This window comes from Serratia nematodiphila DZ0503SBS1 (genome assembly GCF_000738675.1).
Taxonomy (GTDB): Bacteria; Pseudomonadota; Gammaproteobacteria; order Enterobacterales; family Enterobacteriaceae; genus Serratia; species Serratia nematodiphila.
Genome location: NZ_JPUX01000001.1, coordinates 1,552,502 through 2,009,375 on the forward strand (window position 1 = coordinate 1,552,502; position 456,874 = coordinate 2,009,375).

409 protein-coding genes, 6 tRNA genes, 2 other RNA genes, 5 pseudogenes and 1 riboswitch (2 of these 423 cut by a window edge) are annotated in these 456,874 nt (G+C 59.8%); of the genes and pseudogenes, 237 read left to right on the forward strand and 185 right to left on the reverse strand.

Annotation, left to right across the window (positions count from 1 at the left end; translation table 11 throughout):
* Positions 1-4,305, reverse strand: the 5' portion of a protein-coding gene (gltB, locus tag JL05_RS07145) for a glutamate synthase large subunit (protein ID WP_015379169.1). The gene continues 156 nt to the left of window position 1, outside the view; only the first 4,305 of its 4,461 coding nucleotides appear in the window; the start codon lies at positions 4,303-4,305; its stop codon lies beyond the left edge, outside the window.
* Between the two features lie 691 nt (positions 4,306-4,996).
* Here gltB and mnmL point away from each other — a divergent pair.
* From mnmL to mtgA, 4 genes are all read left to right on the forward strand, one after another.
* Positions 4,997-5,935 (forward strand): tRNA modification radical SAM protein MnmL/YtqA, encoded by a 939-nt coding sequence (gene mnmL / locus JL05_RS07150; RefSeq protein WP_033632019.1) that lies wholly within the window; start codon positions 4,997-4,999, stop codon positions 5,933-5,935.
* A 92-nt stretch (positions 5,936-6,027) separates the two neighbouring features.
* Entirely contained in the window at positions 6,028-8,367 is a 2,340-nt protein-coding gene (gene arcB, locus JL05_RS07155; protein ID WP_015379167.1) for an aerobic respiration two-component sensor histidine kinase ArcB, read from the forward strand.
* Positions 8,368-8,604: 237 nt separating this feature from the next.
* Positions 8,605-9,258, forward strand: a complete 654-nt coding sequence (elbB, locus tag JL05_RS07160; protein WP_015379166.1) for an isoprenoid biosynthesis glyoxalase ElbB — start codon at positions 8,605-8,607, stop codon at positions 9,256-9,258.
* On the forward strand, positions 9,255-9,986 hold the full coding sequence (mtgA, locus tag JL05_RS07165) for a monofunctional biosynthetic peptidoglycan transglycosylase (protein ID WP_033632020.1): 732 nt from the start codon (positions 9,255-9,257) through the stop codon (positions 9,984-9,986). The genes elbB and mtgA overlap by 4 nt, the downstream gene beginning before the upstream one ends.
* 39 nt (positions 9,987-10,025) lie before the next feature.
* Here the strand turns inward: mtgA and dolP are convergent, their stop codons facing one another.
* From dolP to JL05_RS07185, 4 genes are read right to left on the reverse strand one after another with little or no spacing between them, the layout of a single operon-like run.
* On the reverse strand, positions 10,026-10,601 hold the full coding sequence (gene dolP, locus JL05_RS07170) for a division/outer membrane stress-associated lipid-binding lipoprotein (protein ID WP_021505102.1): 576 nt from the start codon (positions 10,599-10,601) through the stop codon (positions 10,026-10,028).
* A gap of 9 nt (positions 10,602-10,610) precedes the next feature.
* Complete coding sequence (diaA, locus tag JL05_RS07175; protein WP_004937103.1) at positions 10,611-11,201, reverse strand: DnaA initiator-associating protein DiaA; 591 nt, start codon at positions 11,199-11,201, stop codon at positions 10,611-10,613.
* 51 nt (positions 11,202-11,252) lie between these two features.
* Positions 11,253-11,606, reverse strand: a complete 354-nt coding sequence (locus JL05_RS07180; protein WP_134942552.1) for a YraN family protein — start codon at positions 11,604-11,606, stop codon at positions 11,253-11,255.
* On the reverse strand, positions 11,603-13,642 hold the full coding sequence (locus JL05_RS07185) for a penicillin-binding protein activator (protein WP_015379163.1): 2,040 nt from the start codon (positions 13,640-13,642) through the stop codon (positions 11,603-11,605). Before JL05_RS07185 ends, JL05_RS07180 begins: the two co-directional genes overlap by 4 nt.
* A 62-nt stretch (positions 13,643-13,704) precedes the next feature.
* On the opposite strand from JL05_RS07185, the gene rsmI reads away from it, so the two are divergent.
* Together rsmI and rnpB are read left to right on the forward strand one after the other, a co-directional pair.
* Positions 13,705-14,568, forward strand: coding sequence for a 16S rRNA (cytidine(1402)-2'-O)-methyltransferase (gene rsmI / locus JL05_RS07190; RefSeq protein ID WP_015379162.1), 864 nt, complete (start codon positions 13,705-13,707; stop codon positions 14,566-14,568).
* 41 nt (positions 14,569-14,609) lie between these two features.
* Positions 14,610-14,987, forward strand: an RNA gene (gene rnpB, locus JL05_RS24395) — RNase P RNA component class A.
* Positions 14,988-15,044: 57 nt separating this feature from the next.
* Here rnpB and JL05_RS07195 read toward each other — a convergent pair.
* A complete protein-coding gene (locus JL05_RS07195; protein WP_004937111.1) occupies positions 15,045-15,746 on the reverse strand; it encodes a pirin family protein in 702 nt (233 codons plus the stop codon).
* A gap of 107 nt (positions 15,747-15,853) precedes the next feature.
* On the opposite strand from JL05_RS07195, the gene JL05_RS07200 reads away from it, so the two are divergent.
* Positions 15,854-16,750 carry a LysR family transcriptional regulator gene (locus JL05_RS07200; protein ID WP_004937113.1) on the forward strand — a complete coding sequence of 299 codons (897 nt, stop codon included), beginning with the start codon at positions 15,854-15,856 and terminating at the stop codon, positions 16,748-16,750.
* A 50-nt stretch (positions 16,751-16,800) separates the two neighbouring features.
* On the opposite strand, the gene JL05_RS07205 is transcribed toward JL05_RS07200, so the two are convergent.
* The 11 genes from JL05_RS07205 to JL05_RS07255 all read right to left on the reverse strand — a co-directional run bounded on the left by JL05_RS07205 (position 16,801) and on the right by JL05_RS07255 (position 24,336).
* The gene (locus JL05_RS07205; RefSeq protein WP_004937116.1) at positions 16,801-17,787 is read right to left on the reverse strand and encodes a glutathione S-transferase family protein; all 987 of its coding nucleotides are present in this window, start codon (positions 17,785-17,787) and stop codon (positions 16,801-16,803) included.
* 70 nt (positions 17,788-17,857) lie between these two features.
* Positions 17,858-18,253 (reverse strand): DoxX family protein, encoded by a 396-nt coding sequence (locus JL05_RS07210; protein WP_004937119.1) that lies wholly within the window; start codon positions 18,251-18,253, stop codon positions 17,858-17,860.
* A gap of 294 nt (positions 18,254-18,547) precedes the next feature.
* Positions 18,548-18,835: a YqjK-like family protein gene (locus tag JL05_RS07215; RefSeq protein ID WP_021505098.1), complete on the reverse strand. Its 288-nt coding sequence runs from the start codon at positions 18,833-18,835 to the stop codon at positions 18,548-18,550.
* Positions 18,832-19,233 carry a phage holin family protein gene (locus JL05_RS07220; RefSeq protein WP_015379160.1) on the reverse strand — a complete coding sequence of 134 codons (402 nt, stop codon included), beginning with the start codon at positions 19,231-19,233 and terminating at the stop codon, positions 18,832-18,834. The genes JL05_RS07215 and JL05_RS07220 overlap by 4 nt, the downstream gene beginning before the upstream one ends.
* Before the next feature lie 2 nt (positions 19,234-19,235).
* Positions 19,236-19,541, reverse strand: coding sequence for an ElaB/YgaM/YqjD family protein (locus JL05_RS07225; protein ID WP_004937125.1), 306 nt, complete (start codon positions 19,539-19,541; stop codon positions 19,236-19,238).
* 164 nt (positions 19,542-19,705) lie between these two features.
* The gene (locus JL05_RS07230) at positions 19,706-20,077 is read right to left on the reverse strand and encodes a DUF1090 domain-containing protein (protein WP_033632022.1); all 372 of its coding nucleotides are present in this window, start codon (positions 20,075-20,077) and stop codon (positions 19,706-19,708) included.
* Between the two features lie 243 nt (positions 20,078-20,320).
* Positions 20,321-20,695 (reverse strand): EnvZ/OmpR regulon moderator MzrA, encoded by a 375-nt coding sequence (mzrA, locus tag JL05_RS07235; RefSeq protein WP_004937130.1) that lies wholly within the window; start codon positions 20,693-20,695, stop codon positions 20,321-20,323.
* Positions 20,692-21,372 (reverse strand): DedA family protein, encoded by a 681-nt coding sequence (locus JL05_RS07240; protein WP_004937132.1) that lies wholly within the window; start codon positions 21,370-21,372, stop codon positions 20,692-20,694. The genes mzrA and JL05_RS07240 overlap by 4 nt, the downstream gene beginning before the upstream one ends.
* Positions 21,373-21,508: 136 nt before the next feature.
* Positions 21,509-21,955, reverse strand: a complete 447-nt coding sequence (locus tag JL05_RS07245; RefSeq protein WP_033632023.1) for a hypothetical protein — start codon at positions 21,953-21,955, stop codon at positions 21,509-21,511.
* Positions 21,956-22,141: 186 nt separating this feature from the next.
* On the reverse strand, positions 22,142-22,918 hold the full coding sequence (exuR, locus tag JL05_RS07250) for a transcriptional regulator ExuR (RefSeq protein ID WP_004937137.1): 777 nt from the start codon (positions 22,916-22,918) through the stop codon (positions 22,142-22,144).
* 119 nt (positions 22,919-23,037) lie between these two features.
* A complete protein-coding gene (locus JL05_RS07255; protein ID WP_015379157.1) occupies positions 23,038-24,336 on the reverse strand; it encodes an MFS transporter in 1,299 nt (432 codons plus the stop codon).
* Between the two features lie 294 nt (positions 24,337-24,630).
* Between JL05_RS07255 and uxaC the strand changes: the two genes are divergently transcribed.
* Together uxaC and JL05_RS07265 are read left to right on the forward strand one after the other, a co-directional pair.
* Positions 24,631-26,043: a glucuronate isomerase gene (gene uxaC / locus JL05_RS07260; RefSeq protein ID WP_004937143.1), complete on the forward strand. Its 1,413-nt coding sequence runs from the start codon at positions 24,631-24,633 to the stop codon at positions 26,041-26,043.
* A 20-nt stretch (positions 26,044-26,063) separates the two neighbouring features.
* Entirely contained in the window at positions 26,064-27,551 is a 1,488-nt protein-coding gene (locus JL05_RS07265; RefSeq protein WP_033632024.1) for a UxaA family hydrolase, read from the forward strand.
* 53 nt (positions 27,552-27,604) lie between these two features.
* Here the strand turns inward: JL05_RS07265 and sstT are convergent, their stop codons facing one another.
* The 5 genes from sstT to JL05_RS07290 form a co-directional block, all read right to left on the reverse strand.
* The gene (gene sstT / locus JL05_RS07270; RefSeq protein WP_004937146.1) at positions 27,605-28,840 is read right to left on the reverse strand and encodes a serine/threonine transporter SstT; all 1,236 of its coding nucleotides are present in this window, start codon (positions 28,838-28,840) and stop codon (positions 27,605-27,607) included.
* A 262-nt stretch (positions 28,841-29,102) separates the two neighbouring features.
* A complete protein-coding gene (locus tag JL05_RS07275) occupies positions 29,103-30,071 on the reverse strand; it encodes a TerC family protein (protein WP_033632025.1) in 969 nt (322 codons plus the stop codon).
* Positions 30,072-30,323: 252 nt separating this feature from the next.
* A complete protein-coding gene (locus JL05_RS07280) occupies positions 30,324-31,055 on the reverse strand; it encodes a glutamine amidotransferase (protein WP_004937150.1) in 732 nt (243 codons plus the stop codon).
* Between the two features lies 1 nt (position 31,056).
* Entirely contained in the window at positions 31,057-32,037 is a 981-nt protein-coding gene (locus JL05_RS07285) for a Gfo/Idh/MocA family protein (RefSeq protein ID WP_004937152.1), read from the reverse strand.
* Positions 32,038-32,086: 49 nt separating this feature from the next.
* Positions 32,087-32,593 (reverse strand): M48 metallopeptidase family protein, encoded by a 507-nt coding sequence (locus tag JL05_RS07290; RefSeq protein WP_033632026.1) that lies wholly within the window; start codon positions 32,591-32,593, stop codon positions 32,087-32,089.
* A gap of 149 nt (positions 32,594-32,742) precedes the next feature.
* Between JL05_RS07290 and rlmG the strand changes: the two genes are divergently transcribed.
* Entirely contained in the window at positions 32,743-33,882 is a 1,140-nt protein-coding gene (gene rlmG, locus JL05_RS07295) for a 23S rRNA (guanine(1835)-N(2))-methyltransferase RlmG (protein ID WP_016930173.1), read from the forward strand.
* 34 nt (positions 33,883-33,916) lie between these two features.
* On the opposite strand, the gene JL05_RS07300 is transcribed toward rlmG, so the two are convergent.
* Positions 33,917-35,938 (reverse strand): oxidoreductase, encoded by a 2,022-nt coding sequence (locus tag JL05_RS07300; RefSeq protein ID WP_033632027.1) that lies wholly within the window; start codon positions 35,936-35,938, stop codon positions 33,917-33,919.
* A gap of 307 nt (positions 35,939-36,245) precedes the next feature.
* Between JL05_RS07300 and JL05_RS07305 the strand changes: the two genes are divergently transcribed.
* From JL05_RS07305 to JL05_RS24715, 4 genes are all read left to right on the forward strand, one after another.
* A complete protein-coding gene (locus tag JL05_RS07305; RefSeq protein ID WP_033632028.1) occupies positions 36,246-37,865 on the forward strand; it encodes an ABC-F family ATP-binding cassette domain-containing protein in 1,620 nt (539 codons plus the stop codon).
* 620 nt (positions 37,866-38,485) lie between these two features.
* On the forward strand, positions 38,486-39,040 hold the full coding sequence (locus tag JL05_RS25310) for a reverse transcriptase family protein (protein ID WP_139182598.1): 555 nt from the start codon (positions 38,486-38,488) through the stop codon (positions 39,038-39,040).
* A gap of 11 nt (positions 39,041-39,051) precedes the next feature.
* On the forward strand, positions 39,052-39,657 hold the full coding sequence (locus tag JL05_RS25315) for an RNA-dependent RNA polymerase family protein (RefSeq protein WP_139182596.1): 606 nt from the start codon (positions 39,052-39,054) through the stop codon (positions 39,655-39,657).
* Positions 39,658-39,882: a retron Se72 family effector protein gene (locus JL05_RS24715; protein ID WP_072010084.1), complete on the forward strand. Its 225-nt coding sequence runs from the start codon at positions 39,658-39,660 to the stop codon at positions 39,880-39,882.
* A gap of 64 nt (positions 39,883-39,946) precedes the next feature.
* Here the strand turns inward: JL05_RS24715 and pdxR are convergent, their stop codons facing one another.
* Positions 39,947-41,419, reverse strand: a complete 1,473-nt coding sequence (pdxR, locus tag JL05_RS07310) for a MocR-like pyridoxine biosynthesis transcription factor PdxR (protein WP_033632029.1) — start codon at positions 41,417-41,419, stop codon at positions 39,947-39,949.
* 121 nt (positions 41,420-41,540) lie between these two features.
* On the opposite strand from pdxR, the gene JL05_RS07315 reads away from it, so the two are divergent.
* The 3 genes from JL05_RS07315 to JL05_RS07325 are packed head-to-tail and all read left to right on the forward strand — an operon-like array spanning position 41,541 to position 45,573.
* Positions 41,541-42,806: a 4-aminobutyrate--2-oxoglutarate transaminase gene (locus JL05_RS07315; protein WP_015379144.1), complete on the forward strand. Its 1,266-nt coding sequence runs from the start codon at positions 41,541-41,543 to the stop codon at positions 42,804-42,806.
* Positions 42,807-42,818: 12 nt separating this feature from the next.
* The gene (locus JL05_RS07320; RefSeq protein WP_004937166.1) at positions 42,819-44,273 is read left to right on the forward strand and encodes an NAD-dependent succinate-semialdehyde dehydrogenase; all 1,455 of its coding nucleotides are present in this window, start codon (positions 42,819-42,821) and stop codon (positions 44,271-44,273) included.
* A gap of 58 nt (positions 44,274-44,331) precedes the next feature.
* Positions 44,332-45,573 carry an aromatic amino acid transport family protein gene (locus JL05_RS07325; protein ID WP_033632030.1) on the forward strand — a complete coding sequence of 414 codons (1,242 nt, stop codon included), beginning with the start codon at positions 44,332-44,334 and terminating at the stop codon, positions 45,571-45,573.
* A gap of 74 nt (positions 45,574-45,647) precedes the next feature.
* On the opposite strand, the gene yfcF is transcribed toward JL05_RS07325, so the two are convergent.
* Complete coding sequence (gene yfcF, locus JL05_RS07330; protein ID WP_033632031.1) at positions 45,648-46,283, reverse strand: glutathione transferase; 636 nt, start codon at positions 46,281-46,283, stop codon at positions 45,648-45,650.
* A gap of 172 nt (positions 46,284-46,455) precedes the next feature.
* Here yfcF and JL05_RS07335 point away from each other — a divergent pair, with 172 nt between their 5' ends.
* Complete coding sequence (locus tag JL05_RS07335) at positions 46,456-47,172, forward strand: HPP family protein (RefSeq protein ID WP_033632032.1); 717 nt, start codon at positions 46,456-46,458, stop codon at positions 47,170-47,172.
* A gap of 13 nt (positions 47,173-47,185) precedes the next feature.
* Here JL05_RS07335 and JL05_RS07340 read toward each other — a convergent pair whose 3' ends face one another.
* The 4 genes from JL05_RS07340 to JL05_RS07355 all read right to left on the reverse strand — a co-directional run bounded on the left by JL05_RS07340 (position 47,186) and on the right by JL05_RS07355 (position 49,945).
* Positions 47,186-47,935 carry an AraC family transcriptional regulator gene (locus tag JL05_RS07340; RefSeq protein ID WP_202963931.1) on the reverse strand — a complete coding sequence of 250 codons (750 nt, stop codon included), beginning with the start codon at positions 47,933-47,935 and terminating at the stop codon, positions 47,186-47,188.
* 148 nt (positions 47,936-48,083) lie between these two features.
* Positions 48,084-48,725, reverse strand: a complete 642-nt coding sequence (locus JL05_RS07345; RefSeq protein WP_033632033.1) for a YbhB/YbcL family Raf kinase inhibitor-like protein — start codon at positions 48,723-48,725, stop codon at positions 48,084-48,086.
* A gap of 300 nt (positions 48,726-49,025) precedes the next feature.
* The gene (aac(6'), locus tag JL05_RS07350) at positions 49,026-49,466 is read right to left on the reverse strand and encodes an aminoglycoside 6'-N-acetyltransferase (RefSeq protein ID WP_033632034.1); all 441 of its coding nucleotides are present in this window, start codon (positions 49,464-49,466) and stop codon (positions 49,026-49,028) included.
* Between the two features lie 128 nt (positions 49,467-49,594).
* Positions 49,595-49,945: a hypothetical protein gene (locus JL05_RS07355; RefSeq protein ID WP_050501229.1), complete on the reverse strand. Its 351-nt coding sequence runs from the start codon at positions 49,943-49,945 to the stop codon at positions 49,595-49,597.
* An 81-nt stretch (positions 49,946-50,026) separates the two neighbouring features.
* Here JL05_RS07355 and JL05_RS07360 point away from each other — a divergent pair, with 81 nt between their 5' ends.
* Complete coding sequence (locus JL05_RS07360; protein ID WP_033632035.1) at positions 50,027-50,713, forward strand: helix-turn-helix transcriptional regulator; 687 nt, start codon at positions 50,027-50,029, stop codon at positions 50,711-50,713.
* A gap of 291 nt (positions 50,714-51,004) precedes the next feature.
* Here the strand turns inward: JL05_RS07360 and JL05_RS07365 are convergent, their stop codons facing one another.
* The 3 genes and pseudogenes from JL05_RS07365 to JL05_RS24720 form a co-directional block, all read right to left on the reverse strand.
* Complete coding sequence (locus JL05_RS07365; protein ID WP_033632036.1) at positions 51,005-52,090, reverse strand: phage integrase; 1,086 nt, start codon at positions 52,088-52,090, stop codon at positions 51,005-51,007.
* Positions 52,091-52,093: 3 nt separating this feature from the next.
* Entirely contained in the window at positions 52,094-52,675 is a 582-nt protein-coding gene (locus tag JL05_RS07370) for a phage repressor protein CI (RefSeq protein WP_033633571.1), read from the reverse strand.
* A gap of 168 nt (positions 52,676-52,843) precedes the next feature.
* A pseudogene (locus tag JL05_RS24720) lies at positions 52,844-53,065 on the reverse strand (helix-turn-helix transcriptional regulator); the annotation flags it as partial.
* 108 nt (positions 53,066-53,173) lie between these two features.
* Between JL05_RS24720 and JL05_RS24725 the strand changes: the two are divergent.
* From JL05_RS24725 to JL05_RS07395, 9 genes and pseudogenes are all read left to right on the forward strand, one after another.
* Positions 53,174-53,395, forward strand: a complete 222-nt coding sequence (locus tag JL05_RS24725; RefSeq protein WP_072010085.1) for a MerR family transcriptional regulator — start codon at positions 53,174-53,176, stop codon at positions 53,393-53,395.
* A gap of 30 nt (positions 53,396-53,425) precedes the next feature.
* Positions 53,426-53,602: pseudogene (locus JL05_RS24730) on the forward strand (phage regulatory CII family protein); the annotation flags it as partial.
* Positions 53,583-53,783 carry a TraR/DksA C4-type zinc finger protein gene (locus tag JL05_RS24735; RefSeq protein ID WP_033632037.1) on the forward strand — a complete coding sequence of 67 codons (201 nt, stop codon included), beginning with the start codon at positions 53,583-53,585 and terminating at the stop codon, positions 53,781-53,783. The pseudogene JL05_RS24730 and the gene JL05_RS24735, both read left to right, overlap by 20 nt.
* A 122-nt stretch (positions 53,784-53,905) precedes the next feature.
* Positions 53,906-54,187, forward strand: coding sequence for a DUF5405 family protein (locus JL05_RS07380; RefSeq protein WP_033632038.1), 282 nt, complete (start codon positions 53,906-53,908; stop codon positions 54,185-54,187).
* Positions 54,184-55,089 (forward strand): annotated as a pseudogene (locus tag JL05_RS07385) (replication endonuclease); the annotation flags it as partial. The gene JL05_RS07380 and the pseudogene JL05_RS07385, both read left to right, overlap by 4 nt.
* A gap of 306 nt (positions 55,090-55,395) precedes the next feature.
* Positions 55,396-55,578 carry a hypothetical protein gene (locus JL05_RS07390; RefSeq protein ID WP_238545838.1) on the forward strand — a complete coding sequence of 61 codons (183 nt, stop codon included), beginning with the start codon at positions 55,396-55,398 and terminating at the stop codon, positions 55,576-55,578.
* A gap of 245 nt (positions 55,579-55,823) precedes the next feature.
* A complete protein-coding gene (locus JL05_RS24740; protein ID WP_139182595.1) occupies positions 55,824-57,095 on the forward strand; it encodes a hypothetical protein in 1,272 nt (423 codons plus the stop codon).
* Between the two features lie 428 nt (positions 57,096-57,523).
* Positions 57,524-57,778 (forward strand): type II toxin-antitoxin system HicA family toxin, encoded by a 255-nt coding sequence (locus JL05_RS24745; RefSeq protein ID WP_071605322.1) that lies wholly within the window; start codon positions 57,524-57,526, stop codon positions 57,776-57,778.
* Positions 57,775-58,119: a type II toxin-antitoxin system HicB family antitoxin gene (locus JL05_RS07395; protein ID WP_223294898.1), complete on the forward strand. Its 345-nt coding sequence runs from the start codon at positions 57,775-57,777 to the stop codon at positions 58,117-58,119. The genes JL05_RS24745 and JL05_RS07395 overlap by 4 nt, the downstream gene beginning before the upstream one ends.
* 44 nt (positions 58,120-58,163) lie before the next feature.
* Here JL05_RS07395 and JL05_RS07400 read toward each other — a convergent pair whose 3' ends face one another.
* Genes JL05_RS07400 through JL05_RS07410 form a run of 3 tightly spaced genes read right to left on the reverse strand, consistent with a single transcriptional unit; the run spans position 58,164 to position 61,653 of the window.
* On the reverse strand, positions 58,164-59,198 hold the full coding sequence (locus JL05_RS07400) for a phage portal protein (protein ID WP_033632040.1): 1,035 nt from the start codon (positions 59,196-59,198) through the stop codon (positions 58,164-58,166).
* Positions 59,195-59,881 (reverse strand): terminase large subunit domain-containing protein, encoded by a 687-nt coding sequence (locus JL05_RS07405; protein WP_050501230.1) that lies wholly within the window; start codon positions 59,879-59,881, stop codon positions 59,195-59,197. Before JL05_RS07405 ends, JL05_RS07400 begins: the two co-directional genes overlap by 4 nt.
* Complete coding sequence (locus tag JL05_RS07410) at positions 59,881-61,653, reverse strand: terminase ATPase subunit family protein (RefSeq protein WP_033632041.1); 1,773 nt, start codon at positions 61,651-61,653, stop codon at positions 59,881-59,883. The genes JL05_RS07405 and JL05_RS07410 overlap by 1 nt, the downstream gene beginning before the upstream one ends.
* Positions 61,654-61,795: 142 nt before the next feature.
* Here JL05_RS07410 and JL05_RS25725 point away from each other — a divergent pair, with 142 nt between their 5' ends.
* Together JL05_RS25725 and JL05_RS07420 are read left to right on the forward strand one after the other, a co-directional pair.
* A complete protein-coding gene (locus tag JL05_RS25725; RefSeq protein WP_083332493.1) occupies positions 61,796-62,704 on the forward strand; it encodes a P2 family phage major capsid protein in 909 nt (302 codons plus the stop codon).
* A 1-nt stretch (position 62,705) separates the two neighbouring features.
* Positions 62,706-63,230: a tail fiber assembly protein gene (locus JL05_RS07420; RefSeq protein WP_033632042.1), complete on the forward strand. Its 525-nt coding sequence runs from the start codon at positions 62,706-62,708 to the stop codon at positions 63,228-63,230.
* A 169-nt stretch (positions 63,231-63,399) separates the two neighbouring features.
* Here JL05_RS07420 and JL05_RS07425 read toward each other — a convergent pair whose 3' ends face one another.
* Entirely contained in the window at positions 63,400-63,684 is a 285-nt protein-coding gene (locus JL05_RS07425; RefSeq protein WP_033632043.1) for a biofilm development regulator YmgB/AriR family protein, read from the reverse strand.
* A 662-nt stretch (positions 63,685-64,346) separates the two neighbouring features.
* Here JL05_RS07425 and JL05_RS07430 point away from each other — a divergent pair.
* From JL05_RS07430 to JL05_RS24755, 8 genes are all read left to right on the forward strand, one after another.
* A complete protein-coding gene (locus JL05_RS07430) occupies positions 64,347-65,516 on the forward strand; it encodes a phage tail sheath protein (RefSeq protein WP_033632044.1) in 1,170 nt (389 codons plus the stop codon).
* Between the two features lie 15 nt (positions 65,517-65,531).
* A complete protein-coding gene (locus tag JL05_RS07435; RefSeq protein ID WP_023447563.1) occupies positions 65,532-66,041 on the forward strand; it encodes a phage major tail tube protein in 510 nt (169 codons plus the stop codon).
* Positions 66,042-66,094: 53 nt separating this feature from the next.
* Complete coding sequence (locus tag JL05_RS07440) at positions 66,095-66,376, forward strand: phage tail assembly protein (RefSeq protein ID WP_033632045.1); 282 nt, start codon at positions 66,095-66,097, stop codon at positions 66,374-66,376.
* Between the two features lie 32 nt (positions 66,377-66,408).
* A complete protein-coding gene (locus JL05_RS07445; protein ID WP_033632046.1) occupies positions 66,409-66,531 on the forward strand; it encodes a GpE family phage tail protein in 123 nt (40 codons plus the stop codon).
* A complete protein-coding gene (locus JL05_RS07450) occupies positions 66,524-69,370 on the forward strand; it encodes a phage tail tape measure protein (protein WP_033632047.1) in 2,847 nt (948 codons plus the stop codon). Before JL05_RS07445 ends, JL05_RS07450 begins: the two co-directional genes overlap by 8 nt.
* Before the next feature lie 4 nt (positions 69,371-69,374).
* A complete protein-coding gene (locus JL05_RS07455) occupies positions 69,375-69,860 on the forward strand; it encodes a phage tail protein (RefSeq protein WP_015379102.1) in 486 nt (161 codons plus the stop codon).
* Positions 69,857-71,005, forward strand: coding sequence for a phage late control D family protein (locus JL05_RS07460; RefSeq protein WP_033632048.1), 1,149 nt, complete (start codon positions 69,857-69,859; stop codon positions 71,003-71,005). Before JL05_RS07455 ends, JL05_RS07460 begins: the two co-directional genes overlap by 4 nt.
* A gap of 89 nt (positions 71,006-71,094) precedes the next feature.
* Positions 71,095-71,325: a DNA-binding transcriptional regulator gene (locus JL05_RS24755; protein WP_071824297.1), complete on the forward strand. Its 231-nt coding sequence runs from the start codon at positions 71,095-71,097 to the stop codon at positions 71,323-71,325.
* Between the two features lie 181 nt (positions 71,326-71,506).
* Here the strand turns inward: JL05_RS24755 and JL05_RS07470 are convergent.
* A tRNA-Ile gene (locus tag JL05_RS07470) sits at positions 71,507-71,582 on the reverse strand.
* A 146-nt stretch (positions 71,583-71,728) separates the two neighbouring features.
* On the opposite strand from JL05_RS07470, the gene mug reads away from it, so the two are divergent.
* Entirely contained in the window at positions 71,729-72,217 is a 489-nt protein-coding gene (mug, locus tag JL05_RS07475; protein ID WP_033632050.1) for a G/U mismatch-specific DNA glycosylase, read from the forward strand.
* Positions 72,218-72,234: 17 nt separating this feature from the next.
* Positions 72,235-72,687 (forward strand): nuclear transport factor 2 family protein, encoded by a 453-nt coding sequence (locus JL05_RS07480; protein WP_081877834.1) that lies wholly within the window; start codon positions 72,235-72,237, stop codon positions 72,685-72,687.
* Positions 72,688-72,742: 55 nt separating this feature from the next.
* On the opposite strand, the gene rpoD is transcribed toward JL05_RS07480, so the two are convergent.
* From rpoD to rpsU, 3 genes are all read right to left on the reverse strand, one after another.
* Positions 72,743-74,584: an RNA polymerase sigma factor RpoD gene (gene rpoD, locus JL05_RS07485; protein ID WP_004937194.1), complete on the reverse strand. Its 1,842-nt coding sequence runs from the start codon at positions 74,582-74,584 to the stop codon at positions 72,743-72,745.
* A 157-nt stretch (positions 74,585-74,741) separates the two neighbouring features.
* Positions 74,742-76,490: a DNA primase gene (gene dnaG, locus JL05_RS07490; protein WP_033632052.1), complete on the reverse strand. Its 1,749-nt coding sequence runs from the start codon at positions 76,488-76,490 to the stop codon at positions 74,742-74,744.
* 136 nt (positions 76,491-76,626) lie between these two features.
* Complete coding sequence (gene rpsU, locus JL05_RS24760) at positions 76,627-76,842, reverse strand: 30S ribosomal protein S21 (protein ID WP_001144069.1); 216 nt, start codon at positions 76,840-76,842, stop codon at positions 76,627-76,629.
* A 325-nt stretch (positions 76,843-77,167) separates the two neighbouring features.
* Between rpsU and tsaD the strand changes: the two genes are divergently transcribed.
* Positions 77,168-78,181 carry a tRNA (adenosine(37)-N6)-threonylcarbamoyltransferase complex transferase subunit TsaD gene (tsaD, locus tag JL05_RS07495; RefSeq protein ID WP_015379097.1) on the forward strand — a complete coding sequence of 338 codons (1,014 nt, stop codon included), beginning with the start codon at positions 77,168-77,170 and terminating at the stop codon, positions 78,179-78,181.
* A gap of 30 nt (positions 78,182-78,211) precedes the next feature.
* On the opposite strand, the gene plsY is transcribed toward tsaD, so the two are convergent.
* Positions 78,212-78,850, reverse strand: coding sequence for a glycerol-3-phosphate 1-O-acyltransferase PlsY (plsY, locus tag JL05_RS07500; RefSeq protein WP_004937201.1), 639 nt, complete (start codon positions 78,848-78,850; stop codon positions 78,212-78,214).
* A gap of 107 nt (positions 78,851-78,957) precedes the next feature.
* On the opposite strand from plsY, the gene folB reads away from it, so the two are divergent.
* Positions 78,958-79,317: a bifunctional dihydroneopterin aldolase/7,8-dihydroneopterin epimerase gene (folB, locus tag JL05_RS07505; protein ID WP_015379095.1), complete on the forward strand. Its 360-nt coding sequence runs from the start codon at positions 78,958-78,960 to the stop codon at positions 79,315-79,317.
* A 133-nt stretch (positions 79,318-79,450) separates the two neighbouring features.
* The gene (bacA, locus tag JL05_RS07510) at positions 79,451-80,275 is read left to right on the forward strand and encodes an undecaprenyl-diphosphate phosphatase (RefSeq protein WP_015379094.1); all 825 of its coding nucleotides are present in this window, start codon (positions 79,451-79,453) and stop codon (positions 80,273-80,275) included.
* A 39-nt stretch (positions 80,276-80,314) separates the two neighbouring features.
* Here the strand turns inward: bacA and JL05_RS07515 are convergent, their stop codons facing one another.
* The gene (locus JL05_RS07515) at positions 80,315-81,559 is read right to left on the reverse strand and encodes a multifunctional CCA addition/repair protein (protein WP_033632053.1); all 1,245 of its coding nucleotides are present in this window, start codon (positions 81,557-81,559) and stop codon (positions 80,315-80,317) included.
* Positions 81,560-81,681: 122 nt separating this feature from the next.
* Positions 81,682-82,302 carry a TIGR04211 family SH3 domain-containing protein gene (locus JL05_RS07520; RefSeq protein WP_033632054.1) on the reverse strand — a complete coding sequence of 207 codons (621 nt, stop codon included), beginning with the start codon at positions 82,300-82,302 and terminating at the stop codon, positions 81,682-81,684.
* Between the two features lie 278 nt (positions 82,303-82,580).
* On the opposite strand from JL05_RS07520, the gene JL05_RS07525 reads away from it, so the two are divergent.
* From JL05_RS07525 to hldE, 3 genes are all read left to right on the forward strand, one after another.
* Positions 82,581-83,888 (forward strand): CYTH domain-containing protein, encoded by a 1,308-nt coding sequence (locus JL05_RS07525; protein ID WP_033632055.1) that lies wholly within the window; start codon positions 82,581-82,583, stop codon positions 83,886-83,888.
* Positions 83,889-83,933: 45 nt separating this feature from the next.
* Positions 83,934-86,771 (forward strand): bifunctional [glutamate--ammonia ligase]-adenylyl-L-tyrosine phosphorylase/[glutamate--ammonia-ligase] adenylyltransferase, encoded by a 2,838-nt coding sequence (gene glnE / locus JL05_RS07530; RefSeq protein ID WP_033632056.1) that lies wholly within the window; start codon positions 83,934-83,936, stop codon positions 86,769-86,771.
* 77 nt (positions 86,772-86,848) lie between these two features.
* On the forward strand, positions 86,849-88,279 hold the full coding sequence (hldE, locus tag JL05_RS07535) for a bifunctional D-glycero-beta-D-manno-heptose-7-phosphate kinase/D-glycero-beta-D-manno-heptose 1-phosphate adenylyltransferase HldE (RefSeq protein ID WP_004937214.1): 1,431 nt from the start codon (positions 86,849-86,851) through the stop codon (positions 88,277-88,279).
* A gap of 51 nt (positions 88,280-88,330) precedes the next feature.
* Here the strand turns inward: hldE and ubiK are convergent, their stop codons facing one another.
* Positions 88,331-88,606 carry a ubiquinone biosynthesis accessory factor UbiK gene (gene ubiK / locus JL05_RS07540; RefSeq protein WP_004937216.1) on the reverse strand — a complete coding sequence of 92 codons (276 nt, stop codon included), beginning with the start codon at positions 88,604-88,606 and terminating at the stop codon, positions 88,331-88,333.
* Between the two features lie 145 nt (positions 88,607-88,751).
* Positions 88,752-88,912: riboswitch (FMN riboswitch) on the forward strand.
* 109 nt (positions 88,913-89,021) lie between these two features.
* Here ubiK and ribB point away from each other — a divergent pair.
* Positions 89,022-89,675: a 3,4-dihydroxy-2-butanone-4-phosphate synthase gene (gene ribB / locus JL05_RS07545; protein ID WP_004937218.1), complete on the forward strand. Its 654-nt coding sequence runs from the start codon at positions 89,022-89,024 to the stop codon at positions 89,673-89,675.
* Positions 89,676-89,728: 53 nt separating this feature from the next.
* Here the strand turns inward: ribB and JL05_RS07550 are convergent, their stop codons facing one another.
* Positions 89,729-91,261: an alkaline phosphatase gene (locus JL05_RS07550; RefSeq protein ID WP_033632057.1), complete on the reverse strand. Its 1,533-nt coding sequence runs from the start codon at positions 91,259-91,261 to the stop codon at positions 89,729-89,731.
* Between the two features lie 322 nt (positions 91,262-91,583).
* On the opposite strand from JL05_RS07550, the gene ygiD reads away from it, so the two are divergent.
* Complete coding sequence (gene ygiD, locus JL05_RS07555; protein WP_004937222.1) at positions 91,584-92,366, forward strand: 4,5-DOPA-extradiol-dioxygenase; 783 nt, start codon at positions 91,584-91,586, stop codon at positions 92,364-92,366.
* 48 nt (positions 92,367-92,414) lie between these two features.
* Here ygiD and JL05_RS07560 read toward each other — a convergent pair whose 3' ends face one another.
* Both JL05_RS07560 and JL05_RS07565 read right to left on the reverse strand, forming a co-directional pair.
* Positions 92,415-93,575, reverse strand: coding sequence for a glutathionylspermidine synthase family protein (locus JL05_RS07560; protein WP_033632058.1), 1,161 nt, complete (start codon positions 93,573-93,575; stop codon positions 92,415-92,417).
* 3 nt (positions 93,576-93,578) lie between these two features.
* Complete coding sequence (locus tag JL05_RS07565; protein ID WP_033632059.1) at positions 93,579-94,241, reverse strand: DUF1190 family protein; 663 nt, start codon at positions 94,239-94,241, stop codon at positions 93,579-93,581.
* Positions 94,242-94,594: 353 nt separating this feature from the next.
* Here JL05_RS07565 and JL05_RS07570 point away from each other — a divergent pair, with 353 nt between their 5' ends.
* The 4 genes from JL05_RS07570 to dhaM are packed head-to-tail and all read left to right on the forward strand — an operon-like array spanning position 94,595 to position 98,900.
* Positions 94,595-95,695: a glycerol dehydrogenase gene (locus JL05_RS07570; protein ID WP_033632060.1), complete on the forward strand. Its 1,101-nt coding sequence runs from the start codon at positions 94,595-94,597 to the stop codon at positions 95,693-95,695.
* Between the two features lie 50 nt (positions 95,696-95,745).
* Positions 95,746-96,816, forward strand: coding sequence for a dihydroxyacetone kinase subunit DhaK (gene dhaK / locus JL05_RS07575; RefSeq protein ID WP_015379086.1), 1,071 nt, complete (start codon positions 95,746-95,748; stop codon positions 96,814-96,816).
* Between the two features lie 9 nt (positions 96,817-96,825).
* Complete coding sequence (gene dhaL, locus JL05_RS07580) at positions 96,826-97,458, forward strand: dihydroxyacetone kinase subunit DhaL (protein WP_004937232.1); 633 nt, start codon at positions 96,826-96,828, stop codon at positions 97,456-97,458.
* Positions 97,459-97,469: 11 nt separating this feature from the next.
* Positions 97,470-98,900 carry a dihydroxyacetone kinase phosphoryl donor subunit DhaM gene (gene dhaM / locus JL05_RS07585; RefSeq protein ID WP_033632061.1) on the forward strand — a complete coding sequence of 477 codons (1,431 nt, stop codon included), beginning with the start codon at positions 97,470-97,472 and terminating at the stop codon, positions 98,898-98,900.
* Here dhaM and dhaR read toward each other — a convergent pair.
* Positions 98,897-100,846: a dihydroxyacetone kinase operon transcriptional regulator DhaR gene (gene dhaR, locus JL05_RS07590; protein ID WP_033632062.1), complete on the reverse strand. Its 1,950-nt coding sequence runs from the start codon at positions 100,844-100,846 to the stop codon at positions 98,897-98,899. The two genes, dhaM and dhaR, sit on opposite strands and share 4 nt — an antisense overlap.
* 150 nt (positions 100,847-100,996) lie before the next feature.
* A complete protein-coding gene (gene hasF, locus JL05_RS07595; RefSeq protein WP_033632063.1) occupies positions 100,997-102,496 on the reverse strand; it encodes a multidrug efflux transporter outer membrane subunit HasF in 1,500 nt (499 codons plus the stop codon).
* A gap of 347 nt (positions 102,497-102,843) precedes the next feature.
* Between hasF and nudF the strand changes: the two genes are divergently transcribed.
* The 6 genes from nudF to JL05_RS07625 all read left to right on the forward strand — a co-directional run bounded on the left by nudF (position 102,844) and on the right by JL05_RS07625 (position 108,261).
* Positions 102,844-103,476 carry an ADP-ribose diphosphatase gene (gene nudF, locus JL05_RS07600; protein WP_004937242.1) on the forward strand — a complete coding sequence of 211 codons (633 nt, stop codon included), beginning with the start codon at positions 102,844-102,846 and terminating at the stop codon, positions 103,474-103,476.
* The gene (locus tag JL05_RS07605; RefSeq protein WP_004937244.1) at positions 103,476-103,901 is read left to right on the forward strand and encodes a DUF1249 family protein; all 426 of its coding nucleotides are present in this window, start codon (positions 103,476-103,478) and stop codon (positions 103,899-103,901) included. Before nudF ends, JL05_RS07605 begins: the two co-directional genes overlap by 1 nt.
* 27 nt (positions 103,902-103,928) lie before the next feature.
* Positions 103,929-104,756: a 3',5'-cyclic-AMP phosphodiesterase gene (gene cpdA, locus JL05_RS07610; protein WP_004937250.1), complete on the forward strand. Its 828-nt coding sequence runs from the start codon at positions 103,929-103,931 to the stop codon at positions 104,754-104,756.
* Positions 104,756-105,340 (forward strand): esterase YqiA, encoded by a 585-nt coding sequence (gene yqiA / locus JL05_RS07615; protein WP_033632064.1) that lies wholly within the window; start codon positions 104,756-104,758, stop codon positions 105,338-105,340. Before cpdA ends, yqiA begins: the two co-directional genes overlap by 1 nt.
* Before the next feature lie 46 nt (positions 105,341-105,386).
* Positions 105,387-107,282 carry a DNA topoisomerase IV subunit B gene (gene parE / locus JL05_RS07620; RefSeq protein ID WP_004937254.1) on the forward strand — a complete coding sequence of 632 codons (1,896 nt, stop codon included), beginning with the start codon at positions 105,387-105,389 and terminating at the stop codon, positions 107,280-107,282.
* Between the two features lie 82 nt (positions 107,283-107,364).
* Entirely contained in the window at positions 107,365-108,261 is an 897-nt protein-coding gene (locus JL05_RS07625; protein ID WP_015379080.1) for a LysR substrate-binding domain-containing protein, read from the forward strand.
* 8 nt (positions 108,262-108,269) lie between these two features.
* Here the strand turns inward: JL05_RS07625 and JL05_RS07630 are convergent, their stop codons facing one another.
* Entirely contained in the window at positions 108,270-108,578 is a 309-nt protein-coding gene (locus tag JL05_RS07630; protein ID WP_004937258.1) for a putative quinol monooxygenase, read from the reverse strand.
* 33 nt (positions 108,579-108,611) lie between these two features.
* Positions 108,612-109,193, reverse strand: coding sequence for an NAD(P)H-dependent oxidoreductase (locus JL05_RS07635; protein ID WP_033632065.1), 582 nt, complete (start codon positions 109,191-109,193; stop codon positions 108,612-108,614).
* Positions 109,194-109,518: 325 nt separating this feature from the next.
* Here JL05_RS07635 and parC point away from each other — a divergent pair, with 325 nt between their 5' ends.
* The 3 genes from parC to ftsP all read left to right on the forward strand — a co-directional run bounded on the left by parC (position 109,519) and on the right by ftsP (position 114,321).
* On the forward strand, positions 109,519-111,792 hold the full coding sequence (gene parC / locus JL05_RS07640; RefSeq protein WP_015379079.1) for a DNA topoisomerase IV subunit A: 2,274 nt from the start codon (positions 109,519-109,521) through the stop codon (positions 111,790-111,792).
* 246 nt (positions 111,793-112,038) lie between these two features.
* Positions 112,039-112,773 carry a 1-acylglycerol-3-phosphate O-acyltransferase gene (locus JL05_RS07650; protein ID WP_004937266.1) on the forward strand — a complete coding sequence of 245 codons (735 nt, stop codon included), beginning with the start codon at positions 112,039-112,041 and terminating at the stop codon, positions 112,771-112,773.
* 132 nt (positions 112,774-112,905) lie between these two features.
* Positions 112,906-114,321, forward strand: coding sequence for a cell division protein FtsP (gene ftsP / locus JL05_RS07655; RefSeq protein WP_033632066.1), 1,416 nt, complete (start codon positions 112,906-112,908; stop codon positions 114,319-114,321).
* A 17-nt stretch (positions 114,322-114,338) separates the two neighbouring features.
* Here the strand turns inward: ftsP and JL05_RS07660 are convergent, their stop codons facing one another.
* Complete coding sequence (locus JL05_RS07660; protein WP_033632067.1) at positions 114,339-115,250, reverse strand: LysR family transcriptional regulator; 912 nt, start codon at positions 115,248-115,250, stop codon at positions 114,339-114,341.
* 137 nt (positions 115,251-115,387) lie between these two features.
* Between JL05_RS07660 and xapA the strand changes: the two genes are divergently transcribed.
* Positions 115,388-116,209 carry a xanthosine phosphorylase gene (gene xapA / locus JL05_RS07665; RefSeq protein ID WP_033632068.1) on the forward strand — a complete coding sequence of 274 codons (822 nt, stop codon included), beginning with the start codon at positions 115,388-115,390 and terminating at the stop codon, positions 116,207-116,209.
* 81 nt (positions 116,210-116,290) lie between these two features.
* The gene (locus JL05_RS07670) at positions 116,291-117,541 is read left to right on the forward strand and encodes a nucleoside permease (protein ID WP_033633576.1); all 1,251 of its coding nucleotides are present in this window, start codon (positions 116,291-116,293) and stop codon (positions 117,539-117,541) included.
* Positions 117,542-117,575: 34 nt separating this feature from the next.
* Here the strand turns inward: JL05_RS07670 and JL05_RS07675 are convergent, their stop codons facing one another.
* Complete coding sequence (locus JL05_RS07675) at positions 117,576-118,508, reverse strand: PfkB family carbohydrate kinase (protein WP_033632069.1); 933 nt, start codon at positions 118,506-118,508, stop codon at positions 117,576-117,578.
* Positions 118,505-119,902: a purine-cytosine permease family protein gene (locus JL05_RS07680; RefSeq protein ID WP_033632070.1), complete on the reverse strand. Its 1,398-nt coding sequence runs from the start codon at positions 119,900-119,902 to the stop codon at positions 118,505-118,507. Before JL05_RS07680 ends, JL05_RS07675 begins: the two co-directional genes overlap by 4 nt.
* A 658-nt stretch (positions 119,903-120,560) precedes the next feature.
* On the opposite strand from JL05_RS07680, the gene JL05_RS07685 reads away from it, so the two are divergent.
* Entirely contained in the window at positions 120,561-121,295 is a 735-nt protein-coding gene (locus JL05_RS07685) for a GntR family transcriptional regulator (protein ID WP_033632071.1), read from the forward strand.
* An 80-nt stretch (positions 121,296-121,375) separates the two neighbouring features.
* Positions 121,376-123,544 carry a YgiQ family radical SAM protein gene (locus JL05_RS07690; RefSeq protein ID WP_004937285.1) on the forward strand — a complete coding sequence of 723 codons (2,169 nt, stop codon included), beginning with the start codon at positions 121,376-121,378 and terminating at the stop codon, positions 123,542-123,544.
* 63 nt (positions 123,545-123,607) lie between these two features.
* Here JL05_RS07690 and JL05_RS07695 read toward each other — a convergent pair whose 3' ends face one another.
* From JL05_RS07695 to yqhD, 3 genes are all read right to left on the reverse strand, one after another.
* Entirely contained in the window at positions 123,608-124,213 is a 606-nt protein-coding gene (locus tag JL05_RS07695) for a transglycosylase SLT domain-containing protein (protein WP_004937286.1), read from the reverse strand.
* Positions 124,214-124,354: 141 nt separating this feature from the next.
* Entirely contained in the window at positions 124,355-125,179 is an 825-nt protein-coding gene (dkgA, locus tag JL05_RS07700; protein WP_004937289.1) for a 2,5-didehydrogluconate reductase DkgA, read from the reverse strand.
* 284 nt (positions 125,180-125,463) lie between these two features.
* On the reverse strand, positions 125,464-126,627 hold the full coding sequence (gene yqhD / locus JL05_RS07705; protein WP_015379073.1) for an alcohol dehydrogenase: 1,164 nt from the start codon (positions 126,625-126,627) through the stop codon (positions 125,464-125,466).
* A 226-nt stretch (positions 126,628-126,853) separates the two neighbouring features.
* Between yqhD and JL05_RS07710 the strand changes: the two genes are divergently transcribed.
* Positions 126,854-127,741: an AraC family transcriptional regulator gene (locus tag JL05_RS07710; RefSeq protein ID WP_265326309.1), complete on the forward strand. Its 888-nt coding sequence runs from the start codon at positions 126,854-126,856 to the stop codon at positions 127,739-127,741.
* Between the two features lie 7 nt (positions 127,742-127,748).
* On the opposite strand, the gene JL05_RS07715 is transcribed toward JL05_RS07710, so the two are convergent.
* On the reverse strand, positions 127,749-128,777 hold the full coding sequence (locus JL05_RS07715; protein WP_033632073.1) for a zinc-dependent alcohol dehydrogenase family protein: 1,029 nt from the start codon (positions 128,775-128,777) through the stop codon (positions 127,749-127,751).
* Positions 128,778-128,885: 108 nt separating this feature from the next.
* Here JL05_RS07715 and JL05_RS07720 point away from each other — a divergent pair, with 108 nt between their 5' ends.
* Positions 128,886-129,806, forward strand: coding sequence for a LysR family transcriptional regulator (locus tag JL05_RS07720; protein ID WP_033632074.1), 921 nt, complete (start codon positions 128,886-128,888; stop codon positions 129,804-129,806).
* 10 nt (positions 129,807-129,816) lie between these two features.
* On the opposite strand, the gene JL05_RS07725 is transcribed toward JL05_RS07720, so the two are convergent.
* Complete coding sequence (locus JL05_RS07725; protein WP_004937300.1) at positions 129,817-130,479, reverse strand: DedA family protein; 663 nt, start codon at positions 130,477-130,479, stop codon at positions 129,817-129,819.
* 145 nt (positions 130,480-130,624) lie between these two features.
* Positions 130,625-131,821 (reverse strand): cystathionine beta-lyase, encoded by a 1,197-nt coding sequence (gene metC / locus JL05_RS07730; RefSeq protein ID WP_033632075.1) that lies wholly within the window; start codon positions 131,819-131,821, stop codon positions 130,625-130,627.
* Between the two features lie 431 nt (positions 131,822-132,252).
* On the opposite strand from metC, the gene exbB reads away from it, so the two are divergent.
* Complete coding sequence (exbB, locus tag JL05_RS07735; RefSeq protein ID WP_004937304.1) at positions 132,253-133,233, forward strand: tol-pal system-associated acyl-CoA thioesterase; 981 nt, start codon at positions 132,253-132,255, stop codon at positions 133,231-133,233.
* Between the two features lie 3 nt (positions 133,234-133,236).
* A complete protein-coding gene (gene exbD, locus JL05_RS07740; RefSeq protein ID WP_004937307.1) occupies positions 133,237-133,659 on the forward strand; it encodes a TonB system transport protein ExbD in 423 nt (140 codons plus the stop codon).
* Positions 133,660-133,715: 56 nt separating this feature from the next.
* Here the strand turns inward: exbD and JL05_RS07745 are convergent, their stop codons facing one another.
* The 8 genes from JL05_RS07745 to JL05_RS07780 form a co-directional block, all read right to left on the reverse strand.
* Positions 133,716-134,759 (reverse strand): LacI family DNA-binding transcriptional regulator, encoded by a 1,044-nt coding sequence (locus JL05_RS07745; protein WP_033632076.1) that lies wholly within the window; start codon positions 134,757-134,759, stop codon positions 133,716-133,718.
* Between the two features lie 21 nt (positions 134,760-134,780).
* Positions 134,781-136,190 (reverse strand): sucrose-6-phosphate hydrolase, encoded by a 1,410-nt coding sequence (locus JL05_RS07750; protein ID WP_033633577.1) that lies wholly within the window; start codon positions 136,188-136,190, stop codon positions 134,781-134,783.
* Complete coding sequence (locus JL05_RS07755; protein ID WP_015379066.1) at positions 136,190-137,560, reverse strand: sucrose-specific PTS transporter subunit IIBC; 1,371 nt, start codon at positions 137,558-137,560, stop codon at positions 136,190-136,192. The genes JL05_RS07750 and JL05_RS07755 overlap by 1 nt, the downstream gene beginning before the upstream one ends.
* Before the next feature lie 63 nt (positions 137,561-137,623).
* On the reverse strand, positions 137,624-139,033 hold the full coding sequence (locus tag JL05_RS07760) for a carbohydrate porin (RefSeq protein WP_033633578.1): 1,410 nt from the start codon (positions 139,031-139,033) through the stop codon (positions 137,624-137,626).
* Positions 139,034-139,225: 192 nt separating this feature from the next.
* Positions 139,226-140,152: a fructokinase gene (cscK, locus tag JL05_RS07765; protein WP_015379064.1), complete on the reverse strand. Its 927-nt coding sequence runs from the start codon at positions 140,150-140,152 to the stop codon at positions 139,226-139,228.
* Between the two features lie 178 nt (positions 140,153-140,330).
* Entirely contained in the window at positions 140,331-141,857 is a 1,527-nt protein-coding gene (abgT, locus tag JL05_RS07770; protein WP_004937321.1) for a p-aminobenzoyl-glutamate transporter, read from the reverse strand.
* Between the two features lie 100 nt (positions 141,858-141,957).
* Positions 141,958-143,409, reverse strand: coding sequence for a M20 family metallopeptidase (locus JL05_RS07775; protein WP_033632077.1), 1,452 nt, complete (start codon positions 143,407-143,409; stop codon positions 141,958-141,960).
* Positions 143,406-144,722, reverse strand: a complete 1,317-nt coding sequence (locus JL05_RS07780) for a M20 family metallo-hydrolase (RefSeq protein ID WP_031300221.1) — start codon at positions 144,720-144,722, stop codon at positions 143,406-143,408. The genes JL05_RS07775 and JL05_RS07780 overlap by 4 nt, the downstream gene beginning before the upstream one ends.
* Positions 144,723-144,994: 272 nt before the next feature.
* On the opposite strand from JL05_RS07780, the gene JL05_RS07785 reads away from it, so the two are divergent.
* A complete protein-coding gene (locus JL05_RS07785) occupies positions 144,995-145,891 on the forward strand; it encodes a LysR family transcriptional regulator (protein ID WP_015379061.1) in 897 nt (298 codons plus the stop codon).
* A gap of 26 nt (positions 145,892-145,917) precedes the next feature.
* Here the strand turns inward: JL05_RS07785 and JL05_RS07790 are convergent, their stop codons facing one another.
* From JL05_RS07790 to JL05_RS07865, 16 genes are all read right to left on the reverse strand, one after another.
* Positions 145,918-148,041, reverse strand: coding sequence for a TonB-dependent receptor family protein (locus tag JL05_RS07790; protein ID WP_033632079.1), 2,124 nt, complete (start codon positions 148,039-148,041; stop codon positions 145,918-145,920).
* Between the two features lie 160 nt (positions 148,042-148,201).
* Positions 148,202-149,338, reverse strand: a complete 1,137-nt coding sequence (locus tag JL05_RS07795) for an ABC transporter substrate-binding protein (RefSeq protein ID WP_033632081.1) — start codon at positions 149,336-149,338, stop codon at positions 148,202-148,204.
* A gap of 85 nt (positions 149,339-149,423) precedes the next feature.
* Positions 149,424-151,571, reverse strand: coding sequence for a phosphocholine-specific phospholipase C (locus JL05_RS07800; RefSeq protein ID WP_033632082.1), 2,148 nt, complete (start codon positions 151,569-151,571; stop codon positions 149,424-149,426).
* 122 nt (positions 151,572-151,693) lie between these two features.
* The gene (gene queF, locus JL05_RS07805; protein ID WP_033633579.1) at positions 151,694-152,533 is read right to left on the reverse strand and encodes an NADPH-dependent 7-cyano-7-deazaguanine reductase QueF; all 840 of its coding nucleotides are present in this window, start codon (positions 152,531-152,533) and stop codon (positions 151,694-151,696) included.
* Positions 152,511-153,407, reverse strand: a complete 897-nt coding sequence (locus tag JL05_RS07810) for a queuosine precursor transporter (protein WP_004937338.1) — start codon at positions 153,405-153,407, stop codon at positions 152,511-152,513. The genes queF (JL05_RS07805) and JL05_RS07810 overlap by 23 nt, the downstream gene beginning before the upstream one ends.
* Positions 153,408-154,022 (reverse strand): helix-turn-helix domain-containing protein, encoded by a 615-nt coding sequence (locus JL05_RS07815; RefSeq protein ID WP_004937341.1) that lies wholly within the window; start codon positions 154,020-154,022, stop codon positions 153,408-153,410.
* Positions 154,023-154,551: 529 nt separating this feature from the next.
* On the reverse strand, positions 154,552-155,853 hold the full coding sequence (locus tag JL05_RS07820) for a cytosine permease (protein WP_033633580.1): 1,302 nt from the start codon (positions 155,851-155,853) through the stop codon (positions 154,552-154,554).
* A gap of 20 nt (positions 155,854-155,873) precedes the next feature.
* The gene (locus tag JL05_RS07825; protein ID WP_004937346.1) at positions 155,874-156,563 is read right to left on the reverse strand and encodes a helix-turn-helix transcriptional regulator; all 690 of its coding nucleotides are present in this window, start codon (positions 156,561-156,563) and stop codon (positions 155,874-155,876) included.
* Positions 156,564-156,590: 27 nt separating this feature from the next.
* Complete coding sequence (locus JL05_RS07830) at positions 156,591-157,001, reverse strand: GNAT family N-acetyltransferase (RefSeq protein WP_004937348.1); 411 nt, start codon at positions 156,999-157,001, stop codon at positions 156,591-156,593.
* 427 nt (positions 157,002-157,428) lie between these two features.
* Positions 157,429-158,343: an alpha/beta hydrolase gene (locus JL05_RS07835; protein ID WP_033632083.1), complete on the reverse strand. Its 915-nt coding sequence runs from the start codon at positions 158,341-158,343 to the stop codon at positions 157,429-157,431.
* Between the two features lie 615 nt (positions 158,344-158,958).
* Positions 158,959-159,843: an ATP-grasp fold amidoligase family protein gene (locus JL05_RS07840; RefSeq protein ID WP_033632084.1), complete on the reverse strand. Its 885-nt coding sequence runs from the start codon at positions 159,841-159,843 to the stop codon at positions 158,959-158,961.
* A gap of 50 nt (positions 159,844-159,893) precedes the next feature.
* Positions 159,894-161,189 carry a lysine N(6)-hydroxylase/L-ornithine N(5)-oxygenase family protein gene (locus JL05_RS07845; protein ID WP_033632085.1) on the reverse strand — a complete coding sequence of 432 codons (1,296 nt, stop codon included), beginning with the start codon at positions 161,187-161,189 and terminating at the stop codon, positions 159,894-159,896.
* Between the two features lie 918 nt (positions 161,190-162,107).
* Positions 162,108-162,968: a hypothetical protein gene (locus JL05_RS25730; RefSeq protein ID WP_228392543.1), complete on the reverse strand. Its 861-nt coding sequence runs from the start codon at positions 162,966-162,968 to the stop codon at positions 162,108-162,110.
* A gap of 36 nt (positions 162,969-163,004) precedes the next feature.
* Positions 163,005-163,487 (reverse strand): Hcp family type VI secretion system effector, encoded by a 483-nt coding sequence (locus JL05_RS07855; RefSeq protein ID WP_004937359.1) that lies wholly within the window; start codon positions 163,485-163,487, stop codon positions 163,005-163,007.
* A 47-nt stretch (positions 163,488-163,534) separates the two neighbouring features.
* Positions 163,535-164,017, reverse strand: coding sequence for an Hcp family type VI secretion system effector (locus tag JL05_RS07860; protein WP_004937362.1), 483 nt, complete (start codon positions 164,015-164,017; stop codon positions 163,535-163,537).
* Between the two features lie 610 nt (positions 164,018-164,627).
* Positions 164,628-164,703, reverse strand: a tRNA-Phe gene (locus JL05_RS07865).
* 705 nt (positions 164,704-165,408) lie between these two features.
* Here JL05_RS07865 and speF point away from each other — a divergent pair.
* Positions 165,409-167,574: an ornithine decarboxylase SpeF gene (gene speF / locus JL05_RS07870; RefSeq protein ID WP_033633581.1), complete on the forward strand. Its 2,166-nt coding sequence runs from the start codon at positions 165,409-165,411 to the stop codon at positions 167,572-167,574.
* A 48-nt stretch (positions 167,575-167,622) separates the two neighbouring features.
* Here speF and mltC read toward each other — a convergent pair whose 3' ends face one another.
* From mltC to mutY, 3 genes are all read right to left on the reverse strand, one after another.
* A complete protein-coding gene (gene mltC, locus JL05_RS07875; RefSeq protein ID WP_033632087.1) occupies positions 167,623-168,699 on the reverse strand; it encodes a membrane-bound lytic murein transglycosylase MltC in 1,077 nt (358 codons plus the stop codon).
* A gap of 63 nt (positions 168,700-168,762) precedes the next feature.
* Complete coding sequence (locus JL05_RS07880) at positions 168,763-169,035, reverse strand: oxidative damage protection protein (RefSeq protein ID WP_004937404.1); 273 nt, start codon at positions 169,033-169,035, stop codon at positions 168,763-168,765.
* Positions 169,032-170,132 (reverse strand): A/G-specific adenine glycosylase, encoded by a 1,101-nt coding sequence (gene mutY / locus JL05_RS07885; RefSeq protein ID WP_229705523.1) that lies wholly within the window; start codon positions 170,130-170,132, stop codon positions 169,032-169,034. Before mutY ends, JL05_RS07880 begins: the two co-directional genes overlap by 4 nt.
* 177 nt (positions 170,133-170,309) lie before the next feature.
* On the opposite strand from mutY, the gene trmB reads away from it, so the two are divergent.
* The 5 genes from trmB to JL05_RS07910 all read left to right on the forward strand — a co-directional run bounded on the left by trmB (position 170,310) and on the right by JL05_RS07910 (position 173,782).
* A complete protein-coding gene (gene trmB / locus JL05_RS07890; RefSeq protein ID WP_004937410.1) occupies positions 170,310-171,029 on the forward strand; it encodes a tRNA (guanosine(46)-N7)-methyltransferase TrmB in 720 nt (239 codons plus the stop codon).
* Positions 171,029-171,355: a YggL family protein gene (locus JL05_RS07895; protein WP_004937412.1), complete on the forward strand. Its 327-nt coding sequence runs from the start codon at positions 171,029-171,031 to the stop codon at positions 171,353-171,355. The genes trmB and JL05_RS07895 overlap by 1 nt, the downstream gene beginning before the upstream one ends.
* 215 nt (positions 171,356-171,570) lie before the next feature.
* A complete protein-coding gene (gene glsB / locus JL05_RS07900) occupies positions 171,571-172,494 on the forward strand; it encodes a glutaminase B (protein WP_004937414.1) in 924 nt (307 codons plus the stop codon).
* 30 nt (positions 172,495-172,524) lie between these two features.
* Complete coding sequence (locus JL05_RS07905; RefSeq protein WP_015379052.1) at positions 172,525-173,247, forward strand: YggN family protein; 723 nt, start codon at positions 172,525-172,527, stop codon at positions 173,245-173,247.
* Between the two features lie 100 nt (positions 173,248-173,347).
* Complete coding sequence (locus tag JL05_RS07910; protein WP_019456096.1) at positions 173,348-173,782, forward strand: DUF29 domain-containing protein; 435 nt, start codon at positions 173,348-173,350, stop codon at positions 173,780-173,782.
* A gap of 37 nt (positions 173,783-173,819) precedes the next feature.
* Here JL05_RS07910 and hemW read toward each other — a convergent pair whose 3' ends face one another.
* From hemW to JL05_RS07940, 6 genes are all read right to left on the reverse strand, one after another.
* Positions 173,820-174,962: a radical SAM family heme chaperone HemW gene (gene hemW, locus JL05_RS07915; protein WP_033632089.1), complete on the reverse strand. Its 1,143-nt coding sequence runs from the start codon at positions 174,960-174,962 to the stop codon at positions 173,820-173,822.
* Complete coding sequence (locus tag JL05_RS07920; RefSeq protein WP_033632090.1) at positions 174,955-175,548, reverse strand: XTP/dITP diphosphatase; 594 nt, start codon at positions 175,546-175,548, stop codon at positions 174,955-174,957. Before JL05_RS07920 ends, hemW begins: the two co-directional genes overlap by 8 nt.
* A 140-nt stretch (positions 175,549-175,688) precedes the next feature.
* Positions 175,689-175,982 (reverse strand): DUF167 family protein YggU, encoded by a 294-nt coding sequence (gene yggU, locus JL05_RS07925; protein ID WP_016930091.1) that lies wholly within the window; start codon positions 175,980-175,982, stop codon positions 175,689-175,691.
* Entirely contained in the window at positions 175,979-176,533 is a 555-nt protein-coding gene (locus JL05_RS07930; RefSeq protein WP_033632091.1) for a YggT family protein, read from the reverse strand. Before JL05_RS07930 ends, yggU begins: the two co-directional genes overlap by 4 nt.
* Before the next feature lie 31 nt (positions 176,534-176,564).
* Complete coding sequence (gene proC / locus JL05_RS07935) at positions 176,565-177,386, reverse strand: pyrroline-5-carboxylate reductase (protein WP_033632092.1); 822 nt, start codon at positions 177,384-177,386, stop codon at positions 176,565-176,567.
* A gap of 19 nt (positions 177,387-177,405) precedes the next feature.
* Positions 177,406-178,113 (reverse strand): YggS family pyridoxal phosphate-dependent enzyme, encoded by a 708-nt coding sequence (locus JL05_RS07940; protein ID WP_033632093.1) that lies wholly within the window; start codon positions 178,111-178,113, stop codon positions 177,406-177,408.
* 20 nt (positions 178,114-178,133) lie between these two features.
* Here JL05_RS07940 and JL05_RS07945 point away from each other — a divergent pair, with 20 nt between their 5' ends.
* On the forward strand, positions 178,134-179,156 hold the full coding sequence (locus JL05_RS07945) for a type IV pilus twitching motility protein PilT (RefSeq protein WP_033632094.1): 1,023 nt from the start codon (positions 178,134-178,136) through the stop codon (positions 179,154-179,156).
* Here the strand turns inward: JL05_RS07945 and ruvX are convergent.
* The 6 genes from ruvX to JL05_RS07975 form a co-directional block, all read right to left on the reverse strand.
* On the reverse strand, positions 179,153-179,575 hold the full coding sequence (gene ruvX / locus JL05_RS07950) for a Holliday junction resolvase RuvX (protein ID WP_033632095.1): 423 nt from the start codon (positions 179,573-179,575) through the stop codon (positions 179,153-179,155). The two genes, JL05_RS07945 and ruvX, sit on opposite strands and share 4 nt — an antisense overlap.
* Positions 179,575-180,138 carry a YqgE/AlgH family protein gene (locus tag JL05_RS07955; RefSeq protein WP_004937452.1) on the reverse strand — a complete coding sequence of 188 codons (564 nt, stop codon included), beginning with the start codon at positions 180,136-180,138 and terminating at the stop codon, positions 179,575-179,577. The genes ruvX and JL05_RS07955 overlap by 1 nt, the downstream gene beginning before the upstream one ends.
* 145 nt (positions 180,139-180,283) lie before the next feature.
* Positions 180,284-181,234: a glutathione synthase gene (gshB, locus tag JL05_RS07960; RefSeq protein ID WP_033632096.1), complete on the reverse strand. Its 951-nt coding sequence runs from the start codon at positions 181,232-181,234 to the stop codon at positions 180,284-180,286.
* A gap of 10 nt (positions 181,235-181,244) precedes the next feature.
* A complete protein-coding gene (gene rsmE, locus JL05_RS07965) occupies positions 181,245-181,976 on the reverse strand; it encodes a 16S rRNA (uracil(1498)-N(3))-methyltransferase (protein WP_033632097.1) in 732 nt (243 codons plus the stop codon).
* Positions 181,977-182,045: 69 nt separating this feature from the next.
* Entirely contained in the window at positions 182,046-182,741 is a 696-nt protein-coding gene (gene endA / locus JL05_RS07970; protein ID WP_033632098.1) for a deoxyribonuclease I, read from the reverse strand.
* Positions 182,742-182,842: 101 nt separating this feature from the next.
* The gene (locus JL05_RS07975) at positions 182,843-183,355 is read right to left on the reverse strand and encodes a SprT family zinc-dependent metalloprotease (RefSeq protein WP_004937462.1); all 513 of its coding nucleotides are present in this window, start codon (positions 183,353-183,355) and stop codon (positions 182,843-182,845) included.
* A 349-nt stretch (positions 183,356-183,704) separates the two neighbouring features.
* On the opposite strand from JL05_RS07975, the gene fumA reads away from it, so the two are divergent.
* Together fumA and JL05_RS07985 are read left to right on the forward strand one after the other, a co-directional pair.
* The gene (gene fumA, locus JL05_RS07980) at positions 183,705-185,351 is read left to right on the forward strand and encodes a class I fumarate hydratase FumA (RefSeq protein ID WP_004937467.1); all 1,647 of its coding nucleotides are present in this window, start codon (positions 183,705-183,707) and stop codon (positions 185,349-185,351) included.
* A 150-nt stretch (positions 185,352-185,501) separates the two neighbouring features.
* Complete coding sequence (locus JL05_RS07985; protein ID WP_033632099.1) at positions 185,502-186,368, forward strand: helix-turn-helix domain-containing protein; 867 nt, start codon at positions 185,502-185,504, stop codon at positions 186,366-186,368.
* Here JL05_RS07985 and JL05_RS07990 read toward each other — a convergent pair.
* Together JL05_RS07990 and JL05_RS07995 are read right to left on the reverse strand one after the other, a co-directional pair.
* A complete protein-coding gene (locus JL05_RS07990; RefSeq protein WP_033632100.1) occupies positions 186,292-187,344 on the reverse strand; it encodes an XdhC family protein in 1,053 nt (350 codons plus the stop codon). The two genes, JL05_RS07985 and JL05_RS07990, sit on opposite strands and share 77 nt — an antisense overlap.
* A gap of 8 nt (positions 187,345-187,352) precedes the next feature.
* Positions 187,353-187,937, reverse strand: a complete 585-nt coding sequence (locus JL05_RS07995) for a nucleotidyltransferase family protein (RefSeq protein WP_033632101.1) — start codon at positions 187,935-187,937, stop codon at positions 187,353-187,355.
* Positions 187,938-188,145: 208 nt separating this feature from the next.
* Here JL05_RS07995 and JL05_RS08000 point away from each other — a divergent pair, with 208 nt between their 5' ends.
* The 4 genes from JL05_RS08000 (at position 188,146) to tnpA (ending at position 193,323) form a co-directional block, all read left to right on the forward strand.
* Entirely contained in the window at positions 188,146-190,935 is a 2,790-nt protein-coding gene (locus JL05_RS08000) for a xanthine dehydrogenase family protein molybdopterin-binding subunit (protein ID WP_033632102.1), read from the forward strand.
* Positions 190,932-191,486: a (2Fe-2S)-binding protein gene (locus JL05_RS08005; protein ID WP_015379038.1), complete on the forward strand. Its 555-nt coding sequence runs from the start codon at positions 190,932-190,934 to the stop codon at positions 191,484-191,486. Before JL05_RS08000 ends, JL05_RS08005 begins: the two co-directional genes overlap by 4 nt.
* On the forward strand, positions 191,483-192,718 hold the full coding sequence (locus JL05_RS08010; protein WP_033632103.1) for a cytochrome c: 1,236 nt from the start codon (positions 191,483-191,485) through the stop codon (positions 192,716-192,718). The genes JL05_RS08005 and JL05_RS08010 overlap by 4 nt, the downstream gene beginning before the upstream one ends.
* A 167-nt stretch (positions 192,719-192,885) precedes the next feature.
* Positions 192,886-193,323, forward strand: a complete 438-nt coding sequence (tnpA, locus tag JL05_RS08015; RefSeq protein WP_033633558.1) for an IS200/IS605 family transposase — start codon at positions 192,886-192,888, stop codon at positions 193,321-193,323.
* Between the two features lie 81 nt (positions 193,324-193,404).
* Here tnpA and JL05_RS08020 read toward each other — a convergent pair whose 3' ends face one another.
* The gene (locus tag JL05_RS08020) at positions 193,405-194,781 is read right to left on the reverse strand and encodes an amino acid permease (RefSeq protein ID WP_004937488.1); all 1,377 of its coding nucleotides are present in this window, start codon (positions 194,779-194,781) and stop codon (positions 193,405-193,407) included.
* 631 nt (positions 194,782-195,412) lie between these two features.
* Here JL05_RS08020 and pdhR point away from each other — a divergent pair.
* The 6 genes from pdhR to yacL all read left to right on the forward strand — a co-directional run bounded on the left by pdhR (position 195,413) and on the right by yacL (position 206,174).
* Positions 195,413-196,177, forward strand: coding sequence for a pyruvate dehydrogenase complex transcriptional repressor PdhR (gene pdhR, locus JL05_RS08025; RefSeq protein ID WP_004937490.1), 765 nt, complete (start codon positions 195,413-195,415; stop codon positions 196,175-196,177).
* Positions 196,178-196,342: 165 nt separating this feature from the next.
* Positions 196,343-199,006, forward strand: a complete 2,664-nt coding sequence (gene aceE, locus JL05_RS08030) for a pyruvate dehydrogenase (acetyl-transferring), homodimeric type (protein ID WP_033632104.1) — start codon at positions 196,343-196,345, stop codon at positions 199,004-199,006.
* A gap of 13 nt (positions 199,007-199,019) precedes the next feature.
* Entirely contained in the window at positions 199,020-200,903 is a 1,884-nt protein-coding gene (gene aceF, locus JL05_RS08035) for a pyruvate dehydrogenase complex dihydrolipoyllysine-residue acetyltransferase (RefSeq protein WP_033632105.1), read from the forward strand.
* 233 nt (positions 200,904-201,136) lie between these two features.
* Positions 201,137-202,561: a dihydrolipoyl dehydrogenase gene (lpdA, locus tag JL05_RS08040; protein WP_004937500.1), complete on the forward strand. Its 1,425-nt coding sequence runs from the start codon at positions 201,137-201,139 to the stop codon at positions 202,559-202,561.
* A 513-nt stretch (positions 202,562-203,074) separates the two neighbouring features.
* Positions 203,075-205,672: a bifunctional aconitate hydratase 2/2-methylisocitrate dehydratase gene (gene acnB, locus JL05_RS08045; protein ID WP_004937504.1), complete on the forward strand. Its 2,598-nt coding sequence runs from the start codon at positions 203,075-203,077 to the stop codon at positions 205,670-205,672.
* Between the two features lie 139 nt (positions 205,673-205,811).
* Complete coding sequence (yacL, locus tag JL05_RS08050) at positions 205,812-206,174, forward strand: protein YacL (protein ID WP_016930072.1); 363 nt, start codon at positions 205,812-205,814, stop codon at positions 206,172-206,174.
* A 32-nt stretch (positions 206,175-206,206) separates the two neighbouring features.
* Here the strand turns inward: yacL and speD are convergent, their stop codons facing one another.
* From speD to JL05_RS08065, 3 genes are all read right to left on the reverse strand, one after another.
* Positions 206,207-207,001 (reverse strand): adenosylmethionine decarboxylase, encoded by a 795-nt coding sequence (speD, locus tag JL05_RS08055; RefSeq protein WP_033632106.1) that lies wholly within the window; start codon positions 206,999-207,001, stop codon positions 206,207-206,209.
* 27 nt (positions 207,002-207,028) lie between these two features.
* Complete coding sequence (gene speE / locus JL05_RS08060; RefSeq protein ID WP_033632107.1) at positions 207,029-207,892, reverse strand: polyamine aminopropyltransferase; 864 nt, start codon at positions 207,890-207,892, stop codon at positions 207,029-207,031.
* Between the two features lie 125 nt (positions 207,893-208,017).
* Positions 208,018-208,365, reverse strand: coding sequence for a YacC family pilotin-like protein (locus JL05_RS08065; protein ID WP_004937515.1), 348 nt, complete (start codon positions 208,363-208,365; stop codon positions 208,018-208,020).
* Positions 208,366-208,582: 217 nt separating this feature from the next.
* On the opposite strand from JL05_RS08065, the gene cueO reads away from it, so the two are divergent.
* On the forward strand, positions 208,583-210,250 hold the full coding sequence (gene cueO / locus JL05_RS08070; protein WP_033632108.1) for a multicopper oxidase CueO: 1,668 nt from the start codon (positions 208,583-208,585) through the stop codon (positions 210,248-210,250).
* 98 nt (positions 210,251-210,348) lie between these two features.
* Positions 210,349-210,885, forward strand: coding sequence for a hypoxanthine phosphoribosyltransferase (hpt, locus tag JL05_RS08075; protein ID WP_004937527.1), 537 nt, complete (start codon positions 210,349-210,351; stop codon positions 210,883-210,885).
* Between the two features lie 38 nt (positions 210,886-210,923).
* Here the strand turns inward: hpt and can are convergent, their stop codons facing one another.
* The gene (can, locus tag JL05_RS08080; RefSeq protein WP_015379031.1) at positions 210,924-211,580 is read right to left on the reverse strand and encodes a carbonate dehydratase; all 657 of its coding nucleotides are present in this window, start codon (positions 211,578-211,580) and stop codon (positions 210,924-210,926) included.
* 210 nt (positions 211,581-211,790) lie between these two features.
* Between can and JL05_RS08085 the strand changes: the two genes are divergently transcribed.
* From JL05_RS08085 to JL05_RS08095, 3 genes are all read left to right on the forward strand, one after another.
* Entirely contained in the window at positions 211,791-212,714 is a 924-nt protein-coding gene (locus tag JL05_RS08085) for an ABC transporter ATP-binding protein (RefSeq protein ID WP_004937534.1), read from the forward strand.
* Entirely contained in the window at positions 212,711-213,481 is a 771-nt protein-coding gene (locus tag JL05_RS08090; protein WP_004937535.1) for an ABC transporter permease, read from the forward strand. Before JL05_RS08085 ends, JL05_RS08090 begins: the two co-directional genes overlap by 4 nt.
* Positions 213,482-213,658: 177 nt before the next feature.
* Positions 213,659-214,939 carry a polysaccharide deacetylase family protein gene (locus tag JL05_RS08095; protein WP_033632109.1) on the forward strand — a complete coding sequence of 427 codons (1,281 nt, stop codon included), beginning with the start codon at positions 213,659-213,661 and terminating at the stop codon, positions 214,937-214,939.
* A 34-nt stretch (positions 214,940-214,973) separates the two neighbouring features.
* On the opposite strand, the gene panD is transcribed toward JL05_RS08095, so the two are convergent.
* The 3 genes from panD to panB all read right to left on the reverse strand — a co-directional run bounded on the left by panD (position 214,974) and on the right by panB (position 217,172).
* On the reverse strand, positions 214,974-215,354 hold the full coding sequence (panD, locus tag JL05_RS08100) for an aspartate 1-decarboxylase (RefSeq protein ID WP_004937544.1): 381 nt from the start codon (positions 215,352-215,354) through the stop codon (positions 214,974-214,976).
* A 145-nt stretch (positions 215,355-215,499) separates the two neighbouring features.
* The gene (gene panC, locus JL05_RS08105; protein ID WP_033632110.1) at positions 215,500-216,354 is read right to left on the reverse strand and encodes a pantoate--beta-alanine ligase; all 855 of its coding nucleotides are present in this window, start codon (positions 216,352-216,354) and stop codon (positions 215,500-215,502) included.
* A gap of 23 nt (positions 216,355-216,377) precedes the next feature.
* The gene (panB, locus tag JL05_RS08110) at positions 216,378-217,172 is read right to left on the reverse strand and encodes a 3-methyl-2-oxobutanoate hydroxymethyltransferase (RefSeq protein WP_004937548.1); all 795 of its coding nucleotides are present in this window, start codon (positions 217,170-217,172) and stop codon (positions 216,378-216,380) included.
* A 166-nt stretch (positions 217,173-217,338) separates the two neighbouring features.
* Between panB and qseB the strand changes: the two genes are divergently transcribed.
* Both qseB and qseC read left to right on the forward strand, forming a co-directional pair.
* Complete coding sequence (gene qseB / locus JL05_RS08115; RefSeq protein WP_004937550.1) at positions 217,339-218,001, forward strand: quorum sensing response regulator transcription factor QseB; 663 nt, start codon at positions 217,339-217,341, stop codon at positions 217,999-218,001.
* Positions 217,998-219,356, forward strand: a complete 1,359-nt coding sequence (qseC, locus tag JL05_RS08120; RefSeq protein WP_033632111.1) for a quorum sensing histidine kinase QseC — start codon at positions 217,998-218,000, stop codon at positions 219,354-219,356. Before qseB ends, qseC begins: the two co-directional genes overlap by 4 nt.
* A 5-nt stretch (positions 219,357-219,361) precedes the next feature.
* Here the strand turns inward: qseC and folK are convergent, their stop codons facing one another.
* The 6 genes from folK to thpR form a co-directional block, all read right to left on the reverse strand.
* Entirely contained in the window at positions 219,362-219,862 is a 501-nt protein-coding gene (gene folK / locus JL05_RS08125; protein ID WP_033632112.1) for a 2-amino-4-hydroxy-6-hydroxymethyldihydropteridine diphosphokinase, read from the reverse strand.
* Positions 219,862-221,409, reverse strand: a complete 1,548-nt coding sequence (gene pcnB / locus JL05_RS08130; RefSeq protein ID WP_071591451.1) for a polynucleotide adenylyltransferase PcnB — start codon at positions 221,407-221,409, stop codon at positions 219,862-219,864. The genes folK and pcnB overlap by 1 nt, the downstream gene beginning before the upstream one ends.
* Positions 221,410-221,470: 61 nt before the next feature.
* Positions 221,471-222,382 carry a tRNA glutamyl-Q(34) synthetase GluQRS gene (gluQRS, locus tag JL05_RS08135; RefSeq protein WP_004937564.1) on the reverse strand — a complete coding sequence of 304 codons (912 nt, stop codon included), beginning with the start codon at positions 222,380-222,382 and terminating at the stop codon, positions 221,471-221,473.
* Between the two features lie 72 nt (positions 222,383-222,454).
* Positions 222,455-222,910, reverse strand: a complete 456-nt coding sequence (dksA, locus tag JL05_RS08140; protein ID WP_004937569.1) for an RNA polymerase-binding protein DksA — start codon at positions 222,908-222,910, stop codon at positions 222,455-222,457.
* Between the two features lie 183 nt (positions 222,911-223,093).
* Positions 223,094-223,801: a DNA/RNA nuclease SfsA gene (gene sfsA / locus JL05_RS08145; RefSeq protein WP_033632113.1), complete on the reverse strand. Its 708-nt coding sequence runs from the start codon at positions 223,799-223,801 to the stop codon at positions 223,094-223,096.
* Complete coding sequence (gene thpR, locus JL05_RS08150) at positions 223,798-224,340, reverse strand: RNA 2',3'-cyclic phosphodiesterase (protein ID WP_033632114.1); 543 nt, start codon at positions 224,338-224,340, stop codon at positions 223,798-223,800. The genes sfsA and thpR overlap by 4 nt, the downstream gene beginning before the upstream one ends.
* Before the next feature lie 189 nt (positions 224,341-224,529).
* On the opposite strand from thpR, the gene hrpB reads away from it, so the two are divergent.
* The 7 genes and pseudogenes from hrpB (at position 224,530) to JL05_RS24770 (ending at position 236,229) form a co-directional block, all read left to right on the forward strand.
* Entirely contained in the window at positions 224,530-226,968 is a 2,439-nt protein-coding gene (gene hrpB, locus JL05_RS08155) for an ATP-dependent helicase HrpB (protein ID WP_174435776.1), read from the forward strand.
* Positions 226,969-227,086: 118 nt separating this feature from the next.
* Positions 227,087-229,582 carry a bifunctional glycosyl transferase/transpeptidase gene (gene mrcB, locus JL05_RS08160; RefSeq protein WP_033632116.1) on the forward strand — a complete coding sequence of 832 codons (2,496 nt, stop codon included), beginning with the start codon at positions 227,087-227,089 and terminating at the stop codon, positions 229,580-229,582.
* Between the two features lie 251 nt (positions 229,583-229,833).
* Positions 229,834-232,026, forward strand: a pseudogene (fhuA, locus tag JL05_RS08165) (ferrichrome porin FhuA).
* 47 nt (positions 232,027-232,073) lie between these two features.
* A complete protein-coding gene (gene fhuC / locus JL05_RS08170) occupies positions 232,074-232,871 on the forward strand; it encodes a Fe3+-hydroxamate ABC transporter ATP-binding protein FhuC (protein WP_033632117.1) in 798 nt (265 codons plus the stop codon).
* Entirely contained in the window at positions 232,871-233,779 is a 909-nt protein-coding gene (gene fhuD / locus JL05_RS08175) for a Fe(3+)-hydroxamate ABC transporter substrate-binding protein FhuD (protein WP_021504740.1), read from the forward strand. Before fhuC ends, fhuD begins: the two co-directional genes overlap by 1 nt.
* On the forward strand, positions 233,776-235,764 hold the full coding sequence (gene fhuB, locus JL05_RS08180) for a Fe(3+)-hydroxamate ABC transporter permease FhuB (RefSeq protein ID WP_033632118.1): 1,989 nt from the start codon (positions 233,776-233,778) through the stop codon (positions 235,762-235,764). The genes fhuD and fhuB overlap by 4 nt, the downstream gene beginning before the upstream one ends.
* A gap of 312 nt (positions 235,765-236,076) precedes the next feature.
* Positions 236,077-236,229: a Hok/Gef family protein gene (locus tag JL05_RS24770; RefSeq protein ID WP_004937610.1), complete on the forward strand. Its 153-nt coding sequence runs from the start codon at positions 236,077-236,079 to the stop codon at positions 236,227-236,229.
* Between the two features lie 124 nt (positions 236,230-236,353).
* Here the strand turns inward: JL05_RS24770 and metK are convergent, their stop codons facing one another.
* Entirely contained in the window at positions 236,354-237,508 is a 1,155-nt protein-coding gene (gene metK, locus JL05_RS08185; protein WP_004937596.1) for a methionine adenosyltransferase, read from the reverse strand.
* Positions 237,509-238,027: 519 nt separating this feature from the next.
* Between metK and JL05_RS25920 the strand changes: the two genes are divergently transcribed.
* The 4 genes from JL05_RS25920 to JL05_RS08200 all read left to right on the forward strand — a co-directional run bounded on the left by JL05_RS25920 (position 238,028) and on the right by JL05_RS08200 (position 241,985).
* Positions 238,028-238,171, forward strand: a complete 144-nt coding sequence (locus tag JL05_RS25920; RefSeq protein WP_464017219.1) for a hypothetical protein — start codon at positions 238,028-238,030, stop codon at positions 238,169-238,171.
* Between the two features lie 234 nt (positions 238,172-238,405).
* Complete coding sequence (gene speA, locus JL05_RS08190; RefSeq protein WP_004937600.1) at positions 238,406-240,382, forward strand: biosynthetic arginine decarboxylase; 1,977 nt, start codon at positions 238,406-238,408, stop codon at positions 240,380-240,382.
* Between the two features lie 193 nt (positions 240,383-240,575).
* Positions 240,576-241,496 carry an agmatinase gene (speB, locus tag JL05_RS08195; RefSeq protein WP_004937606.1) on the forward strand — a complete coding sequence of 307 codons (921 nt, stop codon included), beginning with the start codon at positions 240,576-240,578 and terminating at the stop codon, positions 241,494-241,496.
* A 336-nt stretch (positions 241,497-241,832) separates the two neighbouring features.
* Entirely contained in the window at positions 241,833-241,985 is a 153-nt protein-coding gene (locus tag JL05_RS08200; protein ID WP_033633582.1) for a Hok/Gef family protein, read from the forward strand.
* A gap of 110 nt (positions 241,986-242,095) precedes the next feature.
* Here JL05_RS08200 and JL05_RS08205 read toward each other — a convergent pair whose 3' ends face one another.
* Positions 242,096-243,337: an MFS transporter gene (locus JL05_RS08205; protein WP_033632119.1), complete on the reverse strand. Its 1,242-nt coding sequence runs from the start codon at positions 243,335-243,337 to the stop codon at positions 242,096-242,098.
* Between the two features lie 397 nt (positions 243,338-243,734).
* Here JL05_RS08205 and JL05_RS08210 point away from each other — a divergent pair, with 397 nt between their 5' ends.
* The 14 genes from JL05_RS08210 (at position 243,735) to JL05_RS08275 (ending at position 256,705) form a co-directional block, all read left to right on the forward strand.
* Complete coding sequence (locus JL05_RS08210) at positions 243,735-244,052, forward strand: non-heme iron oxygenase ferredoxin subunit (RefSeq protein ID WP_033632120.1); 318 nt, start codon at positions 243,735-243,737, stop codon at positions 244,050-244,052.
* 2 nt (positions 244,053-244,054) lie between these two features.
* Entirely contained in the window at positions 244,055-244,363 is a 309-nt protein-coding gene (locus tag JL05_RS08215; protein WP_004937617.1) for a recombinase-like helix-turn-helix domain-containing protein, read from the forward strand.
* 20 nt (positions 244,364-244,383) lie between these two features.
* On the forward strand, positions 244,384-245,427 hold the full coding sequence (locus JL05_RS08220; protein ID WP_033632121.1) for an aromatic ring-hydroxylating oxygenase subunit alpha: 1,044 nt from the start codon (positions 244,384-244,386) through the stop codon (positions 245,425-245,427).
* Positions 245,424-246,179, forward strand: coding sequence for an SDR family oxidoreductase (locus JL05_RS08225; protein ID WP_015379012.1), 756 nt, complete (start codon positions 245,424-245,426; stop codon positions 246,177-246,179). Before JL05_RS08220 ends, JL05_RS08225 begins: the two co-directional genes overlap by 4 nt.
* Before the next feature lie 37 nt (positions 246,180-246,216).
* Positions 246,217-247,011 (forward strand): IclR family transcriptional regulator, encoded by a 795-nt coding sequence (locus tag JL05_RS08230; RefSeq protein ID WP_004937625.1) that lies wholly within the window; start codon positions 246,217-246,219, stop codon positions 247,009-247,011.
* A 109-nt stretch (positions 247,012-247,120) separates the two neighbouring features.
* Positions 247,121-248,062, forward strand: a complete 942-nt coding sequence (locus JL05_RS08235; RefSeq protein WP_033632122.1) for a VOC family protein — start codon at positions 247,121-247,123, stop codon at positions 248,060-248,062.
* The gene (locus JL05_RS08240; protein ID WP_033632123.1) at positions 248,059-249,270 is read left to right on the forward strand and encodes an NAD(P)/FAD-dependent oxidoreductase; all 1,212 of its coding nucleotides are present in this window, start codon (positions 248,059-248,061) and stop codon (positions 249,268-249,270) included. The genes JL05_RS08235 and JL05_RS08240 overlap by 4 nt, the downstream gene beginning before the upstream one ends.
* Positions 249,271-249,293: 23 nt before the next feature.
* Positions 249,294-250,550 (forward strand): MFS transporter, encoded by a 1,257-nt coding sequence (locus JL05_RS08245; protein WP_015379009.1) that lies wholly within the window; start codon positions 249,294-249,296, stop codon positions 250,548-250,550.
* 32 nt (positions 250,551-250,582) lie between these two features.
* On the forward strand, positions 250,583-251,107 hold the full coding sequence (locus JL05_RS08250; RefSeq protein ID WP_004937634.1) for a cupin domain-containing protein: 525 nt from the start codon (positions 250,583-250,585) through the stop codon (positions 251,105-251,107).
* On the forward strand, positions 251,107-251,925 hold the full coding sequence (locus JL05_RS08255; protein WP_033632124.1) for an alpha/beta fold hydrolase: 819 nt from the start codon (positions 251,107-251,109) through the stop codon (positions 251,923-251,925). The genes JL05_RS08250 and JL05_RS08255 overlap by 1 nt, the downstream gene beginning before the upstream one ends.
* On the forward strand, positions 251,922-252,716 hold the full coding sequence (locus tag JL05_RS08260) for an SDR family oxidoreductase (RefSeq protein ID WP_004937639.1): 795 nt from the start codon (positions 251,922-251,924) through the stop codon (positions 252,714-252,716). Before JL05_RS08255 ends, JL05_RS08260 begins: the two co-directional genes overlap by 4 nt.
* Before the next feature lie 15 nt (positions 252,717-252,731).
* On the forward strand, positions 252,732-253,526 hold the full coding sequence (locus JL05_RS08265; protein ID WP_033632125.1) for an aspartate dehydrogenase: 795 nt from the start codon (positions 252,732-252,734) through the stop codon (positions 253,524-253,526).
* A 16-nt stretch (positions 253,527-253,542) separates the two neighbouring features.
* Entirely contained in the window at positions 253,543-255,012 is a 1,470-nt protein-coding gene (locus JL05_RS08270) for an aldehyde dehydrogenase (protein ID WP_033632126.1), read from the forward strand.
* 52 nt (positions 255,013-255,064) lie between these two features.
* Positions 255,065-256,705 (forward strand): thiamine pyrophosphate-binding protein, encoded by a 1,641-nt coding sequence (locus tag JL05_RS08275; protein WP_021504733.1) that lies wholly within the window; start codon positions 255,065-255,067, stop codon positions 256,703-256,705.
* 42 nt (positions 256,706-256,747) lie between these two features.
* Here the strand turns inward: JL05_RS08275 and loiP are convergent, their stop codons facing one another.
* Positions 256,748-257,500, reverse strand: a complete 753-nt coding sequence (gene loiP / locus JL05_RS08280; protein ID WP_004937650.1) for a metalloprotease LoiP — start codon at positions 257,498-257,500, stop codon at positions 256,748-256,750.
* 238 nt (positions 257,501-257,738) lie between these two features.
* Between loiP and tkt the strand changes: the two genes are divergently transcribed.
* Positions 257,739-259,733 (forward strand): transketolase, encoded by a 1,995-nt coding sequence (gene tkt, locus JL05_RS08285; protein ID WP_033632127.1) that lies wholly within the window; start codon positions 257,739-257,741, stop codon positions 259,731-259,733.
* A gap of 69 nt (positions 259,734-259,802) precedes the next feature.
* Here tkt and brnQ read toward each other — a convergent pair whose 3' ends face one another.
* The 3 genes from brnQ to JL05_RS08300 all read right to left on the reverse strand — a co-directional run bounded on the left by brnQ (position 259,803) and on the right by JL05_RS08300 (position 262,563).
* Entirely contained in the window at positions 259,803-261,125 is a 1,323-nt protein-coding gene (gene brnQ, locus JL05_RS08290; protein ID WP_033632128.1) for a branched-chain amino acid transport system II carrier protein, read from the reverse strand.
* Positions 261,126-261,324: 199 nt separating this feature from the next.
* Entirely contained in the window at positions 261,325-262,200 is an 876-nt protein-coding gene (locus tag JL05_RS08295; protein WP_033632129.1) for a 2OG-Fe dioxygenase family protein, read from the reverse strand.
* Between the two features lie 30 nt (positions 262,201-262,230).
* On the reverse strand, positions 262,231-262,563 hold the full coding sequence (locus JL05_RS08300) for a tRNA-binding protein (RefSeq protein ID WP_004931561.1): 333 nt from the start codon (positions 262,561-262,563) through the stop codon (positions 262,231-262,233).
* Positions 262,564-262,850: 287 nt separating this feature from the next.
* Between JL05_RS08300 and JL05_RS08305 the strand changes: the two genes are divergently transcribed.
* From JL05_RS08305 to fbaA, 8 genes and pseudogenes are all read left to right on the forward strand, one after another.
* Positions 262,851-263,768 carry a DMT family transporter gene (locus JL05_RS08305; RefSeq protein ID WP_004931563.1) on the forward strand — a complete coding sequence of 306 codons (918 nt, stop codon included), beginning with the start codon at positions 262,851-262,853 and terminating at the stop codon, positions 263,766-263,768.
* A 168-nt stretch (positions 263,769-263,936) separates the two neighbouring features.
* Positions 263,937-265,025: an ABC transporter substrate-binding protein gene (locus JL05_RS08310; protein ID WP_033633583.1), complete on the forward strand. Its 1,089-nt coding sequence runs from the start codon at positions 263,937-263,939 to the stop codon at positions 265,023-265,025.
* A gap of 78 nt (positions 265,026-265,103) precedes the next feature.
* Positions 265,104-266,873, forward strand: coding sequence for an ABC transporter permease (locus tag JL05_RS08315; RefSeq protein ID WP_033632130.1), 1,770 nt, complete (start codon positions 265,104-265,106; stop codon positions 266,871-266,873).
* Positions 266,866-267,936: an ABC transporter ATP-binding protein gene (locus tag JL05_RS08320; protein WP_033632131.1), complete on the forward strand. Its 1,071-nt coding sequence runs from the start codon at positions 266,866-266,868 to the stop codon at positions 267,934-267,936. The genes JL05_RS08315 and JL05_RS08320 overlap by 8 nt, the downstream gene beginning before the upstream one ends.
* Before the next feature lie 49 nt (positions 267,937-267,985).
* Positions 267,986-268,111: pseudogene (locus JL05_RS25735) on the forward strand (LysR family transcriptional regulator); the annotation flags it as partial.
* Between the two features lie 312 nt (positions 268,112-268,423).
* On the forward strand, positions 268,424-269,440 hold the full coding sequence (gene epd, locus JL05_RS08325) for an erythrose-4-phosphate dehydrogenase (RefSeq protein ID WP_004931582.1): 1,017 nt from the start codon (positions 268,424-268,426) through the stop codon (positions 269,438-269,440).
* A gap of 70 nt (positions 269,441-269,510) precedes the next feature.
* Positions 269,511-270,674, forward strand: a complete 1,164-nt coding sequence (gene pgk / locus JL05_RS08330) for a phosphoglycerate kinase (protein ID WP_015378994.1) — start codon at positions 269,511-269,513, stop codon at positions 270,672-270,674.
* 116 nt (positions 270,675-270,790) lie between these two features.
* Positions 270,791-271,870 carry a class II fructose-bisphosphate aldolase gene (gene fbaA / locus JL05_RS08335; RefSeq protein WP_004931586.1) on the forward strand — a complete coding sequence of 360 codons (1,080 nt, stop codon included), beginning with the start codon at positions 270,791-270,793 and terminating at the stop codon, positions 271,868-271,870.
* A gap of 219 nt (positions 271,871-272,089) precedes the next feature.
* Here fbaA and JL05_RS08340 read toward each other — a convergent pair whose 3' ends face one another.
* Positions 272,090-272,758 carry a DUF1345 domain-containing protein gene (locus JL05_RS08340; RefSeq protein ID WP_033632132.1) on the reverse strand — a complete coding sequence of 223 codons (669 nt, stop codon included), beginning with the start codon at positions 272,756-272,758 and terminating at the stop codon, positions 272,090-272,092.
* A gap of 205 nt (positions 272,759-272,963) precedes the next feature.
* Here JL05_RS08340 and mscS point away from each other — a divergent pair, with 205 nt between their 5' ends.
* Both mscS and JL05_RS08350 read left to right on the forward strand, forming a co-directional pair.
* Positions 272,964-273,830, forward strand: a complete 867-nt coding sequence (mscS, locus tag JL05_RS08345) for a small-conductance mechanosensitive channel MscS (protein ID WP_015378992.1) — start codon at positions 272,964-272,966, stop codon at positions 273,828-273,830.
* Positions 273,831-274,086: 256 nt separating this feature from the next.
* On the forward strand, positions 274,087-275,214 hold the full coding sequence (locus JL05_RS08350) for a hypothetical protein (RefSeq protein WP_033632133.1): 1,128 nt from the start codon (positions 274,087-274,089) through the stop codon (positions 275,212-275,214).
* 97 nt (positions 275,215-275,311) lie between these two features.
* Here the strand turns inward: JL05_RS08350 and JL05_RS08355 are convergent, their stop codons facing one another.
* The 3 genes from JL05_RS08355 to JL05_RS08365 all read right to left on the reverse strand — a co-directional run bounded on the left by JL05_RS08355 (position 275,312) and on the right by JL05_RS08365 (position 278,867).
* Positions 275,312-276,661 (reverse strand): MFS transporter, encoded by a 1,350-nt coding sequence (locus tag JL05_RS08355; RefSeq protein ID WP_033632134.1) that lies wholly within the window; start codon positions 276,659-276,661, stop codon positions 275,312-275,314.
* Between the two features lie 171 nt (positions 276,662-276,832).
* Complete coding sequence (locus JL05_RS08360) at positions 276,833-277,864, reverse strand: methionine synthase (protein ID WP_004931594.1); 1,032 nt, start codon at positions 277,862-277,864, stop codon at positions 276,833-276,835.
* 25 nt (positions 277,865-277,889) lie between these two features.
* The gene (locus tag JL05_RS08365; protein WP_033632135.1) at positions 277,890-278,867 is read right to left on the reverse strand and encodes a DUF1852 domain-containing protein; all 978 of its coding nucleotides are present in this window, start codon (positions 278,865-278,867) and stop codon (positions 277,890-277,892) included.
* Between the two features lie 303 nt (positions 278,868-279,170).
* Between JL05_RS08365 and JL05_RS08370 the strand changes: the two genes are divergently transcribed.
* Complete coding sequence (locus tag JL05_RS08370; protein ID WP_004931599.1) at positions 279,171-279,710, forward strand: DUF2058 domain-containing protein; 540 nt, start codon at positions 279,171-279,173, stop codon at positions 279,708-279,710.
* A gap of 7 nt (positions 279,711-279,717) precedes the next feature.
* Here JL05_RS08370 and JL05_RS08375 read toward each other — a convergent pair whose 3' ends face one another.
* The 12 genes from JL05_RS08375 to JL05_RS08430 form a co-directional block, all read right to left on the reverse strand.
* A complete protein-coding gene (locus tag JL05_RS08375; protein WP_033632136.1) occupies positions 279,718-280,416 on the reverse strand; it encodes an RluA family pseudouridine synthase in 699 nt (232 codons plus the stop codon).
* A gap of 142 nt (positions 280,417-280,558) precedes the next feature.
* Entirely contained in the window at positions 280,559-281,254 is a 696-nt protein-coding gene (gene araD, locus JL05_RS08380) for an L-ribulose-5-phosphate 4-epimerase (protein ID WP_033632137.1), read from the reverse strand.
* Complete coding sequence (locus tag JL05_RS08385) at positions 281,248-282,108, reverse strand: L-ribulose-5-phosphate 3-epimerase (protein ID WP_033632138.1); 861 nt, start codon at positions 282,106-282,108, stop codon at positions 281,248-281,250. Before JL05_RS08385 ends, araD begins: the two co-directional genes overlap by 7 nt.
* Before the next feature lies 1 nt (position 282,109).
* Positions 282,110-282,766: a 3-keto-L-gulonate-6-phosphate decarboxylase UlaD gene (ulaD, locus tag JL05_RS08390; protein ID WP_033632139.1), complete on the reverse strand. Its 657-nt coding sequence runs from the start codon at positions 282,764-282,766 to the stop codon at positions 282,110-282,112.
* Positions 282,763-284,253 (reverse strand): FGGY-family carbohydrate kinase, encoded by a 1,491-nt coding sequence (locus JL05_RS08395; protein WP_033632140.1) that lies wholly within the window; start codon positions 284,251-284,253, stop codon positions 282,763-282,765. The genes ulaD and JL05_RS08395 overlap by 4 nt, the downstream gene beginning before the upstream one ends.
* On the reverse strand, positions 284,253-285,548 hold the full coding sequence (locus JL05_RS08400) for an MFS transporter (protein ID WP_033632141.1): 1,296 nt from the start codon (positions 285,546-285,548) through the stop codon (positions 284,253-284,255). The genes JL05_RS08395 and JL05_RS08400 overlap by 1 nt, the downstream gene beginning before the upstream one ends.
* A 123-nt stretch (positions 285,549-285,671) precedes the next feature.
* Positions 285,672-286,142: a NanQ anomerase/TabA/YiaL family protein gene (locus tag JL05_RS08405; protein ID WP_033632142.1), complete on the reverse strand. Its 471-nt coding sequence runs from the start codon at positions 286,140-286,142 to the stop codon at positions 285,672-285,674.
* Positions 286,143-286,155: 13 nt separating this feature from the next.
* A complete protein-coding gene (gene yiaK / locus JL05_RS08410; protein WP_033632143.1) occupies positions 286,156-287,154 on the reverse strand; it encodes a 3-dehydro-L-gulonate 2-dehydrogenase in 999 nt (332 codons plus the stop codon).
* 256 nt (positions 287,155-287,410) lie between these two features.
* A complete protein-coding gene (locus tag JL05_RS08415; protein WP_174435778.1) occupies positions 287,411-288,286 on the reverse strand; it encodes an SMP-30/gluconolactonase/LRE family protein in 876 nt (291 codons plus the stop codon).
* Entirely contained in the window at positions 288,283-289,383 is a 1,101-nt protein-coding gene (locus tag JL05_RS08420) for an ABC transporter substrate-binding protein (protein ID WP_033632144.1), read from the reverse strand. The genes JL05_RS08415 and JL05_RS08420 overlap by 4 nt, the downstream gene beginning before the upstream one ends.
* Positions 289,384-289,397: 14 nt before the next feature.
* Positions 289,398-290,480, reverse strand: a complete 1,083-nt coding sequence (locus JL05_RS08425) for an ABC transporter permease (RefSeq protein WP_016930014.1) — start codon at positions 290,478-290,480, stop codon at positions 289,398-289,400.
* Positions 290,473-292,026 carry a sugar ABC transporter ATP-binding protein gene (locus tag JL05_RS08430; RefSeq protein WP_033632145.1) on the reverse strand — a complete coding sequence of 518 codons (1,554 nt, stop codon included), beginning with the start codon at positions 292,024-292,026 and terminating at the stop codon, positions 290,473-290,475. Before JL05_RS08430 ends, JL05_RS08425 begins: the two co-directional genes overlap by 8 nt.
* A 374-nt stretch (positions 292,027-292,400) precedes the next feature.
* On the opposite strand from JL05_RS08430, the gene JL05_RS08435 reads away from it, so the two are divergent.
* The 3 genes from JL05_RS08435 to JL05_RS08445 all read left to right on the forward strand — a co-directional run bounded on the left by JL05_RS08435 (position 292,401) and on the right by JL05_RS08445 (position 294,815).
* Positions 292,401-293,219, forward strand: a complete 819-nt coding sequence (locus JL05_RS08435) for an IclR family transcriptional regulator (RefSeq protein WP_033632146.1) — start codon at positions 292,401-292,403, stop codon at positions 293,217-293,219.
* 125 nt (positions 293,220-293,344) lie between these two features.
* Positions 293,345-293,962, forward strand: a complete 618-nt coding sequence (gene argO, locus JL05_RS08440; protein WP_033632147.1) for an arginine exporter ArgO — start codon at positions 293,345-293,347, stop codon at positions 293,960-293,962.
* 121 nt (positions 293,963-294,083) lie between these two features.
* On the forward strand, positions 294,084-294,815 hold the full coding sequence (locus tag JL05_RS08445; protein ID WP_004931607.1) for an oxidative stress defense protein: 732 nt from the start codon (positions 294,084-294,086) through the stop codon (positions 294,813-294,815).
* A 48-nt stretch (positions 294,816-294,863) separates the two neighbouring features.
* Here JL05_RS08445 and JL05_RS08450 read toward each other — a convergent pair whose 3' ends face one another.
* Positions 294,864-295,757 (reverse strand): LysR family transcriptional regulator ArgP, encoded by an 894-nt coding sequence (locus tag JL05_RS08450; protein WP_004931613.1) that lies wholly within the window; start codon positions 295,755-295,757, stop codon positions 294,864-294,866.
* Positions 295,758-295,961: 204 nt separating this feature from the next.
* Between JL05_RS08450 and rpiA the strand changes: the two genes are divergently transcribed.
* Together rpiA and serA are read left to right on the forward strand one after the other, a co-directional pair.
* A complete protein-coding gene (gene rpiA / locus JL05_RS08455) occupies positions 295,962-296,618 on the forward strand; it encodes a ribose-5-phosphate isomerase RpiA (protein ID WP_033632149.1) in 657 nt (218 codons plus the stop codon).
* Between the two features lie 292 nt (positions 296,619-296,910).
* Positions 296,911-298,149, forward strand: a complete 1,239-nt coding sequence (serA, locus tag JL05_RS08460; protein ID WP_004931617.1) for a phosphoglycerate dehydrogenase — start codon at positions 296,911-296,913, stop codon at positions 298,147-298,149.
* A gap of 48 nt (positions 298,150-298,197) precedes the next feature.
* Here serA and JL05_RS08465 read toward each other — a convergent pair whose 3' ends face one another.
* The 3 genes from JL05_RS08465 to zapA all read right to left on the reverse strand — a co-directional run bounded on the left by JL05_RS08465 (position 298,198) and on the right by zapA (position 299,411).
* Positions 298,198-298,806, reverse strand: a complete 609-nt coding sequence (locus tag JL05_RS08465) for a 5-formyltetrahydrofolate cyclo-ligase (protein WP_033632150.1) — start codon at positions 298,804-298,806, stop codon at positions 298,198-298,200.
* A gap of 52 nt (positions 298,807-298,858) precedes the next feature.
* Positions 298,859-299,041: non-coding RNA, 6S RNA (gene ssrS / locus JL05_RS24425), on the reverse strand.
* 40 nt (positions 299,042-299,081) lie between these two features.
* Positions 299,082-299,411 carry a cell division protein ZapA gene (gene zapA, locus JL05_RS08470; protein WP_004931621.1) on the reverse strand — a complete coding sequence of 110 codons (330 nt, stop codon included), beginning with the start codon at positions 299,409-299,411 and terminating at the stop codon, positions 299,082-299,084.
* A 319-nt stretch (positions 299,412-299,730) separates the two neighbouring features.
* Here zapA and JL05_RS08475 point away from each other — a divergent pair, with 319 nt between their 5' ends.
* From JL05_RS08475 to JL05_RS08510, 8 genes are all read left to right on the forward strand, one after another.
* Positions 299,731-300,309 (forward strand): YecA/YgfB family protein, encoded by a 579-nt coding sequence (locus JL05_RS08475; protein ID WP_004931622.1) that lies wholly within the window; start codon positions 299,731-299,733, stop codon positions 300,307-300,309.
* Between the two features lie 55 nt (positions 300,310-300,364).
* Positions 300,365-301,681 (forward strand): Xaa-Pro aminopeptidase, encoded by a 1,317-nt coding sequence (gene pepP / locus JL05_RS08480; RefSeq protein WP_016930007.1) that lies wholly within the window; start codon positions 300,365-300,367, stop codon positions 301,679-301,681.
* Between the two features lies 1 nt (position 301,682).
* Positions 301,683-302,861 carry a 2-octaprenyl-6-methoxyphenyl hydroxylase gene (gene ubiH, locus JL05_RS08485; protein WP_033632151.1) on the forward strand — a complete coding sequence of 393 codons (1,179 nt, stop codon included), beginning with the start codon at positions 301,683-301,685 and terminating at the stop codon, positions 302,859-302,861.
* An 81-nt stretch (positions 302,862-302,942) separates the two neighbouring features.
* A complete protein-coding gene (gene ubiI / locus JL05_RS08490; protein WP_033632153.1) occupies positions 302,943-304,145 on the forward strand; it encodes an FAD-dependent 2-octaprenylphenol hydroxylase in 1,203 nt (400 codons plus the stop codon).
* Between the two features lie 506 nt (positions 304,146-304,651).
* Positions 304,652-305,749: a glycine cleavage system aminomethyltransferase GcvT gene (gene gcvT, locus JL05_RS08495; protein ID WP_004931631.1), complete on the forward strand. Its 1,098-nt coding sequence runs from the start codon at positions 304,652-304,654 to the stop codon at positions 305,747-305,749.
* Between the two features lie 46 nt (positions 305,750-305,795).
* Positions 305,796-306,182: a glycine cleavage system protein GcvH gene (gene gcvH / locus JL05_RS08500; protein ID WP_033632154.1), complete on the forward strand. Its 387-nt coding sequence runs from the start codon at positions 305,796-305,798 to the stop codon at positions 306,180-306,182.
* A gap of 92 nt (positions 306,183-306,274) precedes the next feature.
* Complete coding sequence (gene gcvP, locus JL05_RS08505) at positions 306,275-309,154, forward strand: aminomethyl-transferring glycine dehydrogenase (protein WP_033632155.1); 2,880 nt, start codon at positions 306,275-306,277, stop codon at positions 309,152-309,154.
* 108 nt (positions 309,155-309,262) lie between these two features.
* Positions 309,263-310,228: a quinone oxidoreductase family protein gene (locus JL05_RS08510; RefSeq protein ID WP_033632156.1), complete on the forward strand. Its 966-nt coding sequence runs from the start codon at positions 309,263-309,265 to the stop codon at positions 310,226-310,228.
* Between the two features lie 10 nt (positions 310,229-310,238).
* Here the strand turns inward: JL05_RS08510 and JL05_RS08515 are convergent, their stop codons facing one another.
* The 3 genes from JL05_RS08515 to JL05_RS08525 are packed head-to-tail and all read right to left on the reverse strand — an operon-like array spanning position 310,239 to position 312,848.
* Entirely contained in the window at positions 310,239-310,766 is a 528-nt protein-coding gene (locus JL05_RS08515) for a GNAT family N-acetyltransferase (protein ID WP_049240107.1), read from the reverse strand.
* Between the two features lie 11 nt (positions 310,767-310,777).
* Complete coding sequence (locus tag JL05_RS08520) at positions 310,778-312,184, reverse strand: ATP-binding protein (protein WP_033632157.1); 1,407 nt, start codon at positions 312,182-312,184, stop codon at positions 310,778-310,780.
* A 4-nt stretch (positions 312,185-312,188) separates the two neighbouring features.
* Positions 312,189-312,848, reverse strand: a complete 660-nt coding sequence (locus JL05_RS08525; RefSeq protein ID WP_004931642.1) for a response regulator — start codon at positions 312,846-312,848, stop codon at positions 312,189-312,191.
* Between the two features lie 189 nt (positions 312,849-313,037).
* Between JL05_RS08525 and JL05_RS08530 the strand changes: the two genes are divergently transcribed.
* The 12 genes from JL05_RS08530 to rbsK all read left to right on the forward strand — a co-directional run bounded on the left by JL05_RS08530 (position 313,038) and on the right by rbsK (position 323,115).
* Entirely contained in the window at positions 313,038-313,271 is a 234-nt protein-coding gene (locus JL05_RS08530) for a hypothetical protein (protein ID WP_033632158.1), read from the forward strand.
* 96 nt (positions 313,272-313,367) lie between these two features.
* Positions 313,368-314,114, forward strand: a complete 747-nt coding sequence (locus JL05_RS08535) for an SDR family oxidoreductase (RefSeq protein ID WP_033632159.1) — start codon at positions 313,368-313,370, stop codon at positions 314,112-314,114.
* A 77-nt stretch (positions 314,115-314,191) separates the two neighbouring features.
* The gene (locus JL05_RS24780) at positions 314,192-314,515 is read left to right on the forward strand and encodes a BrnT family toxin (RefSeq protein WP_072010087.1); all 324 of its coding nucleotides are present in this window, start codon (positions 314,192-314,194) and stop codon (positions 314,513-314,515) included.
* Positions 314,478-314,795 (forward strand): BrnA antitoxin family protein, encoded by a 318-nt coding sequence (locus JL05_RS08545; protein ID WP_004931651.1) that lies wholly within the window; start codon positions 314,478-314,480, stop codon positions 314,793-314,795. Before JL05_RS24780 ends, JL05_RS08545 begins: the two co-directional genes overlap by 38 nt.
* A gap of 381 nt (positions 314,796-315,176) precedes the next feature.
* Positions 315,177-315,995, forward strand: a complete 819-nt coding sequence (locus JL05_RS08550; RefSeq protein ID WP_033632161.1) for a DeoR/GlpR family DNA-binding transcription regulator — start codon at positions 315,177-315,179, stop codon at positions 315,993-315,995.
* A 47-nt stretch (positions 315,996-316,042) separates the two neighbouring features.
* Positions 316,043-317,026: a substrate-binding domain-containing protein gene (locus JL05_RS08555; RefSeq protein WP_033632162.1), complete on the forward strand. Its 984-nt coding sequence runs from the start codon at positions 316,043-316,045 to the stop codon at positions 317,024-317,026.
* Positions 317,027-317,028: 2 nt separating this feature from the next.
* Positions 317,029-318,546: a sugar ABC transporter ATP-binding protein gene (locus tag JL05_RS08560; protein WP_033632164.1), complete on the forward strand. Its 1,518-nt coding sequence runs from the start codon at positions 317,029-317,031 to the stop codon at positions 318,544-318,546.
* Positions 318,539-319,525 (forward strand): ABC transporter permease, encoded by a 987-nt coding sequence (locus JL05_RS08565; protein ID WP_004931660.1) that lies wholly within the window; start codon positions 318,539-318,541, stop codon positions 319,523-319,525. Before JL05_RS08560 ends, JL05_RS08565 begins: the two co-directional genes overlap by 8 nt.
* 10 nt (positions 319,526-319,535) lie before the next feature.
* Positions 319,536-320,570, forward strand: a complete 1,035-nt coding sequence (locus JL05_RS08570) for an ABC transporter permease (RefSeq protein WP_004931662.1) — start codon at positions 319,536-319,538, stop codon at positions 320,568-320,570.
* A gap of 31 nt (positions 320,571-320,601) precedes the next feature.
* The gene (gene alsE, locus JL05_RS08575; RefSeq protein ID WP_033632165.1) at positions 320,602-321,273 is read left to right on the forward strand and encodes a D-allulose 6-phosphate 3-epimerase; all 672 of its coding nucleotides are present in this window, start codon (positions 320,602-320,604) and stop codon (positions 321,271-321,273) included.
* Between the two features lie 10 nt (positions 321,274-321,283).
* A complete protein-coding gene (alsK, locus tag JL05_RS08580; RefSeq protein WP_033632166.1) occupies positions 321,284-322,192 on the forward strand; it encodes an allose kinase in 909 nt (302 codons plus the stop codon).
* Positions 322,189-323,115 carry a ribokinase gene (gene rbsK, locus JL05_RS08585; protein WP_015378971.1) on the forward strand — a complete coding sequence of 309 codons (927 nt, stop codon included), beginning with the start codon at positions 322,189-322,191 and terminating at the stop codon, positions 323,113-323,115. The genes alsK and rbsK overlap by 4 nt, the downstream gene beginning before the upstream one ends.
* A gap of 40 nt (positions 323,116-323,155) precedes the next feature.
* On the opposite strand, the gene JL05_RS08590 is transcribed toward rbsK, so the two are convergent.
* Positions 323,156-323,764: an HD domain-containing protein gene (locus JL05_RS08590; RefSeq protein WP_033632167.1), complete on the reverse strand. Its 609-nt coding sequence runs from the start codon at positions 323,762-323,764 to the stop codon at positions 323,156-323,158.
* Positions 323,765-323,947: 183 nt separating this feature from the next.
* On the opposite strand from JL05_RS08590, the gene trhA reads away from it, so the two are divergent.
* Together trhA and JL05_RS08600 are read left to right on the forward strand one after the other, a co-directional pair.
* Positions 323,948-324,622 (forward strand): PAQR family membrane homeostasis protein TrhA, encoded by a 675-nt coding sequence (gene trhA / locus JL05_RS08595; RefSeq protein WP_033632168.1) that lies wholly within the window; start codon positions 323,948-323,950, stop codon positions 324,620-324,622.
* A gap of 150 nt (positions 324,623-324,772) precedes the next feature.
* Entirely contained in the window at positions 324,773-325,270 is a 498-nt protein-coding gene (locus tag JL05_RS08600; RefSeq protein ID WP_004931675.1) for a DUF2165 family protein, read from the forward strand.
* 38 nt (positions 325,271-325,308) lie between these two features.
* Here the strand turns inward: JL05_RS08600 and ygfZ are convergent, their stop codons facing one another.
* Positions 325,309-326,301: a tRNA-modifying protein YgfZ gene (ygfZ, locus tag JL05_RS08605; RefSeq protein WP_033632169.1), complete on the reverse strand. Its 993-nt coding sequence runs from the start codon at positions 326,299-326,301 to the stop codon at positions 325,309-325,311.
* A gap of 321 nt (positions 326,302-326,622) precedes the next feature.
* Between ygfZ and sdhE the strand changes: the two genes are divergently transcribed.
* The 5 genes from sdhE to creD all read left to right on the forward strand — a co-directional run bounded on the left by sdhE (position 326,623) and on the right by creD (position 330,847).
* Complete coding sequence (gene sdhE, locus JL05_RS08610; protein ID WP_033632170.1) at positions 326,623-326,889, forward strand: FAD assembly factor SdhE; 267 nt, start codon at positions 326,623-326,625, stop codon at positions 326,887-326,889.
* Positions 326,870-327,292 carry a protein YgfX gene (locus JL05_RS08615; RefSeq protein WP_033632171.1) on the forward strand — a complete coding sequence of 141 codons (423 nt, stop codon included), beginning with the start codon at positions 326,870-326,872 and terminating at the stop codon, positions 327,290-327,292. The genes sdhE and JL05_RS08615 overlap by 20 nt, the downstream gene beginning before the upstream one ends.
* Entirely contained in the window at positions 327,292-327,987 is a 696-nt protein-coding gene (creB, locus tag JL05_RS08620) for a two-component system response regulator CreB (RefSeq protein ID WP_033632172.1), read from the forward strand. Before JL05_RS08615 ends, creB begins: the two co-directional genes overlap by 1 nt.
* A complete protein-coding gene (gene creC, locus JL05_RS08625; protein WP_033632173.1) occupies positions 327,984-329,402 on the forward strand; it encodes a two-component system sensor histidine kinase CreC in 1,419 nt (472 codons plus the stop codon). Before creB ends, creC begins: the two co-directional genes overlap by 4 nt.
* An 80-nt stretch (positions 329,403-329,482) precedes the next feature.
* Entirely contained in the window at positions 329,483-330,847 is a 1,365-nt protein-coding gene (creD, locus tag JL05_RS08630; protein WP_033632174.1) for a cell envelope integrity protein CreD, read from the forward strand.
* A 34-nt stretch (positions 330,848-330,881) separates the two neighbouring features.
* Here creD and fldB read toward each other — a convergent pair whose 3' ends face one another.
* Positions 330,882-331,400 (reverse strand): flavodoxin FldB, encoded by a 519-nt coding sequence (gene fldB, locus JL05_RS08635; protein WP_004931683.1) that lies wholly within the window; start codon positions 331,398-331,400, stop codon positions 330,882-330,884.
* Positions 331,401-331,506: 106 nt separating this feature from the next.
* Here fldB and xerD point away from each other — a divergent pair, with 106 nt between their 5' ends.
* The 6 genes from xerD (at position 331,507) to JL05_RS08665 (ending at position 337,902) form a co-directional block, all read left to right on the forward strand.
* Positions 331,507-332,406, forward strand: a complete 900-nt coding sequence (xerD, locus tag JL05_RS08640; protein WP_004931685.1) for a site-specific tyrosine recombinase XerD — start codon at positions 331,507-331,509, stop codon at positions 332,404-332,406.
* A gap of 26 nt (positions 332,407-332,432) precedes the next feature.
* Entirely contained in the window at positions 332,433-333,149 is a 717-nt protein-coding gene (gene dsbC, locus JL05_RS08645) for a bifunctional protein-disulfide isomerase/oxidoreductase DsbC (RefSeq protein WP_033632175.1), read from the forward strand.
* A 6-nt stretch (positions 333,150-333,155) separates the two neighbouring features.
* Positions 333,156-334,889 (forward strand): single-stranded-DNA-specific exonuclease RecJ, encoded by a 1,734-nt coding sequence (recJ, locus tag JL05_RS08650; protein WP_033632176.1) that lies wholly within the window; start codon positions 333,156-333,158, stop codon positions 334,887-334,889.
* Between the two features lie 166 nt (positions 334,890-335,055).
* Positions 335,056-336,154 (forward strand): peptide chain release factor 2 gene (prfB, locus tag JL05_RS08655; RefSeq protein WP_096242572.1). Its coding sequence is split into 2 segments (ribosomal slippage): positions 335,056-335,130 and positions 335,132-336,154, totalling 1,098 coding nucleotides; the frame shifts between segments, so codons are not numbered across the junction.
* A 9-nt stretch (positions 336,155-336,163) separates the two neighbouring features.
* Positions 336,164-337,681 (forward strand): lysine--tRNA ligase, encoded by a 1,518-nt coding sequence (gene lysS / locus JL05_RS08660; RefSeq protein WP_004931697.1) that lies wholly within the window; start codon positions 336,164-336,166, stop codon positions 337,679-337,681.
* Positions 337,682-337,828: 147 nt separating this feature from the next.
* Positions 337,829-337,902, forward strand: a tRNA-Gly gene (locus JL05_RS08665).
* A 200-nt stretch (positions 337,903-338,102) separates the two neighbouring features.
* Here the strand turns inward: JL05_RS08665 and JL05_RS08670 are convergent.
* Entirely contained in the window at positions 338,103-339,413 is a 1,311-nt protein-coding gene (locus JL05_RS08670; protein ID WP_033632178.1) for an MFS transporter, read from the reverse strand.
* 85 nt (positions 339,414-339,498) lie between these two features.
* Entirely contained in the window at positions 339,499-340,449 is a 951-nt protein-coding gene (locus tag JL05_RS08675; protein ID WP_015378963.1) for a 2-hydroxyacid dehydrogenase, read from the reverse strand.
* Positions 340,450-341,020: 571 nt separating this feature from the next.
* Here JL05_RS08675 and JL05_RS08680 point away from each other — a divergent pair.
* From JL05_RS08680 to JL05_RS08695, 4 genes are all read left to right on the forward strand, one after another.
* The gene (locus JL05_RS08680; protein WP_033632179.1) at positions 341,021-341,491 is read left to right on the forward strand and encodes a NanQ anomerase/TabA/YiaL family protein; all 471 of its coding nucleotides are present in this window, start codon (positions 341,021-341,023) and stop codon (positions 341,489-341,491) included.
* A 375-nt stretch (positions 341,492-341,866) separates the two neighbouring features.
* Positions 341,867-342,457, forward strand: a complete 591-nt coding sequence (locus JL05_RS08685) for a sugar dehydrogenase complex small subunit (RefSeq protein ID WP_033632180.1) — start codon at positions 341,867-341,869, stop codon at positions 342,455-342,457.
* Positions 342,454-344,106, forward strand: a complete 1,653-nt coding sequence (locus tag JL05_RS08690; protein ID WP_025304112.1) for a GMC family oxidoreductase — start codon at positions 342,454-342,456, stop codon at positions 344,104-344,106. The genes JL05_RS08685 and JL05_RS08690 overlap by 4 nt, the downstream gene beginning before the upstream one ends.
* Positions 344,103-345,500: a c-type cytochrome gene (locus JL05_RS08695; protein WP_033632181.1), complete on the forward strand. Its 1,398-nt coding sequence runs from the start codon at positions 344,103-344,105 to the stop codon at positions 345,498-345,500. Before JL05_RS08690 ends, JL05_RS08695 begins: the two co-directional genes overlap by 4 nt.
* Before the next feature lie 119 nt (positions 345,501-345,619).
* Here JL05_RS08695 and JL05_RS08700 read toward each other — a convergent pair whose 3' ends face one another.
* The 3 genes from JL05_RS08700 to JL05_RS08710 all read right to left on the reverse strand — a co-directional run bounded on the left by JL05_RS08700 (position 345,620) and on the right by JL05_RS08710 (position 348,743).
* Positions 345,620-346,612, reverse strand: coding sequence for a LacI family DNA-binding transcriptional regulator (locus JL05_RS08700; RefSeq protein ID WP_033633585.1), 993 nt, complete (start codon positions 346,610-346,612; stop codon positions 345,620-345,622).
* 287 nt (positions 346,613-346,899) lie between these two features.
* The gene (locus tag JL05_RS08705) at positions 346,900-348,132 is read right to left on the reverse strand and encodes a cysteine desulfurase-like protein (RefSeq protein WP_033632182.1); all 1,233 of its coding nucleotides are present in this window, start codon (positions 348,130-348,132) and stop codon (positions 346,900-346,902) included.
* The gene (locus JL05_RS08710) at positions 348,129-348,743 is read right to left on the reverse strand and encodes a 2OG-Fe dioxygenase family protein (RefSeq protein ID WP_228392538.1); all 615 of its coding nucleotides are present in this window, start codon (positions 348,741-348,743) and stop codon (positions 348,129-348,131) included. The genes JL05_RS08705 and JL05_RS08710 overlap by 4 nt, the downstream gene beginning before the upstream one ends.
* A 388-nt stretch (positions 348,744-349,131) precedes the next feature.
* On the opposite strand from JL05_RS08710, the gene JL05_RS08715 reads away from it, so the two are divergent.
* Together JL05_RS08715 and JL05_RS08720 are read left to right on the forward strand one after the other, a co-directional pair.
* The gene (locus tag JL05_RS08715) at positions 349,132-349,608 is read left to right on the forward strand and encodes a hypothetical protein (protein WP_021505694.1); all 477 of its coding nucleotides are present in this window, start codon (positions 349,132-349,134) and stop codon (positions 349,606-349,608) included.
* A 3-nt stretch (positions 349,609-349,611) separates the two neighbouring features.
* A complete protein-coding gene (locus tag JL05_RS08720) occupies positions 349,612-350,220 on the forward strand; it encodes an OmpA family protein (protein WP_033632184.1) in 609 nt (202 codons plus the stop codon).
* A gap of 187 nt (positions 350,221-350,407) precedes the next feature.
* Here the strand turns inward: JL05_RS08720 and JL05_RS08725 are convergent, their stop codons facing one another.
* The 3 genes from JL05_RS08725 to JL05_RS08735 form a co-directional block, all read right to left on the reverse strand.
* Positions 350,408-350,746 (reverse strand): hypothetical protein, encoded by a 339-nt coding sequence (locus JL05_RS08725; protein WP_015378954.1) that lies wholly within the window; start codon positions 350,744-350,746, stop codon positions 350,408-350,410.
* A 135-nt stretch (positions 350,747-350,881) separates the two neighbouring features.
* Positions 350,882-351,451, reverse strand: a complete 570-nt coding sequence (locus JL05_RS08730) for an HdeD family acid-resistance protein (protein WP_004931723.1) — start codon at positions 351,449-351,451, stop codon at positions 350,882-350,884.
* 127 nt (positions 351,452-351,578) lie between these two features.
* A complete protein-coding gene (locus JL05_RS08735) occupies positions 351,579-352,469 on the reverse strand; it encodes a LysR substrate-binding domain-containing protein (RefSeq protein ID WP_016929954.1) in 891 nt (296 codons plus the stop codon).
* 165 nt (positions 352,470-352,634) lie between these two features.
* Between JL05_RS08735 and ycaC the strand changes: the two genes are divergently transcribed.
* Together ycaC and actS are read left to right on the forward strand one after the other, a co-directional pair.
* Entirely contained in the window at positions 352,635-353,264 is a 630-nt protein-coding gene (gene ycaC, locus JL05_RS08740) for an isochorismate family cysteine hydrolase YcaC (protein ID WP_033632185.1), read from the forward strand.
* A gap of 188 nt (positions 353,265-353,452) precedes the next feature.
* On the forward strand, positions 353,453-354,202 hold the full coding sequence (gene actS, locus JL05_RS08745; RefSeq protein WP_025304102.1) for an amidase activator ActS: 750 nt from the start codon (positions 353,453-353,455) through the stop codon (positions 354,200-354,202).
* Positions 354,203-354,236: 34 nt separating this feature from the next.
* Here actS and JL05_RS08750 read toward each other — a convergent pair whose 3' ends face one another.
* A complete protein-coding gene (locus JL05_RS08750; RefSeq protein ID WP_033632187.1) occupies positions 354,237-355,094 on the reverse strand; it encodes an AraC family transcriptional regulator in 858 nt (285 codons plus the stop codon).
* A gap of 180 nt (positions 355,095-355,274) precedes the next feature.
* Here JL05_RS08750 and JL05_RS08755 point away from each other — a divergent pair, with 180 nt between their 5' ends.
* Entirely contained in the window at positions 355,275-357,044 is a 1,770-nt protein-coding gene (locus tag JL05_RS08755; protein ID WP_033633586.1) for an ABCB family ABC transporter ATP-binding protein/permease, read from the forward strand.
* A gap of 15 nt (positions 357,045-357,059) precedes the next feature.
* On the opposite strand, the gene betI is transcribed toward JL05_RS08755, so the two are convergent.
* Positions 357,060-357,656: a transcriptional regulator BetI gene (gene betI / locus JL05_RS08760; protein WP_033632188.1), complete on the reverse strand. Its 597-nt coding sequence runs from the start codon at positions 357,654-357,656 to the stop codon at positions 357,060-357,062.
* A 158-nt stretch (positions 357,657-357,814) separates the two neighbouring features.
* Here betI and JL05_RS08765 point away from each other — a divergent pair, with 158 nt between their 5' ends.
* Positions 357,815-359,359 carry a BCCT family transporter gene (locus JL05_RS08765; RefSeq protein ID WP_033632189.1) on the forward strand — a complete coding sequence of 515 codons (1,545 nt, stop codon included), beginning with the start codon at positions 357,815-357,817 and terminating at the stop codon, positions 359,357-359,359.
* Positions 359,360-359,365: 6 nt separating this feature from the next.
* On the opposite strand, the gene JL05_RS08770 is transcribed toward JL05_RS08765, so the two are convergent.
* Entirely contained in the window at positions 359,366-359,797 is a 432-nt protein-coding gene (locus tag JL05_RS08770; RefSeq protein ID WP_004931737.1) for a VOC family protein, read from the reverse strand.
* Between the two features lie 158 nt (positions 359,798-359,955).
* On the reverse strand, positions 359,956-360,873 hold the full coding sequence (locus JL05_RS08775) for a TIGR03571 family LLM class oxidoreductase (RefSeq protein ID WP_033632190.1): 918 nt from the start codon (positions 360,871-360,873) through the stop codon (positions 359,956-359,958).
* A gap of 669 nt (positions 360,874-361,542) precedes the next feature.
* On the opposite strand from JL05_RS08775, the gene JL05_RS08780 reads away from it, so the two are divergent.
* Positions 361,543-362,808 carry an MFS transporter gene (locus JL05_RS08780; RefSeq protein WP_050501231.1) on the forward strand — a complete coding sequence of 422 codons (1,266 nt, stop codon included), beginning with the start codon at positions 361,543-361,545 and terminating at the stop codon, positions 362,806-362,808.
* Between the two features lie 36 nt (positions 362,809-362,844).
* Positions 362,845-363,654, forward strand: coding sequence for a MoaF C-terminal domain-containing protein (locus tag JL05_RS08785; RefSeq protein ID WP_033632192.1), 810 nt, complete (start codon positions 362,845-362,847; stop codon positions 363,652-363,654).
* Between the two features lies 1 nt (position 363,655).
* Here JL05_RS08785 and lldD read toward each other — a convergent pair whose 3' ends face one another.
* The 3 genes from lldD to JL05_RS08800 all read right to left on the reverse strand — a co-directional run bounded on the left by lldD (position 363,656) and on the right by JL05_RS08800 (position 367,665).
* Positions 363,656-364,795 carry an FMN-dependent L-lactate dehydrogenase LldD gene (gene lldD / locus JL05_RS08790; protein WP_033632193.1) on the reverse strand — a complete coding sequence of 380 codons (1,140 nt, stop codon included), beginning with the start codon at positions 364,793-364,795 and terminating at the stop codon, positions 363,656-363,658.
* A 42-nt stretch (positions 364,796-364,837) separates the two neighbouring features.
* Positions 364,838-366,421, reverse strand: coding sequence for an L-lactate permease (locus JL05_RS08795; protein ID WP_033632194.1), 1,584 nt, complete (start codon positions 366,419-366,421; stop codon positions 364,838-364,840).
* A gap of 323 nt (positions 366,422-366,744) precedes the next feature.
* A complete protein-coding gene (locus JL05_RS08800; RefSeq protein ID WP_033632195.1) occupies positions 366,745-367,665 on the reverse strand; it encodes a LysR family transcriptional regulator in 921 nt (306 codons plus the stop codon).
* A 425-nt stretch (positions 367,666-368,090) separates the two neighbouring features.
* Here JL05_RS08800 and JL05_RS08805 point away from each other — a divergent pair, with 425 nt between their 5' ends.
* From JL05_RS08805 to JL05_RS08885, 17 genes are all read left to right on the forward strand, one after another.
* Positions 368,091-368,294, forward strand: coding sequence for a DUF4762 family protein (locus JL05_RS08805; RefSeq protein WP_033632196.1), 204 nt, complete (start codon positions 368,091-368,093; stop codon positions 368,292-368,294).
* 177 nt (positions 368,295-368,471) lie between these two features.
* Positions 368,472-369,137 (forward strand): DsbA family protein, encoded by a 666-nt coding sequence (locus JL05_RS08810; protein ID WP_033632197.1) that lies wholly within the window; start codon positions 368,472-368,474, stop codon positions 369,135-369,137.
* The gene (locus JL05_RS08815) at positions 369,137-370,081 is read left to right on the forward strand and encodes a lysophospholipid acyltransferase family protein (RefSeq protein ID WP_033632198.1); all 945 of its coding nucleotides are present in this window, start codon (positions 369,137-369,139) and stop codon (positions 370,079-370,081) included. The genes JL05_RS08810 and JL05_RS08815 overlap by 1 nt, the downstream gene beginning before the upstream one ends.
* A 19-nt stretch (positions 370,082-370,100) precedes the next feature.
* Entirely contained in the window at positions 370,101-372,230 is a 2,130-nt protein-coding gene (locus JL05_RS08820) for a peptidase domain-containing ABC transporter (protein WP_033632199.1), read from the forward strand.
* Between the two features lie 40 nt (positions 372,231-372,270).
* Positions 372,271-373,398 (forward strand): efflux RND transporter periplasmic adaptor subunit, encoded by a 1,128-nt coding sequence (locus JL05_RS08825; RefSeq protein WP_033632200.1) that lies wholly within the window; start codon positions 372,271-372,273, stop codon positions 373,396-373,398.
* Positions 373,388-375,346: a MacB family efflux pump subunit gene (locus JL05_RS08830; RefSeq protein ID WP_033632201.1), complete on the forward strand. Its 1,959-nt coding sequence runs from the start codon at positions 373,388-373,390 to the stop codon at positions 375,344-375,346. Before JL05_RS08825 ends, JL05_RS08830 begins: the two co-directional genes overlap by 11 nt.
* A complete protein-coding gene (locus tag JL05_RS08835; RefSeq protein ID WP_033632202.1) occupies positions 375,343-376,722 on the forward strand; it encodes an efflux transporter outer membrane subunit in 1,380 nt (459 codons plus the stop codon). The genes JL05_RS08830 and JL05_RS08835 overlap by 4 nt, the downstream gene beginning before the upstream one ends.
* A 2-nt stretch (positions 376,723-376,724) precedes the next feature.
* On the forward strand, positions 376,725-377,978 hold the full coding sequence (locus JL05_RS08840) for a beta-ketoacyl-[acyl-carrier-protein] synthase family protein (protein WP_033632203.1): 1,254 nt from the start codon (positions 376,725-376,727) through the stop codon (positions 377,976-377,978).
* Between the two features lie 11 nt (positions 377,979-377,989).
* Complete coding sequence (locus JL05_RS08845; RefSeq protein ID WP_033632204.1) at positions 377,990-378,232, forward strand: acyl carrier protein; 243 nt, start codon at positions 377,990-377,992, stop codon at positions 378,230-378,232.
* Between the two features lie 540 nt (positions 378,233-378,772).
* On the forward strand, positions 378,773-379,321 hold the full coding sequence (locus tag JL05_RS08850; RefSeq protein WP_004931783.1) for a tyrosine-type DNA invertase: 549 nt from the start codon (positions 378,773-378,775) through the stop codon (positions 379,319-379,321).
* Positions 379,322-379,802: 481 nt separating this feature from the next.
* Positions 379,803-380,324, forward strand: a complete 522-nt coding sequence (locus JL05_RS08855; RefSeq protein WP_004931785.1) for a fimbrial protein — start codon at positions 379,803-379,805, stop codon at positions 380,322-380,324.
* A gap of 97 nt (positions 380,325-380,421) precedes the next feature.
* Entirely contained in the window at positions 380,422-381,099 is a 678-nt protein-coding gene (locus JL05_RS08860) for a fimbrial biogenesis chaperone (protein WP_033632205.1), read from the forward strand.
* 105 nt (positions 381,100-381,204) lie between these two features.
* Positions 381,205-383,754, forward strand: a complete 2,550-nt coding sequence (locus JL05_RS08865) for a fimbria/pilus outer membrane usher protein (protein WP_033632206.1) — start codon at positions 381,205-381,207, stop codon at positions 383,752-383,754.
* A gap of 7 nt (positions 383,755-383,761) precedes the next feature.
* Complete coding sequence (locus JL05_RS08870) at positions 383,762-384,823, forward strand: fimbrial protein (RefSeq protein WP_081877836.1); 1,062 nt, start codon at positions 383,762-383,764, stop codon at positions 384,821-384,823.
* 61 nt (positions 384,824-384,884) lie between these two features.
* Positions 384,885-385,412: a fimbrial protein gene (locus JL05_RS08875; RefSeq protein ID WP_033632207.1), complete on the forward strand. Its 528-nt coding sequence runs from the start codon at positions 384,885-384,887 to the stop codon at positions 385,410-385,412.
* A gap of 51 nt (positions 385,413-385,463) precedes the next feature.
* Complete coding sequence (locus tag JL05_RS08880; RefSeq protein ID WP_033632208.1) at positions 385,464-386,159, forward strand: LuxR C-terminal-related transcriptional regulator; 696 nt, start codon at positions 385,464-385,466, stop codon at positions 386,157-386,159.
* A 45-nt stretch (positions 386,160-386,204) separates the two neighbouring features.
* A complete protein-coding gene (locus JL05_RS08885; protein WP_033632209.1) occupies positions 386,205-386,888 on the forward strand; it encodes a LuxR C-terminal-related transcriptional regulator in 684 nt (227 codons plus the stop codon).
* A gap of 221 nt (positions 386,889-387,109) precedes the next feature.
* Here the strand turns inward: JL05_RS08885 and JL05_RS08890 are convergent, their stop codons facing one another.
* Positions 387,110-387,661: a tyrosine-type DNA invertase gene (locus tag JL05_RS08890; protein WP_033632210.1), complete on the reverse strand. Its 552-nt coding sequence runs from the start codon at positions 387,659-387,661 to the stop codon at positions 387,110-387,112.
* Positions 387,662-388,024: 363 nt separating this feature from the next.
* On the opposite strand from JL05_RS08890, the gene JL05_RS08895 reads away from it, so the two are divergent.
* From JL05_RS08895 to JL05_RS25565, 3 genes are all read left to right on the forward strand, one after another.
* Positions 388,025-389,677, forward strand: a complete 1,653-nt coding sequence (locus tag JL05_RS08895; RefSeq protein WP_033633588.1) for a multidrug ABC transporter permease/ATP-binding protein — start codon at positions 388,025-388,027, stop codon at positions 389,675-389,677.
* 388 nt (positions 389,678-390,065) lie between these two features.
* Positions 390,066-390,179: a YmiA family putative membrane protein gene (locus JL05_RS24785; RefSeq protein ID WP_049232362.1), complete on the forward strand. Its 114-nt coding sequence runs from the start codon at positions 390,066-390,068 to the stop codon at positions 390,177-390,179.
* Positions 390,180-390,202: 23 nt separating this feature from the next.
* Entirely contained in the window at positions 390,203-390,370 is a 168-nt protein-coding gene (locus tag JL05_RS25565) for a hypothetical protein (RefSeq protein WP_021505683.1), read from the forward strand.
* Here the strand turns inward: JL05_RS25565 and JL05_RS08900 are convergent.
* Positions 390,363-391,583: a CynX/NimT family MFS transporter gene (locus JL05_RS08900; RefSeq protein WP_033632212.1), complete on the reverse strand. Its 1,221-nt coding sequence runs from the start codon at positions 391,581-391,583 to the stop codon at positions 390,363-390,365. The two genes, JL05_RS25565 and JL05_RS08900, sit on opposite strands and share 8 nt — an antisense overlap.
* A 502-nt stretch (positions 391,584-392,085) precedes the next feature.
* Here JL05_RS08900 and agaR point away from each other — a divergent pair.
* From agaR to agaF, 6 genes are read left to right on the forward strand one after another with little or no spacing between them, the layout of a single operon-like run.
* Positions 392,086-392,859, forward strand: coding sequence for a transcriptional repressor AgaR (gene agaR, locus JL05_RS08905; RefSeq protein WP_004931804.1), 774 nt, complete (start codon positions 392,086-392,088; stop codon positions 392,857-392,859).
* Between the two features lie 23 nt (positions 392,860-392,882).
* Positions 392,883-394,166, forward strand: coding sequence for a D-tagatose-bisphosphate aldolase, class II, non-catalytic subunit (locus JL05_RS08910; RefSeq protein ID WP_033632213.1), 1,284 nt, complete (start codon positions 392,883-392,885; stop codon positions 394,164-394,166).
* A gap of 1 nt (position 394,167) precedes the next feature.
* Complete coding sequence (agaV, locus tag JL05_RS08915; RefSeq protein ID WP_004931808.1) at positions 394,168-394,644, forward strand: PTS N-acetylgalactosamine transporter subunit IIB; 477 nt, start codon at positions 394,168-394,170, stop codon at positions 394,642-394,644.
* Between the two features lie 14 nt (positions 394,645-394,658).
* Positions 394,659-395,438, forward strand: coding sequence for a PTS N-acetylgalactosamine transporter subunit IIC (gene agaW, locus JL05_RS08920; protein ID WP_033632214.1), 780 nt, complete (start codon positions 394,659-394,661; stop codon positions 395,436-395,438).
* Complete coding sequence (locus JL05_RS08925) at positions 395,428-396,321, forward strand: PTS system mannose/fructose/sorbose family transporter subunit IID (RefSeq protein WP_033632215.1); 894 nt, start codon at positions 395,428-395,430, stop codon at positions 396,319-396,321. The genes agaW and JL05_RS08925 overlap by 11 nt, the downstream gene beginning before the upstream one ends.
* 10 nt (positions 396,322-396,331) lie before the next feature.
* A complete protein-coding gene (gene agaF / locus JL05_RS08930; protein ID WP_033632216.1) occupies positions 396,332-396,766 on the forward strand; it encodes a PTS galactosamine/N-acetylgalactosamine transporter subunit IIA in 435 nt (144 codons plus the stop codon).
* A 36-nt stretch (positions 396,767-396,802) separates the two neighbouring features.
* Here the strand turns inward: agaF and JL05_RS08935 are convergent, their stop codons facing one another.
* A complete protein-coding gene (locus JL05_RS08935; protein WP_033632217.1) occupies positions 396,803-398,530 on the reverse strand; it encodes an ABC transporter ATP-binding protein/permease in 1,728 nt (575 codons plus the stop codon).
* Positions 398,531-398,735: 205 nt separating this feature from the next.
* On the opposite strand from JL05_RS08935, the gene JL05_RS08940 reads away from it, so the two are divergent.
* On the forward strand, positions 398,736-399,443 hold the full coding sequence (locus tag JL05_RS08940) for a hypothetical protein (RefSeq protein ID WP_033632218.1): 708 nt from the start codon (positions 398,736-398,738) through the stop codon (positions 399,441-399,443).
* Positions 399,444-399,471: 28 nt separating this feature from the next.
* Here the strand turns inward: JL05_RS08940 and JL05_RS08945 are convergent, their stop codons facing one another.
* Both JL05_RS08945 and JL05_RS08950 read right to left on the reverse strand, forming a co-directional pair.
* The gene (locus tag JL05_RS08945) at positions 399,472-400,119 is read right to left on the reverse strand and encodes a DsbA family protein (protein WP_033632219.1); all 648 of its coding nucleotides are present in this window, start codon (positions 400,117-400,119) and stop codon (positions 399,472-399,474) included.
* A gap of 74 nt (positions 400,120-400,193) precedes the next feature.
* On the reverse strand, positions 400,194-401,078 hold the full coding sequence (locus JL05_RS08950) for an MBL fold metallo-hydrolase (protein ID WP_004931820.1): 885 nt from the start codon (positions 401,076-401,078) through the stop codon (positions 400,194-400,196).
* A 108-nt stretch (positions 401,079-401,186) separates the two neighbouring features.
* Here JL05_RS08950 and JL05_RS08955 point away from each other — a divergent pair, with 108 nt between their 5' ends.
* Positions 401,187-402,095, forward strand: a complete 909-nt coding sequence (locus JL05_RS08955) for a LysR family transcriptional regulator (RefSeq protein ID WP_015378928.1) — start codon at positions 401,187-401,189, stop codon at positions 402,093-402,095.
* A 27-nt stretch (positions 402,096-402,122) separates the two neighbouring features.
* On the opposite strand, the gene JL05_RS08960 is transcribed toward JL05_RS08955, so the two are convergent.
* A complete protein-coding gene (locus tag JL05_RS08960; RefSeq protein WP_021505677.1) occupies positions 402,123-403,046 on the reverse strand; it encodes a LysR family transcriptional regulator in 924 nt (307 codons plus the stop codon).
* 133 nt (positions 403,047-403,179) lie between these two features.
* Between JL05_RS08960 and lysA the strand changes: the two genes are divergently transcribed.
* Positions 403,180-404,442 (forward strand): diaminopimelate decarboxylase, encoded by a 1,263-nt coding sequence (lysA, locus tag JL05_RS08965; RefSeq protein ID WP_033632220.1) that lies wholly within the window; start codon positions 403,180-403,182, stop codon positions 404,440-404,442.
* 27 nt (positions 404,443-404,469) lie between these two features.
* Here the strand turns inward: lysA and JL05_RS08970 are convergent, their stop codons facing one another.
* The 3 genes from JL05_RS08970 to galR form a co-directional block, all read right to left on the reverse strand.
* Positions 404,470-404,772, reverse strand: coding sequence for a helix-turn-helix domain-containing protein (locus JL05_RS08970; protein WP_004931828.1), 303 nt, complete (start codon positions 404,770-404,772; stop codon positions 404,470-404,472).
* A gap of 5 nt (positions 404,773-404,777) precedes the next feature.
* Positions 404,778-405,122: a type II toxin-antitoxin system RelE/ParE family toxin gene (locus JL05_RS08975; RefSeq protein ID WP_004931830.1), complete on the reverse strand. Its 345-nt coding sequence runs from the start codon at positions 405,120-405,122 to the stop codon at positions 404,778-404,780.
* Positions 405,123-405,281: 159 nt separating this feature from the next.
* Positions 405,282-406,301, reverse strand: coding sequence for an HTH-type transcriptional regulator GalR (galR, locus tag JL05_RS08980; RefSeq protein ID WP_004931832.1), 1,020 nt, complete (start codon positions 406,299-406,301; stop codon positions 405,282-405,284).
* A 220-nt stretch (positions 406,302-406,521) separates the two neighbouring features.
* On the opposite strand from galR, the gene JL05_RS08985 reads away from it, so the two are divergent.
* The 3 genes from JL05_RS08985 to lplT all read left to right on the forward strand — a co-directional run bounded on the left by JL05_RS08985 (position 406,522) and on the right by lplT (position 412,461).
* Complete coding sequence (locus JL05_RS08985) at positions 406,522-408,780, forward strand: molybdopterin guanine dinucleotide-containing S/N-oxide reductase (RefSeq protein ID WP_033632221.1); 2,259 nt, start codon at positions 406,522-406,524, stop codon at positions 408,778-408,780.
* A 343-nt stretch (positions 408,781-409,123) separates the two neighbouring features.
* Positions 409,124-411,277, forward strand: a complete 2,154-nt coding sequence (gene aas, locus JL05_RS08990) for a bifunctional acyl-ACP--phospholipid O-acyltransferase/long-chain-fatty-acid--ACP ligase (RefSeq protein WP_033632222.1) — start codon at positions 409,124-409,126, stop codon at positions 411,275-411,277.
* A complete protein-coding gene (lplT, locus tag JL05_RS08995; protein WP_033632223.1) occupies positions 411,277-412,461 on the forward strand; it encodes a lysophospholipid transporter LplT in 1,185 nt (394 codons plus the stop codon). Before aas ends, lplT begins: the two co-directional genes overlap by 1 nt.
* Before the next feature lie 34 nt (positions 412,462-412,495).
* Here the strand turns inward: lplT and JL05_RS09000 are convergent, their stop codons facing one another.
* The 4 genes from JL05_RS09000 to mutH all read right to left on the reverse strand — a co-directional run bounded on the left by JL05_RS09000 (position 412,496) and on the right by mutH (position 415,611).
* Positions 412,496-413,536 carry an NADP(H)-dependent aldo-keto reductase gene (locus tag JL05_RS09000; protein ID WP_033632224.1) on the reverse strand — a complete coding sequence of 347 codons (1,041 nt, stop codon included), beginning with the start codon at positions 413,534-413,536 and terminating at the stop codon, positions 412,496-412,498.
* A 205-nt stretch (positions 413,537-413,741) separates the two neighbouring features.
* Positions 413,742-413,960: a YgdI/YgdR family lipoprotein gene (locus JL05_RS09005; protein WP_004931843.1), complete on the reverse strand. Its 219-nt coding sequence runs from the start codon at positions 413,958-413,960 to the stop codon at positions 413,742-413,744.
* A 154-nt stretch (positions 413,961-414,114) separates the two neighbouring features.
* On the reverse strand, positions 414,115-414,831 hold the full coding sequence (locus JL05_RS09010) for a TerC family protein (RefSeq protein ID WP_033632225.1): 717 nt from the start codon (positions 414,829-414,831) through the stop codon (positions 414,115-414,117).
* A 93-nt stretch (positions 414,832-414,924) separates the two neighbouring features.
* Entirely contained in the window at positions 414,925-415,611 is a 687-nt protein-coding gene (gene mutH / locus JL05_RS09015; protein ID WP_033632226.1) for a DNA mismatch repair endonuclease MutH, read from the reverse strand.
* 696 nt (positions 415,612-416,307) lie between these two features.
* On the opposite strand from mutH, the gene rppH reads away from it, so the two are divergent.
* The 12 genes from rppH (at position 416,308) to recD (ending at position 434,957) form a co-directional block, all read left to right on the forward strand.
* Positions 416,308-416,835: an RNA pyrophosphohydrolase gene (gene rppH / locus JL05_RS09020; protein WP_004931849.1), complete on the forward strand. Its 528-nt coding sequence runs from the start codon at positions 416,308-416,310 to the stop codon at positions 416,833-416,835.
* Positions 416,836-416,847: 12 nt separating this feature from the next.
* The gene (gene ptsP, locus JL05_RS09025) at positions 416,848-419,094 is read left to right on the forward strand and encodes a phosphoenolpyruvate--protein phosphotransferase (RefSeq protein WP_033632227.1); all 2,247 of its coding nucleotides are present in this window, start codon (positions 416,848-416,850) and stop codon (positions 419,092-419,094) included.
* 221 nt (positions 419,095-419,315) lie between these two features.
* Positions 419,316-420,188 carry a prolipoprotein diacylglyceryl transferase gene (gene lgt, locus JL05_RS09030; RefSeq protein WP_019455719.1) on the forward strand — a complete coding sequence of 291 codons (873 nt, stop codon included), beginning with the start codon at positions 419,316-419,318 and terminating at the stop codon, positions 420,186-420,188.
* A gap of 7 nt (positions 420,189-420,195) precedes the next feature.
* Positions 420,196-420,990, forward strand: a complete 795-nt coding sequence (gene thyA / locus JL05_RS09035) for a thymidylate synthase (RefSeq protein ID WP_016929918.1) — start codon at positions 420,196-420,198, stop codon at positions 420,988-420,990.
* 174 nt (positions 420,991-421,164) lie between these two features.
* On the forward strand, positions 421,165-421,668 hold the full coding sequence (locus JL05_RS09040) for a prepilin peptidase-dependent protein (RefSeq protein WP_033632228.1): 504 nt from the start codon (positions 421,165-421,167) through the stop codon (positions 421,666-421,668).
* A complete protein-coding gene (locus JL05_RS09045) occupies positions 421,662-422,240 on the forward strand; it encodes a prepilin peptidase-dependent protein (RefSeq protein ID WP_033632229.1) in 579 nt (192 codons plus the stop codon). The genes JL05_RS09040 and JL05_RS09045 overlap by 7 nt, the downstream gene beginning before the upstream one ends.
* Positions 422,237-422,683: a YgdB family protein gene (locus JL05_RS09050; protein WP_033632230.1), complete on the forward strand. Its 447-nt coding sequence runs from the start codon at positions 422,237-422,239 to the stop codon at positions 422,681-422,683. Before JL05_RS09045 ends, JL05_RS09050 begins: the two co-directional genes overlap by 4 nt.
* A complete protein-coding gene (locus tag JL05_RS09055) occupies positions 422,673-423,029 on the forward strand; it encodes a prepilin-type N-terminal cleavage/methylation domain-containing protein (RefSeq protein ID WP_174435779.1) in 357 nt (118 codons plus the stop codon). Before JL05_RS09050 ends, JL05_RS09055 begins: the two co-directional genes overlap by 11 nt.
* Before the next feature lie 31 nt (positions 423,030-423,060).
* The gene (recC, locus tag JL05_RS09060) at positions 423,061-426,432 is read left to right on the forward strand and encodes an exodeoxyribonuclease V subunit gamma (RefSeq protein WP_033632232.1); all 3,372 of its coding nucleotides are present in this window, start codon (positions 423,061-423,063) and stop codon (positions 426,430-426,432) included.
* A 232-nt stretch (positions 426,433-426,664) separates the two neighbouring features.
* A complete protein-coding gene (gene ptrA / locus JL05_RS09065; protein WP_033633589.1) occupies positions 426,665-429,553 on the forward strand; it encodes a pitrilysin in 2,889 nt (962 codons plus the stop codon).
* Entirely contained in the window at positions 429,550-433,110 is a 3,561-nt protein-coding gene (gene recB, locus JL05_RS09070; RefSeq protein WP_033632233.1) for an exodeoxyribonuclease V subunit beta, read from the forward strand. Before ptrA ends, recB begins: the two co-directional genes overlap by 4 nt.
* On the forward strand, positions 433,107-434,957 hold the full coding sequence (recD, locus tag JL05_RS09075; RefSeq protein ID WP_033632234.1) for an exodeoxyribonuclease V subunit alpha: 1,851 nt from the start codon (positions 433,107-433,109) through the stop codon (positions 434,955-434,957). Before recB ends, recD begins: the two co-directional genes overlap by 4 nt.
* A 37-nt stretch (positions 434,958-434,994) precedes the next feature.
* Here recD and argA read toward each other — a convergent pair whose 3' ends face one another.
* Complete coding sequence (argA, locus tag JL05_RS09080) at positions 434,995-436,320, reverse strand: amino-acid N-acetyltransferase (RefSeq protein WP_004931881.1); 1,326 nt, start codon at positions 436,318-436,320, stop codon at positions 434,995-434,997.
* Positions 436,321-436,559: 239 nt separating this feature from the next.
* On the opposite strand from argA, the gene amiC reads away from it, so the two are divergent.
* On the forward strand, positions 436,560-437,813 hold the full coding sequence (amiC, locus tag JL05_RS09085) for an N-acetylmuramoyl-L-alanine amidase AmiC (RefSeq protein WP_004931882.1): 1,254 nt from the start codon (positions 436,560-436,562) through the stop codon (positions 437,811-437,813).
* A gap of 90 nt (positions 437,814-437,903) precedes the next feature.
* On the opposite strand, the gene JL05_RS09090 is transcribed toward amiC, so the two are convergent.
* The 3 genes from JL05_RS09090 to JL05_RS09100 form a co-directional block, all read right to left on the reverse strand.
* Positions 437,904-437,980, reverse strand: a tRNA-Met gene (locus tag JL05_RS09090).
* A 65-nt stretch (positions 437,981-438,045) separates the two neighbouring features.
* A tRNA-Met gene (locus tag JL05_RS09095) sits at positions 438,046-438,122 on the reverse strand.
* 58 nt (positions 438,123-438,180) lie between these two features.
* Positions 438,181-438,257 (reverse strand) — tRNA-Met (locus tag JL05_RS09100).
* A 216-nt stretch (positions 438,258-438,473) separates the two neighbouring features.
* Between JL05_RS09100 and mltA the strand changes: the two genes are divergently transcribed.
* On the forward strand, positions 438,474-439,610 hold the full coding sequence (gene mltA / locus JL05_RS09105; protein WP_033632235.1) for a murein transglycosylase A: 1,137 nt from the start codon (positions 438,474-438,476) through the stop codon (positions 439,608-439,610).
* An 84-nt stretch (positions 439,611-439,694) separates the two neighbouring features.
* Entirely contained in the window at positions 439,695-440,501 is an 807-nt protein-coding gene (gene tcdA / locus JL05_RS09110) for a tRNA cyclic N6-threonylcarbamoyladenosine(37) synthase TcdA (protein WP_004931886.1), read from the forward strand.
* On the opposite strand, the gene csdE is transcribed toward tcdA, so the two are convergent.
* Both csdE and csdA read right to left on the reverse strand, forming a co-directional pair.
* Entirely contained in the window at positions 440,492-440,926 is a 435-nt protein-coding gene (gene csdE / locus JL05_RS09115) for a cysteine desulfurase sulfur acceptor subunit CsdE (RefSeq protein ID WP_033632236.1), read from the reverse strand. The genes tcdA and csdE overlap by 10 nt on opposite strands.
* 19 nt (positions 440,927-440,945) lie before the next feature.
* Complete coding sequence (gene csdA, locus JL05_RS09120) at positions 440,946-442,151, reverse strand: cysteine desulfurase CsdA (RefSeq protein ID WP_033632237.1); 1,206 nt, start codon at positions 442,149-442,151, stop codon at positions 440,946-440,948.
* Between the two features lie 196 nt (positions 442,152-442,347).
* On the opposite strand from csdA, the gene JL05_RS09125 reads away from it, so the two are divergent.
* From JL05_RS09125 to rlmM, 4 genes are all read left to right on the forward strand, one after another.
* Positions 442,348-442,572 (forward strand): YgdI/YgdR family lipoprotein, encoded by a 225-nt coding sequence (locus tag JL05_RS09125; protein ID WP_033632238.1) that lies wholly within the window; start codon positions 442,348-442,350, stop codon positions 442,570-442,572.
* A 385-nt stretch (positions 442,573-442,957) separates the two neighbouring features.
* Positions 442,958-443,875, forward strand: a complete 918-nt coding sequence (locus JL05_RS09130; protein ID WP_004931894.1) for a transcriptional regulator GcvA — start codon at positions 442,958-442,960, stop codon at positions 443,873-443,875.
* Positions 443,876-443,926: 51 nt separating this feature from the next.
* On the forward strand, positions 443,927-444,322 hold the full coding sequence (locus JL05_RS09135; protein WP_004931896.1) for a DUF423 domain-containing protein: 396 nt from the start codon (positions 443,927-443,929) through the stop codon (positions 444,320-444,322).
* On the forward strand, positions 444,315-445,418 hold the full coding sequence (rlmM, locus tag JL05_RS09140) for a 23S rRNA (cytidine(2498)-2'-O)-methyltransferase RlmM (protein WP_033632239.1): 1,104 nt from the start codon (positions 444,315-444,317) through the stop codon (positions 445,416-445,418). Before JL05_RS09135 ends, rlmM begins: the two co-directional genes overlap by 8 nt.
* A 40-nt stretch (positions 445,419-445,458) precedes the next feature.
* On the opposite strand, the gene xni is transcribed toward rlmM, so the two are convergent.
* The 3 genes from xni to queF (JL05_RS09155) form a co-directional block, all read right to left on the reverse strand.
* The gene (gene xni / locus JL05_RS09145) at positions 445,459-446,217 is read right to left on the reverse strand and encodes a flap endonuclease Xni (protein WP_033632240.1); all 759 of its coding nucleotides are present in this window, start codon (positions 446,215-446,217) and stop codon (positions 445,459-445,461) included.
* 54 nt (positions 446,218-446,271) lie between these two features.
* Positions 446,272-447,636, reverse strand: coding sequence for a nucleotide 5'-monophosphate nucleosidase PpnN (gene ppnN, locus JL05_RS09150; protein ID WP_033632241.1), 1,365 nt, complete (start codon positions 447,634-447,636; stop codon positions 446,272-446,274).
* A 192-nt stretch (positions 447,637-447,828) separates the two neighbouring features.
* Positions 447,829-448,674: an NADPH-dependent 7-cyano-7-deazaguanine reductase QueF gene (gene queF, locus JL05_RS09155; RefSeq protein ID WP_033632242.1), complete on the reverse strand. Its 846-nt coding sequence runs from the start codon at positions 448,672-448,674 to the stop codon at positions 447,829-447,831.
* A gap of 63 nt (positions 448,675-448,737) precedes the next feature.
* On the opposite strand from queF (JL05_RS09155), the gene syd reads away from it, so the two are divergent.
* Positions 448,738-449,286 carry a SecY-interacting protein gene (syd, locus tag JL05_RS09160; RefSeq protein ID WP_033632243.1) on the forward strand — a complete coding sequence of 183 codons (549 nt, stop codon included), beginning with the start codon at positions 448,738-448,740 and terminating at the stop codon, positions 449,284-449,286.
* A 609-nt stretch (positions 449,287-449,895) separates the two neighbouring features.
* Here the strand turns inward: syd and JL05_RS09165 are convergent.
* Positions 449,896-451,134, reverse strand: a complete 1,239-nt coding sequence (locus JL05_RS09165; RefSeq protein WP_015378900.1) for an MFS transporter — start codon at positions 451,132-451,134, stop codon at positions 449,896-449,898.
* A gap of 178 nt (positions 451,135-451,312) precedes the next feature.
* Here JL05_RS09165 and JL05_RS09170 point away from each other — a divergent pair, with 178 nt between their 5' ends.
* Positions 451,313-451,639: a YqcC family protein gene (locus JL05_RS09170; protein ID WP_028127529.1), complete on the forward strand. Its 327-nt coding sequence runs from the start codon at positions 451,313-451,315 to the stop codon at positions 451,637-451,639.
* Positions 451,640-451,785: 146 nt separating this feature from the next.
* On the forward strand, positions 451,786-456,874 hold the 5' portion of the coding sequence (locus tag JL05_RS09175) for an alpha-2-macroglobulin family protein (RefSeq protein WP_033632244.1). The gene runs 887 nt beyond the window's last position; 5,089 of the gene's 5,976 nt are visible here — the first part of the coding sequence; the start codon lies at positions 451,786-451,788; its stop codon lies off the right edge, out of view.

Sequence of the window (456,874 nt, forward strand, 5' to 3'; positions counted from 1 at the left end):
CACGTGTTCGGTGATCAGGCCGCGCAGGTGCTCCTCATGGATCGCCAGCTGATCGACATCCAGCACTTCCACCAGCTCCGGGTTTACGCGCTTGCGGAACTCGCCGTCTTCGTCCAGCACGTAGGCGAAGCCGCCGGTCATGCCGGCACCGAAGTTGATGCCGGTTTTACCCAGCACGCAGACGATGCCGCCGGTCATGTATTCGCAGCCGTTGTCGCCGATGCCTTCCACCACGGTGATGGCGCCGGAGTTGCGCACCGCGAAGCGTTCGCCTGCGCGGCCGGCGGCGAACAGCTTGCCGCCGGTGGCGCCGTACAGGCAGGTGTTGCCGACGATGCTGGCTTCATGGCTGCGGAAGGCGGAGCCGATCGGCGGACGCACCGCGATGCTGCCGCCGGCCATGCCTTTGCCGACATAGTCGTTGGCGTCGCCGGTCAGGGTCAGCTCGACGCCGCCGGCGTTCCAGACGCCGAAGCTCTGCCCGGCGGTGCCGGAGAAGTGCGCCTTGATCGGATCGCCTGCCATCCCCTGATCGCCATGTACGTTGGCGATCGCGCCGGACAGCATGGCGCCCACGGAGCGGTCGGTGTTGCGAATGTCGAAGTAGAAGGTTTTACCCTGCTTCGCTTCGATGTACGGCTGCGCCTGCGCCAGCAACTCTTTGTTCAGCAGACCCTTGTCGAACGCCGGGTTGCTGCTTTCGGTACAGTACACCGCTTTGCCCGGATGCGGCGTGGCGGTTGTCAGCAACGGCGACAGATCCAGCTTGTTCTGCTTGGCGGAAATGCCGTCCAGCTCGGTCAGGAATTCGGTGCGGCCGATCAGATCCACCAGTTGGCTCACGCCCAGCTGGGCCATGATCTCGCGGGTCTCACGCGCGATAAACTGGAAGTAATTCGTCACGCGTTCCGGCAGGCCGTGGTAGTGATCGCGGCGCAGCTTGTCGTCCTGAGTCGCAACGCCGGTCGCGCAGTTGTTGAGGTGGCAGATGCGCAGGTATTTGCAGCCCAGCGCCACCATCGGCCCGGTGCCGAAGCCGAAGCTTTCCGCGCCCAGGATCGCCGCTTTGACGATGTCCACGCCGGTTTTCAGGCCGCCGTCCACCTGCAGGCGGATCTTGTGGCGCAGGCCGTTGGCCACCAGCGCCTGCTGGGTTTCCACCAGGCCCAGTTCCCATGGGCAGCCGGCATATTTCACCGAGGACAGCGGGCTGGCGCCGGTGCCGCCGTCGTAACCGGCGATGGTGATCAGATCGGCATAGGCTTTCGCCACGCCGGTGGCGATGGTGCCAACGCCCGGCTCGGACACCAGTTTCACCGAGATCACCGCCTTCGGGTTGACCTGCTTCAGATCGAAGATCAGCTGCGCCAGATCTTCGATCGAGTAGATGTCGTGGTGCGGCGGCGGGGAGATCAACGTCACGCCCGGCACCGAGTAACGCAGTCTGGCGATATACGGGGTGACTTTGTCGCCCGGCAGCTGGCCGCCTTCGCCCGGCTTGGCGCCTTGGGCCACCTTAATCTGGATCACGTCGGCGTTCACCAGGTACGCTGGCGTGACGCCGAAGCGGCCGGAGGCCACCTGTTTGATGCGCGACACCTTGTTGGTGCGGTAGCGCGCCGGATCTTCGCCGCCTTCGCCGGAGTTGGAGAAACCGCCGAGGCCGTTCATGGCGATCGCCAGCGACTCGTGCGCTTCCGGGCTCAACGCGCCGATCGACATCGCCGCGGTGTCGAAGCGTTTGAACAGCGACTCCGCCGGCTCGACCTGATCGACCGGGATCGGTTCACCTTTCGGCGTAATGGCCAGCAGATCGCGCAGCATGGCGACCGGCCGCTCGTTCACCAGCTTGGCGTAGGCCTGGTAGTCGCTGTACTCGCCGCTGTGCACCGCTTTTTGCAGCGAGTTCACCACGTCCGGGTTGTAGGCGTGGTATTCGCCGCCGTGCACGAACTTCAGCAGGCCGCCTTGCTCCAGCGGTTTGCGTTTCAGCCAGGCGCGCTTGGAGAGGTTCTGCAGATCCTGCTGGAAGTCGCTGAAGCTGGCGCCGCCGATGCGGCTGACCACGCCCTGGAAGCACAGGTCCGCCAGATCGCGGTGCAGGCCGACCGCTTCGAACAGCTTGGAACAGCGGTAAGAGGCGATGGTCGAAATGCCCATCTTGGACATGATCTTGTACAGGCCTTTGTTGATGCCGTTGCGGTAGTTCAGCATCACGTCGCGGTATTTCTTGTCGATCGCCTGGCTGTCCACCAGCTTGGCCAGGGTTTCATAGGCCAGATACGGGTAGATGGCGGTCGCGCCGAAGCCGAGCAGCACGGCGAAGTGGTGCGGATCGCGGGCGCTGGCGGTTTCAACGATCAGGTTGGCGTCGCAGCGCAGGCTTTTCTCCACCAGCCGGGTTTGCACGGCGCCAACGGCCATCGGGGCCGGTACCGGCAGGCGGCCGGGCGCGATGGCGCGGTCGGACAGCACCAACAGCACCGCGCCTTCGCGCACCTTGCGTTCCGCTTCGTCGCACAGGGCGCGAATGGTCTGCTCCAGATCCTGCTGTTGCGGGTCGAAGGTCAGATCGAGCGTCTCGGCGCGATAATATTCGCCTTCCAGCGTGGTGAGCTGTTTGAAATCGGAGTACAGCAGGATCGGCGATTTGAAGCTCAGGCGGTGCGCCTGGCCTTCGGCTTCGCAGAACACGTTCATTTCACGGCCGATGCTGGTGGCCAGCGACATGACGTGCGCTTCGCGCAGCGGATCGATCGGCGGGTTGGTGACCTGCGCGAACTGCTGGCGGAAGTAGTCGTAAACGATGCGCGGCCGGCTGGAAAGCACGGCGAACGGGGTATCGTCGCCCATCGAGCCGGTGGCTTCCTGGCCAATTTCGCCCAGCACGCGGATCACCTGATCCAGCTCTTCACTGCTGTAGCCGAACTGTTTCTGGTAGGTTTCGAGCTGCGCGTCGTCGAGCTCGCGGCTGCCGACCTGATCGTCCGGCAGATCTTCGAACGGCACCAGACGTTTGACGTTTTTCTCCATCCACTCTTTATACGGATGGCGGCTTTTCAGATCGTTGTCGGTTTCCGCCGAGTGCAGGATGCGGCCGCTGCGGGTGTCGATCACCATCAGCTCGCCGGGGCCGACGCGGCCTTTTTCCACCACTTCATCCGGCTGGTAATCCCAGATGCCGACTTCGGAGGCGCAGGTGATCAGCTTGTCTTTGGTGATCACATAGCGCGCCGGCCGCAGGCCGTTGCGATCGAGGTTACAGGCGGCGTAGCGGCCGTCGGACATCACGATGCCGGCCGGGCCGTCCCACGGCTCCATGTGCATCGAGTTGAAGTCGAAGAAGGCGCGCAGATCGCCGTCCATGTCCGGGTTGTTCTGCCAGGCCGGCGGCACCAGCAGGCGCATGGCGCGGATGAGATCCATCCCGCCCGCCAGCAGCAGCTCCAGCATGTTGTCCAGCGAGCTGGAGTCGGAGCCGGTTTCGTTGACGAACGGTGCGGCGGCCTGCAGATCCGGGATCAGCGGCGTTTGGAATTTATAGGTACGGGCGCGCGCCCACTGGCGGTTGCCGGTGATGGTGTTGATTTCGCCGTTGTGCGCCAGGTAGCGGAACGGCTGAGCCAGCGGCCAGCGCGGCACGGTGTTGGTGGAAAAGCGCTGGTGGAACAGGCAAATGGCCGATTCCAGGCGCAGGTCCGCCAGATCGAGATAGAAGCGCGGCAGATCCGCAGGCATGCACAGGCCTTTATAGATCGTCACCAGGTTGGAGAAGCTGCAGACGTAGAAACTGTCATCCTGCACCCGTTTCTCGATGCGGCGGCGCGCCACGAACAGGCGGCGCTCCATATCGCGCGGGCGCCAGCCGGCCGGGGCGTTAACGAAGATTTGCTCGATGCGCGGCAGGGAGGAGAGGGCGATTTCACCCAGCACGTCCGGGTTGGTCGGCACTTCACGCCAGCCGACGATCGATAACGTTTCGTTTTGCAGCTCTTCTTCCACGATGCGGCGGCTGAGGCGCGCTTCCTCTTCATTCTGGCTGAGGAACATCATGCCGACGGCGTAGTTTTTGGCCAAACGCCAGCCGCGCTCTTCCGCCACCATGCGGAAGAAGCGATCGGGTTTTTGCAGCAACAGACCGCAGCCGTCGCCGGTCTTGCCGTCGGCGAGGATCGCGCCGCGGTGCTGCATGCGGGCCAGCGCGTGAATGGCGGTGCGCACCACCTTGTGGCTAGGTTCGCCTTCTATGTGGGCGATCAGGCCGAAACCACAGTTGTCCCTCTCTTGGGATTTATCGTACAACATATCGTGAACCTCCCCAGGCTCTGCGTGACTCTCACAACCTACTGCGAGGGGGCTTCCCAATTTCAGGCAGAAGTCCAATCAGCAAGTTAACCCCGCCAATCTGCTTTTCCGCCCTCCATCAATGGCCTCTCGTGACGGTCTCACAAGTGGTATAGGACTTGTTTTAAGAGGGAGTCTTCAATTACTGCATAAATATGACGAGACGTTTGCCCGTCCAGAAAGCTTCCAGCGGACTTCCAACTTAGCGAGAAAGAATTCGCAGGTCAAATGTGGGCTTAAGATAGATTCTTATCGAATTGATGATGTTTATTTATTTGAAAAATAAGTGTTTTAATGCATTTTTGCACTATCATGGGGCAACGCCGATCCACTCAGAAGTGTGAGCTGTCTCACTATAGTGCAACCCCTTAATCTCTGCACCATGCTAGTGCGAGGGGTAATGCCAGAGTTTTATTCTATAAGATATTGCTTTTCTGATGTTTATGACTATTTTTCACCGTGTTGTCATATTGCCGTTAACGGTTGCGTGACGATTAGAATAATTCATCAGAATTATAGTGAATTGATTTGCATTTATGATGAATAGTTATGCCTGGTGGCGCCTTGCGGGGAAAGCGTTGATCTCTGTCATCGCGGGAAAAGCCGTTTCTTATTAGCATCGCGGCTTTGAACACAGAGAACCACCAAGATTATGCAGTTGCCGCAATTAGTCAATATGTTTGGCGCGGATCTCCAGCGCCGCTATGGCGAAAAGATCCATAAACTCACGCTGCACGGCGGATTCGGCTGCCCTAACCGCGACGGCACGTTGGGGCGCGGCGGCTGTACGTTCTGCAACGTCGCCTCGTTCGCCGATGAGGCGATGCAGCGGCAGAGCATCGCCGAACAGCTGGCGCAGCAGGCCGCGCGGGTCGATCGGGCGCGGCGCTATCTGGCCTATTTCCAGGCCTATACCAGCACCTATGCGGAGGTTGAACGGCTGGAGGCGATGTATCGGCAGGCGTTGGCGCAGAGCGCCATGGTCGGCCTGTGCGTCGGCACCCGGCCGGACTGCGTGCCGGCCGCCGCGCTGGATCTGCTGACGGGCTACCGCGAGCAAGGCTATGAGGTGTGGCTGGAGCTGGGGCTGCAGACGGCGCACGATAAAACACTGAAGCGCATCAACCGCGGCCATGATTTTCGCTGTTATCAGCAGACTGCGCGGCTGGCCCGGCAGCGCGGGCTGAAGGTGTGCTGCCATCTGATCGTCGGGCTGCCGGGAGAAACCCAGCGCGATCATCTGCTCACGCTGCAGCAGGTGACGGAGACCGGCGTCGACGGCATCAAGCTGCACCCGCTGCACGTCGTCACCGGCAGCACCCTGGCGCGGGCGTGGCAGGCCGGTCGGTTGCCCGAACTGGCGCTGGAAGATTACACCGTCAGCGCCGGGGAGATGATCCGCCATACGCCGGGGGAGGTGGTGTACCACCGCCTTTCCGCCAGCGCCCGCCGGCCGACGCTGCTGGCGCCGCTGTGGTGCGAAAACCGCTGGAGCGGCATGCAGGCGGTCGGCGCTTATCTGCAACGGCACGGCGGGCAGGGCAGCGCGCTGGATGAAAAGCGGCGCTACCGCCCTGGCATGCCGCTCTGAAGTGCAATCTTTGCCACACTTCGGCGTTTGCCGCCTTATCTCACCGCTGTTTTACGGTATGATTCAAAAGATTGTGTCTGATGGGAGCCGCTATGAAGCAAATCCGGGTGTTGGCCCAGTACTACGTTGATTTAATGGTGAAACTGGGGTTGGTGCGCTTCTCGCTGCTGCTGGCCTCGGCGCTGGTGGTGCTGGCGATGGTGGTGCAGATGGCGGTGACCATGCTGCTGCGCGGCGAAGTGGAAAGCATCGACGTGGTGCGTTCGATCTTCTTTGGCCTGTTGATCACCCCGTGGGCGGTCTATTTTCTCTCGGTGGTGGTGGAACAGTTGGAAGAGTCGCGCCAACGGCTGGCGCGGCTGGTGGACAAGCTGGAAGAGATGCGCCACCGCGATCTGGAGCTTAATCAGCAGCTCAAAGACAATATCAGCCAGCTGAATCAGGAGATCGCCGACCGTATCAAGGCGGAAGAAGAGCGCCTGCAGGTGATGGAAAAGCTGACGGAAGAGATGGAACAGCGCGAGCAGGCGCAGATTGAGCTGGGCCAGCAATCGGCGCTGTTGCGTTCCTTCCTCGATGCCTCGCCGGATCTGGTCTACTACCGCAACGAAGACAAAGAGTTTTCCGGCTGCAACCGCGCGATGGAGCTGCTGACCGGCAAGAGCGAGAAGCAATTGATCGGCCTGACGCCGTTCGACGTCTACGGCCAGGAGATCGCCGAAAAGGTGATCGAAACCGACGAGAAGGTGTTCCGCCACAACGTCTCGCTGACCTACGAACAGTGGTTGGTGTATCCCGATGGCCGCAAGGCCTGTTTCGAGCTGCGCAAGGTGCCGTTTTACGACCGGGTGGGCAAACGCCACGGGCTGATGGGCTTTGGCCGCGATATTACCGAGCGTAAGCGCTATCAGGACGCGCTGGAGAACGCCAGCAGGGAGAAGACCACCTTTATCTCCACCATCAGCCACGAGCTGCGTACGCCGCTTAACGGCATCGTCGGCCTGAGCCGCATTCTGCTCGATACCGAGCTGAACGACGAGCAGCTGAAATACCTGAAGACCATCCACGTCAGCGCCATCACCCTCGGCAATATCTTCAACGACATTATCGAAATGGACAAGCTCGAGCGGCGCAAGGTGCAGCTCGACAACCAGCCGGTGGACTTCACCGGTTTCCTGGCGGATTTGGAGAACCTCTCGGGCCTGCTGGCGCAGCCGAAAGGGCTGCAGTTCGTCATGGAGCCGCAGACGCCGCTGCCGCAGCAGATCGTGACCGACGGCACCCGCCTGCGGCAGATCCTGTGGAATCTGATCGGCAACGCGGTGAAATTTACCCAGCAGGGGCAAATTGTGGTGCGCGTGCGGCGCGAGGCGCAGGAGAAGCTGGTGTTCGAGGTGGAAGACTCGGGCATGGGCATCCCGCAGGACGAGCAGGACAAGATCTTCGCCATGTATTACCAGGTGAAAGATCAGCGCGGCGGCCGCCCGGCCACCGGCACCGGCATCGGGCTGGCGGTCTCCAAGCGGCTGGCGCAGAGCATGGGCGGCGACATTACCGTGCGCAGCGAACAAGGGCACGGTTCTTGCTTTACCTTAACCATCAAGGCGCCGGCGGTGCAGGAAGCCGTCAGCGCGGCGCCGGAAGAAGAGGCGCTGCCGTTGCCGGCGCTGCACATCCTGCTGGTGGAGGATATCGAACTGAACGTGATCGTGGCGCGCTCGGTGCTGGAGAAGCTGGGCAACAGCGTCGACGTGGCGATGAACGGCCACGATGCGCTGGCGATGTTCGATCCGGACGAGTTCGATCTGGTGCTGCTGGACATCCAACTGCCGGACATGACCGGGCTGGACATCGCCCGGGCGCTGCGCGAGCGCTATGCCGGGCAGGCGCTGCCGCCATTGGTGGCCCTGACCGCTAACGTGCTGAAAGACAAAAAAGAGTATCTCGAGGCGGGCATGGACGATGTGCTGAGCAAGCCGCTGTCGGTGCCGGCGCTGACCAAGGTCATCAAACACTATTGGGATCATCAACCTTCTCACACTTCAAAGAAAACGGAGCACAAGGCGATGCAGATTAATGAGTCGTTACTCGATACCGCGATGCTGGAACAGTACATGGATCTGGTTGGCCCGCAGTTGATCCACCAAAGTCTGGAGATGTTCGAACAGATGATGCCGGGCTATCTGGCGGTGCTGGACTCCAACATGACGGCGCGCGATCAGAAAGGCATCACTGAGGAAGGGCATAAGATCAAGGGCGCCGCCGGTTCGGTCGGTCTGCGCCATCTGCAGCAGCTGGCGCAGCAGATTCAAACGCCGACGCTGCCGGCCTGGTGGGATAACGTGCAGGATTGGGTGGATGAGCTGAAACAAGAGTGGCGCAACGACGTGCAGGTACTGCGGGCTTGGGTTGAGAACGCTGAAAAAAAATGACCCCGACCTAAGCCGGGGTGCGCGAATATTGCGCCAACACCAGGGAAATTGTGAACCTGCGTATTGGTTTCAGTGTTCTGGTCGAGCAGGTTGTTGCGAATTCCTAAACATCATACAGCCAACAACATAGCAAATGTAAGCGCTCTTGTTAGAAGATTCATTAAAATGTGTGATGTAGATTAGTGTTTGTCAACTCCGAGCACGAACCAGTTGACAGCAGCGACAGGAGTAAGAGTGATGAAAAAGGTGGGTGTAGTCCTCAGCGGCAGCGGCGTTTATGACGGTACGGAGATCCATGAAGCGGTGCTGACGCTGCTGGCGTTGGATCGTGCCGGCGCCCAGGCGGTGTGCTTGGCGCCTGATAAACCACAACGCCATGTTATTAATCACTTATCTGGTGAGGAGATGGCGGAGTCGCGCAATGTTCTGATTGAATCGGCGCGCATTGCCCGCGGTGCGGTGCAGCCGCTGGCGCTGGCGGAGGCCGCGCAGCTGGATGCGCTGATCGTGCCCGGCGGCTTTGGCGCCGCCAAGAACCTCAGCAATTTCGCCGAAGCCGGCGCGGAATGTTGGGTCGATGAAGATTTGGCGCGCCTGACGCGCGAGATGCATAAGGCCAACAAACCAATTGGCCTGATGTGCATCGCGCCGGCGCTGTTGCCGAAACTGCTGGATCAACAAGCGCGGCTGACCATTGGCAACGATCCGGATCTGGGGGAAGTGATTGACGCCATGGGCGGCGAACCGGTGATTTGCCCGGTGGACGACATCGTGGTGGACAGCGAACATAAGATCGTGACCACGCCGGCCTATATGCTGGCGCCGTCTATCGCGCAGGCGGCCCTGGGCATCGATAAGCTGGTGGCGCGGGTGCTGGAACTGGCTGAATGAGAAAATCGCTCGTCGGATGGCGGCGGCTGCGCCCGTGGTATTGGCTGAAGCGAGGCGTCATCGCGATTATCGGCCTGTGGGCGCTGGGCATTGTGCTCTTCGCCTTCCTGCCGGTGCCGTTTTCCGCCGTGATGATGGAACGGCAGGTCAGCGCCTGGCTGAGCGGCGACTTCGGCTATGTCGCCCATTCGGACTGGGTGTCGATGGACGACATCTCGCCGCAAATGGCGCTGGCGGTGATGGCGGCGGAAGATCAGAAGTTTCCAGACCATTGGGGCTTCGACGTGGCGGCCATTGAAAAGGCGCTCAGCCACAACGAGAAGCGCCCGACGCGCATCCGTGGCGCGTCCACGCTGTCGCAGCAAACCGCCAAGAACCTGTTTTTGTGGGATGGCCGCAGCTGGCTGCGCAAAGGATTGGAGGCCGGGCTGACGTCCGGCATCGAATTGGTGTGGACCAAGCGGCGCATTCTGACGGTGTATCTGAACATCGTCGAGTTCGGCGATGGGGTATTCGGCGTGGAAGAGGCTTCACAGCGCTTTTTCCATAAGCCGGCCAAGCGCCTGAGCGCGGCCGAAGCGGCGCTGCTGGCGGCGGTATTGCCGAATCCGCATCGCTTCAGGGCCGATGCGCCGTCCGGCTATGTGGTGCAGCGTCAACAGTGGATCATGCGGCAGATGCGGCAACTGGGCGGGGAAGCGTTTTTACGCGAGAACAAGCTGGATTAAACGGGCGGGAACGGCACGGCGCCGCTCCCGCCAGGCGGATTATTTCACGTAGGTAAAGGCGGTCGTGACGTGCTTCACGCCGCTGACCTGGCTGGCGATCTGCGCCGCCGACTGCCCTTCCTGCTGCGTGACCAGGCCCAGCAAGAACACTTCGCCGTTTTCGGTGGTGACCTTCACGTTGGACGATTTCACCGTATCGCTGGTGAGCAGCTGCGAACGCACCTTGGTGGTGATCCAGGTGTCGGAGGACGCGGTGCTCAGGCTGACCGGCGTGCCCTGACGGATTTCGTTATACACTTCGGTCGTGCCTTCCACGCCCATGGCGATCTGCTTGGCGCGCGCGGTGAGATCGGCGTTAGGCGACTGGCCGGTCAACAGCACCTTGCCCTGATAGGCGGTGGCGACCACCCGGGCCTCTTTCTTCAACTGCTGGTCTTTGCTCAGGGCGCTTTCGACCCTGGCTTCCAGCGTGCCGTCATCCACCTGGGTCCCTACGCTGCGCGGGTCGGTGGCGGTTTTGGTGGCGACGGCCGCACTGCCGACGACGACGCCGGCGATACAGCCTTGCAACAGCAGGGCGCTGGACAGCACTGCAAATGTGGCTTTTAGCTTCATCTCAGTTCCTTAATCGTCCTGGTGGGGGAATAACGTATTGTCTATCAGGTCGCACAGGCAGTTTACGGTCAACATATGCATTTCCTGAATGCGCGAGCTGCGGTGCGACGGGATGCGGATTTCGACATCCTGCTGGCCGAGCAGCCCGGCCAGCTCGCCGCCGTCGTAGCCGGTAAGTGCGACGATGGTCATATCGCGCGTCACGGCCGCCTCGACCGCCTTCACAATATCACGGCTGTTGCCGCGGGTGGAAATCGCCAGCAGCACGTCGCCGGTGTGCCCGAGCGCACGCACCTGCTTGGCGTACACTTCGTCGTGCAGCCGATCGTTGCTGATTGCCGTCAGCACCACGTTGTCGGCGTTGAGAGCGATGGCCGGCAGGCTGGGGCGCTCGGTTTCAAAACGGTTGATCATGCTGGCGGCGAAGTGCTGCGCGTTGGCCGCCGAGGTGCCGTTGCCGCAGCACAGGATTTTGTTGCCGTTGAGTAAGGATTGAACCAGCGTCATCGCAGCGCGGGAAATGGCGTCCGGCAGTGCTTCCGCCGCCGCGATCTGGGTTTGGATGCTTTCGGTGAAACAGACTTTAATTCTATCCAGCACGTTGTATTAATCCACTAAGTCAAAGGGCCGGTCTGCGCCGCAAAACCCCGATTAATCCGTATTGAAGGCGTTGGGTATCCATTCTAACTGGCTACCGGTAATGGCCAAAACATCAAAACGGCAAGATGATGTGTCAAAACTGGCTCCGCGCCCCGCCAGCCAGACGGCGGCGGCGTGCAGCAACCGCTGTTGTTTGCGAAAGGTGACGCTGGCGGCCGCGCCGCCGAAGGCGTCGTTGCGGCGGTAGCGCACTTCGACGAACACCCAGGTGGTGCCGTCGCGCATGATGAGGTCGAGCTCACCGCCGCGCACCGCGACATTGGCGGCGCAGAAGGTGAGCCCGGCGTGTTCCAGGTGACGGCGGGCCAGTAACTCATAGCCCGCCCCTGAGGCGCGTGGGTTCAAGAGACTGGAACGACCGTACCCTGACGGTATTGCAGCCAAGGCAGCTTACGGTTGATCACGCAGTTCGGCGACGCGCTCAGCGTGCCGGTGGTGCCGGAAACCTGGAAGCCCGGCAGCTGGCGCATTTCAGCAAAGTGGTTGGCCAATGTCCAGGCATCCATCCCCATCGCATACAGGCGCACCAGCGAGTAGTCGTTGCGGAAACGCGCGCTGGCCTGCTGCAGCAGCTGAGGGTTTGAGCCGGCAAGCAGCGGGATATCGCTGAACTGCAGGCCTTCCATTTCCAGACGGAAGTCCGGGCCGGCGCCGGCCTGGTAGCTGCGCGAGCTGGCGTACATCGCCGGCTTGCCGCGCGAGCTGGTGGCCATGTCGATCATCGGTTTGATCAGCGTCAGCTGAGACTGCGTGGCGACGATGTACACCGCGTCGACGCTGCCGCCGGTGGCGGCGGGCACGTCGCTCGGCGGCGCAGGAATGGTCAGCCCGGCGATGGTGACGCTCTGCGGCGCCGGGGCGCTCGACATCGGCGTACCGGTCATGCGGATGCCGCCGCTGTTCACCATTTGGCGCAGCTCGCCGGCGGAGCCGATGTCCTGGCGCAGCACGGTTTGCCCGCCTTGCTTCTGCCATTCCTGGTTAAAGGCCCTGGCGACGCGATCGCCGAAGGCGCCGCGCGGCACCAGCAGCAGCGGTTGACGCTTCTGCTGTTCCCAGATGTGGCGGGCGGCGTCGCGGGCTTCATCTTCCGGCGACAGGGCGAAGTAACAGATGTTCAGGTTGTCCTTCGGCGTTTCCGGCTGGTTGAGCGCCAGCACGTTCAGCGTGGTGGTGCTGGCGGACAACTGATCGACGTTCTCTTTCAGCAGTGGGCCGACCACCAGGGTGGCGCCATCCTGCTGCGCCTGGCTCAGCAAGGCGGCCAGCGGTTGGCTGGTGGTATCGTACACTTTGACCTGCGCGTTGGCGGCCTGCAGCGGCGTTATCGGCGCGCTGGACGGCGCAGCGGGTTGCGCGGCGGTGACGGCTGGCTGGCTCTCTTGCGCCGAAGGGCTGACCGCGCCGTTGGCGTTGATGTCACCCGTAGCGGCCTGATCGGCCGGCGCCGTTTGGGCCGGCGTGCTGGCCGGTTGCGCGGCTTGAGGCTGCGGCGCCGGCATGGAACCGCCGTTTTTCGCCGCTTCGAAGCCTTGCTGGATGGCGTCGGCGAACACTTTCGCCTGGCCGTTCAACGGCAGCAGCAGGGCTATTTTCGAGGTGGAGGCCTGGGTGAAGTTCAGCACCTGATTCAGGCGAGCCGGCAGCGTTTTGGCCGCCGGGTTCTTCGGATAACGGTTCTGCCAGTCTTTGATGCCGGCCTTCAGCAGATCGGGATCCTGCTTGTTGTCCTGATAGACGCGCAGCAGATCCAGCCAGCCTTGCAGCACATTCTCGTCGGCGTTGATCACCAGGCTGTTCATCTCCTGCGGCGTCAGCTGCAGCAGCGCCTGCCAGGTTTGATCCAGATTGTCCTGGTGCGCCTTGCCGGTCAGCAGCGGCTCCTGGGCGATATAGGCGCGGATCAATGGCAGCGACGCTTTGCCCTGATTGGCGGCGATCTGCGCCTGGTAGTAGCGCACCTTCTGATTCGGCGACAGCGCACCGCTGTCCAGGTGGCCCAGCGTGCTGCGGGCGCTGACGTAGCTCTTGTTGGCGATCTGCAGTTCGGCGGTCAGCAACTGGCGTTCGGTCTGCTGCGCACCGCTGAGATTTTTCGGCAGTTGATTCAACTGGTCGCCGGCCTGCGGCAGTTTTCCTTCACGCAGCAAGGCGCGAATAGCAAGTAATTGCCAGTCAGCCTTGTTATCATCGCTGCTTTGCTGCAACTGCTGCAGGTAGTAATCGGAGCTGGCGCTCGCTTCGTCCTGTATATTGGCGGGCGGCGTTTGCGGGGCCCGACTTGGACAGCCTGCCAGGAAAAGGGCGGCGGCGATGACTGCGGTCAGTCGGACAGGCTTGGAACGCCCTGCTTTGGTACGAACGAATGTTGAGGAAAGCATACTGTATCCAGTGATGTTTTTTTCAAGATGCTCAATATTAAATCGGCAACCCGGATGAAACAATGAATCAACACCAACAATCAGTCATTTCTGCATCAACGCTGTATGTGGTGCCCACCCCCATCGGCAATCTGGGCGATATTACCCACCGTGCGTTAGAGGTACTGAAAAGCGTTGATCTGATCGCGGCGGAAGATACGCGCCATACCGGATTGCTGTTGCAACACTTCGCGATCAACGCGCGTCTGTTCGCGCTGCACGATCACAACGAACAGCAAAAGGCCGAGCAGCTGCTGGCGAAACTGCAGGAAGGCCAAAGCATTGCGCTGGTTTCCGACGCCGGCACGCCGCTGATCAACGATCCCGGTTATCACCTGGTGCGCCGCTGCCGCGAGGCCGGCATTCGCGTGGTGCCGCTGCCGGGCGCCTGTGCCGCCACTACCGCGCTGTGTGCCGCGGGCGTCGCCTCCGACCGTTTCTGCTACGAAGGTTTCCTGCCGGCGAAAACCAAGGGGCGCAAGGATACGCTGATGGCGCTGGCGGAGGAACCGCGCACGCTGATTTTCTACGAATCCACCCACCGCCTGCTGGAAAGCCTGCAGGACATGGTCACCGTCTGGGGCCCGCAGCGCTATGTGGTGCTGGCGCGCGAGCTGACCAAAACCTGGGAATCCATCCACGGCGCGCCGGTGGGCGAGCTGCTGGCGTGGGTGCAGGAAGATGAAGTGCGCCGCCGCGGTGAGATGGTGCTGATCGTCGAAGGCCACAAGGCGCAGGAAGATGCGCTGCCGCTTGAGGCGCTGCGCACGCTGGCGCTGCTGCAAAAAGAGCTGCCGCTGAAAAAGGCGGCGGCGCTGGCGGCGGAAATCCACGGCGTGAAGAAAAATGCGTTGTATAAGCACGCGCTGGAGCAACAACAGCCGTAAAGCGGTTGACCTGCCGCCGCCGCGACGCTACTATCCGCGCCGGAGTTGACCAGACAGTCGCCGCTTCATTGCCGTCCTCTTCGGGGAGACAGATGGAGGGGAGGAAAGTCCGGGCTCCATAGGGCAGGGTGCCAGGTAACGCCTGGGAGGCGCAAGCCTACGACTAGTGCAACAGAGAGCAAACCGCCGATGGCCCGCGCAAGCGGGATCAGGTAAGGGTGAAAGGGTGCGGTAAGAGCGCACCGCGCGGCTGGCAACAGTTCGTGGCACGGTAAACTCCACCCGGAGCAAGGCCAAATAGGGGTTCACATGGTACGGCCCGTACTGAACCCGGGTAGGCTGCTTGAGCCAGTGAGCGATTGCTGGCCTAGAGGAATGACTGTCCACGACAGAACCCGGCTTACCGGTCAACTCCCTCGACAAAAGAAAACCCCGCGCAACGCCCGTTGCGCGGGGTTTTTCATTTTTCGGCCGGCTTACACCGGCAGGTCAATCAGCAGCGCGCGCAGCGGCGTCTCGGCGCGGATCGTCAGGCGGTTTTCCTCACGCACGAAGGCGCCGTCGCCGCAGGTCAGGCGTTGCGCTTCGTGGCGCTCGCCGGTAGCTGCGATGGTGCCGTGAATCGATTGCAAATAGGCGCGCGGCCCGTTAATCGTCAGCGTTTGTTCTTCGCCCGGCTGCAGATCGAGATGGTGGATCCAAACCTGCTGGCGCAGCTGCAGGCTGCCCTGTGCGCCGTCCGGCGAGGCCAGCAGCAAGTTGCCTGCCGCCGGCAGCGCCAGGCGCTGCACCCGCTCGTTGTTGCGTTCCGGGCAGGCGTCCAGCCACAGCTGCAGGCGGGTCAGCGGCGTATCGCTGCTGACGTTCTGTTCGCTGTAACTCAGGCCCGGCTGGGTGGCCAACAGCAGCGCTTCGCCGGCTTTGGCGCGCGCGGTGTTGCCGTCGCTGTCGCGGTATTCCGCCTCGCCCTGCAGGATCAGGTTCAGGATATCCACGCTGGGATAGGTGCGCGGCTGGAACGAGGCGCCCGGTGCCAGCACCTCCTGATTCAGCACCCGCAGCGACGCGTAGCCCATCAGTTTGGGATCGAAGTAGTGACCAAAGGAAAAGGTGTAGCGAGCCTGCAGCCAACCAAAGTCAGCTTGCCCGCATTGTTGTGCTGTTCTGCATGTAATCATGGCAATCGGCTCTCTAAATTCATTATCCAAATGGTAAGCATCTGGACGTCGGATTGTTAGCCAGTTAATCTGGTCGGCATATTCAAATTTCCTGACAGAGGGATGTGATGGCCAGAGATCGGGCGCTCACGCTTGAGGCGCTGAGAGTGATGGACGCGATCGACCGGCGTGGCAGTTTCGCCGCGGCCGCCGACGAATTGGGCCGGGTGCCGTCGGCGCTCAGCTACACCATGCAAAAATTGGAAGAAGAATTGGATGTGGTGCTGTTCGACCGTTCGGGACACCGCACCAAGTTCACCAACGTCGGGCGCATGTTGCTGGAGCGCGGGCGGGTGCTGCTGGAGGCGGCCGATAAGCTGACCACCGACGCCGAGGCGCTGGCGCGCGGTTGGGAAACCCACCTGACCATCGTCAGCGAAGCGCTGTCGCCGCCGAGCCTGCTGTTCCCGCTGGTGGACAAACTGGCGCTGAAGGCCAACACCCAGGTGTCGATTTTCACCGAAGTGCTGGCGGGCGCCTGGGAGCGGCTGGAACAGGGGCGCGCCGACATCGTGATCGCGCCGGACATGCATTTTCGCGCGTCGTCGGAGATCAACACCCGCAAACTGTACAAGGTCATGAGCGTTTATGTCGCCGCGCCGGATCATCCTATCCACCAGGAGCCGGAGCCGCTGTCCGAGGTGACCCGCGTGAAGTACCGCGGCATCGCGGTGGCGGATACCGCCCGCGAGCGCCCGGTGTTGACCGTACAGCTGCTGGACAAGCAACAGCGCCTGACGGTGAGCACCATTGAAGACAAACGCCTGGCGCTGCTGGCCGGGTTGGGGGTGGCGACCATGCCGTATCCGATGGTGGAGAAAGATATCGAGGCCGGGCGGCTGCGCGTGGTGGGGCCGGAATACAGCCGCGAAGCCGATATCATCATGGCCTGGCGGCGCGACAGCATGGGGGAGGCGAAAGCCTGGTTCCTGCGCGAAATTCCGCGCCTGTTCGCGCAGCGCTAACGTCGGTTGGATGACATCCCCTTGCCGGGCGGCAAGGGGATTTTTTTGCCTTAGCCGAAGCGCTGGTCGCGGCCGTGCGGCTCGTCCAGATCCTGCGCCGGCCCGATGGAAATGATGCCGTGCGGGTTGATGGTGGCGTGGCTGCGGTAGTAGTGGTTGCGAATGTGCGGCAGGCTGACCGTTTCGGCGATGCCCGGCATCTGGTAGATGTCGCGCAGGAAACCGTACAGGTTCAGATAGTCGCTGATGCGGTGTTTATCGCACTTGAAGTGGGTGACGTACACCGGATCGAAACGCACCAGCGTGGTCCACAGACGCAGGTCGGCTTCGGTCAGCCGATCGCCGGTCAGGTAGCGATGTTGCCCCAGGATCTGCTCAAGGCGCTCCAGCGCGTTGAATACCCCGTTGACCGCTTCGTCATAGGCTTCCTGGCTGGTGGCGAAACCGGCCTTGTACACGCCGTTATTCACTTGATCGTAAATCCAGCCGTTCAGCTCATCGATCTTACCGCGCAGATCGGTCGGGTAGTAGTCCCCAGCCCGAGCGCCGACGCCGTCAAACGCGCTGTTGAACATGCGGATGATGTCGGCGGATTCGTTGCTGACGATGGTTTGCCGCTGTTTATCCCACAGCACCGGCACGGTCACGCGCCCGCTGTAGTGCGGATCGGCCCGCAGGTAGATCTGGTACAGGAAGTCGGCGTGATACAGCGGATCGCCGGTGGTTTCAGGAAAATCCTGGCCGAAGGTCCAGCCGTTTTCCAGCATCAGCGGGTGCACCACCGAGACCGGAATAATCTGCTCCAGCCCTTTCAATTTGCGCATCAGCAGCGTGCGATGCGCCCAGGGGCAGGCGAGAGAAACGTACAGGTGATAACGGCCCGCTTCGGCCTGGAAGCCGCCTGCGCCGTGTTCGCCGGGCTGACCGTCGGCGGTCACCCAATTGCGAAACTGAGCGGTTGAACGTTTGAAACGGCCGCCGGTAGATTTCGTGTCATACCAGATGTCTTGCCAAACGCCATCGACGAGTTGTCCCATGGGAATCTCCTTGGTGTCCGAGTGAAAAACGACAGGGCCCGGCATGCCGGGCCCTGAATGACAGTTTAGATTACCATTTCTTGTTCAGAAGACGGTCGATGCTGAAGCCGCCCGGGCCTGCGACCGCCAACACGATGAAGCCGCCGGCGATGGTCAGGTTTTTCATGAACATCAGCTGGTTTACGCCTTCCGCAAAGTCAGTGTGGAACAGTAGCGCGGTCAGGATGGTGAAACCGGCAGTGAACAGCGCCACGGTGCGGGTCAGGAAGCCGAACAGGATCGCCAGACCGCCGCCAAACTCCAGCAGAATGGTCAGCGGCAGCAAGAAGCCAGGCACGCCCATCGATTGCATGTACTGTTGGGTTCCGGCATAAGCGTCACCCATTTTGCCGTAGCCTGCCACGATAAACAGGATTGGCATCAGGATACGAGCAACCAGCAAACCTGTATCTTCTAATTTTTTCATCATCTACTCCAAAGTGTTTTTGTGTGCCTGTTCGGCGGTAGTCATATCAACGGGCGGTATATCGGGTCTCTCACCCTGTCCGGCCCATATCGTATTGATGGAGTGAATGTTAATCGGGAAGTGCTCAGGTTGTTAGCAAGTAAAACTGTCGTAATTTTTCAAAAAATCTGAATCTTTAGCGTGCTAATAAACTGACGCTTGTCAGCAGGTTGCCCAGCCCTCGGGATAAACGGCGCTGTTTTAAGGGAAAAACGAGGGCAGAGCAACAGGATGATTGAAGGAAAAACGCGGGGCTTACTTGGTGGAGAAGGTCTTTTTAAACAGTCGGATAGCGCTCCAGGCACCGAAAGCGCGACGCGACCAGCGGATCATCTTGCTGGGGTGGCGGATGCCGTACAGCGCCATGACGCTGGAACCGAGTACCAGATAGCGGCGCAGGCCAAAAACGGTCTGCCAGCCGCGGTCAATGCGTTCGGTTTTTTCCAGCCACAAAGACTTGTGTTCGGCCAGATCCAGACGCTGTTGCTGGATCTGGCGAATCAGCCTCTCTTTCTTCCATTCCAGGTAGCGGCGGCGGCTCATGGCTCGCGCTCCAGTTCGGCGCGGTCGAGTTCCAACTGCTTGCGCGTGGCGCCCAGCAGCGTGGTGCGACGGGCCTTGACCAGCGTCCAGATGGTGCCGACCACGGCCAGAAACAGCAGCACGCCAGTGGTGGCACCCAGCGCCACCAGCCGGTAGACCGGATCGATGGCCCAGAAGATCAGGATCAGCAGGCTCATCAAACCGAAGGCGGTGAACAGCAGTGTCATACCGGCCATGATCAGCAGCTGAATGAGGTTGGCTTTCTCCTCTTCCAGCTCGACGACCGCCAGCCGGACACGGGTTTCCACCATGCCGACCAAGATCGTGATGATGCGCTGACCGATATCCAGGACCCCTTTGGCGGGGCCCTGCGCGCGCACTTGCGGTTGTTCAGCCATGATTAACGACGCGCGAGCAGCACGCCCAACACCACGCCGACCGCCGCACCGATACCGATGCCGGTCCACGGGTTGTCGCGCACATAGTCGTCGGCCTGGCCGGCGATCTGTTTGGTTTGCGAAGCCAGCTTGTCACCGGCGTCGCTCAGGCGAGCGCGAGTCTCTTTCAGCGCGCCTTCCGCCTTCGAGCGCAGCTTCTCCAGCTCGGCTTTCGGCTTGTCGGTGGAGGAGTTCAGCACTTCCTCCAGCGTATCGGCTAAGGACTTCAGTTCAGCGCGTAAGTTTTCTGCATTTGAATCATGTGCCATGTGATTATTCCTTAACGTTTATTTCGACAGACTTTTAACATAGCGGATTTTTTCGCCGGAGCAAAGGGGTGATGACCAGCAGATAACACCAGACATCAATTCCATATGCTTAAGAAATCCCGTGTGATGGGGCTCTCATCGATAAATCCGCTGGTGTAAAAAAATTATTCCGCCTGGGCGCGTTTCAATTCAGCCTGCGCTTCGGCCAGCTTTTGCTGCTTTTTGGCGACCTTGTCCAGCTTGCCGGTTTGCTGCGCTTCTTTCAGCTCCTGCCGGCGTTCTTCGACCTTGCGCTGTTTCTCTGCGATGTTTTTCTGGCGTTCGGCCTGCAGGCCGGCTTCGGTGCAGTGAGTCTGCACTTCGCTCAGCGCTTTTTTCAGCCCTTCCACGCGGTGGGTGTTGCCGTGTTGGGTGGCGTAGTCAATTTGCTGCTGGATGTCTTGCGCTTTGGCGGCGCAGCCGTCCTCAGCGGCCGAAGCGAACGCCGGCAGCGTGCAGAGTGGCAACAGCAGTAACAGGGAGTGGCGTAATTTCATCTTTCAGTTCCTTTTTCATGGGATGCCTGAACAGGCACCCGCTTTCCTGACTGCCGAAGGCGGCAGCGCGAGAGGAGGGCGTTCATCGCCGGCTGAAGTTACCCTTCAGCATAGTCATGAAACCGGCGTGCCCCCAAAGAATCAGCCGTGACCCAGTGCTGACTGATTAATTCTTGAGCTAATCGATGCGAATGAAAATGAAGATTATGGCAATGAAAGGAAACCCCTTCATATGAAGGGGGATTATCCCAGATTGAGCGGGGAACGCGCAAATTCGCGCACCCAATGCGACGGCACGGGGGACTCGCTCAATGCGATGTGGTAACCGGGCGGCAGAATGGTTTGCAACGCTTCGCGCGCCAGCAACTGCTGCTCCGGCGAATCCAGACGGATGACCAGGCCATCGCCTTCCGGCGTAATGCTTTTGATGCGGATGCCGCGTTCATCCAGGCGCTGGTAGACATAAAAGCCGTCGGGCAGCGACAGCCCTTGCTGGCTGGCGCGGATGCGCAGCTCGCTCTCGGTGCGCACCATGCAGGGCACCAACAACGTCGCCAACGCCAACAGGGCGAGCGCGATCATCAGGACGTATTGCCAGCGCGGGCGCTTTGCTGTCACGCCCCTTTCCCCGGGTTCTGGCTGTTGGCGCGTTTCTTGCGCCACAACACGATCAGTGAACCGACCAGCCCGACCACCAGCAGTACCAGCGGCAACATCATCAGGCAGAACATCAGCTGATCTTCATACTTGCGGAACACCGGAGTTTTCCCCAGGGCGAAGCCCAGCGTCGTCAGGATCAAGACCCACAGCAGGCCGCTCATCCAGTTGAAGAACTGGAAGCGTGCGTTGCTCAGACCGGACAGGCCGGCGATGGTCGGCAGCAGGGTGCGCACGAAGGCCAGGAAGCGGCCGACCAGCAGGGCGGAAAGGCCGTGACGGTGGAACAGGTTATGTGCACGCTGATGGTAGTGGGCCGGCAGATGCGAAAGCCAGCCTTGCACCGTTCGCGTATTGCCGAGCCACCGGCCTTGTATATAACTGACCCAGCACCCCAGGCTGGCGGCGACGGTCAGGATAACGATGGTCAATGGGAAGCCCATGGTGCCTTTGGCGATCAGCACGCCGACCAGGATCAGCAGGCTGTCACCCGGCAGGAAAGCGGCCGGCAGCAGGCCGTTCTCCAAAAACAGGATCATGAACAGCAGGATGTAGAGGGTCCACACCAACGAAGGGTTCGCCAGCGTCTCAAAATCCTGCTGCCATAAGGCATGTATCAGTTCTTTAATGATGTCCATCCGGTGTTCCTAAAACGTCATTGTTTATTTTTATCTCAGCGGCGGAGCGGGCGTGAGCTGAAAGCGCGCGGCGATCCTGAGTGCTGATAACGATGAAACGGCGTTGCTTTAAGGTTTCTAAGCGGTGCGACACCGGTCATAGGTGGTAAGTCAGCGTGCCACGGTACAGCATGTTACTTTCTTTCCAACCGGCCTGGCGACTCTGTTGCCTGGAGGCGTCCAGCATCCAGTCGACCTGGGCAAGCCGGTTGGGGGCCGGGGTGTCCTGGCGGGGGAAGCGAATTCGGTAACTCGGCTCTGCGGCCAGGGTATAGACCGGCGCCGCCAGGGAGGATGCGAGCAGCGAACCGGAGAAAGAGTGCGCTCTGGGCAGCAGCAGCGGCAACTTGCCGGGGGCTTTGCGGCGCGCTTCAGCCGGCGCCCGATACACATGATCATAGGGGGAAAGCGCCGGCTCCGCCAGCAGCTGCAGGCTGCTCAGCGCGCTGGGGGTTGGCTTGGGTGACGCCACGCATAGCTGTTGGCCGGAGACCGAACCGGTCCAGCAGAAAACAGCAATCAGCATGGCAAACAACCAGCGCATTTATTCGCGTCCCGCCCCCGCAGCAATGGGTAAAAAAGTGGGCTAACTCTACCAAAATAGCACGATTGGCAACAGGGAAATCTACGTTGCCGACGGTGAAATAGTACACGGCAAACGGCGGTTCCGGCATCGATTCAGCGGATTTTACATTACCTGACATAAGCCGACGGTTTTTGACCGCCGTGGCTATTTCGGCTCGTGGTTCACGCCATCCAGATGCACCACCGGATTCTCGGCGAACAGGTAGCGATCGGCGTTGTATTCGAAGTCATCGCTGGTGGCGTTGAACAGCATCTGTTTGGTGTTTTCCAGGTGCTGCCACATCGCCAGTTTGGCGGCGTAAGGATCTTTGCGCATCAGCGCCTTGAGGATCTGATCGTGATCGTCACACCAGCTGGCGATCGAGCGTTCGTCGATATGCTCGTGCAGCTTTTTCCAGTAAGGGTTGTTGACCCGCTGCACCCACATTTTTTCCACGATGGTGGCCATGGCGGTGTTCTGGGTGGCCAGCGCCACCTGCACGTGGAACTTCAGATCCCACTGCGAGTCGCGGAAGCGATCCTCTTTACGGGCGTGCTCCTGGATCTCCATCAACTGCACGATATCTTGTTTGGTCACCTGGGTGGCGGCGAACTCGGCGATGTTGCTTTCAATCAGCTGGCGAGCCTGCAGCAGCTCAAACGGGCCGGCGGTGGCGAACTCGATGCTGTCGCCCGGCACCACCAGGTGCTTTTGCTGGTTGGACACCACGTGGATCCCGGATCCCTTGCGCACGTCTACATAGCCTTCCACTTCCAGCATGATGATCGCCTCGCGCACCACGGTACGGCTGACATTCATCTCTTCGGCGATGTATCGTTCGGCCGGCAGCTTGTCGCCTACCGGGTAGCGGCCGCTTTCGATGCGTTGCTTAAGCTCGGCGGCCAGTTGCTGATACAGGCGTCTGGTTTCGGTGAATTCCATAGTGAATGCTCTATACGGTGCGGTGGGAAGGGGCGCGTGGCCGTCGGATTTGTTATACCACTTATTCGGCACCGCTGCCAGAGGAGCAAGAGGCCCGGCGCGGCGGCCGGGCGGCGGGATCAGCTGCGCGCCGGGGCCGGTTGCAGCGTGGCCGGCTGGGTTTCGGCGGCCGGACGGTTTTGCAACACCGTCCAGATGACGATGGCGCCGAGAATGTCGAAGACCGACAGCGCGGCGAACAGCGGGCTGAAGCCGAGGGTGTCCGCCAGGGCGCCGACCACCAGGGCGAACAGCGTGCTGGCTGTCCAGGCCGCCATGCCGGTGAGGCCGTTGGCAGTCGCCACCTCATTGCGGCCGAACACGTCGGAAGAGAGGGTGATCAGCGCGCCGGACAGCGCCTGATGGGCGAAGCCGCCGACGCACAGCAGCGCGATAGCCGCGTAAGGGCTGGTGAACAGGCCGATCATGCCGGGGCCGATCATCAACACCGCCCCCATCGTTACCACCAGCTTGCGTGAGACGATCAGGTTGACCTTGAAATACTTCTGGAACAGCGGCGGCAGATAACCGCCGACGATGCAGCCGAGATCGGCGAACAGCATCGGCATCCAGGCGAACATGGCGATCTCTTTCAGGTTAAAACCGTAGGCCTTGAACATGAACAGCGGGATCCAGGCGTTGAAGGTGCCCCACGCCGGCTCCGCCAGAAAGCGCGGCAGCGCGATGCCCCAGAACTGGCGGTTGCGCACGATCTGCCAGGCGGACATCTTTTTGGCGTTAGAGGTCTGGTGCTGGGCTTCCTGGCCTTCGAGGATGTAACGGCGCTCTTCCTGGCTCAGTTTCTTCTGATCTTTCGGGTGTTTGTAGAACAGCAGCCAACAAATGGCCCAGATCAGGCTCAGCACGCCGGTGATGATGAACGCCATTTCCCAGCTGTGCGCCACGATGGCCCATACCACCAACGGTGGGGCGATCATGCCACCGATCGATGAACCCACGTTGAAATAACCGACGGCGATCGAACGCTCTTTGGCCGGAAACCACTCGCTGCTGGCCTTCAGCCCAGCGGGGATCATCGCCGCTTCCGCCATGCCGACCGCGCCGCGCGCCAGCGCCAGGCCGCCCCAGCTGTTGGCCAGCGCGGTGCCCATACAGAACAGCGCCCACAGAATGGCGAACATGGCGTAACCGACCTTGGTGCCCAGCACGTCCAGCACATAGCCCGCCACCGGTTGCATCACGGTGTAGCAGGCGGAATAGGCGGCGACGATATAGGAATACTGTTGGGTGGTGATGTGCAGCGTATCTTCCAGCGTCGGCGCCGCGACGGCGATGGCGTTGCGGGTCAGGTAGCCCAGCACGGTGCCGATGGTCACCAGTCCGATCATGTACCAGCGTAACCCTTTAATTTTACGCATCCGAAATGTCTCCCCGTTTGAAGGTGTGGCCGTCGATGCGGCTGGCGAGACAATAACCTGTCATACAGGTTTAAAAGTTGAGTGATATCACAAAAGGAATTATTCGCCTGAGCGATACTGTCGCCGGTGAAATAGTGCGTTTACGCCGCACATTTGCCGTAAAATTGAGCGAAAAAGGGATTGAAGGACCTTAAATCAGCAGCTCATGGGAAAAATTTGCTGGACGCTTGTGAAAATTGGTGTGATAACTTTTGTGATTCGAACCCGTGCCGCACGGCAAGTAAGGAGCCCGAGATGGCGACGTTTTTGAGCGAAGATTTCCTGCTGGACAACGAATTTGCCCGGCGCTTGTATCACGACTATGCGGCGCCACAGCCGATTTTCGATTATCACTGCCATTTGCCGCCACAGCAGATCGCGGAGAATACCCGCTTCAGCAACCTGTACGATATCTGGCTGCGGGGCGATCACTATAAATGGCGGGCGATGCGCACCAACGGCGTGGCGGAGCGGCTGTGTACCGGCGATGCGGGCGATCGTGAGAAATTCGACGCCTGGGCCGCCACGGTGCCGCATACCATCGGCAACCCGCTCTATCACTGGACGCATCTGGAGCTGCGTCGGCCGTTCGGCATCACGGATACGCTGCTGTCGCCGGCCACGGCGGATGAGATCTGGCAGCGCGGCAATGCGCTGCTGGCGCAGGATGAGTTTCGCGCGCGCGGCATCATGCGGCAGATGAATGTGAAAATGGTCGGCACCACCGACGATCCGATCGACGATCTGCGCCATCATCGGGCGATCGCCGACGATCGTGGCTTCGATATCAAGGTATTGCCGAGCTGGCGGCCGGACAAGGCTTTCACTGTCGATGCACCGGGCTTCAATGACTATCTGCGGCAGCTGGAGGCGGCGGCGGATACCGCCATCGGCCGCTTCAGCGCGCTGTGCGACGCCCTGTACAAGCGCATGGATCACTTCGCCGCCCACGGCTGCAAGGTGGCCGACCATGCGCTGGACGTGGTGGTGTTCGGCGAGGCCGATGAAGCGGCGCTGGATGCGATCCTGCTGCGCCGCCTGAACGGCGAGCTGCCGACGCCGGAACAGAGCGCCCAGTTCAAAAGCGCGGTGCTGCTGTTCCTGGCCGGCGAATACCGGCGCCGCGGCTGGGTGCAGCAGTATCACATCGGCGCGCTGCGCAATAACAACAGCCGCATGCTGGCCGCCGTCGGGCCGGATATCGGTTTCGATTCGATCAACGATCGGCCGCTGGCGGAGCCGCTGTCGCGGCTGCTGGATGCCCAGGCGCGGCAGGGGGGCCTGCCGAAAACCATTCTCTACTGCCTCAACCCGCGCGATAACGAAGTGATCGGCACCATGATCGGCAATTTCCAGGGGGAAGGCACGCCGGGCAAGATGCAGTTCGGTTCCGGCTGGTGGTTCAACGATCAGAAGGACGGCATGCAGCGCCAAATGACGCAGCTGGCGCAGCTCGGGCTGCTGAGCCGCTTCGTCGGCATGCTGACCGACAGTCGTAGCTTCCTGTCGTATACGCGCCATGAATACTTCCGCCGCATCCTTTGCCAGATGATCGGCCGCTGGGTGGCGGACGGCGAAGCGCCGGCGGATATCGCGCTGCTGGGCGAAATGGTGAAAAACATCTGCTTCGACAACGCCAAAGACTATTTCGCCATTGAACTGGCGTAGCCGTTATCCGGGACCGGTTTATGCAAAGTACGATAAAGATTCATGAGCAGGATAACGTGGCGGTGGCGCTGCGCGATCTGGCTGCCGGAGAGTGCGTTGAGCTGGAAGGCGCGGTCATCCAACTGGCGCAGCCGGTGGCGCGCGGGCACAAATTTGCGCTCGACCCGATCGCTGAGGGCGAAGACATCATCAAATATGGCCAGCCGATCGGCCATGCGCTCGCGGCCATCGGGCCGGGAGAGCATGTTCATTCGCAAAACGCCAAAACCAACCTGAGCGATCTGGACAGCTACCGTTACCAACCGCAGTTCCCGACGTTGCCGCCGCAGGCCGCGGATCGCGAGGTGCAGTTGTACCGACGGGCCGGCGGCGAAGTGGGGATCCGCAATGAGCTGTGGATCGTGCCGACCGTCGGCTGTGTCAACGGTATCGCCCGCCAGATCCAGCAACGCTTTTTGCAGCAAACGCAGGCAGAGGAGATCGACGGCGTGCATCTGTTCAGTCACCCGTTCGGCTGCTCGCAGCTGGGGCAGGATCATGCCAACACCCGCATCATGCTGCAGAACCTGGCGCGCCATCCCAACGCCGGCGCGGTGCTGGTGATCGGGCTGGGTTGCGAGAACAATCAGGTGGATGCCTTTCGCGCCACGTTGGGGATAGAGGACGAGCGGCGGCTGCGCTTTATGGTGTGCCAACAACAGGACGACGAAGTGGAAGCCGGGCTGGCGCTGTTGCACGAGCTGTACCGGGAGATGCGCCACGATCGCCGTGAGCCGGGCCGCCTGAGCGAGTTGAAGTTCGGCCTGGAGTGCGGCGGTTCGGACGGGCTGTCGGGTATCACCGCCAACCCGCTGCTGGGGCGGTTCTCCGATTATGTGATCGCCAACGGCGGCACCACGGTGCTGACCGAAGTGCCGGAGATGTTCGGCGCCGAGCGCATTCTGATGAGCCGCTGCCGCGATGGGGAGACCTTCGACAAAACCGTCGACATGATCAACGATTTCAAACGCTATTTCATCGCCCATCAGCAGCCGATTTATGAGAACCCGTCGCCGGGCAACAAGGCCGGCGGCATCACCACGCTGGAGGAGAAATCGCTCGGCTGCACCCAAAAGGCGGGGCTAAGCCAGGTGGTTGACGTGCTGAAATACGGCGAGCGGCTGCGTGTGCCGGGGCTGAATCTGCTCAGCGCGCCGGGCAACGACGCCGTGGCGACCAGCGCGCTGGCCGGCGCCGGCTGCCATATGGTGCTGTTCAGCACCGGGCGCGGCACGCCGTACGGCGGCTTTGTGCCGACGGTGAAGCTGGCGACCAACAGCGAGCTGGCGGCGAAGAAACCGCACTGGATCGATTTTGACGCCGGCAGCCTGATCCACGGCGTGGCGATGGAGACGTTGCTCAGCCGCTTCATCGATCTGATTGTCGAGATCGCCAACGGGCGTCCGGCGCGTAATGAAACCAACGACTTCCGCGAGCTGGCGATCTTTAAAAGCGGGGTGACGCTGTAAGGCTGACAAAAAAGGCGCTCGAAGGAGCGCCTTTTTGATGAAGCAACGTGCGATTAACGCACCTTCAGCGGATCTTCGTTCGCCAGCCGCTGGTCTTCCGCCTGGCAGGCCGCGGCGGTGAACAGCACGTCGGTGGAGGAGTTGAGGGCGGTTTCCGCCGAATCCTGCAGGACGCCGATGATAAAGCCGACCGCCACCACCTGCATCGCCACGTCGTTCGGAATGCCGAACATGTTGCACGCCAGCGGGATCAGCAGCAGCGAACCGCCGGCCACGCCGGAGGCGCCGCAGGCGCAGAGGGCCGCCACCACGCTCAACAGCAGGGCGGTCGGGACGTCCACCGCGATGCCCAGCGTGTTTACCGCCGCCAGCGTCAACACGGTGATGGTGATCGCCGCGCCGGCCATGTTGATGGTGGCGCCCAGCGGGATGGAAACCGAGTAGGTGTCCTCATTCAGGTTCAGCTTCTTGCACAGTTCCATGTTCACCGGGATGTTGGCGGCGGAGCTGCGGGTGAAGAAGGCGGTCACGCCGCTCTCGCGCAGGCAGGCGAACACCAGCGGATACGGGTTGCGGCGGATCTTCCAGTAAACGATCAACGGGTTGAGCACCAGCGCCACCAGCAGCATGCAGCCAAGCAGCACCATCAGCAGCTGGGCGTAGCCCCACAGCGCGCCGAAGCCGGTTTCCGCCAGCGTGGAGGCCACCAGGCCGAAGATGCCGAGCGGCGCACAGCGGATCACCGCGCGCACCACCAGCGTGACCGCATGGGACATGTCGTTGATCAGCCCCTTGGTGGTCTCGGAAGCGTGGCGCAGCGCCAGCCCCAGACCGACGGCCCAGGCCAGAATGCCGATGTAGTTGGCGTTAATCAGCGCATGGAACGGGTTGGCCACCACGCTCATCAACAGGCCCTTCATCACCTCCACAATGCCGCCCGGCGGGGTAATGTCCGTCGCGCCGGTGGTCAGCGCCAGCGTGGAAGGGAAGATAAAGCTGACGACCACCGCCACCAGCGCGGCGGCAAAGGTGCCCAGCAGGTAGAGGAACAGGATCGGGCGAATGTTGGTCTTCTGCCCCTGTTTATGGTTGGCGATCGAGGCCATGACCAGAATCAGCACCAGCACCGGCGCCACCGCTTTCAGCGCACCGACGAACAGGGTGCCGAGCAGGCCGACCGCCGCTGCCGCCGCCGGTGAAACCAGCGCCACCAGAATGCCGGCCACCAGGCCGACCATGATTTGTTTGACCAGGCTGCCCTGCGTGATCTTTTGTAGTAGTTTTTGCATAGTGCTTTCTTCCTGATGTTATCTGGCCGCCGCGGCGGGAACGACGCCGGGCAGCTTTATATGATTCTGTAACTAAGTGTGTTTGCCGAATCAGTATTCAGCAATCGAATGATGTTGGAAAGAGGCGAGGGTGAAATTCTGAGCGCGGATCAACACTTGATAACATACTGGTTACATTTGTGTGATCGCAATAACGTTTGGCGTTTTGGGGGAATTGCCAAACAATCACGGGGCGACTAGCGCCCCGGATAACAGATTATGGTTATTTCTTCGCCAGGCGATCGTTGCGGTGATTGACCCAGGCGTTGATCAGCAAGGTGAACGTCAGGATGCCCGCCACCACGCCGAGCGAAACGCCGATCGGGATGTGGAAGAAGTCGATAATCAGCATCTTGATGCCGATAAATACCAGGATCACCGACAGGCCGTATTTCAGCATCGAGAACCGTTCTGCTACGTTGGCCAGCAGGAAGTACATGGCGCGCAGGCCCATGATGGCGAACAGGTTGGAGGTCAGGACGATGAACGGATCGGTGGTTACGGCGAAGATCGCCGGAATGCTGTCCACCGCGAAAATCACGTCGCTCAGTTCCACCAGGATCAGCACCAGCACCAGCGGGGTGGCGAACAGAATGCCGTTGCGGCGCACGAAGAAACGCTCGCCTTCCAGGCTGTCGGTCATGCGCAAGCGGCTGCGCAGCCATTTCACCAGCGGTTTGTCGCCGATCGCCGAGTCATCTTCCTTCGCCAGCGCCATTTTAATACCGGTGAAGAGCAGGAAAGCGCCGAACAGATACAGCAGCCACTGGAACTGGCTGACCAGCCAGCTGCCGGCGAAGATCATGATGGTACGCAGCACGATCGCCCCCAGCACGCCGTAGATCAGCACCCGCCGTTGCAGGTTGGCCGGCACGGCGAAGTAGCTGAACAGCATCAGCCAGACGAACACATTATCCACCGCCAGCGCTTTTTCGATCAGGTAGCCGGTCAGGAAGGCCAGCGCCTGGGTATCGGCGACGGCGCGCCCGGCGGTTTCATTCAGGTAGTACCAAAAACCGAGGTTGAACAGTAGGGAGAGGCTGACCCACACCAGCGACCAGCTGGCGGCCTGCTTCATAGTCATGGTGTGCGCGCCTTTACGGCCCTGCAACAGGAGATCGATTGCGAGCATCACGACTATGACGGCGGCAAAGCTGCCCCATAACCACGGTGTGCCAACGGAATTCATCATCAGAGGTATCCTTCAAAAACAAAAACGGCCAACGTCGGAAGACGCCAGCCGCTCTGTGAACGCTGCAAGCAAACCTCGCCTTCCGGCAAGGTCTCACTTACAACGTTGATGAAGGTGGTTACACCTTTGACATCAGGTTGCCCGGTAACCGGATGCTTGCGCATCGTAATGACGATTGACCGGCAATGAAGTTACTCCCCTTTGCAGAGCAGAAAGTAATGCAAAATGTGTCGGCGGTCAACGTGAATCGCGTTAACCGGCCATCGCTTTTTGCGCGCCGAGGCTGACGACGAATCCCTGCAGCAGCAGGCGGCTGAATGGCGTGTCGCTAACCTGTTGTTGTTGCTGTTGGTAGCGGGCCTGCTGCTCGGGATGCAGCTCGCCGAGCCACTGCAGATACTGGCTCATCACCGCGCCGTTGAATTCCGGGTGGAACTGGGTGGTCAGGGCGTGATCGCCATAGCGCAGGATTTGGTGCGCGTCCTGCTGCGAACGCGCCAGCGTCTGCGCGCCGGCGGGCGGCGTCAGCACGCTCTGCGAGTGGATCAGGTTGGCCTTGAAGCGCGGCGGCAGCAGGGTGAGCCGCCGATCGTCGGCCGCGGCGGGCAGCAGTTCGATCTCCAGCGTGCCGACCTCCATGCCCTGCGGGTGGTAACCCACTTCGCCGCCGAGCGCGTAGGCCAACAGCTGATGGCCGTAGCAGACGCCGAACAGCGGCAGTTTGATCGCCATCGCCTGGCGCAGCCATTCGGCGGCTTCCTCGCTCCACGGCAGCCGTTCGGTCACCATCGCCGGCGAGCCGGTGATGACTACGCCGCAATAGGCGGCAGGCGGCAACGGCCGTTCGCCGGCGGGCAGGTGCACGATGTGCGCGCGTTCGGCGTCGATATTGCCCTGTTGCAGGAACATGCCTTCAAAGTTGGCCAATTCCTGACGAATGGCCTGCGGCGCGTCGCCGGTTTGCATCACGAGCAGCGGTTTCATCTCATTCTCCGTCGGCGGGGAAGACAACGCCGGTCTGGCGGCGGATATCGGTCAGCAGGCGGGCGACGATCAGCGAATTCTCCAGCCCCGGATGTTCCACCCGGTGATTTTCCACCAGCTCGGCAAAGGCCAGCGCCTCATACAGCATGGTGTTGATGTGTTGCGGCTGGCTCAGATCTTGACGGTTGCCGCCGCGCGGCGTCAGCGCCACGCCCTGGCACTCGGAAATCTTGTCGATAATCAGCGTGCCTTCCTCCCCCTGGATCTCGCTGGGGATCGCCGAGTCGCTGACCTTGGAATGGGAAAGCGTGACGTCGAAATCACCGTAGTTCAGGCAGACGGTGCCGTGGGCGTCAACGCCGGTATCGAGCAGTGTGGCGCTGGCGAGCACCGACTGCGGCGCGCCGAACAGCGCTACCGCGCTGGCCAGGCAGTAGTAGCCGATATCCATGATCGAGCCGTTGGAGAACTGCGGGTTAAAGGTGTTGGGGTTCTCGCCGGCCAGGTAGCGCGGGTAGCGCGAAGAGTATTGGCAATAGTTGATGAAGGCTTTGCGCAGCCGGCCGACGTTCGGCAATGCCTGTTGCAGCGCCAGAAAATTCGGCAGATAGGCGCTTTTGAACGCCTCGAACAGCACCACCTGGTTTTCCCGCGCGCAGGCTACCAGCTGTTCCGCTTCGCGCTGGTTGGAGGCCAGCGGTTTTTCGCAGATCACGTGCTTTTTATGGCGCAGGAACAGCAGCGATTGCGGGCAGTGCAGGGAATTGGGGCTGGCGATATACACCGCGTCTATGGCGTCAGACTGCGCCATCGCCTCGAGCGAGTCGAAAAACTGCGTGACCTGATAGTTGGCGCCAAACGCCTGCGCCTGTTCCAGCGAGCGTGAATACACGGCGCTCAGTTTGAGTTTGCCGCTTTCATGGGCGGCATCGATAAAACGTTCCGTAATCCAGTTGGTGCCGACGACGGCAAAGCGAATCATGGCGAGCTCCGGTCCAGCCTAAAACCGCAGATTATCACGCCCTCACTCGCTATGCATACAGCTCGCCGAACAGCGAAAGGTGCGTCAGATACAGCCGGGTATCGAACTCCAGCTGGTGATAATCGGGCTCCATATGGCAGCACAGGCTGTAGAACGCCTTGTTGTGATCTTTCTCTTTCAGATGCGCCAGCTCATGCACCACGATCATGCGCAGGAACGGCTCAGGCGCGACCTTGAACACCGTCGCCACGCGGATTTCCGCCTTGGCCTTCAGCTTGCCGCCCTGCACGCGCGAGATGGCGGTGTGCAGGCCCAGCGCGTGCTTCATGACGTGGATCTTGCTGTCATAGGCCACCTTGCTCAGTGGCTGGGCGTTGCGCAGATACTGGTTTTTCAGATCGACGGTAAACTGATACAGCGACTTGTCGGTGGTGCAGTCATGCACCTGCGGATAGCGCTGCAGCAGCACGTCACCCAGCCGGTTCTGGTGGATCAGTTGCTGCACCTGGCTTTGCAGGTGCGCCGGGTAGCCTTGCAGGTAGGTCAATTCAGACATTCTTGTTCCGTATCAACGGCCATTCAGCCGGTCATTCTATGCTGTTTTTTCGCTCAAATCCTGACATACGCAATTTATCCGAAAAAACATTTTACTGACGGGCGTTTTTAGGGGATAAACAGCCCAAATTTTATCAGTCAGGAGGGGCAATGAGCCAACTCGATCTGGGAACACAGCAACTTGAGCTGGAGCGTTATCCCCAACAGGAAGAATCCACCCAACTGCAGGCGTGGGAAGCGGCGGACGAATATCTGCTGCAACAGCTTGAAAACGTAGATATCGGCGGCCGCCCGGTGCTGATTTTCAACGATAACTTCGGCACCCTGGCCTGTGCGTTGCACGCGCATCGCCCTTACAGCGTCAGCGATTCGTACATGAGCCAGCTGGCGACGCGCCACAACCTCAAACTCAACGGTCTGGATCCTGAGCAGGTCACGCTGCTGGACAGCCTGGCCGAGCTGCCGGCGGCGCCGGCGGTGGTGCTGATTCGCGTGCCGAAAGCGCTGGCGCTGCTGGAACAGCAGCTGCGCGCGCTGCGCCACGTCGTGACCGAAGACACACTGATCGTCGCCGGCGCCAAAGCGCGCGACGTGCATACCTCGACGATGCAGCTGTTTGAAAAGGTGCTGGGCCCGACGCGCACCAGCCTGGCGTGGAAGAAGGCGCGCCTGATTTTCTGCCAGGCGGCGGACATCGTCCCGCCGGCGGCGGCGGAAACCACCAACTGGACGCTGGACGGCACCGATTGGCTTATCCATAACCACGCCAACGTCTTCTCGCGCGGCAGCCTGGATATCGGCGCGCGCCTGTTTATGGAGCATCTGCCGCGCGGCCTGAACGGCCATATCGTCGATCTGGGCTGCGGCAACGGCGTGATTGGCCTGACGGCGCTGGCGCAAAACCCGGAAGCGCAGGTGACCTTCGTCGATGAATCTTACATGGCGGTGGCCTCCAGCGAGCTGAACGTGGAGCACAACCTGCCGCAAGAGCTGGATCGCTGTCAGTTTGAGGTGAACAACGCGCTGGCGGGCATCGAGCGCGAAAGCGTGCAGGCGGTGCTGTGCAACCCGCCGTTCCACCAGCAACACGCCATCACCGATCACACCGCCTGGCAGATGTTCTGCGACGCTAAGCGCTGCCTGCAGGTGGGCGGTGAACTGCGCATTGTCGGCAACCGTCACCTCGACTATCACCAGAAGCTCAAGCGCCTGTTCGGCAACTGTACGCTGGTGGCCTCGAACAAGAAGTTCGTGATCCTTCGAGCGGTGAAATCCGGCGCGCGTCGCTGAGCGTGAATAACAAGGGGCGCCGGGCGCCCCTTTTTTACAGCGTCATCGCCAATCGCGTACCCTGATCGATCGCGCGGCGGGCGTCCAGCTCGGCGGCCACGTCGGCGCCGCCGATCAGGTGCACGGTTTTCCCCATCGCCAGCAGCGGCTGCTGCAGTTCGCGGCGCGGTTCCTGCCCGGCGCAAATGACCACCGTGTCCACCGGCAGGCAGCTGTCTTGCTCGGCGCGGGTGATGTGCAGCCCTTCGTCGTCGATCAGCCGATAGCTGACGCTGTTGAGCATCTTCACGCCGCGCATCGCCAGGCTGGCGCGGTGGATCCAACCGGTGGTTTTCCCCAGGCCTTCGCCCACTTTGCTGGTTTTGCGTTGCAACAGGTAGATCTGCCGGGCGGCGCGCGGCGCCTGCGGCCCTTGCTCCGCCAGCCCGCCGCGCTGCTCAAGGCGCCCGTCGATGCCCCATTCGCGGTTGAATTCCGCCTGATCCAGGCTGCTGGACACGCCGTGCTGGCTGAGGTACTCGGCGGTATCGAAGCCGATGCCGCCGGCGCCGACGATCGCCACCCGCTGGCCGACCGGTTTTTTATCGCGCAGCACGTCCAGATAGCTCAGCACCTTGGCGTGCCCGATGCCGGGGATGTCCGGGGTGCGCGGCACGATGCCGCAGGCGAGGATCACCTCATCGAATTCGCTTAAATCCGCCGCTTCGACCTTGACGCCCAGCCTGACCGTCACTTCACGCAGCGCCAGCTGGCGGCGGAAGTAACGCAGCGTTTCATGGAATTCTTCCTTGCCGGGGATCTGCTTGGCGATGTTGAACTGGCCGCCGATCTGCTCGGCGGCGTCGAACAGCGTCACCCGATGGCCGCGGCTGGCGGCGGTGGTGGCGAAGGCCAGCCCGGCGGGGCCGGCGCCGACCACCGCCAGTTTTTTCGGTTTTTCCGCCATCGTCAGCGGCATTTCGGTTTCGCGGCAGGCGCGCGGGTTGACCAGACAGGAAGTCAGCTTGCCTTCAAAAATCTGGTCGAGACAGGCCTGGTTGCAACCGATGCAGGTATTGATCTCGTCGGCGCGCCCTTCGGCGGCTTTCTGCACAAAGGCGGCGTCGGCGAGGAACGGGCGCGCCATCGACACCATATCGGCGCAGCCGTCCGCCAGCACCTGCTCGGCCACCGCCGGATCGTTGATGCGGTTGGTGGTGATCAGCGGGATGCTGACCTTGCCCATCAGCTTGCGGGTCACCCAGCTGAATCCGGCGCGCGGCACCATGGTGGCGATGGTCGGGATGCGCGCTTCGTGCCAGCCGATGCCGGTATTGATAATGGTGGCGCCCGCCTGTTCGATCGCCAGCGCCAGCTGCTCGATCTCCTCCCAACTGGAGCCGTCTTCCACCAGATCGAGCATCGACAGCCGGTAGATCAGAATAAATTCCGGGCCCACCGCCTGGCGCACCGCCCTGACGGTTTCGACGGCGAACCGCATGCGATTGGTGAAGCTGCCGCCCCATTGGTCGTCGCGCTGGTTGGTGCGCGTCGTCAAGAATTGGTTGATCAGATAGCCTTCGGAGCCCATCACCTCAACGCCGTCGTAACCGGCCTGCTGCGCCAGCGCCGCACAGCGGGCGAAATCGGCGATGGTTTGCTCAATCTCCGCTTCGCTGAGCGCGCTCGGCGTAAACGGGTTGATCGGCGCCTGCAGCGCGGAAGGGGCCACCAGTTTGGGTTGATAGCTGTAGCGGCCGGTGTGCAGGATCTGCAGCGCAATTTTGCCGCCCGCCTGATGGACGGCCTCGGTCACCGGGCGGTGGTGAGGCAATTGCGCCTCGCTGTTGAGGAGCGAACCGCCGCGAAACACCACGCCCTGTTCGTTCGGGGCAATGCCGCCGGTGACGATCAGCGCCACGCCGGCGGCGGCGCGCTCGGCATAGAACGCGGCCAGGCGCTGCGGGCCGTCGGGCAGCTCTTCCAGGCCGGTATGCATCGATCCCATCAGCACCCGGTTTTTCAGGGTGGTGAAGCCGAGATCCAGCGGCGCCAGCAGGTGAGGGTAATTGCTCATTGCACTCTCCATCGGGTGAAATCGGGGCCCGTTGTTATAATTATGTGAACAAAAGTGGTCGGATGAGATAAATCTAGCCGTTGTCGCGCCGCTTGGGAATCTGCGTTGCGCCGAATGTGATAGATGTCATGAACCTCAGACTCTGTTTGCATAACGAACAAAAGATCGGTTAGCCTTTACGCGTTGCAAATTCCTTCTCTCTGCGGAGCCATAACCGAAAATGAACAACCACGCCTGTTGATATCTGGTCCCACGCCGTGCGCTCTCGCGCCCTGTGGGGATGTTTTGATCTCATTCAGGAGTGCTTATGGCTCATTCAGCGCAGTCCCCTTATTTCGTTTTACATCAACTGACCTGCCAATTTGCTGACGGCGAAACGCTGTTCGGCCCGCTGGATCTCGCTTTCGACCGGCAGCGCTGCGGCCTGGTGGGGCGCAACGGCGTTGGCAAAACCCAGCTGCTGCGTCTGATCGCCGGGCTGGATCAACCGGGCAACGGGCACGTCGAATCTCATGCCGCATTGGCTTACGTTGCGCAGCAGCCGGAGATCGCCGCGGACACCACGCTGGCCCAGCTGTTGGGCTATGGCGAGGCGTTCGCCGCGCTGGCGCGTCTCGAGCAGGGGCGGCCGTTGGCGGACGACATCGATCGTCTGGAAGGGCGCTGGGATCTCAACGATCGTCTGCAAAACGCCTTTGCCGCCGCCGGGTTGCCGGCTTTCGATCCGTTGCGAGCCGCCAGTTCGCTGAGCGGCGGCGAGCGGATGCGCGCGGCCCTGTGCGGCGCCTTGCTGGGCGAGGCGGATTTTCTGCTGCTGGATGAACCGACCAACCACCTCGACAGCGCCGGCCGCGCCTGGCTGTATCAACAGCTGGATCAGTGGCGGGGCGGGTTGCTGATCGCCAGCCATGACCGGCAGCTGCTGGCGCGTATGGAGCGCATCGTCGAACTGACGCCCGGCGCGCTGCGCAGCTACGGCGGCAACTATGATGACTACCGGCGCCAGCGCGATACGGAGCAGCAGGCGGCGCGCGCCGATCTGGAGCATGCGCGCGAGGAGCGCCGCCGCACCCGCGCTCGCCAACAGAAAGAGCACGACATGAGCCAGCGGCGCTCGGCGCAAACGCTGCGCGTCGTCGATACGCTGAATATCGCCTCTTTCGAACGGGTGGCCTACAAGTCGGCGGCGAAGGAGAGCCTCGGCACGCTGCGCAAACAGCATCAGGATCGGCGCGACAGCCTCGATGCGGCAGTGCGCAAAGCCTATCAGCGGGTAGAAGAGGAACAGCCGGTGTTGCTGGCGCTGCCCGGCAGTGAAGTGAACGCAAACAAGCAGGTGCTGGTGCTCGAGCGGCTGCAGTTGCCGTTCGTCAGCGCGCCGCCGCTGGATTTGCGGATCGACGGTCCGATGCGCGTGGCGTTGACCGGCCCCAACGGCTGCGGCAAATCCACCTTGCTGAAGACCGTTCTCGGTCAGTTGGCGGCGCTTTCCGGCCATTGTCATTGCCCGCTGTCGACGGCCTACCTCGATCAAACCCTGTCGCAGCTTGATCCGGGCCTGTCAGTAATGGAACATCTGGGGCTGCAGGATTCGCCGTTGGCGGAAGGGGCGTTGCGCACCCGGCTGGCGCAGCTGCAGCTTGGCGCGGATCGCATCGCGTTGCCGCTGGGCTCGCTGAGCGGCGGAGAACGGCTGAAGGCGGCGCTGGCCTGTGCGCTCTGGCGGCGACAACCGACGCAGCTGCTGTTGCTCGACGAGCCGACCAACCACCTGGATCTGGCGTCGTCGCTGGCGATCGAAACCGCGCTGGCGGATTTCCCCGGCGCGATGCTGGTGGTGTCGCACGACGAAGACTTCCTGCAGGCGCTGCGGCCGACGCACCGCCTGAACAGGCAAGCGGACGGCTGGCGGCTTCAGGCCTGGTGACTCGCGCTGAATGTGAGAAAACTACAATATCTGAGTTATCTGAGTTGACAAATATTATAATGTCTATAGGATTCGTCCTTAAGGGTGCTAATCGCCCTTTGCTCGCTCTTTAAAATGTCTTAGCGAATCAGGAACCGATGTTCATCTTAAGTACTGATGAACGATTCTTTAGTGGTAAATCATTAAAGAGTCATGACCGGTCATGCGCATATCTCTTCGATCTATGTCGAAAACGGCCTCCAGAGTCTTTGGCTTGTAAAATATATGCGACAGTTGTCTGGCGTAAAGGTTAGGAGTTTTTTAGGTCAATATAATTATCCTGATAAGAAAATCTTGGTCTGGCCGCACCACTATCGGTGTGAAACCACAGGATTCTTCGCAATGAAAATTGATTTTAATTTCCGCTTGACATTATCAAAAAAAGAGAGCTCTGTTTCAAACCCTCGAGAGAGGACTGAAACTAGAAAGCAAATTGACCTAAAATCGAGTGTTAATATAGTGATCACGTCAGTGGCGCTAACCACTTGGGTTTATATATACGATGTTGTTGAAAAAATAATCGGATATTTGAGCTAACTCCTGACCATTTCCCACTCTATTATCTTATCCATGGATGTGGTATGGACAAACCCTATTATCCTCACCAACCTATATCGACAATTGAGTCATTGGCTAGGTGCTTAGGTGTAACTACGATTACACTTAACTCTATATCAACTGCTATTGATTCATCTTATACTGAATTTGTCATATATTCTAAAAATAAAGAGCGAACAGTTTACGAGCCGAAGTTTGAATTAAAAAGAATCCAAAAGAGAATTAATAATCGTATTTTTGAAAAGGTGGAGTTCCCAAGGTATTTACATGGGGGAATAAAGAGTTTAGAGCATAAAAGGGACTATGTAGAGAATGCTAAAATGCACTCTAATACATCAGTTGAAACTATAATTGGTTTAGATGTTAAAAATTTTTACGATAATATAAAAAAAGAAAGAGTGTATCTCATATACTCACAGTTCTTCAACTTTCCTCATGAAGTTTCTGAGTTACTAACAAAGTTAACTACTTATAAGAACAAAGTCCCACAAGGAGCCTGTACTTCATCTTATCTGGCTAATCTTATTTTCTTTAACTCTGAGTACAGTTTAGTATCAAAGCTTAGAGGAAAAAAATAACTTATACTAGATTGCTTGATGATGTATCAATATCTGCGGCACAAAAAATTTCTGATGAAGAGATTACTAAAGTAATTCGGGATGTTTCTGCTCTCTTTACTAAGCATGGTTTGAAATTAAATAGTAGTAAAACTAGAGTCCACCATGATAAATATGCCGCCGACAGTTTTGAAGTTACAGGGCTATGGGTCGGAAATATAGCGCCAAAAACTAGGCGTCAAGAAAGGAGGTATATAAGAACCCTTGTTCATGCGTGTGAAAAGGCATATCTTGTTGATAAATACTCGAGTGATTATCATGTGTTATGGAATAAAACTTCTGGTCTAGTTGCTAAACTTTATAGACTAGAACAATCTAATCATAAAGCATTAAGAGAACGGCTTAGTAATATATTGCCTCTATTTGATGATGTCGCAAAAATGAAAATTATCATTGATTGCAAAAGCATGCTAAAAATAGCCCCTTGCAGTCTCAATTATGGCAAGTTAAAAAGATTGAATTTAATATATTCTAAGTTAGGGATACTTTCTAGGAATTATAAGCAAGAGGCTAGGTTATGGCGCAGAAAACTCAAGGCTCATTTTGTCAAACATCCAAAAAAATCGGAGGTCTGGTGAATGTCTGAATTAAAATATAGTGGGAAGGTAAAAACATTTGATTCGTTCAAAGGGTTTGGTTTCATTACAAGAGATAAGGGGAAAGATGTTTTTTTCTTTTATGAAGAGATCTCTGGTGAGGATAAATTCCTTAATATAGGAGATGAAGTGGAATTTACAATTGAGGATAAGCCTAAAGGTCCAAGAGCCTATAATATTTCAGTGCGTAACACCAATAATTCTTAAAGTGGTAGTGAAATATATTTTATAGTTTAGGTTTTAGTTATTTTTAAAATTAAACTATCTTTTCCTACTTGCATATGTTGATGCACGCCAGCAGCTGGGTGAAGGCGGCGGCCATTTGCTCTTCCGGCACGCAGGCAAAGCCCATCAGCAGGCCGCGCCGGCGGTTGGGCAGCATGTAGTAGCGCGACAGCGGCCGCACCAGCACCCCGCGCGCGCCGGCGGCGGCGGCGATCGCCACGTCGTCGGCCTCGTCCGGCAGGTTGAGGATCAGGTGCAAGCCGGCGTTGCTGTTGAACTCGCTGAGCGCCTGCTTGCCGAGGTGCTGTTCGATCAATCCGGTCAGGAAGGCGCGCCGCCGGGCATACAGCAACCGCATGCGGCGGATATGCGCCGTGTAGTGCCCCGCCTGAATAAACTCCGCCAGCGCGCTCTGGATCAGCAGGTGCCCGCCGCGGTACAGCTCGGCATGGGCGGTTTTCAGCGCCTGCACCAGCGGTGGCGGCAACACCACATAGCCGAGGCGCAGCGCCGGGTAGAGCGTTTTGCTGAAGGTGCCGATATAGATCACCGGCGCATCGGCTTCCAGCCCTTGCAACGCCGGGATCGGCTGGCCGGAAAAGCGGAATTCGCTGTCGTAGTCGTCCTCGACGATCCAACCGCCGGCGTTGCGCGCCAGCGCCAGCAGCCGTTGGCGGCGCGCCAGGCTCATCACCGAGCCGAGCGGATACTGGTGCGACGGGGTGACAAAGATCAGCCGCGGTGGGTTGACCGGCTGCTCCGGCGGCACCAGCCCGGCTTCGTCCACCGCCAGCGGGCAGATGTTCAGCGCATTGATGCGCAGGATATTGCGGATCCCCCAATAGCCCGGCTCTTCGATCCAGGCGTCATCCCCCGGATTGCACAACATGCGCGTCACCAGATCGATCGCCTGATGGATGCCTTCAGTGATCAGGATCTGTTCCGGCGAGCAGCGTACCGAGCGCGCCACCCGCAAATACTCCACCAACGCATGCTGCAGCTCCGGGCTGCCGCCCTGATTGCTGTAGGTCAGCCGCTGCGGCGTCGGGCGGCGGCTGAGGCGCGCCTGGATCTTGCTGAACAGCTGATGAGGAAAGGCGTTGACGTCGGGCACGCCGGGAATGAACGCCCCCCACTGTTTGGGGCTGGCGCTGGCGTGGTGCAGCAGCGTGGCGCCGCGCTCCGACAGCTCGACGCGCCGCGGTTGCCCGCTGCCGTCCGCCGGGGCGCCGCCGGTGGACAGGCAGCTGTCCGGCACCGTGTCGGCGACGAAGGTGCCGCTGCCGGCGCGCGCCGACACGTAACCTTCCGCCAACAGTTGTTCATAAACGGTTAATACGGTGTTGCGGGACAGGCTGAGCTCCTGCGCCAGGTCGCGCGAGGCGGGCAGGCGGCTGGAGGGCGGCAGGCTGCCGTCGAGAATGCTGGTGCGGATCGCGTTGTAAAGCCGCTTGTGCAGCTTGTCATCAGGCTGTTCGCCGAGGCGCTGCAGCAACAGATCACCACTCAATGAGCGCAATTGGATCCCTCAATTATTCGTAACTGGCACTCGATTATAGGGCCACATCCTGTGTAAATAAACGGCATTGTTTCACGAATGTGAACGAAACGTGTAACTGGCACCGACCGGAGAGAACAGCATGAAAAACGCAGAATTGAACCAACGCCGTCAGGACGCCACCCCGCGCGGAGTGGGCGTGATGTGTGGTTTTTACGCCGAGCGCGCAGAGAACGCCACGCTGTGGGATGTGGAAGGCAAAGAAGTGATCGACTTCGCCTCGGGGATTGCCGTGCTGAACACCGGCCACCGTCATCCGAAGGTGATCGCCGCGATTGAAAAGCAGCTGCAGGCCTTCACCCACACCGCCTATCAGATCGTTCCTTACGAAAGCTATGTCTCGCTGGCGGAGCGCATCAACCAGCGCGCGCCGATCGCCGGTCCGTGTAAAACCGCCTTCTTCACCACCGGCGCGGAAGCGGTGGAAAACGCGGTGAAAATCGCCCGCGCTTACACCGGCCGCCCAGGGTTGATCACCTTCGGCGGCGGTTTCCACGGCCGCACCTATATGACCATGGCGCTGACCGGCAAAGTGGCGCCTTACAAACTGGGCTTTGGCCCATTCCCCGGCTCGGTGTTTCACGGCCAGTACCCGAACGCGCTGTACGGCGTGACCACCGAAGACGCAATGAACAGCCTGGATCGCCTGTTTAAAGCGGATATCGATCCCAAGCAGGTGGCGGCGATCGTGCTGGAGCCGGTGCAGGGCGAGGGCGGCTTCAACGTGGCGCCGGCCGATTTCATGCAGGCGCTGCGCACGCTGTGCGATCAGCACGGCATTCTGCTGATCGCCGACGAAGTGCAGACTGGCTTCGCCCGCACCGGCAAGCTGTTCGCCATGGAACACTACAGCGTTAAGCCCGATTTGATCACTATGGCGAAAAGCCTGGCGGGCGGCATGCCGCTGTCGGCGGTGGCGGGCCGCGCCGAGGTGATGGACGCGCCGGCGCCGGGCGGGCTGGGCGGCACCTACGCCGGTAACCCGCTGGCGGTGGCCGCCGCGCACGCGGTGCTGGACGTGATTGAAGAGGAGCAACTGTGCCAGCGCGCTCAGCGCTTGGGTCAGCACCTGGTGGAAGTGTTGCAGCAGGCGCGCAAAACCAGCCCGGCGATCGCCGATGTGCGTGCGCAAGGGTCGATGGTGGCGGTGGAGTTCAACGATCCGGCTACCGGCAAGCCTTCGGCGGAGATCACCCGCCAGGTGCAGCAGAAGGCGATGGAGGAAGGGCTGCTGCTGCTGAGCTGCGGCGTGAACGGCAACGTGATCCGCTTCCTCTACCCACTGACTATCCCGGACGATCAGTTCACCAAGGCGATGGGCATCCTGTCCCGCGCGCTGGCCCACTAAGGAGCGAACGGCATGAAATTGAACAATCCCGAGCTGTTGCGCAGCCAGTGTCTGATCAACGGCGAATGGTGCGACGCCCTGAGCGGCAAGCGCGAAGCGGTGATCAACCCGGCCACCGGCGCCGAACTGGCCAGCATTCCGCTGGTCAGCGAAGAGGAAACCCAGCAGGCGATCGCGGCGGCGCAGCGGGCGCAAAACGACTGGAAACAGCTGACCGCCAAGCAGCGTTCCGCGCTGCTGTTGGCCTGGGCTGATAAGGTGCTGGCCGCACAGGAAGATCTGGCGCAGCTGATGACCGCCGAGCAGGGCAAATCGCTGGCGGAAGCGCGCGGCGAAGTAGCCTACGCCGCGTCGTTCATCACCTGGTTCGCCGAAGAGGCCAAGCGGGTGGACGGCGCGGTATTGCAGGCGCCGCAGGCTTCGCAGCGCCTGGTGGTGGTGAAGCAGCCGATCGGCGTGTGCGCGGCCATCACCCCGTGGAACTTCCCGGCGGCGATGATCACCCGCAAGGTGGCGCCGGCGCTGGCGGCGGGCTGCGCCATCATCGTCAAACCGGCCGAGCAAACGCCGCTGACCGCGCTGGCGTTGGCCAAGCTGGCGCAGGACGCCGGCATTCCCGCCGGCGTGTTGCAGGTGGTGACCGGCGAAGCGGCGCAGGTGGGCAAGGTGTTGTGCGACAGCCCGGTGGTGCGCAAGCTGAGCTTTACCGGCTCGACCGAGGTCGGCCGCATCCTGATGGCGCAGTGCGCGCCAAGCATCAAGAAACTGTCGCTGGAGTTGGGCGGCAACGCGCCGGTTATCGTGTTCGATGACGCCAATCTGGACGCGGCGGTGGCGGGCATCATGGCCTCCAAGTTCCGCAACAGCGGCCAGACCTGCGTGTGCGCCAACCGCATCTACGTGCAGGACGGCATCTACGAGCGGCTGGCGGAGAAGCTGGTGGCGGCGGTCGAGCAGTTGAAAGTCGGCGACGGCAGCCAGGAAGGCACCACTCAGGGGCCGCTGATCGACAGCGATGCGGTGGCGAAGGTGCAGAGCCATATCGATGACGCGCTGATCAAAGGGGCGCAGATCGCCACCGGCGGCCAGCCGCACGCGCTGGGCGGCACCTTCTTCCAGCCGACGGTGGTGACCGGCGTGACGCAGAAGATGCGCTTCGCCAAAGAAGAGACCTTCGGGCCGGTGGCGCCGCTGTTCCGCTTCCATGACGAGGCGGAAGCCATCGCCATGGCCAACGACACCGAATTCGGCCTGGCCGCCTACCTGTTCACGCAGAACGCCGCGCGCCAGTGGCGGGTGCCGGAAGCGCTGGAGTACGGCATGGTCGGCATCAACACCGGGCTGATTTCCAACGAAGTGGCGCCGTTCGGCGGCGTGAAACAGTCAGGGCTCGGGCGTGAAGGATCGCGCTACGGGATAGAAGAATATCTGGAGCTGAAATACCTGTGTATCGATGTAAGCCGTTGAGCGTCAGGACGTTAACCCATCCCGGCGGCCAGCGTCGCCGGGCGATAAAGGATGATGCATGTCTGATAATATCTCTGTTTCTCCGGCGCTTGCCGCCGGGGTGCGAGCACCTGCACCCGCCAAATCGTTAAGTTTCCTCGAAGGGGTGGCGATGATCGTCGGCACCAACATCGGCGCCGGCGTGCTCTCCATCGCCTATGCCTCCAGCAAGGCCGGTTTCCTGCCGCTGCTGTTCTGGCTGGTGCTGGTGGGGAGCCTGACCACCATCACCATGCTGTACGTCGCTGAATCCACGCTGCGCACCCGCGCGCATCTGCAGCTGAGCGGGCTGGCGAAGCGCTACGTCGGCGGGCTGGGCGCCTGGTTGATGTTCGCTTCGGTGTGCGTCAACAGCGTCGGGGCGCTCACCGCCTATATGACCGGCAGCGGCAAGCTGCTGCAATCGCTGTTCGGCATCTCGCCGGCGCTGGGCAGCCTGCTGTTCTTCGTACCCGCCGCCGGCGTGCTCTATCTCGGTTTGAAAGCGATCGGCCGCGGCGAGAAGTTCATCAGCATCGGCATGGTGGTAATGTTGACCGCGCTGGTGGCGGCGACGCTGCTGAAAGACACCACCCAGATGCGCAACCTGCTGGACGGCGACTGGCGCTATATGGTGCCGGTGTTCAACGTGGTGGTGTTCTGCTTCTCGGCGCAGTACATCGTGCCGGAGATGGCGCGCGGCTTCGCCGACAAGCCCGAGCAACTGCCGAAGGCGATCATCGTCGGCATGGCGGTGACCTTCATTCTGCTGGCGGCGGTGCCGATGTCGGTGATTGCGCTCAGCGGGCTGGATGACATCTCCGACGTGGCCACCATTTCCTGGGGCCAGGCGCTGGGGCAGTGGGCGTTCTTCTCCGCCAACATCTTCGCGCTGTGCGCGATGCTGACCTCGTACTGGGGATTGGGCGGCAGCTTCCTGACCAATATCTTCGACAAGTTCCGGCTGGGCAACGACGAGCTGCCGCTGCGCCGCTTCGGCGTGCTGCTGCTGGTGGTGGTGCCGCCGTTCGCGCTGGCCTACAGCGGGCTGGTGTCGTTCGTCAACGCGCTCTACTTCGCCGGGGTGTTCAGCGGGGTGATCCTGTCGATCATGCCGATGCTGATCCTGCGCGGCGCCCGCAAACACGGCGATCAGATCCCACGCTGGCAGTGCAACTGGATCACGCACCCGCTGCTGCAGATCAGCATTGTGTTGCTGTACCTGGCCAGCGCGGTATACGCCATCGCTTCATTGTTAGGCTATCTGCCCTCTGGATGGTGATTTGCCTTCCCTCAAGCAGTGATGTTGTTTCTCGGCATTGAGAACGGCGGCGTCGTGGCCGCCGATTTTTTTCCTCAGGCGCGCCGCTTTTCCGACAGCGCCAGCCAGGCCTGCACCGACGGGCGCTGCCACTGCTTGTGCGCATAGTGGCGCACGCGCTCCGGCACCGGATCGCCGTGCATTACCAGCCGGTTGAGCATCAGCGCCAGATCGGTGTCGGCGATGCACCACTCCCTGAACAGATTGTCCTGCCCGTGGCTCAACAGCTTTTCGACGGCGGCGATCAGCTTGCGCGCGGCCTCTTGCGCGGCTTCGGACAGCGGCGGGAACTTGCCGCTGTTGAACACCACTTCGGTCGAGCGCTCGGCGCGGATCGGCAGCAGATCGCTGCGCAACCAGGCCTGGATCTCGCGCGCCTTGGCGCGCAGCTTCACGTCGCGCGGGTACACGGCGTGGGCCGGGTGGATGTCTTCCAGGTATTCGGCGATCGCCGAAGACTCCGAGAGCTGGAACTCGCCGATCGCCAGCGTCGGCACCCGGCGGGTGAGCGACAGCGCCGCGTAGGCCGCCTCTTTGTTCTCTTCTTTCGCCAGATCCACCGGCTTCAGGGTGAACGGAATGCCTTTTTCCGTCAGCACGACAAAGGCGGACATGGCGTACGGGCTGAAAAATTCACTGTCGGTATAAAGCTCGGTGATCGGTTGAGACATCGGCGGTTCCTCGGGGGTTAAGGGGGGAACATTCATCATTGTCGAGGGGAGGCTAAAAATCAATCTGTTAGCCTAAAAGTTCTTGGGTGGCGCGGTTTACGGCGCCGTGAGCTCCTTCAGGATGATGTGATATATTTGTTGCCAACACGTGAATTGAGCCGTATTGGGTAACATGAAGACGCAGTGGATAGAACGAGCGAAAGTGGGATGCGCGCGCCTGTGGCCGCACCCGCTGGCGGTGGGCAAACGAGAGATGCTGATTTCCAGCGTTGGCGCCGGTTTGGGGCTGATGCTCGCCGGTTGGATCAGCCACTTTATTTTGGGCGAGGTGAACCTGTGGTTTATCGCGCCGATGGGCGCTTCGGCGGTGCTGCTGTTCGGCGTGCCCAACAGCCCGCTGGCGCAGCCCTGGTCGATCGTCGGCGGCAATGCGCTGGCGGCGACGGTGGGCGTTAGCGCCGGTCTGCTGATCCCCGATCCGGGCCTGGCCTGCGGCGTTGCGGCGGCGGCGGCCATCGGCCTGATGTTCAAGCTGCGCTGCCTGCATCCACCCGGCGGCGCGGTGGCGCTGACCGCCATCCTCGGCGGCCCCGGCATTCATCAGATGGGCTACCACTTCGTGTTGTACCCGGTGCTGCTGAACTCGGTGCTGCTGGCGGCGCTGGCCATTCTGTTCAATAACCTGGCCGGGCGGCGCTACCCGCACGCGCTGGCGCCGGCGGAGGCCAAGCCAGCCAATCTGCCGATCGATGCCGTTTCCATTACCCGCGCCGATCTGCACGAGGCGCTGATGGAGGGGGATCTGTTCGATATCGATGAGGACGACCTGCAGGAGATCCTGCTGCGCGCCGAGCAGCTGGCGCATCAGCGGCAAAGCAAGGCCTCCTGATCAGCCCGGCGTTTTATCGGATGGCGGAAGGCGCGTAACCAAAACGCTTTTGAAAGCGTTCGCTAAAACGCGATCTGGATTTGTAACCGCAGGCCTCTGCAATGCGGGTCATATCCCATCGGGTGGTTTGAAGCAACATCATGGCGTGATGCATGCGGACGTCTATCAGCAAATCTTCGAAGCGTGTCTGTTCGGCGGCAAGGCGCCGCCGCAACGTTGCCGGGCTCATCGCTAATGTTTTTCCTGCTGTTTCTGCCGTCCAGTTTTGTTCCGGAGCCTCAAGAATCAAGGTGCGCAGGCGCTGTGATGGGCTATCCAACGGCAAATGCGTAAAAACATGCCCCCGTTCGGCCAGCGCGGTCAAAAAGTCCAGAAGGCGGTATTGCAGGCGAATATCGCTGATTTCCTGTTTTTCCACGCTTTCAATCACGTGATAAAACGTTGCCGACAGGTCTTCGTCCAGAGGCAGCGTTTTCCACGCGTCATTTTTAGGGGGGATAGGGGGGGAAGCCTGCCGGGTTCGGTGAAAGACATCCAGCAGTTCTGCCGACAGCGTCAGGAATATCGAGCGAAAAGGCCGATCGATGTCGCCCGGCGTTTTGACTAAATCTGCGCGGGTATTGGGGGGGACCAGGAGCAGTTCGCCGGGGGTCTCCAGAGACAAATGTTGTGAAGCCGATGTGATACCAAGTTGGCCCGTCGCGAGCAGCAAGACCGTCGCTTCATGGAAGACGAACTGCGGCGTGTGCAGCTGGCGTTTCAATGTCGGCTGGCACACTCCGCACAAGCGGTGCCTCGCTACCGGCGCCCCCGACGGAGAGTGCCAATGCAAAAGCTTCGCATCCGGCTTGCGTCTGGTTCGCACTGATCCGAAGGAACCGGTCCGGCTCATATTCGACTCCTTCATGCGATTATTTCGCCGTTGATGCTACGTTAGGGTTCAGGCTGTAAAGGCCTGTCAGTCTCGCTTGGGCTAACACTGGCGCTTCCGCCAGGGCGGCATTCACATTAGCCCCTGTCAAAGGCCCTTGTACATCCAAACCGGGGGTAGCAAGCGCATAAACCGTGAAAATATAATGATGAACTAACGTATCGTTCCACGGTGGGCATGGGCCATCGTAACCGTAGTATTCCCCCTTCATCTGCTCGTCGGCGGCAAACCAACCGGTATAGTCATTGGTGCCGTGGCGATAGGCCGAAGGGGCGTTTGGCCCGGCTTTGCCACGCGGCGTTACGCCGTCCGATTGAGAGCCCGCCGCAATTTCCACGGTACTGGCCGGAATATCCAGCAGCAGCCAGTGAAAGAAATCAACGCGCGGCAACGACGCGGGCACAACCCGACGCTCTTGATTCACATCATCACCACGGCTTGGCACGTCGGGATCATGGCAGACGATCACGAAAGACTGCGTGCCTGCAGGCACTTCACTCCAGGCCAGATGGGGGTTGCGATTTCTCGATAAAGCAACATGGTTGGCGGCATCGGGGATAGCGAAGGCGAACTCACCGGGAATGAACTCTCCTTCTTTAAAGCTTTGGCTGGTCAGTTTCATAAAAGCTTATCTCCTGTTCTATTGAGCGGTATCTGCGGGTATGTGATGTCCCCATTATAAGTTTTTCAAAATAAAGTAAGGCGACAAATCCAATCAAAATAGAACCAATTACGCTCATTATGATTGTATTTGATTGAGTTGTGTCGATGAACGGCCGTATTCGGCTGCTGTTTCGGTGCTAGCGAGATGGCGAACACTCTGGATGAGGGGGGGAAGGTCAATATTGGCGAGGGCGAACTGGAGAAGAGGCTGCTGCGCGCCGAGCAGCTGGCGCATCAGCGGCAAAGCAAGGCCGCCTGATCAGCCCAGCGTTTTGCGGTAAAACACCACCCGTTCCGTTTCGGCAAAGCCCAGCGCCGCATGCAGGCGTTGGGAGTCCAGGTTGGCGATGTCGGTATCCGACGCCAGCTCGCTGCACCCCTGTTGCTTCGCCCACTCCTGTACCTGCGCGATCAAACGCGTGGCCCAGCCCTGGCGGCGGGCGCATTCGACGGTGTAAATCCCTTCCAAAAACGCCACCGGCGACGATTCGCAGCCGTTGACGTAATCGTAGCGCAGCGCGACCTCGGCAAAGCCAACGAAAGCGCCGTCCAGCCCCCGCGCCATAAACGCGGTGTGGTGCGGCGAAGCCAATATTTCGCGCATCTCCGCGCGGTGCTCTTCCAACGGACAAGTGGGCCACAGCGCCGTGCGCAGCGCCAGCCAGGCGTCGAGGTTGTCGTGGTCGCAGATGACGATCATGCGGGATCCCTGGTGGTGATATTTGTCACCCGCGAGCGTAACAGCTCCCAGTGTGCAAGCTCAATCTCTCCATCGCTATCTCGCCACTTCTCTCACTTCTGACAATGGGGCGCCGGAGGCCGGTGCGTCTATCGAATAACGAGTGGAGTACACATTAATGTACCAAAGTGCATGCTCTCCGGCTCGATAAGGCTAAGGAAGCCTTCGCAATGTGATTGGCCATGCCAACTGGTGCAGATGGCTTGCGATTGTGCATAGCTCTCTGCAATGGCCACATCGACGAAAACGTCTCCGTCCAGTTTAAGTAAATATTGATGTAGCCAGCCCGGTTGCGCAGACAGATGATGTTGCACCATCTGGCAATAGGCAGCGTACATCTTCTCTTCGGTAACGCCTTTTCTTAGTTTGAAGCGGCCCAGCTCGACGCCATGGCCGGCACTGACAGGGGAATATGCTGTTATGTGATTAGGGGATGTCATGGTAATTTTTCCAGTAATGAGTGAGTGACTATCATAGGCCACGACCCTGCCAGTTTTTGTCAGGGGTATTGGAGGCATTCAGTGAGAACCGTTAGGCTATTTTCAATACTCGACCAACTGCGCGGCAGACAACGCCCGGTATCGGCAGAATTTCTGGCTCAGACGTTGGATGTTTCGGTGCGAACCATCTATCGAGATATGAGCACGTTGCAGACGATGGGAGCGCCGATCCGCGGTGCGTCTGGATTAGGATATCAGTTGGAAAAGGGGTATTTCTTGCCGCCGCTGCATTTTGACGTTAACGAGCTGGAGGCCATAATGCTGGGCACTCGTCTGATTGTGGCTCGTGGTGATGCGCAGTTGGGTGAGGCGGCCCGTCGCGTTTCAGCCAAAATAGGTGCCATGTTGGATGACAATGCGAGGGAACGTTATCAGCATATGCCATTGCGTGCCGTCTCGCGCAGGACTCTGGAGTATGAACTGGCCGACAGGCATCTGGAGCCATTGCGCGTGGCCATACGAGGTAGAAAGCGGTTGGTCGTCTGCTATCGCGACCTCAAAGGTAATGAAAGCCGAAGAAATGTCAGGCCATTAGGATTGACGATGTTTGACGCCGTATGGCTGCTGACCATATGGTGCGAGACCAAAGCCGATTTCCGCAACCTGCGCGTTGATGGCATTCTATCGCTGACGGACACTGGCGAACGGTTTCGACAGGAAAGAGGTAAACGTTTTGAAGATTATATTAAATCTTTACCGACAGCATAGGCGTCATGGAGACCGCTTTAGCTTTGCTTGGTGATAGTGACACGACGAGCCATTGTGTGGGCGGCACAGTAACGACGGACTGTTTAAATACCTGCCATTTGAGGGTATTGGGTAGCCTTGTACCGCCACTGTTAGCAAAAAATAAAAAAGCCACTTCGAGAAAAGTGGCTTTTTTATATGATTTTAAAGCTAAAATTTGGTGGCCCCTGTTGGGTTTGAACCAACGACCAAGCGATTATGAGAACGATGTACCACCTTTTTAAATCAATAAGTTACATTGAAAACAAAAGGTTATAAAACGGATGTTATCGGTGATTGTTGAGGGTTTGAGTCCTGAGGGGGCAGAAAGGGGGCGTTTTTCCCCAGTGGGTTAAGGGTAATCGCCTCCTGTAGATGGTTAGGTGCGAAGTGCGCATAGCGCATCGTCATCTTGATATCGGTATGACCCAAGATGCGTTGTAGTACGAGAATATTTCCGCCATTGATCATAAAATGGCTGGCGAATGTATGGCGCAATACATGCGAAAGCTGACCGTCCGGTAGTTCAAGTTCTGCCCGTTCAACTGCTTTGCGAAAAGCAGAGTAGCATGGCTTGAAATACCGACCGGGCTTGTCTGGTTTCGGCAATGAGTCGTAAAATTCGCTGCTTATTGGTACGGTTCTATTTCTGTTGCCTTTGGTTTTGAAGAAGCTGATTTTGAGATTCTTAACCTGCTTAGTGGTTAATGATTCTGCTTCGTCCCAGCGTGCTCCAGTCATTAAGCATACGCAGGCAACCCAGAATGTACTGTTGTTCCGACTTTTTGAGCATTGTTCCAACAGCCGGTTAATTTCCTCTTGCTCCAAATAGGCTAACTCAGCCTCTTCCGATTTGAAGGGGCGGACGTTTGCTAGAGGGTTATCAAGCTTCCAGTGGCCTAGACGCTTCAGCTCATTAAATACAGCGCGAAAATAAGCCAATTCGAGATTCATTGTGCGCGGTGAAACTTGTTTTACTCGTGTAGTCCTGACGATCTCACCGGACAATCGCTTTTTTCGATAAATAGAAAACATTGTTGAATCAAACTCATGAGCGAAAGGATCACCCATGCTTTCACAGGCAAACTCCATTGCGCCTTTGCGTTTCTCGCCGTCATCTAACGTGACACCATGCTCATCAAACCATTGAACCACAAGGTCTTTCAGTTTTCGTCGATCTTCTTTTCCATCAAGCCAAGGTTTGACGTGAACATTTTCTAATATGTGGTTTTGATAGGCTGTGGCTTCTCCTTTGGTGGAGAACGTTTTGCGTATACGTTTACTGCTCTTCCCTTTGGGTTTACCCTCGGGATAAAAGTCTAAAAGCCACTTGCCGTCTGGTTGTTTTTTTATAGACATAGCTTAGTTTGAGATTGTCATTACTACTCGGCCTAACACACTAATTTCATCTAGGCTGCAGTCAAAGGACATACCAATGCCGCCAACTCTCACGCGATTTGTCGGTATACGAACCAGCGTTCGAATGCTGATTTTTCCTTCAATACTTACCAGCCATTCGCCATCGAAAACTTCATCAAAAGAACGATCGACAATGAACTGCGCTTTGTCATCTTGGATGCAAACCGGATCGGCGGGGAGCGTTGAAGCAGGCTTGAAAAATACTTTATCTAGTCTCGCCATCCCAGCGTCAATTAATTGGCCATCAGCCAGCTTTTGACGCTGCAAATGCAACATGCCTAGCTCTTCATCATAGAACTTGCGACCTTTACCAGCCGCGAGCCATTCCAGTGTGGCGCCAGTCTCAGCCATGCAGCGAACAACGATGTCAGCAGGAAAATAACCTCTTCGATAACGATTAGCTAGGCTGCTACTGGCAATGCCAAGGTGATCGGCTAATGCTAATTTTGTCTTGAAACCATAAGCTTCAAGAACCCGATCAAGGGTCTCTGCGCTTCCTTTTGAGAAGTCTATCTGTAGCTTTATGGGGGATTCTGTTATTTGATTTTCTTCTGATGATTTTTTTTCTTTTTCTGTAGCTTTATGTGAATCTGCATTGTCTTTTTCTTTTTCTTCTTCGGCTGCAGGCTGTTGTGGGGAATTGTTTGGGTTGGTTTGGCATGGCTCGTCGTTGCTTGATGTTTCACCTTGGCCTGTGGATAGCCACTCTAAGCTCGCGCCGGTTTCTAAAGCACATTTCACTACTATATCTGCGGGGAAGATTCCACGTGTTCTGCGGGCTGACATACTACTTGATGCCATATTCAAGTAGTCAGCTAACTGAAGGGAAGTTGTGAAGCCATAAGCCGCACACACACGATCCAAAACTTCAGCACTGTTTGTTGGTAACGTAGCCTTTCGTCTTAATTGGGTCATTAGAAGGTTGCAAACTCGATTTTATCGAGTTATTCTCCGGTTCGATTGTTAGATAATGTCGAATTTTATTGAATGTTGCCGCATTCAACAGAACAAGGAGTTTGCCTCATGCGCCCTAACATTACAATTGCCATTACAACCCCATATCTGCCTATCGATGAGTATTGCCGTATCACTGGAACCCCTATTGGTACGGCTCGCGACATGGTACGTGACGGTCGGTTGCCTATCCGTGGCAAGGGTGATAAGCCCAAGTCAAGGGTTGAAATCAACATGGCCGCATTAACTGTGCAGGCTTTAAGTGAATGCAATATTTCGCTTCAGGCGTAATTCATCTTAATTGTTAGATTGGGGTGAATCATGTTTGATTATGACGTTTCCAAACATCCACATTTTGACATCGCCTGTCGGCAGTTTGCCGTTCGTCACAACCTCGTAAAGCTGGGTGAGGTTACAGGCATTAAGCCACAGACATTGCGCAACAAGCTAAACCCAGAGCAACCGCACCAGCTCACTTGTGCGGAGCTATTGGCGCTTATTGGAGGCGCAGATTACCAATGCTCGCAAATCCTCCGCGCGGCCTTCTGCTTTCGTTTGCGAAGAATGTGACGCTCCGATTCCTGCAGCGCGCCGCGCAGCAGTTCCCGGCGTTGATACCTGCGTAAGCTGTCAGCAGATCCGCGAGACGCAAAGTCACCTTTACGCGGGGAAGGCATGACGGAGTTCTCTATTTTGTTCGGCCTGCTGGCGTTGCTGGCAGGTCATTTTATTGCGGCTGATTTGAGTGATTCAGAATTTGCACGCAGACCAGAAAATCAAAAATACGATTAAGGATATAACATGGAAATTAAAATCGGCTCTGAGTTTGTTATCACCAGCGATAACCTGAAATTCATTCTTAATACGGTGAAGGTAGGGAAAACAGGAAAAAGCGAAGGTCAAGAGCGTTACGAGGCTATCGGCTATTATCCTACGATTAACCAGCTTGTGAACGGCCTTATTCATCACAGCGTCCGCAATTCCAGTGTTAATAGCATTGCATCACTGGGCGCTGAAATAGGCCGCATTGGCAATTTGTGCCAAGAGGCTTTTGCTGTATGTGAGGCGGCGAAAGTTCAATGAGCCAAGCGGCTACGGCCTACGCTTACCCATGGAACGAACCGCGCCCGGCAGTTGCCGGGCCGGTGAGACCGCTTACCCGTGAGGAACTCGCTCAGGGGCAAGCTGTTTTAACCAATATCCGCCGCCTGCCGCGCTTCCTCAGCGCCATGTTCCTGACGCGTTACACCAACTTGCTCAAGAGCAAAGGGCTGCACGATGCCAACAAATGGCTGGTATTCCAGTTCGATCGCCGCATCTGGCCGCGCCTGCAAACGGTGAGCGCCAAAAATGCAATGAATCTCACCGCGTCAATGCGGTTTTCTGCTGAAGTCGATAACTATGCAGCTCTGCCCGGCATGGATGACAAAGAGTTACGCCGCCTTGCCGATCGGGTGGCCGGTCAACTTCTGCAGAATTATGAAGATTACTGCGATGAGTTTGTGGCGGAGAACGGCGGCGATAATGCCGGGCTTTTCGAAGATGCCATCCAATCAGAATTTTATGGCCGCATTGCCGGTATGGCGCGCGCCTTCAACATCACCCCTATGCACTGGCGCAAATACCGCAAGGGCAAACTGGATGCCCGGTCAGCGATTGCCAGCCTGTCACGGTTGGTTAATTCCGAGTGGTGGGAACGCCAGTTGAAGGCCCAGCGCACGCGCTGGCGCGAGGCGTTGCTGATCGCCCTGGGTAATGTGAACCGCGGGGCGTCGTCGTATGCCAGTAAGCAGGCTATTCGGGATGTGAAAGCGCGCCGCCAGTCCAATTTTGATTATCTGAACAGCCGCGAGCTTGAGAACGTCGAAACCGGCGAACGCTTCAGCCTCATCGACAAGGTGATGGCAAGTATCTCTAACCCGGAAATTCGTCGTATGGAGTTAATGGCGATGATCGCCGGTGTTGAGCAGGCCGCCGCTAAACAGGCAACAGAGAGGCCTTGACCCCTATAAGCGTATAGAGCCTGCTGCATCGGCCAGATTGACCTCCGCCGAGCGCGATCGCGTAACCAAAATTTACTCAGAGCTGGCACTACACGGCATCGAGCCGACGCGCTGGGAACTTGAGGCACTGGCGCGCGGCGCTAAAGTCAAATTTGGTGATATTTCAATGCACTATCCAGCGGTTAACGATTGGGCGGGCTTCCAATAATTTCTTGCGCAATTAAATCCGATAGGCATATACTGTATATGTATACAGTAATTAAGCATCGGAGGGAAAGGGTGCAAGCAGTGGATGAAGTGGTTGTTTTAGAAAGAATTGAACTCATCGCCCGTCTGGGGGTTTGCTATGAGAGCCAAGCGAAAGACAAAGACATTGCATTGATATGGATCTCGGAACTGGCCGGGGAGATGAGAACCAACATTACTCCTGATAGTACTTCAATGATTAAAAAACTAGCTGCTATTTCGTAATTTATAGGCGACTTAATATTTTTGCATTCATTAATGGCATCTATGTTTGCGCTGCAAAGAGCGGCTTTAAGCTTATGTTGAATGCTATGGGTGATTTTTTCATTTTCTTATCAATTAGTTAAGTGGTGTGTTCTGTTTCTTAAGTTAAGTATTTGACATTAAGTTATCTCCACCTTAGTGTTATGATTGCCATGGTTTTTATATTGAGCGTTACATTTTTTATTACATAAGGATAGAGGGTTGAAATGATAAAATATGATGTAAGTGAAGTATTTGGATTGACGAGGGACTTGCCTCTTAATTATATCGAGCGTAATGATGTTGACGTGAAACTTAAGACCGAGTTGAGTGCAAAAAAGCATATAGTTATCTACGGAAGTTCAAAACAGGGAAAAACATGTGTGCGAAAGCATTGTTTAGACCCTCAGCAGTATATTCTAGTTCAATGTTCAAACAAATCTGACATTTCAGAGTTGAATAGTAGTATTTTGAAGCGAGCTGGATTTGAAATAACGCAATCGACAAAGAAAGGCATGACCGGTAAGAATAAAATCCTAGCATCTATTAAAGGTGGATTATTTGGGACTTTTAGCGCTTCTGCAGGAGGGGAAACGGAGGATACTACATCTACAGAAAAAACGACAACTCCACTAGAAATTGATGTAGATGATGTGAACGATGTTATAGCCGCTCTGAAATCAATAAATTTTGATAAAATTATCGTGCTTGAAGACTTTCACTATATGCCATTTGAAACACAGAAAGACTTCTCGATAGCATTAAAAGCATTTCATGAAACATCGAGCATAACATTTATTATTGTTGGTGTTTGGCTCGAAGACAATAGGTTGATCGTTTATAATGGAGATCTCACTGGACGAGTTATATCTGTAAATGCAGATAAGTGGTCAGATGGTGATTTGGTGAAAGCTATAGATGAGGGGGCTCGATTATTAGGGATATCCTTCAGTCAAGGGTTCAAAAATGACTTGGTTAAATATTGTCTTAAGAGCATATATCTTGTTCAGGAGGCATGTAGAAGAGCTTGTGTACTAGAAGGAGTTTCTAATGGGCAATCGTCATCAGTAGAGGTTGGTAATAGATGTAGTGCTCAAGATTTGGTTGCTGAGATTGTTGGGGAACAATCCGCTAGATATAGCTCATTCCTCGTTAATTTTTCTGAAGGATTCCAAGATACTGAACTTGAAATGCATAAGTGGTTGCTATATCCAGTTTTAAACTCCTCAATTGAGGAGTTAGAAGCAGGGTTAAAATATAGAGATATTAAAGTTGCTTTGCAGACTGTGCATCCACGACAAGATAAACTGAACTTGGGTAACGTGACACAGTCGCTACAATCTTCCGCATCTTTGCAAATAAAGAAAAGCATCATGCCAATAATTTTGGACTATGATCAAACGAATAAAAAGCTGAATGTTGTTGATAAAGGCTTTTTGATTTGGTTACAACATCAAGATATTGAAGAGTTAAAAGGCGATTTAGGTTTACCTAAATAATCACTCCGAATGTATCCACTGCTTTCTGCAAATAAGGTGTAACGACCCTAGGCTAGCACCTTGTATGCATGCACTGAATGCATGAATTTGCATGATGATCCGGTATTCTTTTTCCCCCCCGCAGCGCCAGCACTGGCGCGGATCGCGCCGGATCATGCAACTGCATTAAAAGCGACATATAAAGCGCGCAGGCGAGGCGGGGATAGCATTGCGCGCAAGCCGTGTTGAACCCCTCCCAAAAGAGCCGCCAGCGTCCCGTCACGGCGATTTATCGCAATACTTGCATGAGAATGGGGTTTGATGTCGTGGCGCCATGATGGCGCTCTCAGGCGCTTACAGCGCACTGCATAATATCGCCAATCAGTGACACCAAAAAACGACACCATAATATTCTTGCAATGGTGTCATAAAGTGATACTATATACCCCATGAACAAACGACACCAAAAAACGCTGTCAGATGTGTTTGCCCGGCCTGTCAACGGTTCTATAAAGTGGTCTGATATTGAGGCGCTTTTTACCGCATTAGGGGCGGAAATTCACGAAAGGGAAGGTTCTAGGATCGCGGTGCTGTTGAAAGGTGAAAAAAGAGTCTTTCACCGGCCACACCCCAGACCTACCACTGACAAGGGGGCGGTTAACTCCATTCGGATCTGGTTGGATAGCTTAGGAATAAAACCATGATGAATAATACACTGAAAATTGACGGCCATACGGCCGTCATCAACTTCGACCCTGAAATTGAAATGTTCCGGGGCGAGTTTGTCGGGCTGAATGGCGGCGCCGACTTCTACGCCTACAGCGTGGACGAGCTGAAGAAAGAAGGCGCGATCTCACTCGCGGTCTTTCTCGATGAGTGCCATAAAGACGGCATCGAGCCTTACAAGTCGTACAGCGGCAAAGTAACCACCCGCCTGTCGCCGGAACGCCATCAGGCGTTAGCCATTGCCGCACAGGCCACCGGGCAGTCGATTAATGAACTGCTGAATGAAGGTGTTGATCTGGTTATCGAAAAGCATTCCTGATCCAGCGCCAACAAAAAAGCCGCCAATCACTGGCGGCTTTCTGCTTATTCGGTCGGCAACTCATACGGCGCGAATCTAATCACCTCTTCACCGATCCAGTCGTTCACCTCCTTCATGCGCTCTTGCAGCGGCGTTAACTCGTTGCGCACAAACACCTGAGCGGCCTTTTTCACGTCCCCGAAGCCGCCGGTATTGTTCGGGATAATCCCCATCATCTGCGGCGGTACGCGGTGCGCACTTAGCAGATCGTCGCGGCTGGCGTTCTTGATGTTAAAAAAGTCGTCCTTGGTGGCGACCTCGGACAGCGGCAAAATCTTAATGCCGTCCGGCTTGCCGTTCGGGGCGTACATAAACAAATTGCGGAAATTCCCTAAGCCCTTGGTGTCACGCATGGCTTGGCGCATTCTGTCAACGTCGCTTGTACTTTGCGCGGCGTCGGTCATATACAGGATGTAACCGGCGTGCGCCCCGTTCTGGTAATACTTACGGCGGAACAGTGTCGCCGCCTCATTCAGCCAGGCGGAGTTAAGCGCGCTGAGGTACTCCGGCAGGCCGTACAGTTCCTGATTGATGTCCGGCTCAATCAGGTGGAAAACGCTGTCGGTCTTGAAGCGGTGCGCCTCTTTCCAGTCCTGCACAAACCAGTAAGCGCCGCGATCCACGCCGCGCCGTGTGTACTTGGCCGGGGAGGATTTCAGTTGCAGCGGCGCACCGAGGCGGTTTTGACGCTCTTCTAAATAGGCGTTGCCGAACACCAGATAATCCAGCGCATAGCGGCTAAACTCCTGCTGACTTAACAGCCGGTGTGGGATAAACGTTGACGCTAAAATATTGCGCTTAACGTACATCGGTGAGCTGTGATGCACGGCGGCGCGCACGCTGCGCGCCAGCCCGTCGAATGAGATCGGCGGTTCGTACCACTTGCCATTGGTCGTGCATTCGATGTAATCCAGAATTTCCCGCTTATCAAGCACCGCGGACGGCTCGCCAAAGGTAAACGCCTCAAAATCCTGCTTCTGCTCTGCTGGCTGGGCTGGCGCTGGGGTGGTGAATGCCTTACGGCCTTTGCGCTTGCTCACAGTGCCACCTCCTGCGGCCACTCACAAAGATACAACTGGCGAAATTCCTCCACAGTGCATTCCCGCTTGAGGTTTTCAACATCCTGCATGTCCCAAAGTCCGCCCTGTGCGGCGGTGTCCTCGATCGTGTGTACCTGTGAAAATCCCTTGGCCTGCGAGCGTTTCCACACGGCGAACGCCTCGGGATTGGGTGATACGGATGTGAACAACGTCAGGCGATAGCGTGAATGGCAGGAAACGGCGAGCGCGCTCTGGAAAATGGCGTAAGGGTGATTCGCCCATGCGTATTCGCTCAAATAGACGTTGCCGTACAATGCGGCCAGTGAGAGGCCGAGGCCGCCATGAAAAGCGATTTCGGCGCCATTGGTCAGCGTAATATTGCTGTCATCTTGCGCGATGTGAATGCCGACTTTCGCCGCAAAGTGGCAAATGTAGTTACGCGACCACGCCAGCGAGTATTTTAGCAATGGGGCGAAATAGTGCTGATTGCGCCCGGTTTCCAGAGCGTCGATCAGCCCTTCCAGTGCAAAGAACATATCGGCCCCGGCTTGGCGGTGTTTGGTATAGCTGCGGCGGCGATGTTCCAGCCCTTCCGCGTACCAGCGGCGCTGGTAAGGCGTCGCCATGGTGTTCAGTAATGATTTCAGGTCAGCAAGTTGCTGAGCAGTAAACGCGTATTTCATCAGTAAAACTCCAAAATGTTCGGGCTGCTGTGGCCGCTGCCTGCGGTCAGCGGTTCGTTTAAGAGGGCATGCATGATTGCCCACGCGACATCGGCGTGGCTGGCTTCTTCGCTGCGGCTGGCGGTGTAGGTTGAACGCGCGCCGCTGGCGGTCATGGTTTTGCGGATCGCCATAAAGGCGGCGGTGATGTCGGTGTGGCTGGTGTCGTATTCCAGACAGCCGCGCCCGATGGTGTCTTTTGCCTTCAGCACCATGGCGGTTTTGATTTCCGGCGTGTATTTGATTTCTCGGGCGGCCGGGAAGAACTCGCGCACCAGCTGGAAAACACCTTGGCCGACGGTGGTCGCATCGATGCCGATGTACTCCACGCAATATTTTTCGGTCAGGTCTTTAATCTTCTGGGCCTGAGCGGCAAAGTTCATGCCCTGCCACTGGTGGCGCTCGAGCACGCGGAACTTGCCCCCGGCCACCATTGGTGGCGCGATCACCGCGCACCCGGCGCTGTCGCCGCCGTTGGCTTCCGATGGGTCGTAGCCGATCCACACCGGGCGATAGCCGAACGGCCGCACGGCGTAAGGGTTGAAGTCTTCCCATTCTTCCAGCGTATCGACCATGCAGCCTTGCAGCTCGGCGAACGGGAATACCGACGCGGTATCGTCCACAAATTCACACATCAGCAGGTTCTGATACTCTGCCGGGCTGTATTCGAGCGACAGCTGATCGAGGTCAAACAGGTTACAACCGCCGGTCAGCGCATCCTCAACCGTGACAATCTGGCGCCATTGCCCATCACCGCACAGCACGCCTTTTGACAGGTGGCTGTGGCTGAGGTCGAGCTGAACGTGATCGGCTTTACTGCGGCGGCCTTTGTTGAACAGTTCCCCCGACCAGAACGGATAAGCGGAGTGCGCCAGACTCGACGGCGTGGAAAAGTAGGTGGTGCGCCACCGCTTGTGCAGCGACATCCCGCTGGCGACTTTGCGCAGCTCCTGAAACTTCGGTATCCAGAAATACTCATCCAGATACAGATTGCCGGTGTAGCTCTGCGCGGTGCGCACGTTGGTGCCGAGGAACATCAGGCGGGCGCCATTCGGCAGCACCATCGGATCGCCTTTCAGGTCAACCTCGACCAGCCGCGCAAAATCAATGATGTAATTGCGGAATACATGCGCCTGCGCCTTACTGGCCGACAAGAAAATCTGATTGCGGCCGGTGGTCAGCGCATCGAGTAATGCTTCGCGGGCAAAGAAGAACGTGGCGCCGATCTGGCGCGATTTCAGGATGTTGCGGATACGGTGTTGCAGCCCGGCGCGATACCATCCCATCTGATACTCGAAGGTGGTTTCTGTGAAGATGCTTTGCAGCTTCTCCACGGCGGCCTCGCTGAACACGTTGCGCTCGGCGGGCTTGCGCTCGCCTTTGTTGCGGTTGGCGACGTTCGGGTTTAAATCCGCCTCGTTGCCGGTCGCCGAATAGCGATTGACCCGCGCCAGCCGTTCAATCTGGCGGCCTAACAGGTCAATTTCTTTGAAGTCTTTCCCCTCCTTGACGTCTTTCATGATGAGCTGAATCAACCGTGCTTCCATGCTTTGCTCAACGCGGGAAATGGGCGCGATGTCGTCCCATTTATCGCGCAGCTTCCAGCTCTGCACGGTCGGCCCCTTGAGGTTCAGCGTTTCCGCAATTTGGCGCACAGAGAAGCCCTGCCAGTAGAGCAAGGCAGCTTGGCGGCGCGGATCGCTGATGATGGTTGTTGCCGGTGTCGTATTCATGACGCCAAGGCTACGAAAGCGCCGGGCGACTCGCATTAAGCCCTTGTTGTGCCTCAGATCTTCCAACCGCAACGCGTTGAGACGCGGCGCCTTTCCCCCGAAACTAGCCCCGAACCCAATCACCACAACCGGAGCCGTTTACATGGCAAAGAAAGTTACTAAGTTTTTCCGCATCGGCGTTGAAGGCGACACCGTTGACGGCCGCGAGATCGGCGCTGCGGATATTCAGCAGATGGCTGCGACCTACAGCCCGAAGGTGTACGGCGCCCGCATCAACATGGAGCACATCAAGGGGATTTTGCCGGATGGCTATTTTCGCCGTTACGGCGGCGTGGTTGAGCTGAAGGCCGAGAAAATCGACGAGCCGGACGAACCGCTGTTGCACGGCAAATGGGCGCTGTATGCCAGTCTGGCCCCGACCGCCGATCTGGTGTCGATGGTCGGCGCAGGCCAAAAGGTGTTTACCTCGATGGAGACCCGCATCAACATCGTGCCGGTGCCGGAGATGAAAGGCGAAAAAATCGGGCTGGATGTCAGCGGCACGATTGCCAGCACCACCGACACCGCCGGCGGCGATGAGCGCGAAACGGCCGACTTCGCCACGCTGGATGCAGAGGGCTATTTCTGCCAACAGGTGAACTACGATTTCCACATCCGTTACAACACTCTCGACCTGTGGGCGCGTTATCAGGACTTCCAGACCCGCTTACGCGATGCGATTGTGAAACGACAGGCGCTCGACCGCATCATGATCGGCTTTAACGGTACGCACCGCGCCAAAACCTCCAACCGCGTTAAATTCCCGCTGCTGCAGGACATTGCGCCGGGCTGGTTGCAGAAGTACCGCGAGAACGCGCCGGGCCGTGTGCTGGATAAAATCGTGGGTATCAGCGAGCGCCAAGCTGCCGTTACCGGCGGGCGCATCGATTTACCGTCGGGCTGTGTTTATACGGGTATGTCCGGCTCAAACTACAACCCCTCAATCTGGGGCGCTTATTCAGCGGTTCAGGTGCTGATTAACGGCACATGGGCAACAATTGGAACGGTGTAAAATGCAACATATTAAGAATTTGAAGAGATACACGCCGGAAGAATTATTCCTCGGCGAGAACGTGATTTATCTTCAGGATGAAAACGGTATTGACTGGTACGCCGTGCAAAAATTGTTTTCGCCGGACACCGTAAAATTGGCTTATGACGAAAGCGGCATTATCTGCGCGATTAACAGTGATGTGTCGATGCTGTGGCCGATTGGCTTATCGGTTATTGAGCTGAGCCCGACGAAACTGCCAAAGTGCTGCCTGGCTAATGGTGAGTGGGTGTTTGACGGTAAGAAGGTGAGCCGGCGTATCTATTCCGCCGAAGAAATGATGGCGAGGGCTGAAACCAGAAAAAATGAATTGCTGGCGAGCGCGGGTAAGGCTGTTGCGCCGCTACAGGATGCAGTCGATTTAGGGATGGCGATGGAGGAGGAAATCGTGCAGCTCAAGCTCTGGAAAACTTACCGGGTGCAGCTGAGCCGCATCAATCCGCAGAATGCGCCGGATATCGATTGGCCGGTTGCGCCCAGCGTCTAATAAAAAGCCCGCAGCGATGCGGGGCTTTTATTTTGGAAGTTAACGGAAAATGGTCATGGCACCATAGTTGTTACAAAATTCGGCGCACCAATTAGGATGACGAACAGTAGTATGCTTCCTATGGTAATTGCTGTTGCGAATTCATTCTTCATAGTGGCATTTCCCCCTGTTATTTTGAAAGCGTACCTACAAACTCCAATGTGTCGCGGTATAACTGGAATTCATCGTTATCGGATGCTTTTTCCATTTCTGCGACTATTTGAGAAAGAATATTATCGGTGTTGACTATTTTTTTGCGAACAAGAAGACCTATGACGCATTTTCCCAGAACCATGCTCACTTTTTCTAAGTTCTGCGTTTCACCATCGGTAAGGTAATGAATACTCATAAGCTCTCCAATCAATGATTTTTCGGATGTAGCCGTTAATCCAGATGTCGTCTTTAGAGCAGGCATTCCCATCCTTAGTTTGGTTGAAAGAGCCCACCGAAGCGGGCAAAGATTCGTCTCTGGTGTATCAAGCGTTACAAAGGTTGTTATAAGGGATTGCGAACCCTGAATAACGCTTTTAGGTTAGGAATGTTCCGAAATCATGGCAAGTAATTACGAACGGTAAGGAACGAATTTAGGATAAATGCTAAAAAAAATGCCCCACGGCGGGGCGAAATTTGGTGATGATAGCTACATGAACTATTTGCATGTGACGATTAGAGGCGTGTGTCGTCTATTGGCGACACTATATTACTTTGGAGGGGGGAACAAGCAAAAAGTGCTGAAGTGAGAAATCTTAGGAAAAGTGCCATTCGAAAGTCCGTGCTTTCGAACTGATGCCCTTGGCGCCATGAAAAAAGCCCGCAGCGATGCGGGCTTTGTGTTTGCGGCTTTCCCTGATGTTGCCGCGCTTGACCTCCAGACCTTACCCTGCCCGGCTCTCAGGCGTCCAATTGATTGCGTAGATCAATACAACGTTATTGATCGGCGTGAACGATCGTTATTTCCTCAAAAATCCCCAATCCGGCCCGGCCTGTTGTCTGGTCGGCCTTCCAGCACCCACCGCGTGCGGCCCGGCGCGCCGGGCGTCATCATGCCTGCACCTACTCACCACCCGGAGCAAATTAATGGGCGATTATCATCACGGCGTGCGCGTCGTCGAAATCAACGACGGCACCCGCGTTATTTCCACCGTATCGACGGCAATCGTCGGCATGGTCTGCACGGCGGAGGATGCCGACGCGTCGGTTTTCCCGCTCGATACCCCGGTACTTATCACCGATGTGCTGGCCGCCTCCGGCAAGGCCGGTAAAAAAGGCACGCTGGCGGCGTCGCTGCGGGCGATCGCCGAACAGGCGAAGCCGGTCACGGTGGTTGTTCGCGTTGCCACCGGCAAAGACGCTGCGGAAACCACCTCCAACATCATCGGCGGCGCGAACGCTGAAGGCCGTTACACCGGCATGAAAGCGCTGTTATCTGCACAGGCTGAGCTGGGCGTTAAGCCGCGCATCCTCGGCGTGCCGGGGCTGGATAATCAGGAGGTCGCGACGGCGCTGGCCGGGATTTGCCAGCAGTTGCGCGCGTTCGGCTATATCAGTGCCTACGGCTGCAAAACCGTGCAAGAGGCGATTAAGTACCGCGACAATTTCAGCCAGCGCGAGCTGATGCTGATCTGGCCGGATTTTGTCAGCTGGAACACCACCGCCAACCAGAGCGACATCGCCTATGCCACCGCCCGCGCGCTGGGCCTGCGTGCCAAAATTGACACGGAAACCGGCTGGCATAAGACGCTTTCAAACGTCGGCGTTAACGGCGTGACCGGCATCACCGCCAGCGTGTTCTGGGATTTGCAGGCGCCCGGCACCGATGCCGACCTGTTAAACCAAGCGTGCGTCACCACGTTGATCCGCAAAGACGGCTTTAAATTCTGGGGTTCCCGCACCTGTTCCGATGATCCGTTGTTCCTGTTCGAGAACTACACCCGCACCGCGCAGGTGCTGGCCGACACCATGGCCGAGGCGCACTTATGGGCCGTTGACCGCCCGGTAACGCCTACGCTGGTGCGCGACATGATTGACGGCATCAACGCGAAATTCCGCGAGCTGAAATCCGCAGGGCTGATTATCGACGGTACTTGCTGGTACGACGAAAGCGCCAACACGAAAGAAACCCTGAAGGCGGGCAAGCTGTTTATCGATTACGACTACACGCCGGTGCCACCGCTCGAAGATTTAACCCTGCGCCAGCGCATCACCGATCGCTATCTGGCGACGTTTGCGGCATCCGTGAACCGCTAAAGGAGACGTTAGAACATGGCACTGCCGAAAAAACTGAAATACCTGAACCTGTTCAACGACGGCTACAGCTACATGGGCGTGGTGTCCTCGCTGACGCTGCCGAAGCTCACCCGCAAGCTGGAGAAATACCGGGGCGGCGGCATGAACGGCGCGGCCTCCATCGATATGGGGCTGGACGATGACGCGCTGGCCGTTGAGTGGTCGATGGGCGGCATTGATGAGCTGGTGCTGAAGCAGTGGGGCGCCGTCGATGCCGTGCCGCTGCGCTTTGCCGGTTCCTTCCAGCGTGACGACACCGGCGAGGTGTCCGCTGTGGAAGTGGTGATGCGTGGCCGCCACAAAGAAATTGACTTTGGTGAGTACAAGCAGGGCGAGGATACCGAAACCAAGGTATCCACCGAGTGCACTTACTTCAAGCTGACCGTTGACGGCAAAGAGTTGATCGAAGTCGATACCGTGAACATGGTCGAAAAGGTCAACGGCGTTGACCGGCTGGCCGAGCACCGTAAAGCGATCGGCCTGTAATATTTGCGCCAGCCCGCCGGGCTGGCCCTTTTCCCATGATTTGAGAGAACACCATGAAAGACGTAAACGAAAATACCGTTACCCTCGACACCCCGATCCAGCGTGGTGAAACCACCATCACCGAGGTGCAGGTGATTAAACCGAACGCGGGCGCGCTGCGCGGCGTCGGGCTGGCGGCGATCGCCAACGCCGACGTTGACGCGTTGCTGGTTGTGTTGCCGCGTGTGACCGTGCCGAACCTGACAAAAGAAGAATGCGCGCGCCTTGAGCTGCCGGATTTGGTGGCGCTGGCCGGGAAAGTGGTCGGTTTTTTGTCGCCGAACTCGGCGGTGTAATCCCCGACGCCCGGCTGGGCGTTGATGACCTGATGGCGGACATCGCGGTGATCTTCCACTGGCCGCCGTCTGAAATGGCCGGAATGGCGCTCACGGAGCTGTTGAACTGGCGCCATTTGGCACTACAACGCAGCGGAGTTAATCACGATGAGTAAAAGCCTGCAGCTACAGGTGCTGCTGAAGGCCGTAGACCAAGCCACCCGCCCGCTAAAGAGTATCCAACAGGCAAGCAAACAGCTTGCCGGTGACATCAAAACCACGCAGCAAACCCTCAAGGCTCTGGACGCGCAAAGCGCCCGGATTGAGGGATTTCGCAAGGCGCAGGGGCAGCTTGCCGTTACCGGCAAGGCACTGAAGAAAGCCAAGGAAGAGGCGGCCGCGCTGGCCGTCCAGTTCAAGGCGACGGAAAAACCCACGGCGCAGCAAGCGCGCTTGCTTGAGGCGTCGAAGCGCGCCGCCGCCGAGCTGCAGACGAAATACAACGGCCTGCGCCAGTCGGTGCAGCGCCAGCGTGACGCGCTCAACGCCGATGGTATCGCCACCCGGAACCTGAGTGCCGAACAGCGTCGGTTGAAGGCCAGCGCCAGTGAGGCCACGATAGCGTTGGGCCGCCAGCGCGGCGAGCTGGAGCGTCTGAGCAAGAAGCAAGAGCAGGTTAACCGGGTCGGCGCGCGTTACCGGGCCGGGCAATCGGCAACCGCGGCTGTCCGTAATACCAGCGCGGCCGGTCTGGGTATCGCTACCGCCGGGCTGGTCGCTGAAGGGGCGTTTATTGCGCCGGGGGTGCAGTTCGACAGGCAGATGTCAGACACGCAAGCCACGTTAGGGCTGGCGAAAAATGACCAGCAACTGGCCGCCATTCGCCAGCAGGCGCGGGATATTGGCGCCACGACCGCGTTTTCGCCGACGGACGTCGCGCGCACGCAATCCGTATTGGCGAAATCCGGCTTTAACGGCGATGCCATTCTGAAATCGACCGAATCAACGGTAAATCTGGCGCTGGCCTCCGATCTGGACATCGCCGACGCGGCTGACATCATCACAAACATGCAATCGGCGTTTAACATGCCGATAGACGAGATCCAACGCGTCGCGGACGTGATGACCAAGGGCTTCACCAGCTCGAACAGCAACCTGATGGATTTTGGCGAGGCGATGAAGTACGTCGCGCCGATCGCCGAGGCGGCCGGGGCCAGTATCGAGGACACCACCGCCTTGCTGGGCGTGTTGGCCGATAACGGTATCAAAGGGTCTATGGCTGGTACGGCGGCCAGTGCGATGTTTACGCGGTTACAGGCGCCGGTCGGGCAGGCGGCTGATGCGTTGTCAGAATTGGGCGTAAAAACCAAGGACGGCAAAGGGAACATGCTGCCGATCGCGAACATCCTCAAGAAGATTAACGGCTCGTTTAAAACCAACAAGCTCGGCACCGCGCAGCAGGCCGAATACCTGAAAGTCATTTTCGGCGAAGAGGCGATGAAAGGCGCTATCAAGCTGATTGACGCCGCCGGTAACGGCAAGCTGAGCGAAAAACACAGCACCGTCACCCAGTCAAAAGGGGCGACGGCCCAGATTGCCCGAGTGAAGGTGGACAACCTCGACGGCGACCTGAAAAACCTGTTTTCGGCGTGGGAAGATGTTCGCATTGAGGTGTTCGACGGCCAGAACTCAGCGCTGCGCGCGCTCACAGTTTCCGCCACCGAATGGCTCACCAAGGCGGGGGCATGGGTGAAGGCTAATCCTGAGCTGGTCGGCACGCTGGTGAAAGTCACGGCGGGCGTTACGGCCCTGATCGGTGGCCTCGCTGCGCTGGGCCTTATTGCATGGCCGGTGATGGCCGGGGTCAATATGTTGATCGCCGGGGCCGGGCTGCTGGGAACGGTCTTTACCACCGTTGGCGCCGGGATTGCGGCCGCATTCAGTGTGATCACCCTGCCGGTGGTCGCGGCGGCGGCGGTGATTGCCGGTGTGGCGTTGACTATCCGTAAATATTGGGAGCCTATCAGCGCCTTTTTAACGGGTATCGGCGAAGGCTTCAGCGCCGCTTTCGCGCCGATGCGCGCCGCGCTTGTCCCGCTGGCAGGCGCATTTACGCCGCTGCTGAACATGGTGCGCAACGTGTGGCAGTGGTTCGGCAAGCTGATCGAGCCAGTGAAATCTTCACAGGCCGAACTCCAGACCGCCGCGCGCTATGGGCGCATGTTCGGTGAATGGATCGCGGCCGGATTGAGCCTGCCGCTGCAGCTGTTGGGGGGATTGCCCGGCCTGCTGACCGGCATCTGGGGCGTTGCGAGCGGCATTGCAGAGCGTGCCGCCGCCGTCTGGGACACCATAGGCGAGCGTGTTAACGCGGCATGGCTTGCGCTGAGCGCCGCCACGGTTCAGGCATGGGATCGGCTGACTGGCTGGCTTAATGGCAAATGGGAGGGGCTGGTAAACGGGGCTAAAGCGCTGCCGGGACAGTTCAAAGAAGCCGGGATGAACATGATCAACGGGGTCATTGACGGCATTAGCGAGCGCTGGCAGGCGCTGAAAGACAAGTTTTCCGGCCTCACGGATATGCTGCCGGACTGGATGAAATTTGGCGACGATGAGGCGGAGGTTAACCCGGCGATTTCATACAATCGCCCGGCGCCTGAGCTGATGCCGGGGCCGGGCTATGCGGGGGCATTCGACAAGGGCGGCATCATCCCGCGCGGCCAGTTCGGCATCGTCGGCGAGCGTGGCCCGGAGATTGTCAACGGCCCGGCCAACGTCACCGGGCGCCGGAAAACGGCGGCGCTGTCGGCGGCGATGTTATCGCTGTCAACGCCGGTGATGGCGTCGACCCCGGCTGCCGCATCCGCTACGGCGCCAGCCCCGATCACGATTCAGGTGTACTGCGCCCCCGGCCAAGACGCGGCATCTATTGCGCGCGAAGTCTCGCGCCAGCTTGAGGCCGAACGACGCAAACAAGCGGCCGCCGCGCGCAGCCGCATGAACTACGAAGGGTAAAACCATGATGTTAACGCTGGGTCTGTTTGTTTTTATGCTGCAGACGCTGCCGTATCAATCCATGAGCCGCAACGCGGAATATCGCTGGCCGAGCAACGCCCGCGTTGGCCTGCGCCCGGCGGCGCAATTTCTGGGGATGGATGAGGAAAAAATCACGCTGTCCGGGGTGCTGCTGCCGGAGATCACCGGCGGCCGCTGGTCACTGCTGACGCTGCAACTGATGGCCGAGCAGGGCCGGGCGTGGCCGCTGATTGAAGGCACCGGCACGATTTACGGCATGTTTGTGATCGAGTCGATTTCTGAAACGCACTCCGAGTTTTTCGCCGACGGCAGCCCGCGCCGTACAGAGTTCACGCTCAACCTGAAGCGGGTCGATGAATCCCTGTCGGCGATGTTTGGTGATCTGCGCCAGCAGGCCGGGGAGCTGTACGATAAAGCAGGAGAGATGGCCGGGAAGGCCGCCGGTGCTATGGGAGGATTGTTATCATGATCACCGGCGTAAGCCTGCCAGCGGGGGCGCGAGTTGCCCCGGATTTTTCGCTGTTGCTGCAGGATAACGACATCACGCAGAACATCCGCAAGCGGCTGATTTCTCTGTCGCTGACGGATAACCGGGGCTTTGAGGCCGACCAGCTCGACATCGAGCTGGACGACAGCGACGGACTGATGGCGATGCCTCAGCGCAATGCGGTGTTGTCGCTGGCGCTCGGCTGGCAAGGCTCGCCATTGACGCCAAAAGGCCAGTTTACGGTCGATGAGGTCGAACACCGGGGCGCGCCGGACACGCTGACTATTCGCGCGCGTAGTGCGGATTTTCGCGGCTCGCTGAACACCCGGCGCGATGAGTCCTACCACGACACCACCCTGGGCGACATTGTGCAGAAGGTGGCTGCGCGTAATAAGCTGAAAGCCTCGCTGGCCGCCGGTCTGGGCACCATCAAAATCAGCCATATTGACCAGACGCAGGAGACGGATGCGGCATTTATTACCCGACTTGCAACGCTCAACGGTGCGGTGGCGGCGGTGAAAAATGGCGCTCTGCTGTTGTTACGACCCGCGAGCGGCGCCACGGTAGGCGGGAAGGCGTTGCCGGTGTATACCATCACCCGGCAGGATGGCGATCAGCACAGTTTCAGCATTGCCGATCGGGATGCATACACCGGCGTGACGGCGAGCTGGCTCAATACAAAACAGCCGAAGCCGAAGAAAGTGAAGCTGCAGCGCAAGCCAAAAGAGCAGCATTTGCGCGCGCTGCAACACCCGAAGGCGAAACCGGGCAGCAGCAAAAAACCGGGGAAACCGGCGGAGGCGGCGAAAGGCGACTATCTGGTGGGGGCTGACGATAACGTGTTTGCGATCACCAAAATTTACGCCACCAAGGCCGCCGCGATGCGGGCAGCACAGGCAAAGTGGGAAAAGCTTCAGCGTGGTGTGGCTGAGTTCTCACTGTCGCTGGCGATGGGCCGGGCTAACATCACGCCGGAAACGCCGGTACGCGTCAGCGGGTTTAAATCGGCGATCGATGCGCAAGACTGGATAGTGAGCAAAGTCACGCACAATTTGAGTAACGGCGGTTTTACGACGGCGCTGGAGTTTGAGGTTTTGCTGTCGGAGGTTACTTATGATGTTTCTTGATGGGAATTGTAAATTCACTTAAAGAAACTTCTTTTTTGGATCGCGAGCGGTATTATCGCGGCAATTGAGCCAGTGACGAGGAATTAATCATGTTTCATTGCCCGCTTTGCAGAACAGCGGCCCATGCCCGCACCAGCCGCTACTTGAGTCAACAAACGAAAGAACGTTATCACCAGTGCCAAAATATTAACTGTGGCCACACGTTTAAAACGATGGAGACCTACCAATGCGCGATAATGACGCCGGGCCGGGTTGATGCAGTGCCGCCGCATCCGGTCGGCGCCAGTGTGGCAGGACAGCAACAGGTTATGTGGATGTGACCAACTCAGAGATACAAGCCCGCAAAATGCGGGTTTTTTTATGCCTGAATTATGTCGTGCCAAATAGGATAAAGGGGGCGAGTTGTTTTCTTGGGGGGACAAAAAGGGGACATCGAGCAAGCGACAAATAAAAAAGCCACCCTGAGAGGTGGCTTAATTATATGATTTTAAATCTAAAATTTGGTGGCCCCTGTTGGGTTTGAACCAACGACCAAGCGATTATGAGTCGCCTGCTCTAACCACTGAGCTAAGGGGCCAAGCCGCGAGATTATAGGGAATCCTTAAGCATCGGTCTACTGTTACCCGCCCGTATGTTGCTTTTCTGCGCAGTTCTAGCCTGTTGTAATTGCTGGCGGATTTTGCGATAACCGCAGTAAATCCCTGCAATGGACTCACGACACTCATGGAACTTCTGGCGCCCAATCTGCGGGTGGTGTTTTGCGGCATCAACCCCGGCCTTTCTTCCGCCCATCAGGGCTATCCTTTTGCCAACGGCAGCAACCGCTTCTGGAAGGTGATCCATCAGGCCGGCTTTACCGAGAGCCAGCTGGCGCCGGAGCAGTGGCAGCAGCTGAAGGACAACGGCTGCGGCATTACCGCGCTGGTGGCGCGCCCGACGGTGGCGGCCAGCGAGCTGTCGCGCGACGAGTTGCGCAGCGGCGGTGAGGCGCTGCAAGAGAAGATCCTGCGCTACCAGCCGCGCGCGCTGGCGATTTTAGGCAAACAGGCATTCACCACCGCCTTCGGGGTGAAAAACGCGCCCTGGGGCAAGCAGGCGATGATGCTGGGGCAAACCGAGGTGTGGGTATTGCCCAACCCCAGCGGATTGAACCGCGCCACGCTGGAGCAGCTGACCGCCAGCTATCGCGAGCTGTTCCTGGCGCTGCAATGAGATAAGGGGAGTGTGCGATGACATCGATGATGAAAGGCTGTTTGATGGCGCTGCTGTTGGTGACCGGCGCTGCACAGGCGGGGCATTCGCCGCAGGAAGCGCGCAACAAGCAGAACGTGCTGGAGTTTTATCGGCAGGGGCTGAACAACAAGGATTTTGCGGCGGCGCGGCCGTTTTTGGGCGAACAGTACAAACAGCATAACCCCAACGCCAAAGACGGCGTGGCGGGTTTTCGTCAATTTGTCGAGCTGCTGAAAACGCGTTACCCTAACTCGCACAGCGAGATTAAACAGGCGTTCGTCGACGGCGACTTCGTGATTTTGCATGTGGAGGTCAGCGGGCGCGAGGCCGGCAAGACCGCGGCGATCGTCGATATCTTCCGTCTGGACAGCGCCGGAAAGATCGTTGAACACTGGGACGTGACGCAGCCGGTGCCGGAGAAGACCGCCAGCGGCAACAGCATGTTCTGATGCATAAAAAAACCCCGGCAAGCCGGGGTTTTTGCTTTTGGTGCGGCAGCCGGACTTAATCGTCCAGGAAGCTGCGCAGCACTTCGGAGCGGCTTGGGTGACGCAGCTTGCGCAGCGCCTTGGCTTCGATCTGACGAATACGCTCACGGGTAACGTCAAACTGCTTGCCAACCTCTTCCAGCGTGTGGTCGGTGTTCATGTCGATGCCGAAACGCATGCGCAGCACTTTCGCTTCGCGCGCGGTCAGGCCGGCCAGCACGTCGTGGGTGGCGGAACGCAGGCTTTCCGAGGTCGCGGAATCCAGCGGCAGCTCGAGGGTGGTATCCTCGATGAAGTCGCCCAGATGCGAATCTTCGTCGTCGCCGATCGGCGTTTCCATCGAGATTGGCTCTTTGGCGATCTTCAGCACTTTGCGGATCTTGTCTTCCGGCATCAGCATGCGCTCGGCCAGCTCTTCCGGCGTCGGCTCGCGGCCCATCTCTTGCAGCATCTGGCGCGAAATACGGTTGAGCTTGTTGATGGTCTCAATCATATGCACCGGAATACGGATGGTGCGCGCCTGGTCGGCGATGGAGCGGGTGATAGCCTGACGGATCCACCAGGTGGCGTACGTCGAGAACTTGTAGCCGCGGCGGTATTCGAACTTGTCTACCGCTTTCATCAGGCCGATGTTGCCTTCCTGGATCAGATCCAGGAACTGCAGGCCGCGGTTGGTGTATTTCTTGGCGATGGAAATAACCAGACGCAGGTTGGCCTCAACCATCTCTTTCTTCGCGCGGCGGGCTTTCGCTTCACCGATCGACATGCGACGGTTGATGTCTTTGACCTGCTCGATGGTCAGGCCGGTCTCTTCTTCGATCTGACGCAGTTTCTGCAGGCTGCGCTGCACGTCTTCAGCAACGTCTTTCAGCTTTTCCGACCATGGCTTGGCCATCGCCAACGCGGCTTCAAACCAGGAATCGCTGGTTTCGTTGCCGGCGAACAGGGTGACGAAGTTTTTCTTCGGCATTTTGCACTGTTCAACGCACAGCTTCATGATGATGCGTTCCTGGGTGCGAACGCGGTCCATCATGGTGCGCATGCTGTTGACCAGGAAGTCGAACTGTTTCGGCACCAGGCGGAACTGCTTGAACACTTCAGACAGCTTCAGGATCTCGTCCGCGGCGCTGGCGTGGCTGCGGCCATTCTTCTTGATCACCAGGCGGGTCGCTTCATACTGATCGCGCAACTCGGCGAACTTCTGACGCGCCAGCTCAGGATCGATGCTGTTATCGTCTTCGGTGTCGTCGTCTTCGTCGTCTTCATCTTCTTCGTCGTCGTCTTGCTCTTCGCTCGACAGTTCAGAACCGATGTGAGTGGCGGTTGGGGCGATGTCCTCTTCCGCGTTAGGATCGACGAAGCCGGTGATCAGATCGGACAGGCGCGCTTCACCCGCTTCGACGCGATCGTACTGCTCAAGCAGGTAGGTGATGGCTTCCGGGTATTCGGCAACCGAGCACTGTACCTGGTTGATGCCGTCTTCGATGCGCTTGGCGATGTCGATTTCGCCTTCGCGCGTCAGCAGTTCGACGGTACCCATTTCGCGCATGTACATGCGCACCGGGTCGGTGGTGCGGCCGATTTCGGATTCCACGCTGGACAGAACCTGTGCGGCGGCTTCTTCCGCATCTTCGTCCGTGCTGTTCGAGTTTTCGGCGAGCAGCAGGTCATCGGCGTCCGGTGCTTCTTCCATCACCTGGATGCCCATGTCGTTAATCATCTGGATGATGTCTTCGATCTGATCGGAGTCGACGATATCTTCCGGCAGATGGTCATTGACCTCAGCATAGGTCAGATAGCCTTGCTCCTTACCACGGGTGACAAGTAGCTTCAGCTGTGACTGCGGGTTTTGCTCCATAAGACGGTATCCACACTTCAGAGTATTTAGGTTGGTGTCGGTCGGCGAAACCGCCAACAATAGCATTTGGGGCGTTTTCGTTATCGCCGCGGCCCACTATGGCGGCACTGTGCAGGGCTCTGCCCTCGCAATTATCGGCACTTAAGCCGTTTGGTATTCAGTTTTTCTTCGCTAAAACCTGGTTGAGAGAACGGACTTCTTCACGTTCCTCCGCGCTCAGACCGCGCGTTCTGGCCTGGGCGATCAGCGTTTCCAGCCGTTGCTCGAGCACCGAGTCGTACAGGCTGGCCAACGTATCCAAAAAGGTCTGCTCGACCATGTCCTCAACGATCATATGGTTCCAGGTCGCCAAGGTTTCAAGCTGCTGGCTGAATTTGTTGTCGCGATACAGCTCCAGCAATTGCCCGGTCGTCAGGCCCGGCTGCGCCAAACAGGTTTGCACCAGTTCGACGAACAGCGGCAATCCCGCCTGTTTGGTCTGCTCCAACCCTTCCAGCGAAGGGATAAGTGTAGCCAACTGCGGATTTTGCACCAGTAACCCTATCAGTATACGCATGGTTGTGCGTTTTAGCTGGGGCGCCTGATAAGGATTCGCATTTTCAGCCTGCTTGGGCATCAGCTTGTCGAGCTGGCTGTCGTCCAGCAGCCCCAGCTTGTTGCCGAGCTCCTGGCGCAGGTACAAGCGCAACGTTTCGCCCGGCACCTGAGTAATCAGCGGCAGCGCCAGCGTGCTCAGCTTGGCGCGCCCGTCCGGGCTGCTCAGATCCACCTGCGGCAGCAGGCTTTCGAACAGGAACGTGGACAGCGGCTGCGCCTGCTCCATTCGCTGTTCGAAGGCTTCTTTGCCTTCCTTGCGCACCAGCGTGTCCGGATCTTCGCCGTCGGGCAAAAACATGAACCGCAGCTGGCGCCCGTCATTCAGGTACGGCAGCGCGGTTTCCAGCGCCCGCCAGGCCGCTTCGCGGCCGGCGCGGTCGCCGTCGTAACAGCAGACGACGTTGTCGGTGGCGCGGAACAACAGCTGAATGTGTTCCGCCGTCGTCGAGGTGCCGAGCGAGGCGACGGCATAATCGATGCCGAATTGCGCCAACGCCACCACGTCCATATACCCTTCCACCACCAGCAGCCGCTGCAGGGTAGGGTGGTTCTGCTGTGCTTCATACAGGCCGTACAGCTGGCGGCCCTTATGGAAAACTTCGGTTTCCGGCGAGTTCAGGTACTTCGGCATACCGTCGCCCAATACGCGGCCGCCGAAGGCGATCACGCGCCCGCGCTTGTCGCGGATGGGGAACATCACCCGTTCGCGGAAACGGTCGTACGAACGCCCCTGATCGTTAGTCACCAGCATGCCGGCATCGTTCAATGCGCGGCGCGAGTCGGCGTCGCGGCCGAAACGCTTCAGGGCGTTGTCCCATCCCGCCGGCGCGAAGCCGATGGCGAAATGGCGAATAACGTTGTCACTTAACCCGCGCTGCTGCAAATAGTTGCGCGCAGGCGCCCCGGAGGACTGCTGCAGTGACTGTTGATAGAACGCGCTGAGCTGTTCCATCAGGTGGTACAGGCTCTGGCGCTGATGGCGTTCGATCTGGGTTGGCCCGGTGCCCGCTTCGTAAGGCACTTCCAGCCCGTGCATGGTCGCCAGTTCTTCGATGGTTTCGACAAACTCGAGTCGGTCGTAATTCATCAAAAAGTCGACGGCGTTGCCGTGCGCACCACACCCAAAACAGTGATAAAACTGCTTTTCGCCATTAACGGTAAAGGAAGGCGTCTTTTCGTGGTGGAACGGACAGCACGCGTGATAGTTCTTGCCTTGCTTCTTGAGCTTCACGCGGGCGTCGATCAAATCGACGATGTCGGTGCGAGCCAGCAAGTCATTGATAAATACGCGCGGAATTCGTCCAGCCATAAGCCCTTACTTCATTAGCCTATAAACGAGAACAAGCCGCGCATTCCTTTCGGAAAGCACGGCCTTCGTATGCAACTACTCGGTCTGCGCGATTTTGAAAATCAGAAATTCACGCGGTGGGGTTGCCCCCGAAGAATTAATACAGACGAGTGCGGCGTGCGTTTTCGCGAGCCAGTTTCTTCGCGTGACGTTTCACAGCAGAAGCTTTAGCGCGTTTACGTTCGGTAGTTGGTTTTTCATAAAACTCACGACGACGAACTTCAGCTAAAACACCCGCTTTTTCGCAAGAGCGTTTGAAACGACGCAGAGCAACGTCAAATGGCTCGTTTTCACGTACTTTAATTACCGGCATGTGCCTCTCACCTCAATAAAATTCGGTTTGCTGCTGGCCAAGCGCCAGCCTTTTCAAAATGGTGCGGAATTTTACTCCAATGGATGCTGCTTTGTAAAGCATCACAGCAAATTGAAACCCGCGTCGCTCTGCCGCAACGTGCGCAATTTTGCACCGGGCGCTGATTATAGACTAATCAGAAAAAAATGCTCGTGTTTAATCGCTCAGGCATTTTCTGGATGAATCATCGACATAGGCGCAAGCCGGTGACAAGATGCGCGGCGCCGGCGGTAAATGCGGCGGAATGTGGTAGACTGGCGGCCGCACGTGAATGATGGGAAATGTAATGCGAGTACTGGGTATAGAAACGTCCTGCGATGAAACCGGAATTGCAGTGTATGACGATCAAACCGGTTTGTTGGCCAACCAATTATACAGCCAGGTGAAGCTGCACGCCGACTACGGCGGCGTAGTGCCGGAACTGGCCTCCCGCGATCACGTGCGCAAAACCGTGCCGCTGATTCAGGCTGCGCTGAAAGAGGCCAACCTGACCCCGGCCGACATCGACGGCGTGGCCTATACCGCCGGGCCGGGCCTGGTGGGCGCGCTGCTGGTCGGCGCTACCGTGGGGCGCGCGTTGGCGTTCGCCTGGAACGTGCCGGCGGTGCCGGTGCATCACATGGAAGGCCACCTGCTGGCGCCGATGCTGGAAGACAACCCGCCGGCGTTCCCGTTCGTCGCGCTGCTGGTCTCCGGCGGCCACACTCAACTGATCAGCGTCACCGGCATCGGTGAGTATGAACTGCTGGGCGAGTCGATCGACGATGCCGCCGGCGAAGCGTTCGACAAAACCGCCAAGCTGCTCGGCCTGGATTATCCCGGCGGGCCTATGCTGTCGAAGATGGCGCAGCAGGGCACGGCGGGGCGCTTCACCTTCCCGCGGCCGATGACCGATCGTCCGGGGCTGGACTTCAGCTTCTCCGGGTTGAAAACCTTCGCCGCCAACACCATTCGCTCCAACGGCAACGACGATCAGACGCGCGCCGACATCGCCCGCGCCTTCGAGGATGCGGTGGTGGATACGCTGGCGATCAAATGCAAACGCGCGCTGGAGCAAACCGGCTTCAAACGCCTGGTGATGGCCGGCGGCGTGAGCGCCAACCGCACGCTGCGCGCCAAGCTGGCGGAGATGATGCAGAAACGCGGCGGGGAGGTGTTCTATGCCCGCCCGGAATTTTGCACCGACAACGGCGCGATGATCGCCTATGCCGGCATGGTGCGCCTGAAGAGCGGCGCCAACCCGGCGCTGAGCGTTTCGGTGCGGCCGCGCTGGCCGCTGGCGGAACTGCCTGCGGTATAAAGCAAAGGGCCGGATTATCCGGCCCTTCTGTTATTCCTCTCTCGGCTGGTCGCCGTTATCCGCGTCGTTTTTCTTCTTGCGGAACTTGCCCCAGATCTTGCCTTCCTGGCCGCGCCACAGGCGCTGAATATTGTCGTGATGCCGCATCAGGATCAGGCAGGAGAGCATCGCTACCGGGAAGGTGAACTGCGGTTTGAACCACCAGACGTAGAACGGGGCGATCAACGCGCTGACGATGGCGCCAAGTGAAGAGTAGCCGCTGAGCAGCACCGTTAACAGCCAGGTGCCGGTCATCAGGCCGGTCAGATCCCAGCCGATAGGCGCGATGGCGCCAAACGCCGTCGCCACGCCTTTACCGCCGCGGAAGTGGAAGAACACCGGATAGATGTGCCCCAGACAGGCTGCGATCGCCGTCAGGCCCAGATACAGCGGCGGCACATCGAGTTTGTAGGCCAGCCAGACCGGCAGCATCCCTTTCAGAATATCGAACACCAGCACCGCCGCCGCCGCCAGCCGGCCGCCGATGCGCAGGACGTTGGTCGCCCCGGGGTTTCCTGAGCCATGTTCACGCGGATCCGGCAGCCTGGCGATCCGGCAAACCAGGATCGCGCTGGAAATCGAGCCGCACAGATACGCGAAGATAATCATGCCAAGCGCGGTAGCACTCATAACGCGGTTCCGTTTAATAATGGTCGTTTTACTCGCAACATCTATGGATAATACGCACATTCCGCTGGAAGTGGTATCCGGCAAGGCCAAAAACAGAGAATGACGTGATGGATATCGTATTTATTGAAGAGCTTACCGTAATTACCACCATTGGCGTTTATGAGTGGGAACAGGGCATTCGTCAGAAGCTGGTGTTCGATATCGAAATGGGCTGGGATAACCGGCCGGCCGCCGCCAGCGACGATGTAAATGACTGTCTGAGCTATGCCGATGTCAGCGACGCCGTGATCCAGCATGTTGAATCGAACCGCTTCGCGCTGGTGGAGCGCGTGGCGGAGGAAATATCCGAAATTTTGCTTCAGCGCTTCAATTCCCCGTGGGTCCGTATTAAGGTCAGCAAACCGGGCGCTGTAGCACATGCCAATCGGGTCGGCGTGATCATTGAGCGCGGCACTCGTCCCGCATGATTTTATGTCATCTGCTTGCAACGAAAGACCGTTAAGCTGGTCTTAATCCTGAGAATTGTTTTAGCGGCATTGTCTTTTAAGCACTGCCGCTTTTTTATGTGATGGCCGTTATTTTATGGGGTGAGCGAAGCACATGGCTGACATGCATTCACTGTTTATTGCGTTTGTTCTTGGGGTTGTCGAAGGGTTAACCGAATTTCTGCCGGTGTCTTCCACCGGGCATATGATTATCGTTGGCGAGTGGCTGGGTTTTACCGGCGACAAAGCCAAAACCTTTGAAGTCATCATCCAACTGGGGTCTATCCTGGCCGTGGTGGTGATGTTCTGGCGCCGGTTGTTCGGCCTGATCGGCATCCATTTCGGCGGCAAGCCAGTGGAGCACGAGGGCAAAACCAGCGGCCAACTGAAGCTGGGGCATATCCTGCTGGCGATGATCCCGGCGGTGGTGCTGGGTCTGGTATTCCACGATGTGATTAAATCGCTGTTCGCGCCGAAAAACGTGATGTACGCGTTGGTCGTCGGCGGCCTGCTGTTGCTGGCGGCGGAATGGCTGAAGCCGAAGACACCGAGAGCGGAAGGGCTGGATGACATCACCTACCGCCAGGCGTTCATGATCGGCTGCTTCCAGTGCCTGGCGCTGTGGCCGGGTTTCTCCCGTTCGGGGTCCACTATCGCCGGCGGTATGCTGGTGGGCGTAAACCGCTATGCGGCGTCCGAGTTCTCCTTCATCCTGGCGGTGCCGATGATGATTGGCGCCAGCGGTCTGGATCTGTACAAGAGCCTGCACTTCCTGACCTGGGGCGATCTGCCGATGTTCGCCGTCGGTTTCGTTACTGCCTTCGTGGTGGCGCTGATTGCGATCAAGACCTTCCTGTCGCTGATCAAACGCATCTCGTTCGTGCCGTTCGCCATCTACCGCTTTATCGTGGCGGCCGTGGTTTACATGGTATTCCTGTAAGCCCGATGGCAAGAAAAAACCCCGCTCTGCGGGGTTTTTTTATGCCTGATCGTTGAGGATGGTTTGGTTGAGCTTCCAGTCGGCCAGCGCCTGCTGGCGACGGCGTTTGAGCTCATCGCGGATCGCGGTGCCCTGCAGCCCGCTGGCTACCACCTCTTTAATAGATACCGCGTTCGCCACCTGATACGCCTGGCGCAGATAGTCGCCCTGCGGATAAGGATTTTCCTCAAAGCCGGTGCGGCCGCGCGCGTCCGCCTCGCTGGTCAGGATCATCTGCTCCAGCCTTTGGGGCTTGCGCCAGACGTCGATGGCGTCGAACAGCTTCAGCAGGGTCTCCGGCCGCAGCTTGTTCACGGTGTGGATCAAATCATGGTACTCGGCCACCAGCTTGCTCAGATCGCGCACCGGATTGGGCACCCGCAGCCGCTGGCATAGCGCTTCGACCAGCCGCACGCCCGCCGGGCCGTGGCCGTGGTGATGCGGCCAGAACGCTTTTGGCGTCAATCCTTTGCCGAGGTCATGACACAGGGTGGCGAAGCGTACGTCCACCTCGGGAGTGAGGCGGGCGGCCATCGCCAGCGCCATCAGCGTATGCACGCCGGTGTCGATCTCCGGATGCCATTTGGCGGGGGCAGGCACGCCGAACAGCGCGTCGATTTCCGGGAACAGCACCGCCAGCGCATCGCAGTCGCGCAGCACCTGAAAATAGACCTGCGGGCTCTGGCTTTGCAGCGCCTTTTCGGTTTCTTTCCAGACGCGTTCGGCGGTCAGCGCGGCCAGTTCACCGCTGTGCGCCATCCGGCGCATCAGGGCCAGCGTTTCGTCGGCGATGCGAAAACCCAGATGGGCGAAGCGAGCATTGAATCGCGCCACGCGCAGCACGCGCAGCGGATCCTCGCCGAACGCGTCGGAAACGTGGCGCAGCACGCGCGCCTGCAGATCGGCCACGCCGCCGTAGGGGTCAATCAGTTCCCCTTCGGCGGAACGGGCGATGGCGTTGAGGGTCAGATCGCGCCGCAGCAGATCTTCTTCCAGCGTGACGTCCGGCGCGGCATAGCAGGTAAAACCGGTGTACCCCTGGCCGGATTTGCGCTCGGTGCGCGCCAGCGCGTACTCCTCGTGGGTATCGGGATTGAGGAACACCGGAAAATCTTTGCCGACCTGCTGGTAGCCCAATGCCAGCAGCTCCGCCGGCGTGGCGCCCACCACCACCCAATCATGATCGACCACCGGAATGTTGAGCAGGCTGTCGCGAACGGCGCCGCCGACCAGATAAATCTGCACTGTTGACTCCTGAATATCGTGTAAGGCTCTGTCTATCAGATTACATGAATTGGCCGCGGGATGTCGGCGCCAATGAAAAAGGCGCCCGCAGGCGCCCAAACTCAAACTGAACGATACTGAGATCAGTTCATCCAGCGATTGTTGTTCTTGCGACGCGGGATCAGGTGCGGCAACAGCAGGCCCAGCAGCAAACCGACGCCGGCGACGCCGCCGCCGTACATGAACCATTGCAGAATAATGGTGCGCTGCTTGTCGTCGAGCTGCAGGTTAACGGCGTTGACCTTCTTCTGCGCGACCACCAGCTGGTTTTTCAGATCCTGGTTTTCCTTCTGCAGGCTGCTGATGGTGCTGTCGCTGCCTGCGACTTTTTCCTGCATTTCCGCCGTGCGCTGGTTCCAGGTGTTGTCGATGTTGGTGAGCTTGTCGGTCAGGGTTTTCACCTGCTGTTCCAGCTCCGGCACGCGGGTGCGCAGGCTTGGCGTCTGGCTGAGTTGGTCGAGCGGGATCCAGGTGGTGCGGCCCTTCGGATCGCGGATCTGGCCGTAGTTGGTGCTGTCGTTGACGCTCAGCAGGGTCACTTCTTCACCGGCGTTCAGAGTGCCGACAATACGGTACTGATTACCTGGGCCGCTATGGACGTAAGTGCTTAACTCATCGGAGATATAGCGTTTATCTTCGGCATGTGCGGCCCAAGTGATGCTGAAGCTCAGCGCGGCAAGGAAAATCAGGCGTAATTTCTGCATTAGTTCATCGTTTCTGGGTGAATTTATGGAACGATAGTAGAGGGTTCAGTCTGACGACGCAACGCCAAAACCGGAATGAGAACTATCTTACTGTGGCTGATTCTGTGAGTTGCGCAGCGTTTTATAACGTAACAGGTTTTTTCTACAGTTAGCAGGGTTAAGGCGCCGGGAATCGCGGTAAGATAACGGCAACTGTGCGTCAGTGGGCAGCATACGGCGGGCCGAGCGCGCCGCGCTGAAACCGACGCGAATGCGTAACTTATTGGTGTTAAAGAATTATGACCGTTGAAATTGAACTGAAATTCATCGCCGCGCCGCAAGCGGTGGCCGCTCTGCCACACTGGCTCGCCGCCTGGCCGCATCAGCATTCCGCGCCGCAAAAGCTGACCAACATTTACTTCGAAACGGCCGACAACTTCCTGCGCAGTCACGACATGGGGCTGCGCATTCGCGGTTTCGACGATCGCTATGAGATGACCATCAAAACCGCCGGTAAAGTGGTGGGCGGCCTGCACCAGCGCCCGGAATACAATGTCGCTATCGCCGAGCCGCAGCTGGCGTTGGCGCAGTTTCCTGCCGACATCTGGCCGCAGGATTGCGATATCACGGCGCTGCAGCAGGCGTTGCAACCGCTGTTCCGTACGGATTTTGTGCGTGAGAAGTGGGTGGTTACTTACGGCCAAAGCGAGATAGAGATTGGCCTGGATCAGGGAGAAGTGCGTGCTGGTGGCCTCAGCGAAGCCCTGAGCGAGATAGAACTGGAGCTGCTGAAAGGCAATACCGCCGATCTGCTGGCGTTGGCCGGTGAGCTGGCGGCGCACGACGGGCTGCGTCAGGGCAGCCTGAGCAAGGCGGCGCGCGGTTACCACCTGGCGCAGGGCAATCCGCCGCGTGAGGTGCGCCCGCTGCGGGTGCTGAAGCCGGCGGCGAAGGCGACCGTGGAGCAGGGGATGATCGCCGCCTTCGAGCTGGCGCTCAGCCACTGGCAGTACCATGAAGAGCTGTGGCTGCGCGGCGACGCGCAGGCGCGCGCTTCGGTGATTGAGGCGGTCGGCGCGATCCGCCAGGCGCTGGTGATCTTCGGCGGCCTGGTGCCGCGCAAGGCCAGCGCCGATCTGCGCGCCCGCCTGACCGAGCTCGAACCGCTGTTGGCGGACAAAACCGCGCAACCAGAGACCCTGTGTTACAGCGCGGTCTACCTGCAATGTAAGTTGGCGCTCACATCATGGCTGGTGAGCGGCGCCTGGCGGCCGTTTATCGACGCCAAAGCGCAGGCCAAGCTGGACGGTTCTTTCAAACGCTTCAGCGACATCATGCTGGGGCGCAGCGGCGCGGAGCTGAAAGAGGCCTTCAGCCGTACGCTGAACGAAGATGAATATCAGGAACAATTGCCGCGCCTGACGCGTCAGATTTCGGCGCTGGTCCTGCTGTCGGGCGCTTATCCCGACGAGCAGACCGGGCCTTATATCGAGGCCTGGCGCGAGCTGCAGGCGGCGCTGAGCGAGCGCCGCCAGGGCTGGTATGAAGCCAGCCGCAAACAGGCCTTATCGCATGCGCCATTCTGGTTAAACGGCGCGCTTCGTTAATCCAGCCGGCCCGCCAGCCGCGGGCCGCAGAACGGGTCATACACTATGTCGCCACTTTCAGCCGCGTTACAGGCTCAGGCACAGCAGGTTGTGCAGCGTTTTCAGGAAGTTCACGGCGCGGACTGCGCCTTTAGCGAGCAAGAGCAGTGGGTGCTGGCGTCGAGCGACTTCGTCAGCGACGCGCTGCTCGCCCAGCCGGCCTGGCTGGCGACGCTGCGCGAACAGCCGCCGGTGCCCGGCGAGTGGCAACACTATGCCGCCTGGTTGCAGGACGAGCTGGAAGAGGTGCGCGACGAAGCGCAACTGATGCGCACGCTGCGTCTGTTTCGCCGCGAAACGCTGGTGCGAATCGCCTGGGCGCAGGCGCAGGGGCTGTGTTCGACCGAAGAAACGTTGCTGCAGCTGAGCGGGCTGGCGGAGACGCTGATCGTCAGCGCGCGCGACTGGCTGTACCAAACCTGCTGCCGCGAATGGGGCACGCCGTGCAATGGCGACGGCGTGCCGCAGCCGCTGCTGGTCCTCGGCATGGGTAAGCTGGGCGGCGGCGAACTGAACTTCTCGTCGGACATCGATCTGATCTTCGCTTACCCGGAAAATGGTCAAACCCAGGGCGGGCGGCGCGAGCTGGACAATGCTCAGTTCTTCACCCGCCTCGGCCAACGGCTGATCAAGGCGCTGGATCAACAGACCATCGACGGCTTCGTCTATCGCGTGGACATGCGGCTGCGGCCGTTCGGCGACAGCGGCCCGTTGGTGATGAGCTTTGCGGCGCTGGAGGATTACTACCAGGAACAGGGGCGCGACTGGGAACGCTATGCGATGGTAAAGGCGCGCCTGATGGGCGGGGCGGAAGACGCCTACAGCCAGGAGCTGCGCAAAACGCTGCGGCCGTTCGTGTTCCGCCGCTACATCGATTTCAGTGTCATCCAATCTTTGCGCAACATGAAGGGCATGATCGCCCGTGAAGTGCGGCGGCGCGGTCTGAAGGACAACATCAAGCTGGGCGCCGGCGGCATTCGCGAAATCGAATTCATCACTCAGGTATTCCAGCTGATCCGCGGCGGCCGTGAACCGGCGTTGCAGGGGCGTTCGCTGTTGCCGACGCTGCAGGCGGTGGGTGAGCTGGGGCTGCTGGAAAGTGAGCAGGTGCGGGCGCTGAGCGCCGCCTACCTGTTCCTGCGGCGGCTGGAGAACCTGCTGCAGGCGATCGGCGATCAGCAAACCCAGACGCTGCCGCAGGAGGCGCTCGATCAGGCGCGGTTGGCCTACGGCATGGGGTTGGCGGATTGGCCGGCGCTGATGGCGGCGCTGGAGGTGCATATGCAGGCGGTGCGCGCGGTGTTCGACGACCTGATCGGCGACGATAGCCCGGATGTCGGTGAAGATCCCGACTACCAGCACTACCACAGCCTGTGGCAGGACGCGCTGGAGGAGAACGAGCTGGCACCGCTGATGCCGCACCTCGACGAAGAGGGGCGCCGACAGATGCTGCGCACCATCGCCGATTTCCGCCACGACGTCGACAAGCGCACCATCGGCCCGCGCGGCCGCGACGTGCTCGATCAGCTGATGCCGCGCCTGCTGGCGGAGGTATGCCCGCGCCAGGACGCCCCGACCGCGCTGGTGCGGCTGGCGCAGCTGCTGCTCAGCATCGTCACCCGCACTACCTACCTCGAGCTGCTGGTGGAGTACCATGCGGCGCTCAGCCATCTGATCCGCCTGTGCGCCGCGTCGCCGATGGTCGCCAACCAGCTGTCGCGTTACCCGCTGTTGCTGGACGAACTGCTGGATCCGGCCACGTTGTATCAGCCGGTGGCGCTGGACGCCTACCGCAGCGAGCTGCGGCAGTATCTGCTGCGGGTGCCGGAAGACGACGAAGAGCAAAAGCTGGAGGCGCTACGCCAGTTCAAACAGGCGCAGCAGCTGCGCATCGCGGCTGCTGATATCGCCGGCGCGCTGCCGGTGATGAAAGTGAGCGATCACCTGACTTATCTGGCGGAGGCGATCATCGACGCGGTGGTGCAGCAGGCCTGGAGCGATATGGTGGCGCGCTACGGCCAGCCCACCCATCTGCAGGAGCGCGAAGGGCGCGGCTTTGCGGTGATCGGCTACGGCAAGCTGGGCGGCTGGGAGCTGGGTTACAGTTCCGATCTCGATCTGGTGTTCCTGTTGGATTGCCCACCGGAGGTGATGACCGACGGCGATCGCTGCATCGACGGCCGCCAGTTCTACCTGCGGCTGGCGCAGCGGGTGATGCATCTGTTCAGCACCCGCACTTCTTCCGGCATTCTGTATGAGGTGGACGCGCGCCTGCGGCCTTCCGGCGCTGCGGGGATGCTGGTCAGCACCGTCGAGGCGTTCGCCGACTACCAGCAAAACGAAGCCTGGACCTGGGAACATCAGGCCCTGGTGCGTGCGCGCATCGTGCATGGCGACCCGGCTCTGCATCAGCAGTTCGACGCGATCCGGCGCGAGATCCTGTGCAAAACGCGCGATGCGCAGACCCTGAAGCGTGAAGTGCGCGAGATGCGCGAAAAGATGCGCAACCATCTCGGCAACAAACAGCGCGATCTGTTTGATATCAAAACCGATGAGGGCGGCATTACCGACATCGAATTTATCGCCCAATATCTGGTCTTACGCTATGCGCCGGGCGAACCGCGCTTGACGCGTTGGTCGGACAACGTGCGCATCTTCGAGCTGATGGCCAATTACGACATCATGCCGGATGAAGAGGCACGCGCGCTGACCCAGGCCTATGTCACCATGCGCGACGAAATCCACCACCTGGCGCTGCAGGAGCATTCCGGCAAGGTCGGCAGCGAGCTGTTTGCCGCCGAGCGCGAGCAGGTGCGCGCCAGCTGGGCCAAATGGCTGGATTAATACCTTTTTGCGGGTATTCCGGCGGTCTGTGGTAATATCTGCGCCACTAAAATTTTGTTCTTTTTTGGAGTTATCGGATGAAAGTTACGCTGCCTGATTTTCGCCGCGCCGGTGTGCTGGTGGTCGGTGACGTCATGTTGGATCGCTATTGGTATGGGCCGACCAGCCGCATTTCACCGGAAGCCCCGGTGCCGGTGGTCAAGGTCGATACCATCGAAGAGCGTCCCGGCGGCGCGGCTAACGTGGCGATGAACATCGCTTCGCTGGGCGCCACTTCCCGTCTGGTGGGCCTGACCGGCATCGACGATGCGGCGCGGGCGCTGAGCGCCAAGCTGAATGAAGTCAACGTGCGCTGCGACTTCGTCTCGGTGCCGACCCATCCGACCATCACCAAGCTGCGCGTGCTGTCGCGCAACCAGCAGCTGATCCGTCTCGACTTCGAAGAAGGCTTCTCCAACGTCGATCCGCAGCCGATGCTGGAGCGCATTCAGCAGGCGCTGCCGCAGATCGGCGCGCTGGTGCTGTCCGATTACGCCAAGGGCGCGCTCAGCCAGGTGCAGGGCATGATCCAACTGGCGCGCGCCGCCAAGGTGCCGGTGTTGATCGATCCGAAAGGATCCGATTTCGAGCGCTATCGCGGCGCGACGCTGCTGACGCCGAACCTGTCCGAGTTCGAAGCGGTGGTGGGCCACTGTAAGGATGAAGCGGAACTGGTGGAACGCGGCATGAAGCTGGTGGCGGATTTCGAGCTGTCGGCGCTGCTGGTTACCCGCTCCGAACACGGCATGACGCTGCTGCAGCCTGGCGTTGAGCCGCTGCACTTGCCGACCCAGGCGCAGGAAGTGTTCGATGTGACCGGCGCCGGCGACACCGTGATCGGCGTATTGGCCGCCTCGCTGGCCGCCGGCAATTCGCTGGAAGAGTCCTGCTTCCTGGCTAACGCCGCCGCCGGCGTGGTGGTGGGCAAGCTCGGTACGTCTACCGTGTCGCCGATCGAGCTGGAAAACGCGGTGCGCGGCCGCGCCGAAACCGGCTTTGGCGTGATGACCGAAGCACAGTTGAAAAACGCCGTGGCGCAGGCGCGTCAGCGCGGTGAGAAAGTGGTGATGACCAACGGCATCTTCGACATTCTGCATGCCGGCCACGTCTCCTATCTGGCCAACGCCCGCAAGCTGGGCGATCGCCTGATCGTGGCGGTGAACAGCGACGCCTCGACCAAGCGTCTGAAAGGGGAGAAACGCCCGGTCAACGCGCTGGAGAACCGCATGATCGTGCTGGGCGCGTTGGAAGCGGTGGATTGGGTGGTGCCGTTCGAGGAGGACACGCCGCAGCGCTTGATCGCCGATATCCTGCCGGATCTGCTGGTGAAAGGCGGCGATTACAAGCCGGAAGAGATTGCCGGCAGTGCGGAGGTGTGGGCCAACGGCGGCGATGTCAAAGTGCTGAACTTTGAAGACGGTCTGTCGACCACCAACATCATCAAAGCGATCAAAGACGGGCGCGGCTAACGCCGGGCAACCTAAAGAACAAGGGCGCGCGGTGCGCGCCCTTGGCGGGAATTATTCGTCTTCCTGCTTGGCGGCCGGCGCCGCGCTCAGCTTGCTTTCCAGCTCGGCCATGCGCTGCTCCAACAGCGCCAGCTTCTCGCGGGTGCGCAACAGCACCTGAGTCTGCACGTCGAACTCTTCGCGGTTAACCAAATCCAGACGGGTCAGCTGCGACTGCAGCACCTGACGGATTTTTTTCTCAACGTCTTCCCCGAATTCACGAACGCCTTTAGGCATGGACTCATGAACCTGGCGTGCGATTTGTTCGATTTTTTTCGGGTCAATCATGGCGTATCCCTTTCAGAGTTTAATAGCTGCCGCTTAGTGTAATGCGAGTTGCCCGCCGGATAAACCATTAAGCGCATTCGCCGTACGTGGCCGAATTGTGCTTTTGCCAATTGCCCTGTCTACCCATTAGCGTTATAGTCATCTTGCTTATTCTCAGGGCGGGGTGAAAGTCCCCACCGGCGGTAAATCACCTTCTACGGTGAAAGCCCGCGAGCGCTCAGCCAGCCTGTAAAGGCCGGTTAGAGGTCAGCAGATCCGGTGTAATTCCGGGGCCGACGGTTATAGTCCGGATGGGAGAGAGTAACGGTATCTGCCGGGCATGCGCCCGCTTGCGTTATTTTTTTAGCTATTGCTAGCTACTCCTCAAGATCGCCCTGGTTCTGGTAATCCATAATTTTTAATGAGGTTTTTTACCATGAATCAGACGCTACTTTCAGACTTCGGCACGCCAACAGAACGCGTTGAACGCGCGATCGACGCACTGCGCAACGGGCGCGGCGTAATGGTGCTCGATGATGAAAACCGTGAAAACGAAGGTGACATGATCTTCGCCGCGGAAACCATGACCGTTGAGCAGATGGCGCTGACTATTCGCCACGGCAGCGGCATCGTGTGCCTGTGCATCACCGAAGAACGCCGTCAGCAGCTTGAGCTGCCTATGATGGTGACCAACAACTCCAGCCAGTTCCAGACCGCCTTCACCGTGACCATCGAAGCGGCGCAGGGCGTGACCACCGGGGTTTCCGCTTCCGATCGCCTGACCACCATCCGTGCGGCGGTGGCAGACAGCGCCAAGCCGAGCGACCTGAACCGTCCGGGCCACGTGTTCCCGCTGCGCGCGCAGCCGGGCGGCGTGCTGAGCCGCCGCGGCCACACCGAAGCGACCATCGATCTGGTTTCCATGGCCGGTTTCAAACCAGCCGGCGTGCTGTGTGAACTGACCAACGACGATGGCAGCATGGCGCATGCGCCGGAAGTGATTACCTTCGCCAAACAGCACGACATGGTGGTGCTGACCATCGAAGATCTGGTGGCCTACCGCCAGGCGCACGAGAAAAAAGCCAGCTGATAGCCAGCCGCTTTCAACGATAAAAAAGCCGCGTAAAGCGGCTTTTTTTGTGGCTAGCGTTTTGACAGGCGTTCGCCGATGCGGCTGGCATAATTCATCACATGGAAGGTGTAGTTCTCCTCCACCGTGCCCTGGAACAGATGGGCCCAGGGGCCGATGGCGTAGATGCCGAGATCTTCCCCGCCGTGCGTCTCGCTGTTCAGCGGCACCAGCGCCGGCTGAATAAAGTCGGGCGCGGTGGCCTGTTCCATGGTTAATGCCGGGCGCTCGGTCAGCGGGATTGTGCCGCCGGGGCCGTTGGCGAAGCCGACGGTGGTGTAGGGCTTGCCGTCGCTGCCCAGCCGCGGTTTGCCGTCGACGCCGACGGAAATGCCGAGGATAGGATTGCCGCGCTTGGCATAGCCGGCGATGGTCAGCGTGTGGCTGTGATCGCCGGTCACGATCACCAGCGTGTCGTCCAGATTGACCTTATCGATGATGGTTTTCACCGCTTCGTTCAGCGCGACCGCGTCGCTCAGCGTGCGGTAGGCATTGCCGTTATGGCTGCCGTGATCGACGCGCCCGCCCTCCACCAACAGCAGGTAGCCTTCGGGATTCCTGGCCAGAATATCGATGGCCTTGCCGGTCATTTCCGCCAGTGAGGGTTCTCCCGCCGCGTCTTGCCGCCGGTCGTGCTCGAAGTTCATGTGCGACGGTTCGAACAGAGCCAGCAGATGGTCGACGTTGCCCGGTTCGATTTTGTCGAACTGCGCCTGATTCCAGACGTATTGCCCGCGCTCGCCGTAGCGTTGCAGCCAGGCCTGCGTCAGGTCGCGTCCGTCCTTTCTGGCGCCTTTCTTGCCGGGATATTCCGGATCGCTCACGCTGTCGGGCAGGAAGTTGGCGCGCCCGCCCCCCATCGCCACGTTCAGGCCGTTGCCGTACTTCATTTCCACCAGCTGGCGCGCGATGTCGCGGCAGCCTGCGGCCAGGGCGTCCGCCGGCATTTTGGCGTCAGACTCCCAGTCGCGGTTGGCGATATGGGCATAGGTGGCGCCCGGCGTGGCGTGGGTAATGGTGGCGGTCGTCACGGCGCCGGTGGACATGCCGAGCGTTGCGGCCATCTCCCACAGCGTGGTGACGGCCTTGGTTTGCTGATCCTCGCAGTTGTTGAGGGTAGCCGTATGGTTGAGGCCCATCAGATCGTTGATGGTTTTGACGCCGGTGGTCATCGCCACCGCGCTGGGCGCAGAGTCGGTGATTTGGGCGTCGGCGGAATAGGTTTTGGCCGCCGCCAAATAGGGGAAGGCCTCCCAGGCCAGCACGTTGGATTCGCCATCCACGCCGCGCTGCTGCCCTTCAAAAATGCGAGCGGCGGTCACGGTGGAAAAACCCATACCGTCGCCGACCACCAGAATGACGTTTTTGGCGCGGTTGGTGTTTGGCGTTTGCTTCAGCCGCTGTTGCAGCTGAGCTTGCGCCTGAAGGAAGTAAGGATCTTCGCGCTGCGTCAGCTGCGCGTTGTCCGCCGCGCCGGTGGTTGCCGTCCAGCCGGCGAGTAAGAACATGGAAAGCGCCAGGCGGGTTGCCAGTGTGAGTCTGAACATGAATTCCTCCTTGGTGAGACGTAATTCCCATCGCGCGACGGCGTTGCCTGCTCCCGTCGGCAGAGGAGGAGTGTATAGATTCTGTTAACAAAAAATACATAAATTGTTCACAAATTGGATCTGTGTGGCAGTAATGTCATGCTATTCACTGATATTATTAATTTATTGAAATATATGATTTTTTTATCTTTCTGCGGACCGGCGTATTTCTCTACTTTTAATTCAAATTTATTGAATATCTTCATCACGGTTATCCGGCTGTGTTGGTGCGGCAAAGCGCGTAATGTAGCGGCATAGCACAATTTGAACTAAGGATCCCTTTATGAACACCTCTCGTATGCCGGCACTGTTTCTTGGCCACGGTAGCCCGATGAACGTGCTGGAAGACAACCGTTACACCCGGGCATGGCGTGCGTTGGGGGAGTCATTGCCGCGCCCGAAGGCGATCGTGGCGGTTTCCGCGCATTGGTATACCCGCGGCACTGCGGTCACCGCGATGGAAAAACCCAAAACCATTCACGACTTTGGCGGGTTCCCGCAGGCGCTGTTTGATACCCGCTATCCGGCGCCGGGCTCTCCCGCGCTGGCCGCGCAGCTGCAGCAAATTCTGGCGCCGGTGCCGGTAACGGCGGATCTCGGCGAGTGGGGATTGGATCACGGCACCTGGGGTGTCCTGATCAAGATGTATCCCGATGCTGACATTCCGGTGGTGCAGCTCAGCGTCGACGGCACGCAGCCGGCGGCCTATCACTATGAGCTGGGCCGCAAACTCGCCGCGCTGCGGGACGAGGGCGTGATGATCGTCGCCAGCGGCAACGTGGTGCACAACCTGCGCATGGTGAAATGGCAGGGCGATACCAGCGCCTACCCGTGGGCGGAATCATTCAATAACTTTGTCCGGGATAACCTGCGTTATCGGGGCGATAACCATCCGCTGGTGGATTTCATGCGCCATGAGGGGGCGGCGCTGTCGAATCCGACGCCGGAACACTATCTGCCGTTGCTGTATGTGCTCGGCGGCTGGGATGGAAAAGAGGCCATCAGCGTGCCGATCGACGGTATCGAAATGGGGGCGCTTAGCATGCTGTCGGTGCAGGTGGGCTAAAGAAAAAACGCCAGTCAGAGACTGGCGTTTTTACCTTCAGTGGTGCGATCAGCCGAGGATGGTGTGCGGATAGAAGCGCGACAGATCCTGCGTGATCAGTTCGCGATCTTCGCGCAGGCCGATGCCGCAAGGTTGATCGTTCACCAGCCAGCTGCCGATCAGCGTGTAGCTGTCTTCGAACTTCGGCAGCGGATGGAACTGTTGCACGATCATGCCTTCTTCGCCGTACGGCCCATCGACGCGCGCCACTTCCTGACCGTTTTCGACGATCTGGATATTGGCGCCTTCGCGCGAGAACAGCGGTTTGGTGACGTAATGATCCATCGGCGGATGATCGTCTTGCGCGAAATAAGCCGGCAGCAGGTTAGGGTGGTTCGGGAACATTTCCCACAGCAGCGGCAGCAGCGCCTTGTTGGAGATGATGCTTTTCCAGGCCGGCTCCAGCCAGCGCACGCCGGCGTCTTCCAGCTTGGTGGAGAACATCTCGCGCAGCATGAATTCCCACGGATAGAGCTTGAACAGGTTACCGATCACCTGATCCTGCAGATCGGTGAATTGACCTTTCTCGCCAAGGCCAATCTCTTCCATGAACAGGAACTCGGTCGGCAGACCGGCTTCCTGCGCGCAGTCCTGCAGATATTGCACCGTGCCGCGATCTTCTTCGCTGTCCTGGCAGCAGGCCAGATGCAACAGGCCGAAGCCGTGATGCGCTTTCAGCTCGGCGAAACGCTCGATCAGCTTCTCCTGCAGGCTGTTGTATTGATCCGATTGCGGATCCAGCTTGCCGGCATTGATCTGATCTTCCAGCCACAGCCACTGGAAGAAGGCCGCTTCATACAGCGAGGTCGGCGTGTCGGCGTTGTTCTCCAGCAGCTTCGGCGGGTTGACGCCGTCGTAGGCCAGATCGAGACGCGAATACAGCGACGGCTGGTTGGTGCGCCAGGAGCTGCGCACGAACTCCCAGGTGTGTTTCGGGATGCAGAACTTGGCCATCAGCTCGTCGCTGCCGACCACTTTCTCCACCACCTGCAGGCACATCTGATGCAGCTCGACGGTGGCGCTTTCGATCTCTTCAATCTGCGCCAGCGTGAACTGGTAATAGGCGTCTTCACACCAGTACGGCTCGCCGTACATGGTGTGGAAACGAAAACCGAACTCGGTCGCTTTTTCACGCCAGTCCGGGCGCTCGGTAATAGCAATACGTTTCATGCATCAACCGCCCATGCTGCGAGAGCCGGAGTTGGAGGTGGCGCTGCTGCGCTGCATGCTGGTCTGCTTGGCCACGGTCTCGCCGAAGCCACCGCGGGTAACGGTATTGGTGACCGCAGGCTTCGGCGCCATGGCGGTTTTCGGCACCGTCATGGTGCGGCCGCCGGCGGTGGCCGGGCCGTAGCTCTTGCCGCTGGCGTCGACAAACTTGCCGTTCGCCGGGCTGGCGGCATTCTTGGAGGTGAACAGCGGCTGCTGCGCGAAGCCGGAACCGCCCATCAGGCGACCCATCATGTAGCCCGCCATCAGCGGCATCCAGAAGCTGCCGCTGCTTTGTGATTCCGCCGCCATGCCGGCCTGTGCCGGAGCCTGGGTACACTGCGCTTCGCCGAACTCGGCGACGCAGTCTTCGCGGGTGGCGTATTTCGGCGCGGTTTTCGCGGCTTCTTTCAGGGCATTGTTATAGGCGGTCGTGCACTGCTCGCTCATCGAAGGATTGGCGCGCGAACAGTCATCGGCATTCTGATACAGGGAGACCGTTTCATCGCTCTTCTCGCAGCCGGCCAGCATAAAGACAGCGCCGATCGCCAAGGCCACGGGCGCGACACGGTAGCTGCGCCAGGATTTGCGGAACGTCTCTTGGTTGATGTTTTTTGTCCGTTTCATCGTTATCAATCCCATCATGCGGGCTGTTTTCGCCCTTTCCCAGTAGTGGCGCTAAGGATAGGGGAAACATGGTCAAAATTAAAGCTGAAACGCCCGCAGAATCCACTCTTTACGCAGTTATACGTTGGGGTGTGCGCCAGTTCGCTTTCGCGGCGAAAAAACGCGCGTTAGCGTTTCATCATGAAACGTTGTCGCTATGATGATGTTCCATAATGGAACAAAAATCGCGTGGCTCGCCAGGCGGGCGGCAGGCGCTCATAGTCGAAGCACAACAACAAGCCGGCGGCGAAGCCGGCGCGTCATCACCTGATATCTGAACGTTACCATCGCCAACTCCCTACAAGGATCCGGTTATGTTGAGAATCATCCAGTCACCAGGCAAATACATTCAGGGCGCCAATGCGCTGGCCGCCGTCGGCGAATACGTCAAATCCCTCGCCGACCATTATTTCGTGATCGCTGACGACTTTGTGATGCAGCTGGCGGGCGACACCCTGATGGGCAGCCTGCAGCAGCACGGCGTGAAACATCATGCGGCCCGCTTCAACGGCGAGTGCTGCCGTAAAGAGATAGACCGCCTTGGCCGCGAGCTGCAGACCCACGGCTGCTGCGGGGTGATCGGCGTCGGCGGCGGCAAGACGCTCGACACCGCCAAGGCCGTCGCCCACTACCAACGGCTGCCGGTGGTGCTCATTCCCACCATCGCCTCCACCGATGCGCCGACCAGCGCGCTGTCGGTTATCTACACCGAACAGGGCGAATTTGCTGAATACCTGATCTACCCGCGCAACCCGGACATGGTAGTGATGGACAGCGCCATCATCGCCAAAGCGCCGGTGCGCCTGCTGGTAGCCGGCATGGGCGACGCGCTCTCCACCTATTTCGAAGCGCAGGCCTGCTTCGACGCGCAGGCCACCAGCATGGCCGGCGGCAAATCGACGCTGGCGGCGCTCAGTCTGGCGCGGCTGTGCTACGACACGCTGCTGGCCGAAGGGGTAAAAGCCAAACTGGCGGTCGAGGCTGGCGTGGTGACGGAAGCGGTGGAACGCATCATTGAGGCCAATACGTATCTGAGCGGCATCGGCTTCGAGAGCAGCGGGCTGGCGGCGGCGCATGCCATTCACAACGGTTTCACCGTGCTGGAGGAGTGTCACCACCTGTATCACGGCGAGAAAGTGGCGTTCGGCACCCTGACGCAACTGGTGTTGCAGAACAGCACGATGGTGCAGATTGAAACCGTGCTGGCGTTTTGTCATGACATCGGCCTGCCGATCACGCTGGCGCAGATGGGCGTCACCGGCGATGCGACGGCGAAGATGATGGCGGTGGCCGAGGCCAGCTGCGCCGCGGGTGAAACCATTCACAACATGCCGTTCAAGGTCACCCCTGCGGGCGTGCAGGCGGCGATCCTGACGGCGGATAGGCTGGGCGCTGCCTGGTTGCAGCGTCATTGATACCGTTGGGGCGCGGTGCGCCGCGCCCCTGGCTTACAGAGGAAACCATCGTGAAAAAACTGATTAATCAGGTCGAGTCGGTGTTGGAAGAGCAGTTGCAGGGGCTGGCGGAGGCTCATCCCGAGCTGCTGGTGCACGCGGATCCGGTGTTCGTGACCCGCGCCGACGCGCCGGTGGCGGGCAAAGTGGCGATCCTGTCCGGCGGCGGCAGCGGCCATGAGCCGATGCACTGCGGCTTCGTCGGTGAAGGGATGCTCGACGGCGCCTGTCCGGGCGAGATTTTCACCTCGCCGACGCCGGATAAAATGTACGAGTGCGGTCAGGCGATCGACGGCGGCGCCGGGGTGCTGCTGCTGATCAAGAACTACACCGGCGACGTGCTCAACTTCGAAACCGCCACCGAGCTGCTGCACGACAGCGGCGTCGCGGTGGCGACGGTGCTGGTGGATGACGACGTGGCGGTCAAAGACAGCCTGTTTACCGCCGGGCGGCGCGGGGTGGCCAACACCGTGCTGATGGAGAAACTGTTGGGCGCCGCCGCGGCGCGCGGCGACGATCTGGACAGCGTGGTGACGCTGGGGCATCGCATCAATAACCACGGGCATTCAATCGGCATTGCGTTGGGCGCCTGTACCGTGCCGGCCGCCGGCAAGCCGTCGTTCACCCTGGCGGAGAACGAAATGGAGTTCGGCGTCGGCATTCACGGCGAGCCAGGCATTGCGCGCCGCCCGTTCACCACGCTCAACGCGGCGGTGGACGACATGTTCCATACGTTGATCGACCATGGCCACTATCAGCGCGCGATCCGCGTCTGGGATCGTCAGCAGGGCGAGTGGCGCGACGAGATGCAGACCAAGCAGCCGCTGACGCGCGGCGATCGGGTGATCGCGCTGGTCAACAATCTGGGCGCCACGCCATTGTCTGAGTTGTATGGCGTGTACCATCGGCTGGCGGAGCGCTGCGCCGAGGCGGGCATCATCATTGAACGCAACCTGGTGGGGTCTTATTGCACCTCGCTGGATATGCAGGGGGTATCCATCACGTTGTTGAACGTGGACGACGAGCTGTTGTCCTTGTGGGATGCGCCGGTGAAAACGCCTGCGCTGCGTTGGGGTTGCTGAGGAGGAATCATGGCGTTGACCAAACAACAGGTTGTCGATTGGCTGATGCGTTGCGGCGAGGTGTTCAGCCGGGAGCGCGATTTTCTGACCCAGTTGGACACCGAGATCGGTGATGCCGACCACGGTTTGAACATGAATCGCGGTTTCAACAAGGTGGTGGAAAAGCTGCCGTCGGTGGCGGACAAGGATATCGGCTTTATCCTGAAAAACACCGGCATGACGCTGCTGTCGAGCGTGGGGGGCGCCAGCGGTCCGCTGTTCGGCACCTTCTTCATCCGCGCGGCGCAGGCGGCGAACGCCAAGCAGAGCCTGGATCTGCCGGAGCTGCATCAGATGATGCAAGAGGGGGTGGAAGGCGTGGTGATGCGCGGTAAGGCGGAGCCGGGCGACAAGACCATGTGCGACGTCTGGTGGCCGGTGGTGGAAAGCCTCGGCCAGTCCGCGCAGCAGAACCTGAGCGTGGCGGAGGCGCTGCAGCGCGCCGCCGACAGCGCCGAGCGGGCGGTGGAGAGCACCATCACCATGCAGGCGCGCAAGGGGCGGGCCAGTTACCTGGGCGAGCGCAGCATCGGCCACCAGGATCCCGGCGCCACTTCGGTGATGCTGATGATGAAAACGCTGGCCGAAGTCGCCGGCAGTTAGCAGGAGGCGAGATGATTAATATCGTGGTGGTGTCGCACAGTGCGTTGCTGGCGCGCGGCGTTGAGCAACTGGCGCGGCAGATGATGCGCGGCGACGGCTGCAAGTTGGCGCTGGCGGCGGGCGTGGATGACGAGGAGCACCCGATCGGTACCGATGCGGTCAAAGTGATGGAGGCGATCGAAGCGGTCGCCGACGGCGATGGCATTCTGGTGCTGATGGATCTGGGCAGCGCGCTGCTCAGTGCCGAAACCGCGCTCGATCTGCTGGATCCGGATCTGGCCGCCAAAGTGCGGCTGTGTGCGGCGCCGCTGGTTGAAGGCACGCTGGCGGCGGTGGTTGCCGCCAACTCCGGCGCCTCACTGGAGCAGGTGGTAGCGGAGGCGCAGGGGGCGCTGCAGGCCAAACAAGCACAGCTGGGCGAGGCTTCACCTACGGCGAAAAGCGTGGCCTTGCCGCTGGCGCAGGGCAAAAGCGCAACCTGGACGGTGCAGAACCCGCACGGGTTGCATGCGCGCCCGGCGGCGCGGCTGGTCGAGACGCTGGCGCCGTTCAAGGCCGAGCTGGTGCTGGAAAAGCAGGGGCAGTGCGTCGATCCGCGCAGCCTCAATCAGCTGGCGCTGCTGCAGGTGCGTCACGGCGACACCATCCGTTTGATCGCCGACGGCGCGCAGGCGGACGAGGCGCTGGCGGCGTTCAAAACGCTGGCGGAGCAGCATTTTGGCGAGACGGTCTCCGAGCGGCAGCAGCCTTCGCTGCACGGTATTCCGGTGGCGGAAAGCGTCACCAGCGGGCCGGTGTTCCAGGCCTACAGCTTCTGGCCACCCACGTCCGATCGGCGCATCGGCGCGGACGAGGTATTGGGCGAACAGCAACGCCTGCGGGAGGCGCTGCAGCACACGCTGAGCGATCTGAACCGGCTGGCGGAACGCACCGGCACGCTGATCGGCAAGCCGCAGGCGGCGATCTTCGGCGCCCACAGCATGCTGCTGGACGATCCGGATCTGCAGCAGGCGGCCTACACCCGCATCGCGCAACAGCTGTGCAGCGCCGAGCAGGCCTGGCGGCAGGTGCTGGAGGCGATCGCCGAAGAGTACCGCGAGCTGGATGACGACTACATGCGGGCGCGCGAACTGGACGTGCGCGACATGCTGCGCCGCACGCTGTGCCATCTAGAGGGGCAGGCGCTGCCGGCCATCGCGCTGGCAGAACCGTCGATACTGGTGATGGATGAGCTGATGCCCTCAGAGGTGGTGATGCTCGACCGCCGGTTGGTGCTCGGCATCTGCCTGAGCGGCGGCAATGCCCTGTCGCACAGCGCCATTCTGGCGAAGGCGATGGGCATTCCGATGGTGGTCGGCATGCAGGATTGCCTGAGTAAAACCCGCAGCGGGCAGAAGGCGATGCTGGACGCCGCGCGCGGGGTATTGCAGCTCAGCCACTAAGCGCGCAGTTTGAACTGGCGGATGTCGATCCCGTGCTGTTTGATCTTCCGCCACAGCGTGGTGCGGCCGATGCCCAGCAGCTGCGCCATCTCCGTCAGCTGGCCGCGGCTGACGGTCGCCGCGCGCAGGATCGCCTGGCGTTCCATGTCCGTCAGCGTCAACAGCGGTGCGCCGGGCTGCGGATCGCTTTCCAGCAGCGACGGCTGGCCGAGCAGGTGCGCCGGCAGATCCGCCAGCTGGATGTGGTGGCCGTGGCAGATCATCGCCGCGCGCTCCACCACTCCTTTCAGCTCCAAATCGTTGCCCGGCCACAGGTAGAGCGCCAGCTGGGCCATCACTTCGTCATCCACCCGAAAGCGACACTGGAAATGCTGCTCCAGCGTGCGCAAATGGTGTTTGACCAGCAGCGGAATATCGCTCAGCCGCTGGCGCAGCGGCGGGAGCTGGATCTCGAACGCCTGCAGGCTGTAAAACAGCTGGCGGCGGAAGCGGTTTTGCTGCACCAACAGCGGCAGATCGGCGGCGCTGCCGGCGATCACCCGCACATCGACCGGGATCACCCGGCTGGAATTGAGGCGGATCACCACGCCGGTTTTCAGCACCTGCAGCAACGCCGACTGCATCTCCGCCGGCAGGTATTCGATCTGTTCGAGGTACAGCGTACCGCCGTTGGCCAATTCGAATTTGCTGAGCTGGCCCGCCTCTTCTTCGCTGGCGTCGCTGCCCAGCAGCTCACGCAGCCCCTGCGCCTGCGGCAGCAGTTGACAGTTGAGGGCGATATACGGCCCGGCGGCGCGTTCACCGGCGTTGTGGATGGCCTGGCTGAGTAACTCTTTGCCGACGCCTTCCTCCCCGCGCAGCAGGATCGGATGCTGGCCTTTGGCCGCCTGCTGGCCATAACGGATCAGCCGCCGCATCTCCAACGAGGCGGAGGGCATTTGCTCGAAGCTGTGGCTGACGCGCCCCAACTGGCTGCTGACATACTGGCGCAGCCGCTCGAGCGGGTGCAGCAGGGCGATGAAACTGCAGCGATCGCCGTCGAAAATCGGCTTTAGCGTCAGCAAGGCGGCGATAAACTGCCGCTGGCTTTCGAAGGTGACTTCGACGTGTTGCAGCGGCTGCCGATCGGCGATGGCGCGCTTGAGCAGAGCGGGCAGCGTCAGCAACTGCGCCAGCGGTTTGCCCTGGCTCTGCTGCTCGTCCAGCTTTAGCAGGCCGGCGGCGCGCTGGTTGATGTATTGCAGGTAGCCGCGATGATCCCAGGCCATCACGCCGTCGTCCACGCCGTCCAGCAGGCCGTAAAGCTGGTTCAGATGGCGGTTGGATTCCGCCAGCAGGCCGTCGGCGTTCAGTGAATTGCCTATTTCGCGGGCGATGGCCAGCGTCAGCGACAGATCGCCGGCGGCGCAGTCGGCCAGCAGGCAGCCCAGCGCGATCGAGCCGCGCTGGCGGCCGCTGTTGTCGTAGACCGGCGTTGCGCAGAAAGACCAACCGTGCAGCGCCCGGCGCACGTGCTCTTCACCGCTGACTCGTACCGGGTGGCCTTCCGCCGCCGCCAGCGCCGGGGCATTGGTGCCGATCTGCCCCTCGGCCCAGTAGGCGCCGGGGGCGAATCCCAGTTGCTGCAGATGCTCCCAGGTTTGGGCGTCGCCGCAGCGCCACAGCATGCAGCCGCTCTCGTCGAGGATCATCAACAGACAGCGACGCGGCTCCATGTATTCGCAGGCGTCTTCCAGCGCCGCCTGGCCGAGCGTCAGCAGATCGTTCTTGCGGCGGCAAATCGATTCGAAGGTGGTGCCCTGCGCGCGGTGCGGCGCTTGCCAGACATCGGGCTGCATCAGGCTGCGGCAGCGCAGCCAGGAGGCGTAAACCGCCTGTGCCGGGCGCAGCGGCGGCGGCAATTCGCCGTCGTTAATCAGACGCTGCCAGCGTGAATCGTTGTCCATCGAACCTCATCCAGACTGCGAAAACGAGAGTGACGATGATACCACCTGACGCGGCGGCGGCTGTGAGGCGGCGGGCAGAAGTGGTGAAATCGAGGCAAAAAAAACGGGGCGCGGCGCAGGCCGAACCCCGTGTTTATCCGCGTGCGCGCATCAGTTGCGGAATGGGTTGCCGCTGTTGCGAGCCGGTTGGCTGGTGGTAACGGCCGGCGCGGATGCGCGAGTGGCCGCCGGTACCGGCGCCGCGGTCTGTTGCATCGGCGCATTGTCCTGATAGCCGTCTGCATAGGCGTCCTGCGCGCGATTCTGCGGCGCGACGGCGTCAGGCGCGGTCGATACCGGTTTGCCCAACGCGCCGTTCAACAGCAGCAGATCGTTCTGGTTCAGCGTGCCGAGCGCCGACTTGATGTTCAGTTGGTTGATCAGATAGGTATAACGCGCGTCGGACAGCTGACGTTTGGCGTTATACAGCGTGGTGGTGGCGTCCAGCACGTCGACGATGGTGCGGGTACCGACCTGATAACCGGCTTCCATCGCGTCCAGGGAGCTTTGCGCGGAGATCACCGCCTGTTTGTAGGCGTTGATGCTGCTGATCGAAGCGTTAACGTTGTTGAACGACGAACGAACGGTCTGCACCACGCTGCGGTGTGAGCTTTCCAACTGCTCGCTGGCGCCGACGAAGCCGTACTGCGCTTGTTTGACCTGCGAATTGGTCGCGCCGCCGCTGTACAGCGGCAGGTTGAAGCTCAGACCCACTTTGTTCTGACCGATATCGGCGTCAGGGGCGATATTGCGCGAGCCATTGTTCTTAGTATTTGAAATCGCTGTGGACGCGCTGAAATCGATGGTCGGCATATAGCCGGTCTGTGCGGCGCGGATTTGCTCGCGCGCCAGATCCTGGCTCAGACGGGCGGACAACAGGCTCAGGTTGCGCGCTTCCGCTTCTTTCAGCAGGTTGTTCACCGCCTCCGGGCGCTGGGTGCTGAAGCGATCGGTGTTCAGCGAGGCCAGTTCCGGATAGAAGGCCCCGGTGACCTGACGCAGCGTTTCCAGCGCGTTGTCCAGATCGTTGCGGGCGGAGACTTCCGCCGCCAACACGGTGTCGTAGTTCGAGCGGGCGTTCTGCACGTCGGTGATCGCCACCAGGCCCACGTTGAAGCGCTGGGTGGTTTGATCCAGCGTGCGGTATACCGCGTCTTTCTGCGCCTGGGTATAGGACAGCGTATCGATCGCTTTCAGCACGTTGAAGTAAGCGGTCGCCGTGTTGAGAATAAGCTGCTGTTCCGCTGTCTGGAAGGTAACGTCGGAGATGCCGGCGGTCTTTTCCTGCAGCGTCAGCTGGCGCCATTTCGACATGTCGAAGATGGTTTGCGTCAGCGCCAACGAACCGCTGGTTGCGTTGCTGTTCTGATCGCGTTGGTCACGATAGCCGTTGGTATGGGTATAACCTGCGGTTAAACCGAGCTGCGGCAGCAACGGGCTGCGCGCTTCATTGATCTTTTCGAATGCGGCGTCGCGGTCAGCTGCACTTTTGCGCAGATCCGGGTTACTTTCCCTGGCCTGTTTGTAGACCTGCAGCAGGTTCTCTGCCTGGCTCATTGCACTGAAGCCGCCCAGGCTCAGTCCGATAAGAAGGGGGAGCAGTTTCTTCATTTGCATTCCTTGTTGTGCAGCAATATTGCTATGTTAGCGCTGACGATAGACGAAATAGTTGCCGATTCTAGCAGAGTCTGAGGTACGCATCAGGTGGCTGAATGTGCCATCTCACGTAACTTTTACCTTTCAGACCGCCCATTTACCTTGGCGTACTGCCCGGGCCGACTGCAGCTGATATTATGGCTGACAATCCGGATTGTTTCCCGCTATTACCTGCGAGCGCACAAACGTGCCGCATCCGGCGGCGAAAAACAGACTAACATAAAGCCGCGGCGGAGAGTCCCGCTGTTTCTGTCATCAAAACCGTTTATTTTATCGGCATACTCAAGCAGGAGAATTCGCGCATGAACCGTTCGCAGCCGTCGCCCGTTACTTTCGATAAAAAAGATGTAGAAATTATTGCACGCGAGACGCTGTACCGTGGTTTTTTTTCACTCAATTTATACCGGTTTCGCCATCGGTTGTTCAATGGCGAAATGAGCCCTGAAATCACGCGTGAAATTTTCGAACGCGGCCATGCGGCGGTGCTGCTGCCCTACGATCCGGTGCGCGACGAGGTTGTGCTGATTGAACAACTGCGCATCGCCGCGGTCGATACCAGTAATTCGCCCTGGCTGCTGGAAATGGTGGCGGGTATGATCGAAACCGGTGAAAGCGTCGAGGACGTGTGCCGCCGCGAAGCGCAGGAGGAGGCCGGCGTGGTGGTCGGGCGCTGCAAACCGGTGCTGAGCTATCTGGCCAGCCCCGGCGGCACCAGCGAACGTTTGTCGATCATGGTCGGCGAAGTGGACGCCGGCACCGCCGAGGGCATCCACGGCCTGGCGGAAGAACATGAAGATATCCGCGTTCATGTGGTCAGCCGCGAACAGGCTTACCGCTGGGTTGAGGAAGGCGCGATCGATAACGCCGCATCAGTGATTGCATTGCAATGGCTGGCGTTGCACCATGAATCGTTGAGAAAAGAGTGGGCCAACTAATGAAACAGCGCTATACCCCTGATTTCCCCGAAATGATGAGATTGTGCGAAACCAACTTCGCGCAATTGCGCCGCTTGCTGCCGCGCAACGACGAAGCGGGCGAAACGGTGACTTATCAGGTGAACGGCGCCGGCTATCGTTTGACCATCGTTGAGTCCACGCGTTACACGTCGCTGGTGGAGATCGAGCAGATCTTTCCGGCGGTCAGCTACTGGAGCCTGCCCGCGATGACGGTGCGGTTGTACCATGACGCCATGGTTGCGGAAGTGTGTTCCAGTCAGCAGATCTACCGCTTTAAAGCGCGTTATGATTATCCTAATAAAAAGTTGCATCAACGCGACGAAAAGCATCAAATTAACCAGTTTCTTGCTGATTGGCTGCGCTACTGTTTGGCGCATGGAGCGATGGCGGTTCCGGTTTGTTAGACAGACTGAAATAACAAAGGACACCATTTGGAAAGCCTGTTTAAACTGCCCGTGGCGAGTGGGGCCGCGGTCAGGATTCTACAAATAACAGATACCCACCTTTTTGCCGGCGAACACGAGACGTTGCTCGGCATCAATACCTATCGCAGCTATCACGCGGTGCTGGACGCCATCCAGGCGCAGCGCCGCGACGTCGATTTGATCGTCGCCACGGGAGATTTGGCGCAGGATCATTCGCAAGAGGCGTACCGCCACTTCGCCGCCGGCATCGCGCAACTGCCGGCTCCCTGCGTGTGGCTGCCGGGCAACCACGATTTTCAACCGGCGATGGTCGACGCATTGGCCGCCGCGGGCATCGCGCCTTCCAAACAGGTGCTGCTGGGCGATAACTGGCAAGTGCTGATGCTGGACAGCCAGGTGTTCGGCGTGCCGCACGGCGAATTGAGCGAATACCAGCTGGAGTGGATGGAGCGCTGCCTGCAGGCTCACCCCGAGCGCTATACGCTGTTGCTGCTGCACCATCATCCGCTGCCTTCCGGCTGTACCTGGCTCGATCAGCACAGCCTGCGCAACCCGCATATGCTGGGCGCGATCCTGCTGCGTTATCCGAAAGTGAATACCGTGGTGTGCGGGCACATTCACCAGGATCTGGATCTGGAATGGCAGGGGCGGCGTCTGTTGGCGACGCCGTCTACCTGCGTGCAATTCAAGCCGCACTGCACGAACTTCACCATCGATGACGTTTCCCCCGGCTGGCGCTACCTCGATCTGCTGCCGGACGGCCGCGTCGAGACGCAGGTGTTCCGACTGGAAAACGACGATTTCCGCCCCGATATGGACTCGGATGGATACTGATGCCTTCGACACTGCTCTACCTGCACGGTTTCAACAGCTCGCCGCAGTCTGCCAAGGCGGTGGCCTTCAAGGCCTGGCTGGCCGAACACCATCCCGATATCGAGATGCTGGTGCCGCAGCTGCCGGCCTTTCCGGCGGAGGCCGCCGAGATGCTGGAAAATCTGGTGCTGGAACGCGCCGGGCAAACGCTCGGGCTGGTCGGCTCATCGCTGGGCGGCTATTACGCCACCTGGCTGTCGCAGTGTTTTTCCCTGCCGGCGGTGGTGGTCAACCCGGCGGTCAAGCCGTTTGAGCTGCTGGTCGACTACCTCGGCGCCAACGAGAACCCCTACACCGGCCAGCAATATGTGTTAGAGTCTCGGCACGTTTACGATCTGAAAGTGATGCAGATCGATCCTTTGGAGTCGCCGGATTTAATCTGGCTGCTGCAGCAAACGGGCGATGAAATTCTCGATTACGGCCAGGCAGTGGCGTATTACACCGCGTGTCGGCAAACGGTGGAGTCGGGTGGAAACCACTCCTTCGTCGGTTTCGAGCACTACTTCCCCCAGATTGTGGATTTTTTAGGGCTAAACGCGGTCTGACGGGCCGTTCCGGCACCTCCCTTTAACCACGAAAAAATAATCAACGATGACTCAATCCAGCTATAACGCTGATGCCATTGAAGTACTCAGCGGTCTAGAACCAGTGCGCCGTCGTCCCGGCATGTATACCGACACGACGCGCCCAAACCACCTCGGCCAAGAGGTGATCGATAACAGCGTCGACGAAGCGTTGGCCGGTCACGCCAAGCGCATCGACGTGATCCTGCACGCCGATCAGTCGCTGGAAGTGATCGACGACGGCCGCGGCATGCCGGTGGACATCCACCCGGAAGAGGGCGTGCCGGCGGTTGAGTTGATCCTGTGCCGGCTGCACGCCGGCGGTAAATTCTCGAATAAAAACTACCAGTTCTCCGGCGGCCTGCACGGCGTGGGCATCTCGGTGGTCAACGCCCTGTCGAAGCGGGTGGAAGTCAACGTGCGCCGCGACGGCAACGTTTACAGCATCGCCTTCGAAAACGGCGACAAAGTGCAAGATCTGACGGTGACCGGCACCTGCGGCAAACGCAACACCGGCACCAGCGTGCACTTCTGGCCTGACGAACAGTTCTTCGACAGCCCGCGTTTCTCGGTATCGCGCCTGACTCACCTGCTGAAGGCCAAAGCGGTGCTGTGCCCCGGCGTCGAGATCTATTTCATCGACAAGGTGAACAACACCGAGCAGCGCTGGTGCTACCAGGACGGCCTGACCGACTACCTGATGGAAGCGGTTAACGGCCTGATCACCCTGCCGGAAGCGCCGTTCGTCGGCAACTTCGCCGGTGACACCGAAGCGGTGGACTGGGCGCTGCTGTGGCTGCCGGAAGGCGGCGAGCTGCTGACCGAAAGCTACGTCAACCTGATCCCGACCATGCAGGGCGGCACTCACGTCAACGGCCTGCGTCAGGGGCTGCTGGACGCGATGCGTGAGTTCTGCGAATTCCGCAATATTCTGCCGCGCGGCGTGAAGCTGTCGGCGGAGGATATCTGGGATCGCTGCGCCTACGTGCTGTCGGTGAAGATGCAGGATCCGCAGTTCGCCGGGCAGACCAAAGAGCGTCTCTCCTCGCGTCAGTGCGCGGCCTTCGTTTCCGGTGTGGTGAAAGACGCCTTCAGCCTGTGGCTGAACCAGAACGTTCAGGCGGCGGAACAGCTGGCCGAGCTGGCGATCTCAAGCGCCCAGCGCCGTCTGCGCGCCGCCAAGAAAGTGGTGCGCAAGAAGCTGACCAGCGGGCCGGCGCTGCCGGGCAAGCTGGCGGACTGCACCTCGCAGGATCTGGCCATGACCGAACTGTTCCTGGTGGAAGGGGATTCGGCGGGCGGATCGGCCAAGCAGGCGCGCGATCGCGAATATCAGGCGATCATGCCGCTGAAGGGCAAGATCCTGAATACCTGGGAAGTCTCCTCGGACGAAGTGCTGGCCTCGCAGGAAGTGCACGACATTTCCGTGGCGATCGGTATCGATCCGGACAGCGAAGATCTCAGCCAATTGCGCTACGGCAAAATCTGCATCCTGGCGGATGCGGACTCCGATGGCCTGCATATCGCCACACTGCTGTGCGCGCTGTTCGTGCGCCACTTCCGTTCGCTGGTGAAAGGCGGCCACGTCTATGTCGCCATGCCGCCGCTGTATCGCATCGATCTCGGTAAAGAAGTGTTCTACGCGCTGGATGAAGAAGAGAAAGCCGGCGTGCTGGAACAGCTGAAGCGCAAGAAGGGCAAGCCGAATGTGCAGCGCTTTAAAGGGCTGGGCGAGATGAACCCGCTGCAGCTGCGCGAAACCACCCTCGATCCGAACACCCGCCGTCTGGTGCAACTGACGGTGGCGGAAGATGACGTCGATCAGACGCTGGCGGTGATGGACATGCTGTTGGCCAAGAAGCGTTCGGAAGATCGCCGCAACTGGCTGCAAGACAAGGGCGACATGGCCGAATTGGCGGTCTGAGCCTGACCCTGGCCCGGCGAAACGCCGGGCCGGCTTTCCCGCAGGGCGTTCATGCGGCGCCCGATAACCTGGGCCGGAATGCATGAAGATCACGCTCGAAGAATTGCTGGCGTTCACCTCGGTGGTCGACAGCGGTTCTATCACCGCCGCCGCCGATCGGCTCGGCCAGACAACATCCGGCATCAGCCGCGCGCTCAGCCGCCTGGAGAATAAGCTCGATACCACCCTGATGCGCCGCACGACGCGTCGTTTGGAGCTGACCGAAGAGGGGCTGAGCTTCCTGAACCATGCGCGTACGATCATCAGCTCGGTGGAAAATGCCGAAGAGCAAATGGCGGTGCGCCGGCAAATGCCCGCCGGGCGGCTGCGGATCAATGCGGCCGCACCTTTTATGGAGCACGTCATCGTGCCGCTGGTGGCGGGATTCAGAGAACGTTATCCGCAAATTTCGCTCGAGCTGAACACCGACAACCTGATTATCGATCTGCTGGAAAAACGCACGGATATCGCCATTCGCATCGGGGCGTTGCGTGATTCGACCATTCATGCGCGCGCGCTGGGAGCCAGCCGGCTGCGCATCCTCGCCAGCCCGGCTTATCTGCAGCAGCACGGCACGCCACAGAGCGTGGAGGAGTTGCATCGGCATTGTCTGCTCGGTTTTACCCAGCCGGAGTCGCTGAACCAGTGGCCATTGCGCTATCGCCAGGCGCCGCATTTCGCCATCACGCCGACGATCTCTGCGTCCAGCGGTGAAACGCTGCGGCAATTGGCGCTGCAGGGCGAGGGGATCGTACAGCTGGCAGACTTTATGACCCGTCGCGATCGGGAAGCCGGCAAGTTGGTGACGTTGCTGGAGCAGGAGACGCTGGACGTGCGCCAGCCGATCAACGCGGTGTATTACCGCAATACGCAATTGGCGGCGCGCATCACCTGTTTTCTTGACTACGTCAGCGCGCACATCGACGCGCAGACGTTATAAGGTGGAGCTTACAGGGCGTTTTCCAGGATGTAGATCTCGGTGTCCAGCACGCTGTCCTTGATGGTCTCGCGGTGTTTGAGCATGTGCTCAATGGCCAGGTGTTTTTCCAGATGCGCCATGCTTTCCCATTTCTCCAGCATGAACACCGAATCCGGCGACCGTTTCTGCCAGGGGGCCTGGGTATTGCTGTCGACCATCGGCGTATATTCGCCGCAGCCGTCTTCCGCCAGCACCAGCGGCACCAGTTTTTCAATGGCTTGCAGTACGGTGGCGCGGTGGCCGGGTTTCACTTTGATTTCTGCGATTACGGTGATCATGTCTGCCTCGTTGATGAGAATGTTCTGCGTCAGTTAAGCAAAAATTTTCGCCAAATGCTCGCGATAACGTGCGATGTCCGCTTCGATATCCGGTTGTTTTATCACGTTATTGCAGATAAAGGTCGGCAGCGCTTCCATTCCCAGGAACTGGTTGGCCTTGTGGAAGTGCAGGTAAACGCCGTCGACGCCGACGCCGTGGAAGAACTGATCGGGATCGGTGAAAGCCTCCATCGGGGCGTTCCAGGTCAGGCTCAGCAGGTATTTTTTGCCCTGGATCAGGCCGCCGGAGCCATATTTTTTGCTTTCGTCAGAACGAGAGCGCCCGTCGTTGGCATACAGGCTGCCGTGACCGGCGGTGAACACTTCATCGATGTATTTTTTCAGGATCCAAGGTTCGCCCATCCACCAGCCCGGCATCTGATAGATGACCGCGTCGGCCCACAGGTATTTCTGTACTTCGGCTTCGATGTCATAGCCGTCGTCGACCACGGTGACCTGCACATCGTGCTGCAGATCGCACAGGAAGCTTTCCGCCACGTCGCTCAGGGTTTGGTTGAGTTCGCCGTTGGAATGGCCGAATTGTTTTTTAGCGTTGATAATCAGGATATTGCTCATCTTTCGCGGCTCCCGTCAGTGTTAAGATATGGCATGCTTCCCGCGGAAAAGGCGGAAACCATCTCGCTGGTGACGAGTGTAATCGTGAGTCAGGCAAGTAAAAATGCGATCCAGCGCACAACAGTGTTGACTGCCAGTCAATAAAGAGGCCGCCAGGTAGCGAAATTTTGCATAAACCGCATCGCGCAATCGGCCGTCGCCGGCGATCCTTGCGCCAACTGTGACAGCTACCCCGCAGATGGGTTACTATCGCGGGCAGAATCGACAAGCGATGCCTTTTGTCGTCCAAGGGATTGCCAAGCCACGGTCTGAGGATAATTGAGTAATGAGTGATCTGACTCATGACGGTGTAGAGCGTTTACCGCTGCACACATTCACTGAAAACGCCTATCTGAACTATTCCATGTACGTCATCATGGATCGGGCGTTGCCGTACATTGGCGACGGTTTGAAGCCGGTACAACGCCGCATCATCTACGCCATGTCTGAGCTGGGGCTGACCAACAGCGCCAAATTCAAGAAATCCGCCCGCACCGTGGGCGACGTGCTGGGTAAGTATCACCCGCACGGCGACAGCGCGTGTTATGAAGCCATGGTGCTGATGGCGCAGCCGTTCTCGTATCGCTATCCGCTGGTGGACGGCCAGGGGAACTGGGGTGCGCCGGACGATCCCAAGTCGTTCGCGGCGATGCGTTATACCGAATCGCGCCTGTCCAAATACGCTGAGGTCTTGCTGGCCGAACTGGGCCAGGGCACGGTTGACTGGATCCCGAACTTTGACGGCACGCTGCAAGAGCCGAAGATGCTGCCGGCGCGTCTGCCGAACATCCTGCTGAATGGCACCACCGGCATCGCGGTCGGCATGGCGACCGACATTCCGCCGCACAACGTGCGCGAAGTCGCCGCTGCGGCGGTGGCGCTGCTCGACAAGCCGGGCGCCTCGCTCGATGACCTGCTCGAGTTCGTGCAGGGGCCGGACTTCCCGACCGAAGCCGAGATCATCACCCCGCGCGATGAAATTCGCAAAATTTACCAGAGCGGCCGCGGCTCGGTGCGCATGCGCGCCGTGTGGAAGAAAGAGGACGGCAGCGCGGTGATTACCGCCTTGCCGCATCAGGTCTCCGGCGCCAAGGTGCTCGAGCAGATCGCCAGCCAGATGCGCGCCAAGAAGCTGCCGATGGTCGAGGATCTGCGCGATGAATCCGATCACGAAAACCCGACGCGTCTGGTGATCGTGCCGCGTTCCAACCGCATCGATCTGGAGCAGGTGATGAATCACCTGTTCGCCACCACCGATCTGGAACGCAGCTACCGCATCAACATGAACATGATCGGTCTGGACAACCGCCCGCAGGTGAAAGGGCTGGTGGAGATCCTCACCGAATGGCTGGCCTATCGTCGCGATACGGTGCGCCGCCGCCTGAACTACCGCCTCGAGAAGGTGCTCAAGCGTTTGCATATCCTCGAAGGTTTGCTGGTGGCGTTCCTCAATATCGACGAGGTGATCCACATCATCCGCAGCGAGGATGAGCCGAAGCCGGTGCTGATGCAGCGTTTCGGCATCTCCGATACCCAGGCGGAAGCGATCCTCGAGCTGAAACTGCGTCACCTGGCCAAGCTGGAAGAGGTCAAGATCCGCGGTGAGCAGGACGAGCTGGCGAAAGAGCGCGATCAACTTCAGGCGCTGCTGGCGTCCGAGCGCAAGCTGAATACGCTGATTAAGAAAGAGATCCAGGCCGACGCGCAAACCTACGGCGACGATCGCCGTTCGCCGCTGACCGAGCGTGCGGAAGCCAAGGCGATGAGCGAACACGATTTCGTGCCGTCCGAGCCGGTGACCATCGTGCTGTCGGAAATGGGCTGGGTGCGCAGCGCCAAGGGCCACGACATCGATCCGGCAGGGTTGAGCTACAAGGCCGGCGACAGCTTCCGCGGCGCGGCGCGCGGCAAGAGCAACCAGCCGGTGGTGTTCATCGATTCTACCGGGCGCAGCTATGCGCTCGATCCGATGACGTTGCCTTCGGCGCGCGGGCAGGGCGAACCGTTGACCGGCAAGCTGACGCCGCCGCCGGGCGCCACCATTGAGCAGGTGCTGATGGCGGCCGACGATCAAAAACTGCTGATGGCTTCCGACGCCGGTTACGGTTTCGTTTGTACCTTCAACGATCTGGTGGCGCGCAACCGCGCCGGCAAGGTGATGATCACGCTGCCGGACAACGCCAGAGCGCTGCCGCCGATGGAGATCCACGGCGCAGACGATATGCTGCTGTCGATCACCGCCGCCGGGCGCATGCTGATGTTCCCGGTCGCCGATCTGCCGCAGCTGTCGAAGGGTAAGGGCAACAAGATCGTCTCCATTCCGGCGGCGCAGGCCGCCGCCGGTGAAGACAAGCTGGCCTGGCTGTTCGTGCTGCCGCCGCAGGCCTCCGTCACGCTGCATGTCGGCAAACGCAAGCTGACGCTGCGTCCGGAAGATCTGCAGAAGTTCCGTGCGGAGCGCGGCCGTAAGGGCACCCAGCTGCCGCGCGGCCTGCAGCGCATCGATCGCGTGGAAGTGGATGCGCCGGTGCGGGCGTCGGGTGGCGACAGCGAAGAGTAAGCGTTGGCGCCGGCGTTAACGGGCGGTCGCAGCGAGCTGTGGCCGCCTTATTTATTTTTGCTGGCGTTTATTTTCCAAATAGTTAACATTTCTGCGCATAAAATTATTGTGCGTACTGCCGCCTGGCAGGAAAATAGCGAGAAATGCAGGCGACATCGGCGTGCTTACCGCCTGGCCGGCAAATAATGAGTAAAGGAATCTGCGCAGCGAAGTAAACTGCGTTGGCAGTGTGCTAATGAGGTTGTTATGTTATTGATTTTGCGTGCCGTTCTCGCCACTCTTTTCTGTATTCTGGTGTGTATTTTCGGTTCTGTTTATTGCTTGTTCAGCCCGCGCAACCCTCGCCATGTGGCGACCTTCGGCCATCTTTTCGGCCGCCTGTCGACGCTGTTCGGCATCAAGGTTGAAACCCGCGTGCCGGCCGATGCGGCCAACAATGGCAACTGCATCTATATCGCCAACCACCAAAATAACTACGACATGGTGACGGCCTCCAATATCGTGCAGCCGCGCACCGTGACCGTCGGTAAAAAAAGTCTGGTGTGGATCCCGTTTTTCGGCCCGCTGTATTGGCTGACCGGTAATCTGCTGATAGATCGTGATAATCGCGCCAAGGCGCACGGCACCATCGCCCAGGTGGCGGAGCAGTTCAAAAAGAAAGACATTTCGATCTGGATGTTCCCGGAAGGGACCCGCAGCCGCGGTCGTGGGCTGATGCCGTTTAAAACCGGCGCGTTCCACGCGGCTATCGCCGCCGGCGTGCCGATTGTGCCGATCTGCGTATCGACCACCAGCGGTAATATAAATCTTAATCGCTGGAATAACGGTCATGTGATCGTCGAGATGTTGGCGCCGGTGGATACCAGCAAATACGGCAAAGAAAACGTGCGTGAGCTGGCGGCCCATTGCCGCGAGCTGATGGAGGCGAAAATCGCCGAATTGGACGCCGAAGTCGCCCAGCGCAACGCCGCCAAAAAATAAGAGTCTACCGGCTTCAAAGAATAGGATTTTAATTGGCGTTCAGCGCCGTTAACGCCTGAACGCCTGCTAATCTTGATTGGCGGGCGTTTGGGTTTTGCACACGGTTTAGTTATTGCTTTTCATGGAGAAAATATGTCACTCAGTCGACGTCAGTTTTTACAGGCATCGGGCCTGGCGCTGTGCGCGGGCGCCGTGCCGCTGAGGGCTGAGGCGAGCGGAACGCAGACCCTGTTACCCATTCCCCCGCTGCTGGAGTCTCGCCGCGGTCAGCCGCTGTTCCTGACCTTGCAGCGCGCCCATTGGGCGTTTATGGATAACCGTAAAGCGGCGGTGTGGGGCATCAACGGCATGTACCTGGGGCCGACGGTGCGGGTTTACAGCGGTGACGACGTCAAACTGATCTACAGCAACCGCCTGCAGGAGCCGGTAGCGATGACCGTCAGCGGTCTGCAGGTGCCTGGCACGCTGATGGGCGGCGCGCCGCGCATGATGTCGCCTAACGTCGACTGGTCGCCGGTGCTGCCCATTCGTCAGGCGGCGGCCACCTGCTGGTACCACGCCAACACGCCGAACCGTATGGCGCCGCACGTTTACAACGGGCTGGCCGGGCTGTGGTTGGTGGAAGATGCCGTCAGCAAAGCGCTGCCGCTGCCCAACCACTACGGCGTCGACGATTTTCCGCTGATCATTCAGGACAAACGCTTCGATAACTTCGGCACACCGCAATACGATGCACCGTCGCAGGGCGGTTTTGTCGGCGATACGCTGTTGGTCAACGGCGTGCAAAACCCGTATGTCGACGTGTCGCGCGGCTGGGTGCGTCTGCGCCTGCTTAACGCCTCCAACGCGCGTCGCTATACCCTGCAGCTCAGCGACGGGCGGCCGTTCAACGTGATTGCCAGCGATCAGGGCTTCCTGCCTGCGCCGGTCGCGGTGCAGCAGCTGTCGTTGGCGCCTGGCGAACGCCGGGAAGTGCTGATCGACATGTCGAAGGGCGAGGAGGTGACCATCACCGCCGGTGAAGCGGCGGGCATCATGGATCGCCTGCGCGGCCTGTTCGAGCCGTCGAGCATTCTGGTGTCCACCCAGGTGCTGACGCTGCGCCCGACCGGCCTGCTGCCGCTGGTGACCGACAACCTGCCGATGCGCCTGCTGGCGGATCAGCTGTTGGACGGCAGCGCCAGCCGCACCCGCGATTTCCGCCTGGGCGACGGCGGCGTCGGCATCAACGGCGCGATTTGGGACATGAACCGCATCGACGTACAGGCGCAGCAAGGCACCTGGGAACGCTGGAACATTCACGCGGATACGCCGCAGGCGTTCCATATTCAGGGCGTGCAGTTCCTGATCAAACGCGTCAACGGCGCGCAGCCGATGGCGGAAGATCGCGGCTGGAAGGACACCGTCTGGGTCGATGGCGACGTCGAGCTGCTGGTGTATTTCAACCAACCTACCTCCGAACACTTCCCGTTCCTGTATTACAGCCAGACGCTGGAGATGGCCGATCGCGGCACCGCCGGCCAGCTGATGGTGCAGCCGACGATGTAATCTGCGCTGTGGGCCGCTTACGGCGCCCGCAGCATTTCCAGGAAGGCCTGCACCACCGGCGTGACGCTGTCGGTGCGATACACCGCGTACAAATCCGCCGGCGGCGCCTGTTGCAGCGAGCAAAAGCGTACGCCGGGCCACGGGATGCGGCCGTAGCTGTCCGGCAGCAGCGTGATGCCGCAGCCTTCCGCCACCAGCGCCAGCAGGGTCTGCGGTTCGTTGACCTGATAAGCGACGTCCGGCAAAAATCCCTGCTGCAGACACAGATTGTGCAGATACAGCCCCAGGCTGGCCTCATGCGGCGGCAGCACGATGAAGCTGTCGTTTTGCAGCGCCGCCAGCGGGATATTCTCCTGCTGCGCCAGCGGATGATCGAGCGGCAACACCACGGCGATGCTCTCGCTTGCCAGCCGTTGGCAGCTCAATCCCGGCAGCGTCTGCTGCTGCGCCTCTCGCCATACCCCGATATCGATATGCCGTTTTTGCAGCGCGGCGATTTGCTGGCTGGGCGTCAGCTCGTTCAACGACCAGGTGACGCCGGCGCTCCGCTCGCTGAACCGCCGCAGCGCCGCGAGCAGGCCGCCCCAGGCCGAGGTGCCGACCATGCCGACCACTATGTGGCCGCCTTCGCCACGCCCCATCTGTTGCACCTGGTGCAGCGCGCTGTCGGCCTGATCCAGCAGCCGCTCGACGTTGCGCAGCAGCGTGCGGCCGGCCGGCGTCAGCGTCATGGAGCGGGTAGTGCGTTTGAACAGCACCACCCCGAGCTGGCTCTCCAGCTCCTTGATGTGCTTGCTGAGCGGCGGCTGTGACATATTCAGCCGCCGCGCCGCCTGGGTGAAGTTCATCTCTTCCGCCACCACGCGGAAATAGTGCAGCAGGCGGAAGTTAATCCGGCCGGGATCGGGCAGGGCATGGGGCGGATTCATACGGGGTATCGCCTCCTTGTGACGCAGCTCAACTTATAGGTAAATGGAATAAATCGGCCGCCAAGAATGTATTGGTCTCGGCCGCGCCTCGCTCTCTACTATGGGGCTTATTATCCCCCGCTGAAAGAGAGAATACGATGTTTAATCAAGAAGATGCTTTTACCTGCGCCGATGTCGTCCGCGCACGCCTGCCGGGTTTCCAGCCGAAAGCGGCCTTGATTCTCGGCTCCGGGCTCGGCGCCCTGGCGGAGGTGATGACCGAAACCGTCACCCTCGATTACGCGGAGCTGCCGGGCTTCCCGGTGAGCGGCGTCGCCGGCCACGCCGGGCAACTGGTCGCCGGCAAGCTGGAGGGCGTGCCGGTATTGTGCATGAAAGGGCGCGGTCATTTCTATGAAGGGCGTGGCATGCAGGTGATGACCACCGCAGTGCGCACCTTCAAACTGCTGGGCTGCGAATTCCTGCTGGCGACCAACGCCGCCGGTTCGCTGCGCCGTTCGGTGGCGCCGGGCAGCCTGGTGGCCATTACCGATCACATCAATTTCATGCCGGAGTCGCCGCTGGTCGGCGCCAACGACGATCGCTTCGGGCCGCGCTTCTTCAGTCTGGCGAACGCCTACGATCGCGATCTGCGCGCCCGGCTGGCGGCGGTGGCCGAAAGCGCCGGCATCCCGCTGGCGGAAGGGGTGTTCGCCGCCTACACCGGGCCGAACTTCGAAACGCCGGCGGAGATCCGCATGATGCAGATCCTGGGCTGCGATGTGGTGGGGATGTCGATCGTGCCGGAGGTCCTGACGGCGCGGCACTGCGGTCTCAAGGTGCTGGTGGTGTCCGCGATGACCAACTACGCCGAAGGGCTGTCGGATACGCCTCTTTCTCACGAACAAACGCTCAGCTGCGCGGCGCTGGCGGCGGACGATTTCATGCGCCTGATCCGCGAGCTGTTCAAAACGCTGTAACACCGCAAGCAAACCGGCGGCGGGCTGCAGGGGGCCCGCCGCACCAATCATCGTTGAAAGCATAATAACAAGGTGATGGCGATGGCGATAAAAACACGATTGAAGGTAATGATTTTCCTGCAGTTCTTTATCTGGGGCGCCTGGCTGGTGACGCTGGGCTCCTACATGATCAACACGCTGCAGTTCAGCGGCATGCAGGTGGGGATGGTCTACAGCGCCAAAGGCATCGCCGCGCTGATCATGCCGGGCCTGGTGGGCATCATCGCCGACCGGTGGATGAAGGCCAACTACCTGTATGCGCTTTGCCACCTGCTCGGGGCGCTGGCGCTGTACTGCGCAGCGCAGGTCGAGCAACCGATGCTGATGTTCTGGGTGATGCTGTTCAATGCCATGGTCTATATGCCGACCATCGCGCTCTCCAACGCCATTTCCTATTTTTGCCTGGAGAAGCACGGCTTTGACACGGTGAGGGATTTTCCGCCGGTGCGGGTGTACGGCACCGTGGGATTCATTCTGGCGATGTGGTTGGTCGGTTTCAGCCGCATTGAGCTCAGCAATCTGCAGCTGTATCTGGCATCTGCGGCGTCACTGCTGCTGTCCGCCTATTCGCTGACGCTGCCGCGCTGCCCGACCAACCGCGCGGCCGAGTCGAAGAGCTGGGTGAGCGTGCTGGGGCTGGATGCGCTGGTGTTGTTCCGCCAGCGGCGCATGGCGCTGTTTTTCCTGTTCGCCATGTTGCTTGGCGCGGCGCTGCAGATAACCAATACCTTCGGCAACCCGTTCCTGCACGATCTGTCGCTCAATCCGCTGTATCAGGACAGCCTCAGCGTCCGGTATCCGGCGGTGCTGCTGTCGCTGTCGCAGATCTCTGAAGTGTTCTTTATCCTCACCATACCCTTCTTCCTGCGCCGTTACGGCATCAAGCAGGTGATGCTGATCAGCATGGCGGCCTGGACGCTGCGCTTTCTGTTCCTGGCGTACGGCACGCCGGTCGGCTTTGGTTTCGTGCTGCTGTTGCTGTCGATGATTGTCTACGGCTGTGCGTTCGACTTCTTTAATATCTCCGGCGCCATCTTCGTCGAGAAGGAGGCCGATCACCGCATCCGCGCCAGCGCACAGGGGCTGTTCATGACCATGGTGAACGGTTTGGGCGCCTATCTGGGGGCGCTCGCCAGCGGCGAGGTGGTGGACTTCTTCAGCCATGACGGCGTGAAAGACTGGCAGAGCATCTGGCTGGTGTTTGCGCTGTATACGCTGGTGCTGGGGATTGTGTTCGCGCTGAGCTTCAACTATCGCCACCTGCCGCAGGAGAACGCGGCGGCGGCGCAGTGAGGCAGAGGGCGCGGCTTTGCTGCGCCCTGAAACGTCAGGCCTGCGGGAAGCGCTGCTGCAGCTGCTGCTGGTCCGGCGGATTGGCGGCGCCGAGGCTGGCCACCACGCAAGCGGCGACCCGGTTGGCCAGATCGACCGCCTGCGGCAGCGGCCAGCCGGCGGACAGGCCCGCCAGCAAACCGGCGCAGTGGGCATCGCCCGCGCCGATGGTGTCAACGACCTCTACCGGATAGGCCGGAACGTGCAGCGGCGGCGTGCGGCCGTCGCAGATCCACGCGCCGTCGCGATCCAGGCGGCAAATCAGCGTCAGATTACGGGCGGCGGCATAGCGCTGTGCGGCCTCCACGGCGTCGCCGGCGCCGCACAGCGTGGCCACTTCGTCGCGGTTGAGCGTCAGCAGGGTGTGGCTGTCGCTGAGCATGGCGAAGAAATCTTCGCTGAGCTGGGCGATGCGCGGGCCGGGATCGATCAGGCGCGGTTGGTCGAACGGCATGCGCGTCAGCCACTCGCGCAGCGCTTCGCCGTTTTCGCCGGCCAGCTCGTAGCCGCTGGCGTAGATCAGCGTGTGTTCCGTCAGCGGCAGGGTCGCCAGCTGCGCTTTATTCCATTGGCTTTCGCAACCGGAAACCGTGATAAAGGTGCGTTCGCCGTCCGGTTCCACCAGCGCCAGGCACCAGCCGTTGTCCATCTGGCCGTGGCGCAACAGCACCTCCAGCCCCAGTTCGCCCATGGCGGCTTCGATCGCCGCGCCCCATTCGCCGTTGCCGACCGGCATACCGTTGATCACCGGAACTTCAAGGCGCGTCAGCGCGCGCGCTACGTTGAACGCGCAGCCGCCGATTTGCCGCGCCTGCGGCTGGGCTTCGATATCTTCGCCGCTGGTCGGCAGGCGGGGCAGCGTCATCACCAGATCGCCGACCGCGCCCCCCATCACCAGGACAGGTGTTACAGCTTCCCACTCATTCATTGATGTTCTCTGCGTTGGGCCAGGTACAGACCGTAAGCGATCAGACTCACCGCAAACGACACAAACAGCCCCAGGCTGGAGTCGGCGAACAAGCCTTTGGCCAGCGGGCCGTCGATAAAACCGGTTTTGGTGACCAGCAGGCCGCACAGGGCGCCGAGGAACCAGCAGAACAGCGGGGCTTTGCGCACGCCGCGGTTCTGGCCATGCAGGCCGTACAAAGCGTTGCCATCATACCCGTGGCGGCGGCGCAGGCACAGGTAATCGAGCAGGAAAATCGCCTCCCAGGCCGCCAGGAACACCCCGCAGAACACCAGGAAGGAGATGAACGGCCCCATGAAATCGCCGGAGATGAACAGGACATACAGGGCTATGCCCAGCACCACCACGGCGTCGATCGATACCGCCAGCCACTGTTTGACCTGCACGCCGATGGTCAGCAGGTTAAGGCTGGCGGAATACAGGCTGAGCACTGCGATGGTGACGATGCCGGCGGTGGCGGCCAGCAGATAAGGGATGGCCATCCAGGCGGGCAGCACCGAGCCTATCAGCGCGATGGGGTTGGCGGCGCTGGCCAGATCGGGGAGCTGCACGGAAAGCAGAATACCGGCCAGCATCAGCAGCATTAGCGGCAAACAGGCACCGCCCATCACCGCGGCGAAAATGCCTTTGCTCGACGAGCTCGGGCTTTGATAGCGGCTGTAATCGGCGCCGGCGATTGCCCAGCTGATGCCGGTGCCGGCAGCGATCACCGATACCGCTGGCAGGAAACCGGTCAGCCAGCTGCCGGAAGGCAGCGCCAGCACCTGGCTCCACTCGGTATTGAACAGGATATAGAGCACCACAATCAGCGTCATGGTGCCGAAGATGCGGCTGAACCAGCTTTGCATCCAGACCACGGTATTTTGCCCCAGCAGGCTGACGACGACAGTGAGCCCGCCGAACAGCAGCAGGCTGAGCGCGGTCAGCAGGTGGCTGGTTCCCAGTCCGAAGGCCTCGAACAGCGCCGCCAGCGTCAGGGTGCCGGTGATCACGTTGACCGCTTCCCAGCCCATCAGGTTGATCCAACTGAACAGGGTGGGCGCCACGTTGCCCTTCAGCCCGAAAATCACCCGCGAGAGCGTCAGCGTAGAGGTGCGCCCACGCTTGCCGGCGAAGCTGGTGAGGCCGACCAGCACGAAGCTGGCGACGCCGACCAGCGCGGCGAGTACCGATTGCAGAAAGGATAAGCCGAAGCCGACGATGATGGCGCCGTACACCACGCCGAGAATACCGATATTGGCCGCCGACCAGATCCAAAACAGCTCGATGGGCTTACCGGTCTGTTCCGCGTCCGGCACCCTGTCGATACCGGTGCTTTCTACCTTCCATGCTTCATTGCGATTGATATCGGTCATAGCAAATGATCCCTGTTGCGCAGGGCCGCGAGGGCCGCCGCAGTTGACTGAAAATCGATTCCGTTAGCGCGGTTGAGGCCGGCTATCCCGTTGTCGGTGAAGACGCCGATTCCGCGCAGTGTGTAGCGGCTGATGCCGCCGGGTCTGTCAAAATGAGGGCGGTATCCGCCTTATCGGGTGAGGCACGTCGGCCGCACGGCGCCAATGAGTGTAGTCAAAGAGTGGGTCTGCAGCGGGGTTTGGCGAAGCGGGAACCTTTCTATTTGCCGACATCGATCCGGTTCGCCCACCGCGAGGGGATCCTGTGATGCGGCGATGAGCAGTGAGCAGGCTATCCATTAGCTATGTTGCTTATTCTCGGCCGTTTGTGCTGACAGTATAGGCCCGCTACCGGCCATCAAGGGTATCCTTTAGGGCTGGCAGCGGGTTTTTTATTGTTTTTAAAGTGGGTCCCTGGTGTTGGTGCGATTGATGTATCAACATCAATAAGCACAGATTACGCGCGATCTAGATCCAATGAAAGTCCATTAGGCAAAAATTGTGATGCCACTCTGAAAACATTAGCGATATTTTAGTTAAGGTGAGGGGCTTATCGCCGGATCGGCGATAGGATAAAAAACGAAATCCAGACAAATGGCATAGGTAAGAGGGCGGGCGAATGACGGATTTTATGGCCTGGCTGCGTGGCCATCTGGCCCAGGGGGCGGTAGCGCCGCGTTATATTCAGCTGGCGACGGCGATAGAAACCGCGATCAGGCAGCAGGTGTTGGCGGCGGAGGCATTTCTGCCGCCGGAACGGCAGATGGCGGAAGGTTTGGCGCTGTCGCGCGTCACCGTCAGCAAGGCGATGAAGCTGCTGGAGGAGAAGGGGCTGATTTCGCGGCAGCAGGGCGTTGGCACCCGCGTGGCGATGCGCATCGGCTATTCCCTCGATAAGGACAGCGGGTTTACCGCTCAGGCGCTGCGTCATGGCAGCCGCGTCAGCAATCGATGGTTGCTGCGCACCCGAGTCGGCGCGCCGGCCAAGGCCGCGGCGGCGTTGGGGCTGGTGGAGGGGGATGAAGTGATCAAACTGCGGCGGTTACGCTTGCTGAACGGTAGCCCGGTCTCGCTGGAAACCACCTATATACCACCGCGCTTCTTGCCCGAACCGGCGCAGCTGGAACACTCGCTGTATGCGTTATGGCAATCGCGCGGCATCGTGCCGGAGGATAAACACTTTCTGTTGAAGGCGGTGTCCTGCAGCGACGAGGTCGCCGAACTGCTCAACGTGCCGTGCGGCGCGCCGTTGTTGCACATCATCCAAACCAGCCGCAACGCTCAGGGTGAGGCGCTGGAGTTCAGCGATATCTTGTGCCGCAGCGACGTTTATGAATTCGAAGTGAACGGTTAGCGAAATAACCATGCTCTTTTTGCTGCTAGTGCGTATAATCGCCGCCCGGCGATTAATTAACCTGTAAAAAGAGCAGCAGAATGAGCACCACCAGCCTGATCCAACCCGATCGTGAACTGTTTTCCTATAAGCCTTATTGGGCCGAATGTTTTGGCACCGCGCCGTTTTTACCGATGTCGCGGGCAGAGATGGATCAACTGGGCTGGGACAGCTGCGACGTGATCATCATCAGCGGCGACGCCTACGTCGATCACCCAAGCTTCGGCATGGCGATCATCGGCCGCATGCTGGAAGCGCAGGGCTTTCGCGTCGGCATCATCGCGCAGCCGGACTGGAGCAATAAAGAAGACTTCATGCGGTTGGGGAAACCGAACCTGTTCTTCGGCATCACCGCCGGCAACATGGACTCGATGATCAACCGCTACACCGCCGATCGCAAACTGCGCCACGACGATGCCTATACCGCCGGCAACGTCGGCGGCAAGCGGCCGGATCGCGCCACCCTGGTCTACAGCCAGCGCTGCAAAGAAGCCTATAAAGACGTGCCGATCGTGCTGGGCGGCATTGAAGCCAGTCTGCGGCGCATCGCTCACTACGATTACTGGTCGGATACCGTGCGCCGCTCGGTGCTGGTGGACTCCAAAGCCGACATGCTGATCTACGGCAACGGCGAGCGTCCGCTGGTGGAAGTGGCGCACCGTCTGGCCGCCGGTGAGAAGATCGGCGATATCCACGATATCCGCAATACTGCGGTGATGCGCAAAGAAGCGCTGCCGGGTTGGAGCGGCGTGGATTCCACCCGCCTCGACAAGCCGGGCCGCATCGAACCTATCCCGAACCCATACGGCGAGGATCTGCCGTGCGCCGACGGCGCCAAGCCGAAAGAGCCGGAAGCCAAGCCTGTCACGGTGCGCGCCGCCAAACCGAAGCCGTGGGAGAAGACCTACGTGCTGCTGCCGTCCTTCGAGAAAGTGAAGGGCGATAAGGTGCTGTATGCGCACACCTCGCGTATTTTGCACCATGAAACCAACCCAGGCTGCGCCCGCGCGCTGATGCAGAAACACGGTGACCGTTATGTGTGGATCAACCCGCCGGCGATCCCGCTGACCACGCCGGAGATGGACAGCGTCTTCGCCCTGCCTTATCAACGCGTACCGCACCCGTCCTACGGCCAGGATCGCATTCCGGCCTATGACATGATCCGTTTCTCGGTGAACATCATGCGCGGTTGCTACGGCGGCTGTTCGTTCTGTTCGATCACCGAGCACGAAGGGCGCATCATCCAGAGCCGTTCGGAAGATTCGATCGTTCGCGAAATCGAAGAGATCCGTGACAAGGTGCCGGGCTTTACCGGTGTGATCTCCGATCTGGGCGGCCCGACTGCCAACATGTACATGCTGCGTTGCACCAACCCGCGCGCTGAGCAGACCTGCCGCCGCGCCTCGTGCGTGTATCCGGAGATCTGCACCTATATGGATACCAACCACGAGCCGACCATCAAGCTTTACCGCCGCGCGCGTTCGCTGGAGGGCATCAAGAAGATCCTGATCGCCTCCGGGGTACGTTACGATCTGGCGGTGGAAGATCCGCGCTATATCAAGGAACTGGCGACCCACCACGTCGGCGGCTACCTGAAGATCGCGCCGGAGCACACCGAAGAAGGCCCGTTGTCGAAGATGATGAAACCGGGCATGGGCAGCTACGATCGCTTCAAGCAGCTGTTTGATCACTATTCGAAGCTGGCGGGCAAAGAGCAGTACCTGATCCCATACTTTATCTCGTCGCACCCGGGCACCCGTGATGAAGACATGGTGAACCTGGCGCTGTGGCTGAAGAAGAACCGTTTCCGCCTCGATCAGGTGCAGAACTTCTATCCTTCGCCGATGGCCAACTCCACCACCATGTATTACAGCGGCAAAAACCCGCTGAGCAAGGTGGGGTACAAGAGCGAAGACGTGGTGGTGCCGCGCGGCGATCGCCAGCGCCGCCTGCATAAGGCGCTGCTGCGTTACCACGATCCGGCCAACTGGGCGCTGATCCGCGCCGCGCTGGAAGAGATGGGCCTGAAGCACCTGATCGGCAGCCGCCGCGATTGTCTGGTGCCGGCGCCGAGCATCGACGAGCAGCGCGAAGCGAAACGCCTGCAGCGCCATACCCGGCCGGCGCTGACCAAACATACCGATATCAATCGGCAGCGCACGCCGTCCAACCGGCCGCCGCGCAAACCGATTCGCAAAGCCAAGCCGTAACGGCCGCACCGCGTGCGTAAACAAAAAGGAGAACCCTCGGGTTCTCCTTTTTACTTTTGAGCGTCACAGCTGCTCGTAGGCGGCTTCCACTTTCATCAAATGGCGCGGCGCCTGCGGCGCGGGATGGTATTTGCGTACGTGCCAGTTAAAGGCCTCCGGCGACAGGTTGTTGATCATCGCGATCGCCTGCTGACGGTTGCTGGAGAAGGTGCGCAGCAGCGCGCCGGTGCCGTTGACGTAGGCGATGATGGTGGCGTAGCGCAGCGTGACGGGATTGGCGATCCCTTTAAGCTGTTGTTTTTGCAAGGTGGCCAGATAGGCGGCGCCAAGATCGATATTGGTGTCGGGATCCCGCAGGTCATCGTCGTCCGGGCAGCCGCGTTTGCCTTTGTAGCGATAGGCATCGCAGCCGGCGGTATCGGCTTTCAGCTGCATCAGGCCGATCGCATTGGATCTGCTCACTGCGGAAGGATTGAAGCCGGACTCCACCTGGATCATGGCGGTGATCAGCTTGGCGTCCACGCCGTATTCGCTGGCGGCGTCTTTAATGGCGCTGTCGAAGGCGTGGCGATCGTAGCTGACGCGCTGTTTCTTGCCGGCGCAACCCGCCAGCACCAGCATGATGCAAAGCATGCCCAGCCGTGACCCGTGTGAGAAAGAAAATTTCATGGTGCTCCGTGCTTGTCTGTTTTTTTAACGGCGTGAACCGGCGGCCGGAGCCTCCGGCGTCGTCATCATAACGTCAGGCGGCGCAAGGGAGCAATGTGCGGGAAGGAAAAGCCCCCTCCGGCCGGAGAGGGCTTGAGGGGGTTACAGGGTATCCGGATCCGGCCCCAGGCGGTTGCCGACATCCAGCTTGGCGATCTCGCCCAGTTCGTCCTTATCGAGTTTGAAATCAAATACCTCGAAGTTTTCGCGGATACGCGACGGCGTGACCGATTTCGGGATGACGATAAGCCCGCTGTCCAGGTGCCAGCGCACCACAATCTGCGCCGGGGTTTTCTCGTATTTCTCGGCCAGCGCCTTGATCAGCGGCTGGTCGAACACGCCTTCACCGCCTTGCGCCAGCGGGCTCCAGGATTCGGTGGCGATATGGTGCGTGGCGTTCCAGGCGCGCAGCTGGCGCTGTTGCAGCAGCGGGTGCAGCTCGATCTGGTTGACGACCGGCGCCACGTTGGTTTCATCCAGCAGGCGCTGCAGGTGCGGCGTATGGAAGTTGCATACGCCGATGCTTTTCACCAGGCCCTGCTCGCGCAGTTTGATCAGTTCGCGCCAGGCGGAGACGTATTGATCCTGCTGTGGGCGCGGCCAGTGGATAAGATACAGATCCACATAGTCCAGCTTGAGTTTTTCCAGGCTGGTTTCCAGCGCCGCCAGCGGATCGCCCTGATCGTCGTTCCACAGCTTGGTGGTGATGAACAGGTCGCTGCGTGGCAGCGAGCTGGACTGCAGCGCGGCGCCGACGCCTTCCTCGTTCTTGTAGATCGCGGCGGTGTCGATGGAGCGGTAACCGATCTCCAGCGCTTTGCTCACCGCGCGGGTGGTCTCTTCAATACTCGCCTGCCAAACGCCGAGACCCAACTGCGGCATCAGATTACCATCGTGGAGTTTGATGATGGGTTGTTGCGTTGTCATGCGCATCTCCTTGTGTACGGATTGCGGCGCCTGCGGCGCCGAAACGGCTATAGATAAATTCTAGTTGGCAAAATGGGCGGTTGCCGGGTTTGCCAGCCTAATTTCAGCGGTGGCGGGAGGGCTATTTTCTCCCCGCTCTCCCTGCGAATGAGCGGTAAGACGAGTGGTGCGAAACGATCGGCGGCGCTGAAGCGCCCGACTGCGCCCGGTGATCGGCCGGGCGCAGGATGCGGCGAAAATGGCTGGCGGAGACTAAAGCCTAGCAAAAAATCGCCGTTTTGCGATTAACGCGCCGCTTCATAAATGCGGCGGCTGACGTCCAGGGTGATGTCCTGATGCTCCCCCAGGGCGGTCATGCCGTGCTGATGCAGCTTGTCGAGCAGCGCCGGAATGCTGCTGCCGTCGAGCTGATAATCCGCCATGCGGGTCGGCACGCCCATCTGCTCGAAGAAGGCGCGGGTGGCGGCGATGGCGCCGTCGATGCGGCTGTCTTCGCTGCCTTCGCGCAGGCCCCAGACGCGGTCAGCATACTGCAGCAGTTTTTCGCGCTTCTGCGCTTTCTTCTCGTGCAGCAGCGCCGGCAGCACGATGGCCAGCGTTTGCGCGTGGTCGAGATCGTGCATGGCGGTCAGCTCATGGCCCAGCATGTGGGTCGCCCAGTCCTGCGGCACGCCTGCGCCGATCAGGCCGTTCAGCGCCATGGTGGCGCTCCACATCACGTTGGCGCGCACCGCATAGTTCTCCGGCTCGGCCAGCGCGCGCGGGCCGTCTTCCAGCAGGGTCAACAGCAGGCCTTCGGCGAAGCGATCCTGCACTTTGGCGTCGACCGGATAGGTCAGATACTGCTCCAGGGTATGCACGAAGGCGTCGACCACGCCGTTGGCGATCTGGCGCGGCGGCAGCGAGTAGGTCACCACCGGATCCAGCACGGCGAAGCGCGGCTGCACCAGCGGTGAGAAGAAGTGCTGCTTGTCGCCGCTGCTTTTGCGGGTGATCACCGCGCCGCTGTTGGACTCGGAGCCGGTGGCCGGCAGCGTCAGCACGCAGCCCATCGGCACCGCGTCGGCGATGTGGCTGCCGACGGTCTGCAGAATGTGCCAGGCGTCGCTGCTGGCGGTATAACGGGCGGCGGCGGCGATGAACTTGGTGCCGTCAACCACCGAACCGCCACCGACCGCCAGCAGGAAATCGATGTTTTCCGCTTTCACCACCTCGACCGCTTTCATCAGCGTTTCGTAGGTCGGGTTCGGCTCGATGCCGGAGAACTCCCGCACGTCGCGGCCGGCCAGCGCGCTATGCACCTGATCCAGCACGCCGTTTTTCTTCACGCTGCCGCCACCGTAGGTGATCAGGATGCGCGCGTCCGCTGGGATTTGGCTGGCCACTTCGGCAATTTGCTCCTTGCCGAACAGGATTTTGGTTGGGGTATGCAAAATGAAGTTGTGCATGGTTGATTTCTCTCTTTCAGTCAGGCGGGCGCCAAAGCGGCGCAAAGGTGTCTGGCCCGTATTGTCAGGAACCGGGCGGCAACGCACAATGCACATTTCTGTTTGGTTCTTGCCTATTCCTACAAGTCACTGTAGAAATCGCGAGTTTTAAATTATGATTTATGCCGAATCGTTCTGACTGTAAGAGGGTATTTCCGTGATTGAAATCGATGCGCTGCGCAGCCGCATGGCGCGCCAGGCGATGGCTATCGCCAGCGGCAACGGCTACACGCCGTCGCCGGTGCCGCGGGTGAAGATTTTGTATGTCGATCGCCACAGCCCGCGTCAGCCGGTGATGTATGAACCGGGGATCGTCATCGTTTTTCAGGGCCACAAGGTCGGTTATTGCGGCAATAAGAAGTTCCAATACGATCCGCGCAACTACCTGCTGATGACGGTGCCGCTGCCGTTTGAATGCGAAACCTTCGCCAGCCCGGAACTGCCGCTGGTTGGATTGGCGGTCAACATCGATACCCAAATGCTGCAGGACTTGCTGATCGACATCGGCGATGACGACTACCTGATGCAACCGCGGGCGGAGAGCAACGGGGTGAACCTGGCGGAAATGACGGAAGAGTTGCTGTGCGCCACCGAGCGTCTGCTGGACGTGATGGCCAATCCGCTCGATGCCCGGGTGCTGGGGCCGCAGATCGTACGGGAGATTCTCTATTATGTGCTGCGCGGCGCCTGCGGCGCGTCGCTGCAGGAGTTGGTGAATCGCCATACCCACTTCAGCCAGATCGCCAAGGCGCTGCGGCGCATAGAAAATCAGTATGCTGACAATCTCAACGTCGAGCAGTTGGCCAGCGAGGTCAACATGAGCGTCTCGGCGTTCCATCACAACTTCAAGGCGGTAACCAACACTTCGCCGCTGCAGTACGTGAAGTCGTACCGGCTGCATAAGGCGCGCCTGTTGATGGTGCATGACGGTCTGAAGGCCAGCACGGCGGCGATCCGCGTCGGCTACGAAAGCGCGTCGCAGTTCAGCCGCGAGTTCAAACGGCTGTTCGGCATGACGCCGAGCGATGAAGTCGCCCGGCTGCGCGAGGCCAACCCGCTGCTGCTGGAGGGCTGAGCCGCGTTTATGGGATTAAGACGATCTTGCCGAATGGCCCGCGATCGAGGTGATCCAACGCCTGCGACAGCTGATCGAAGCGGTATACCTGGTCGATCACCGGCTGCAGGTTGACGGCGTCCACGGCGCGCACCAGGTCTGCCAGCGCGCGGCGGTGGCCGACGCCGATGCCCTGAATCACTGCGGATTTTAATAGCAGTGGGCCGGCGGGAGCGGAAATCTCGTTGCCTTCCAGGATGCCGATTACCGAGATGCGTCCTCCCACCGCCACGGCGCGCACCGAGTTGCCGAGGTTGGTGCCGCCGACGGTGTCGATCACATGGTCGATGCCGCGATCCTGCGTCAGCGCATAAATCGCCTCCACCCAATCGCCGTCCAGCCGGTTGATGCCATGATTGGCGCCCAATGCCAGGGCTCGCGCCAGCTTTTCATCGCTGCCGGAGGTGACATAGACCTCCGCGCCGTGGGCTTTGGCGATCTGCAGCGCGAACAGCGCCACGCCGCCGGTGCCTTGCACCAATACCGAGTCGCCGGCGCGCAGTCTGCCTTGCTCCACCAGTGCGAACCAGGCGGTCAGCCCGGCGCACGGCAGGGTGCTGGCCTGGACGTCGTCCAGCGACGCCGGCGCCGCTACCAGCCAGTCTTCATGCAAAATCACGTATTCCGCCAGCACGCCCTGATAAAAACCGCCGAGGGTGTGGTAAGGCACCCGGCGTGCATCGCCGTAGGGTTTTTGCTCGCCGTCGAGCCAACCGGGGCTGAAGGTGGAAATGACGCGCGCGCCGGGCTGAAAGCGGCTGACGCCGGGGCCGATGGCATCGACCTCGCCGGCCATGTCCGAGGCTGGCGTGAACGGCTGCGGCAGCGTGAGCCCCATACCGCTTTCTATCATCAGTTTGTCACGGTAATTGAGTGAGATAGCCTTCACTTTCACTCTGATTTCGTGCGGACCCGGCTGTGGGATGGCGCTTGCGCTCAGCTGCAGGTGCTCACGTCCCAGGGCGCTCATCGTCCAGCGTTGCATTGTATTGGTCATGATGTTCTCCAAAGTCAGCGATTAACAGACCTGCCGATAATATCGTTGATGAAGGTTCGCCAGTGGCGATAAGATTTCCGCAGATTGTTTCTTTCAGAGCGACAAATCATGAGCGATCGGTTGAGCGGTATTTCGGTATTCGTTACCGCCGTGGAGGCGGGCAGTTTTGCAGTGGCGGCCAGTCGGCTGCATCTTTCGCGTTCGGCGGTGGGGAAAACGATCGCCCGGTTGGAGCAGCGGCTGGGGGTGCGGCTGTTTCATCGCACCACGCGCAGCCAGAGCCTGACCGACGACGGTGCGCTGTTCTACGAGCGCTGCCTGCGGGCGCTGGAGGAGATCCGCAGCGCGGAAACGCTGCTGGAGTCGGGCAAGCGGCAGGTCAGCGGCCGGCTGCGGGTGTCGATGCCGGTGCTGTTTGGCCGCATGTGCATTGCGCCGCTGCTGACCGAACTGACGCGCGAGCATCCTGGCCTGGAGCTGGAGCTGTCGTTCAGCGATCGGGTGGTGGATCTGATTGAGGACGGCTTCGATATGGCGATCCGCAACGGTACGCTGGCTAACAGCAGCGGCTTGGTGGCGCGCCGAATCGGCGATCACCGTATGACGCTGTGCGCCTCGCCGGCCTATCTGCAGCGGTGCGGCGAACCGCACAGCATCGAGCAACTGGCGCAGCATGAGGCGGTGACCTATATGCGCGCCGGCGCGCGGCGCAGCTGGCTGGTATTGGATAGCGACGGCAAGCCGCAGGACGTGATGCCGAATAACCGGCTGCAAATGGACGACCTGCAGGCCATTGCGGATGCGGCGACGGCGGGTTTCGGCATTGCCTGGCTGCCGTGCTGGCTGGTGCGTGAGCAGTTGTTGAGTGGGGCGCTGGTGCGCTTGCTGCGCGATCGGCCGGGCGCCGCCTTTGAAGCGCATGCGGTGTGGCCGCACACGCCTCACCTGCCGCTGAAGGTGCGGCTGGCGGTGGATACGCTGGTGAGCAAACTGCCTGCCAGTCTGGCGTTGGTCGAGAAGGCGCTGTAGCGCGCCCGGTTCAGGAAGAGGCGGCGCGTTTTTTACGCCAGATCACCAGCATGGCGCCCAGCAGGCCGACAAACAGCAGCAGCAGCGGCAGCAGCATCAGGCCGGTCATCACCTGGCTTTCGTAGCGTTTCACCAGAGGGATTTGGCTGAACGCGTAGCCGAGGCCGACCAGCGCGCAGACCCAGATCGCCGCGCTCAGCCAGTTGAACACCTGGAAGCGCGAGCTGTTGAGCCCGGAAATGCCGGCCATGGTCGGCAGCAGGGTGCGCACGAAACCGAGGAAGCGGCCGATCAGCAGCGCCGTCAGCCCGTGGCGGTTGAACAGGTTGTGCGCGCGCTGGTGGTACTGTGCCGGCAGTTGCAGCAGCCAGCTCTTCACCAGGCCGGTGTGGCCCAGCCAGCGGCCCTGGATATAGCTCAGCCAGCAGCCGAGGCCGGCGGCGGCGGTCAGAATCAACAGAGTGGGGGCAAAGCCCATCACGCCTTTGGCGATCAGCGCGCCCGACAGCAGCAGCAGGCTGTCACCGGGAAGGAAGGAGGCGGGCAGCAGTCCGTTTTCCAAAAACAGAGTGGTGAAAAGTACGGCGTAAACCACCCAAATTACGCTTGGATCGGCGAGGGCGATAAAGTCCTGCTGCCAAAGCGCATGAATAATCTCTCGTAATACATCCATTTTATGTCCTGTTGCATGCCGGTTGCGCCCGGGGTCACGTTCTCCAGGATGCGGCGGGTACCGTATCTGACAGTTACCCGGTTAGTGTACCGCTAATAGCTTAAGCCGACATTAAACGAGACGAAGAAAATTACCGGAATCCGCCTTAGCGCACGCCGTTGAGGCGATCGAAGCCGGCCGCCAGATCGGCGATCAGGTCTTCGACGTTCTCCAGGCCGATATGCAACCGCACCAGCGTGCCGGAAAAATCGACGCCGCCCGCCGGGCGGATCGCTTCCAGTTCTTCCGGCTGGTTGGCCAGGATCAGCGACTCGAAGCCGCCCCAGGAGTAGGCCATGCTGAAGTGGCTGAAGTTATCCAGGTAAGCGGCCAACTGCGTATCGTCCAGCCGTTCCTTCAGCACGAAAGAGAACAGCCCGTTGCAGCCGCTGAAGTCGCGGCGGTAGAACTCGTGGCCCTTGCAGCTCGGTAGGGCCGGATGATTGACCGTCGCCACCTCCGGCCGCGCCGCCAGCCAGTTGGCGACCTCGATGCTGCTACGTTCGTGCTGCTTCAGCCGCACGCTCAGGGTTCGCAGGCCGCGGCTCGCCATGTAGGCGGTGTCGGCATCCACCATCTGCCCCATCAGATAGGAGTACTCGCGCAGTTGATCCCAACAGCGCGCGTTGGCGACGGCGGTACCAAGCATGTAATCAGAATGGCCGATCAGGTATTTGGTGCCGGCCTGAATAGAAATGTCGATGTCGAAATCCAGCGCCTTGAACAGCACGCCCGCCGCCCAGGTGTTGTCGATCATGATCACCACGTCCGGCGCCACGGCGCGAATGGCCTGCACCATCGCCGGAATGTCCTGCACTTCCAGGGTGATGGAACCGGGGGACTCCAGGAACACCACGCGGGTATTGGGCTGGATCAGTTTGGCGATGTCTGCGCCGATCAGCGGATCGAAATAGGTGGTGCTGACGTTCATGCGGCCGAGGATATGGGTGCAGAAATCCTGGGTCGGTTCGTACGCAGAGCCGGTGACCAGCAGGTGATCGCCGGCGCCGACGAACGACAGGATCGCATTGGCCACCGCCGCCGCGCCGCAGGGGTACAGCACGCAGCCGGCGCCGCCCTCCAGCTCCACCATCGCATCCTGCAGGGCGAAGTGGGTCAGGGTGCCGCGTCGGCCGTAAAACAGCTCGCCGTGGGCGCGTTGCGCGGTGGCGTGTTTTTTGGCAGCGACGGAGTCGAAGACCAAAGAAGAGGCGCGTTGCGTGACGGGATTGACGGAGCCCTGGGTGTAGCGTTTGCCGCGGCCGGCGCCGATCAGCGCGGTTTCGATATGTTTTGACGTCATGGTACCTGGCTCACCTCTGGTTGCTCTGCACGTGCCTGTTTACGATAGCCCTTACGTTAACATGAGTTAATATAGCCATCCAGACGTTTTAACTTCCAGATATAGAAACGGCTATAATTGTCTGTCGGGCGTGCATTTCTCGCCTCATCCTTCTGCCGTGGTGCGAGAGAGAAGCCCATTCATCGGTCAAGACGCCGTTCGGCAGCGTGGCGTTGTTGCGTCGTTGTGGAAGAAAAGTAACGAAATCACCCTATAAAAGGGGCATTTGGCGGTGAACGGACACAGATTGGCGCTTTGTGGCGATGCTGGCTAAAATTTTCTCGTTTATTTGGTAAATAATAATGAGAACCACTATCAATCCCCGGTTGGTTTGATATGATCGCACGCTGAATTATTCCTTAATTTTGATCGGTAATGGGTGGAGGCACAGCGTGAAAACGGCTGGCAAGAATTTAAATCAAGGATCGTTCGGCCAGGGCCGGGCGCAGTGGGGCAAGGCCTTCGGCCGCAGCCTGATGGCATCTATGGTGCTGGTCGTAGGGCTGGCCGGCAGCGCGCAGGCCGCGCCAGCGAGCAATCCGGCCGTTGCCGAAAGCGTTGCGCCGACCACCGCGCCTGCACCTGCTGCAGCCGCCGCGCCGGAGAGCATCACGCCGGTGAACCCGGCGCCAACGATCCAGCCACCGGAAACCCGCGGCATGGACCTGTCCGTTTGGGGCATGTACCAGCACGCCGACGCGGTGGTGAAAGCGGTAATGATCGGCCTGGTGCTGGCCTCGATCGTGACCTGGACCATTCTGTTCTCCAAAGGCAGTGAACTGCTGCGCGCCAAGCGCCGTCTGCGCCGCGAACAGCTGGCGCTGGCCGAAGCGCGCTCGCTGGATGAAGCCTCCGAACTGGCGCAAAACTTCGGTCCGGAGAGCGTCAGCGCGGTATTGCTGAACGACGCGCAAAATGAGCTGGAGTTGTCTGCGGAATCCAACGACAACAACGGCATCAAAGAGCGCACCGGCTTCCGTCTCGAGCGCCGCGTGGCGGCCTACAGCCGCAACATGGGCCGCGGCAACGGTTTCTTGGCCACCATCGGCGCCATCTCGCCGTTCGTCGGTCTGTTCGGCACCGTGTGGGGCATCATGAACAGCTTCATCGGCATCGCCCATTCGCAGACCACCAACCTGGCGGTTGTGGCGCCGGGCATCGCGGAAGCGCTGCTGGCGACCGCGCTGGGCCTGGTCGCAGCGATCCCTGCCGTCGTTATCTACAACATCTTCGCCCGCGTCATCAGCGGCCACCGCGCGCAGGTGGGCGACGTGGCGGCGCAGGTCTTGCTGCTGCAGGGCCGTGATTTGGATCTGGCCGCGACGGCGGAAGCCAAGCGCTCACAGCACGCACATCAACTGCGGGCGGGGTGAGTCATGGCGATGCGCTTAAATGAAGATCTGGACGACAGCGGCGAACTGCATGAAATCAACGTGACGCCGTTTATCGACGTCATGTTGGTGCTGTTGATCATCTTTATGGTGGCCGCGCCGCTGGCAACGGTAGATATCCGCGTCGATCTGCCGGCCTCCTCCGCCAAGCCGCAGCCGCGGCCGGAAAAACCGGTGTTCCTGTCGGTGAAGGCCGACAAGCAGCTCTACGTCGGCGATCAGCCGGTGAATGCCGATCAGCTGACTTCGGTGCTGGATCAACGCACCCAGGCGAACAAAGAAACCACCATCTTCTTCCAGGCGGACAAGAGCGTGGACTATGAAACGCTGATGAGCGTGATGGACACCCTGCGTAAAGCCGGCTACCTGAAAGTGGGGCTGGTGGGCATGGAAGGCGCCGCCAAATAGCGGGCTGATGAAACAGAAAAGGGCGCTTCGGCGCCCTTTTTACTGATTCAGAGAGATCACTCTTCGGCCAACAAAGCCCGGGAACCGGCATGGCGCCAGCGGATACGGCCCGGCAGATAAAGCGCGTTCTGTTCCAGCGGCCGCTCGTCGATCAGTGCGGTGACTTGGTCGAAGCTATGTTGCGCCAGCGCCCGGCAGTCCTGTGCGACCGTATCGATCTTCAGCGTCATGCAGTCGAACAGGTAGTGATCGTCGAAGCTGCACAGGTGGATGTCGCTCTCCATCAGCTGATGCTGAGTCAGATAACGCAACACCCCTTCCAACAGGCCGCAGGCGGCGGTAAACAGCGCTTTGGGCGGCCGCCCCAGCTGTGCGCAAAGCTGAGCGAACATCTCGTAACCTGAGCTGGGGTGATAGTTGCCGTTGATGATCCATTCCGGTTTGCACGTTACGCCGGCCCGCTCCAGGCCAAGCTGGAAGCCGGCCAGGCGATCGCGGGTCGGCGAAATGCGCGGCTGCCCGCCGAGAAAATAGATCTCATCCGGATGTTGGCGCGCGACCGTTTCCACCAGGTCGGCGGTCGAGTTGACCGAATCGGTGATCACCAGCGGCAGTTCGGAACCGGCGATCAGACGGTCCATCTGCACCACCGGCAGTCCGACATTGATCTTCTGGTATTCCGCGTCGTTTAGCTGGCTGGAGGCGACAATCAAGCCGTCCACCTGCCGCTGCACCAGACTGTTCACCGCCATCATCTCCTGCGCCGGGTTTTCATCGGTGCAGGCGATCAACAGCTGCAGGCCGGCTTCGCGGCACAGCGTTTCCAGCTCGCGCGAAATCACCGCAAAACCGTAGTTGGTCATCTCCGGCACTACCAACCCCAGCGTGTGGCTGCGGTTGGAGCGCAAAGAGCGGGCGTGGATGCTGGGCTGATAATGGTGTTCGTGCGCCAGCGCCAGAATGCGATCGCGGGTGTCGTCGGACACCCGGTATTCCTTGCTGCGGCCGTTCAGCACCAGGCTGGCGGTCGATTTCGACACCCCGGCCAGCGTGGCGATGTCACTGATGGTAATGCGTTTATTTTTTTTCACTGACGCCATCTGAAGTCATCGGAGGATGCGTCATTCTAGCATGCATGGCGCCAGCGGCCAGTATTCCAACGCCAGCGGCGCGCTCCCGCACAGCCGCAGTTGCGGCTCACCCGCCGGGAAGTAGCGTGCGCTCATCACCGCCTCGCCGTGGTTGATGAAAATCTCCACGCTGGAACGATCGAACAGCAGTTGCAGATGCGTGACCGGGCCGCGCCAGTAACGGTGCTCCGGCCGGCCGTCGGTCAGGGAAGCGCGCGTCAGCCGCAGCCTTTCGCCGTCCCAGTTCAGCGTCATCGCGTCGCCAAAGGTTGCGTTGAACGGGCCCTGCGGCGTCAATTGCAGCTCCGCGGCCCCCAGCGCATAGGCGGGGGCGTTATCGGCGCGGCCTTGCCAGCCTGCTCGCTCACCGCGCAGCTGTTGCAGCTCGCGCGCCGGGCGCTGGTGGAGGCGGCCATGCCGCAGCGACAGTTCGCGCGGGCAGGTCATGGTGTGGATCCAGCCGTAACGGCGCGTCGGATGGGCTTCTTCATCTTGCTCGGGCACGCCCATCCAGCCGAACAGCAGGCGGCGGCCATCTTCCGCCAACGTCGTCTGCGGCGCGTAGAACTCGAAGCCGGCGTCCAGCTCGCGGAATTCGCCGTGGCTGAAGGCCGCCTGCCGGTAATCCAGCTTGCCGAGCAGATAACCGGCCTGATAACGGTTGAGATAGCGTTCCGGCTGCGGCGTCAGCCCCTGCGGACAGCAGATCAACACCTCGTCGCCGTCCAACGAGAACAGGTCCGGGCACTCCCACATGTAGCCGAATTCCTCTAAGCCGTTCAGGCCGGAACCGGCGATCTCTCCCAGCGCTTGCCAGTCGCGCAGATCGCTGGAACGAAACAGCAGCACCTTGCCGCGATCCTGCAGGTCACGCACGCCGAGCACCATGTACCAGCCATTTTGATGACGCCACACTTTCGGATCGCGTACGTGACCGCTGTAGCCCTCCGGCAGCGGCAGCACCGGCCCGAGTTTGCGATATTCGCCCCGTTCGCTTTCCTGAGCCAGGCATTGGTAAGCGGTGCGTGAGCCGTCTGGGAATTTTACGTTGCCGGTGTAGATCAGCGTGATTTTGCCTTCCGCCACCACCGCCGAGCCGGAGTAACAGCCGTGGCTGTCGTAACAGGCGCCGGGCGCCAGGGCGATTGGCTGGTGCTCCCAACGCAGCAAATCAGCCGACTGCCAGTGTCCCCAGCATTTGTTGCGATGATCGCAACCCAGCGGATTCCACTGATAAAACAGATGATAAACGCCGTTGTGCTGGATAAAGCCGTTGGGATCGTTCAGCAGGCCAACGCTGGGCGCCAGATGCCAGTCCGGTCGGTGCGGATCGCGCAGCGCGAGCGGCTGGCCGTTCATGACCGCCCGCAGTGCCTGTTTGATTAAGCTGAGTTCTTCCATCATTGCGCGTCCGTGTTGTATTTCAGCAGTAGGGAGAGGACAAAGGCGCTGCCAAACGCGATTGCCAGGCCGATGATATAGCTGACCAGCGAACTGGCCTGCACGATCGCCATGCCGGGGATCGCCGTCAGCCCGACCGCGTTCATGCCGACATGGTTGGCCACCACCCAGGCGCCGCCGAGCGCGCCGCCCGCCAGCGCCGCCAGAAACGGTTTCACGAAGCGCAGGTTGATGCCAAACAGCGCCGCCTCGGTGATGCCGAGCATGGCGGAAAAGGCCGAAGGCACCGCAATGGCTTTGATTTTGGCGTCGCGGGTTTTGAAATAGACCGCCAGGCAGGCGCCGCCTTGAGCGATGTTGGCCATCGACCAGATCGGCAGCAGGAAGTTGACGCCGATATTGGGGTTGCCGAGCAGCCCGGCTTCTACCGCGTGGAAACTGTGGTGGATGCCGGTGATGACGATAGCGGAATAGAGGCCGCCGAACAGCAGCCCGGCTAGCCACCCCGCATGAGCAATCAGCGTGCTGAGCACGAAGGAGATGCCATCGCCCAGCGCGCGGCCGGCGGGGCCGATAAACAGCAGGGCGACAAAGCCTGAGATCACCACCGTCAGGAACGGCGTCAGGATCAGATCGAGCGCGTTGGGGATCACCTTGCGCAGCCGTTTTTCCAACAGGCTCATGAACCACACCGTCAGCAGCACCGGGAATACCGTGCCCTGGTAGCCGATCATGGCGATGTCCAGACCGAAGAAGTTCATGGTGTGGAACCCTCCGGCGACGCCCCAGGCATTGGTCAGCGCCGGATGCGTCAAAATGCCGCCGAGCGTGGCGCCCAGATAGGGATTGCCGCCGAATTCGCGTGCGGCGGTGAAGCCGATCAGAATCGGCAGAATAATGAACGCCGCCGAGCTGAACATATCCAACATGATGAACAACGCGCTGTTGGCATCGGCCCAGCCGTAGGTTTTCACCATGCCGAGCAGCCCCATCAACAGGCCGGAAGCGACGATCGCCGGGATGATAGGCACGAAGATGTTCGACAGCAGGCGGGCGATGCGCTGCAGCGGGTTGAGCTTTTTCGCCGCGATATCGGCGGCTTCGGCCTTGCTGGATTCGCTGACGCCCGCCGCCTTGATGAATTCCGCATGCACCTTGTTGACCAGCCCGGTGCCGAAGATCACCTGGATCTGGCCGGCGTTGCTGAAGCAGCCTTTAACGCCGTCCAGTTTGCCGATGGCCTCTTTGTCCACCTTGCTGTCGTCCACCAGCACCAGGCGCAGGCGCGTGGCGCAGTGGGCGGCGCTGGCGATGTTCTCTTTACCGCCGAGCAGCGGCAACAGCGCGTTGGCGGTTGCGGTAATGTCCATGTTGTCCCCTTGCTAAATAAAAATGCCGCCGCGCAGTTTGCAGCGCAGCGCCGTGAATCGATGTCAGAAGAAATACTTGAATCTGGCGCGCATGCCGTAACGCTGGTCGTTGTCGCCGTTGGCGATCTTGCTGTCGGCGTTGGCTTCCAGCAGCGACACATAGGCGCCTAAGTACAGGTTGAAATTCTTCATATTCATAATGTTAGGTATCTGATACGACGCATGAACGGTGTGGATGTCGTAGTTGCCCGGTTCGCTGAGCGGGTTGTGGATATCAGCGGCGATCCCGGCGGTATTGAACTCTTTGATGTTGTTGTGCGCATAGATATAACCCAGTTCGAAGCGCCGCCACAGCACGTTGACGCCGGCGGTGAAGTCTTGCTCGCCTGACGCATCCAGGTAGGCGGTGCTCAGGTTGGCCACCACGCCGTTGTCCGGATCGGCGGCGCTGTTGTTCCAGCTCATCGTCATGCCGTAGCCGTTGCGCTTGGATTGATCGACGAAGCGGCCCTGGCTGTCCTGATAGCCGTAGGCGTTATTCACCACGTTGCTTTCCATCGCCGCCGCGATGCTGAAGGCGTCTTTCTTCCAGGCGATCACCGGGCGCAAATAGGCGACGTTTTTCTTATTTTCCAGCGCATTGCCGTGGTAGCTGTTGTCCTGGAACAGCGAGGTGCCGTCTTCCACCAGCGTGTTCAGTTCGAAATAGACATCCCCGGCGTATTTGCTCAGCATCAGGTTGCCGCCGCTGCTGCTACGGCCGCGGCCTTCTTTCATCATGTAGATATAGCCGAAGCCGTCGGCGTACAGGTCGTTGGCGGTATTGCCGGAGTATTGAATGAAGGTGTCCTGATTCAGCGGGAACATGTCGTAGGCTTCGAAGCGGCCGATTTTGGTTTGCCAGTTCTTTTCATTGCCGAAGAAGAAAGCGGCGTCGTCCAGGTTCATTTTGCCGCTCATGTCCGCCAGCGGCTGGACGCTGAAGCCGGAGAAGTTACCGTCCGGATTGCGGCGGTAGCCGTCCAGCCCGACCAGAATGCGGCCGTTGATGTCCCAGCGCTCTTTGTTGCCGGGTTTCCAGTTCTTGTGGTCGCTGCCTTTCAACGATGTCAGCTGGCCGCTGCGGCTGGCGCCGTCCAGGTTGAACTCCACGTCGCCATACAGTTTCAGATCGTTGAAACCGTTCAGTTTCAGCGCGCTGGTCGGAGAGGATTGCGTTTCCAGCGTGGTGGCGCGCTGCGCGACCTGCGCGGTTTGCCTTTCGGTGCTGGCGGTGCGCTGTTCCAGCTGTTGTGCCCGGCGTTCCGCCGCCGTGGCGCGGGTTTCAGCCTGAGCGGCGCGCCGTTCCGCCTGCGCCAGACGTTGTTCCAGCGCGTTGAGACGCGCCTCGATACTGTCGCCGCCCGAGGCCGCAGCGGCAGACGTGGAGAGGAAAAGCCCTGTTGTTATCGCCAAATAGCTGAGTTTTTTCATCATCGTCTATCATCCGGGAAGGGTTGTTATTCTTTTTTGCTAAATTGCTAAACCGGTTTTTCATGGCGAAAGATAGCGATCGAGAAGCGGACTGGCAATCAAGTTTGCTAACCCGATTCAGCTATTGTGATCGAGTACGCAAATCGCGGGTTAAAAGACCACGGCGCTAAGGGGCGCCGTGGATGCAGGGGATCAACGCAGGAAAGCAGCCAACTCGTCGGCGCGGGGCAGGGCGGTCATGGCGCCCTTGGCGGTGGTGGCCAGCGCGCCGCAGGCCTGAGCCTGAGCGATAACCGCCGGCCATTGCGCTTCCTGCGGCAATGCGTGAAGGCGCGCCAGCGCCGCTAACAGCCCGGCGACGAAGGCGTCGCCGGCGCCGGTGGTATCGACCGGCACGACAGGCGGCGCGCGGAAATGGCGCAGACGATGCCCATCGTGTACGCAGACGCCGTCGCCGCCCAGCGTCACCAGCAGCAGGCGCAGCGGATAGGTTTGCATCATCCAGCGCATGGCGTTCTCCAGATCGTCAAGATGGCTGATGAAAGCCAGCTCTTCGCGCGACAGTTTCACCACGTCCGCCAGCAGCAGCGCCTTTTGCAGGCAGGGGCGCAGCGCTTCCGGCTGGCGCCAGACCTCTTCGCGGATGTTGGGATCGAAACTGACCCGGCCGCCGACTGCCCGCATGCGTTCCATCGCCGTAAAGGCCGCGCTGCGGCTGGGCTCCTGCGACAGCGCGATGGAGCAGAGGTGCAGCCATTCGCCCCGCTGGAAAGCCGGCAGATCGTCGGGCTGCAAAAACAGATCGGCGCTGGGCTGCACCATAAACGTGAATGAGCGCTCACCCTGAAGATCGAGATCCACCACCACCGTGGAGGTGTGGTGTTCGGGATCCGGCCGCATATGGCCGATATCCACCCCTTCATCGCTCAGCACCTGCTGCAGAAAGGCGCCGAAGCTGTCTTGCCCCACCCGGCCGATAAAGGCGCTGTCGCCGCCCAAGCGGGCGATACCCACCGCCACGTTCGCCGGCGCGCCGCCGGGGCATTTGAGATAACCGTTGGCATTTTCCGGCACCAGGTCGATCACGGCGTCGCCCAGTACCCATACGCGATTCATCATGCTTAATCCCTGTTTTTGTCGTTGTCAGATGGTGAGCTAAAATAGAAGAACCGGTTTAGCAAGGCAATGAAATAATCCTCAGAGCCGCTTGGTCAGTGAGGAAGATCAATCTTTCTGCTGGGCTTGGGGAGAAGGGGATCTGCCCCGCGAACCGGCGCGGGGCGAGATAGCGGGGCGTTTAGCCCAGCTTCGGATAGACGCCGGGACCGATTGGCAAGCCTAGCGCATACCAGACCAGCAGCAGCAAAATCCACACGCTGAAGAACACCAAAGGATAGGGCAGGATCAGCACGTAATAGGTGCCGAGCTGCGCGTCTTTGCGGTAGCGCTGCAGGAAGCCGAGGAACAGCGGCAGGAACGGCGACATCGGCGCCAGCGGCAGCACCGCAGAGTCGGCGATGCGGAAGATCATCTGGGCGAACGCCGGGTGGAAACCGAGCAGCATAAACATCGGCACGAAGATCGGCGCCAAAATTGACCAGATCGCCGAGCCGCTGGCGATGAACATGCACAGGAAGGCGGAGAGGAACATCAGGCCGAGAAATGCCGGTGCGCCGCTCATGCCGGCGGCTTCCAGCATATCGGTCAGGCCGACGGCCATAAACTTGCCCATGTTGCTCCAGTTAAAGAACGCCACGAACTGCGACAGTGGAAACACCATCACGATGAAACCCGCCATGCTTTTCATCGGATCGAGCAAGTGGTGGGGAATATCGTCCGGCCGCCGGATCTGTTTGGTGACGACGCCATAGGTAATGGCGACGGTGAAGAAGAACAGGATGATGATCGGCACAATACCCTTGATGAACGGGGAAGGGATCACCGAACCGGTGTTCGGGTCACGCAGCGGCGCGGCCTCCGGCACCACCAGAGCGGCGATGATGGCGATAAACACCAGCGCGGCGATGCCGCTCATCATCAGCCCCCGGTTCTGCAGCGGGGTCAGCGCTGCGATTTTGTCTTCGGCGCCGCCTTGCCACTTCGGCAGACGGGGCTCGATAAACTTGTCGGTGAGCAGCGCGCCGGCGATGGTCAGCACGATCACGGAGGTGGCCATAAAGTACCAGTTGTCGATCACGCTGACGTGAACCGCGCCGTCCACCGCTTTGGTGGCTTCGGTGCTGATGCCGGAAAGCAATACGTCGGTGGTGACGATCAACAGGTTGGCGGTAAAGCCGGAGGCGACGCCGGCGATCGCCGCCAGCAGCCCGGCTATCGGGTGGCGGCCCACTGCGATAAACATCAGCGCGCCGAGCGGCGGCATCACCACCAGCGCAGCGTCCGACGATATATGGCTGAAGAAGGCGATAAACAGCACCATATAGCTGGCGTAGCGGGCGCTGACGCGCGAGGCCATTTTGTACATCAGCGCCTGCAGCAGGCCGACCTTTTCCGCCAGGCCGGCGCCTATCACCAGCGCCAAAATAGCCCCCAGCGGCGCAAAGCTGCTGAAGTTATGGATGATATTGGGAAATATCCACTGCATGCCCGCCACGCTCATCAGGTTATTCACCTTGATGAGCTCGCCGGTGGCCGGATTTTTCACCGCCACATCGAGCCAGGAAAACAGCGCGGTGGCCAGCATAAGCACCAGGATCAAATAGACGAACAGTAAAAACGGATTGGGGATCTTATTGCCGATGCGTTCCACCCAGTAAAAAACGCGTCCGGGGCTTTTATTGATTGGCGTTGTGGCCTCACTCATGATTTTACCCTCTGTGTTTGCTCTGTTGTGTGATTGTTATTATTTGATTTATTTATAATTATACTTAGTGGCCCGGTTGTCCGGGCCCTGTCTGTTCATGCTATTCCAATGGCGATGGTTGCACCCCCTGCGGGATTGGGCAGCGGTACGGCTGTTCGGCGCGCTGGCGCTCGAACTCGCTGCGGCAGCGCGCCAGCAGGGCGCTGTCGCTCAGCAGATCGATGGCGGTCGCCGCCATCACCTTGCCGGCCAGGCACATGCCCTTATGGGCGATAGCGGTACGGCCCTGCGCCACCAGTTGCCAGGTGTGCAGCGGAGTGCCGAGTGCGAAACAAGGACTGAAGCATTGGGCGGTCGGCGCCACCCAGCTCACGTCGCCAACGTCGGTAGAGCCGTACAGCAGGTCGTCGGATTCCACATAAGGCGCGACCTCGTCCATCAGCACCTTATCTCCCAACTGCTGCACCCACTCGCGTCCGGCCGCGCCGCCGGTGCGGGCAATATTGAGTTTGGCGTTGCGCAGGTCGTCTCGGCTCAGGGTCTGACGGATCTCCTCGGCGAAGCGGCGCTCGGCATCGCTGTACTCGGGCAGACCGAAATCGCACAGGTTTTGATACATCGCGCGTTCCAGGCTGCGGTTCGGCACATAGTTGGAGCAGGCCTTGTCGAAGCGCACTTCCACCTGGGTGTCAGTCATCAGCGCTGCGCCCTTGGCGATGTTGATCACCCGCTGGTAAATGTCCTGCGCCTGATCGAGCTGCGGCGCGCGGATCAGGTACAACACTTCGGCATCGGCCTGCACCACGTTGGGGGAGCTGCCGCCGGTGTGGGTGACCGCATAGTGCAGCCGCGCTTCCTGCACGATATGTTCGCGCAGGAAGTTGGCGCCGGTATTCATCAGCGTCACCGCGTCCAGCGCGCTGCGCCCCAGGTGCGGCGAGTTGGCGGCATGGGCGGCGACGCCCTTGAAGTGAAACGCCGCCTGAATGTTGGCCAGCGTACTGGTGTTGAACATGCCGCTGAAGCCTTCCGGGTGCCAGGTGAGTGCGGCGTCGACGTCGTCGAACAGGCCTTCGCGCACCATAAAGGTTTTGCCGGAACCGCCTTCTTCGCCGGGGCAGCCGTAGAAGCGCAGGGTGCCGCTCAGCCGGTTCTGCTGCATCCACGCCTTGGCGGCGAAGGCGCCGGCCAGCGCGGCGGTGCCCAGCAGGTTGTGGCCGCAGCCATGGCCGTTGCCGTTTTCCACCAGCGGCTGCGGCGTGGCGCAACCGGCCTGCTGGCTCAGCCCGGCCAGCGCGTCGTACTCGCCCAGCAGCGCGATAATCGGGTGGCCGCTGCCGTAGCTGGCGATAAACGCCGTCTCGATGTCGCCCACGCCGCGTTCAACCGAGAAGCCTTCCTGTTCCAGCGCATCGGCCAGCAACGTGGCGGAATAGGTCTCGTTAAAGCGCGTTTCCGGGTGGTCCCAAATCGCGTCGCTCAGCGCGCTGAAGCGGGACTGGCGTTGGTCAATGTAGTCGTCGATAAAGGCCTGCAGTTCTGAGTTGCTCATGCTCCGCTCCCGAATGTCGGCAGGTTCAGCGCCAGCGACGCCAGCGTTTTCACCGCCACCGCCATCACCTGCTCGTTGAAGTCGAATTTCTCGTTATGGTGCCCGGCGCTCAGCTCGGTGCCGAAAATGACGTATGAGGCCTGGCCGCCGTGCGATTTCACCCGTTCCATCATGTAGGTGGCGTCTTCTGAGCCGGCGGCCTGTTCGCGGCGATCGACCACCGAGGCCAGCTCGGTTATCTGCTGCGCCTGGCGGCGGATGTAATCCACCCACGGTTGGGTCGGTTTGCTGCTCTGCGCCGCGCCCATCAGCGCGATATCGCAGGCGACGCCGTGCATTTTGGCGGCGCCTTCGATGGCGTTCAGCGCCTGTTGATAAACAAACGCGTTGATCTCATTGGTGGCGCCGCGCGTCTCCACCTTCATAAACGCCCGATCGGCAATCACGTTGCGGCCGGTGCCGGCCTGCAGCACGCCGACATTGATGCGCGAGCTGCCTTCGCTGTGGCGCGGGATGGCGTAAAGCCCCAGCGCAGCCTGCGCCGCCGCCAGCAGCGCGTTGCGGCCGTCTTCCGGCTTGGCGCCGGCGTGCGAGGCGACGCCGCGAAAGGTGACGTCCAGCTTGCTGGTGGCCATAAAGCTGTCGCTGCCGCACACCAGCTCACCGGCCGGCACGCCGGTGCCGATATGCACCGCGGTGAAGAAATCGACGTCGTCCACCACGCCGGCCTCCACCATCGATTTTGCGCCGCGTGTGCCTTCTTCCGCCGGCTGGAAGATCAGTTTGACGGTGCCGCGAAGCTGGGACTCCAGGCTTTTGAACACGTGTGCCAGCCCCAGGCCGATGGTGGTATGGCCGTCATGACCGCATGCATGCATCATGCCGCTGTTGCAAGAGGCGAACCCTTCACGGAACGGCAGGTGTTCGGGTTCCAGCAATTCGTTGAGATCGAGGGCGTCCATATCCACGCGGTAAGCGATAGTCGGGCCGGGGCGGCCGGTATCGAGCGTTGCGACGATGCCGGCGAAGCCGCCGGAAAAATGCGGCAACCATTTTTCCAACGCCCCCTGATTGCGGGCGCGCTGTTCCTGCGCTTCCAGCTCGGCGGGCGAGGGCAGCCCCATGCGCGCCTCTGCCTTGATGACCTCGCGGCCCAGCTGCAGGCGATAGCCCAGCCGATCGAGTTCTTCCGCCACCAGGGTGGCGGTGCGGAACTCAAACCAGCCGGATTCGGCATAGCGGTGGAAGTCGCGGCGCCAGGCCTGCAATTGCGGGTACAAATCAGCCACCAACATCGAAAGCGAATTAGTCATAGTGATATCTCATAAGTTATCGCGCGCTGGATCGCTCCAGGCAGCAGTTATGCTCTGAACTGAAATCAGACGGTGAAGCTATTGCAAAGAAAAAGGTGCGTTTGGTTACTAACTGCCGTGAATGGCGCTTATTGGCGCAGAAAATGCGCTTAATTAAGCGAAATAAGAATTTGGTTATTTATTATGTTTTTTCCGAATGTACACAATGGAATCTGGCTAAATAAGATGCCAATATCTTGCTATTGATAAACAACGGTTATCGCCTTTCGCCTATGCCAGCCTCGATAAAATTGCACCAATTACGTGCATTTGTGGACGTTAGCCGCCAGGGCAGCATCCGCGCCGCCAGCCGCACCTCTCGCCTTTCCCAGCCTGCGCTGACCAAGGCCATTCAGGAGCTGGAAGAGGTGCTGGGCGCCAAGCTGTTTATTCGCCGCAGTCAGGGGGTGGTATTGACCGACTGCGGCGATAACTTTTTCCAGCATGCCAGCCTGATCCTCGAAGAGCTGCGGGTGGCGCAGGAAGACATTCAGCAGCGGCTGGGGTTGGCGGGCGGCACGGTGAATATCGGCGTTGGCGGCAGCATTGCGCGCACCGTGATGCCGCAGGTGGTCACCCAGTTTCACCGTGAGTATCCCAACGTGAAGGTGCGCATCGTCGAGGGGCAACTGGTGTCGATGATCCCAGAACTGCGCCAGGGCGAGCTGGATTTTACCGTCAATACCTATTATCCCAGCAGCCTCGACAACGAGCTGCAGTATGAACGGCTGATGGAAAAAGAGTATCGGGTAGTGGTGCGCAAAGGGCATCCGATGGAGGGGGCGACCTCGCTGAAACAGCTGCAGCACTGCGACTGGACCATGCCGACACCGAAAGGCAGTTACTATCGGCTATTGCACGATCTGTTCGGGGACTTGGGCATGGCGCCGTCGATCAGCGTGACCTGCGAGACCTTTATGGCCTGTACCAGCCTGGTGGCGCAGAGCGATTTTGTCAGCATTCTGTCGGTGGACGTGATTTCGGATCCGATTTTGGGCAAGCATTTGGTGCCGCTCGAGCTGGAAGAGCGTCTGCCGAAAGCGACGTTTTATCTTATCCAACGCAAGGACACCACCCTGACGCCGATGGGCGCGCACCTGGCGCGCCTGTTTCGCCTTTACTGTCGGTGATACCGGGGCCCTGCCGGGCCCCGGCATTAGAAGGCGATCGACCCCTGCACGAAGAAGGTGCGCGGTTCGCCGACGTACTTGCCGAAGTTGTTGTCGTTGGAGCGGGTGAAGTAGCGCTGATCGAACAGGTTTTTCACCCCGGCACCCAGCGTCAGGTTCGACAGCTGCGGCCCGAAGTTATATTCCCCGCGCATATTCCACACCATGTAACCGGCGATATTGCCGAACTGGCCATCGGCGCTTTCCTGCGTGATGTACTCCGGCCCGGTGCCCGGCGAATGCTGTTTCGACTGCGCATAACCGTCCAGATTCCATACCCAGTTGCCGGTGGCGTAACGTGTACCGACGGTATAGACCTGGCGCGAGTAGAACGGCAGATCTTTACCGGCGAAATCGCCCTTGTCGGTGCTGGCCTTGGTGTAGGTATAGCTGGTGTAGACGCTGGCGCCGTCGAGCGCGCGATTCAGATCGCTGAGATCGTAGCTGAGTGCCAGCTCGATGCCTTTGTGCTTGGTGGCACCCATGTTGGTCCAGCCCACGTCGTTGCTGATGTACTGCAGCTGGTTATCGAAGTCGATGTAGAACAGCGTGGCCTCGGCCTTGACTACGGTGTCGTCGTAGCGAGTGCCGAATTCATAGGTGTGCGCTTTTTCCGCCGTTAGCCCCGGCGCCGGCTGGTTGCCGTTGCCGCCTTTGGTCAGTTGGAAATACTGCATGCTGCCGAACGAAGTGTTGGCGTTGGCGAACAGTTTCCAGGCATCGGACAGGTGGTACATCACGTTCAATGACGGCAGCGGCTCGCTGTAGCTTTTCTTGCGGCTGATATTGTTGAACGAATCGTCCACGTGGGTGCGGATGCTTTCATAACGCAGGCCCGGCGTGACCGTCCAGTTGCCGACGTTAATGGTGTCGTCGATATAGAACGCGTTGGCCGCGGTGCCGCCGGAGGTGTGCTGGTAATAATCCGGGGTCTCCGGCGTCGAGCCGATATTCGCCGGGTTATACCAGGCCGAACGCGACGCCTTTTCATCCATGGTTTCATTCAGATAGCGGTAACCGAGAGTGATCTCGTGCGCCATATCCCAGAAACGGAAGACCTGCGAGTAACTTGGTTCGATAGCCCAGGTTGAATAGTGGCGCGGATAGGAGACCATGCGCCGCTGGCCCGCGTTTTTGCCGGTGCCTTCCGATTCGATGTTGCTGCCGCGGTAGCTGTCGGTGAAGTAGGTCAACACTTCGAACTGTTTGTCGTCTTCCTGATGTTTGTACTTGAACGACATATCCTTGCGGCGGCCTTCGAACTGGTCCCACGGCCGCGTGGATTGGAACGGGTTTTGCGCGTATTGCGCGGTGCTCAGCCCGCCCGGCATGCCGGCTTTGGCGTCGTAGTAGTGGAAATTGGCCAGCAGCTCGTCACGATCGGTGAACGCATAACGCGTTTTCAGCATGAAATCGTCGATGTCGGTGTTGTCGTTGTTGTCGCGGTAACCTTGGCCGTGCAGCCCGGAGTAGAGCAGTTCGGCGCCGAGGCCGTTGTCTGCGGTGCCGCCCATGGAGGCGCTGGTCAGGGTCTTCAGGCCGCCGTGGCTGGCGCCCTGGGTTTGTACGCTGGCGGTGCCGCCAAACGTTTTGGGAATGTCGCGGGTAACGAAGTTGATCACGCCGCCGACGTTCTGCGGCCCGTAGCGCACCGCCCCGCCGCCGCGCACCACGTCCACCGATTGCAGATTACCGATAGACAGCGGGGCCATCGACAGCTGCGGCTGGCCGTAAGGCGCGACCGCCAGCGGGACGCCGTCCATCAGAATGGTGGAGCGTGGAGAAAGACGCGAAGTCAGGCCGCGCACGCCGACGTTAAGCGAGATGTCACTGCCGCCGGTGCCGTTGCTGTCGCGCACTTGCACGCCGGGTACGCCGCGCAGGCTATCGGCGATGGTTTGGTCGCCCTGTTCGTGCATTTGCTGCTGGGTGACGATGGAACGCGCGCCCGGATGGTTGAGCAGCACCGAACTGGTATCGGGGTTGTCCAGCCAGTTGCCGACGACGGTCACGGTGTCGGTATCGTTCTGAGATGAGTTATCAGTAGCAAGGACAGGGAATGCGACGGCGATGGAAGCCGTCAGCAGAGAAAGCCGAAAAAGAGGTGACATAATAATGCCTTAAGAGTTTCAGACCCGGATGTGTTTTTTTAGAAAAGACAATCTTAATGATAATTATTGGCAAGTAAATAGAATTGTTACGGGATAGTTAAGCGGGTAACTAAATAATGAATGCGGGAAACAGGGCCCGGCTGGCGGGCCCTGGCGGGGGTTATTGCGGCGTAAGCCAGAAGACGCCGCTGTAATCCAGCGCGGTGAATTTCCGGTGCACCATTTCGATATCCGCTTGCGGATCAATATCTTTAAACAGCGCCGGGTGCAGGAACTTGGCGATCGCCTCAACCGCGATAAAGTTGAGCGGCGTGTCGTAAAATTGATGGTAAATCGCCATCACGCGTTTTTCTTTCACCGCTTTCAGCACGTTAATGCCGGTGCGATCCAGCAGGTGCGCCAGTTTCTTTTGGCTGGTGGCCATATCGGTGGCGTAACCCAGCGGCACCGCCAGCGTGCCGCGATGGCCGCGGCTCCAGTCGGCGCCGGTCAGCAGATAGAAATCCGGGTTGCTGCTGATCACCTGTTCGACGTTCACTTCACCGCCCATGTCTGAAAATAGCGTGCTGCCGATATTATTGCCGCCGGCGGTATCGATGAACTGCCCGAAGCTGCCTTTGCCGAAGGTGTTGCAGCACTGTTCGCCTTTGATACCGGCGCTGCGCTCGATGAAGACGCTGGGGCGCTGCTCCGGTTTCAGCGTGGCGACCCGCTGCCGCACCAGCTCGAGGCGCTGCTGATAGAGACGGATGAAAGCATCGGCATTGGGCTGCTCGTCAAATACTTTACCCAACAGCGCCATGCTGGCGACGGTGTTGGTCAGCGGCTGTTGGCGAAAATCGATGATCAGCACCGGGATGCCGACTTTTTCCAACTGGGTCAGCACGCCGCTGTCTTTCAATTTGCTCAGCAGGCCAATGTCGAAAATGATCAGATCCGGTTGACGCACCACCGCGCTTTCTACGCTGAAATCACTGGTGTAGGGGTTGTCGAAGGTGGGGATCTGCATGACCTGTGGGAATTTTTTCGCGTAGGCTTCAACCAGATCCGGCGCTTTGACCTTCAGCGAGTTGTCCCAGGCGATGATGTTTTTCAGCGGCTCCTGCGGATGCAGAATATTCAGCGCCAGCAGCGCGCGGGCATCGGCCAGGATAACGCGTTTGGCCGGTTGCGGCAGGGTGACCTGGCGGCCGGCGACATCGGTGACGACGATCGGCGCGGCTTGAGCGGCGCCGGCCAACAGTAAAACGCAGGCGGCCAACCAGCGGCCGGCTTTGGCGATAAGAACAGCGGGCATGAAGATCCTTGGGTAATCGGCGAAGAACGAGAGCGCAATGATAAGCGATATCCTTTCGATTTTTGAACTCCCTCGATGCCGATAGTTACTCATGGCCCATCAGCGGGTCGCTGACGCTGTGTTCGCCATCTTCCAGCCGCCCCGCCAGGCGGCGCAGCCAGCCCCCGGCGCTTTGCAGCGTAATATCGTACCAACCGCCGCTGGCGCGGGCGTCAAACGCTTGCTGATGGCTGCCGCCCGCAGGCAGCGTGATAGGCCACGGGCCTTGCTGCGTGTAAGGGCAGCGTTCGAGGGTGACCGTTATCGCTTCGGGGGCCGGGTTATTCAACTGCAGCAGCAGGTTGCGCCCCGTCGGGCGCAAACGCACCTCCGGCTGCGGCCGGCTCAGGGCGCCGCGCAACTCACGATGAAAGCCGTTGGGGCCAAGCAGCCACAGATGGTACTCATTCTCCGTTTGCCAGTCGTCGCTGACCGCCTTGCCCGCCTCGACGGTAAAACGGCGCGGGATCTGCGCCAGATCGCGCCGGTCGTAGACGTGAAACACCGCTCCCTGCTCGCCGGTATTGAACAGGTTCAGCGTCACGCGGCGTTGCTCGACCGCGACGCTGGCCTCGACGTGCAGCTGGTAGGGCAACGCGCGGGAAGGGCGCGCCAGGCGGCGTTGATGGGGTAAACGCTGGTGGGCGGGCGATGGCAGCGGTACTTGCGGCAGCTGTTCCTGACGCTGGCGCAGGCCGTCGGCGGCGTGGCGGCTGGTGGCGGGCAGGCTCGGCAGCGCTTCGCCGTTAGGATCGACAAAGTTGAACGCCGAAGTGAGATCGCCGCACACCGCGCGGCGCCAGGCGCTGATGTTGGGTTCATGCACCTGAAAGCGCTTTTCCAAAAATTGCAGCACCGAGGTGTGATCGAAAACCTGCGAATTGACCCAGCCGCCGCGGCTCCAGGGCGACAGCACCAGCATCGGCACCCGCGGGCCGGGGCCGTAGATGCGGCCGTCCGGCGGCGGTTGATCCTGCGAGCCGGGCGGCGCCACGTGCTGGAAGATCTCGGTGTCGAACGGCACCGTCGATTTACCGGCGAAGCTGCCGTCTTCGCGCAGCGACGGCGCGGAAGGCGAAGGCATATGGTCAAAAAAGCCGTCGTTTTCGTCGTAGTTGACCAACAGAACGGTTTTACTCCACACCTCCGGGTTGTCGGTCAGCGCGTTGAGGATCTCTTGGGTGAACCAGCCGCCCTGTACCGGGCTGGAGGGATCGGGGTGTTCCGAATAGGCCGCCGGCGCGATGATCCAGCTGACCTGCGGCAGTTTGCCCTGCTGCACGTCGGCGCGGAATCCGGCCAGCATGGCGTCCAGATCGTTGCCGTCGGCGGCCGGCAGAGTGTTGCCGTTGCCTTTGTACAGCGGTGCGGCCTCGTTGAGCGCATCGCTATAAGGCACGAAAGCGTTGAAGTCTTTCGGTGGCCACGCCGGGTTGCCCACTTGAATGCTGGCGGCGCGGTATTGGCGAAAACCCGCCAGCGGGTTGTCGGTAAAGTTGTCCGGCAGGAATTGATACACCTTCCAGCTGACGCCGCTTGCCTCCAGCCGTTCCGGATAGGTTGTCCACTGGTAGCCGCTGTCCGCCGGGCCGGGGCTGTCCCATTCGTTGACCACCACCGCCACGTCGGCGGCGGACGGGCCGTTGGTGCCGGTCCAGTGGAACAGCCGGTTGGTGTTGGTGCCGGCGTGGATGGAGCAGTGATAGGCATCGCACAGGGTGAAGGCGTTGGCCAGCGCAAACTGGAACGGCAGCTCCTGCTGGCGGTAGTAGCCCATCGAGGCCGGCGTTTTGTAGGTGGGCCAGGCGCTCATGCGGCCGTGATCCCAGGCGGCTTGCTCATCCACCCACGAGTGCGGCGTGCCGGTGACGCGCTGGGCGTTGCCGCGTTTGCTGTCCAGATGGTAGGGCAGCACCAGCCGTTCGGCGCCCTGTTGCTGCCAGACCAGGCGATCGCCGGGCAGTGGAATGGTAAATCGATCGCTGAAGCCGCGCACGCCCGGCAAGGTGCCGAAGTAGTGATCGAAAGAGCGGTTCTCCTGCATCAGGATCACCACGTGTTCGACGTCGCGCAGGGTGCCGGTGCGGTTATTGGCGGGAATGGCTAGCGCTTTGCGAATCGAGGCGGGCAACAGCGAGAACGCCGATCCGATGGCGGCAGCCCGCAGGATGTCTCTGCGAGAAAGGTCAGGCATGCGTCGTTAATCTCCGTCAGTGTGCTTTGAAGATAGCCGCTGACGACGATAATGGCGAAAAATAACAGGGAGATGAAAGCGAGAGAAACAATGCTCCCTGGCGGGAGCATTGGGGATGAGGCTTACTGTCTGATCAGGCGGCCGAGCGTCGGCGCCGTTTCGAAATCGCTGCGGAAGGGGTTGATGTCCAGGCCGCCGCGGCGGGTGTAACGCGCGAACACGCTGAGTTTTTCCGGGCGGCAGCTCTGCTTGATGTCGTTGAAAATGCGCTCGACGCACTGCTCGTGGAATTCGTTGTGCTGGCGGAAGGAGATCAGGTAGCGCAGCAGGCTTTCGCGATCGATTTGGCGGCCTTCATAGCGGATCACCACGCTGCCCCAGTCCGGCTGGTTGGTGACCAGGCAGTTGGATTTCAGCAGATTGGAAGACAGCGTCTCCGCTACGTGCTCCCCTTGATCGGCCGCGCCGCTCAGGTATTCCGGTTTGAAGGCGAAGTCATCGACCGCGATATCCAGATCGTCGATGTTGATGCCCGGCAGACGATCGATCTGCGCCGGATAACCTTCCAGACCCGGATAGAGCTTGACGGTGACCTGGCCATTGGCCGCCTGCGACAGATCCTTCTGCATAGCGGCGCTCACCTGTTCCACGCTGTCGAAGCGCGTTTGGTTGAAGCTGTTGAGATACAGCTTGAACGATTTGGATTCGATCAGGTTCGACGAGGAATGCGGGAAGGTAAATTCGCCGATGCCCACCACCGGCTTGCCCTTGGCGTTGAGCCACGACAGCTCGAAGGCGGTCCACAGATCAAAGCCGCTGAACGGCAGTTGCCGCTCGTCCACGCCGATCAGATCGCGGCCGCGGGCACGCGGCAAGGCTTCGAGCAATGCGGGAGCATATTGATCCGGATAATCGGAGTTCGCGCCAAGATGGGTGATTTTATCTTGCTTTTGGATATGCATATTCATTGCCCTTTGCTTGTTCGGTATTGATGTAGCGATTAAACAGACTGCGGGTGGCGTAGATCGGCCCGACGCCCAGCAGGGCGTAAACCACCTTGATCAGGAACTGCGACAGGATCATGGTTTTGATGATGTCCCAGCTCAGCACGTTGTAGAACGCCAGCGTGCAGAACACCACGCTGTCGATGGCCGAAGCCACTACGGTGCTGGTGATCACGCGCACAAACAGGTAGCGGGAATTGGTCAACTCTTTGATTTTGCAGAGCAGGTAGGAGTTGACGTTTTCGGAGATCAGATAGGCCGCCGACGAGGCCACCAGCACCGCCATGATGCTGTGCACGATGCCGTTGTAGGTCTCGCTGTACTCCCACTGCGGAATGCTCGGCACCAGCGTCGTTACCCAAACGCCCAGGACGAAGGTCAGATTGGCGATAAACGAGATGATGATGGTGCGCCTGGCCAGCCGTAAGCCATAGAATTCGTTGAGGATATCCACCAGAATGAACGTGAGCGGGTAAATGAAGATCGCCGGCGGCGTGATGAGATTCAGCACCGGGATTTGGATCGGCTTGACGCCGCACAGCGTTGAGAAAATATAAATCACGCTGAGCGCCACGGTAATAATCAGGTAGGCGTACCAGGATCGTTCATGGCGATCGCTGAGCTCGTAGGCGGTTTTTTGTTGGTTGTCACCATAGAGTTTACGGTACAGCGCCTGCAGCTCATGCCGGCTTAAATCTTCTGATATTTCGCTGTCGGCCAGCTCATTCAGCCCCATGGTGATGGTTTTGCCGGTGGCTAATACCATAACATTGGCCGCGATGGTGCCATGCCGGGTGAAGCCCAACAGCTTGAACTTCTGATTCGGTTCCATTTATAGCCTTTCTCCAACGATGTAACCCAGGAATTGCACGGTGTCCTGAGGGCGTTTGTCCATGCTTTCGCTGTCTTTGTCGTCAACCACAAAGAAGCCGCTTTTTCCCGAGTGATACAGCAAAGGCGAATCGCAAATCAGTACCGGCGGGCGTTTGATGATGATGACTTCGCCGGGAATAAATGACCCTTTAATTTCGGTCTCTATTTTCATTGCCAACATGTTCGACTCATCGCCGAAGAAATAAGTCAAAGGGAACTCAGTGACCAGTTGCCCGATCTTGCGCTGCGAGACGGCCAGGTAGCGCGACTGCGGGATCACCGGAATGGCGGAAGGGTTCTTGTTGCCTTCGGTGGACAGCGTTTCGTTAAGCAGCTCCAGCTTTTCCAGATCGTAATCTTCGATCTCTTCACAGGAGACACCGAAGAAATCGGAGATCCGATTCACGGTGGATTGCTGAACGTTGTTCACTCTTCCGTCAAGAATTTTGTAGAGAGTCGTGCGCGTCAGGCCGCTGCGATTGGAAAAGGAAGCCTTGGTTTCACCGCGGGTACGCATCAGATATTCAATATTTTTAATGATGTTGATTTTGCGCTGTGCGTTGGTGGTTTTCATTGGCTGTCCTTACAAACATTACGCAGGCTTCACTATAACTTACGCATTGGCGTTGTCCAGATAAAAAGGCGCAGGCGAGCAGGTAACGAACTGATTATTAGTAGTAATTATTGTTTTCCGTCAGCCGTTTAGCGCAATGATATCAGCGGAGGCGGTCTGCTTCCTCTGCGCGAAAGATAAAGCCGTGCAAATCAATTGATTAGGTTTCTCTTATGGAAAAGTGAACACAAAAGCCGGTTTTATGTTTACTTTTATGTTGACCAAAGCCGATTTCATGGGCTACTGTTCATGCAAGCTGAAGTTTCTCTTTACGATCAAAACACGGAAGCCGACAGTTTTTATAATAAAAAGCTCAGAGGGGGCGTTGCCACACTCTGAGCATAATGGATAGCTTGCTACCGACACCAGGGACCCTAACCACCACGGCCGTTTATCTGCGCGATCGGCTCATTCTTTTGCATTGAATCCCCTTTTCGAGCGTTTAACACTCCCCCGTTACCGGAGGAGTGCATTACCGCGTTCACGAAAATCAGAGCGATTTCTGTGATGCCAGCGGTTTTTGCGCCCGGCTGAAGACCAGTTTAAGCAGCCAATACAGCAGGCTGGCAGCGACCAGGGAATTGATGGTCGGTACGCCCCATTCGGTCGCCAGGCCAACGGCGCCGCCGGCGATGCTGGCGACGATCGCCGCACAGCCGATAGTTGGCGTTTCGTTCGGCAACTGGCCGGTCCGGCGGCTCTCATCCAGGATCTTGCGATGGCTGCGCAGCAGATAATAGTCCACCAGCATGATGCCGATAATCGGCGGGAAGACCACGCCAAGCACCGTCAGGAAGTCGACAAAACGGTCAAGAATGCCCAGCACCGACAGCGTGGTGCCCAGAATACCGATCACCAGCGTAGTGTAGGTGTACTTCAGCTTCTTGCCGGTGATGCCTTCCACCGCATTGACGATGCCCAGCGAAGAAGAGTACAGGTTGAGATCGTTGACGCGCAGGGTGGAGAACACCACCACCAGCAAACCGGCGCCGCCGGCCGCTTGCGACATGATGGTGACCACATCCGCGGTGCCCAGGGTTTTGGCGATCAGGATCGCCAGGCCGTTCACCACGAACTCGCCGGCGATAATGGTGAAGAGCGTGACGCCGAGCACGTGCTTGCCGTTTTTGGAGTAACGGGTCAGATCGGGGGTCATCAGGCTGGCCACGATGGCGCCACCGACGACGATGGTGATGCCGGCGCTGATGGTCAGCGGTTCACCCGGCGGTGCCAGCTGGATGATCTCCTGCAGGTTATGGCCGGAAAGCGCGGTCACCGAAATATAGGCCACCAGCATGATGAACATCGGCACCGCGATACGGGCGGCGATGCGCAGCGCCTTGAAGCCGAATGCCACCAGGATGGTCAATAGCGTGCCCGAGAGCCCGGCGGCCAGGCCGAAGCCCAGCTTATTGCCGAGCGCGAAGTCGAGCGACTTGGCGAAAATGGCGTTCTGAATGCCGAACCAACCCAGCAGGCTGACGGCAACCACCACGCCGATCAGCACCGAGCCCAGACGGCCGAAGCCGCACCAGCGCGCCAGCAGGCTGCCGGAAATGCCTTCGCGCATGCCCGCCAGCCCCAGGCCGTAGGTCACCACGCCGAAGATCAGGCTGCCGACGAAGATGGCGGTGAAGGCGTCAATCAGCGTCATGGAATTGCCGAGTACGGCGCCGAGCATGAACTGGTCCAGCGCGGTCAGCATGCCCATATGCACGATGGCCACGCTTAAAAACGAAACTCGTTTATCCTGCGGCACCCGGGTGAGCGGATAATCTTCGATCTTTATCACGGTGAGATCTTCCTTGCGGTTCAAATAAATTGAATGCCTTTGGTTATCAGGCGATCGGGAATGTAGTTATCCAGATTGGCGTATTTGCAGTATTCCTCAAATTGCTGCTGAGTATGCACGTTGGCCTTCTGGTAAATGTTATAAATGCGGTTTTCGATGGTCTTATTGCTGACATTATAGATTTTGGCGATCTCTTTCACCGTAAATCTTTGCAGCATAAGGAAAATAACATCGAGTTCGGCACGGGTGAACAGCTCGTTATTGACTTCGGTGGTCAACACGCTGGGTTTTTGCTGATTGATATACTTCAGCGGCGACAGGCTGTTCATCGGCTTGGCGTTCCAGATCACGCCAATCACCTGTTTGTCATCGTTGTACACCGGCAGCTTTTCGCTGATAAACGGCGTCAGGCTGTCTTTGCCGTACCAGTAGTGCGTTTCTATGACCGTGACCCGATCGCGCGCCGCTTCGGTCATCTTGTCATGCTCGATAAAGTCGGCGGCGGAGTCGGCCCAGTCGGCGGGGAACTCGTGGTCATATTTGCCGGCGACGTCGAAATTCAGCGGCGTATTGGTATAGAGATAAGCGGCGCGGTTCATATAGAGGTGGCGGGACAGGTGGTCTTTGATGCCCCAGGGTTCGCTCAGGTGCTCCATCATGGTGATGAGGCCCTTAAAATAAGATTCATTATTTTTATGTGATGAACCCATACCCACCTCTGTGCCGCTCAGGCCGCGTTACAGGCTTTTAGCCAGATAATGGCGGGTGTGGCGATGCGCATAGTCGCCCAGCTCGCCGTAGACCCGGTAGCCCAATTTTTCGTAGAAGCCTCTGGCCTGGAAATCGAAGGTATCGACATAGGCCATATGGCAACCGCGCTTGCGGGCTTCTTCTTCGGCCAACTCCATCAATTGGCGGCCATACCCGCTTTTGCGGCATTGATCGCCAACCCACAGATACTGCACTTCCAGGCCGCCCCACCAGGTGCGCGCGACCAGGCCGCCGACGATCTGCTGGTTGTCGTCGGTAACGGTCAGGAACAGCGGGTGAATGTCTACGGGCTGGGTTTTGTGATTGTGCGCCCAAAGGCTGTCGATAACGAACTCTTCATCCTGCGGGTTGGGTTTGTCGGTGATATTAATATTCATTTTTAATATAATTCCCTGATTTAATTATTCAAAACTGAACTAGGCGCTTTCGCCCCAACCGCTTCTAATATCACTTTCGTTAATGTATTTCAAGGGTGGTTTTCACCCTTTTCCGCCTGGTGAGCGGGCGCTTATGATAGGCGCCACAGGGAGAAGAAAATAGTGAAACAGGCGGTATTAAAACGCTGAAATGCCCTGCTTACACCATCTTTTCCTACTTGCGCCTCACCAGGGCCCCACCGGGAAAACTGCAGTACTGTATGGCTCCACCGGATAGAGCAAGCTCACTTGCCGACGGGGGAGCCACTTTGTTTTTTGACGCGCCCGCCCGCGGCCACCGTTCTCTGTCTCAGATATTAAACACTCTTCTTATCAGAAGATATGCGCCGCAGATGAAAATGTGGCCGATGCCTTCTGAGCTGCGAATTCAGTCTTCTGCGATGACGCTACCCAGCGCCGGCTCGATGGTCGCGCCCAGCATGGCGCCGTGCCCTAAGGCGGGCCATTCCCGATAGCCGACGGTGAAACCGTCGAGCTGCGCCAGCTGTTCGGCCAGCAAATGCGTCGCGTCCGCCGGCAGAGCGGGGCTCTTTACACCGGGCGGGGCCGCGCGATCGCGTTCCGCCAGGCCAACCCACAGTTGCAGCCTTACCGCCGGCGCCGCGCGCCGTTCCGTCATCCGCTGCGCTTCTTGCAGGATCATGCCGTTGCCCCACCACAGCGAGGGTTCCACGGCGATATAGCGCTGAAAGGCGGCAGGATGGGTAAACAACGTGTGCAGAACGAAGAGCCCGCCGTAGGAGTGCCCCCACAGCGTCTGCCGCTGCGGATCGACCGCCAGTCTGGCGGCGATCGCCGGTTTGATCCGAGTTTCAATCAATTGCAGGAACGCATCCGCGCCCCCGCCGGCCCGCGGCGGTGTCTTCATGCCTGCCGGCAGAGGGAGCGTATAGTCGTAGGCGCGGCCGGCGGCATCGATGCGCAGATCGTTGTCATAGCCGATCATGACCAGCACCGGCGGCCGCTTCGCCGCCGCCAATTTGGCCAGTAAGGCGGCGTTCAGCTCCATCAGCACCGCGTTGCCGTCGAGGAAATAAACCGTTGGATAGCCGCCCGGCTCAGGCGCCCGATGCGGTTGGGCGATGCGAACGCGGTAATGCCGTCGGCCATCGGCGGAGGTGAAGCGCAGGTCGCTGAAGCGGTAATCCGCAGAATCGCTATCGGCTACGGTAGTGCCGATCTTGCGTTCCAAATCGGGCCTGGCCAGCACGGAACCCGGCAGCCAAAGGCCGATGGCGAGCGCCAGAAGCGCAGAGATAAAATGCCGGTTGGACAAAAACATGCGGGTTAACACCTTCGGAAAAAGGCCGATAGTAGCATCCGTTCGCGCCCGGCAAAAACCTACCTTTAGGGCGGACAAAACCCGGAAGAGGGCCGCCAGTTGCTTTGCCGGGTTAATAGCAACTCATTGTTATTATTGGTAAGTCAGGAATAAGAGAGATTGCAATTAATTAGAAATAGTTATGGTTTCTATGGAGGGGTGAATGGCGAATAGCGGGGGAAATACACGGTTATCAACGATTTTTAGCAAAAAAAGCCCTATAAAATAGGGCAAAGACACACAACAACACCAGGGAAACTTTCCGGTATCTTATATTATAGCTTCCTATACATATAGAACATTTTATTATAAATATGTAAGTGATTCTTATTGATCATTTAATATCATTATTTTTCAAATGGTTATGTGTACGGCTGAGGTATTGCGCCTGGGTCGGTTGCGGGCTATCAGGGATAGGTGGCGGGGTTTTTCTGTAACGGCGGTATGAACAAGCGAGATCATGGGCCCGATACCTTCAGGGCAATACCGGCCGGCAGGTTGCGAACATGCCGGCCGGTATTCCTCTCGCGCTGGGCACTGCGCCGCCCGATCTTCCCTGTGGGCGTCCGGTGAAAATCAGTGCTGCTGCAGCGTCAGCATCTTGCCAAGCAAAATATCGGTCGGCGGCAAAATATCCGTATCCAATCCGGCGGAGGGGGTAAAGGTTAGCTCGCCAAAAATGATGTGGCCTTGCGAGATGTAGAAATCAACGCGAACAAACTCAAAGGGCGCCGACAAGCGAGTGGCGTACTCAAACAGTTCATCGTATCCCTCAGGCTTCACGAAAGCGTCTATCTCCTCCTGGCTCAATGCCAGGCAGTCTTCGCTATAGCAAAGGAACTTGAACTCTTTGTCGAAGAAGTAATATTTTGGCGTCCCGGTATCCCTGCCGACGCACAGCAAGGTGCAGTAAGGCACACCGCGGAAACAATAGATTTTATAGTCTTCAGGCCCGTGACCATTGGCCGATTCGATATACTTTTCCCCAATGATCTTTTTTTGTATCCCTTTGTAGTTGAGTTCTACATAGGTTTTCCAGTAATCGTCTTTCATCCATCCATCGATCAGATGAGAGGCGTTTTTAATGTTCAACGATTGTTTGTTTTGGCAAATTAAATTATACCCTGAACCGTGGTTTCCCTTAATGACAAACTTATCAGGCAGCGTTTCCCAGGGTATTTCCTGCACTGAATCACAGGAGAAATACAACTCATTGAGAATCTCTTCACATCCCTTTTCTTTGATGTACTCTCTCACCGCATATTTATCTGCACATTGAGTCACCAATGCGTTATTACTGTAGTCATTCAACTTAAGATGATTTATTTTTTCATTCCAGGTTGAGGGCGACTGTAAATTCAGCGGTTTGCCAAATGCCCTTTTGTATATCAATCTGGCCTTGAACTCGGGGGCTAATACGGCCAGTTGATCTAGAATAAACTTCTTGAATTGTCTCTTCATATACGTAATTCCATCAAAGCATAGTGACAATGATTAAGACGTTCTTGTATTTAAAACGCGGGCGGTACGCTTTCACTGCGCCATTGAATGGCTGTCGGCGTTGTTCCCAGATCAAATGGCTTGTGGTCTAACGCCCGATTAAGAATGCGGGCCGATCGCCAGGCCATCAGGCTCAGCTGAGGATCGGCAATGCCGTGATTATGCATACTGGCGTTCATCGCAAATAAGCAGTTCTCCACTGGGCCTTCCCACTCAAAGGTAAAGTCCGGGGCTATGCGGTATTCGCCGTCCGCAGTCTTTAACAACCGGTGGGCCAAAGGCTCAAGGAACTCAGGCGTCGCCGATTGATAACCGGTGGCAAAGATCACCACGTCCGCCTTGAAGGTTTCCTGGCCGTGATCGAGATGATGACGCGTTTCGAGCTGGTAGGCGTTATCCAGCGTGTGTTTCACGGCCGTCAGCGAACGGCTGGGCAGCAGGCGCACCCATAATTTCTCGCGCAGGACGTCGAAGCGGTGGTACATGGCGCGATAAATCGCCAGCAGCGACTCACTGGTGATGCCATCTGAGGTCATCTTCTGTTCGGCCAGCATATGCCGCTTGGCCGCGCTGTCCAGTGAGTAAAAGCTCTCGACGTAATCGGGCGTGAAGTATTCGTTGGCAAAAGCAGCCTCATCGAGCGCATTGTAGTTATTGCGGCGCGATATCCAGTCGAGCTGCGCCGGCTGCCCCCATTCTCCTTTAAACATATTCAGGAACAGATCTGCGCCGCTCTGGCCGCCGCCGACGATCGCCACGCGTTTGCCGGTCAGATCGGGGTTGCGCAGCATCATTTCGCTGGCATGGAAACAGCGATCGCTTTGCATCGTCACGCAATCCGGCAACTTTATTTTCTTGCCTATGCCAATGCTGACGTGTTTGGCGTGGAAGACCTTATTCGAGGTGGTCACCACGAACTGGCGCTGCCGATCGTCAAATTCGACCCGCTGAACGTCTTGATTGAATGCCAATGATCCCATCCCGGCGGCGGCCCAGGTGAGGTAATCGGCGAACTCTTCGCGCGATGCGGTGCGCTGCTCCGTCGTTAGGAAACGATAAAATTTTCTGTTTTTTACCAGATAGTTGAGAAAACTGTAGCGATTGGTTGGGGCAACCGCGCTCACTAAATCTTTTAAAAAGTTGGTCTGCATACTGCAATCCGCCAGGATCATCCCTGGGTGCCAGGAGAAATGAGGTTTGCGTTCAAGGAACTGTCCCGTAAATCCCTCTATTTCACTTCCTAAGGCTGCCAGGCTAAGATTCGACGGGCCAAGGCCAATACCGATGATATCCAAACGCTGATTCATTAATAAGCTCCAGTATAATGAGAATAATACCCAGAAATACGACTGCAGATAGGGTGGCTTATAGCAACCAGGCTGCCTTTTTCTTATAAGTAAGCTTCACGAATTAAATGTAATTAAAAGGTGTGCGGGCCAAAAATACCGCAATTTTAAATGCCCGTTTAGAATTCGATAGCGCATCAGGCAAAGGCTACGGGCGTATTTCTTTCCATGAAAATCCCTATGAAGGTTTGCGCGTGTATTTAATGAATATTCCTAAGTAAAATTCCGATGCCCCCCTGATTCATCAAGCCATGAAAACGGCCACCAGGGAGGATGCCCACCGTATGAGTTCTTATCTGCTTTTCTGATGTATATGCCATTGCACTGCCGGGCTCGGTGTATTCGATGCTTAGAATAGCCTTAAAATAGGCGCGGGGAAGGTGAAATAACGTGATATTAGAGGCAGGATGCTTTTTGCAAAGATGAAATCGGAAGTGAAATTATGAAATCTGTGCGTTGTAAGTTGATTTTTATCATTTAATTCAATATGTTATTTTGCGGCAGGGCGTCACACTTTTTCACTAAGGTGATACGCACACTTCTGTACCTTTATCTCCTCTTGTTGCCCCCCGAACGGCAATATTTTACCCCGAGCTGCACCCTATGGACGCGGATGGTTCGCGTTAACTACCGGGGGAGGGTTCGTTTAATTAATGCCGGACAAAGACTGCCCGGAGAGGACGCTTGCTCGAGCCGAGTGTGAAAAAACCTGGCCACGCTGGTGCAACGATCGCGTCCGATCCGGCAGTCTGCCTTGTCATCGTCATTGACCATTCTTACCGACAATAAAAATCTTTTCGTCAATTCGGGGCATTTTTGCACCCTGGACAGAATGACAACCGTTGCGCCAGAACCGCGAAGACCTGCCAGGTTGATCAATCACGGGAGCTTCAAATTGCTGAGGTAGTCATACTGGGCTTGCGAAATGTCCAGTTCCCCATCGCTGAAAAAGACTTTTATAAACATATCGCCCTGGCCGACGATATCTACACGTTGGTAAGTTCCCGTCACAAAACGGCGCACGATAGCCTGAATGGCATCGGTATGATTAGCAGGAACTGCATTGTTATCCGTGACTTTCTGTTCAAAAGTAATAGGGTGCTGTGCCTGAGGATCGGGACTGTATTGTGCGCGCTTGGCTGCGCTTTCGAACTTGAAATCATTAAAGGCGTTGTGGGTGGAGTTAAACATATCGGCAAGGTTTTTGATATGTGCTGCCATCTGATTCACGACCATGGTTTTATTGGTCACGAAGCGTTTACCCAAATACGTGCCAGTCACTACCGCGAGCTGGGCGGCATTTCTGCCTAAAATGCTGCCAACGCCAGAACCGGCCCCCGTCCATAATCCCGCGATCAAAACCAGACCGGCTCCGCCGACGGTACTCGACGCGATATTCTCAAAATGCTGAACACGCGCCCCCATTTGCCATGAGGTTCCGGGAAAAGAGACATTAATGCGGTTATCCAGGTGATTAATTCTTCCGCCTGGTCGTTGTCCTGACTCAATATTATTGGCGGTCAATCGGCGGTTGTTTTCATCTTTGAGTTCACCCAGCGTAAATGCGATCTGGCCGGTCTCCGTTTTTGTTAATCGAAAGACTTCTTCTGGTGACAGAGACCTGACGAGGATCAGCGCCTCATTCAAAATCTCACGGGTCAAAAAGTTGGCTGACACCCGATTATTCGATTCGTGTTGCGATGTCAGAGCTAAAATTTCATGTGACTTAGGAAATGCCATAATCCCCCCGCCATTACGATATGCACCGTAATGTGATTAGCTTTCTTTATTTTGCTTAATGTCCCAGCCCATCTGCACCGAAGCTCCTTTATTGCCTTGCTTCGCTTGCTCCCAGTATTCCATCGATACTTTACCGGCCTGAAAAGAGTATTCAATGCCTAGCGTGGAACCGTGCTCGACACCGATGAAGTCGGTATGAGTCACTAATACATCTTCCAGAGTAATGCGGGTATATTCCACTTCCTGCCCACCGGCTTTGCAAAGCGACAACTGCACCTTGGCGAGGTGTTTACCGGCCGAACAGTATTTCAATAAGGCAGGTGTCGCTTTATCTATCAGAGCCTGTACGGTCAGATCGCGAAAATTCACTTTACCCGTACCGCCGCCGCCGCCAACGGCCATATTGCCAGGCTGCCGCGCGCCCCAGTTAAAGGAGAAGACATCGATCCATTGCTTGTGATTCGCATTTTTCGATTCGCCATTAATGCCTTCAACTTTTAAAAACATATCCATTGCCATGATTTTATCACCCGATCATTAACGTATTGTTAGGTGCCCGAATGCACTTAGCTCTCTTTATTCTGCTTGATATCCCAACCAGATTTGCTTTCAGCGCCTTTAGTGCCGCTGCTGCCTTGTTCCCAGTAACTCATGGTGACTTTTGACGCCTGGAAGGCGTAATCAACCAGGATCGCATCATTTTGACCGACACCATTAAAATCGGTTTGCGTCACCAGCACGTCTTCGAGAACGATTTTGGAATATTCCACCTGGTTGCCACCCGCTTTGCATACGGAAAGCTCAATTTTCGCGACATGTTTTCCACTGGAACAATATTTAAGAATGGCGGGTGTAGATTTGTCGATAAGCGCTTGAATACGGAGGTCTTGATAATTCACTTTCCCGGAACCGCCTCCACCGCCGACAGCCATATTTCCTGGCTGTGAAGCGCCCCAGTTAAACGAAAGTACGTCGGTCCATCCTTTATGATTGCTGTCTTGGGACTCGCCCGTCATTCCTTCAACTTTCATATACATATCAATTGCCATTGTCGCCGGATCCTCCATTATTTCGCGTTGGCAGCGGAATAGGATAAAAATGTCTTATCAATGGGTAAAATTCAGCATAGCCTTATATGAATGAATTAACAGCAATGTCGTTTTTATTCGGAATGTTCCTAGTTTTAATTCAATATGTTGTGATTTAACAAAGTGATACCTTTAGAGGTTCGTGGCTATATTCCATCACCGAATGACAATAAAAAACACTCGATAAACGGAGAATATGAGTGCGCTCGTTTGACGCGTGGAGGATTGGGGGCGGGCCTTTTGAGAAAGTGCACCTGTAATGCGAAATTGCACATCCATCGGATGATGCGGTGGCGCTTTAGCGCTGGACCGCAGGGTGAGGCCGTAAGATCGAATAATCGAACGCAGTTCGATGGAGAGTCCGTACCCCAGAAAGCGAAAAACCCGCCATAGGCGGGTTATTCTAAATATGGTGCCCGGACTCGGACAACCGGCGCTGGCGCCGTGTTGAACAGCGCTTTAGCGCTGGCCCGCAGGGTGAGGCCTTTAGGCCGAATAATCGAACGCAGTTCGATGGAGAGTCCGTACCCCAGAAAGCGAAAAACCCGCCATAGGCGGGTTCTTCTGAATATGGTGCCCGGACTCGGAATCGAACCAAGGACACGGGGATTTTCAATCCCCTGCTCTACCGACTGAGCTATCCGGGCAACGGGGCGCATTAAACCGTATTGGCCGGATGGCGTCAATCGCTTTCTGTCACAAAGCCGATCGGTTGCTCTATTTTCAGGCAGCAAGCCCGGAGGGGCGGGGGACGGGGGGATATCCGCATTCAATAAATATGCATATAAAACGTGTATTTATACCATCTTAAAACGCGCGATTTTTGGTTTTTCAATTAAATAACAATGAATTATGCTTTAATCAATGGGCGTTCAATCAAGGCGATTCTCGCTTGAACCCTGCAACGAATCATGCAATCATTGCGCAAATTTTAGCACTCTCCGTTCCCTGACGGTGTTTCCGCTTCTTATAAGCCAGAGGGTTATTGGCATGACTGGTTTTGTTGCTCAAGCGCTGTTGCGCACCAGACATCTGACGCCGCCACCGTTCCGCCGTTGTTTCCTCCGCACGTCATCCGCCCGAATACGCCTGCCGGCCATGCGGTAAGGCCGCCTGACGCTCGCTGTTAGGCATGCGTAAAGCCAGCGCTGCGGCCCTGATTTTACTGATGCCTGTCGGACGCTGCCAAGACCAGTTCCCCCGATAGCCGCCTGATGATCCCCGATCATGAGCCGGTCACGCACGCCGCTTATGCTGCCGTGCCCGGGTATCGCTTTTACCGGGATAACCGCGTTATCTCATTACCGTGCCGGTGGCACACCCTCATCCTTCACCGTTTGAGAGTCAGCATGATGAAAGAATTGAAAATCGCGACCAGCGCCAGCCTGGTCGCCACCATTGAGACGCTGCGCCAGATCGTGCGCGTAGAGCAGACGGACTGCACCGACGTGGCGGCGGCGGTGGTGTCGGTCGCCGACGTGAACGCAGGCATTCTGGCGCGCTTGCAGGCGACGGGGTTCGACATTCCGACCTTCGTGGCGGTGGAAGGGGACGAGCATCTCTCGCCGGACTATCTGCCGTTTGTCAGTGGTGTTTTCGCGCTGCTGGCCGGCGCCAGCAAGCCGTTCTACATGGCGCAGCTGGAGGCCGCCGCCGACGCCTACGAGCAGGCGCTGCTGCCGCCGTTCTTCAAAACGCTGAAGACCTACGTCGAGATGGAAAACTCGACCTTCGCCTGCCCGGGGCATCAGGGCGGCGAGTTCTTCCGCAAACACCCGGCCGGCCGGCAGTTTTTCGATTTTTACGGCGAGACCCTGTTCCGTTCCGACATGTGCAACGCCGACGTCAAGCTGGGCGATTTGCTGATCCACGAAGGCTCGGCCAAGGATGCGCAAAAGCACGCGGCGCGGGTATTCAACGCCGATAAAACCTACTTCGTGCTCAACGGCACCTCGGCGGCCAACAAGGTGGTGACCAACGCGCTGCTGACCCGCGGCGATCTGGTACTGTTCGATCGCAACAATCACAAATCCAACCACCACGGGGCGCTGATCCAGGCCGGCGCCACGCCGATCTATCTGGAAACCGCCCGCAACCCGTTCGGCTTTATCGGCGGCATCGATGCGCACTGCTTCGACGAACGCTATCTGCGCGAGCAGATCCGCGAGGTGGCGCCGGAGAAAGCCGCGGCGGCGCGGCCGTTCCGGCTGGCGATCATTCAGCTCGGCACTTACGACGGCACGATTTACAACGCTCGCCAGGTGATCGACACCATCGGCCACCTGTGTGATTACATTCTGTTCGACTCCGCCTGGGTGGGTTACGAAGGCTTTATTCCGATGCTGAAAGAGTGCTCGCCGCTGCTGCTGGAGCTGGACGAGCACGATCCGGGCATTTTCGTCACCCAGTCGGTGCATAAACAGCAGGCGGGGTTCTCGCAGACCTCGCAGATCCATAAGAAAGACGACCATATCAAAGGGCAAAAACGCCACTGCAACCACAAGCACCTGAACAACGCGTTCATGCTGCATGCGTCGACCAGCCCGTTCTATCCGCTGTTCGCCGCGCTGGACGTCAACGCCAAGATGCACGCCGGCCCCGCCGGGCGCCGCATGTGGATGGACTGCGTCAAGCTGGGCATCGAGACGCGCAAACAGCTGCTCACGCGCTGCTCGCAGCTGAAGCCGTTTATTCCGCAGCAGGTGGCGGGCAAAGACTGGCAGGATTACGATACCGATCTGATCGCCAACGACGCGCGCTTCTTCACCTTCGTGCCGGGGGAGACGTGGCACGGCTTCGAAGGCTATGCCCAGGATCAGTATCTGGTGGATCCGTGCAAGCTGCTGCTGACCACGCCGGGGATTGACGCCGCGACCGGCCAATACACCGAGTTCGGCGTACCGGCCACCATTCTGGCCAACTTCCTGCGCGAGAACGGCATCGTGCCGGAGAAGTGCGATCTCAACTCGATCCTGTTCCTGCTGACCCCGGCGGAGAACCCGGCCAAGATGGAACAGCTGGTGGAGATGCTGGCGCAGTTCGAACGCTATGTCGAAGAGGATGCGCCGCTGAGCGTGGTGCTGCCGACGGTGTACCGCAAGAACGAGCAGCGTTACCGCGGCTACAGCATTCGCCGGCTGTGTCAGGAGATGCACGATCTGTACGTCAGCTTTGACGTTAAGCAGCTGCAAAAGGAGATGTTCCGTCAGGATCATTTCCCGCCGGTGGTGATGAACCCGCAGGACGCCAACGTGGAGTTTATCCGCGACAACGTCGAGCTGGTGCCGATCGGCCAGGCGGAAGGGCGCATCGCGGCGGAAGGGGCCCTGCCGTATCCGCCGGGCGTGTTGTGCGTGGTGCCGGGCGAAGTGTGGGGCGGCGCGGTGCAGCGCTACTTCCTGGCGCTCGAGGAGGGTATCAACCGCCTGCCGGGCTTCTCGCCGGAGCTGCAGGGGGTCTACATCGAGAAAAAAGATCACGGCTGGAAGCGCATCTTTGGCTATATGATCAAGCAGTAAAAAAAGGGCCGGTTCGCACCGGCCCTTCTCCTATCCACGCGGGAAGCGCTACTTTCTGCGGTAGCTCTTCTGCGCGGTATTCACTTTCACCAGATAGCGGCGCGACTCGGCGGCCGGGTGCTTGGTGGTCAGCGTTTGGTACACGTCGCCCGGCTGCATGCCGTTGATGATGCCCACCGCGCGCGTCCTGTCGCTGGAGAACACCCGCAGCACGCTGCCGGCGCCGCCGTTGTAGGCGGTGATCACCGCATAGCGGCGCGAGGTCGGGTTCTGAATGCCGCCCAGGTAGTTGTTCTGCAGGATCGCCAGGTAGGCGGTGCCGGTGTCGATGTTGTTCTCTGGATCGAACAGGTAGCTGCGGCTCGGGGTGCCCCATTTGCCGCGCATCTGGAACACATCCTTACCGGCGGTGTGCTGCACCACCTGCATCAGGCCCAGCGCGTCCGAACCGCTCACCGCATACGGGTTGAAGCTCGATTCGGTCTGCATGATCGCCAGGATCAGCGATTCGTCCACGCCGTATTTTTCCGACGCCTTGCGCACCATCGGCAGATATTTGTGCGCACGTTTGTCCAGGTGGTTCGGCACCAGTTGGATGGTGACCGAGTAGATGACGTGCAGGCCGGAGGTGCGTTTTTGCAGCTTGGTCTGCAGCAGGTAATCGGCGAAGTGCGCCGCGCGCCATTCCCAGCGGATCGGCGCGCCTTTGTTATCCAGCACCTGGCCGTACAGGAACGGCTCTTTGCTGATCTGGATATCGTTGGCGTCGGAATAGAGATCGATGGAACTCGGATCGTCACCCATCAGCAGCGTGCTGATGATCGCCTGGCGCAGGTGCGCGGCCGGATCGGTGGTGGCGATGGTTTCGATGGTGATGGCACCGGTGTCGAAGTTGATGTGGCTGCGGGTTTGGTATTGGTCGGTATATTTGACGTAGTCTTTCGGCCCGGCGATCAGAACTTCGTTCAGACCCCAGATGTTCTCGATGTTGTGAGCGAATTGCCCCATCAGAATGTCGAAGCCGTTGGTGTCTTTGATCCAGGCTTCGTTGATTTCTTCACTTTTTTTGCCGGAACAGGAGATCAGCAAAGGCGCTATTACGAGCAAAGCTAAAATTTTCTTCATCTTAAAGCCGTTTGGAAGAAGTATAAGAGGATTGAAGCGGGCCAGCGCCTGGCCCCAACAGCGTTATTCGCTCGGCGGCGTATAGCCTTCGATGTGCACGTCGTGCCCTTCGAACAGGAACTTGATCATTTCCTCTTCCAGCAGTTTGCGATCATCCACGTTCATCATGTTCAGCTTCTTCTCGTTGATCAGCATGGTCTGCTTCTTCATCCACTCGCCCCAGGCTTCCTTGGAGATCTCGTTGTAGATGCGCTTGCCGACATCGCCGGGATAAAGCTGGAAGTCCTGGCCCTCGGCGTCGCGCTGCAGGAAAGTACAAAAAATGGTGCGGCTCATGCTAATTCCTCGTCGATGGCGCTATCGCCATATAAGTTTTGTTGGATCGGGGGCTGCTTCGCCAGCTGTTGCAACAGGCGATCCACCGGCGCTGCCAGCCCGACCGACGGCGGCTGCGCTAAGTTATACCAGAGACCCGCGCCCTCATCCATGCCGCTGCCCGCCGCGTCGAGCGACAGCCACATCGGCACGATATCGAGATGGAAATGGCTGAACGTGTGGCGAAACGCGGTCAGCTGTTCCAGGCGCTTGCCTTTCAGACCGCGCTGCTGCAGCCAGAGTTCCACATCCACGCGCGCGCTGAACTGTGGGAAGCAGAACAGGCCGCCCCACAGGCCCACCGCCGGGCGCTGCTCCAGCCACACGCGGTCGCCGTGCTGCAGCAATAAGAAGTAGGCGGTTTTTTCCGGCAGGGTCTGCTTGGGCTTCTTACCGGGGTAGTTGGCCCAGCTGTGATTGGCGTAAGACAGGCAGCCGACGTTGAGCGGGCAGAGTTCACACTTGGGCTTGGAGCGGGTGCAGACCATGGCGCCCAGATCCATCATCGCCTGGTTGAACTGGCCGACGCCCTGCGCCGGGGTGACCTCTTCGCTGATTTTCCACAGCCGGTTTTCGACCTCTTTCTTGCCCGGCCAGCCTTCCACCGCGTAGCAGCGAGCCAGCACGCGCTTCACGTTGCCGTCGAGGATCGGATAGTGTTGGCCCAGCGCCAACGACAGCACCGCGCCGGCGGTGGAGCGGCCGACGCCCGGTAAATCGGCGATTTCTGCGAAGGTTGTCGGGAACTCGCCGCCGTGCTGTGCGACAATGGTCTGCGCCGCCTTGTGCAGGTTGCGGGCGCGGGCGTAATAGCCGAGGCCGGTCCACAGATGCAGCACTTCGTCCAGCGGAGCCTCCGCCAGCGCGCGCACGTTGGGAAAACGGGCCATAAAGCGCTGAAAATAAGGAATGACGGTGGCAACCTGAGTCTGTTGCAACATCACCTCGGAGAGCCATACTTGATAGGCGGTTTTCTCCAGCTGCCACGGCAGGGTCTTGCGACCGTAGCGTTGGTACCAGTCAAGCACCACCTGTGCGAATTGTTGTGCTTGCATCATGAGCAGCGTCGTTATCCGGCAGAAAATGAAGCGAGATTGCAGCATAGAGTCATGATGCTGTAAACCGGAACTTTCCGACGCCGCACGGCGGGTACAGAAGATGAACACTTGCTAAACCAATGTATCTTTGCATAATGCGCGTTTCCCTAATTGGCAGCCAAACAGACAGAAAGCACTATGATTAATGACGTCATCTCCCCGGAATTTGATGAGAACGGCCGCGCGATGCGCCGTATCCGCAGTTTTGTCCGCCGCCAGGGGCGGCTGACCAAAGGCCAGCAGCACGCGCTGGAGAACTATTGGCCGGTGATGGGCGTGGAGTATCAGGCTGACGCTGTCGATCTCGCCGCGCTGTTCGGCCGCGAAGCGCCGACGGTGCTGGAGATCGGTTTTGGCATGGGCGCCTCGCTGGTGACCATGGCGGGCAACAATCCGCAGCAGAACTTTTTAGGGATCGAAGTGCACTCGCCGGGCGTGGGCGCCTGCCTGGCCGACGCCCACGAGGCGAAGCTGAGCAACCTGCGCGTGATGTGCCACGATGCGGTTGAAGTGCTGGAAAACATGATCCCGGACGGCTCGCTGGACATGGTGCAGCTGTTCTTCCCCGATCCGTGGCACAAGGCGCGCCACAACAAGCGCCGCATCGTGCAAACGCCGTTTGTCGAACTGGTGCTGCGCAAGCTGAAGACCGGCGGCGTCTTCCACATGGCTACCGATTGGCAACCTTATGCGGAACATATGTTAGAGGTTATGAACGGGGTCGCAGGCTACCGTAATCTTTCCAGCGATAATGATTACGTGCCGCGTCCGGATTCGCGCCCGCTGACGAAATTTGAATTACGCGGCCAGCGCCTGGGACATGGCGTTTGGGACTTGATGTTTGAGAGGAAAGAATAATGGCTAAGAACCGCAGTCGTCGTTTACGTAAAAAGTTGCACATTGAAGAATTTCAGGAGCTGGGTTTCTCCGTAGCCTGGCGTTTTGCCGAAGGCACGTCGGTGGAAGACATCGACAGCACGCTGGATACCTTCATCGATGAAGTGATCGAGCCGAACGGCCTGGCGTTTGACGGCAGCGGCTACCTGCAGTGGGAAGGTCTGATCTGCCTGCAGAAGATCGGTCACTGCACCGACGAGCATCGCGAACTGGTGAAAAACTGGCTGGAAGCGCGCAAACTGACCGACGTTAAGGTCAGCGATCTGTTCGATATCTGGTGGGACTGATCGCGCTTGCCCGATGAGCGCGGCTTCGCGCCGCTTATTTCCCCCTAAATAATTGGATTTGCATCACGGCGGCAAGAGTGTGAGTCCCCAGGAGCTTACTTCAGTAAGTGACTGGGGTGAGCGCTCGCAGCCAACACAGATGCGGATTCAAGTATGACGGGGATGGATTTAAGGTGCCTTAACGGCGCCTTTGTTTTGCCCGGAGTGTGACCGAGGTGGTAACTACATTGGATAACGCGTTGCTGGAGGAGATCCTGCAACAGGTGCGCCCGCTGATTGGCCAGGGGAAAGTGGCCGACTACATCCCGGCGTTGGCGGAAGTGCCCGCCGATCGGTTGGCGATCGCCGTTTGCACGGTGGATGGTGAACTGTTCCAGGCCGGCGACGCCGCGGAGCGCTTCTCCATCCAGTCGATCTCCAAAGTGCTGAGCCTGACGCTGGCGCTGACGCGCTATCAGGAGCCTGAGATCTGGCGGCGCGTGGGCAAAGAGCCTTCCGGCCTGCCGTTCAATTCGCTGCTGCAGCTGGAGATGGAGCAGGGCAAACCGCGCAATCCGTTTATCAACCCCGGCGCGCTGGTGGTGTGCGACATGCTGCAAACCCGGCTCAGCGCCCCCAAACAGCGCATGCTGGAGGTGGTGCGTCAGCTGGCCGGCGAAGACGACCTGGCCTATGACCTGCGGGTGGCGCGTTCCGAATTCGAACACTCCGATCGCAATGCGGCCATCGCCTATCTGATGAAGTCGTTCGGCAACTTCGAGAACGACGTGATCACCGTGCTGCAAACCTATTTCCATTACTGCGCGCTGCGCATGAGCTGCGTGGAGCTGGCGCGCAGCTTCGTCTATCTGGCCAATCACGGCCGCGATCTCAGCGGCGAGGCGGTGATCAGCCCGCTGCAGGCTCGGCAGATCAACGCCCTGATGATGACCAGCGGCATGTACGATGGCGCCGGCGAATTCGCCTATCGGGTGGGAATGCCGGGCAAGTCCGGCGTGGGCGGCGGCATCGTGGCCATCGTGCCGGACGAGCTGTCGATCGTCGTCTGGTCGCCGGAGCTGGATGCTTCCGGCAACTCGCTGGCGGGAACTGCGGCGCTGGAACTGTTGTCTCAACGTATCGGTCGTTCGATTTTTTAATCCCAGTCTGGATGGGAGTCAGGAGAAGCTATGTTGAAGAAAACCGGGTTAGCCTTACTGCTGCTGGCGGCGACTGCCGCGCAGGCCCACGCCGAGTACCAATGCAGCGTTAAACCCCAGGACGATGTGATCATCAGCCCGCAGAGCGTGCAGGTGAAAGGCGCCAGCGGCGACCTGCAAATTTCGCCGGATGGCGACGTGATCCGCAACGGCCAGGCGTTGAGCCTGAACGATAGCCAGCGGCAGAAAGCCTTCAGTTACCAGAGCGCCTTGCGCAAGCAACTGCCGTGGATCGACGACGGCGCGCAGAAACACTTGGAGAAAGCCCGCGCAGCGCTGGATAAAGTGATCGTCAAAGAGCTGGGCAGCAACAGCAACGTGCGCAACCGGCTGACCACCCTGAACGGCCAGCTGAAACAGCAGATGAACCGCATCATCGAGCACCGCAGCGACGGCCTGACCTTCCACCACAAGGCGATCGACCAGGTGGAACAGGATGGCCGCAACATCGTGCAGCAGAGCATGGGCGGCGTGCTGCAGGACAGCCTGAACGAAATGGGCGTCAAACAGGCCGCCAACAGCGGCGGTAACCCGCTGCAGGCGATCATGGGCAACCTGGGCGGCTTGCAGAAGGCGATCCAGAACGAATGGAACAATCAGGAGCAGGACTTCCAGAACTTCGGCCATGATGTGTGCAACCGCGTCACCGCACTGGAAACCCAGCGCAAGGATCTGCTGAAAGCGTTGAAATGATTTAAGAACCTTCTCGGCAGTCTGTTTTTTGACCTTCCGAAGCTTATCTGACAGACTGGTCAAACTACGTACAGATTTATGGATGTTTACGGAGGACGCTATGAGCCATACACGCTACGAAACCGATGTTGTTGCCTGGGCAAATGAACAGGCCGCTCTTTTGCGCTCCGGAAAATTGTCTGAGATCGATATTGAAAAGATCGCCGAGGAGATTGAGGACGTGGGGAAGAGCGAGCAAAGGGAACTTGCTAGCCGGATGACGGTGCTGATTGCACATTTGCTTAAATGGAAATATCAGCCGGCCAGGCGCGGAACCAGCTGGGAGAGAACGATTAAAGCGCAGCGTAAAGAGGTGCTTTACAGCTTGAAAGAGTCGCCTAGCCTAAAAGGTAAACTGGGCGATGCTGATTGGCTGGATGTCGTTTGGTCGAAGGCCGTTGCGCTCGCTACGGCCGAAACTGGGCTGGATGTATATCCGGAAAACGGCATCTGGGAAACTCAGCAGATTCTGTCTCAGACGTTTTACCCGGATTAATACCAATAAAAAAGCGCTGATTATTCAGCGCTTTTTTTTACTCGTCGTCCGCCAGGAACAGTTCCAGCAGCGAGTTGAGAAACAGCTTGCCCTTCTCGGTGATCTGCCAGTGCTCTGCGGTTTCTTCCAGATAACCTTTGGCCAGCGCTTCGTCCAGCTGCGGACGAATGACGCTTTCCGCCAGCCCGGTGTAGTTGACGAAGTCGGCGCGCGGCGCGGCTTCCAGCAGGCGAAAGCGGTTCATGAAGAATTCGAACGGCCGATCCGCCGCCGCCACCTCATGCTGCTTGTCCATGTAGTCGCCGCGCATAAAGCCGCGCGGATGCTTGGTCTTGGCGGTGCGCAGGATGCGCCCGTCGCTGAAGGTCACCTTGCCGTGCGCGCCGCAGCCGATCCCCAGATAGTCGCCGAAGCGCCAGTAATTGAGGTTGTGTTGGCATTGGTAGCCCGGCTTGGCGTAGGCCGAGGTTTCGTACTGCTGATAGCCGGCGGCGCTCAACAGCCGGTGGCCGCGTTCGAAGATGTCCCACAGCGCATCGTCGTCCGGCAAAACCGGCGGGCGTGAGCTGAACAGGGTGTTCGGTTCGATGGTCAGCTGATACCACGACAGGTGCGGTGGATTGAGGGCGATCGCCTGGCGCAGATCGTCCAGCGCCTCTTCCAGCGATTGGTCCGGCAGGCCGTGCATCAGATCGAGGTTAAAGCTGCGCAGGCCAAGATCGGTCGCCAGCGTCGCCGCGCGCCTGGCCTCTTCCGGGCCGTGGATGCGCCCCAGACGGTTCAGCTTCTCGGCGCTGAAGCTTTGCACCCCGATGGAGATGCGGTTGACGCCGGCGCGCTGGTAGCCGCTGAAGCGATCGGCTTCCACGGTGCCGGGATTGGCCTCCATGGTGATTTCGGCGTCGTCGGCGACGCGAATGCGCGCCCGCACCCCGTCCAGCAAGGCTTGCATCGCCTCGGCGCTCAGCAGGCTGGGGGTGCCGCCGCCGATAAAGATAGTGCTGATTTCCCGGCCGCCGGCCAGCGGCAGGTCGGCATCCAGATCCGCCAACAGATGCTCGACATACTCCTGATGCGGCACATCACCCTTCAGCGCATGGGAGTTGAAGTCGCAGTACGGGCATTTCTGCACGCACCACGGGATATGGATGTAGAGACTCAGCGGGGGCAGCTTAAGCATTGCGCATGGCTTCCAACATCAGCTTCAGCGCCTTGCCGCGGTGCGAAATCGCCCGCTTCTCGTCGCGGCTCAGCTCGGCGGCGGTGCGGACCAGCTCCGGCACGTAGAAGACAGGATCGTAACCGAAGCCGCCTTCACCGGCGGCCTGCTCGGTGATTTCGCCGGCCCAGCTGCCGTGGAACACCAGCGGCGTCGGGTCTGCCGCATGGCGCAGATAGACCAGCACGCAATGGAATTGCGCGCCGCGCCGGCCCGGCGCCACGTCTTTCAACGCCGCCAGCAGCTTGTCGAGGTTCTGCCGATCGTCGGCATCTTCACCGGCATAGCGCGCGGAGTAGATGCCCGGCGCGCCGCCCAGCGCGTCTACTGCCAGGCCGGAGTCGTCGGCGATCGCCGGCAGGCCGGTGACCTGTGCCGCATGGCGCGCTTTCAGAATGGCGTTTTCGATAAACGTCAGGCCGGTCTCTTCGGCGGACTCCACGCCCAGATCGGTTTGTGCGACCACGTCCAGGCCGAAATCGGCCAACAGGTCGGCGAGTTCGCGCACTTTGCCCGGGTTACCGGTGGCAAGAACGACTTTTTGCATAAGTGACTACCTTGAAAATTATTCGATGATACTCTGCGTATCTGAAGCCGCAGCCGCGTTGGCTGCACGCTCTCACCCCAGTCACTGGAGTGACCCAGCTCCTGGGGACTCAAGCCCTTGCCGCCTTGCTGCGGCTCCAGCTACTTTGTGTATAGCGCTGCGACCACGGCGGGGATCTGTTGCGGATTCACGATGCGTAACTGTTTATGCCGCCCCAGTTCGCCTTTCTCGATGGTGACGTTGCTTTTCGCCACTTTGAACTGCTTGGCGATAAACTTGATCAAATGGGCGTTGGCTTGGCCGTCGACCGGCGGGGCGGTGATGGCGACTTTCAGTTCGTCGCCATGCAAGCCGATAATTTGGTCGCGGCTGGCTTTCGGCTGAATATATAGCCTGATCGCCAGCCCGTCCAGCACCGGAGTGACTGCACTCACAGCAGGAACCAGATCTCACCGAACACATCCATGCCCAGGTAGTTGATCAAATAGAGGATCAGGATCACGACCATGGCGGAAAAGTCGATGCCGCCCATCGCCGGGATGATGCGACGGATCGGCGCCATCAAGGGTTCGGTCAGTTGGTACATCACGTAGTCGATCGGGCTGCGGCCCTGGCTTATCCAGCTCATCAGCGCACGAATGATCATCACCCAGAAGATCAGGTAGCCGGCGGACTTCACCAGCGAGATCAGGCCGAACAGCAGGTTATACGGGCTGAGCGACATCGCGCCGCCCTGAATCAGCAGCAGCAGCGGGTACTTGATGGTCATCAGCAGGAACGCCAGCAGCAGCGAAGCGCTGTCGATGGGCCCCAGTGACGGGATGATGCGGCGCAGTGGGCCGACCACCGGCTGGGTGATCTTCACCACAAACTGTGAGAACGGGTTGTAAAAATCGGTGCGCGCCCACTGCATCCAAATGCGCAGCAACAGCACCATCACGTACAGATCAATAACGGTCTTGACCAGGAAAGTCAGCGTTAGCATGAAGTGGTCCTTCTCCTTAACTCGCGGTTATTTAAAATAATTTTTCCATCTCTTGGGCGCGGGAAACGGCGGCCTGCATCGCTTGCCCCACGGTTTCCGGCAGTTGGCGTTCGTTGAACACCCGCAGCGCTTCGGCGGTGGTGCCGCCTTTGGAGGTCACCTGCTCGCGCAGCGTGCCCAGCGGCGTATCCGGGTTGGCTTCCACCAATGCGGCGGCGCCGGAAGCGGCCTGCTGCACCAGATCGCGCGCGGTCTGGCTGTCGAAGCCCATGCGCTCGGCCTCTTTTTGCATCGCTTCCATAAACAGGAAGAAATAGGCCGGGGCGCTGCCCGCGGCGGCGATCACGCCGTTGATGCCATTTTCGTCATCGACCCAGCAAACTTTACCGACCGACGCCATTAAATCGCCGGTGTAATCGCGATCCCGCTGGCTGACCTGCGCCGGCGCGTACAGCCCGCTCATGCCCTTGCCGACCAGCGACGGAGTGTTGGGCATGATGCGCACGATGTCCAGTTGGTCGCCGAGCAGCTGATAGAAACGGCTGACCTGAATGCCGGCGGCGATCGACAGCACCAGCTTGCCGCTGAAATCGACCTGTTCGCGCAGCGGCTGACACACGTCGGCCATCATCTGCGGTTTGACCGCCAGCACCACCACCTCGGCTTCACGCGCGCAGGCGACGTTGTCGCCGCTGCTGACGATGCCGTAGTCTGCAGCCAGCGCATCACGGTTTTTCGGCGAAGGGGCGCAGACGCTGATGGATTTGGCTGGATAGCCGCCCGCCACCAGGCCGGCGATGATTGCACGCGCCATGTTGCCGGCGCCGATAAAGGTAATCTTGCGATGTTGCATCAAATCCCTCGTCTGTGTGTCAGGCCTGCGAGTAGTCGCGGGCGCCAAAAATTGCGGTGCCGATGCGCACCAGGGTGCTGCCGGCAGCGATCGCCGCCGCCATATCGTCCGTCATGCCCATCGACAGCGTATCGGCCTGCGGATAACGCTGACGCAGGGCGAGAAATGCGTCGCTCATCCGGCTGAATACCGCCAGCTGCCGCTGATAATCCGCTTCCGGCGCCGGAATAGCCATCAGGCCGCGCAGCGTCAGGTTCGGCAGCGCGGCGATCGCTTCGGCCAACGCCGGCAGTTCGGCCAACGCAATGCCGGATTTGCTTTGCTCGTCGCTGATGTTGATTTGAATCAGCACGTTGAGCGGCGGCATGTCGGCCGGGCGCTGATCGCTCAAGCGCTGGGCGATGCGCAGCCGATCCACGGTATGGCACCAGGCGAAGTGTTCCGCCACCAGCCGACTCTTATTGGATTGCAGCGGGCCGATAAAGTGCCACACCAACTCGCCGCTTTGCGGCGACTCGGCGAAATGCCGGATCTTGTCTACCCCTTCCTGCACGTAGTTCTCGCCGAAGGCGCGCTGGCCGGCGGCGATGGCTTCTTCGATCGCCGCCACAGGTTTGGTTTTGCTGACTGCAAGCAGGGCAACTTCTTCTGGCGCCCGCGCGCAATTTCGCGCGGCGGCCGCAATGCGGTTTCTGACATCCTGCAGGTTCTGTTGGATAGTGCTCATTATTGACCCGGGAGAGTGATATGGATATCGATGAATTCGTGGCCCTTAGTGTAAAGCATAATGCTTCCGATCTGCACCTTTGTGCCGGTCATCCGCCGATGTTGCGCATCGACGGTGAACTGCAGCCATTGGCGGCGGCGCCAACGCTGACGGCGCAGGGCGCGCAGGCCCTCTGCGACGGATTGCTGAATGCGCAGCAGCGCGAGAGCCTGCGGCGGCTGGGGCAGGTCGATCTGGCGCTGCACAGGCCGAGCGGGGAACGGCTGCGGGCCAACGTTTTTCAGCAAAGCGCGGGAGTTTCTCTCGCGTTGCGGCGTATCGCCGGGCAATCGCCTTCGCTTGCCGAGCTGGCGGCGCCAGCCATCGTCCCGGCGTTGCTGCGGCGCGCCGACGGATTGATCCTGGTCACCGGCGCCACCGGCAGCGGCAAGTCCACCACGCTGGCGGCGATGATCGACGAGATCAACCGGCACCAGCAGCGGCATATTTTGACGCTGGAAGATCCGATCGAATTCCTGCACCGCAGCCGGCGTTCGCTGATCCAGCAGCGGGAGATCGGCCGCGACAGCCACAGCTTCGATGCGGCGTTGCGCGCCGCGCTGCGCGAAGATCCGGATGTGATCCTGCTGGGCGAGTTGCGCGATACCGCCACCATCCGGCTGGCGCTCACTGCGGCGGAGACCGGCCACCTGGTGCTGGCGACGCTGCACACCCGCAGCGCGCCGCAGGCGGTGGAACGGCTGGTGGACGTGTTTCCGGCGGAAGAGAAACCCTATGTGCGCGCCCAGCTGGCCGGCAGCCTGCAAGCGGTGATCGCGCAAAAGCTGATGAGGCGCCCTGGCGGCGGACGCGTGGCGATCTTTGAAGTGCTGACGGCGACGGCGGCGGTCAGCAACCTGATCCGCGAAGGGAAAACCCATCAGTTGGCGAGCGTGTTGCAAACCGGCGCGCAGTCGGGCATGCAAACCTTTGAGCAAGGTTTGCAGCAGCGGATCGACGCCGGTGTGTTGGGGGAGTGCGCGGCGGAGGGAACGGGCGTTTAGCCCAGCTGCCGTTCGAACCAGCTTTCGAGGATCACCACCGCGGAGGCGGAGTCCACGCTGCCTTTATCAAGGGCGCGAAAGCCGCCGCGATCGAACAGGTTGGCGCGCGCTTCCACGGTGCTCAGACGCTCGTCTTGCAGCTCGATCTGGATGCCAAAACGGCCGTGCAGGCGATTGGCGAACTTGCGCGCCTGGGCGGTAACGGGCTGTTCGGTGCCGTCCATGTTCAGCGGCAGGCCGACCACCACCAAATCCGGCTGCCACTCTTTCAGCAGCTTTTCGATTTTCAGCCAGTCCGGCGAGCCGTCCTGCGCTTTGAAAGCCGGCAGGGCGCGGGCGCTGCCGGTCAACTCCTGGCCGATGGCCGCGCCGATGCTTTTGGTGCCGAAGTCGAAGGCGATAATGGTGCGGTTACTCATCAGGCGTGTCCTGCGTGGTTGGCGATGCTGCGAATGTCGATGCCCAGAAGGTTCCCCGCCTCGCGCCAGCGGCTGGCGATTGGCGTGCGGAACAGAATGTCGGTGTTGGCTTCGATGGTCAGCCAGGCGTTTTCCAACACCTCCTGCTCCAGCTGGCCCTTTTCCCAGCCCGCATAGCCCAGCGCCACCAGCACGTCGTCCGGTTGTTCCGGGGTGCCGAGCGTCTCCAGCACGTCTTTCGAGGTGGTGATCATGGTGTTGGGAGAAATTTGAATGCTGGCGCCGAAGCCGTGGCGCGGCGTATGCAGGATAAACCCGCGATCGTCCGCCAGGGGCCCGCCGGCGAACACCGGTTTGTCCAGGCTGATGGCCGGATCGCGCGCAGGCGGCATGATCTTCAGCTTGCTCAGCACCGTGGCTACCGTGAATTGCTCCACCGGTTTATTGATCACCAAACCCATGGCGCCTTCTTCATTGTGCTCGCAAATGTAAATCACCGAGCGCTTGAAGCGAGGATCCTGCAGCGTTGGCATGGCGATCAGAAAATGGTGCTGTAAATTCATGGCGTTAATATAAGGTAATCAATGGGTGAGAAAATAAACAGCCGCCAGTATGCGGCTATACCCGCCGCCTTTCAAGCCGCGCGCAAAGGCGAGCTTTGGCGGGCGCGATACGGGATAGCGGGCGGCATGCCGCCCGCATGACGCATTACTTCGCCGCCAGGCGCTTTTCAATCGCGTCCATCAGCATGCCGGTAATCGAAATCGGGAATGCCGCCTCGATCTCGCGCGCGCAGGTTGGGCTGGTGACGTTGATCTCGGTCAGGCGATCGCCGATCACGTCCAGGCCGACGAAGATCAGCCCTTTCTCTTTCAGCGTCGGGGCGACGGCGCGGGCGATTTTCCAGTCGCTTTCGCTCAGCGGGCGCGCTTCGCCGCGGCCGCCGGCCGCCAGGTTGCCGCGGGTCTCGCCCTGCGCCGGAATGCGCGCCAGGCAGTAAGGCACCGGCTCGCCGTCCACCACCAGGATGCGCTTGTCGCCGTCCTTGATCGCCGGCAGGAAGTTCTGCGCCATGCAGAAACGGCTGCCGTGTTCGGTCAGGGTTTCGATGATCACCGACAGGTTAGGATCGTCCTGCTTCACGCGGAAGATAGACGCGCCGCCCATGCCGTCCAGCGGTTTCAGGATGATGTCGCCGTGCTGCTGGTGGAATTTGCGGATGTGCGCGGCGCTGCGGCTGACCAGCGTATCCGGCGTCAGCTCCGGGAACCAGGCGGTGAACAGCTTCTCGTTGCAGTCGCGCAGGCTTTGCGGCTTGTTGACCACCAGCGTGCCTTTAACTTCGGCGCGTTCCAGAATGTAGGTCGCGTAGATATATTCGGTATCGAACGGCGGATCCTTGCGCATCAGGATCACGTCCAGCTCGTGCAGCGCCAGATCCTGCTCGGCGCCGAAGCTGAACCAGCTCTCCTTGTCTTCCTTCACGCTCAGCAGGCGGGTGCGTGCGCGCCCGTCACCGGCATGCAGATAGAGATCGTTCATCTCCATGTAGTGCAATTCGTAACCGCGGCGCTGCGCTTCGAGCAGCATGGCGAAGCTGGTGTCTTTCTTGATGTTGATGGAATCGATAGGATCCATCACGATGCCGAGCTTAATCATCTTTTCTCCTTTAACCCAGGTCGCCGAAGCGGACCTGCAGAGCGGTAATGGCGGTGAGCGCTGTGGTTTCGGTACGCAGAACGCGTGGTCCCAGCAGAATATCAGTAAATCCGTGGTCGGTGGTCATGGCGATTTCGTCGGCGGACAAACCGCCTTCCGGGCCGATCAACAGGCGAACATGATCCACCGGCTGCGGCAGCGTGTTAATGCTGTGGCTGGCGCGCGGGTGCAGGTTGAGTTTCAGGCTGCCGTCCTGCTCGGCGCACCAGGCCTCCAGCGACATCGCCTCACGGATTTCGGGAATGCGGTTGCGGCCGCACTGTTCGCAGGCGGCGATGGCGATCTTTTGCCATTGCTGGATTTTCTTCGCCAGACGCTCGCCGTCCAACTTCACGCCGCAGCGCTCGGAAAACAGCGGGGTGATGACGTTGACGCCCAGCTCGATGGATTTCTGGATGGTGAACTCCATCTTCTCGCCGCGCGAGATCACCTGGCCCAGATGCAGGTTGAGCGGCGATTCGATGTCCTCCACGCGGCCGTCGCCAAGGCGCACCAGCACGCTCTTTTTGTCCACCCGGATTATTTCGGCGTCGAACACCTGGTTGCTGCCGTCGAACAGCTGCAGCGCCTGGCCGGCGCTCATGCGCAGCACGCGCCCGACGTGGTTGGCGGCGTCCTCGCTGAGGGCGATCTCCGCCCGGTCGGTCAACGGCTGCGGATGGTAAATGCGGGGTATGCGCATGGGTAGTCTGATCCTGACGAAACGGCGCCGCGGGTTGGCGGCGCCATGAAAGATAAAGGCTATAGTAGGTTAGCTTTTCCGCTGCTGACAAGCCTGTTGAATATAGGGGTTGTGGTTGCCCTGCACCTTGGCGATACGTGCTTCGCGCTGACATTCCCATTGGCTCACCGGATATTGCCGGTTCCACACCTCGAACAGCTGGGTTTGCTGGCGTGACAGCCGCAGCTGGTAGCGATCGCGCATGTAGAAGTAGGTGCGGGCAATGGTGCCGCGGGCGCGGGCGGGCGGCTCCGCCTGTTTATTCTTGAAGTCCACCTTCATTGGGCATTGCCCGTACTGACCTGCGCCGCCGTTCCATTGGCTGTACATGAAGTTGTTGCGGTCGCCGTTCACTTCGCCGATCGCCGGCTGCAGGTTGTGCAGATCGGTTTCTATCTGGCGATAGGTGGCGTCTTTGTTGCAGTTTTTGCGCCCGCCGTCTTGCCAGCACTGCAGCTGGTGGCCGAACTGCCAGGCCGGCACCACGTGTTCCCACTCGATGCGCTGCGCGCGTTGGGCGTTTTTACGCGCCTGATAGCCGCAGCCGGCGAGATCGGGAATCCCCTTCTTGCCTTGCCACTCGATGCGGCAGCCGCAGTAAAAACTGCCCGGCGCATCCTGGTTAATCTTGGCCGCCGCCGCTTTGGCCTGAGAGAAGTTATTGATGCCGTGCGCCTGTGCGGCGCCTGCGGCGAAAACCGCCATAAACAAAATTCTGCGAAGCATATTCCAAAACAGCTCAAAATTGGAAAAGCAGGCAGGGTAACGGAACTTGTCGGCAGTGGCAAATGGCGATATTTACTTGTTTTAACGTATAAATCGTTTAACTAAAGGTTCTCGCTAGCAAGAAATTTCAGTTTTTCGCCGCACCGGCGGCAGCGGTATTCGCTTTCGCCGCGCAGCACGCGGTTATGGCGGCGAATGGTGAGCTGGTGCTGCCCGCAGCCGCAGCGGTAGGGGAAGGTTTTGCTTTGCACCGAGGCGGTTTCGAAACGATGAGTGCGGCTGGCGGGCGTCAGCAGCACGCTTTCCATCATCCAGCGCCATTCGCGGCCGTGCGGCGCTACCCGGCCGAATTGGCGAAACACCAGCAGGTGCGCCAGTTCGTGCGGCACCACTTCATCGATAAACGGCTGTTGGTTTTCCAGCAGCAGCACCGGATTCAGACGGATTTCCCAGCTTTGCAGCCAGGCGGTGCCCGCGCTGGTGCCGCGTTGCTGATAGACGATGCTGGGTTCGGGGAACTCGACGGCAAAATGCTGGCGGGCCAACTGCAGCTTTTCTCGCAGGCAGCGCATCACCGCTTGTTGCAGCGCGATGGGGATTCTCGGTTTGTTCATTGCGGCTAGCTTAAGCAATGGCGCGGCTGCTGACAATATGCCCCGGCGCAAATCGCATCCGGCGCTTTTTCACCGCATTGATAAGACGATCGCCGCCGATGGATTGTAATCAATGTGTTAACTGCGGGATAATAAAGCGTGCATGATGAGTCTGTACCCGCAGTTCTCACCGAGCAAGGTTGAAACGCCGCCTGTGGTAATCCCTTACGCAAATAGCGGTTATTTTGCGATTTGGCGCAATAACTGACTGATTAAAAATACGTAAGGTGGAGGCAGTTTTTTGACAAGGCGCCGTGTCGCGCGCCGTAAGTGTGAATTTAACGCAGCTGATGTTGCAAGTGAGAGATCAATGTCGAATAAACCGTTCCACTATCAAGATCCGTTCCCGCTGAAGAAAGACGATACCGAATACTACCTGCTGAGCCGCGACCACGTTTCCGTGAGCGAATTTGAAGGCCAGGAAATTCTGAAAGTTGCCCCTGAAGCGTTAACCCTGCTTGCCCAGCATGCGTTCCACGACGCCTCGTTCATGCTGCGCCCGGCGCACCAACAGCAGGTGGCCGATATCCTCAAAGATCCGGACGCCAGCGAAAACGACAAGTACGTTGCGCTGCAATTTCTGCGTAACTCAGAAATCGCCGCCAAGGGTATTTTACCGACCTGCCAGGACACTGGCACGGCGATCATCGTCGGCAAAAAGGGCCAGCGCGTCTGGACCGGCGGCGGCGATGAAGAGGCGCTGTCGCGCGGGGTGTATAACACCTACATCGAAGAGAACCTGCGCTATTCGCAGAACGCCGCGCTGGATATGTACAAAGAGGTCAATACCGGCAGCAACCTGCCGGCGCAGATCGATCTCTACAGCGTGGACGGCGAAGAGTACAAATTCCTGTGCATCGCCAAGGGCGGCGGCTCCGCCAACAAAACCTATCTGTATCAGGAAACCAAGGCGCTGCTGTCGCCGGGCAAGCTGAAAAACTACCTGGTCGACAAGATGCGCACGCTGGGCACCGCGGCTTGCCCGCCGTACCACGTGGCGTTCGTCATCGGCGGCACCTCGGCGGAAGCGACGCTGAAAACCGTCAAACTGGCCTCGACCAAGTATTACGATGGCCTGCCGACGGAAGGCAACGAGCATGGTCAGGCGTTCCGCGATCTGGAACTCGAAGCGGAACTGCTGCAAGAAGCGCAAAACCTGGGGCTGGGCGCACAGTTCGGCGGCAAATACTTTGCACATGATATCCGCGTAGTGCGCCTGCCGCGCCACGGCGCCTCCTGCCCGGTCGGCATGGGCGTCTCCTGCTCGGCGGACCGCAACATCAAAGGCAAGATCAACCGCGACGGCATCTGGCTGGAAAAACTGGAGCACAATCCGGGTAAATTCATTCCTCAGGAGCTGCGCCAGGCCGGGGAGGGCGAGGCGATCAAGGTCGATCTCAACCGCCCGATGGCCGAGATCCTCAAACAGCTGTCGCAGTACCCGGTTTCCACCCGCCTGTCGCTGAGCGGCACCATCATCGTCGGCCGCGATATCGCGCACGCCAAGCTGAAAGAGCGCCTGGATCGCGGTGAAGGCTTGCCGCAGTACGTTAAGGACCACCCGATCTACTACGCCGGCCCGGCTAAAACGCCGGAAGGCTATGCATCCGGTTCCTTGGGGCCAACCACCGCCGGGCGTATGGATTCCTACGTCGACCTGCTGCAATCCCACGGCGGCAGCATGATCATGCTGGCGAAAGGCAACCGCAGCCAGCAGGTGACGGATGCCTGCCACAAGCACGGCGGCTTCTACCTTGGCAGCATCGGCGGCCCGGCGGCGGTGCTGGCGCAGCAGAGCATCAAGAGCCTGGAGTGCGTGGAGTACCCTGAGCTGGGCATGGAAGCGATCTGGAAAATCGAAGTGGAAGATTTCCCGGCGTTTATCCTGGTGGATGACAAAGGCAATGACTTCTTCCAGAAGATCCAGGCCGGTCAGTGCTCCAGCTGCCTGAAATAATCGCTGCCCCCTTCACCGCCCGCAGGCGGTGGAGGGGATTGTGTAAAGTCCTGTAGCTTGCTGGACGTCGAGTTTTAACCTGTATACCCTACGCGAATAGCACTAAAATTCGACTAATGGAATATCGGCAACATAAGGTTCGGCAAGCACATGGGTACGCAGGAAAGTCACATCAGGGAATTGCTGGTCTGGATTGAAGACAACCTGACCAATCCGCTGTCGTTGGATATCGTTTCCGCCAAGTCAGGCTATACGAAATGGTACCTGCAGCGCATGTTCAAGAAGCAGACCGGATTATCGTTAGCTTCCTACATTCGCGCTCGCCGCCTCTACATCGCCGCCTTCGCCTTGCGTTTCACGCAGAAGAGCATCCTCGATATTTCGGTCGAGTATCAATTCGATAACCAGCAGACGTTCTCGCGCTGTTTCAAGAAACATTTCGCCGAATCGCCCAGCGTGTATCGTCATGCCCGCAAACAGGACTTCAGCAATCTGGTGCGTTCGCTGGCGGCCAGCCAGCCCGGCGATATTCAGGTCGAACGCGTCAGCATCGCCAGAGGGCAATACGCCTTTCACGGTAAACAGTACGCTTATCACCTGGATATCGAAAAGTTGGACAAGTCGCATCTGCCGCAGCGCAGCGCGCTGCGGGCGCAGTTCTACACCTTGTTGGGCGAGCGTCCGGCGCAGACCTATTCGTTTACCCAACTGGTGCCGGACGGCGAGCGGGTCAGGGTCGACTATACCCTGGGCGTGACGGCGGACTATCCGCTGCGTGAAGGCGTGGCGCTGGAGCCGCTGCCGGAGGTCCACGGCGAGTTTTGCCGTTTTCGCTATTCCGGCAAGCCGGTGGCGCTCAATGATCACATCATTCAAATCTACACGCAGGTGCTGCCCGAAATGGGGTTGGCCCGCGGCGACGGGCCGGACATGACGGTGTTCAGCTATTCGCTGAGCGGGAAAGAGGAGCTGCACCTGGAGCTGCAGCATCTGGTGCCGGTGGTGCCGCTGCACTGATCCCGTCGGCGGCCGGCAGCCGGTTTTTTTGCTGCACGATCGCCGCCATCACCGCCAGGGCGATTTCCGCCGGGGTTTTGCTGCCGAGCGGCAGGCCGATCGGCGCGTGAATGCGTTCCAGATCCTGCGGCGTGAACTCGGCGATCTGCTGCAACCGCTGGCGCCGGCGCGCGCTGTTTCTGAGCGAGCCCATGGCGCCGATATAAAACGCCGGGGTGTGGATCGCTTCCATCAGCGTCAGATCGTCCATACGCGGATCGTGGGTCAGCGCCACGACGGCGGTATTGGCGTGGCAGCCCCCCTCTTCGATGAACTTGGCCGGAAACTGGCGCAGCAGCGTCACGCCGGGCTTCAGCTCGGCGGCGAAGTTGTCCAGCGCCTCCGGGCGGTTCTCGCACACCAGCACCTCAAACCCCAGCGCCACGGCGAAATCGGCGCAGTACAGCGCCACGCTGGACAGCCCGGCGATCAGCAGGCGCGGCGCGGCCGCGATGTGCAGGGTAATCTGCTCGAGCCGGCGTTCGACCTGAGTGGCGCTGGTGAAGTGGCTTTGCTCGAGGCTGTGGCAGGCGTGGGGCAGCGTCAGGCGTTTGAGCAACGCGTGATGCCCTTCCAGCGCGCCGGCGATGCGCTGCAGGTAAGCGACGCTGGCTTCTCCCGCCGGCAGATACTCGATCAGCACGTCCAGCACGCCGCCGCACGGCAGCGCTACATTGGGCGTCATGCCGCCTTCGCCGTAACGAATCACCTGGCTGGCCGCCTGATACTCCCCGGCGGCCACGCGCCGCAGAAAGTCCTCCTCCACGCATCCGCCCGACAATGAGCCGCTGTAGCGGCCGTCGCGGGTCGCCGCCATCAACGCGCCCGGCGAGCGCGGCGAAGAGCCATAGGTGCTGAGCACGGTGCATAACCAAACCGGCTGTTGTTGCAGCCAGCTTATCGCCTGGCTGACCACGGTGACATCAAGATGTTGCATAGGTGAATTTACTCGCTGGCCGGGAGTTGCGATGGAAGATCAATATCCCGCACGACGCCGGGGTGCTCAAGCGGCAGCAGGTGGACTGCCGCGCCTTGCAGCAGTTCACGCGCGCCATTATCGCCGCGCAGTTGGCAAAGTGGTTTGCGCAATAGAGCGGAAAAGCCGACCGGGTGACCGGGCTGTTGCGCATAACAGGGGCGCACGATCGGGTGCTGCCGTAAGGCATCCGCCACCTGTCGGAAAACGTCGGCGCCGACGAATGGCATATCGGCCAGGTGGATCAGCCAGCCCTGCCAGTGCGGCGTGGCCGCAACGCCCGCGGCGATCGAGTCGCCGAGGCCCGCGCTGGCGAGCAGGGTGACCGGCACTTGGTTGGCGGCGCAGGCTGCCAGTACCGGCAGATTATCCGGCCGGGTCACCACCTGTACCGGCAGGCCGGAGGCCAGCGCCTGGCGCAGGGTGTGTTCGAACAGCGAACGCCGCTCGCCCGCCGCATCGGCAAACCCGGCGTTCAATTTGTTGCCCTGGCCGCCGGCCTGAATAAAGCGCTCTCCGCGTCCGGCGGCGGTAATGACAATGCCCGTGGTCATGGTTGAAGTCCGCGTTTGCGCAAATTATTTATTAGCCTACAAACTACCTGTGTTTTGTAAATGTTTTTTTGTTGAAAACAGCCTGTTAATCATCACATAATTTTAGTTATAAGCATATGCTTATGACGTCTACGGCAAGGTCGTCAGCGTTTGCGCAACAACACCGCGAACAAAAACCAATTACAAGAAAGACGTGAAGGACTTATTTATGAGCAATTTCAACCCGTCGCGGCGCCGCTTTATCAAAAGCGCCGTGATTGCGGGGGTCTCCGTGTACCTCGCCCCCTTGTACAGCCGCGCCTACGCCGCGCTGTTCGAGCAAAAAATCCTCCAGTCACCCAACTGGGATCCGCAGGCCAAGCGCGTCCGTTTCCGTATCGACGGCCGCGCCAAGGTCATGGGGCAGAAGGTGTTCGCACGCGATATCCGCGCGGTGGACATGCCGCACTGGCCGCAGAAACAGGCGCACGCCTTCATTCTGCGCGTGACCAAAGCCGACCGGCTGTTCGAGGGGGTCGATCTGTCGCTGCTGGGGGACGATCTGCAGCCCGATCGCCTGGTGACGGCGGAAGATCTGGCGCGCGATGGCCTGGCCTTTCCGGCGTTCTACGGTGACGACATGCTGCTGCCGAACGGCAAAACCCCTGCCTATCTCGGCCAGGCGGTGGCGATCCTGATCTATCACGACTTCGCCCGTTTCCGCTTCGCCAAGGACAAGCTGAAATTCCGTGAGGAAACTATCAAATACGGCGCGGTCACCGGCCCGCTGGAGCGCGATCCCTGGGGCAGTTTCCGTTACGTGCGGGTGGGAGGAGAACAGCCGTTCGACGACGATCGCTTCTCCAGCCTGAAGGATACGCCGATCTTCCCGGTATCGATGAAAAAACACCTGCCGGTGTGGCCGGAAGGGCGCGAGGGCGGCAAGCTGGATCAGGAAGGCATGCGCTATGCGGGCCTGATCGCCGACGAGTTGGCGAATCCGCCGGCCGACTGGCTGGTGATGTCGCGCCGCTACACCACGCAGTCGATCGACACCTCGGCGCTGGAGCCGGACAACGCCAACGGCTGGTTCGACGCGCAGACGCAAACCCTGCATCTGGTGGTGCCGACGCAGTCGCCGCAGGAAGTGGCCGACGAGATGCCGCGCATGCTGGCCAAGCGCAACCCGCCGGTGAAACAGCTGATCCTGCACCCGTGCTACACCGTGGGCTACGGCTCGAAAGATCACTACAACTTCCCGTATTACGGCGCGGTGGCGGCAATGTATGGCGACGGCCACCCGGTGCGCCTGGCCAATGATCGCTTCGAACAGTTCCAGACGGCGCTGAAGCGCCATGCGTTCGACATGAACTACCGCATCGCGGTGAATAAGCAGACCGGCGTCATGCAGTCGTTCCTCGGTGACATGACCGCGGACGGCGGCGGCCGCAGCAACTTCACCCCTTCGGTGGTGATGGTCGGCGCGACCGCCGCCCAGTCGATTTACTACTTCCCGAAAAGCGATCTGTCGTCGGTCGGGCTGGCCTCACGCGCCATCGACGCCGGTTCGGCGCGCGGTTACGGCACGCTACAGAGCATGGCCGCCACCGAGATGATGGTGGATGAGCTGGCCGCCGAGCTGAAGATCGACCCGATCGAGTTTCGCCTGCGCAACGTGCTGAAATCCGGCATGAAAAACACCCAGGGGGCGATCCCGGCCGGTGCGATCCGCGCCGATGAAGTGCTGGAGAAGGCGGCGAAGCACGAGATGTGGCTCAAGCGCGCCGAACGCAAGGCCGAGTTTGAGAGCCGCCATCCCGGCAAGCGCTATGGCGTCGGCTTCGGTTGCGTGCAGAAAGACTTCGGCACCGGGGCGGAAACCTCGTTCGCCCGGGTGGAGCTGAGCGAAGACGGCCGCATCACGCTGCATCATAGCGGCGCGGAGATGGGCACCGGCATGTCGACCTCGCAGTCGGTATTGTGCGCGCAGTGGCTGGGCAAACCGGCCGACGAAGCCCACTTCTCGGTCACCGACTGGTCGGTATTGCCGATGGTCACCAGCGGCGATCCTTACCTGATGTCGCAGGAAGAGCAGGACAAGCTGCAAACCAACCCTAACTGGACGCCGAGCTACTGTTCGCCGTCGAGCGCCAGCAACTCGGCCTATTACTTCTCGCACAGCACCCGCGAAGCGGCGCGCCTGATCTTCGATCACGGCCTGTGGCCGGCGGCGATGGCGCTGTGGCAGGCCGGTATCGGCGGCGGCCAGGCAGCGCCGCTGGTGGTGCGGCGCGAAGATGCGCGTTGGGTCGAAGGCGGCCTGACGGCGGCGGGCATGTCGGTGCTGAGCCTCGAACTGCTGGCCAAGACGGCTTATCAGATGGGCGGCGTCACCGGCGCGGCGGTGCACGTGTTCAACCGCTGGCAGTGGGCGGAGGCCGATTTCACGTTGAACGGCAAAAGCGAACGCCTGCCTATCGACGGCATGGCGCTGCGCAACGCCAACGGCGAATTCAAGCCGCTGGCGCGCGGGCAGGTCTACTACCCGCCGACCCAGCGCAACAATGCGGCGGTGACCTACTACAGCGCCGTCGGCACGCTGGCGGAAGTGGCGGTGGATATCGCCACCGGCCAGGTGGAGTTGCTGAATCACCACTCGATCATGGAGTGCGGCAACCTGATCGTGCCGGAACTGGTTTCCGGCCAGCTGCAGGGCGGGCTGGCGATGGGCATCGGCCATGCGCTGCACGAATATTTACCGCTGTACGAAGACGGCCCGGGCAACGGCACCTGGAACTTCAACCGTTACCACCTGCCGCGCGCCAGCGACGTGGCGGTGTGGAAACAGAGCGGCGATATCCTGCCGGCGCTGTCGGAAACCGATCAGCCGAAAGGCATGGCGGAAGTGGTGATGATCCCGATCGTGGCCGCACTGGTCAACGCCATTGCCGACGCCACCGGCCACCGTTTCCGTGATTTGCCCGTTCGTGCAGAAAATATTCGTGAGGTATTACAATGAGCATTAAAACCCAGCCGATTTCCCTGACCATCAACGAGAAACAGTACGGCCCGATCGAGGTGCCGGAAGGCTTGATGATGATCGATTTCCTGCACGAGTATCTCGATTTGACCGGTTCGCGCCTCGGTTGCGGGCAGGGCATTTGCCACGCCTGCGTGGCGATTGTCGATCACCCGAGCGGCACCAGCGAAGAGGTGCGCACCTGCATCACCGGCGCGCATTTCTTCAACGGCAAGAAAGTGCGCACCGTCGAAGGCCACGCCAGGGTGGACGAACAGGGGGAGGTGGTTGAGCTGTCGCCGATCCAGCAGGCGTTTCTGGAGCACTACAGCTTCCAGTGCGGCTACTGCACGCCGGGCTTCGTCAACGCCGCCACCATTTTCGTGGAAAAGCTCAAGCGTGAGCCGATCGCCCGCGATCAGCTGGAGAACGCCATCGAGCAGGCGCTGGACAGCCACATCTGCCGCTGCACCGGCTACGTGCGCTACTACGAAGCGGTGCGCGACGTGGTGCTGAAAACGCCGGGCCTGCTGAAGGAGACGGCGCAATGAAAAAACGTCTCGCAGTGTTGATTGTGCTGGTGGCGATCGTGGTGATTGCGCTGTTGTGGTGGCGGGAAAACCGCCGTTACGACGGCCCGGTGCAGCAGGTGACCGCCAGCGCCGAACAGATCGCCCGCGGCCGCTATCTGGCGCAGGCCGCCGACTGCGCCGCCTGCCATACCGCCAGCGGTGGGGCGCCGTTGGCCGGCGGCTATCCGCTGGACACGCCGTTCGGCACGATTTACGGCAGCAACCTGACGCCGTCGGCCGACCACGGCATCGGGCGCTGGAGCAAGGACGACTTCTTCCTGGCGCTGACGCAGGGCGTGGCGCCGGGCGGGCGGCACCTGTACCCGGCGATGCCTTACACCTCGTACAAGGGCATTTCGCGCCAGGACGCCGACGACATCTACGCTTACCTGATGACGCGCCCGGCGGTGGACGTGGCCATTCCGGCCAACGAGATGCCGTTCCCGTTCAACCAGCGCATGGCGCTGATCGGCTGGAATCTGCTGTTCCGCAGCCAGGATCCGCTGCCGGCCAGCTCGCAGGGCAGCTCGCCGCAATGGCAGCGCGGCCGCTATCTGGCCGATGTGCTGGGCCACTGTGGCGAATGCCACACGCCGCGCGGCGCGCTGGGGCAGATGGATCTCGGCAAACCGATGCAGGGCGGCGATCTCGGCCGCTTCATGGCGCCGGACATTACGCCGCACGGTCTGGCGCAGCGCGGCTGGACGCCGCAGGACGTCAGCCGCTTCCTCAGCACCGGCCTTGCGCCGCAGGGTTCCGCCTTCAGCGAGATGCACATGGTGGTGGATCTCAGCACCCGTTATTTGACGCCGGAAGATCATCAGGCGCTGGCGCTGTATCTGATGGGCGAGCAGCCGCCGGCGGCGGTGCCGGTGAAAATGGGGCAGGGCAGCGATGCCGGGCGTATGGTCTATCTGGATCAGTGCGCCGGCTGCCATGCGCGTGAAGGCGAGGGCAAACCGCACGTCGCACCGGCGATGCGCGATAACGCCACGCTGCGCCAGGCGGACGGCAAGAACCTGATCGTGTCGGTGCTGGACGGCCTGCCGGCCCAGCAGTTCCCGAACGGTGAAAGCATGCAGAGCATGCCGGGCTTCGGCGAGCGTCTGAGCGATGCCGACGTGGCGGAACTGGTAAACTACCTGCGGGTGACCTGGGGCGGTTTGCCGGCGAACGTCACCGCCGAGCAGGTGAAAGCGCTGCGCAAGTAAGCGGCGTTCAGGCGAAAAAAATGGCCCGCAGATGCGGGCCATTTTATTGTAAGCCTTAAACCACCTCCTAAGGAGGTGGTGATTGAACCTGTGAGGCTCTAGCCTGAAGGAAACCCATGCCGGAATATTCCAGCTTACTCACCACAAGTAAGAAGGAAATCACCAACATGGGTTTATACAGGAGTTCATCACATGTGTTCTGGCGTTGCAAATACCACCTGGTTTGGACGCCAAAGTATCGATTTAAAATCCTCCGCGACAAGGTGGGCAAAGAGCTCTACCGAACAATTTATATCCTCTGCAACATGAAGGACTGTGAAGTTCTTGAGCTAAATATTCAGCCAGATCATGTGCATCTGGTCGTGATAGTCCCCCCGAAGCTATCGATTTCGACGTTGATGGGCGTCCTGAAAGGACGCAGTGCAATCCGGCTTTACAATCGTTTCCCACATATACGAAAGAAGTTGTGGGGCAATCATTTTTGGGCAAGGGGATACTTTGTCGATACGGTAGGGGTAAACGAAGAAATTATCAGGCGATACGTGAAGTATCAGGATAAGAAGGACCAAGAGATCGAACAGCAGATGGAGCTGTTGCAGGATTAACTCGAAAATGGCCCCCTTTTAGGGGGCGTCGTGTAAAGCCACCTCCTCAGGAGGTGGTCTTTTACTGCGCGGTCACGGGATTCAACGGCTGGTGACGCCGTCGACGCGTTGGCTGCGCTGTTTGATGGCGTAACCGACGGCCAGGATCGCCACCCATACCGGGATCAGCAGCACCGAGATTTGAATGCCCGGCGTCAGGTACATGATCACCAGGATGCCGGCCATGAACAACAGGCACAGGTAGTTGCTGAACGGGTACCAGAACGCTTTGAACTTCGGCACTACGCCTTCGCGGTTTTTGGCGGCGCGGAATTTCAGGTGCGCCAGGCTGATCATCGCCCAGTTGATCACCAGCGCCGACACCACCAGCGCCATCAGCAGTTCGAAGGCGCGGCCCGGGATCAGGTAGTTAATCAGCACGCACAGCGCGGTGGCAAGGGCGGAGATGCCGATGGCCACCACCGGCACGCCGCGGCCATCGACCTTCAGCAGGCTTTTCGGTCCGTTGCCCTGCTGCGCCAGGCCGTACAGCATGCGGCTGTTGCAGTAGACGCAGCTGTTGTAGACCGACAGCGCGGCGGTGAGCACCACGATGTTCAGCACGGTCGCTACCAGGTTGCTGTTCAGCGCGTGGAAGATCAGCACGAACGGGCTGCCGCCTTCGACCACTTTGCCCCACGGGTACAGCGACAGCAGAATGGCCAGTGAACCGATATAGAAGATCAGGATGCGGTAGATCACCTGATTGGTGGCTTTCGGAATGCTTTTTTGCGGGTTGTCGGCTTCGGCGGCGGTGATGCCGACCAGCTCGAGGCCGCCGAAGGAAAACATGATCACCGCCATCGCCATCACCAGGCCCATGACGCCGTTCGGGAAGAACCCGCCCTGCGCCCACAGGTTGGTGACGGTGGCTTCCGGGCCGCCCATGCCGCTGAACAGCAGGTAGGCGCCGAACACGATCATGCCGATAATCGCCACCACTTTGATGATGGCGAACCAGAACTCCATCTCGCCGTAAACTTTGACGTTGGCCAGGTTGATGGCGTTGATCGCCAGGAAGAATACCGCGGCGGAAACCCAGGTGGGGATCTCCGGCCACCAGTACTGCACGTAGATGCCGACCGCGGTCAGCTCCGCCATCGCCACCAGGACATACAGCACCCAGTAGTTCCAGCCGGAGGCGAAGCCGGCGAAGTTGCCCCAGTATTTGTAGGCGAAGTGGCTGAAGGAACCGGCGACCGGCTCTTCCACCACCATTTCTCCCAACTGGCGCATGATCAGAAACGCGATGAAGCCGCCGATGGCGTAGCCGAGGAGCACTGACGGGCCGGCCATTTTTATTGTTTGAGCGATACCGAGAAATAACCCGGTGCCGATTGCGCCACCTAAGGCGATGAGCTGAATATGGCGGTTTTTCAGGCCGCGCTTCAGCTGGTCACCATGCTGTTGACCATCCATCAATCTAACCCTCTGTCGTTGTGAATGCCCACCTGCCTGTAAAGCAGTGGTTACGATGTGTGTTTTGTTTTATTTACGGCGTTATAGCTATTAATTCCACGGCGCCGCTACCGTTTGGCAGAGAATAATGTTATGCGCGTCGGTTTGCACCTGCTTTGTCGTGTGAGTGATTAAGATTGCAGCAGTTTAGGAAACAAAATGCGGGTTGTGTGACGGCAGGGGGGATTCAGTGCATGAAATAAGCAACAAATCACATAATGCGCAAAAATAACGTAGATCTGAACGGTGGGCTGCGTTCAAATAATGAACGAACCGCCGTTGCGCTGCTCGCCAAATAGCCATTCATTAAAGCGTAATAACCATGCAATAAAACTCGGGCAAAAAGTTTGCACTCTGCCTTGCGTAAGGTTTGGTTAAAGTTAAATCCCCAACCCGCCGCGTAAATGGTAATACCATCACGGCGTTACCGGTTTGCAGCGGGGTTTTCAGCGGGGTGTTAAAATGTGCGGGTAACCTGATTTCGATCAAGGCCCGTATGGACAGGAGGTGAATACTTTGTTACTTTACCGTCACGTTTTTGAAATTGGTATTACCAATTGACTCCGCGCCATTCGCAGAGAAGAATTCACTCATGGCCTACAGCAAAATCCGCCAACCCAAGTTGTCAGATGTTATCGAGCAACAGCTCGAATACCTGATCCTCGAGGGGACACTGCGCCCAGGCGAAAAACTGCCTCCGGAGCGCGAGCTGGCGAAACAATTTGATGTCTCCCGTCCTTCTCTGAGAGAGGCCATTCAGCGCCTTGAAGCGAAAGGGCTGCTCCTGCGCCGTCAGGGCGGCGGCACCTTCGTGCAAACTAATCTGTGGCAGAGCTTCAGCGATCCGCTGGCCGAGCTGCTGGCCGACCATCCCGAATCACAGTTCGATCTGCTGGAAACCCGTCACGCGCTGGAAGGCATTGCCGCCTATTACGCGGCGCTGCGCGGCACCGATGAAGATCTGGCGCGCATCCGCGACTGCCACATCGTGATTCAACAGGCTCAAGACAGCGGCGATCTCGACGCCGAAGCCGATGCGGTCATGCAGTATCAAATCGCCGTGACCGAAGCCGCTCACAACGTTGTGTTACTTCACCTGCTACGCTGCATGGGGCCGATGCTGGAACAGAACGTGCGTCAGAACTTTGAATTGCTCTACTCGCGCCGTGAGATGTTGGCAAAAGTGAGCAGCCACCGCGCCGGAATTTTTGAGGCGATTGTGGCACGCGAGCCGGAAAAGGCCCGTGAAGCCTCGCATCGCCACTTGGCGTTTATCGAGGAAATCTTGCTGGATCTCAGCCGGGAGCATACTCGGCGCGAGAGATCGCTGCGGCGTCTCCAGCAACGCAAGGATTAAGAGCTGTCCTCTTCAGGGTACACCAGCCTGCGGGGGTTAAGTTCGAGGTACTTAGTTAAGTACTTAAGCGGCAACTAAACTGATGGGCCTGTCTTCGTGTGTTTTTTCACAGAGCACAGGAAGACAGGCTCCAAACAAACCATTAGACAGATAAGGAATACCACCATGTCAGAACGTTTAAACAATGACGTGGATCCGATCGAAACCCGCGACTGGCTGCAGGCGATCGAATCGGTCATCCGTGAAGAGGGTGTTGAGCGAGCTCAGTTTCTGATTGATCAGGTATTGGGAGAAGCCCGCAAAGGCGGCGTTAACGTTGCGGCCGGTGCTGCAGCGCACAACTACGTCAACACCATCGCGGTAGAAGACGAACCGGCTTACCCAGGCAACCTGGATCTGGAACGCCGCATTCGCTCTGCGATCCGTTGGAACGCGATCATGACCGTTCTGCGCGCATCCAAGAAAGACCTGGAGCTGGGCGGCCACATGGCTTCCTTCCAGTCTTCCGCGACCTTCTATGAAGTCTGCTTTAACCACTTCTTCCGCGCACGCAACGAGAAAGACGGCGGCGACCTGGTCTACTTCCAGGGCCACATCTCTCCGGGCGTTTACGCGCGCGCCTTCCTTGAAGGCCGCCTGACCGAAGAACAGATGAACAACTTCCGTCAGGAAGTGCACGGCAACGGCCTGTCCTCTTACCCGCATCCTAAGCTGATGCCGGAATTCTGGCAGTTCCCGACCGTATCCATGGGCCTGGGCCCAATCAGCGCCATCTATCAGGCGAAGTTCCTGAAATACCTGGAACACCGCGGCCTGAAAGACACCTCTGAGCAGACCGTTTACGCCTTCCTGGGCGACGGCGAGATGGATGAGCCGGAATCCAAAGGCGCCATCACCATCGCCACCCGCGAGAAGCTGGACAACCTGGTGTTCGTCATCAACTGCAACCTGCAGCGCCTGGACGGCCCGGTCACCGGTAACGGCAAGATCATCAACGAACTGGAAGGCATCTTCTCCGGCGCAGGCTGGCAGGTGCTGAAAGTGATCTGGGGCGGCCGTTGGGACGAGCTGCTGCGCAAAGACACCAGCGGTAAACTGGTTCAGCTGATGAACGAGACCCTGGACGGCGACTACCAGACCTTCAAATCCAAAGACGGCGCTTACGTGCGCGAGCACTTCTTCGGCCGTTACCCGGAAACCGCGGCGCTGGTCAAAGACATGACCGACGACGAAATCTGGGCGCTGAACCGTGGTGGTCACGATCCGAAGAAAATCTTCGCTGCACTGAAAAAAGCGCAGGACACCAAAGGCAAACCGACCGTTATCCTGGCCCACACCATCAAAGGTTACGGCATGGGTGAAACCGCGGAAGGTAAAAACATCGCTCACCAGGTGAAGAAAATGAACATGGAAGGGGTTCACCACTTCCGCGATCGTTTCAACGTGCCGGTTGCCGATGCTGACATCGAAAAACTGCCGTACATCACCTTCGAGAAAGATTCCGAAGAGTACAAATACCTGCACGAACGTCGCCAGGCGCTGAAAGGCTACGTGCCTACCCGTCTGCCGGAGTTCACCCAGAAGCTGGAAATGCCGGCGCTGGAAGATTTCAGCTCGCTGCTGGAAGAGCAGAACAAAGAGATCTCCACCACTATCGCCTTCGTGCGTGCCCTGAACGTGATGCTGAAGAACAAGTCGATCAAAGATCGTCTGGTGCCAATCATCGCCGACGAAGCGCGTACCTTCGGTATGGAAGGTCTGTTCCGTCAGATCGGTATCTACAGCCCGAACGGCCAGCAGTACACCCCGCAGGACCGTGAGCAGGTTGCTTACTACAAAGAAGACGAGAAAGGCCAAATCCTGCAGGAAGGCATCAACGAACTGGGCGCAGCCTCTTCCTGGCTGGCCGCAGCGACCTCCTACAGCACCAACGATCTGCCGATGATTCCGTTCTACATCTACTACTCGATGTTCGGTTTCCAACGTATCGGCGACCTGTGCTGGGCAGCGGGCGACCAACAGGCGCGCGGCTTCCTGATCGGCGGGACCTCGGGCCGTACTACCCTGAACGGCGAAGGTCTGCAGCACGAAGATGGCCACAGCCACATTCAGTCTCTGACCATCCCTAACTGCATCTCTTACGATCCGGCTTACGCGTACGAAGTGGCGGTGATCATGCACGACGGTCTGGTGCGCATGTATGGCGACAACCCGGAAAACGTGTACTACTACCTGACCACGCTGAACGAAAACTACCATATGCCTGCGATGCCGCAGGGTGCGGAAGAAGGTATCCGCAAGGGTATCTACAAGCTGGAAACGCTGGAAGGCAGCAAAGGCAAGGTACAGCTGCTGGGCTCCGGCGCCATCCTGCGCCACGTGCGCGAAGCTGCGCAGATCCTGGCGAAGGACTACGGCGTGGGTTCCGACACCTACAGCGTGACCTCGTTCACCGAACTGGCGCGCGACGGCCAGGATTGCGAGCGCTGGAACATGCTGCACCCAACCGAAGCGCCACGCGTGCCTTACATCGCTCAGGTGATGAACGACGCGCCGGCGGTAGCCTCTACCGACTACATGAAACTGTTCGCCGAACAGGTTCGTACTTATGTGCCGGCCAGCGATTATCGCGTACTGGGCACCGACGGCTTCGGTCGTTCGGACAGCCGCGAAAACCTGCGTCACCACTTCGAAGTCGATGCATCCTACGTGGTGGTTGCTGCTCTGGGTGAACTGGCTAAACGCGGTGAGATCGAAGCTTCTGTGGTTGCTGACGCAATCAAGAAATTCGACATCAACCCGGAAAAAGTTAACCCGCGTCTGGCCTAAGAGGTACTGAATAATGTCTATCGAAATCAACGTACCGGACATCGGTGCAGATGAAGTCGAAATCACCGAGATTCTGGTGAAGGTCGGCGATAAAGTTGAAGCGGAACAATCGCTGATCACCGTGGAAGGCGACAAGGCTTCCATGGAAGTGCCCTCCCCGCAGGCGGGCGTGGTGAAAGAGATCAAAGTGGCGGTCGGCGATAAAACCGAAACCGGCAAACTGATCATGATCTTCGAAGCGGCAGGCGCAGCGGAAGCTGCTCCGGCGGCGAAAGCGGAAGAAAAACCGGCAGCAGCAGCTGCTGCTCCGGCTGCCGCTGCTGCCAAAGACGTTGCTGTGCCGGACATTGGCGCCGACGAAGTCGAAGTGACCGAGATCCTGGTGAAAGTGGGCGACAAGGTGGAAGCCGAGCAGTCCCTGATCACCGTGGAAGGCGACAAGGCTTCCATGGAAGTCCCTGCGCCGTTCGCGGGCACCGTGAAAGAGATCAAGATCGCGACCGGCGACAAAGTGAAAACCGGCTCCCTGATCATGGTGTTCGAAGTGGCTGGCGCCGCTTCCGCTGCTGCTCCGGCTGCGGCGCAAGCACCGGCTGCCGCTGCAGCGCCTGCGGCCTCTGCGGCCAAAGACGTCGCCGTGCCGGACATCGGCGGTGACGAAGTCGAAGTGACCGAAGTGATGGTCAAGGTAGGCGACAAGGTTGCCGCCGAGCAGTCTCTGATCACCGTGGAAGGCGACAAGGCCTCTATGGAAGTGCCAGCGCCGTTCGCGGGCACCGTGAAAGAGATCAAGATCGCGACCGGCGACAAAGTGAAAACCGGCTCCCTGATCATGGTGTTCGAAGTGGAAGGCGCTGCGCCTGCCGCTGCCGCCGCGCCAGCCGCTAAAGCGGACGCTGCGCCGGCGCCGGCCGCCGCGAAAGCCGCCGCTCCGGCTGCGAAAGCTGAAGACAAAGGCGAGTTCGCCGAGAACGCGGCCTACGTGCACGCGACTCCGGTCATTCGTCGTCTGGCGCGTGAATTCGGCGTTAACCTGGCGAAAGTGAAAGGTACCGGTCGTAAAGGCCGCATCCTGCGCGAAGACGTTCAGGCTTACGTGAAAGACGCGGTGAAACGCGCTGAAGCGGCTCCGGCTGCTGCCGGCGGCGGTCTGCCGGGCATGCTGCCATGGCCGAAAGTGGACTTCAGCAAGTTCGGCGAGATCGAAGAAGTCGAAATGGGCCGCATCCAGAAGATCTCTGGCGCGAACCTGAGCCGCAACTGGGTGATGATCCCGCACGTGACTCACTTCGACAAAACTGATATCACCGATCTGGAAGCGTTCCGCAAGCAGCAGAACGAAGAAGCGGCCAAGCGCAAGCTGGACGTGAAGTTCACGCCTGTCGTGTTCATCATGAAAGCCGTTGCTGCCGCTCTGGAGCAGATGCCGCGCTTCAACAGCTCGCTGTCCGAAGATGGCCAGAAGCTGACGCTGAAGAAATACATCAACATCGGCGTGGCGGTAGATACCCCGAACGGCCTGGTGGTTCCGGTGTTCAAGGACGTGAACAAGAAGAGCATCACCGAGCTGTCTCGCGAGCTGATGACCATCTCCAAGAAAGCGCGCGACGGCAAGCTGACCGCGGGCGAGATGCAGGGCGGCTGCTTCACCATCTCCAGCCTGGGCGGTATCGGGACGACTCACTTCGCGCCGATCGTCAATGCGCCGGAAGTGGCTATCCTGGGCGTCTCCAAGTCTGCGATGGAGCCGGTCTGGAACGGTAAAGAGTTCATGCCGCGCCTGATGATGCCGATGTCGCTGTCCTTCGACCACCGCGTTATCGACGGTGCCGATGGTGCGCGCTTCATCACCATCATCAACAACATGTTGTCCGACATTCGCCGTCTGGTGATGTAATGCAAAAGGGGCGCAGCATGCTGCGCCCCTGACGATTCTGTAGCAGTTTTGTCGGATTTTGCATAACTCGACAAAATTGTTGAGACACGGGTCACTCGAACACGCTTTGCAGATTATTAACAATTCTGTAAACTGCTCGCGGTGTAAGCGTCCCGGTGGATGAAGGGCGTTATGAGATCGATTAGCAATAAAAATGACGTCTGACCCGCCGGACAATCAATTAAGAGGTCATGATGAGTACTGAAATTAAAACTCAGGTCGTGGTACTTGGGGCGGGCCCGGCAGGTTACTCTGCAGCCTTTCGTTGCGCTGACTTAGGTCTTGAAACCGTTCTGGTTGAACGTTATTCCACTCTGGGCGGGGTTTGCCTGAACGTGGGATGTATCCCTTCCAAAGCACTGCTGCACGTTGCCAAAGTGATCGAAGAAGCCAAAGCGCTGGCCGAACACGGCATCGTTTTCGGCGAGCCGAAAACCGACATCGACAAAGTGCGCGTCTGGAAAGAAAAAGTCATCACACAGCTGACCGGCGGTCTGGCTGGCATGGCCAAAGGCCGTAAAGTGAAAGTGGTCAACGGCCTGGGCAAGTTCACCGGCGCTAACACCCTGGTTGTGGAAGGCGAAAACGGCCCAACCACCATCAACTTCGACAACGCCATCATCGCCGCAGGTTCTCGTCCGATCCAACTGCCATTCATTCCTCATGAAGATCCACGCGTGTGGGATTCTACCGATGCGCTGGAACTGAAAACCGTCCCAGAGCGTCTGCTGGTTATGGGCGGCGGCATCATCGGCCTGGAAATGGGCACCGTATACCATGCGCTGGGTTCACAGATCGACGTCGTTGAAATGTTCGATCAGGTTATCCCGGCGGCAGATAAAGACGTGGTGAAAGTCTTCACCAAACGTATCAGCAAGCAGTTCAACCTGATGCTGGAAACCAAAGTGACCGCGGTAGAAGCCAAAGAAGACGGCATCTACGTCACGATGGAAGGTAAAAAAGCGCCGGCAGAACCACAGCGTTACGACGCGGTGCTGGTGGCGATCGGCCGCGTGCCGAATGGCAAACTGCTGGATGCCGGCAAAGCCGGTGTTGAAGTTGACGAGCGTGGCTTCATCAACGTCGACAAACAGCTGCGCACCAACGTGCCGCACATCTTCGCCATCGGCGACATCGTCGGTCAGCCGATGCTGGCGCACAAAGGCGTGCACGAAGGCCACGTCGCCGCAGAAGTTATCGCCGGCATGAAGCACTACTTCGATCCGAAAGTGATCCCATCCATCGCTTACACCGAGCCGGAAGTGGCGTGGGTGGGTCTGACCGAGAAAGAAGCGAAAGAGAAAGGCATCAGCTACGAAACCTCCACCTTCCCGTGGGCGGCTTCCGGCCGTGCGATCGCTTCCGACTGTGCAGACGGCATGACCAAACTGATCTTCGACAAAGAAACTCACCGCATCATCGGTGGCGCGATTGTCGGCACCAACGGCGGCGAACTGCTGGGTGAAATCGGTCTGGCTATCGAGATGGGCTGCGACGCAGAAGACATCGCGCTGACCATCCACGCTCACCCGACCCTGCACGAATCCGTGGGCCTGGCGGCGGAAATCTACGAAGGCAGCATCACCGATCTGCCTAACCCGAAAGCCAAGAAGAAGTAATTCTGCTGGTTTGACTGGTCATCAAGCGGCTCCTGAAAAGGGGCCGTTTTTTTTGCTCAGATGCAGAACGCGGTTTTTTGTGGCCGCTGCGCCAAATTCCGATCCTCATGCTTATATCCACTCTAATTATATGGGTATAATGTCCTGCTAGTCCGGCAGCCGATTACGCTGCGCTCAACGATTCAGCAAAGATTTAATGTTGCTTTTATGTGAACGAATTAACAACCGTTTCAAATCCTGATATGCTGGCTGAGCGGAACCGGGCACTGTACCTTACAGTCCAGGACATCGACAGCAGTGCCCCGTCAGGATAGATGGCATCAATATCGCCGTGCGCTCTACCCATCAGTCTTTCATGCTGTAACGCTGTTTGACCGTGCTTGTTTGCCCCAATCACCGTTTCGGGGCCTTTACGGGCCGATCGCCTAGCCACAGAGTGAAACCCAAAGGGTATAAACCCGGTTTGCATATACGCCAGGCACAATAAATGACAATGAGAGCGAGGAGAACGTCGTGCTAGAAGAATACCGTAAGCACGTAGCCGAGCGTGCTGCTGAGGGCATCGCCCCTAAGCCGCTAGACGCCACCCAAATGGCCGCGCTGGTCGAACTACTGAAGAATCCGCCAAAAGGCGAAGAAGAATTCCTGTTAGACCTGCTGATTAACCGTGTTCCACCGGGCGTCGACGAAGCCGCCTACGTCAAAGCAGGTTTCCTGGCGGCCATCGCCAAAGGTGAAGCGACATCCCCCCTGGTTACCCCCGAGAAAGCGATTGAACTGTTAGGCACCATGCAGGGTGGCTATAACATTCATCCGCTGATCGAAGCGCTGGACAACGAGAAGCTGGCGCCGATCGCCGCCAAAGCGCTGTCCCACACGCTGCTGATGTTCGACAACTTCTACGACGTGGAAGAGAAGGCCAAGGCCGGTAACCCGCACGCCAAACAGATCATGCAGTCCTGGGCCGACGCCGAATGGTACCTGTCGCGCCCGGAGCTGGCGGAAAAGATCACCGTCACCGTGTTCAAAGTCACCGGCGAAACCAACACCGACGACCTGTCTCCGGCGCCGGACGCCTGGTCGCGCCCGGACATCCCGCTGCACGCGCTGGCGATGCTGAAAAACGAACGTGAAGGCATCGTGCCGGATCAGCCTGGCAGCGTCGGCCCGATCAAACAGATCGAGCTGCTGAACAAGAAAGGCTTCCCGCTGGCCTACGTCGGCGACGTGGTCGGCACCGGTTCCTCCCGTAAATCCGCCACCAACTCGGTGCTGTGGTTCATGGGCGACGACATCCCGCACGTGCCGAACAAGCGCGGCGGCGGCGTGGTGCTGGGCGGCAAGATTGCGCCTATCTTCTTCAACACCATGGAAGATGCCGGCGCCTTGCCGATCGAAGTGGACGTGTCCGAGCTGAACATGGGCGACGTGATCGACGTTTACCCGTACAAAGGTGAAGTGCGCAACCACGAGACCGGCGCGCTGATCGCCAACTTCGAGCTGAAAACCGACGTGCTGCTGGATGAAGTGCGCGCCGGCGGCCGTATCCCGCTGATCATCGGCCGCGGCCTGACCACCAAGGCGCGCGAAGCGCTGGGCCTGCCGCACAGCGACGTGTTCCGCATCGCCAAACCGGTTGCCGCCAGCAGCAAAGGCTTCTCGCTGGCGCAGAAAATGGTCGGCCGCGCCTGCGGCGTCGCCGGCATTCGCCCTGGCGAATACTGCGAACCGAAGATGACCTCCGTCGGCTCTCAGGACACCACCGGCCCGATGACCCGCGATGAGCTGAAAGACCTGGCCTGCCTCGGCTTCTCCGCCGATCTGGTCATGCAGTCGTTCTGCCACACCGCTGCGTACCCGAAACCGGTCGACGTGACCACGCACCACACGCTGCCTGATTTCATCATGAACCGCGGCGGCGTCTCGCTGCGCCCGGGCGACGGCGTGATCCACTCCTGGCTGAACCGCATGCTGCTGCCTGACACCGTCGGCACCGGCGGCGATTCCCACACCCGCTTCCCGATCGGCATCTCCTTCCCGGCCGGTTCCGGCCTGGTGGCGTTTGCCGCCGCGACCGGCGTGATGCCGCTGGATATGCCTGAGTCGGTGCTGGTGCGCTTCAAAGGCAAAATGCAGCCGGGCATCACCCTGCGCGATTTGGTGCACGCCATCCCTTACTACGCGATCCAGCAAGGTCTGCTGACCGTCGAGAAGAAGGGCAAGAAAAACATCTTCTCCGGCCGCATTCTGGAGATCGAAGGCCTGCCGGATCTGAAGGTCGAGCAGGCGTTTGAGCTGACCGATGCGTCCGCCGAACGTTCCGCTGCCGGTTGTACCATCAAGCTGGACAAGGCGCCGATCGAAGAGTACCTGAACTCCAACATCGTGCTGCTGAAGTGGATGATTTCCGAAGGCTACGGCGATCGCCGTACGCTGGAGCGCCGTATTCAGGGCATGGAAAAATGGCTGGCGGATCCGCAACTGCTGGAAGGCGATGCGGATGCGGAATACGCAGCGGTGATCGACATCGATCTGAACGAGATCAAAGAGCCGATCCTGTGCGCGCCGAACGATCCTGACGACGCGCGCCTGCTGTCCGACGTGGCCAACAGCAAGATCGATGAAGTGTTCATCGGCTCTTGCATGACCAACATCGGCCACTTCCGCGCGGCCGGCAAGCTGCTGGATCAGCACAAGGGCCAGTTGCCGACCCGTCTGTGGGTGGCGCCGCCAACCAAGATGGATGCGGCTCAGCTGACCGAAGAAGGCTACTACAGCGTCTTCGGCAAGAGCGGCGCGCGTATCGAGATCCCGGGCTGCTCGCTGTGCATGGGCAACCAGGCGCGCGTGGCGGACGGCGCGACGGTGGTTTCCACCTCGACCCGTAACTTCCCGAACCGTCTGGGCACCGGCGCTAACGTCTATCTGGCGTCTGCTGAACTGGCCGCGGTAGCGTCCCTGCTGGGCCGCCTGCCGACGCCGGACGAGTACCAGACCTATATGGCGCAGGTCGACAAGACGGCGGCGGATACCTACCGCTACCTGAACTTTGACCAGCTGGGGCAGTACACCGAAAAAGCCGACGGCGTGATCTTCCAAACCGCCGTGTAAGCCGCTATATTGCGCAACTGTTTAACGGGAGGCCTTGGCCTCCCGTTTTATTTTGCTCAGTTGCCAACTTTGCGAGCGCTCACTGAGTTAGTCCGCCATTTATGTTTACACTAAGAAAAAGGGCTCAGGAGGGCATGCTATGGATTACGAATTTCTGCGTGACGTCACCGGTCAGGTGATCGTCAGATTTTCGATGGGGCATGAAGCGATTGGCCACTGGATCAACGAAGAAGTCAAAGGCGATTTCAACCTGCTGGACCGCATTGAAGCCGGCGCGGCCGAGGTCAAAGGCAGCGAGCGTCAATGGCAGCTGGAAGGCCATGAATATACGCTGCTGATGGATGGTGAAGAAGTGATGATCCGCGCCAATCAGCTGGAGTTCGAGGGCGATGAAATGGAAGAGGGGATGAACTATTACGACGAAGAAAGCCTCTCATTCTGCGGCGTTGAGGACTTCCTGCGGGTGTTGAAAGCCTATCGTTCTTTCATGCTGAAGTACTAAGCATCAGGGCGCGGCGTGCCGCGCCCTTTCCATCACAGATGCGGAATATTGCGGCCGTAATAGATTTCCTGCATCTCTTTCCATAACAGATCGGTGATCTGCTTGCGCTCGGCGGCGCTCAACGCCTCCGGTTGCGCGTTAAACAGGTAGTGCTTCAGATCGAAATCCTTCAGCAACATCTTGGTATGGAAGATATTTTCCTGGTAAACGTTCACGTCCATCATGTGGTACAGCGCCTTGATGTCTTCCGACATAAAGTTCTGGATCGAATTGATCTCATGATCGATGTAATGTTTCACGCCGTTCACGTCGCGGGTAAAACCACGCACACGATAGTCCATGGTGACGATGTCGGATTCCAGCTGGTGAATTAAATAGTTCAGCGCCTTGAGGGGCGAAATGACGCCGCAGGTCGAAACCTCGATATCGGCGCGGAAGGTGCACAGTCCGCCTTCCGGATGGCTTTCCGGGTAGGTGTGTACGCAGATATGGCTTTTGTCCAGGTGCGCGACGACCGTATTTGGCAGCGGACCGGGGTGTTCCGACGTATCGACGTCTTTCGGATCGATCGGCTCTTCGCTGACCAGGATGGTGACGCTGGCGCCCTGCGGCTCGTAGTCCTGACGCGCGATGTTCAGAATATTGGCGCCGATGATCGAGCAGGTTTCGCTCAGGATCTCGGTTAACCGGTTGGCGTTATATTGTTCGTCTATGTAGGCGATATAGCCATCGCGATCGTCCGCGGTTTTGGCGTAACAAATATCGTAAATACAAAAACTCAGGCTCTTGGTCAGGTTGTTGAAGCCGTGCAGTTTTAGCTTATGCAATTTGGGCCACCTCCTTTATCTTCTCGCTTAACGTGTTACGTTCAGGGCATTGAGCAAATATTGCGGCAGGGCAAAGCTGCCGACGTGAATTGCCGGGTTGTAATAACGGCAGTGTAGGCCGCTTTGGTTAAAGCGCTGTTGCAGGGCAGGCAGATCGCGCTGGCGCAGCGCCGGGTCCTGGCTCGCCCAGGCGAAGGTCATGATGCCGCCGTAATAGGTCGGGATCGCCGCCTGATAGAAGCTGACGTCGCTAAAGTAGCGGCTCAGTTTGGCGTGGCTGTTGACCGTCTCGTCCTGCTGCAGGAAACAGACGCCGTTCTGCGCGACGAAAATGCCGCCCTCATTCAGGCAGCGGGCGCAGCCTTCATAAAACGCCGAGGTGAACAGGCTTTCGCCGGGGCCGATCGGATCGGTGCAGTCGGAGATGATCACATCGAACGTTTCGTCGGTTTGATTCACGAAGTTGACGCCGTCGTCGATCACCAGCTTGAAGCGCGGATCGTCATAGGCGCCGGCGCTGTGGTTGGGCAGGTACTGGCGGCAGAACTCGACGACGCCGGCGTCGATCTCGACCATGGTGATCTGCTCCACGCCAGGGTGCCGGCTGACTTCACGCAGCATGCCGCCGTCGCCGCCGCCGATGATCAGCACTTTCTTCGCCCGGCCGTGCGCCAGCAGCGGCACGTGGGTCAGCATTTCGTGATAGATGAACTCGTCACGCTCGGTGGTTTGCACCACGCCGTCGAGCGCCATCACGCGCCCCAGCTCCGGGTTCTCGAAGATCACCAGATCCTGATGATCGGTCTTCTCGCGGTACAGCACCTTCTCTACCGAGAAGTACTGGCCGAAGCCCGTATGCAGCGTTTCGTACCAAATTTCTTTCTGGGTCATGTGCGGGAAACTCCGTAATAACAGCCATGAAAAATCGGCGCAACATCATAGCTAACTCTGCCTGGCGATGCACGGTTGAATTTCAGACAGAGAGAGCGTTAAGCGGATGGGAGAAGGGGAAAGAATTAATTGGCGTAGGCCAGCAGGCTCAACGAGTCGCGCGCCAGCGATTTACACTTCTTGGGCGTTGGAATGGCGATGCCGCTGAGATCCCGATAGCTGTCTTCGCCCAGCGCCTTCATATTGAAACTGTTGTAGTTGCTCAAATCCCAGCGGTTTTGTTGCGCGAAATAGACAATGGCGCGTTTGATTTGCGCGTTTGGCAAATCGTTGTAGCCGCAATCATTTTTCAAATAAATAAATACCGCCGTCAGATCGGCCAGATCTTCCGCCTCGGATTCATTCAGCGCCAGACTGGCGTTGGAGAAGCCCAGCATCGCCAGCAACAGCATCGATAACGTTGTTTTTTTCATCATGAAATAGGCCTGTTTGTCGTCTGCTGACGTTACCACACTTGTCTGTAAAGGCACCAAATTTTATTGCCGGCGGGCCGGCGTCGCGCTTGCCAGTCACACTCTCTTGATTGTGAGGCATAGCTTAAAATACCGCCAGGAAAGGCTTGACCTTCCGCCTGGGGGAAGGTTTAGGCTGGCGGCATTGAGTTATGTCACTGAGAAAAGGGAGTCAGCGATGTTACGCCGTGATTTTATTAAATTAACCGCCGCGCTGGGCGCGGCGAGCGCATTGCCGTTATGGAGCCGAGCCGCCTGGGCGGCCGATAGGCCGGCCCTGCCGGTACCGCCGCTGTTGACGCCCGACGCGCAGGGAAAGATTGCGCTGGCGCTGCAGGCGGGGGAAACCCGCTGGTTGCCGGGCGCCGCCACCAAAACCTGGGGATTCAACGGCGCGCTGCTCGGGCCGGCGGTGAAGCTGCAGCGTGGCCAGCCGGTGACGGTCGATATCAAAAACCGCCTGGCGGAGGCCAGTACCGTCCACTGGCACGGTCTGGAAATTCCCGGCGACGTCGATGGCGGCCCGCAGGCGCTGATCCATCCCGGCGCGACGCGCACGGTGAATTTCACCGTTGATCAACCGGCGGCCACCTGCTGGTTCCACCCGCATACGCACGGTAAAACCGGCAGCCAGGTGATGATGGGGCTGGCGGGGCTGGTGCTGCTGGAAGACGACGAAAGCGCCAAACTGCCGCTGCCGAAAACCTGGGGGCAGGATGATATTCCGGTGATCCTGCAGGATAAGCGGCTGGGCAAAGACGCGCAGATCGAATACCGCCTGGACGTGATGAGCGCGGCGGTGGGCTGGTTTGGCGATCGCATGTTCACCAACGGCGCGCAGTATCCGCAACATCTGGCGCCGCGCGGCTGGCTGCGTCTGCGTTTCCTCAACGGTTGTAACGCCCGCTCGCTGAATCTGGCGGCCAGTGACAACCGTCCGCTGTACGTTATCGCCAGCGACGGCGGTTTCCTGGCGGAGCCGGTGAAGCTGACCGAGCTGCCGATGCTGATGGGCGAACGCTTTGAAGTATTGGTCGATGCCTCGGATGGGAAAGCATTCGATATCGTGACGCTGCCGGTGAAGCAGATGGGCATGACGTTGGCGCCGTTCGATCAACCGCTGCCGGTGCTGCGCATTCAGCCCTCGCTGGCGCAGGGCATTAAAACCATGCCGGATAGCCTGGTGAAGCTGCCGGCATTGCCTGCTATCACCGGTATCCAGGAGCGCTGGCTACAGCTGATGATGGATCCGCAGCTGGATATGCTGGGCATGCAGGCGCTGATGGATCGCTATGGCCACCAGGCGATGGCTGGCATGAGCATGAATCATGGCGCGACGGGTGGCGCAGACATGCAAGGCATGGACCACGGTAACATGAAAGGCATGGAGAAGGGCGGCATGCAGGGCATGGATCACGGCAACATGAAAGGCATGGATCATGGCAAGATGGCCGGGATGGATCACGGCGGCGCGCAGGGCAAAGCCAAACCGTTCGACTTCAGCCACGGCAACATGATCAACGGCAAGGCCTTCGACATGACCAAGCCGATGTTCGCCGCCAAACGTGGCCAGTATGAGAAATGGACCATTTCTGGTGAGGGCGACATGATGTTGCACCCGTTCCACATTCACGGCACCCAGTTCCGTATCTTGTCGGAAAACGGCAAACCGCCGGCGGCGCATCGCAGCGGCTGGAAGGACACGGTGCGCGTCGAAGGGTGGCGCAGCGAAGTGCTGGTGCGCTTCGATCATCCGGCAAGCAGCGAACATGCGTATATGGCCCACTGTCACCTGTTGGAACACGAAGATACCGGCATGATGATGGGCTTCACCGTCGACGAATGATCGCGGTCCGGCGCTCACGTGGCGGCGCGCTCGCGTCGCCACCGGCGAAAGGCTATGCTAAACTCTGCGCCTTTCTTCCGGCAACTGACCTGAATACTATGAAACACACTGTAGACGTAATGATTTCCGAGCAGGAAGTTAAGACCCGTATCGCCGAACTTGGCCGCCAGATCACCGAACATTACCGCGACAGCGGCAGCGACATGGTGCTGGTCGGGCTGCTGCGCGGCTCCTTCATGTTCATGGCCGATCTCTGCCGCGCGATCGAGGTGCCGCACGAAGTCGACTTTATGACCGCCTCCAGCTACGGCAGCGGCATGTCCACCACCCGCGACGTGAAGATCCTCAAGGATCTGGACGAAGACATTCGCGGCAAAGACGTGCTGATCGTGGAAGACATCATCGATTCCGGTAACACGCTGAACAAAGTGCGCGAGATTTTGGCGCTGCGCGGGCCGAAGTCACTGGCGATTTGCACCTTGCTGGACAAACCTGAGCGCCGTGAAGTGCAGGTGCCGGTTGAATATGTCGGCTTCTCGATCCCGGATGAATTCGTGGTGGGGTATGGCATCGACTACGCTCAGCGTTATCGTCACCTGCCGTACGTCGGCAAAGTGGTGCTGCTGGACGAGTAATTGGATGTGGGGCGCGGCAAGCCGCGCCCGCGGCGGGGTTATACGCCTTTATCCTGCTTCAGTTTGGCTATCGCTTTGCGGTAGCCCATCTCCAGGCTCTCGCGGCTGGTCGCCAGCACTTCCATATCGCGCAGGCGGCCGTCCTGAATGCCGTACACCCAACCGTGGATCATCACCTTCTGGCCGCGCTTCCAGGCGGACTGCATGATGGTGGAGTGGCCCAGGTTGTACACCTGTTCAATGACGTTGATCTCGCACAGCATGTCGAAACGCTGTTCCGGCGGCAGCTCGCCCAGCAGCGAGCTGTGCTTGTACCACAGATCGCGAATGTGCAGCAGCCAGTTGTCGATCAAACCCAGCTCCGGGTTTTCCACCGCCGCCTGCACGCCGCCGCAGCCCAGGTGGCCGCAGATGATGATGTGTTCGACTTCCAGCACATCTACCGCATACTGCACCACCGACAGGCAGTTAAGATCGGTGTGGATTACGAGGTTCGCCACGTTGCGATGGACGAACAGTTCACCCGGCTCGAGGCCGGTCAGGCGTTCTGCGGGAACGCGGCTGTCAGAGCAACCAATCCATAAGAAGCGGGGCTTTTGCGCCTGGGCTAAACGTTCAAAAAAATCCGGGTCTTCCTGACTGATATTGGCCGACCAGGCCTGGTTGTTGGCGATAAGCTCTTCGATTTCTTTCATGGAGGTGATTGACCCGTAACGGACAGATTGCGTTGGGGTAATATAGGGTAAGCGTCACAATTTGGAAATCGGAACAGTGGTGCAGCCTCATTTAGCGCACGGATTCGACGCAGTGAAAACGTCGCCGATGCTAGGATTATCGTTAGTGTTTCAAGCCTGGCAAACAGGGGAGTGGCGGCATACTCATCGTTATAAGGTACTATTTTACATATGAATTATGCACTGGAATTAGCGCAGCTGACCAAGACTTACGCCGGTGGCGTCAAGGCGCTGCGCGGCATTGACCTGAGCGTCGAAGCGGGGGATTTTTATGCCCTGCTGGGGCCAAACGGCGCCGGAAAGTCCACCACCATCGGCATCATCAGCTCGCTGGTGAACAAAACGGCCGGCAGCGTACGGGTATTCGGTTACGACATCGATAAAGACATCGTCAACGCCAAGCGCCAGCTCGGCCTGGTGCCGCAGGAGTTCAACTTCAATCCGTTTGAGACCGTGTTGCAGATCGTGGTGAACCAGGCGGGTTACTACGGCGTCACGCGGCGTGAAGCGATGGCGCGCGCCGAAAAATACCTCAATCAGCTGGATCTGTGGGGCAAGCGCAACGAGCGCGCCCGCATGCTGTCCGGCGGCATGAAGCGCCGCCTGATGATCGCCCGCGCGCTGATGCATCAGCCGAAGCTGCTGATCCTCGATGAGCCGACCGCCGGGGTGGATATTGAGCTGCGTCGCTCGATGTGGGGCTTCCTGAAAGATCTGAACGCCCAGGGTACCACCATTATCCTCACCACCCATTATCTGGAAGAGGCGGAAATGCTGTGCCGCAACATCGGCATCATCCAGAACGGGGAACTGGTGGAAAACACCTCGATGAAGGGGCTGCTGGCCAAGCTGAAGTCGGAAACCTTCATCCTCGATCTGGCGGCGAAGAGCCCGCTGCCGAAGCTGGACGGTTACCGCAGCCGCCTGACGGATACCTCGACGCTGGAAGTGGAGGTGATGCGCGAGCAAGGGCTGAACGGCCTGTTCGCCCAGCTGAGCGCGCAGGGCGTGCAGGTGCTGAGCATGCGCAATAAGGCGAACCGCCTGGAAGAGCTGTTTGTCACCCTGGTTAACGGCAATGGAGAGAAAGCATGACGCGTTTGTATTGGGTGGCCTTACAGAGCATCTGGGCCAAAGAGGTAAACCGGTTCGCGCGCATCTGGATCCAGACCCTGGTGCCGCCGGTGATCACCATGACGCTGTACTTCATCATCTTCGGTAACCTGATCGGCTCGCGCATCGGCGATATGCACGGCTTCAGCTACATGCAGTTCATCGTGCCCGGCCTCATCATGATGGCGGTCATCACCAACTCCTATGCCAACGTCGCCTCGTCGTTCTTCAGCGCCAAGTTTCAGCGCAACATTGAGGAACTGCTGGTGGCGCCGGTGCCGACCCACGTGGTGATCGCCGGCTATGTCGGCGGCGGCGTGGCGCGCGGCATCTGCGTCGGTGTGCTGGTGACCATCATCTCACTGTTCTTCGTGCCGCTGCAGGTGCACGCCTGGTGGGTGATTGCGCTGACGCTGCTGCTGACGGCGATCCTGTTCTCGCTGGCGGGGCTGATCAATGCGGTGTTCGCCACTACTTTCGACGACATCAGCCTGATCCCGACCTTCGTGCTGACGCCGCTGACTTACCTGGGCGGGGTGTTCTACTCGCTGTCGCTGCTGCCGCCATTCTGGCAGGCGGTGTCCAAGCTGAACCCCATCGTTTATATGATCAGCGGCTTCCGCTACGGTTTCCTCGGCATCAACGATGTGCCGCTGGCGTTCACCATGGCGGTGTTGGTGGCGTTTATCGCGGTGTTTTACCTGCTGTCCTGGTACCTGATCGAGCGTGGCCGCGGCCTGCGCAGCTGATCGTATCGCGCCCTCGCTTTCCCGGCGGGGGCGTTTTTCTTGATTTGGCGCAGGCGGCGCGTAAATCAATAGAATTGCTCAAATAACCGCTAGTTCCCCGCTGTTCAAATCGTGCTATGCTGGCGCTCCACATTTCCTCCACTTTTGTCATTACGCACTCGTAAGCAGAACATCATCATGCGGTCTCAATACATGTTAACGGCTGGGTTGCTCGGCATTCTGATGTCGTTGGTTTCCCCTGTGAGCCTGGCTAGTCTGCTGTCGGAAGACAGCGCGGTTAAATCTGAATACATGGAAGCGCAGCGCGATAGCGAAGTCTATGCGTTGGTGGGCGAGCATGTGATCCCGGTAGGGGAAGTGAAGCGCGGGCAACTGCTCCAAGTCTTCCCGGCGGATGCGGAATACTACGAATTCAAATTCGGGCACGGTACCGGCTTTATCGATAAAGACGACGTGCGTGAATTGAAGAAGTCGCGCAAGGTGCAAGACGATCTGGGCGAGCTGAACAAACCGCTGACCAACCAGAATCTGATCACGCAAAAAACGATCGACGTATACACCGCAGCGGACAAGGACAGCGAGGTATTGGGCACGCTGGAAGGCAACCTGCGCTATCCGATCATCGGCAAGCTGAAGGATCGCCTGAACAACACCTGGTACGAGGTCAACATCGGCGAGCGGCTGGGGTTCATTAATGAGTTGGACTGCGAGATCGATAACGGCATACCGGTGCTGACTTACCACCACCTGCTGAAAAACGAAGAGAACAAACGCTTCCGCCACACCTCGACCACCACTTCAGACGTGGCGTTCAGCAACCAGATGACCTACCTGAAGCAGGCGGGCTACGACACCATTTCGCTGTACCAGCTGGAAGCCTACCTGAAAAATCAGATCAACCTGCCGGGCAAGGCGGTCGTGCTGACCTTCGACGACGGGCTGAAATCGGTGTATCGCTACGCTTACCCGGTGCTGAAGGATTACGGTTTCCGCGCCACGGCGTTCATCATCTCTTCGCGCATCAAACGCCACCCGCAGAAATGGAACCCGGACTCGCTGCAGTTTATGAGCGTCTCGGAGCTCAAGCAGATTCAGGACGTGTTCGACGTGCAGTCGCATACCCATTTCCTGCACCGCACCGACGGTAATCGCCAGCCGATTTTGCTGAGCCGTTCGCTGCACAATATCGAGTTTGATTTTGAGCGCTCACGCCGCGCGCTGTCGCAGTTCAATCCGCACGTGCTGTATCTGTCTTACCCGTTCGGCGGCTATAACCAACGGGCGATTCAGGCGGCGCAGGACGCCGGTTTCCATTTGGCGGTGACCACGGTGCAGGGCAAGGTAAAGCCGGGGGATAACCCCTATACGCTAAAGCGGCTGTATATTCTGCGCACCGACTCGATCCAGACCATGGCGGATCGGATAGCCAACAAGCCGGGCACGGTGGTGGTGCAATAAGGAAGAACGGGCGCGCAAGGTGCCCGTTTTATTGTCAGGCGACCTGAACCGGCACGGCTTTCGCCTTGCGCTGCAGGTTGTTGTCACCTTCGAAATAGGCGACTTTCGGGTGGTGTTGGCGGGCGTCGGCGTCGGTCATTTGCACATAGGAGCAGATGATCAGTTTGTCGCCTACGCAGGCGCAGCGCGCGGCGGCGCCGTTGACCGAAATGATGCGCGAACCGCGCTCGGCGGCGATGGCGTAGGTGGAGAAGCGCTGGCCGTTATCCACGTTGTAAATATCGATCGCTTCATATTCCAGAATGCCGGCGGCCTCCAGGAAATCCTGGTCGATGGCGCAGGAGCCTTCATAGTGCAAGTCAGCCTGAGTGACTTTGACGCGATGCAGCTTGCCTTGCAGCATAGTACGTATCATAGCTTTACCTAACTGAATATCGGCCTTCACAGGCGCTGGGGTTGAACATCTCTCCTGCATCCCTGCAATCTCTATCGTCACCGATTGCTCCGCCATTGTCTACCAATGGTCAGGTCTTCTGGGTGACGATAGTATAAAAAACGGCTTACAGCGTCAGGTCGACCTGCTGGTTGTCGATAAGACGCGCCTTGCCCAGCCAGGCGGCCATCAGCACCACCGCTCGCTGGCTGTCCACCGTCAGCGGCTGCAGGCTGTCGGCGTCGCGAATAAACAGCTCATCCGGCGTAAAGCCGGCGGCGCGCAGCTGCTCGGCGGTCTGCTCCAGCAGCGCTTCGATCTGGCGCTCGCCATTGGCCAGCTGTTGCGCCAGCGCGTTCATGATCTTGCTCAGCTGCGGCGCTACCTTGCGCTCTTCGGCGGTCAGGTAGCCGTTGCGCGAGCTGAGGGCCAGGCCGTCTTTGGCGCGCACGGTCGGCACGCCGACGATATCGATGTCGTAACCCATGTCCACCACCATTTTGCGGATCAACGCCAGCTGTTGGTAATCCTTCTCGCCAAAACAGGCCAAATCAGGCTGCACCAGGTTGAACAGCTTGCTGACGATGGTGGAAACGCCGCGGAAGTGGCCCGGCCGGCTGGCGCCTTCCAGGATGGTGGAGATGCCCGGCACGTCGACGTAGGTCTGCTGCTCCAGGCCCTGCGGATAAACCGCGGCCGGGGCCGGCGCGAACACCAGATCGACGCCGCGGCGGGTCAGCTTTTCGCTGTCTTCCTGCAGCGTGCGCGGGTAGCGCGCCAGATCGTCCGGGCGATCGAACTGCATCGGGTTAACGAAGATGCTCACCACCACCACGTCGGCGCGGGCGCGCGCTTCATCGACCAGCGTCATGTGGCCGTCGTGCAGGTTGCCCATGGTCGGCACCAGCGCGATGCGTTTGCCTTCCTGGCGCCAGCGGCGGATCTGCTGACGCAGCATCGGCAGGGTTTCGATAATAATCATTGAGTGACTCCTGGAACCATCGCTTAGTTAAAAGAGTGTTCAGCCGCCGGGTAGAGGCCTTGCTCCACTTCCTGAATGTAATGCTGCACCGCCGTGCGGATATCGCCACTCTGCGCCAGGAAGTTCTTGGCGAACTTGGGCGTGTGGCCGCCGGTGATGCCGAAGGCGTCGTGCATCACCAGGATCTGGCCGTCGGTGCCGTTGCCGGCGCCGATGCCGATGACCGGAATGGACAGCGCTTCGGTGATCTGGCGCGCCAGCTCGGTCGGCACGCATTCCAGCACCAGCAGCTGAATGCCGGCCAGTTCCAGATTCTGCGCGTCCTGCAGCAGCTGTTTGGCGGCCAGTTCGTCGCGCCCTTGCACCTTATAACCGCCGAACACGTTGACCGACTGCGGCGTCAGGCCCAGGTGGCCGCATACCGGCACCGCGCGTTCGGCGAGCATTTTCACCGTGTCGCACAACCAGCTGCCGCCTTCCAGTTTCACCATGTTGGCGCCGGCGCGCATCAGCTCGGCGGCGTTGGCGAAGGTCTGTTCCGGGGTGGCGTAACTCATGAACGGCAGATCGGCCAACAGCAGGCAGGCCGGCGCGCCGCGGCGCACGGCGCGCGTGTGATAGGCCACGTCGGCGACGGTGACCGGCAGCGTGGAGTCGTGGCCCTGCAGCGTCATGCCCAGCGAATCGCCCACCAACAGGACTTTGATGCCTTGCTCTTCAAACAGTTTGGCAAAGCTGGCATCGTAGGCGGTAAGGGTAGCAAACTTGCGTTGCTCCTGTTTCCACTGGCGCAAGTGGGTCACGGTGGTGGGTTTCATCACAACGTCTCCTGAAACGGGCCGTGCGGCGTACGCAGGCCCAGGCTGCAAAAAAGTGCAGTCATTCTACTGTAACCCGATCGGGGTGGGTAGCGCGGATCGCCATGCTTAAGCGGTTCTTAAGAACCTTGTGGTGCAATGGCGCCAAGACTCAAAAGGGATACTCATGCGAATTCTGTTGATCGAAGATGACAAACTGATCGGGGACGGCATCAAGGCCGGGCTGACCAAACTCGGCTTCAATCTGGACTGGTTCACCGACGGCGCCGTCGGCAAAAATGCGCTGGACAGCGCGCCGTACGACGCGGTGATCCTCGATCTCAGCCTGCCGGGCCTCGATGGTCTGGATCTGCTGCGCCAGTGGCGCCAGGCCGGGCAGGACGTGCCGGTGCTGATCCTCACCGCCCGCGATGCGCTGGAGCAGCGGGTCAGCGGGCTGCAAAGCGGCGCCGACGATTATCTGTGCAAGCCGTTCGCGCTGGCCGAAGTGGCGGCGCGCCTGCAGGCGCTGATCCGGCGTCGCCACGGCCAACTGATGCCGCAGCTGACGCACGGCAACGTAGTGTTCGACAGCGCCACCCGCAGCGTGAGCTGCAACGGCGAACCGGTGACGCTGACGCCGCGCGAATTGGCGGTGCTGGAGCTGTTTTTGCACAACAAAGGGCGGGTGCTGGCGCGGCCGTTGATTCAGGAGAAACTGTACAACTGGGACGACGAGGTGAGCAGTAACGCGGTGGAGGTGCATATTCACCACCTGCGGCGCAAGCTGGGCAACGGCTTCATCCGTACCATCCACGGCGTGGGTTACACGCTGGGGGATGCGCCGTGAAGCATCTCAGCCTGCGGCTGCGCCTGATCCTGATCTTCAGCCTGCTGGCGCTGCTGACCTGGAGCACCGCCAGCGTGGTGGCCTGGGTGATGTCGCGCAACACCATCAACGAAGTGTTCGACACCCAACAGATGCTGTTCGCCAAACGGCTGGCGACCGCCAACCTCGGCGATCTGTTGGCCGATGAAAGCGCGCGCAGCCTGCCGAAAACCAAGAAGCTGGTGCATCACGGCAAGCGCGGCGAGCAGGACGACGACGCGCTGGCGTTCGCCATCTTCGATCGCCAGGGCAAGATGCTGCTCAACGACGGCGAGAACGGTGCCGACTTCCTGTTTGACGGGGAGCGTGAGGGTTTTACCGACGGCGAGCGCAAAGGCGATGACGACAGCTGGCGCCTGGTGTGGCTGACCAGCCCGGACGGGCGCTACCGCATCGTGGTCGGCCAGGAGTGGGATTACCGGCGCGATATGGCGCTGGGCATGGTGACCGGCCAACTGGTGCCCTGGCTGGCGACGCTGCCGGTGCTGATGCTGCTGATCGCGCTGATGGTCGGGCGCGAGCTGCGGCCGTTGCGCACGGTAGCCGCCGGTTTGCGCCGGCGCGCGCCCGATGATGCGACGCCGCTGGACGCGCGCCAGGTGCCGACCGAGGTGCGCCCGCTGGTGGATGCGCTCAATGCGCTGTTTGCCCGCATCAACGCTTTGCTGGTGCGGGAGCGACGCTTCACCTCCGATGCCGCACACGAGTTGCGCAGCCCGCTGGCGGCGCTGCGGGTGCAGACCGAAGTGGTGCAGCTGGCGGGGGACGATGCGCCGATGCGCGAGCACGCGCTGGACAATCTGACGCTCGGCATCGATCGCGCCACCCGGCTGGTGGATCAGCTGCTCACGCTGTCGCGGCTGGATTCGCTGTCGGATCTGGCCGAACTGGCGCCGATCGACTGGAACAATCTGGTGACGATGACCCTGGCGGAACAGGACCGGCAGGCGCATGCGGCGGGCGTGACGCTTCGCTATGAACAGCAGGGAACGCCGCCGCCGCGTCAGGGAGAAACCTTGCTGCTGTCGTTGCTGTTGCGCAATCTGCTGGACAACGCGGTGCGCTATACCCCGCAGGGCGGCGTCGTCACCGTGACGTTGAGCGAACGTTCGCTGACGGTGGAGGACGACGGTCCGGGGGTCACCACGGAGCATCTGGCGCGGCTCGGAGAGCGCTTCTATCGCCCGCCGGGGCAGGAACAAACCGGCAGCGGGCTGGGGCTCTCGATCGTACAGCGTATTGCCGGCTTGCATGGTTTACAGATCAGTTTCGCCAATCGCCCGGCGGGGGGATTTGTCGCGCGGTTGGCGCTGTAGGCGGGTCAGGATTGCGGTTTTGGCGAGTGCCACAGCGCCATGCCGTTTTCCGGCACGCGCTTGAGGCAGCTGGCGAGCGGTTCGCCATCGGGGAAAATCAGATCGGGGGCGATTTCCTCCAGCGGGTAGAGCATGAATTCGCGCTCTTTCAGGCCGTAATGCGGCACCGTCAGGCGATCGGTATGGATCACCTTGTCGCCGTACAGCATGATGTCCAGATCGAGCGTGCGCGGCCCCCAGCGTTCATCCTTGCGCACGCGCCCCTGATTGCGTTCTATCGCCTGGGTATGGTCGAGCAGCTGTTCGGGCGGCAACAGGGTATCCAGCGCCACCACCGCATTGAGAAAGTCCGGCTGGTTTTGCGGCCCCAGCGGCTTGGTACGGTAAAACGAAGAACAGGTGACCAGCCGGGTGCGCGGGAGGTGCTCCAGCGCCTCCAGCGCGGCGTTAACCTGTTGCAGCGGCTGCGCCAGGTTGCTGCCCAGCGCGATATAAACGCGGATCATTATGCCCCTTCTTTACGCGGTGCCCGGCGGCGAGGGCGGCGTTGGCGCGCGCGGCGCGGCGCCGGATCGTCACCCAGGGTGCTCAGCATGGCTTTCTGCCGCGCCGGCGTGGCGTCCTGGAACTCGCCCCACCACTCGGCCAGACGCAACATTTCCTGATTGTCTTCCACTTCCGCACGCAGCGCCAGCAAATCATAGGCGGCGCGGAATTTCGGATGCTCCATCAGTTTGTGCGCGCGTTTGCCCTGGCGGCGGGACAGGCGCAGCTGCAGCTGCCAGATATCGCGCACCAGCGTGGTGATGCGTTTCGGGATGGCCAGCGAGCGGCACTGCTCGTCGAGCACGTCGTTCATCGCCAGCGCGAAGGCGTCGTAGTAGGCCAGGCCGCTTTCCTGCGCCAGCTTCTGCGCGTGCTCCAGCAGCGGGTACCACAGCATGGCGGCGAACAGGAACGCCGGGTTGACGCGCATGTCGTTCTGCAGACGATGATCGGTGTTCTTCAGCACCTGCACCAGAATGCGCTCCATCGGCGTATCGTGGTTCGGCGTGAAGTTACGGGCGATCAGCGGGAACAGCGGTTGGAACAGCTGGTATTCGCACAGCTTCAGGTAGGTCTGGAAACCGTAACCCGCCTGCAGCAGCTTGAGGGATTCTTCGAACAGGCGCGCCGGCGGGATCTCATGCAGCAGCGAGGCCAGGCGCGGGATCGGCTCGGCGGTCTCTTCGCTGATGCGCATGTCCAGCTTGGCGGCGAAGCGCACCGCGCGCAGCATGCGCACCGGATCTTCGCGGTAGCGGGTTTCCGGATCGCCGATCAGGCGGATCACGCCTTGCTTCAGATCGTTCAGGCCGCCGACGTAATCGCGCAGGGTGAAATCCGCCACGCCGTAGTACAGGCTGTTGATGGTGAAATCACGGCGCTGGGCGTCTTCCTCGATCGAACCGAAGATATTGTCGCGCAGCAGCATGCCGTTTTGCGCCTGCTGGGAGGAATTCTTGTCGGATTCCTGATTCTGTTCGTGGTGACCGCGGAAGGTGGCCACTTCGATGATCTCCGGCCCGAACATCACGTGCGCCAAGCGGAAACGGCGGCCGACCAGGCGGCAGTTGCGGAACAGCTTGCGCACTTGCTCCGGCGTGGCGTTGGTGGTGATGTCGAAGTCTTTCGGCTTTTTGCCGAGCAACAGATCGCGCACCCCGCCGCCGACCAGATAAGCCTCGTAGCCGGACTTGTTCAGGCGATAAAGCACTTTCAGCGCATTTTCGCTGATGTCTTTGCGCGAAATCGAGTGCTGTTCGCGCGGGATCACGGTCATCGAGTCGTTGCTCTCGGCGATAGGAAAAGGCGGACGCTTGCGCGGCGTTGAGCGGCGGGCAGGGGCGTTGCTGCCGTTATCGGCGGCGCGCGGCTGCGGCGCAGGGCGGCTTGGCGCCGCGGCACGCTCTTCGCGGACTACGTTTTTATCGCCGGCCGCCGCGTCGTCGCGGGGCAGCTTGTCATCGCGGGTCAGTACCTTACGACAGAAGTTGGCTACTCGGGTAAAAATGGTACACCTCGATAGTGACTGATAAAAATGGAGCTAACAAAAAATAGCGGCTAATCATAGCTCACCATGGCTCCTTTGAGAATGCCGGCGTGTTTTCATCCAGAGGGATAGCCTCCTGACGCGGCACGTTTTCCAACCGCCAGTGTTCGATCGCCCAGCTCAATAATAATGGCAGGTCAAGATCTTGCCAGCTTTCCGGCAGCGGTTGGCGCAGAAATTTCAGTGCGGCGATCAGCACCGGCCGCGGATCGCCTGCGGGCAACGCCGGCGCATGATTTTGCTTCGACAGCTTGATGCCGTTGGCGCCCAGAGCCAGCGGCAGATGCACATAGGCGGGCACCGGCGCCTGCAGCTGGCGGTAGAGGGCAATTTGGCGCACCGTCGGTTCGATCAGATCGGCGCCGCGGACAATCTCGGTCACGCCCTGAAAATGGTCGTCGATCACCACCGCCAGGTTGTAGGCGAACAGCCCATCGCGGCGGCGAATGATAAAGTCTTCCCCCGCCAGCGCCGGATCGGCGTGCAATTCTCCCTGCAGGCGATCGTGGAACCGGTAAACAGGGGCGGTCTGACGCAAGCGGATAGCGGCACCCTGCGGGCCGAGCTGCAAATCGCGGCAGTGGCCGTCGTACAATCCGCCGATGTGCTGGATGCGGCTGCGGGTGCAGGTGCAGTAATAGCTGAGCCCCTGGCGCTGCAACAGATCCAGCGCGGCGCGATAGGCGTCGTGACGTTGGGATTGATAGATGACCTGGCCGTCCCAGTGGAGACCATAATGTTCCAGCGCGGACAGGATGCGAGCGGCGGCGCCGGGGACTTCGCGCGGCGGGTCGATATCTTCGATGCGAACCAGCCACTGCCCGCGTTGGGCGCGAGCCTGAAGGTAGCTTCCCAGAGCGGCAATCAGCGAACCGAAATGCAGATCCCCGGAAGGCGATGGGGCAAAGCGCCCCACATAATGACTTTCTTGCATATCAGAGGGGAGAGGTTCCCTTTTCTCTGTGCGGCGCACGCAGGTGCGCACGCCGCAGCGGTAACAACGGTATTAGCCGGCCATCTGCTTTTCGCGGATCTCAGCCAGCGTCTTGCAGTCGATGCACAGATCGGCGGTCGGACGCGCTTCGAGGCGACGAATACCGATCTCCACGCCACAAGATTCGCAGTAGCCGAAATCATCGTCTTCCACTTTCTTCAGCGTTTTTTCGATCTTTTTGATCAGTTTGCGTTCACGGTCACGGTTACGCAGTTCAAGGCTGAACTCTTCTTCCTGAGTGGCACGGTCGGCCGGATCAGGGAAGTTGGCTGCCTCTTCTTGCATATGCGATACAGTACGGTCCACTTCGTCCCTGAGCTGGTTGCGCCACGCTTCAAGAATGCGCTTGAAATGCGACAACTGGGCGTCGTTCATGTACTCTTCGCCCGGCTTCTCTTGGTACGGCTCCACCCCAGCGATGGCGAGAATGCTCAAGGACGAGGTTTTACGGTTTTGCCCTTCTTGCATGTTGCTTCTCCTACATACACACGCACTATCGAATCCCCAATGCGGGGGAAAAACAGGCCGCTATAAATAACAGAAGGAAGGTAGGTTGGCAATTATTCCTGTCGCCCGCTTGACAATCGTGTGAAGGAGGGCGTATTTGGCGATCGTGCTGGCCGGTTGTCTATTTATAGGGACCCGACTGCGCTAATCGATAAAAAACGGCAGCTTATCGCAGAGATAAATACCGTCAGGTGATAACTTTGCCCCGTAGCAAACCACTTCCACTCCCAACTGCCGGACCTGTGCCAACAGCGCCGCATAGCGCTCATCTATATGATGTGCCGGTGCGACCTGCTCAATACCGCTGTGTAACACGGCAAAGAACAACACCGCCCGTTGCCCGCTTTCAACCACGCTGAGCAACTCACGCAGGTGCTTTTGCCCTCTGAGCGTTACCGCATCAGGAAAGTAACCACGTTGTTGTTGCAGTAATGTGACTGACTTAACTTCAATATAGCAGTTAACCCGATTTTCTGCCTGTAATAACAAATCGATACGGCTGTTTTCACCGCCGTATTTCACCTCGCCGCTGATTTTACTGTAACCGGATAATTCATTGATTAAATTATGTTCAATCGCCTCGCACACCAGCGCGTTGGCGCGCAGGGTATTGACGCAGATCCAGTGCCCCTGTTGGGTATGGGTCAACTCCCAACTGTGGGCGTATTTGCGCTTGGGATTGTCCGAGGTGGAGTACCAAACGGTGTCGCCGGGCGTGGCGCAGCCGGTCATGGCGCCGGTATTGGCGCAGTGCAGCGTAAAGGTTTCCCCTTCCGGGGTGATCACGTCCGCCAGAAAGCGTTTGTAACGTTTGATCAGCGTAGCGGAACGCAGCGGTGGAGAGAAAATCATGCGGATGCCTGTTTGGCCAGCGGCCACTGTTCGAGGTGTTGATAGCGGGTGCGGCCGTTTTCGAACACCGACTCATATAAGGAAAAGGCGTCGGCGCTGAACGCCCAGCCCGGCGTCGCCGGCGGGAGCGCCACCGGCTGGGTGGCGGCGCGCAGCAGCGTGATGTGCGGATGGAACGGCAGCGCGCTTTGATGGCAGCCGCTGCGTGCGGCCTGCGAACGCAGCAGCTCGGCCAACTGCAGCAGCCCGCGCGGCGCGCGGCGGGTGCCGAGCCAGACCACGCCGGGGCGCGGCCAATGGCCGAGATCGTCGAGCCGCATGCTGAAGCCGGGTTGCACGATGCGGCCGGCCAGTTTGCGCAGCGCCAGCTCTTTCTGCGCGCTGACCTCGCCGAGAAACGCCAGCGTCAGGTGCAAATTGGACGCCGCCACCGGCCGGCCGGCCTCCGGCGCAAACGCCTCGGCGCGCCAGCGGATCACCTGCTGTTGCAGGGCGTCAGGCAAGGACAGGGCGAAAAACAGGCGGCGCGAATTGGACATAAGGACTCGGCAAATGCATGACAAAACGGTCGGGAACAGCGGTAACGTTACTGGCAGCGGCCCCGCGAGCGGCGCGGCGCACGAATGAGCTCCGTACTATAACTAACGACGCCGCAGTTTGAAAGGCTACGGGGACAAAGCTAATGCTACACTGTACGCCGTTTAACGCTAACCACTACGGAGAATTCAGTGTCTTCATTGCCCGTCAGCGCGGTGCTCGATGAGTTGCTGGCTGCGCTGCAGTCTGCCCCGCAGGTGCTGTTGCACGCCCCGACCGGCGCCGGTAAATCCACCTGGTTGCCGCTGCAGATCCTGGCTAAGGCCGGGTTGCCGGGGCGCATTATCATGTTGGAGCCGCGGCGGCTGGCGGCGAAAAACGTCGCCTATCGCCTGGCGCAGCAGCTGGGGGAGGAGCCTGGTCAGACCGTGGGCTACCGCATGCGCGCCGAAAGTAAAAGCGGGCCGCAAACCCGACTGGAAGTGGTGACGGAAGGCATTCTCACCCGCATGCTGCAGCAGGATGCCGAGCTGCAGGGCGTGTCGTTGGTGATCCTCGATGAGTTCCATGAACGCAGCCTGCAGGCCGATTTGGCGCTGGCGTTGCTGCTCGACGTGCAGCAAGGGCTGCGCGACGATCTGAAGCTGCTCATCATGTCGGCCACCTTGGATAACGCTCGCCTGTCGCAGTTGCTGCCGGAAGCGCCGGTAGTGGTGTCTGAGGGGCGCAGTTTCCCGGTTGAACGCCTGTATCAGCCGTTGGCCAGCCATCAGCGGCTGGAGGACGGCGTAGCGGCGGCGGTGAAGCGGTTGCTGGCCGAACAGCCGGGATCTTTGCTGCTGTTCCTGCCGGGCGTGGCGGAGATCAATCGGGTGCTGGAGCGATTGACCGGCGAGGTGGCGAGCGATACCGATCTTTGCCCGCTGTATGGTGCCTTGCCTCTGGCGCAACAGCAAAAAGCGATTCAGCCGGCGGCGCCTGGCCGCCGCAAGGTGGTGCTGGCGACCAACATCGCCGAAACCAGCCTGACGATCGAGGGCATTCGGCTGGTGGTGGACAGCGGCCTGGAGCGCGTGGCGCGTTACGACGTGCGCAACGGTTTGACGCGGCTGGCGACGCAGCGCATCAGCCAGGCCTCGATGGTGCAGCGTGCCGGGCGCGCCGGGCGCCTGGAGCCGGGCCTTTGCTGGCATCTGTTCGCCAAAGAACAGGCGGAACGCGCGGCGGAACATGCCGAACCGGATATTTTACAGAGCGATCTCACCGGCTTTTGGCTCGAACTGTTGCAGTGGGGTTGCCACGATCCGGCGCAGCTGACCTGGCTTGATGCGCCTCCGGCGGCGGCATTGGCGGCGGCCAGAGCGTTGTTGCGCCGGTTGGGGGCTACGGATGACGGCGACAAACTCACCGCGCCGGGGCGCCAGATGGCCGCGTTGGGATGCGATCCGCGGCTGGCGGCGATGCTGGTCGCCGGCGCGACGCTGAGCGCCGACGGCCTGGCGACGGCGGCGTTGTTGGCGGCGTTGCTGGAAGAACCGCCGCGCGGCGGGCAGATGGATATCGGTTATTGGCTGAGCCGCCCGCAAGCGAACTGGCGGCAGCGCGCCGCGCAGTTGGCCAAACGCCTGCCGCAACGTGCGGGGCAAGTCGACGTCGAGTTGGCGCCGCGCCTGTTGGCGTCGGCATTTGCCGATCGCATCGCCCAGCGCCGTGGCCAGGACGGCCGCTACTTGCTGGCTAACGGCATGGGGGCGGCGATGAACCAGGATGAGGCGCTGTCGCGCGCGCCCTGGCTGATCGTCCCCAGCCTTTTGCAGGGCCACAACAGCCCCGATGCGCGTATCCTGTTGGCGTTGCCGGTGGACATCGAAGCGCTGGCGGCGCAGCTGCCGACGATGGTCATGCAGCGCACGGCGGTGGAATGGGATGAAGAGAAGGGCACGCTGCGCGCCTGGAAGCGCCAGCAGATCGGCCGTCTGACGCTGCGTGCCCAGCCGCTGGCCAAGCCGGCGGACGAAGAGCTTCAGCAGGCGCTGCTCGATTGGGTGCGCGCGCAGGGGCTGTCGGTGCTTAACTGGGAGGGTGCCGCCGAACAATTGCGGGTGCGCCTGCAGTGTGCGCAAGCCTGGCTGCCGGAGGCGGAGTGGCCGGCGATGGATGAAGAACCGCTGCTGGCGGCGCTGGATCAGTGGCTGCTGCCGTCGCTGAACGGCGTGCGCGATCTGCGCGGCTTGAAGCAGGTCAACCTCGCCGAGGCGCTATCCCGCCTGCTGGACTGGCAGCAAAAGCAGCGGCTGGATAATGCGCTACCCACTCATTACACTGTGCCGACCGGCAGCCGCCTGCCGATCCGTTATGAGGCCGGCAAACCGCCGGCGCTGGCGGTGCGTTTGCAGGAGATGTTCGGCGAGCAGCGCAGCCCGATGTTGGCGGAGGGTCGCATCCCGGTGGTGCTTGAGTTACTCTCACCGGCGCACCGGCCGTTGCAAATCACCGGCGATCTGGCGGCCTTCTGGCAAGGCGCCTACCGCGAGGTGCAAAAAGAGATGAAGGGCCGCTACCCGAAACACGTGTGGCCGGACGATCCGGCCACGGCGGTACCGACGCGCCGAACGAAGAAATATCAGTAGGTCGCGATCATTCAAGGTTTGGAATTCAGATGTTTCTTCTGGTCAGCGCTGCGGCGTCGGCACAGATTAAGCGACTAATCATGGCCGGCAGTGTCGGCAAGCTCGGAGAACAACAGCCATGGCTGGGGATGACCGCGAGCCCATCGGGCGCAAAGGAAAACAACCAAAAAGCACCGCGTCGCGCAAGCCGCCGCGCCGTCGCCGAGACGACGATTATGACGATTACGAAGAAGACGAGTATGACGATGATGAGTATGAAGAGGAGGAGGAACGCATGCCGCGTAAGGTAAAAGCGACTCCGCCGCGTAAAAAACGCCGCTGGCTCGGCCTGATTATCAAACTGATCCTGGTGCTTGCCGTCCTGTTGGCGATCTACGGCGTCTATTTGGATTCCCAGATCCGCAGCCGCATCGACGGCAAAGTCTGGCAATTGCCGGCGGCGGTGTACGGCCGCATGGTCAACCTGGAACCGGGCATGCCGTACAGCAAGAAGGAGATGGTCAACCTGCTGGAAGGGATGCAGTATCGCCAGGTCAGCCGCATGACGCGTCCGGGCGAGTTTACCGTACAGGCCAACAGCATCGAGATGCTGCGTCGCCCGTTCGACTTCCCGGATGGTAAAGAAGGGCAGATCCGCGCCCGCCTCGATTTCCAGAACAACCGCCTGGCGAAGATCGAAAACCTGGACAGCGGCCGCAGCTTCGGCTTCTTCCGCCTCGATCCGCGTCTTATCACCATGCTGCAGTCGCCGAACGGTGAACAGCGCCTGTTCGTGCCGCGCTCCGGTTTCCCGGATCTGTTGGTGGATACGCTGATCGCCACGGAAGACCGCCACTTCTATGAGCATGACGGCATCAGCCCGTACTCCATCGGCCGTGCGGTGCTGGCCAACCTGACCGCCGGCCGTGCGGTGCAGGGCGGCAGTACTCTGACGCAGCAGCTGGTGAAGAACCTGTTCCTGACCAACGAACGTTCGCTGTGGCGTAAGGCCAACGAAGCCTATATGGCGCTGTTGGTCGATTACCGTTACAGCAAGGATCGCATTCTGGAGCTGTATCTGAACGAGGTGTATCTCGGCCAGAGCGGCGGCGACCAGATCCGCGGCTTCCCGCTGGCCAGCCTGTATTACTTCGGCCGCCCGGTGGACGAGCTGAGCCTCGATCAGCAGGCGCTGCTGGTCGGCATGGTCAAGGGCGCGTCGTTGTACAACCCGTGGCGTAACCCGAAACTGGCGCTGGAACGCCGCAACCTGGTGCTCAAACTGCTGCAGAACCAGGGTGTGATCGACGGCGAGCTGTATGACATGCTGAGCGCGCGTCCGCTGGGCGTACAGCCGAAAGGCGGCGTCATTACGCCACAGCCGGCGTTTATGCAGATGGTGCGCCAGGAACTGCAGAGCAAGCTGGGCGATAAGGTCAATGACCTGTCCGGCGTGAAGATCTTCACCACGCTGGATCCGGTGTCGCAAGACGCGGCGGAAAAAGCGGTCGAAGACGGCATCCCGGCGCTGCGCGCCGCGCGTCACCTGCAGGATCTGGAGGCGGCGATGGTGATCGTCGATCGTTTCAGCGGTGAAGTGCGCGCCATGGTCGGCGGCGCCAATCCGCAGTTCGCCGGTTTCAACCGCGCCATGCAGGCGCGCCGTTTGGTCGGCTCGCTGGCCAAGCCGCCGACGTATCTGACCGCGCTGTCCGAACCGGATAAATACCGCCTCAACACCTGGCTGGCGGATGCGCCGCTGTCGCTGAAACAGCCGAACGGCGCCGTCTGGCAGCCGAACAACTATGATCGCAAATTCCGCGGTCAGGTGATGCTGGTGGATGCGTTGGCCAACTCGCTGAACGTGCCGACGGTGAACCTCGGCCTGTCGGTCGGGCTGGATCAGATCAGCGCCACGCTGCAACGCCTCGGGATCCCGAAAGCGGAGATCAACCCGGTGCCTTCGATGCTGCTGGGGGCAATCGGCCTGACGCCGATGGAAGTGGCGCAGGAATACCAGACCATCGCCAGCGGCGGTAACCGTGCGCCGCTGTCGGCGGTGCGTTCGGTGATCGCCGAAGATGGCACGGTGCTGTACCAGAGCTTCCCGCAGGCGGAGCGCATGGTGCCGGCGCAGGCCGCTTACCTGACGCTGTACGCGATGCAGCAGGGCGTGGCGCGCGGAACATCCCGCTCGCTGTCGGTGAAGTTCCCGAACTACAACCTGGCGGCGAAAACCGGTACCACCAACGATCTGCGCGACAGCTGGTTCGCCGGCATCGACGGCAAGGAAGTGGCGATCGCCTGGGTGGGACGCGATAACAACGGTCCGGCCAAGCTGACCGGCGCCAACGGCGCGTTGACCCTCTATCGCCGCTATCTGGAAAATCAGACGCCGCTGCCGCTGATGTTGCAGCCGCCGGAGGGCATTAACCAGATGAGCATCGACTCTGCCGGCAACTTTATCTGCGGCGGCGGCAGTTGGCGCACCATCCCGGTCTGGACCGACAATCCGCAGGGATTGTGCCAGGCCAGCCAGGCGGCGGTGCAGCAGCAACAGCAACAACCGGCGGCGGGTGAGCAAAAAGATGGCGATGGCGTCGCCGGCTGGATCAAGGATATGTTCGGCCAGTAATCGCTACCGGGGCGTCGGCCCCGGTGAAAGTTTTTTCTTTGTTATTAAGCCCGTAACCTTGGTTGCGGGCTTTTTTATTTTTCTGCTTGTTTTATTTCCCTGCTAACCGCAAGGCTAAGCGTCTAATCCTTAACCTATTTGCCCTATGAATTCGGCTTGCAGTTTAATTTGGCTTCTGCATAAAATGCGACGCTTATAATAATTATTATCGTTTACATTCGTCATTTAATTATTCATCAGAGAAATCAACTATGCCGACCAAGCGTCTTCCATCATTCGCGGCCAAGCAGGGCCGCCTCCCCGTCAGCGCGTTAGCGATCACCGTCGCCGCGGCGCTGGGCACGCTGGCGATGCCGGCCTTTTCCGCCGACGCCAAATCGGCCGCCAAGGAAGACACGATTACCGTTGTGGGCGGTAGCAATACCGCCCAGCAGGAAAGCGCCTGGGGGCCGGTCGGCACCTATGTCGCCAAACGCAGCGCCACCGGCACCAAAACCGATACGCCGATCGAGAAGAACCCGCAATCCGTTTCCGTGGTGACGCGTGAAGAGATGGACATGCGCCAACCGGATACGGTGAAGGGCGCGCTGGCCTATGCGCCGGGCGTATTCGCCAGCCGCGGCAGCTCCACGACCTATGACGCGGTGGCAATCCGCGGCTTCCCGGCCACCAACACCACCCAGTATCTGGATGGCCTGCGGTTGCTGGGCGACAACTACAGCGAAGCGTCCATCGATCCTTATTTCCTCGAGCGCGCCGAGCTGCTGCGCGGCCCGGTCTCGGTGCTGTATGGTAAAAGCAACCCGGGCGGTTTGGTCTCGATGGTCAGCAAGCGACCAACCACCGAGCCGCTGCGCGAAATCCAGTTCAAGATGGGCAGTGACAACCTGTTCCAGACCGGTTTCGATTTCAGCGACGCGCTGGACGATCAGGGCATCTATTCCTATCGCCTGACCGGCCTGGCGAAAGACAGCGATACGCAGCAGAACATGAGCAAAGAGAAGCGCTATGCGATCGCGCCGTCCTTTAGCTGGCGCCCGGATGACAAAACCAACTTCACGCTGCTGGCCAACATTCAAAACGATCCCTATACCGGTTATTACGGCTGGTTGCCGAAGCAGGGCACGCTGATCCCGTTGCCGGACGGCAGCAAACTGCCGACCGATTTCAACGAAGGCGAAGCCAGCAACTATATGGCGCGCAAGCAGCGGATGATCGGGTACAGTTTCGAACACGCCTTCAACGATACCTGGGCGGTGCGCCAGAACCTGCGTTATATGCAGGTGGACACCGATATGAAGAGCATCTATGGATTTGGCTTGTCATCACCGACGACGATCAATCGCGCTTACGTTCAGTCGAAAGAGCACCTGAACAATTTTGCGGTTGATACTCAGGCGCAGGCGAAGGTGAAAACCGGCGATATCGACCATACGCTGTTGTTTGGCGTAGATTATTCGCGTATGCGCAACGATATCAATTCCGACTATGGTTCCGCAGACGGCCTGAGCATGACCCAGCCGCAGTATGGCAATGATGTGGTCAATATCAACTTCCCATACAAGTATTTGAACCGTCAGGAGCAAACCGGCCTGTATGTGCAGGAGCAAGGGGAGTGGAACCAGTGGCTGTTGACGCTGGGCGGGCGCTATGACTGGGCGAAAACGTCGGCCAATAACCGCGTTCTCGGGTATACCAACGAACGCTCCGATGGGCAGTTTACCTGGCGCGGCGGATTGAATTACCTGTTCGACAACGGCGTGACGCCGTATTTCAGCTACAGTGAGTCGTTTGAACCGACCCTCGATACGTCAATCAACGGCCAGACCTTTAAGCCCTCGATCGGCAAGCAGTATGAAGCCGGTGTGAAATTCGTGCCGAAGGATCGCCCAATCGTGTTGACCGGCGCCCTGTATCAGCTGACCAAGAACAACAACCTGACGCCGGATCCGGATAACGCGCAGTTCAGCGTGCAGAGCGGCGAGATCCGTTCGCGCGGCGTGGAGCTGGAAGCCAAGGCGGCGTTGAATGCCAACGTCAACCTGATCGCCTCCTATACCTATACCGATGCGAAGTACACCAAGGACAATACCTATCAGGGCAAACCGACCGTCGAGGTGCCGAAACACATGGCGTCGCTGTGGGCGGATTATACCTTCCACGAAACGGCGGTGAGCGGCCTGACGCTGGGTTCCGGCGTGCGTTAAGTCGGCTCCAGCTCGAGCTTCAACAGCGATAACTCCACCTTCAAGGTGCCGGACTACACGCTGGTGGACGCGACCATTAAATACGATCTGGCGCGCTTTGGCCTGCCGGGTTCGTCCGTGGGCGTCAACATCAACAACCTGTTCGACAAGACCTACGTGTCGAGCTGCTACCGCGACTACGCCTGCTACTGGGGCGCAGAACGCCAGGTGGTCGCCACCGCAACCTTCCGTTTCTAACCGGATAGCCGGGGCGGCGCCGCGTCGCCCCGGACAAAGCAGGATCTATGCAGGACAAACTTCTTAATCCCGGCGCGACCTTCGCGCTGGATAACGCCAGTTTCGCCGTCCCCGGCCGGGTGCTGCTGCAACCGCTGTCGCTCAGTTTTCCCCAGGGCAAAGTCTGCGGCCTGATCGGCCATAACGGTTCCGGTAAATCCACCCTGTTGAAACTGCTCGGGCGGCACCATGCGCCCAGCGGCGGCCAGGTACTGCTCAATCGGCAGCCGTTGGCGCAGTGGGACAGCAAATCCTTCGCCCGCCAGGTGGCCTACCTGCCGCAGCAATTGCCGGCGGCGGAAGGCATGACGGTGCGCGAGCTGGTGGCCGTCGGCCGCTATCCGTGGCATGGCGCGCTGGGGCGTTTTGGCGCCAACGATCGTCAACAGGTGGAAGAGGCCATCGCGCTGGTGGGCTTGAAGCCGTTCGCCCACCGGCTGGTGGACAGCCTTTCCGGCGGCGAGCGCCAACGCGCCTGGCTGGCGATGATGGTGGCGCAGGACAGCCGCTGCCTGCTGCTCGACGAGCCGACCTCGGCGCTGGACATCGCGCACCAGGTCGAGGTGCTGGCGCTGATCCAGCGCCTGAGCCGCGAACGCGATCTTACGGTGATCGCCGTACTGCACGACATCAACATGGCGGCGCGCTACTGCGACCATTTGGTGGCGCTGCGCGGCGGTGAAATGATCGCCCAGGGCGGCCCGCTGGAGCTGATGCAGGGGCCGGTGCTGGAGCAAATTTACGGTATTCCTATGGGTACGTTGCCGCATCCGAGCGGCGGCGCGCCGGTGAGTTTTGTCTACTGATGTCCTCTGCATTCACTTCTTCTCACGATCCGCTGCGCCGCCGTTTGTTGATGGCGCTGGCGCTGTCGCCGCTGTTGGGTTCGTTGCCCGGCCGAGCGGCGGATGCGCCGCCGGATATTGCGCGCGTTGCGGCGCTGGAATGGTTGCCGATCGAGCTGCTGTTGGCATTGGGCGTGACGCCGCTGGCGGTGGCCGATGTCCATAACTATAACCTGTGGGTGGCGGAGCCAAAGCTGCCGGCGACGGTGGTCGACGTCGGCCAGCGCACCGAACCGAACCTCGAACTGCTGCAGCAACTGCAGCCTTCGCTGGTGTTGTTGTCGCAAGGCTATGGCCCGACGCCGCGCAAAATCCAACCCATCGCGCCAACCATGAGCTTCGGCTTCAACGACGGCAGCGGCAAACCGCTGACCGTCGCTCGCCAGTCGTTGCTGGCGCTGGGCCAGCGGTTGGGCATAGAAAGCCGGGCGGTAAACCACCTGGCGCAGTTCGACAGCTTTATGCAGGATGCGCGTCAGCGCCTGCAAAGCTACACCCGACAACCGTTGTTGCTGTTTTCCCTGATAGACACGCGCCATGCGCTGATCATCGGCCAGAAAAGTCTGTTCCAGGAAGCGATGGATCAACTCGGCATCCGCAACGCCTGGCAGGAGCCAACCGATTTTTGGGGCACGGCGGTGGTGGGGATTGAACGGTTGGCCACGGTGCGTAACGCCCGGGTCATTTATCTCGATCACGGCAATCAGGCGATGATGGACAAGGTCAGCGCGACGCCTTTGTGGCAGTCGTTGCCCTTCGTGCGACAAAACCAGCTGCGGCAGGTGCCGGCGGTGTGGTTCTATGGCGCTACGCTGTCGACGATGCGTTTCTGCCGCCTGTTGGCGCAAGCTCAGGAGAGTGCGTCATGAATGCGGGCATCCGGAAATTGCCGCTGACGCTGATCCTGCTGTTGCTGGCGGCGGCAGGCGGTTTGACGATATATAACCTGGTGCAGCAGCTGCCGCCGGCGCAATGGGTGCGGGCGCTCAGCGCGCCGGACATCGACGACGTGCGGCAAATGCTGTTCCATTACAGCCTGCTGCCGCGGTTGACGGTGTCACTGTTGGCCGGCGCCGGTCTGGGGTTGGTTGGCGTGCTGTTCCAGCAGGTGTTGCGCAATCCTTTGGCGGAACCGTCGACGCTCGGCGTGGCCGCCGGCGCGCAGCTCGGCCTGACCATCGCCACGCTGTGGGTGCTGCCGGGGGGCGAGTTCACCCGCCAGCTGGCCGCTATGGTGGGGGCGATTGTGGTGGGCGGGCTGGTGTTTGGCGTCGCCTGGGGCAAGCGGATGTCGCCGGTGACGCTGATTCTGGCCGGGCTGGTGCTGGGACTTTACTGCGGCGCGGTCAACAGCCTGCTGGCGCTGTTTCATTACGATCAACTGCAGGGCATGTTCCTGTGGGGCACCGGCGCGTTGAACCAACAAGACTGGAGCGCCGTACGGTTCCTCCTGCCGCGTTTGCTGGTGGCCGGTGCGCTAGCGGCGCTATTGCTGCGCCCGCTGACGCTGCTGGGGCTGGACGACGGCGTGGCGCGCAACCTGGGGCTGGGGCTGTCGATGGCGCGCTTCTGCGCCCTGGGGTTGGCCATTATCTTCAGCGCCATGCTGGTGAGCGCGGTGGGCGTTATCGGCTTTATCGGCCTGTTTGCGCCGCTGATGGCGAAGATGCTGGGCGCGCGCCGTCTGGCGCACCGCATGATGCTGGCGCCGTTGCTGGGGGCGCTGTTGCTGTGGCTGACCGATCAGGTGATGCTCGGGGTCACGCAGGTGTGGCGCGAGATCCCGACCGGCGCGGCCACCGCGCTGTTCGGCGCGCCGCTGCTGCTGTGGCTGCTGCCGCGTTTGCGCAGCGCCGCCACGCCGCCGCCGATGAACCTGGGCGACAAGGTGCCTGCCGAGCGCGGGCATCTGGCGGGCTGGATTGGCCTGGCCGGCGTCGTGTTGCTGATTGGCCTGACGCTGGCGCTGATGCTGGGTAAAAATGCCGGCGGCTGGCACTGGAGCCTGGGGGCGGAGCTGGACGCCTTGCTGCCGTGGCGTTGGCCGCGGGTGCTGTCGGCGTTGGCCGCGGGTATGATGCTGGCGGTCGCTGGCACGCTGATTCAGAAACTGACTGGTAACCCGATGGCCAGCCCGGAAGTGTTGGGCATCAGCTCCGGCGCCGCTTTTGGCGTCGTGATGATGCTGTTTATGGTGCCGGGCGACGCCTTCGTTTGGCTGCTGCCCGCCGGCAGTCTGGGGGCGGCCGCGACGCTGCTGATCATCATGATCGCCGCAGGCCGCGGCGGTTTCTCGACGGAACGCATGCTGCTCGCCGGTATCGCGCTCAGCACCGCCTTTACCACCGTTATCTTCCTGCTGTTGGCCAGCGGCGATCCGCGTATGGGGGGCTTGCTGACCTGGCTCTCCGGTTCGACCTATTCAGTGGAGCCGGCGCAGGCGCTGCGCACCGCGCTGGTGGCCGCCGGCCTGATGGTATTGGCGCCGCTGTGCCGCCGCTGGCTGACCATCCTGCCGCTCGGCGGGGCTACCGCCCGTTCGGTAGGCATTGCGCTGACGCCGGCGCGATTGACCATCCTGTTGTTAGCCGCCACGATGACCGCCATGGCGACCCTGACCGTGGGGCCGCTGAGCTTTGTCGGACTGATGGCGCCGCACATGGCGCGCATGTTGGGCTTCCGCCGCGCGCTGTCGCAGATGGTGATCGCCGCGCTGTTGGGCGGTTTGCTGATGGTATTTGCCGACTGGTGCGGGCGGATGCTGCTGTTCCCGTATCAGATCCCCGCCGGGTTATTGGCGACCTTTATCGGCGCGCCGTACTTCGTTTATCTGTTGCGCAAGCAGACGTCGTAATCGGCATCTCGGCCATGCTTTTTCTGCCATCAAAGGCTCAGCGTCGCTGAGCCTTTTTTTATTTTTCATGGTGTTGTAAGGCGCTGCGAGCGGCTGCGCAAAAATGATATTGCGTGCGAAAAGGAACACGGGGTGTGGTGGTGAGATGAATATACTGCGGGCGGGTGCTCTGGATCTTTGTCTCTGGAGCCCGAGCGAAAGATACAAAGAGAAAAGCCCCGAGTCGATATTCATCAACCCGAGGCCTACTCTAACGCATCACAACGTTAAGTTAGCCTCTTACCCGCCGCGAGGCAAGGAGAAGAAGGCATGATGCCGAACAAACGGAGCCTGTTAAAATTGGTGGTTATTTGTGCCACAGTAATATCACTGGCATGGATAACCCGCAGCACGCTGTGTGAGCTGCGTATCCGATCGGGCACTACGGAGGTTGCGGCCATTTTGGCTTACGAATCCGAACGGTAAGGCAACCCGGCGGCGGGGGCTTTGCCTCCGCTTGCTGGCAGTCGATGCGTTGATCCGGGAGCACCCATCCGCTCAAAAAAAACGGCGAGCCTTGGCTCGCCGTTTTTCATGTTGATGTCGGGGCTTATTTCAGGCCGGCAGCATCGCGCAGCAGCTCAGCCTTGTCGGTCGCTTCCCACGGGAAGTGCTCGCGGCCGAAGTGGCCGTAGGCGGCGGTTTCGCGGTAGATCGGCTGCAGCAGATCCATCATCTGGATCAGGCCGTATGGGCGCAGATCGAAGAATTCGCGCACCAGCAGCGTCAGCTGTTCGGTTGGCACTTTCTCGGTACCGAAGGTTTCCACCATGATGGAAGTCGGTTCCGCTACGCCGATAGCGTAAGAAACCTGGATCTCGCAGCGATCGGCCAGGCCGGCGGCGACGATGTTTTTCGCCACATAGCGCGCCGCGTAAGCCGCGGAACGGTCAACCTTGGACGGATCCTTACCGGAGAAGGCGCCGCCGCCGTGGCGAGCCATGCCGCCGTAGGTGTCGACGATGATCTTACGGCCGGTCAGGCCGCAGTCGCCCATCGGGCCGCCGATAACGAAACGGCCGGTCGGGTTGATGTGGTATTTGGTGCCCGCCGTCAGCCATTCCGCCGGCAGTACCGGCTTGATGATCTCTTCCATCACCGCTTCTTGCAGATCTTTCAGTGCGATGTCTTCGGAATGCTGGGTGGACAGAACGACGGCGTCGATGCCGACGATTTTGCCGTCGTCGTATTGGAAGGTCACCTGGCTCTTCGCGTCCGGGCGCAGCCACGGCAGGGTGCCGTTTTTACGCACTTCGGACTGGCGCTGCACCAGACGGTGTGCGTAGGTCACCGGAGCCGGCATCAGCACGTCGGTTTCGTTGGTGGCGTAGCCAAACATCAAGCCCTGATCGCCGGCGCCCTGCTCGAGAGGATCGGTACGGTCAACGCCCTGATTGATATCCGGGGATTGTTTGCCGATGGCGCTCAATACTGCGCAGGAGTTGGCGTCAAAGCCCATGTCCGAATGAACGTAGCCGATCTCGCGCACGGTCTTGCGGGTGATCTCTTCGATATCGACCCAAGCGCTGGTGGTGATTTCACCGCCGACCAGGACCATGCCGGTTTTCACGTAGGTTTCGCAGGCGACGCGCGCCTTCGGATCTTGTTCCAGGATGGCGTCGAGGACGGCATCAGAGATCTGATCGGCGATTTTATCTGGATGTCCTTCGGAGACGGATTCGGACGTGAAGAGGTGTTTAGCCATTGTGTTCTTTACCTTGCATAAGACGGGTTAGAAATTACTGCACAGCGCTGGAGATCCGGCATCGAAGCGAAGGGTCTTCCGCTGATGGCGCGAGATGCATCCTGCAACGCCCCTCAGGCAAAGCCGTTAAGCAGTTTATCAGTTAACCAGTATAGATGGATTAACATCTGGACGTCTATTTTAGGTCAGGGTTTAGCCAGATTGCCAGTAATTTTTTGCGCTTTCGCTCTTTTGCGCAAACGGGTTGGCGCCATTTTCATCGCTTGAAACAGTTTTCGGCGAATTTTCATTTTGCTTTTTCACCTGCTTACCGGTATAAACTGCGCGCGCGGTTCATTTGCTGCACAGTACGGCGGTCTGGCGTGGGAGAAGGTACGTTAAACTTCCGCTTTGCATTCGCCGGCATTGCGCTATTATCCGTCGCGGGCGTTCGCCGCTTCATCGAACGGTCACGTTCTTACACTATTTTAGAGGCTGGGTCGTTCACTCCGAACGGCGCGCGTGGAGGTGGTTGGATTAATGATCCGTTGTCTACCGGTTGTTGGTTCCCAACAGCAGTGCCGTTCTGGCGCACATTCTTCTGCTATTTCCCGTCTTGTCTCTCTGTCACTTACCAGGTGCGATAAACACTTGGCCGCTACTCAGGATTCTCGGGCCGGCTAACGGTCGTCTGAAGAACTGAACAAGGGTAGCCTGCAGCCTTCCTGTGGGATGTTTCTTGGCCCGATTCACGAGGTTTGAACAGGGTGTCTTACAATTATATGAGTGATAAACCGATCGCTGACCGCGAACGGCAGTTCTCTTCGCTGCCGCCGGCGCGGCTTGTTGGGTTGTTCTCGCGGGTTGTAGCTGCGATAGTGGCTGGCGGTTTCGTCAGTACGGAATGTGAGGCGAACCATGTCTGATGATCTGTTGATTCACCGTCCGCCGGTTGCGGGCGAGTCTTTATCTTTGCGCTCCATGCAGGAGGTTGCCATGAATGATCGTAATGCCAGCAAGATGCTGCGTACTTATAACGTCGCCTACTGGGGCAACAATTACTATGACGTCAACGAGCTGGGCCATATCAGCGTGTGCCCGGATCCGGATGTCCCGCAGGCGCGCGTCGATCTGGCAGAACTGGTGAAAACGCGCCAGCAAGACGGCCAACGTCTGCCGGCGCTGTTCTGCTTCCCGCAGATCCTTCAGCATCGCCTGCGTTCGATCAACGCCGCGTTCAAACGCGCGCGCGAGTCCTTCGGTTACCAGGGCGGCTATTTCCTGGTGTATCCGATCAAGGTGAACCAACATCGCCGCGTGATTGAATCGCTGGTGAATTCCGGCGAACCGCTGGGGCTGGAAGCCGGCTCCAAGGCCGAGCTGATGGCGGTGCTGGCGCATGCCGGCATGACCCGCTCGGTGATCGTCTGTAACGGTTATAAAGATCGTGAATACATTCGCCTGGCGCTGATCGGGGAAAAACTGGGGCACAAGGTGTACCTGGTGATCGAGAAGATGTCCGAGATCAACCTGGTGCTGGAAGAAGCCGAACGCTTGAACGTCATACCACGCCTGGGCGTGCGTGCGCGTCTGGCATCGCAAGGCTCCGGCAAATGGCAGTCGAGCGGCGGCGAAAAATCCAAATTCGGTCTGGCGGCGGTGCAGGTGCTGAAGCTGGTGGAGACCCTGCGCGAAGCGGGCCGTCTCGACAGCCTGCAGCTGCTGCACTTCCACCTGGGCTCGCAGCTGGCCAACATTCGCGATATCGCCACCGGCGTGCGCGAATCGGCGCGCTTCTACGTTGAGCTGCACAAGCTGGGCGTCAACATTCAGTGCTTCGACGTGGGCGGCGGTTTGGGCGTCGACTACGAAGGCACCCGTTCGCAGTCCGATTGCTCGGTCAACTACGGCCTGAACGAATACGCCAACAACGTGATTTGGGGCATCGGCGACGCCTGTAACGAACACGGCCTGCCGCACCCGACGGTGATCACCGAGTCCGGCCGCGCCGTGACCGCGCACCACACGGTGCTGGTCTCCAACGTGATCGGCGTAGAGCGCAACGAATTCAGCGAACCGCAGCCGCCGGAAGCCGACGCCCCGCGCGCGCTGGAAAGCATGTGGGAAACCTGGCTGGAAATGAACGAGCCGGAAAACCGCCGCTCGCTGCGCGAATGGCTGCACGACAGCCAGATGGATCTGCACGACGTGCATACCCAATATGCGCACGGCATGCTGGACCTGACCAAGCGCGCCTGGGCCGAGCAGCTGTATCTGAACATCTGCAACAAGATCCAGCAGCAGCTCGATCCGAGCAACCGCGCGCACCGCCCGATCATCGACGAATTGCAAGAGCGCATGGCGGACAAGTTCTACGTCAACTTCTCACTGTTCCAGTCGATGCCGGATGCCTGGGGTATCGATCAACTGTTCCCGGTGCTGCCGCTGGAAGGGCTGGACAAGCCGCCGGAAGGCCGTGCGGTGCTGCTCGATATCACCTGCGATTCCGACGGCACCATCGACCATTACGTCGACGGCGACGGCGTGGCGACCACCATGCCGATGCCGCCGTACGATCCGGAGAACCCGCCGGCGCTGGGCTTCTTCATGGTCGGTGCGTATCAGGAGATCCTCGGCAACATGCACAACCTGTTCGGCGATACCGCCTCGGTTGACGTGTACGTGTTCCCGGACGGTAGCGTCGAGACCGAATTGTCCGACGAGGGCGACACCGTGGCGGACATGCTGGAGTACGTGCAGCTCGATCCGAGCGCGCTGCTGTCCAAATTCCGCGATCAGGTCAAAGAAACCGATCTGGACAGCGAGCTGCAGGCGCAGTTCCTGGAAGAGTTTGAGGCCGGCCTGTACGGTTACACGTATCTGGAAGACGAGTAACCGCCCTCTTCAGGGGGCGATGTCGGCCCTCTTGAAGCATGAGCAAAATGCGGCCATAATCTGCCGTATCGGTAGCACCGAAACACACATCGAATAAATCCCTTTCTCGTCGGGCTAACGACGCGGGAGGGATTTTTTTTTGTAACGGCCCGGCGTCTGCGCCCGGCAACTTGTTGAACTACGAGGGTTTACTATGAGCACCTTAGGCCATCAGTCCGATAATTCATTAGTGTCCAACGCCTTTGGTTTCCTGCGCTTTCCGCTGAACTTCATGCCTTACGACAGCGATGCAGAGTGGGTCATCACCGGCATTCCGTTTGACATGGCGACCTCCGGCCGCGCCGGCGGCCGTCATGGCCCGGCGGCTATCCGTCAGGTGTCCACCAACCTGGCCTGGGAAGGCAATCGTTGGCCGTGGAGCTTCGATCTGCGCGATCGCCTGAATGTGGTTGACTGCGGCGACATCGTGTTCAACTTCGGCGATGCGCAGGACATGAGCGACAAGCTGCAGGCGCACGCGGAGAAACTGCTGAAGGCAGGTAAGCGCATGCTCTCGTTCGGCGGCGACCACTTCGTCACTCTGCCGCTGCTGCGCGCGCACGCCAAGCATTTCGGCAAGCTGGCGCTGGTGCACTTCGATGCCCATACCGATACCTACGCCAACGGCAGCAAGTTCGACCACGGCACCATGTTCTATCATGCGCCGAACGAAGGTCTGATCGATCCGCATCACTCGGTGCAGATCGGCATTCGCACCGAGTTCGATCATGACAACGGCTTTACCGTACTGGACGCCGCGCAGGTGAACGATCGCAGCGTGGACGACCTGCTGACGCAGATCAAAGGCATCGTCGGCGATATGCCGGTATACCTGACCTTCGACATCGACTGTCTGGATCCGGCGTTCGCACCGGGCACCGGCACGCCGGTGATCGGCGGGCTGACCTCCGATCGCGCGCTGAAACTGGTGCGCGGCATGCAGTCGCTGAACATCGTCGGCATGGACGTAGTGGAAGTGGCGCCGGCTTATGACCAGTCCGAGATCACTGCGCTGGCTGCGGCGACGTTGGGTCTGGAGATGCTGTACCTGCAGGCGGCCAAGAAACACGCGTGACGCCAGGCCACGCCTCGCTGAAAAAGCGGCTCCCATCGTATGGGGGCCGCTTTTTTTTATTTCGTTTGTAGCCATCCGCGCGGCGATTTTCAGTCTGTTGCAACGCCTTTGCGCAAGCCTGCGCAGAAATGAAACTGAGCCAGTAAAAAGGAACCGCGACAACGGAGAGGATGAATATACTGCGCGCGGGTGCTCTGGATCTTTGTATCTGGAGCCTGCGTGAAAGGTACAAAGAGAAAAGCCCCGAGTCGATATTCATAAACCCGAGGCCTACTCTAACGCCAGCAACGTTAAGTTAGCCTCTTACCCGCCGCGAGGCAAGGAGAAGAAGGCATGATGCCGAACAAACGGGGCCTGTTAAAATTGGTGGTTATTTGTGCCACGGTAATATCACTGGCATGGATAACCCGCAGCTCGCTGTGTGAGCTGCGTATCCGATCGGGCACTACGGAGGTTGCGGCCATTTTGGCTTACGAATCCGAACGGTAAGGCAACCTGGCGACGGGGGATGTCCCCCGTCTGCTGGTTGGTGGCGTCCAGATCCCTGAGCACCCACTCACAGCATTCGGTTTCTCGTCACAAAGGAGAGAGAAACGGGTTTATGCCCGTTTAACCTGTCGCGCCAGCAACATACGGCTAAACAGCGCGCCGCCCGCCAGCAGCGTCAGCAGCTGTGAGGCAATCAGCACCGCAAAGCCCGAGGACACCTTGCCCTGGCTGGCCATCACCATGCCCATCGCCATCGGCACGAACGCCGAGAATAGATTACCGATGCCGTTAATCAGCCCATAGGCGCTGCCGACCGCCTCCGGCCGCGCATAATGCTGCAGCAGCGTGGGGATCGCCGCGCCCTGCGCGCCCCAACAGGCATTGGCCGCCAGCAGGAAGAAGGCGATCCAGCCAAGCTGATGGCTGTTCATTACGCCATAGATGCACAGTGCGGTCGCCGCGCCGCCAAAGACGAAGACCAGCGGCGCCTGATAAGGACGGATGCGATCGAGCAACGCGCCGCCGAGGTATTTGGAGGCGATGCTGACGATGAAAGGCAGCGCGGCCATCCAGCCCATTTGCTTGATGGAGAACCCCTTTTCATCGGTCAGGTAAGCCGGCAGCCAGGCGCTGGAGCCCCACAGGTAACTGAGCGTGGCGATCTCGATCAGCAGGATCCAGCCGAGCATCGGCGTGCGCCAGGCCAGCGCAAAGGTGTGCCAGACGCGGCTTAGCACCGGTTGCGGATCGGCGGGGCGTGAAGATGAAGATAAGGCGAGCGGATGAACGAACAACCGCACCAGCGCCAGGCCCAGCAGCAGGTTGAGCAGCGCCAGCAGGTGAAACGACATCGCCCAGCCGAAGTGCGCCATCAGAAAACTCACCAGCGGAAAGCCGAGCACCAGCCCCAACGAGACGCCCAGCGCGCTGACCGCGTTGGGCTTGCCACGCTCGTCGGCGGTGAAATGATCGCTGATGTACATGGTTTTCAGCGAGAACAGTGGCCCTTCGCTGACGCCAAGCAGCGCGCGCACCACGCACAGCAACAGCAGCGATCCCGCCAGCGGCGAGGCGGCGGTGAGCAGCGCCCACAGCACCACGCTCAGCGTCAGCGCGCGGCGGTAACCCATCAGCGTTTCCAGAAACGGCGTCAGCAACATGGCGGACAGGCCGTAACCGAGTAAAAACACCGTCATCAGCGTGCCCTGGTGAGCGCGGTCACCGCCGAGTTGAAAGTGTTGCAGGAAGTCGGGATTGACCAACATCACGGCGATATTAACTCGATCCGCATAGGCGATAACGATCAGAAACAGCAGGGCGATCACCCCAAACCAGCGTTGACGTTGTTGCACGGCGCGTTCCTCAGTGCGAGCGGTTGACGAATTCAGGCAGCAGTAAACTCACCCGGGGATGCCATTTGGCGCAAACGCGGGGATGGGGCTGATTGATGTAAATTTATTGTTATCAAATAGGGTGTAAAAGACAGCGAAAAAACACTTTTACGCGCAATGCGCCGCCGGGATCAACGCATTTTTTGCCATAAATTAGCGAGGGAGCGCACAACTGACATAGGTTTTTCATATCGGTGCATGATTTCGTGATCTTTCCCGCATTTGTCATTTTTAAACAACCTTTCATTAACATTTGCCGTTCCGCTCGCTTGACGAAAGTTTCGCCAGACTTATAGTGGCTGTATTAAATAAGAAACTGAGTTTCATATATGAAACAATCAGATAGAGGATAAAAGCAATGAGCTGGAAGAATGTGTGCGAAGTGTCTCAGGTGAAAGAAGATTTTCCTTTCTCCGGCAATGTGGAAGGAAAGGAGATCGGGGTGTACCTGCTCGACGGTAACTACTACGCGCTGGAAGACGTCTGCCCGCATGCTTATGCCTTGCTCAGCCAGGGGTTTGTAGACGACGGCAAGGTTGAGTGCCCGCTGCACGAAGCGCTGTTTGACGTGCGTACCGGCCAGTGCCTGCGCGAGCCGGGCGGCCGCGATCTGCAAACCTATCCCACCCGGGTGGTCGACAACCAAATCCAGATCACCTTTATCGCGGAGGAGTAATCATGCAGCACATCACCGATTTCAATCCCTGGCTGCCGGACACCCAACAGGTGACGCCGGCCCGCGAAGGCGGCAACGGTCAAATCCATCAGCCGGGCCAGTTCCGCAATGTCATCTGGCAAAACCGTGCCCGGGTGCCGGACGGCTTCGAAACCGCCCTGGTGGCGGCGCTGGAAACGATCTTCGATCAGGGGGCGGAAGAGCTGGAGCAGATCGTCAGCGCGTTGAATCAGCGTCGTCTGTTCGATCGCAGCGGCCAGCCGTGGAATGAGGCGACGTTCCGCGAATTCCTTCACGTTAACGGTTTCTGAGCGACACCCGGGAGAAGACAATGACAGCAAACACAACATCCTCCGAACAGAGCTTGCAGGACTATCTTGACCAGGGGCTGCGCGGCATGTGGTATCCGGTGCTGGCCAGCTGGGAAGTGGGCAACAACCCGGTCGGCATCACCCGCCTGGAGCAGCAAATCGTGGTGTGGCGCGACGCTGAAGGCCAGATCCACGCGCTGGAAGACCGCTGCCCGCACCGTGGCGCGCGGCTTTCCATGGGGTGGAACCTCGGCGATCGCATCGCCTGTTGGTATCACGGGGTGGAAGTCGGCGGCGACGGGACGGTGAAAGACGTGCCGGCGGTGGATCGCTGCCCGCTGGTGGGGCAAAAATGCCTGCGATCTTACCCGGCCAAAGAAGCCTATGGCGCGGTGTTCCTCTATTTCGGCGTGACGGCGGATGAAGCGCCGGCGGAGCTGACTTTCCCGCAAGAGCTGGCGGACGAAGCGTCGTACAGTCATTTTCTGTGCACCGCCAGCTGGAACTGCAACTACCAGTACGCCCTGGAAAACGTGATGGATCCGATGCACGGCACCTACCTGCACTCCTCTTCACACTCGATGGCGGAAGGTGATCGCAAGGCGGACATGGCGCTGGAGCCGACCGACAGCGGTTTCATCTTCAAGAAAAACGGCCAGATCGGCGTCAACTTCGACTGGGTGGAATTCGGCAACAGCGGCGCGTATTGGATGCGCCTGTCGATCCCGTACAAGAAGCGCTTCGGGCCGGGCGGTCACTTCTGGATCATCGGCATGGTGGTGCCGGAGGACAAGGATCACTGCCGGGTATTCTTCTGGCGCATTCGTAAGGTCAAAGACTGGCAGCGCGACATGTGGCGCTTCATGTACCGCAACCGCCTGGAATCGTTGCATTGGGACGTGCTCGAGCAGGATCGCATCGTGCTTGAGAACATGGCGCCTAACGCCCGCGGCCGCGAATATCTGTACCAGCACGACGTCGGTCTTTCTCGCCTGCGCCGCCTGATGCAGAAAGAGGCGCAAAAACAGCTGGCGACGCTGCGCGAGCGGGAGGCGGCGCAGTGAACGGCCTGCTGAACGGTAAACGCATCGTGGTCACCGGCGCGGCGCGCGGCCTGGGCTACAGCTTTGCCGCCGCCATCGCCGCTGCCGGCGCGCAGGTGGTGATGTGCGATATTTTGGCGGATGAGCTGGCGGCGAGCGGCGCCGCGCTGCGCGAGCAGGGCGCTCAGGTGGAAACGCAAACCATCGATCTGGCGTCACCGGATTCGATCCGTTCGGCGTTCGAGAAGATCGCCGCAGGCGGCGGGATCGACGGCCTGGTGAACAACGCGGCGCTGGCGACCGGCGTCGGCGGCAAAACCATGATGGAATACGATATCGAACTGTGGGATCGGGTGATGCAGGTCAACGTGCGCGGCACCTGGCTGGTGAGCCAGGCGGCGGTGCCGCTGCTGGCGCGCAACCCGCACGCCAAGATCGTCAACGTGGCGTCGGACACCGCGCTGTGGGGCGCGCCGCGCCTGATGGCCTATGTCGCCAGCAAAGGCGCGCTGATCGCGATGACCCGATCGATGGCGCGTGAGCTGGGCCCGCAGGGGATCTGCGTCAACGCCATCGCGCCGGGCCTGACGCGGGTGGAAGCTACCGAGTATGTGCCCGCCGAGCGCCATCAACTGTATGAGCAGGGGCGCGCGCTGGCCGGGGCGCAGCATCCGGACGATGTGAACGGTACGGTGCTTTATCTGCTGTCGCCGCTGGCGGATTTCGTCACCGGTCAACTGCTGCCTGTCAACGGCGGCTTCGTATTCAACTGACGGCCCGCAGGGCAGGCGCACAGCGCAGGAGCGAGAGATGGCGGACGAGCAAGCATGTAAATATCTGATCCCGGGGCTGGATCGCGGGTTGCAGTTGCTGCTGGCGTTTGGCGAGCAGCATAAGGAGATGACCTTCGCCGAGTTGCATCGCCTGGTCGATATGCCGAAGGCCACCGCTTATCGCGTGGTGCAGACGCTCGAACACCTCGGCTTTCTGGAGCGCAATCCGCGCACCAACACCTTTGCGCTCGGCATCAAGGTGCTGCGCCTCGGCTTCGAATATATCGCGTCGCTGGACGTGGCGCAGGCCGGCCAGCCGGTGATCGAGCAGCTGCGCGATCGCAGCCAGTGCAGCAGCCATCTGGCGATCCGCGACGGGCGTGACGTGATCTATATCGCCCGCGTCAGCGCCGCCGGTTCGCAGATCAATCAGGTCAGCGTCGGCACCCGCTTGCCGGTGCACCAAACCTCGCTCGGCCGCATGTTGTTGACCAGCGCGACTCGCAGCGAGTTCGAACAACTGTATCCAGACGCGCAGCTGCCGGGCAATGCGCCGGGCACCCCGGCGGATCGCGAAACGCTGTGGCAAATGGTGCAGCAAGACAAGGCGCGCGGCTATGTGATCGGCGAATCGTTCTTCCGCCACGGCATCTCCTCGATCGTCTACCCGATCTTCAACCGCGAGCAGCGGGTCGAGGCGGTGGTCAGCATCATGGTGCCGTCCGATGAGATCCCGAAAGCGGATCGCGAGCGGCTGCGCATGGAAGTGCGCGACGCGGCGGAGAAAATTTCCGGCTTCCTCGGCGCGCCGCCGCAGGCCAACGTCGGCTAACCGACAGGACCGACTCTTTTACTCAGGCAGGGATAAGGCCCGTAGCAAACAGGGGCCGGGGTTCACTCATGCCTGAAAACCGTATGCAGCGAGAACGTGAGGCTGAACAATGAGCGTAATCGGAATCGAAAAACTGGAATTTGGCGTCGAAGATCTGCCAACCTGCGAAAAATTCATGCGAGACTTCGGCCTGCAGCCCGCCACGCAACATTGGGGCGAAGCGCAGCGCGAATTCACTACCCTGAGCGGGGCGCGGGTTGTCCTGCATCCGCTGCAAAGCGCGGCGCTGCCTGCGGCGTTTGAAGGCGGTTCCACCCTACGCCGCATGACCTGGGGCGTGGCCTCGCCCGCCGATCTGGCGCGCCTGCAGCCGCGTTTGGCGCTGATGCCCGGCTTCCGCCAGGTGGGAGAAGAGCTGGAGTGCCTCGATCCCAACGGTATGACGCTGCGCTTCGTCGTCAGCCGCCAGCAGGCGGTCGAGGTGCCGGTCACGCCGATCAACCAGTGGGGCGACGTGCGCCGTATCGATCAACCCAGCCCGGTCTATTCGCAGGCGCAGCCGATCAACATCGGCCACGTGGTGTTCTTCGTCGACGATCTGGCGGCGACTGAGCGTTTCTACCGCGAGCTGTTGGATTTCCAGGTTTCCGATCGCTATATCGATCGCGCCGTCTTCCTGCGTACCCAGGCGCGCGGCGGCCATCATAACCTGTTCCTGCTGAAGTTGCCGAACCGCCCACGCGGCCTGAATCACGTGGCGTTCACCGTGCGCGATATCCACGAAGTGATCGGCGGCGGCATCGCCATGAACAAAGAGCAGTGGAGCACCTTTATCGGCCCCGGCCGCCACCCGATCTCCTCGGCCTATTTCTGGTACGTCAACAGCCCGACCGGCGGCGCGTTCGAGTACTACACCAACGACGATTATCTGACGGAAAACTGGCAGCCGCGCGAGCTGGAACATTCGCTGGTCTCCTTCACCGAATGGGCGGTAGAGGGCGGCATCGATCACGACACGCGCCGCCAGCATAAAAAGGCGGAGGCGTTATGAACCGGGCTGAACAGGCGGGCATCGTCATCGTCGGTGGCGGCCAGGCCGGCGGCTGGGCGGCCAAGACGCTGCGCGACCGCGGTTACAGCGGCCGGCTGACGGTTGTCAGCGACGAACCCTACGATTTTTACGAGCGGCCGCCGCTGTCGAAAGCGGCGTTGCTGGATGCCGCGGCGCCCCTCAGCCGGCTGTTCAGCGAACAGACGGTGGCGGAGCTGAATATCGACTGGCGCCGCCCGCTGCGCGCCGAGTCCATCGACGCTGAACAGCAAATCGTTACGCTCAGCGACGGGCAGCGGCTGCAGTTCGAGCAGTTGCTGATCGCCACCGGCGGGCGGCCGCGTTTGCCGAGCGCCGCCTGGGCGCAGCACCCGCGCGTGATGACGCTGCGTTCCTGGGACGATGCGGCCCGGTTGCGGCAGGGGCTGCAGGGCTGCCGTCGCCTGGCTATCGTCGGCGGCGGTTGGATCGGGCTGGAGATCGCCGCTTCCGCGCGCCGTCTCGGCGCCGAGGTGACGGTGTTTGAACGCCAACCCGCGCTGTGCATGCGCAGCGTCGGCGCCGATGTCTCACAGGCGTTGCTCGAACTGCATCGCCGGCAGGGCGTCACGGTGCTGTGCGGCTGCGGTGAGATCTCGCTGGAAGATCGCGACGGCGCCGCCTGGATCGGCAGCGAAGTCAGCGATCCGCAAGCCTTCGATCTGGTAGTGGTGGGGATCGGCGTCGAGCTGAATCTCGAACTGGCGCGCAGCGCAGGGCTGGCGATCGAGTCCGGCATTGTGGTCGACGGCCAGGGGCGCACCAGCCATCCGGCGATCTTCGCCGCGGGCGATGTGGCGCGTCACCCGACGCTTGGCCTGTGCCTGCAGTCCTGGGCCTACGCGCAAAATCAGGCCATCAGCACCGCCTGCGCGATGCTCGACGCCTTCGCCGCCCCGTATGACGACGTGGCCTGGCTGTGGTCGGATCAATATGACGTCAATATCCAGATCCTCGGCGTGCCGAGCGGCGGTGTGCACCATGTGGTGCGCCGCACGCCGCAGTCGCAGGTGTTCTTCACGCTGAACGCCGATCGGCAGCTGGTGCAGATGGTGACGTTCAACGACGCGCGCGCCATCAAGCTCGGCAAGCGTTGGTTGGCGAGTGGCCGGGTGCTGGATCCGCAGCAACTGGCGGATGCGGAGTTTTCTTTGATGGCGTTGAAATAACGCCCGAACCTCGGGAGCGTTTTATGACTACGCAAGACATTGACGCCCGCGCTGGACGGGCGGGGGAAACCGTTGCCGAAAATCCGCAGCAGCGGGTGCGCTGGTCGGTGCCGATCGCGCTGTTCGCCTGCGTGCTGCTGGCGTTTTTCGACAAGATCAGCATCGCGGCGCTGTTTTCCGACGCCGAGTTTCAGCAGGCGTTGGGCATCGGTTTTGACCCGGCGCGGCTGGGCTTGCTGATGAGCGCGTTTCTGTTCTCCTACGGCATTTCCTCCATGCTGCTCAGCGGCATCGGCGATCGGCTTAATCCGGTCAAGGTATTGATTGGCATGATGGTGGTGTGGGGCGTGCTGATGGTGTTGATGGGGCTGGTGCGTTCCTATCACGCCATGATGACGCTGCGCATTCTGCTCGGCATCGCCGAAGGGCCGCTGCTGCCGATGGCCTACGCCATTATTCGTCAGGCCTTCCCGCCGCAGCTGCAGGCGCGCGCCACCATGCTGTGGTTGCTCGGCACGCCGCTGGGGGCCGCGCTCGGCTTCCCGGTCACCCTGTACATCCTCAATACCTTCGACTGGCAGGCCACCTTCTTCTTTATGGCGTTTCTGACGCTGCCGGTGATGTTGCTGGTGCTGTTCGGCATGCGCCACCTGAACGTCGCGCGTCCGGCGGCGGCGGCCAAGCCGGCGGTGTCCGAACGCAAACAGCATCGCCGCGAGCTGCTGCGCAGCCCGCATTTCTGGATGATTTGCCTGTTCAACATCGCCTTCCTGACCTACCTGTGGGGCATGAACGGCTGGCTGCCGAGCTATCTGATCAAGGGCAAAGGCATTCATCTGGAACATGCCGGTTACCTCTCTTCGCTGCCGTTCATCGCCATGCTGCTCGGCGAAGTGCTGGGCGCCTGGCTGTCGGACAAGCTGGATCGCCGCGCGCTGGCCTGCTTCCTGTCGCTGTGCGGTGCCGGCCTCGGTCTGGCGGTGGTGTTGCACCTGCAGGGTACCTACAGCGTGATCGCCGCCATGGCCTTCAGCACCTTTATGTGGGGCGCCGGCGCGCCGAATATTTTCGCGCTGTTGGCGAAGGCCACCAGCAGCAAGGTGAGCGCCACCGCCGGCGGCATCTTCAACGGGTTGGGCAATTTTGCCGGTGCGCTGGCGCCGGTGCTGATGGGGGCGCTGATCGCCGCCACCGGCAATATGGATAACGGCCTGCTGTTCCTGGTGGTGATGGCTTTCGTCGGCTGCCTCATTCTGCTGCCGTTGCTGAGAAAGTACTGATTAATCAATCGATTCAACAGAGGAGTGACAACATGTCTCAGGTTGAGAACAAAGCCGGCGTCAAGCCGCAGGATCTGTCGATGGAAAACTGGGTGGAGTCGCGCATCGCCCGTTTCGAGGGCCGCAAATATGACTGGAACGCGCTGAAATTCCAGGCCGACTTCGACCCGAAATACCGCCGCGCGCAGATGCGCTACATCGGCACCGGCGCCACCGGCGTGGCCAGCGATGCCAACACCATTCCGGCAGGCAACTTCACCTTCTCCACCATGGTGCTGCCTTCGAAGTGCGAGGGCCCGCTGCACCTGCATGACGACGTGGAAGAAGTGTTCTTCATGCTGAAAGGCAGCATCACGCTGATGATTCAGGATGGCGAAGAGTATTACGAAACCAGGCTGAAAGAGCGCGATCTGATCTCGGTGCCGGCGGGGGTGTATCGCGGCCTGTTCAACCACGGCGAGGAAGAGGCGCTGATGTGCGTGATGCTCGGCACCGCCAAGCCGGAGATCCCGACCTATCCGGCGGATCACCCGCTGTCCAAAGTGAAGCGCAACTGATGAACGGCCTGGCGCAACGCCAACGGGCGCGCTGCGGGGCGTACACCCTGAGCTGGCGCGAGGCCGGGCAGGGGCGGCCGGTGGTGTTGCTGCATGGCATCAGCTCCGGATCCGCCTCGTGGATCAAGCAGTTCAACGATAACGGCCTGACGGACGGCCACCGTCTGGTGGCGTGGGATGCGCCGGGCTACGGCGGCAGCCTGCCGTTGGCGGATCCGCAGGCCGATGCCGCCGGTTATGCGGCGGCGTTGGCGGCGCTGATTGATGAGCTGCAGCTGGTGCAGCCGCTGATCGTCGGCCATTCGCTGGGGGCGCTGATCGGCAGCGCCTATGCCGCCGGTTATCCGGATGGGCTGTGCGGGCTGGTGTTGGCGGATCCGGCGCAGGGCTATGCCACGGCGCCGGAGGAAAAGCGTCGGCAGGTGTACGGCCAGCGCCAGCAGATGATAGAGACGCTGGGGCCGGTGGGCTACGGCGAGCAGCGGGCGGCGGCCTTGCTGCGTGAAGGGGCGGATCCGCAGGATATCGCCTGGGTGCGCAACGGCATGCAGCAGCTCGATCCCGACGGTTTTCTGAGTGCCGCCTGGATGCTGGCCAACGATGATATCAGCCGTTATCTAGCGCGCTATCGCGGCCCGCTGGAGGTGTGGTGCGGCGAACAGGATCGCATTACGCCACCGGAGAAGGCGGCCGAGCTGGCGGGTGAGCAGGACGCGGCGCTGCGTCTGATCGCCGCCGCGGGTCATGCCAGCTACCTCGATGCGCCGGCGTGTTTCAACCGCTATCTGCGGGACTTTACGGGAGCAATCCAACGATGAATTTTCAGCTTGAGGATCGGGTGGCGGTGGTGACCGGCGGCTCGTCGGGCATCGGTTTCGAAACCCTGAAGCTGCTGCTGGCCGAAGGGGCGAAAGTGGCGTTCTGCGGCCGCGATCCGGACAAACTGGCCGGCGCAGCAGCCAGCCTGCGCGCGGACTTCCCGCAGGCGGATATCCTGGCGCTGCGCTGTGACGTACTGGACGCGCAGCAGGTGGCGCAGTTCGCCGCTCAGGTGACGGCGCATTTCGGCGGCGTGGATCTGCTGATCAACAACGCCGGTCAGGGCTTCGTCGCCCATTTTGACCAGACGCCGCGCGAGGCCTGGCTGCATGAGGCCGAGCTGAAGCTGTTCGGCGTCATCAACCCGGTGCAGGCGTTCTTACCGGCGCTGGAACGATCGGCGATCGCGTCTATCACCTGCGTCAACTCGCTGCTGGCGCTGCAGCCGGAAGAGCACATGATCGCCACCTCGGCGGCGCGTGCCGCGCTGCTCAACATGACGCTGACGCTGTCGAAAGAGCTGGTGGGCAAAGGTATTCGCGTTAACTCGATCTTGCTGGGGATGGTGGAGTCGGGCCAGTGGCGCCGCCGTTTCGACGATCGCAGCGACAAAGATCAAAGCTGGGAGCAGTGGACGGCGGCGATCGCCGAACGCCGCGGCATCCCGATGAAACGCCTCGGCAAGCCGCAGGAGCCGGCGCAGGCGCTGTTGTTCCTCGCTTCGCCGCTGGCTTCCTTTACCACCGGCGCGGCGTTGGACGTTTCCGGCGGCTTTAACCGCCATGTGTAGCAGGGGCCGAGAAAGATGAAGAAGATCATGATGATTGGCTACGGCGCAATGGCGAAGGAAGTGATCGCCCGTCTGCCGGAAGGCGTGGAGGTTGGCTGGATCCTGGCGCGTGCAGCTCATCATGCGGCGATCGCCGAGGCCTTTGGCGGGCGGGTGCAGGCGCTGACCCATCCGGAGCAGTGTTCGCAGCGGCCGGATTTGGTGCTGGAGTGCGCCAGCCAGCAGGCGGTGGCGGAGTTTGGCGAGGCGGTGCTGCAGCGCGGTTGGCCGCTGGCTGTGATCTCGACCGGCGCGCTGGCGGACGCCGCATTGCAACAGCGGCTGCAGCAGGTTTGCCGCAGCCATCACGGGCAACTGATCGTGCTGTCCGGCGCGGTGGCGGGGATGGACGGGCTGGCGTCGGCGCGTGAAGGCGGGTTGGAGAGCGTGACCTATCAGGCCAGCAAGAGCCCGGCCAGCTGGCGCGGCAGCCCGGCGGAGCAACTGATCGACCTCGATGCGGTGCGCGAGGCGCAGGTATTTTTTGAAGGCTCGGCGCGCGAAGCGGCGCGTTTGTTCCCGGCCAATGCCAACGTGGCGGCCACTGTTGCGCTCAACGGTCTGGGTATGGACGCCACCCGGGTGCGTCTGCTGGTCGATCCCGCCACCCGGCGCAATACCCATCGCCTGCAGGTGTGCGGCGACTTTGGCGAGTTTCACATTGAGCTGAGCGGTAACCCGCTGGCGAGCAATCCCAAAACATCAACCCTGGCGGCGCTGAGCGCGGTACAAGCCTGCCGCCGTCTGGTGGACGGCGGTTTTATTGCCTGAACGGCAGGAGCGGAGCATGGAACGATTGAATATTTTTGTCGCCGGGCGCTGGCGTGAAGGGCGTGGCGAAGAGATGGCTTCGGTATTCCCGGCCGATGGCAGCGTCAACGCGCGGCTGCGCGCCGCTAACGTCGAGGACGTGAACGAGGCGGTGGAAGCGGCGGAACGCGCCTGGCGCGCGCCGGAGTGGCGCGGGCTGGTGCCGCACCAACGCGCCTCGATTCTCTACCGCGTCAGCAACCTGATCCTGGCGCAGCAGGAACAGCTGGCCGAGCTACAGACTCGCGACAACGGCAAACCGCTGGCGGAAACCCGCGGCCTGGTGGCCAGCGCGGCGGCGACCGCGCGCTATTTCGCCGCCGCCTGCGAGGTGTTGGAAGGCGAGCTGCCGACCCCGCGCAGCGCCGAGGTGATGACCCTCAGCCAGTATCAACCGATGGGAGTGATCGCCGCCATTACGCCGTGGAACTCACCGATCGCCAGCGAAATGCAGAAGGTGGCGCCGGCGCTGGCGGCGGGCAACGCGGTGGTGCTCAAACCGGCCGAAGCCACGCCGCTGATGGCGCTGAAGCTGGCCGAGCTGTTCGAACAGGCGGGGCTGCCGGCCGGGCTGCTCAGCGTGTTGCCGGGCAAAGGTTCGGTGATCGGCGAGGCGTTGGCGCGCCATCCGCTGGTGAAGAAGATTTCCTTTACCGGCGGGACCAGCACCGGGCGCCATTTGGCGCACATCGCTGCCGATAAGCTGATCCCCACCTCGCTGGAGCTGGGGGGCAAATCGCCGACCATCGTGCTGGAGGACGCCGATCTGGAACAGGCGGCGCGCGGCATCTGCTACGGCATTTTCAGCTCCGCCGGCCAGGCGTGCATCGCCGGATCGCGGCTGTTCGTACACCGTTCGCTGTATCAGCCGCTGCTGGCGCGCTTGACCGAACTGACGGCGGGGCTGCGTATCGGCAACCCGCTGGTGCCGGGCGTGCATCTTGGCCCGCTGATCAGCGCCAAACATCGGCAAAGCGTGGCGGACTACGTGGCGCTGGCGCGGCAGGAGGGCGGCCGGGTGGTCATCGGCGGCGAAGCGCCGGCCGATCCGCAACTGGCGAGCGGCAGCTATTACCTGCCGACCATTATTGAGGGCTTGAACAACGATGCCCGCGTGTGCCAGGAAGAGATCTTCGGCCCAGTGCTGGTGGCGCTGCCGTTCGACGACGAGCAACAGCTGATCGAACAGGCCAACGACTCGGTGTATGGCCTGGCGGCCGGCATCTGGAGCCGCGACTTCCCTCGCGCGATGGCGCTGGCGGAGCGGCTGGAAACCGGCACCGTCTGGGTCAATACCTACAAAACGTTCTCGATTTCCACGCCGTTCGGCGGTTTCAAGGAGAGCGGGTTGGGCCGCGAAAAGGGCCTGAACGGCATCAAGGCCTACATGCAGCAGAAAAGTGTGTATCTGGCCCTGAGCCATCAGATGAACCGCTGGAGCGACTAGGCCGACACCTCTACGCATAACCCTAATAACGATTACCTTAAGAAGGCAGATGATGAGCGATAAAATCACGGTTGGCGAGGCGATAGCCCGGACTCTGGAACAGTACGCGGTGTCGGCGATGTACGGCATCATTTCGATTCATAATCTGCCGATCGCCGATGCGGTGGGGCAGCGCGATAAAATTCGCTTCGTGCCGGCGCGCGGCGAAGCGGGGGCGGTCACCATGGCCGACGCGCACGGGCGGTTCTCCGGCCTGGGCGTGGCGTTGACCAGCACCGGCGCCGGCGCCGGCAACGCGGTGGGGGCGATGATTGAGGCGCTCAACGCCAACACGCCGCTGTTGCATATCACCGGCCAGGTAGAAAAAGCCTATCTGGATGCCGACGCCGGTTTTATTCATGAAACCCGCGATCAGCTCGGCTTCCTGCGCGCCTGCTCCAAGCGCGCTTACCGTGTCAATTCGCCGGAGCAGGCGGTGGCGGTGATCCAGCGAGCGATCCTGGATGCGCAAACCGTGCCCTGCGGCCCGGTGGCGGTCGAGATCCCGATCGATATTCAAAGCAGCCTGGTGTCCCGTTCGGTGCTGACCGAGCCGTTGGCGCCGGCGCCATTGCCGAAGGCGGACGATGCCGCGGTGGAACGGCTGCATCAGCGGCTGAAACAGGCCAAGCGTCCGCTGCTTTGGTTGGGCGGCGGCGCCTTGGCCTGCGGCGACGCGGTGCGCAAGCTGGCGGACGCCGGCGTGGCGGTGATCTCCAGCACCCACGGGCGCGGCATTCTGCCGGACAGCCATCCGCGCAGCCTGCGGGCGTTCCATAACTCACCGAGCATCGAAGCGATCCTGACGCAGTGCGATCTGACGCTGGTGGCCGGTTCGCGCCTGCGCAGTAATGAAACCCGTACCTGGACGCTGCCGCTGCCGCGCCCGCTGGTGCAGATTGACATCGATCCGGCGGCGGCCAACCGCAACTACCTGGCCGATGAGCAGATCAACGGCGACTGCGCGGCGCTGCTGGCGGCGCTGGCGGCGCGGTTGGCCCCCGGCGAAAAGGTCAACGCCGAGTGGGATGCCGAAATCGCGGGGGCGGTGCAGCAGGCGGAGAGCGCGCTGCGCCAGCAGTCCGGTGAATACGCCAAACTCAATGACGCCATCGACGCCGCACTGCCGCAGGACGGGCTGTTGGTGCGCGATATCACCGTTTCCGGCAGCGTCTGGGGCAGCCGTCTGTTCCGTGCGATCTCGCCGCTGTGCAACATTCACTCGCTGGCCGGCGCTATCGGCATGGGGCTGCCGATGGCGATCGGCACCGCGATTGCCAACCCGCAGCGCAAGGTGGTGGGGCTGGTGGGCGATGGCGGTTTGGCGCTGGGCCTGGGGGAGCTGGCGACCATGGCGCAGGAACAGGTGAACATCACTCTGCTGATCATGAACGATGGCGGTTATGGCGTAATGCGTGGCATTCAGGACAAGTATTTCGCCGGGCGCCAGTATTACAACGAGCTGCATACGCCTGCCTTTACCCAGATCGCCGAAGCGATGGGGTTGAAAGCCTGGAAGGTGGACGCGGCGTCGCAGTTCAACGGCGTGCTGGCCGAGGCGATCAATTACCCGGGGCCGTCGGTGGTCGAGGTGGACATGAAGCAGGTCGGGCCGCTGACCTTCGCCGGGCCGCCGCAGAAAACGCTGTATTGAGACGATAAAAAAACGCCCGGCGGTTGCCGGGCGTTCTCGTGGTTATTTCTCTGCCGCGATGCGATCGCGAATGTGCTGTGCGCGCGCTTGGGAAGACGGGTGATCGTCGAACATGCTGCTCTGACGACCGGCTTCCATTTGGGCCAGTTTTTCGAAGCTGGTGGCCAGGCCGTTCGGATCGATACCGCGTTTTTTCAGCAGATCGAACGAGTAATCATCCGCTTCGCTTTCCTGCTTCTGCGAGAACTGGGCGCTGACCAGCTTCTCGCCGATATCCGCCAGCTGCGACTGCGACAGCGAGCCGATGACGCCGCCGGCGGAGGACGCCGCGGTGCGCAGCGCCACGGTGCCGTAAGCCACCTGCATCGCTTTACGGGTGTGGCCCAGCGCCACGTGGCCCATTTCGTGGCCCAACACGCCTTCCACTTCGTTGTCGTTCATGATGTCCATCAGGCCGCTGTAGACGCGAATGCAGCCGTTGGCCATCGCCCAGGCGTTGACGTCTTTGGTCACGTAGACCTTGTAGTTGGCCGGGGTGCCGTTGATGTTGTCGCCCAGCGCCGCAGCGATTTTGTTGAGGCGCTTGGCATAGGTGCTGTCGGCCGGCGCGATTTGTGCCTTGCTGTCCATCTCGGCGCAGGATTTATCACTCAGGGCCTTAACGTCGTTGTTGCTCAGGGTCGCCGCCTGGAACGCCTGCGCGCCGGACTGCATCAGGGTTTCGGTATTCAGGTTTTGACAGCCGGTTGCCAGGGTGGCAATGCCCAACGCAATCAAAGAGGTACGAATTTTCATAACGCCATCTTCCTGTGAAGGTAACAAGGTAAAAGAGTCATTTTGCCTGGAGGAAATCTTGTCGCAAGAGCCTAGTGTACGCCAGCCGGAGCGAGAATAGTGTTATTCCGAAAAAGCGACCAATCGTGCTAATAAGTGGTGAACTCGCTCTCATTTGGCATTAGGGATTGCCGTTGTGATGTGGAGTCTGAGAAAATAGGGAACTTGACTGCTTTTTTTATCCGACCTGGAGTAAAACATGTCCTCTCGTAAAGAGCTTGCCAACGCTATCCGCGCACTCAGCATGGACGCCGTACAAAAAGCAAATTCCGGCCACCCGGGGGCCCCTATGGGCATGGCGGACATCGCCGAAGTCCTGTGGCGTGACTACCTCAACCACAACCCGACTAACCCGCACTGGGCTGACCGCGACCGTTTCGTGCTCTCCAACGGCCACGGCTCCATGTTGATTTACAGCCTCCTGCACCTCACCGGCTATGACCTGCCGATGCGCGAGCTGGAAAACTTCCGTCAGCTGCATTCCAAAACCCCGGGCCACCCGGAGTACGGCTACACCCCGGGCGTTGAAACCACCACCGGCCCGCTGGGCCAGGGCATCGCCAACGCCGTCGGCTTCGCCATCGCCGAACGCACCCTGGCGGCGCAGTTCAACCGCCCCGGCCATGACATTGTCGACCACCACACCTACGCCTTCATGGGCGACGGCTGCATGATGGAAGGCATCTCGCACGAAGTCTGCTCTCTGGCCGGCACCCTCAAGCTCGGCAAACTGACCGCCTTCTACGATGACAACGGCATCTCCATCGACGGCCACGTCGACGGCTGGTTCACCGACGACACCGCCCTGCGTTTCGAAGCCTACGGCTGGCACGTGGTGCGCAACGTCGACGGCCACAACCCGGACGCCATCAAGGCGGCGATTGAAGAAGCCCGCAAGGTGACCGACAAGCCGTCGCTGCTGATGTGCAAGACCGTTATCGGCTTCGGTTCGCCGAACAAGGCCGGCACCCATGACGTGCACGGCGCCGCGCTGGGCGCCGCCGAAGTGGCCGCCACCCGCGAAGCACTGGGCTGGAAATACGCCGCCTTTGAAATCCCGCAGGACATCTACGCCCAGTGGGACGCCAAAGAAGCCGGTCAGGCCAAAGAAGCGGCCTGGAACGACAAGTTCGCCGCCTACGCCAGGGCCTTCCCGGAACTGGCCGCCGAGTTCAAGCGCCGCATGAACGGCGAGCTGCCGGCCGACTGGAAAGCCGACGCCAAGGCGTTCGTGGAAAAACTGCAGGCCAACCCGGCCAACATCGCCAGCCGCAAGGCGTCGCAGAACGCGCTGGAAGCGTTCGGCAAGGTGCTGCCGGAGTTCCTGGGCGGCTCCGCCGACCTGGCGCCGAGCAACCTGACCATGTGGTCCGGCTCGAAAGCGCTGAACGTTGACCCGGCGGGCAACTACATTCATTACGGCGTGCGCGAGTTCGGCATGACCGCCATCACCAACGGCATCGCGCTGCACGGCGGCTTCCTGCCGTACTCGGCGACTTTCCTGATGTTCGTGGAATACGCCCGCAACGCGGTGCGCATGGCGGCGCTGATGAAGCTGCGCAACGTGTTCGTCTACACCCACGACTCCATCGGTCTGGGCGAAGACGGCCCGACCCACCAGCCGGTGGAGCAGTTGGCGAGCCTGCGCGTGACCCCGAACATGAGCACCTGGCGCCCGTGTGACCAGGTGGAATCGGCGGTGGCGTGGCAGTACGGCATCGAGCGTAACGACGGCCCGACCACCCTGGTGTTCTCGCGCCAGAACCTGACCCAGCAGCCGCGCACCGCAGAGCAGCTGGCGAACGTGTACCGCGGCGGCTACGTGCTGAAAGACTGCGCGGGCACGCCGGACGTTATCCTGATCGCCACCGGCTCCGAAGTGGGCATCACGGTGGAAGCGGCGGACAAACTGACCGCGGCGGGCCGCAAGGTGCGCGTGGTGTCGATGCCGTCGACCGACGCGTTCGACAAGCAGGATGCGGCGTACCGCGAGTCGGTGCTGCCGGCGGCGGTGACGGCGCGTGTGGCGGTGGAAGCGGGTATCGCGGACTACTGGTACAAGTACGTGGGGCTGAACGGCGCCATCGTGGGCATGACCACCTTCGGTGAGTCGGCGCCGGCGGAGCAGCTGTTCGCCGAGTTCGGCTTCACCGTGGACAACGTGGTGGCGAAGGCGCAGGCGCTGCTGAAGTAAGCGGCCTGGCGCCAGCCGATAAAAAAGCCGGTCATGATGACCGGCTTTTTTTATGGGCGGAAATCGCGCTTAAGACGCGGCCTTGACGCTTTCGGCGCTGCGCAACCGGTCGTAAGCGGCCGTCAGCAACAGCACCAACAGCGTAGGCTGCAGCCAGACCAGACCCTGCTCGGCCAGCGGCAGCTTATCGAACCAGGCGGGCAGCAGGCCGCTGAAGCTGGAAGCCTTCAGGCCGTCGGCGAGGCCAAACACCAGGCTGGTGGCGATCACTGGCGCAAAGACGCGCCTGGCGCTGCGCCAGCGGTTCTGGCTGAAGCTGAGCAACACCAGCGCGATGCAGGGCGGGTAGATCGCCGTCAGCACCGGCAGCGAGACGCGGATAAGATTGGCCAGCCCCATGTTGGAGACCAGCATGGCGAAGAGGGCGAGGATGACCACCAGCGTGCGGTAAGAGAGCGGCAGGTAGCGGGAGAAGAAGTCCGCGCAGGCGCAGGTCATGCCGACCGCTGTCACCAGGCAGGCGATGAACATCAGCACCGCCATAAAGACGCTGCCCAGATCGCCGAAGGTGTGCTGTACATAGGCGTGCAGGATTGCCGCGCCATCCTGAGCGCCATTCTCGATTAGGCTGCCGCTGCCGGCGCCGAGTTTGAACATGCAGATATAGACCAGCGTCAGGCCGACGCCGGCGATCAGGCTGGCCCACAGCGTATAACGCAGCAGCAACCCGCTGTCGCTGACGCCACGCGAGCGGGCGGCGGTAACGATAATCGAACCGAACATCAGCGCCGACAGCGTGTCCATGGTTTGATAACCCTGTACGAAGCCGGTGGAAAACGCCGCGGCCTGATAGCTGCCGACGGCGGAGAGCGGCGCGCCTGCGGGCCAGATCAGGGCGGCGATGCCGAGCGCGGCCAGCGCCAGAATTTTCAGCGGCGCCAGAATATGGCCGACGTTATCGAGCAACCGTCCGGGATATAGCGACACAATCATCGCCAGGGTAAAGAACAGCAGGCTGTAGATGAACTGCGGCAGGGCGCCGTCGCCGGTGAAAGGCGCAATGCCGAGGGCGAAAGAGACATTGGCGGTTCGCGGCGTGGCGAACAGCGGGCCGAGCGCCAGATAGCAGACGGTCGCCAGCAGCAGGCCGGCGGTGCGGCCGATGGGGCCGGTAAGCAGGCTGATGCTGCCGCCGACGCGCGCCAACGCGATCACGGCGATCACCGGCAGGGCGACGGCGGTCACCATAAACCCGAGGGCGGCCGGCCACAGATGTTCGCCGGACTGCAGCCCCACCAGCGGCGGGAAAATGATGTTGCCGGCGCCGACAAACAGGGCAAAGGTCATAAAGCCCAGGGCGATAATGTCTTTCGGGGATAAACTCTTGGTCATAACGGTATGGCACTGCCTGTATTCATGAAATAAACGGCCCGCCTGCAGAGGGCTGGCGCGTGGGGCAGCGAGCGCCCGCAAAAATTTTCGTCCGGCAGGATATAATAATTCGGCGACAAAAACCTGATTAATCCAGCGTTGTTTATCCTGGCGTGAACCGGCCGCACAGAGGGATCCTGGCGGCCGGCCCGGCAGCGCGTTAGCGCGCCACCATGTCTATCGACAGCGGGATTTCGATATGCGGCTTGAAAGAGTCGTATGCGAAAGAGACGTGGCCGTCTTCGACCGGTTTGCGGGTGAAAAAGATCAGCATATCGCGGGTTGAATCCTTACGTTTGTCCTGCGCTTTTACCGGAGAGAGGCTGTGTTTGCGCTCGTGGTCGACAATCAGCAGGGTGTCGAGGAAATGCCGATGCTGTATTTCGCCCAAAATCCATTCCGGCCGGGCCCGATCGAATTTGATCCCGCTGGTTTCGCGCATATCGTGAATAAAGGTCTTGGCGCTGTCGTCGGTCATGTTGTCGCAGCCGAGGAAGGTTGTCATGGTGTGGTCGACGCCGTCGCTGTGCACACCTTCCAGCGCCGGTTCGCCCAGCATCTGCGGCGTGGTGACGGTGCGCAGGTTGAACACGGTGCAGACGAACTTGTTGATCTCCTGATTAAGCCGGGGGCGCGGCGTCACGCTCACGCCATCGATCACGTAGGCTTTGAATTTCATCAGCGCCTGAAAGGCCGTATTCAACTGCAGATCGTCGTTGATGCCGCGGAAATGGCGCACCTTTCCCGAATCGTAGCGGATGAAGTCTTCCTCGACCGAGAGCACGAAAGGCTGGAACTCCAGCCGCTCAATCCGGGCGCGATCGAAGTCGAAACAGAAACGGCCGTTTCTGGACTTGCGGAAAGGCAGCGTGGGATCGTCCGCCAGATTGGCGCTGACCTGCTGCAGCCTGGCGAAATCTTCCGGCCGCGCGCCCAGCGCCAGCAGGATTGCCTGCATGGTAGCGCCGGGGATAAAGGCTGAACGGTGTTCCTGGTATGCCTTCTTAACTTCATCAAGCAGAGATAACTGTCGCATTTCTCGGTGGCCTCACGAATGATGGGGCGGTTATAAAATCTTGCTGCCGATCTCCACGTCGAAATCGGGTTTCAGCAAGACGGTGCCTTGATCCCTGGTGACCGCGGCAAGAACCAGCACTTCGGATTTAAATCCGGCAACTCGCCTGGCGGGGAAATTAACGACGGAGATGACTTTTCTGCCAAGCAGGTCATCTTCCTGATAGTTTTCGCATAATTGTGCCGAGCTGTTTTTAATGCCAATTTCCTCGCCGAAATCAATGCGCAGCTTATAGGCGGGTTTTAACGCCTTGTCGTTATATTCCACGGAAATAATTTCGCCAATACGCATATCCAGTTTCATAAAATCAGTGATTTCGGCCATGAGTCAGTCCCGTTAATTAAATGGCTTCAGAAAGGCTAGCAAAGGGGAATTATCCCGACAATGTCGCCAAGAGGGGAATATTTATACCCGATGTAGCAATTAATTTACATTGTCGTAACGTAGCGTAATTAATTATAAGCTTGATGAATTATATGAAATTGAAACTTCATTATTCACCGGTAATTATGTGCACCATCTGAACTTGGGCGTCCGCTCGGCACTGTTAAGCCCGTGTTAAATTGGTTAGTATGCCTTCATTCATCAACCGCATTCTTTCAGGTAGTGATATGGAAATAACCCCGCGTGAAAAACGCGATCGGCGAAAGGCATTTATCGCGCCGTTTTTCCTGATATTAATTTGGTCGACGGGTTTTATTGCCGCGCGGGCGGTGGCGGATCATGCCGATCCCAACCTTTTCCTGACCTTTCGCTTTTTGATCGCCGCCGCGGTATTCGCTTTGCTGGCATTGCACTGCGCCTGGCCCAAGGGGCGGCAGTTCGTGATGCACCTGCTGACCGGCATGTTGATGAATGGCGTTTATCTCGCTGCAAGCTGGTGGGCGGTAGCGAACGGCCTGGCGGCCGGGGTGATGTCGCTGATCGGCGGCTTGCAGCCGCTGTTCACCGCGCTGATTTTCGCGTTGGTGCTGCGCAAATCGATAGGATTACGCTCCTGGGCCGGGCTGGCGATCGGCTTTATCGGCGTTGCGCTGGTGCTTTCTCCCCGGCTGACCGGCATTGATGTCGGCAATATGGCGCTGTTGCCGATCCTGATGGGGTTTGGCAGCATCGTCGCGCTGACGATCGGCATCATGGTGCAGAAGTCTTCGCTGGCGGCGGCCGATCTGCGGGCGGCGGGCGCCATTCAGCACCTCGGCGCGGCGATCGTGACCGGCGCGTTGGCGGCCGTGATGGGCTCCGGCGCCTGGGACAATTCGCCGACGCTGTGGTTCTCGCTGCTGTGGTCGGCCGGCGTGTTGTCGCTGGGCGGCACCGCGCTGTTCATCTGGATGGTGCGCCACGGCGATTTGACTCGCATTACCGCGCTGATGCTGCTGGTGCCGCCGGCGGCAGCGCTGCAGGCTTATGCGCTGTTTGGCGAGGCGCTGTCGCTGGTGCAGTTGGCGGGGTTTGCCCTGACCCTGCTGGGGGTCGCCATCGTACAGCGAATTCGCCTGCTGCGGCGTTCTCGCCTGGCCGAATAGTTTGCGACTGGAAGCGCCGTAAAGCCCGCGCTGCCGGGCTTTTTATTGGCTGAAAAACGTCCAACCTCACAAAACCGAAAGATAACAAAGCAACGCCGTTGCTACGTCTCAGTTATTAACTATATGTTAATTTTTGGTTTATTAAATGTGATCAGGGGATGGATGATGATGATGAAAAAAATCAGCGCGACCGTAGCGGCAATCACCTTGCTGGGCTCCGTTTCCGCCTATGCGGCCTTCCCGGCGGGCTACCCCGCCGACTATCAGAAACTGGTCGACGGCGCGAAGAAAGAAGGCAAGGTGGTGATTTACTCGACCACCGACACCAAGGCGGCGGCGCCGTTGATCCAGGGGTTTGAGGCGTTGTATCCGGGCATCAAGGTCGAATACAACGACATGAACAGCACCGAACTGTATAACCGCTTTATCAGCGAGCAGGCGGCCGGCGGCACCAGCGGCGACGTGGTGTGGAGCTCGTCGATGGACACCATTTTGAAACTGGCGGGCGATTACGCGCAGGAATATGCCTCCCCTGAGCAGGCTCAGCTGCCGAAATGGGCGGTATGGCAAGAGAAGGTGTATGGCACCACCTACGAGCCGGTGGTGTTTATCTATAACAAACGCCTGATCCCGCAAGGCGATGTGCCGGATTCGCATGCGGCGCTGGCCAAGCTGATCGCCGGCCAGACGGACAAATTCAAGAAGAAAGTCACCACCTACGACATCGAAAAATCCGGCGTCGGCTTCATGCTGTCGGTGCAGGACTTCAAGGCCGATCCCAACTACTTCAAAACGCTGGCCGATGTGGCCAAGGGCGGGTTGGCGGTGCAATCCTCCACCGGCACCATGATGGAACGCGTTTCCTCCGGTGAAAACCTGATCGGCTTCAATATCCTCGGTTCGTACGCCGAGGCTCGCGCCAAGAGCGACCCGTCGCTCGGCATTGTCTATCCGAAAGACTATACCCTGGTGCTGTCGCGCGTGAGCTTCATCGGCAAAGAGGCCGGCAACCCTAACGCCGCCAAGCTGTGGTTCGACTACGTGCTGTCGGAGAAAGGGCAAAATATTCTCGCCAATCAGGCGGATATCCCCTCGATCCGCAACGACATCGAAGGCAAGAACGACATCGATGGTATGACCAAGCTGTTGGGTAACGCGCTCAAGCCGATCCCGGTCGATGACAGCCTGCTGGAATATCTGCAGCCGGCCAAGCGTCTCGACTACATCAAACAATGGCGCGCCGCCGCGGCGAAATAACAGGGACTGCATTCGGACGCACGCCTGTCGCACGGGCGCGCGCCCTTTGGTCGTCGTTTACAACCATAGGGAGCATTTATGCAAGCATGGCGCAGAAAGTGGCAGAGCCTGCCGCGCGGCCTGGTGGTGTTGATAACCGCGCTGGTTATCTATGTCCCCCTGTCGTTTATCATCATTCAAAGCTTCCTCTCGGCACCGTTTTTCTCTCCTTCCAAGGTCTTCAGCCTTGAGGCCTTCGAGTTCATCTTTACCGATCCGGATTTTTACAAAGCGCTGAAAAGCGGCTTTATTCTGGCACTCGGCCTGGTGATTATCGCCATCCCGCTCGGCGGTGTTTTGGCCTTCCTGATGGTGCGCACCGATCTGCCGGGGCGGCGAATCATCGAACCGCTGATTCTGGTGCCGATCTTCGTGTCGCCGATGGTACTGGGTTTCGGTTACGTGGTGGCGGCGGGGCCGGTAGGCTTCTTCTCGCTGTGGGCGGAGGCGCTGCTGGGCTTCGTGCCGTGGAATATCTACTCAATGGCCAGCATCGTGGTGATAGCCGGATTGACGCACGTGCCCCACGCCTACCTGTACATCTCCTCGGCGCTGCGCAGCGTGGGCTCCGACGTTGAAGAAGCGGCGCGCACCGCCGGCGCCACGCCGCTGCAGGTGATGACCGCCGTTAGTCTGCCGATGGTGCGGCCGTCTATCTTGTACGCCGGGGTGTTGCTGTTCTTCCTCGGGCTGGAAGTGTTCGGCCTGATGCTGGTGCTGGGCGATCCGGAAGGCAACCTGGTGCTGGCGACCTACCTGTACCAGTTGACCAACAAGCTGGGCACGCCGTCTTACCATCTGATGGCGGCGGTGGCGGTGGTGCTGATTTGCATCACTATTCCGTTGGTGATGCTGCAGCGCCGGCTGATGCGCACCGCCAACCGCTTTGTCACCGTCAAGGGCAAAGCCTCGCAGGCCCGCGCTCTGCCGCTGGGTAAATGGCGCTGGGTGGCCGGCGCGGTGGTGGTATTCTGGCTGACCGTGACCATCGGCGTGCCGCTGATCGGCGTGGTGCTGCGCGCCTTTATCTCCAACTGGGGCGTGGGCGTGTCAGTCTGGGACGAACTGTCGATCAACACCTTTCGCACCATCTGGGCGCAGCCCAACCTGCTGCGCGCCATCGTCAACTCGATGGCGATCGGGGTGATCGGCGGGGCGCTGGCGGTGGCGTGCTACCTGTTTATCGGCATCGCCATGCACCGCAAGCCGGATGGCGCCACGCGCTTCCTCGACTACAGCGTGCTGGTGCCGCGCGCGGTGCCGGGGCTGCTGGCCGGTCTGGCATTCCTGTGGGTGTTCCTGTTCCTGCCGATGTGGCTGGACAAATCGCTCAAGGAAGGCTGGCTGTCGGCGTTGCCGATGGCCGAGTGGCTGCGTGCTAACTGGATTGTCTGGCTGCGTTCGCTGCGCAGCACCATCTTCAGCGTCTGGCTGGCCTACACCGTGGTGTGGATGGCCTACGGCCTGCGGCTGATCTCTTCCACGTTGCTGCAGGTGGGGCCGGAGCTGGAAGAGGCGGCGCGTAGCGCCGGCGCCAGCCGCGGCCAGATCACCCGCCACGTCACCATTCCGCTGTCGCGCTATGGTCTGATCGGCTCCTGGTTGCTGATGTTCCTGATTTTTGAACGCGAATATTCCACCGGGGTGTACCTGCTGTCTCCGGGCACGGAAACCATCGGCTCGATGCTGGTTTCTCTGTGGGCCGCGGGCGCTATCGATATCGTCGCCGCGCTGTCGTTCATCAATATTCTGCTGGTGGTGCTGGGGCTGGGGATCGCCTTGCGCTTTGGAGTGAAATTACATGATTGAACTTTCGGTAGAGAATCTGCATTTGACCTATGGCGACAACCCGGTGCTGAAAGGGGTGTCGATGGATCTAAAACGGGGCGAAGTGGTCTCGCTGCTGGGCCCGTCGGGCAGTGGCAAAACCACGCTGCTGCGGGCGGTGGCCGGGCTGGAGAAACCGAGCCAGGGGCGGATCGTCATCGGCAATAACCCCGTGTACAACGGCAGCGCGCGCAGCGAAATTCCCGCCGAAGAGCGCAATCTGGGGCTGGTGTTTCAGTCCTATGCCCTGTGGCCGCATAAAACGGTGTTTGAAAACGTCGCTTACCCGCTGAAGCTGCGTAAGACCGGCTCGGCGGAAATCGCCCAGCGAGTGCAGGCGGTACTGGATCAGCTCGGGTTGGGGCATCTGGCCAAGCGGCACCCGCACCAGCTTTCCGGCGGCCAGCAGCAGCGCGTGGCGATCGGGCGTGCGCTGGTCTACAACCCGTCGGTGATCCTGCTGGATGAGCCGCTGTCCAACCTCGATGCCAAGCTGCGTGAAGAGGCGCGGGTATTCCTGCGCGAGCTGATCATCAAGCTCGGTCTGTCGGCGCTGATGGTGACCCACGATCAGAACGAGGCGATGGCCATTTCCGATCGCATCCTGCTGCTCAATAACGGCAAAATCGAACAGCAGGGCACGCCGCAGGAGATGTACGGCTCGCCCACCACGCTGTTCACCGCCGAGTTCATGGGCAGCAACAACCGCTTGCCGGGCAAGATCGTGGCGCTGGAAGGCGACCGGGCGCGTATCGAAGGCAAGGATTGGGCGCTGTGGGGCAAAGCGGGCGCCGGCGTGCAGGTCGGGCAGGAGGGCACGGCGGTGATCCGCGTGGAGCGCGTGCAGTTGGGCGAAGATCCGCAGGGCAACCAGCTTGAGCTGCCGTTGCTGACCAGCATGTATCTCGGCGATCGCTGGGAATACCTGTTCCGCACCGTGGCCGAAGACTTCGTGGTGCGCGCCTATGGCCACGAGGCGCGCGATCGGGCGCTGTGCCAGCTCTCCCTGCCGGCCGAGCATCTGTGGATATTCCCGAAAGCCTAACCAGGACGCCCGCCGATGCGGGCGTTTCGTTTACAGAGTTAAACCGCTAGCGGTATACGTTTCCCGGCTGGCAACGTCGGCGAAAGTGCGGGTGACGGTCGAATTTTTGCGCGACTATTTTCGTGAGCACTACGGCGAAACGGGGCCGGCGAGCGAAAATCCGTCGCGGTCTTGAGGCCAAAAATGTGCGCCAGATCATCTTATGCTCGTAAAACTCCCCTCCGTTACCTGAGGAACTGTTGCACCTGTTCCTTTTGCCAAAACTTTGGTTTATGCTCAGCTGAAGCGTTTCAGTTGAAGCACTCTTCAACTGAAATGCCGATGTGACGGCGGTGAAAAACCGCTGAAGCGCGGGAATAATGCAAACTCGGCGATTCACAGCGGGCGGTGCGATCCACTACTCTATGCGGGTTAGTGAGACAACCAGTCAGCGCCGACCGGTGCCGGTGAGCCAACCCGGCGTGGACGGCCCTTTTTCAGGAGCAGCATGACCATCCGCATAGCGATAAACGGCTTTGGCCGCATCGGCCGCAGCGTATTGCGCGCACTGTACGAATCGGGACGACGGGCGGAAATCTCCGTGGTGGCGATCAACGAGCTGGCGAACGCCGAGGGCATGGCCCATCTGCTGAAGTACGACTCCAGCCACGGCCGCTTCGCCTGGGATGTGCGGCAGGAGTGCGACACGCTGAGCGTCGGGGACGACGCGATTCGCCTGTTGCATCAGCCGGCGGTGGAGCAGTTGCCCTGGGGCGAACTGGGCGTCGACGTGGTGCTGGACTGCAGCGGCGTGTACGGCAGCCGGGCGGATGGCGAAGCCCATCTGGCGGCGGGGGCGAAGAAAGTGCTGTTCGCCCACCCGGGCGGCAACGATCTGGACGCCACCATCGTGTTCGGCGTCAACCATCAGACGCTGCTGGCGGAACATCGCATCGTGTCCAACGCCTCGTGCACCACCAACTGCATTATTCCGGTGATCAAGCTGCTGGACGACGCCTACAGCATCGAGTCCGGCACCGTGACCACCATTCACTCGGCGATGAACGATCAGCCGGTGATCGACGCGTATCACGCGGATTTGCGGCGCACCCGCGCGGCGAGCCAGTCGATCATTCCGGTCGATACCAAGCTGGCCGCGGGCATCACCCGCATCTTCCCGCAGTTTTGCGACCGCTTCGAGGCGATCTCGGTGCGCGTGCCGACCATTAACGTGACGGCTATCGATCTGAGCGTCAGCGTGAGCGCCGCGGTGAAGGTGGCGGAGGTCAACCAGCTGTTGCAAAAGGCCGCACGGGAATCATTTCGTGGTATAGTTGACTACACGGAATTACCATTGGTCTCGATCGATTTTAACCATGACCCGCACAGCGCTATCGTCGACGGTACGCAGACCCGGGTCAGCGGGCAGCACCTGATAAAGACCTTGGTCTGGTGCGACAATGAATGGGGCTTTGCCAATCGGATGTTGGATACAACACGGGCAATGGCCGCCAGCGGTTTCTAGTACGGCGGCGCCGGCGTGATTGGCGCGCTGCTCAGGCAATTTTATAGAGATTCAATAAAGAGGGTTCACCATGTCTGTAATTAAGATGACCGATCTGGATCTGGCGGGTAAACGCGTACTGATCCGCTCCGATCTGAACGTGCCGGTAAAAGACGGTAAAGTGACTTCCGACGCGCGTATCCGCGCTTCCCTGCCGACTATCGAAGCTGCGCTGAAGCAAGGCGCCCGCGTGATGGTAACCTCCCACCTGGGTCGTCCTACCGAAGGCGAGTACAACGAAGAATTCTCCCTGCTGCCTGTGGTCAACTACCTGAAAGACCACCTGAAATCCCCAGTGCGTCTGGCGAAGGATTATCTGGATGGCGTCGACGTTGCCGAAGGCGAACTGGTGGTGCTGGAAAACGTCCGCTTCAACAAGGGCGAGAAGAAAGACGACGAAACCCTGTCCAAGAAATACGCGGCGCTGTGCGACGTGTACGTGATGGATGCATTCGGCACCGCGCACCGCGCGCAGGCTTCCACCCACGGCGTGGGCAAGTTCGCGCCTGTCGCCTGTGCCGGCCCGCTGCTGTCCGCCGAACTGGAAGCGCTGGGCAAAGCGCTGGGCAACCCGGCCCGTCCGATGGTCGCCATCGTGGGCGGTTCTAAAGTCTCCACCAAACTGACCGTGCTGGATTCCCTGTCCAAAATCGCCGATCAGCTGATCGTCGGCGGCGGCATCGCCAACACCTTCGTGGCGGCGCAGGGCAACAACGTGGGCCAGTCCCTGTACGAACCTGACCTGATCCCGAACGCGCAGAAACTGCTGGAAACCTGCGACATTCCGGTGCCGACCGACGTGCGCGTAGCGACCGAGTTCTCCGAAACCGCAACCGCAACCGTGAAGCCGGCGAGCGAGATCCAGGACAACGAGCAAATTCTGGATATGGGCGACGTCTCTGCCGAGCGTCTGGCCGTTATCCTGAAGAACGCCAAGACCATTCTGTGGAATGGCCCGGTTGGCGTATTCGAGTTCCCTAACTTCCGTAAGGGCACCGAAATTGTCGCCCGCGCGATCGCCGATAGCGACGCTTTCTCTATCGCTGGCGGCGGCGACACTCTGGCAGCCATCGATCTGTTCGGTATCGCTGACAAAATTTCCTACATCTCCACCGGCGGTGGCGCATTCCTGGAATTCGTTGAAGGGAAACCGCTGCCTGCAGTCGTGATGCTGGAAGAGCGCGCTAAGCAGTAATTCAGACAACGGGAGGCGAAAGCCGCCCGTTTGTTTTATACCGCGCGGCTAACGCTGCGCGGCGTGAAAACATCGATTTACATCCATCTACGGCCGACGAAACAGGACAAAGTAACATGTCTAAAATTTTTGATTTCGTAAAACCGGGTGTCATCACGGGTGATGACGTTCAGAAAGTCTTCGCAGTTGCTAAAGAGAACAACTTTGCGCTGCCAGCGGTAAACTGCGTGGGTACCGACTCCATCAACGCAGTGCTGGAAGCTGCGGCTAAAGTGCGCGCGCCGGTCATCGTTCAGTTCTCCAACGGCGGCGCCGCGTTTATCGCCGGCAAAGGCGTGAAGACCGATGTGCCTCAGGGCGCAGCGATTCTGGGCGCTATCTCCGGCGCACACCACGTTCACCAGATGGCTGAACACTACGGCGTGCCGGTGATCCTGCACACCGACCACTGCGCGAAGAAACTGCTGCCATGGCTGGACGGCCTGCTGGACGCCGGCGAGAAGCACTTCGCCGCTACCGGCAAACCGCTGTTCTCTTCCCACATGATCGATCTGTCTGAAGAATCTCTGGAAGAAAACATCGAGATCTGCAGCGCCTACCTGAAGCGCATGGCCAAAATCGGCATGACGCTGGAAATCGAACTGGGCTGCACCGGCGGTGAAGAAGATGGCGTGGACAACAGCCATATGGACGCTTCCGCGCTGTACACCCAGCCGGAAGACGTGGCTTACGCGTACGAAAAACTGAACGCCATCAGCCCGCGCTTCACCATCGCAGCCTCGTTCGGTAACGTGCACGGCGTGTACAAGCCAGGTAACGTTAAGCTGACTCCGACCATCCTGCGCGATTCTCAGAAATACGTTTCCGAGAAATTCAACCTGCCGCATAACAGCCTGAACTTCGTGTTCCACGGCGGTTCCGGTTCCAGCGATGCGGAAATCAAAGAGTCCGTCAGCTACGGCGTGATCAAGATGAACATTGACACCGACACCCAATGGGCGACCTGGGACGGCATCCTGCAGTACTACAAAGCGAACGAAGCTTACCTGCAGGGCCAGCTGGGCAACCCGAAAGGCGCCGATCAGCCGAACAAGAAATACTACGATCCACGCGTCTGGCTGCGCGCAGCGCAAACCAGCATGGTGACGCGTCTGGAGCAGGCCTTCAAAGATCTGAACGCGGTAGACGTTCTGTAATCTTCGGCACCTGTTGCACGATGCAAAAGGCTCCCTGCGGGGAGCCTTGTTGTTTATGACAAGCCTGATGGCGTTGCCTGGCTTGCCGTTGGCAAAATATAAAAAATAAGGAAAATCAATTTATTGATTTTCGGCTGATGATCACAAAGGAGGAAAAACCACGTTTTTTCCTCCTTTGTTTGTGATTAAAAGGCTCCCTGCGGGGAGCCTTTTTCGTTTTCAGCTCAGCAAGCCGGCACCCACGTTGATGGACAGGCCCAGGATCAGCATGTTGAACACGAACGAAATAACCGACTGCACGAGCGCGATTTTACGCACCTCCGCGGCGCCGACCGCCACGTCGGCGGTTTGCGACGCGACCGCGATGGTGAAGGAGAAGTAGGCGAAGTCCAGATAGGTCGGCTCGGTGAGATTGCCGGGAAACAGCAGCGGCAAAGGATCCTGTTGTGCGCCCTGACGATAAAACTGATGAGCATAGTGCATGGTGAAGGCGGTCGGCAGCAGCAGCCAGGAGACTGCCAGCGTGGCGCCGGTTAGTGCCAGATGCAGGGTTTTCAGCGAGTCGCTGGCCTGTTTGGCGCTGCTCAATTCGAACAGGATCGCCAGAATGCTCACCAGACAACCGAAACTGACCAGCGCCAACACCGTGCTGGCGCTTTCATCCTGTCGCCGAGCGATCTGGCGAATGTGCTGCGGCGTGCTGACCAGCATCAGCCGCCAGAGAAACAGCAGATAGAGCCAGGCCAGTGTATTCCAGCCGATCATCAGGCGCTGCAGCAACGAGAGCTGGGCCGGCAGCAGCAAAAAGCACAGCAGCCCGGCGCCGACGGAAAACAGCAGCCTGGGTCGCACTTGCCAATAGTGTTTGAGCGAAGAGCGAATGTGCATGAAGAACGGATCCCTTGTCGTGAAATGGCCAACGCGCTGTTTTCAGCATAGAAGACGCGGCGGGCGGTTTCGGCTATTTTTAACGCTGACGGTTGGCATGAGCCTTTAATGTTGGTTACCCTTAGGCGGTGGTTTCCTACTGGCTGCCGAAGCCAGTGTATTTTTGCGAGTTTCTCCCGTTAGGGACTGAGTTAGGACGACACGAATGAAAGATTTGAATGTAGTAGACGGCATCAACGGTGCCGGCGACTGGTTGGTGAAGAACCAGGATCTGTTGATCCAGTATGCGGTGAATATCGTCGCCGCCATCGTTATCCTGATCATCGGTTCGATCGTGGCCCGCGTGGTCGGTAATGCGCTGAACCGCGTGATGAAACTGCGCGGCATCGACGCCACGGTGGCGGACTTCCTGTCGGCGATCGTACGTTACGGCGTGCTGGCGTTCACCTTCATCGCGGTGCTGGGGCGCGTCGGCGTGCAGACCACCTCGGTGATCGCCGTGCTGGGTGCCGCCGGTTTGGCCGTCGGCCTGGCGCTGCAAGGCTCGCTGTCCAACTTCGCCGCCGGCGTGCTGCTGGTGATCTTCCGCCCGCTTCGCGTGGGTGAGTATGTCGATCTGGGCGGCGTGGCCGGTACCGTCGATCAGGTGCAGATTTTCTCCACCACCCTGCGTACCGCAGACAACAAAACCATCGTGGTGCCGAACGGTAAAATCATCGCCGGCAACATCATCAACTACTCCCGCGAACCGAACCGCCGCGTGGACATCGTGGTAGGCGTGGCCTACAACGCCGATATCGATGTGGTGAAGAAGGTGTTGGGCGACGTGATCGCCGCCGACAAGCGCATCATGCACGCCAAAGGCGTGACCGTGCGTCTGAACGAGATGGCGCCGTCCTCTCTGAACTTCGTGACCCGTTCCTGGACCACTAACGCGGAATACTGGAATGTGTACTTCGATCTGATGGAAAACTTCAAGCGCGCGCTGGATGCCCACAACATCGGCATTCCGTTCCCGCAAATGGACGTGCACCTGTATCGCACCGAAGACGCTTCCGCCAAGGCGGAATAACAGAGAAGGGGGCCTTGACCCCCTTTTTTATTGTCATTTTCCCCGTATTAGCCAGACAGCCACTCAATCTGTCTCCACTGTATCGATATTGGCGCCAAGCCGATATGCGCCTTCGGAAATTGCGGCCTATGACAAATAGATGTGGGCGTAATAACGAGAAGCTCAATAAGTCGCGATAAAAACGACTTTTCGTTGTTACTGTTTCCTCCTCTGATACCATAGCTTTCTTGTGGATTGTCGATAGGAAAGGGATGAAATGAAAAGGGCTGTTATTGCCGCATTATTGAGCGTATTGATCTCTGGATGCGGGCCAAAAGCATTGTCGCCTGAACAAATACAGCAAGTAGCCGATTTAAAGTCAGAGCTGGTGAGTACGGATGCCGAGATTGAAAACGCAGCTAAACAGCAGGACACGTTAAACGGCGGCTTGATTAAATCTCTGGTGATGGCGCGACTGGAAATTCTGAAAACGAACAAGGCGCTTATTCAGCAACGAATCAATGCGATCGAGTCTGGATCAAAGGTTGAGATTGTCACGAACCAGACCGCGCCAGATCTGAAGCTGGCGGAAAAACTCACCGCTGAGTTGACAATGCTGACTCGGGAAATATCGACCGCTAAACAAGAGGCCGCACAATACGATGGTGGTCTGGTGGGGGCGATAAAAAAGGCAACGATAGCCACTCAAGAGCAAAGTCTGGCGATGTTGCAGCAAAAATTGCTGTCGGCGAAATATGGCCTGGCCGTCCCGACGATAGCCGATCATGCAACATCAACCGCTTCAAAATCCAATCAGCAGGAAGAACCGGTGGCGAAAGACGCGTTGCTTCCGCCCGGCATTGGGCCGTTTGGCCTGCAAATGGGGTTAACGAAAAAGAACGTCGAGGACATGACAGGTGTTACCTTAACGGCAATACCGAATCGTCTTAATATTTATACTACGGAGGTCGTCCCCAAAACGTATTACGCCTTTGAAACCTACATTTTGCTCATCTCTCCCAAGGTTGGTTTATGCCGAATTCGCGCGCTTAGCGGTGATATCAATACAGACAGTTATGGGGTGGCGTTAAAGTCCAAGGTGAAGGACATTGCTGAATCATTGACCGCTAATTATGGCAAAGGAAAAGCCACTGATGTGCTGCTGCCGGGGTCGTTATGGAAAGAACCTGGTGATTGGATGATAGGGCTGCTTAAAAAAGAACGCTATTTCGGTTTTGACTGGGAAGAGAAAAAAGATAAACCGTTCAAGAACGATTTGCAGGGGATTATGCTTGAAACGACCGCCGTCAATAGTGGGGTTGGGAGCGTTTATCTGCAATATGATTTTAAAAATGTCGATGAGTGCATAAAGGAAGCCAATGACAAGGAAAACAGTGCGCTATAGCGGCAAGCGCTTTTGAAAAATAACCGATAGGTTAAGGGTTTTTCATGAGAGGCCGAAACGCCATCGATGGCGTTTCGGCCTTTTCTTTTCAGGGCGGTCAGATGTCCGCTGCTGGCTCCGTGAGCGGCGCGCGGCGGCGCAGGCTGAGGCGATAAAGCAGGAAGATGGCGACGGCGCCCAGCAGCGCCGGCAGCGCCAGCCAGAGGAAGAACACTTCCGGCGAACCGGCGGCGGTCATCATCCAGGCGCCGAGCATCGAGCCGACGATCGAGCCGAAGCGGCCATTGGCCATGGCCCAGCTGACGCCGGTCACGCGGGCTGCGGTCGGGTAAAGGGTGGCAGAAACCAGATTCAGGCCGTTTTGCGCGCCGGCCACGCCGAAGCCGATCAGGAACACGACGGCGGCCAGCGTGTATGCGTCGCCCATCAGGTAACCGGTAGCGCCGATCACCAGCGCGGCGCCCAGGTAGGAGAAGGCCAGCACGCGATAGGGCCCGACCCGATCCATCAGCAGCGCCATCAGGATGGCGCCCAGGGTGCCGCCGAGCGGCACCATCGCGCCGATGCGCGAGGCGTGGGCGATATCGAAACCGGCGTCTTTGAGGATCGTCGGCAGCCAACTGGTGAGCAGGTAGAACACGAACAGCGAACAGAAGAATGCCGCCCACAGCAGCAGGGTGCGCACGGCGCGCCCTTCGATAAACAGGTGCGAGATCGGCGACCTGGCCTGCGCCGGGCGCTCGTCATCGACAATGGATCCCCCCGTCCAACGCTGGCCGGTGATACGCTCGACCACCCGGCGCAGCCGATCGGCATGTTTGGCGCTGGCGGCCATAAAGCGCACCGACTCGGGCATCTGCCAGGCCAACAGCGGCAGCAGCGCCAACGGTGCAATGCCGCCGACCAGCAGCAGGCCGCGCCAGCCGAACGCCGGGATGATCTGCCCGGCCAGCAGGCCGCCCAGGGCCAGCCCGGCGGTAAAGCCGCTCCAGCTCAGGGTGACCATCAGCATGCGCCGGCGCGCCGGTGAGTACTCAGAGCTGAGGGTGATGCAGGTCGGTATCGCGCCCCCGAGGCCAATGCCGGTGATAAAGCGCAGCAGGGTCAGGGATTCGATCGAATGCGCATAGGCTGAAGCCAGGGTGCAGCCGCCAAACACCAGCACCGCGACGAGCAGCACGCGCTTGCGGCCGATAGCGTCGGCGAGCGGCCCGAACAGCAGGCTGCCGATCAGCAGACCGAACAATCCCGCACCGAAGGCGGGGGAGAGCTGCGCTGGCTGCAGGCCCCACTCTTCGCGCAGCGCCGGGGCGATATAGCCGATGATGGCGGTATCGAACCCGTCCAGCAGGGCGATGAGGAAACATAAGGTCAGGATCAGGATTTGATAAGGCGAGATCCTGGCGCGATCGATGATTTCGCTGATGCGAGCGGTATCTGGGCTCATGAGGGTTCCACTGTTATTAAGCTGTTGTGGGCTGGCTGAGGGGCCGTTCAGGCCGCTGTGGCTGGCATCGCGTAGAAACCCGAGTATACACCAGAGGGGGGGCGTTGCGGGGAGCGGGAGACGATGATCATCGCCCGCCACAGGAGGCTACTGCGGCGGGCGCTGGTGCGGTTATTTGGCCAACAGTTCCCGGCGCACGATCTCGGCGCCTGCACTTAAGGCATTCAGCTTGCCGCGGGCGACCTGACGAGGCAGAGGGGCCATGCCGCAGTTGGTCGACGGATAGAGCTTGTCGGCATCGACAAACTGCAGCGCCTTACGCAGCGTAGCGGCCACTTCTTCCGGCGTCTCGACGGCATGATTCGCTACATCAATGGCGCCGACCATCACCTTTTTACCGCGGATCAGTTCAAGCAGGTCCATCGGCACGTGCGAGTTATGGCATTCCAGCGAGATAATATCGATAGTCGACGTTTGCAGCTTGGGAAACGCCTCTTCATATTGCCGCCACTCAGAGCCCAGCGTCTTTTTCCAGTCGGTATTGGCCTTAATGCCGTATCCATAGCAGATATGTACGGCCGTTTCACACTTAAGCCCTTCAACGGCTCTTTCCAGGGCGGCGATGCCCCAGTCATTCACCTCGTCAAAGAACACGTTAAATGCGGGCTCATCAAACTGAATAATGTCGACGCCGGCGGCCTCAAGCTCTTTGGCTTCCTGATTGAGGATCTTGGCGAACTCCCAGGCCAATTTCTCGCGGCTTTTATAGTGGTTGTCATAAAGCGTGTCGATCATGGTCATCGGCCCCGGCAGGGCCCATTTAATCGGCTGCTGGGTCAGCTGGCGTAAAAATTTGGCGTCTTCAACGAAAACGGGCTTTTGACGCGAGACCGCCCCCACCACGGTTGGCACGCTCGCCTCGTAGCGATTGCGGATTTTAACCACTTCGCGTTTCTCGAAATCGACGCCGCTGAGGTGTTCGATAAACGTCGTGACGAAGTGCTGGCGCGTTTGCTCGCCATCGCTGACGATATCGATGCCGGCCTGTTGTTGCTCTGCCAGCGACAAACGCAGGGCGTCTTGCTTGCCTTCGATTAATTCTTCATTTTGCAATTTCCAGGGCGACCACAGGGTTTCCGGTTGGGCCAGCCAGACCGGTTTGGGTAAGCTGCCGGCGGTCGATGTGGGGAGCAATATTTTCATGATAGGTGACCTGTATTTAAGTGAATCAAAGCGCGTAGTGGGCAGACCATTGCTCAAGAATAGGTTTGTAGGGTTTGATAAATTGCTCTTCCGTAAATTTCCCCTGCTCAATCGCCAACTGGCTACGCTCTTCGCGATCGTAAACAATCTTGGTTAATGAATGATCCTGGTTATTCAGGCTTGGCTGATAGCATTGCCCCGCCGCCGAGTTGGCATTGTAAATTTCAGGCCGATAGATTTTTTGGAAGGTCTCCATCGTGCTGATGGTGCCAATCAGCTCCAGATCGGTGTAATCGCTCAGCAAATCCCCGGGGAAATAAAACGCCAGGGGCGCGACGCTATTTTTCGGCATGAAATAGCGCACCTGCAGGCCCATTTTTTTAAAATACCGGTCGGTCAGCGAAGCGCCGTCTTGCCGATACTCGTCGCCCAAGACCGGGTGTTGATTGCCCGTCCGATGATAGGTGTCTTTGCTGGACACGCTGAGGCAGATCACCGGCGGTTTGCTGAAATTCTCATGGTATTCGTTTGAATTGACGAAGTGCTTAAAGATATTGCCGTGCAAATCGCCGAAATCATCCGGAATGGTAAATTCCGCCGTGTTTTTATTGTGCGCCGGCAGCAAGACGCTAAAGTCGTAATCGCGCACGTAAGAGGAGAAATTGTTCCCGACGATGCCCTCGATACGCGTTTGCGTTTTTTTATCAAGGATGTTGGTTTTCAGGATTTCTATTACCGGGAAGCTGGCGCTGTGATCTTCAATGCGCATCTCAACCGAAATGATTTCAAGCTCGACCGCATAGCGATCGGCCTTGGGGTTATCCCAATGCGCCAACGAATTGAAGCGGTTGTTAATCATCACCAGCGTGTTGCGCAGGTTCTCCCGGCGGTTTTCCCCTCTGGCCAAATTGGCGAAGTTGGTGGTGATACGCGTATTTTCAGAAGGGTTATAATCTTCATCGAAAGAACTGCTCTTAATCGTAAAGGTAAAGTCTCTATTCATCGTCTTATAGCATCCTGTTATATGATATGATGGCTGGGTTTATCCATTTATTTCAATGGCTTGTTTTTCTATTTTTTCATTCAGCCGATTTCATATTGTCTGTCGTTAATGAGGTCTATTTTTGCCAGAGTCCCGGTGGGAGTGAAAGAGACTTAATTTCATTACCACATGAGCCACATTCATGATCTGGGGTTCAGGTGGGTTTGCCGCCGTTGCCCTGCGGTGCAGCCGCCCGGCAAGCTGGTGCAGCCTGAAAAATTACGGGTATAATCCCACCATGACCCCAAGGCTTCAGACACGAACATGACAAAACTCACCTTACAAGAGCAGATGCTCAAAGCGGGCTTGGTAACCAGCAAGAAAATGGCCAAAGTCCAGAGAACGGCTAAAAAATCACGCGTTCAGGCGCGCGAGGCCAGAGAGGCGGTGGAAGAGAATAAAAAGGCGCAGCTTGAGCGCGATAAGCAACTGAGCGAGCAGCAAAAGCAGGCCGCGCTGTCCAAAGAATACAAGGCGCAGGTGAAGCAGCTGATCGAGATGAACCGCATCGTCCTGGCGAAAGGCGATATCGGTTTCAACTTCACCGACGGTAACCTGATCAAGAAAATCCTGGTGGATAAAGCGACCCAGACGCAGCTGATCAATGGCCGCCTCGCCATTGCCCGCTTGGTTGTCGAGAGCCGCGAAGAGTGTGAATACGCGATTATCCCCGCGAGCGTCGCCGATAAAATCGCGCAGCGTGATGCGGCCAGCATAGTGCTGCACAGCGCGCTGAGTCAGGAAGAGCAGGATGAAGACGATCCGTACGCCGACTTTAAAGTGCCCGACGATTTGATGTGGTAAGCCGCGTTCAGAACGGCGCGGCGTGACGAGCGGCTATCCGCTCTCCGCTGATGGGGTGCACAAAGTTCAGCTTGCTGGCGTGCAGCATCAGCCGCGGCGTCTGCTCGGTACCCGGCAGCAGGCGCCCGCCATACAGATCGCAACCTAAAATAGGATGGCCCAATTGCCGGCTGTGAATACGCAGCTGGTGGGTGCGTCCGGTCTCCGGGGTGAGCTGCACCCGCGTCAGCGGCAGCGAGATCCCGCCTTCCATTTCACGATAAAAACGTTCGACGACCCGATAGCGGGAGCGGGCGGGCTTGCCGTGGAGGGCGCAAATCGACATCAGCGGGAACAGCGCCGGATCTTTGGCGATCGCCGCGTCTATTACCCCTTCGTTATCCGCCAGATGGCCGCAGAGCAGCGCGCTGTACACTTTGCCGACGGTGCGTTCGCTGAACTGCCGGCAGAGCGCTGCGTTGACGGCCTTGTTGCGGGCCACCACCATCAAACCGGACGTGCCGAAATCCAGGCGGTGCGCCAGGGCGCAGCCGGGGAACAGCTGTACCAGCCGGTGGTGTACCGAATCGAGATTCTGCGGATTTTTGCCCGAGAGGCTGAGCAGCCCGGCCGGCTTATTGATCAGCGCCAGATGATCGTCCTGATAGAGGATCTCTATCTGGTCATGGCATGGCGGGGCGATAAAGGTATCGGTGATCGTAGACATCAGGCGGCCGGCTGGAGGGTGGGTGCGGATGATAGCGAATTTCGCGTCGATGAGCGAATGCGGTTTTCGCTACACTGCGCCTCATGCCCGTTGGCACCCGATGCGGCAAAGCATCGGGTGCCACGGTTAAAGCCCCGGCGCGCTACTGCCCGTAGTAGGCGTGTTGGCCGTGTTTGCGCAGGTAGTGTTTGTCCAACAGTTCGCGCTGCATGCTGTGAATGCCCGGCGTCAGCTGGCGCGAGAAAATGCCCATGTAGGCAATTTCTTCCAGCACCACCGCATTATGCACCGCATTGTGGGCGTCTTTGCCCCAGGCGAAGGGGCCGTGGGCGTTGACCAGTACCGCCGGGATCGCGTTGGGATTGATATCGCGCCGGCGGAAGGTTTCGATAATCACCTTGCCGGTCTCCCGTTCGTAATCGTGCTCAATTTCTTCCTGGGTCATCAGGCGCGTGCAGGGGATCGCGCCATAAAAGTAGTCGGCATGGGTGGTTCCCCAGGCGGGGATATCCAGCCCGGCCTGCGCCCAGATGGTGGCGTGGCGCGAATGGGTGTGGACGATGCCGCCGATATCGGCGAATTCGCGGTACAGCGCCAGATGGGTGGCGGTGTCCGACGACGGTTTTTTGGCCCCCTCGACGGTGCGGCCGCTGGCCAGATCGACCACCACCATATCCTCCGCCGTCATATGCTCGTATTCAACGCCGGAAGGCTTGATCACCACCAGGCCGCGTTCGCGATCCACCGCGCTGACGTTGCCCCAGGTAAAGGTCACCAGCTTATGGCGCGGCAGATCGAGATTGGCCTCCAGCACCTGTTGTTTTAACTGAGTCAGCATGTCATGCCCCCTTGTTGCATTTTCTGTTCGATCCAGCGGCGGGCCTGAACGATCTCGGCCACCGGCTCCTCGGCTTTTTCGGTCCACATCTCAATCAGGAATGCGCCGCGGTAATTGAGGCGCTGCAGCGTGCGAAACACCTCGACGAAGTCGACGCAGCCTTCGCCAAACGGCACGTCGCGGAATTGTCCCGGCGAAGCGGCGGTGACCGGGTAGGTGTCTTTCAGGTGAATGGCGGCGATGCGATCGATGCCCAGCTCCAGCTCGCGCGGCACGTCATTGCCCCAGGCGCTGAGGTTGCCGACGTCCGGATATACCGTGAACCACGGCGAGGCCAGCAGGGCGTCCCAGGCTTTCCATTTACCGATCGAGTTCATAAAGGCGGTATCCATGATTTCCACCGCCAGCATCACCTGGGCGGCGGCGGCACGCTCTACCGCCCACTGCATGCCTTCGCTAAAGCGCGCCAGCGTCCCCTCGTCCTGCTCTTCGTAATACACGTCGTAGCCGGCCAGCTGGATGGTGCGGATACCAACGTCTTTGGCCAGCTGAATGGCCTGTTCCATCACGTCGAAGGCGCGCTGGCGCAGCGCCGGATCGTGGCTGCCAAACGGAAAGCGCCGGTGGCCGGAGAGGCACATCGACGGGATGCGGATGCCGGTTTCCAGCACGGCTTCCACCAGAGCCAAGCGCTGCGCCTTGCTCCAGCTCAGGCGCGCCAGGCGTTCATCGCTTTCGTCCACCGACATTTCGACGAAGTCGAAGCCGCAGGCCTTGGCCAGCGCCAGGCGCTCGGGCCAGCTCAGGTGTTTCGGCAGTGCTTTCTCGTAGATTCCCAACGGGTGCTGACGCATATCATGATCTCCAGATGTCATCGATGGCGGCGCGGAACTGCCTGGCGGCCGCCGGCGGATCGCCGGCCTCGGCCAGCGCGCGGCCGGCGATAAAGGCGGTGACGGCGATCTCTTTAAACAGCGGCAGGTCGGTGGGCGTGATGCCGCCGGTCACCGACAGCTCGATGCCCAGATCGGACAGCGCCTTCATCCGATCCAGATCCTGTCGGCCCCAGGTTTGCCCGCTGGCCTGCGCGTCGCGGCCGCGGTGATAGATCGCCTGGCGAATGCCAAGGCCGTGCCATTGCCGCGCATCCTCCAATGTCCAGCGGCCGAACAGTTCGATCTGGATTTCGCCGCCGTGACGCTCGGCGACCTCCCGCGCGCTGGCCATGGTGGCCAACGGCGCGGCGCAGATCACGGTCATCCAGTCCGCGCCCTGGTCGAAGGCCTGCTCGGCCAGCGTCGCACCGGCGTCGGCCACCTTGAGATCGGCCACCAGCGTGTGCTGCGGACAGCGCTCGCGCAGCGCGCTAACCGCCTGAATGCCGGCGCTGATGCACAAAATGGTACCGGCCTCGATGATGTCCACATGGGGGCTGAGGGTCTCGGCGGTGCGCAGCGCCGTATCCAAACGGGTTTGATCGAGCGCCAGCTGCAGGCGCGGTTTCGTGCTCATGGAGCCTCCTTGTTGGCGGGCTGCAGATGTTGCAATGCAGCAATCAGTGCCTGATAACGTTGGTGTTTGTGGTCGTAAGCTTCGGCGGCGGCCGCATCAGGCAGCAGCCGCTCGATACGCGGCGCCAGCCGGCGCTGGGCGGCGGTGAAATCGCTGAAGACGCCGCTGCCGACCATGGCCGCCATCGCCGCGCCCAGACAGCCGGTTTCTTCCACCTGCGGCAGCTCAACCGGCAGGCCGCTGACGTCGGCGAACATTTGCATCCAGGGGCGGGATTTGGCGGGGCCGCCGGTCACGCGCAGCGCCTGCGCCTCAGGAAAACGCCGGCGCATGCGGTTAAGGTGCGTCATGTGGCAGAACACCACGCCTTCGTAGATCGCCTGCACCAGGTGCTCGCGTTGGTGGAAGGCCTGCAGGCCGTAGAAGCTGGCGCTCAGCCCCAGGCCGGCGTTGGAGCCATACAGGAAAGGGGCGAACAGCAGATCGCCGGCGGCTTTCGGCAGGGCGGCGACCCAGCGGTTAAGCTGGTCGTAGTCCTGCAGTCCCCATTGGTGACAGAACCATTCCAGGTTGGCGGCGGAAGTGGGGCTGGCTTCGTGTACGATGTATTGGCCGTTTTCGGCGTGGCGGCCATAGACAAAGGGATGATCGAAACCCTCGACGATGGCATCGGTGATGCCGCTGGTGACCGACCAGGTCCCCATCACCGCGTTGAGCCGGGTTTCGTCCTGCAGGCCGGCGCACAACGCGGTGGACACCACGTCGAACAACCCGCCGACTACCGGGGTGCCGATTTGCAGGCCGGTAATGGCCGCGGCGTTTGCCGCGACGCGCCCGGCGATATCGGCCGAACCGACAATCGTCGGAAGGGCGGGCATGATGTCGCCGATGCCCAGCAGCTGCGCCAGCGCCGGGTCATAGCGTCCGCTGCGCATCTGATACAGGTTGGATTCGGAGATATTGGTTTCTTCGCAGGCCAGCTCGCCGGTCAGGCAATAGCGCAGGTAGTCGTGCGCCATCAGCACGCTGCCGATGCGGGCGTAACGTTCCGGCTGATGCCGCTTCAGCCAGCGCAGCAGCGAGACCGGGTGCCCGGTCCACAGCGTTTGGCGCGTTTGCGGATACAGCGCTTGCGGCACGCCCTGCCGTTGCCATTCCTGCACCAGCGCCAGCGCGCGCTGATCGGAAGAAAGCATGGCGTTGCCCAGCGGCTGCCCCTGTTTATCCAGCAGAAACGCGCCCTTGCCCTGCGCCGAGATGCCGATGGCCTGGATGGCGCCGGCGACGACGCCGCTGGCGGACAGCACTTCACGGATCACCTCGGCGGCGGTGTGCCACAGCGATGCCATATCGCGCTCGGCCCAGCCAGGCTGTGGCGCGACGATCGCCAGATTACGCCGCGCAACGCCGTGTTCATGGCCCCTGCGGTCGTATAAACCCGCCTTGATGAAGGTGCCGCCGCAGTCGAGCCCCAGCCAATATTCCATCATTCGCTCCTCGTACTGTGGTCGCATTTATTGGGCAGCATCAACGCCAGCACGGAGGCGATCGCCAACGAGGCAGCCAGGCTGTAGACACCGACATCCTTGTTGAACAGGCTGATCAGGACGCCGACCATATACGGGCCGCAAAAGCCGCCGAGGTTGCCCAGCGCATTGATCACGCCGCGCGCGCCGCCGGCCACTTCGGCGTTGAACAATTTGGGCGGGATGGTCCAGAACACCCCGGCCGCCGCCTGAATAAATACGCCGCAGCCGACCAGCGCAGCGTAAGACCACCAGACGTGATCCTTCAGCAGCACCGACAGCGCCATGCAGGCGGCAAAGCAGGCCAGCGGCAGGGCGACGAAGACTTTGCGCTTACCGGTGCGATCGGAGAGGGTGGAGATGATCAGCATGCCGAAGATGGCGCCGATATAGGGCAAGATAGCCAGCAGGCCCACTTGTTCCATATCGCCGTGGGTCAGCTCTTTCAAAATGGTCGGCAGCCACAGGGTGTAGCCGTAGATACCGGTCTGGTAGAAAAAATTCACCAGGATCAGCTGCCACATGATCCGGTCGCCGAGCACCCGGCGCAGCGAGGCGTTGCGCACCGTTTTTCCTTTGATCAGCAGCTGTTCGTCGTGCAGGGTCTTTACCAGATACTCTTTTTCCGCCTGCGAGATCCATTTGGCCTCCTGGGGCCGGTTACTGATGGTGAAGTACCACAGCGCCATGACTACCAGCGACAGAGCGCCCTCCACCAGAAACAGCATGCGCCAGTCCCAGGCGGTGATGATCCAACCCGACAGCGGGGCGGTGAGAATGCCGGCGATCGGCACGAACATGATGACGATGGCGTTGGCGCGGCCGCGCTCCTTATCCGGGAACCAGTTACTGATCATGGTCAGCACCACCGGCAGCATGCCGCCTTCGGAAACGCCGAGGGCGAAGCGCAGGAACAGCAGCTGGTACTGGTTGGTGACCAGCCCGGTCAGCACCGATATCACCGCCCAGGCCAACAGTGACCAGCCGATGAATTTCTTGCCGTTGCCGTATACCGCCAGCTTGCCGCCGGGCACCTGCAGAAACAGGTAACCGATGAAGAAGATGCCGCCGGCCAGCCCGGCCATCGAGGCGGTGATGCCGAGTTCGTCATCCATGCCGCCGGGCATGGCGAAGGCGATGTTGACCCGGTCCATGTAAGAAATGATGCAGGTGATGAGGATCGGCGGCACGATCCTCAGCCAGCGGAGCTTGGGGATCGCCTGGCTTTGGCTGACGGAAACGGAGGCTGTATTCATAAGGACCTCTTTCGATGTTCGCTTTTTTGTAGGGTCGGGCGTTATTGTTTTGCTTGATTTGGGCGCAGGGGCGCCCGCACAGGCCCATGGACCGGTGTTGTTATCGTTACGGTGTGGCGGCTATCAGGCGCTAAACGACGCCAGCGGTATTTTCACCACCACCTTGCGTATCGCGCTGGGGCGTTGGTTAATGCAGGCCGGGCGATGCACGTCCTGTGGGAAAAATACCGCGAAGTTGCCGGGCCGCATCGTGAGCCAGGATTCGTCGGCCACGTCCTGATAAAACAGGATGTCGCGCTGCGCCAGCAGCTCCTGATGAACGACGTTGTCGCCATTGTCTGTCGCTACGCCGATAAGTTCGGTGCCGCTGACCAGAAACTGCACGTCGACGTTTTGCCGGTGGACTTCCGGGCGCAGCGCATCCGGTGGTTGGGTATGCAGATCCAGCACTTGCACCACGTAGCCGGTGGCGGGATCTTCATAGCGCCCTGCGGGCAAGACGCTGAAATCGGTGCGCTGCAAATAGGCGACGGCGTTGGCGACCGGCGTCGGGTACTGCTCGGGCGCGGTGTTGGCGATGTGGCCGAATATCATGATGCTCCTCCCGTTACAGCGCCTGAATGCGCGCCCAGACTCGTTCGTCGACCGGAATGCCGTCGCGCAGGTTTTCTGCCAGAATGCGCGGGAACTTGTGGCCCGGCAGGCGAATGGCGACGTCGGGGGTGTCCCGTTCGGCGCTGGTGACGTAATCCATGATGCGCTGCAGTTTTTGATCGCGGCTGTCGCCGTCGATCAACCGGTCTATCTCAATCGCGATGAACACCTGCGAGACGCCGTACTCGTCGCGGTGATCCTCCGTCACTTCCGCCACCGAAGCGCCGCCGGACAGCAGGGTGGCGATCATGTCCAGCACGATCGACAGCGCCGATCCTTTCCAGTACCCCATCGGCAAAATGCGCCGATTCTCTTCGATGGTGGCCGGATCGCGGGTCAGGCGGCCGTCGTTGTCGAAGCCGCCGTCCACCGGCAGGGTTTTGCCCGCCAGCCGGTTCAGCTCCAGTGCGCCGTAGGAAAACATCGACATCGACATGTCCACCATGGTGATCGGGTTGCCGGGCACGGCGACGATCAAAGGGTTGGTACCGATACGGCACGTTTTGGCGCCCCACGGCGGCATCACGGCGATCGAGTTGGTCCAGCAAATGCCGATATAGCCTTTCTCCGCCGCCTGCCAGCCGTAACCGCCGCCGCGCATCCAGTGGTTGGCGTTGCGCAGCGCCACCAGGCCGATGCCATGATCGTCGGCCAACTGCATGGCGCGATCCATCATGCGGCGGGCGGTAAGGTTGCCGATGCCCTGGTGCGCATCCCATTGCTCGATCGCCCCCAGAGACAACAGTTTGCTGGGTTCGGCGTCCGGCACGATATCGCCGGCGTCCAACTGCTGAATAAAGCGCGGAAAGCGGTTAACGCCGTGGGAGTAAACGCCGCTGGCGGTGGTGTCGGCGAACATGCCGGCGCAGTCGTCGGCGAGATGTTCCGCCACGCCGCGCGCCAGCAGCACGCGTTTGAATTGCTGTTTTAACTCGCTGTAACTCACTCTCATGCCGGTTCTCCGCCTGTGCGAATCGTCTGTTTTTGGCTCGTTAAATTTCAATATGCGAAATTGCATTTCAAATAAATGCTATCCCGGCGGTTCAGGGAAGTCAAAGCAAGGGGGAGTAAAATTATTCATGAAAAACATGACGTTAAAATTGAGTGGTGATTTTGTGATCGCCGCCACGTTTTGGTGGGGATGGCGTGCTTCAGACGTGACAAAGCAGGGCGGATCGAAACCCACCCTGCGTCTTGCAAGACCCCGGCTAACCGCGAGTGTTCAGCACCATGCGGTAGAGCGAGGTGGTGGCGGTGATATAGAGCTCATCGCCGTTCGGGCCGCCGAAGGTACAATTGGAGACGCGTTCCGGCACGCTGATTTTGTCGATCTGTCGCCCCTCAGGATCAAAGACCAGCACGCCGTCGGCGCAGCTACAAAACAGATTGCCGGCCCGATCGACGCAGAACCCGTCTGGGAAACCGGGCTCCACCGTCGCGAAATGGCGGCCGGCTTCCAGCTCGCGGCCGTTGACCGCATAGACGCGCAGCTCGCGGCGGCCCAGCGTCGGGAAATCCACGATCGACATGTCCGCCACATACAGCCACTTTTCATCCGGTGAAAACGCCAGGCCGTTCGGGCGCTGCAGGTCGCAGGCGGCAATAGTTAGCGAACCGTCGCGCGGATCGAAGCTGTAGAGGTAACAGCCGATCACCTGGCTTTCCGATTTGTAACCCTCTTCGTCGCCGATGATGCCGTAGGGCGGATCGGTGAACCACAGGGTGCCGTCGGAACGCACCGCCACGTCGTTCGGCGAGTTAAAGCGCTTGCCGTCGACGCGGTCGATCAACAGGCGCACTTCGCCATCGCTTTCGGTGCGGCTGATGCCGCGCCGCCCGTGTTCGCAGCTGACCACGCGCCCCTCGCCGTCGCGCGCATTGCCGTTGGCGTAGTGCGACGGTGAACGGTATAGGGCCAGCTCACCCCGGCGCGACCAGCGGAACATGCGGTTGCCTTTCACGTCGCTGAACACCACCGTATCCTCCTGCGGCAGCCAGACCGGCCCTTCGGCCCAAATCGCCGGTGAGCACAAGCGCTCGAGCTGAGCGTGCGTGCGCAATGAATGCCGAATGCCGCCGTTCACTTCACGCCCCAGATCGCTTTGTAATGGCCCTGATAATCATTTTGCGGGTCATACAGGTTATTGGCGCCGCCGTCGGCGGCGATATTGTCGCGTGTCACCAGGTGCGCCGGCGTGACGTAGCCGGAAGGCGGCTGCTTGGCGAAGGCGCGGTTGAATTCGTCCAGCAGTTGCCAACCGTGCAGTTTCAAGGGCTCCGGCACCGTCGCCGACTGGCTGTCGCCTGACCGGATACGCTGGTAAGCGGAGATCGAACCGTCGCCGGCCGACACGTTGTAAGGCGCGTTCTTGCCGCCTTTGCCGGCAGTCTTCAGCGCCGGAGCCATAAAGTCGAAGTACAGATCGTTGATCGCCAGCGCATATTGGAATTTGTCGCCGTACTTCTGCAGCAGGCTGAAGGTCATCGCCGGCATGCGGTTGGCGGTATCGGCCAGCGGCGTGTCGATGAATTCCAGCAGCGTGCAGCCGCTGCATTTGGCGATCTCTTCTTTCATGACGTTGGCCTTGTCCAACGCGATTTGGTACAGCGAGTCGGTGAAGATCAAGACGCTCGCCTTGCCGCCGGACTGCACCACCGCGTATTGCGCGGCGATGCGCGCCACTTCGTTGGAATCCGACGTGACGTTATAGAACACGTTGTATTTGGCGATGGGGCCCGGTTCCGGCACCGCGTGCCAGGCGGTCAGCACGATGCCCTGCTGTACGGCCTTTTTCAGCGGGATCTTGGCGACGTTAGGGTTCCAGCCGCCGATCACGATGCCGTCCGGTTTCTGGGCGATGGCCTGATTGAGCGATGCCAGCTGATCTTTCACCGAGCCGCCGCCGTCGAGCGTTTCCAGCCTCCAGCCGGCGGCTTTCGCCGCTTCGCTCAACCCCTGTTGCACCCCTTGTACGCCGCCGTTCTTCATGTCGGAGGCGATAAAAATGATCTTCTTGTTGGCCTGCAGCTGCGGGCCGCTGGTGGGGCCGTCCCACTGGGTGGCGCTGGCGGTGGCCTTCGCGACGGCGGCGGTGGCCTGATCGAGATAGGCGTCGGCCCAGGCCGGCGATGCGGCGAGCAGCAAGGTCGTGAACCCCGGTAACAGCCAAATGCGTTTCATGGTGTGCTCCTGGTTTAAGGGTGGGTCGCTGTCTGATTGTTGTTGTCAGCCGGCGTCGCCTGGCTGCGTTGTACCGCTTTCTGATTGAGCAGCCGACGGCGTTGGGCATAGCCGGCCAGGGTGATCGACAGCAACAGCGTCGCGCCGTTGAACAGCGGCTCGACCCAGAATTCGCCGCCGAACTGCTGAATGCCGGCGATGCCGATTGCCAGAATGGCGATGCCGACCACGGTGCCCCAGACGTTGACGCGCCCTGGGCGAATGGTGGTGCTGCCGAGGAAGGCGCCGACCAGCGCCGGCAGCAGATAGTCCATGCCGACGCTGGCCTGGCCGACGCCCTGTTCGGCGGCGATCAATACGCCGCTGAAACCGGTGAGCACGCTGGAGGCGATGAAGGCGCCGATGGTAAAGCGATTGACCGAGATGCCGTTCAGACGCGCCGCCGCCGGGTTGCCGCCCACCGCATACATGCAGCGGCCGAGCGGGGTATGTTCGGTGATGAGCCAGAGCACCACCGCGACGATCAGCACGTAAAACGCCACGATCGGAATGCCGGCGATCTCGGTGTGGTGCAGCGCGATAAAGGCATCCGGCAAGTCGCCGACGATCTGCCGCCCGCCGGAGTGCCACAGGGCAATGGCGTACAGTACGGTGCCGGAGCCGAGGGTGGCGACGAAGCTGTCGATATCGGCCAGTGCCACCAGAATGCCGTTCAGCAACCCGTACAGCGCCGAAATCGCCAGCACCGTCAGCACCGCCATCTGCCAGGAGAAGCCGTATTCCACCTGCAGCGTGATCGCCAGGATGTGCCACAGCACAATGCCGAAGCCGACGTTAAGATCGATCTTGCCCACGATCATCGGGATGGTCGCCGCCAGCGCCAACAGGGCGATTTTGGCCTTGCTCGACAGGATCGCCTGCAGCGTCAGCATCGATGCGAAGGAGGGGGTGAGCAGTGAGAACAGCACGACCAGCGCGATGCACAGCAGCAGCAGGCCATAGCGGGTGAGAACCTGCATCAGCCACGGGCCGGCGCCGTCCTGCGCCAGGCTGACGCGCTGCTCCAGCGCGGTTGATTTAACGGATGTTTTAGACATGGCCTACCTCGGATTCTGACGTGATTGCGACGCTTTCCCCGGTGCTGGCGGAGGCCAGCTCCAATAAATTGGCGAATGACACCTGTTGATTTTTCAATTCGCCGACCACTTTCCCGCGGTTGAATACCAGCGCGCGGTTGCAAATATGGGCGATCTCCTCGAAATCGTTGGAGATCACCAGCACCGCCACGCCTTCCGCCAGGGATTTATTCAACAGGTGGTAGATTTCCGCTCGTGCGCCGACGTCCACGCCGGCGGTGGGATCTTCCAGGATCAGCAGCGGCGCCCCCAGGTGCATCCAGCGCGCCATCACCACCTTTTGCTGGTTGCCGCCGGACAGCGCGCTGATATCGATATTGACGTCCTTGGGGCGTACGTCGAACAGCTGCACCTTCCACCAACTGGCGCCGATCTCCGCTCGCCGCCCGTAGCGGGAGAGCAGCCGGTGGCCGCTGGCGCAGGGGTTGATAAACAGGTTTTCACGCACGCTCATCGACATCACCAGGCTTTCACCGGTGCGATCGCCCGCCACCAGTGAAACGCCGCAGGCCATCGCCTGCTGCGGGGAGCTCGCCAGATAGGGCCGATCGCGAAACTGAATCGCGCCGCCGTCGGCCTGACGCAACCCGAACAGCAGCCGGCCAATCTCTTCTTGCCCGGCCCCGCGCAGGCCGGCCAACGCCAGCATCTCGCCCGGCTGCAACTCGAAGCTCACCGGGCCGATGTCGCCCACCGTGACGCTATCGAGCTGCAGCACCGGCGGACGATGCTCCGGCAGCGGTTTGCGCTGATCGTCCGCCATCGCTTCGCCGACGATGGTTTGCACCAGATCGCGCAGCGAGTAGTCGGCGGTGTGGCCGCCGGCGACATAGCGCCCGTCGCGCATCACGCAGACCCGATCGGCGATTTCGATCACTTCGTCCAGACGGTGGGTGACATAAATCATGCCGACCTTTTTGGCGCGCAGCCGGTTGATCACGGCGAACAGATGACGCACGTCGTTGGCGGGCAGGGAGGCGGTCGGTTCATCCAGCACCAGCAGCTCGGCGTTGACAGCCACCGCGCGGGCGATCGCCAGCAGCGATTTTTCGGTGCGAGACAGTTCGAAGACGCGCGCATCGGGATCGAGCGCGATGCCGACGTCTTGCAGCGCCTGCGCCGCCCGGCGGCGAATGGCGCGCCAGTCGATCAACCCAAAGCGGCGGGGAAACCCCATCACCAGCGCCATGTTTTCCGCCACCGTCATCCATTCGATCAGGCCGAGATCCTGATGAATAAAGGCGATCGGCTGGCGGCTGGCGCTTTTTATCGCGGCGGCGGAGGCGATGCTTGCGCCCTGAAAGCGAATATCGCCGCCGTCACGCGGGTAGACGCCCGCCAGCACTTTGATCAGCGTCGATTTGCCGGCGCCGTTTTCGCCCAGCAGCGCCAGAACCTCGCCCGGCATCACCTGCAGGCTGACGTCGTTGACCGCCACGTTGCCGCCAAATCGTTTGACGATGTGGCTGAGGGTAAGGATGGGTTGTGCCGCATTATCGATAGTCATGTGATGCGCCCTTGGTGTTGCGCCCGTGCGAAGATGCCGGGCAAATCAGCTAAACCGCTGGTGGTTATCTGGCCTTTAAATTTCAATATGTGAAATTCAATTTCAAAAATAATATGACGTTCGTTGCGCTAAATCAAAGGCGATGAGGTTTTAATTACTGTTATTAAACAATGGGTTATTTTTTACTTTGCGGAAGTGTGACCGATGGCTCACTTCAATGCGGGGGAAATATTGCGGATTTTTGGCCCGCTGCGGACAATGAAACGGCGTTCCGTCTTCACCTGATGCGGGCCTTGGGGTAACATGCCCGGCAAAGAGCCTGCTGACTTCGCCGCAGCGCCGGTTGGCGGTTCGACACTGGAGAGATTTTCGCTATGAGCCTGAAAGCCGTCGACGAGAAAGATGACAAGAAAGACAAACCGCTGGGCAGCCAAAGCCTGTTCCGCGGTTTGCAGTTGATTGAGATCCTGAGCAATTTTCCCAACGGGTGCCCACTGGCGCATCTGTCTGAGCTGGCCGGCATGAACAAGAGCACGGTGCATCGTCTGCTGCAGGGGTTGCACACCAGCGGCTATGTGACCCAGGCGCCGTCGCCGGGCAGTTACCGCCTGACCACCAAGTTCATTTCCATCGGCCAGAAGGCGCTGTCGTCACTCAACATCATCCACGTGGCTGCGCCGCATTTGGAGCAGCTGAACCTGGAAGTGGGGGAGACGGTCAACTTCTCCAGCCGCGAAGACGACCACGTCATCCTGATCTACAAGCTGGAGCCGACCACCGGCATGATGCGCACTCGCGCCTATATCGGCCAGCATATGCCGCTGTACTGTTCGGCGATGGGTAAAATCTTCATGGCCTACGGCAACGACGATTATCCGGCTCACTACTGGCAGACTCACCAGCAGGAGATTCAGACGCTGACGCGCAATACCATTACCGAGCTGCCGAAGATGTATGAGGAACTGGCCGATATTCGCCAGCGCGGCTTGGCGATGGATCGCGAGGAAAACGAGCTGGGGGTCTCCTGCGTGGCGGCACCGGTGTTCGATATTCAACAGCGCGTGCCTTATGCGGTGTCAGTTTCTCTGCCGACCGCCAAGCTGCAGCAGATCGGCGTCAAAAGCCTGATCAAACCGGTGCTGGCCACCGCGCAACGCATCTCGCAGGAGCTGGGGTTCGTCACGCCGATTTGAGTATTAGTGCTTCTGATACTGGATTAGAAACATCAATTTCACCTAATGATCGCTTCCTCGTATGATGCGCGTGTTAACCGATACGCGCCCACGTCCGGCGCCTTTTATCATTCGAGGAATCTCCCATGTTAGCCGTCTTCCTGCAGGGCTTTGCCCTGAGCGCCGCCATGATCCTGCCGCTGGGCCCGCAGAATGTATTCGTGATGAATCAGGGCATTCGCCGTCAGTATCATTTGATGATCGCCTCATTGTGCGCACTGAGCGATATCGTGCTGATCTGCGCCGGTATTTTCGGCGGCAGCGCGTTGCTGACCCGCTCGCCGCTGCTGTTAGCGCTGGTCACCTGGGGCGGTGTGGCGTTTCTGCTGTGGTACGGCTGGGGCGCGTTCCGTTCCGCCTTCAGCCCGCAACCGGCGCAGGCCGCGGCGCAGGAGTTGGCGCAGAGCCGCTGGCGCATCGTGGTCACCATGCTGGCGGTCACCTGGCTGAATCCGCACGTCTATCTGGACACTTTCGTGGTGCTCGGCAGCCTGGGTGGACAGCTGACGGCGGATGTCCGCTCCTGGTTCGCGCTTGGCGCGGTCAGCGCGTCGGCGGTGTGGTTCTTTGGCCTGGCGCTGCTGGCCTCCTGGCTGGCGCCGTGGCTGAATACGCAGCGGGCGCAGCGCATCATCAATGCGCTGGTCGGGCTGGTGATGTGGGGCATCGCGCTGCAGCTGACCTGGCAGGGGGCAAATTTATAAGAATTTGTCACTAATCCGAATTCAAAACGCCGTGCGATATGCTACGTTTGATGCCAGGAATCCGGCGGTTCTCGCAGGGAAAAGCCGGCGATCAGAGACAGCCTGTCATTAAGGAGACACTGTGAAGCTAAAAGCATTGGCTATGGCCGCAATGGTCGGATTAGGGACGTTACCGATGGCGCTGCAGGCGGCTGAAGTGCCTGAAGGGCCGCACGTCGTCACCTCCGGCACCGCCAGCGTGGACGCCACGCCGGATATCGCCACCCTGGCGATCGAAGTGAGCGTTTCCTCCAAAGACGCCGCCCAGGCGAAGAAGCAGGTGGACGAGCGCGTGGCGCAGTACTTTGATTTCCTGCAGAAAAACAACATCGAGAAGAAAGACATCAGCGCCGCCAACCTGCGCACTCAGCCGGAATACGACTACCTGAAAACCGGCGAGTCGGTGCTGAAGGGCTACCGGGCGGTGCGCCAGGTGCAGGTCACCCTGCGCCAGTTGGACAAGCTGAACGAGCTGCTGGACGGCGCGCTGAAATCCGGTCTGAACGAGATCCGCGCGGTGGAGCTGGGCGTCGCCAAGCCGGACGTGTATCGCGAGCAGGCGCGGCAAAAAGCGATCGAGAACGCGACTCAGCAGGCCGAATCCCTGGCCAAGGGCTTCCACGCCAAGCTGGGGCCGGTGTACAGCATTCGCTACCGGGTCGCCAACTACCAGCCGATGCCGGTGGCGCGGATGTATAAGGCGGCCGGCGCGGCGGCGGAAAACGACGCGGCGCAAACCTATGAACAGCAAAGCATTCACTTCGACGATCAGGTGGATGTGGTGTTTGAGCTGCAGCGTAACGCCGCGCAGTAAGGGTGTGGCATTGAAGAAAAGGTTCGCCGCGGCGAACCTTTTTTCGTTTTAATCCTGGCGCAATACCTGGTGACCGTGCTCCAGCAACGCGTCGGTCACTTTACGCATCATGCGGCTCTCCGGCGCGAAGCGGTGCCAGTACAGCATGCGGCGCTGGTACAGCCCCGGCGTCAGATCGATCAGTTCGCCGGATGCCAGCTCCTTTTCGATCTGCAGATGCGGGATCATACAGCAGGTGGTGCCCTGACGCGCCAGCTGCACGAAGGCTTCCGATGAGTTCACGATGTGGCAGGGCACGCTGCCCGGCGACAGATCGAAGTTCTGCTGCAGGAATGCCTGGTGCATGTCGTCGAGATGGTCGAAGGCCACCGCCGGCGCTTTCAACAGCGCGGAACGGGTGACGCCGTTCGGGAAATAGCGCTCGGCGAAGCCGCTGGAGGCCACAAACAGGTAGTCCAGCGCCCCCAGCCGATCCACCAGGCAGCTCGGCAGCGGCTGCGGCTGAATACTCACCGCGCCCACCACTTCACCGCGGCGCAGCCGCTCCTGGGTGCGGGTTTCATCTTCCACCTGCAGATTCAGGCGAATGGGGGAGTCCGCCAGCACCGGCTTCAGCGCCGGCAGCAGCCAGGTAGCCAGACTGTCGGCGTTGACCGCCAGCGACAGCAGCAGCGGCGTATCGACGCCGGTGTCGTTGCCCAGCCACTCTTCTTCCAGCAGCTCCACCTGATGCAGCAGCGCCAGCAGCTTTTGCCCCTGTTCGGTCGGGCGCGGCGGCACGGTACGAACCAGCAGCGGTTGGCCGAACAGGTTTTCCAGCTGTTTGATGCGTTGGGATACCGCCGATTGCGTGATACAGAGTTTTTGCGCGGCGCGCTCGAAGCCGCGCTCACGGATCACCGCGTCCAGCGCTTGCAGCGTACGATAGTCTGGGCGTTTCATCGGAAAGATATCCCTTAAATTAGAATGATACCGGCACTATGCCACATTTTACGCATGGCGCAGGTGGAAAAATCACGCCCCCAGCTCGCCGCCAAGCGGGTAAAAATGCGGGCTGCGGTAAATAAGTGTGATCCTGCCGGCGTGAAAAACAGCGTTTTACCCTATAATACGCACACGTTTTCGTACAGAGGCAAGGGACATATTATGACGCAGGATGAACTGAAAAAAGCGGTGGGCTGGGCGGCGCTGGAATACGTGACGCCGGGCACCATCGTCGGGGTCGGCACCGGCTCTACCGCCGCCCACTTTATTGACGCGCTGGGCTCTATCAAGCACCAGATCGAAGGCGCGGTGTCCAGCTCCGATGCCTCCACCGCCAAGCTGAAAAGCCTCGGCATCCACGTGTTCGACAGCAACGAAGTGGACTCGCTCGATATCTACGTGGACGGCGCGGACGAAATCAACGGCCATATGCAGATGATCAAGGGCGGCGGCGCGGCGCTGACGCGCGAGAAGATCATTGCCGCCATCGCCAAGAAATTTATCTGCATCGTCGACGCCAGCAAGCAGGTGGACGTGCTGGGCAAATTCCCGCTGCCGGTGGAAGTGATCCCGATGGCTCGCTCTTACGTGGCGCGTGAGCTGGTGAAACTCGGCGGCCTGCCGGAGTATCGCCAGAACGTGGTGACCGACAACGGCAACGTGATCCTCGATGTGCATAACCTGAGCATTACCGACGCCGTGGCGCTGGAGAACAGGATCAACGGCATCGCCGGCGTGGTGACCGTGGGGCTGTTCGCCAACCGTGGCGCGGACGTGGCGCTGGTCGGCACCCCGGAAGGCGTGAAAGTGGTCAAATAAGCTTCTGCCGTTTGTGGCCCGGCGGTGCCGGGCCGCATAATTCTTCGGTTAAAATATCTTTTCTGAAAAACGGCAAATTTGGTGACTTATGTCACATTGTGAAAACTGACTCCCCAAAGCTTCTGCCGAAAACTTTCCCTATGGCATTTTCTGCCGTAAACCGCCATCGACGCTGCGCCTTGTCCTGCCAAGCAGGCAATCGTTTGTATTGCCGCCCGCGTTATTTTTGTTATGTTGGATGGGAGCTGTGTCGTCACAGCCGCTTCTGAAGTCTGAACATAGGGTCGGGTAAATGGCAAAAGTATCATTGGAGAAAGACAGGATTAAATTCCTGTTGGTGGAAGGGGTTCATCAGAGCACGGTCGATAATTTGCGTGCCGCCGGTTATACCAACATCGAATACCACAAGGGTGCGTTAGACACCGAATCGTTGAAGGCATCCATCCGCGATGCACACTTCGTCGGCATCCGATCGCGTACGCATCTGACTGAAGAGGTGTTCGCCGCCGCAGAAAAACTGGTGGCGGTGGGCTGCTTCTGCATCGGCACCAACCAGGTTGATCTGAAAGCGGCGACCAAACGCGGTATTCCGGTCTTCAACGCCCCCTTCTCCAATACCCGATCCGTGGCCGAAATGGTGCTGGGCGAGCTGCTGTTGATGCTGCGCGGCATTCCGGCCGCCAACGCCAAGGCGCACCGCGGCGTGTGGCACAAACTGGCCGTGGGCTCCTATGAGGCGCGCGGCAAAAAGCTGGGCATCATCGGCTACGGCCATATCGGTACCCAACTGGGTATTCTGGCCGAAGGGTTGGGCATGAAGGTGTTCTTCTATGACATCGAGAACAAGCTGCCGCTGGGCAATGCGCAGCAGGTGCGCCATCTGTCCGATCTGCTCAATATGAGCGACGTGGTGACGCTGCACGTGCCGGAAACGCCATCGACCAAAAATATGATGGGGGCGGAAGAGCTGGCGCTGATGAAACCGGGCGCCATTCTGATCAACGCCTCGCGCGGCACCGTGGTGGATATTCCCGCGCTGTGCGACGCGCTGGCCAGCAATCACCTGGCAGGCGCGGCGATCGACGTCTTCCCGGAAGAGCCTGCGACCAACAGCGATCCGTTCAATTCGCCGCTGTGTGAGTTCGACAACGTGCTGCTGACGCCGCACATCGGCGGTTCCACTCAGGAAGCGCAGGAGAACATCGGCGACGAAGTGGCCGGCAAGCTGGCGAAATACTCCGACAACGGATCGACTCTGTCCGCCGTCAACTTCCCGGAAGTGTCGCTGCCGGCGCATGGCCCGAACGCCAGCCGCCTGCTGCACATCCACGAAAACCGTCCGGGCGTGCTGACGCAGATTAACCAGATCTTTGCCGAAGAGGGGGTTAACATCGCCGCACAGTATTTGCAAACCGGGCCGGAAATCGGCTATGTGGTGATCGACATCGAAGCGGAAACCGCGCGCGCCGACGCCGCGCTGCAGCGTATGAAAGCCATCGACGGCACCATCCGCGCCCGCCTGCTGTTCTGATTCGGCGGCATGCCGCAACGAAAAAGGCCGGAGCGATCCGGCCTTTTGCTATTTTGGCTCATGCCATGCCCAGCTGCAGAGCGGGGTGAGGATTTCCGGCAGCGGGATATCCCAGTGTTCGGTCGGCAGATGTTCCACCTGCTGGCAATCATGAGCCAGGCCGATGGGATAGGGGCCGCCGCTGCGCCAGTTTTGCAGGGTGCGATCGTAAAAGCCGCCGCCCATGCCCAGACGCTGCCCGGTATGATCGAACGCCACCAGCGGTGTCAGCACCACTTCCAGTTCACCCAGCGGCAACACCTTGCGCACATCGAGGCGCGGTTCGAGAATATTGAAGCGATTGCGCACCAGCGGCGTTTCCGGCGCATAGCGCAGGAACAGCAGGTGGCCCGGGCTGAACGGATGCAGCACCGGTAGGTAAACCCGTTTGCCGAGCGTCCACAGCCGCTCGATCAGCGGCCCGGTATCGAGTTCGCCGTCAAACGACAAAAACACCGCGATGCTGTGCGCCGCCTGAATGCGTTCATGCGTGACGAGGCGTTCGGCTATCTTTTCTGCGGCAAAGCGTTGCTGGCCCGGCGTAAGCTCGCGCCGACGTTGGCGAATGAGTTGACGAATGGTTTGGCGCTGCTGCGCGAATTGGGGTTGAAAAGGCATCGTATCAGGCTTGCTCTGTGTGGTGTTCAGCACACATAAACCGCTGAGAAGGGGAATCTCCGAGATGCCGTCGCAGGCTGTAACCCTTGAACCCATGGTTCAAGGTGAACGTGCCGTCGCAATCTTAAGGCTTCTCGGCGCACCGAGCGTGCTCACCGATCGCGGAGCAACACATTCTGTTTGTACTAAATATCGGCTCAGGGGACTGGCCCGCTGGCGAACATCTCAGAGAAATTTTGTACTCGTTGCCGAAACTTTAATTTCAACAACTTAAGTTATTCGAATTGTGCATCCTGACGTTCAGAGATGCGACCTTGTTCAAGCAGCGCTTGTTCAATGGTCTGCTGCAGCATCCGTATGCGTTGTTCCATATTGGACGCGTAGTCACGGGTTTTCAACCGTTCTTGAGCAAGTTCGTGACAGACGTTCAATGCCGCGATGAAAACCAGTTGCTCAGTATTGGAGACTCTAGTGCGAACTTTAAGATCTTGCAACCGTTGGTTAAGATCGTCCGCCGCCATATTCAACGCATCTTGTTGTTCTGGCGGGCAATTGACTCTTAACGAGCGGCCAAAAATTTGAATATCTACCGGTTGTGCAGACATGCCACCTTCCTGCCTAAATTTCGCGCCAGCCTTGTCCGCCCTGGCCGGGCCGTCAAAGCGGGCGCCACTATATATACCTCGGTACCAAGATACAACCCCTTTTTCAGTACCTGGTTGTAATCTACTGTGGCGCACATTGCCAGTCAAAAAAGGGTTTCAAAATGCGTATTTACCGCACTTTCGTCACCCGCCGGCGCAGTGTGAAACCTGCCACATCGCGATTATAACTAGCCACTGAGGTGTCGCGCTTATCTGGTATAGCGACGGACCTTGGTGGTAGCATAACACGAACTTATCCTGCCAACGATGACGAATGCGCATGTCTATACAGAATACATTTCCAAGTTACCAATCTTTAACCGTGGCCCTCAACCAGCAGTCGGTGGCGTTGACCGCGGCAGAAATGCACGGCCTGATCAGCGGCCTGCTGTGTGGCGGCAGCCGTGACGCCGGCTGGCAGGCGCTGGTGCACGATCTGACCAACGAAGGCGTGGCCTTCCCACAGGCGCTCAGCCAACCGTTGCAGCAGCTGTATGAAGCGACGCGTGACACGCTGGAAGATGACGAATTCCTGTTCCAACTGATGCTGCCTGAAGGGGAGATCGTCAGCGTGTTCGATCGCGCCGACGCGCTGGCCGGTTGGGTCAACCACTTCTTGCTCGGTCTGGGCATGATGCAGCCGAAGCTGGCTCAGGTGAAAGACGAAGTCGGTGAAGCGATCGACGATCTACGCAACATCGCGCAACTGGGCTACGACGAAGACGAAGATCAGGAAGAATTGGAACAGTCGTTGGAAGAAGTGGCGGAGTATGTGCGGGTCGCCGCCATCATGTGCCACGGCGAATTCACCCGTCACAAACCGACGGCGCCGGAAAATATCAAACCGACGCTGCACTAAACGTTCTATCGCCCCTCCGCCGGCGGTGCGGATGGCATGATTTCAGGAGAAGGTAATGACTCAGCAGGAATTCAACAACCGCCGCCAGGCGCTGTTGGCGAAAATGGCGCCGGCCAGCGCGGCGGTTATTTTCTCTGCGCCGGAAACGACGCGCAGTGCAGATTCAGACTATCCCTACCGGCAGAACAGCGATTTTTGGTACCTGACCGGCTTCAATGAGCCGGAAGCGGTGCTGGTGCTGATTAAAAGCGACGAAACGCACAACCACAGCGTGTTGTTCAACCGGGTGCGCGATTTGACGGCGGAAATCTGGTTTGGCCGCCGCCTGGGGCAAGACGCCGCACCGGCAAAGCTGGGCGTGGATCGCGCGCTGCCGTTCGATGAAATCAATGACCAACTGCACCTGCTGCTCAACGGCCTGGATGCGGTCTACCACGCGCAGGGCGAATACGCCTATGCCGATCAGATCCTGTTCGGCGCGCTGGACAAGCTGCGCAAGGGGTTCCGCCAGAATCTGCAGGCGCCTGCCACCGTGACCGACTGGCGGCCGTGGCTGCACGACATGCGCCTGTTCAAATCGCCGGAAGAGCTGGCGGTGATGCGCCGCGCCGGTGAGATCAGCGCGTTGGCGCATACCCGCGCGATGGAAAAATGCCGCCCGGGCATGTTCGAATATCAGCTGGAAGCGGAAATTCATCATGAATTCACCCGCCTCGGCGCCCGTTACCCGTCTTACAACACCATCGTCGGCAGCGGCGAAAACGGTTGCATCCTGCACTACACCGAGAACGAGAGCCAGATGCGCGACGGCGATCTGGTGCTGATCGACGCCGGTTGCGAGTACCAGGGGTACGCCGGCGACATCACCCGCACCTTCCCGGTCAACGGCAAGTTCAGCCGGCCGCAGCGCGCGGTGTACGATATCGTGCTGGCGTCGCTGCAGCGTGCGCTGGAGCTGTTTAAGCCCGGCACCAGCATCCGCGAAGTCAACGACGAAGTGGTGCGCATCATGGTGGTCGGGCTGGTGGAGCTGGGCGTATTGAAAGGTGAAGTCGATCAATTGATCGCCGAGCAGGCTCACCGTCAGTTCTTTATGCATGGGTTGAGCCACTGGTTGGGTCTCGACGTGCACGACGTTGGCCACTATGGCACGCCGAGCCGCGATCGGCTGCTGGAGCCGGGCATGGTGCTGACCGTGGAACCGGGGCTGTATATCGCGCCGGATGCGGACGTGCCGGAGGAATACCGCGGCATCGGCATCCGCATCGAGGACGACATCGTGATCACCGCCGACGGCAATGAAAACCTGACCGCCACCGTGGTGAAAGACGCCGATGCCATCGAAGCGTTGATGGCGGCGGCAAGGTCATAGCATGAGCGTCATTATCGTTGGTGGCGGTATGGCGGGCGCGACGTTGGCGCTGGCCATTTCGTCGCTCACTCAGGGAAGAATGGCGGTGGATCTGGTCGAGGCGACCCGGCCGGACGACCGCAGCCATCCTGGCTTTGACGCCCGCGCCATCGCTTTGGCACAGGGCACCTGCCAACAGCTGGCGCGCATCGGCGTTTGGCCGGCGCTGCGCGACTGCGCCACGCCGATCACTCAGGTGCACGTCAGCGATCGCGGTCACGCCGGTTTCGTTAATCTGCAGGCGCAGGATTATCAGGTCGATGCGCTCGGCCAGGTGATCGAACTGCACGACGCCGGGCAGCGGCTGTTCGCGCTGCTGGCGAAGGCGCCGGGCGTCACGCTGCACTGCCCCGCGCGGGTGGTGGACGTGATCCGCACCGCGGAGCGGGCGGAAGTGCTGCTGGACAACGGCCAGCGTCTGCGCGGGCAGCTGCTGGTGGCGGCCGACGGCTCGCGTTCGGCGCTGGCGCAGGCCTGCAACGTGCAGTGGCGGCAGGAGGACTATCCGCAGTTCGCCACCATCGCCAACGTCACCACGGCGGAAGATCCGCAGGGGCGAGCTTTCGAGCGCTTTACCCGCTATGGGCCGCTGGCGCTGCTGCCGATGTCGCAGGGGCGCAGTTCACTGGTGTGGTGCCATGCGCGCGAAGATCGCGCCCAAGTGGATGCCTGGGACGACGCGCGTTTTATCGCCGAGCTGCAACAGGCCTTCGGCTGGCGGCTGGGGCGCATCCTCAAGGCCGGTAAGCGGCACAGTTATCCACTTGGCCTGCTGACCGCCGATCGTCATGTCAGCCACCGGCTGGCGCTGGTGGGCAACGCGGCGCAGACGCTGCATCCGATCGCCGGGCAGGGGTTCAACCTTGGTCTGCGCGATGTAATGTCGCTGGCGGAAACGCTGGCGGAAGCGATGAACAGCGGCGAAGACGCCGGCGGTTATGCGCTGCTGAGCCGCTATCAGCAGCGGCGGCAAAACGATCAGCAGGCGACGATCGGCGTGACCGACGGATTGATTCGCCTGTTCGCCAACCGTTATGTCCCGCTGGTGGTCGGCCGCAATCTGGGGCTGATGGCGATGGCGCGTTTGCCGGCGGTGCGCGACGCCTTCGCCAAGCGCACATTGGGCTGGGTGGAACGTTAGACACAGAATCGGGCGCCCTGTGGCGCGCCCAAAAACGCGGCGTGGCAAGGCGTCGCGCGTTATTTAAGGAAATCGAGCAGCATGCAATCATTTGACGTGATTATCGCCGGTGGCGGTATGGTGGGGCTGGCGTTGGCCTGCGGCCTGCAGGGCAGCGGGCTGCGCGTGGCGGTGCTGGAGCAGCGCCAGCCGGATATGGCGCCGCCGTCGGAGCAGCCCGCGCTGCGCGTTTCCGCCATCAATGCCGCCAGCGAGCGTTTGCTGCAGCATATCGGCGTGTGGAACGACATCCTCCAGCAGCGCGCCAGCGCCTACAACGCGATGGAAGTGTGGGATCGCGATAGCTTCGGCAAAATCGCCTTCCGCGGCGACGAGTGCGGTTTCAGCCATCTCGGCCACATCATCGAAAATTCGGTGATCCAGCAGGCGCTGTGGAAGCGCGCCGAAAGCCTGTCGGACATCACGCTGATTACCCCGGCCGCGCTCAAGCAGGTGGCGTGGGGCGAGAATGACGCCTTCATCACGCTGGAGGACGGCCGTATGCTGACCGCCCGGTTGGTGATTGGCGCCGACGGCGCCCAGTCGTGGCTGCGCCAGCATGCCGATATCCCGCTTACCTTCTGGGACTATCGCCACCACGCGTTGGTGGCCACCATCCGCACCGAAGAGCCGCATCAGGCCACGGCGCGGCAAATTTTCCACGGCGACGGCATTCTGGCGTTCCTGCCGTTCAGCGATCCGCATTTGAGCTCCATCGTCTGGTCGGTCGCGCCGGAAGACGCTGAGCGTCTCAAGCAGCTGGAGCCGGAACAATTCAACCGCGAACTGGCGATGGCCTTCGATATGCGGCTGGGCGCCTGCAGCCTGGAAAGCGAACGGCTGGCGTTCCCGCTGACCGGCCGCTATGCGCGCAGCTTCGCGGCGCACCGCCTGGCGCTGGTGGGCGATGCGGCGCATACCGTGCACCCGCTGGCCGGACAGGGCGTGAACCTGGGCTTTATGGACGCCGCCGAGCTGATTTCCGAACTGCGCCGCCTGCAGCGGCAGGGCAAGGATATTGGCCAGCACCTCTATCTGCGCCGCTATGAGCGCCGCCGCAAACATGGCGCGGCGGTGATGTTGGCCAGCATGCAGGGTTTCCGCGAACTGTTCGACGGCAACCACCCGGCCAAAAAGCTGCTGCGCGACGTGGGGCTGCGGCTGGCGGACAGCCTGCCTGGCGTCAAGCCTAAGCTGGTGCGTCAGGCGATGGGCCTGAACGATCTGCCCGAGTGGCTTGCCTGACACCTGCCTTCTGCGAGCCCGCAGCGGGCTCGCGCTTCTCGCCTTATGCCATCGCGTTTCCTTATATAACCCTTCATTTGAAATAATCTAATTTCAGCCGCTTTTTATCATTACTTTTTCTAATTCCATGTTCGGTTATCAAAAGTCCGGATCCCATGTGCGGCCATAGGTTTGTTATATAAGTTCGGCATTTTGCCGCTTTAATTGTTAATTTTGTGCCTTAAGGCGCATTTTTCCAGTGAAAAACTCTGCACACTAGCCCGGCATTTTACCGCCCCGGAACGGCGATGAGCCTATTTTAACTTATGGTTAATGTGGTCGTTCGGTGATAAGTTCGGGGGAAAGGTATCGTTTGCGTCACGGCGATTGCACGCAGTTTTCGCCCGTCCCGGCGCAGCATTTGTGTTGAGCAGTCAGTGCGCCATGGCGATCGGGCCGCGAGCCAGGCTCCGCCGCATTGCGTGGCAGCACCCTAACTTCTAGCGACGAGTGGAAAGAGGGAAAAGATGGCAAAGCAAACCCCACTGTACGACCAGCACGTGGCGTGCGGTGCGCGCATGGTAGACTTTCACGGCTGGATGATGCCGCTGCACTACGGCTCGCAGCTCGATGAGCACCACGCGGTGCGTCAGGATGCTGGCATGTTCGACGTGTCTCACATGACCATCGTGGATCTGCACGGCGCTCGCACCCGCGAGTTCCTGCGCTACCTGCTGGCGAACGACGTCGCCAAACTGACCCAACCCGGCAAGGCGCTGTACACCGGCATGCTGAATGCCTCCGGCGGCGTGATCGATGACCTGATCGTTTATTTCCTCACTGAAGACTATTTCCGCCTGGTGGTGAACTCCGCCACCCGCGACAAAGACCTGGCCTGGATTGAAGAGCACGCCGCGCCGTATGGCGTCGCGCTGACGGTGCGCGACGATCTGGCGCTGATCGCGGTGCAGGGCCCGCAGGCCAAAGAGCGCGCCGGCACCCTGTTCACTCCGGAACAAAAAAGCGCGGTCGAAGGCATGAAGCCATTCTTCGGCGTGCAGGCCGGCGAGCTGTTCATCGCCACCACCGGTTACACCGGCGAGGCCGGCTATGAGATCGCGCTGCCGAAAGAGCAGGCGGCGGATTTCTGGCAAAAATTGCTGGCCGCGGGCGTCAAGCCGGCCGGTCTGGGCGCGCGCGACACCCTGCGCCTGGAAGCGGGCATGAACCTCTACGGGCAAGAGATGGACGAGGGCGTTTCGCCGCTGGCCGCCAACATGGGCTGGACCATCGCCTGGCAGCCGGAAGATCGCCGTTTCATCGGCCGCGAAGCGCTGGAACAACAGCGCGAGCAGGGCACCGAGCAACTGGTCGGCTTGATCATGACGGAAAAAGGCGTATTACGTAATGAGCTGCCGGTGCGTTTCACCGACGCGGCGGGGCAAACCCACGAAGGCGTGATCACCAGCGGTTCGTTCTCCCCGACGCTGGGCTTCAGCATCGCGCTGGCGCGCGTGCCGGCGGGCATCGGCGAGCAGGCCATCGTGCAGATTCGCAACCGCGAGATGCCGGTCAAAGTGACCAAGCCCGGTTTCGTTCGCGCCGGCAAGCCGCTGACAAATTGATTTTTTATTGATTGATTCTTTTATTTCTTCGAAGGAGTAACCGGCGATGAGCAATGTGCCAACAGAATTGAAATACGCATCCTCTCACGAGTGGGTTCGCGCAGAAGGTAACGGCGTTTACACCGTAGGCATCACCGAACACGCGCAGGAACTGCTGGGCGATATGGTGTTTGTCGATCTGCCGGAAGTGGGCCGCAGCGTCGCCGCCGGTGAAGACTGCGCCGTGGCGGAATCCGTCAAGGCGGCGTCGGACATTTACGCGCCAATCAGCGGCGAAATCGTGGCGGTGAACGCCGAGCTGGAAAGCTCCCCGGAGCTGGTGAACAGCGAACCTTACGGTGACGGCTTCCTGTTCCAGATTAAAGCCTCCGACGAAGGCGAGCTGGCGAACCTGCTGGACGCCGCGGCTTATCAGGCCTCGATCGACGAGTAATCGTGCCCACGCCCCAGGCCTTTCGGCCGGGGCGTTTTAGTTACCGTTCAAGCTATATCCCGTATCACGCAAGCATTCAGGAATTTGTAGCAATGACTCAGACACTCAGCCAACTCGAACACAGCGAAGCGTTCATCGAACGCCACATCGGCTCTTCTGCGGAACAACGCCAGGAGTTGCTGGCAGCGGTGGGCGCTCGCTCGCTCAGCGCGCTGATCCAACAGATCGTGCCGGCGGACATTCAGCTGCCGGGGCCGCCGCCGGTTGGCGGCGCGGCGACCGAACACCAGGCGCTGGCTGAGCTGAAGGCGATCGCCTCGCAGAATCAGCGCTACAAATCCTATATCGGCATGGGCTACAGCGCCGTGCTGACGCCGCCGGTGATCCTGCGCAATATGCTGGAAAACCCGGGCTGGTACACAGCCTACACCCCTTATCAGCCGGAAGTGTCGCAGGGCCGTCTGGAAGCGCTGCTGAACTTCCAGACCGTGACCCTCGATCTGACCGGCCTGGATCTGGCCTCCGCATCGCTGCTGGATGAAGCCACCGCCGCCGCCGAGGCGATGGCGTTGGCCAAACGCGCCAGCAAGCTGAAAGACGCCAACCGCTTCTTCGTGGCTGACGACGTGCATCCGCAGACGCTGGACGTGGTGCGCACCCGCGCCGAAACCTTCGGCTTCGACGTCATCGTCGATAAAGCGGAAAAAGTGCTGGAGCTGGACGGCGTGTTCGGCGTGCTGCTGCAACAGGTGGGCTCCACCGGTGAACTGCACGACTACAGCGCGCTGCTGGCTGAACTGAAATCGCGCAAAATCATCACCAGCGTGGCCGCCGACATCATGGCCCTGGTGCTGCTGACCGCGCCGGGCAAGCAGGGCGCCGACGTGGTGTTCGGCTCCGCGCAGCGCTTCGGCGTGCCGATGGGCTACGGCGGCCCGCACGCCGCCTTCTTCGCCTGCCGCGACGAGTTCAAGCGCTCGATGCCGGGCCGCATCATCGGCGTTTCCCGCGATGCCGCCGGCAACACCGCGCTGCGCATGGCGATGCAGACCCGCGAGCAGCATATCCGCCGCGAGAAAGCCAACTCGAATATCTGTACTTCGCAGGTGCTGCTGGCCAACATCGCCAGTCTGTATGCGGTGTATCACGGCCCGCAAGGGCTGCAGCGCATCGCCGGGCGCATCCACCGCCTGACCGACATCCTGGCCGCCGGGCTGCAGAAGGCCGGCCTGACGCTGCGCCACAACACCTGGTTCGACACCCTGACCGTTGAAGTGAAAGACAAGGCCGCCGTGCTGGAACGTGCGCTGAGCTTCGGCATCAACCTGCGTACCGACATCCACGGCGCCGTGGGCATCACGCTGGATGAAGCCACCTCGCGTGAAGACGTGCAAACGCTGTTCGCACTGCTGGCGGGCGACAATCACGGTCTGGACATCGACGCGCTGGACGCGGCGGTGAGCAAAAACAGTCAATCGATCCCGGCCGCTATGCTGCGCCAGGATCCGATCCTGACCCACCCGGTATTCAACCGCTATCACAGCGAAACCGAGATGATGCGTTACATGCATCGCTTGGAGCGTAAGGATCTGGCGCTGAACCAGGCGATGATCCCGCTGGGTTCCTGCACCATGAAATTGAACGCCGCGGCGGAAATGATCCCGATCACTTGGCCTGAATTCTCCGAACTGCACCCGTTCTGCCCGCCGGAGCAGGCTGCCGGTTACCAACAGATGATCGGCCAACTGTCTCAGTGGCTGGTGCAGCTGACCGGCTATGACGCGGTGTGCATGCAGCCGAACTCCGGCGCGCAGGGCGAATACGCCGGCCTGCTGGCGATCCGCCGCTACCACGAAAGCCGCAACGAAGCGGGCCGTCACGTCTGCCTGATCCCGAGCTCGGCGCATGGCACCAACCCGGCCTCCGCCCAGATGGCGGGCATGAGCGTGGTCGTGGTGGCCTGCGACAAGAACGGCAACATCGATCTGCACGATCTGCGCGTCAAGGCGGAGCAGGCAGGCGAAGAACTCTCTTGCATCATGGTGACCTACCCGTCGACCCACGGCGTGTATGAAGAAACCATCCGTGAAGTGTGCCAGATCGTGCACCAGTTCGGCGGTCAGGTGTATCTGGACGGCGCCAACATGAATGCCCAGGTGGGCATCACCACGCCGGGCTACATCGGCGCAGACGTTTCGCACCTCAACCTGCATAAAACCTTCTGCATCCCGCACGGCGGCGGCGGCCCGGGCATGGGCCCTATCGGCGTGAAAGCGCACCTGGCGCCGTTTGTACCGGGCCACAGCGTGGTGCAGATCGACGGCGTAACCACCCAGCAGGGCGCGGTCTCCGCGGCGCCGTTCGGCAGCGCCTCCATCCTGCCTATCAGTTGGATGTACATCCGCATGATGGGCGCGGAAGGCCTGAAGCAGGCCAGCCAGATGGCGATCCTGAACGCCAACTACATCGCTACCCGTCTGAAAGACGCATACCCGATTCTGTATACCGGCCGCGATCACCGCGTGGCGCACGAATGTATCCTCGACATTCGTCCGCTGAAGGAAGAGACCGGCATCAGCGAAATGGACATCGCCAAGCGCCTGATCGACTTCGGCTTCCACGCGCCGACCATGTCGTTCCCGGTAGCGGGCACGCTGATGGTCGAGCCGACCGAGTCGGAAAGCAAAGTGGAGCTGGATCGCTTTATCGATGCGATGCTGGCGATCCGCAGCGAGATCGACCGCGTCGCCAAAGGCGAATGGCCGCTGGAAGACAACCCGCTGGTGAATGCGCCGCACGTGCAGGCGGAGCTGGTCAACGACTGGCAGCACCCGTACAGCCGCGAGCTGGCGGTGTTCCCGGTGGCCGGCGTACGCGAGAACAAGTACTGGCCGAGCGTTAAGCGTCTGGACGACGTGTATGGCGACCGTAACCTGTTCTGCTCTTGCGTGCCGATGAGCGATTACGAATAACACGTTCGGCAAAGTTTGTGTTTGGGGGACACCGCATGATGCGGTGTCCCTTTTTATTTTATCGCGGCCTATTCTTTCCGGTACGTTCCCACGATTTGAGGAGTCATCATGCAAGCGGCAATCGTAACAGCGCTGGGGCAACCCCCGGTTTTCGGCACCTTTGAGGAGCCTCAGGCGCAGGCGAATGAAGTGCCGATCGACGTTCTGGCGGCCGGCATCAAGCAGCTGGATCGCGCCACCGTCGCCGGCACTCATTATTCCAGCCCGAAGCAATTGCCGATCGTGCCTGGCACCGACGGCGTGGGCCGCACGGCGGACGGGCAACGGGTGTACTTCGCCTCTTTCCGTCGCCCTTACGGCGCGATGGCAGAGCGCAGCGTCGCGTCCTGGACGGTGCCGGTGCCGGAGGCGGTGGACGACGCCACGGCGGCGGCGCTGATCAATCCGGCCTTCGCCGCCTGGCTGCCGCTGCGCTGGCGAGCGGATCTGCAGCCCGGAGAAACGGTGCTGGTCATCGGCGCTACCGGCACCTCGGGCAAACTGGCGGTTGCAGCGGCGCGTCAGGCGGGGGCCGGGCGCATCGTTGCCGCCGGTCGGCGCCTGAGCGTGCTGGAGGCGTTGGGTGTGGACGCCACGGTGGATCTGAGCCTGCAGGGCGAGGCGCTGGCGCAGGCCTTCGCGGCGGCGGCGGGGCCGGGTGGTTATCAGGTGATTGTCGATTACATCTGGGGCCCGGCGACCGAAGCGCTGCTGGCGACGCTCAATAATCACGATCTCTCGTCTTACGCCGGGGGGCGCGGCATTCGCTTGGTCAACGTCGGCTCGATGGCCGCGCCGGACATCCGGCTGCCGGCGGCGGTGCTGCGCAGCAATCAGCTGCAGATCCTCGGCAGCGGCACCGGCAACTTCCCGCCGATCCCGGAGATGCAGCGCTACGCGACCGAGATTTTGGCGCTGGCGGCGACCGGAGCGCTCACTATCGAGACGCAGGAGCACGCGTTGGCGGAGATCGCCGAGGTGTGGGATCTGAACAAGAAAAGCGACGTGCGTTCGGTGATACGCATCGCCCGTTAATCCCCGGCCGCTAGCGGCAGAGGCAGACCAGGTGAATGTCCTCCGGCTCACGGGCGAACAATTCGGTATCCGGATGTTCGATGAGCCGGCAGCCCTGCGCCAGATAGAAGTCTACGGTACTTTTGTTGGGAATGGAGGAGACGTACAGCCCGGCGGCGCCTTCTTGCGCCGCCTGCCGCAGGCAGAGCTGGAACAGCTGCTTGCCTAACCCCTGGCCGCGTTGGTGCGCGCTGACGTAAAAGAACAGCAGCTGGCGCAGATCTTGCCGCGGGCCACGCGGTTCGGTGTCCAGCGCCGCCGCTGCCACGATCTCCTCGCCTTCGAACAGCGCGAAGAACGCGCCACCGCGATCGAAGCACGCTTCGTGGATCGGCGTATAGGTTTCCCGATCGTGCGGATCCCAGCCGCGCACATCGTAGTAGTCCGGGTAGGGGTGCAGCTTGCCATCCTGCAGGCGATACAGGGTGTCGATAATTTCGCTGCGGTCGATATCCCACAGCCGGTCGAGTTGCTGCCGTTGCAGCAGTACAGGGGCGATCATGCTCGTGGTTAACTCTCAATCTGTGGCCGGTAACTTTCCGGCAAATCGATGATAAAGCCGATGCCGCGATCGTCGAGGCCTTCGGTGACGCGCAGCTGCGCGCCGATTTTGTCGGCCAGGTTGCGGGCGATGGCCAATCCCAGCCCGCTGCCGGTCTGTTGCGTGCCGGGCACGCGGTAAAAGCGCTCAAACAGGCGCGGAAGGTGCTCTTCGCTCACCCCGGGGCCGTTGTCGCGCAACGTAATATAGCAGCCGAGCGGCGCCAGCGAGCGGATATTGGCTTCTATGCGGCTGCCGGGCGGCGCATACTTGAGCGCATTGTCCAGCAGGTTGGTGAAGATGGCGATCAGCGCATGGCGGTCGGTACTCACCACCACCTCCTCGCTGCCGTCGAGCGACAGTTCGACATCTTTTTCCAGCGCATAGGGGACGTGCTGCGCGATGCATTTGCCGATCTCCGCATAGATATCCACCGCCTCAATCTTCAGCGGAAAATCTTCCGCCTCCAGCTTGGCCAGGTTGATCAGCTGGCGCGACAGCGACGCCGCCCGATCCAGCCCTTGTTGCATGTCGCCGATGATTTCCCGGCGCTCCTGCTGCTCGTTGACCTGGGTCAGCAAATGCAGCTGCGCCAGCACGGCGGCGATCGGCGTGCGCAGCTCGTGCGCGGCGTCGGCCATAAATCGTTTCTCGCGCTGATTGGCGGCGTCGATGCGCGCCATCAGTTTGTTGACCTCCATCACCACCGGCCGGATTTCCTGATACTGTTCGCTGACGTTGATCGGCGACAGGTTGCCAGGCTGACGATCGGAAATGGTGCGGGCGATCTGGCGCAGCGGCCGCAGGCTGAAATAGGCGGTAAACAGCAAGGTGATGATGATGGCCGCCAGAATGCCCAGCAGCGGTACGGCGGTGCTCTCCGCCGGGTTGCCGAACAGCGTGGTGCGATCGTTGAACGATTCGCCGACGATCGCCCGGTACTGGCGATTCTCGCTCCAGCTGCCGGCGAGATGCCAGTTGGCGCCGGCGTAATTGACCGAGCCGGACAGCACCGAAGGCGGCAGGCGCAGCGGCTCTCCCTGCGTTTGCGAACTGTAAAGCACCCGGTTGTCTCGATCGTAAACCACAAACAGCGGGTGATAGTCGATTTCATCCTGCATGCCGTTATTGATGGAATCAATGTACATGCCTTCAATGGTCTTGATGATGCCGCGGTAATCGATATTGTCAGTGCCGGTTTCGTCGAGAATATTGGCGATGCCTGCAGCGACGATGCGTTGCTGATTATCGAAATATTTCTCCATGTCGGGGTAATACCAATATTTCACCCAGGCGACGAGGAGCCCCCACAATAATAAAATGGCCAGCACCTGGAAAATAATGGTGCGCATAAAGAAGGATTTGAAACCGATCATTCCGCTACTCTTTCTTCAGCAAATAACCAATGCCGCGTACGGTAATAATTCTTTCTTTACCGATCTTGCGCCGTAAATTATGCATGTGCACTTCCAGCGAGTTGCTTTCCACGCTGTCGCCGTGGCCGAACAGCCGCTGTTCCAACACCGCTTTGCGCACCACGGTGCCGGCGCAACGCATCAGTTCGTGCAGCAGGTGATACTCTTTTTTCGACAGCATCAGCAGTTCGTTATCCAGCATGACCTGATGGTTGACCGGATCGAGATACAGCGCGCCGAGGCTCCAGGTTTGTGACGCGAAGCCCGCCATGCGCCGGTTGACCGCCTTGACGCGCGAGATGAGTTCGGGCAGCGCAAAGGGTTTGGCCAGAAAGTCGTCCGCGCCGGAATCCAGGCTGTTCACCAGGCTTTCAATGCGGTCGCGGGCGGTCAGGATGATGATCGGGATATTTTGCCCGGCGGCGCGCCAGGCGATCAGCCTCTGCAAACCGTCACCGTCCGGCAGCGTGAGATCCAGCAGCATCAAATCGAACCCGCCGGATGAAAGTTTATTTTCCGCGTCGACGAGCAGGCGCACCCAGCACAAATTAAAGCCGGCCAGCTCCAATGCTCGGCACAGCGCCTTGCCTAATTGCAGGTCGTCTTCCACCAACAGTATGTTCACGTTATTTCCGCTGAGATCCTTGAGTCGCGCTTATCTAACTATAACGCTGACGGGAAGACAACGGGGAAACCTGCGCTGCCTGCACGTTCTTAAGCAAACCTTAATCTGGCTTTAATCTCGCGTTAAGGGAACGAGGGGGGATTTCAGTTATTTTGCTGCCATTCGAAATCATGGCTGAGGGAGCGAAACATGCAGACTGACGGTTCCCCGCTCGCGGGCGCCTCGCGGCGGCTGATGTATTCAGGCGTGGCGATGCTGCTCATTCTGTTGATGCTGTCGTTTCGCGGCGATGTGCACAGCCCTGCTCACAAAGGCCTGCATGCTTCCGGTTTGCAGCGGGGCCATCAGGTGGCGGTAACGGACGCCTCCGGCTGCGCGAAATATCGGATTAAAAAGCTGCTGCGTCGCCTGGCTCAGCTCTGAAGCGTTTTCTAGAGCGCCGCTCTATACTCTGACTGGCAAACGGGGAGCCTGTGCGCAGGCCGTTATTTTTATATCGCCAACCAGAGAAAAAATACGATGACGAAAGTGGCATTGGTAACCGGCGCAAGCCGGGGAATTGGCCGCGCGACCGCTTTGCTGCTGGCCCGGCAGGGCTATGCGGTGGGCGTGAATTACCTGCGTGACGAAAGTGCGGCGCGCCAGGTGGTGGCGGAGATTGAGACGCAGGGCGGTAAGGCGCTGGCATTGCAGGCTGACGTGGCCGACGAAGCGCAGGTGATGGCAATGTTCGGCGCACTGGATGCCGGGCTGGGCACGCTCAGCGCGCTGGTCAACAACGCCGGCATTCTGTTCCAGCAGGCGAACATTGAACAGTTGACCGCCGAGCGCATCAATCAGGTGCTCAGCACCAACGTTACCGGTTACTTCCTGTGTTGCCGCGAGGCGGTGAAGCGCATGGCGCAGCGTCATGGCGGGCAGGGCGGCGCTATCGTCAATGTGTCTTCCGCCGCTTCTCGTTTAGGCGCGCCGGGAGAGTACGTCGACTATGCCGCCTCGAAAGGCGCCGTCGATACGCTGACCATCGGGTTATCGCGGGAAGTGGCGGCGCAGGGCATTCGCGTCAACGGCGTGCGGCCCGGATTCATCTATACCGAGATGCACGCCAGCGGCGGCGAGCCTGGGCGGGTGGATCGCGTGAAGGACAGTTTGCCGATGCAGCGCGGCGGCCAGCCGCAGGAAGTGGCGGAGGCGATCGCCTGGTTGCTGTCTGACGCCGCATCTTACGTGACCGGCACCTTTATCGAGGCCGCAGGCGGGCGTTGAACGCATCCGTAGGGTTTTGACATCCCTCCGGATGCGAGGTATTTTGATTAAATAACAATCAAAATGTAGTTACAAAAATGTATGTTTATTTTGAATGGAATCAGGATAAAAATCACAGTAACCAGCACAAACACCGTGTCAGTTTTGAGATTGCGCAACGGTTTTTTCTGGATCCCAACCATTTGGCTGTGTTGGAAAGGATCGAGGGTGGAGAAGAACGTTGGCAAACGATCGGCATGGCCGGATCCTGCTTGCTGTTGCTGGTGGCGCATACGACGATCGAAACGGATGTCGAAGGCGATACAGTAGAGATCGTGCGTATCATTTCAGCACGCAAGGCCGATGCCAAAGAGAGGGGAAGATATGAAGCGCAAAAATTCCGCCAAAAATCTGGCCCATAGCGTACTCCCGCCGTTGACGGAGGAGCAGAAAGCGCAAATTGCTTCACTGAGTGCGTTGCCGGACGAGGACATCGATTATGCCGATGCGCCGGCACTGGATGAGGAAAAGTGGCAGGCTGCGGTTCAGGGGCGTTTTTATAAACCGATGAAAGTATCGAAAACCATCCGCATCGATGCGGATGTGTTGGCCTGGCTTCAGCGGCCAGGCAAAGGCTATCAGAAACGCCTGAACGCCGTGTTGCGTGAGGCGATGTTGAAAGAGCATGAACACGGGGAATAATGTGTGCCAGGCGGCTAACGATCCGGTGAGGTTCTCACCGGATTTTTTTTGCTGTTTTTTCAGGTAATGCGTTATCAACGCCGGCGGTCTAATTGCGGCGCTCGGTCAAAACCACACAAACGGTCATTAACGGTCATGCTGCGGAGCGTGGAATTGTGACCGTTTACCGTTTCTCTCCTGTTTACCTTAGGCGTACGCGCATCATAACTGCCTGTTACTCCACACTTTCGTAATTATTCATTTCATTTCCTTCCCGATTTTTTTGACAACTATCACATCGCGATCGTTGACCGATCGCAGGGCGATGCGCTTTGCGTCCGCGCGCAAAACGCGGCGCGGCAAATCGATATCGTAATCAACGTTGTGGAGGAGAAAAGAAACATGCTGCCTGTAGAACGTCATCGCTTTATCACCGAAGTCTTGAGCCAGCGCGGCCGCGTGATGGTGCAGGAGGTGGCGCAGCTGTGCCACATCTCTATCGAGACGGCGCGGCGTGATCTGGCCTTGCTTGAACGGCGCGGCCTGCTGCTGCGCAGCCACGGTGGCGCGGTGTTCGTCGAGCCGCCGGCGGTGGAGAAAACCTATGTGCCCGCCGAGATAGACCAGGGGGAATCTTTCCGCCAGCGCAGCAACGAGGCGCCGGAACACAAGACGCGCATTGCCAAACGCGCGCTGGAATTTATCGCGCCGGGGGACTGCCTGCTGCTGGACAGCAGTTCCACCAGTTGGTTTTTGGCGCGCCAACTGCCGGATATCTCGCTGGTGGTGCTGACCAACTCGCTGCACATCATCCAGACGCTGGCCTGCAAGGCCAATGTGCGCACCATCGGCCTGGGGGGCGAGTATTCCGCCAAGTACGAGGATTTTATCGGCGTGCTGGCGGAGCAGATGCTGAAGGAGTTCGTGATCAACAAGCTGTTTTTCTCCTGCCACGGCATCTGCCAGGACGGCGGCATCCGCGAGAGCAATGAGCACCATGCGCGGCTGAAGCAGCAGATGCTGCTGGCGTCGGAACGCAAGTTCCTGCTGGTGGACAGCAACAAGTTCGGCCGCCGCTCGTTCGCCCGCATTTGTCATTACCGGGAAATAGACACGCTGATCACCGATAGGCTCAGCGACGACGAATTTCGTCAGGAACTGGCCTGGAACAACGTCGACGTGATTGAAGTTTCACCCGCCGCGAAAAGGGCGGCGCGATAACAACAACGAAAACCCTTATTACAGCCAACACTTGTGGAGAGAGAACAATGAAAAAATCCGTACTGGTCGGTCTGTTTGCCTCGCTGCTGCTGTCGGTCTCCGCGCAGGCGGCGGACAAGCTGAAAATGGGCGTGGTGGTGAAGATCGGCGGCATTCCCTGGTTCAACGCCATGGAGGCCGGCATCAAAAGTGAGAGCGCCAAACGCGGCATCGACGCCTGGATGGTCGGGCCGACGGCGGCGGATCCGGCGCTGCAGGTGCGCGCCATCGAGGATCTGATCGCGCAGAAGGTGGACATCATCGGCGTGGTGCCGAACGACGCCCGGGTGCTGGAGCCGGTGCTCAAGCGCGCGCAGGAAGCGGGCATCAAGGTGATTGTGCACGAATCCCCCGGCCAGAAGTACGCCGACTGGGATTTTGAGCTGGTGGACGCCTCGCAGCACGGGGTCAACCACATGAAAGCACTGGCCGCCTGCATGAAAGAGCAGGGCAAGTACGCGGTATACGTCGGCAGCCTGACGGTGCCGCTGCACATCACCTGGTCGGACTCGGCCATCAACTACCAGAAGCAGCACTACCCGAACATGCAACTGGTGGGCGACAAGTTCGGCGTGGGGGAGTCGCTGGATGACAGCGTGCGCACCACCAACGATCTGATGGCCAAGTATCCCGATCTGAAAGGCGTGCTGGCGTTCGGTTCGCAGGGGCCGATCGGCGCCGGGCGCGCGGTGCTCAACCGCGGCAAAAGCAACGATATCTGCGTCATCGGGCCGTTCAGCCCGGGCCAGGGCGCTTCGCTGGTCAATCGCGGCGCCATCAAGGGCGGTTACATCTGGAATCCGATGGTGGCCGGCGAAGTGTTCGTGCGCATCGCCGACATGATGCACAAGGGGGAGAAAATCACCGACGGCATGGCCATCGAAGGCATGGGCAAGGTGCAGGTGGATGCGCAGCAGCACACCATTCTCGGCAACGCCACCGAAAGCCTGGATAAGCAAAACCTGCCGAAACTGGTGAAGATGGGGCTGTAATCATGGCGATTTCCGGCAATACGGCAACGCAGGGCGCGCCGCTTATCGAACTGCAACAGCTGTCGATGACCTTTGGCGGGCAGCGTGCGCTGAACGATATTTCATTGGCGCTGATGCCGGGGGAGGTGCACTGTCTGGCCGGCACCAACGGCTGCGGCAAGAGCACGTTGATCAAGGCGATTGCCGGTGTCTATCAACCGGACGACGGCAGCCGCATTACCCTCGATGGACAAACCTTCGGCCGGCTGTCGCCGGATCAGGCGCGCGCCTTCGGCATTCAGGTGATCTATCAGGATCTGTCGCTGTTTCCCAACCTGACGGTGGCGGAAAACATCGCCTTCGAACACAACCTGCGCGGGTTGCTGGGTTGGCATCGCCCGGCGCGGCTGCGGCGCGCCGCCGAACGCCAGCTGCAATCGCTGAGTTTCAATCTGGATCTCGACAAACGGGTGGCGGAGCTGCCGATCGCGCAGCGCCAACAGGTGGCGATCTGCCGCGCGCTGGTGGCGCAGGCGCGGCTGGTGATCATGGACGAACCGACCGCTTCGCTGACCCGCACCGAGGTCAACCAACTGCTGCGCACGGTGGACTATCTGAAAGCGCAGGGCATCTGCGTGGTGTTCGTCAGCCACCGGCTGGACGAGGTGCTGGAGATCTCGGATCGCGTCACGGTGATCCGCGACGGCAACAAAGTCGGTACCTGGCCGGCGGCGGAGATCACCGGCGATCGTCTGACCGAGCTGATGACCGGTCTGAAGCTGGACTATCGCCTGAAAGCGCCCAGCCTGAATAAGGATCGGGTGATGCTGGAGGCGGATCGCCTGAGCCGCGCTGGGCAGTATCAGGATGTGAGCTTCCGCCTGCATCAGGGGGAGGTGCTCGGTCTGTGCGGGCTGCTCGGCTCCGGGCGTACCGAGCTGGCGCTGAGCCTGTTCGGCATGACCCGGCCGGACAGCGGCAAACTCTACCTCGACAGCAAACCGGTGCGCTTTCGCGGCCATGAGGACGCGATCAAGGCCGGCATCGGCTACGTCTCGGAGGATCGCCTGACGCTGGGGCTGGTGCAGCAACAGTCGGTGGCGGATAACGCGGTGCTGACCATTCTCGATAAGCTGCGCGGGCGCTTTTGCCTGATCGACGATTACCGCAAGAATCGCATCGTGGCGGAGTGGATCGCCAAGCTCGGCGTGCGGGTGGCGGATCCGGATCAGGCGGTTTCGACGCTGTCCGGCGGCAATCAGCAAAAGATCGTGCTGGCCAAGTGGGTGCTGACCCAGCCGCGGATCTTGATCCTAGACTCGCCGACCGTCGGCGTCGACGTCGGCGCCAAGGCCAGCATCTACCAACTGATCCATCTGCTGGCGCAGGAGGGGATCGCCATTTTGCTGATCTCCGACGAGGTGCCGGAGGTGTATTACAACTGCGATCGGGTGCTGCACTTCAGCGGCGGCAGCGTGATCGGCGAATACCTGCCGGGGCAGGTGAGCCAGCAGCAGCTGGCGGAGGCGGTCAATGCGTAGGTTCAGTTTGAAACCGCGCGGCAACGAAGGCTATCTGGCCTGGGTGTTGCTGCTGACGGTCATGGTCTTTTCACTGCTTAGCGATCGGTTTTTAACGGTGCAAAACCTGCTCGATCTCAGCGAAAGCTACGCGGTGAGCGGCATATTCGCCCTCGGCCTGTTTGTGGTGCTGGTGACCGGTGGCATCGATATCTCCTTCGCCGCAGTCGCCTCGGTGGTGCAGTACCTGATCGCCACGCTGGCGACCCACTACGGCCTGGCCAGCCCGGCGGGCAGCATTTTGCTGGCGTTGGCGATCGGCGCCGCGCTGGGCATGGTCAACGCGCTGTTGATCTACTGCCTGCGCATCGTCTCGATCATCGTCACCATCAGCATGCAGGCGTTGTTGTTCGGCATGCTGATGTGGCTGACCAACGGCCGCAGCCTGTACGCATTGCCGGACTGGTGGACGCTGCCGCGCAGCGTGCTGCCGTTCCAGCTGGGTGAACAGAGCTATCAGCTCGGTTTGCCGACGCTGGTGATGCTGGCGGTGGCGCTGTTGACCTGGCTGCTGCTGAACAAAACGCACCTCGGGCGCCAGCTGTTTGCCGTGGGCGGGGATGCGGAATCGGCGCGGCGCATCGGCATCCGCGTTGGCCTGCTGCATTTGTTCGCCTATGGCTATCTGGGCGCGATGGCGGCGATCGGCGGCCTGGTGCAGGTGTATCGCATGGGGGAAGTGGTGCCCAACGCGCTGGTGGGCGGGGAGCTCGACGTGCTGGCGGCGGCGGTGCTGGGCGGCGCCAGCCTGAACGGCGGCAAGGGCAGCGTGGTCGGCACGCTGATGGGCGTCTTCCTGATCGGCGTGCTGAAAAACGGCCTCAACCTGATCGGCGTGTCCAGCTACTTCATGAACGTGGTGATCGGTCTGGTGATCGTCGCGGCGATCACCGTCACCCACTACAAGAAACGTAAAGAAACCGACGTCGGTTTCGCCTGAGGAGCGCCTGATGGGCAACAACCTGAAATTTCGTCCGGACGGGGTCGCCGTCGGTCTGCTGGCATTGCTGCTGGCGGTGGTGCTGGCCTTTAGCCTGCTGATGCCGGGGCGCTTCTTCAGCGGCGCCACCTTCACCAGCGTGGCCTTCCAGCTGCCGGAGCTGGGCCTGCTGACGCTGGCGATGTTCATCCCGATCCTCAGCGGTGGCCTGAACCTGTGCATTATCGCCAGCGCCAACCTGACCAGCCTGCTGATGGCCTGGCTGTTCATCAGCTACCTGCCGGCGGATGCCGGGCTGGGTTTGCAGGCGCTGTGGCTGGCGTTGGCGCTGGCGGCGGCGATGCTGTTGGCCGGGCTTATCGGCGCGGCGACCGGCGCGCTGGTGGCTTACGTCGGCGCGCATCCGATTCTGGTGACGCTGGCCACCATGACCACGGTCAACGGCATCGGCATCTACCTGACGCGCGGCGCGGCCCTGAGCGGCATGCCGGAGATCGTGCGGTTTATCGGCGCTGAGCGCGTGCTGGGCGTGCCGGTACCGCTGTGGATTTTCCTGGTGGTCGCCGCCTTGCTGGCGCTGTTCTTGCAGAAAACCCGGCTCGGCAAATGCATCTACATGAGCGGCAGCAACATCAACGCCACCCACTTCAGCGGCGTGAATACCCATCGGGTGTTGATCGCCATTTACACCCTCTCCAGCCTGCTGTGCGTCATTGCCGGGCTGGTGATGATGGCGCGCTTCAACTCGGCGCGCATGGGTTACGGCGACTCCTACCTGCTGCTCACGGTGCTGGCGATCATTCTGGGCGGCACCGATCCGTTCGGCGGTTTTGGCCGGGTCAGCGGCGTGGTGTTGGCGCTGATCGTGCTGCAGGTGATCGCGACCGGTTTGAACCTGATGAACGTCAGCCCGCATTTCAGTCTGGCGATGTGGGGCGCGGTGCTGATCGCGGTGCTGGCGCTGAAGTTTTTCCGCCATCGCTATCGGCAGCGGCGGGCGATGCGCCGCAGCGCGGCCCAGGCCAGAATCGCGGCGGGCCACTGATCCCTTTTCCCTTTTGCGCAGGATAACGCTAATGAAATACCAGATTTCACCTTCACTGATGTGCATGAACCTGATGGATATCCGGCAGCAATTGGCGGTGCTGAATCGCCGCGCCGATATGCTGCATATCGACATCATGGACGGGCACTACGTTAAAAACATCACGCTGTCGCCGTTCTTTATCGAACAGATCCGCCCGCATACCTCGTTGTTGCTGGACGTGCATTTGATGGTGGAGAACCCGACCGATTTTATCGAGCCGATCGCCCGCGCCGGGGCGGACTTTATCTGCCCGCATGCCGAAACCATCAACCGCGACGCGTTCCGCGTGATCAATCAAATCCGCGCGCTGGGCAAAAAAGTGGGGGTGGTGCTGAACCCGGCCACGCCGGTGGAGTTTATTCGCCACTACCTTCACCTGCTGGACAAGGTCACCGTCATGACCGTCGATCCGGGCTATGCCGGGCAGCCGTTCATTCCCGAAATGCTGGACAAGATCCGCCAGTTGCGCGATCTGAAAAGCCAACAAAATCTGCGCTATCTGATCGAGATCGACGGATCCTGCAACCAGCGTACTTATCGCGATCTGATGGGCGCCGGCGCGGAAGTGTTGATCGTCGGCAGCTCCGGGTTGTTCAATCTCGATCCGGATCTGGAGGCGGCATGGGAAAAAATGCTGGATCAGATGCGGCAGGCGGCCTGAGGCGGGGGACATGATGCGGCATTTTCTTGGCGTTGACGTCGGCGGCACCAATACCCGCCTGCTGTTGATGGATGATGACGGCGAGTTTAGCGCTTACCGCAAGATAGCGACCGCCGACTGGGCACGGCAGGCCGATCCGCTGGCGGCGTTGGGCCGCCTGATCGCCGGGCATAGCCAGGATCGTCAGGTGGCGCAGGTGATGCTCGGGTTGCCGGGGATCCTCAGCCGCGATCGCTCGCGGGTGCTGTCGCTGCCGTTCATTCCGGCGCTGGATGCCCAGCCGGTGGCGGCGCTGTTGGCCGACTTGCTGGCGCTGCCGGTGCGAATGGACAAGGACGTCAACCATCTGTTGTGGTGGGACTTGCAGCAGCTGCCGGCGCTGCCGCAGGTGGCGGTAGGGCTGTATCTGGGCACCGGCATGGGCAACAGCCTGTGGCTGAACGGCGATTTTTACCACGGGGCGCATGGCGCCGCCGGCGAGTTGGGGCACATTCCCTGGCCGGGCCATCTGGGCGAGTGCCCGTGCGGCAAACGGGGCTGCGTCGAGAGTTTGACCTCCGGCCATTGGCTGACCGGCTGGGCGCGCGCCAACGCGGCGCAAACGCCGTTCGACCGGCTGTTCGAACGCCATGGCGATCATCCGGATTTGCAGCGTTTCGTTGAACGATTGGCGCAGACCATCGCCATCGAAATGAATGTGATCGACCCCCAACGGCTGATCCTGGGCGGCGGCGTGATCGCCATGCGCGGTTTTCCGTTGGCGCGGCTGGAGCAAGAGATCCGCCGTCATCTGCGCGGGCCGCAGCCGGCACAGGGATTGGCGATCTCCATCAGCCGCCTGACCGATGAAACCGGCAGCAAAGGCGCCTGTCTGGCCGCCCGGCGCCACCTCCAATTGAGCAGGGAGTACCAGCAATGAAAGGCAAAGTCTGCGTGTTCGGTTCGTTCAACCTGGATATCGTCGCCGGCATGGCGCGGTTTCCGCAGCCCGGCGAGTCGCTGATCGCCCGTAACAGTATGATGGGGGCGGGCGGCAAGGGCGCCAACCAGGCCACCGCCGCGCTGCGCGCCGGGGCGCGGGTGCATTATATCGGCAAGGTGGGGCGCGACGACTTCGGCACCTTCGCCCGGCGTCATCTCGCTGCCGCCGGCTTCGATGCGGTGACGCTGTTCTCGACCGGCGATTGCCCGACCGGCAATGCGCTTATCTACGTTGCCGGCGAGGATGCGGAGAACATGATCGCCGTCGATCCCGGCGCCAACCTGACGGTCAGCGAGGACGAGGTGCGCCAGTGCCGCCCGGCGATCGCCGCGGCGGATATTCTGTTGACCCAGCTGGAGAACAACCTGCCGGCGATCGAACAAGTGATCGCCATCGCCCGCGAGGCGCGGACGTTCATCATTCTCAACCCGGCGCCGTTTCAGCCGGTGCCGGACAGCCTGCTGGCGCAGGTCGATCTGCTGACGCCCAACGCCACCGAATGCACGTTGCTGACCGGCGTGCCGGTGCGGGATGTGGCTTCGGCGCGTCAGGCGGCGCAGGTGCTGCACGCCAAGGGCATTCGTTTGCTGATCGTGACCTTGGGCACGCAGGGGGCGTTGTTCTCGGACGGGGAAAACAGCGAGCTGATCCCGGCGTTTCCGGCGCAGCCGAAAGACACCACCGGCGCGGGGGATGCGTTTAACGGCGCTCTGGCGGCGCAGCTGGCGAATCAGGTGCCGTTAGCCGATGCGGCGCGCTTCGCCGCCGCCTACGCGGCGGTCTGCGTGGAACGCGCCGGGGCGGCGGGATCGATGCCGAGTTATGAGGAGGCGTTGGAACGCCAGCAGGCGTTCGCTTGACGTTGACGGGCTGCGGCGCAGAGGCGGCAGCCCGGCTCCCTTACTTCAACCAGCCTTTGCGCTGCGCGTCCCGCAGATGTTGCTCCATATGGTGCCACAGCTCGGGGTGTACGTCGGCGATCGACGCATTGCGCGCCAGTACCTGCTCCAGGCTGATGCCGTTTTCTACCCAGCTCTGGCCTTCATTGTGCAGATTCATCAGCATCGGCATGGTGCGATCCAGCAGCAAGGCAAAGCGCGCATCGGCGCTTTCGCCGTCTTCATATTCCTGCCATAAAGCGGTGAAATACTCGCGCTGAGCCTCCGGCAACATGCCGAACAGACGGCGCGCCGCCGCCACTTCCTGATCGTGGATCGCCGCGCGGGCCGCCAGATCGTAGACCAGCACGTCGCCGGCGTCGATTTCCACGATGTCATGCAGCAGCGCCATCTGGATCACGCGCTGAATGTCTACGTCATCACCGGCGTAGGGCGCCAGGCTCATGGCGGCGATGGCGAAATGCCAGCTGTGTTCGGCGGAGTTTTCCTGGCGCTGGGTGCCCAGTACCTTGGTGCGGCGTTGTACGCCTTTTAACTTATCGATTTCCATCAGGAACTGGATGGCCTGGGTCATTGAACCGAAATCTAACGCGGGTACAGCGGATGACATGGTGTAAACCTCAAGGTGGGTGGGTTGAAGCCTGACGATTGTAGACCAGCGGGCGGGGGATTTCGATGGTTACACGCGTTCACATTTTTATTTTAGCGTACACGTGTACACTGGAATTATTCTCAGTTAAGCTGCTTTGCGTTAATTTCGAACAAAGCAGGGCATTTTGAGGGGTTGCGCGTTATGGGGAAAACGGACGTAGTGAAAGCCGGGAGCAATAAGATTGTCGCCGCGGCTTATCCGTGGGCGGAAGAGATCGCCAACAGCATCAGCCACGGCATCGGGCTGGTGTTCGGCATCGTCGGCCTGGTGTTGCTGTTGGTGCAGGCGGTGAATACCGGCGCCGATGCGACGGCCATCACCAGTTACAGCCTGTACGGCGGCAGCATGATCCTGCTGTTTCTCGCTTCCACGCTGTACCATGCGATCCCGCATCAGAAGGCCAAGCATTGGCTGAAAAAGTTCGATCACTGCGCCATTTATCTCCTGATTGCCGGCACTTACACGCCGTTTTTGCTGGTGGGGCTGGATTCGCCGCTGGCGAAGGGCCTGATGGCGGTAATCTGGGGGTTGGCGCTGCTCGGCGTGCTGTTCAAGCTGGCCTTCGCCCACCGTTTTGAAGCCCTGTCGTTGGTGACCTACCTGACGATGGGCTGGCTGTCGCTGATCGTGATTTATCAGCTGGTCACGCGGCTGGAGGCCGGCGGCGTCACGCTGCTGGCGATCGGCGGGGTGGTCTATACCCTGGGCGTGATTTTCTATGCCTCCAAGCGTATTCGCTTTGGCCACGCCATCTGGCACGGCTTCGTGCTCGGCGGCAGCGCCTGCCACTTCATGGCGATCTACCTGTACGTCTAAGCGTTGCCGCTACATCTGAATGCGTATTGAACAGGCGCCTCTTTTGTTTTAAAAAAGAGGCGCTTGCTTCTTTCGGGTATCCAGCAAGCCCTGTCTTTCATTTCTGAGCCCGCATACCGTTTCTCTCACTTCTGTTCAGGACTCATCAAGATGATCGTTCGCTTATCCAAAGCGCTGCTGGTCTGCGCTATCGCCTTGTTCGCTTCGCTGGTGGCCTTCGGTAACCTCACTGACTACGGCTCCAATTTCGCCTTCGTGCGCCACGTCTTTATGATGGATACCCTTTTCCCCGACGCCACCATCGGCTACCGCTCGATACAGACGCCGTGGCTGCATCACGCCGGTTATATTTTCATCATTGCGTTGGAGAGTCTGACCGCGCTGCTGTGCTGGATTGGTGGCCTGCGCCTGCTGGGCGGCCTGAAACTGCCCGCCAACGCTTTCAACGGCCGAAAAAAATGGGCGGTAGCGGGGCTGACGCTGGGCTTCCTTACCTGGCAGGTCGGTTTTATGTCGATTGGGGGGGAGTGGTTCGGCATGTGGATGTCGCAGCAATGGAACGGCGTGCCGAGCGCGTTTCGCTTCTTCGTCACCATCATCTTGGTGCTGATCTATCTGGTGCAGCGCGACGGGGAGTTGGACGAGTAACGAAGATGGCCGCAGGCAGGGGGCCTGCGGCCGACGGATTATTTCTCTTCGGCCAGCGAGTAGGGCAAAGGTTTGATCGTCAGCTGGCTGGCGGCATCGTCGCGCACCCGCAGCTTGCTGTCGGCATCCAGATCGTTGTTCATCACCACCTGCACCCACAGCGTACCGTCGGCTAACTGACTCGACGCCAGTACGGTGCCGGTGCGACGCCAGTTTTCCCCCAGCTGCAGCTCCAGATCTTCCGCCGCCTGCGGGGCGCGGGCCGCTTTACCTTCCAGCCAGTAGAGCGCACGTTTGTTGGCGCCGCGGAACTTGGCGCGTGCCACCATCTCCTGACCGGTATAGCAGCCCTTGCTGAAACTGATGCCTTCCAGCGCCTGGAGGTTGGTGGCCTGCGGGATCAGCTGCGCGCTGTTGGCGGCGTCGATAACCGGATAACCGGCTTCGATCTCCAGCGCCAGCCACTGGTTGCTGTCATTCCGTTCCGCCTGGTCATGCAGTTTGCCGATCAGCTGTTCGGCCACGGCGGGGCGGGTCACCAGCAGAAAACGTTCTGCCGGCGCATTGAAGTGCAGAATCGTGGTCTCGCCGTCCTGCACCACCGGGTGCTCAGCGCTCGGCAGCGTGGCGAACAGGCCCGCCAGCGCGGCGCGCGCCTGGAAACCGGCGACGCCCAGCAATACCGCGTCATTATCGGCGGCGATGGTGACTTTGGAGAACACCGCATATTTTTTGATTTCCGCCAGTTGGCTGTCCAGCACGCTGCGGCGTTCCAGATAGGCGAAGCCTTCGCCGCGGTGGAACAGACGCAGGTTGCTCCACATTTTGCCCTTGGCGTCGCAGTGGGCGCACAGCACGTGTTGATCGGCCGCCAGCGCGTCGATGTCCGCCGTCACCTGGCCCTGGAGATATTTCACCGTGTCCGGCCCGTTCAGCGTCACCAGCGCCCAATCTTCCAGCGAGATCAGCGTCAGGGGCAGATGGGTGGAAGCGGAGGGCTGACGGGGTGGGAATGGAATGTTATGCGCCATAGTAAGTTCCTGCTCAACGTTTAGCTTACCTGAAGGGTATTGGACCCATGGTAAAAGAGGCGGCGGGCTTTGCAAACTGTTATTCGCGCCGCGGCGCCGGGGGGCGCTTTTTTTGGCATTTTGCGCTTTATTGCGTTTTCCGCCACAAAGCGCCTTCCCGGCGTGTATGTCAAATTGTTACTCTATAGACTTGTGGCCAGGGCACCCTTGCACACAGCCCCCCCGGCTGATGGAATTATATTGCGACGGCGTTGCCATACAGTGTGTCATTTGAACCCTGCGCTGGCGCTGCCGCGCTGAAAAGAGGTGAGTCATAACAACATGGATATTAACAACAAAGCACGTATTCACTGGGCTTGCCGCCGTGGCATGCGCGAGCTGGACATTTCCATCATGCCGTTCTTCGAATTCGAATACGACAGCCTGAATGACGCGGACAAGGCGCTGTTTATCCGCCTGCTGGAGTGCGACGATCCCGATTTGTTCAACTGGCTGATGAATCATGGCGCGCCGCAGGACGGCGAGCTGCAGAGAATGGTGACCCTGATCCAAACGCGAAATAAAGACCGTGGCCCAGTGGCGATGTGATATCCGCATTTCCTGGCGCACCCAGCTGTTTTCACTGTTAACCCACGGCGTTCTGATCCTGCTGATCCTGATTTCGCCCTGGCCGGAAGGCTTTGGCCCGCTCTGGCTGGTGCTGCTGACGCTGGTGGTGTTTCAGTGCATTCGCAGCCAGAAGCGCATCGCCGCGGTGCAGGGCGAGCTGCGGCTGCTGGCGGATCGGCGTTTCAGCTGGCACGGCCGCGAGTGGCGACTGGCGAAAAAACCGTGGATGCCGGGTTACGGCATGCTGTTGACGCTGCAGCCGATGGAAGGCAAAAAGCGCCGCCGGCTGTGGCTGGCTTCCGACTGCATGAGCAAAGAGGAATGGCGCCACCTGCGGCAGCTGTTGCTGTATCCGCCGGCGGGTGACGGCGAGGAATCCTGATGAAACCCGTACTCTGGTTGGTGGAGGATGAACCCAGCATTGCCGATACGCTGGTTTACACGCTGGAGAGCGAAGGCTTCGAGGTACGTTGGTTCGAACGCGCGGAGCCGGCGTTGCAGGCACTGGCGCAGGGGGCGCCCGCGCTCGCTATCCTCGATGTTGGTTTGCCGGATATCAACGGCTTTGAATTGTGTCGCCGCCTGCTGGCTCAGGCGGCCGACCTGCCGATTCTGTTTCTTACCGCCCGCAGTGATGAAGTGGATCGCCTGATCGGGCTGGAGATCGGCGCCGACGACTATGTCGCCAAGCCGTTCTCCCCGCGCGAGGTCAGCGCACGGGTGCGCACCATTTTGCGCCGCCTGCATAAGCAGCAGCGCCTGCAACAGAGCGCGCGCTACCATTTCGGCGCTTTCGTCCTCGACGAAGATGCGGCCACCATCTCCTACCATCAGCGGCCGCTGCCGCTGACCCGTTATGAATACCTGTTGCTGAAGACACTGTTGTTGGCGCCTGGACGGGTGTTCTCGCGGCAGCAACTGATGGAAAGCGTTTGGGCGCAGGCGGAAGAAAGCCTGGAGCGCACCGTCGATACCCACATAAAAACCCTGCGCGCCAAGCTGCGTGCGGTTGAACCCGGTGAGCCGCCGATCCACACCCACCGCGGATTGGGCTACAGCGTGAGCCGCCAGCCATGAAAATTGGCCTGCGCCTGCTGCTGGGATATTTCCTGATTGTGGCGGTGGCCGGGTACTTCGTGCTGAGCATTTTCGTCCAGGAAGTGAAGCCCGGCGTGCGGCGCGCCACCGAAGGCACGCTGGTGGATACCGCCAATCTGCTGGCGCAGATCGCCCGTCAGGACATGCAGCGCGGCGATGCGGCGCATGGCCAACTGGCGCAGGCGTTTACGCAGCTGAACCAGCGGCCGATCGGCGCCAATATCTCCGGCATCCGCAAGGATCGCAGCGAATACCACGTCTATCTTACCGATGCGCGAGGCAAGGTCATCTTCGATTCCGCCGGCCGCGCGCAGGGGCAGGATTATTCCCGCTGGAATGACGTTTATCGGACGCTGCGCGGCCAATACGGCGCCCGCAGCACCCGCAGCGACCCGCAGGATGAAAACAGTTCGGTGATGTATGTGGCCGCGCCGGTGATAGAACAAGGGCATATTATCGGCGTGCTTACCGTGGGCAAGCCCAACAGCACCATGGCGCCGGTGATCAAACGCAGCGAACGGCGCATTTTGTGGGCCGGCGCATTGCTGCTGGGGATCGCGCTGCTGATCGGGGCGGCGTTCGTCTGGTGGATCAACCGTTCCATAGGCCGGCTGGTGCGTTATGCCGACGGGGTGGCGCAAGGGGAAACCGCGCCGTTGCCCAAAGTGGGCGGCCGGGAATTGACGCAGCTGGCGCAGGCGTTGGAGAGCATGCGTCTGAAGCTGGAAGGCAAAGCTTATATCGAACAGTATGCACATACCCTGACGCATGAGCTGAAAAGCCCGCTGGCGGCGATCCGGGGGGCGGCGGAGCTGTTGCAGGAGCTGCCACCGCCGGAGACCGCCCGGCGCTTTCTCACCAATATTGAGCAGCAAAGCGCACGTATCCAGCAACTGGTGGACAAACTGCTGGTGCAGGCGCGGCTGGAGAGCCGGCCAGAAATGGAGACCGCGCCCCTCGCGATCGCGGCGCTGATCGGCCAGACGGTGGCGGGCAAAGAGGCGCAGGCGACGCAGCGCGGCGTCAGATTGCAACTGGAGGCGTTGGCGGAGGTGACGCTGAACGGCGATGCGTTGCTGATCAGCCAGGCGCTGACCAACCTGCTGGACAACGCGATCGACTTTACCCCGCCGGGCGGTTGCGTCAGCGTGCGAGGCGAACGGCGGGAACAGCGTTATTGCATCAGCGTTTGCGATGACGGCAGCGGCATTCCGGACTATGCGCTCGATAAGGTGTTTGAGCGTTTTTATTCGCTGCCGCGCGCCGAACGGCCGAAAAGCAGCGGGCTGGGCCTGAACTTCGTGCAGGAGGTCGCGCGTCTGCATCATGGCGGCATTCACCTGCGCAACCGCCGGCCGCACGGGGTGGAAGCGACTTTCATTTTATCGCTGTGACTTCACCTTCCCTTCACATAACCACATTCTGATTTCACCAGCGGGTTTTATCGTGGCCTCATTACCTACGAGGAGTGAGCATGATGAAATCGGTACTTTTCTGGAAAATAACCACGCTGCTGGGATTGATGGTGGTGATGTTGATCCCCATCACCCAACTGATGAGCGTGATCGACGAACGCAGCGGCTATCGGCAAAGCGTGGTCGGGCAGGTGAGCGAAAGCACCAGCGGGGCTCAGCGCATACTCGGTCCGTTGATTGTCATTCCCTACGTCGAACAAGAAGAGAAGAAAGACGAGAAAGGGCAAACGGTGGTGCAGCGAGTGCAGCATTACCGCTATGTGCTGCCGGAGTCGCTTCAGGTACAGGGCGCGCCGAATGTGGAGGTGCGCAAGCTGGGCATTTATCAGACACAGGTTTACCAGGGGCCGCTAAACTTCAAGGTGCGTTTCGGCCAGCCGGAGCTGTCGGATTTGCAACGCGCCAACGTGACCGTCGGCCAGCCGTTCCTGCTGGTGGCGCTGAGCGACTCTCGCGGCATCAAGCGCATTTCCCCGCTGGCAACACCGCAGCCGGTGGCGTTTGAACCGGGCACCGGCGTGGGTTTGTTGCGTCAGGGGATCCACGCACCGCTGACGCTGGCGGCTCTGCAACAAAAAGAGGGGCTGAACGCCGACTTTACCCTGACGCTGGCGGGCACCAGCAGCCTGTCGCTGGTGCCGCTGGGGCGCAGCAGCGAGCTGCAACTGCAAAGCAACTGGCCACACCCGAATTTCCTCGGCAACTTCCTGCCGGATGAACGTAAGGTGACGGAGCAAGGGTTTAGCGCTCGCTGGCGCAGCACCTGGTTCGCCAACAACATCAACAGTGCGTTCCATTACGACGATGGCATTATCGACGAGGACAAACTGCCGGCCTTCAGCGCCAGCCTGGTCGAACCGGTCGATCACTATCAGCTGACCGAGCGCGCGGTCAAATACGCGCTGTTGTTTATCGGGCTAACGTTTATGGCGTTTTTCCTGTTCGAAACCCTGACCGGGCTGCGGGTGCATCCGATTCAGTACCTGCTGGTCGGCGCGGCGCTGGTGTTGTTCTACCTGATTCTGCTGGCTTTCTCCGAACACCTGGGATTCGCTCTCGCTTACCTGGCGGCCAGCATCGCCTGCAGCGGCCTGATCGGCTTCTATCTGTGCGCCGTACTGCGCGGCAAGCTGCGCAGTACGCTGTTCGCCGCGAGCCTATTGCTGTTGTACGGCGTGCTCTATTTGCTGTTGCAGTCGGAGGACAATGCGTTGGTGCTGGGGGCTGGGCTGCTGTTCGCCATTCTGGCGGGCATTATGCTGTTGACGCGCAAGCTGGACTGGTATCAGGTGGCCGAACCGGCGCGTTTGACCAAGGAAACGCCGGCCGGGGAAGACGAGCCACGCTTCCGGCTGTGGAAATAGTGAGGGAAATCGGGCGCTACGCGCCCGATAGCGGCTACAGCAGCGGCTCCATCTCCAACAGGATCTGTTCGCACCATTGCTGCAGGCGCTCTTCGCTCAGATCGTATTGGTTGACCTCATCGAGCGCCAGGCCGACGAAGTGTTTGCCGTCGGCGCTCAGCGGTTTGGGGCTGGTGAACTCGAAACCCTCAGTGGGCCAGAAGCCGATGAACTGTACGCCCAGCGGCGCGATGTGATCGTGTAGCATGCCCAGCGCGTCGAGGAACCACTCACCGTAACCGAGTTGATCGCCCATGCCGTACATGGCGACGATCTTGCCTTTCAGATCCAGCGCCGCCAGCTGCGGCCAGATCGCTTCCCAGTCTTCCTGCAGTTCGCCGAAATCCCAGGTCGGGATGCCGAGGATCAGAATGGAATAGTCCTCCATCAGCTTGGGCGAGACGTCTTTCAGGTTGTGCAGGTCGACCAGGTCTTCACCCAGAATCTCACGGATTTTTTCTGCCGCCATTTCGGTGTAGCAGGTGCTGGAGCCGTAAAACAGACCAATCTTCATGTGTAAACCGTTACGTTGCTGTTTAGAGAATTGCAGCGAGTATACCTGATTTGCCCCGGCTTAAGGCATAATGGCGCGGGTGGAAATGCAACAAAGAGAGGACCGCGTGCAACAGCAAGACAATGCGCTGATTGAACAATTCCTGGATGCGCTGTGGCTTGAGCGCAATCTGGCGGAAAATACGCTGGCCTCCTATCGGCTGGATTTGCAGGCCCTGGGCGCCTGGCTTGGCCAGCAGAAGACCGATTTGCTGCAGGCGCAGGCGTTGGATCTGCAGGCGTTTCTCGCCGAGCGGGTGGATGGCGGTTACAAGGCCACCAGCTCCGCGCGTTTGTTGAGCGCCATGAGGCGCCTGTTTCAATATCTGTACCGCGAAAAGCTGCGCGCCGACGATCCCACCGCGCAGCTGGCGTCTCCCAAATTGCCGCAGCGCTTGCCGAAGGATCTGAGCGAGGCGCAGGTCGATGCATTGCTGCAGGCGCCCTGCGTCGATCAGCCGCTGGAGCTGCGTGACAAGGCGATGCTCGAAGTGTTGTACGCCACCGGGCTGCGGGTTTCCGAGCTGGTGGGGCTGAACATCAGCGACGTCAGCCTGCGTCAGGGCGTGGTGCGGGTGATCGGCAAGGGCAACAAGGAGCGGCTGGTGCCGCTGGGCGAAGAGGCGGTCTACTGGATCGAAAACTATCTGGAGCACGGCCGCCCATGGCTGGTCAACGGCCAGACGCTGGATGTGCTGTTCCCCAGCACCCGCTGCCAGCAAATGACCCGACAGACGTTCTGGCATCGCATCAAACACTATGCCATCCTTGCGGGCATCGACAGCGAGCGTCTGTCGCCGCACGTGTTGCGGCACGCGTTCGCTACCCATTTGCTGAACCATGGGGCCGATCTCCGTGTCGTACAGATGTTGTTAGGGCACAGCGATCTCTCGACCACGCAAATTTATACACATGTAGCGACCGAACGACTGAAACAGCTACATCAACAGCATCACCCGCGCGCCTGAGCGGCGGGTTCGAAAGGATTGGAATAATGAAAAAAGGTTTAATGCTGCTTTCACTGCTGGTGGCCTCGGTGGCCGGCGCCGCTCATGCCGACGACGTGGCGATCAAAAAAGCGCTCGCCAGCCTGGGCATCCAGCAGGCGGACGTGCAGCCTTCGCCGGTCAACGGCCTGAAAACCGTGCTGACCGACAGCGGCGTACTGTACGCCTCCGAAGACGGCAAGCACATCCTGCAGGGCCCGCTGTTCGACGTCAGCGGCAAAGAGCCGGTCAACGTGACCAACCAACTGCTGAGCAGCAAGATGGACGCGCTGAAAGATCAGATGATCGTCTATAAGGCGCCGAAAGAGAAACACGTGATCACCGTGTTCACCGACATCACCTGCGGTTACTGTCACAAGCTGCATCAGCAGATGAAAGAGTACAACGATCTGGGCATTACCGTGCGTTACCTGGCATTCCCGCGCCAGGGGCTGGCATCCCAGGCTGAAAAAGACATGCAGTCGATCTGGTGCACCGCCGACAAGGCCAAGGCGTTCGACGCCGCCATGAAGGGCGACGCCGTTTCTCCGGCGACCTGTAAAACCGACATCAGCAAGCATTACGAGCTGGGCGTGCAGTTCGGCATTCAGGGCACGCCGGCCATCATCCTGGAAAACGGCATGATGATCCCGGGCTATCAGGGGCCGAAAGAGATGGCCGCCATGCTGGATGCGCACCAGGCCGCCACCAAAGCCGGTGGTTAATCGCCGGTGAGTATCAAAACGCAACTACGCCGCCGCCCGGCGGCGGACGACACGCATCTGCCCGCCAGTTTGCCGCCGCTGCTGCGTCGGCTTTACGCCCTGCGCGGCGTGCAGGCTGAGCAAGAGCTGGAACGCAGCGTCAAGGGCATGCTGCCTTGGCAACAGCTGGACGGTATCGACGACGCCGTCAGCCTGCTGCAACAGGCGCTGGCCGACGGCCGCCGCATCATGGTGGTGGGCGATTTCGACGCCGATGGCGCCACCAGCACCGCGCTGACGGTGTTGGCGCTGCGCAGCATGGGCGGCGCAGCCGTCGATTATCTGGTGCCAAACCGCTTCGAAGACGGCTACGGCCTGAGCCCCGAAGTGGTGGAGCAGGCGGCGGCGCGCGGCGCAGAACTCATTGTTACCGTCGATAACGGCATCTCCTCCCACGCCGGCGTCGATGTGGCGCACGCCAAGGGCATGCAGGTGCTGGTGACCGATCACCACCTGCCGGGTGAGACCCTGCCGGCGGCCGAAGCGATCGTCAATCCCAACCTGCGCGGCTGCGCCTTCCCGTCCAAATCGCTGGCGGGGGTAGGCGTGGCGTTCTACCTGATGCTGGCGCTGCGCGCCCGCCTGCGGGACAGTGGCTGGTTCGAGCAGCGCGCGCTGGCGATGCCGAATCTGGCGGAACTGCTGGATCTGGTGGCGCTCGGCACCGTGGCTGACGTGGTGCCGCTGGACGCCAACAACCGCATTCTGGTGTATCAGGGGTTAAACCGTATTCGCGCCGGCAAATGCCGCCCGGGCATCCGCGCGCTGCTTGAAGTGGCCAACCGCGATGCCCGCCAGCTGGCGGCCAACGATCTCGGTTTCGCCCTCGGCCCGCGGCTCAACGCCGCCGGCCGGCTGGACGACATGTCGATTGGCGTGGCGCTGCTGCTGAGCGACGACATCGCGCAGGCGCGCATGCTGGCCAACGATCTCGATGCGCTGAACCAGACGCGACGCGAGATCGAGCAGGGCATGCAGGTTGAAGCCCTGCAGCTGTGCGATCAGCTGGAGCGCACCAGCACCGAGCTGCCTTACGGGTTGGCGATGTATCACCCGGAATGGCACCAGGGCGTGGTGGGCATCCTCGCTTCGCGCATCAAAGAGCGTTTCCACCGCCCGGTGATCGCGTTCGCGCCGGCGGGCGAAGGCATTCTGAAGGGCTCCGGCCGTTCGGTGCCCGGCCTGCACATGCGCGACGCGCTGGAGCGGCTGGATATGCTGAACCCCGGGCTGATGATGAAGTTCGGCGGCCACGCGATGGCGGCCGGGCTGTCGCTGGAAGAGGCCAAATTCGACGAGTTCCGCCAGCGTTTCGGCGAGCTGGTGGGCGAATGGCTCGATCCGGCGATGTTGGAAGGGGTGATCTGGTCCGATGGCGAACTGGCGATGCAGGAGCTGTCGTTGACCACGGCGGAGCTGCTGCGCGAGGGCGGCCCGTGGGGCCAGGCGTTCCCGGAACCGACCTTCGACGGCAAGTTCCGCATCCTGCAGCAGCGGCTGGTGGGTGAGAAACACCTGAAGCTGATGGTGGAACCGCTTGGCGGCGGCCCGTTGCTCGACGGCATCGCGTTCAACGTGGACACCACGCTGTGGCCGGACAGCAGCGTGCGTGAAGTGGAACTGGCCTACAAACTCGACGTCAACGAGTTTCGCGGCAACCGCAACGTGCAACTGCTGATCCAGCACCTTTGGCCGCGCTGAGGCGAAATTGAACACAACTCGGGGATTGGACTCTCCAATCCCCTGCATCCTTCCCGATCGCCACAAAAACTGACCAACTCGCTATAAACTGCCGCCCGGATCCGTTAGAATTAGCGGTTCCAATGGCATTCCGCCATCGACGACATCAACGTAAAAGAACGAAACCATGTTTGAAATTAACCCGGTAAAAAACCGAATTCAGGACCTGTCCGAGCGGACTGCGGTTCTTAGGGGGTATCTTTGACTATGATGCCAAGAAGGAACGCCTAGAAGAAGTCAACGCCGAGCTGGAACAGCCGGACGTCTGGAACGAGCCGGAGCGCGCGCAGGCGCTCGGCAAAGAGCGCGCCGCGCTGGAAGCCATCGTTGAAACCATCGATCAGCTGGAGCAGGGCGGCGAAGACGTCGGCGGGCTGCTGGAACTGGCGGTGGAAGCCGACGATGAAGAGACCTTCAACGAAGCGGTCGCCGAGCTGGATCAACTGATGAGCAAGCTGGATCAGTTGGAATTCCGCCGCATGTTCTCCGGCGAATACGACAGCGCCGACTGCTACCTGGATATCCAGGCAGGCTCCGGCGGCACCGAAGCGCAGGACTGGGCCAGCATGCTGCTGCGCATGTACCTGCGCTGGGCCGAAGCCAAGGGCTTCAAGACCGAAGTGATCGAAGAATCCGACGGCGACGTCGCGGGCCTGAAATCGGCCACCATCAAGATCATCGGCGACTACGCGTTCGGCTGGTTGCGCACTGAAACCGGCGTTCATCGCCTGGTGCGCAAGAGCCCGTTCGACTCCGGCGGCCGTCGCCACACCTCGTTCAGCTCGGTGTTCATCTACCCGGAAGTCGACGACGATATCGATATCGAAATCAACCCGGCGGATCTGCGTATCGACGTGTACCGCGCCTCCGGTGCGGGCGGTCAGCACGTCAACAAAACCGAATCCGCCGTACGTATTACTCACCTGCCAACCAACATCGTGGTGCAGTGCCAGAACGATCGTTCTCAGCATAAGAACAAGGATCAAGCGTTTAAACAGCTGCGAGCCAAGCTGTACGAGTTTGAGATGCAAAAGAAAAATGCTGATAAGCAGACGATGGAAGACAACAAGTCCGACATCGGCTGGGGCAGCCAAATCCGTTCTTACGTGCTGGATGACTCCCGCATCAAGGATTTGCGCACCAACGTCGAAACGCGTAACACGCAGGCCGTACTGGATGGCGACCTGGATAAATTCATTGAGGCAAGTTTGAAAGCCGGGTTATGAGGAATAGAAATGTCTGAACAACAAGTACAGGGCGCCGATCAGGCGCTGGATCTCAATAACGAACTGCAGTCCCGCCGCGAGAAACTGGCCGGCCTGCGTGAGAACGGCATTGCGTTCCCGAACGACTTCCGTCGCGACTCCACCTCCGACAAACTGCACGCCGCGTACGGCGATAAAGACAACGAAGAGCTGGAAGCGCTGGGCGTAGAAGTGACCGTCGCCGGCCGCATGATGACCCGCCGCATTATGGGCAAGGCATCCTTCGTTACGCTGCAGGACGTGGGCGGCCGCATTCAGCTGTACGTCGCGCGCGACGATCTGGCTGAAGGCGTGTACAACGAGCAGTTCAAGAAGTGGGACCTGGGCGATATCCTCGGCGCGCGCGGCAAGCTGTTCAAAACCAAGACCGGCGAACTGTCGATCCACTGCACCGAACTGCGTCTGCTGACCAAAGCGCTGCGTCCGCTGCCGGACAAATTCCACGGCCTGGCGGATCAGGAAACCCGTTACCGCCAGCGTTACCTGGATCTGATCGCCAACGAAGAATCGCGCAACACCTTCAAGGTGCGTTCGCAGGTGATGTCCGCTATCCGTAACTTCATGGTGGAACGCGGCTTCATGGAAGTCGAAACCCCGATGATGCAGGTGATCCCGGGCGGCGCGTCCGCGCGTCCGTTCATCACGCACCACAATGCGCTGGATATCGACATGTACCTGCGCATCGCGCCGGAACTGTATCTGAAGCGTCTGGTGGTCGGCGGCTTCGAGCGCGTGTTCGAAATCAACCGCAACTTCCGCAACGAAGGCGTTTCTCCGCGTCATAACCCAGAGTTCACCATGATGGAACTCTACATGGCTTACGCGGATTACAAAGACCTGATCGAGCTGACCGAGACCCTGTTCCGCACCCTGACCGAGAAAGTGCTGGGCACCTCTCAGGTGCAGTACGGCGACGAAGTGTTCGACTTCGGCAAGCCGTTCGAGAAGCTGACCATGACCGAGGCGATCAAGAAATACCGTCCGGAAACCGATCTGGCTGACCTGGCCGACATGGGCAAAGCGGTGGCCATCGCCGAATCCATCGGCATCAAGGTTGAGAAGAGCTGGGGCCTGGGCCGCGTCGTGACCGAGATCTTCGAAGAAGTGGCGGAAAGCCATCTTATTCAGCCGACCTTCATCACCGAGTACCCGGCTGAAGTGTCGCCGCTGGCGCGCCGCAACGACGTGAACCCGGAAATCACCGACCGCTTTGAGTTCTTCATCGGCGGCCGTGAAATCGGCAACGGTTTCTCCGAGCTGAACGACGCCGAAGACCAGGCGCAACGCTTCGCCGATCAGGTGAATGCTAAAGACGCCGGCGACGACGAAGCGATGTTCTACGACGAAGACTACGTCACCGCACTGGAGCACGGCCTGCCGCCGACTGCCGGTCTGGGCATCGGTATCGACCGCATGGTGATGCTGTTCACCAACAGCCACACCATCCGCGACGTGATTCTGTTCCCGGCGATGCGCCCACAGAAATAATCCCGTTTAGCGTGCAACAACCGGTGCAGGCGACTGCGCCGGTTTTTTTTCGTCTACGGGACTTAACCGCTTAAAACATCGACAGTTACGCGCCATCTCCGCTTGCCCGCCGCCGATAACCGGTTATAATGCCTGTCGCACACCGATGCGGGTGTAGTTCAATGGTAGAACGGCAGCTTCCCAAGCTGCATACGAGGGTTCGATTCCCTTCACCCGCTCCAATCTCCCTATGCATCACCCCATTGAGTTATAACCGTTTTTAGAAAAGCTGATTCTCAACGATCGCATCACCGTTTGGTGCGGGTTGGCGTGTGAGTCGCTCAAGCCATTGGCCTGGCATTTAACCGCGATAATACAACGCGCCGCCCAATCCTGATGCGGGTGTGAGCCGCCGTTGCTGCCCACAGCGCGCCATTACCGTTTAACTCCACTTCTGTTTAGCCCCGGATGGCAGGCGGTTGTCCGTTTCTTCGTAGGAGCGGTCGCATTCTTTCGGCAGCAGGAAGGTGATACTTCCTGCCAGCAACAGCGATGCCGCCAGCGCGCAAACCGCGACGTTCTGTCCGTACAGATAAATCATGACGCCTACCAGATAGGGGCCGCAAAACCCACCGAGGTTGCCCAGCCCGTTGATCACCCCGCGTGCGCTGCCCGCCACTTCCGCCGCCGCAATGCGTCCGGGAATTGACCAGAAGGGGCTGGTCGCCGCTTTAAGGAAGAAGCCGCACACCACCAACGCGATATAGGCGGCCACCACGTGCTCATGCAGGATCACCGAGGCTATCAGCGCCGCCGCAAAACAGTACAGGGAGATCCTGACCCACAAACGGCGTTTACCGCTGCGATCGCTGAACATCGAAATCACATAAATCCCCGCCAGAGTGGCAACAAACGGCAGGATCGCCAATATCCCAACATTGGCCATGCTGCCACCGGTCAGGTTTTTCAAGATGGTGGGCAGCCACAACGTATACCCATAGTCTCCGGTCTGGTAAAAGAAATTCAGCACGACCAGGCGCATCAATCCCTTGTTGCGAAACACCGCTTTTAACGGCGCCTTCGCTGCCGGCACCCTCCCTTCCCGCGCTTTGCGCTCCCGGGCCAGTTCGGTCAATAAATAGTCGCGTTCCTTCGCCGGTAGCCAACGCGCCTCTTCCGGACGGTCACTGATCACCAGCCACCAAATGGTCAACACCACGACCGACAACAAGCCTTCGATAATGAACAGCCAGCGCCAGTCGAGAGTGGCAATAATTGCGCCGGAAACCGGGGCGGTCAGCATCCCTCCTAGTGGGGCAAACATCATGACAAAGGCATTGGCGCGCCCCAGTTCTTTTTCCGGGAACCAATTGCTTACCATGGTCAGCACGACGGGCAACATTCCCCCTTCGGAGATCCCGAGAATAAAACGCAGCACGAGCAGTTGATATTCATGGGTGACGAACCCGGTGGCGATAGAGACAACCGCCCAGGCCACGAGCGACCAGGCTATAAAACGTTTTCCGCTACCGTAAACCGCAAGTCGTCCGCCAGGGATTTGCAGAAATAAATAACCAATAAAAAAGATACCGCTGGCCACGCCAGCCATCTGGCTGGTAATGCCTAAATCCTGTTCCATGCCACCCGGCAGAGCAAAGCTGATATTAACGCGATCCATAAATGAAATAATACAGGTGATAAGGATCGGCGCGATAACCCGCAGCCAGCGAGTTCCTGGTATTTTATCGGTCATAATAGCGTCTCGATGATATCCGCCATTCACAGAGAATATTGTGTTGGCGGATAAAAATGATTATTCGTAACTCAAACGATCATTTTTATTGAATTAACCCAGGAATATCCTGATGTGAAAAATAACCTGCCAGATTATCCAAAACGGATTGGCTCATTCCCTGACGGGTTTCTACGGTAGCGCTGGCCACATGGGGTTGAAGCAGAACATTCTCGAGAGCAAAGAACGCTGTCGGGACATGGGGTTCGTTTTCAAAGACATCCAGAGCGGCCCCGGCGATAACATGATTTTGTAACGCCTTTATCAGCGCCGCCTCATCGACCAGGCTGCCGCGGGCGATATTGATAAGCCAGGCGCGTTCGGGCATGGCGTTAAATACGCTGGCATCAATAATCCCGCGGTTTTCCGCACTGCCGGATGCCGCGATCACCAGGAAATCACTCTGTGCTGCGAGCGTGTGCAGATCGGCGCACCACTGGTAATCCAGGCCGTCTTTGCGCTGGCGGTCAGTATACAGGATGGTCATATCGAAGCCTTTCGCCCGGCGGGCGATGGCTTGGCCGATATTCCCCATGCCGAAAATACCGATGCGTTTACCGCTCACTTTGGTCGCCAGCGGTGGCGGCGTCGTTTCCCAGCGGCCTTCGCGTACAAATCGGTCCCCTTGGCAGAGGCGGCGGCTGGCGGACAGCATTAGCCCCAGAGCCAGATCTGCCACATCATCGGTCAGCACGCCGGCGGTGATCCCGACGCTGATATGGCGTTCCCGGGTGTAGTTGAGATCGATAGCGTCGGTTCCCACGCCAAAGACAGCAATCATGCCCACCTGCGGCAACTGCTCCAGCGTCTCTCGGGTTACCCCCACATCACCACGGGTGACCACCGCCTGAACGTCTGCGCCATGGCGAACCAGGAAGGCTGGAATATCTGATTGTTCATAGAGACGGAATACCCGGTAGCGGGCGTCCAACGCGGCTTGCAAAGCATCCATCACCGGCGCGATAAGTAAAATGGTAGGTTGAGTGTCAGTGTGCATCGTTGCGATCCTGTCTGAAAAATAGGGGATACCCTGTATCAGACGTTTTTTTACCGCTTATTTTTGCGATCTGCATCACGCCAAAGAGTGTTAAAAAAGCATGTTACTGCTGGCGTGATCTCGTGTGCAATTTCGTGGTTTCTGCCAGTGACTATCAGGGAGAATAACCCATTATGCCCGTAGGGGGAGAAGGCGGAATCGCTCGATTTTGGTGAGGGCGGTGAATATCCAGTGATTTTCTGCCGTGGATCACAGGATAAGTAACGTCGTTTCGTAACACTTAATTAAGTGACTTTTGTCACAGTTTTAAGCGGCTAAAAACCGTGAGATAGGTCATGACTTATTTCACCATGCCGAATAGCCTTTCAGGTGGAGTTTACTCACAGTGGTGATAGGTTGTAAATATTAGCAACAAAGCGGTTTGCTTTGTTGCTTATTCATAGTGGCGCCCGTAGAACGATCTAATAGCGATTCTACCGTAATTACACCGAGATTGCCTGTTGCCATAAAACTACCCAGCCATTGTTCTTGTCGGTGAAATACCGAGCCGATATTGACCAGAGAAAACATTATGATTATTGATGCTTTAACCACTGCCGTAAATAATAAATTCTATCCGGCAGCCATTCGAAAAATGCTGGCCAACATTATTGACAGTGAGCCGTACAATTTACCTGTCGGCCACTATCAGGTGCAGGGTAAACAGATGTTCTTTAACGTCGTTGAAGGGGAAACCAAACTATTGGCCGACCAGAAGCCGGAGTTTCATCGCCAGTATCTGGATATCCATCTTGTCCTGGAAGGGAGAGAAGTGATTGGCGCCGGAGTTCTGGGGCTGCCTTTGCCCCTGAGTGAGCCATTTAACGAGGCGCACGACCTTGGGTTTAGCCCGGCGATCCCCGGTGAGACTCTCATCCACCTGCAACCCGGTGAACTGACCGTTATCTTTCCGGGGGAGCTGCATCGCCCGATGAGTACCTGCACAACGCCGGCAGTTCTGCGTAAAATTGTGGCGAAAATCGACGGCACCCTGCTGACGTAGCAAGACGTTCAACGGCGGCTGGTATCGCTACTTCAGGCTGCCCGGCGGAAAGCCTCGTTCATCCGCCGTCTGCAGCGATTCCGAAGAATACGCCTTTCCCGTCAAAGCCATAACCCCTAACTTTTAAAGATTGAGTTGGGTTGAATAAATTTACGGCAGAGATTACGCCGTATTATTTACAGGGATATTTGCTTCAGGTTCACATCACATCATTAAGGCCGTGAGTTTACCTCTGTAGGCGATGTAGCCAATCCCATAACGCCTTGATCTTTTAATGCGGTTCCTCCCCATCAGCACAATTTTTTATTTTGGTTTGCCTGCGTTCTGATAGATATTAAAAAAACTATATAAAAATAAATTATTTCGGAGCTAATAATGTCGTTGAAAATCGTGCTTACCCGCAGGGAGGCGCTGGGGAAAATGGTGGGCGTCATCGTCGCCGCCAGCCTGTTGCCTTATTCAAATATAACCTATGCCGAACGGACGCAAATTGCCGCCTCGCCCGTTGAATACGCGCAATTTTTGCAAATTTCGAGAAAAATTACCGAGTTTGACGATTTGGACGTCACACTCTCCGCCCGCTATTTTTCCGCACTGCGCGAACATTTTCCGCAGTTGAACTCGCAACTCAACGCCCTGTTCATCCTGAGCCAGCAAGCCACCGATGCGGAAACCTTGAACCGACATGCGATTGAACAGGGGCAGAGGGAGCTTATCCAGGCAATTGTGACCGCGTGGTATACCGGAACCGTAGATCCTTCAAACGCTGAGCAGGGTCAGCTGATTAGTTATAAAGAGGCGCTGATGTATCGCACGGTTCAGGATGCCCTGATTGTGCCGACCTGGTGCAATTTTGGCCCGCTGTGGTGGACCGGCTTGCCGCCGGGCGTTACCCGCCAACCTTCCATTCCCGCAACAGATTTGCCTGCCGTAGCCGATAAAAAAAAATATGAGGACCGCGTGTGAAAAGCCCAATAATTAATGCTTCCGGCGATGCAGAGGCCGATGTCGTCATTGTCGGTTCCGGTATTGTGGGCGGTCTGATGGCGGATGCTTTGGTGAGCCAGGGCTACTCGGTGCTGGTGCTTGAGGCAGGCCCGCGCATTGAGCGCGCACAGGCTGTGGAAAACTGGCGCAATATGCCACTGCACAATCGTGCGGGGTCGGATTTTCAGGGGCTTTACCCGCAATCGGAGTACGCCACCGCGCCGCTCTATTTCCCGGAGAACGACTATATCAAACTGACCGGCCCCAATGGCTCAGGCTTTAAACAGGGCTATTTGCGTGTGGTGGGGGGAACCACCTGGCACTGGGCCGCTTCTTGCTGGCGCAACCATCCCAATGATTTTCGCATGAAATCCCTCTATGGCGTGGGGAGAGACTGGCCTATTTCCTACGAAGATATCGAACCGTGGTACGCGAAAGCCGAAGAGGAAATCGGCGTTGCCGGCCCGAATAATCCGGAGTGGCAGTCCCCTGCGGAACGCAGCGGGCCTTACCCGATGGACATGGTGCCCTGGGCCTACGGCGACAGACGCATTGCTGAGATTGTTAATCCTCACGGTTTTAAATCGGTGCCCATTCCGCAAGGCCGCAGCACCCGGCCCTGGAACGGACGGCCCACCTGCTGCGGCAATAACAATTGCCAGCCGATTTGCCCGATCGGGGCGATGTACAACGGCATTCACCACGTTGAACGGGCCGAACACAAGGGGGCGAAGGTGATCCCCGAGGCGGTGGTGTACAAAATTGACACCGACGATAATAACCGCGTCACCGCCGTTCACTGGTACGACACGGCGCACAACTCCCATCGGGCGATCGGTAAAACGTTCGTTCTGGCCTGCAATGGGATTGAGAACCCGCGCTTACTGCTGCTGGCGGCCAACGAAAAGAACCCGAACGGCATCGCGAACAGCTCGGATCAGGTGGGGCGCAACATGATGGATCACTCTGGCCTGCACTGCTCCTTCCTGGCGCGAGAGGCTCTGTGGGTTGGACGCGGCCCGGCGCAGAGCAGCTGCATGGTGGGGTATCGTGACGGCGCGTTCCGCAGCGACCACTCCGCCAACAAGATCATCATCAACAATATCAACCGGGTGATCCCCTCCGCCCTTGAAGTTCTGAAAACGGGCAAGGTCGGCAAGGCGCTGCAGGATGAAGTGCGCGATCGCGCCAGCCGCTCGGTGGATCTCTCCATCAGCCTGGAACCGCTGCCGGACCCGAACAACCGTCTGACCCTGAGCCCCACTCGCAAAGACAAGCATGGCCTGGCCTGCCCGGACATCCACTACGACGTCGGCGATTATGTGCGCAAAGGGCTGGAAGTGGTAAAAACCCAGCTACGGCAGATTGGCGACTTGTTTGATGCGCAAGAGTTTGTGATTAACGACAAGCTGAATGCCAACAACCACATTATGGGCGGCACGATCATGGGCAGCGATCCCACGAACTCGGTGGTGAACGGCAATTGCCGCGCCCACGATCATGACAACCTTTGGATCCCGGGTGGAGGCGCCATGGTTTCAGCCAGCGTTGTCAACACCACGTTGACAATGGCGGCGCTTGGACTCAAGGCGGCCAATGACGTACTGCGCGCCCTGGAGAGCAAATGAATAAAATCACCCACTCACTGGCAGCGACGCTGCTGCTGGGAAGCGGCTTCGCGGCGCATGCCCAGGACGGCGATCTGATCGCTAAAGGGCAAGCGCTGGCTATCGCCTCGGACTGCATGGCCTGCCATACGAATACGCAGCAGCAGGGCAAGCCTTTTGCCGGAGGGTACGGCATTGCTTCTCCCATGGGCACTATCTACGCCACCAATATAACCCCATCGGTAAAATACGGCATCGGTGGCTATTCTGAAGCGGCGTTTGCCGAGGTTCTGCGCTCTGGGATCCGGCAAGATGGGACGTATCTCTATCCGGCAATGCCTTACACCGCCTATACCCGTCTGAGTGATGACGAGATCCACGCGTTGTATACCTATTTCATGCATGGCGTTGCCCCGGTCGATGAGCCGGCCAAGCGCCAAACCGATCTGCCGTTTCCGTTCAACATCCGCCTCTCCATGGCGGTGTGGAACATGCTTTATTTGGACAATCGGCGTTTCACCCCGGATGAGACGAAAGGTGAGGCGTGGAACGAGGGGGCCGCGCTGGTGCAGGGGCCGGCTCACTGCGGAACCTGTCATACGCCGCGTAATGTGCTGATGGCGGAAGACAATTCGCGCTTCCTGATGGGGGCATCGTTGGGGGCTTGGTACGCGCCGAATATCACCGCCGATCGCCAGGAAGGGATCGGCGACTGGAGCGAGCAGGAGTTAGTGGACTACCTGAAAACCGGTCGGGCGGAAGGGCGCGCACAAGCTGCGGGGCCAATGGCAGAAGCCGTTGAGCACAGCTTCCAATACCTGACCGACCGGCAGCTGCGGGCGATTGCAACTTACCTGAAGACCGTGCCGTCACAGGGCGAGGGGCGCCAGGGCAATGGCCTTGGTCAGGCGCACTACAACGTTGAGCACCATCTCCGCGGCATGGATTCGCCCAACGCCAACCACACGCTCAATAGCGGCGAGGCGCTCTACAGCGGCTACTGCGCCAGTTGCCATCAGCCTGACGGCAGCGGCAGTTTGAACCAGGCCTATCCTTCGCTATTCAACAACTCCACCACGGCCGCGAGCAATCCGTCAAACCTGATTGCCGCCATTTTACAGGGAGTTGATCGCCGGGTTGACGGCAAGCACGTCCTGATGCCGAGCTTTGGCGCCGGTTCCTATGTCGGAGAACTGACGGATAAGCAGGTTGCCGATATCGCTAACTTCGTGCTGCAGAAATACGGCAACAGCGCGCTGAGCGTGAGCGAGGCCGACGTGAGTGAGGTGCGCGCCGGGGGCCCGAAACCGCTGTTGGCGCGCGCACAGCCGATGATTCTGCCTGGCGTGGCCGTCGCGGCGGTCGTCATTATTCTGCTGGTCCTATTCTGGCTCCGGCGCCGCAAGACACGTTAAGGGGGCGTTCGGTCAGGTGGGTGACGCCATCTGGCCGAATTTCTGGTCGGGATAGCGAGTGACGTTCTTCTGACGGCGCGGGTAGCTATGGCCAGTGCTGAAGTCACTGGCGGGGAAAGCTATATTGTCTCCCCCATTGACAGGCGGAAGTGGAGATCGACACGTTCAATGGTCGGCAGCCCTTTAATTTTTTTTATTATGATTTCTGTCGCCACTTTCCCCATCTCATAGCGTGGCGTCAGTACGCTGGCTAACCGAGGGGTGATGATCTGCCCGATCTCAAGACCGTGAAATCCGGCAATGGCAATTTGCGCTGGAACGCTGATACCGTTTGCCAGACATTCCTGTAACACGCCCACGGCCAGATCGTCGTTGGTACAGAGAATTCCATCCATATCCGGGTACATCTGGCTCGCAAGCGTCATCATGCCTGTCCCAATTGAAATGGAAGAGATCTTATTGGGGGAAATACGACCGGTAGGTAAATCATGGTTAGCCATTGCCTGACAATATCCCGTGTAACGCTGTTCATCGCGGATATCAGACATTGAACCAAAATAGATAATGCGTTTTTTACCGCTGGCCAGCAACATGGTGGTCATATCGTAGCCGGCTTTCACATTATCAAAACCCACGTTAATTCGATCTGCATTGCCTGACAGCCCCATGATTTCAGCAACGGGTATTTTTGCCGTCTTCAGGAATTTTTCCGCCCGCAGACTATGGACCGACTCGGTCAGCAGCAGCCCTTTGATCTTACAAGCCAGGATCGCGGCAATTTGCTCCTCTTCGCGTTTGCTGTTGTAGTCATAATTGACGACCAGCGTCTGATAGCCATGTATAGACGTCACGGATTCAATGCCGGCGAGGACATCAGCAAATATCAGATTGTTAAAAGAAGGAACCAGAACGCCGATGAGGGGAGGGCTATTGGAATAGAGGGCGGGATTGTCAGGATCGGCCTGATAGCCGACTTCCTCGATCACGGCGGCGATGCGCGCAGCGGTTTCCGGTTTAACCCTGTCCGGCGTGCGCAGATAGCGACTGACCGTCATTTTGGTGACACCAGCCAGTACAGCAATGTCATTTAACGTAATGCGCTGCGACTTCACCATTCATACTCATCTGACCCAGACCGTGTTTGTCATTATGCCCACTGCCGAGTCAAAAGAGAATGCGCGCAATGCGCTGCCTCCGCCGTATCCGGTGACAACCGCACGATGCGCCGATCCCGGCCTCTTTTCCCGTTCCGGCATTATATGTCCGTTATCTCCGCATTTCGTAACGCGGGAAAAGAAAGGCACGCATCTGTGCGCCGTGGGCGCGGTGGAAGAAAAGACCGGCAGTTTGATACCTTATTCGGCCCGCCCAATAAGATGAACGGGCCGATATGGCCGGGTTAACTGAGAATATCTTCGGCGATCACGTTGAACAGCGTATCGATCTCGCCCTGAGTGTTGTAGTGCATCATGCCGATGCGCAGCACGCCGCTGTCCTGCAGCCCCAGCTGTTGCACCAAGCCCAACGCATAGAAATGCCCGCTGCCGGCGCAGATGTTGTGCTGCCCCAGGCGGCGGGCGATCGCGTCAGGCGTATGGCCGCTGAAGGTCAGGGCGAAGGTTGGCGTGCGGCGTGCGCTGTCCGCCCGGGGGTTGCCATAAAGCCGCACGCCGTCGAGTTGCTGCAGCCGTTGCAAAAAGTGACTGCACAGCGCCTCTTCATGCCGGTGGTAGGCGGCGAAGCTCTCCTGCAAACGCTGCCTTAACGGCGCACCGGGCGTGCCCCACTGCGCCAAATACTCGATAGCGGCCGCGACGCCGGCCAGCGCTTCGAAGCTTTGCGTGCCGGTCTCGAAACGGCCGGGGCCGACGTCGGTGGCCGGCTCGACCTTATAAGGTCGCAGGCGCTGCAACCACTGCGGCGCGATGTAGGCCATGCCGACGTGCGGGCCAAAGAACTTGTAGGCGGAACACACCAGGAAGTCACAGCCCAGCGCCTGCACGTCAATCAGGTTGTGCGGCGCATAGTGCACGGCGTCGATATACACCTGCGCGCCGACCCGATGCGCGGCTTCGACGATGGTTTTGATATCGACGATGCTGCCGGTGACGTTGGAGGCGTAGCTGACCGCCACCAGACGGGTGTTGGCGTTGATGCGCTCGCACACTTTCGCGGCATCCAATGCGCAGTCGGCGCTCTCCAGCGGTATCTGATGCACCGCGGCCCCTTTGTCGGCGGCAGCCTGCTGCCAACTGGAGACGTTGGCGTAGTGATCCAGTGCGGTGACGATGACTTCATCGCCGGCCTGCCAGTCGCGGCTGATGATGCGGCTGAGATGGAAAGTCAGCGTGGTCATGTTCATGCCGAAGACGATGTTGTCGGGCGACGGCGCATTTAACAAGGCGCGCACCGATTCCCGCGCCTGGCCCATCACCTCGCCGGTGACCCGGCTCGAGAAATAGTGGCCGCCCAGGTTGGCGTTGTACCTTCCCAGGTAGTCGGTCATTTTTTCCAGCACGCCCCGTGAAACCTGCGCACCGCCGGGGCCGTCGAAAAAGATGGCCGGTTTGCCGTCGATCTGCTGTGACAGCGCGCTGAACTGGGCGCGGGCGAGCTCGGGGGTAAAGGTCATGCTTTCTCCCCCCGCGCGGTGAGGACAAAGAGATCCAAATGACCTTCTTCTTCCGGGCTCACGGCGTTGATCGGCGTGGCGTTGTGCCACAGTTTGCTGTCCGCCAGCAGCACGGCTTCACCGTCCGCCAGCGCTTTTTTAAAGAAAGGGGCGTGGTGGCTGTCGTCATACAGCATGATTTCACCGCCGACGATGTTGTGCCGGTGAATGGCTATCATCGCGATATGGTCGAAACCGTCCTGGTGAATGCCTTCCGGCGCCACCTGGGTGTCTTTCTCGATGGCGACCACGCGCATCTGGTGGATCTCTATCTCGGCGCCTTCCGGCAGTTCGTTGCTTTCTGCAAACAGGTTGCACATCTCTGCCATACCGGCGCTCTGCAACACGGCGCTGTCGATAGGTTCGAAGCGGCGTACCACATTGCCCTGGAAGTGGTTGATCTGATCCGACTGCATGAAGGTGCGCGGCCCCACTTCGACGACGTTGGGGTTGAGGTATTTAACGACCGAATAACGGCGCAGGCGATATTTGCCGTCGGCGTGTTGCGTGTGGGGCAAGGAGGAGAACGATGGCATCAGCTGTTGGGTGGCTTGCGGGCTTAGTACAGTCATACTTATTACGTTTTCGTGTTTCTGTAACATAATCACCTCTAATAATAATAATTTCTGATGTTGTAGGGGGTAATTCGATTGAATTGTAGACGACTCTATAACCAACGCAATTTAGCGGTGGCGAGGTGTGACGGCGGTCGTAAAGTGGGGTGAACAGCGGAGAGGATGAGCGGAAGGGAATGCTGGTATGAAGCCGGTCATTCAGCAAAATAAGCGCTAACGGGGGAGAATTCATGCGTAAGCATAACGTGACCAAGGTTACGCTTTCAGGGATAACTCTCATGAATATGAGGTGCTTTACTATAATTCCGGGACAGAGTGACCGCAGTGGCATTGCCTGGTTGTTGAAAGAACAATCTTCAATTCCCCCTGAATAAGGACTCCGATCATGCAGCATGTCAGAAAATTCGTCATTTCCTGCCTGTTTGCTTCGATAATGCTTCCCGGCATGGCGTTCGCGGAGGATCCCCCCGTGACCCCGTTGGCTACCGGGATCGTCAGCAGCGGCGTAGCCGAAGCGCAAGTGACCGAGGCCGTGCGCCACGGTGAAATCCTGACCATCAAAGTGCGTTTCAAAGGGTTGAAAGACAACCTTAATGGACAAGGTTTGTATAGCAGTCTGGATAAAAGCAGTCTTGAGAAATCCTTCTACATTCTGGTGGGTAATAAAAAATACCTGCTGCTTACCGATAGCAATAATGTCCCACTGGCCTCTCCCAACGTGTCATTCAGCTCAAGCTCAGGCATTCCCTATGTCGCCACCTGGTTTGGCAGCTTCCCCGCGCCTCCACCTGATGTGAAAGAGGTGTACCTGACGATCGCCAACGTCGAGCCGCTCGGGCCGATAGCCATTACGGATCGTTGAGCGATGAACGGCCTCAGGAAAGCCGCCTGTGTGGGTGGGATGTTAGCCTTTGGGATGGTGTCATTGGGTTCATGGGCTGACAGCGGAGAGCCGGCATCCGTGGGGAAACCGGTGATACTCGATCTCAAGGCTACCCGGCTGGATTTGGTTGGTTTGCCTTCGGGGCTGAATGCCGGCGTCCTTGACTTGCAGAGTAAGGCAGCGGATTTGGCTAAACAATCCGCCGACATTTCTGTCAGAGACAGCAAAAATGCCGTCACGTTATCGATGCGCAGCGATGTGCTGTTCGCCTTCGACAGCGATGCGATTGCTGCTAAAGCGGAGCCTGCGCTGCAACAGGTGGCGCAATTTATCGCGGCCGAACCGGTAGGGAACGTGGTGATCGAGGGGCATACCGATGCGGTGGGCAGCGATAAATATAATCAGGATCTGTCGCTGCGACGCGCACGTGCGGTGGCTGTTTGGCTGATCGCACACGGGGTAGAAAAATCTCGTCTGAGTGAACGGGGAAAAGGGGAGGCTGAACCGGTGGCTTCCAACGACACGCCGACGGGCCGGGCCAAGAATCGGCGGGTTGACTTCGTGTTGCCGAAAACCGCTGCCGCCGGTTAACCCCGCGCCGGTGGACGTTTCTTTTCCAGAGCCGCTTGTAAACGGGCTCCTCCCGCTGACTGCTCGCGGAGTTCAGGCTGTATGGCGTGGAGCCGGTGACGCTAATGATTGATGAACATGATCGCGTCGCCAAAAGCCCGTATCTCGCTTTCGGCTTTCGCTTTAGCGGCGCCGACAAAACGCGGGATCAGAACGTCTCGAAATACAGCTCACGCAACAGCCAGGATATTTCGTTATTGGTGCGGTTTAGGACGTCTATTCTGTGAACCCCTATCGCTTCTGCGCGCAGATCGAGCAGCAAGTTGCGAATCTGCCGGAATAACGGGGTTTGCGGGTTGGGTTTGGCCAACTGCTGGCCGCACAGTTTGATACCGGCGTCGCAACCGGTGGCGATGTCCGTCAGGCAGCACGGGCAGGTGGTATTTTGGCGCGCCATATTGCGGCATTGTTGCCCGATTACCTGATTGAAATGGCGTAATTGCAGGCAGACTTCCCGCGAGTTCAACGGGTTGGAATGGGTTGTCATCGGTTTCAGCTCCCTTGTCTGCGCCTATATTGGCACTTACCGATGAAGATAACCACGGACAAGCCGAGGGGGTATCGCCTTGTTTTGTCTGGAAGCAACAAAAGCGATGAGGCCCGCGATGGCGGGCCGGTAGCGTCAGGCGCGTTTAAACAGATTCGCCGCCTGGAACAGCGCAAAGGAGCTGACCAGCATCTCGATGCCGACGATCGCCGTCACCAGCGTGACCGACGCCGCCGGGCCTGAGCCGATCAGCATCCAGGCGATGATCAAATCGAGTACGCCAATGACGAACTGCAGCCAGTTGCCCGGCAATCCGCGGCGCATATAGCCGGCCGCCAGGCGCGCGATGCCGCCGAGCGCGAACAGCACGGCAAGGTACACCGCCAGCGCCAGAATGCCCGCCAGCGGGCTGGTGATGAACACATAACCGATAATCAGGTAGGCCACGCCCAGCAGAATGCCGCCGATCATCGGCCAGGTATTCTGCGCCCGGTTGGCGATCATGGCGATAATCAGCCCGGCGCCGCTCAACAGCAGCAGGACGCCGACCACGATGCTCAGCGCCGCGCCGGAGGCGAAAGGGTTGACCAGGCACAGTATGCCGCCCGCCAGCAGCAGGAAGGCGATGATCAGCAGGGTGGTGCGTTGCTTTTTGAGCAGTTCTTCGCTCAGGAGGGGCAGATTATTGCGATCAAGGTTTAGCATGTTACAGCTCCATTCTCTTTGTTGCGATCCTCGGGGGCACTCTATTTTTCCGAGCGCTCTATTATAGTAGTCACTTTTTAATCGCTGCGGTAAATCCGGCGTGGCGTTTATGCTTGGAAGCGGCGTGTTATTCGGCCAGTTCATCAACGATGAAATCAATCAGCGCCCTTACCGAAGGAGGGAGTCCTTGTCTGGAAGGGTAAAACGCGACAATCTTGTGTTGTTCCAATGTCCAGTCGTCGAGCAGCGTTTTCAGGCTGCCGTCGAGCAGTTCCTGGCGGGCTAATTTCAGCGGCAGGCAGCCAACACCGACGCCTTTTACGATCGATTCCTTGATCAGGCGAATGTCATCGCACACCATGCGCGACTCGTTGTTTATTTTGACTTCGCGATCGGCTTGTTGAAACGTCCAGGCGGCCTGAAGATGGGTCGATAACCACCCGACCGTTGGCAAACTGGAGAGATCTTCGGGCGTATTTATACTTTGGTACTGAATAGCTGCAGAGGGGGCGACCATAAATGCGGTGGGCACAGCGCAAATTCGACGCATCACCAAATTGCTGTTTTTGGGCTCATCGGCGATGAGTTTTAATGAGAGGTCATACCCTTCAGAAATAATATCCACGTTGCGATTAAATATTTTCACATGCAAATTGACCTTGGGATATTGCAGCATGAATCTCGCCAGCACTTCCGTTAGGCCAAGATCCAGGAGAATGTTTGAGCAGGTCAGTTTTATTTTCCCAGTGGGTTTTTCGCTTTTGTTAATAATAAGGCATTCGGCTTTCTCTGCGGTGCTAATCATCTGCAGGCAGTACTGAAAATATTCTTTTCCTATATCGGTGACCATGAGGTTTCGCGTTGAGCGCTGAATAAGCCTGACATTAAGCCTTTTTTCCAAATTGGATATTCGCCTTGATAGCGTCGATTTGGGTATACCAAACTTCTTACTGGCGGAAAGAAATCCACCGCATTCAACTACTCTGGCAAACATAACCATCTCATTGAAATCTATCATATAAAATTAACCTTCCCAGTGGTGAAACACTCATTCCCAATAATCGTGCTATTTACCCGGCTGGTTCATTGCTAGCCTGATGTCGGAGCGTTTGAAAGTATGCTACATGCTTGGAATGCATGGGGCGATCGGAATTTGATGATTTTGATGATAAAGGAGAAGGGAATGACTTTTAAATATAATCGATTAGATAAGACACAGGCCGCCGTTTTATTAGTCGATCATCAGACCGGGCTACTGTCCCTGGTTAGAGATCAGGATCCGGATAAATTCAAAAATAATGTTTTGGCGCTGGCCGATCTGGCTAAATACTTCAATTTACCGACAATACTGACCACGAGTTTTGAAAACGGACCGAACGGCCCTTTGGTGCCAGAGCTAAAGCAAACTTTCCCTGACGCCCCCTATATTGCTCGTCCCGGCAATATCAATGCCTGGGATAATGAAGATTTCGTCAAGGCGGTAAAGGCCACGGGCAAGAAACAACTGATCATCGCCGGCGTGGTGACCGAGGTTTGCGTGGCGTTTCCTGCGCTCTCTGCGCTGGAAGAGGGGTATGAGGTTTTCGTCATCACAGACGCATCCGGCACGTTCAATTCGATTACGCGCGATGCGGCCTGGGATCGCATGTCCCAGGCCGGCGCGCAACTGATGAGTTGGTTTGGCGCGGCGTGCGAATTGCACCGCGATTGGCGAAATGATATCGAAGGGTTGGGGAACCTGTTCTCTCAACATATTCCTGACTATCGCAATCTGATGACCAGCTTCAGTTTGCTGACCTCAGGTAAACAGTAATCCCGGCATCGCTGCATGATTTGGCGCCTTATGGCGCCATTTTTCCTCCCGCCGATCGTGCCGCAGCGGCCTCCGCGCCAGCTGTTTTCCGATATTTGCCTCTTCCCCGCTTTTTGACTGACCCGGCGCAAATGTTACACTGTGCGGCTGAGGCGTATCAGAACCGAAAAGACGATTGGGGACAGGATTTGAGCACAGGAAGCAAGCTGGCGAGGTGGCGCCGCATCGCGGTGTGTCTGACATTGGGGCTGCTGTTGGCCGGATGTTCGGGTAAAAACACCTACAACCGCGACTACGACAAACTGCCGAAGGGCAGCTACACCGGCAAGTCCTACACCGTCAAACGGGGCGATACGCTGTATTACATCGCCTGGATCACCGACAGCGAAGTCAGCGATCTGGCCAGAATCAACAAGATACGCCCTCCTTATAGCCTGGAAGTGGGGCAAAAGCTGCGGCTGAGCGGCAGCGCGCCGACCAAAACCGCCGCCACGCGCCGTAAAACTTCTTCCTCCGCGATCGCCAAGCAAACGCCGCCGCCGGGCGCCGCACGTTGCTGGCGCTGGCCGACCAGCGGCCGGATCGTGCAGGCGTACTCCAATGCCGATGGCGGCAACAAGGGCATCGACATCGCCGGTAAACGCGGCCAGCCGATCTATGCTTCCGCCAAGGGCAAAGTGGTGTACGTCGGCAACCAACTGCGCGGCTACGGCAACCTGATCATGATTAAGCATGGCGAAGACTTTATTACCGCCTACGCGCACAACGACACTACGTTGGTGCGCAACGGCCAGGATGTGAAAGCGGGGCAGAAGATTGGCACCATGGGCAGCACCGGCACCGATTCGGTGTTCCTGCATTTCCAGATCCGCTATCGCGCCACCGCGCTCGATCCGCAGCGCTATCTGCCGCCGCAGGGATCGTCGCCGTCCTGTTAACGTCAATCCGGCTCCTTGCGGAGCCGGATGTCAGCTATTTCAGCGGCAGATAAAGATCGGTCACCAGTTCATATTCCGCCACCTCGTGCACGAAGTTTTGGTAGTGGAAATAGAGCGGAAAATCGCGCAGCTCCTCGCCGCTGGCCGGCAACCACTCGCTGTAAAGATAGCGGGCGCTTTCCGAGAGCCCATCCAGCGATCCGAGATGGCGCAGCACCGCGCAGCGCCCGGCCGGCAGCGTGCCGTTCACCACGCCGAAGGCGTTGTCCTCCGGGATCGGCGTAGTGACCTCGCCGCAAATGAAGAAGCGGAAGTCCTGCGCTTCGGTGGTGGCCGGATCGTGCGGCGCGATGCCGTAAGTGCGGCTGCTTCTGACCGGCGACAGGCCGCTGATTTTGCGCCACTCGATAAAGCGTGCGGCGGTTTCGTTGACCAGCGCGGACGGGCCGCGATGTTCGATCATCGCCACCGGCGTGGCCGGGAAGTCGACAATGTCTACCTTCATGGGTTGTTTCCTTTTGTGTTTCGGCTCGGGAAAGCGTTGTTGCCAATCGATCCAGGCCGGCCGTTTGCGAAACTGGCTTGGCGTTTGGCTGAACGCCTGTTTGAAGGCGCGGCTGAAGGACTCCGGGTTTTGAAAACCGGCGTCCAGCGCGATGTCAATCACCGGCTCCAGCGGGTTATACGCTAGGCGGTACGAGGCGCGTTTGAGCCTCATCCACTGGATATAACGCCACACCGAGATGCCACAATACGCGCTAAACTGGCGTTGAAAGTGAAAGCGCGAAAAGTGGGCCACTTCGCTCAGTTTTTCGACGGTGAGCGCCTCGTCCAGGTGGCGGTCGATATAGTCAAAGACCAGCGCAAAGCGCTTTGCATACGTCTGGGTCATGTGATTGTCTCCTCCATGCCTGAACTTTGCCCGAGCCGCCGCCGCTTCTCCTGACGGATGATGCTGAGTTATCGCTGCAGGAAAAGGGAATGGTGCGGCGTTCGCCGCCGGCCAGGCCAAACTCATAACCCCCGCGCGGCTGTGCGCCGCGATCCCGACCGAGAAGATGAATATTACATGATGGATCGTTCCCGTTTGCTGAAATTCCTGCTGCCCTATCTGTGGCCGAAAGATAACCCGCGGCTGCGTTGGTATCTGGTGGTGGCCTTCGTATTCATGGTGGCGGCCAAGGTCAGCACCACGCTGGTGCCGCTGGCCTACAAAGCGATGGTTGATGCACTGAGCGGCGAGACGGCGAAAATGCTGGCGGTGCCGCTGGGGCTGATCGTCGCCTACGGCGTGGCGCGGGTGGGCGGCGCGCTGTTTGAGGAACTGCGCAACGTGATGTTTATTCACGTCAGCCAGAACGCCACGCGCCTGTTGGGCGTGCGGGTGTTCCGCCAGCTGCATGCGCTGAGCCTGCGTTTCCATCTGGAGCGCCAGACCGGCGGATTGTCGTTGTCCATCGAGCGCGGTACTCAGGCGGTGTCCACGGTGCTGTCGCGGCTGCTGTTCTCCATCGTGCCGATCCTGTTCGAGCTCTCGCTGGTCACGGCGATCATGTGGCATATGCTGAACGGCTGGTTCGCGCTGGCGATCCTGACGACGGTCGGTTGCTACATCCTGTTCACCGTGCTGGCGGTCAGCTGGCGCACCCGCTTTCGCCGCGAGCTCAACAAGGCCAACGCCGACGCCAACAGCAAATCCATCGACAGCCTGCTGAACTATGAGACCGTGAAGTACTTCGGCAATGAAGAGTTCGAGGCCGAGCGTTTCGACCTGTCGCGCCGGCTGTACGAATACGCCGCCATCAAGAACCAATTCAGTTTTACGGCGATCAACCTGGGGCAAACCGCCATTATTTCGATCGGACTGATCGTGATGATGACCATGGCGGCGCGGGGCATTACGCAGGGGACGATGACGGTCGGCGACTTCGTGCTGGTCAACGCCTATCTGCTGCAGCTGTATCAGCCGCTGAACTTCTTCGGCTTTATTTATTCCGAGGTGCGCCAGGCGCTGATCGACATGGAGAACATGTTCGATCTGCTGCAGGAACCGCGTGAGATCGTCGATAGCCCGGATGCGCAGCCGCTGCGCCTCGATCGCGGCGAAGTGAGGTTCGACGCGGTCAGCTTCGGTTACGACACGCGCCGGCCGATCCTCAAGCAGGTGAGCTTTACCATTCCGGCGGGCCACACGGTGGCGGTGGTCGGCGCCTCCGGCGCGGGCAAGTCCACGCTGTCGCGCCTGCTGTTTCGCTTTTACGACGTGCAGGGGGGCGCCATTACCCTCGACGGCCAGGACATTCGCCAACTGACCCAGGCCAGCCTGCGGCAGGCGATCGGCATCGTGCCGCAGGATACGGTGCTGTTCAACGATACGTTGCGTTATAACATCGGTTACGGCAAAACCGGCTCCAGCGATGAAGAAATCGAGCGGGCGGCGCGGCTGGCGCATATCCATGATTTTATCGTCGGTCTGCCCGACGGTTACGACACCCGGGTGGGCGAGCGCGGGCTGAAGCTGTCGGGCGGGGAAAAGCAGCGGGTGGCGATTGCGCGCACCATTCTGAAAAATCCGGCCATCCTGGTGTTTGACGAGGCGACCAGCGCGCTGGATACCCAGACCGAGCGCGAAATCCAGGGGCACCTGCGCGAGGTGAGCCGCAATCACACCACGCTGGTGATCGCTCATCGGCTCTCCACCGTGGTGGATGCCGATGAAATTATCGTGCTGGAGGCGGGGGAGATCGTCGAGCGCGGGGGGCACGAGGCGTTGCTGGCCGCGAACGGCCGCTACGCCGCCATGTGGCAAACCCAGTACAGCGAAGAGCAGGAACCGCACTGACGGAGCCGTTCACGTTCACCTCAGAGGCTGAGCGGCGTTGAGCCGCTGCGCCACGTAGTCGCAGGCGATGCGGCAGTCCCGCTTTAGGTCGGTCTCGTCGCCGGCCAGGCTGCCGCGCAGCCAAAGCCCATCGATCATCGCCGCCAGCCCGCGCGCCGCGTCGCGCGCCTGCTGCAGCGGCAGCTCGCGGCGGAATTGGCAGCAAATATTGGAATAGAGCCGCCGATCGTTGGCGCGCTGCAGGCGGCGCAGCACCGGTTGGTGCATGCTGGCGGCCCAGAAGTCGAGCCAGGCGCGCATGGACACGGCGTTGGTTTGGCTGGGGTGGAAGTTGCCCTGGATAATGGCGAACAGCTGTGACTGGCTGTCGCTCGCCGCTTGCGCGCGGCACTCGGCCACCGCGTCGCGCAGATCGCGCAGGATCTTGCGCATGGTGGCGCTCAGCAACCCCTCTTTATCGCCAAAATAGTGGCTGACGATGCCGGTCGACAGCCCGGCTTCTTTCGCGACCTGAGACAGGGTGACGCCGGCCAGCCCGACGACGTTTATGGTCTCGAAGGCGGCGTTAATCAACTGCTCCTTACGCTGCTCCGGAATGTCTCTTCGGTACATATTTTCCTCAACTGATAGGCCAATCACACTTTGGATTTGATTGATTGAACGGTCAATCAATACTCTATATGCTGCGAAAATGTCAAATAAATGGCGATAAAATGTTAATTAAAAGTTGCATTTAAATCGTCTGTCTTTCGCATCATGGAAGCCTGCCAATGACAACAAAAACTCCTCCATCGCTTGACGAAGAACCTGTCAGATTGAATGTCCCGGTATTTTTCGGCTCGGCGGCGGTGATCCTGCTGCTGGGATCGCTGGTCGTGCTGTTTCCCGCAGGCAGCAAACAGTGGTTGAACGTCGCGCAAAGTTGGGTCGCCGACGTGTTCGGCTGGTACTACATGCTGTTGATGGTCGCCTGCATGGTGTTCGTCTTCTGGCTGGCGCTGTCGCGCTTCGGCCATATTCGCCTCAGCCAGGATGACGAACCGCCGCAGTTCAGCTATCCCTCGTGGGTGGCGATGCTGTTCTCGTCGGGCATCGGCATTGCGCTGGTGTACTACGGCGCCTATGAACCGCTGGATCATTTTTTGTCGCCACCGGAAGGCAGCGGCGGCACCGTGCAGGCGGCGCGGCAGGCGATGGCGCTGACCTTTTTGCATTGGGGGCTGCACGGCTGGGCGCTGTATGCGCTGATCGCCACCGCGCTGGCCTATTTCGCCTATTGCCGCGGCCTGCCGTTGGCGCTGCGCTCTGCGTTATACCCGATCTTCGGCGAGCGCACCCACGGCGGCGCCGGCCATCTGGTGGACAGCTTCGGCATTCTGGTGACGGTGATTTCGATGGTAACCAACCTGGGGATCGGCGCGCTGCTGGTTAACTCGGGGCTGTTTTATCTGTTCGATATTCCGCAAAGCACCGGCGTGCTGCTGGCGCTGATCGTGGTGATGATGGTGGTGGCCACGCTGGCGGCGGTCACTGGCGTCGAGAAGGGCATTGCGATGCTGTCGAACATCAACGTCGGCTTCCTGTGCCTGTTGCTGCTGTTCGTGTTTCTGGCCGGCCCGACGCTGAATCTGCTCAACGGCATGTTGCAGAACCTCGGCGATTATCTCACTTCGCTGGTCAGCCGCAGCTTCGATATGTATCTGTACGGCAAGGCGCGCCAGTGGCAGGGCGCCTGGACGTTGTTCTATTGGGCCTGGTGGGTGGCGTGGGCGCCGTTTGTCGGGCTGTTCATCGCGCGCATTTCCAAAGGGCGCACCATTCGTGAATTGATCTTCGGCGTGTTGCTGATCCCGCTGGGCTTCACGCTGGCGTGGCTGTCGATCTTCGGCAATACCGCCATCAGCCTGGTGTTGGAAGGCGGGCAGGCGATCCTCGGGCAGGTGGCGCAAAGCGATCCGCCGATGGCGGTGTTCAAGCTGTTCGAATACCTGCCCTATACCCAGCTGACCGCCGGTTTTGTGGTAGCGATCAGTTTCGTGCTGTTCCTGACGCCGGTTGATTCCGGCACGCTGATGATAGCGAACCTCTCCTGCCAGGGCGGTTCCGCCCACGATGACGCGCCGGCCTGGCTGCGGGTATTTTGGGCGGCGGTCACCACGTTGATCTGCGCCGGGTTGCTGTACGCCGGCAGTTTCAGCGCGATGCAGACCGCGGTGGTGCTGTGCGGCCTGCCGTTCTCGGCGGTGATCGTGTTGTACATGGTCAGCCTGCGCAAGGATCTGCGCGGTTACGCCATGACGCCGGCGCTCCCTTGAGGCGGCTTATTCGTCCGCGCGCGGCCGGTGATGCACGTATTCGATAATCGTGCCGTCCGGCAGGCGCGCATTGAAACAGGCGCCGGTGGGCACTTCCACCGGGCCAAAGAAGATATCGGCCCCGGCGGCCAGCAGCCGCTGGTGGTAAGGATAAATGTCATCGACCAGCAACGTGCCGACGGTGCTGCGGAAAGGACGCAGGCTTTCTTCCGAGCCCTCCAGGATCAGAAACGGCCCTACTGCCGCCAGCACCAACCGATGTTCGGGAAAGTCGAAACGCATATCCGCTTCCACGCCGTGCAGCCGCTCGTAAAATGCGATGGCGCGGTCAATCTCGCCTTCGTCGACGTAGACCCGGATCAGCACGCGCGGCTCGCGCAGCGATGAAGAGTCGGCGGTTTTGCGCCAAAAGCCCGCTTCTGTCAGTTTTGCCGTCATTGCTCATTCCTCATGGTGGTTCGTTGCCCCGTCATCATGCCGCCGTTTGGCCGCAGGGATTAGACTGAGTTGTTATGAACTAGCAGCGGCGGAAATAAAAAAGCCCCGGTAACGGGGCAAAGACCCGCTCAGGTCGGAATAGCGGGCTAAAGCGGGCGTCAGGCGCGATGGAATTCCGGCAACACCAGTTGACCGATCTCCCGCATCGTCTCTTCCAGCGGCCGCTGGTTGCGGCGGAAATGCAGGCCGATGTGGTTGACCCCGGCGTCACGCATGGCGCTCAGTTCCTGAATCAATCCATTGCGGCCGCTCTTGATGCCGAAGCGATGGCGCTGAATCGGGGCGTCGGCGTTATCGGTGAGGTCGAGATGAATAAAGCTGACGTAGGGCTTGTCACCGGCTACGTTACGCCAGAGTTTGACTCGCGAAACGTGGTCCGCAGGCGTGCCGGGATACGACAGCCAGCCATCCATATTTTTGCCCACCCACTCGGGCGTTTGTTGCGCCAGCCCGGCGACCAGCAGCGGCGGCGGCGGCGTGGCCGGCAGCAGGCGCAATCCGGGCTGGAGCGCGCTGTCGGCTTCACCTTTGAGAATGCCGACGCTGGTGCGGAAGTTTTCACCGCGCGCGGCGTAATCGGCGCCGAACAGCGGGTACTCCACGGGGCGATCGCCGCTGGCGACGCCGAGCAGCAGACGATCGCCGCTCAGCGTTTGCAGCGTGGAAGCCGCTTTGCGCACCAGCCAAGGCTGGCGCAGCGGCAGCACCACGGCCGCGGTGCCCAGTAGAATATTGCGCGTCAGGCTGGACAGGTAGCCGAGGTAGGTAAAGGTCTCAAACACCTGCGCGGCGTCGCCGAAGTCAGGATCGTACAGCGGCACGTCACGAACCCAGGCGGCGCGAAAGCCGAGCTCATCGGCCAGTTTGATGCGCGCAGCGTGTTCACTCATGTCCGGCACGCCGAACGGCCGCCCGTCCTGCTGGCGTTTCAGCTGCCCACTGGTGGACCAATCATTGTCCAACGGCAGCTCAATACCGATGGAAAGCGGCTCCCGGGTTAGTCTTTCGATGCTCATGTGTCACTCCGTCTCAGGCCTTGCGGCGCGGTGTCGAACGATGGCACGAAGTGTTGCATGACGATTAATTGAGATAAACAGCCCTAATCGCAATAGATAATTGCTGTTGCGAGCATAATTACCTTGCAGGATACGGCATGATTGCCGTGATTTACGTCACGCTCTGCGCTTTTGCTATTGTCCAGATGAAATTATGTAACTTTGCCAATGGCCTTTCCCTCATAAGAGTTAGTTTGTTGTGCGGCAATAAAATAAAACGAAATGATTCAATAGATAAAAGTCAAACTGAATATTCCCCAGCGTTCATTCAATACGGGTAAAAAATTAATAAGCCTGAAGAGTGATCGTTGAGATTATTCGCAAATGGCGTGGAAATAGGCGTTTTTAACCGAAGAAAAATACCCGTTATTATTTTATTTTCTGTAAAAACAGAGAGGTAAAATATCTTTTTGTGATAATGCGATTTTAAAATAGTACCGAACAAAAACTTCATTCGTCTCTAAGAAAGCGCCGGTTGACAGACCGCCGGCTTACGATAATTTTATGTCATTAACATGTTAATGAGTTGTTGTCGTGACGGAGGGCCAATTTCTCTCTTGGCCGTGCGCTTAACACACTTATGCCATGGCGGCTTGCCATTCATAAGTTAACTTATGGACACATGACGCTATGAATACATCGCCAGAGCCTCGCAGCGCATTAAGTGAAGAGAACCGGTTGCTGATTATTTTATTTTTCGTTTTCGGCTGCGTGTTCGTCGATCGTCTGACCATCTCGTTTCTGTTTCCGATGATTGCCGCCGACCTCAAGCTCAGCAACGTGCATCTCGGCACCCTGTCGGCGGTGCTGGCGTTAACCTGGGCGCTGTCTGGCGCCGGGCTGGGGGCGATAGCCGATCGTTTTAATATCCGTAAACCGATGCTGATCCTGTCGATCCTGGTGTTTTCGCTGTTCTCCGCGCTGTCGGGGTTGGTCAGCGGCTTTGCCATGCTATTGATCTTCCGGGCGTTGATGGGGATCGCCGAAGGGCCGGTATTGCCGATCGCACAGTCGTTGATGGTGGAAAAATCGCAGCCGCAGCGCCGCGGTTTCAACATGGGGTTGATCCAGGGGGCGGCGCCGGGATTGCTGGGCGGTATTATCGCGCCGCCGCTGATCATCTATCTGGCGCAGAAGTGGGGCTGGAGCATGGCGTTTCACCTGACCGCCGTGCCGGGCATCATTCTGGCGTGGCTGATCTATCGCTATGTGAACGGCAAAAAGGATCCCGCTTTCAGCGCCGCGCCGGCGGCCGACAAGGCGGCGAACAAAGGTGCTTACGGCGAGTTATTCAAAATCAAGAACGTGGCGCTGTGCATTCTGATCTCCTGTGTGTTCGTCACCTGGTTCATGATCATCATTACCTTCACCCCCAACTTTTTGGTGACCGACCGCGGCTTCGGCGAAGGCACGATGGGCGGCATCATGAGCGCCATCGGCGCCGCCTGGGTGTTCTGGGGCGTGGCGGTGCCGGCGATTTCCGATCGCTTCGGCCGCAAGCCGACGCTGATCTTCTTTTCGCTGCTGGCGGTGTGCTGCCCGCTGTTTTTGAGCTACGTCGATAACCCGTGGCTACTGTGCGTGCTGGTGTTCCTGTCTTATACCGGCCTTGGCTGTTTCACGTTGTTTATGGCCACCATCCCGTCTGAAACGGTGTCGCCGGCGCGCATCGCGACCGCGTTGGGGCTGGTGATGGGAATTGGCGAGGTGATTGGCGGCTGCCTGGCGCCGTTTATCGCCGGGCTGATCGCCGATCGCTACGGGCTGGTCAGCGTGATGTGGCTGGCGGCCGCCGGCGCCGTGTGCGCCGGCGTACTGAGTTGTTTTCTCGATGAAACCGCCCCTGCCGTGGTGAACCGCCGAGCGGTGAAACCGGCGGGCGTCGCCGACGTCTGAGGCGGTTTTCATCCCATTCAATCAAGGAGAGCGAAGATGTCAGCAGAACCATCCGTACTGAATCAAAATGCCGAACCGGACTGGAAGAATTACGACGATTTCGCGCGCGGCATCGACACCAACCGGCTGCCGGGTACTCAGGACTGGCGCGGCAAAACGTTGCAGATCGCCTTTGAAGACGGCGGGGAAATCACGCTGCGTTTCAGCGCCGATCGGCAGCGGGTGCTGTGGGCCTGGGGCGGGGAGAGCGGCGAGGACGCTTACGAAGAGGTGCAAACCTCCGCCGCCCGCTATTTCTTCAATATTCCGCTGCAGTCGCCGGGCAACGAATGCCTGACGCTGGTGCTCAACCGCGACAGCGGCCGGGCGCTGCTGGTGCGCAGCACGTTGCTGCCCGAGCAAACGGTGGAAAAGGGATCTCGCCTTAAGCAAAGCTTCCACGTTGGGCAGATTGACGGCGTCACGCCGGGCGGCGTCGCGCCGCATCTTACCCGCGAGCTGATCGGTTATCGCACGCTGAATGTCTACAGCCCCAACCACTATTACGAACACTTCTACGTCAACACCGAGCGCTACGCCTGGCAAAACCTGCGCGGCGAACAATTCGGCCACGGCGACATGGACTACGCCACTTACTACAAGTTTGAGGACGAGATGTTCCTGTTCACCTTCCGGGAAAAGATTATCCCGGTGTGCTCGGTGTTCTTCTTCGACTTTATCTCCGGGCGCTGCACCGGCACCTTCCTCGGGTTGGACGCCGCCGGCCGGGTGTTGGTGTCACCGGCCGGGGCGTTTATCAGCAAGATGAGCTACAACGCCTACCCGGAAGGGGTACAGCCGCTTTGATTCAGGCGTTTCTGACCAGCGATCCGGCGTTGATCTCCGCAATGGTTTTCGCGCCGGTGAGCGTCATGGCGACGCGCATCTCTTTGTCGATCAGATCCAGCAAGTTAGCCACCCCGGCTTCGCCGGCCGCCGCCAGCGCATAGACGAAGGCGCGCCCCAGCAGCACGCTGTCGGCGCCCAGCGCGATCATGCGCACCACGTCCAGGCCGCTGCGGATGCCGGAGTCGGCCAGCAGAGTGATGTCGCCTTTCACCGCGTCGGCGATCGCCGGCATGGCGCGCGCGGTCGACAGCACGCCGTCCAGTTGGCGGCCGCCGTGGTTGGAGACGATGATGCCGTCGGCGCCGAAGCGCACCGCATCTTTGGCGTCTTCCGGATCCAGAATGCCTTTGATGATCATCGGGCCGTCCCAGAATTCGCGGATCCACTCCAGATCTTTCCAGGAAATCGACGGATCGAAGTTGGCGCCCAGCCAGCCGATGTAGTCTTCCAGGCTGGTTGGTTTGCCGCGGTAGGCCGAGACGTTGCCCAGATCGTGCGGCTTGCCGAACAGGCCGACATCCCAGGCCCACTGCGGATGGGTAAACGCCTGCAGCACGCGGCGCAGGGCGGCGTTAGGGCCACTCATCCCCGAATGGGCGTCGCGATAACGGGCGCCCGGCACCGGCATGTCGACGGTGAACACCAGCGTTTTCACGCCGGCGGCCTTGGCGCGCTCCAGCGCGTTGCGCATAAAACCGCGATCTTTGAGCACGTAGAGCTGGAACCACATCGGCCGATCGATCGCCGGCGCCACCTCTTCGATCGGGCAGACCGACACGGTGGACAGCGTGAACGGAATGCCTTTTTTGGCCGCGGCGCGCGCGGCCTGCACTTCGCCGCGGCGGGCGTACATGCCGGTCAGCCCCACCGGCCCCAGCGCCACCGGCATCGCCAGCTGCTCGCCGAACAGCGTGGTCTCCAGGCTGAGTTCGGACATATTGCGCAGCACGCGCTGGCGCAAGGCGATATCGGCCAGATCCGCGGTATTGCGCTTCAGCGTATGCTCCGCGTAGGCCCCGCCGTCGATGTAGTGAAACAGAAACGGCGGCAGTTTGGCCTGGGCGGCGGCCCGGTAGTCGGTTGACGCGGAGATGATCATAGTGTTTACCTTCTTGTCTTGCTTGCGATAACGAGTGTTCGGTCAGAGCGTGAGGATCGCTGCCATGGCGGCGGCGATCCCGCCGTACGCCAGCATCGGCAGCACGGTCTTTCTGATGATTTTGCCTTCGGCGTTGCCGATCCCGAGGATCGAACAGACCGCGATAATGTTGTTCAGGCACACCATGTTGCCCATGGCGCCGCCGACGGACTGCAAGGCCAGCGTCAGGTTGACGTCGAGGCCGCTGCTCTGGGCGATCGACTGCTGAATACCGCCGAACGTCAGGTTCGAAACGGTATTGGAGCCGGAGAAGAACGAGCCCAGCGCGCCGAGGAACGACGAGAACAGCAGCCAGCTGTCGCCGGTCAGCGCCGCCAGCGCTTTACCGATCAGGATCACCGGCGCGTTGTCGCCGCCCTGCATCATCAGGTTGACCATCACCAACGCGCCGAACAGGGCGATAAAGGGCCGCGCGATGCGCCCGCCGGTTTCGCTAAACATTTGCCGCATCTGGCCGCCATTCAGACGGAACAACGGAATGCACAGCAGCACCACCAACAGGAACGGGATCAGCGCCGGGACATACAGCGTTTTGTAGCCGGCGGCGGCGGTGGTGCCCAGCACCTGCTGCAGTTCGACGATCAGCGCCCGGCTGATGCGCAGCTCCCCGAGCCAGCCGAGGTTTTCCCGCCACAGCAGCGCGGTGTTGTTGAGCAGCGCTTTAAGGCCCAGCTGGTGGACGCGCGTCACTATCAGAATAGCAATCAGCAGCAGGGTCGGGGTCATGGCCTTGACCACCTGCATGAACGGCACCGCCTGCCCGGCGCTCTGCGGTTTGTCGCCGCGGGCGAGGCCGATACCGCCGCGCGCCAGCAGCACCGACAGCGCCAGGCCGATTGCACCGCCGACCAGCGCCGGGAATTCATAGTTCACCTGGGCCAGCAACAGATAGGGCAGGGTGCAGCTCAGCACGCTGAGCAGGATAAACGGCAGGTTGCGGCGGATATCCTGCCAGGAAACGATAAAGCGCAGCGCCAGCAGAGGAATGACGAAGCCGGCGACGAAGTGGATCAGCGCGGTTTGCCGGCCGATCTCCAGCAGGCTGGCGTCCGACAGGCCGAGATTGGCAAAGCCGAACCAGGTAGGGGTGCCCACGGCGCCGAAGGAGACCGGTACCGAGTTCATCACCAGCGTCAGCAGGGCGACGCGCAGCGGGTTGAAGCCCAGCCCGACCAGAATCGGCGCGGCGATGGCGGCCGGGGTGCCGAAGCCGCTGGCGCCCTCGATCATAAAGGCGAACGCCCAGCCGATAATCATCAACTGGGCCACGGGATTGGGGCTGATGGTTTCCAGCCAGCGGCGCACCACGTTCTCCGCGCCGCTTACCTGCATCAGTTTGTTGAGCAGGATGGCGCCGGCAATGATGGTGATCGGCGTCAGCGTCGACACCAGCGCGGTGATGATATTGGCATGCAGCAGCCGCAGCGAGGCATCGAACCACAGGAGCTGTACGACATACACCACGGCGGCCGTCAGCGGCAGGGCGAGATAAGAGGGCACGCCATTCCTTTTGGTCATCATCCAAATCAGCAGGACGATGGGCGCAATACTGAAAAGCAGGGGCATAAGATCCTCAGGGTTATTATTTTTATGGGCAGAGATATGTAGCTGAAAGGTTAATTGCCGCAACATTTTCATTCTAATCACAACGTTGGCGACGATGCCATGCGGTAATTTTTTAACATCGGCGAACGGCGCCGGCGGAGGGAAACTGGCCGGCAGGAGGCGTTAAGCTAACTGCTTTAAAATCAGTTTGATAGGAAGAGTTTTTGTGTGATGAATGCGTGAGTTCACATTAATTAAGCGGTAATGTTCAATAGTTCATGTCCAAAAATGCGGTAATCCCCGCGTCTTTTTACGGCCGCAGGGAAATAATCAGAGCAGGGAACTCAAAAATAATGGCTGATATTTTGGTAGGAACCGATGATATGTTCGATCAGCAGACGGGTTTTTAACGGCAGATTGCGGGTGTAAGGATAAACGGCGTAAATGCCCAGCACTTTGCCGCAGTGGCCGGCCAGGATCTCCGTCAGTTTACCGTCCTGCAAATCTTCATACACCATGCAGCGCGGCACCATGGCGATGCCGTGGCCACCGATCACCGCTTTGCGGATCGCCCGCGCATTGTTGGCCGACAGGTTGCCGTTAACCTGCAGCTCGTAGATGTCGTTGCGCCCCGGCCGCTTCATCAGCCAGTTGGCGGTGCCGCTCTCCTGGTAGGTGTAGGTCAGGCAGTTGTGGCTCAGCAGATCGTCGGCGTTGCGCGGTTCCGGGTGGCTTTCCAGGTAGCCCGGCGAGCAGACGATCACCCAGCGGGAATCGAAGATCGGCCGGGCAATCAGGCTGGAATCCGGCATGGTGCCGGTCCGGATCGCCAGATCGATGCCTTCTTCCACCAGATCGACGAAGCGGTTTTCCAGCCGCATTTCGACCTTCAGGCTGGGATGCAGGGCGCAAAATTCCGCCACGCTTTCGCTCAGCAACAGCTCGCCCGAAATGGTCGGCACCGACATACGGATGGTGCCGGTCAACTCTTCGCTCTTTTCGCTGACGGCATACAGCGCCTCCTGCACTTTGGCGCCGATCTCTTTGGCCTGCTGGTAGAGCGCCTGGCCGCTTTCGGTCAGCGTCAGGCTGCGGGTGGTGCGGTACAGCAGGCGGGCACCCAGCGATTTTTCCAGCCGTCCGATGCGTTTGCTGACCACCGAGCTGGTGATGCCGGCGCTCTCCGCGGCCTTGCTGAACGAGCCGCAGTCGACAATCAGGGCAAACAGAATCAGGTCGTTGGCGTATTCGTGAGTGGCGAGCATGGGCATCCTTAGAGTGAGAGTCCTGTTGCCCAGTGTAAGTCCGGCGCGGCAGGAAGCAATCTTTTCAGCCTGTTTCCAGCGCCGGCTAACTGGTCGGATCTGAAATTTTCTTGGTTAATTACCTCTTAAGCTGAGAATTATCCTTCAAATAAATCATGGCTATTCCTGGGGTGGAATTAACTTTCATGTTTTTATAAGCAATTAAATTAGAATAGTCCTTATATCAAGCGTTACTTCTTCCACTAAGCCTGCGGCGTAGTGTAAATAATTGTATTGATCTGCTTGTGCGAGAGGGCTATTCTTTTTCCCGCAGCGCTCTCATTGTTATCAATTAAATGTTTTTCAATGTATTGAAGAATTACTCTGTCTTACCGGCAGAGTGATGGGTAGTGTGTTTATATTTTAATATATATAAGGATATTGTAATGAAGAAAATCAATCTGTCTGAAGCGGAAAACATCGTCGGCGGTACTTTCGTTTGTTCCAAGGAATTTGCTTGGGTGGGAACCGGCAGCAACAGAACCTGTAACCTGGTGAAAACCTGCGCGGATAAGTTCGGCGGTGTGCAAAAGTATTATACGCCGGCACCTGCTGCGAGCTGCCCGACTAATCCAACCACGCCAAGCTGAGGCGGGTAGACCGCCTGCATTTGGATGAACGGTGGGCAGGCGGGCAGCGTTCGCGCTGTCCCGCCTGATATCGGGTGAAGCAGTCGTCTTTAGCTTTTTATTATTTACGGTGTTAATTTTTTTACACACGTTCACTCTGTCAAGTGAATATTAATTAATGCGCAGGATGCGTCCGTTATGTATAAACGTCCCTTGCTTTTTATCAGCTACACGCTCGTTATTATTTTCGCCTCTTCTTTTTTGACCGCGCTTTATTTCCAGCATTATGTTATGGCCTCGCCGGCGGCGGAAAGCCTGAGTTTTCTCTCTTCGGAAAAAGTCGAGCAAAGCCCGTTGCAAGACGACAATACGATTGTCGAAGTGTTCTCTTACGCCTGTCATTATTGTGAAGTCAATGAGAGCGGCGTGGCCGAGCTGGAAAAACGTTTACCAGCGGGTGCCAAATTGGTGCGTTTGCATCTCAGCGACGACGATCACGCCGGCATGGCGGCCTTTGCGCCCCTCTTCGCCACCCTGACGGTCATGGGGATCGAGGCGCAGCATCGTCCCGCCGCTTACCGCGCCATTATCAAAGAAAACCTCAATCTGGCGGATGAAAAGCAGCTCAGCGCCTGGTTGGAGGCCAACGGCATCGACGAGGCCGCTTATCAGCGGGCCAGAGATTCAGAGCGGGTCAAGGAACTGTTGGCGTATATGACGGCGGTAAGTCGCTATTACCAGGTCAATGCGACCCCCAGCTTTATCGTTAATCGCAAATGGCTGGCGTTGCAAGACCGCGAGTTTTCCGCTTTCAGCCAGCAACTGCTGTCGCTGTTGCAGCACGATAAGCCGCTGGCCCCCTGATGCGCCTGCTCGCGGTTCGAGGCTATCTGGCCTGGCGTAACGGCCTGGACGCCGTGGCGCGTCTCTCGGCTGTCCGCACCGGGGTGAGCCGGAGTCTGACGTGCGCTCTGCTGCGCCGCATGGATTATCGCCTGTGGCTAAAGATGCAGAGGCGGTTGAGGTGGGGTCTGCAGCAACGCCGTTTTCGCCACCGGCAAGCGGTCGCTGAAGCGAATCGCCAAAGCCTGCTGGGGGAGGGCAAGCGGGACTTCGCCTGGCTGATGCAGCGGCGGCAGTGGCTGGATTTGGCGGCGCTTCAGGCCCGCAACGCCGCGTTGATGGAACATTTGGCGCAGTGCACTTCACAGCTCAATCAGGTGGTGGAGCCGCTGCATCGCGCCGGGGTGCCGGTGTTGTTGGCGCCGATGCACACGGTTTCCGACGTGTTGGCGACGCTGGTCGGCGCGGGCGTTTATCCCGGGCGGGCAACGGTGATCGTTTCCGGCGACGCGCAGACGTTGGCGCGGCGAGCGCCTGAGGGGGAATGGCGGCAGCGGCTAGACTATTGCTCGATTCACGACGATCCCCGGCATATTGCCGGCACCTTGTCGCAGGTGCTGCTGGAGGCGACGGAGCATCGGCGCAATATCATCCTCTTCCCGGACATCACGCCGGATTACACCTTGAACAGCACCCGGGACGCCTCGGCCAAACTGGCTTGCCGTTTGTTCAACCGGCCGGCGCATTTGCACAGCGGCATCGTTCGATTATCCCGGGCGATGCGGGCTCGGGTGGTGTGCTATTCGCTTTATTACGATCGCGGCGTTCGTATTCACATAGAGGAACCGATTGCCACGGAGCAGGTCGGCTGCGCCGTGCCGGAAATCGTCGAGCGCACCCTGCGGCGACATGCGGATGATTGGCTGCTGTGGCATTCGCACTCTTTATTTTTTATCAACGAATAAGTCAGGGATATCACTACGCATGGAAAACACCCTCCCTACGCCGGTCTTGCAGAACGAAATCAATGAGTGCGGGCTGGCCTGCATCGCCATGCTGGCGGAAACGCAGGGCGTTCGCGTGCCATTGACGGAACTGCGTGAGCGTTACCCCGCTTCGCAACACGGCACTTCGCTGGCGACGCTGTGCGCCATTTTAGGGGAGCTGGCGTTGCCGGCTTATCCGGTGGCGTTCGAGCACCGGGATCTGGCGGCGCTGCCTTTACCGGCGATTCTGCATTACGGCGCGGGCCACTATGTACTGCTGGCATATCGTCAGGGCGGTTACGTCTGCGTAATGAATCCGGCGTTGGGGCAACAGCTGCTGCCCTACGCCGCCCTGAAAGCGGAAATCAGCGGCTACGCATTGGTGCTCGATCGCGACGATTTACCGTCCACCGCCCCCGCCCCCGCCGTGCGGAGCCGCCGACGGGGCGCTTTCGCCAGTTTAAGCCTGAAGGATACCGCCGGCATCGCCGGCATTTATCGCCTGGCGGCGATGACGTTTCTTATCTCGCTGACGCTGTTCATCATGCCGATGATGGTCGCCAGCGCGATCAATCAGGTGTTCGCCATGGCTGGTGAGATCGCATTCCCTTACGCCTACTATCTGCTGGCGTTTGTGGCATCCACGGCGCTGGCTCTGATGGCGCGCATCATCACCGAGCGTTTTATCAAAAACTTCGTGTTGCTGCACGGCGCCGCCGGCTTTTCCCGCCTGTTGGAAAATTCGCTGAATTTCTTCAGCAAGCGCGCGCCCGGCGAGATTTTCAGCCGTTTCACCAGCTGGCAGATGGCCGCCGGCCAGAAAATCGAACTGGATAACGGCCTGCGCACCGACTGGATCATCGGAGCTATCGCACTGGCGGTGATGGGCTATTTGAGCCCGATGCTGGCGCTGGTGCCGGTTGTCGGCATGCTGCTGATGGGGGCGGTCAGCGTTTGGGCCATTTATCGCGATCGCCACTTCACCCAGCAGTTGCAGGTGAGAGGGGCGGCGCAGAATGATTTTATTCTGGAAACCATTCAAGGGTTTTCGACCATCAAGTCCGCCGGTTTGGCTGGCCAGCGGCAGGAAGGGTTCGCCGAATATGCCCGTTCGCTGTTCAACTGCCTGCAGCGGCAAAAAATCTATGAGCAGGTCAAGGGCAGCATTTATCAACTGATTGGCAGCCTGGAAATGGTGGTGTTCATGCTGCTGGCGTTGCCGTTGCTCAAAGGGGGCGAGCTCAGCCTGGGGGCCTTCTTCGCCTACAGTTTTCTGCGCGAAATCTTTACCTCTTACACCAGCAAGATCTTTTTTGCCGTCCTGCAGAAAAACCAACTGCACGTTATCGATGAACGTGCGCGGGATCTGTTTCCTGCCGTATCTCTGCGTACCGGGTCTGGCGACGAAAGCGTGAACCATTTTGATGTGCAGTTGGCGTATCGGGGGGTGAGCTTCGCTTACGACGCCGGCCAACCGGTTTTGCGCGACCTGTCGCTGACGCTGGAACGGGGCGAGTGCATCGCCATCTGCGGCGGTTCCGGCGCGGGCAAGAGCACCTTGCTGAAGGTGCTCGCCTGTCTGCTGACGCCGCAGCAGGGGGAGCTGAGTCTGGATGGGCGCACACTGGCAAACGCCGCCGCGCAGCGGCTGTTCTTCCTGCAAAGCCAGGAGGACATTCTGTTCAATGCCTCTGTGTTGCAGAACATCACGCTGTTCGCGCCGTCGGCGCCGGGCCAGCAACGGCAGGTGGAACAGGCGCTGCGCAGCTTGGGGCTGGCGGACGCGGTAGCGCAGCTGCCGGGCGGCGTGAACGCCCTGGTACGGGAGAGCCATGCCGGGCTGTCGCTGGGGCAGCGGCAGCGTCTGTTGCTGGCACGCGCCATGTATAGCCGTTGCCCGGTGTTGGTACTGGACGAGCCAACGGCGAATCTGGATGAAAAGACTGCGGCGGCTGTGATGTCGGCTCTGGTGGCGCATTGCCGCGAAAACCGTAAAACCCTGGTGACCGTGACGCATAACCCGCGGCTGTTGCCGTTGTTCGATCGGGTGCTGCGCATGTCTCAGGGCAGGCTGGTGGCTGAAGTCACCGTCGATGCCAGGGCAAATGATTGTGCTGAGGCAGGGTGACGTGGCTGGAAAGAGACGCTGGGGACAAGCGGCATGGCTGATGGTTGTCTTGCTGACGCTGTTGTTGGGCGGGCTATCTTTGTTGAATCGCTCCCCTGAGCCCGAAGTGCCGCAGACGGCGCGCGTCGATCGCGGCGACATCGAAAAAAGCGTGTTGGCTACCGGCATTTTGAAACCGGCCCGGCAGGTGAACGTTGGCGCGCAGGTCAACGGCCAACTGAAAAAACTGTATGTTAAACAGGGGGACAGAGTGGCTCAGGGCCAGCTGTTGGCCGAGATAGATCCGACGTTGCAACTTAACGAACTGCGCAAGTCGCAGGCTGAATTACGCAGCGCGCAGGCGCAGAAATTGGCGAGTCAGGCGCAGCTCAAGCAGTACCAGTTGGAGCTGACGCGGCAAAGGGCGCTAGCGCGCGACCGCGCCGGCGTGGCCAGCGATTTGGAAAAAGCGCAGGCGCAGCGCGACGCGCAACTGGCGCAGTTGAAAGTGAACGAGTCGCAGATCGTCCAGGCCGAAGTGGCGCAGGAAACCGCCAAGGCCAATCTGGCTTTTACCCGTATTACTGCCCCTATCGACGGCGAGGTGCTGGGCATCGTCACTCAGGAAGGGCAAACCATCGTCTCGTCGCAAAGCGCGCCGACCATTTTAGTGATGGCAGACGTGGATACGATGATGGTGCATACCCGCATATCGGAAAATGACATCTTGCAGGTGAAGACGGGGCAGCCGCTGTGGTTTTACGTCGCCGCCGATCCCCGCCGCCGATATGAGGGGGCCATGGGCGCGATACAGCAGGCACCGGCGGAGGCGCTGGAAACCGACCCACTGGGCAGGAATTCAAGCCAGCAAACGGCGGCGGTGTATTACAACGGCGTGTTTGCCGTCGCCAATGGCGAACGTCGACTGCGCACCTCGATGACGGCGCAGGTAGTTATCATTACCGAACGCGCACAGGGAGTGGTGCGGGTGCCGATGGCTGCGCTGGGCGCGGCATTGGATGAAGGGGGTTACCAGGTCAAGGTGTTGGAAGGTGAGCAGACCGTGGTACGCCGAGTACGTATCGGCACCCGCGATCGTCGCTATGCCGAAGTGCTGGAAGGGCTGAACGCAGGGGAACGGGTGCTGCTGGAGCAGCAGCCTGATGCGGAGGACGGCCATGTCAGCTAGCACGGATCCCATTATCGTTTTGGATAACGTTTCGCGCGAGTTTCAAGCCGGAGAGCTGAAAATTGCGGTCCTCAAGCGCGTTTCCCTGAGCATTCAGCGGGGAGAAATGGTCGCTATCGTCGGCGCCTCCGGTTCTGGAAAATCGACGCTGATGAACATTATCGGCTGTCTGGACAAGCCTTCTCAGGGCGAAGTGCACATCAACGGGGTGGCTATTGGGCAAGCCGACGGCGATCGCCTGGCGCAGCTTCGCAGCCGGCATATCGGCTTTATCTTCCAGCGCTATCATCTGATGCCTTACCTGACCGCCGGCGAGAATGTGGCGATCCCGGCGCTGTATACCGCCATGCCGGCCGCAGAGCGTCGCCAGCGGGCAGCGCATTTGTTGACTCGGCTCGGGTTGGCGCAGCGCGGCGGTCATCGCCCGGCGCAGCTTTCAGGTGGGCAACAGCAGCGGGTCAGTATTGCACGCGCCCTGATGAACGGTGCGGAAATCATTTTGGCCGATGAACCGACCGGCGCGCTGGATAGCGCCAGCGGTCAGGCGTTGATGGCCATTTTGCATGAGCTGAACGCGATCGGGCATACCGTGGTCATCGTGACACACGATCGGCGGATCGCCGAGCAGGCACGGCGGATCATTGAGATCGGCGACGGCGAGATCGTGGCGGATCGTTGCCATGATGCCGCCCGACAGCGTTTTGCGTTCGAGAGGCCGCTGGCGTTGGCTGCGCCGCTGAAACGCATGAGCCCTTGGGCGGCGCTGCGAGAGGCGCTCGGCATGGCTTGGCGGGCATTATTAGGGCATCGGGTCCGGGCATTATTATCGATGCTCGGCATCATCATCGGCATTGCGGCGGTTGTTTCCGCCATCGCCATCGGTGAAGGCACGCGTCAAAGCATTCTCAGGGAAATCAGCCAGCTCGGTTCCAGCACGTTGGAGATTCGCCCTGGCCTCGGGTGGGAAAAATCGCGTCCCGATTTTGCGCGTTCGCTGAGCGCGCGCGATGCTGCATTGCTGGCGGAGATGCCTTACGTCGACAGCATCTCGCCGGTTATCAGCACTCAACTGTCGGCCGTGCGCGAAGGCAAGCAGGTGCCGCTCGCCGTGATGGGCGTCGGCGAGGGGTATTTCCGCACGCAGGGCATTCGGCTGCTTTCCGGTGGCCTGTTTACTGCGCAGGATCTGAGTGAGCGCGCACCGGTGGCGGTAATTGATCCCTTGTTAAAGCAGGCTCTGTTTTCTTCCCGGCAAGATCCGGTGGGCGCGGTGTTGCTGATAACGGGTGTGCCTTATCGGGTGATCGGCGTCGCGCAACGCCGCGGCGCCCAATATGCCGGTTCTCAACCGCTTGCCTGGCTGCCCTATACCTCCCTGACTGGTCGCATCGCCGGCGATATGCCGCTGGAATCCATTGTGATGCGAGTGAATGAAAAACTGACGCTGGAAGAGGCGGGGAGGGGGGTGACCCGGCGTTTGATGGTGGAACACGGGCGGCGGGATTTCTTCACTCTGACCGACGATCAGCTGACGCAATCCATTCAGCGTGCTTCAGACTCCATGCAGTTGCTGATTACCGCGATTGCTGCCATCTCGCTGCTGGTGGGCGGCGTGGGGGTAATGAACATCATGCTGGTCTCGGTGACGGAACGGACCCATGAGATCGGCATTCGATTGGCGGTGGGCGCCGCTGAGAAGGACATTATGCGGCAGTTTTTAATTGAGGCGGTGGTGATCTGCAGCCTGGGGGGCGTGTTGGGGATCGCCTGCGCCGCGCTGGTTAAAGGGGCTCTGAGCGGATTGGCGCCGCAGGTAACGATGATCTTTACCTGGCCGCCGTTGCTGCTGGCCTGCGGATTCTCGGCGTTGATCGGTGTCGGGTTTGGGTTCTTTCCCGCTCGCACCGCCGCGCGCCTGCAGCCGGTGGAGGCGCTGGCGCGAGAATGAGCCGACTTCTGGTTTGCGGGCTGGTGATGCTGTCGCTGAGCGCCTGCGGATGGCGGCCGATCGACCCCACGTCGCCACCGTCGCTGCCGCTGCAGTGGCGTGTGGTCGATGAACGTTCCGGTTCACTGCGGGCGGGCATCGCCTGGTGGGAAAACTTCAATGATCCGCAACTGTCCGCGCTGATCGATGGCGTGCTGATCGCGAATCAGGATCTGGCGCTGGCCGGATTGCAGTGGCGCGAGGCCGTGTTGGAGGCCGGATTAGCGCAGGGCAATTTGACGCCGGATCTGGCCGCCAGCCTGAGCGGCCGCAATACCCGAACGTTGCGGAGCACGGATACGCCGCAGGAAAGCTACCGTGCGGGGCTTTCTCTGAGCTATGAGCTGGATTTATGGGGCAAGCTGGCACGTATTCGCGAACAGGCCGAATGGCTGGCCGCCGCCTCGGAGTTGGACCGGCGCAATACCGCGTTGACCTTGATCGGTGCGACCGCGCGCGGGTATTGGCAGATTGCCGATTTGAATCAGCAAGTCACCTATCAGCAACAGGCGCTGGCGATCGCGTGTGAAACTTTGCGGCTGGTGACGGCTCGTCACACCGCTGGCGACGTTGGCCAATTCGAACTGTTGCAGGCGGGACAACGTCTGTTGGCACGAGAGAATCAGCTGCATGAGCTGGAGCGACAGCGGGAAGATGCGCGTAACTCGTTGGCGTTATTGTTCGGGCGATCGCCGCTGCTGCGCTATAGCGAACGGCGTTCGTTGCCGCTTGAAGAGGTGGCTGTCGTACAGCGCCAGCCGGCGAAGGTGATTGCGCGCAGGCCGGATGTTCAGGCAGCAGAGCGCCGCCTGAGAGCGGCGCTGGCCGGTGCGGAGGCGGCCAGATTGAGTTTTTATCCGGCGCTGAGTCTGGAGGCTGGGTTGGATGCCGGCAGCGGGCTTTTCCGCCGGTGGTTCAGTGAACCTTCGCGTTCGCTGGGCGCAACGTTGACGCTGCCGCTTATCGAATGGCGCAAGATGCGTTTGTCCGGCGACAAAGCGGCGTTGCAGGCGCAGCGGGCGGAGATTCAATTTCGCGATGCGGTCTACCGCGCGCTGGCCGATGTGGACAACGCCATGCGACAACGTCTGGAAGCACAGCGGCAAATCGGCAACCAGCGGCGGCATCTGGCGATGAGCCGACAAGCCGTGGCGTTGGCGCGGCATCAATATCAGGCCGGTTCCGTCGCGCTGCAAACGCTGCTGGATGCGCAAGAGGCCGTGTTGACCAGCGAAAATTTGCTGTCGGCGCTGCAATATCGCTACCTGAACGCCACGATGCAGCTCTGGCTGGCACTGGGCGGCAACGAGGCTTTCGCATCGGGGCAAGGAGAATAAGCATGGAGAAAATAAGGCGAGTGGTGGTCACCGGTTACGGTGCCGTCACCGCGCTGGGAGGCAACGTGCAGCAAAACTGGCAGGCTATCATGGCCAGCCGCCTGGCCTATCGTTATCACGATAAATCGGCGGCGGGGATCCACGCGCGCTTTTTTGCTTTGCTGGAGTCTGAACCACCGCTGGAGGGCGTTGCCGCGCGGGTAAGCCGCCGCTTGCCCAGATTCGCCAGGTTGGCGCTTGCCGCAGCCGCGGAGGCGATCGAAATGGCGTTTTCATCCAGTTTTGTTGGGCCCACGCACTTTTATTCGTCGTTGGAGTGCGGGGCGATTATCGGCAGCGGCTGGGGCGGCCAGGATGAGATCATGCAAAACAATGCGGACTATCTGCAATCCGGGCTGGGGCAGCTGTTTGGCTGTTTTCACGCGATGCCCAATATCGCGACCGCCATATGTAGCCAGCATTGGTTGCTGCGGGGCTATCAAGGCTCGCCGGCGGCGGCCTGCGCGACCGGCGGCATCGCGATTGGCGATGCGTTTGAGGTGATACGCAGCGGTCGCGCTTCAATGATGCTGGCCGGCGCCTCGGAGTCGTTGCGCGGCAACGGCGCAATCTGGAATATGGATGCGTTGCGTTTGTTGAGCCGGGAGCAGAAGGATATCACTAAAGCCAGTTGCCCGTTTAGCCGGGAACGCAACGGTTTTGTCCTGGCGGAAGGTGCCGCCGTATTATGCCTTGAGGAACGGGATGCGGCTTTAGCGCGCGGTGCGACGATCCTGGGGGAGATCAAAGGGTACGGCAATTTTTCAGACGCTTCCGATCTTACCGCGCCGTCGAAGGATCCTCAGACTAAGGTGAAAACCCTACGGCGGGCCTTGGAGCAGGCGGGGCTCGGCAGCCATGAAATCGACTATATCAATGCGCATGGCACCTCTACGCTGCAAAACGATGTGAGCGAAACCCAGGCGATCAAGGCGGCGCTGGGACGCGATGCTTATCGCATCCCGATTTCCAGCACGAAATCCTATACCGGGCACCTGCTTGGCGCATCCGGCAGCTTTGAGGCCATCGTCTGCCTGCAAGCATTACAGCAACAAATGATGCCGGCAACCTGCCATTTGCACGAGACCGATCCCGAATGCGATCTTGATTATATTCGCGAAGGGCATCGGCACGGTCGTCTGCGTAATGTCATGAGCCTCAGCTTCGGTTTCGGCGGCGCCAATGCGGCGCTGATATTTGGCAATCACTGTGGATAACGTTAGAACGTATGGACAAATATCATCGGTTATATGAGGCGATTTGCGGCCTGTTGCATGAAGCCAGAGGGCTGGAGAGAACGATGCTGTCGGCGGATATGCCGCTACAGCAGCTTGGACTGGACAGCCTGGATTATATGGAGCTGATGTTGTTGGTTCGGCGAGAATTCGGCATTACGCTCACTGCGGAAATGCTGATCGAGCATCCTGAGTTGACCCTCGGCGAATTGTGCCACGTGATAATCCGTCAATAATTTCATCCCCCCAGGCGATCGCTTGTTGAGGTAAAGCCTGGGTTTTTCGTCTGTTGTGACTGCTATTTCATTCTCACCCTTCCTGTTTCACTCTGTTATCGATATCCATAATTATTAATGCTTATTCGTCAGGTTAATATGAACCTGTGGTGGTTTTTTATTCGCATTTTGGCGGTGTTATTAATGGCGAGTGTTAATGACATGGCGATGTTTTTTTAGGAATATTCTTTGTTTTGCCGGTTAATTTATCAATCTTACTCTACATCGTGCCCGGTAGTGATAATGCAAGCTAAAGCAAACAGGGGACTGCGCGGTGATAATACCGGGGATCTGCGGAACCCATTCACAATAGCGCCTCACAGGGGCGGCAGGCGCCGGTGATAATAACACCTGTCGCGCTGTTCGCATTCGGCAAATCCGCTATACTCCGCGCTGGATGCAGGAACCTATCCATAAGCCAGGGGCTACCCTGAGTGTCCATTGTGGTGATGTAAAAGGAAAATGACAGCCACATTTTTCCTCTCAAAGTAATGAGGTTGTATGTCTAATCGTAAACATCTGACGCCTTCCGAAGTGGAGAGACTGCTTGAGGTCACGCTGCATGGAAAGAATCCAGAACGCGATTATTGTTTGATTTACATGTGTTTTATTCATGGGTGTCGCGCCAGTGAAATAGGGGGATGGCGTTTGTCGGATATCGATCTGGAGGGCGGTAATATCTATGTGCATCGGTTGAAAAATGGCTTTTCCACCGTGCATCCGCTCTATCTGCGCGAAAGACAATGTCTGCGGCGCTGGTTGGATAAGCGTCAGCGGCACCGCTGGGCCGATCGGGAGTGGCTGTTCCTTTCCAACCGCGGCGGCCGTCTGTCGCGTCAACGGATTTACGGGTTGATTCGCCATTACAGCAAGGCGGCCAAATTGGAGGTCAACGCTCACCCACATATGCTGCGGCATGGCTGTGGATTTGCATTGGCGGACCGCGGTATCGATACCCGTTTAATTCAGGATTACCTCGGGCACCGAAATATCCAGAATACGGTGATTTATACCGCCAGCAATGCGCAGCGCTTTAAGGAAATTTGGTAAGTATGATTTAAGTTAATAACGTTAAGGAGTCACTTTGAACTAAACTGAAACATACTGTAAGGACGCGTAAAAACAATGTCAATATTCCCATGCCTCCTTTCCTGTTTAAAGGGTAATTTAATTAAAAAACAGTATGTTGCGATTTAATTGCGTGTCATGCCCCTCCCTCTGATTCTAAGTAAAATCCTAATCAAAGTTCCACGGCTTTAAATCATTGAGCTAACACCTTGGTTTTTTAGTCTGATTTGTCAGTCATTCACCACTCTATTGGTTTTTAATTCCGATAAATTAACGTTTTTTGGTTTTAAAAACCAAAGGAGTCACTTTAGTTCAAAATGAATCGTTTGGATGAATGAGCTTGGTGCCATTAATCAGTCTGGCTAAAGCCCTCCGTATTCATGGAACTAAATAAAAGGAATGACATTAAGGATATGTCGGAAATAAACCCATGCATATTTTGCATAATTTTAAGGAAAGTAGGATGAAAAAGAATCTGTTGGCTGTAGCTGTACTGACTGCGTCCGCATTTATCCCCTCTGCATTTGCTGCTGACGGCGCGCTGAATATCACTGGCACCATTACCGATCAGTCTTGCACTGTCGATCCGGATTCCCAAAACAAGCAGGTCGCTTTGGGCAAGATCGCCAAAGATGCCTTCACCCTGTCTAAAACCGCCGGCGCCAAGGCGTTCAATCTGGTGCTGAAAAATTGCCCGGCCACTGTCACCGGCGCCACCGTGCGTTTTGACGGCACCCAGGTTCAGGGGCAGTCCGGGCTGTTGCAACTGACCGGCGCCGGCACTGCCGGGGTCGCGGGCGGTATTGGCGTGCAGCTGCTGGACGACGGCAGCAACGTGTTAAATATCGGTAACGATTCCCGCGTCTATACGCTGGCAGAGAACAAAGACAACGTTCTGGGCTTTGTCGCGCGTTATTTCGCTTATGACAACGTTTCCGTCGGTAGTGCCAACGCTACGGCCAACTTCACCATCGTTTATCAGTAAGGCCATGCCGTTACGGCGGCGGAACAGCTAGAAAAATGAGCCAGAGAGCGTGTCCTCTGGCTCTTATTCATCGGTGATGGAAACGGGAAGAAAGAGAATGAAAGCAGGATACTTTGCGCTGACGGCGGCGTTGTTGATGACGCTTTGGGCTCCGGTACAGGCCGGCGTGGTAGTGGGTGGAACGCGCCTCATCTACGACGGCGGTAAAAAAGAGTCTGCTCTGAATATCAGTAATCCGGATGCGGTGCCTTATCTGATCCAATCCTGGGTCGATGCGCAAGAAGGCGATAGCGCGAAAGCGCCTTTTATCATCACGCCGCCGCTATTTCGTTTAGACGGCGGCCAAAATAACCTGCTGCGCGTGGTGCGCGCAGGTGGCAATTTACCGACGGACAGAGAGTCGCTGTATTGGCTGAATGTGAAGGCGATCCCTTCGGTGGAAAAGAAAGAAAACACGTTGCAGATCGCCATCAAGACCCGCATCAAGTTGATTTACCGCCCGCAGGGGCTCGCCGGCAATCTGGAGGAGGCGGCCGGTAAAGTGACGTGGCGGCGCAGTGGCGATCGTCTGCAGGTGACCAACCCTTCTCCCTACTACCTCACCTTTTTCAATTTGAAGCTGAATGGCCACGCCATCACCGGCAACACCATGGTAGCGCCGCAGGCGAGCGCCAGTTTCCCGCTGCCGACGGCGAGCGGTGCAGGTGGCAGCCTGAGCTGGCAAATCATTAACGACTATGGCGGCACCGGCCAGAACTTCACCAGCACGTTATAACCGGGCAGCGGTGCGTATTTTTTGCTCTGGGATAACGCTGGAGCAGGGGTTCGGCTTACCTGATTTTTCGTCGGGCCGAGCCAATCGGGACAGGGAGTTAAAAGGATGAATAACCCGAATTGCATTGGTTTACCAGGAGCGCGATCGGTTCTTGCCGGCCTGATGTCTTGCCAGGTGGCGCTGCTGAGCCCGATCGGCACGGCTTATGCTCGCGATTATTTCAACCCGGCGTTGCTGGAAATTGATAATCCGGCGCTGCGAGGCGCCGATCTCTCCGTGTTTGAGGAGAACAGCAGCCAGGCGCCCGGGAGCTATCGGGTCGATCTTTACCTGAATGGCGAACAGATCGACAGCCTTGACGTCGAGTTCCGGCTTATGCCGGGAGTCGGCGGTAAGCAAGCGCTACAGCCTTGTTTCAGAACGGAAAAATTGGCTGAATTGGGCGTCAGGGTTGCTATGTTCCCGGCGATGGTGCCTGGGGATAGCTGCGTCAACCTTGCGCAGGCCATTCCACAGGCCTCTGCGGTATTCTTGTTCAATCAGCTGAGGCTGAATTTGAGTATTCCACAGGCGGCGTTGCGCTTGAATGCGCGCGACTACGTTTCCCCGGATAAATGGGATTCCGGCATACCGGCGCTGTTGGTCAATTACAACTTCAGCGGCGCTAATAGCCATATGCGCGACAGCGAACGGCAAAACAATAATAACTATTATCTCAATCTGCGTTCGGGCATCAACTGGGGGGCCTGGCGCCTGCGGAACTATTCGATCTGGAATCATTACACCGGCGGCTCTTCTTCCTGGCGCTCAATCAATACCTACCTGCAGCGCGATATCGTTGCGTTGCAAAGCCGCCTGACCCTGGGGGACAGCGCGACGTCCAGCGATGTATTCGACAGCGTGCAGTTCCGCGGTGGGCAGTTGGCCTCTGAGGACGACATCCTGCCGGACAGCATGAAAGGGTACTCGCCGGTAGTACGCGGGATCGCACGCACTAATGCGCAAATAGTCATCCGGCAAAACGGTTACGTGATTTATCAAAGCTATGTGCCGCCGGGGGCATTTGAAATTACCGATCTGTATCCCACGGGCGGCAGCGGCGACCTGAATGTGAACGTGCGTGAGGCTGATGGCCAGGAGCAGCATTTTGTGGTGCCTTACGCCGTGGTGCCGGTATTGCAGCGCGAAGGGCGGTTTAAATACAGCCTGACCAGCGGGAAATACCGTTCATACAGCGGCGGCGTTGATGAACGCCCGTTCAGCCAGGCAACCGGGATCTACGGTCTGCCATGGGGGGCCACGTTGTATGGCGGCGTGCAGGCGGCCAGTAAATATCAGTCTCTGGCGTGGGGCTGGGGGCAGAACTTGGGGGCGATGGGCGCGCTGTCTGCCGATGTCACCCAAGCCTGGACCAAACAGGAAACCCGGCCGAAGGAACAGGGGCAGTCATGGCGCCTACGCTACGGTAAAAACTTCATTGAGACCGGCACCAACTTCAGCTTGGCCAGCTACCGCTACTCCACGCGCGGTTTTTATAACCTGCAAGAGGCGCTGGAGAGTTACGGCGGCAACAGTGCTATCTATAACGATCACAAGAAGAGCCGTGCCGAGCTGACGATGAGCCAGAGCCTGTGGGATTTGGGGGGAACGCTGTCGCTCAGCCTGTTTAACGAAGACTACTGGGACGACAATCGCCGCTCGCAATCGGTCACCCTCAGTTACAACAACAGCTGGGAAGCTGTCAGTTACGGGCTGAATTACACCTTCAACCAGAACGGCTACGACAGTAACGGCAATCGAAGCAACATCCGTGACCATATCGTGGCTTTCAACGTCAGCGTGCCGCTCAGCAAATGGCTGCCAGGCAGCTATGCCACCTACAACATGAACACCAGCCGCAATGGCGCCACCAGCAACAACCTTGGATTGAGCGGTACTGCCCTGCCGGGCAACAACCTGAACTACAGCATCAGCCAGGGCTATACCGGCCGGGGCGTAGGGGCGAACGGCAATATTCAGGCGGATTATAAAGGCGCCCTCGCCGAGTGGAACCTGGGTTATGACTACGATCGCCATCGGCAGCAGGTGAACTACGGCGTGCAGGGCGGCGTTCTGGTGCACCAAAACGGCGTTACGCTGTCGCAGCCGTTGGGCGATACGGTGGCGTTGGTGCAGGCGCCCGGTGCCGCGGGGGTTGATGTCCTGAACCAGACCGGGGTCAGCACCGACTGGCGCGGTTATGCGGTTGTACCTTACCTGACGCCTTATCGGCGCAATATCGTCGGATTGGACGGTGAATCTTTCGCCGATGACGTCGACATGACGCTGAGCAGCCAAACGGTGATCCCAACCCGCGGCGCCGTGGTGCGTGCCCGTTTCAATCCGGACGTCGGTGCCCGCGTGTTGCTGACCTTGCTGACGCGCAGTGGCAATCCGGTGCCATTCGGTGCCACCGTCAGCACTCTCAACAGCCCCTCTGACAATGCCGCCATCGTCGGCGATGGCGGCCAGGTTTATCTGGCCGGGCTGGCGGAGAGCGGGCGATTGCAGGTTAAGTGGGGCAATGACGCGGCTCAGCAATGTCAGGCCAACTATCAATTGGCTAATCAGCCCGAGGGCGGTGGGATTCGCCTCGTTAACGGGCAGTGTTTATAAGGTGCATATGATGGCGACAGGAATATCGATTCAACGAGGGATCATCGTCGGCGGGCTATTGGCGTGCGCAACGTTGGGCGCACCACTGGCGCAGGCGGCTTTCGGGCAGTGTGTCCCTATTTCGGGGACCCATGGGTTTTCATTCCTTTTTTCCCCGGTTTTAACCGATCCGTCGCAAAACGTAGTGGGACGGATTATTAGGAATGCTGACGGCGGTAACTGGAACCTGTCCGGCTCTTATCGGGTGAGGTGCGAGTGTCAGGCGCGTACGGCGTCTTATGTCACCGCCAAAATGCTGCTGAGTGAGCCGGTATTCAGCAACGGGGGATTAACGTACTACGCATTGAATGAATACCTGGGCGTGGCCAGTGAAGTTTTCGTGGCGGGGTATCGCAATGAGTTTATTGCCGCACCGTTCACCAATGAGTCTAACTTTAAGACCGATATGAATGGTGATGACGAATCCTGTGCCAGCACGCCCTACAACAGTGGCGCTCATGGGCGAATTCATCTGTATTTCCGCCGCCCTTTCGTGGGTGTGACCACAATCCCCAGCACTCGCCTGGTGGACACCTACGTCTCCGTGGTGAGTGGGGTGAAAAGCGATGTGCCGGTTTCCACGATATCAATGAGCGGCACCGTCACCGTGCCGCAGAGCTGTGAAATCAGCCCGCAAACGGTCACGGTCGATTTTGGCGATATCTTGACGTCGAATATCCAAACCAAGGGTGCTATGCCGCCCGGTTTTACTCCAGAGGAGAGAACGTTGACGCTGGCCTGCCGCAATATTTCTGCCGGTGTCAAGGTCAGTCTGTCATTTCGCGGTGAGGCGGACGGCAGCATGCCCGAGGCGCTGAAGACCAGTAATCGCGACATTGGCGTAATGATTAAGGATATGCAGGGCAATGTGATTCGGCCTCAGAGCGGTCGCTTGCCGATCGATAACTTCCAATACCCCAACCAGAGCGGCAGCTCACGGATCAGCGTATATCCGATCAACACCACCGGGCAAGCTCCTTCAGTAGGGCAGTTCAATGCCACGGCAACCATTCAGGCAGAAATCCAATAAACGGATATTTCAACGGTAGTGGGCCGGGCAGGCCTCAGCGTTTAACGAGAAGGAGCAAAGGATGAAGAAGGTTTTTGGCGGTCTTGGTTGCACATTGGCGCTGGCCAGCCTGTTTTTTTTGGCTAGCCCGATGGTACACGCGGTATCGAAAATAGTGATTACCGGCAACATCAAAGCGGCACCTTGTGAAATCGACGGCGCGAACGGCACGATTTCGGTCAATTTGGGAAATGATATTTCCGCTGCGACCCTGGCTACGTCCGGCGCTTTTAGTCCCTGGGTAGAATTCCCTCTGACGTTAAAAAACTGCCCGAGCACCACCACATCGGTTGTCGCGACCTTCAGCGGGACGGCCGCTGAGGAAAGCGCCAGCTTATACAAAAGCACCGGCAGTGCTCGCCGGGTACAAATTGAATTGCAAAACAACCAGGGAGCAAACCTGGGCAATGGCAAGAACATGACCCAGCCAGTTAACCAGGCGACGCATGAAGCCAAATTCAATTTGCGGGCGCGGGCGTACAGCACCCATGGTGGTTCGACGCCAGGTTCGATAGACGGCGCTCTGCAAGTCACTTTTGTCTATCAATAGGCAAAGAGACCGTCCTCAATGGAATGCTAAAGACAGATTTAAGGTGATGATATGAATAGTAATTATTCTTCTGCAACGACTTTGGCGGCCGGTAAGGCAACGACGGGGGCCGTGGCCATCATGGAGCCCTGCCTTATCACTGCGTTGGGGATGAGAAATCGCTTGATTGAGTCCTGCGGCCTGCAGCCCGACAACGTTCGGCAGGTGACGAACCTGGTGGCATTGAGAACCTTATTCACTCAGCATGTGCATCGCTTATTGGTGATGGAGCTGTGTGGTCAATCAGAGTCGGTATTGGAGGGATTCAAGCTGATCGCCGAGGTGCGGGAAAACTCGCCGGACACCGCGATTGTCATTTGTACGGCATTGGATGAACCGAGGCTGTTGCGGCAGCTCATCGCTTCCGGTATTCGCGGCCTGATGCTGAAGCAGGAACCGGCTATTGCATTGACCCACTGTGTTCAGCAAGTCCTGACAGGCAGTTGCAGCTTCAGCCACCGGGTACGCCAACGTCAATTGCATGAGGCTGGCGCCGATAAGCCGCTGACGGCGAAGGAACTGGATGTGTTGACCCAACTGTTTTCCGGTAAGAGCGTGACCAGCGTGGCGCTGACAATGTGCCGTGATATCCGCACCGTCAGCACCCATAAACGCAATGCGATGTTGAAGCTGGGGTTTCACAGCGATGGGGAACTGTATCTTCAGGGGAAATGGATGGCTGCGCAAGGTTCATCCTTGGTTCGCTAGGCAAGCGTACGATGCCTCTCGGGTAAGCAAGCATAGGAGTAGATTATGCATTTATGGCGTCAGCAACCGCTGAACATAGCATTAATGGACAGATGTCCATTGACGCTGGAAGGGTTGGCCAGTTTTTTAAAAACGCTGCCAACCCAGGTAAAAGTCGTCGTAAAGGAAACCAGCGTACGTGCCGTGGTGGATAGCGTGGTCTATCAGCAGGCCGACGTGCTGATTACCGAACTGGACGGTGACGATGAAACGGTGGCTCAGGGCAGGGAAGCGTTGCTGGCCCTGTGCACGCAACTGCCCGAATTACGGGTGATTGCCTATACCCGTTGCCGTAATGCAGAAGAGTTAGGGCGATTGTTGCCTCAGCCCAATGTCAGCATCGTCGCCAGAGATGACGCTTTACCGCTGGTGGCGGAGTTTTTTAATCGGGTCTTGCTTGGGGAGCGAGTGTTGAGCCCACAGATAGGGACTTTTCTGGCACCCTCGGTTAGCGGAGATGAGGTGTTCACCCGAAAGCTGACTCGCTGCGAGACTGATGTGTTGGCCTTTTTGTTCAACGGCATGAGCCTGCGGCAAATTGCCGAATTGCAACGCCGCAGCATCAAGACGATCAGCGCGCATAAATGTAGCGCCATGCGCAAACTGCAGGTGAAGAATGACAGCGAACTGTTTTCATTGCACGGCAATATTACGCGACAATTTGGCGGGAAGTGGTCAAAGGGGACTTAATCGTTAATGACAGGGTATAAGCAGGTAGCATAGGCGTTGAAAAAACAATCAAACAAGTGTTCCCCTGGGCGGGTGGATGAAAGCAGCTCGGCGTTGGAATAGTGCTGAATTAGACCGTTGTTGGCGTGCCGGGCTGCATTTTCCCATCCGATATTTTTTACCTTACTCGATGCGCATGTTAAAAGAAGATGAGCGCCTGCACCGTTATTTCCATCGTAAGATTAAATGCTGATCGTGCGGAATCGCTCTACATTGGTTGCGGTGTAGATCACCGTATTCTGGATATTTTTGTGCCCTAAATAATCCTGAATCAAGCGCGTATCGACCCCGTTATCTGCAAGCGCGTAACCGCAGGAGTGTCGCAGCATGTGAGGATGAACCTGAACGCTAATACCGGCCATTTCACCGTACATTCTCATTAGGCGATACAGTTGCTGACGTGAAATTTGCCCGCCGTGGCGCGACAGAAATAACCATGGGGAATTGGCGTCAGGATAGTTCGCCCGCTGGGCCAGCCAGTTTAACAGCGCCTGTCGTTCTCGCGGCTGAATGGGGTGCTGAACGGAAAAACCATTCTTTAGCCGAGATATATGGATCCGATGGGAGGCAAGATCAATATCTTGCAGGCGTAATGATCGCAGTTCGCTCACCCGCAAGCCGTGAATGAAGCACATTAATAGTAAACAACGATCTCGAATGCTATTTTTACCCTCATGCACGGCGGCAATCAGTTGTTCAATTTCAATCTGGCTAAGGAATTTCCTTTTTTTCATTTTCCTTTCCTGCGTATCTGGTACTGGCGATTTCCATCATGAAGTTTTATTAAAGCATTGGAACATAATAGGCAGCAAAGGAAATAAATGATTTTATTTTTGAATTCATGGGTTTATTTTATCTTTTTGTTTTTTTTATTTTTTTAGTGAATGAATTTTGATTTTATAGATCTATTTTCTTTAGCAGCTTATTTAATTGGCGAATATATAGCGTCCAGAGCGAACGATGCTGCGAATTGGCCGCCGTCAGGCGGCAACGCCTCTCCCCGACCAGTGCTCAATAAACTGTGATGAGAATTCGTCTTGATCTCATTCTCGCGCCGCTTACAATGCCTGCCAGATCGCGACTTCAGAGGTTTTTTCATGGAACTGCTACGGGTGGTTTATCACCAGTATCGTTGGCCATTTCTGGCGGTTATGGCATTGACCATGACCAGCGCCGGCTTGGGTATCGGTATCATTGCGTTTATCAATCAATACCTGATGGACGCCGGCGGCGATGCATTGGCTGTGCTGCCGATGTTTCTCACTCTGCTGGCATTGCTGATGGCGGTCACGCTGGGATCGCAATTGGCGCTGACGACATTGGGCCATTACTTCGTCTACCGCCTGCGCGGGCAGTTAGTGAAGCGCATCCTGGATACCGATATTGAACGCCTTGAACAGTTAGGCAGCGCCTCATTGTTGGCCAGTCTCTCCAGCGATGTCCGCAATATCACCGTCGCCTTCGTGCGCTTGCCCGAACTGGTGCAAGGGGTGATTTTAACACTGGGGTCGGCGGCCTATCTGGGGTGGCTATCACCGAAAATGCTGGCGGTGACGGCGGTTTGGGTCGCCGTCACCGTGGTGGGCAGCGGTTGCCTGGTCTCGCGGGTTTATCGCCATATGGCCAGTTTGCGCGAGTCGGAAGAGCGCCTCTATCATCATTACGAATCGGTGATTGACGGTCGCAAGGAACTGACGTTAAACCGCAAGCGAGCGCAGGCGCTGTACGAACAGACCTATCAACCCGATGCGCAAGCTTACCGCCACCATATCATTCGCGCCGATACCTTCCATCTGAGTGCGCTCAACTGGTCAAATATCATGATGTTGGGGGCGATCGGACTGGTGTTCTTTATGGCTAACAGCCTGGGATGGGCGAACTCGGCGGTGGCCGCCACGTATTCCCTGACGCTGCTGTTCTTGCGCACGCCATTACTGCAGGCGGTCGGGGCGTTTCCGACGCTGGTCAGCGCCGAAGTCGCTTTCAACAAGCTGAAGACGCTGCGCCTGGCCGAGTACCAACCGGCGTTCCCTGCCGCCGCCGGCCGTTCCTGGCAGACGCTGGAGCTGCGCGACGTGGTTTTTCACTATGCCGATACGGAGCAACAACCCGGTTTTGCCGTCGGGCCGCTTAATCTGACGCTGCGGCGTGGCGAGCTGATCTTTTTGATTGGCGGCAACGGCAGCGGCAAGTCAACGCTGGCGATGCTGTTGACCGGGTTGTACCGGCCGGTAAGCGGGCACATCGTTCTGGATGGCGTCGCGCAGACCGCGGCGGATATGCCGGACTATCGTCGGCTGTTTTCGGCGATTTTCACCGATTTTCATCAGTTCGATCGTTTGCAAGGGCCGGAAGGCGGCGAACCCGATGCGGAACTGGTCGCCGGCTGGCTCGAGCGGTTGAATATGAAAAGCAAGCTGCAGTTCGACGGCGCCAGGGTGACCAACCCGCAACTGTCGCAGGGGCAGCGCAAGCGTCTGGCTTTGCTGCTGGCCGTGGCGGAACAGCGCGATATCTTGCTGTTGGATGAATGGGCCGCGGATCAGGATCCGCAATTCCGGCGCATTTTCTATCGCGAGCTGTTGCCAGAACTGCGCGCGCTGGGCAAAACGGTGTTTGCCATCAGCCATGACGATCACTATTTCGAACATGCCGATCGGCTGCTTGAGATGCGCTCGGGTCATTTACGTGAGCTGACCGGCAGCGAGCGTGAACACGCCAGCCGGGATTCCGTCAGCAGAATCGGTTAACTCACGCCGGCCCGAGCGAGACCAAAGCGGGCCGGTGCTTCTCTCCGTATGATCCCAGTGCGTCGCTTCATTTTATCCCCCGCCTTCAGCGCTGTCTGTTGCCGATTTGGCTTATGACCAGTCAAGTAATTGATGGTTGAATTATTTACCAGTGGTTTAATTTTGACCTTTCAAGGTATGGCACACTGCACGTTCGTTCGCCTATCAATTCAAGTTATCGCCTGCCGATAACAGTGATATCCACGGTGCCGTTCTTACTGAGGCGGTGATGCAGGTCTATGGCTAGCAGCTGTTTTTTAAATTTCCATAGGAAAAAACGACCTTATCGATCGTTAAAACAGATCAATAATTGTTGTTTGAATGGTTTAATCTATTGGTTGGGGGCGCTGTGGTGAGCAAGGATGGATCGGATATCAAACGTAGAGCATGGCTGTGTGTGTTTATCGGTAGCGGGCTGTTCTGGCTGTTAACCGCCGCCGTGATTTACTGGTTACTGAGTTAGCAGGTTAAGCAGGAAGGCGATTCGTGAACAAAAAGCAGGCTAAAAACCGTGAGGGCGCTGAGCGTCGCGCACAGTCCAAAATTCCGCCGTCATGGGTGCTGAGCGATGAGCAGCGCGCCTTTATTGATGATTTATGGCAGGACACCGACTCTGAGCCCGTGCGGCCCCCATTGCGCCGCAGCGTTAGCTGATCACGCGGCTGCGGCCGGCCAGCGCGCCGAACAGCATTTGCAAGACGGTCAGGCCCAGCAGGGCGATCAACGGCAAGCGCCAGCCTTCCGTCAGATCGTGCAGCAGGCCGAATAGGGTGGGCCCCAGCGCCGCCAACAGATAACCGACGGATTGCGCCATACCCGACAACAGCGTCGCCTGATGATGATGCTGACTGCGCAATCCAAAGAACGACAGCGCCAGCACCAGCGAGCTCCCCGCCCCCAACCCGGCAAACGTCAGCCACACCAGTGAACTGGCGGGTTGCACCAATAATCCCCCGACGCCGATGAAGATCAGCAGAGAGCTGCCCAACGCTATCGCCCGCTGATCGCGCGCCCGCGGCAAAATCACCACCATGACAAAGTTGGCGACGATCGCCACCACCTGGTAAACGAACAGTTCGAAACCCGCCTGCTGAGCGGAGGTGCCGTGGCTGGCGGCAAAAGCGCTGAACCAGCCGATGATGGTGTAGAAGGCGATCGATTGCAGCCCCATGAACATCGCCACTTGCCAACCCAGTGCGCTGCCCCAGGGAGAGCGATAGCGTTGCGGCTCCGTCGGCTGCGGTTCTTTAGCGGCGGGTGTGGCGGAGCGCCGCAGCTGCGGCAACCACACCAGCAGCGCCAACAGCGCAGGCAAGCCCCAGCATAACAAGGAGAACCGCCAGCCAAGGTCGGCCAGCGAAGCCAGTGGCACGGCCAAACCGGAAGCGATGGCGGCAACCAGCGACATCACCGCCGCATAGGCGGCGATCATCGCGGCGGCGCGATGTGGGAAATCTCTTTTCACCAGCGTCGGCAGCACCACGTTGGCGAAGGCGATGGCGGCGCCGATCAGGATGCTGCCCGGCCATAGCATGGCGTCTTGCGGCAGGGAGCGCAGGGCGATGCCGCAGATCAGCAGCGCGAGGGCGAGGCCCAGGGTACGCTCGATACCGATGCGTTTCGCCAGCGCCGGGGTCAATGGCGAGAGGATGGCGAACAGGATCAGTGGCAGCGAATTGATCAGGCCGGCGGCGGTGGCGGACAACGCCAGCTGTTGCTGGATCTGCTCCAGCAGCGGGCCGACGCTGGTCAGGGCGGCGCGCAAATTGGCCGCGATCAGCATAATGCCGACGATCAGCAGAATAGGGCGGTGTAACCGGCGACGCGGGGTCACGGTGGACGCTGGGGGTGAAGCGGGTTGCGGCATGGGTTCCTCGCACCAGGGCATGCAGTCAATCAGTGCTGCATGGCGTGATGCGTTGATTGACGTTAACGCTTACGTACCGAAAATCGACGGTATCCGTTCGCCAGTGTAGGGAAGATGTCTCGTGCTGACAAGGGTACGGCCCGGCGGGATGGTGGCGGTTAATCCCCGTCGGCCGACGGATAATTGCCATTATGTGATCCTGGTCACTGAGTGAACTAAAAGTCATGGCGCGGGGCGCACCATGCGCCGCTTTCGCTTTCCGTGCAGCCCACGCCTCAGCGCTCCGGGGGTATCGCCCGTCATGGCATTTCACTTTTCCCCCCTTCCGCTTTTAGGCTTTTCGATCCGTTTCGATTCGAAAGGTTTTTTGGCGGTTTTTTTGCTAAAACGGGGCTGTAAGCCCGATCACAATTTCATTGCTTTCGCTTTGCTGTAATGCCAGCGCAGTAGAGCGAAAGCCATCTTCTCCCCGGCGATGCCGGAAACCTGAGGACCGCAGCTCATGCCAGTGAATACCGCAAAGCGACGTGAACACATTATCGATCTGTTATGCGAGCACGGCAGCGTGCGCGTGGAGCAGCTCAGCAAACAGTTTGCGGTATCTACGGTGACGATCCGCAACGATCTGCGCTTTCTGGAACGAAAAGGGTGTGCGCTGCGCGCTTACGGCGGCGCGATGCTCAATCAGCAATTCGCTTTCGATCGGCCGCTGCGGGACAAAGGGCGGTTGAATCGCGACGTCAAAACGCTGATCGCCAACGCGGCGGCCGGCTATGTGCGCGACGGCGATGCGCTGATCCTCGATTCCGGTTCAACCACCGCGCAGATCGTGCCGTTCCTGAAGGGGCGGCGCGATCTGGTGGTGATGACCAATGCGCTGAACATTGCCTACGAGCTTTCGGGAAACGACGGGGTGGAAGTCATGGTGCTGGGGGGCAGCGTGCGCCGCAACTCTTACTCGCTCTACGGTCCGGCTGCCGAGCAGCAATTGCGTCAGTACCGCTTCGACAAACTGTTTTTGGGCGTCGACGGGTTCGATCTGAGCGCCGGCATCACCACGCCTCACCCCGGTGAAGCGCACCTCAATCGCGTGATGTGCGAGGTGGCGCGCGAGATTATCGCGGTGGCGGATGCCAGCAAATTCGGTCGCAAAAGCTTTTGCATGATTCGCGAAGCCGGACAAATCCATCGGCTGATCACCGACAGCCGTCTTCCGGACGATTACGAGCGGGCGTTAACCGAGCTGGGCGTTGAGGTCATCATCGCCGATCGGTAGCACGGCGCCTGCATGGGGGCTTCATGCAGCAGTTGTTACAGCTTATCGAGCAGCACAAGGCCGGTATGCCGGTCGGGATCTTTTCCGTCTGTTCCGCCCATCCCTGGGTTCTGAAGGCCGCGCTGCGGCAGGCCAAAGCGCGTGGCACGCCGGTGTTGGTGGAGGCGACGTCCAATCAGGTCAATCAGTTCGGCGGCTATACCGGCCAAACGGCGACCCAGTTCCGCGATGCGCTGTGGCGTCTGGCGGATGAGGTGGGCCTGGCGCGCGAGCGCGTGTGGCTGGGCGGCGATCATCTGGGGCCCAACGCTTGGCAAGATCGCCCGGCTCAGGAAGCGATGGCGCTGGCGGAAACCTTGATAGACGATTACATTCGCGCCGGATTTCGCAAAATTCACCTCGATTGTTCCATGTCGTGCGCCGATGATCCCTCGCCTCTGGGGGATGCCACGGTTGCCGAGCGGGCGGCGCGTTTGTGCGCGGTAGCGGAACGCGCCTGGGCGCAGAGCGGCGGTGAAGCGCCGGTCTATGTGATCGGCACCGAAGTGCCGGTGCCGGGCGGCGCGCAGGAGGCGCTGGCGGGTCTGCAGGTCACCACGCCGCAGGCGGTGGCGCAAACACTGGAAACACACCGTATCGCCTGGCAAAAGGCCGAGCTGAACGATGCCTGGCAGCGAACTATCGCGCTGGTGGTGCAGCCGGGCGTCGAGTTCGATCACCACAGCGTTGAGCACTACCAGCCACAGCGCGCCGACGCACTGAGCCATTTCATTGAACGGCAGCCGGGCATGATCTATGAAGCGCACTCCACGGACTATCAGCCGCCGCAGGCCTACCGCCAACTGGTGCGCGATCATTTCGCCATCCTGAAGGTGGGGCCGGCGCTGACCTTTGCGCTGCGCGAAGCGCTGTTCGCCCTCGATCGCATCGAACGTGAATGGCTGGGGGAACGCCAGTCGGCGCAGCTGTGCGCCACGCTGGAGCAGGTGATGCGCGAGCAGCCGCAGCAGTGGAGCCGCTATTACCACGGCACGCCGCACCAACAGTACCTCGATCGCCACTACAGCCTGAGCGATCGGGTGCGTTACTACTGGCCGCAGCCGCAGGTGCAGCAGGCGGTCGACGGTTTGCTGGACAACCTGCGCCGCAGCCCGGCGCCGCTGGCGCTGCTCAGCCAGTATCTGCCGGAGCAGGCGCGGGCGCTGAACGCCGGTGAATTGAGCGCCGATCCGCAGGAGTGGGTGCTGCACAAAGTGACGCAGGTGCTCGATGATTACCACGCCGCCTGTTACCCGGAGGGCCGCTGATATGCCGAACATTTTAATGACCCGCATCGACAATCGCCTGGTGCACGGCCAGGTAGGCGTGACCTGGACCAATACCCTCGGCGCCAACCTGGTGGTGGTGGCCAACGACGAGGCCGCCGCCGATCCGGTGCAGCAGAACCTGATGGACATGGTGGTGGCGGAAGGGGTGCAGACCCGTTATTTCACGCTGCAGAAAACCATTGACGTGATCCACAAGGCGGCGGATCGGCAGAAGATCTTTCTGGTGTGCAAAACGCCGCAGGATGTGTTGACGCTGGTGCGCGGCGGGGTGCCGATCCGTTTCGTCAACGTCGGCAATATGCACTTCGCCGAGGGGAAGCGGCAGGTGCACAAAACGGTGTCGCTGGACGACGGCGACGTGGCCGCGTTCCGCGCGCTGGCTGAACTGGGCGTGGAGTGCGAAGTGCGTCGGGTGCCTGATGAAGCGGGCGAGGCGATCGGCAAACTGCTCTTTTGAGCCAGGGGGAAAGCATGTTGACGGATGCGTTATTGATTGCGCTGTTGGCCGGGCTGGCGGGGGTTGACCTGTTCGACGGTCTGACCCACTTCCACCGGCCAGTGGTGATGGGGCCGCTGGTGGGGCTGATTTTGGGCGATGTCTACACCGGGTTGCTGGTGGGCGGCACGCTGGAGCTGGTGTGGATGGGGATGGTGCCGCTGGCGGGCGCCCAACCGCCGAACGTGGTGATCGGCGGGGTGATCGGCACCGCGTTCGCCATTCTGACCAAGGCCGATCCTAAAGTGGCGATCGGCGTGGCGGTGCCTTTCTCGATCGCGGTGCAGGGCTGCATCACGCTGCTGTTTACGTTGTTTTCACCGATGATGCACCGCTGCGATCGCATGGTGAAAGCGCTGAACTGGCGCGGCATCGAACGGGTGAATTACCTGGGCATCAGCATTCTGTTCATCTTCTATTTCGTGGTGGCGTTCCTGCCGATTTACTTCGGCGCCGATGCGGCCAGCGCCATGGTGCAGAAGGCGCCGGGCTGGCTGCTGGACGGGCTGGCGGTGGCGGGCGGCATGATGCCGGCGATCGGTTTCTCGCTGCTGATGAAAGTGATGATGAAAAAAACCTACGTGGCCTATTTTATCCTCGGTTTCATCTCGGTCACGTTTCTCAAGCTGCCGATCCTGGCGGTGGCGCTTGGGGCTCTGGCGATCGCTCTGATCGACTTCTTCAACACGCAACGCGGCGCGACAGAGGCAACCGCCCGGCCCGCTCCGCAGGAGGACGCCGAAGATGGCATTTAACGATTCCGACGATCTGCTGGCGCAAAAGGCCGAGCAGCGCATGGCGCAGGCGCTGGCCACCAGCCAGGTGGAACAGGACGATTATCTGGACAGTCAGCCCGCCGAAGCGCTGACGCGCGGCGACATCAACCGCATGGCCTGGCGTTCGCTGCTGCTACAGGCGTCGTTCAACTACGAGCGCATGCAGGCGGGCGGCTGGCTGTATCAGCTGATCCCCGCGCTGCGCAAGATCCATCGCAACCCGCAGGATCTGGCCAACTCGATGAAGATGCACATGGAATTTATCAACGTGCACCCGTTCGACGTCACCTTCCTGTCCGGCCTGGTGCTGGCGATGGAGCAGAACAAGGAGAAGATCTCCACCATTCGCGCGGTGAAAGTGGCGCTGATGGGGCCGCTCGGCGGCATCGGCGACGCGCTGTTTTGGCTGACGCTGTTGCCGATCTGCGCCGGCATAGGCGCTTCGCTGGCATTGGAGGGCAGCCTGTTCGGGCCGATCGTCTTCCTGTTGCTGTTCAACCTGTTCCATTTCGGCCTGCGTTTTGGGCTGGCGCACTACGGCTACCAGGCCGGCACCAGCGCGCTGGCGCTGCTGAAGACCCACACCCGGCGCATTTCGCACGCCGCCTCCATTGTCGGCATGACGGTGATCGGCGCGCTGGTGGCCTCGTATGTGCATCTGTCCACGCCGCTGGTGATGCATGCCGGCAAGGCCAGCGTGGCGCTGCAGACCGACGTGCTGGACAAGCTGATGCCCAACTTGTTGCCGCTGTGTTTCACGCTGCTCATTTTCTTCCTGATGAAGCGCGGATTCTCGCCGGTGAAGCTGATTGGCGTCACCGTAGTCATCGGCGTGGCGGGCAAATTTATCGGTATTCTGTGAGGAGCGGGCTATGCCAGGCATTGTGATTACCGGCCACGGCGGCTTTGCCACCGGGCTGTTGCAGGCGGTGGAACAGGTGGTGGGGCCGCAGCCGCACTGCGCGGCGGTCGATTTCCCCGAACAGATGAGCACCGCGCAGCTCAACGACGCCCTACGCTCGGCGCTGGCGGCGGTGGCGCAGCCGGACGGCGTGGTGTTCCTGACCGATATGCTCGGCGGTTCGCCGTTTCGCAGCGCCTGCGAGCTGGCGGATGCGCAGGGGGATTGTGAAGTGCTGACCGGTGTCAACATGCAGTTGGCGGCGGAAATGATGCTGGAGCGCGATGGGCTGAGCCTGGATGAATTTCGCGAGATGGCTTTGGCGTGCGGTAAACGCGGGCTGACCAGCCTGTGGCATGAACGCCGCCGGGTGAAGTGCGAAGACGCGCAGGCCGATGGCATCTGAACGAAAACCGGGCGCGCCTGCGCCCGGCTGCGTGAGTTATGCCGGCAACGGGCTCAGCGCCAGGCGCGCCGGTTGGTCTTCGCCGCGGTTGAAGCGCCAGCAGGTCTGGTGGTACTTCGCCACGCTGTTGCGGTGCGCTACGCTGATCAGCGTCATGTCCGGCAGTTCATCCACCAGCAGGCAGTACATCAGTTGCTCGGTTTCGTCGTCCAGCGCGCTGGTGGCTTCGTCGAGGAACAGGAGGTTCGGGCGAATCAACAGGGCGCGGGCGAACGCCAGCCGCTGTTGCTCACCCGGCGACAGGCGATGGCTCCAGTTGGCGGAGGTATCCAGCCAGCGCTGCAGGTGTTTCAGACGGCAGTTTTCCAGCACCCGCATCAACTGTTCGTCGCTGTATTCTGACGCCAGGCTCGGGTAGCTCAGCGCCTCGCGCAGCGTGCCGATCGGAATGTAGCTGCGTTGGGGCAGGAACAGCGTGTTGGCGTTGGCCGCCACCCCGATGGCGCCCGCGCCGTAAGGCCAGATACCGGCGATGGCCCGCAGCAGCGTCGACTTGCCGCAGCCGGAAGGGCCGACGATCAGCAGGCGATCGCCGCGTTGCAGCGTCATCTCGGCGCCGGCCAGCAGCGGTTGGCCGTCGGGCAAGTTCAGGCTGAGGTTATCCAGCGTCAACGGATGGGCGCTCTCTTCCCGCAACTGAATGCCGCGCGGCTGATGGTGAACCTGATCGACGGCGGCGTTGAAGCCGGCCAAACGGTTAACGCAGGCTTTCCAGGTCGCCAAGTCGTTAAACGCGTCGATAAACCACGACAGCGCACCCTGCACCTGGCCGAAGGCCGAGGCGATCTGCATCAGGCCGCCCATCTGAATGGCGCCGGAGAAGTAGCGCGGCGCCGCCACCAGCAGGGGAAACACGATGGCGAACTGGCCGTAGAAGTTGGTGGCGATGTTCAGCCGCCGGGTGATGCGCATGATCGCCCACCAGTTGCTGCGAATGGTGTCGAAACGGCCACCCAACTGTTGCGCCTCGCGCGGTTCGCCGTGGTATAGCGCAATGGCGTCGTTGTTTTCGCGGATGCGGATCAGGCCGAAACGGAAGTTCGCCTCATACCGCTCCTGGTTAAAGCCCAGCATGACCAGCGGTTTGCCGACCCACCAGATCAGCAGCGATCCCAGCACCGCATACAGCAGCGCGAACCACACCATATAGCCGGGCAAGGTGATGGCGTGTTGACCGAGCGCGAAGGTCATCGGCCCGCTGACGTGCCATAAAATGTCGATGAAGGAAAACAGCGTCACCAGGCTGGAGAGCAGCCCGAGCGACAGTGACAGGGTATATTGGGTCAATACGTTGAGATCTTCGGCGATACGCTGGTCGGGGTTATCGACGATCTGCTGCTGCTCGGTATGGTAATACGCCTGGTGCGCCAGCCATTTTCCCATGAACTTTTCCGTCATCCAGCGCCGCCAGCGCATCTGCAGCCCCTGAGTCAGGTAGATCTTGTAGACCGCCAGCACGATGAAGATCAGCGCCAGATAGGTGAAACGCCACAGCTGCGCCTTGAACACCGGGTAGTTTTTGTTCTGCAACGCATCGTAGAACACCTGGTTCCACTGGTTGATCTGCACGCTGATATAGACCAGACCGAGCGACAGGATGACGATGGCGATCAGCATCATCCAGGCGCGCCATCGCTCCTCAGACACCCAAAAGGGTTTGATCAGCTGCCACACGGCGTGTTTCTGCAAGGGGGTTGCGTTCATAACGGCTCGATAATTGCGGTATTTTGTTCAGCATGGGCTGCGGGCCGGTAACAAACAAACCGCGACTGTAAGCAGTTTTGACTCCGCTAACCGTTTGAAATAAGGCGGCTGAATCGCCAGCGGCACGCTGGCGGGCGCAATTGCGGCATACACTCTGGCGCCGGGCGGTTATACTGGCGCCGAATTTTTGCAGAAAGGATAAACGATGAAGGCTTGGTTTCCCCTGTTGCTGACCTGCGGCGTCTTCGCCAGCGCCCGGGCCTGGGCGCACATTGACGAGCCGGACATCGCCGCCGACTGCCAAAAGGTGGCGAGCTACGCCGAACTGGGAAAAAAGGCCTATCAGCGGCAGGATTACGCCAAAGCCGCCGACATCTTTCGCGATCAGGCGGCCTGGAGCGAGTTTTGCGGCTTGAGCGAGCAGGCGGTCGCCACGGCTTACAACAACGTGGCGCTGTCGCTGATGCACGCCGGCGAATTGCTCAAGGCGCAGGCCTATCTGGCGCTGGCGCCGCACGATGACAAATCGCAGCACAACCTGAGCCTGTTGCGCCAACGGCTGGCGCAGCGGCCGCAGCCGCAGGGGCCGGGCGGCGTATATTGGCAATACGCCGGGCGCGGCGTGTGGAGCGAAGTGGTGGTGAAGCCGCAGGGCGAGCGCTGGTTGATCGATTTTTCCGGCTACGCCATGCCGCAGATGGGGCTGTATTACGGTCCGAACATGGGGGACTTCTCCGCCGAGCTGCCGATCGCACACGGCAAGGCCGTCTACCACCAGCACGAGTCGGACAGCGCGCAGGTCTGCGACGTGACGATGGCGTTTGGCGAGCAGGCGCTGGAGATGCATACGCGGGGGGATTGCGGGTTCGGCCACAACGTGCGGGCGGAAGGGCGATTCGTGCGGGTCGAATGACCCGCCCCGACAACCGGGGCGAGAAGGGTTACGCCAGCGCGGCGGCGCCCAGCAGGTTTTTCCAGGCTTCCACATTGCCCAGATAGTTGCCGGCTGGCAGCAGATGCAGGCGGCCTTCGTTGTCCTGCAGCGCAAAGGTCGGGAAGCCCTGGCCTTGCACTTTGGCCAGCAACGCCCGGCTTTCCGCGATGTGTTGCGCGGTCGGCGCACCGCTGTTGAAACGCATTTCGGCGATAAACGCCGCCGAAGGCAACCCCAGCTCTTTCGCCAACGCCTCCAGCACCGGTGTGTCGGCGATGCGCCGGCCTTCCTTATAGTGTGCCTGCTGAATGCGGTGCAACATATCCAGCCCGCGTCCCGCCAGCTTTTCTGCGGCCAGGATAGCGGTAATTGATGGCTCGGAATCCATCACCGCCGTCGTGTCACGCAGCAGGCCGTTGAAATAGGCTTCGCCAAAAGGCTGTCCCGTCATCTCGGCGATGCGTTTGTCGTGTGGAATGACGTAGTTGCGCCATTCATCGGTGATTTGGCGGCGGTTGTTACCGGTCATCATGCCGCCGGCGTGCGGCACGATCTTCAGCCCGGGGAGGCTCTGAGCCGCTTTCACCAGCGGCGCGGCGCCATAGCACCAGCCACACAGCGGATCGAAAATGTAATGCAGAGTGGTTTCGGTCATCTTTACTTTTACTCCTCGCTTGGCGCGCGGCAGCTCGCCGCGGCGCCAGGGCTGGCTCAATCACGCAGGGGCGCTTATTGCGGCCACTTCATCTCGCCTTTCAGCACTTTCGCGCTCAGTTCCAGGCTCGATTCGTCTTTCAGCGTCGGGTAGTGTTTTTTCATCGCTTCAATCAGCGCGGCGGAATCCTTGGCCTTCGGCAGTTCGGCTTCCAGCGTGGTCAGGTATTTCTGGGTAAAGTGCACCGATGCCAGCGTCTGTGCGGCACCCGGCAGGAAGTGGCCCGGCACGACGACCTGCGGCTTCAGCGCTTCGATGTTTTTCAGCGTCTGCTGCCAGTGCTGGCGCGATTCCACGGTCTGGTTGTCGGCGATCCACGGATGGATATTGTCACCGGCGACCGCGACGCCGCCCACGACCGCTTTCAGCGCCGGGATCCAGACGAAGGTGCGATCGGGGGTCGGACCGTTCAGGCCTTTCACTTCCACTTTCTGGCCGTCGATGGTGAAGCTGTCGCCCTGCAGCGGCTGCGGCACGATCACGGTTTTCGGCGCGTTGTCTTTCAGGATCGGGCCCCAATAGGCGACTTTGCCGTCTTTGGTGGCGTTGATGTCCTTGATGGTGCCAGGCGAAGCGATGATTTTCGCCTCCGGGAAGGCCGCCTTAATCACGTCCAGACCGAAATAGAAATCCGGGTCTGAGTGGCTGATATAAACGGTGGTCAGCTTCTTGCCGGTCGCCTTGATCTTTTTCACCAGCTCTTCGGCATCGTTACGCTGGAACTGAGCGTCAATCAGCGCCACTTCGTGTTGGCCGCTGACGATTTCGGAAGACACAGGGAACACGCTTTTCTCGCCCGGGTTATACACTTCCATGGTCAGGGTATCGGCAGCGGTGGCGTAGGTGCTCAGGGTGGCGACGCCGGTGAAGGCCAGAGTTAACAGTGATTTCTTAAACATGGGCAGAGGTCCTTAGGTATCGGTTAATGTTGTAACGATGTTAGGTTGCATAAAGCGATAGAAAAACCGGATAATAAGCAATTATTCGTTGCATAAATCGGACTAATCATGGATCGCATTACCGCCGCTGAAGTTTTTGTCACCATCGTCGATCGCGGCAGCATGATCGCCGCCGCGGAAACGCTGGAGATGTCGCGCGCGATGGTGACGCGCTACCTGGCGCAGATGGAGCAATGGGCCGGCGCGCGTTTACTGCACCGCACTACCCGTAAGCTTAGTCTGACCGACGCCGGTGAGCGTACTCTGGAACGTTGCCGACAAATGCTGGCGCTGGCGGGAGAGATCGATCTGGTGGAGGAAGGGCAGAGCGACGAACTGCGCGGCCTGCTGCGCATTACCTGTTCGCAGTCGCTCGGGCAAACGGCGCTGGTGGGGGCGGTCGCTCAGTATCTGAAGCGTCACCCGCAGGTGGCGGTCGATCTGCAGATGAACAACCGGGCGGTGAACCTGGTGGAAGAGCGCATCGATCTGGCGCTGCGCATCACCAACGAGCTGGATCCCAACCTGATCGCCCGTCCGCTGTCCACCTGTGCATCGGTGGTGTGCGCCGCGCCGGCGTATCTGGCGGCACACGGTACCCCGCGCCAACCGCAGGATCTGGCGTTGCACAACTGCCTGACCTACTCCTATTTCGGCAAAAGCCTGTGGCACTTCGACGCTCAGGGGGTGAAATCGGCGGTGGCGGTCAGCGGCAACCTGAGCGCCAACGAGTCGGTGGTGTTGATGGCCGGCACGGTGCAGGGCGCGGGCATTTCCATGCAGCCCTATTATTCGGCTGCCCCGCTGCTGGCCAGCGGCGAACTGGTCGAATTGTTGCCGGATTATCGGCCGCAGTCGATGGGCATCTACGGCATCTACACCTCGCGTCGCCAGATGCCCGCCACCTTGCGCACCATGCTGGACTTTCTGGTGGAGTGGTTCGCCACCGATCCGCAGTGGCAGGCGACGCTGCGCTAAGGTCCCGGCAATATTCCCTGGCCGCTTTCAGCGCCTGACAGCGGCGGCCAGGCGGGCGGAGAAGCGTGCCGCCTGCTGATGCAGATGGTCGATAAAGGCCGTGACCAGCGCCGATGAAGGGCGGTGCAGCGGCCGGATCAGGCTGACGGTGAACGGCACGTCGATGCTGAACGGCCGCACGTGCACGCCGCTGCCGGCATAGTCGAGCGCCGTCAGCGGGTTGACGATCGACACCCCCACGCCGGCTCTCACCATGGCGCACACCGACGCCGCACTGTGCGTTTCCATCACCATGCGGCGCTCGACGCCCTGTTCGCCGAACAGCGCATCCAGCAAGTGACGATAGCTGTCGGTGCTCGACAGGCTGATAAAGTTCTGCCCGGCGAAGTCCTGCGGCGTCAGCTGGTCTTTTACCAGCAGCGGGTGGCCCGTCGGCAACACGCACACTTCGTTCAACGTCATCAGCGTCACCCGTTCGGTGCCCGCCGGCGTGAGGGTGGTTTCCGTCAGCCCGAGATCGTGGCGCTGGGCAGACAGCCACTCTTCCAGCAGCGGCGACTCTTGCGGGATCACGCTGAAGCTGACTTCCGGATAACGTTCGATAAAGGGCTGGCACACCGCCGGCAGCAGCGATTGGGAGAATACCGGCAGGCACACGATCGACAGCTGCGCCTGTTGAAACTGGCGGATGCCGGCGGCGGCGTTGACGATGCGATCGAGGCCGTAATAGGAGCGCTGTACCTCTTCGAACAACCGTAACCCTTGCACGGTGGGGGACAAACGCCCGCGAACCCGGTCGAACAGCTGCAGCCGAATCAGCTTTTCAAAGCGCGCCAGCTCGCGGCTGACGGTCGGTTGCGAGGTTTGCAGCAGGGCTGCCGCCTCGGTCAGGTTGCCGGTGGTCATCACCGCCCGAAAGATTTCGATCTGCCGCAAAGAGATACTGTGCATGGCGAGGCCGCTCGACTGTAGAGAAAGCCATATCATAAATGAATAGACTACGGCTAAATAGATATTTTCCACTCGATTCAGCGTGCGGCACTATGGCTTTATCTGCCGTCATTTTCGAATTGGGAATATCGCCATGCCACGCCCGTTGCACGACACCTCCACCGCGTTGAACGCCGCTAATCTGCTGGCCTTGCCGCAGCGTTTCGGTTGCCCGGTCTGGGCCTATGATGCGGACATCATCAGCCAGCGCATCGCTCAGCTGCGCCACTTCGACACCATTCGTTTCGCGCAGAAGGCCTGTTCGAACATTCATATTTTGCGCTTGATGCGCGAGCAGGGCGTGAAGGTGGATTCGGTGTCGCTGGGCGAGATCGAACGGGCGCTGCAGGCCGGTTTTCAGCCAGGAGGCGAACCGAGCGAGATCGTGTTTACCGCGGATGTGTTGGATCACGCCACGCTGGCGCGCGTCAGCGAATTGAAGATCCCGGTTAACGCCGGTTCCATCGACATGCTGGATCAGCTCGGCCAGGTTTCCGCAGGGCATCCGGTGTGGCTGCGCATTAACCCGGGGTTTGGCCACGGCCACAGCCAGAAAACCAACACCGGCGGCGAGAACAGCAAGCACGGCATCTGGTATGCCGACCTGCCGCAGGCGGTGGAGAAAATTCGCCGCTATGGCCTGCAACTGATCGGCGTGCATATGCACATCGGTTCCGGGGTCGATTATCAGCATCTGGAGCGGGTCTGCGATGCGATGGTGCAGCAAGTGATCGATCTCGGTCATGACATCAGCGCCATTTCCGCCGGCGGCGGCCTGTCTATCCCGTATCAGTACGGCGAAGAGGCGATCGATACCGAACACTATTTCGGTTTGTGGAATCGGGCGCGTGAACGCATCGCCGCGCATCTGGGGCATCCGGTGCAGTTGGAGATTGAACCCGGGCGTTTCCTGATGGCGGAAGCGGGCGTCTTGGTGGCCGAAGTGCGGGCGGTAAAAGACATGGGCAGCCGCCACTTCGTGCTGGTGGACGCCGGTTTTAACGATCTGATGCGTCCGGCAATGTACGGCAGTTACCACCATATTTCGCTGTTGCCGGTCGATGGGCGCGATACCTCGGGGAAAGCGCAGCGCGAAACGGTGATCGCCGGGCCGCTGTGCGAATCCGGCGACGTGTTCACCCAGCAGGCGGGCGGCGGCGTGGAAACCCGCGAGCTGCCGCCGGTGCAGATCGGCGATTATCTGGTGTTCCACGACACCGGCGCCTACGGCGCATCGATGTCCTCCAACTACAACAGCCGTCCGCTGTTGCCTGAAGTGCTGTTCGAAAACGGCGAGCCGCGTTTGATCCGCCGCCGCCAAACCATCGAAGAACTGATCGCGCTGGAACTTATCTGATCAGCGGGCGGGCGCCTTGCGCCCGCTTCACAGCGTCATGCGGCGGTGCTGGCCATTGGGCAATTGCACATCCAGCGACAGCGTGCCGCCCATCGCCTCGATATAGCGTTTGAGCGATGACAGCTTGATTTCGCTGCCGCGCTTTTCCAAATTGGCGACGGAGGGTTGGCTGATGCCGAGCCGCTTCGCCAATTCAACCTGAGAAACCGCCAACTCTTCCCTCAGCATCGCCAGCCGCAGCTCGAAAATCTCCTGGTCCGCTTTTTGCCTGGCGGCGGCAACGACGGCGGGATCGAGTTTATCGATCAGTTGGGATAAAGGTTTGGCCATCTGCACTACCTCCGGGTTGCCAGATAATGTGAAAACTCCATGGCGGCGATGGGCAACATGCGCTGGTAAAAGCGTTTGTCGCCGGTTTTATCGCCGCCGCACAGCAATACCGCTTGCCGCTGTGGATCAAAGGCGAAAAACACCCTGAAAGGGCGCCCGCGATGTTGAATGCGCAGCTCCTTCAACTGTCGGACCGCGTCGGAAAAATGCAGCGTATCGGCATGCGGCCGCGCCAATTGCGGGCCGAACGTCTGCAATTTGTAGATCGCCGCCAGGATGCTTGTTTGCTGGGCGTTGTTCAGCGCTAAAAACCAGTCGTCAAACCGTTCGACGGTCACCACTTGCCACATGATGCGCTTCGAATATAGCGTTTGTGCTATATAGTGTAAAGGTTATTGTGCCAACAATATGCACGAACGCTGGGAGCGGAAAAAATCCAAAAGCGGGAAATGCGGCGGGCTGCGCAATCTGAGCGCATGGGTGACGGCTCACCCATGCGGCGGCGGGAATTACGGCTGTTCGTGCGCGTTATTGAGGGTGGCGACCGAGTGGCGGCGCACCAGCGTCGGGCTGAACATGTTGGTGATTTCCGGCAGCGGTTGCCGGTTGGCCAGCGCCAGCGCCAGCTCCGCCGCCTGGGTCGCCATCGCCACGATCGGGTAGCGAATGGTGGTCAGGCGCGGCCGAAGATAGCGCGAAATCAGCACGTCGTCGAAACCGATCAGCGAAATTTCCCCCGGTACGTCGACGCTGTTATCGCTCAGCACCGAAAGCGCGCCGGCGGCCATCGGATCGTTGTAACAGGTAATGGCGGAGAACGAACGGCCGCGGCCGAGCAATTCGGTCATCGCCTGTTCGCCGCCGATCTCGTCCGGTTCGCCGTAGGCGATCAGCTTTTCATCCACCGCAATGCCGTGTTCCCGCAGTGCGTCGAGATAGCCCTGCAGACGATCGGTGGCGTCGGAAATCTGGTGGGTGGAGCAGATGATGGCGATGCGCTGGTGCCCTTGCTGGATCAGATGTCGGGTTGCCAGCCAGGCGCCGTAGCGATCGTCGAGCGCCACGCAGCGCGTTTCAAACCCCGGTAGCGTGCGGTTGATCAGCACCATGCCCGGGATCTGTTGCATCCAGCCGCAAAGTTCCTGATCGCTCAGCCTTTTGGCGTGCACCACCAGCGCTTCGCAGCGGTGCCGCACCAGTTGTTCAATCGCCTGACGCTCTTTTTCGGCGTCGTGGTAACCGTTGCCAATCAGCAGAAAATTGTGGGTGGCGTAGGCCACCTGCTCGACCGCCTTGACCATCGCGCCGAAGAAGGGATCGGAAACGTCGGAGACGATCAGCCCCAGCGTCTCGGTGGATTGCTGCGCCAGCGCTCGTGCGTTGGCGTTAGGGTGATACTGCAGCTGTTCCATCGCGGCCTGCACCGCGGTGCGCGACCCTTCGCTGGCCTTGGGGGAATTGTTTATCACGCGGGATACCGTGGCCACGGAAACCCCCGCCAGCCTGGCAACATCCTTTATCGTAGCCATATCAGTCAACACATCCTGGGTAATCGCTTACATCCCCCAGTTTTGCGGAAAAAAACCGGGGCTGCAAGCGGTCTCGTGCGCAACTTGTGGCGGCCGTTGCAGAATCTCTTCGAGTCTGTACGCATAACCAACTGCTACCGAACGATAGCGCAATTTGTACGTTGGCACCGGCGGCGGGCTGAGGTAACGTCTGTGCATTCCGATTTGCGCCGAGAATGCCATGTCCATTAAACGCTATCCGCAGCTCGCCCATTGGGGCGCTTATACCGCCGTGGTTGAAGACGGCCGGCTTATCCGTTGTGAACCCTTCGTCGACGATCCCGACCCTTCGCCGCTGCTCGATTCCATCGTCCCGATGGTCTACTCCGACAAGCGCATTCGCAAGCCGGCGGTGCGCCGCTCGTGGCTGCAAAAGCGCGAGGGCAGCGACCGTACGCTGCGCGGCAGGGAAGATTTCGTCGAGGTGGACTGGGAATTGGCGCTCGATTTGGTGGCGCAGGAGAATCGCCGGGTGCGCGAGCGCTACGGCGCCTCCGGGTTGTTTACCGGCTCTTATGGCTGGTCGTCGGCCGGGCGGCTGCACCATGCCCGCTCGCTGGTGCGGCGATTCTATTTCAGCGGCGGCGGCGGGGTCGATCAGCAGGGCAACTACAGCTGGGGCGCAGCGCAGTTCTTTCTGCCGTATGTGATCGGCACTTTCTCGCCGTTGACCGGGCGCGTCACCAGTTGGCCGAGCGTGGTGGAACATTGCGAGCTGTTTGTGGCGTTTGGTGGGTTGGCGCTGAAAAACGCTCAGGTCTCTTCCGGCGGCGCGGCGGAACATGCGCTCAAGCCCTGGCTGCAAAAGCTGGCGCGCAAGGGTACACCGGTGGTCAACATCAGCCCGATGCGCGATGATTGCCCCGAGTTCGTCAATGCGGAATGGATCCCGATCCGGCCGAATACCGACGTGGCGCTGATGCTGGCGCTGGCTTACGAAATCCAGCGGCTGGGCGCGCAGGATGAAGCCTTCCTGCACAGCCACTGCGTGGGCTATCAACAGTTGGCGGATTACCTGAACGGCGTGAGCGACGGCGTGGCGAAAACGCCGGCCTGGGCCAGCGCCATCACCGGCATTCCGGCGGCGCGCATCGCGCTGCTGGCGCGGCAACTGATCGGCGTGCGCAGTTTCATCACCTGTTCCTACTCTGTGCAACGTGCGCATCGGGGGGAGCAACCGTATTGGATGATGATCGCGCTATCGGCGATGCTGGGCCAGGTGGGGCTGCCGGGCGGCGGTTTCTCGTTCGGCCACGGCTCAATGAATGGCGTCGGCAATCCGCGCGTGGATACCCCCGCGCCGACCATGCCAGTAGGGGATAACCCGGCCGGGCTGGCGATCCCGGTGGCGCGCATCTGCGACATGCTGCTGCACCCCGGTGAGGCCTATCAATTTTGCGGCGAGACGCGGCATTATCCGGATATCCATCTGGTGCACTGGGCCGGCGGCAACCCGTTCCATCATCATCAGCAGTTGAATCGGCTGGTGGAGGGCTGGCAGAAGCCGGACACGGTGATCGTACAAGATATCTGGTGGACGGCGGCAGCCAAAATGGCGGATATCGTGTTGCCGGTCACCAGTTCGCTGGAGCGCAACGACATCGGCGGCTCGTCGCGCGATCGCTACGTGTTGGCGATGCACCAGGCCATTGCGCCGCAGCATCAGGCGCGCAACGATTTCGATATCTTCGCCGATCTGGCCGAGCGTCTCGGCTATCGTGAGCGCTTTACCGAGAATCGCGATGAGCGCGCCTGGATCGAAGCTATCTATCGGCAATGCGGCGCAGCGCAGCAGCGCGCCGGCGTCGCCTGGCCCGAGTTTGAGGCGTTCTGGCAACGGGGCTATGTCGAGCTGCCCGCGCCGGCCAAAGAGTTTGTATTTTTTGACGCGTTTCGCGCCGATCCCCAGGTTAACCCGCTGCAAACGCCCAGCGGCAAGATCGAATTGTTCAGCGAGCGGATCGCCGGCTATCGCTACGAAGATTTCGCTCCGCATCCGCAGTGGCGGCCGCCGGTGGAGTGGCTGGGTGCGCCGCAGGCCAAAAACTGGCCGCTGCACCTGATCTCCATTCAGCCGAGCGATCGCCTGCATAGCCAGATGGATCCGGCGCCGCTGGCGCAGGGCAACAAGACCGCCGGGCGCGAAACCCTGTATATGCATCCGGACGACGCCGCGCCGCGCGGCGTGGCGGACGGCGCCGAAGTGCTGGTCAGCAATGCGCGCGGCAGCTGTCTGGCGGGGGTATCGCTCACCGATGGTGTGACGCGCGGCGTGGTGTTGATGGCGACCGGCGCCTGGTTCGAGCCGGGTTTCGACGCGCAGCGCCGGCCGCTCGAGCAGGCGGGCAACCCGAATGTGCTGACGCTGGATATCGGCACCTCGCCGCTGACGCAGGGGCCGAACGCCATGAGCTGCCTGGTCGAGGTCAGCGCACGATGAGTGAAGATTTCACGTCTGGGTCACTGGCTCGTCGTTGTTATATTTATTTTCGTCGCTGCGGGAAGGTTTAAGTTTCATTGAGTTATTACAGCAGATCGCGGGAAATTTACAGCTGGTTGCATTTGGAGCAGAACTCTTGCGATTCGGCGGTAGTTTCCTGCACGCCATCTCTCTAGAGTAGGTGATCCCAGAGGTATTGATTGGTGAGAAATCAGCATACTCTGTATGTTGAAGCCATTTTCAATTGCACCAACCTACGCGGATGCGTAGGTTTTTTTTTGCCTGCCATATAGTATTCTTTTCCCTACAACGATTTACGCCTCCATGGCCAAGGGAGAAGGGCATGATCTTTTCACTGCTGCGCGCGCTGTTTCGCCTGTTGTTTCGGGTACGGGTCGAAGGGGACGTCCAGCACTTCGAACGGCAAAAATTACTGATTACGCCGAACCACGTCTCTTTCCTCGACGGCGTACTGCTGGCGCTGTTCCTGCCGATAAAACCGGTGTTTGCGGTCTATGCCAGCATTGGCGAGAGCTGGTTTATGCGCTGGCTTCGGCCCTACATCGATTTCGTCTCGCTCGATCCCACCAAGCCGATGGCCATCAAGCAGCTGGTGCGCATGGTCGAACAGGGGCGGCCGATCGTGGTGTTCCCTGAAGGGCGCATCACCGTAACCGGCGCGCTGATGAAAATCTACGACGGCGCGGCGTTTATCGCCGCCAAATCGGGCGCCACCGTGGTGCCGGTGCGGATCGACGGCCCCGAATTCAGCCCGTTCGGCCGCATGGCCGGGGTGTTCAAGATCCGCTGGTTTCCGCAAATCAGCATCCGCATCTTGCCGCCGACCACGCTGCCGATGCCGGAGGCGCCGCGTGCGCGCGAGCGGCGGGCGCTGGCGGGCGATCGGCTGATGCAGATCATGATGCGGGCGCGCATGGAGACGCGCGAACCGCAGACGCTGTTCCATGCCTTGCTGGCGGCGCAGCAGCGCTATGGGCGCCGCAAGCCGTGTATCGAAGACATCGCTTTCAAAGAGGACAGCTACCAAACGCTGATCAAGAAATCGCTGGGCGTCAGCCGCATTCTGCAGCGCTTTACCGCCGAAGGGGAACACGTCGGGCTGCTGTTGCCCAACGCCACCATCACCGCGGCGGCGATCTTCGGCGCTTCGCTGCGCAACCGCATTCCGGCGATGCTCAACTACACCGCCGGCGCCAACGGCCTGAACAGCGCGATGACCGCCGCCGGCATCAAGACCATCGTCACCTCGCGCCAGTTCCTGGAGAAGGGCAAGCTGACCCATCTGCCGGATCAGGTGACGCAGGCCAACTGGGTGTATCTGGAGGATCTGAAAGACACCGTTACGCTGGCGGACAAGCTGTGGATCCTGCGGCACTTGCTGCAACCGCAGCGCGCGATGTTGCCGCAACGCCCGGAGGACGCGGCGCTGATCTTGTTCACTTCCGGCTCCGAAGGCCACCCCAAGGGCGTGGTGCATTCGCATGCCAGCCTGCTGGCCAACGTAGAACAAATTCGCACCATCGCCGATTTCACGCCGCGCGACCGTTTCATGTCATCGCTGCCATTGTTCCACTCGTTCGGCCTGACGGTGGGGCTGCTGACGCCGCTTCTCACCGGCAGCCGCATTTTCCTCTACCCCAGCCCGCTGCACTATCGCGTGGTGCCGGAGTTGGTGTATGACCGTAACTGCACGGTGCTGTTCGGCACGGCGACCTTCCTCAACAATTATGCGCGCTTCGCGCATCCGTATGATTTCGCCCGCTTGCGCTATGTGGTGGCCGGCGCGGAGAAACTGGCGGACAGCACCAAACAGATCTATCAGGATAAATACGGCATCCGCATTCTGGAAGGCTATGGCGTGACCGAGTGCGCGCCGGTGGTGTCGATCAACGTGCCGCTGGCGACCAAGGTGGGCACCGTTGGCCGCATCATGCCGCAGATGGAGGCGCGCTTGATCGCGGTGCCGGGCATCTATAACGGCGGCCGCCTGCAGCTGAAGGGGCCGAATATCATGAAAGGCTACCTGCGGGTTGAACGTCCCGGTGAGCTGGAACCGCCGGCGGCGGAAGATGAGAACGGTGTGCTGCAGCCGGGTTGGTATGATACCGGCGATATCGTCAGCCTGGATGAGCAGGGTTACTGCACCATTCGCGGACGCGTGAAGCGCTTCGCCAAGCTGGCGGGCGAGATGGTGTCGCTGGAGAGCGTCGAACTGCTGGCGCAACGGTTGTCGCCGGAAAAACTGCATGCCGCCACGGTCAAAAGCGACAGCAGCAAAGGCGAGGCGCTGGTGCTGTTCACCACCGATCCCGCCATTACCCGCGAGGCATTGCTGCGGGTGGCGCGCGAGCTGGGCAGCCCGGAGCTGGCGGTGCCGCGCGATATTCGCCTGTTGAAAACGCTGCCGGTGCTCGGCAGCGGCAAACCTGATTTCGTCACCCTGCGTCATATGGCCGAACAGCCGGAGAGTGCCTGATGAATCCTTCGACCGAATCCCCTTTGTTGTCACGCGGCATGATCGCCGTGATCAGCGCGCAGTTCCTCTCGGCGTTCGGCGACAATGCGTTGCTGTTCGCCACGCTGGCGCTGATCAAGCAGCAGCTGTATCCGGACTGGAGCCAGCCGATCCTGCAGATGGCCTTCGTCGCCACCTACATCATCCTGGCGCCGTTTGTCGGCCAGGTGGCCGACAGCTTCGCCAAAGGGCGGGTGATGATGTTCGCCAACGCGCTGAAGCTGGCGGGGGCATTGGTGATCTGTTTTGGGGGGAACCCGTTTCTGGGTTACAGCCTGGTCGGCGTGGGGGCCGCCGCGTATTCTCCGGCCAAATACGGCATTCTGGGCGAGATCACCAGCGGCGAGAAGCTGGTCAAGGCTAACGGCCTGATGGAGGCCTCGACCATCGCCGCCATTCTGACCGGTTCGGTGGCCGGCGGTATTCTGGCGGACTGGCACGTGGTCGCGGCGCTGGCGGCCTGCGCGTTGGTTTACGCGGGGGCGGTGGTCGCCAACCTGTATATTCCACGTCTGGCGGCGGCGCGCCCAGGGGCTTCATGGCGGCCGCGGGCCATGACGCACAGTTTCTTTACCGCCTGCGTCACATTATGGCGCGATGGGCAGACGCGTTTCTCATTGATTGGCACCAGCCTGTTTTGGGGGGCCGGCGTGACGCTGCGTTTTCTGTTGGTGCTGTGGGTGCCGGTGGCGCTTGGCATCGCCGATAACGCCACGCCGACGCTGCTGAACGCCATGGTGGCCGTCGGCATCGTGGTGGGCGCCGGCGCCGCCGCGCGCTTCGTCACGCTGAAGACGGTGAAGCGCTGCATGCCGGCCGGGATCCTTATCGGCGTCGCGGTCGCGGTGTTTGCGTTGCAAACGACCATGCTCAATGCCTACGTCTTGCTGGCGATCATCGGCATGCTGGGGGGCTTCTTCGTGGTGCCACTCAATGCGTTGCTGCAGGAGCGGGGCAAACATTCGGTCGGCGCCGGCAATGCGATCGCGGTGCAAAACCTGGGTGAAAACGCCGCCATGTTGCTGATGCTGGGCCTGTATTCTTTGGTCGTGAAGCTGGGCGTGCCGGTGGTGGGCGTCGGCGTAGGGTTTGGCGTGGTGTTTGCGCTGGCGATTAGCGCGTTGTGGTGGTCGCAGCGGCGGTGAAACGGGGCGCAGCCTGGCTGCGCCCTCAGGGGGATTAAGGCGCCGGAATGGTAAACCGGGTGTGGATTTCTTCGAGCGCCTGCAGCACGTCCTCATCCAGAATCACGTCGAGGCTGTCGAGGTTGATTTTCAACTGATCCACCGAGGTGGCGCCCAGCAGAGTGCTGGCGACGAACGGCTGCTGACGCACGAAAGCCAAGGCCATCTGCGAAGGATCCAGTCCGTGTTTTTGGGCCAGCGCCACGTATTCGGCGATCGCCAACTGGGTTTGCTGTCCTGAATAACGGTTGAAGCGGGTGAACAGCGTATTGCGCGCGCCGGCCGGTTTTGCGCCGTTGAGGTATTTACCGCTCAGGGTGCCGAACGCCAGGCTGGAATAGGCCAGCAGTTCCACCCCTTCGTGCTGGCTGATCTCGGCCAGGCCAATCTCAAAGCTGCGGTTCAGCAGGCTGTACGGGTTTTGAATCGACACGATGCGCGGCAGCTCATGTTTCTCCGCCAGCTGCAGGTAGCGCATCACCCCCCAAGGCGTTTCATTGGAAACCCCGATATAGCGGATCTTACCGGCGCGCACCTGCTCGGTCAGCGCTTCCAGCGTTTCCAACAGCGTGACCGTAGCTTTGTCGTCGGTGTATTGATAGTTGAGTTTGCCAAAGCAGTTGGTAGCGCGCTGCGGCCAGTGCAATTGATAAAGATCGAGATAATCGGTGTTCAGCCGCTTGAGGCTGGCGTCCAGCGCGGCGCGGATGTTTTTGCGATCCAGCGCCTGCTGCGGACGGATGCTGCTGTCGGTGCCGCGCACCGGGCCCGAAACTTTGCTGGCCAGGACGATTTTTTCGCGATTGCCGCGCGCCTTGATCCAACTGCCGATATAGCTCTCGGTCAGGCCCTGGGTTTCCGGACGAGGCGGCACCGGGTACAGTTCGGCGGTATCTATCAGGTTCACGCCTGCGGCCAATGCATAGTCCAGTTGCGCATGGGCGTCGGCTTCGCTGTTCTGTTCGCCAAAGGTCATGGTGCCCAGTCCCAGCACGCTCACTTCTAAAGAACTGTGGGGAATACGGTGGTATTGCATTAACGGCCTTCCTTTCTTGTTAGCGCTGACGGGCCGCGCGGCCCGGTGAAACAGGAGCCCAATTCAGAAGACGGCGCAAAGTCCGTCGGGCGGCGATGTCGCCTTTCCTGACTATAACCAAGCGGTGAAGATGGGGGAAGCGGATTCAGTGCGGAGACGAATGAGGGCTACCGCGCTTGAACGGGCGATAGCCGGCGAGCGGTGATTAGCGTTCGATAACCTGGGAAACCTGATCGCCGTTGATCTGGCGGTGGTTGCCTTTCTCGTCTTTATAGCTGATGAGGCCGGTGTCTTCGTCGATCTCTGGCTTGCCTTGCGTCAGGATCATGTTGCCGTCTTTGGTCGCCATGACATAGTCGCTGGAACATCCCGCCAAACCGGCCGCCATCACCAGCGCAGACACTGCCATTACCCACTTTTTCATCCTGCGGATCCTCGATTATGCAAAAACAATGTTCTTTCAAGATTAGCAAACTCTTGGCCGGGGGCGTCTCAGATAAGTCTTTATCTGATAAGAAGAAGTGAAATGAGATGTCAACGAAGCGATGGAAGCCGCCGATGGCGGCCTCCGCGCAGGGTTATTCCGGCGAACGGTTTTTCTTGCTGCGCATCAGATTGAGCGCTTCTACCGACATGGAGAAGAACATGGCGAAGTAGATGTAGCCTTTCGGCACATGCACCTGGAAGCTTTCCAGCATCAGCGTGAAGCCCACCAGGATCAGGAACGCCAGCGCCAGCATTTTTACCGACGGATGGCGGTTGACGAACTCGCCGATCGGCCGGGCGGCGAACATCATCACGCCGACGGCGATCACCACCGCCGCCATCATGATGAACAGATGGTCGGAAAGGCCCACGGCGGTAATCACCGAATCCAGACTGAAGATGATATCCAACAGCATGATCTGTACGATCGCGCCGAAGAAGCTGTGCACCTTGGTGTGGTGCTCTTCTTCCGACCCTTCGATGGTTTCGTGGATCTCTTTGCTGGCTTTCCAGATCAGGAACAGTCCCCCCAGCAGCAGGATCAAATCGCGGGCGGAAATGGCGTGATCCAGCACGGTGAACAGCGGGTGCGTCAAGCGGATCACCCAGGCGATAGAGGCCAGCAGCGCCAGGCGCATCAGCATGGCGGCGGCCAGCCCGAGCCGGCGAGCTTTGTTCTGTTGCGCTTTGGGCAACTTGGCTACCACCAGCGACAGAAAAATGATGTTATCAATACCCAGTACGATCTCAAGAATGGTTAGCGTACCTAACGCTAACCAGGCATTGGGATCCATAATCCATTCGAACATTACCCGACACACCTTAATAAATGCAAAGCGTGAATTATACGCGTTTATCGCGGCGCTGACAGGGCTAGCTAAACCAGAGTTAAACGAAATCGCTTAGATTGAGAAATGTCTTGCCAGCAGCGCGCCGGTAAAACCCTTTTTCAGATAGAAACCGCGCGGCAGCGTCATGATAGGTTGCCCCTGTTCACCGATGGCTTCGGTGAGCGCCTTGTTGTTGGCCGCTTTGGGGCGCAGTTGCAGCACTTCGCCGTGGCGTGCGGTGATGCGTTCTACGTGACCGAGCACAATCAGATCCATCAGCTCTTCCCAATCGCGGCGCAACCTCTCTTCTTCAGCAAGGCTCGGGCTCCATAGCAGCGGCGAACCGACGCGGCGCTGCGCCAGCGGGATTTGCCGTTCGCCCTCTACCGGTATCCACAACACGCGCGCCAGCTTGTGGCGAACGTGGCTGCTGGCCCAGGTGACGCCGCTGTTGCCGGTGAGCGGGGCGACGCAGACGAAAGTGGTCTCCAGCGGTTTGCCGGCGGCGTCGACAGGAATGGTTTTCAGCTCAATGCCCAGCTCGGGAAAATCCTGTTCCGGTTTGCTGCCGGCCATGGCGCCGAGATACAGCTCCAGCAGCATGCCCACCCAGCCTTTATCGCGTTTCAGATCCTTGGGGATCGGCAATTGCGCACGGGCGGCCAGTTCGCCAAAGCTGAAGCCGGCCAGCGCCTGAGCGCGCTCGAATAGCTGCCGTTCATTTTCCGGCGGGGGCGGCAAAGGGGATAAAAATGCCATAAATCAAGCCTGTCGAATTTGGTTGAAAAACGTACTGCAATTATACACGGCGCGCGATAACCGCTGTCGCCTGGGGAAAAGAATAATAGTAGCATGATTTTACATGACTTTTTTTCTTTCCTCGTGGGGCCGATAATGCACCTGCGGGGCTTGTTCACCTGAAGCCACCGACAATAAACAGGATCTTACACCTATTTATCCACAGATTTATGGGATAACCCAAATTTTTACCGATCACTGGTTCAATTTACAGCCTTGACTCAGGCGGATTTTTACGAATTTGTCCGTTTTGTGCGTAACTTGCCCGGATAATCTGTGGATAAAAACGGCGTTGGTGGATCTTTCGCCAGGGTAAGATCCTTACCGTGCATAGATCACATTTTTGCCCTGTGCATGACTGCGATATATTGGTTAACTATATGTTTTTAATGTTAATATTTGTTTTTTGGTATGAGGGGGGATTTTAGGGGGCGAGAGTTTTACCGGCTTATCCCTCGAGTTCTGCACACACCTATCCACAGAAAAAGTGAATAAAACCGGTCTGAAAGGCTGGGGTATGTTTATAACTTTGCCTATATCTGTGAGTTATCCCAATGTTATCCGGCCCGCAGCGCCGTAAAGCAGTGGTTTACCGCCTGTAGCTTGTGTGAAACAATCAGGACATCTATGCGAATTTAAGCTTATCGAGGTAGTCCGGTGATCGATGATGATGGCTACCGCCCGAATGTTGGTATCGTAATCTGTAATCGTCAGGGGCAGGTCCTATGGGCCCGCCGTTACGGTCAGCACTCCTGGCAGTTTCCCCAAGGTGGGATTAACCCTGGCGAAACTGCGGAGCAGGCGATGTACCGTGAGCTGTTCGAAGAAGTGGGGCTGAGTAAAAAGGATGTGCGCATCCTGGCTTCGACCCGCAACTGGTTGCGCTATAAATTGCCGAAACGTTTGGTGCGTTGGGACACAAAGCCGGTTTGTATCGGCCAAAAGCAAAAATGGTTTTTGTTGCAGCTACTGTGCAATGACGCTGATATCAATATGCAGCGCAGCAGCACGCCGGAGTTCGACGGTTGGCGCTGGGTGAGCTTCTGGTATCCGGTGCGCCAGGTGGTGTCGTTCAAACGCGACGTCTACCGCCGGGTGATGAAAGAATTCGCCGTGACCGTGATGCCGATGCAAGAGCAGGCGGCGCCGCGGCAGGCCCCCGCTTATCGCCGAAAGAGAGGTTAAGTTAAGCCGACTATGCTCACGCGCTTGCGAGAAATTGTAGAGAAGGTGGCCGCGGCGGCCAGTCTGACGGATGCGCTGGATCTGCTGGTCAATGAAACCTGTCTGGCGATGGACACCGAAGTGTGTTCCATCTACCTGGCGGACAACGATCGCCGCTGCTACTACCTGATGGCCACGCGCGGGCTGAAAAAGCCGCGTGGGCGCACTATCGCATTGGCGTTTGACGAGGGCGTCGTCGGGTTGGTCGGCCGCCGAGCCGAGCCTATCAACCTGGCCGATGCCCAAAGTCACCCCAGCTTCAAGTATGTTCCGCAGGTGAAAGAGGATCGCTTCCGATCCTTCCTCGGGGTGCCGATCATTCATCGGCGCCAGCTGCTGGGGGTGCTGGTGGTGCAGCAGCGCGAGCTGCGCCAGTTCGATGAAAGCGAAGAGTCTTTCATGGTCACCCTGGCCACGCAGATGGCCGGGATCCTTTCACAGTCGCAGCTCAACGCCATTTTCGGCCAGTATCGCCAAACGCGCGTGCGCGCGCTGGCGGCCTCGCCCGGCGTGGCGGTGGCGGAAGGGTGGCAGGACAGTAGCCAGCCTTCGCTCGATCAGGTTTACCGCGCGTCGACGCTGGACACCGCCAGCGAGCGCGAGCGCCTGACGTTGGCGCTGGAAGAGGCCGGCGCGGAGTTTCGCCGCTTCAGCAAGCGTTTTGCCGCCAGCTCGCAAAAAGAGAGCGCGGCGATCTTCGATCTTTATTCTCACCTGTTAAACGACGCTCGCCTCAAGCGCGAACTGTTCGCCGAAATCGACAACGGTTCGGTGGCGGAGTGGGCGGTGAAACAGGTGATAGAAGCCTTTGCCGAACAGTTCGCCAAACTGCAGGACACCTATATGCGCGAGCGCGGCAGCGACCTGCGCGCGCTGGGCCAACGCCTGCTGTTCCACCTCGACGACACCACCCAGGGCGCCACCCAGTGGCCGGCGCGTTTTGTGCTGGTGGCGGATGAGCTGACCGCGACATTGCTGGCCGAAGTGCCGCAGGATCGCCTGGTCGGCGTGGTGGTGCGCGACGGCGCCGCCAACTCGCATGCGGCGATTTTGGTGCGTGCGATGGGCGTGCCGACGGTGATGGGCGCCGACATCCAACCTTCTCTGCTCAGCCAGCGGTTGCTGATCGTCGACGGTTATCGCGGTGAACTGTTGGTCGATCCTGAGCCGGTGCTGGTGCAGGAATATCAACGGCTGATCAGCGAAGAGCTGGAGCTGAGCAAGCTGGCGGAAGACGACGTCGAGCAGCCGGCGCAGTTGAAAAGCGGCGAGCGTATCCAGGTGATGCTGAACGCCGGCCTCAGCTCGGAACATGAACAGCTGTTGGGCGGCCGGGTGGATGGCGTGGGGTTGTACCGCACCGAAATCCCGTTCATGTTGCAAAGCGGTTTCCCCTCCGAAGAAGAACAGGTCGCGCAGTATCAAGGCATGCTGCAGCTTTATCCGAGCAAGCCGGTTACGCTGCGCACCCTGGATATCGGCGCCGACAAGCAACTGCCCTATATGCCGATCAGCGAAGAGAACCCTTGCCTGGGGTGGCGCGGCATCCGCATCACTCTGGATCAGCCGGAGATCTTTTTGATTCAGGTACGCGCCATGCTGCGCGCCAATGCCGGCACCGGCAACCTGGGTATTTTGCTGCCGATGGTCACCAGCCTTGAAGAGGTCGACGAAGCTAAACGCCTGATTGACCGAGCCGGGCGCGAGGTGGAAGAGGTGCTTGGCTATGCGATCCCGAAACCGAAAATCGGCGTGATGCTGGAAGTGCCGTCGATGATTTTCCTGATCCCGCATTTGGCCGGGCGCGTCGATTTCATCTCGGTAGGCACCAACGACTTGACCCAGTACCTGCTGGCGGTGGATCGCAACAACACGCGGGTCGCCGCGCTGTATGACAGTTTGCATCCCGCGATGCTGCAGGTGCTGAACTTGATCGCCGAACAGGGAAAATCGGCCGGGCTGCAGCTTAGCCTGTGCGGTGAACTGGCCGGCGATCCGATGGGCGCGCTGTTGCTGGTGGGCATGGGCTATCGCAATCTGAGCATGAATGGCCGCAGCGTGGCGCGCATCAAATACCTGCTGCGGCATATCGACCTTGCCGACGCTGAAATGCTGGCTCACCGGGTGTTGAACACCCAGATGACCACCGAAGTGCGCCATTTGGTGGCGGCGTTTATGGAGCGGCGCGGCATGGGCGGGTTGATTCGCGGCGGCAGATAATCGCCGCGCGATGTGATTTTTTTACAGAACTTTTCCCGCGCTGCCGGCCCGGACCGCGCTAAGCCTATGTTATGATGCGCAACCTCAGCGCGGCGCTGTTCGTCGTCTTGCAAACCGCAGCGGCCAATGCTGTCGCTTGCAAGGCGTGTGACAACCTGCGCCGACGTTTGGCACCTGCCGCCCCCGCATGGGGAAAAATAACAGACATGTTGTGGTGATAGATGAGCAATAGCTATCTGGCGTTTCCTAAATTTGATCCGGTCATTTTCTCCATTGGCCCCGTTTCTCTGCATTGGTACGGCCTGATGTACCTGGTCGGCTTCGTTTTTGCCATGTGGCTGGCGGTGCGTCGCGCCAACAAGCCGGGCAGCGGCTGGACCAAAGACGAAGTGGAAAACCTGCTCTACGCCGGCTTCCTGGGCGTATTCGTCGGCGGCCGCGTAGGCTATGTGCTGTTCTACAACCTGCCGCTGTTCCTGGATAACCCGCTCTATCTGTTCAAGGTCTGGGATGGCGGCATGTCGTTCCACGGCGGCTTGATGGGGGTGATTCTGGTGATGTTCTGGTTCGCTCGCCGCACCAAACGCACCTTCTTCCAGGTTTCCGATTTTATCGCGCCATTGATCCCATTCGGCCTGGGCGCCGGCCGCCTCGGCAACTTTATCAACGGCGAGCTATGGGGCCGCGTCACCACCGACACCCCTTGGGCGATGTTGTTCCCAAGCTCGCGCAGCGAAGACGTGGCCCTCGCCGCCGCCGATCCCTCTCTGTTGCCGTTGCTGAATCAGTACGGCGTACTGCCGCGCCACCCGTCGCAGCTGTATGAACTGCTGCTGGAAGGCGTGGTGCTGTTTATCATTCTGAACCTGTTTATTCGCAAGCCGCGGCCGATGGGCGCCGTATCAGGCCTGTTCCTGATCGGGTATGGCGCATTCCGCATCATCGTTGAAGCGTTCCGCCAACCGGATGCTCAGCTCGGCCTGTTCGACGGCGTGATCAGCATGGGGCAGATCCTGTCCATCCCAATGGTGGTGGCCGGTGTTATTATGATGATTTGGGCGTACCGTCGTCGCCCGCAGCAACAAGTGTCGTGAGGGACAAATGAAACAGTATCTGGATTTGATGAACAAGGTGCTCGCCGAGGGCACCCCTAAAGCCGACCGTACCGGCACTGGCACATTGTCGATTTTCGGCCACCAGATGCGTTTCAACTTGCAGGAAGGTTTCCCGTTGGTGACCACCAAGAAATGTCATCTGCGTTCGATCATTCATGAGCTGTTATGGTTCCTGAACGGCGATACCAACATCGCCTACCTGCGTGACAACAAGGTCACCATTTGGGACGAGTGGGCCGATGAAAACGGCGATCTCGGCCCGGTGTACGGCAAACAGTGGCGCGCCTGGGGCGCGGCGGACGGCCGTCAGATCGATCAGCTGAGCAACGTGCTCCAGCAGCTGAAGCAAGATCCGGATTCGCGTCGCATCATTGTTTCCGCCTGGAACGTCGGCGAGTTGGATCAGATGGCGTTGGCGCCGTGCCACGCGTTCTTCCAGTTCTACGTGGCGGATGGCAAGCTCTCTTGCCAGCTGTACCAGCGTTCCTGCGACGTCTTCCTCGGCCTGCCGTTCAACATCGCCAGCTACGCGCTGTTGGTGCACATGATGGCGCAGCAGTGCGATCTGGAAGTGGGCGATTTCGTCTGGACCGGCGGCGATACCCACCTGTACAGCAACCACATGGAACAGACTCAGCTGCAACTGACGCGTGAACCCCGTCCGTTGCCGAAACTGGTGATCAAACGCAAACCGGCTTCACTGTTCGATTACCGTTTCGAAGACTTCGAGATCGAAGGTTACGATCCGCATCCGGCCATCAAGGCGCCGGTCGCGATCTGACCTTAACCGCATCACACCAGGGGCGCAGCGATTGCGCCCCTTTTTTTATCCGCATTGCGTACCGCGCCGCATTTTTTTGTCGCGGTCTGCCGTCGTAGAGAAAACATTGCGCAGCTTGCCGCAGCGCTTGCGCATGTGGCTTTACCGCGTTGTTACGGCCCTTAAACTGGCGGCATGAACGACAATACTCTCTCGAACATCGATGATCGCCAACGGGGCATGACGCTAATTGAGCTATTGGCGGCGATCCTGATCGCCGGCATGCTCACCGGCTGGGGCGTCGGGCAATGGCGCTATCATCAGCAAGCGCTGCGGTTGGAACACACGGCCCAACAGCTGCTGGCGTTTTTGCTGCGACTGCAGGCGGACGCCAACTGGCGTAACCGCACGACGCTGCTGTGGTTCAAGAATGGCACGCCCTGGTGCCTGGGCGGCGGTGTGCCGCCGACGGATTGCGCTTCCGCCGAAGGCTCCGTTTTCTTGCCGCCTTATCGCGACGTTGCGCTGAGCGGCTACTCCGGCAAAGAGATTGGGTTTTATGGTTTGCGCAATACTGCGCAGGCGGGGCACATCCTTCTCAGCAACGACGCAGGCGGCCTGCGGCTGGTGCTGTCCGCCCGAGGGCGGCTGCGTTTGTGCAGCGAAGGGTTCCGGATAAGGGGGATCGCGCCATGCTGACTGTCGAACGCGGTTTTACCTTGCCGGAGGTGATGTTGGCGCTGGTGTTCGGCAGCGTGATCGTGCTCGGCGCCGCGAAAACCTACCCGCTGTTGCGTCAGCAAAACGTGGCCGTCGGCCAGCATTTTCGGCTGGAGTCAACGCTGCGACAGCTGGCGTTCGGCATCGAGAAAGACCTACGCCGTGCCGGTTTCTGTGCCGGGCAGTGCGCCGGCCGCCCACTGCTGATCGGCCAGGCGGCGGGAGAAGCGGCGGGCAGCTGCGTTATCGTTGCCTACGACATTGCTCGCAGCGGGCAATGGCTCACCTCGGGCGAGGATGCAGGTTATTTCGGTTATCGGCTGCGCAATGGCGGCTTGGAAGGGCAGCGCGGCGTGAGCCAATGCGATGGCGGCGGCTGGGAGCGGCTACTCGATCAGGACGAAGTGCGCATTGAGCGGTTTCATGTGGCGATAGAGCGGGGCGATCACGGCGCGGCGTTGGCTCGCCTGACGCTGACGGGGCGCTCCGCCAGCGATACGCGTATCAGGCGTAGTCTGAGCGGGAGCGTCGAAATGGCGGCGCTGCCATGAACCGGCGGAGCCAGCGAGGCGGCAGCACCCTGGCGGCGGTGATGTTGCTGTTGGCGCTGGGGCTGATGTTGCTCAATGCTCAGCATCGGCAATTGGATAACGCGCTGTTACTGGCCGCCGATCAGCAGCGTTACCTTCAGGCTTACAATCAGGCCGCTTCGGCGCTGAGTTGGGGCATGAGCCAGCGTTGGCCGCGCGCCGAGCTGAGTGCAGCGGCCTGGTTATGCAGGCAGCGCGTGGAACTGACGGCTTGCGCTCGGCTGTCAGCCAGAGCGGGCATGGTGACGATACGCGGCCTTGGTGAGATGCGCGGCGGTGAACCGGTATGGCTGTATCAATGGGGCACCTTTGACGGCGCCGAGGCTGCTGGCAAGTTGCAAGCACAGCCGGGCGGTCGGCTGGATTTTTGCCCCGAAAAAAGGTTGGCCGACTGTGACGGCTAACGCTCGGGCAGTGCGGATATCCCGCAACGGCTTCAGCCTGCCGGAAGTGTTGGTGGCGGCCTTGCTGTTCTCGGTGTCGCTGCTTGGCTTGTTACAGTATCATCAGGTGCTGTTGCAGTCGTTCCAGCGCCAGTGGCACTACCGGCAAGCCTGGGGGCTGGCGCATCAGCAGTTGGAGGCGTTTGCCGTCACCGGCCGGCTCGAGGCTGAACCGCTGCCGGAAGGGTGGCGGCGCGAGACGGCACTTGACGATGCGGGGAGTGATTGCCGCCGATTGGCGGTCAGGATCCAAACGCCGCAGCGGCAGTGGGCAACGCTGAGCCGCTGGTATTGCGCCCGTTTTTGAGCCGTATGTCTTTTGTTTTAAAGGAGTCTTCATGTTCACGGTTTATCATTCCAATCAGCTGGATTTGTTGAAAACGCTGACCAGCGCGCTGATAGCCAGAGATCCGTTGACCGATCCTTTTCAACAGGAGGTGGTGCTGGTGCAAAGCCCCGGTATGGCGCAATGGCTGCAGATGCAGCTGGCGGAACAGTTCGGTATCGCCGCCAATGTCGCGTTTCCGCTGCCGGCGACCTTCATTTGGGACATGTTCACCCGGGTGTTGCCGGATATCCCGAAAGAGAGCGCCTTCAGCAAGGATGCCATGACCTGGAAGCTGATGTGGTTGTTGCCGGAGATGCTGACTCAGCCGGCGTTTGCGCCACTGCAGCACTATCTGACCGATGACGGCGACAAGCGCAAAATCCACCAGTTGGCCGGCCGGGTCGCCGACCTGTTCGACCAATATTTGGTTTATCGCCCGCAGTGGCTGGAGAGCTGGCAGCGCGGCGAACGCATCGGCGGTCTGGCGGAGGCTCAGCAATGGCAGGCGCCGCTCTGGGCGCGACTGGTGGAATACACGCGTGAACTGGGGCAGCCGGAATGGCACCGCGCCAATCTGTATAGCCGCTTTATCCACGCGTTGGAACAGGCAACAACGTGTCCGCCCGGTTTGCCGCCGCGGGTGTTTATCTGCGGCATCTCGGCGTTGCCGCCGGTCTATCTGGAGGCGCTGCAGGCGCTGGGGCGGCATATCGATATCCACCTGATGTTCACCAACCCTTGTCGTTATTACTGGGGCGACATTCAGGATTACGCTTTCCTGGCCCGCTTGCAGAGCCGCAAGCGCCGTCACTATCATCAGGCGCGCGAGCAAGGGCTGTTTCGCGAACCGGCCGACGCGGCGCGCCTGTTTGACGCCGAAGGGCAGCAGCAACTCAGCAACCCGCTGCTGGCCTCCTGGGGCAAGCTGGGGCGCGATCACCTTTACCTGCTGTCGCAGATGGAAGGGGCGCAAGAGGTCGACGCCTTTGTCGATATCCCAGCCGATACCATGCTGCACGCCGTTCAGCGCGATATGCTGGAACTGGAAGACCATGCGGTAATCGGTATTACCGCGGAAACGCTGGAAAGCAGCTTCAGCAAACGTCCGCTTGATGAGAACGACCGCTCCCTCAGCCTGCACGCTTGTCACAGCCCGCAGCGGGAAGTGGAGGTTTTGCACGATCAGCTGCTGAGCATGCTGGCGCAGGATCCGTCGTTGACGCCGCGCGACATCATCGTGATGGTGGCGGATATCGACAGCTACACGCCATACATTCAGGCGGTGTTCGGCAATGCCCTCGCCGAGCGCTACCTGCCGTTTGCCATTTCCGACCGTAAAGCGCGCCAGGCGCATCCGGCGCTGCAGGCGTTCATTTCACTGCTCGATCTACCGCAAAGCCGCTTTACCTCGGAACAGGTACTGGCGTTGCTGGAGGTGCCGGCCCTGGCCGCCCGTTTCGCCATTGGCGAAGAGGGGCTGCGCCTGCTGCGTCATTGGGTCGGTGAATCCGGCGTGCGCTGGGGCCTGGACGATGATAACGTGCGCGAACTGGATCTGCCCGCCACCGGCCAGCACACCTGGCGCTTCGGCATTACGCGCATGCTGCTTGGCTATGCGATGGACAGCAATGCCGGCGATTGGCAGGGCATTTTGCCTTACGACGAATCGAGCGGGTTGGTCGCCGAACTGGCGGGGCAACTGGCAGACCTGCTGGCGCAGCTCAGCCACTGGCGGCAAATCTTGAGCGAAGCGCGCCCGCTCGAGGCGTGGCTGCCGCTGTGCCGCCAACTGCTGGATGCCTTCTTCGCAGCGGACAGCGACACCGAAGTGGTGCTGGCGCTGATCGAACAGCAGTGGCAGCAGGCCATTAATTTTGGCTTGGCGGCGCGCTATCCCGATGAGGTGCCGTTGACCATTCTGCGTGACGATCTGGCGGCGCGCCTCGATCAGGAGCGCATCAGCCAGCGCTTCCTCGCCGGGCAAATCAACTTCTGCACGCTGATGCCGATGCGTTCCATTCCGTTCAAGGTGGTGTGCCTGCTGGGCATGAACGACGGCGTGTATCCGCGCACGCTGCCGCCGCTGGGCTTTGATCTGATGGCGCAGCAGGTCAAACGCGGCGACCGCAGCCGCCGCGATGACGACCGCTATCTGTTCCTGGAAGCGATTTTGTCCGCTCAGCAGCGGCTGTATATCAGCTTCATCGGCCGTTCCATTCAGGACAACAGCCCGCGCTACCCTTCGGTGCTGGTCACTGAGCTGCTTGAGTACCTGGAGCAAAGCTATTGCCTGCCAGGAGATGAGGAACTCAGCGCAGACGACAGCGCCCGACGGGTTGGTGAGCACTTGCTGAAGTGGCATGCGCGCATGCCGTTCGCCGCCGAGAATTTCTTGCCGGGCTCGGAGGCGCAAAGCTATGCTGCCGAGTGGCTGCCCGCCGCCGATGGTCGCGGTGCGGCGCATCCGGCGTTCAACCAGCCGCTGCCTGCCGAAGCGCTGCAGCAAATATCGTTGGATGAGCTGCTGCGGTTTTACCGCCATCCGATTCGCGCGTTTTTCCAATTGCGGCTGGGCGTCAGTTTTATCCTGGAAGAGACCGAGCTGCCGGACGAAGAGCCCTTCACGCTGGATAACCTCAGCCGCTACCAGTTTAACAGCCAACTGCTGAATACCCTGATCGACGGCGACGATCCCGAACGGTTGTTCCAGCGGGTGCGTGCCGCCGGCGGCTTGCCCTATGGCGCCTTCGGCGAGATCTATTGGCAAAAGCAGCAGGAAGAGATGAGCGAGCTGGCCGAACAGGTGCGTGCGGAACGCGCAGAGAGCCATAGCCTGGAGCTGGATATCGATATTGCCGGCGTACGTCTCAGTGGCTGGCTGCATCAGGTGCAGGATGACGGCCTGTTGCGCTGGCGGCCCGCTACGCTGTCGGCGGTGGACGGCATATTGCTGTGGCTGGAGCATCTGGTGTACTGCCGCGCCGGCGGCACCGGCGAGAGCCGCATCTACGGCCGCAAGAACTCCGTCTGGCGCTTTGCCGCGCTGGCGCCTGAAGAGGCGCAGGCGCAGCTGGCGGAGCTGTTGGCGGGCTATCAGCGCGGTCTGTGTCAGCCGCTGCTGTTGCTGAACAAAAGCGGCTGGGCGTGGCTGAGTCAGTGCTATCAGCCGGAAACGCAGCAAATCGACTGGGAAGAAGAAGCGCAAATTAAGGCACGCGCCAAATTGCTGCAGGCCTGGCAGGGCGATCAGCGCATTCCCGGAGAAGGGGAAGATCCCTACGTGCAGCGAGTGTTCCGCCAATTGGATAATGAATACTTAGCGCAAATACTGGCCGAAACAGAGCGTTATCTGCTGCCGGTAGCGCGACATAACCTGGGGTAACAATCCCCCGGTGGTGCTGTACGGCGGGAGGTGGTAAAAATAACGAAGGTTATATTCAACCATTGGGGTGATTCCCGGTCTTACATAACGTACAGGCATATACACGCCGTGTTTCGGGCCGCCACATTGGCGAAGAGCCCGGCGAGTACAGATTTGGTTATGTGGTTTTGATGCACGTCGCCAACGTCAGGGAGTGGGCGTAGCGACGTCAGAATAGGGGTTTATTTTGGATATGCGCAGACAGTTGGCCCGTATCACCGGGCTGGTACTATTGGCTATGTGTTGGGCACCGTTGAGTTGGGCCGCGCAAGGATGGCAACCGCTGACGGAGAAGATCAACAAGAGCGAACACGATCCGCGTCAGTATGAAGCGATCAAGTTGGCTAATGGCATGACGGTGTTGCTGGTGTCCGATGCCCAGGCGCCGAAATCGCTGGCGGCGCTGGCATTGCCGGTTGGATCGCTCGAAGATCCGAACAGCCAACTGGGATTGGCACACTATCTGGAACATATGGTGCTGATGGGCTCCAAACGCTATCCAGAGCCGGAAAACCTGTCCGAATTCCTGAAAAAGCACGGCGGCAGCCACAACGCCAGCACGGCCTCTTATCGCACCGCCTTCTATCTGGAAGTGGAAAATGACGCGCTGGAGCCGGCGGTCGACCGCATGGCCGACGCCATTGCCGAGCCGCTGCTGGATCCGGGCAATGCCGATCGCGAGCGCAACGCGGTGAACGCCGAGTTGACGATGGCGCGTTCGCGCGACGGCATGCGCATGGCGCAGGTCGGCGCGGAAACCCTTAACCCGGCGCACCCGAGCGCGCGCTTCTCCGGCGGCAATCTCGATACGTTGAAAGACAAGCCGGACAGCAAGTTGCACGATGAACTGACCGGCTTCTATAAGCGTTACTATTCCGCCAATCTGATGATGGGCGTTTTGTACGGTAATCAGTCGCTGCCGCAGTTGGCCGACATTGCGGCGAAAACCTTTGGCCGCGTGCCGAATCATGACGCTAGCGTGCCGCCGATCACCGTGCCGGCCGTCACGCCGGAACAGCAGGGCATCATCATTCACTATGTGCCGGCGCAGCCGCGCAAGCAGCTGAAGGTCGAGTTCCGCATCGATAACAACAGCGCCGCGTTTCGCAGCAAAACCGATACCTACATCAGCTACCTGATCGGCAACCGCAGCAAAAACACCCTGTCTGACTGGCTGCAGAAGCAGGGGTTGGCGGACGCCATCAATGCCGGCGCCGATCCGATGGTTGATCGCAACGGCGGCGTCTTCGCCATCAGCGTTTCACTCACTGACAAAGGCCTGGCCCAGCGCGATGAGGTCGTCGCCGCCATTTTCAACTACCTGAAAATGCTGCGCAGCGAGGGCATCAAGCAGAGCTATTTCGATGAAATCTCGCATGTTCTGAACCTGGACTTCCGTTATCCCTCGATCACGCGCGACATGGACTATATCGAATGGCTGGTGGACACCATGCTGCGCGTGCCGGTTGAGCATGCGCTGGACGCGCCTTATCTGGCCGACCGTTATGATCCTAAGGCGATCGCCGAACGCCTGGACGCCATGACGCCGCAAAACGCGCGCATCTGGTTCGTCAGCCCGGATGAACCGCACAACAAGACGGCCTATTTCGTCAACGCGCCTTACCAGGTCGACAAAATCACGCCGCAGCGCTTTACGCAGTGGCAGCAGTTGGAGAGCGGCATTTCCCTGTCGCTGCCGGCGCTCAACCCGTACATCCCGGATGACTTTACCCTGACCAAGCCATCGCACGAGTTCAAAAAACCGGAAATGGTGGTGGATAAACCCGGCCTGCGCGTGTTGTACATGCCGAGTCGTTACTTCGCCGACGAGCCGAAGGCCGACGTCACCGTCGCTTTCCGCAACGCCAAAACCATGGATTCCGCGCGCAATCAGGTGCTGTTCTCGCTGACGGATTATCTGGCCGGCCTCGCGTTGGATCAGTTGAGCTATCAGGCGTCGGTCGGCGGGTTGAGCTTCTCGACCTCGCCGAACAACGGTCTGATGTTTAACGCCAACGGTTTCACCCAGCGTTTGCCGCAGTTGCTGACGGCGCTGATCGAGGGGTATTCCAGCTTCACGCCGACGGAAGATCAGTTGGCGCAAGCCAAATCCTGGTATCTGGAGCAGCTGGACGCCGCCGAGAAGGGCAAGGCGTTTGAGCTGGCCATTCAGCCGGTGCAGATGGTTTCCCGCGTGCCGTATTCCGAACGCAGCGAGCGCCGCGAAGTGCTGAAGACGTTAACGCTGAAAGACGTGCTGGCCTATCGCGACAGCCTGCTGGCCGAGGCCACGCCGGAGCTGCTGGTAGTGGGCAACATGAGCAAGCAGCAGGTCGACACGTTGGCGTCGACGCTGAAACATCGTCTGGGCTGTATCGGTAGCGAATGGTGGCACGGCGAAGACGTGGTGGTGAACAAGAATCATCTGGCCAACCTGCAACAGGTGGGCAGCAGCACTGACTCGGCGCTGGCGGCGGTTTATGTGCCGACCGGCTACGACGAAGTGACCGGCATGGCCTACAGTTCGCTGCTGGGGCAGATTATTCAGCCGTGGTTTTACAGCCAGCTGCGCACGCAGGAGCAATTGGGGTACGCGGTCTTCGCCTTCCCGATGTCGGTGGGGCGCCAGTGGGGCGTGGGCTTCCTGTTGCAGAGCAACAGCAAACAGCCGGCCTACCTGTACCAGCGCTATCAGGATTTCTACCCGAAAACCGAGAAACGCCTACGCGACATGAGCGAGGCGGACTTTGAACAGTACAAACAGGCGCTCATCAATGAGCTGAAACAGCGGCCGCAAACCCTGAGCGAAGAGGCCAGCCGGTTCGCCAACGATTTCGATCGCGGCAACTTCGCCTTCGATACTCGTCAGAAACTGATCGCACAGGTGCAACAGCTGACACCGGCCAAACTGGCGGATTATTTCCACCAGGCGGTGATCCAGCCACAGGGGCTGGCGGTGCTGTCGCAGGTTAGCGGCAGCGGGCAAGACAAGGCGGATTACGCGGCGCCTAAGGATTGGGTCACCTATCCGAACGCGTCGGCATTGCAGCAGATTTTGCCGCGTAAAGTGGCAACACCATGACGAAAATTGCCCCGCAGAGGCTGGAGCCGCTGTCGCTGCCGCTATTCGGCGAACGCCTGATAGAAGCGTCGGCGGGCACCGGCAAAACTTTTACCATCGGCGCGCTGTATCTGCGCTTGCTGCTGGGGTTGGGCGGTGACGCGGCGTTTCCCCGCCCGCTGACGGTCGAAGAAATCCTGGTGGTGACCTTTACCGAGGCCGCCACCGAGGAGCTGCGCGGGCGCATCCGCGACAATATCCACGGGCTGCGCATTGCCTGCGTGCGCGGTAAAGACGCGGAATGCAAAAATCCGCTGTTTATCGCGCTGATGGAAGAAATTGACGATTTGAGCGACGCCGCCTCGCAGCTGCTGGCGGCGGAGCGGCAAATGGACGAAGCGGCGATCTACACCATTCACGGCTTTTGCCAACGGATGCTGACGCACAACGCCTTCGAGTCCGGCATGTTGTTTGAACAAACGCTGGTGCAGGACGAGCTGCCGCTGCGGCGGCAGGCCTGTGCCGATTTCTGGCGTCGCCACTGCTATCCGTTGCCGCTGGGCGTGGCGCGTGCGGTCAGCCAGGAGTGGAGCGGCCCGGAAGCGTTGCTGGCCGATCTTTCCGGTTACCTGCACGGCGAAGCGCCGGCGCTGCGTCGGCCGCCGAAGGACGAAGAAACCGTCCTGATGCGCCACGAGCAGATCGTCGCGCGCATCGACGCCATCAAGGCGCAATGGCGGGCGGCGGCGGGCGATCTGGAGGCGTTGATCGCCCAGTCCGGCGTCGATAAGCGCAGCTACAGCAGTAAACACCTGCCGAACTGGCTGAACAAGGTCGGCGAATGGAGCGGGCAGGAGACTCAGGACTACCAGCTGCCGAAGGAACTGGATAAATTTCGCCAGTCGGTGCTGCTGGAGAAGACCAAGAAAGGCGAGCCGCCGCGTCATGCGCTGTTCACGGCGATAGATCAGCTGTTCGATGAACCCTTGACGCTGCGCGATCTGATCATGGCGCGCGCGCTCAGCGAGATCCGCACCTCTATTCAGCAGGAAAAGCGCCAGCGCGCCGAGCTGGGGTTTGACGACCTGCTCAGCCGGCTGGACGGCGCCCTGCAAAGCGGCGGCGGCGAACAGTTGGCGCTGGCGATCCGCCAGCGCTATCCGGTGGCGATGATCGATGAATTCCAGGATACCGATCCGCAGCAATACCGTATTTTCCAAAAACTTTACGTCGGCCGGCCCGATTGCGGCCTGCTGTTGATCGGCGATCCCAAGCAGGCGATTTACGCCTTCCGCGGCGCCGACATCTTTACCTACATGCGCGCGCGTTCAGAGGTGAGCGCCCACTATACGCTGGAGACTAACTGGCGCTCGTCGCCGTCGATGGTCGCCAGCGTCAATCACCTGTTTTCTCAGGTAGAAAAGCCTTTCCTGTTCGGCCAAATCCCCTTTATTGAGGTTAACGCGGCGGAAAAGAACCAAGGGCTGGCGTTTGAATTGCACGGCAAGCCGCAGCCGGCGATGCAGTTCTGGCTGCAGCAGGGGGAAGGCGCGGGTGTAAGTGATTACCAACAGCTGATGGCGCGCCTGTGCGCCACGCAAATTCGCGACTGGCTCAGCGCCGGGCAGCAGGGCCTGGCACGGCTGCAGAACGGCAAGGAGTCACGGCCGGTACAAGCCTCCGATATCACGGTACTGGTGCGCAGCCGCAATGAGGCGGCGTTGGTGCGCGATGCGCTGAGCGCGCTGTCTATCCCGTCGGTCTACCTGTCCAACCGCGACAGCGTGTTTGACACCCCGGAGGCCAAAGACCTGCTGTGGTTGCTGCAGGCGGTGTTGGCGCCGGAGCAGGAGCGTACGCTGCGCAGCGCCATGGCCACCGGGCTGATGGGGCTGGACGCGCCGACGCTGGACGGCCTGAGCCGCGATGAGCGCGCCTGGGACGCGCTGGTTAACGAGTTCGACAATTACCGCACGCTCTGGCTGCGCCGCGGCGTGTTGCCGATGCTGAGCGAGCTGATGAAAGCGCGTCAGCTGGCGGAGAACCTGTTGGCCAGCGCCGGCGGCGAGCGTCGCTTGACCGACGTGCTGCATCTGGGGGAGCTGTTGCAAGAGGCGGCGGCACAGCTCGACAGCGAGCATGCGCTGGTGCGCTGGCTGGCGCAGCAGATCGCCCAGCCCAATCGCCAGTCCGATAATCAGCAGCTGCGGCTGGAGAGCGACCGGCATCTGGTGCAGGTGATCACGATTCATAAGTCCAAGGGGCTGGAGTTCGATCTGGTGTGGCTGCCGTTCGTCGGCAACTTCCGCCAGCAGCAACAGGCGCTGTATCACGATCGCCACAGTTTCCAGGCGTTGCTGGATCTCGACGCCAATGAAGAGAGCCAGGCCTGGGCGGAGGAGGAGCGCTTGGCGGAAGATCTGCGTCTGCTGTACGTGGCGCTGACCCGCTCGGTGTACCACTGCAGCATCGGCATCGCGCCGCTGTTCCAGGGCACGCGCAAGAAACAGGGCGATACCGATCTGCACCGCAGCGCATTGGGTTATCTGGTGCAGGGCGGGCAGGCCGGCGACGCCGTGTATCTGCAGGAGCGGCTGCAGCAATTGGCGGGCGGGGGTATCGCGCTGTCGTTGGTTGAACCGCCGGACGAAGAACCCTGGCACCCTCAGGCGGCACTGGCCGAAGCGCTGGCGGCGAAAAGCTTTACCCGGCGGATCCAGGATTTTTGGCGGGTGACCAGCTATACCGGTTTGCAACAGCACGGCGCGAGCCTGATGCAGGATCTGCTGCCGCGTCTGGATGTCGACGCTGCGGGGGAGCGGAGTGAGGAGAGTGAGCCAGCGCTCACACCGCATACCTTCCCGCGCGGCGCGACGCCCGGCACCTTCCTGCACAGTCTGTTCGAAACGCTGGACTTCACCCAGCCGTTGGATGAACAGTGGTTGCTGGCACAGCTGCAACAGCAAGGATTTGCCGAACACTGGCAGCCGATTTTGCTGGCGTGGATGCAGGTATTGCTCAACACGCCGCTCACCGACAGCGGCGTGACGCTGGCGGCGCTAACGCCGCAGCACAAGCAGGCCGAGCTGCAGTTCTATTTGCCGATCAACCGGTTGTTGCAGGCGAAGGAGCTCGATGCCCTGGTGAAGCGTTACGATCCGCTTTCCGCCCGCTGTCCGGCGCTGGATTTCCATCAGGTGCAGGGCATGCTGAAAGGCTTTATCGACCTGGTGTTCTGTTGGCAGGGCAAATACTACCTGCTGGACTACAAGTCCAACTGGTTAGGGGAAGACAGCAGCGCCTATACCCGGCCGGCGATGGAGCAGGCGATGGCGGAGCATCGTTACGATCTGCAATATCAGCTGTATACGCTGGCGCTGCACCGTTATCTGCGTCATCGGCTGCCGGATTACGATTACCGGCGCCATTTCGGCGGGGTGATTTATCTGTTCCTGCGCGGCGTGGATACGGCGCACCCGGGCAACGGCATTTTCACCTGTCTTCCCGAGTTTGAGCTGGTGGCGGGGATGGATCGCTTGTTCAGCGGCGAGGCTGCTGCGACGGAGGATGGATCATGATCGCACTGCTGGAGCAGGCGGTGGCGCTTGGCGTGTTGCGCCCGCTGGACGTGCAGTTCGCCCGCGTGGTGGCGAACGAAGACGAGCCCGATATTTTGCTGGCCGCCGCCTGCCTGAGCGCAGAGGCGGGGGCCGGTCACGTCTGTCTGATGCTGGAGCAGCTGCAGGCGGATACGCTGTTTGAAGGGCGCCAACCGACGCTGGCGCTGGCGCTGTGGGAGGCGGCCGGGCGACCGGATAGCGAGCGTTGGCAGCAGCGCCTGGCGGCCAGCGCGGCGGTCGGGGACGGCAGTAGCGCTACGCCGCTGGTGCTGCGCGGGCCGCGCCTGTATCTGCAGCGCATGTGGCAAAACGAAGGTGAAGTGGCGGCGTTTATCGGCGGCGAAGGCGAGTCGCTGGCGGTGCCGGAGGCTGAACTGCGCACTATTCTCGACCGCTTGTTCGGTTCGGCGAGCGACGAACCCGATTGGCAGAAGATCGCCGCCGCGGTAGCCGCCACGCGGCGCATTGCTGTCATTTCCGGCGGGCCGGGCACCGGTAAAACTACCACCGTCGCCAAGCTGTTGGCGGCGCTGGTGCAGTTGGATGAAAGCGCGCGCTTGCGCATTCAGCTGGCGGCGCCGACTGGCAAGGCGGCGGCGCGTCTGACGGAGTCGCTTGGCAGCGCCAGCCGTCAGCTGGCGTTGACCCCGGCGCAGCAGGCGCTGTTCCCGACGGAGGCGGCGACGTTACACCGCCTGTTGGGGGCGCAGCCGAACAGTCAACGCATGCGCTATCACCGCGGCAACCGGCTGCATTTGGATGTGCTGGTGGTGGATGAGGCCTCGATGGTCGATCTGCCGATGATGGCGCGCCTGATTGCCGCGCTGCCCGATCGGGCGCGGGTGATTTTCCTTGGCGATCGCGATCAGCTGGCCTCGGTGGAGGCCGGCGCGGTGCTGGGGGACATTTGCCGTTTTGCCGAGCAGGGATACAGCGATGCGCGTGCCGCAGAGCTGAGCCGCCTGACCGGCTGTTCGCTCGCAGGGCGGCAGGCCGACGCGGAAGCGGCGGTGCGCGACAGCCTGTGTTTGCTGCGCAAGAGCTACCGTTTTGACGCTCGATCCGGCATCGGTCAATTGGCGTTGGCGGTCAACGCCGGTGCTGGGGAGCTCGCGCTGGCAGCCTTAAGCGGCAGTTTCGGCGATGTCGCGGGCTATGCGCTGGCGACGAGCGAAGAGTATCAGGCGCTGCTGGATGCGTGCGTGGCGGGCTACCGCGACTATTTGCGGTTGGCCGCCGAGGGCGCGGATGCGGCGGCGGTGTTGGCGGCCTTTAGCCGCTTCCAGGTGCTGTGCGCGCTGCGTGAAGGGCCGTTTGGCGTTGCCGGCCTGAATGAACGTATTGAGATAGGGTTGCAGCGCGCCGGCCTGATCGACCGCAAACCGGGCGTGCTCGGCCGCTGGTATCGGGGGCGGCCGGTGATGATCGGCCGCAACGACAGCGCGCTGGGGTTATTCAATGGGGATATCGGCATTACGCTGCCGGATGAGCGCGGCGAGCTGCGCGTGCATTTCCAACTGCCGGATGGAAGCATCAAGTCGGTGCAGCCGAGCCGTTTGCCGGCGCATGAAACCGCCTATGCCATGACGGTGCACAAATCTCAGGGATCGGAGTTTGACCATACGGTGCTGGTGTTGCCGAATCACTTCCTGCCGGTGCTGACGCGCGAATTGGTCTATACCGCGATCACTCGCGCGCGTAAGCAGCTCTCGCTGTATGCCACGGAGGCGGTGCTGCTGCGGGCCATTCGTATGCCGACCCAGCGCCGCAGCGGATTGGCTGAACGGCTGCAGGCAACGGAATAAGCGTTGAAGGGGCGCGGCAAGGGCCGCGCCGCGGAGATTACAGATCGGCCAACAGGATTTTGGAACGGCGCTGGTAGTTGTACAGCGCCTGCTTTTGCATCGGCAGCACGTCGACTTCTGCCGGGGTGAATCCGCGCTCCTGGAACCAGTGGATGCTGCGGGTGGTCAGTACGAACAGCTTCTTTAATCCCATCTGCCGCGCCTGGTTTTCCACCCGCTGCAGCAGCATTTCGCCGCGCGAAGAGCTGCGGTAGTCGGGATGCACCGCCACGCAGGCCATTTCACCGATTTTTTCCTCCAGGAACGGGTACAGCGCCGCGCAGGCGATGGTCAGGTTGTCGCGTTCGATAATGGTGAATTTGTCGATCTCCATCTCCAGCTGTTCACGCGAACGGCGCACCAGAATACCCTGCTGCTCGAGCGGCCGGATCAGCTCCAGGATGCCGCCGATGTCGTTGATCGTCGCCCGGCGCACCTGTTCGGCGCTCTCCATCACGATTTGGGTGCCGATGCCGTCGCGCGAGAACAACTCCTGTACCAGCGCGCCGTCTTCCTGGTAGCTGATCAGGTGGCTGCGGCGCACGCCGCTGCGGCAGCCTTTCACCGCGCCGCGCAGGAAGCGCACGGTGCCGGAATGGTAGTCACCGCCTTCCTCCAGCTCTTCAAGGCGCTTTTGCGCGTCGTTGGGGAACAGCTCGGAAAGGATGTTGCCTTCCGCGTCGGTCACGCCCTGCGAGGAGCAGAAACCGATCATTTTTTCCGCTTTCAGCTTGATCGCTAACTGGGTGGCCACTTCTTCCGAGGTCAGGTTGAAGCTCTCGCCGGTGACCGAAACCGCGACCGGGCCAATCAGCACGATGGCGTTGCTGTCGAGCTGACGGTGGATCGCTTCTTCATCGATGCGGCGAATGCGGCCACTGTGGCAATAGTCGATGCCGTCATCGACGCCCAGCGGCTGCGCGATGATGAAGTTGCCGCTGACCACGTTAATGTGCGCGCCCTGCAGTGGCGTGTTGTTGAGGCTCATCGACAGCCGAGCGGTGATGTCGAGCTGCAGCAGGCCGGCGGCCTGCTTGACCAGCTCCAGCGTATGGGCGTCGGTCACGCGGGTGTGTTTGTGGTAGATCGGCTCATAGTTATGCTGAGCCAGATTGGCGTCGATCTGCGGCCGCGCGCCGTAAACCACCACCAGGCGAATACCCAGGCTATGCAGCAACCCGATATCGTTGACGATGTTGGAGAAATTCTCGTGTTCGATGGCTTCCCCGCCGAGCATGATGACGAACGTCTTGCCGCGGTGGGCGTTGATATAGGGGACTGAGTGACGGAATCCTTGCACCAGCTCTGTACTACGTTCCTTCACGGCCAAACCTCTTTGCATATTTATACGATATTTTTGTATTTTTATTCTTTTATTGCGCCGATGGCAAGTGGGAAATCGTCATGAAGCGTGCGCTAAGGGCGCTAAATCGTTAATAAATTGAAAAACCATAAAAAGATTTTCTGATGACAGGGCTGGAATGATTGGTTAAAGTTTTCGGCATCCCCATTTCATTGGTGTTTTTTTCATCTGTTGTAAACAGCTATTACTGCCGGAGCCGCATGCCAAACGCTAATCACAATCTGGGCCGCCGTCGTTTATTACAGGGCGTTGCCGCCAGCTGGTTGCTGAGTGTGAGTCGTACGGGCTTCGCCGCATCATCGCACGTGATCGCCGTGCGCGTCTGGCCATCCTCCACCTATACCCGCGTCACGCTGGAATCCAACGTCGAGCTGAAATACAAGCAGTTCGCCCTGACCAATCCCGATCGCGTGGTGGTGGATATCGAAGGCGTTCATCTCAACAGCGTGCTGAAAGGCATCGCCGGGCAGGTGCGCGCCGACGATCCTTATCTCAAGCAGGCGCGCGTCGGCCAGTTCGATCAGAATACCGTGCGGCTGGTGCTGGAGCTCAAACAAAGCGTCAGCCCGCATATTTTCACGCTGGCGCCGGTGCCGGAGTATCGCAACCGTCTGGTGATGGATCTCTATCCGACCAAGGGCGGCAGCGGCGGCGAGGAATATGATCCGCTACTGGCGTTACTGGAAGATTACAACAAGGGCGATCTGGAGCGCACGCTGCCGCCGGAAGCGCCGCAGGCCGGCAAAGCGGGGCGCGATCGGCCGATCGTCATCATGCTGGATCCCGGCCACGGCGGCGAAGATCCCGGCGCGATCGGCAAGTACAAGACGCGCGAGAAAGACATCGTGCTGCAGATTGCCCGCAAGCTGAGCGCCATGATCAAGCGCGAGCCGAACATGAAAGTGTTCATGACGCGTAATGAAGACGTGTTTATTCCGCTCAAGGTGCGCGTCGCCAAGGCGCGCAAGCAGCGTGCCGATCTGTTCGTTTCGATTCACGCCGACGCCTTCACCAGCCGCGCCGCGCGCGGGTCATCGGTGTTCGCATTGTCCACCAAAGGCGCCACCAGCTCGGCGGCCAAGTTCCTGGCGCAGACGCAGAATGCCTCGGACCAAATCGGCGGCGTCAGCAAGAGCGGCGACCGCTATCTCGACCACACCATGTTCGATCTGATCCAGACCGCGACCATCAACGACAGCCTGAAATTCGGCAAGGAAGTGTTGAACCGGATGGGCAAAATCAACCGGTTGCACAAGAATCGCGTCGATCAGGCCGGTTTTGCGGTGTTGAAGGCGCCGGATATCCCGTCGATCCTGGTGGAAACGGCGTTTATCAGCAACATCGAAGAGGAGCGCAAGCTGCGCACCAGCCATTTCCAGCAGCAGGTGGCGGAGTCGATTCTGGCGGGCATCAAGGCTTATTTCGCCAACGGCGGCGCGCTGGCGAGTCGATAACGGCAGGGCCGGGCGCGAGTCCGGCTATTTTCGCGGATTGCAGATACAAAAAAACACCCGTCAGGGTGCTTATCTGTTGTCATCAAGAGTTGGTTGCGGGGGCCGGATTTGAACCGACGACCTTCGGGTTATGAGCCCGACGAGCTACCAGGCTGCTCCACCCCGCGTCCGTCTTGATGCGGTATTACGACGAAACCACCGTTCATGTTATGCCGCTGGTACGACATTCGGTTGGTTGCGGGGGCCGGATTTGAACCGACGACCTTCGGGTTATGAGCCCGACGAGCTACCAGGCTGCTCCACCCCGCGTCCGTGTAATACTTTGTTATCGAAACCAAACGAAAAATACCGCCAATGCGGCATCGGTTGGTTGCGGGGGCCGGATTTGAACCGACGACCTTCGGGTTATGAGCCCGACGAGCTACCAGGCTGCTCCACCCCGCGTCCGATGGATGCGCACTATACTCTCCATGCGTTTTGTTGCAAACCCTTTTTGCATTTTATTGCCCTAAACCCGTTTTTCTGCTGAATTTGCCCGCAATTTGCCTTCTTTTTCATCACCATCCTCCGTGCGGCTTTTTTTATTTGCAGCGATTCCTTTATCAATGAGCGTTTGTTATCGTTCAGCCGGTAGATCATATCAGTTTGAGAGTGTGCGCGATGAAAGGACGTTGGGGCAAATACCTGCTGGGCGGGTTGATGGTGGCGGTGTTGGCGGGCTGTTCGTCCAAGCCGACCGATCGGGGTCAGCAATATAAGGACGGCCGTCTGGATCAATCGCTGGAGCTGGTCAATCAGCCCAACGCCAAAGGTTCGCCGGTCAACGCCAAGGATTACTCGGATCAGCTGATGGAGATCAAGTACGCGTCGCCTTCGCTGTTTAACCGCAACAACAGCACCTATCAGGCGGTGCAAAGCTGGATGGCGTCCGGCGCCGACACGCGCATGCTGAGCCAGTACGGCCTCAGCGCTTACCAGATGGAAGGCGTCGACAATTACGGCAACGTGCAGTTTACCGGCTACTATACGCCGGTGGTGCAGGCGCGCTATACCCAACAGGGCGAGTTCCGCTATCCGCTGTACCGCATGCCGCCGAAGGGCAGGGGCCGCTTGCCGGATCGCGCGGGCATCTACTCCGGCGCGCTCGACGATCGCTATATCATCGCTTACACCAACTCGCTGATGGACAACTTCATGATGGAAGTCCAGGGCAGCGGTTATGTCGACTACGGCAACGGCCAGCCGCTGGTGTTCTTCGGCTACGGCGGCAAGAACGGCCACGCCTATCGCAGCATCGGCAAGGTGCTGATCGATCGCGGCGAAGTGGCTAAGGCGGACATGTCGATGCAGGCGATCCGTCAGTGGGCGGATACCCACAGCGCCGCAGAGGTGCGTGAGCTGCTGGAGCAGAACCCGTCGTTCGTGTTCTTCCGCCCGGAAGCTTTTGCGCCGGTGAAAGGCGCCAGTGCGGTGCCGCTGATCGCCAAAGCCTCGGTGGCTTCCGACCGTTCGCTGATCCCGGCGGGCACCACGCTGCTGGCCGAAGTGCCGCTGCTGGACAACAAGGGTAAATTCACGGGAAAATACGAGATGCGTCTGATGGTCGCGCTCGACGTGGGCGGCGCCATCAAGGGCCAGCATTTTGACATGTACCAGGGCATCGGGCCGGAAGCCGGCCACTCGGCGGGGTACTACAACCACTACGGCCGCGTCTGGGTGCTGAAGAACAATGGCGGCGGCCAGCTGTTCAGCGCCAATAAGTCAAACGGCGGCGGTTCGTTGCTGGCCACCCGCTAAACGCATACGGCGTGAAAAGAGTGACCCGCAAGGGCCGGATTTTCCGGCCCTTATCATTTGCATTACGAAGGTAATTAAAGCGTTATGAGCACAGCTTATTCGGAAGCCTATCTGCAGCGTTTCGGCGGCACGGCGCGGTTGTACGGCCAGCAGGCGCTGGCGGTGTTCGCGCAGGCACACGTCTGCGTGATCGGCATCGGCGGCGTGGGTTCCTGGGCGGCTGAGGCGCTGGCGCGCACCGGCATCGGCGCCATCACCCTGATCGACATGGATGATGTCTGCGTCACCAATACCAATCGTCAAATCCACGCATTGCGTCAGCATGTCGGGCAATCCAAAACCGAGGTGATGGCGGAGCGTATCCTGGCGATTAACCCGGAATGCCGGGTAACCTGCATCGATGATTTCATCACTCCGGACAACGTCGCCGAGCTGCTGGACCATAACTTCAGCTATGTCATCGACGCGATCGACAGCGTGCGGCCGAAGGCGGCGCTGCTGTCCTACTGCCGCCGTTTCAAGATCCCGGTGGTGACTACCGGCGGCGCCGGCGGGCAAATAGACCCGACTAAAATCGAAGTGGCCGATCTGGCGAAGACCATTCAGGATCCGCTGGCCGCCAAACTGCGCGAGCGGCTGAAGCACGATTTCAACGTGGTGAAAAACGGCAAGGGCAAGCTGGGCATCGATTGTGTCTTCTCCAGCGAGCCGCTGGTTTATCCGCAGCCGGACGGCTCGGTATGCGCTTCGCGCAGCACGGCGGAAGGGCCGAAAAGAATGGATTGCAGCGCAGGTTTCGGCGCGGCGACCATGGTTACCGCCACCTTCGGCTTCGTCGCCGTGTCGCACGCGCTGAAAAAGATGGTGGCGAAGGCGGCGCGTCAGGCGTAACGGGCGGCGATCGCCTTTACGGCGGCGGCCAACGCCGCCAGGCCGCTGGCGCGGGTGGCGCTCAGCTGCGCGCGCAATGCCAGGCGGTCGAACAACGCCAGCGGATCCAATGCGGCGATCTGCTGCGGCGTTTTCCCTTCCACTTCGGTCAGCAGCACCGCCAGCAGGCCGCGCACGATGCGGCCTTCGCTGTCGCCATAGAAATGCAGCGTGCCGTCTTCCAGCAACTGGTGCCCCAGCCAGACGCGGTTTTCACAACCGCTCAATGCCATTTCTTCACTGCGCAAGGCTTCCGGCAGCGGCGGCAGCCGTTTTGCGAGCATAATCAGCTGGCGGTAGCGGTCTTCCCACTGTTTCAGCGCGCTGAAGGTGGCGATCAACGCGTCGGCGGTGACCTCTCGGCCAAAAGGATGGGGGGCGAGCATAGCGTCTCCGGGAGTCAAGTCAGTCGGCCAGCAGATCGAGGGCGTGAGTCAACGCGCTGACCAGCCTATCGACGTCCTGTTGAGTATTGTAGGGAGCGAACGACGCGCGCAGCGTGCCGCTGACGCCTAACGCCGCCATCAGCGGCTGCGCGCAGTGCTGGCCGGCGCGCAGCGCAATGCCTTGCTCCGCCAGCAGCGTGATGATGTCGCTGTGGTGTACGCCGGCGATATCGAACGCCAGCAGGCTGGAACCGGAACTGCGGAAGCTGCGAAAGCCCGGCAGCTGCGCCAACCGCTGTTCCGCCCGGTCCGCCAGCTCGCGGCTGTAGCGCTCTGCCGCCGCCATGTCCTGTTCGCTGAGCCAGGTGAGCGCGGCGGCCAACCCCAGCACGCCGGCGATGTTTGGCGTGCCGGCCTCGAAGCAGTGCGGCGGCTTTTGCGGGGTAAAGCCGTCGAACGACGCCTGGGTTAGCATCTTTCCCCCTCCTTGCCACGGCGCCATCTGCGCCAGCAGCTCGGCTTTGCCGTACAGTGCGCCGATGCCGGTCGGGCCATACAATTTGTGGCCGGAGAAGGCGTAGAAATCGATGTCGAGCCGCTGTACGTCGGCCGGGCCGTGAACCACGCCCTGGGCGCCGTCGATCATCACGCGCGCGCCGGCGGCATGGGCCAGCGCGATAGCCGGCGCCAGATCCGGGCAGCCGCCGGTGACGTTGGACATTTGCCCCAGCGCCAACAGGCGGGTTTTGTCATTGAGCAGGGCGGGCAGCTGCGTCAAATCCGGCAACCGATCGGCGCCGATCGGCAGTTTCACCACCCGTGCGCCGGTTTGCTCCGCCACCATCAGCCAGGGGATCAGGTTGGCGTGGTGTTCCGCTTCGCTCACCAGAATTTCATCCCCCGGCTGCAGACGCGGGCGCAGATAGCTCTGCGCCACCAGGTTGATCGCCTCGGTGGTGCCGCTCGTCCAGACGATGTCGTCGGCCGATGGCGCATGGATCAGTTGCGCGACCTGGCCGCGCGCCTGCTCGAAACGGGCGGTCAGATCCTGCGCTGCCCGATGCTGGCTGCGGTGCACGGTGGCGGCGTCATCGCGATAAAATTGCTGTGTGGCGTCGATCACCGCCTGCGGTTTCAACGCGGTGGCGGCGCTGTCCAGATAGATACCGTCCTGCGCGAGCGCGGGAAACTGTTGGCGAAAAAGGCTGGGGTTAAAAGGCGTCATACCCTGATTGTCACTGGCTTGAGTCGATGGGTGATCCTGTCCTATTTTGCCGCCGGAGACAAGCGATCCTGCCTATTAGGACTTATCGCCTGGCAAAACTGAGAAAGTTTGTTATGCTATTAAATGTGCGCTTATTAATCGCATTTATACACATAAAAGGTATTTATCAGCATTTAAAACTACAAAGGAGTCCTCAATGAAGAAAACAGCCGCAGTTATCTCTGCCCTGATGCTTACGTTCACCCTGGCCGCCTGTTCCAGCAACTACGTGATGCATACCAATGACGGACGCACCATTGTTGCTGACGGCAAGCCTAAAGTGGATAACGATACCGGCATGATCAGCTATAAAGACGCCAACGGCGTCGAGCAACAGATCAACCGCGCCGATGTGAAAGAGATGGTTGAAAGCGACCAATAAGCGTCAGGCAAAAAAAAGCACCGCAAGTTTTGCGGTGCTGCATAAAATCACTATGGACAGACAGGGTAAATGTACAGGAAGTGAAAAAACAGTAGCCTAGCTACCATGTCCGGAATCGCCGGACAATTTGCAAACACAACATCACAACCACAAGCCAAAAGTTCATCGGCGTCCTCGACACCCACTCCCTTTTCGTTCCGGCCCGGGAAGTGCCGCCACTATAGGTATTTGCTGGCGCATCCTCAACGGACAAATTATAATGGCTCGGATAAAAAAAACTAATGGCAATACGCCGTTAGCGTTTACCGATGGCTTGCCACGCAAAGCCGCCCGATTTTCGGCGCCGAATCATTCGGATTAATGTTACACAAAAGTAGCTAATTTAATGTCTAAACGCTTACCTCCCCTCAATGCGCTGCGCGTGTTCGATGCGGCCGCTCGCCACCTGAGTTTCACCAAGGCGGCGGAAGAGCTGTTCGTGACCCAGGCCGCGGTGAGCCACCAGATCAAGTCGCTGGAGGACTTCCTCGGGCTGAAGCTGTTTCGTCGGCGCAACCGCTCGCTGCTGCTGACCGAAGAGGGGCAAAGTTACTACCTCGATATCAAGGAGATCTTCTCTTCGATCAACGAGGCGACGCGCAAGCTGCAGGCGCGCAGCGCCAAGGGGGCATTGACCGTCAGTCTGCCGCCGAGCTTCGCCATTCAGTGGCTGGTGCCGCGCCTTTCCGGCTTTAACTCAGCTTATCCGGGGATCGATGTGCGCATCCAGGCGGTGGACCGTGAAGAAGACAAGCTGGCGGACGACGTCGATGTGGCGATTTTCTACGGCCGCGGCAATTGGCCGGGGCTGCGCGCCGAGCGCCTGTATGCGGAATATCTGCTGCCGGTGTGTTCGCCGAGCCTGCTGACCGGCGATCATCCGCTGAAAACCGCAGACGATCTGGCTTATCATACGCTGCTGCATGACGTTTCACGCCGCGACTGGCTGGCCTATACGCGCCAGCTGGGGTTGCAGCACATCAACGTGCAGCAGGGGCCGATCTTCAGCCACAGCGCCATGGTGGTGCAGGCGGCGGTGCACGGCCAGGGCGTGGCGCTGGTGAATAACGTGATGGCGCAAACCGAGATCGAAGCCGGTCGCCTGGTGTGCCCGTTCAACGATGTGTTGGTCAGTAAAAACGCTTTTTATCTGGTATGTCATGACAGCCAGGCAGAACTGGGTAAAATAGCCGCCTTCCGGCAGTGGATCCTGGCGCGCGCCGCCAGCGAACAAGAGAAGTTCCGCTTCCGCTACGAACAATAAGGCCGGCCGCCGCCTTGCCGCGGCCGGTGATTTTTAATGGGATAGATCACGATGAGCAGCCGTTCCATGCTGGTTTTCGCCGCTATCAGCGGCTTTGTGTTTGTCGCGTTGGGCGCATTCGGCGCGCATGTGTTAAGCGGCACGCTGGGCGCCAACGAAATGGCCTGGATCCGCACCGGGCTGGAATATCAGGGGTTCCACACCCTGGCCATCCTGGCGCTGGCGGTCGCAATGCAGCGCCGCGTGAGCCTGTGGTTTTACTGGAGCGGAGCGCTGTTGGCGTTCGGCACCGTGTTGTTCAGCGGCAGCCTCTATTGCCTGGCGCTGTCGCACCTGAAGGTCTGGGTATATATCACGCCGGTTGGCGGCGTGTGCTTCTTGATCGGCTGGATATTGATGTTGATTGGCGCTTTGCGTCTGAGGAAAAAGGCCGAGCGCCATGAATAAGATTGTGTTGTACTGCCGCCCCGGCTTCGAAAAAGAGTGTGCGGCGGAGATCACCGATAAAGCCGCCCAGCTGGAGATTTACGGCTTTGCGCGGGTAAAAGAGCACAGCGGTTACGTGTTGTTCGAATGCTATCATCCGGACGATGCCGACCGTCTGGCGCGGGAAATTCCGTTCCGCGAACTGATTTTCGCCCGCCAAATGATTGTGGTGGGGGAGCTGCTGCGCGATCTGCCGCCGGAAGATCGGGTATCGCCGATCGTCGGCATGCTGATCGGCGTGGTCGATCGCGGCGGCGAGCTGCGGGTGGAAGTGCCGGACACCAACGAAAGCAAAGAGCTGATGAAGTTCTGCCGCAAGCTGACGGTGCCGCTGCGCGCCGCGATGCGCGAGCAGAAGGTGCTGATGGCGCGCGAGAACCCGACTCGCCCGGTGGTGCATGTGTTTTTCATCGCGCCGGGCTGCTGCTATGTCGGTTACTCCTACAGCAACAACAACTCACCGTTCTATATGGGCATTCCGCGTCTGCGTTTCCCGGCCGATGCGCCGAGCCGTTCGACGCTGAAGCTGGAAGAAGCGTTCCATGTGTTCATCCCCGCCGACGAGTGGGACGAGCGCCTGGCCAGCGGCATGCATGCGGTCGATCTGGGGGCCTGCCCGGGCGGCTGGACCTATCAGCTGGTGAAGCGCAGCATGATGGTGCATTCGGTGGATAACGGCCCGATGGCGCCGAGCCTGATGGAAACCGGCCAGGTGACGCACCACCGCGCCGACGGCTTCAAGTTCGAGCCGAACAGCAGCAAGATCTACTGGCTGGTGTGCGACATGGTGGAGAAACCGGCGAAGGTGACCAGCCTGATGATTCAGTGGCTGGTGAAAGGCTGGTGCCGTGAAGCGATCTTTAACCTCAAGCTGCCGATGAAAAAGCGCTACGAGGAAGTGTCGCAAAACCTGATGAGCATTCGCGAAGCGTTGGGCGCCGCCGGCATCAGCGCTGAAGTGCACGCCAAGCAGCTGTATCACGATCGCGAAGAGATCACCGTACACGTGCGCCGCATGTGGTCGGCGGTGCCGGGCCGCCGCGACGAGCGCGATTAACCGCGTGAAGCCTTGATGAAGGGCGCTGCTTGCAGCGCCCTTATTGTATCGGCAGGCGCAGCTGCTGCAGGTTGCCGTCCAGCGACAGATCGGTGCGCAGCGTGGCGACCCGTTTGCTGACGTAGGCCAGCTCGCGGTGCTGCTCCAGCTTACCGCGCCATTTTTCCGGCACCTGCTCCAGGTGCTGATAAAGCCCGTCCAGACTGCCCGACTGCTGCAGCAGCAGCACGGCGGTTTTCGGCCCGATGCCGGCCACGCCGGGGATCTTGCTGCTGCCGATCCCCGCCAACCCCCAGTAGTCCGGCAGCTGCTGCGGCTGCACGCCAAACTCCTGTTGTACGAAAGGCATATCCAGCCAGCGTTTCTGGAAGTAATCGCGAATTTGTACGTTCGGCGCCAGCAGTTGGCAATAGCCTTTGTCGGTGGAGACGATGGTCACCTGGTGGCCGCCGCAGGCGACCTTCGCCGCCAGCGTGGCCGCCAGATCGTCCGCCTCATTGCCGGGCGAATGCCAGCTGGCGACGCCCAGTTCGGCGAAGGCTTCGCGCAGCTGCGGCATCTCCTGCTGCAGGTTTTCCGGCATCGGCGAGCGCCCGGCCTTGTAGTCCGGCAGAATTTGGTGGCGCCAGCTGTCGCTGCGGTCGTCCTCGTCGAATACCGCCACCGCGTGGGTCGGGCGGCTGTGCTGGAGCAACTGCTGCAGCGCGTGGCGGCAGGCGTTGACGCAAGGGGAGCCCTGCACGGCGTGAATGCGGCGGATGAGGTTCAGGGCGTCGACAATCAGTAGGTGTATCATCATGGGCGGTAAGGTCAGAAAAAACAGGGCGGCCGTTACGCCGCCCGGGATTGAGGGTCAGGCGACGATTTCGTAGCAGGGCACATAGGCGCTGCCCGGCAGCTTCATGCGGTGCTGGGCAACAAAGCCCTGCAGCAGGCTATCCATCTGCTTCATCATTTGCGGTTCGCCGTGCAGCTTGTACGGGCCGAACTGCTCAATGGCGTGGATGCCGTTTTCCTTCACGTTGCCGGCCACGATGCCGGAGAAGGCGCGGCGCAGCGCGGCGGCCAATTGCTCCGGCGGCTGGTTCGGATACAGGTTGAGGTTCGCCATGTTCTCGTGGGTCGGCTCGAACGGCAGCTGCAGATCCGGCGCGATGCGGATCGACCAGTTAAAGCTGTAGGCGTCGCCGGTGTTGCGGCGGTTTTCCTTCACCAGCGGCATGGCTTTTTTCATCTGCCGCGCCACTTCTGCCGGATCGTCGATGATGATGGTGTAATGGCGGCGCGCTTCGTCGCCCAGCGTGTTCATGATGAACTCGTCCAGTACGCGGAAGTAGTCGGCGCTCTCTTTCGGCCCGGTCAGGATCAGCGGCAGCACCTGTTCACTGTTCTCCGGGTTCATCAGGATACCCAACAGGTACAGCAGCTCTTCGGCGGTGCCTACGCCGCCCGGGAAGATAATGATGCCATGCGCGATGCGCACGAAGGCTTCCAGGCGTTTTTCGATGTCCGGCATGATCACCAGCTCGTTCACTAGCGGGTTAGGCGGCTCGGCGGCGATGATCGAAGGCTCGGTCATGCCGATAAAGCGGCTGTTGCGGTAACGCTGTTGCGCGTGACCGACCGCCGCGCCTTTCATCGGCGCTTCCATGGCGCCCGGCCCGCAGCCGGTGCAGATGTTGAGCTCGCGCAGGCCCAGCTGGCTGCCGACCTTGCGCGCGTACAGATATTCGTTCTCGTTGATCGAGTGCCCGCCCCAGCACACCACCATGTTGGGATCTTCATCCAGATGCAGCGTGCGTGCATTGCGCAGGATCGAGAACACCAGGTTGGTGATGTGGGCCGAGTTTTCCAGGTTCAGGTGTTGGAAACGGCCGGCGCTGGCGATTTGGCCGTGCACGAACAGAATGTCGCGCAACACGGCGAACAGGTTGGCCTGCAGCGAGCGGATGAGGCGGCCGTCGACGAACGCCTCTTCCGGCGGGTTGACCAGCTCCAGCTTCACCCCGCGCTCGCGGCGCAGCACGTTGATGTCGAAGGTTTCATAGCGCGACAGCAGCTGTTTGCTGTTGTCGGTTTGGCTGCCGGAGTTCAACACGGCCAGCGAACAGTTGCGGAACAGGCGGTACAGGTCGCTGCTGGCGGTGCGCTTCAGCATGTCTACTTCCAGCTGCGACAATAAATCCATAGAGCCAAGCGGGCTGATGTGTGTAATCAAGGTAACTCCTTTGCACCCGGTGCGGGGCGGTAGTAATCCATACGCAGCAAAACAGCATCTCGTTATGGTTGGCGTGCTGCGGCGCAGCGGGCGCTCTGCCCGGCCGCTGCCTCGTTTTAACCTTACCGCCGTCCCTGGGCTTTTACCAACATAAACCGCTCGTTAGCTCAGTTGTTGAGCAATGTTTCGCACTTATTGGCGCGCCAGGCGGCCGTGCGCGGGTGCGAATACGACGTTGCTGCGCCACGGGTTGATGTCCAGCCCGCCGCGGCGGGTGTAGCGGGCGTAAACCGTCAGGCTTTGCGGCCGGCAGTAGCGCATCAGATCGTTGAAGATGCGCTCGACACACTGCTCGTGGAATTCGTTGTGGTGGCGGAAGGAGACCAGGTAGCGCAGCAGCGCTTCGCGATCGATCTTGCCGCCGCGGTAGCTTATCTGCACCGATCCCCAGTCCGGTTGATGGGTGATCAGGCAGTTGGACTTCAGCAGGTGGCTGACCAGTTGCTCTTCCACCACCTCTTCACCGGCGGCGTTCAGCAGGTAGTCGGCGTTGAACTCATAATTGTCGATGCGGATATCCTGCTGGTCGATGCAGTCGCCGGCCAGACGGGCGATCGGCGTGCCTTCCAGCTGCTCGACGCTGAACAGGGTGACGTTTACCTCGCCCTGGGCACAGGCAGACAGATCGCGCTGCAGGGTGCTGCGCACCGTTTCCCAATCGGCGAACGGGGTTTGGTTGAAGCTGTTGAGATACAGTTTGAAGCTTTTCGATTCGATCAGGTTCAGGCTGTCGGCGTTGAGGCTGATCTCGCCGACCGCCACCTGCGGCAGCCCGTTGGCGTTCAGCCAGGAGAGTTCGTACAGCGTCCAGATGTCCGCGCCGTGGAAGGGCAGGTTGTCGGGATACAGCCCCAGCGGCTCGCGGTTCATGCTGCGCGGCACCGCCTGCAGCAACGTGGCGTCGTAGCGATCGCGGTAGGCGGTGGGTTTGCCCAGCGTCAGCCCTGACAGGGCCTGGTGGTCTTGATAGGAGGACATCTGCTGTCACCTCGCTCAGAGATAGGTACAATGGCCGTCAGTTTAACGTATGCGAGAAAGAATATGGACCATGATGTATCGCACGCTCTGCGTGAATTCACTCAACGCTATGTCGAGTTGTGGCAGCAAGCGCGCGGCCACGCGCCGGCCAGCCAGGCATTGTACGGCGTGCCGTCGCCCTGCATCGTGGAGAATCGCGAGGACGAGGTGCTGTGGTTGCCGCAGCCTTTCGAGCCGGCGGCGACGCTGGAGAAGGTAGAAGCCGCGCTGGAGCTGAGTTTGCAGCCGGATGCGCACCGTTTTTACACGCAGCAATACGCGGGCGACATGAGCGCGCAATTTGGGGAGCATCGCCTGAGCCTGCTGCAGGTCTGGAGCGAGGAGGATTTCATCCGCCTGCAGGAGAACCTGATCGGCCATCTGGTGACGCAAAAGCGCCTCAAATTGTCACCGACCCTCTTCCTGGCGACCACCGAATCCGAGATGACGATGGTGTCGCTGTGCAACGTCAGCGGCAACGTGGTGCTGGAGCAATTCGGCAGCGATAAGCGCACCTTGTTGGCGGCGACGCTGGGGAATTTCCTCGATGCGCTGCGCCCGGTGCTGGACTGAAGCGCGGCGGATTCGCCGCCGCCCGTGTAAGAGATCTCTCACACGGGCTGTGAGAGATCGCTCTTAATTTTTTTCACCTCTCTTTGGACCATGAGATTATTGTTATCCAGATCAATTGGTTAGAATTTCTTTAGGATAACTCTTAGTCTTAATTTAGTGTGAGACACCTCTCAAACCCTTGTGATTCCGGGAAATTTGAGCGATCTTATCATTACCGGCACGGACCCGGCGGAGCAGGAAAGCATCAGGATGATGCAGCTTCAGGAAGAAGAAAGGGATGCGTTCAGGCAAGAGCGAGGGATGGCGTCAGGAGATGCCCAGGATGTTTCAGGATAGAAACCAGGGACACCTCCAGGACGGAGATTGAGAGCCGGCACAGGACTGTCGGCGGGTCAGGAAGGCTGAGGAACCGCGTCAGGACGATGCTGCAGGATGATGCAAGGACCACTTGGTCAGGATGGCCGCAGGAAAAGTTTTCAAGGATTGAGCAGGGAGCACGCTGTGTAGCGGGATAGCTATAAAACGAACCGGGGGCACTGTTAACGCAGTGCCCCCAACTTTTTGTTCTATCCCGCCGTGCGTGCTTCTCTGCTTAATCCATCGCCAGCGTTAACCAATCGCGCCCAGCGTATCGCCTGCGCCCTGTTTTTTCGGCAGCAGGAACAGCGTGGCGTAGATATCCAGCAGGTAAATCGCCGCCAGCAGGCTGATAGCGGCGGTGAACGACACCTGCGTCACCAGCGCGCCGATCACCAATGGCCCCAGGCCGCCGACACCGCGCCCGAGATTGAACAGGATGTTTTGCGCGGTGGCGCGCGCCTGCACCGGGTAAGTATCGGAAATCAACGCGCCGTAGCCGCCTATCATGCCGTTAACGAACATGCCCATCACGGCGCCGGCGAACAACATCAGCATCGGATCGCTCAACTGGGCGTAGCCGATCACCATCACCACCGCGCCGACCTGATACAGCACGAAAATCTTCCAGCGGGCGAAGCGGTCGGCCAGCACGCCAAACAGCCAGATGCCGAACGTCATGCCCACGACCGTCACCGCCGTCCACAGGCCGGACTTGGTGAGCGAGAAACCAAAGTTTTTCGCCAGGTAAGTCGGCATCCAGATCATCAGCCCGTAGTAACCGAAGTTCTGCACCGAACAGAGAATGAAGATGCCGATGCTGGCCTTGCCGGTGGCGCGATCCTTAAACAGCAGGCGCAAACGCTGCAGGAAGGAAAGCGGCTGCCCGGCGTCTTTCTGCCGCACGAATTCCTCCGGTTCGCCCAGCGTGCGGCGGATCAGGAATGACGCCAGCGCCGGCAGCAGGCCGACCAGGAACATGCCGCGCCAGCCGATGTGTTCCAGCAGCAGCGGCGTCAGGAAAGCGGCCGCCAGCACCCCCAACTGCCAGCCCATGCCGACGTAAGCCGAAGCGCGATTGCGTTTCTCCGCCGGCCAGGCCTCGGCGATCAGCGCCATGCCGATGCCGAACTCGCCACCCAGCCCGATGCCCGCCAGGGTGCGATAGGCCAGCAGATCCCAATAGCCTTGCGCCACGGCGCACAGGCCGGTGAACAGGGAAAACATCAGGATGGTGATCGTCAGCACCCGGATGCGGCCGAAGCGATCGCTGAGGTGGCCAAAGATCACGCCGCCCAGCACCGCGCCGATCAGCGTCCAGGTGACCAGCGAACCGGCGGCCGATGAGGATAATCCCAATTCGATGCTGATGGCCGGCAGCATAAAGCCGAGGATCAGCAGGTCAAACCCGTCCATGGCATAACCGGTGACCGAGGCCAACATGGCCTTACCGGGCGTCGCGTGGTTTTTTTTCTCTGTTATTACGGACATGAATCTTTATCTGTGTGGTGAATTCGGTGGGCCTATTGTGCCGCGCGACGGCGAACGTCACCAGATAAAAACGGCGAGCTGTCTCAGGCGCGCCGAATTTGGGCTATAAAAATGCTATGCTTTGCCGCCTTTCAGCCAGAGCGCTGAATACCATGATGAAAAGAGATCGGGAATGCAGATGAGTATACATAACCAGGTGCGCCGCAGTTTGCAGGCGATTGAACAATCCATGCGCGATCTGGCGCTGTGGCAGGCCGCGCCCCCTGAGCATGAGGCTTTCTCCAGCACCGAGCCGTTCTGCATCGACAGCATGTCGGCCGAAGCCTGGCTGCAGTGGGTGTTCTTGCCGCGCATGTATGCGTTGTTGGACGCCGAGGCGCCGTTGCCGACGCGCTTCGCCATCACGCCTTATTTCGAAGAGGCGTTGAAAGATCGTGAACCGAGCAGTCTGCCGCTGCTGGTGCTGCTGCAACAGCTGGATTTGATGTTGAATAAAGAGCCGTAATGCGCTGGCTGCGCGCAGATTTTTGCCGCCCGGCAGTGTAGAGTACTCGCGCGGATGCCGGGCAGGAGAGCCGACGGCGTCTTTCGGCTCGGTTTAACCGCGGCGGTTGACCGGGAGCTGCATTAGGATGATGAGGTGCTGCAATAATGGATTTATTAAGGTTTATCCTGCGTTTGCCTTTTACCCTGGTTAAGGGCGTTTGTCGCCTGCTGGGCGGGGCGTTGACGCTGTTGGGGCGGTTGCTGAGACCGCTGGTCGGCAACCTCAGCTGGCGTGCGCCGGCCTGGTGGGCTGCGCTGCCGCGCGGTTTTTTGCGGCTGGAAAGCGGCGTGGATAAACACCCGAAAGCGGTCGGTCTGAGCCTGCTGCTGCTGGCAGGCGTTGCGGGCGGCGCATTTTACGGTTGGCACTGGTGGCAAAACCGGCCCCAACCGATTGAACCTGCGCCGATGGTGGTTCAGGAGATCAACGCCGAGTTGTCCAACCCCGAGCCGATAGACTACGCCGCCGCCCGGCAGGCGCCGCAAACGGTGAGCCTGACCTTCAGCGGCTCGGCTGCGCCGATAACCGCGGCGGGCAAAACCGTGAGCGCCGGCATCACTCTGAAACCGTCGGCGGAAGGGCAGTGGGCATGGAGCAATGAGTCGACACTGGTGTTCACGGCGAAAAAGCCGCTGCCGATGGGCGCGAAATATGAGGTGACCCTTGAACCCGCCACGTTGCTGGCGCCGCAGGTCAAGCTAGTCAAAACCCGTTATGCCTTCACCGTGCCCGCGTTCGATTACCGCCTGGGGCAGGCCGAGTATTACCGCGATCCGCAAAATGCGCAAAAACGCAGCGCGATCTTCAATTTGCAGTTCAACGCGCCGGTTGACGTCGGCAGCTTTGAAAAACAGATTTCGCTGGGATTGAAAGAAGGCAGCGCCACCTCCGAGAAAAAGCTGAATTTCTCTCTGGTCTATGACGAGAAAAAACTGAACGCCTGGGTGCATTCCGAGCCGCTGCAGGCGCTGGATCAGGGCGGGGCAGTGCATCTGACCGTCGGCAAGGGCGTTAAATCGACGGCGGCCGGCAATGCGGTCGAAGAGGCGAAAAGCAACTGGGTCAAAGTACCGACGCTGTACAGCCTGGCGCTGAGCGACGCCAGCGCCCAGGTGGTGGATACCGACGGCGGCCAAGGGCAGCGTGCCCTGGTGGTCGGTTTCAGCGATGCGGTGAAGGATAAAGAGCTGGCGCGGGCCGCGAAAGCCTGGCTGCTGCCGCAGCACGATCCGAGCGATGCCGAGGCCGCCGACGATGCCGACGATTTCTATCAATGGACGGTCGACAGCGTCGGTAAAAACGTGCTGGCGCAGGCGGCGCCGCTGCCGTTGACGCTTAACGAGGCGGAAGAGGCTTACCAACCGCAGTTCAGCTTCCGTTTCGACGCCCCGGCGCACCGCTTTGTGCTGCTCGAGATCGATAACCAGCTGGTTTCCGCCGGCGGTTACAAAATGCCGAAGAAGGTTTACCGCGTGGTCGAAGTGCCGGAGTTCCCGAAATCGCTGCAGTTCATGTCGCAGGGCTCCCTGCTGTCGGTCAACGGCGACAAGCAGATCAGCGTGGCGGCGCGCAACGTGGCGGGCCTGCGGCTGGACATCAAGCGGGTGATCCCGAGCCAGCTGCAGCACATCGTCTCCTTCAAAAGCCGGGAATACTCCTCCACGGAATTCAACCGGCTCAACGACGAATATTTCACCGAGCATTTCAAATACCAGACGGCGCTCAACAACGAGCGGCCGGGGGAAGTGAACTATCAGGGCATCGATCTTTCCCGCTATCTCTCCACCAACGCCAGTTCCCATCGCGGGGTGTTCCTGCTGACGCTGTCTGAATGGCAGCCGAACCGAAAACCGGCGGCGGAAGAGGCGGGCGCCGAGCAGGATCAGGAACAGGATGAGAGCGAAGGGGAAGAACAGCCCGACGTCGGCGATTCGCGCTTTGTGGTGGTGACCGATCTGGGCATCGTCGCCAAGAGCTCGCAGGACAAGACGCGCGACGTCTTTGTGCAGTCGATCCAAAGCGGCGCGCCGGTCAGCGGCGCCACCGTGTCGGTGGTGGCCAAAAACGGCGTGACGCTGCTCAGCCAAACCACCGGCGCCGATGGGCACGTGCGTTTCCCGGCGCTGGATGTGTACACCAACGAGCGCCAGCCGGTGATGTTCCTGGTGGAGAAAGAAGGGGATGTCTCCTTCCTGCCGACCGGCAGCTATAACGATCGCGGGCTGGATTTCTCGCGCTTCGACGTTGCCGGTGAACAAACGCCGACCGATCCGCGCACGCTCAGCAGCTACCTGTTCTCCGATCGCGGCGTTTATCGGCCGGGGGATACCTTTAACATCGGCCTGATCACCCGCGCCGCCGACTGGGGCGTTGGCCTGGCCGGCGTGCCGGTGCGCGCCGAAATCCGCGATCCGCGCGATAAGCTGATGTCCACCGTGCCGCTGACGCTGGGCGCCAGCGGTTTCAACGAGCTGAGCTATACCACCGATGAAAATTCGCCTACCGGCGAGTGGAACGTCTATCTGTATCTGATCGGCAAAAATAACGATACCTCCACGCTGCTCGGCCATACCGCAGTCAATGTGAAGGAGTTCGAACCGGATCAGCTGAAAGTGAAGCTGGCGTTGACGCCTGACCGCCAGCAAGGCTGGGTAAAACCGTCCGAGCTGAAGGCCAGCATCGATGTGCAGAACTTGTTCGGCACCCCGGCGCAGGATCGCCGTGTGACCACCAGGCTGACGCTGCGGCCAATGTATCCGAGCTTCGATCGCTTCCCGGATTATGCGTTCTACGAAAACCGGCAAAACAGCGACGGGTTCGAGACCGAGCTGGAAGATCGCACCACCGATGAGCACGGCGCGGCCGATATTCCGCTCGATCTGAAATCCTACGCCGACGCCACTTATCAGCTGCAGCTGTTGTCGGAGGCGTTCGTTGCCGGCGGCGGGCGCTCGGTGGCGGCGACCGCCCGTACGCTGGTTTCGCCTTACGATTACCTGATTGGGGTGAAGGCCGACGGCGATCTGGGCTACATCAACCGCGACGCGGAGCGGCATCTGAACGTGATCGCCATCGATCCGACCCTGAAACAGATCGCCATGCCGAACCTGAAGCAGGTGTTGATCGAGCAGAAATACATTTCGGTGCTGACCAAACAGGATTCGGGCGTTTACAAATACCAGTCGAAGATGAAGGAAGTGCAGCTGTCGGAACAGCCGCTGGCGCTGAGCGAGCAGGGCGCGGATCTGAGGCTGGCGACCGATAAGCCTGGCGACTTCGTGCTGGTGATTGAAGATGCGCAGGGCAAGACGCTCAATCGCGTCGCCTACAGCGTGGCCGGCAACGCCAACCTGAGCCGTTCGCTGGATCGCAATGCCGAACTGAAGCTGAAACTCAACCAGGCGGAATACCTGCCCGGCGAAGAGATCGAGGTGGCGATCAACGCGCCTTATACCGGTAGCGGCTTGATCACCATTGAAAAGGACAAGGTTTACGCCTGGCAGTGGTTCCACACCGATACCACCAGCTCGGTGCAGACGATCCGCGTGCCAGCCGGCATGGAGGGCAACGGCTACATCAACGTGCAGTTCGTGCGCGACATCAACTCCAGCGAGATCTTCATGAGCCCGCTGAGCTACGGCGTGATGCCGTTCAAGATCAGCACCCAGGCGCGCCAAAACAGCCTCGAGGTGACGGCGCCGGAGGTCATCAAGCCGGGTGAAAATCTGACGATGACGGTCAAGACTGATGCGCCGCAGCAGGTGGCGCTGTTCGCCGTCGATGAGGGCATTCTGCAGGTGGCGCGTTACCGCCTGAAGGATCCGCTGGAGTTCTTCTTCAGCAAGCGCGAACTGAACGTGAGCAGCTCGCAGATCCTCGATCTGATCCTGCCGGAATTCAGCAAGCTGATGGCGCTGACCGCGGCGCCGGGCGGCGATGCGGGCGAAGGGCTGGATCTCAACCTCAACCCGTTCAAACGCAAGCGCGACAAGCCGGTGGCCTATTGGTCCGGCATTACCGAAGTCAGCGGCGAGAAGCAGTTCGTCTACCCGGTGCCGGATTACTTCAACGGCAAGATCCGCGTCATGGCGATTTCGGTGACGCCGGAAAAAATCGGCAAGGCGCAAACCGCCGCCACGGTGCGCGACAGCTTCATCATGACGCCGAATGTGCCGGCGATGGTGGCGCCGGGCGATGAGTTCGACGTCAGCGTGGGCGTCAGCAACAACCTCGAAGGGCTGAACGGCCAGTCGGTGGCCATCAACGTCCTGCTGACGCCGCCGCCGCAGTTGGAGGTGGTGGGCAACGCGACGCAAAGCCTGACGCTGGCGGAAAAACGCGAAGGCGTGATCGCCTTCCGTCTGCGCGCCAAAGCCGTGCTGGGCGATGCGCCGCTGGTGTTCGACGCCCGTTACGGCGACCAGGCCAGCCGCCGCACCGTCAGCACCTCGGTGCGGCCGGCGGCGCCGTACCGCACCCAGTCGGTGATGGGGCGCATGAGCGGCGGCAGCCAGAACGTCGACGGCCTGCGCCAGATGTTCGACGCTTTCGCGCAGCGCCGGGCGGCGGTGTCGAATTCGCCGCTGGTGCTGACCAGCGGGCTGGCGCAATACCTGGCGGATTACCCGTATTACTGTTCCGAGCAGATCGTCAGCCGCTCCATTCCGCTGATGCTGCAGAGCCGTCATCCGGAGATGAAAAGCAGCCTGAGCCAGGCGGAAGTCAGCAAGCAGCTGCGCAATCTGCTGGGCGTGCTGCGCGCCCGTCAGAACGACAGCGGGGCGATCGGCGCCTGGCGTTCGTCGCCGGATGCCGATCCTTTCGTCACGCCTTATGTGGTGCAGTATCTGCTCGAAGCCAAAGCGGCGGGCTACGCCCTGCCGGAAGGCATGCTGGACGAGGCCAACGGCGCGTTGCGCGAGCTGGCGGCCAGCGGATTCGACGATCTGTATCTGCTGCGCCTGCGCAGCTGGGCGGTTTACCTGCTGACGCTGCAGGGCGAAGTGACAACCAACTCGCTGGCGGCGGTGCAGGATACGCTGCAAAAACGCTATGGCGAGGGCTGGAAAACCGATCTGAGCGCGCTGTATCTGGCCTCTTCCTATCGCCTGTTGAAGATGGACGACGAAGCCGCCGCGCTGCTGCAACCGAGCTGGCAGCAACTGAGCAAAGCCTATGACAGCGCCTGGTGGA

What these genes read in the sequence shown, in the direction of transcription:
- JL05_RS07230 (WP_033632022.1), bottom strand. Translation starts at nt 20,077, where the DNA reads ATGAAATTACGCCACTCCCTGTTACTGCTGTTGCCACTCTGCACGCTG.
- rsmE (WP_033632097.1), bottom strand. Translation starts at nt 181,976, where the DNA reads ATGCGCATACCCCGCATTTACCATCCGCAGCCGTTGACCGACCGGGCG.
- JL05_RS07630 (WP_004937258.1), bottom strand. Translation starts at nt 108,578, where the DNA reads ATGATCACCGTAATCGCAGAAATCAAAGTGAAACCCGGCCACCGCGCC.
- JL05_RS08855 (WP_004931785.1), top strand. Translation starts at nt 379,803, where the DNA reads ATGAAAAAGAATCTGTTGGCTGTAGCTGTACTGACTGCGTCCGCATTT.
- aas (WP_033632222.1), top strand. Translation starts at nt 409,124, where the DNA reads ATGATCTTTTCACTGCTGCGCGCGCTGTTTCGCCTGTTGTTTCGGGTA.
- yacL (WP_016930072.1), top strand. Translation starts at nt 205,812, where the DNA reads ATGGATTACGAATTTCTGCGTGACGTCACCGGTCAGGTGATCGTCAGA.
- gluQRS (WP_004937564.1), bottom strand. Translation starts at nt 222,382, where the DNA reads ATGCAAGAAAGTCATTATGTGGGGCGCTTTGCCCCATCGCCTTCCGGG.
- xni (WP_033632240.1), bottom strand. Translation starts at nt 446,217, where the DNA reads ATGATGATACACCTACTGATTGTCGACGCCCTGAACCTCATCCGCCGC.
- JL05_RS09045 (WP_033632229.1), top strand. Translation starts at nt 421,662, where the DNA reads ATGCTGACTGTCGAACGCGGTTTTACCTTGCCGGAGGTGATGTTGGCG.
- JL05_RS07745 (WP_033632076.1), bottom strand. Translation starts at nt 134,759, where the DNA reads ATGGCGTCAGTGAAAAAAAATAAACGCATTACCATCAGTGACATCGCC.
- hpt (WP_004937527.1), top strand. Translation starts at nt 210,349, where the DNA reads ATGAAACACACTGTAGACGTAATGATTTCCGAGCAGGAAGTTAAGACC.
- JL05_RS08355 (WP_033632134.1), bottom strand. Translation starts at nt 276,661, where the DNA reads ATGAGCCCAGATACCGCTCGCATCAGCGAAATCATCGATCGCGCCAGG.
- recC (WP_033632232.1), top strand. Translation starts at nt 423,061, where the DNA reads ATGTTCACGGTTTATCATTCCAATCAGCTGGATTTGTTGAAAACGCTG.
- mnmL (WP_033632019.1), top strand. Translation starts at nt 4,997, where the DNA reads ATGCAGTTGCCGCAATTAGTCAATATGTTTGGCGCGGATCTCCAGCGC.
- JL05_RS24725 (WP_072010085.1), top strand. Translation starts at nt 53,174, where the DNA reads ATGCGCCCTAACATTACAATTGCCATTACAACCCCATATCTGCCTATC.
- queF (WP_033632242.1), bottom strand. Translation starts at nt 448,674, where the DNA reads ATGTCCTCCTATCAAGACCACCAGGCCCTGTCAGGGCTGACGCTGGGC.
- JL05_RS25725 (WP_083332493.1), top strand. Translation starts at nt 61,796, where the DNA reads ATGGCAAAGAAAGTTACTAAGTTTTTCCGCATCGGCGTTGAAGGCGAC.
- JL05_RS07245 (WP_033632023.1), bottom strand. Translation starts at nt 21,955, where the DNA reads ATGCGCTGGTTGTTTGCCATGCTGATTGCTGTTTTCTGCTGGACCGGT.
- JL05_RS08750 (WP_033632187.1), bottom strand. Translation starts at nt 355,094, where the DNA reads ATGACCCAGACGTATGCAAAGCGCTTTGCGCTGGTCTTTGACTATATC.
- lysS (WP_004931697.1), top strand. Translation starts at nt 336,164, where the DNA reads ATGTCTGAACAACAAGTACAGGGCGCCGATCAGGCGCTGGATCTCAAT.
- JL05_RS08570 (WP_004931662.1), top strand. Translation starts at nt 319,536, where the DNA reads ATGGGCAACAACCTGAAATTTCGTCCGGACGGGGTCGCCGTCGGTCTG.
- trmB (WP_004937410.1), top strand. Translation starts at nt 170,310, where the DNA reads ATGATTAATGACGTCATCTCCCCGGAATTTGATGAGAACGGCCGCGCG.
- JL05_RS09125 (WP_033632238.1), top strand. Translation starts at nt 442,348, where the DNA reads ATGAAGAAAACAGCCGCAGTTATCTCTGCCCTGATGCTTACGTTCACC.
- JL05_RS08885 (WP_033632209.1), top strand. Translation starts at nt 386,205, where the DNA reads ATGCATTTATGGCGTCAGCAACCGCTGAACATAGCATTAATGGACAGA.
- fbaA (WP_004931586.1), top strand. Translation starts at nt 270,791, where the DNA reads ATGTCTAAAATTTTTGATTTCGTAAAACCGGGTGTCATCACGGGTGAT.
- mtgA (WP_033632020.1), top strand. Translation starts at nt 9,255, where the DNA reads ATGAGAAAATCGCTCGTCGGATGGCGGCGGCTGCGCCCGTGGTATTGG.
- JL05_RS08935 (WP_033632217.1), bottom strand. Translation starts at nt 398,530, where the DNA reads ATGAACGCAACCCCCTTGCAGAAACACGCCGTGTGGCAGCTGATCAAA.
- panC (WP_033632110.1), bottom strand. Translation starts at nt 216,354, where the DNA reads ATGATTATTATCGAAACCCTGCCGATGCTGCGTCAGCAGATCCGCCGC.
- folB (WP_015379095.1), top strand. Translation starts at nt 78,958, where the DNA reads ATGGATATCGTATTTATTGAAGAGCTTACCGTAATTACCACCATTGGC.
- speA (WP_004937600.1), top strand. Translation starts at nt 238,406, where the DNA reads ATGTCTGATGATCTGTTGATTCACCGTCCGCCGGTTGCGGGCGAGTCT.
- JL05_RS07275 (WP_033632025.1), bottom strand. Translation starts at nt 30,071, where the DNA reads ATGATGAATTCCGTTGGCACACCGTGGTTATGGGGCAGCTTTGCCGCC.
- JL05_RS07755 (WP_015379066.1), bottom strand. Translation starts at nt 137,560, where the DNA reads ATGGACATTACCGCAACCGCCAACGCGCTGTTGCCGCTGCTCGGCGGT.
- JL05_RS08900 (WP_033632212.1), bottom strand. Translation starts at nt 391,583, where the DNA reads ATGCCGCAACCCGCTTCACCCCCAGCGTCCACCGTGACCCCGCGTCGC.
- JL05_RS07955 (WP_004937452.1), bottom strand. Translation starts at nt 180,138, where the DNA reads ATGAATTTACAGCACCATTTTCTGATCGCCATGCCAACGCTGCAGGAT.
- fldB (WP_004931683.1), bottom strand. Translation starts at nt 331,400, where the DNA reads ATGAAGATTGGTCTGTTTTACGGCTCCAGCACCTGCTACACCGAAATG.
- JL05_RS08795 (WP_033632194.1), bottom strand. Translation starts at nt 366,421, where the DNA reads ATGCCCCTGCTTTTCAGTATTGCGCCCATCGTCCTGCTGATTTGGATG.
- JL05_RS07220 (WP_015379160.1), bottom strand. Translation starts at nt 19,233, where the DNA reads ATGGCTGAACAACCGCAAGTGCGCGCGCAGGGCCCCGCCAAAGGGGTC.
- JL05_RS08305 (WP_004931563.1), top strand. Translation starts at nt 262,851, where the DNA reads ATGGAAATAACCCCGCGTGAAAAACGCGATCGGCGAAAGGCATTTATC.
- JL05_RS07880 (WP_004937404.1), bottom strand. Translation starts at nt 169,035, where the DNA reads ATGAGCCGCACCATTTTTTGTACTTTCCTGCAGCGCGACGCCGAGGGC.
- JL05_RS07920 (WP_033632090.1), bottom strand. Translation starts at nt 175,548, where the DNA reads ATGCAAAAAGTCGTTCTTGCCACCGGTAACCCGGGCAAAGTGCGCGAA.
- cscK (WP_015379064.1), bottom strand. Translation starts at nt 140,152, where the DNA reads ATGATGAATCGCGTATGGGTACTGGGCGACGCCGTGATCGACCTGGTG.
- JL05_RS07695 (WP_004937286.1), bottom strand. Translation starts at nt 124,213, where the DNA reads ATGAAATTTTCTTTCTCACACGGGTCACGGCTGGGCATGCTTTGCATC.
- nudF (WP_004937242.1), top strand. Translation starts at nt 102,844, where the DNA reads ATGAACCGTTCGCAGCCGTCGCCCGTTACTTTCGATAAAAAAGATGTA.
- speB (WP_004937606.1), top strand. Translation starts at nt 240,576, where the DNA reads ATGAGCACCTTAGGCCATCAGTCCGATAATTCATTAGTGTCCAACGCC.
- JL05_RS08005 (WP_015379038.1), top strand. Translation starts at nt 190,932, where the DNA reads ATGAGCATTAAAACCCAGCCGATTTCCCTGACCATCAACGAGAAACAG.
- JL05_RS08950 (WP_004931820.1), bottom strand. Translation starts at nt 401,078, where the DNA reads ATGTTTAAGAAATCACTGTTAACTCTGGCCTTCACCGGCGTCGCCACC.
- JL05_RS07680 (WP_033632070.1), bottom strand. Translation starts at nt 119,902, where the DNA reads ATGACCGATATCAATCGCAATGAAGCATGGAAGGTAGAAAGCACCGGT.
- JL05_RS08845 (WP_033632204.1), top strand. Translation starts at nt 377,990, where the DNA reads ATGGACAAATATCATCGGTTATATGAGGCGATTTGCGGCCTGTTGCAT.
- JL05_RS08255 (WP_033632124.1), top strand. Translation starts at nt 251,107, where the DNA reads ATGAACGGCCTGGCGCAACGCCAACGGGCGCGCTGCGGGGCGTACACC.
- JL05_RS07285 (WP_004937152.1), bottom strand. Translation starts at nt 32,037, where the DNA reads ATGATTCGCTTTGCCGTCGTCGGCACCAACTGGATTACGGAACGTTTT.
- fumA (WP_004937467.1), top strand. Translation starts at nt 183,705, where the DNA reads ATGTCGAATAAACCGTTCCACTATCAAGATCCGTTCCCGCTGAAGAAA.
- JL05_RS07300 (WP_033632027.1), bottom strand. Translation starts at nt 35,938, where the DNA reads ATGAGCAATTACCCTCACCTGCTGGCGCCGCTGGATCTCGGCTTCACC.
- JL05_RS08085 (WP_004937534.1), top strand. Translation starts at nt 211,791, where the DNA reads ATGAATTATGCACTGGAATTAGCGCAGCTGACCAAGACTTACGCCGGT.
- JL05_RS09000 (WP_033632224.1), bottom strand. Translation starts at nt 413,536, where the DNA reads ATGCAATACCACCGTATTCCCCACAGTTCTTTAGAAGTGAGCGTGCTG.
- JL05_RS07335 (WP_033632032.1), top strand. Translation starts at nt 46,456, where the DNA reads ATGAAGACGCAGTGGATAGAACGAGCGAAAGTGGGATGCGCGCGCCTG.
- JL05_RS08295 (WP_033632129.1), bottom strand. Translation starts at nt 262,200, where the DNA reads ATGCGACAGTTATCTCTGCTTGATGAAGTTAAGAAGGCATACCAGGAA.
- JL05_RS08850 (WP_004931783.1), top strand. Translation starts at nt 378,773, where the DNA reads ATGTCTAATCGTAAACATCTGACGCCTTCCGAAGTGGAGAGACTGCTT.
- agaF (WP_033632216.1), top strand. Translation starts at nt 396,332, where the DNA reads ATGCCAGGCATTGTGATTACCGGCCACGGCGGCTTTGCCACCGGGCTG.
- JL05_RS07560 (WP_033632058.1), bottom strand. Translation starts at nt 93,575, where the DNA reads ATGAAACGTATTGCTATTACCGAGCGCCCGGACTGGCGTGAAAAAGCG.
- JL05_RS08340 (WP_033632132.1), bottom strand. Translation starts at nt 272,758, where the DNA reads ATGCACATTCGCTCTTCGCTCAAACACTATTGGCAAGTGCGACCCAGG.
- ygfZ (WP_033632169.1), bottom strand. Translation starts at nt 326,301, where the DNA reads ATGGCGCATAACATTCCATTCCCACCCCGTCAGCCCTCCGCTTCCACC.
- JL05_RS07355 (WP_050501229.1), bottom strand. Translation starts at nt 49,945, where the DNA reads ATGACATCCCCTAATCACATAACAGCATATTCCCCTGTCAGTGCCGGC.
- alsK (WP_033632166.1), top strand. Translation starts at nt 321,284, where the DNA reads ATGATGCGGCATTTTCTTGGCGTTGACGTCGGCGGCACCAATACCCGC.
- speE (WP_033632107.1), bottom strand. Translation starts at nt 207,892, where the DNA reads ATGACCCAGAAAGAAATTTGGTACGAAACGCTGCATACGGGCTTCGGC.
- JL05_RS08775 (WP_033632190.1), bottom strand. Translation starts at nt 360,873, where the DNA reads ATGAGCATCGAAAGACTAACCCGGGAGCCGCTTTCCATCGGTATTGAG.
- JL05_RS08735 (WP_016929954.1), bottom strand. Translation starts at nt 352,469, where the DNA reads ATGATAGATTTCAATGAGATGGTTATGTTTGCCAGAGTAGTTGAATGC.
- JL05_RS07650 (WP_004937266.1), top strand. Translation starts at nt 112,039, where the DNA reads ATGTTATTGATTTTGCGTGCCGTTCTCGCCACTCTTTTCTGTATTCTG.
- mltC (WP_033632087.1), bottom strand. Translation starts at nt 168,699, where the DNA reads ATGAAGAAAATTTTAGCTTTGCTCGTAATAGCGCCTTTGCTGATCTCC.
- JL05_RS07810 (WP_004937338.1), bottom strand. Translation starts at nt 153,407, where the DNA reads ATGGAACCGAATCAGAAGTTCAAGCTGTTGGGCTTCACCCGGCATGGC.
- JL05_RS08840 (WP_033632203.1), top strand. Translation starts at nt 376,725, where the DNA reads ATGGAGAAAATAAGGCGAGTGGTGGTCACCGGTTACGGTGCCGTCACC.
- JL05_RS08310 (WP_033633583.1), top strand. Translation starts at nt 263,937, where the DNA reads ATGATGAAAAAAATCAGCGCGACCGTAGCGGCAATCACCTTGCTGGGC.
- pdhR (WP_004937490.1), top strand. Translation starts at nt 195,413, where the DNA reads ATGGCCTACAGCAAAATCCGCCAACCCAAGTTGTCAGATGTTATCGAG.
- JL05_RS08300 (WP_004931561.1), bottom strand. Translation starts at nt 262,563, where the DNA reads ATGGCCGAAATCACTGATTTTATGAAACTGGATATGCGTATTGGCGAA.
- agaW (WP_033632214.1), top strand. Translation starts at nt 394,659, where the DNA reads ATGTTGACGGATGCGTTATTGATTGCGCTGTTGGCCGGGCTGGCGGGG.
- parE (WP_004937254.1), top strand. Translation starts at nt 105,387, where the DNA reads ATGACTCAATCCAGCTATAACGCTGATGCCATTGAAGTACTCAGCGGT.
- JL05_RS08675 (WP_015378963.1), bottom strand. Translation starts at nt 340,449, where the DNA reads ATGCACACTGACACTCAACCTACCATTTTACTTATCGCGCCGGTGATG.
- JL05_RS08565 (WP_004931660.1), top strand. Translation starts at nt 318,539, where the DNA reads ATGCGTAGGTTCAGTTTGAAACCGCGCGGCAACGAAGGCTATCTGGCC.
- JL05_RS08800 (WP_033632195.1), bottom strand. Translation starts at nt 367,665, where the DNA reads ATGCTCGCCACTCACGAATACGCCAACGACCTGATTCTGTTTGCCCTG.
- JL05_RS25310 (WP_139182598.1), top strand. Translation starts at nt 38,486, where the DNA reads ATGGACAAACCCTATTATCCTCACCAACCTATATCGACAATTGAGTCA.
- zapA (WP_004931621.1), bottom strand. Translation starts at nt 299,411, where the DNA reads ATGTCTGCACAACCGGTAGATATTCAAATTTTTGGCCGCTCGTTAAGA.
- JL05_RS07930 (WP_033632091.1), bottom strand. Translation starts at nt 176,533, where the DNA reads ATGCTAACGCTGACTTTCCTGGTCAAGACCGTTATTGATCTGTACGTG.
- JL05_RS08940 (WP_033632218.1), top strand. Translation starts at nt 398,736, where the DNA reads ATGAAGGCTTGGTTTCCCCTGTTGCTGACCTGCGGCGTCTTCGCCAGC.
- JL05_RS08860 (WP_033632205.1), top strand. Translation starts at nt 380,422, where the DNA reads ATGAAAGCAGGATACTTTGCGCTGACGGCGGCGTTGTTGATGACGCTT.
- dhaM (WP_033632061.1), top strand. Translation starts at nt 97,470, where the DNA reads ATGATTAATATCGTGGTGGTGTCGCACAGTGCGTTGCTGGCGCGCGGC.
- JL05_RS08715 (WP_021505694.1), top strand. Translation starts at nt 349,132, where the DNA reads ATGCAGCATGTCAGAAAATTCGTCATTTCCTGCCTGTTTGCTTCGATA.
- JL05_RS08785 (WP_033632192.1), top strand. Translation starts at nt 362,845, where the DNA reads ATGTCAGCAGAACCATCCGTACTGAATCAAAATGCCGAACCGGACTGG.
- JL05_RS07675 (WP_033632069.1), bottom strand. Translation starts at nt 118,508, where the DNA reads ATGAATGAGTGGGAAGCTGTAACACCTGTCCTGGTGATGGGGGGCGCG.
- ubiH (WP_033632151.1), top strand. Translation starts at nt 301,683, where the DNA reads ATGAGCGTCATTATCGTTGGTGGCGGTATGGCGGGCGCGACGTTGGCG.
- serA (WP_004931617.1), top strand. Translation starts at nt 296,911, where the DNA reads ATGGCAAAAGTATCATTGGAGAAAGACAGGATTAAATTCCTGTTGGTG.
- hasF (WP_033632063.1), bottom strand. Translation starts at nt 102,496, where the DNA reads ATGAAGAAACTGCTCCCCCTTCTTATCGGACTGAGCCTGGGCGGCTTC.
- lplT (WP_033632223.1), top strand. Translation starts at nt 411,277, where the DNA reads ATGAATCCTTCGACCGAATCCCCTTTGTTGTCACGCGGCATGATCGCC.
- JL05_RS08975 (WP_004931830.1), bottom strand. Translation starts at nt 405,122, where the DNA reads ATGTGGCAAGTGGTGACCGTCGAACGGTTTGACGACTGGTTTTTAGCG.
- JL05_RS07265 (WP_033632024.1), top strand. Translation starts at nt 26,064, where the DNA reads ATGCAAAGTACGATAAAGATTCATGAGCAGGATAACGTGGCGGTGGCG.
- dhaL (WP_004937232.1), top strand. Translation starts at nt 96,826, where the DNA reads ATGGCGTTGACCAAACAACAGGTTGTCGATTGGCTGATGCGTTGCGGC.
- JL05_RS07945 (WP_033632094.1), top strand. Translation starts at nt 178,134, where the DNA reads ATGGATATCGATGAATTCGTGGCCCTTAGTGTAAAGCATAATGCTTCC.
- JL05_RS07990 (WP_033632100.1), bottom strand. Translation starts at nt 187,344, where the DNA reads ATGCAACATCTTGATGTCACCGTGGTCAGCCAGGCGATAAGCTGGCTG.
- xapA (WP_033632068.1), top strand. Translation starts at nt 115,388, where the DNA reads ATGTTTAATCAAGAAGATGCTTTTACCTGCGCCGATGTCGTCCGCGCA.
- JL05_RS07325 (WP_033632030.1), top strand. Translation starts at nt 44,332, where the DNA reads ATGTCTGATAATATCTCTGTTTCTCCGGCGCTTGCCGCCGGGGTGCGA.
- rpsU (WP_001144069.1), bottom strand. Translation starts at nt 76,842, where the DNA reads ATGCCGGTAATTAAAGTACGTGAAAACGAGCCATTTGACGTTGCTCTG.
- JL05_RS08365 (WP_033632135.1), bottom strand. Translation starts at nt 278,867, where the DNA reads ATGAATAGAGACTTTACCTTTACGATTAAGAGCAGTTCTTTCGATGAA.
- rbsK (WP_015378971.1), top strand. Translation starts at nt 322,189, where the DNA reads ATGAAAGGCAAAGTCTGCGTGTTCGGTTCGTTCAACCTGGATATCGTC.
- JL05_RS09130 (WP_004931894.1), top strand. Translation starts at nt 442,958, where the DNA reads ATGTCTAAACGCTTACCTCCCCTCAATGCGCTGCGCGTGTTCGATGCG.
- JL05_RS25730 (WP_228392543.1), bottom strand. Translation starts at nt 162,968, where the DNA reads ATGGCATTTCCTAAGTCACATGAAATTTTAGCTCTGACATCGCAACAC.
- JL05_RS07670 (WP_033633576.1), top strand. Translation starts at nt 116,291, where the DNA reads ATGGCGATAAAAACACGATTGAAGGTAATGATTTTCCTGCAGTTCTTT.
- JL05_RS08895 (WP_033633588.1), top strand. Translation starts at nt 388,025, where the DNA reads ATGGAACTGCTACGGGTGGTTTATCACCAGTATCGTTGGCCATTTCTG.
- JL05_RS09040 (WP_033632228.1), top strand. Translation starts at nt 421,165, where the DNA reads ATGAACGACAATACTCTCTCGAACATCGATGATCGCCAACGGGGCATG.
- JL05_RS08835 (WP_033632202.1), top strand. Translation starts at nt 375,343, where the DNA reads ATGAGCCGACTTCTGGTTTGCGGGCTGGTGATGCTGTCGCTGAGCGCC.
- JL05_RS07550 (WP_033632057.1), bottom strand. Translation starts at nt 91,261, where the DNA reads ATGTTCAGACTCACACTGGCAACCCGCCTGGCGCTTTCCATGTTCTTA.
- JL05_RS08465 (WP_033632150.1), bottom strand. Translation starts at nt 298,806, where the DNA reads ATGCCTTTTCAACCCCAATTCGCGCAGCAGCGCCAAACCATTCGTCAA.
- JL05_RS07835 (WP_033632083.1), bottom strand. Translation starts at nt 158,343, where the DNA reads ATGTTTTTGTCCAACCGGCATTTTATCTCTGCGCTTCTGGCGCTCGCC.
- JL05_RS08710 (WP_228392538.1), bottom strand. Translation starts at nt 348,743, where the DNA reads ATGACTGTACTAAGCCCGCAAGCCACCCAACAGCTGATGCCATCGTTC.
- JL05_RS08095 (WP_033632109.1), top strand. Translation starts at nt 213,659, where the DNA reads ATGCGGTCTCAATACATGTTAACGGCTGGGTTGCTCGGCATTCTGATG.
- yfcF (WP_033632031.1), bottom strand. Translation starts at nt 46,283, where the DNA reads ATGTCTCAACCGATCACCGAGCTTTATACCGACAGTGAATTTTTCAGC.
- ptrA (WP_033633589.1), top strand. Translation starts at nt 426,665, where the DNA reads ATGCGCAGACAGTTGGCCCGTATCACCGGGCTGGTACTATTGGCTATG.
- rlmM (WP_033632239.1), top strand. Translation starts at nt 444,315, where the DNA reads ATGAATAAGATTGTGTTGTACTGCCGCCCCGGCTTCGAAAAAGAGTGT.
- agaV (WP_004931808.1), top strand. Translation starts at nt 394,168, where the DNA reads ATGCCGAACATTTTAATGACCCGCATCGACAATCGCCTGGTGCACGGC.
- pgk (WP_015378994.1), top strand. Translation starts at nt 269,511, where the DNA reads ATGTCTGTAATTAAGATGACCGATCTGGATCTGGCGGGTAAACGCGTA.
- JL05_RS07830 (WP_004937348.1), bottom strand. Translation starts at nt 157,001, where the DNA reads ATGAATATTAATATCACCGACAAACCCAACCCGCAGGATGAAGAGTTC.
- JL05_RS07710 (WP_265326309.1), top strand. Translation starts at nt 126,854, where the DNA reads ATGGCGCGCCAGGCGATGGCTATCGCCAGCGGCAACGGCTACACGCCG.
- JL05_RS07195 (WP_004937111.1), bottom strand. Translation starts at nt 15,746, where the DNA reads ATGATTACATGCAGAACAGCACAACAATGCGGGCAAGCTGACTTTGGT.
- gcvT (WP_004931631.1), top strand. Translation starts at nt 304,652, where the DNA reads ATGGCAAAGCAAACCCCACTGTACGACCAGCACGTGGCGTGCGGTGCG.
- JL05_RS08385 (WP_033632138.1), bottom strand. Translation starts at nt 282,108, where the DNA reads ATGCGTCAGCACCCGTTGGGAATCTACGAGAAAGCACTGCCGAAACAC.
- JL05_RS07290 (WP_033632026.1), bottom strand. Translation starts at nt 32,593, where the DNA reads ATGTCTGAATTGACCTACCTGCAAGGCTACCCGGCGCACCTGCAAAGC.
- mug (WP_033632050.1), top strand. Translation starts at nt 71,729, where the DNA reads ATGGAACTTCTGGCGCCCAATCTGCGGGTGGTGTTTTGCGGCATCAAC.
- JL05_RS08475 (WP_004931622.1), top strand. Translation starts at nt 299,731, where the DNA reads ATGTCTATACAGAATACATTTCCAAGTTACCAATCTTTAACCGTGGCC.
- JL05_RS08230 (WP_004937625.1), top strand. Translation starts at nt 246,217, where the DNA reads ATGGCGGACGAGCAAGCATGTAAATATCTGATCCCGGGGCTGGATCGC.
- syd (WP_033632243.1), top strand. Translation starts at nt 448,738, where the DNA reads ATGGACCATGATGTATCGCACGCTCTGCGTGAATTCACTCAACGCTAT.
- aceE (WP_033632104.1), top strand. Translation starts at nt 196,343, where the DNA reads ATGTCAGAACGTTTAAACAATGACGTGGATCCGATCGAAACCCGCGAC.
- hldE (WP_004937214.1), top strand. Translation starts at nt 86,849, where the DNA reads ATGAAAGTTACGCTGCCTGATTTTCGCCGCGCCGGTGTGCTGGTGGTC.
- trhA (WP_033632168.1), top strand. Translation starts at nt 323,948, where the DNA reads ATGGGGAAAACGGACGTAGTGAAAGCCGGGAGCAATAAGATTGTCGCC.
- elbB (WP_015379166.1), top strand. Translation starts at nt 8,605, where the DNA reads ATGAAAAAGGTGGGTGTAGTCCTCAGCGGCAGCGGCGTTTATGACGGT.
- JL05_RS08510 (WP_033632156.1), top strand. Translation starts at nt 309,263, where the DNA reads ATGCAAGCGGCAATCGTAACAGCGCTGGGGCAACCCCCGGTTTTCGGC.
- ulaD (WP_033632139.1), bottom strand. Translation starts at nt 282,766, where the DNA reads ATGAGCACGAAACCGCGCCTGCAGCTGGCGCTCGATCAAACCCGTTTG.
- JL05_RS08435 (WP_033632146.1), top strand. Translation starts at nt 292,401, where the DNA reads ATGAGCCTGAAAGCCGTCGACGAGAAAGATGACAAGAAAGACAAACCG.
- JL05_RS08430 (WP_033632145.1), bottom strand. Translation starts at nt 292,026, where the DNA reads ATGACTATCGATAATGCGGCACAACCCATCCTTACCCTCAGCCACATC.
- JL05_RS08360 (WP_004931594.1), bottom strand. Translation starts at nt 277,864, where the DNA reads ATGAAAATATTGCTCCCCACATCGACCGCCGGCAGCTTACCCAAACCG.
- JL05_RS07635 (WP_033632065.1), bottom strand. Translation starts at nt 109,193, where the DNA reads ATGAGCAATATCCTGATTATCAACGCTAAAAAACAATTCGGCCATTCC.
- JL05_RS25920 (WP_464017219.1), top strand. Translation starts at nt 238,028, where the DNA reads ATGATCCGTTGTCTACCGGTTGTTGGTTCCCAACAGCAGTGCCGTTCT.
- JL05_RS24755 (WP_071824297.1), top strand. Translation starts at nt 71,095, where the DNA reads ATGTTTCATTGCCCGCTTTGCAGAACAGCGGCCCATGCCCGCACCAGC.
- JL05_RS08985 (WP_033632221.1), top strand. Translation starts at nt 406,522, where the DNA reads ATGTCCATTAAACGCTATCCGCAGCTCGCCCATTGGGGCGCTTATACC.
- JL05_RS09050 (WP_033632230.1), top strand. Translation starts at nt 422,237, where the DNA reads ATGAACCGGCGGAGCCAGCGAGGCGGCAGCACCCTGGCGGCGGTGATG.
- thyA (WP_016929918.1), top strand. Translation starts at nt 420,196, where the DNA reads ATGAAACAGTATCTGGATTTGATGAACAAGGTGCTCGCCGAGGGCACC.
- JL05_RS08200 (WP_033633582.1), top strand. Translation starts at nt 241,833, where the DNA reads ATGCCGAACAAACGGGGCCTGTTAAAATTGGTGGTTATTTGTGCCACG.
- JL05_RS08315 (WP_033632130.1), top strand. Translation starts at nt 265,104, where the DNA reads ATGCAAGCATGGCGCAGAAAGTGGCAGAGCCTGCCGCGCGGCCTGGTG.
- JL05_RS08550 (WP_033632161.1), top strand. Translation starts at nt 315,177, where the DNA reads ATGCTGCCTGTAGAACGTCATCGCTTTATCACCGAAGTCTTGAGCCAG.
- loiP (WP_004937650.1), bottom strand. Translation starts at nt 257,500, where the DNA reads ATGAAAATTCGTACCTCTTTGATTGCGTTGGGCATTGCCACCCTGGCA.
- JL05_RS08240 (WP_033632123.1), top strand. Translation starts at nt 248,059, where the DNA reads ATGAACCGGGCTGAACAGGCGGGCATCGTCATCGTCGGTGGCGGCCAG.
- JL05_RS07365 (WP_033632036.1), bottom strand. Translation starts at nt 52,090, where the DNA reads ATGTCTATAAAAAAACAACCAGACGGCAAGTGGCTTTTAGACTTTTAT.
- JL05_RS07845 (WP_033632085.1), bottom strand. Translation starts at nt 161,189, where the DNA reads ATGAATCAGCGTTTGGATATCATCGGTATTGGCCTTGGCCCGTCGAAT.
- JL05_RS08730 (WP_004931723.1), bottom strand. Translation starts at nt 351,451, where the DNA reads ATGCTAAACCTTGATCGCAATAATCTGCCCCTCCTGAGCGAAGAACTG.
- amiC (WP_004931882.1), top strand. Translation starts at nt 436,560, where the DNA reads ATGCCAAACGCTAATCACAATCTGGGCCGCCGTCGTTTATTACAGGGC.
- JL05_RS07905 (WP_015379052.1), top strand. Translation starts at nt 172,525, where the DNA reads ATGTTGAAGAAAACCGGGTTAGCCTTACTGCTGCTGGCGGCGACTGCC.
- JL05_RS07205 (WP_004937116.1), bottom strand. Translation starts at nt 17,787, where the DNA reads ATGGGACAACTCGTCGATGGCGTTTGGCAAGACATCTGGTATGACACG.
- JL05_RS07895 (WP_004937412.1), top strand. Translation starts at nt 171,029, where the DNA reads ATGGCTAAGAACCGCAGTCGTCGTTTACGTAAAAAGTTGCACATTGAA.
- creC (WP_033632173.1), top strand. Translation starts at nt 327,984, where the DNA reads ATGAAAATTGGCCTGCGCCTGCTGCTGGGATATTTCCTGATTGTGGCG.
- JL05_RS08270 (WP_033632126.1), top strand. Translation starts at nt 253,543, where the DNA reads ATGGAACGATTGAATATTTTTGTCGCCGGGCGCTGGCGTGAAGGGCGT.
- mrcB (WP_033632116.1), top strand. Translation starts at nt 227,087, where the DNA reads ATGGCTGGGGATGACCGCGAGCCCATCGGGCGCAAAGGAAAACAACCA.
- ycaC (WP_033632185.1), top strand. Translation starts at nt 352,635, where the DNA reads ATGACTTTTAAATATAATCGATTAGATAAGACACAGGCCGCCGTTTTA.
- JL05_RS08805 (WP_033632196.1), top strand. Translation starts at nt 368,091, where the DNA reads ATGAAGAAAATCAATCTGTCTGAAGCGGAAAACATCGTCGGCGGTACT.
- mutH (WP_033632226.1), bottom strand. Translation starts at nt 415,611, where the DNA reads ATGGCATTTTTATCCCCTTTGCCGCCCCCGCCGGAAAATGAACGGCAG.
- JL05_RS07975 (WP_004937462.1), bottom strand. Translation starts at nt 183,355, where the DNA reads ATGAACAAACCGAGAATCCCCATCGCGCTGCAACAAGCGGTGATGCGC.
- abgT (WP_004937321.1), bottom strand. Translation starts at nt 141,857, where the DNA reads ATGAGTGAGGCCACAACGCCAATCAATAAAAGCCCCGGACGCGTTTTT.
- JL05_RS07525 (WP_033632055.1), top strand. Translation starts at nt 82,581, where the DNA reads ATGACCGTTGAAATTGAACTGAAATTCATCGCCGCGCCGCAAGCGGTG.
- JL05_RS08020 (WP_004937488.1), bottom strand. Translation starts at nt 194,781, where the DNA reads ATGGATGGTCAACAGCATGGTGACCAGCTGAAGCGCGGCCTGAAAAAC.
- JL05_RS08520 (WP_033632157.1), bottom strand. Translation starts at nt 312,184, where the DNA reads ATGATCGGTTTCAAATCCTTCTTTATGCGCACCATTATTTTCCAGGTG.
- JL05_RS08535 (WP_033632159.1), top strand. Translation starts at nt 313,368, where the DNA reads ATGACGAAAGTGGCATTGGTAACCGGCGCAAGCCGGGGAATTGGCCGC.
- JL05_RS24745 (WP_071605322.1), top strand. Translation starts at nt 57,524, where the DNA reads ATGAACAAACGACACCAAAAAACGCTGTCAGATGTGTTTGCCCGGCCT.
- JL05_RS09135 (WP_004931896.1), top strand. Translation starts at nt 443,927, where the DNA reads ATGAGCAGCCGTTCCATGCTGGTTTTCGCCGCTATCAGCGGCTTTGTG.
- JL05_RS08725 (WP_015378954.1), bottom strand. Translation starts at nt 350,746, where the DNA reads ATGACAACCCATTCCAACCCGTTGAACTCGCGGGAAGTCTGCCTGCAA.
- recB (WP_033632233.1), top strand. Translation starts at nt 429,550, where the DNA reads ATGACGAAAATTGCCCCGCAGAGGCTGGAGCCGCTGTCGCTGCCGCTA.
- lysA (WP_033632220.1), top strand. Translation starts at nt 403,180, where the DNA reads ATGCCACGCCCGTTGCACGACACCTCCACCGCGTTGAACGCCGCTAAT.
- cueO (WP_033632108.1), top strand. Translation starts at nt 208,583, where the DNA reads ATGTTACGCCGTGATTTTATTAAATTAACCGCCGCGCTGGGCGCGGCG.
- JL05_RS07685 (WP_033632071.1), top strand. Translation starts at nt 120,561, where the DNA reads ATGACGGATTTTATGGCCTGGCTGCGTGGCCATCTGGCCCAGGGGGCG.
- JL05_RS07785 (WP_015379061.1), top strand. Translation starts at nt 144,995, where the DNA reads ATGCCAGCCTCGATAAAATTGCACCAATTACGTGCATTTGTGGACGTT.
- JL05_RS08405 (WP_033632142.1), bottom strand. Translation starts at nt 286,142, where the DNA reads ATGATATTCGGCCACATCGCCAACACCGCGCCCGAGCAGTACCCGACG.
- proC (WP_033632092.1), bottom strand. Translation starts at nt 177,386, where the DNA reads ATGCAACATCGCAAGATTACCTTTATCGGCGCCGGCAACATGGCGCGT.
- JL05_RS07690 (WP_004937285.1), top strand. Translation starts at nt 121,376, where the DNA reads ATGAGCACCACCAGCCTGATCCAACCCGATCGTGAACTGTTTTCCTAT.
- JL05_RS08425 (WP_016930014.1), bottom strand. Translation starts at nt 290,480, where the DNA reads ATGTCTAAAACATCCGTTAAATCAACCGCGCTGGAGCAGCGCGTCAGC.
- JL05_RS07435 (WP_023447563.1), top strand. Translation starts at nt 65,532, where the DNA reads ATGGCACTGCCGAAAAAACTGAAATACCTGAACCTGTTCAACGACGGC.
- JL05_RS07445 (WP_033632046.1), top strand. Translation starts at nt 66,409, where the DNA reads ATGGCGGACATCGCGGTGATCTTCCACTGGCCGCCGTCTGAAATGGCC.
- ftsP (WP_033632066.1), top strand. Translation starts at nt 112,906, where the DNA reads ATGTCACTCAGTCGACGTCAGTTTTTACAGGCATCGGGCCTGGCGCTG.
- csdE (WP_033632236.1), bottom strand. Translation starts at nt 440,926, where the DNA reads ATGCTCGCCCCCCATCCTTTTGGCCGAGAGGTCACCGCCGACGCGTTG.
- JL05_RS07305 (WP_033632028.1), top strand. Translation starts at nt 36,246, where the DNA reads ATGGCTCATTCAGCGCAGTCCCCTTATTTCGTTTTACATCAACTGACC.
- JL05_RS08220 (WP_033632121.1), top strand. Translation starts at nt 244,384, where the DNA reads ATGACAGCAAACACAACATCCTCCGAACAGAGCTTGCAGGACTATCTT.
- thpR (WP_033632114.1), bottom strand. Translation starts at nt 224,340, where the DNA reads ATGTCCAATTCGCGCCGCCTGTTTTTCGCCCTGTCCTTGCCTGACGCC.
- hemW (WP_033632089.1), bottom strand. Translation starts at nt 174,962, where the DNA reads ATGCTTAAGCTGCCCCCGCTGAGTCTCTACATCCATATCCCGTGGTGC.
- JL05_RS07860 (WP_004937362.1), bottom strand. Translation starts at nt 164,017, where the DNA reads ATGGCAATTGATATGTATATGAAAGTTGAAGGAATGACGGGCGAGTCC.
- parC (WP_015379079.1), top strand. Translation starts at nt 109,519, where the DNA reads ATGAGTGATCTGACTCATGACGGTGTAGAGCGTTTACCGCTGCACACA.
- JL05_RS08545 (WP_004931651.1), top strand. Translation starts at nt 314,478, where the DNA reads ATGAAGCGCAAAAATTCCGCCAAAAATCTGGCCCATAGCGTACTCCCG.
- JL05_RS08820 (WP_033632199.1), top strand. Translation starts at nt 370,101, where the DNA reads ATGGAAAACACCCTCCCTACGCCGGTCTTGCAGAACGAAATCAATGAG.
- galR (WP_004931832.1), bottom strand. Translation starts at nt 406,301, where the DNA reads ATGGCTACGATAAAGGATGTTGCCAGGCTGGCGGGGGTTTCCGTGGCC.
- JL05_RS07855 (WP_004937359.1), bottom strand. Translation starts at nt 163,487, where the DNA reads ATGGCAATGGATATGTTTTTAAAAGTTGAAGGCATTAATGGCGAATCG.
- JL05_RS07800 (WP_033632082.1), bottom strand. Translation starts at nt 151,571, where the DNA reads ATGCCTGACCTTTCTCGCAGAGACATCCTGCGGGCTGCCGCCATCGGA.
- JL05_RS07215 (WP_021505098.1), bottom strand. Translation starts at nt 18,835, where the DNA reads ATGAGCCGCCGCCGCTACCTGGAATGGAAGAAAGAGAGGCTGATTCGC.
- ygiD (WP_004937222.1), top strand. Translation starts at nt 91,584, where the DNA reads ATGAACACCTCTCGTATGCCGGCACTGTTTCTTGGCCACGGTAGCCCG.
- rpoD (WP_004937194.1), bottom strand. Translation starts at nt 74,584, where the DNA reads ATGGAGCAAAACCCGCAGTCACAGCTGAAGCTACTTGTCACCCGTGGT.
- mltA (WP_033632235.1), top strand. Translation starts at nt 438,474, where the DNA reads ATGAAAGGACGTTGGGGCAAATACCTGCTGGGCGGGTTGATGGTGGCG.
- JL05_RS08420 (WP_033632144.1), bottom strand. Translation starts at nt 289,383, where the DNA reads ATGAAACGCATTTGGCTGTTACCGGGGTTCACGACCTTGCTGCTCGCC.
- mscS (WP_015378992.1), top strand. Translation starts at nt 272,964, where the DNA reads ATGAAAGATTTGAATGTAGTAGACGGCATCAACGGTGCCGGCGACTGG.
- JL05_RS08910 (WP_033632213.1), top strand. Translation starts at nt 392,883, where the DNA reads ATGCAGCAGTTGTTACAGCTTATCGAGCAGCACAAGGCCGGTATGCCG.
- dhaR (WP_033632062.1), bottom strand. Translation starts at nt 100,846, where the DNA reads ATGGACAACGATTCACGCTGGCAGCGTCTGATTAACGACGGCGAATTG.
- tnpA (WP_033633558.1), top strand. Translation starts at nt 192,886, where the DNA reads ATGGGTTTATACAGGAGTTCATCACATGTGTTCTGGCGTTGCAAATAC.
- yqiA (WP_033632064.1), top strand. Translation starts at nt 104,756, where the DNA reads ATGCCTTCGACACTGCTCTACCTGCACGGTTTCAACAGCTCGCCGCAG.
- JL05_RS08815 (WP_033632198.1), top strand. Translation starts at nt 369,137, where the DNA reads ATGCGCCTGCTCGCGGTTCGAGGCTATCTGGCCTGGCGTAACGGCCTG.
- fhuC (WP_033632117.1), top strand. Translation starts at nt 232,074, where the DNA reads ATGCAGGACAAACTTCTTAATCCCGGCGCGACCTTCGCGCTGGATAAC.
- dnaG (WP_033632052.1), bottom strand. Translation starts at nt 76,490, where the DNA reads ATGGCTGGACGAATTCCGCGCGTATTTATCAATGACTTGCTGGCTCGC.
- JL05_RS08825 (WP_033632200.1), top strand. Translation starts at nt 372,271, where the DNA reads ATGGTTGTCTTGCTGACGCTGTTGTTGGGCGGGCTATCTTTGTTGAAT.
- JL05_RS07425 (WP_033632043.1), bottom strand. Translation starts at nt 63,684, where the DNA reads ATGCCTGCTCTAAAGACGACATCTGGATTAACGGCTACATCCGAAAAA.
- JL05_RS08260 (WP_004937639.1), top strand. Translation starts at nt 251,922, where the DNA reads ATGAATTTTCAGCTTGAGGATCGGGTGGCGGTGGTGACCGGCGGCTCG.
- JL05_RS07210 (WP_004937119.1), bottom strand. Translation starts at nt 18,253, where the DNA reads ATGAAAAAATTAGAAGATACAGGTTTGCTGGTTGCTCGTATCCTGATG.
- JL05_RS08720 (WP_033632184.1), top strand. Translation starts at nt 349,612, where the DNA reads ATGAACGGCCTCAGGAAAGCCGCCTGTGTGGGTGGGATGTTAGCCTTT.
- lpdA (WP_004937500.1), top strand. Translation starts at nt 201,137, where the DNA reads ATGAGTACTGAAATTAAAACTCAGGTCGTGGTACTTGGGGCGGGCCCG.
- ptsP (WP_033632227.1), top strand. Translation starts at nt 416,848, where the DNA reads ATGCTCACGCGCTTGCGAGAAATTGTAGAGAAGGTGGCCGCGGCGGCC.
- JL05_RS08880 (WP_033632208.1), top strand. Translation starts at nt 385,464, where the DNA reads ATGAATAGTAATTATTCTTCTGCAACGACTTTGGCGGCCGGTAAGGCA.
- rpiA (WP_033632149.1), top strand. Translation starts at nt 295,962, where the DNA reads ATGACGCAGGATGAACTGAAAAAAGCGGTGGGCTGGGCGGCGCTGGAA.
- JL05_RS08600 (WP_004931675.1), top strand. Translation starts at nt 324,773, where the DNA reads ATGATCGTTCGCTTATCCAAAGCGCTGCTGGTCTGCGCTATCGCCTTG.
- JL05_RS08450 (WP_004931613.1), bottom strand. Translation starts at nt 295,757, where the DNA reads ATGAAACGCCCAGACTATCGTACGCTGCAAGCGCTGGACGCGGTGATC.
- ubiI (WP_033632153.1), top strand. Translation starts at nt 302,943, where the DNA reads ATGCAATCATTTGACGTGATTATCGCCGGTGGCGGTATGGTGGGGCTG.
- JL05_RS08875 (WP_033632207.1), top strand. Translation starts at nt 384,885, where the DNA reads ATGAAGAAGGTTTTTGGCGGTCTTGGTTGCACATTGGCGCTGGCCAGC.
- aceF (WP_033632105.1), top strand. Translation starts at nt 199,020, where the DNA reads ATGTCTATCGAAATCAACGTACCGGACATCGGTGCAGATGAAGTCGAA.
- JL05_RS08275 (WP_021504733.1), top strand. Translation starts at nt 255,065, where the DNA reads ATGAGCGATAAAATCACGGTTGGCGAGGCGATAGCCCGGACTCTGGAA.
- JL05_RS08590 (WP_033632167.1), bottom strand. Translation starts at nt 323,764, where the DNA reads ATGTCATCCGCTGTACCCGCGTTAGATTTCGGTTCAATGACCCAGGCC.
- dkgA (WP_004937289.1), bottom strand. Translation starts at nt 125,179, where the DNA reads ATGACAACGCAACAACCCATCATCAAACTCCACGATGGTAATCTGATG.
- JL05_RS07315 (WP_015379144.1), top strand. Translation starts at nt 41,541, where the DNA reads ATGAAAAACGCAGAATTGAACCAACGCCGTCAGGACGCCACCCCGCGC.
- JL05_RS07750 (WP_033633577.1), bottom strand. Translation starts at nt 136,190, where the DNA reads ATGGAAGAACTCAGCTTAATCAAACAGGCACTGCGGGCGGTCATGAAC.
- JL05_RS07410 (WP_033632041.1), bottom strand. Translation starts at nt 61,653, where the DNA reads ATGAATACGACACCGGCAACAACCATCATCAGCGATCCGCGCCGCCAA.
- sdhE (WP_033632170.1), top strand. Translation starts at nt 326,623, where the DNA reads ATGGATATTAACAACAAAGCACGTATTCACTGGGCTTGCCGCCGTGGC.
- JL05_RS08890 (WP_033632210.1), bottom strand. Translation starts at nt 387,661, where the DNA reads ATGAAAAAAAGGAAATTCCTTAGCCAGATTGAAATTGAACAACTGATT.
- gcvP (WP_033632155.1), top strand. Translation starts at nt 306,275, where the DNA reads ATGACTCAGACACTCAGCCAACTCGAACACAGCGAAGCGTTCATCGAA.
- creB (WP_033632172.1), top strand. Translation starts at nt 327,292, where the DNA reads ATGAAACCCGTACTCTGGTTGGTGGAGGATGAACCCAGCATTGCCGAT.
- panD (WP_004937544.1), bottom strand. Translation starts at nt 215,354, where the DNA reads ATGATACGTACTATGCTGCAAGGCAAGCTGCATCGCGTCAAAGTCACT.
- JL05_RS08830 (WP_033632201.1), top strand. Translation starts at nt 373,388, where the DNA reads ATGTCAGCTAGCACGGATCCCATTATCGTTTTGGATAACGTTTCGCGC.
- JL05_RS07565 (WP_033632059.1), bottom strand. Translation starts at nt 94,241, where the DNA reads ATGAAACGGACAAAAAACATCAACCAAGAGACGTTCCGCAAATCCTGG.
- JL05_RS08250 (WP_004937634.1), top strand. Translation starts at nt 250,583, where the DNA reads ATGTCTCAGGTTGAGAACAAAGCCGGCGTCAAGCCGCAGGATCTGTCG.
- JL05_RS08375 (WP_033632136.1), bottom strand. Translation starts at nt 280,416, where the DNA reads ATGTCTACGATCACCGATACCTTTATCGCCCCGCCATGCCATGACCAG.
- JL05_RS09170 (WP_028127529.1), top strand. Translation starts at nt 451,313, where the DNA reads ATGAGTATACATAACCAGGTGCGCCGCAGTTTGCAGGCGATTGAACAA.
- JL05_RS07420 (WP_033632042.1), top strand. Translation starts at nt 62,706, where the DNA reads ATGCAACATATTAAGAATTTGAAGAGATACACGCCGGAAGAATTATTC.
- uxaC (WP_004937143.1), top strand. Translation starts at nt 24,631, where the DNA reads ATGGCGACGTTTTTGAGCGAAGATTTCCTGCTGGACAACGAATTTGCC.
- endA (WP_033632098.1), bottom strand. Translation starts at nt 182,741, where the DNA reads ATGCTTCGCAGAATTTTGTTTATGGCGGTTTTCGCCGCAGGCGCCGCA.
- JL05_RS07625 (WP_015379080.1), top strand. Translation starts at nt 107,365, where the DNA reads ATGAAGATCACGCTCGAAGAATTGCTGGCGTTCACCTCGGTGGTCGAC.
- JL05_RS07985 (WP_033632099.1), top strand. Translation starts at nt 185,502, where the DNA reads ATGGGTACGCAGGAAAGTCACATCAGGGAATTGCTGGTCTGGATTGAA.
- JL05_RS07825 (WP_004937346.1), bottom strand. Translation starts at nt 156,563, where the DNA reads ATGGGTTCATCACATAAAAATAATGAATCTTATTTTAAGGGCCTCATC.
- JL05_RS07940 (WP_033632093.1), bottom strand. Translation starts at nt 178,113, where the DNA reads ATGAGCACTATCCAACAGAACCTGCAGGATGTCAGAAACCGCATTGCG.
- tcdA (WP_004931886.1), top strand. Translation starts at nt 439,695, where the DNA reads ATGAGCACAGCTTATTCGGAAGCCTATCTGCAGCGTTTCGGCGGCACG.
- JL05_RS08555 (WP_033632162.1), top strand. Translation starts at nt 316,043, where the DNA reads ATGAAAAAATCCGTACTGGTCGGTCTGTTTGCCTCGCTGCTGCTGTCG.
- JL05_RS08265 (WP_033632125.1), top strand. Translation starts at nt 252,732, where the DNA reads ATGAAGAAGATCATGATGATTGGCTACGGCGCAATGGCGAAGGAAGTG.
- ruvX (WP_033632095.1), bottom strand. Translation starts at nt 179,575, where the DNA reads ATGAGTAACCGCACCATTATCGCCTTCGACTTCGGCACCAAAAGCATC.
- JL05_RS08090 (WP_004937535.1), top strand. Translation starts at nt 212,711, where the DNA reads ATGACGCGTTTGTATTGGGTGGCCTTACAGAGCATCTGGGCCAAAGAG.
- JL05_RS07440 (WP_033632045.1), top strand. Translation starts at nt 66,095, where the DNA reads ATGAAAGACGTAAACGAAAATACCGTTACCCTCGACACCCCGATCCAG.
- JL05_RS08320 (WP_033632131.1), top strand. Translation starts at nt 266,866, where the DNA reads ATGATTGAACTTTCGGTAGAGAATCTGCATTTGACCTATGGCGACAAC.
- panB (WP_004937548.1), bottom strand. Translation starts at nt 217,172, where the DNA reads ATGAAACCCACCACCGTGACCCACTTGCGCCAGTGGAAACAGGAGCAA.
- araD (WP_033632137.1), bottom strand. Translation starts at nt 281,254, where the DNA reads ATGCTGACTCAGTTAAAACAACAGGTGCTGGAGGCCAATCTCGATCTG.
- JL05_RS08685 (WP_033632180.1), top strand. Translation starts at nt 341,867, where the DNA reads ATGTCGTTGAAAATCGTGCTTACCCGCAGGGAGGCGCTGGGGAAAATG.
- epd (WP_004931582.1), top strand. Translation starts at nt 268,424, where the DNA reads ATGACCATCCGCATAGCGATAAACGGCTTTGGCCGCATCGGCCGCAGC.
- JL05_RS08780 (WP_050501231.1), top strand. Translation starts at nt 361,543, where the DNA reads ATGAATACATCGCCAGAGCCTCGCAGCGCATTAAGTGAAGAGAACCGG.
- JL05_RS24715 (WP_072010084.1), top strand. Translation starts at nt 39,658, where the DNA reads ATGTCTGAATTAAAATATAGTGGGAAGGTAAAAACATTTGATTCGTTC.
- JL05_RS07780 (WP_031300221.1), bottom strand. Translation starts at nt 144,722, where the DNA reads ATGACTAATTCGCTTTCGATGTTGGTGGCTGATTTGTACCCGCAATTG.
- agaR (WP_004931804.1), top strand. Translation starts at nt 392,086, where the DNA reads ATGCCAGTGAATACCGCAAAGCGACGTGAACACATTATCGATCTGTTA.
- JL05_RS09005 (WP_004931843.1), bottom strand. Translation starts at nt 413,960, where the DNA reads ATGAAAAAGTGGGTAATGGCAGTGTCTGCGCTGGTGATGGCGGCCGGT.
- JL05_RS07795 (WP_033632081.1), bottom strand. Translation starts at nt 149,338, where the DNA reads ATGCCCGCTGTTCTTATCGCCAAAGCCGGCCGCTGGTTGGCCGCCTGC.
- JL05_RS08560 (WP_033632164.1), top strand. Translation starts at nt 317,029, where the DNA reads ATGGCGATTTCCGGCAATACGGCAACGCAGGGCGCGCCGCTTATCGAA.
- JL05_RS08235 (WP_033632122.1), top strand. Translation starts at nt 247,121, where the DNA reads ATGAGCGTAATCGGAATCGAAAAACTGGAATTTGGCGTCGAAGATCTG.
- JL05_RS07520 (WP_033632054.1), bottom strand. Translation starts at nt 82,302, where the DNA reads ATGCAGAAATTACGCCTGATTTTCCTTGCCGCGCTGAGCTTCAGCATC.
- JL05_RS08765 (WP_033632189.1), top strand. Translation starts at nt 357,815, where the DNA reads ATGACAACAAAAACTCCTCCATCGCTTGACGAAGAACCTGTCAGATTG.
- metC (WP_033632075.1), bottom strand. Translation starts at nt 131,821, where the DNA reads ATGACGTCAAAACATATCGAAACCGCGCTGATCGGCGCCGGCCGCGGC.
- JL05_RS08370 (WP_004931599.1), top strand. Translation starts at nt 279,171, where the DNA reads ATGACAAAACTCACCTTACAAGAGCAGATGCTCAAAGCGGGCTTGGTA.
- JL05_RS08210 (WP_033632120.1), top strand. Translation starts at nt 243,735, where the DNA reads ATGAGCTGGAAGAATGTGTGCGAAGTGTCTCAGGTGAAAGAAGATTTT.
- JL05_RS24740 (WP_139182595.1), top strand. Translation starts at nt 55,824, where the DNA reads ATGATAAAATATGATGTAAGTGAAGTATTTGGATTGACGAGGGACTTG.
- exuR (WP_004937137.1), bottom strand. Translation starts at nt 22,918, where the DNA reads ATGGAATTCACCGAAACCAGACGCCTGTATCAGCAACTGGCCGCCGAG.
- JL05_RS07910 (WP_019456096.1), top strand. Translation starts at nt 173,348, where the DNA reads ATGAGCCATACACGCTACGAAACCGATGTTGTTGCCTGGGCAAATGAA.
- glnE (WP_033632056.1), top strand. Translation starts at nt 83,934, where the DNA reads ATGTCGCCACTTTCAGCCGCGTTACAGGCTCAGGCACAGCAGGTTGTG.
- JL05_RS07380 (WP_033632038.1), top strand. Translation starts at nt 53,906, where the DNA reads ATGGAAATTAAAATCGGCTCTGAGTTTGTTATCACCAGCGATAACCTG.
- fhuB (WP_033632118.1), top strand. Translation starts at nt 233,776, where the DNA reads ATGAATGCGGGCATCCGGAAATTGCCGCTGACGCTGATCCTGCTGTTG.
- JL05_RS08960 (WP_021505677.1), bottom strand. Translation starts at nt 403,046, where the DNA reads ATGCACAGTATCTCTTTGCGGCAGATCGAAATCTTTCGGGCGGTGATG.
- gcvH (WP_033632154.1), top strand. Translation starts at nt 305,796, where the DNA reads ATGAGCAATGTGCCAACAGAATTGAAATACGCATCCTCTCACGAGTGG.
- JL05_RS08770 (WP_004931737.1), bottom strand. Translation starts at nt 359,797, where the DNA reads ATGACGGCAAAACTGACAGAAGCGGGCTTTTGGCGCAAAACCGCCGAC.
- JL05_RS07660 (WP_033632067.1), bottom strand. Translation starts at nt 115,250, where the DNA reads ATGAATCCGCCCCATGCCCTGCCCGATCCCGGCCGGATTAACTTCCGC.
- dolP (WP_021505102.1), bottom strand. Translation starts at nt 10,601, where the DNA reads ATGAAGCTAAAAGCCACATTTGCAGTGCTGTCCAGCGCCCTGCTGTTG.
- JL05_RS07185 (WP_015379163.1), bottom strand. Translation starts at nt 13,642, where the DNA reads ATGCTTTCCTCAACATTCGTTCGTACCAAAGCAGGGCGTTCCAAGCCT.
- JL05_RS08870 (WP_081877836.1), top strand. Translation starts at nt 383,762, where the DNA reads ATGATGGCGACAGGAATATCGATTCAACGAGGGATCATCGTCGGCGGG.
- JL05_RS24780 (WP_072010087.1), top strand. Translation starts at nt 314,192, where the DNA reads ATGTATGTTTATTTTGAATGGAATCAGGATAAAAATCACAGTAACCAG.
- JL05_RS07430 (WP_033632044.1), top strand. Translation starts at nt 64,347, where the DNA reads ATGGGCGATTATCATCACGGCGTGCGCGTCGTCGAAATCAACGACGGC.
- JL05_RS08530 (WP_033632158.1), top strand. Translation starts at nt 313,038, where the DNA reads ATGCAGACTGACGGTTCCCCGCTCGCGGGCGCCTCGCGGCGGCTGATG.
- JL05_RS08695 (WP_033632181.1), top strand. Translation starts at nt 344,103, where the DNA reads ATGAATAAAATCACCCACTCACTGGCAGCGACGCTGCTGCTGGGAAGC.
- alsE (WP_033632165.1), top strand. Translation starts at nt 320,602, where the DNA reads ATGAAATACCAGATTTCACCTTCACTGATGTGCATGAACCTGATGGAT.
- JL05_RS07760 (WP_033633578.1), bottom strand. Translation starts at nt 139,033, where the DNA reads ATGAAAAAACTCAGCTATTTGGCGATAACAACAGGGCTTTTCCTCTCC.
- yqhD (WP_015379073.1), bottom strand. Translation starts at nt 126,627, where the DNA reads ATGCACAACTTCATTTTGCATACCCCAACCAAAATCCTGTTCGGCAAG.
- lldD (WP_033632193.1), bottom strand. Translation starts at nt 364,795, where the DNA reads ATGATCATCTCCGCGTCAACCGACTACCGGGCCGCCGCCCAGGCCAAA.
- JL05_RS07455 (WP_015379102.1), top strand. Translation starts at nt 69,375, where the DNA reads ATGATGTTAACGCTGGGTCTGTTTGTTTTTATGCTGCAGACGCTGCCG.
- csdA (WP_033632237.1), bottom strand. Translation starts at nt 442,151, where the DNA reads ATGACGCCTTTTAACCCCAGCCTTTTTCGCCAACAGTTTCCCGCGCTC.
- JL05_RS08350 (WP_033632133.1), top strand. Translation starts at nt 274,087, where the DNA reads ATGAAAAGGGCTGTTATTGCCGCATTATTGAGCGTATTGATCTCTGGA.
- JL05_RS07320 (WP_004937166.1), top strand. Translation starts at nt 42,819, where the DNA reads ATGAAATTGAACAATCCCGAGCTGTTGCGCAGCCAGTGTCTGATCAAC.
- tsaD (WP_015379097.1), top strand. Translation starts at nt 77,168, where the DNA reads ATGCGAGTACTGGGTATAGAAACGTCCTGCGATGAAACCGGAATTGCA.
- JL05_RS08400 (WP_033632141.1), bottom strand. Translation starts at nt 285,548, where the DNA reads ATGAATACAGCCTCCGTTTCCGTCAGCCAAAGCCAGGCGATCCCCAAG.
- JL05_RS08000 (WP_033632102.1), top strand. Translation starts at nt 188,146, where the DNA reads ATGAGCAATTTCAACCCGTCGCGGCGCCGCTTTATCAAAAGCGCCGTG.
- mutY (WP_229705523.1), bottom strand. Translation starts at nt 170,132, where the DNA reads ATGATGCAAGCACAACAATTCGCACAGGTGGTGCTTGACTGGTACCAA.
- creD (WP_033632174.1), top strand. Translation starts at nt 329,483, where the DNA reads ATGATGAAATCGGTACTTTTCTGGAAAATAACCACGCTGCTGGGATTG.
- JL05_RS07460 (WP_033632048.1), top strand. Translation starts at nt 69,857, where the DNA reads ATGATCACCGGCGTAAGCCTGCCAGCGGGGGCGCGAGTTGCCCCGGAT.
- JL05_RS07995 (WP_033632101.1), bottom strand. Translation starts at nt 187,937, where the DNA reads ATGACCACGGGCATTGTCATTACCGCCGCCGGACGCGGAGAGCGCTTT.
- can (WP_015379031.1), bottom strand. Translation starts at nt 211,580, where the DNA reads ATGAAAGAAATCGAAGAGCTTATCGCCAACAACCAGGCCTGGTCGGCC.
- JL05_RS08755 (WP_033633586.1), top strand. Translation starts at nt 355,275, where the DNA reads ATGGATCGTTCCCGTTTGCTGAAATTCCTGCTGCCCTATCTGTGGCCG.
- ribB (WP_004937218.1), top strand. Translation starts at nt 89,022, where the DNA reads ATGAATCAGACGCTACTTTCAGACTTCGGCACGCCAACAGAACGCGTT.
- JL05_RS07345 (WP_033632033.1), bottom strand. Translation starts at nt 48,725, where the DNA reads ATGAAACTGACCAGCCAAAGCTTTAAAGAAGGAGAGTTCATTCCCGGT.
- JL05_RS07605 (WP_004937244.1), top strand. Translation starts at nt 103,476, where the DNA reads ATGAAACAGCGCTATACCCCTGATTTCCCCGAAATGATGAGATTGTGC.
- folK (WP_033632112.1), bottom strand. Translation starts at nt 219,862, where the DNA reads ATGATCCGCGTTTATATCGCGCTGGGCAGCAACCTGGCGCAGCCGCTG.
- JL05_RS07840 (WP_033632084.1), bottom strand. Translation starts at nt 159,843, where the DNA reads ATGAAGAGACAATTCAAGAAGTTTATTCTAGATCAACTGGCCGTATTA.
- betI (WP_033632188.1), bottom strand. Translation starts at nt 357,656, where the DNA reads ATGTACCGAAGAGACATTCCGGAGCAGCGTAAGGAGCAGTTGATTAAC.
- JL05_RS08865 (WP_033632206.1), top strand. Translation starts at nt 381,205, where the DNA reads ATGAATAACCCGAATTGCATTGGTTTACCAGGAGCGCGATCGGTTCTT.
- JL05_RS08215 (WP_004937617.1), top strand. Translation starts at nt 244,055, where the DNA reads ATGCAGCACATCACCGATTTCAATCCCTGGCTGCCGGACACCCAACAG.
- dksA (WP_004937569.1), bottom strand. Translation starts at nt 222,910, where the DNA reads ATGCAAGAAGGGCAAAACCGTAAAACCTCGTCCTTGAGCATTCTCGCC.
- JL05_RS07480 (WP_081877834.1), top strand. Translation starts at nt 72,235, where the DNA reads ATGACATCGATGATGAAAGGCTGTTTGATGGCGCTGCTGTTGGTGACC.
- JL05_RS07715 (WP_033632073.1), bottom strand. Translation starts at nt 128,777, where the DNA reads ATGACCAATACAATGCAACGCTGGACGATGAGCGCCCTGGGACGTGAG.
- lgt (WP_019455719.1), top strand. Translation starts at nt 419,316, where the DNA reads ATGAGCAATAGCTATCTGGCGTTTCCTAAATTTGATCCGGTCATTTTC.
- JL05_RS08245 (WP_015379009.1), top strand. Translation starts at nt 249,294, where the DNA reads ATGACTACGCAAGACATTGACGCCCGCGCTGGACGGGCGGGGGAAACC.
- JL05_RS08925 (WP_033632215.1), top strand. Translation starts at nt 395,428, where the DNA reads ATGGCATTTAACGATTCCGACGATCTGCTGGCGCAAAAGGCCGAGCAG.
- JL05_RS07450 (WP_033632047.1), top strand. Translation starts at nt 66,524, where the DNA reads ATGAGTAAAAGCCTGCAGCTACAGGTGCTGCTGAAGGCCGTAGACCAA.
- exbD (WP_004937307.1), top strand. Translation starts at nt 133,237, where the DNA reads ATGGCGATGCGCTTAAATGAAGATCTGGACGACAGCGGCGAACTGCAT.
- JL05_RS07225 (WP_004937125.1), bottom strand. Translation starts at nt 19,541, where the DNA reads ATGGCACATGATTCAAATGCAGAAAACTTACGCGCTGAACTGAAGTCC.
- JL05_RS07405 (WP_050501230.1), bottom strand. Translation starts at nt 59,881, where the DNA reads ATGAAATACGCGTTTACTGCTCAGCAACTTGCTGACCTGAAATCATTA.
- JL05_RS08395 (WP_033632140.1), bottom strand. Translation starts at nt 284,253, where the DNA reads ATGGAATATTGGCTGGGGCTCGACTGCGGCGGCACCTTCATCAAGGCG.
- JL05_RS08670 (WP_033632178.1), bottom strand. Translation starts at nt 339,413, where the DNA reads ATGACCGATAAAATACCAGGAACTCGCTGGCTGCGGGTTATCGCGCCG.
- queF (WP_033633579.1), bottom strand. Translation starts at nt 152,533, where the DNA reads ATGCATATCCAAAAGCAAGATAAAATCACCCATCTTGGCGCGAACTCC.
- qseB (WP_004937550.1), top strand. Translation starts at nt 217,339, where the DNA reads ATGCGAATTCTGTTGATCGAAGATGACAAACTGATCGGGGACGGCATC.
- argO (WP_033632147.1), top strand. Translation starts at nt 293,345, where the DNA reads ATGTTAGCCGTCTTCCTGCAGGGCTTTGCCCTGAGCGCCGCCATGATC.
- plsY (WP_004937201.1), bottom strand. Translation starts at nt 78,850, where the DNA reads ATGAGTGCTACCGCGCTTGGCATGATTATCTTCGCGTATCTGTGCGGC.
- JL05_RS07720 (WP_033632074.1), top strand. Translation starts at nt 128,886, where the DNA reads ATGAGCGATCGGTTGAGCGGTATTTCGGTATTCGTTACCGCCGTGGAG.
- ubiK (WP_004937216.1), bottom strand. Translation starts at nt 88,606, where the DNA reads ATGATTGACCCGAAAAAAATCGAACAAATCGCACGCCAGGTTCATGAG.
- speF (WP_033633581.1), top strand. Translation starts at nt 165,409, where the DNA reads ATGAAAGAATTGAAAATCGCGACCAGCGCCAGCCTGGTCGCCACCATT.
- gshB (WP_033632096.1), bottom strand. Translation starts at nt 181,234, where the DNA reads ATGATTAAGCTCGGCATCGTGATGGATCCTATCGATTCCATCAACATC.
- JL05_RS07570 (WP_033632060.1), top strand. Translation starts at nt 94,595, where the DNA reads ATGTTGAGAATCATCCAGTCACCAGGCAAATACATTCAGGGCGCCAAT.
- sfsA (WP_033632113.1), bottom strand. Translation starts at nt 223,801, where the DNA reads ATGATTTTCTCTCCACCGCTGCGTTCCGCTACGCTGATCAAACGTTAC.
- JL05_RS09010 (WP_033632225.1), bottom strand. Translation starts at nt 414,831, where the DNA reads ATGTTCGAATGGATTATGGATCCCAATGCCTGGTTAGCGTTAGGTACG.
- JL05_RS24770 (WP_004937610.1), top strand. Translation starts at nt 236,077, where the DNA reads ATGCCGAACAAACGGAGCCTGTTAAAATTGGTGGTTATTTGTGCCACA.
- JL05_RS07815 (WP_004937341.1), bottom strand. Translation starts at nt 154,022, where the DNA reads ATGAAAACCACCAACGCACAGCGCAAAATCAACATCATTAAAAATATT.
- fhuD (WP_021504740.1), top strand. Translation starts at nt 232,871, where the DNA reads ATGTCCTCTGCATTCACTTCTTCTCACGATCCGCTGCGCCGCCGTTTG.
- bacA (WP_015379094.1), top strand. Translation starts at nt 79,451, where the DNA reads ATGGCTGACATGCATTCACTGTTTATTGCGTTTGTTCTTGGGGTTGTC.
- rsmI (WP_015379162.1), top strand. Translation starts at nt 13,705, where the DNA reads ATGAATCAACACCAACAATCAGTCATTTCTGCATCAACGCTGTATGTG.
- JL05_RS08810 (WP_033632197.1), top strand. Translation starts at nt 368,472, where the DNA reads ATGTATAAACGTCCCTTGCTTTTTATCAGCTACACGCTCGTTATTATT.
- JL05_RS07240 (WP_004937132.1), bottom strand. Translation starts at nt 21,372, where the DNA reads ATGGACATCATTAAAGAACTGATACATGCCTTATGGCAGCAGGATTTT.
- tkt (WP_033632127.1), top strand. Translation starts at nt 257,739, where the DNA reads ATGTCCTCTCGTAAAGAGCTTGCCAACGCTATCCGCGCACTCAGCATG.
- pepP (WP_016930007.1), top strand. Translation starts at nt 300,365, where the DNA reads ATGACTCAGCAGGAATTCAACAACCGCCGCCAGGCGCTGTTGGCGAAA.
- JL05_RS08955 (WP_015378928.1), top strand. Translation starts at nt 401,187, where the DNA reads ATGGATCGCATTACCGCCGCTGAAGTTTTTGTCACCATCGTCGATCGC.
- JL05_RS07790 (WP_033632079.1), bottom strand. Translation starts at nt 148,041, where the DNA reads ATGTCACCTCTTTTTCGGCTTTCTCTGCTGACGGCTTCCATCGCCGTC.
- JL05_RS08705 (WP_033632182.1), bottom strand. Translation starts at nt 348,132, where the DNA reads ATGACCTTTACCCCCGAGCTCGCCCGCGCCCAGTTCAGCGCGCTGTCA.
- JL05_RS08970 (WP_004931828.1), bottom strand. Translation starts at nt 404,772, where the DNA reads ATGGCCAAACCTTTATCCCAACTGATCGATAAACTCGATCCCGCCGTC.
- JL05_RS08065 (WP_004937515.1), bottom strand. Translation starts at nt 208,365, where the DNA reads ATGAAAAAAACAACGTTATCGATGCTGTTGCTGGCGATGCTGGGCTTC.
- JL05_RS07725 (WP_004937300.1), bottom strand. Translation starts at nt 130,479, where the DNA reads ATGGATGTATTACGAGAGATTATTCATGCGCTTTGGCAGCAGGACTTT.
- brnQ (WP_033632128.1), bottom strand. Translation starts at nt 261,125, where the DNA reads ATGACCAAGAGTTTATCCCCGAAAGACATTATCGCCCTGGGCTTTATG.
- sstT (WP_004937146.1), bottom strand. Translation starts at nt 28,840, where the DNA reads ATGCAAAAACTACTACAAAAGATCACGCAGGGCAGCCTGGTCAAACAA.
- JL05_RS08680 (WP_033632179.1), top strand. Translation starts at nt 341,021, where the DNA reads ATGATTATTGATGCTTTAACCACTGCCGTAAATAATAAATTCTATCCG.
- JL05_RS07395 (WP_223294898.1), top strand. Translation starts at nt 57,775, where the DNA reads ATGATGAATAATACACTGAAAATTGACGGCCATACGGCCGTCATCAAC.
- metK (WP_004937596.1), bottom strand. Translation starts at nt 237,508, where the DNA reads ATGGCTAAACACCTCTTCACGTCCGAATCCGTCTCCGAAGGACATCCA.
- JL05_RS07255 (WP_015379157.1), bottom strand. Translation starts at nt 24,336, where the DNA reads ATGCGTAAAATTAAAGGGTTACGCTGGTACATGATCGGACTGGTGACC.
- rlmG (WP_016930173.1), top strand. Translation starts at nt 32,743, where the DNA reads ATGAGCCAACTCGATCTGGGAACACAGCAACTTGAGCTGGAGCGTTAT.
- JL05_RS07200 (WP_004937113.1), top strand. Translation starts at nt 15,854, where the DNA reads ATGGCCAGAGATCGGGCGCTCACGCTTGAGGCGCTGAGAGTGATGGAC.
- dsbC (WP_033632175.1), top strand. Translation starts at nt 332,433, where the DNA reads ATGAAAAAAGGTTTAATGCTGCTTTCACTGCTGGTGGCCTCGGTGGCC.
- yiaK (WP_033632143.1), bottom strand. Translation starts at nt 287,154, where the DNA reads ATGAGAGTGAGTTACAGCGAGTTAAAACAGCAATTCAAACGCGTGCTG.
- arcB (WP_015379167.1), top strand. Translation starts at nt 6,028, where the DNA reads ATGAAGCAAATCCGGGTGTTGGCCCAGTACTACGTTGATTTAATGGTG.
- JL05_RS09165 (WP_015378900.1), bottom strand. Translation starts at nt 451,134, where the DNA reads ATGTCCGTAATAACAGAGAAAAAAAACCACGCGACGCCCGGTAAGGCC.
- JL05_RS08945 (WP_033632219.1), bottom strand. Translation starts at nt 400,119, where the DNA reads ATGACCGAAACCACTCTGCATTACATTTTCGATCCGCTGTGTGGCTGG.
- JL05_RS07775 (WP_033632077.1), bottom strand. Translation starts at nt 143,409, where the DNA reads ATGAGCAACTCAGAACTGCAGGCCTTTATCGACGACTACATTGACCAA.
- JL05_RS08010 (WP_033632103.1), top strand. Translation starts at nt 191,483, where the DNA reads ATGAAAAAACGTCTCGCAGTGTTGATTGTGCTGGTGGCGATCGTGGTG.
- recD (WP_033632234.1), top strand. Translation starts at nt 433,107, where the DNA reads ATGATCGCACTGCTGGAGCAGGCGGTGGCGCTTGGCGTGTTGCGCCCG.
- JL05_RS07280 (WP_004937150.1), bottom strand. Translation starts at nt 31,055, where the DNA reads ATGAAACCGCTGCTCGTGATGCAAACCGGCGACGCGCCGCAGGCCATT.